Annotated in this window: 388 protein-coding genes, 4 tRNA genes, 6 pseudogenes and 2 riboswitches (2 of these 400 only partly in view); of the genes and pseudogenes, 227 read left to right on the top strand and 171 right to left on the bottom strand. The window is 66.2% G+C overall.

What is annotated here, in order from left to right; all coding sequences use genetic code 11:
* The 4 genes from thiL to ribBA form a co-directional block, all read right to left on the bottom strand.
* Positions 1-324, bottom strand: the 5' end (the start) of a protein-coding gene (gene thiL / locus CAL26_RS02280; protein WP_094845301.1) for a thiamine-phosphate kinase. The gene continues 642 nt to the left of window position 1, outside the view; only the first 324 of its 966 coding nucleotides appear in the window; it begins with the start codon at positions 322-324; its stop codon lies off the left edge, out of view.
* Between the two features lie 49 nt (positions 325-373).
* Positions 374-862 carry a transcription antitermination factor NusB gene (nusB, locus tag CAL26_RS02275; protein WP_086063118.1) on the bottom strand — a complete coding sequence of 163 codons (489 nt, stop codon included), beginning with the start codon at positions 860-862 and terminating at the stop codon, positions 374-376.
* A complete protein-coding gene (ribH, locus tag CAL26_RS02270) occupies positions 846-1,382 on the bottom strand; it encodes a 6,7-dimethyl-8-ribityllumazine synthase (RefSeq protein ID WP_094845300.1) in 537 nt (178 codons plus the stop codon). The genes nusB and ribH overlap by 17 nt, the downstream gene beginning before the upstream one ends.
* Positions 1,383-1,472: 90 nt before the next feature.
* Positions 1,473-2,651, bottom strand: a complete 1,179-nt coding sequence (ribBA, locus tag CAL26_RS02265) for a bifunctional 3,4-dihydroxy-2-butanone-4-phosphate synthase/GTP cyclohydrolase II (protein WP_094845299.1) — start codon at positions 2,649-2,651, stop codon at positions 1,473-1,475.
* 174 nt (positions 2,652-2,825) lie between these two features.
* Between ribBA and CAL26_RS02260 the strand changes: the two genes are divergently transcribed.
* The gene (locus CAL26_RS02260) at positions 2,826-4,613 is read left to right on the top strand and encodes a CYTH and CHAD domain-containing protein (protein ID WP_094845298.1); all 1,788 of its coding nucleotides are present in this window, start codon (positions 2,826-2,828) and stop codon (positions 4,611-4,613) included.
* A 43-nt stretch (positions 4,614-4,656) separates the two neighbouring features.
* Here the strand turns inward: CAL26_RS02260 and ftsY are convergent, their stop codons facing one another.
* A complete protein-coding gene (gene ftsY, locus CAL26_RS02255) occupies positions 4,657-6,036 on the bottom strand; it encodes a signal recognition particle-docking protein FtsY (RefSeq protein WP_373454445.1) in 1,380 nt (459 codons plus the stop codon).
* On the opposite strand from ftsY, the gene rsmD reads away from it, so the two are divergent.
* From rsmD to CAL26_RS02235, 4 genes are all read left to right on the top strand, one after another.
* The gene (gene rsmD / locus CAL26_RS02250) at positions 6,035-6,613 is read left to right on the top strand and encodes a 16S rRNA (guanine(966)-N(2))-methyltransferase RsmD (RefSeq protein WP_094845297.1); all 579 of its coding nucleotides are present in this window, start codon (positions 6,035-6,037) and stop codon (positions 6,611-6,613) included. The genes ftsY and rsmD overlap by 2 nt on opposite strands.
* A 54-nt stretch (positions 6,614-6,667) precedes the next feature.
* Positions 6,668-7,171, top strand: coding sequence for a pantetheine-phosphate adenylyltransferase (gene coaD, locus CAL26_RS02245; protein ID WP_086063112.1), 504 nt, complete (start codon positions 6,668-6,670; stop codon positions 7,169-7,171).
* Positions 7,172-7,274: 103 nt separating this feature from the next.
* The gene (locus CAL26_RS02240) at positions 7,275-7,526 is read left to right on the top strand and encodes a YfhL family 4Fe-4S dicluster ferredoxin (protein WP_094845296.1); all 252 of its coding nucleotides are present in this window, start codon (positions 7,275-7,277) and stop codon (positions 7,524-7,526) included.
* 6 nt (positions 7,527-7,532) lie between these two features.
* Positions 7,533-8,738, top strand: coding sequence for a benzoate/H(+) symporter BenE family transporter (locus tag CAL26_RS02235; RefSeq protein ID WP_094845295.1), 1,206 nt, complete (start codon positions 7,533-7,535; stop codon positions 8,736-8,738).
* Between the two features lie 19 nt (positions 8,739-8,757).
* Here CAL26_RS02235 and CAL26_RS02230 read toward each other — a convergent pair whose 3' ends face one another.
* The 3 genes from CAL26_RS02230 to CAL26_RS02220 form a co-directional block, all read right to left on the bottom strand.
* A complete protein-coding gene (locus CAL26_RS02230) occupies positions 8,758-9,141 on the bottom strand; it encodes an MOSC N-terminal beta barrel domain-containing protein (RefSeq protein WP_094845294.1) in 384 nt (127 codons plus the stop codon).
* Positions 9,138-11,747, bottom strand: coding sequence for an AsmA family protein (locus CAL26_RS02225; RefSeq protein ID WP_094845293.1), 2,610 nt, complete (start codon positions 11,745-11,747; stop codon positions 9,138-9,140). Before CAL26_RS02225 ends, CAL26_RS02230 begins: the two co-directional genes overlap by 4 nt.
* Positions 11,748-11,858: 111 nt before the next feature.
* The gene (locus CAL26_RS02220; protein WP_179283215.1) at positions 11,859-12,524 is read right to left on the bottom strand and encodes a TetR/AcrR family transcriptional regulator; all 666 of its coding nucleotides are present in this window, start codon (positions 12,522-12,524) and stop codon (positions 11,859-11,861) included.
* A 125-nt stretch (positions 12,525-12,649) separates the two neighbouring features.
* On the opposite strand from CAL26_RS02220, the gene CAL26_RS02215 reads away from it, so the two are divergent.
* Genes CAL26_RS02215 through CAL26_RS02190 form a run of 6 tightly spaced genes read left to right on the top strand, consistent with a single transcriptional unit; the run spans position 12,650 to position 20,759 of the window.
* Positions 12,650-13,669 (top strand): HlyD family efflux transporter periplasmic adaptor subunit, encoded by a 1,020-nt coding sequence (locus CAL26_RS02215; RefSeq protein ID WP_094845291.1) that lies wholly within the window; start codon positions 12,650-12,652, stop codon positions 13,667-13,669.
* Positions 13,669-15,546 (top strand): ATP-binding cassette domain-containing protein, encoded by a 1,878-nt coding sequence (locus tag CAL26_RS02210; protein ID WP_094845290.1) that lies wholly within the window; start codon positions 13,669-13,671, stop codon positions 15,544-15,546. Before CAL26_RS02215 ends, CAL26_RS02210 begins: the two co-directional genes overlap by 1 nt.
* On the top strand, positions 15,543-16,700 hold the full coding sequence (locus CAL26_RS02205) for an ABC transporter permease (RefSeq protein WP_094845289.1): 1,158 nt from the start codon (positions 15,543-15,545) through the stop codon (positions 16,698-16,700). The genes CAL26_RS02210 and CAL26_RS02205 overlap by 4 nt, the downstream gene beginning before the upstream one ends.
* A 28-nt stretch (positions 16,701-16,728) precedes the next feature.
* Entirely contained in the window at positions 16,729-17,850 is a 1,122-nt protein-coding gene (locus CAL26_RS02200) for an ABC transporter permease (RefSeq protein ID WP_373454444.1), read from the top strand.
* A gap of 53 nt (positions 17,851-17,903) precedes the next feature.
* Positions 17,904-19,517: an efflux transporter outer membrane subunit gene (locus CAL26_RS02195; protein ID WP_094845287.1), complete on the top strand. Its 1,614-nt coding sequence runs from the start codon at positions 17,904-17,906 to the stop codon at positions 19,515-19,517.
* 45 nt (positions 19,518-19,562) lie between these two features.
* Entirely contained in the window at positions 19,563-20,759 is a 1,197-nt protein-coding gene (locus CAL26_RS02190) for an MFS transporter (RefSeq protein WP_256987885.1), read from the top strand.
* A 63-nt stretch (positions 20,760-20,822) separates the two neighbouring features.
* On the opposite strand, the gene CAL26_RS02185 is transcribed toward CAL26_RS02190, so the two are convergent.
* On the bottom strand, positions 20,823-22,202 hold the full coding sequence (locus CAL26_RS02185) for an arylsulfatase (protein ID WP_256987884.1): 1,380 nt from the start codon (positions 22,200-22,202) through the stop codon (positions 20,823-20,825).
* Positions 22,203-22,302: 100 nt separating this feature from the next.
* On the bottom strand, positions 22,303-23,289 hold the full coding sequence (locus tag CAL26_RS02180) for a tripartite tricarboxylate transporter substrate binding protein (protein WP_256987883.1): 987 nt from the start codon (positions 23,287-23,289) through the stop codon (positions 22,303-22,305).
* 137 nt (positions 23,290-23,426) lie between these two features.
* On the opposite strand from CAL26_RS02180, the gene CAL26_RS02175 reads away from it, so the two are divergent.
* Positions 23,427-24,413: a LysR family transcriptional regulator gene (locus CAL26_RS02175; RefSeq protein ID WP_094845284.1), complete on the top strand. Its 987-nt coding sequence runs from the start codon at positions 23,427-23,429 to the stop codon at positions 24,411-24,413.
* Here CAL26_RS02175 and CAL26_RS02170 read toward each other — a convergent pair.
* On the bottom strand, positions 24,404-25,345 hold the full coding sequence (locus CAL26_RS02170; RefSeq protein ID WP_256987882.1) for a LysR family transcriptional regulator: 942 nt from the start codon (positions 25,343-25,345) through the stop codon (positions 24,404-24,406). The two genes, CAL26_RS02175 and CAL26_RS02170, sit on opposite strands and share 10 nt — an antisense overlap.
* Before the next feature lie 92 nt (positions 25,346-25,437).
* Here CAL26_RS02170 and CAL26_RS02165 point away from each other — a divergent pair, with 92 nt between their 5' ends.
* Positions 25,438-26,448 carry a Bug family tripartite tricarboxylate transporter substrate binding protein gene (locus CAL26_RS02165; protein ID WP_094845282.1) on the top strand — a complete coding sequence of 337 codons (1,011 nt, stop codon included), beginning with the start codon at positions 25,438-25,440 and terminating at the stop codon, positions 26,446-26,448.
* A 160-nt stretch (positions 26,449-26,608) separates the two neighbouring features.
* Entirely contained in the window at positions 26,609-27,493 is an 885-nt protein-coding gene (locus tag CAL26_RS02160) for an MBL fold metallo-hydrolase (protein ID WP_094845281.1), read from the top strand.
* On the opposite strand, the gene CAL26_RS02155 is transcribed toward CAL26_RS02160, so the two are convergent.
* The 4 genes from CAL26_RS02155 to ychF all read right to left on the bottom strand — a co-directional run bounded on the left by CAL26_RS02155 (position 27,480) and on the right by ychF (position 32,842).
* A complete protein-coding gene (locus tag CAL26_RS02155; RefSeq protein WP_094845280.1) occupies positions 27,480-28,622 on the bottom strand; it encodes a Fic family protein in 1,143 nt (380 codons plus the stop codon). The two genes, CAL26_RS02160 and CAL26_RS02155, sit on opposite strands and share 14 nt — an antisense overlap.
* Before the next feature lie 100 nt (positions 28,623-28,722).
* Positions 28,723-30,384, bottom strand: coding sequence for a carboxylesterase/lipase family protein (locus tag CAL26_RS02150; protein ID WP_094845279.1), 1,662 nt, complete (start codon positions 30,382-30,384; stop codon positions 28,723-28,725).
* 191 nt (positions 30,385-30,575) lie between these two features.
* The gene (locus tag CAL26_RS02145) at positions 30,576-31,421 is read right to left on the bottom strand and encodes an Abi family protein (protein ID WP_218831495.1); all 846 of its coding nucleotides are present in this window, start codon (positions 31,419-31,421) and stop codon (positions 30,576-30,578) included.
* Positions 31,422-31,750: 329 nt separating this feature from the next.
* A complete protein-coding gene (ychF, locus tag CAL26_RS02140; RefSeq protein WP_086063093.1) occupies positions 31,751-32,842 on the bottom strand; it encodes a redox-regulated ATPase YchF in 1,092 nt (363 codons plus the stop codon).
* Between the two features lie 223 nt (positions 32,843-33,065).
* On the opposite strand from ychF, the gene CAL26_RS02135 reads away from it, so the two are divergent.
* The gene (locus CAL26_RS02135; RefSeq protein WP_094845278.1) at positions 33,066-34,316 is read left to right on the top strand and encodes a TIGR03862 family flavoprotein; all 1,251 of its coding nucleotides are present in this window, start codon (positions 33,066-33,068) and stop codon (positions 34,314-34,316) included.
* Positions 34,317-34,393: 77 nt separating this feature from the next.
* Here CAL26_RS02135 and CAL26_RS02130 read toward each other — a convergent pair whose 3' ends face one another.
* The 9 genes and pseudogenes from CAL26_RS02130 to CAL26_RS02090 all read right to left on the bottom strand — a co-directional run bounded on the left by CAL26_RS02130 (position 34,394) and on the right by CAL26_RS02090 (position 41,644).
* Positions 34,394-34,723, bottom strand: a complete 330-nt coding sequence (locus CAL26_RS02130) for a hypothetical protein (RefSeq protein ID WP_256987879.1) — start codon at positions 34,721-34,723, stop codon at positions 34,394-34,396.
* 154 nt (positions 34,724-34,877) lie between these two features.
* The gene (locus tag CAL26_RS02125) at positions 34,878-35,645 is read right to left on the bottom strand and encodes a CPBP family glutamic-type intramembrane protease (protein ID WP_094845277.1); all 768 of its coding nucleotides are present in this window, start codon (positions 35,643-35,645) and stop codon (positions 34,878-34,880) included.
* Between the two features lie 2 nt (positions 35,646-35,647).
* A complete protein-coding gene (gene pth / locus CAL26_RS02120; RefSeq protein WP_094845276.1) occupies positions 35,648-36,244 on the bottom strand; it encodes an aminoacyl-tRNA hydrolase in 597 nt (198 codons plus the stop codon).
* Positions 36,245-36,361: 117 nt separating this feature from the next.
* Positions 36,362-36,985, bottom strand: a complete 624-nt coding sequence (locus CAL26_RS02115) for a 50S ribosomal protein L25/general stress protein Ctc (RefSeq protein WP_094845275.1) — start codon at positions 36,983-36,985, stop codon at positions 36,362-36,364.
* Positions 36,986-37,103: 118 nt separating this feature from the next.
* A complete protein-coding gene (locus CAL26_RS02110; protein ID WP_179283214.1) occupies positions 37,104-38,054 on the bottom strand; it encodes a ribose-phosphate pyrophosphokinase in 951 nt (316 codons plus the stop codon).
* Positions 38,055-38,168: 114 nt separating this feature from the next.
* A tRNA-Gln gene (locus CAL26_RS02105) sits at positions 38,169-38,242 on the bottom strand.
* Entirely contained in the window at positions 38,243-39,187 is a 945-nt protein-coding gene (ispE, locus tag CAL26_RS02100; RefSeq protein WP_094845274.1) for a 4-(cytidine 5'-diphospho)-2-C-methyl-D-erythritol kinase, read from the bottom strand. It abuts the tRNA gene before it with no gap.
* A gap of 3 nt (positions 39,188-39,190) precedes the next feature.
* Positions 39,191-39,760: a lipoprotein insertase outer membrane protein LolB gene (lolB, locus tag CAL26_RS02095; RefSeq protein ID WP_094845977.1), complete on the bottom strand. Its 570-nt coding sequence runs from the start codon at positions 39,758-39,760 to the stop codon at positions 39,191-39,193.
* Positions 39,761-39,762: 2 nt separating this feature from the next.
* Positions 39,763-41,644: pseudogene (locus CAL26_RS02090) on the bottom strand (tetratricopeptide repeat protein).
* On the opposite strand from CAL26_RS02090, the gene mutM reads away from it, so the two are divergent.
* Positions 41,643-42,470, top strand: a complete 828-nt coding sequence (mutM, locus tag CAL26_RS02085; RefSeq protein WP_094845272.1) for a bifunctional DNA-formamidopyrimidine glycosylase/DNA-(apurinic or apyrimidinic site) lyase — start codon at positions 41,643-41,645, stop codon at positions 42,468-42,470. The pseudogene CAL26_RS02090 and the gene mutM overlap by 2 nt on opposite strands.
* A gap of 72 nt (positions 42,471-42,542) precedes the next feature.
* Here the strand turns inward: mutM and CAL26_RS02080 are convergent, their stop codons facing one another.
* The gene (locus tag CAL26_RS02080; protein WP_094845271.1) at positions 42,543-43,448 is read right to left on the bottom strand and encodes a LysR family transcriptional regulator; all 906 of its coding nucleotides are present in this window, start codon (positions 43,446-43,448) and stop codon (positions 42,543-42,545) included.
* Between the two features lie 165 nt (positions 43,449-43,613).
* Between CAL26_RS02080 and hmgA the strand changes: the two genes are divergently transcribed.
* Both hmgA and fahA read left to right on the top strand, forming a co-directional pair.
* Positions 43,614-44,942, top strand: coding sequence for a homogentisate 1,2-dioxygenase (gene hmgA / locus CAL26_RS02075; RefSeq protein ID WP_094845270.1), 1,329 nt, complete (start codon positions 43,614-43,616; stop codon positions 44,940-44,942).
* Between the two features lie 54 nt (positions 44,943-44,996).
* Positions 44,997-46,313: a fumarylacetoacetase gene (gene fahA, locus CAL26_RS02070; RefSeq protein WP_094845269.1), complete on the top strand. Its 1,317-nt coding sequence runs from the start codon at positions 44,997-44,999 to the stop codon at positions 46,311-46,313.
* A gap of 117 nt (positions 46,314-46,430) precedes the next feature.
* Here fahA and CAL26_RS02065 read toward each other — a convergent pair whose 3' ends face one another.
* Positions 46,431-47,168, bottom strand: a complete 738-nt coding sequence (locus CAL26_RS02065) for a FadR/GntR family transcriptional regulator (RefSeq protein ID WP_256987878.1) — start codon at positions 47,166-47,168, stop codon at positions 46,431-46,433.
* A 162-nt stretch (positions 47,169-47,330) separates the two neighbouring features.
* On the opposite strand from CAL26_RS02065, the gene CAL26_RS02060 reads away from it, so the two are divergent.
* Positions 47,331-48,158, top strand: coding sequence for an NAD-dependent epimerase/dehydratase family protein (locus CAL26_RS02060; protein ID WP_256987876.1), 828 nt, complete (start codon positions 47,331-47,333; stop codon positions 48,156-48,158).
* A gap of 51 nt (positions 48,159-48,209) precedes the next feature.
* Here the strand turns inward: CAL26_RS02060 and CAL26_RS02055 are convergent, their stop codons facing one another.
* From CAL26_RS02055 to CAL26_RS02040, 4 genes are read right to left on the bottom strand one after another with little or no spacing between them, the layout of a single operon-like run.
* Positions 48,210-48,959 carry a phosphatase PAP2 family protein gene (locus CAL26_RS02055; protein WP_094845268.1) on the bottom strand — a complete coding sequence of 250 codons (750 nt, stop codon included), beginning with the start codon at positions 48,957-48,959 and terminating at the stop codon, positions 48,210-48,212.
* A gap of 56 nt (positions 48,960-49,015) precedes the next feature.
* On the bottom strand, positions 49,016-50,365 hold the full coding sequence (locus tag CAL26_RS02050) for a sensor histidine kinase (protein WP_094845267.1): 1,350 nt from the start codon (positions 50,363-50,365) through the stop codon (positions 49,016-49,018).
* Positions 50,362-51,072: a response regulator transcription factor gene (locus CAL26_RS02045; RefSeq protein ID WP_094845266.1), complete on the bottom strand. Its 711-nt coding sequence runs from the start codon at positions 51,070-51,072 to the stop codon at positions 50,362-50,364. The genes CAL26_RS02050 and CAL26_RS02045 overlap by 4 nt, the downstream gene beginning before the upstream one ends.
* A 17-nt stretch (positions 51,073-51,089) precedes the next feature.
* Complete coding sequence (locus tag CAL26_RS02040; protein WP_094845265.1) at positions 51,090-52,505, bottom strand: FAD-binding oxidoreductase; 1,416 nt, start codon at positions 52,503-52,505, stop codon at positions 51,090-51,092.
* Positions 52,506-52,799: 294 nt separating this feature from the next.
* Between CAL26_RS02040 and CAL26_RS02035 the strand changes: the two genes are divergently transcribed.
* Positions 52,800-54,197 (top strand): phosphomannomutase/phosphoglucomutase, encoded by a 1,398-nt coding sequence (locus CAL26_RS02035; RefSeq protein ID WP_094845264.1) that lies wholly within the window; start codon positions 52,800-52,802, stop codon positions 54,195-54,197.
* A 92-nt stretch (positions 54,198-54,289) separates the two neighbouring features.
* Here the strand turns inward: CAL26_RS02035 and CAL26_RS02030 are convergent, their stop codons facing one another.
* From CAL26_RS02030 to coq7, 3 genes are all read right to left on the bottom strand, one after another.
* Complete coding sequence (locus tag CAL26_RS02030; protein ID WP_094845263.1) at positions 54,290-55,315, bottom strand: SDR family oxidoreductase; 1,026 nt, start codon at positions 55,313-55,315, stop codon at positions 54,290-54,292.
* Between the two features lie 24 nt (positions 55,316-55,339).
* Positions 55,340-56,617: a Vi polysaccharide biosynthesis UDP-N-acetylglucosamine C-6 dehydrogenase TviB gene (tviB, locus tag CAL26_RS02025; protein WP_094845262.1), complete on the bottom strand. Its 1,278-nt coding sequence runs from the start codon at positions 56,615-56,617 to the stop codon at positions 55,340-55,342.
* Positions 56,618-57,151: 534 nt separating this feature from the next.
* Positions 57,152-57,829 carry a 2-polyprenyl-3-methyl-6-methoxy-1,4-benzoquinone monooxygenase gene (gene coq7, locus CAL26_RS02020; RefSeq protein ID WP_094845261.1) on the bottom strand — a complete coding sequence of 226 codons (678 nt, stop codon included), beginning with the start codon at positions 57,827-57,829 and terminating at the stop codon, positions 57,152-57,154.
* 104 nt (positions 57,830-57,933) lie between these two features.
* On the opposite strand from coq7, the gene CAL26_RS02015 reads away from it, so the two are divergent.
* Genes CAL26_RS02015 through CAL26_RS02005 form a run of 3 tightly spaced genes read left to right on the top strand, consistent with a single transcriptional unit; the run spans position 57,934 to position 59,718 of the window.
* Positions 57,934-58,395: an OsmC family protein gene (locus CAL26_RS02015; RefSeq protein ID WP_094845974.1), complete on the top strand. Its 462-nt coding sequence runs from the start codon at positions 57,934-57,936 to the stop codon at positions 58,393-58,395.
* Between the two features lie 16 nt (positions 58,396-58,411).
* Positions 58,412-59,206 carry a thymidylate synthase gene (locus tag CAL26_RS02010; protein ID WP_094845260.1) on the top strand — a complete coding sequence of 265 codons (795 nt, stop codon included), beginning with the start codon at positions 58,412-58,414 and terminating at the stop codon, positions 59,204-59,206.
* Positions 59,203-59,718: a dihydrofolate reductase gene (locus tag CAL26_RS02005; protein ID WP_094845259.1), complete on the top strand. Its 516-nt coding sequence runs from the start codon at positions 59,203-59,205 to the stop codon at positions 59,716-59,718. The genes CAL26_RS02010 and CAL26_RS02005 overlap by 4 nt, the downstream gene beginning before the upstream one ends.
* A 23-nt stretch (positions 59,719-59,741) precedes the next feature.
* On the opposite strand, the gene CAL26_RS02000 is transcribed toward CAL26_RS02005, so the two are convergent.
* Positions 59,742-61,190, bottom strand: a complete 1,449-nt coding sequence (locus tag CAL26_RS02000; RefSeq protein ID WP_094845258.1) for an aminotransferase-like domain-containing protein — start codon at positions 61,188-61,190, stop codon at positions 59,742-59,744.
* Between the two features lie 191 nt (positions 61,191-61,381).
* On the opposite strand from CAL26_RS02000, the gene CAL26_RS01995 reads away from it, so the two are divergent.
* On the top strand, positions 61,382-62,707 hold the full coding sequence (locus CAL26_RS01995) for an aspartate aminotransferase family protein (RefSeq protein WP_179283212.1): 1,326 nt from the start codon (positions 61,382-61,384) through the stop codon (positions 62,705-62,707).
* Positions 62,708-62,709: 2 nt separating this feature from the next.
* A complete protein-coding gene (locus CAL26_RS01990) occupies positions 62,710-64,203 on the top strand; it encodes a CoA-acylating methylmalonate-semialdehyde dehydrogenase (protein WP_094845257.1) in 1,494 nt (497 codons plus the stop codon).
* 73 nt (positions 64,204-64,276) lie between these two features.
* Here the strand turns inward: CAL26_RS01990 and gcvP are convergent, their stop codons facing one another.
* The 6 genes from gcvP to CAL26_RS01960 all read right to left on the bottom strand — a co-directional run bounded on the left by gcvP (position 64,277) and on the right by CAL26_RS01960 (position 73,532).
* Positions 64,277-67,150, bottom strand: a complete 2,874-nt coding sequence (gene gcvP / locus CAL26_RS01985; RefSeq protein ID WP_094845256.1) for an aminomethyl-transferring glycine dehydrogenase — start codon at positions 67,148-67,150, stop codon at positions 64,277-64,279.
* A 21-nt stretch (positions 67,151-67,171) separates the two neighbouring features.
* A complete protein-coding gene (gene gcvH / locus CAL26_RS01980) occupies positions 67,172-67,540 on the bottom strand; it encodes a glycine cleavage system protein GcvH (protein ID WP_086063068.1) in 369 nt (122 codons plus the stop codon).
* Between the two features lie 99 nt (positions 67,541-67,639).
* The gene (gene gcvT, locus CAL26_RS01975) at positions 67,640-68,743 is read right to left on the bottom strand and encodes a glycine cleavage system aminomethyltransferase GcvT (RefSeq protein ID WP_094845255.1); all 1,104 of its coding nucleotides are present in this window, start codon (positions 68,741-68,743) and stop codon (positions 67,640-67,642) included.
* Positions 68,744-68,784: 41 nt separating this feature from the next.
* Positions 68,785-68,920, bottom strand: a riboswitch (glycine riboswitch).
* Between the two features lie 34 nt (positions 68,921-68,954).
* Positions 68,955-69,051: riboswitch (glycine riboswitch) on the bottom strand.
* A 23-nt stretch (positions 69,052-69,074) separates the two neighbouring features.
* Positions 69,075-69,965: a ZIP family metal transporter gene (locus tag CAL26_RS01970; RefSeq protein WP_094845254.1), complete on the bottom strand. Its 891-nt coding sequence runs from the start codon at positions 69,963-69,965 to the stop codon at positions 69,075-69,077.
* A gap of 94 nt (positions 69,966-70,059) precedes the next feature.
* Entirely contained in the window at positions 70,060-71,256 is a 1,197-nt protein-coding gene (locus CAL26_RS01965; protein ID WP_094845253.1) for an NAD(P)/FAD-dependent oxidoreductase, read from the bottom strand.
* 5 nt (positions 71,257-71,261) lie between these two features.
* Positions 71,262-73,532 (bottom strand): arginine/lysine/ornithine decarboxylase, encoded by a 2,271-nt coding sequence (locus CAL26_RS01960; RefSeq protein ID WP_094845252.1) that lies wholly within the window; start codon positions 73,530-73,532, stop codon positions 71,262-71,264.
* Positions 73,533-73,755: 223 nt separating this feature from the next.
* Here CAL26_RS01960 and CAL26_RS01955 point away from each other — a divergent pair, with 223 nt between their 5' ends.
* Together CAL26_RS01955 and CAL26_RS01950 are read left to right on the top strand one after the other, a co-directional pair.
* On the top strand, positions 73,756-74,304 hold the full coding sequence (locus CAL26_RS01955; RefSeq protein WP_256987872.1) for a GNAT family N-acetyltransferase: 549 nt from the start codon (positions 73,756-73,758) through the stop codon (positions 74,302-74,304).
* A 121-nt stretch (positions 74,305-74,425) separates the two neighbouring features.
* Positions 74,426-75,433: a TRAP transporter substrate-binding protein gene (locus tag CAL26_RS01950; protein WP_094845251.1), complete on the top strand. Its 1,008-nt coding sequence runs from the start codon at positions 74,426-74,428 to the stop codon at positions 75,431-75,433.
* A 12-nt stretch (positions 75,434-75,445) separates the two neighbouring features.
* On the opposite strand, the gene dcd is transcribed toward CAL26_RS01950, so the two are convergent.
* The 4 genes from dcd to apbC all read right to left on the bottom strand — a co-directional run bounded on the left by dcd (position 75,446) and on the right by apbC (position 82,583).
* The gene (gene dcd / locus CAL26_RS01945; protein WP_094845250.1) at positions 75,446-76,009 is read right to left on the bottom strand and encodes a dCTP deaminase; all 564 of its coding nucleotides are present in this window, start codon (positions 76,007-76,009) and stop codon (positions 75,446-75,448) included.
* 65 nt (positions 76,010-76,074) lie between these two features.
* The gene (locus CAL26_RS01940; protein WP_373454433.1) at positions 76,075-79,650 is read right to left on the bottom strand and encodes a translocation/assembly module TamB domain-containing protein; all 3,576 of its coding nucleotides are present in this window, start codon (positions 79,648-79,650) and stop codon (positions 76,075-76,077) included.
* Positions 79,647-81,494 carry an autotransporter assembly complex protein TamA gene (locus CAL26_RS01935; RefSeq protein WP_094845248.1) on the bottom strand — a complete coding sequence of 616 codons (1,848 nt, stop codon included), beginning with the start codon at positions 81,492-81,494 and terminating at the stop codon, positions 79,647-79,649. Before CAL26_RS01935 ends, CAL26_RS01940 begins: the two co-directional genes overlap by 4 nt.
* 3 nt (positions 81,495-81,497) lie before the next feature.
* On the bottom strand, positions 81,498-82,583 hold the full coding sequence (gene apbC / locus CAL26_RS01930; protein WP_094845247.1) for an iron-sulfur cluster carrier protein ApbC: 1,086 nt from the start codon (positions 82,581-82,583) through the stop codon (positions 81,498-81,500).
* A gap of 155 nt (positions 82,584-82,738) precedes the next feature.
* On the opposite strand from apbC, the gene CAL26_RS01925 reads away from it, so the two are divergent.
* Complete coding sequence (locus tag CAL26_RS01925; protein WP_094845246.1) at positions 82,739-82,999, top strand: hypothetical protein; 261 nt, start codon at positions 82,739-82,741, stop codon at positions 82,997-82,999.
* A gap of 100 nt (positions 83,000-83,099) precedes the next feature.
* Positions 83,100-85,265: a methionine--tRNA ligase gene (gene metG, locus CAL26_RS01920; RefSeq protein WP_094845245.1), complete on the top strand. Its 2,166-nt coding sequence runs from the start codon at positions 83,100-83,102 to the stop codon at positions 85,263-85,265.
* Between the two features lie 15 nt (positions 85,266-85,280).
* On the opposite strand, the gene CAL26_RS01915 is transcribed toward metG, so the two are convergent.
* From CAL26_RS01915 to cynR, 5 genes are all read right to left on the bottom strand, one after another.
* The gene (locus CAL26_RS01915; protein ID WP_094845244.1) at positions 85,281-86,051 is read right to left on the bottom strand and encodes a 5'-methylthioadenosine/adenosylhomocysteine nucleosidase; all 771 of its coding nucleotides are present in this window, start codon (positions 86,049-86,051) and stop codon (positions 85,281-85,283) included.
* Positions 86,052-86,059: 8 nt separating this feature from the next.
* Positions 86,060-86,881 carry a sulfurtransferase gene (locus CAL26_RS01910; protein WP_094845243.1) on the bottom strand — a complete coding sequence of 274 codons (822 nt, stop codon included), beginning with the start codon at positions 86,879-86,881 and terminating at the stop codon, positions 86,060-86,062.
* A gap of 8 nt (positions 86,882-86,889) precedes the next feature.
* A complete protein-coding gene (locus CAL26_RS01905; protein ID WP_094845242.1) occupies positions 86,890-87,417 on the bottom strand; it encodes an META domain-containing protein in 528 nt (175 codons plus the stop codon).
* Between the two features lie 15 nt (positions 87,418-87,432).
* Positions 87,433-87,957: an META domain-containing protein gene (locus CAL26_RS01900; RefSeq protein ID WP_094845241.1), complete on the bottom strand. Its 525-nt coding sequence runs from the start codon at positions 87,955-87,957 to the stop codon at positions 87,433-87,435.
* Positions 87,958-88,049: 92 nt separating this feature from the next.
* On the bottom strand, positions 88,050-88,988 hold the full coding sequence (gene cynR / locus CAL26_RS01895; RefSeq protein ID WP_094845240.1) for a transcriptional regulator CynR: 939 nt from the start codon (positions 88,986-88,988) through the stop codon (positions 88,050-88,052).
* 198 nt (positions 88,989-89,186) lie between these two features.
* On the opposite strand from cynR, the gene CAL26_RS01890 reads away from it, so the two are divergent.
* The 6 genes from CAL26_RS01890 to CAL26_RS01865 all read left to right on the top strand — a co-directional run bounded on the left by CAL26_RS01890 (position 89,187) and on the right by CAL26_RS01865 (position 94,701).
* Positions 89,187-90,143 (top strand): Bug family tripartite tricarboxylate transporter substrate binding protein, encoded by a 957-nt coding sequence (locus CAL26_RS01890; protein ID WP_179283211.1) that lies wholly within the window; start codon positions 89,187-89,189, stop codon positions 90,141-90,143.
* Between the two features lie 27 nt (positions 90,144-90,170).
* Positions 90,171-91,541 carry an NAD-dependent succinate-semialdehyde dehydrogenase gene (locus CAL26_RS01885; RefSeq protein WP_094845239.1) on the top strand — a complete coding sequence of 457 codons (1,371 nt, stop codon included), beginning with the start codon at positions 90,171-90,173 and terminating at the stop codon, positions 91,539-91,541.
* Positions 91,542-91,578: 37 nt separating this feature from the next.
* Positions 91,579-92,010 carry a cupin domain-containing protein gene (locus CAL26_RS01880; RefSeq protein ID WP_094845238.1) on the top strand — a complete coding sequence of 144 codons (432 nt, stop codon included), beginning with the start codon at positions 91,579-91,581 and terminating at the stop codon, positions 92,008-92,010.
* A 29-nt stretch (positions 92,011-92,039) separates the two neighbouring features.
* Entirely contained in the window at positions 92,040-92,336 is a 297-nt protein-coding gene (locus tag CAL26_RS01875) for an antibiotic biosynthesis monooxygenase family protein (protein WP_086063048.1), read from the top strand.
* Positions 92,337-92,646: 310 nt separating this feature from the next.
* Positions 92,647-94,035 (top strand): APC family permease, encoded by a 1,389-nt coding sequence (locus CAL26_RS01870; RefSeq protein ID WP_094845237.1) that lies wholly within the window; start codon positions 92,647-92,649, stop codon positions 94,033-94,035.
* A gap of 123 nt (positions 94,036-94,158) precedes the next feature.
* Positions 94,159-94,701 carry an SAM-dependent methyltransferase gene (locus CAL26_RS01865; protein ID WP_256987868.1) on the top strand — a complete coding sequence of 181 codons (543 nt, stop codon included), beginning with the start codon at positions 94,159-94,161 and terminating at the stop codon, positions 94,699-94,701.
* Between the two features lie 28 nt (positions 94,702-94,729).
* Here CAL26_RS01865 and CAL26_RS01860 read toward each other — a convergent pair whose 3' ends face one another.
* Positions 94,730-95,173: a GNAT family N-acetyltransferase gene (locus tag CAL26_RS01860; protein ID WP_094845235.1), complete on the bottom strand. Its 444-nt coding sequence runs from the start codon at positions 95,171-95,173 to the stop codon at positions 94,730-94,732.
* A gap of 191 nt (positions 95,174-95,364) precedes the next feature.
* Between CAL26_RS01860 and CAL26_RS01855 the strand changes: the two genes are divergently transcribed.
* Positions 95,365-96,159, top strand: a complete 795-nt coding sequence (locus CAL26_RS01855; RefSeq protein ID WP_094845234.1) for a phage antirepressor N-terminal domain-containing protein — start codon at positions 95,365-95,367, stop codon at positions 96,157-96,159.
* A gap of 8 nt (positions 96,160-96,167) precedes the next feature.
* Here the strand turns inward: CAL26_RS01855 and CAL26_RS01850 are convergent, their stop codons facing one another.
* Positions 96,168-97,106: a hydroxymethylglutaryl-CoA lyase gene (locus CAL26_RS01850; protein ID WP_094845233.1), complete on the bottom strand. Its 939-nt coding sequence runs from the start codon at positions 97,104-97,106 to the stop codon at positions 96,168-96,170.
* Positions 97,107-97,256: 150 nt separating this feature from the next.
* On the opposite strand from CAL26_RS01850, the gene CAL26_RS01845 reads away from it, so the two are divergent.
* Complete coding sequence (locus CAL26_RS01845) at positions 97,257-98,195, top strand: LysR family transcriptional regulator (RefSeq protein ID WP_094845970.1); 939 nt, start codon at positions 97,257-97,259, stop codon at positions 98,193-98,195.
* Position 98,196: 1 nt separating this feature from the next.
* Here CAL26_RS01845 and CAL26_RS01840 read toward each other — a convergent pair whose 3' ends face one another.
* Together CAL26_RS01840 and CAL26_RS01835 are read right to left on the bottom strand one after the other, a co-directional pair.
* On the bottom strand, positions 98,197-99,087 hold the full coding sequence (locus CAL26_RS01840) for an SAM-dependent methyltransferase (RefSeq protein ID WP_306437084.1): 891 nt from the start codon (positions 99,085-99,087) through the stop codon (positions 98,197-98,199).
* 141 nt (positions 99,088-99,228) lie between these two features.
* Positions 99,229-99,714, bottom strand: a pseudogene (locus CAL26_RS01835) (methylated-DNA--[protein]-cysteine S-methyltransferase); the annotation flags it as partial.
* A gap of 258 nt (positions 99,715-99,972) precedes the next feature.
* On the opposite strand from CAL26_RS01835, the gene CAL26_RS01830 reads away from it, so the two are divergent.
* Positions 99,973-100,725, top strand: a complete 753-nt coding sequence (locus tag CAL26_RS01830) for a M48 family metalloprotease (protein ID WP_094845968.1) — start codon at positions 99,973-99,975, stop codon at positions 100,723-100,725.
* Between the two features lie 96 nt (positions 100,726-100,821).
* A complete protein-coding gene (locus CAL26_RS01825) occupies positions 100,822-101,595 on the top strand; it encodes an IclR family transcriptional regulator (protein ID WP_094845231.1) in 774 nt (257 codons plus the stop codon).
* A 3-nt stretch (positions 101,596-101,598) separates the two neighbouring features.
* On the opposite strand, the gene CAL26_RS01820 is transcribed toward CAL26_RS01825, so the two are convergent.
* From CAL26_RS01820 to CAL26_RS01795, 6 genes are all read right to left on the bottom strand, one after another.
* The gene (locus CAL26_RS01820; RefSeq protein ID WP_094845230.1) at positions 101,599-102,498 is read right to left on the bottom strand and encodes a GGDEF domain-containing protein; all 900 of its coding nucleotides are present in this window, start codon (positions 102,496-102,498) and stop codon (positions 101,599-101,601) included.
* A gap of 170 nt (positions 102,499-102,668) precedes the next feature.
* Positions 102,669-103,571 carry an ABC transporter permease gene (locus tag CAL26_RS01815; RefSeq protein WP_256987867.1) on the bottom strand — a complete coding sequence of 301 codons (903 nt, stop codon included), beginning with the start codon at positions 103,569-103,571 and terminating at the stop codon, positions 102,669-102,671.
* A complete protein-coding gene (locus CAL26_RS01810; RefSeq protein ID WP_094845229.1) occupies positions 103,568-104,521 on the bottom strand; it encodes an ABC transporter permease in 954 nt (317 codons plus the stop codon). Before CAL26_RS01810 ends, CAL26_RS01815 begins: the two co-directional genes overlap by 4 nt.
* Before the next feature lie 46 nt (positions 104,522-104,567).
* The gene (locus tag CAL26_RS01805) at positions 104,568-105,545 is read right to left on the bottom strand and encodes an ABC transporter ATP-binding protein (RefSeq protein ID WP_094845228.1); all 978 of its coding nucleotides are present in this window, start codon (positions 105,543-105,545) and stop codon (positions 104,568-104,570) included.
* Complete coding sequence (locus CAL26_RS01800) at positions 105,542-106,582, bottom strand: ABC transporter ATP-binding protein (RefSeq protein ID WP_094845227.1); 1,041 nt, start codon at positions 106,580-106,582, stop codon at positions 105,542-105,544. The genes CAL26_RS01805 and CAL26_RS01800 overlap by 4 nt, the downstream gene beginning before the upstream one ends.
* 39 nt (positions 106,583-106,621) lie before the next feature.
* Entirely contained in the window at positions 106,622-108,973 is a 2,352-nt protein-coding gene (locus CAL26_RS01795; RefSeq protein WP_179283209.1) for an amidase family protein, read from the bottom strand.
* 443 nt (positions 108,974-109,416) lie between these two features.
* Here CAL26_RS01795 and CAL26_RS01790 point away from each other — a divergent pair, with 443 nt between their 5' ends.
* The gene (locus CAL26_RS01790) at positions 109,417-111,045 is read left to right on the top strand and encodes an ABC transporter substrate-binding protein (protein ID WP_094845225.1); all 1,629 of its coding nucleotides are present in this window, start codon (positions 109,417-109,419) and stop codon (positions 111,043-111,045) included.
* Between the two features lie 66 nt (positions 111,046-111,111).
* On the opposite strand, the gene CAL26_RS01785 is transcribed toward CAL26_RS01790, so the two are convergent.
* From CAL26_RS01785 to CAL26_RS01775, 3 genes are all read right to left on the bottom strand, one after another.
* Positions 111,112-112,365, bottom strand: a complete 1,254-nt coding sequence (locus tag CAL26_RS01785) for an MFS transporter (protein ID WP_256987864.1) — start codon at positions 112,363-112,365, stop codon at positions 111,112-111,114.
* A 146-nt stretch (positions 112,366-112,511) separates the two neighbouring features.
* Positions 112,512-113,213, bottom strand: a complete 702-nt coding sequence (locus CAL26_RS01780; protein WP_143277337.1) for a cupin domain-containing protein — start codon at positions 113,211-113,213, stop codon at positions 112,512-112,514.
* A gap of 101 nt (positions 113,214-113,314) precedes the next feature.
* A complete protein-coding gene (locus CAL26_RS01775) occupies positions 113,315-114,235 on the bottom strand; it encodes a LysR substrate-binding domain-containing protein (RefSeq protein ID WP_094845223.1) in 921 nt (306 codons plus the stop codon).
* Positions 114,236-114,361: 126 nt separating this feature from the next.
* Between CAL26_RS01775 and CAL26_RS01770 the strand changes: the two genes are divergently transcribed.
* The 8 genes from CAL26_RS01770 (at position 114,362) to CAL26_RS01735 (ending at position 124,039) form a co-directional block, all read left to right on the top strand.
* Positions 114,362-115,855 carry an aldehyde dehydrogenase gene (locus tag CAL26_RS01770; protein WP_373454432.1) on the top strand — a complete coding sequence of 498 codons (1,494 nt, stop codon included), beginning with the start codon at positions 114,362-114,364 and terminating at the stop codon, positions 115,853-115,855.
* Between the two features lie 67 nt (positions 115,856-115,922).
* The gene (locus CAL26_RS01765; protein WP_094845221.1) at positions 115,923-116,993 is read left to right on the top strand and encodes an ABC transporter substrate-binding protein; all 1,071 of its coding nucleotides are present in this window, start codon (positions 115,923-115,925) and stop codon (positions 116,991-116,993) included.
* 4 nt (positions 116,994-116,997) lie between these two features.
* Complete coding sequence (locus tag CAL26_RS01760) at positions 116,998-117,834, top strand: ABC transporter permease (protein ID WP_094845220.1); 837 nt, start codon at positions 116,998-117,000, stop codon at positions 117,832-117,834.
* Positions 117,831-118,658 (top strand): ABC transporter permease, encoded by an 828-nt coding sequence (locus CAL26_RS01755; RefSeq protein ID WP_094845219.1) that lies wholly within the window; start codon positions 117,831-117,833, stop codon positions 118,656-118,658. The genes CAL26_RS01760 and CAL26_RS01755 overlap by 4 nt, the downstream gene beginning before the upstream one ends.
* Positions 118,659-118,672: 14 nt before the next feature.
* Positions 118,673-120,256, top strand: coding sequence for a phytoene desaturase family protein (locus CAL26_RS01750; protein WP_094845218.1), 1,584 nt, complete (start codon positions 118,673-118,675; stop codon positions 120,254-120,256).
* Between the two features lie 43 nt (positions 120,257-120,299).
* Positions 120,300-121,400, top strand: coding sequence for an ABC transporter ATP-binding protein (locus tag CAL26_RS01745; RefSeq protein WP_094845217.1), 1,101 nt, complete (start codon positions 120,300-120,302; stop codon positions 121,398-121,400).
* A 55-nt stretch (positions 121,401-121,455) separates the two neighbouring features.
* Positions 121,456-123,156: a class I adenylate-forming enzyme family protein gene (locus tag CAL26_RS01740; RefSeq protein WP_094845216.1), complete on the top strand. Its 1,701-nt coding sequence runs from the start codon at positions 121,456-121,458 to the stop codon at positions 123,154-123,156.
* Between the two features lie 19 nt (positions 123,157-123,175).
* Positions 123,176-124,039: an amidohydrolase family protein gene (locus CAL26_RS01735; RefSeq protein ID WP_094845215.1), complete on the top strand. Its 864-nt coding sequence runs from the start codon at positions 123,176-123,178 to the stop codon at positions 124,037-124,039.
* Between the two features lie 54 nt (positions 124,040-124,093).
* On the opposite strand, the gene CAL26_RS01730 is transcribed toward CAL26_RS01735, so the two are convergent.
* Positions 124,094-124,369, bottom strand: a complete 276-nt coding sequence (locus CAL26_RS01730; protein WP_094845214.1) for a hypothetical protein — start codon at positions 124,367-124,369, stop codon at positions 124,094-124,096.
* Positions 124,370-124,751: 382 nt separating this feature from the next.
* On the opposite strand from CAL26_RS01730, the gene CAL26_RS01725 reads away from it, so the two are divergent.
* A complete protein-coding gene (locus CAL26_RS01725; protein ID WP_179283207.1) occupies positions 124,752-125,072 on the top strand; it encodes a DUF4148 domain-containing protein in 321 nt (106 codons plus the stop codon).
* A gap of 228 nt (positions 125,073-125,300) precedes the next feature.
* Here CAL26_RS01725 and CAL26_RS01720 read toward each other — a convergent pair whose 3' ends face one another.
* Positions 125,301-126,365 (bottom strand): MerR family transcriptional regulator, encoded by a 1,065-nt coding sequence (locus CAL26_RS01720; protein ID WP_373454431.1) that lies wholly within the window; start codon positions 126,363-126,365, stop codon positions 125,301-125,303.
* 204 nt (positions 126,366-126,569) lie between these two features.
* On the opposite strand from CAL26_RS01720, the gene CAL26_RS28225 reads away from it, so the two are divergent.
* From CAL26_RS28225 to CAL26_RS01685, 7 genes are all read left to right on the top strand, one after another.
* Positions 126,570-126,890, top strand: coding sequence for a DUF4148 domain-containing protein (locus CAL26_RS28225; protein ID WP_179283208.1), 321 nt, complete (start codon positions 126,570-126,572; stop codon positions 126,888-126,890).
* Positions 126,891-127,248: 358 nt separating this feature from the next.
* Positions 127,249-128,136, top strand: coding sequence for a TauD/TfdA dioxygenase family protein (locus tag CAL26_RS01710; RefSeq protein ID WP_094845210.1), 888 nt, complete (start codon positions 127,249-127,251; stop codon positions 128,134-128,136).
* 2 nt (positions 128,137-128,138) lie between these two features.
* A complete protein-coding gene (locus CAL26_RS01705; protein ID WP_094845209.1) occupies positions 128,139-129,149 on the top strand; it encodes an ABC transporter substrate-binding protein in 1,011 nt (336 codons plus the stop codon).
* A 25-nt stretch (positions 129,150-129,174) separates the two neighbouring features.
* The gene (locus tag CAL26_RS01700) at positions 129,175-129,996 is read left to right on the top strand and encodes an ABC transporter ATP-binding protein (protein WP_094845965.1); all 822 of its coding nucleotides are present in this window, start codon (positions 129,175-129,177) and stop codon (positions 129,994-129,996) included.
* Between the two features lie 12 nt (positions 129,997-130,008).
* Positions 130,009-130,878: an ABC transporter permease gene (locus tag CAL26_RS01695; RefSeq protein WP_094845208.1), complete on the top strand. Its 870-nt coding sequence runs from the start codon at positions 130,009-130,011 to the stop codon at positions 130,876-130,878.
* Between the two features lie 450 nt (positions 130,879-131,328).
* Positions 131,329-133,185, top strand: a complete 1,857-nt coding sequence (locus CAL26_RS01690; protein ID WP_094845964.1) for a S9 family peptidase — start codon at positions 131,329-131,331, stop codon at positions 133,183-133,185.
* Between the two features lie 142 nt (positions 133,186-133,327).
* Positions 133,328-133,648, top strand: a complete 321-nt coding sequence (locus CAL26_RS01685) for a DUF4148 domain-containing protein (protein ID WP_179283207.1) — start codon at positions 133,328-133,330, stop codon at positions 133,646-133,648.
* Between the two features lie 84 nt (positions 133,649-133,732).
* Here the strand turns inward: CAL26_RS01685 and CAL26_RS01680 are convergent, their stop codons facing one another.
* Both CAL26_RS01680 and CAL26_RS01675 read right to left on the bottom strand, forming a co-directional pair.
* Positions 133,733-134,818: a tartrate dehydrogenase gene (locus CAL26_RS01680; protein WP_094845206.1), complete on the bottom strand. Its 1,086-nt coding sequence runs from the start codon at positions 134,816-134,818 to the stop codon at positions 133,733-133,735.
* A gap of 427 nt (positions 134,819-135,245) precedes the next feature.
* Entirely contained in the window at positions 135,246-135,899 is a 654-nt protein-coding gene (locus CAL26_RS01675) for a GntR family transcriptional regulator (protein ID WP_094845205.1), read from the bottom strand.
* A gap of 180 nt (positions 135,900-136,079) precedes the next feature.
* Here CAL26_RS01675 and CAL26_RS01670 point away from each other — a divergent pair, with 180 nt between their 5' ends.
* The 8 genes from CAL26_RS01670 (at position 136,080) to CAL26_RS01635 (ending at position 146,307) form a co-directional block, all read left to right on the top strand.
* Positions 136,080-137,027, top strand: a complete 948-nt coding sequence (locus CAL26_RS01670; protein ID WP_094845204.1) for a LysR substrate-binding domain-containing protein — start codon at positions 136,080-136,082, stop codon at positions 137,025-137,027.
* A 112-nt stretch (positions 137,028-137,139) separates the two neighbouring features.
* The gene (locus CAL26_RS01665) at positions 137,140-138,363 is read left to right on the top strand and encodes an aspartate racemase/maleate isomerase family protein (RefSeq protein ID WP_094845203.1); all 1,224 of its coding nucleotides are present in this window, start codon (positions 137,140-137,142) and stop codon (positions 138,361-138,363) included.
* 50 nt (positions 138,364-138,413) lie between these two features.
* Positions 138,414-139,409 (top strand): Bug family tripartite tricarboxylate transporter substrate binding protein, encoded by a 996-nt coding sequence (locus CAL26_RS01660; protein ID WP_179283206.1) that lies wholly within the window; start codon positions 138,414-138,416, stop codon positions 139,407-139,409.
* A 65-nt stretch (positions 139,410-139,474) separates the two neighbouring features.
* Positions 139,475-141,655, top strand: coding sequence for an acetate--CoA ligase family protein (locus CAL26_RS01655; protein WP_094845201.1), 2,181 nt, complete (start codon positions 139,475-139,477; stop codon positions 141,653-141,655).
* 74 nt (positions 141,656-141,729) lie between these two features.
* Positions 141,730-143,376, top strand: coding sequence for a thiamine pyrophosphate-binding protein (locus tag CAL26_RS01650; protein WP_094845200.1), 1,647 nt, complete (start codon positions 141,730-141,732; stop codon positions 143,374-143,376).
* Positions 143,377-143,409: 33 nt separating this feature from the next.
* Entirely contained in the window at positions 143,410-143,991 is a 582-nt protein-coding gene (locus tag CAL26_RS01645) for an isochorismatase family protein (protein ID WP_094845199.1), read from the top strand.
* Entirely contained in the window at positions 143,991-145,391 is a 1,401-nt protein-coding gene (locus CAL26_RS01640; protein ID WP_218831493.1) for an amidase family protein, read from the top strand. The genes CAL26_RS01645 and CAL26_RS01640 overlap by 1 nt, the downstream gene beginning before the upstream one ends.
* Before the next feature lie 34 nt (positions 145,392-145,425).
* A complete protein-coding gene (locus CAL26_RS01635; RefSeq protein ID WP_094845198.1) occupies positions 145,426-146,307 on the top strand; it encodes a polysaccharide deacetylase family protein in 882 nt (293 codons plus the stop codon).
* Here the strand turns inward: CAL26_RS01635 and CAL26_RS01630 are convergent.
* The 4 genes from CAL26_RS01630 to CAL26_RS01615 form a co-directional block, all read right to left on the bottom strand.
* Positions 146,295-147,395 (bottom strand): CobW family GTP-binding protein, encoded by a 1,101-nt coding sequence (locus tag CAL26_RS01630; RefSeq protein WP_256987862.1) that lies wholly within the window; start codon positions 147,393-147,395, stop codon positions 146,295-146,297. The genes CAL26_RS01635 and CAL26_RS01630 overlap by 13 nt on opposite strands.
* 2 nt (positions 147,396-147,397) lie before the next feature.
* Complete coding sequence (locus CAL26_RS01625; RefSeq protein ID WP_218831492.1) at positions 147,398-147,667, bottom strand: hypothetical protein; 270 nt, start codon at positions 147,665-147,667, stop codon at positions 147,398-147,400.
* Between the two features lie 278 nt (positions 147,668-147,945).
* On the bottom strand, positions 147,946-149,001 hold the full coding sequence (locus CAL26_RS01620; protein ID WP_094845196.1) for a DUF72 domain-containing protein: 1,056 nt from the start codon (positions 148,999-149,001) through the stop codon (positions 147,946-147,948).
* 68 nt (positions 149,002-149,069) lie between these two features.
* Positions 149,070-149,143, bottom strand: a tRNA-Gly gene (locus tag CAL26_RS01615).
* Positions 149,144-149,732: 589 nt separating this feature from the next.
* Between CAL26_RS01615 and trmB the strand changes: the two genes are divergently transcribed.
* From trmB to thiS, 3 genes are read left to right on the top strand one after another with little or no spacing between them, the layout of a single operon-like run.
* Entirely contained in the window at positions 149,733-150,524 is a 792-nt protein-coding gene (gene trmB / locus CAL26_RS01605; protein ID WP_094845194.1) for a tRNA (guanosine(46)-N7)-methyltransferase TrmB, read from the top strand.
* On the top strand, positions 150,525-151,475 hold the full coding sequence (pip, locus tag CAL26_RS01600; RefSeq protein WP_094845193.1) for a prolyl aminopeptidase: 951 nt from the start codon (positions 150,525-150,527) through the stop codon (positions 151,473-151,475).
* A gap of 38 nt (positions 151,476-151,513) precedes the next feature.
* The gene (gene thiS, locus CAL26_RS01595; RefSeq protein ID WP_179283271.1) at positions 151,514-151,714 is read left to right on the top strand and encodes a sulfur carrier protein ThiS; all 201 of its coding nucleotides are present in this window, start codon (positions 151,514-151,516) and stop codon (positions 151,712-151,714) included.
* Positions 151,715-151,922: 208 nt separating this feature from the next.
* Here the strand turns inward: thiS and ffh are convergent, their stop codons facing one another.
* Positions 151,923-153,332 carry a signal recognition particle protein gene (gene ffh, locus CAL26_RS01590; protein ID WP_094845192.1) on the bottom strand — a complete coding sequence of 470 codons (1,410 nt, stop codon included), beginning with the start codon at positions 153,330-153,332 and terminating at the stop codon, positions 151,923-151,925.
* A 133-nt stretch (positions 153,333-153,465) separates the two neighbouring features.
* Here ffh and CAL26_RS01585 point away from each other — a divergent pair, with 133 nt between their 5' ends.
* From CAL26_RS01585 to ampD, 3 genes are all read left to right on the top strand, one after another.
* Positions 153,466-154,308, top strand: a complete 843-nt coding sequence (locus CAL26_RS01585; RefSeq protein WP_094845191.1) for a cytochrome C assembly family protein — start codon at positions 153,466-153,468, stop codon at positions 154,306-154,308.
* A 1-nt stretch (position 154,309) separates the two neighbouring features.
* Positions 154,310-154,582, top strand: a complete 273-nt coding sequence (locus tag CAL26_RS01580; protein WP_094845190.1) for a PP0621 family protein — start codon at positions 154,310-154,312, stop codon at positions 154,580-154,582.
* A gap of 75 nt (positions 154,583-154,657) precedes the next feature.
* Entirely contained in the window at positions 154,658-155,236 is a 579-nt protein-coding gene (gene ampD, locus CAL26_RS01575) for a 1,6-anhydro-N-acetylmuramyl-L-alanine amidase AmpD (RefSeq protein WP_094845189.1), read from the top strand.
* Between the two features lie 99 nt (positions 155,237-155,335).
* Here ampD and CAL26_RS01570 read toward each other — a convergent pair whose 3' ends face one another.
* Positions 155,336-156,145 carry an IclR family transcriptional regulator gene (locus CAL26_RS01570; RefSeq protein WP_094845188.1) on the bottom strand — a complete coding sequence of 270 codons (810 nt, stop codon included), beginning with the start codon at positions 156,143-156,145 and terminating at the stop codon, positions 155,336-155,338.
* A 205-nt stretch (positions 156,146-156,350) separates the two neighbouring features.
* Here CAL26_RS01570 and CAL26_RS01565 point away from each other — a divergent pair, with 205 nt between their 5' ends.
* From CAL26_RS01565 to CAL26_RS01550, 4 genes are read left to right on the top strand one after another with little or no spacing between them, the layout of a single operon-like run.
* Entirely contained in the window at positions 156,351-157,358 is a 1,008-nt protein-coding gene (locus tag CAL26_RS01565; RefSeq protein ID WP_094845187.1) for a 2-dehydro-3-deoxygalactonokinase, read from the top strand.
* A 19-nt stretch (positions 157,359-157,377) separates the two neighbouring features.
* The gene (locus tag CAL26_RS01560) at positions 157,378-158,049 is read left to right on the top strand and encodes a 2-dehydro-3-deoxy-6-phosphogalactonate aldolase (RefSeq protein ID WP_094845186.1); all 672 of its coding nucleotides are present in this window, start codon (positions 157,378-157,380) and stop codon (positions 158,047-158,049) included.
* A complete protein-coding gene (gene dgoD / locus CAL26_RS01555; RefSeq protein WP_094845185.1) occupies positions 158,046-159,194 on the top strand; it encodes a galactonate dehydratase in 1,149 nt (382 codons plus the stop codon). The genes CAL26_RS01560 and dgoD overlap by 4 nt, the downstream gene beginning before the upstream one ends.
* Positions 159,195-159,214: 20 nt before the next feature.
* On the top strand, positions 159,215-160,522 hold the full coding sequence (locus CAL26_RS01550) for an MFS transporter (protein ID WP_094845184.1): 1,308 nt from the start codon (positions 159,215-159,217) through the stop codon (positions 160,520-160,522).
* A gap of 42 nt (positions 160,523-160,564) precedes the next feature.
* On the opposite strand, the gene CAL26_RS01545 is transcribed toward CAL26_RS01550, so the two are convergent.
* From CAL26_RS01545 to htpG, 3 genes are all read right to left on the bottom strand, one after another.
* Positions 160,565-161,851 (bottom strand): type II toxin-antitoxin system HipA family toxin, encoded by a 1,287-nt coding sequence (locus CAL26_RS01545; RefSeq protein ID WP_094845183.1) that lies wholly within the window; start codon positions 161,849-161,851, stop codon positions 160,565-160,567.
* Positions 161,851-162,093 carry a helix-turn-helix transcriptional regulator gene (locus CAL26_RS01540; protein WP_094845182.1) on the bottom strand — a complete coding sequence of 81 codons (243 nt, stop codon included), beginning with the start codon at positions 162,091-162,093 and terminating at the stop codon, positions 161,851-161,853. Before CAL26_RS01540 ends, CAL26_RS01545 begins: the two co-directional genes overlap by 1 nt.
* 210 nt (positions 162,094-162,303) lie before the next feature.
* A complete protein-coding gene (htpG, locus tag CAL26_RS01535; RefSeq protein ID WP_094845181.1) occupies positions 162,304-164,211 on the bottom strand; it encodes a molecular chaperone HtpG in 1,908 nt (635 codons plus the stop codon).
* Between the two features lie 285 nt (positions 164,212-164,496).
* On the opposite strand from htpG, the gene CAL26_RS01530 reads away from it, so the two are divergent.
* The 19 genes from CAL26_RS01530 (at position 164,497) to CAL26_RS01440 (ending at position 183,250) form a co-directional block, all read left to right on the top strand.
* Positions 164,497-164,581, top strand: a tRNA-Leu gene (locus CAL26_RS01530).
* A gap of 151 nt (positions 164,582-164,732) precedes the next feature.
* Positions 164,733-165,761 carry a tyrosine-type recombinase/integrase gene (locus CAL26_RS01525; protein ID WP_094845180.1) on the top strand — a complete coding sequence of 343 codons (1,029 nt, stop codon included), beginning with the start codon at positions 164,733-164,735 and terminating at the stop codon, positions 165,759-165,761.
* A gap of 483 nt (positions 165,762-166,244) precedes the next feature.
* The gene (locus CAL26_RS01520; protein ID WP_094845179.1) at positions 166,245-166,592 is read left to right on the top strand and encodes a hypothetical protein; all 348 of its coding nucleotides are present in this window, start codon (positions 166,245-166,247) and stop codon (positions 166,590-166,592) included.
* A 36-nt stretch (positions 166,593-166,628) separates the two neighbouring features.
* On the top strand, positions 166,629-167,573 hold the full coding sequence (locus CAL26_RS01515; RefSeq protein WP_094845178.1) for a toxin co-regulated pilus biosynthesis Q family protein: 945 nt from the start codon (positions 166,629-166,631) through the stop codon (positions 167,571-167,573).
* A 24-nt stretch (positions 167,574-167,597) separates the two neighbouring features.
* Entirely contained in the window at positions 167,598-169,310 is a 1,713-nt protein-coding gene (locus CAL26_RS01510; protein ID WP_094845177.1) for a hypothetical protein, read from the top strand.
* A 68-nt stretch (positions 169,311-169,378) separates the two neighbouring features.
* Entirely contained in the window at positions 169,379-170,662 is a 1,284-nt protein-coding gene (locus CAL26_RS01505) for a hypothetical protein (protein WP_143277336.1), read from the top strand.
* Positions 170,646-171,194 (top strand): hypothetical protein, encoded by a 549-nt coding sequence (locus CAL26_RS01500; protein ID WP_094845175.1) that lies wholly within the window; start codon positions 170,646-170,648, stop codon positions 171,192-171,194. The genes CAL26_RS01505 and CAL26_RS01500 overlap by 17 nt, the downstream gene beginning before the upstream one ends.
* Positions 171,191-172,984 (top strand): ATPase, T2SS/T4P/T4SS family, encoded by a 1,794-nt coding sequence (locus CAL26_RS01495; protein WP_094845174.1) that lies wholly within the window; start codon positions 171,191-171,193, stop codon positions 172,982-172,984. Before CAL26_RS01500 ends, CAL26_RS01495 begins: the two co-directional genes overlap by 4 nt.
* Positions 172,981-174,081, top strand: coding sequence for a general secretion pathway protein (locus tag CAL26_RS01490; RefSeq protein WP_143277335.1), 1,101 nt, complete (start codon positions 172,981-172,983; stop codon positions 174,079-174,081). The genes CAL26_RS01495 and CAL26_RS01490 overlap by 4 nt, the downstream gene beginning before the upstream one ends.
* Positions 174,082-174,179: 98 nt before the next feature.
* Positions 174,180-174,797, top strand: coding sequence for a type 4 pilus major pilin (locus CAL26_RS01485; RefSeq protein WP_094845961.1), 618 nt, complete (start codon positions 174,180-174,182; stop codon positions 174,795-174,797).
* Positions 174,798-174,920: 123 nt separating this feature from the next.
* Complete coding sequence (locus CAL26_RS01480) at positions 174,921-176,138, top strand: hypothetical protein (protein WP_094845172.1); 1,218 nt, start codon at positions 174,921-174,923, stop codon at positions 176,136-176,138.
* A 61-nt stretch (positions 176,139-176,199) separates the two neighbouring features.
* Positions 176,200-177,033, top strand: a complete 834-nt coding sequence (locus CAL26_RS01475) for a hypothetical protein (protein ID WP_094845171.1) — start codon at positions 176,200-176,202, stop codon at positions 177,031-177,033.
* Positions 177,034-177,136: 103 nt separating this feature from the next.
* The gene (locus CAL26_RS01470; RefSeq protein WP_218831491.1) at positions 177,137-177,661 is read left to right on the top strand and encodes a TrbM/KikA/MpfK family conjugal transfer protein; all 525 of its coding nucleotides are present in this window, start codon (positions 177,137-177,139) and stop codon (positions 177,659-177,661) included.
* A gap of 4 nt (positions 177,662-177,665) precedes the next feature.
* Entirely contained in the window at positions 177,666-178,349 is a 684-nt protein-coding gene (locus CAL26_RS01465) for a lytic transglycosylase domain-containing protein (protein ID WP_094845169.1), read from the top strand.
* Between the two features lie 130 nt (positions 178,350-178,479).
* Positions 178,480-178,764, top strand: a complete 285-nt coding sequence (locus CAL26_RS01460; RefSeq protein WP_143277334.1) for a hypothetical protein — start codon at positions 178,480-178,482, stop codon at positions 178,762-178,764.
* On the top strand, positions 178,761-179,153 hold the full coding sequence (locus tag CAL26_RS01455; RefSeq protein WP_094845167.1) for a type IV secretion system protein VirB3: 393 nt from the start codon (positions 178,761-178,763) through the stop codon (positions 179,151-179,153). Before CAL26_RS01460 ends, CAL26_RS01455 begins: the two co-directional genes overlap by 4 nt.
* A 41-nt stretch (positions 179,154-179,194) precedes the next feature.
* Positions 179,195-181,609, top strand: coding sequence for a VirB4 family type IV secretion/conjugal transfer ATPase (locus CAL26_RS01450; protein ID WP_094845166.1), 2,415 nt, complete (start codon positions 179,195-179,197; stop codon positions 181,607-181,609).
* Between the two features lies 1 nt (position 181,610).
* Positions 181,611-182,360 (top strand): type IV secretion system protein, encoded by a 750-nt coding sequence (locus tag CAL26_RS01445; RefSeq protein WP_094845165.1) that lies wholly within the window; start codon positions 181,611-181,613, stop codon positions 182,358-182,360.
* The gene (locus CAL26_RS01440; protein ID WP_094845164.1) at positions 182,360-183,250 is read left to right on the top strand and encodes a type IV secretion system protein; all 891 of its coding nucleotides are present in this window, start codon (positions 182,360-182,362) and stop codon (positions 183,248-183,250) included. Before CAL26_RS01445 ends, CAL26_RS01440 begins: the two co-directional genes overlap by 1 nt.
* 494 nt (positions 183,251-183,744) lie before the next feature.
* On the opposite strand, the gene CAL26_RS01435 is transcribed toward CAL26_RS01440, so the two are convergent.
* A complete protein-coding gene (locus tag CAL26_RS01435) occupies positions 183,745-184,728 on the bottom strand; it encodes a DUF3644 domain-containing protein (RefSeq protein WP_094845163.1) in 984 nt (327 codons plus the stop codon).
* Positions 184,729-184,905: 177 nt separating this feature from the next.
* A complete protein-coding gene (locus CAL26_RS01430; protein WP_094845162.1) occupies positions 184,906-185,751 on the bottom strand; it encodes a hypothetical protein in 846 nt (281 codons plus the stop codon).
* A gap of 561 nt (positions 185,752-186,312) precedes the next feature.
* On the opposite strand from CAL26_RS01430, the gene CAL26_RS01425 reads away from it, so the two are divergent.
* From CAL26_RS01425 to CAL26_RS01360, 14 genes are all read left to right on the top strand, one after another.
* Entirely contained in the window at positions 186,313-186,993 is a 681-nt protein-coding gene (locus CAL26_RS01425; RefSeq protein ID WP_094845161.1) for a virB8 family protein, read from the top strand.
* 5 nt (positions 186,994-186,998) lie between these two features.
* Positions 186,999-187,574, top strand: coding sequence for a hypothetical protein (locus CAL26_RS01420; RefSeq protein ID WP_094845160.1), 576 nt, complete (start codon positions 186,999-187,001; stop codon positions 187,572-187,574).
* Complete coding sequence (locus CAL26_RS01415; protein ID WP_094845159.1) at positions 187,571-188,458, top strand: TrbG/VirB9 family P-type conjugative transfer protein; 888 nt, start codon at positions 187,571-187,573, stop codon at positions 188,456-188,458. Before CAL26_RS01420 ends, CAL26_RS01415 begins: the two co-directional genes overlap by 4 nt.
* Positions 188,455-189,618: a type IV secretion system protein VirB10 gene (gene virB10, locus CAL26_RS01410; protein WP_094845158.1), complete on the top strand. Its 1,164-nt coding sequence runs from the start codon at positions 188,455-188,457 to the stop codon at positions 189,616-189,618. The genes CAL26_RS01415 and virB10 overlap by 4 nt, the downstream gene beginning before the upstream one ends.
* A gap of 76 nt (positions 189,619-189,694) precedes the next feature.
* Positions 189,695-190,723, top strand: a complete 1,029-nt coding sequence (gene virB11 / locus CAL26_RS01405) for a P-type DNA transfer ATPase VirB11 (protein WP_256987860.1) — start codon at positions 189,695-189,697, stop codon at positions 190,721-190,723.
* 20 nt (positions 190,724-190,743) lie between these two features.
* Entirely contained in the window at positions 190,744-191,016 is a 273-nt protein-coding gene (locus CAL26_RS01400) for a hypothetical protein (protein WP_094845157.1), read from the top strand.
* Positions 191,017-191,085: 69 nt separating this feature from the next.
* Complete coding sequence (locus CAL26_RS01395) at positions 191,086-192,132, top strand: helix-turn-helix domain-containing protein (RefSeq protein WP_094845156.1); 1,047 nt, start codon at positions 191,086-191,088, stop codon at positions 192,130-192,132.
* A 727-nt stretch (positions 192,133-192,859) separates the two neighbouring features.
* Entirely contained in the window at positions 192,860-193,300 is a 441-nt protein-coding gene (locus CAL26_RS01390; RefSeq protein ID WP_094845155.1) for a hypothetical protein, read from the top strand.
* 12 nt (positions 193,301-193,312) lie between these two features.
* Positions 193,313-194,020, top strand: a complete 708-nt coding sequence (gene stbB, locus CAL26_RS01385) for a StbB family protein (protein ID WP_094845154.1) — start codon at positions 193,313-193,315, stop codon at positions 194,018-194,020.
* A gap of 12 nt (positions 194,021-194,032) precedes the next feature.
* A complete protein-coding gene (locus tag CAL26_RS01380) occupies positions 194,033-194,431 on the top strand; it encodes a hypothetical protein (RefSeq protein ID WP_094845153.1) in 399 nt (132 codons plus the stop codon).
* A 55-nt stretch (positions 194,432-194,486) separates the two neighbouring features.
* Positions 194,487-196,187 (top strand): type IV secretion system DNA-binding domain-containing protein, encoded by a 1,701-nt coding sequence (locus CAL26_RS01375; protein WP_094845152.1) that lies wholly within the window; start codon positions 194,487-194,489, stop codon positions 196,185-196,187.
* Positions 196,188-196,208: 21 nt separating this feature from the next.
* Entirely contained in the window at positions 196,209-199,196 is a 2,988-nt protein-coding gene (mobF, locus tag CAL26_RS01370) for a MobF family relaxase (protein WP_094845151.1), read from the top strand.
* Positions 199,197-199,666: 470 nt separating this feature from the next.
* Complete coding sequence (locus tag CAL26_RS01365) at positions 199,667-201,154, top strand: SIR2 family protein (protein ID WP_094845150.1); 1,488 nt, start codon at positions 199,667-199,669, stop codon at positions 201,152-201,154.
* 7 nt (positions 201,155-201,161) lie between these two features.
* Positions 201,162-203,312 carry an ATP-binding protein gene (locus tag CAL26_RS01360; RefSeq protein ID WP_094845959.1) on the top strand — a complete coding sequence of 717 codons (2,151 nt, stop codon included), beginning with the start codon at positions 201,162-201,164 and terminating at the stop codon, positions 203,310-203,312.
* Positions 203,313-204,001: 689 nt separating this feature from the next.
* On the opposite strand, the gene nadS is transcribed toward CAL26_RS01360, so the two are convergent.
* The 16 genes and pseudogenes from nadS to CAL26_RS01270 form a co-directional block, all read right to left on the bottom strand.
* A complete protein-coding gene (gene nadS, locus CAL26_RS01355) occupies positions 204,002-204,298 on the bottom strand; it encodes a NadS family protein (RefSeq protein ID WP_066671150.1) in 297 nt (98 codons plus the stop codon).
* Positions 204,299-204,300: 2 nt separating this feature from the next.
* Positions 204,301-204,612, bottom strand: a complete 312-nt coding sequence (locus CAL26_RS01350) for a type II toxin-antitoxin system RelE/ParE family toxin (protein ID WP_066671154.1) — start codon at positions 204,610-204,612, stop codon at positions 204,301-204,303.
* Positions 204,613-204,747: 135 nt separating this feature from the next.
* Positions 204,748-206,718: a ParB/RepB/Spo0J family partition protein gene (locus CAL26_RS01345; protein ID WP_094845149.1), complete on the bottom strand. Its 1,971-nt coding sequence runs from the start codon at positions 206,716-206,718 to the stop codon at positions 204,748-204,750.
* Positions 206,719-206,747: 29 nt separating this feature from the next.
* A complete protein-coding gene (locus CAL26_RS28220; protein WP_179283205.1) occupies positions 206,748-206,897 on the bottom strand; it encodes a hypothetical protein in 150 nt (49 codons plus the stop codon).
* Positions 206,898-206,995: 98 nt separating this feature from the next.
* Positions 206,996-207,412 carry a glutaredoxin domain-containing protein gene (locus CAL26_RS01340; RefSeq protein WP_066671160.1) on the bottom strand — a complete coding sequence of 139 codons (417 nt, stop codon included), beginning with the start codon at positions 207,410-207,412 and terminating at the stop codon, positions 206,996-206,998.
* A gap of 41 nt (positions 207,413-207,453) precedes the next feature.
* A pseudogene (gene ssb, locus CAL26_RS01335) lies at positions 207,454-207,846 on the bottom strand (single-stranded DNA-binding protein); the annotation flags it as partial.
* Between the two features lie 1,004 nt (positions 207,847-208,850).
* Positions 208,851-209,105 carry a hypothetical protein gene (locus tag CAL26_RS01330; protein WP_066671166.1) on the bottom strand — a complete coding sequence of 85 codons (255 nt, stop codon included), beginning with the start codon at positions 209,103-209,105 and terminating at the stop codon, positions 208,851-208,853.
* Complete coding sequence (locus tag CAL26_RS01325; RefSeq protein WP_066671168.1) at positions 209,102-209,749, bottom strand: DNA methyltransferase; 648 nt, start codon at positions 209,747-209,749, stop codon at positions 209,102-209,104. Before CAL26_RS01325 ends, CAL26_RS01330 begins: the two co-directional genes overlap by 4 nt.
* A gap of 302 nt (positions 209,750-210,051) precedes the next feature.
* Positions 210,052-210,933 carry an N-6 DNA methylase gene (locus tag CAL26_RS01320; protein WP_086066283.1) on the bottom strand — a complete coding sequence of 294 codons (882 nt, stop codon included), beginning with the start codon at positions 210,931-210,933 and terminating at the stop codon, positions 210,052-210,054.
* 308 nt (positions 210,934-211,241) lie between these two features.
* Positions 211,242-211,565: an antirestriction protein gene (locus tag CAL26_RS01315; RefSeq protein WP_143277333.1), complete on the bottom strand. Its 324-nt coding sequence runs from the start codon at positions 211,563-211,565 to the stop codon at positions 211,242-211,244.
* A gap of 291 nt (positions 211,566-211,856) precedes the next feature.
* Positions 211,857-212,066: a JAB domain-containing protein gene (locus CAL26_RS28880; RefSeq protein WP_444876506.1), complete on the bottom strand. Its 210-nt coding sequence runs from the start codon at positions 212,064-212,066 to the stop codon at positions 211,857-211,859.
* Between the two features lie 1,297 nt (positions 212,067-213,363).
* Entirely contained in the window at positions 213,364-214,644 is a 1,281-nt protein-coding gene (locus CAL26_RS01300) for a cation:proton antiporter (protein ID WP_094845147.1), read from the bottom strand.
* A gap of 221 nt (positions 214,645-214,865) precedes the next feature.
* Positions 214,866-215,282, bottom strand: coding sequence for a PRC-barrel domain-containing protein (locus CAL26_RS01295; protein ID WP_179283204.1), 417 nt, complete (start codon positions 215,280-215,282; stop codon positions 214,866-214,868).
* 64 nt (positions 215,283-215,346) lie between these two features.
* Entirely contained in the window at positions 215,347-215,802 is a 456-nt protein-coding gene (locus CAL26_RS01290; RefSeq protein WP_082988332.1) for a DUF2934 domain-containing protein, read from the bottom strand.
* A gap of 1,048 nt (positions 215,803-216,850) precedes the next feature.
* Entirely contained in the window at positions 216,851-217,993 is a 1,143-nt protein-coding gene (locus tag CAL26_RS01280) for a sensor histidine kinase (protein ID WP_094845146.1), read from the bottom strand.
* A gap of 770 nt (positions 217,994-218,763) precedes the next feature.
* Positions 218,764-218,967: a cold-shock protein gene (locus tag CAL26_RS01270; RefSeq protein ID WP_066672932.1), complete on the bottom strand. Its 204-nt coding sequence runs from the start codon at positions 218,965-218,967 to the stop codon at positions 218,764-218,766.
* Between the two features lie 1,257 nt (positions 218,968-220,224).
* Here CAL26_RS01270 and CAL26_RS01265 point away from each other — a divergent pair.
* Positions 220,225-222,084, top strand: coding sequence for an AI-2E family transporter (locus CAL26_RS01265; protein ID WP_094845145.1), 1,860 nt, complete (start codon positions 220,225-220,227; stop codon positions 222,082-222,084).
* Here CAL26_RS01265 and CAL26_RS01260 read toward each other — a convergent pair.
* From CAL26_RS01260 to CAL26_RS01240, 4 genes and pseudogenes are all read right to left on the bottom strand, one after another.
* Positions 222,079-230,571 carry a GH36-type glycosyl hydrolase domain-containing protein gene (locus CAL26_RS01260; protein WP_094845144.1) on the bottom strand — a complete coding sequence of 2,831 codons (8,493 nt, stop codon included), beginning with the start codon at positions 230,569-230,571 and terminating at the stop codon, positions 222,079-222,081. The two genes, CAL26_RS01265 and CAL26_RS01260, sit on opposite strands and share 6 nt — an antisense overlap.
* Before the next feature lie 666 nt (positions 230,572-231,237).
* Positions 231,238-231,432: pseudogene (locus CAL26_RS01250) on the bottom strand (integrase core domain-containing protein); the annotation flags it as partial.
* A gap of 400 nt (positions 231,433-231,832) precedes the next feature.
* Positions 231,833-232,945: a DUF7673 family protein gene (locus CAL26_RS01245; protein WP_094845141.1), complete on the bottom strand. Its 1,113-nt coding sequence runs from the start codon at positions 232,943-232,945 to the stop codon at positions 231,833-231,835.
* The gene (locus tag CAL26_RS01240; RefSeq protein ID WP_094845140.1) at positions 232,942-233,691 is read right to left on the bottom strand and encodes a ParA family protein; all 750 of its coding nucleotides are present in this window, start codon (positions 233,689-233,691) and stop codon (positions 232,942-232,944) included. Before CAL26_RS01240 ends, CAL26_RS01245 begins: the two co-directional genes overlap by 4 nt.
* Before the next feature lie 1,703 nt (positions 233,692-235,394).
* Here CAL26_RS01240 and CAL26_RS01230 point away from each other — a divergent pair.
* From CAL26_RS01230 to CAL26_RS01220, 3 genes are all read left to right on the top strand, one after another.
* The gene (locus CAL26_RS01230) at positions 235,395-236,678 is read left to right on the top strand and encodes a DUF1173 family protein (RefSeq protein ID WP_094845139.1); all 1,284 of its coding nucleotides are present in this window, start codon (positions 235,395-235,397) and stop codon (positions 236,676-236,678) included.
* Positions 236,620-237,003, top strand: coding sequence for a helix-turn-helix domain-containing protein (locus CAL26_RS01225; protein WP_306437083.1), 384 nt, complete (start codon positions 236,620-236,622; stop codon positions 237,001-237,003). Before CAL26_RS01230 ends, CAL26_RS01225 begins: the two co-directional genes overlap by 59 nt.
* 204 nt (positions 237,004-237,207) lie before the next feature.
* Positions 237,208-238,296: a Fic family protein gene (locus tag CAL26_RS01220; protein WP_094845957.1), complete on the top strand. Its 1,089-nt coding sequence runs from the start codon at positions 237,208-237,210 to the stop codon at positions 238,294-238,296.
* A 99-nt stretch (positions 238,297-238,395) separates the two neighbouring features.
* On the opposite strand, the gene CAL26_RS01215 is transcribed toward CAL26_RS01220, so the two are convergent.
* The 5 genes from CAL26_RS01215 to CAL26_RS01195 form a co-directional block, all read right to left on the bottom strand.
* Positions 238,396-239,088 (bottom strand): NIPSNAP family protein, encoded by a 693-nt coding sequence (locus CAL26_RS01215; RefSeq protein WP_094845137.1) that lies wholly within the window; start codon positions 239,086-239,088, stop codon positions 238,396-238,398.
* A gap of 60 nt (positions 239,089-239,148) precedes the next feature.
* Entirely contained in the window at positions 239,149-240,204 is a 1,056-nt protein-coding gene (locus CAL26_RS01210) for a Bug family tripartite tricarboxylate transporter substrate binding protein (RefSeq protein ID WP_179283202.1), read from the bottom strand.
* Between the two features lie 61 nt (positions 240,205-240,265).
* Positions 240,266-241,240 carry a Bug family tripartite tricarboxylate transporter substrate binding protein gene (locus CAL26_RS01205; protein ID WP_143277331.1) on the bottom strand — a complete coding sequence of 325 codons (975 nt, stop codon included), beginning with the start codon at positions 241,238-241,240 and terminating at the stop codon, positions 240,266-240,268.
* Positions 241,241-241,273: 33 nt separating this feature from the next.
* Positions 241,274-242,635, bottom strand: coding sequence for an MmgE/PrpD family protein (locus CAL26_RS01200; RefSeq protein WP_179283201.1), 1,362 nt, complete (start codon positions 242,633-242,635; stop codon positions 241,274-241,276).
* A gap of 60 nt (positions 242,636-242,695) precedes the next feature.
* Positions 242,696-243,676 (bottom strand): Bug family tripartite tricarboxylate transporter substrate binding protein, encoded by a 981-nt coding sequence (locus CAL26_RS01195; RefSeq protein ID WP_179283200.1) that lies wholly within the window; start codon positions 243,674-243,676, stop codon positions 242,696-242,698.
* Between the two features lie 227 nt (positions 243,677-243,903).
* Between CAL26_RS01195 and CAL26_RS01190 the strand changes: the two genes are divergently transcribed.
* The 7 genes from CAL26_RS01190 (at position 243,904) to CAL26_RS01160 (ending at position 251,365) form a co-directional block, all read left to right on the top strand.
* Positions 243,904-244,728: an N-acyl homoserine lactonase family protein gene (locus tag CAL26_RS01190; protein WP_094845132.1), complete on the top strand. Its 825-nt coding sequence runs from the start codon at positions 243,904-243,906 to the stop codon at positions 244,726-244,728.
* On the top strand, positions 244,721-245,479 hold the full coding sequence (locus CAL26_RS01185) for an SDR family NAD(P)-dependent oxidoreductase (RefSeq protein WP_094845131.1): 759 nt from the start codon (positions 244,721-244,723) through the stop codon (positions 245,477-245,479). The genes CAL26_RS01190 and CAL26_RS01185 overlap by 8 nt, the downstream gene beginning before the upstream one ends.
* Before the next feature lie 155 nt (positions 245,480-245,634).
* Positions 245,635-247,530: a LysR family transcriptional regulator gene (locus CAL26_RS01180; RefSeq protein WP_094845130.1), complete on the top strand. Its 1,896-nt coding sequence runs from the start codon at positions 245,635-245,637 to the stop codon at positions 247,528-247,530.
* Positions 247,531-247,565: 35 nt separating this feature from the next.
* Positions 247,566-248,195, top strand: a complete 630-nt coding sequence (locus tag CAL26_RS01175; RefSeq protein WP_094845129.1) for a class I SAM-dependent methyltransferase — start codon at positions 247,566-247,568, stop codon at positions 248,193-248,195.
* 125 nt (positions 248,196-248,320) lie between these two features.
* Positions 248,321-249,109, top strand: coding sequence for an SDR family NAD(P)-dependent oxidoreductase (locus CAL26_RS01170; protein WP_094845128.1), 789 nt, complete (start codon positions 248,321-248,323; stop codon positions 249,107-249,109).
* A 25-nt stretch (positions 249,110-249,134) separates the two neighbouring features.
* Positions 249,135-250,367, top strand: coding sequence for an ABC transporter substrate-binding protein (locus tag CAL26_RS01165; protein WP_373454430.1), 1,233 nt, complete (start codon positions 249,135-249,137; stop codon positions 250,365-250,367).
* Positions 250,367-251,365, top strand: a complete 999-nt coding sequence (locus CAL26_RS01160; RefSeq protein ID WP_094845126.1) for an alpha/beta fold hydrolase — start codon at positions 250,367-250,369, stop codon at positions 251,363-251,365. Before CAL26_RS01165 ends, CAL26_RS01160 begins: the two co-directional genes overlap by 1 nt.
* A 35-nt stretch (positions 251,366-251,400) precedes the next feature.
* Here CAL26_RS01160 and CAL26_RS01155 read toward each other — a convergent pair whose 3' ends face one another.
* The 3 genes from CAL26_RS01155 to CAL26_RS01145 all read right to left on the bottom strand — a co-directional run bounded on the left by CAL26_RS01155 (position 251,401) and on the right by CAL26_RS01145 (position 253,805).
* Positions 251,401-252,258, bottom strand: a complete 858-nt coding sequence (locus CAL26_RS01155) for an alpha/beta hydrolase (RefSeq protein WP_306437082.1) — start codon at positions 252,256-252,258, stop codon at positions 251,401-251,403.
* 324 nt (positions 252,259-252,582) lie between these two features.
* Positions 252,583-253,263 carry an anti-sigma factor gene (locus CAL26_RS01150; protein ID WP_094845124.1) on the bottom strand — a complete coding sequence of 227 codons (681 nt, stop codon included), beginning with the start codon at positions 253,261-253,263 and terminating at the stop codon, positions 252,583-252,585.
* Positions 253,260-253,805 (bottom strand): RNA polymerase sigma factor, encoded by a 546-nt coding sequence (locus CAL26_RS01145; RefSeq protein WP_094845123.1) that lies wholly within the window; start codon positions 253,803-253,805, stop codon positions 253,260-253,262. Before CAL26_RS01145 ends, CAL26_RS01150 begins: the two co-directional genes overlap by 4 nt.
* Before the next feature lie 321 nt (positions 253,806-254,126).
* Here CAL26_RS01145 and CAL26_RS01140 point away from each other — a divergent pair, with 321 nt between their 5' ends.
* On the top strand, positions 254,127-254,756 hold the full coding sequence (locus CAL26_RS01140; protein ID WP_094845122.1) for a YitT family protein: 630 nt from the start codon (positions 254,127-254,129) through the stop codon (positions 254,754-254,756).
* Positions 254,757-254,871: 115 nt separating this feature from the next.
* Positions 254,872-256,365, top strand: coding sequence for a DASS family sodium-coupled anion symporter (locus tag CAL26_RS01135; RefSeq protein ID WP_094845121.1), 1,494 nt, complete (start codon positions 254,872-254,874; stop codon positions 256,363-256,365).
* A 55-nt stretch (positions 256,366-256,420) separates the two neighbouring features.
* Here CAL26_RS01135 and CAL26_RS01130 read toward each other — a convergent pair whose 3' ends face one another.
* On the bottom strand, positions 256,421-256,891 hold the full coding sequence (locus CAL26_RS01130; protein ID WP_143277330.1) for a MarR family winged helix-turn-helix transcriptional regulator: 471 nt from the start codon (positions 256,889-256,891) through the stop codon (positions 256,421-256,423).
* 36 nt (positions 256,892-256,927) lie between these two features.
* On the opposite strand from CAL26_RS01130, the gene CAL26_RS01125 reads away from it, so the two are divergent.
* A complete protein-coding gene (locus CAL26_RS01125; RefSeq protein ID WP_094845119.1) occupies positions 256,928-257,362 on the top strand; it encodes a cupin domain-containing protein in 435 nt (144 codons plus the stop codon).
* Positions 257,363-257,389: 27 nt separating this feature from the next.
* Here the strand turns inward: CAL26_RS01125 and CAL26_RS01120 are convergent, their stop codons facing one another.
* Positions 257,390-258,589: a lactonase family protein gene (locus tag CAL26_RS01120; protein ID WP_094845118.1), complete on the bottom strand. Its 1,200-nt coding sequence runs from the start codon at positions 258,587-258,589 to the stop codon at positions 257,390-257,392.
* 128 nt (positions 258,590-258,717) lie between these two features.
* Between CAL26_RS01120 and CAL26_RS01115 the strand changes: the two genes are divergently transcribed.
* The 3 genes from CAL26_RS01115 (at position 258,718) to CAL26_RS01105 (ending at position 261,874) form a co-directional block, all read left to right on the top strand.
* Positions 258,718-259,521, top strand: a complete 804-nt coding sequence (locus CAL26_RS01115) for an IclR family transcriptional regulator (protein WP_094845117.1) — start codon at positions 258,718-258,720, stop codon at positions 259,519-259,521.
* Positions 259,522-259,614: 93 nt separating this feature from the next.
* On the top strand, positions 259,615-260,829 hold the full coding sequence (locus tag CAL26_RS01110) for an alpha-hydroxy acid oxidase (RefSeq protein WP_094845116.1): 1,215 nt from the start codon (positions 259,615-259,617) through the stop codon (positions 260,827-260,829).
* Between the two features lie 52 nt (positions 260,830-260,881).
* Positions 260,882-261,874, top strand: a complete 993-nt coding sequence (locus CAL26_RS01105) for a tripartite tricarboxylate transporter substrate binding protein (RefSeq protein WP_179283199.1) — start codon at positions 260,882-260,884, stop codon at positions 261,872-261,874.
* 39 nt (positions 261,875-261,913) lie between these two features.
* Here CAL26_RS01105 and CAL26_RS01100 read toward each other — a convergent pair whose 3' ends face one another.
* Positions 261,914-262,810, bottom strand: a complete 897-nt coding sequence (locus CAL26_RS01100) for a LysR family transcriptional regulator (protein ID WP_094845114.1) — start codon at positions 262,808-262,810, stop codon at positions 261,914-261,916.
* A 104-nt stretch (positions 262,811-262,914) separates the two neighbouring features.
* Here CAL26_RS01100 and CAL26_RS01095 point away from each other — a divergent pair, with 104 nt between their 5' ends.
* From CAL26_RS01095 to CAL26_RS01080, 4 genes are all read left to right on the top strand, one after another.
* The gene (locus CAL26_RS01095; protein WP_094845113.1) at positions 262,915-263,928 is read left to right on the top strand and encodes an aldo/keto reductase; all 1,014 of its coding nucleotides are present in this window, start codon (positions 262,915-262,917) and stop codon (positions 263,926-263,928) included.
* 38 nt (positions 263,929-263,966) lie between these two features.
* Positions 263,967-265,268, top strand: coding sequence for an MFS transporter (locus CAL26_RS01090; RefSeq protein ID WP_094845112.1), 1,302 nt, complete (start codon positions 263,967-263,969; stop codon positions 265,266-265,268).
* Between the two features lie 68 nt (positions 265,269-265,336).
* Complete coding sequence (locus tag CAL26_RS01085; RefSeq protein WP_094845111.1) at positions 265,337-266,221, top strand: intradiol ring-cleavage dioxygenase; 885 nt, start codon at positions 265,337-265,339, stop codon at positions 266,219-266,221.
* A gap of 69 nt (positions 266,222-266,290) precedes the next feature.
* On the top strand, positions 266,291-267,373 hold the full coding sequence (locus tag CAL26_RS01080) for a maleylacetate reductase (RefSeq protein ID WP_094845110.1): 1,083 nt from the start codon (positions 266,291-266,293) through the stop codon (positions 267,371-267,373).
* Here the strand turns inward: CAL26_RS01080 and CAL26_RS01075 are convergent.
* Both CAL26_RS01075 and CAL26_RS01070 read right to left on the bottom strand, forming a co-directional pair.
* Positions 267,345-273,761 carry an autotransporter outer membrane beta-barrel domain-containing protein gene (locus CAL26_RS01075; RefSeq protein ID WP_143277329.1) on the bottom strand — a complete coding sequence of 2,139 codons (6,417 nt, stop codon included), beginning with the start codon at positions 273,759-273,761 and terminating at the stop codon, positions 267,345-267,347. The two genes, CAL26_RS01080 and CAL26_RS01075, sit on opposite strands and share 29 nt — an antisense overlap.
* Positions 273,762-274,113: 352 nt before the next feature.
* Entirely contained in the window at positions 274,114-274,827 is a 714-nt protein-coding gene (locus CAL26_RS01070) for a GntR family transcriptional regulator (protein WP_256987849.1), read from the bottom strand.
* A 369-nt stretch (positions 274,828-275,196) separates the two neighbouring features.
* Between CAL26_RS01070 and CAL26_RS01065 the strand changes: the two genes are divergently transcribed.
* The 10 genes from CAL26_RS01065 to CAL26_RS01020 are packed head-to-tail and all read left to right on the top strand — an operon-like array spanning position 275,197 to position 284,438.
* Complete coding sequence (locus CAL26_RS01065; protein WP_256987848.1) at positions 275,197-275,970, top strand: short-chain dehydrogenase/reductase; 774 nt, start codon at positions 275,197-275,199, stop codon at positions 275,968-275,970.
* An 11-nt stretch (positions 275,971-275,981) separates the two neighbouring features.
* On the top strand, positions 275,982-277,115 hold the full coding sequence (locus CAL26_RS01060) for a pyridoxal phosphate-dependent aminotransferase (RefSeq protein ID WP_094845106.1): 1,134 nt from the start codon (positions 275,982-275,984) through the stop codon (positions 277,113-277,115).
* 10 nt (positions 277,116-277,125) lie between these two features.
* Positions 277,126-278,007 carry an alpha/beta fold hydrolase gene (locus tag CAL26_RS01055; protein WP_094845105.1) on the top strand — a complete coding sequence of 294 codons (882 nt, stop codon included), beginning with the start codon at positions 277,126-277,128 and terminating at the stop codon, positions 278,005-278,007.
* Between the two features lie 52 nt (positions 278,008-278,059).
* Positions 278,060-279,271: a M20 family metallo-hydrolase gene (locus CAL26_RS01050; RefSeq protein WP_256987846.1), complete on the top strand. Its 1,212-nt coding sequence runs from the start codon at positions 278,060-278,062 to the stop codon at positions 279,269-279,271.
* The gene (locus CAL26_RS01045) at positions 279,268-280,170 is read left to right on the top strand and encodes an ABC transporter ATP-binding protein (RefSeq protein ID WP_094845103.1); all 903 of its coding nucleotides are present in this window, start codon (positions 279,268-279,270) and stop codon (positions 280,168-280,170) included. The genes CAL26_RS01050 and CAL26_RS01045 overlap by 4 nt, the downstream gene beginning before the upstream one ends.
* A complete protein-coding gene (locus CAL26_RS01040) occupies positions 280,167-280,973 on the top strand; it encodes a class II aldolase/adducin family protein (RefSeq protein WP_306437081.1) in 807 nt (268 codons plus the stop codon). Before CAL26_RS01045 ends, CAL26_RS01040 begins: the two co-directional genes overlap by 4 nt.
* Positions 280,974-281,026: 53 nt before the next feature.
* Entirely contained in the window at positions 281,027-281,869 is an 843-nt protein-coding gene (locus tag CAL26_RS01035) for a TauD/TfdA dioxygenase family protein (RefSeq protein ID WP_094845102.1), read from the top strand.
* 18 nt (positions 281,870-281,887) lie between these two features.
* Positions 281,888-282,904, top strand: a complete 1,017-nt coding sequence (locus CAL26_RS01030; RefSeq protein ID WP_094845101.1) for an ABC transporter substrate-binding protein — start codon at positions 281,888-281,890, stop codon at positions 282,902-282,904.
* Positions 282,901-283,677: an ABC transporter permease gene (locus CAL26_RS01025; protein ID WP_094845100.1), complete on the top strand. Its 777-nt coding sequence runs from the start codon at positions 282,901-282,903 to the stop codon at positions 283,675-283,677. The genes CAL26_RS01030 and CAL26_RS01025 overlap by 4 nt, the downstream gene beginning before the upstream one ends.
* On the top strand, positions 283,674-284,438 hold the full coding sequence (locus tag CAL26_RS01020; protein ID WP_094845099.1) for an ABC transporter permease: 765 nt from the start codon (positions 283,674-283,676) through the stop codon (positions 284,436-284,438). Before CAL26_RS01025 ends, CAL26_RS01020 begins: the two co-directional genes overlap by 4 nt.
* A gap of 56 nt (positions 284,439-284,494) precedes the next feature.
* Here CAL26_RS01020 and CAL26_RS01015 read toward each other — a convergent pair whose 3' ends face one another.
* The 5 genes from CAL26_RS01015 to CAL26_RS00995 all read right to left on the bottom strand — a co-directional run bounded on the left by CAL26_RS01015 (position 284,495) and on the right by CAL26_RS00995 (position 289,116).
* Positions 284,495-284,815: a cupin domain-containing protein gene (locus CAL26_RS01015; RefSeq protein ID WP_094845955.1), complete on the bottom strand. Its 321-nt coding sequence runs from the start codon at positions 284,813-284,815 to the stop codon at positions 284,495-284,497.
* 126 nt (positions 284,816-284,941) lie between these two features.
* Positions 284,942-285,934 carry a Bug family tripartite tricarboxylate transporter substrate binding protein gene (locus tag CAL26_RS01010; RefSeq protein WP_373454429.1) on the bottom strand — a complete coding sequence of 331 codons (993 nt, stop codon included), beginning with the start codon at positions 285,932-285,934 and terminating at the stop codon, positions 284,942-284,944.
* Positions 285,935-285,964: 30 nt separating this feature from the next.
* Positions 285,965-286,813: an enoyl-CoA hydratase-related protein gene (locus CAL26_RS01005; RefSeq protein ID WP_094845097.1), complete on the bottom strand. Its 849-nt coding sequence runs from the start codon at positions 286,811-286,813 to the stop codon at positions 285,965-285,967.
* A complete protein-coding gene (locus CAL26_RS01000; RefSeq protein WP_094845096.1) occupies positions 286,813-288,018 on the bottom strand; it encodes a CaiB/BaiF CoA transferase family protein in 1,206 nt (401 codons plus the stop codon). Before CAL26_RS01000 ends, CAL26_RS01005 begins: the two co-directional genes overlap by 1 nt.
* Before the next feature lie 159 nt (positions 288,019-288,177).
* Positions 288,178-289,116: a LysR substrate-binding domain-containing protein gene (locus CAL26_RS00995; protein WP_094845095.1), complete on the bottom strand. Its 939-nt coding sequence runs from the start codon at positions 289,114-289,116 to the stop codon at positions 288,178-288,180.
* Between the two features lie 122 nt (positions 289,117-289,238).
* Between CAL26_RS00995 and CAL26_RS00990 the strand changes: the two genes are divergently transcribed.
* The 3 genes from CAL26_RS00990 (at position 289,239) to CAL26_RS00980 (ending at position 293,428) form a co-directional block, all read left to right on the top strand.
* Positions 289,239-289,748 carry a sigma-70 family RNA polymerase sigma factor gene (locus tag CAL26_RS00990; RefSeq protein ID WP_094845094.1) on the top strand — a complete coding sequence of 170 codons (510 nt, stop codon included), beginning with the start codon at positions 289,239-289,241 and terminating at the stop codon, positions 289,746-289,748.
* A 13-nt stretch (positions 289,749-289,761) separates the two neighbouring features.
* Entirely contained in the window at positions 289,762-290,832 is a 1,071-nt protein-coding gene (locus tag CAL26_RS00985; RefSeq protein ID WP_256987843.1) for a FecR domain-containing protein, read from the top strand.
* Positions 290,833-290,929: 97 nt separating this feature from the next.
* On the top strand, positions 290,930-293,428 hold the full coding sequence (locus CAL26_RS00980; protein ID WP_094845093.1) for a TonB-dependent siderophore receptor: 2,499 nt from the start codon (positions 290,930-290,932) through the stop codon (positions 293,426-293,428).
* 95 nt (positions 293,429-293,523) lie between these two features.
* Here CAL26_RS00980 and CAL26_RS00975 read toward each other — a convergent pair whose 3' ends face one another.
* On the bottom strand, positions 293,524-294,726 hold the full coding sequence (locus CAL26_RS00975) for an alpha-hydroxy acid oxidase (protein ID WP_094845953.1): 1,203 nt from the start codon (positions 294,724-294,726) through the stop codon (positions 293,524-293,526).
* A gap of 221 nt (positions 294,727-294,947) precedes the next feature.
* On the opposite strand from CAL26_RS00975, the gene CAL26_RS00970 reads away from it, so the two are divergent.
* Positions 294,948-295,880: a LysR family transcriptional regulator gene (locus CAL26_RS00970; RefSeq protein WP_094845092.1), complete on the top strand. Its 933-nt coding sequence runs from the start codon at positions 294,948-294,950 to the stop codon at positions 295,878-295,880.
* A gap of 10 nt (positions 295,881-295,890) precedes the next feature.
* Here the strand turns inward: CAL26_RS00970 and CAL26_RS00965 are convergent, their stop codons facing one another.
* The 7 genes from CAL26_RS00965 to CAL26_RS00935 all read right to left on the bottom strand — a co-directional run bounded on the left by CAL26_RS00965 (position 295,891) and on the right by CAL26_RS00935 (position 307,907).
* Positions 295,891-296,937, bottom strand: a complete 1,047-nt coding sequence (locus CAL26_RS00965) for a hypothetical protein (RefSeq protein ID WP_094845091.1) — start codon at positions 296,935-296,937, stop codon at positions 295,891-295,893.
* Positions 296,938-297,139: 202 nt separating this feature from the next.
* Positions 297,140-298,438 carry an O-antigen ligase family protein gene (locus CAL26_RS00960; protein ID WP_094845090.1) on the bottom strand — a complete coding sequence of 433 codons (1,299 nt, stop codon included), beginning with the start codon at positions 298,436-298,438 and terminating at the stop codon, positions 297,140-297,142.
* A 124-nt stretch (positions 298,439-298,562) separates the two neighbouring features.
* Positions 298,563-299,540, bottom strand: a complete 978-nt coding sequence (locus CAL26_RS00955; RefSeq protein ID WP_094845089.1) for a glycosyltransferase family 9 protein — start codon at positions 299,538-299,540, stop codon at positions 298,563-298,565.
* Positions 299,541-299,909: 369 nt separating this feature from the next.
* Positions 299,910-302,576: an AAA family ATPase gene (locus CAL26_RS00950; RefSeq protein ID WP_094845088.1), complete on the bottom strand. Its 2,667-nt coding sequence runs from the start codon at positions 302,574-302,576 to the stop codon at positions 299,910-299,912.
* A complete protein-coding gene (locus CAL26_RS00945) occupies positions 302,573-303,715 on the bottom strand; it encodes a metallophosphoesterase family protein (RefSeq protein WP_094845087.1) in 1,143 nt (380 codons plus the stop codon). Before CAL26_RS00945 ends, CAL26_RS00950 begins: the two co-directional genes overlap by 4 nt.
* 75 nt (positions 303,716-303,790) lie before the next feature.
* Entirely contained in the window at positions 303,791-305,071 is a 1,281-nt protein-coding gene (locus CAL26_RS00940; RefSeq protein WP_094845086.1) for a hypothetical protein, read from the bottom strand.
* Positions 305,055-307,907 carry a hypothetical protein gene (locus CAL26_RS00935; RefSeq protein ID WP_143277328.1) on the bottom strand — a complete coding sequence of 951 codons (2,853 nt, stop codon included), beginning with the start codon at positions 307,905-307,907 and terminating at the stop codon, positions 305,055-305,057. The genes CAL26_RS00940 and CAL26_RS00935 overlap by 17 nt, the downstream gene beginning before the upstream one ends.
* Before the next feature lie 323 nt (positions 307,908-308,230).
* Here CAL26_RS00935 and CAL26_RS00930 point away from each other — a divergent pair, with 323 nt between their 5' ends.
* Positions 308,231-310,675 carry a glycogen/starch/alpha-glucan phosphorylase gene (locus tag CAL26_RS00930; protein ID WP_094845952.1) on the top strand — a complete coding sequence of 815 codons (2,445 nt, stop codon included), beginning with the start codon at positions 308,231-308,233 and terminating at the stop codon, positions 310,673-310,675.
* Positions 310,676-310,820: 145 nt separating this feature from the next.
* Positions 310,821-311,396 (top strand): BPSL1445 family SYLF domain-containing lipoprotein, encoded by a 576-nt coding sequence (locus CAL26_RS00925; RefSeq protein ID WP_094845084.1) that lies wholly within the window; start codon positions 310,821-310,823, stop codon positions 311,394-311,396.
* Between the two features lie 64 nt (positions 311,397-311,460).
* Here the strand turns inward: CAL26_RS00925 and CAL26_RS00920 are convergent, their stop codons facing one another.
* The 6 genes and pseudogenes from CAL26_RS00920 to CAL26_RS00895 form a co-directional block, all read right to left on the bottom strand.
* A complete protein-coding gene (locus CAL26_RS00920) occupies positions 311,461-311,751 on the bottom strand; it encodes a hypothetical protein (protein WP_094845083.1) in 291 nt (96 codons plus the stop codon).
* Between the two features lie 125 nt (positions 311,752-311,876).
* Positions 311,877-313,154, bottom strand: a complete 1,278-nt coding sequence (locus tag CAL26_RS00915) for a M28 family peptidase (RefSeq protein WP_094845082.1) — start codon at positions 313,152-313,154, stop codon at positions 311,877-311,879.
* Between the two features lie 12 nt (positions 313,155-313,166).
* On the bottom strand, positions 313,167-314,138 hold the full coding sequence (locus CAL26_RS00910; protein WP_179283197.1) for a Bug family tripartite tricarboxylate transporter substrate binding protein: 972 nt from the start codon (positions 314,136-314,138) through the stop codon (positions 313,167-313,169).
* A gap of 140 nt (positions 314,139-314,278) precedes the next feature.
* Positions 314,279-315,193, bottom strand: a complete 915-nt coding sequence (locus tag CAL26_RS00905) for a LysR family transcriptional regulator (protein ID WP_094845080.1) — start codon at positions 315,191-315,193, stop codon at positions 314,279-314,281.
* A 125-nt stretch (positions 315,194-315,318) separates the two neighbouring features.
* A pseudogene (locus CAL26_RS00900) lies at positions 315,319-316,254 on the bottom strand (LysR substrate-binding domain-containing protein); the annotation flags it as partial.
* Positions 316,255-316,341: 87 nt separating this feature from the next.
* Positions 316,342-316,659 carry a hypothetical protein gene (locus CAL26_RS00895; protein ID WP_094845078.1) on the bottom strand — a complete coding sequence of 106 codons (318 nt, stop codon included), beginning with the start codon at positions 316,657-316,659 and terminating at the stop codon, positions 316,342-316,344.
* Between CAL26_RS00895 and CAL26_RS00890 the strand changes: the two genes are divergently transcribed.
* The 7 genes from CAL26_RS00890 to CAL26_RS00860 all read left to right on the top strand — a co-directional run bounded on the left by CAL26_RS00890 (position 316,658) and on the right by CAL26_RS00860 (position 326,716).
* On the top strand, positions 316,658-317,863 hold the full coding sequence (locus CAL26_RS00890) for an efflux RND transporter periplasmic adaptor subunit (protein ID WP_086062935.1): 1,206 nt from the start codon (positions 316,658-316,660) through the stop codon (positions 317,861-317,863). The genes CAL26_RS00895 and CAL26_RS00890 overlap by 2 nt on opposite strands.
* 23 nt (positions 317,864-317,886) lie before the next feature.
* On the top strand, positions 317,887-321,108 hold the full coding sequence (locus CAL26_RS00885; RefSeq protein ID WP_094845077.1) for an efflux RND transporter permease subunit: 3,222 nt from the start codon (positions 317,887-317,889) through the stop codon (positions 321,106-321,108).
* A 10-nt stretch (positions 321,109-321,118) separates the two neighbouring features.
* On the top strand, positions 321,119-322,717 hold the full coding sequence (locus CAL26_RS00880) for an efflux transporter outer membrane subunit (RefSeq protein WP_094845951.1): 1,599 nt from the start codon (positions 321,119-321,121) through the stop codon (positions 322,715-322,717).
* Between the two features lie 42 nt (positions 322,718-322,759).
* Positions 322,760-323,317 (top strand): RNA 2',3'-cyclic phosphodiesterase, encoded by a 558-nt coding sequence (gene thpR, locus CAL26_RS00875; protein ID WP_094845076.1) that lies wholly within the window; start codon positions 322,760-322,762, stop codon positions 323,315-323,317.
* Positions 323,318-323,386: 69 nt separating this feature from the next.
* Positions 323,387-323,947 (top strand): 5'-3'-deoxyribonucleotidase, encoded by a 561-nt coding sequence (locus CAL26_RS00870; protein WP_094845075.1) that lies wholly within the window; start codon positions 323,387-323,389, stop codon positions 323,945-323,947.
* Between the two features lie 99 nt (positions 323,948-324,046).
* A complete protein-coding gene (locus tag CAL26_RS00865; protein WP_094845074.1) occupies positions 324,047-325,384 on the top strand; it encodes an NAD(P)H-dependent oxidoreductase in 1,338 nt (445 codons plus the stop codon).
* Between the two features lie 150 nt (positions 325,385-325,534).
* On the top strand, positions 325,535-326,716 hold the full coding sequence (locus CAL26_RS00860) for an MFS transporter (protein ID WP_094845073.1): 1,182 nt from the start codon (positions 325,535-325,537) through the stop codon (positions 326,714-326,716).
* A 24-nt stretch (positions 326,717-326,740) separates the two neighbouring features.
* On the opposite strand, the gene ilvD is transcribed toward CAL26_RS00860, so the two are convergent.
* On the bottom strand, positions 326,741-328,603 hold the full coding sequence (gene ilvD, locus CAL26_RS00855) for a dihydroxy-acid dehydratase (RefSeq protein WP_094845072.1): 1,863 nt from the start codon (positions 328,601-328,603) through the stop codon (positions 326,741-326,743).
* A gap of 265 nt (positions 328,604-328,868) precedes the next feature.
* Between ilvD and CAL26_RS00850 the strand changes: the two genes are divergently transcribed.
* The gene (locus tag CAL26_RS00850; RefSeq protein ID WP_094845950.1) at positions 328,869-329,417 is read left to right on the top strand and encodes a GNAT family N-acetyltransferase; all 549 of its coding nucleotides are present in this window, start codon (positions 328,869-328,871) and stop codon (positions 329,415-329,417) included.
* 46 nt (positions 329,418-329,463) lie between these two features.
* Here CAL26_RS00850 and queC read toward each other — a convergent pair whose 3' ends face one another.
* The 3 genes from queC to CAL26_RS00835 form a co-directional block, all read right to left on the bottom strand.
* A complete protein-coding gene (gene queC / locus CAL26_RS00845) occupies positions 329,464-330,192 on the bottom strand; it encodes a 7-cyano-7-deazaguanine synthase QueC (RefSeq protein ID WP_094845071.1) in 729 nt (242 codons plus the stop codon).
* 61 nt (positions 330,193-330,253) lie between these two features.
* On the bottom strand, positions 330,254-331,747 hold the full coding sequence (tcuA, locus tag CAL26_RS00840; RefSeq protein WP_218831488.1) for an FAD-dependent tricarballylate dehydrogenase TcuA: 1,494 nt from the start codon (positions 331,745-331,747) through the stop codon (positions 330,254-330,256).
* Between the two features lie 9 nt (positions 331,748-331,756).
* The gene (locus CAL26_RS00835) at positions 331,757-333,169 is read right to left on the bottom strand and encodes an MmgE/PrpD family protein (RefSeq protein WP_094845070.1); all 1,413 of its coding nucleotides are present in this window, start codon (positions 333,167-333,169) and stop codon (positions 331,757-331,759) included.
* 122 nt (positions 333,170-333,291) lie between these two features.
* Between CAL26_RS00835 and CAL26_RS00830 the strand changes: the two genes are divergently transcribed.
* Positions 333,292-334,677, top strand: coding sequence for an MmgE/PrpD family protein (locus tag CAL26_RS00830; protein WP_094845069.1), 1,386 nt, complete (start codon positions 333,292-333,294; stop codon positions 334,675-334,677).
* On the opposite strand, the gene CAL26_RS00825 is transcribed toward CAL26_RS00830, so the two are convergent.
* A complete protein-coding gene (locus tag CAL26_RS00825) occupies positions 334,674-335,387 on the bottom strand; it encodes a GntR family transcriptional regulator (protein ID WP_179283196.1) in 714 nt (237 codons plus the stop codon). The two genes, CAL26_RS00830 and CAL26_RS00825, sit on opposite strands and share 4 nt — an antisense overlap.
* Before the next feature lie 96 nt (positions 335,388-335,483).
* Here CAL26_RS00825 and CAL26_RS00820 point away from each other — a divergent pair, with 96 nt between their 5' ends.
* The 3 genes from CAL26_RS00820 to CAL26_RS00810 are packed head-to-tail and all read left to right on the top strand — an operon-like array spanning position 335,484 to position 337,185.
* On the top strand, positions 335,484-336,164 hold the full coding sequence (locus CAL26_RS00820; protein WP_094845067.1) for a 3-oxoacid CoA-transferase subunit A: 681 nt from the start codon (positions 335,484-335,486) through the stop codon (positions 336,162-336,164).
* Positions 336,161-336,817, top strand: a complete 657-nt coding sequence (locus CAL26_RS00815; protein WP_094845066.1) for a 3-oxoacid CoA-transferase subunit B — start codon at positions 336,161-336,163, stop codon at positions 336,815-336,817. The genes CAL26_RS00820 and CAL26_RS00815 overlap by 4 nt, the downstream gene beginning before the upstream one ends.
* 35 nt (positions 336,818-336,852) lie before the next feature.
* Positions 336,853-337,185: an FxLYD domain-containing protein gene (locus CAL26_RS00810; RefSeq protein WP_094845065.1), complete on the top strand. Its 333-nt coding sequence runs from the start codon at positions 336,853-336,855 to the stop codon at positions 337,183-337,185.
* A 16-nt stretch (positions 337,186-337,201) separates the two neighbouring features.
* Here CAL26_RS00810 and CAL26_RS00805 read toward each other — a convergent pair whose 3' ends face one another.
* Complete coding sequence (locus CAL26_RS00805; RefSeq protein ID WP_094845064.1) at positions 337,202-339,670, bottom strand: penicillin acylase family protein; 2,469 nt, start codon at positions 339,668-339,670, stop codon at positions 337,202-337,204.
* Positions 339,671-339,937: 267 nt separating this feature from the next.
* Between CAL26_RS00805 and CAL26_RS00800 the strand changes: the two genes are divergently transcribed.
* Positions 339,938-342,127 (top strand): NEL-type E3 ubiquitin ligase domain-containing protein, encoded by a 2,190-nt coding sequence (locus CAL26_RS00800; protein WP_179283195.1) that lies wholly within the window; start codon positions 339,938-339,940, stop codon positions 342,125-342,127.
* Positions 342,128-342,149: 22 nt separating this feature from the next.
* On the opposite strand, the gene CAL26_RS00795 is transcribed toward CAL26_RS00800, so the two are convergent.
* Positions 342,150-343,097, bottom strand: a complete 948-nt coding sequence (locus CAL26_RS00795; RefSeq protein ID WP_306437080.1) for a helix-turn-helix domain-containing protein — start codon at positions 343,095-343,097, stop codon at positions 342,150-342,152.
* Between the two features lie 222 nt (positions 343,098-343,319).
* On the opposite strand from CAL26_RS00795, the gene CAL26_RS00790 reads away from it, so the two are divergent.
* The 4 genes from CAL26_RS00790 to CAL26_RS00775 all read left to right on the top strand — a co-directional run bounded on the left by CAL26_RS00790 (position 343,320) and on the right by CAL26_RS00775 (position 346,513).
* Positions 343,320-344,039: a hypothetical protein gene (locus tag CAL26_RS00790; RefSeq protein WP_094845061.1), complete on the top strand. Its 720-nt coding sequence runs from the start codon at positions 343,320-343,322 to the stop codon at positions 344,037-344,039.
* The gene (locus CAL26_RS00785; RefSeq protein WP_094845060.1) at positions 344,036-345,328 is read left to right on the top strand and encodes an MFS transporter; all 1,293 of its coding nucleotides are present in this window, start codon (positions 344,036-344,038) and stop codon (positions 345,326-345,328) included. Before CAL26_RS00790 ends, CAL26_RS00785 begins: the two co-directional genes overlap by 4 nt.
* An 87-nt stretch (positions 345,329-345,415) precedes the next feature.
* Positions 345,416-346,156, top strand: a complete 741-nt coding sequence (locus CAL26_RS00780) for a YqcI/YcgG family protein (RefSeq protein ID WP_218831487.1) — start codon at positions 345,416-345,418, stop codon at positions 346,154-346,156.
* Between the two features lie 15 nt (positions 346,157-346,171).
* Positions 346,172-346,513 carry a cupin domain-containing protein gene (locus CAL26_RS00775; RefSeq protein ID WP_094845059.1) on the top strand — a complete coding sequence of 114 codons (342 nt, stop codon included), beginning with the start codon at positions 346,172-346,174 and terminating at the stop codon, positions 346,511-346,513.
* 21 nt (positions 346,514-346,534) lie between these two features.
* Here the strand turns inward: CAL26_RS00775 and tam are convergent, their stop codons facing one another.
* Complete coding sequence (gene tam, locus CAL26_RS00770) at positions 346,535-347,314, bottom strand: trans-aconitate 2-methyltransferase (RefSeq protein WP_094845058.1); 780 nt, start codon at positions 347,312-347,314, stop codon at positions 346,535-346,537.
* 330 nt (positions 347,315-347,644) lie between these two features.
* On the opposite strand from tam, the gene CAL26_RS00765 reads away from it, so the two are divergent.
* Positions 347,645-348,640 carry a TerC family protein gene (locus tag CAL26_RS00765; RefSeq protein ID WP_094845057.1) on the top strand — a complete coding sequence of 332 codons (996 nt, stop codon included), beginning with the start codon at positions 347,645-347,647 and terminating at the stop codon, positions 348,638-348,640.
* A gap of 116 nt (positions 348,641-348,756) precedes the next feature.
* Here the strand turns inward: CAL26_RS00765 and CAL26_RS00760 are convergent.
* Positions 348,757-348,833: transfer RNA gene (locus CAL26_RS00760), tRNA-Pro, on the bottom strand.
* 103 nt (positions 348,834-348,936) lie between these two features.
* On the bottom strand, positions 348,937-349,902 hold the full coding sequence (gene ispB / locus CAL26_RS00755; RefSeq protein WP_094845056.1) for an octaprenyl diphosphate synthase: 966 nt from the start codon (positions 349,900-349,902) through the stop codon (positions 348,937-348,939).
* A gap of 301 nt (positions 349,903-350,203) precedes the next feature.
* Between ispB and rplU the strand changes: the two genes are divergently transcribed.
* The 4 genes from rplU to proB all read left to right on the top strand — a co-directional run bounded on the left by rplU (position 350,204) and on the right by proB (position 353,286).
* The gene (gene rplU / locus CAL26_RS00750; RefSeq protein ID WP_086062911.1) at positions 350,204-350,515 is read left to right on the top strand and encodes a 50S ribosomal protein L21; all 312 of its coding nucleotides are present in this window, start codon (positions 350,204-350,206) and stop codon (positions 350,513-350,515) included.
* A 32-nt stretch (positions 350,516-350,547) separates the two neighbouring features.
* The gene (gene rpmA, locus CAL26_RS00745; protein ID WP_086062910.1) at positions 350,548-350,808 is read left to right on the top strand and encodes a 50S ribosomal protein L27; all 261 of its coding nucleotides are present in this window, start codon (positions 350,548-350,550) and stop codon (positions 350,806-350,808) included.
* A 121-nt stretch (positions 350,809-350,929) separates the two neighbouring features.
* Positions 350,930-352,060, top strand: a complete 1,131-nt coding sequence (gene obgE, locus CAL26_RS00740; RefSeq protein ID WP_094845055.1) for a GTPase ObgE — start codon at positions 350,930-350,932, stop codon at positions 352,058-352,060.
* Between the two features lie 89 nt (positions 352,061-352,149).
* Entirely contained in the window at positions 352,150-353,286 is a 1,137-nt protein-coding gene (proB, locus tag CAL26_RS00735; protein WP_094845054.1) for a glutamate 5-kinase, read from the top strand.
* An 84-nt stretch (positions 353,287-353,370) separates the two neighbouring features.
* On the opposite strand, the gene CAL26_RS00730 is transcribed toward proB, so the two are convergent.
* The gene (locus CAL26_RS00730) at positions 353,371-354,888 is read right to left on the bottom strand and encodes a 3-hydroxyacyl-CoA dehydrogenase (RefSeq protein ID WP_094845947.1); all 1,518 of its coding nucleotides are present in this window, start codon (positions 354,886-354,888) and stop codon (positions 353,371-353,373) included.
* 125 nt (positions 354,889-355,013) lie between these two features.
* Positions 355,014-356,243, bottom strand: coding sequence for a CaiB/BaiF CoA transferase family protein (locus CAL26_RS00725; RefSeq protein WP_094845053.1), 1,230 nt, complete (start codon positions 356,241-356,243; stop codon positions 355,014-355,016).
* A gap of 389 nt (positions 356,244-356,632) precedes the next feature.
* On the opposite strand from CAL26_RS00725, the gene CAL26_RS00720 reads away from it, so the two are divergent.
* Positions 356,633-356,866 (top strand): hypothetical protein, encoded by a 234-nt coding sequence (locus CAL26_RS00720; protein ID WP_086062906.1) that lies wholly within the window; start codon positions 356,633-356,635, stop codon positions 356,864-356,866.
* 583 nt (positions 356,867-357,449) lie between these two features.
* On the top strand, positions 357,450-359,090 hold the full coding sequence (locus tag CAL26_RS00715) for an ABC transporter substrate-binding protein (RefSeq protein WP_094845052.1): 1,641 nt from the start codon (positions 357,450-357,452) through the stop codon (positions 359,088-359,090).
* Positions 359,091-359,159: 69 nt separating this feature from the next.
* Here CAL26_RS00715 and purT read toward each other — a convergent pair whose 3' ends face one another.
* Positions 359,160-360,395 (bottom strand): formate-dependent phosphoribosylglycinamide formyltransferase, encoded by a 1,236-nt coding sequence (purT, locus tag CAL26_RS00710; protein WP_094845051.1) that lies wholly within the window; start codon positions 360,393-360,395, stop codon positions 359,160-359,162.
* 162 nt (positions 360,396-360,557) lie between these two features.
* Between purT and CAL26_RS00705 the strand changes: the two genes are divergently transcribed.
* The 8 genes and pseudogenes from CAL26_RS00705 to hprK all read left to right on the top strand — a co-directional run bounded on the left by CAL26_RS00705 (position 360,558) and on the right by hprK (position 366,910).
* Positions 360,558-361,547 (top strand): KpsF/GutQ family sugar-phosphate isomerase, encoded by a 990-nt coding sequence (locus tag CAL26_RS00705; protein WP_094845050.1) that lies wholly within the window; start codon positions 360,558-360,560, stop codon positions 361,545-361,547.
* Entirely contained in the window at positions 361,544-362,152 is a 609-nt protein-coding gene (locus CAL26_RS00700; RefSeq protein ID WP_094845049.1) for a KdsC family phosphatase, read from the top strand. The genes CAL26_RS00705 and CAL26_RS00700 overlap by 4 nt, the downstream gene beginning before the upstream one ends.
* 73 nt (positions 362,153-362,225) lie before the next feature.
* Positions 362,226-362,870 (top strand): annotated as a pseudogene (lptC, locus tag CAL26_RS00695) (LPS export ABC transporter periplasmic protein LptC); the annotation flags it as partial.
* A gap of 95 nt (positions 362,871-362,965) precedes the next feature.
* Complete coding sequence (gene lptA / locus CAL26_RS00690; RefSeq protein ID WP_373454428.1) at positions 362,966-363,760, top strand: lipopolysaccharide transport periplasmic protein LptA; 795 nt, start codon at positions 362,966-362,968, stop codon at positions 363,758-363,760.
* An 84-nt stretch (positions 363,761-363,844) separates the two neighbouring features.
* Positions 363,845-364,633, top strand: coding sequence for an LPS export ABC transporter ATP-binding protein (lptB, locus tag CAL26_RS00685; protein ID WP_094845047.1), 789 nt, complete (start codon positions 363,845-363,847; stop codon positions 364,631-364,633).
* Between the two features lie 249 nt (positions 364,634-364,882).
* Positions 364,883-365,209, top strand: a complete 327-nt coding sequence (gene hpf, locus CAL26_RS00680; RefSeq protein ID WP_094845046.1) for a ribosome hibernation-promoting factor, HPF/YfiA family — start codon at positions 364,883-364,885, stop codon at positions 365,207-365,209.
* Between the two features lie 305 nt (positions 365,210-365,514).
* Entirely contained in the window at positions 365,515-365,970 is a 456-nt protein-coding gene (locus tag CAL26_RS00675; RefSeq protein ID WP_094845045.1) for a PTS sugar transporter subunit IIA, read from the top strand.
* Positions 365,971-365,983: 13 nt separating this feature from the next.
* The gene (hprK, locus tag CAL26_RS00670; protein WP_094845044.1) at positions 365,984-366,910 is read left to right on the top strand and encodes an HPr(Ser) kinase/phosphatase; all 927 of its coding nucleotides are present in this window, start codon (positions 365,984-365,986) and stop codon (positions 366,908-366,910) included.
* A gap of 25 nt (positions 366,911-366,935) precedes the next feature.
* Here the strand turns inward: hprK and CAL26_RS00665 are convergent, their stop codons facing one another.
* Both CAL26_RS00665 and CAL26_RS00660 read right to left on the bottom strand, forming a co-directional pair.
* Entirely contained in the window at positions 366,936-368,390 is a 1,455-nt protein-coding gene (locus tag CAL26_RS00665; RefSeq protein WP_094845043.1) for a c-type cytochrome, read from the bottom strand.
* Between the two features lie 10 nt (positions 368,391-368,400).
* Positions 368,401-369,159, bottom strand: coding sequence for a c-type cytochrome (locus CAL26_RS00660; protein WP_094845042.1), 759 nt, complete (start codon positions 369,157-369,159; stop codon positions 368,401-368,403).
* A 243-nt stretch (positions 369,160-369,402) separates the two neighbouring features.
* On the opposite strand from CAL26_RS00660, the gene rapZ reads away from it, so the two are divergent.
* A complete protein-coding gene (gene rapZ / locus CAL26_RS00655; RefSeq protein WP_094845945.1) occupies positions 369,403-370,275 on the top strand; it encodes an RNase adapter RapZ in 873 nt (290 codons plus the stop codon).
* Positions 370,272-371,420: a septal ring lytic transglycosylase RlpA family protein gene (locus tag CAL26_RS00650; protein WP_094845041.1), complete on the top strand. Its 1,149-nt coding sequence runs from the start codon at positions 370,272-370,274 to the stop codon at positions 371,418-371,420. Before rapZ ends, CAL26_RS00650 begins: the two co-directional genes overlap by 4 nt.
* 102 nt (positions 371,421-371,522) lie before the next feature.
* Here the strand turns inward: CAL26_RS00650 and CAL26_RS00645 are convergent, their stop codons facing one another.
* Together CAL26_RS00645 and rsmI are read right to left on the bottom strand one after the other, a co-directional pair.
* Positions 371,523-372,152, bottom strand: coding sequence for a methylated-DNA--[protein]-cysteine S-methyltransferase (locus tag CAL26_RS00645; RefSeq protein ID WP_094845040.1), 630 nt, complete (start codon positions 372,150-372,152; stop codon positions 371,523-371,525).
* Positions 372,153-372,192: 40 nt separating this feature from the next.
* A complete protein-coding gene (gene rsmI / locus CAL26_RS00640; RefSeq protein WP_094845039.1) occupies positions 372,193-373,125 on the bottom strand; it encodes a 16S rRNA (cytidine(1402)-2'-O)-methyltransferase in 933 nt (310 codons plus the stop codon).
* Between the two features lie 42 nt (positions 373,126-373,167).
* Between rsmI and CAL26_RS28785 the strand changes: the two genes are divergently transcribed.
* The 8 genes from CAL26_RS28785 (at position 373,168) to cysW (ending at position 379,466) form a co-directional block, all read left to right on the top strand.
* Complete coding sequence (locus CAL26_RS28785) at positions 373,168-373,776, top strand: YraN family protein (protein WP_094845038.1); 609 nt, start codon at positions 373,168-373,170, stop codon at positions 373,774-373,776.
* Between the two features lie 11 nt (positions 373,777-373,787).
* A complete protein-coding gene (locus CAL26_RS00630; RefSeq protein ID WP_179283270.1) occupies positions 373,788-374,381 on the top strand; it encodes a phosphoheptose isomerase in 594 nt (197 codons plus the stop codon).
* The gene (locus tag CAL26_RS00625) at positions 374,378-375,121 is read left to right on the top strand and encodes a BON domain-containing protein (protein WP_094845036.1); all 744 of its coding nucleotides are present in this window, start codon (positions 374,378-374,380) and stop codon (positions 375,119-375,121) included. Before CAL26_RS00630 ends, CAL26_RS00625 begins: the two co-directional genes overlap by 4 nt.
* A gap of 38 nt (positions 375,122-375,159) precedes the next feature.
* Positions 375,160-375,654, top strand: coding sequence for a peroxiredoxin family protein (locus tag CAL26_RS00620; protein WP_094845035.1), 495 nt, complete (start codon positions 375,160-375,162; stop codon positions 375,652-375,654).
* A gap of 57 nt (positions 375,655-375,711) precedes the next feature.
* A complete protein-coding gene (nudC, locus tag CAL26_RS00615) occupies positions 375,712-376,512 on the top strand; it encodes an NAD(+) diphosphatase (RefSeq protein ID WP_094845944.1) in 801 nt (266 codons plus the stop codon).
* A 132-nt stretch (positions 376,513-376,644) separates the two neighbouring features.
* Complete coding sequence (cysP, locus tag CAL26_RS00610; protein WP_094845034.1) at positions 376,645-377,649, top strand: thiosulfate ABC transporter substrate-binding protein CysP; 1,005 nt, start codon at positions 376,645-376,647, stop codon at positions 377,647-377,649.
* A gap of 125 nt (positions 377,650-377,774) precedes the next feature.
* Positions 377,775-378,617 (top strand): sulfate ABC transporter permease subunit CysT, encoded by an 843-nt coding sequence (gene cysT, locus CAL26_RS00605; protein ID WP_094845033.1) that lies wholly within the window; start codon positions 377,775-377,777, stop codon positions 378,615-378,617.
* 18 nt (positions 378,618-378,635) lie between these two features.
* Positions 378,636-379,466, top strand: a complete 831-nt coding sequence (gene cysW / locus CAL26_RS00600) for a sulfate ABC transporter permease subunit CysW (RefSeq protein WP_094845032.1) — start codon at positions 378,636-378,638, stop codon at positions 379,464-379,466.
* A 9-nt stretch (positions 379,467-379,475) separates the two neighbouring features.
* On the opposite strand, the gene CAL26_RS00595 is transcribed toward cysW, so the two are convergent.
* Complete coding sequence (locus CAL26_RS00595) at positions 379,476-379,994, bottom strand: DUF2127 domain-containing protein (RefSeq protein ID WP_094845031.1); 519 nt, start codon at positions 379,992-379,994, stop codon at positions 379,476-379,478.
* A gap of 105 nt (positions 379,995-380,099) precedes the next feature.
* On the opposite strand from CAL26_RS00595, the gene CAL26_RS00590 reads away from it, so the two are divergent.
* From CAL26_RS00590 to CAL26_RS00565, 6 genes are all read left to right on the top strand, one after another.
* The gene (locus CAL26_RS00590) at positions 380,100-380,582 is read left to right on the top strand and encodes a YajQ family cyclic di-GMP-binding protein (protein ID WP_094845030.1); all 483 of its coding nucleotides are present in this window, start codon (positions 380,100-380,102) and stop codon (positions 380,580-380,582) included.
* Positions 380,583-380,785: 203 nt separating this feature from the next.
* Positions 380,786-381,337, top strand: a complete 552-nt coding sequence (locus CAL26_RS00585; RefSeq protein WP_094845029.1) for a winged helix-turn-helix transcriptional regulator — start codon at positions 380,786-380,788, stop codon at positions 381,335-381,337.
* A gap of 72 nt (positions 381,338-381,409) precedes the next feature.
* Positions 381,410-382,510: an HlyD family secretion protein gene (locus CAL26_RS00580; RefSeq protein ID WP_094845028.1), complete on the top strand. Its 1,101-nt coding sequence runs from the start codon at positions 381,410-381,412 to the stop codon at positions 382,508-382,510.
* A gap of 32 nt (positions 382,511-382,542) precedes the next feature.
* A complete protein-coding gene (locus CAL26_RS00575; RefSeq protein ID WP_094845943.1) occupies positions 382,543-384,078 on the top strand; it encodes a DHA2 family efflux MFS transporter permease subunit in 1,536 nt (511 codons plus the stop codon).
* Positions 384,079-384,187: 109 nt separating this feature from the next.
* Positions 384,188-387,112, top strand: a complete 2,925-nt coding sequence (locus tag CAL26_RS00570) for a hypothetical protein (RefSeq protein WP_143277327.1) — start codon at positions 384,188-384,190, stop codon at positions 387,110-387,112.
* Positions 387,113-387,186: 74 nt separating this feature from the next.
* On the top strand, positions 387,187-387,516 hold the full coding sequence (locus tag CAL26_RS00565) for a DHCW motif cupin fold protein (protein ID WP_094845026.1): 330 nt from the start codon (positions 387,187-387,189) through the stop codon (positions 387,514-387,516).
* 7 nt (positions 387,517-387,523) lie between these two features.
* On the opposite strand, the gene CAL26_RS00560 is transcribed toward CAL26_RS00565, so the two are convergent.
* The 4 genes from CAL26_RS00560 to CAL26_RS00545 form a co-directional block, all read right to left on the bottom strand.
* Positions 387,524-388,375, bottom strand: a complete 852-nt coding sequence (locus tag CAL26_RS00560; protein ID WP_094845025.1) for an oxidoreductase — start codon at positions 388,373-388,375, stop codon at positions 387,524-387,526.
* A 201-nt stretch (positions 388,376-388,576) separates the two neighbouring features.
* The gene (locus CAL26_RS00555) at positions 388,577-390,289 is read right to left on the bottom strand and encodes a hydantoinase B/oxoprolinase family protein (protein ID WP_094845024.1); all 1,713 of its coding nucleotides are present in this window, start codon (positions 390,287-390,289) and stop codon (positions 388,577-388,579) included.
* On the bottom strand, positions 390,282-392,339 hold the full coding sequence (locus CAL26_RS00550; RefSeq protein WP_094845023.1) for a hydantoinase/oxoprolinase family protein: 2,058 nt from the start codon (positions 392,337-392,339) through the stop codon (positions 390,282-390,284). The genes CAL26_RS00555 and CAL26_RS00550 overlap by 8 nt, the downstream gene beginning before the upstream one ends.
* Positions 392,340-392,415: 76 nt before the next feature.
* Positions 392,416-393,402, bottom strand: a complete 987-nt coding sequence (locus CAL26_RS00545; RefSeq protein WP_256987834.1) for a Bug family tripartite tricarboxylate transporter substrate binding protein — start codon at positions 393,400-393,402, stop codon at positions 392,416-392,418.
* 157 nt (positions 393,403-393,559) lie between these two features.
* On the opposite strand from CAL26_RS00545, the gene CAL26_RS00540 reads away from it, so the two are divergent.
* Together CAL26_RS00540 and CAL26_RS00535 are read left to right on the top strand one after the other, a co-directional pair.
* Positions 393,560-394,462 (top strand): LysR family transcriptional regulator, encoded by a 903-nt coding sequence (locus CAL26_RS00540; RefSeq protein ID WP_094845021.1) that lies wholly within the window; start codon positions 393,560-393,562, stop codon positions 394,460-394,462.
* Positions 394,463-394,696: 234 nt separating this feature from the next.
* Positions 394,697-396,736 (top strand): hybrid sensor histidine kinase/response regulator, encoded by a 2,040-nt coding sequence (locus tag CAL26_RS00535; RefSeq protein WP_094845020.1) that lies wholly within the window; start codon positions 394,697-394,699, stop codon positions 396,734-396,736.
* Between the two features lie 4 nt (positions 396,737-396,740).
* Here CAL26_RS00535 and recD read toward each other — a convergent pair whose 3' ends face one another.
* Genes recD through recC form a run of 3 tightly spaced genes read right to left on the bottom strand, consistent with a single transcriptional unit; the run spans position 396,741 to position 406,928 of the window.
* A complete protein-coding gene (recD, locus tag CAL26_RS00530) occupies positions 396,741-398,990 on the bottom strand; it encodes an exodeoxyribonuclease V subunit alpha (RefSeq protein ID WP_256987832.1) in 2,250 nt (749 codons plus the stop codon).
* The gene (gene recB / locus CAL26_RS00525; protein ID WP_179283193.1) at positions 398,990-403,096 is read right to left on the bottom strand and encodes an exodeoxyribonuclease V subunit beta; all 4,107 of its coding nucleotides are present in this window, start codon (positions 403,094-403,096) and stop codon (positions 398,990-398,992) included. The genes recD and recB overlap by 1 nt, the downstream gene beginning before the upstream one ends.
* Positions 403,089-406,928, bottom strand: a complete 3,840-nt coding sequence (gene recC / locus CAL26_RS00520; RefSeq protein WP_256987831.1) for an exodeoxyribonuclease V subunit gamma — start codon at positions 406,926-406,928, stop codon at positions 403,089-403,091. The genes recB and recC overlap by 8 nt, the downstream gene beginning before the upstream one ends.
* A 195-nt stretch (positions 406,929-407,123) precedes the next feature.
* On the opposite strand from recC, the gene CAL26_RS00515 reads away from it, so the two are divergent.
* Positions 407,124-408,926, top strand: a complete 1,803-nt coding sequence (locus CAL26_RS00515) for a copper resistance system multicopper oxidase (protein ID WP_094845940.1) — start codon at positions 407,124-407,126, stop codon at positions 408,924-408,926.
* A 38-nt stretch (positions 408,927-408,964) separates the two neighbouring features.
* Positions 408,965-409,717, top strand: coding sequence for a copper resistance protein B (locus CAL26_RS00510; protein ID WP_256988013.1), 753 nt, complete (start codon positions 408,965-408,967; stop codon positions 409,715-409,717).
* A gap of 9 nt (positions 409,718-409,726) precedes the next feature.
* Here the strand turns inward: CAL26_RS00510 and CAL26_RS00505 are convergent, their stop codons facing one another.
* Together CAL26_RS00505 and CAL26_RS00500 are read right to left on the bottom strand one after the other, a co-directional pair.
* A complete protein-coding gene (locus tag CAL26_RS00505; protein ID WP_094845017.1) occupies positions 409,727-410,506 on the bottom strand; it encodes a GntR family transcriptional regulator in 780 nt (259 codons plus the stop codon).
* A complete protein-coding gene (locus tag CAL26_RS00500; RefSeq protein ID WP_094845016.1) occupies positions 410,503-411,402 on the bottom strand; it encodes a polysaccharide deacetylase family protein in 900 nt (299 codons plus the stop codon). Before CAL26_RS00500 ends, CAL26_RS00505 begins: the two co-directional genes overlap by 4 nt.
* 357 nt (positions 411,403-411,759) lie before the next feature.
* On the opposite strand from CAL26_RS00500, the gene CAL26_RS00495 reads away from it, so the two are divergent.
* The 7 genes from CAL26_RS00495 to CAL26_RS00465 all read left to right on the top strand — a co-directional run bounded on the left by CAL26_RS00495 (position 411,760) and on the right by CAL26_RS00465 (position 421,006).
* Positions 411,760-412,947, top strand: coding sequence for an ABC transporter substrate-binding protein (locus CAL26_RS00495; RefSeq protein ID WP_094845015.1), 1,188 nt, complete (start codon positions 411,760-411,762; stop codon positions 412,945-412,947).
* Positions 412,948-412,975: 28 nt separating this feature from the next.
* The gene (locus CAL26_RS00490; RefSeq protein WP_094845014.1) at positions 412,976-413,854 is read left to right on the top strand and encodes a branched-chain amino acid ABC transporter permease; all 879 of its coding nucleotides are present in this window, start codon (positions 412,976-412,978) and stop codon (positions 413,852-413,854) included.
* Positions 413,851-416,352: a branched-chain amino acid ABC transporter ATP-binding protein/permease gene (locus CAL26_RS00485; protein WP_094845013.1), complete on the top strand. Its 2,502-nt coding sequence runs from the start codon at positions 413,851-413,853 to the stop codon at positions 416,350-416,352. Before CAL26_RS00490 ends, CAL26_RS00485 begins: the two co-directional genes overlap by 4 nt.
* 19 nt (positions 416,353-416,371) lie before the next feature.
* Positions 416,372-417,112: an SDR family oxidoreductase gene (locus tag CAL26_RS00480; RefSeq protein WP_094845012.1), complete on the top strand. Its 741-nt coding sequence runs from the start codon at positions 416,372-416,374 to the stop codon at positions 417,110-417,112.
* Between the two features lie 49 nt (positions 417,113-417,161).
* A complete protein-coding gene (locus CAL26_RS00475; protein WP_094845011.1) occupies positions 417,162-418,163 on the top strand; it encodes an isopenicillin N synthase family dioxygenase in 1,002 nt (333 codons plus the stop codon).
* A 155-nt stretch (positions 418,164-418,318) separates the two neighbouring features.
* The gene (locus CAL26_RS00470) at positions 418,319-419,329 is read left to right on the top strand and encodes a Bug family tripartite tricarboxylate transporter substrate binding protein (protein WP_256987830.1); all 1,011 of its coding nucleotides are present in this window, start codon (positions 418,319-418,321) and stop codon (positions 419,327-419,329) included.
* Between the two features lie 69 nt (positions 419,330-419,398).
* A complete protein-coding gene (locus tag CAL26_RS00465; protein ID WP_094845010.1) occupies positions 419,399-421,006 on the top strand; it encodes a gamma-glutamyltransferase family protein in 1,608 nt (535 codons plus the stop codon).
* Positions 421,007-421,021: 15 nt separating this feature from the next.
* On the opposite strand, the gene pdxR (CAL26_RS00460) is transcribed toward CAL26_RS00465, so the two are convergent.
* Positions 421,022-422,515 (bottom strand): MocR-like pyridoxine biosynthesis transcription factor PdxR, encoded by a 1,494-nt coding sequence (gene pdxR / locus CAL26_RS00460; protein ID WP_094845009.1) that lies wholly within the window; start codon positions 422,513-422,515, stop codon positions 421,022-421,024.
* Positions 422,516-422,722: 207 nt separating this feature from the next.
* Here pdxR (CAL26_RS00460) and CAL26_RS00455 point away from each other — a divergent pair, with 207 nt between their 5' ends.
* The 7 genes from CAL26_RS00455 to CAL26_RS00425 are packed head-to-tail and all read left to right on the top strand — an operon-like array spanning position 422,723 to position 428,782.
* Positions 422,723-423,631, top strand: coding sequence for a transporter substrate-binding domain-containing protein (locus CAL26_RS00455; protein WP_094845008.1), 909 nt, complete (start codon positions 422,723-422,725; stop codon positions 423,629-423,631).
* 16 nt (positions 423,632-423,647) lie between these two features.
* Positions 423,648-424,289 (top strand): amino acid ABC transporter permease, encoded by a 642-nt coding sequence (locus CAL26_RS00450; RefSeq protein WP_094845007.1) that lies wholly within the window; start codon positions 423,648-423,650, stop codon positions 424,287-424,289.
* Between the two features lie 8 nt (positions 424,290-424,297).
* Positions 424,298-424,963 (top strand): amino acid ABC transporter permease, encoded by a 666-nt coding sequence (locus tag CAL26_RS00445; RefSeq protein ID WP_094845006.1) that lies wholly within the window; start codon positions 424,298-424,300, stop codon positions 424,961-424,963.
* On the top strand, positions 424,956-425,729 hold the full coding sequence (locus tag CAL26_RS00440) for an amino acid ABC transporter ATP-binding protein (RefSeq protein WP_094845005.1): 774 nt from the start codon (positions 424,956-424,958) through the stop codon (positions 425,727-425,729). The genes CAL26_RS00445 and CAL26_RS00440 overlap by 8 nt, the downstream gene beginning before the upstream one ends.
* Positions 425,726-427,231 (top strand): MocR-like pyridoxine biosynthesis transcription factor PdxR, encoded by a 1,506-nt coding sequence (pdxR, locus tag CAL26_RS00435; protein WP_218831486.1) that lies wholly within the window; start codon positions 425,726-425,728, stop codon positions 427,229-427,231. Before CAL26_RS00440 ends, pdxR (CAL26_RS00435) begins: the two co-directional genes overlap by 4 nt.
* Positions 427,228-427,962: a sulfite exporter TauE/SafE family protein gene (locus tag CAL26_RS00430; RefSeq protein WP_094845004.1), complete on the top strand. Its 735-nt coding sequence runs from the start codon at positions 427,228-427,230 to the stop codon at positions 427,960-427,962. Before pdxR (CAL26_RS00435) ends, CAL26_RS00430 begins: the two co-directional genes overlap by 4 nt.
* 52 nt (positions 427,963-428,014) lie before the next feature.
* Positions 428,015-428,782 (top strand): SDR family oxidoreductase, encoded by a 768-nt coding sequence (locus tag CAL26_RS00425; protein ID WP_094845003.1) that lies wholly within the window; start codon positions 428,015-428,017, stop codon positions 428,780-428,782.
* A gap of 71 nt (positions 428,783-428,853) precedes the next feature.
* On the opposite strand, the gene CAL26_RS00420 is transcribed toward CAL26_RS00425, so the two are convergent.
* The 5 genes from CAL26_RS00420 to CAL26_RS00400 all read right to left on the bottom strand — a co-directional run bounded on the left by CAL26_RS00420 (position 428,854) and on the right by CAL26_RS00400 (position 435,089).
* Positions 428,854-429,819, bottom strand: coding sequence for a tripartite tricarboxylate transporter substrate binding protein (locus tag CAL26_RS00420; RefSeq protein WP_094845002.1), 966 nt, complete (start codon positions 429,817-429,819; stop codon positions 428,854-428,856).
* A 24-nt stretch (positions 429,820-429,843) separates the two neighbouring features.
* Positions 429,844-431,934, bottom strand: coding sequence for a metallophosphoesterase (locus CAL26_RS00415; RefSeq protein ID WP_179283192.1), 2,091 nt, complete (start codon positions 431,932-431,934; stop codon positions 429,844-429,846).
* Positions 431,935-431,986: 52 nt separating this feature from the next.
* Positions 431,987-433,369: an NAD(P)/FAD-dependent oxidoreductase gene (locus tag CAL26_RS00410; RefSeq protein WP_256987827.1), complete on the bottom strand. Its 1,383-nt coding sequence runs from the start codon at positions 433,367-433,369 to the stop codon at positions 431,987-431,989.
* 22 nt (positions 433,370-433,391) lie between these two features.
* Positions 433,392-433,781, bottom strand: coding sequence for a nuclear transport factor 2 family protein (locus CAL26_RS00405; RefSeq protein WP_094844999.1), 390 nt, complete (start codon positions 433,779-433,781; stop codon positions 433,392-433,394).
* A 105-nt stretch (positions 433,782-433,886) separates the two neighbouring features.
* On the bottom strand, positions 433,887-435,089 hold the full coding sequence (locus CAL26_RS00400) for a cytochrome P450 (RefSeq protein ID WP_094844998.1): 1,203 nt from the start codon (positions 435,087-435,089) through the stop codon (positions 433,887-433,889).
* 362 nt (positions 435,090-435,451) lie between these two features.
* Between CAL26_RS00400 and CAL26_RS00395 the strand changes: the two genes are divergently transcribed.
* The 3 genes from CAL26_RS00395 to CAL26_RS00385 all read left to right on the top strand — a co-directional run bounded on the left by CAL26_RS00395 (position 435,452) and on the right by CAL26_RS00385 (position 438,612).
* Positions 435,452-437,683, top strand: coding sequence for an NADP-dependent isocitrate dehydrogenase (locus tag CAL26_RS00395; protein WP_094844997.1), 2,232 nt, complete (start codon positions 435,452-435,454; stop codon positions 437,681-437,683).
* Positions 437,684-437,927: 244 nt separating this feature from the next.
* Complete coding sequence (locus CAL26_RS00390) at positions 437,928-438,293, top strand: type II toxin-antitoxin system RelE/ParE family toxin (RefSeq protein WP_094844996.1); 366 nt, start codon at positions 437,928-437,930, stop codon at positions 438,291-438,293.
* Positions 438,286-438,612: an XRE family transcriptional regulator gene (locus CAL26_RS00385; RefSeq protein WP_094844995.1), complete on the top strand. Its 327-nt coding sequence runs from the start codon at positions 438,286-438,288 to the stop codon at positions 438,610-438,612. Before CAL26_RS00390 ends, CAL26_RS00385 begins: the two co-directional genes overlap by 8 nt.
* Before the next feature lie 75 nt (positions 438,613-438,687).
* On the opposite strand, the gene CAL26_RS00380 is transcribed toward CAL26_RS00385, so the two are convergent.
* On the bottom strand, positions 438,688-439,461 hold the full coding sequence (locus CAL26_RS00380; RefSeq protein ID WP_094844994.1) for an IclR family transcriptional regulator domain-containing protein: 774 nt from the start codon (positions 439,459-439,461) through the stop codon (positions 438,688-438,690).
* A 200-nt stretch (positions 439,462-439,661) separates the two neighbouring features.
* On the opposite strand from CAL26_RS00380, the gene CAL26_RS00375 reads away from it, so the two are divergent.
* The 6 genes from CAL26_RS00375 to CAL26_RS00350 are packed head-to-tail and all read left to right on the top strand — an operon-like array spanning position 439,662 to position 444,487.
* The gene (locus tag CAL26_RS00375) at positions 439,662-440,135 is read left to right on the top strand and encodes a MaoC family dehydratase (protein WP_094844993.1); all 474 of its coding nucleotides are present in this window, start codon (positions 439,662-439,664) and stop codon (positions 440,133-440,135) included.
* A 10-nt stretch (positions 440,136-440,145) separates the two neighbouring features.
* On the top strand, positions 440,146-440,580 hold the full coding sequence (locus tag CAL26_RS00370) for a MaoC family dehydratase (protein ID WP_086062857.1): 435 nt from the start codon (positions 440,146-440,148) through the stop codon (positions 440,578-440,580).
* A gap of 50 nt (positions 440,581-440,630) precedes the next feature.
* Positions 440,631-441,620 (top strand): Bug family tripartite tricarboxylate transporter substrate binding protein, encoded by a 990-nt coding sequence (locus CAL26_RS00365; protein WP_094844992.1) that lies wholly within the window; start codon positions 440,631-440,633, stop codon positions 441,618-441,620.
* 10 nt (positions 441,621-441,630) lie between these two features.
* Entirely contained in the window at positions 441,631-442,920 is a 1,290-nt protein-coding gene (locus CAL26_RS00360; RefSeq protein ID WP_094844991.1) for a CaiB/BaiF CoA transferase family protein, read from the top strand.
* A gap of 17 nt (positions 442,921-442,937) precedes the next feature.
* Positions 442,938-443,333: a Zn-ribbon domain-containing OB-fold protein gene (locus CAL26_RS00355; protein WP_094844990.1), complete on the top strand. Its 396-nt coding sequence runs from the start codon at positions 442,938-442,940 to the stop codon at positions 443,331-443,333.
* Positions 443,330-444,487, top strand: coding sequence for a thiolase (locus CAL26_RS00350; RefSeq protein ID WP_094844989.1), 1,158 nt, complete (start codon positions 443,330-443,332; stop codon positions 444,485-444,487). The genes CAL26_RS00355 and CAL26_RS00350 overlap by 4 nt, the downstream gene beginning before the upstream one ends.
* 1 nt (position 444,488) lies before the next feature.
* On the opposite strand, the gene CAL26_RS00345 is transcribed toward CAL26_RS00350, so the two are convergent.
* The gene (locus CAL26_RS00345; RefSeq protein ID WP_256987824.1) at positions 444,489-445,181 is read right to left on the bottom strand and encodes a GntR family transcriptional regulator; all 693 of its coding nucleotides are present in this window, start codon (positions 445,179-445,181) and stop codon (positions 444,489-444,491) included.
* A gap of 254 nt (positions 445,182-445,435) precedes the next feature.
* On the opposite strand from CAL26_RS00345, the gene CAL26_RS00340 reads away from it, so the two are divergent.
* The 8 genes from CAL26_RS00340 (at position 445,436) to CAL26_RS00305 (ending at position 453,975) form a co-directional block, all read left to right on the top strand.
* Complete coding sequence (locus tag CAL26_RS00340) at positions 445,436-446,599, top strand: thiolase domain-containing protein (protein WP_094844987.1); 1,164 nt, start codon at positions 445,436-445,438, stop codon at positions 446,597-446,599.
* A gap of 4 nt (positions 446,600-446,603) precedes the next feature.
* The gene (locus tag CAL26_RS00335; RefSeq protein WP_179283191.1) at positions 446,604-447,011 is read left to right on the top strand and encodes a Zn-ribbon domain-containing OB-fold protein; all 408 of its coding nucleotides are present in this window, start codon (positions 446,604-446,606) and stop codon (positions 447,009-447,011) included.
* A complete protein-coding gene (locus CAL26_RS00330; RefSeq protein WP_094844985.1) occupies positions 447,008-447,883 on the top strand; it encodes a MaoC/PaaZ C-terminal domain-containing protein in 876 nt (291 codons plus the stop codon). Before CAL26_RS00335 ends, CAL26_RS00330 begins: the two co-directional genes overlap by 4 nt.
* A gap of 11 nt (positions 447,884-447,894) precedes the next feature.
* Positions 447,895-448,812 carry an SDR family NAD(P)-dependent oxidoreductase gene (locus CAL26_RS00325; protein WP_094844984.1) on the top strand — a complete coding sequence of 306 codons (918 nt, stop codon included), beginning with the start codon at positions 447,895-447,897 and terminating at the stop codon, positions 448,810-448,812.
* Between the two features lie 55 nt (positions 448,813-448,867).
* Positions 448,868-450,064, top strand: a complete 1,197-nt coding sequence (locus CAL26_RS00320) for an acyl-CoA dehydrogenase family protein (protein WP_094844983.1) — start codon at positions 448,868-448,870, stop codon at positions 450,062-450,064.
* Between the two features lie 11 nt (positions 450,065-450,075).
* Positions 450,076-451,227 carry an acyl-CoA dehydrogenase family protein gene (locus CAL26_RS00315; protein ID WP_094844982.1) on the top strand — a complete coding sequence of 384 codons (1,152 nt, stop codon included), beginning with the start codon at positions 450,076-450,078 and terminating at the stop codon, positions 451,225-451,227.
* Positions 451,228-451,311: 84 nt separating this feature from the next.
* Complete coding sequence (locus tag CAL26_RS00310) at positions 451,312-452,307, top strand: tripartite tricarboxylate transporter substrate binding protein (protein WP_094844981.1); 996 nt, start codon at positions 451,312-451,314, stop codon at positions 452,305-452,307.
* Between the two features lie 30 nt (positions 452,308-452,337).
* Complete coding sequence (locus CAL26_RS00305) at positions 452,338-453,975, top strand: long-chain-fatty-acid--CoA ligase (protein WP_094844980.1); 1,638 nt, start codon at positions 452,338-452,340, stop codon at positions 453,973-453,975.
* 58 nt (positions 453,976-454,033) lie between these two features.
* Here CAL26_RS00305 and CAL26_RS00300 read toward each other — a convergent pair whose 3' ends face one another.
* The 7 genes in view from CAL26_RS00300 to CAL26_RS00270 are tightly spaced (at most 60 nt apart) and all read right to left on the bottom strand, a layout consistent with a single transcriptional unit that may run on beyond the window.
* Positions 454,034-455,098: an extracellular solute-binding protein gene (locus CAL26_RS00300; protein ID WP_094844979.1), complete on the bottom strand. Its 1,065-nt coding sequence runs from the start codon at positions 455,096-455,098 to the stop codon at positions 454,034-454,036.
* Positions 455,099-455,138: 40 nt separating this feature from the next.
* Positions 455,139-456,161: a CobW family GTP-binding protein gene (locus CAL26_RS00295; protein ID WP_094844978.1), complete on the bottom strand. Its 1,023-nt coding sequence runs from the start codon at positions 456,159-456,161 to the stop codon at positions 455,139-455,141.
* Entirely contained in the window at positions 456,139-457,752 is a 1,614-nt protein-coding gene (locus CAL26_RS00290) for an amidohydrolase family protein (protein WP_094844977.1), read from the bottom strand. Before CAL26_RS00290 ends, CAL26_RS00295 begins: the two co-directional genes overlap by 23 nt.
* Positions 457,753-457,755: 3 nt before the next feature.
* A complete protein-coding gene (locus tag CAL26_RS00285) occupies positions 457,756-459,003 on the bottom strand; it encodes a metal-dependent hydrolase family protein (RefSeq protein WP_094844976.1) in 1,248 nt (415 codons plus the stop codon).
* Positions 459,004-459,063: 60 nt separating this feature from the next.
* Positions 459,064-459,966, bottom strand: coding sequence for an ABC transporter permease (locus CAL26_RS00280; RefSeq protein WP_094844975.1), 903 nt, complete (start codon positions 459,964-459,966; stop codon positions 459,064-459,066).
* Between the two features lie 7 nt (positions 459,967-459,973).
* On the bottom strand, positions 459,974-461,050 hold the full coding sequence (locus tag CAL26_RS00275; protein WP_094844974.1) for an ABC transporter ATP-binding protein: 1,077 nt from the start codon (positions 461,048-461,050) through the stop codon (positions 459,974-459,976).
* 3 nt (positions 461,051-461,053) lie between these two features.
* Positions 461,054-461,373, bottom strand: the final stretch of a protein-coding gene (locus tag CAL26_RS00270; protein ID WP_179283268.1) for an ABC transporter permease. The gene runs 439 nt beyond the window's last position; the window shows 320 of its 759 coding nt (coding positions 440-759); the start codon falls outside the window, past its right edge; its stop codon occupies positions 461,054-461,056.

The following is a 461,373-nucleotide window of genomic DNA, read 5'->3' as shown; positions in this document are numbered from 1 at the left end:
GTCGGCCATGGCATGGAAGCCCTGGGCGAAGGCCGCCAGCCAAAATTCCCTGGCCTCCGGCAGCGCGAGGCCCAGCAGGCAGCCGATGGGCCGTGCACCCATCGCGGCCAGGTCCGATACGTTCACCGCCAATGCCTTGTGCCCGAGCGCGCGTGGATCGACGTCCGGAAAGAAATGCCGGCCTTCGATCAACAGGTCCGTGCTGGTCGCCACCTGCATGCCGGCCGGCACGCCGAACAGGGCGCAATCGTCGCCGACGCCCACCATGCCGGCGGGGGCGACGCGCTTGAAGTACCGGTCTATCAGGTCGAATTCGGAAGCCACGCGGATTCCTTGCAGTGGATCGGCGCCGCGCGAGCAGGTTCCGTCGGGATCAGCGCCGCGCCGCCGCGGCGACTTCCTTGGCCCGTACGTCCGCCGCCAACTTGTCCAGCACGCCGTTCACAAACTTGAAGCCGTCTGTGCCGCCGAAGGACTTGGCCAGTTCGACGGCTTCGTTGATGGCGACCTTGTAGGGGACTTCGACGTGGTGCACCAGCTCGTAGCTGCCGATCAGCAGTATGCCGTGTTCGACCGGCGACAGCTCGTTCAACGGCCTGTCGATGAAGGGCGTGAAGCGCTCGCGCAGGTCGGGGGCTTCACGCAGCACGCCGTGCAGCAAGGTCTTGAACCACTGCGCGTCGGCTTCGGAAAAATCCTCGGCATCGCGCAGATGGGCGTCGATTTCGCCGGCGTCCTGGGTGCCTTCGCCGCCGCGCAGCAGCCAGGCGTAGACGCCCTGCAGGGCGAATTCACGGGCGCGGCGACGCGCGCTGCGCGCGTTGGCGCGTACCTGGGCGGCCTGATCAGCGGCGGTTGTCATCGTCTTCTTCTTCGTCGAAATCTTCGTCGTCTTCCTCTTCCCCGTCTTCGTCGTCTTCTTCGGGTTCGAGGGCGGCGATCAGGTTGGCCATCTCGACGGCGACCTGGGCGCAGTCGCGGCCCTTGCCGGGCGCGCGGGCTTCGGCCTGTTCGTCGGTATCGACCGTCAAAACGCCGTTGGCGATGGGGATGCCGGTTTCCACGGAGATACGGGTGATCGCCGCGGCCATTTCGTTGCTGACGACCTCGAAATGGTAGGTTTCGCCGCGGATCACGGCGCCCAGTGCGATCAGGGCGTCGAATTCATAGGTTTCGGCCATGCGCGCCAGCGTGACGCCCAGCTCCAGCGCACCCGGCACGGAAACCAGCATGACGTCGCGTTCGTCGACGCCCAGCTTGGCCAGTTCTTCCAGGCAAGCTTCCTGTTCGGTCTGGCCGATCTCCTCGTTGAACCGGGCGCGGACGATGCCGATGTGCAGCCCCTCGCCGTTCATGTCGGGGGATAAGGTGTAGGGATTCATCGATGACTGCCTTATAGGGTTGCGGCGGTGGTCGCAAAATTGGAAGCGGCGGGTGTCGGGTGGCGGCACCCGCGAGTGAAGCCTGTGCGCCTAGCGTACCGGGGACGCGGGAGGGTCGCAATCGTAACCTGTAATCGACAGGGCGAAGCCCGCCATGCTGGGCATCCGGCGCGGCCGCGCCAGCAATTTCATCTGGCCGACGTTCAGGTCGCGCAGGATCTGGGCGCCGATGCCGTAGGTGCGCAGCCCGACGCGGTCGGCGCGGGATTCGTCCCTGGCGCCGCTGGCGGGCTCGCCCCAGGCGGCGATCTGTTCGGACAGGTGTTCGCCGCCCGCCTGGCAATTCATCAACACCACCACGCCGGCCGGCGCGGTGGCGATGGTCTGCAGGGCTTGCGCCACGCCCCAGCTGTGCTGGCTGGCGCCCATGTCCAGGACGTCCAGCAGCGACGCCGGTTCGTGCACCCGCACCAGGGTCTCGCGCTGCGGATCGATGTCGCCGTGCACCAGCGCCAGGTGGATGGATTGCGTGGCGGTGTCGCGATACGCCACCGAGCGGAATGCGCCCCACGGCGTGCGCATCGGGCGCTCGCCCAGCCGCTGGATGATGGATTCGTGCTCGCTGCGGTACTGGATCAGGTCGGCGATGGTGCCTATTTTCAGGTCGTGCGCCTTGGCGAACGCCACCAGGTCCGGCAGGCGCGCCATCGTGCCGTCCGGCTTGAGGATTTCGCAGATGACGGCGGCCGGGGTCAGGCCCGCCATGGCGGTCAGGTCGCAGCCGGCTTCGGTATGGCCGGCCCTGACCAGGACGCCGCCGGGGACGGCGCGCACGGGGAAGATATGGCCAGGCTGCACCAGATCGGCCGGCTTGGCGTCGCGCGCCACGGCCACGCGGATGGTGCGCGCGCGGTCGGCGGCCGAGATGCCGGTTTCCACGCCTTCCGCGGCCTCGATCGACACGGTGAAATTGGTGCCAAAGCGGGTGCCGTTGCGGGTGGCCATCAGCGGCAGGTCCAGCTGGCGGCAGCGTTCCTCGGTCAGCGTCAGGCAGACCAGGCCGCGGCCGTGGGTGACCATGAAGTTGATGGCCTCCGGCGTGACGAATTCCGCGGCCATGACCAGGTCGCCTTCGTTTTCCCGGTCTTCTTCGTCGACCAGGATGACGATGCGCCCGGCGCGCAGCTCGGCGATGATTTCGGCGACCGAGGCGATGCCGAAGGATTCGGCTTCGACGGCGGACGCGGCGGGAGTAAGCTGGGCGGACATGACAGGGACAGGCGGCGGAAAAAACCAATTTTACCGCCCCGCGACGGACCACAGGGCGTCGCGCGCGCCTCGGACTCCCCGTCGCCCGCGCGCGAATGACCAATTTATGACAAGTCATCACCCTCTAATCAACGGATGGGTACTATCGCGGGTCCATTTGTTTTGCGGAACGTCATGTCGGAACAGGAACTGAAGCTGCACGTGCCTGCGGCGGCCCGGGCTAACGTCGAACGAGAACTCAAGCAGGCGGGCGCGGAACGCGTCCCCCTGCACGCGATGTATTTCGATACCCCGGACCGCGAGCTCGCGCGGGCCCGGATCGCCATCCGCCTGCGGCGCGAAGGGCGCAACTGGGTGCAGACCTTGAAAACCCCCGGGGCCAACGCGATCACGCGCGTGGAAATGAATCATCCCCGCCCCGGGCCGATCCTGGACCTGTCCGTCTACGCCGGCACCGAAGTCCATGGCGCACTGGCCGCGCTGAAGGGCGAACTGGAACTCCGCTACGAGACGGACGTCATCCGCCTGGTCCGCAAGACGCGCACGCGCCTGGGCACGGTGGAAATCGCCTACGACCAAGGCGTGCTGCGCGCGGGTGAGCTCGAGCTGCCCATTTCCGAAGTCGAGTTCGAACTGATGTCGGGCCGTCCTGCCGCCATCTTCGCCACGGCGCGCACCTGGCTGCCCCGCCATGGCCTGGTACTGGATCCCCGCAGCAAGTCGGAACGCGGCGACGGCCTGGCGCAGCTGGCGCACGCGCTGGCGCGGCCGGACCTGACGGAAGACGCCCGCAAGGCGGCGATCGCGGAATTCTGGGGCCCCCGCCCCGCCAAGCCCATCCACCTGTCGCCGGGCATGACGCCCCCGCAGGGCCTGGCGGCGGTCGCGAGCGAATGTCTGAACCAGATCATGCGCAACGCCGCGATGCTGGCCGAAGTCGATACGCTGGACGTCTATGGCGCCGGCCAGCCGGAACACGTGCATCAGCTGCGGGTGGGCATACGCCGCCTGCGGTCGGCCTGGCGCCTGTTCCGCGGCTGGGCCGAATTGCCGCCGGACGACGCGCAAAACGCCCTGCGGGCGTACTTCGCGGCCTTCGGCGCCAACCGCGATCAGGACGTGCTGCAGGAGTCCATCATCCCGGCGCTGGTGAAAGCCGGCATGCCCACCTTCCCGATACCGGAGGCCGAGACGGCCCCGGTGGCCGCGCGCGAAACCGCCGCCGGCAAGGCCTTCCAGGGCTGGCTGCTGGACATGCTGGAGTGGACGCTGGATGTGCGCCCCGCGCCGGAAACATTGGAAACCGCCGTGGCGGGCGGAATCGCCGGCGGCCACGCCCGGACGAGCCATCCGTTGCCCGGCGGCCTGCATGCCGGCGGCGAGGACGGCGGCCATGGGTCGTCAGGCGGCGCCGGCACGGGCAGCGAGGACAGCGGGGGCGACGCCGGCGATACGGCGAGCCCCGGCACCCCGGGCGCGGATATGGCCGGCGCCAAGGGCATTTCCGCGGCGCCAAGGCACGCCCTGGAAATCATCCATCCCACCATCATTCCGCTGACCCCGCGCGAACCGCGCGACCTGCCCACGCTGCTGGGCCGCCGGCTACGCAAATGGCACAGGCAGGTGTTGGCGGAAGGCCAGCGTTTCGCCGAACTGGATATCCCGACGCGCCACGATCTGCGCAAACGCGCCAAGCGCCTGCGCTACGGCCTGAGCTTCGCGGAATCCCTGCTGCCGGCGAACAGGATGCGCGACTACCGGCGCCGCCTGGCGGCGGTGCAGGACGTGTTGGGCGAGATGAACGATCTGTCGGTCGCGCATGACCTGTATCGCCAGTGGAGCAGCCGCCATCCCCAGGCGTGGTTCGCCCTGGGCTGGATCAGCGCCAGGCAGGAAAAGCTGACCGGCGAGGCCCAGCGGGCCTTCGCCAAGCTGGGCACGGCGAAGCGGTTCTGGCGATAGGCGGGAACCGCCGCGCGGCGGCGGAGCGTCAGTTCAGATCAGTTCAGTTCGACATGCCCAGCAAGGCGGCGGCGAACTCGTCGGCGACGAAGGGCTGGAGGTCTTCCAGGCCTTCGCCCACCCCGATCCAGTAGACCGGTACCGGCCGCACCCCCTGGCTGCCGGCGGCCACCGCGGCCAGGGTGCCGCCCTTGGCCGTGCCGTCCAGCTTGGTCACCACCAGGCCGGTCAGATTGATCGCCGCATCGAAAGCCCGTATCTGCGCCAGGGCATTCTGGCCGGTGTTGCCGTCGACGACCAGCAGCACTTCATGGGGCGCCGCGGGATCGGCCTTGCCGACGACACGGCGGATCTTCTTGAGCTCTTCCATCAGGTGCAGCTGCGTCGGCAGCCGCCCGGCGGTATCGACCATGACCACACCCACGCCACGGGCGCGGCCGGCGTTGACGGCATCGAATGCCACCGCGGCGGGGTCGCCGCCTTCCTGGGCGATCACGGTGACGTTGTTGCGGGCGCCCCATTCCATCAACTGCTGGCGCGCGGCGGCGCGGAAGGTGTCTCCCGCGGCCAGCAGCACGCTGGCGCCCTGCTGCTGGAAGGTGTTGGCCAGTTTGCCGATGGACGTCGTCTTGCCGGCGCCGTTCACGCCGGCGATCATGATCACCAGCGGGGCCGCCCGGCCCAGCTCGAAGCGGCGTTCCAGCGGCCGCAGATGGTCGGCCAGGATCTGCCGCAGTACTTCGCGCACCCGGGCGGCGTCTTCGATGCGTTCTTTCTTGACACGGGCGCGCAGCGCGTTCAACAGCGTCTCGGTGGCTTCAACGCCGGCATCGGCCATAATGAGCGCCGTTTCCAGTTCCTCGAACAGGTTTTCGTCGACCTTGACGCCGACGAACAGGCCGCCGATGCTCTGGCCGGTGCGCGACAGGCCCTGCTTGAGGCGCTGCAGCCAGGATTTTTTCCCGGGCTGCTCGACCGGCGCGGCGGCGGACGTGGTCTGCGCCGGCGTCGCGGCGGATGGCGGGACCGGGGGCGTCGCGGGTACCGCCAGCGGCGCCGGTGCGGGCGTCGACTGGCTGGACGGGGCCAGGCCGGACGTCGGCACGCCGGGCGTCGGCACGCCGGGCGCCGGCACGCCAGGTGCCGGCACGGAGGGCGCGGGCAGGTCTGGCGCCGGCGCGGCGGATACGCCCGCGCCGCCGGCACCCGGAACGCGCGCGGACGTGCCGCCCAGGTCGATGGTGGGTTCCACCCTGGCCGCCGGCCACGGGGCGTGCTCATCCGGACGCCGCGGCGGGGCGTCGGGCGCCGTGGCGGGCGGAACCGGAATCTGCGCGTCGCGGCCGGCCGGCTCGGCAGGCTTGGGAGCCTGCGCGGGCTCAGGGGCGGGCGCGGGGGATTTTTTCTTGAAGAAATTCAGCATGACGAACAAGTATATTCGCATCGTCGGCGGCCAATACCGGCGCACGCCGATTGCAGTGATCGACGCGGCCGGACTGCGGCCGACACCGGACCGGGTCCGCGAAACCCTGTTCAACTGGCTGCACTATTTCTGGGATGGCGACTTCGCCGGCAAAAGCGCGCTGGACCTGTTCGCCGGCAGCGGCGCGCTGGGCTTCGAGGCCGCCTCGCGCGGCGTCGCGCACGTGCAGATGGTGGAACGCGACAAGGCCGCCCTCGCCGCCCTGCGCGCCGTCCGCGACAAGCTGGGCGCCAGCCAGATACGCATCCATGCCGGCGACGCCATGGAAGTCCTGCGCCGCATGGACGCCTCGCGCTACGACCTGGTGCTGCTGGATCCGCCCTTCAACCAGGGCTGGCTGGAACGAGTCGCCCCCCTGCTGCCGGGTGTCCTGGCCGAGGACGCGCTGGTGTACGTCGAGAGCGAAGCCGAGCTGTCGCAGGACGTGCTGCCAGCCCCACAATTCGAAATGTTGCGTAATGACCGTGCCGGCGCTGTCCACTATGCGCTACTTCGGTTTGCTGCAATGCGGAAATAGATCAATAATCGTCGGCTCGGAGAGGCGACATACCCATAAATCAAGGGAGGACGCATGATCATCGCTGTTTACCCCGGCACATTCGACCCGCTCACCCGCGGTCACGAGGACCTCGTACGGCGCGCCGCCGCGCTGTTCGACGAGGTCGTGGTCGGCGTTGCCCATAGCCGCAACAAGAAGCCCTTTTTCAATATCGAAGAACGGGTCGCGATCGCGCGCGAAGTCCTGGGGCATTACCCCAACGTGCGCGTCGAAAGCTTCGGCGGCCTGCTGAAGGATTTCGTGCGCGAACAGAATGGCCGCGTGATCGTGCGCGGCCTGCGCGCGGTGTCCGACTTCGAATATGAATTCCAGATGGCGGGCATGAATCGCCACCTGCTGCCGGACGTCGAAACGCTGTTCATGACGCCGTCCGATCAGTACCAGTTCATTTCGGGCACCATCGTGCGCGAGATCGCTCAACTGGGCGGGGACGTCAGCAAATTCGTCTTCCCGTCGGTCGAGCGTTGGCTGCAGGAAAAAGCCAAGGTGCACCGCGAGCAGAGCTGGCCGCGATGACGCGCGCGCCGGCTGGCGCGGGCAGGGTGGCGGGCGGCACTACAATGGGCGTATTCGCGCGCGCTGCGCGCAGCCCGAGCGGCTTTCGACGCCGCTGTCCGCCATGGCTCTGAAGATCACCGAAGAATGCATCAACTGCGACGTATGCGAGCCGCAGTGTCCCAACGAAGCCATTTCGATGGGCGATGAGTATTACGTCATCGATCCCGACAAGTGCACGGAATGCGTGGGGCATCATGACGAGCCGCAGTGCAAGGTGGTCTGTCCGGTGGAATGCATAGAGATCCATCCGCAGTGGCAGGAAGGCCAGGACGCGCTGATGGCGAAATACCGCCGCCTGACCGGACATGCCTGACCGGCCATGCCTGAACACGTGAGCCTGGGCGGCCGCGCCGGCGCGCTGCGCGGCGATCTTTCCCTTTCCGCCATCGTCGCCGGTTTGGTGGCGGTCGTCGTCAGTTTCGGCGGCACCGCCGTGCTGATGGTGCAGGCTGGCCACACCGTCGGCCTGGACGCCGCGCGCATCGGATCCTGGCTGGGATCGATCTGCCTGGCCCTGGGCCTGGGCGGCGTGTGGCTAAGCATGCGCACCCGCCTGCCCATCGTGCTGGCATGGTCCACGCCTGGGGCGGCGCTGCTGATCACCGCACTGGCCGGCGTGCCCTTCGCCGAAGCCGTCGGCGCCTTCGTCGTCGCGGCCGCGTTGGCGCTGGTGTGCGGCCTGCTCGGCTGGGTCGACCCGATCGCGCGCCGCATTCCGCCGCAGATCGCTTCCGCCATGCTGGCCGGCGTGCTGCTGAACTTCGGCATCGGCGTCTTCGGCGCGATGGGGCGGCAGGCCGCGCTGGTGCTGCCGATGGCGCTGGTTTACCTGATCTTCAAACGCTACGCGCCCCGCTACGCCATCCTGGCCGTGCTGGCCACGGGACTCGCGGCCGCCGCCGCGCAAGGGCTGTTGAGTTTCGGCGGCGCGGAATGGCACATGACCGAGTTCGTCTGGACCACGCCCGTCTTCACGTGGCGCGCGGTCATCAGCCTGGCCGTGCCCTTGTTCGTGGTCGGCATGGCGTCGCAGAACCTGCCCGGGCTGGCGGTGCTGCAGGCCGCCGGCTACCGCGACGTGCCGGCTTCACGCGTGATTGCCGTGAGCGGTGGCGTGGGACTGGTCGCGGCGCCTTTCGGCGCGCACAGCGTGACGCTGGCGGCCATCATCGCGGCCATCTGCGCCGGGCGCGAGGCGCACCCCGATCCGGCGCGGCGTTATGTCGCCGCCGTCGCCTACGGGGCGGCCTATGTCGTATTGAGCGTCGCCGCCGGCGCGGTGGCGGTGTTTTTCCAGGCATTGCCGCCGCCCCTGATCGCCGCCCTGGCGGGGCTGGCCCTGCTGGCGCCCATCATGGGCGGCATGGCGGCCGCCATGCGCGACGAACCCGGCCGCGAAGCCGCGCTGATCACGCTGCTGGCGACCGCCTCCGGCATGACGTTCTGGGGCGTCGGGTCGGCATTCTGGGGACTGGCGGCCGGACTGGTCGCGCATGCCTTCATGAGCGGCCTGCGCAAAGGCTGAAAGGGCAAGGCCGAAGCGCTTACTCCGGCCAGCGGACCGGCCCCATGTCCGGATGCACCTTCATCAAGCGGCATGGAATCCCCGTGAAATTGGATATCCACGCCGCCGCGAGCTCGCCTTCGTCGACGACGTCGACGGCCTGCTGGCCGACCAGCACGGCGGTGCGCACGCTGTCGTCGTCTTCGATGACATCCAGCGGGATATCGATGCGCAACATGCCGGGCGCGCGCAGCACCAGATAGCCGAAACGCAATTCGACCGTGATGTCCGCCAGCCTGGGGCAGGCGTCGCGCGTGATCCATTGTCCGCCGGAGTTCACCGCCAGCCAGCGGCGGTCGTAGTCGGCGGCGCGTGGATCGTCCAGGCCGCCGCACTGCGCGACGGGGTGGTATCGAGTGCTCATTTCCCGGTTATCCCCTTAAGCATCTTGCCCAGGTCGCGCAAGCGATCCCGGCGCGATTCGTTGTCCTGCTGATCGGCGCCCTCGCCGCCCAGCGCGCGTTCCAGCGTCCGCGTGACGGCGTCACCGGCCACGGATCGCCAATCCACCCGATAGCGCAAGTGGTCGTACGGGCCGGCCACGTGCACGGGCACCGCCACGCCGCGCAGCTCGCGCAGATCCACCGGCGGCGGGTCGGCCAGCCGCACGTTCGCGACGACATCCAGTGTGCCCTTGGGCAGGTCGATGATGGCCGGCGAGCCTTCGCTCAGGCGTATCACCGGCGACGCGACGTCCAGCTTCTTGATGGTGGCCACGCCCGCGGCAATGGCCAGGTCGGCATCCATGCGGGTAAAGGTGGTTTCGCGCGACGTATCGGCCGCCACGTCGTCGGATGCGCCGCCCTTGCCGCCGAGTATCAGCTGCTTCAGTTCGCGCAGGGAGCGGGCGACGTCGAAGCCCTTGATGGCGCCGTCGCGCAGCCGCAGCTGAAGGGTGCCCGCCAGGTTGTCCCGCATGGCCGTGGACCGGGCGCCGTGGGTGCTGAGGTTCGCCGACACGCTGCCCACGCCGGTCAGCGAGGATCGTTGGGTCAGATCGGTCAGCAACGGACCTATCGCCACGCCATCCAGCGTGAAGCGGGTGGTGAGCGCGTTGTCGCGGGTCGCATCCAGGGCCACGCTTCCGGCCAGCTTGCCGTTGTAGAGGTTGGCCGTGAGCGGCGCGACGTCCAGCTTGCCTTGCGCCAGTTTGACGCTGGCGGCCAGGTTCTGCATGGTGACGCCCTGCACGACGAGGCGGCCCGCCTTGACGGTGCCCTGCGCGGTCGGCCCGACCAGGGCGGACAGGTCGATGGCGCCCGGCTGGGCCGCTGCCTGCGCGGGTACGGCCGCGGGCGCGGACGCCCCGGTGGCCACACCCGCCGGCGCCGCGGCGCCGGCTGGAGCACCGGCCGTCGCGGGCGTCGGGCTTGCCGCACCGCTGCCCGGCTTGGCGGCGGGCGCGGGCGCGGCGTTGGTGGCCGCGGGCCCGCCGGGCGCGGTCCCCGGCTGCGGCACGGATGGCGCCGTCGATGGCCGGGCCGCCGCGTCCGGCAGCAGCTTGTCCAGGTCCAACGCATCCGCATTCAAGGCGAAACGGACCGCCGGCTTGGCGCCCAGTTGCGTGGCATCCGCCGTCAAGGTCAGCTTGCCGCCCTCTATCTGGGCATCCAGCGCGACATCGGCCGACTTCTTCGCCAGGTCCGCACGCAGCGCGCCCGTGTACGGGACGCGCATGGCGCCGCCCGGCAGGCCCGGCGCGGTGACGACCAATTCGCCCGCCATGGTCGGCATGGCGCCGGCGCGCTGGCGCAGGTCCAGCGACATGGGCGACGCGGCGCTGACGTTCCAACCCCGGTCCCCCTGCCTGATATCGGCGGCGAGCTTCGCCTGCGCGACGGCAAGATGGCTGCTGTTGCCGCTGATCCCGTCGATGGCGAGCCGCGCATCCACGCTATCGGGGCCCGCGATCCGCACCCGCGCGCTGACGGCATCGCCGGAAGCCGCCGTGGACGAGACGTCCAGGGCCGGCGCGTCGGCGGCAAATTCGAAGGGGCCCCGCGGCAGCGTGCCCTTGGCGCGGATCGTCAGCTTGGATGCCAGGATGGCGCCGCTGGCCGGATCGGCGCGCAGGCGTTCCGCCGCCAGGCTGGCGTCGGCGCTGGCCGTCCCGCCTTCCACGTTGGCGATATCGCCCTGGAACACCAGCTCGATGGCGTTGGCGTCCAGGGCCCCCGTCTTGCCGTCATAGCCCAGGTTGCCGCGCGCGGTCAGGTTGCGGGCGTTGGCGTCAGGCAATTGGCCGGACACCTTCAGGTCCAGCGCGCGCACTTCGTAGCGCTGGGCCTCCGGATCCAGGCGCACGACGGCCTTGCCCGCGATGTCCGTGTCGAATCTCGGATTGGCGCCCTGGACGTGCGCCGACACACTGGCGTCGAAGGGCTCGTCGATGCGCATGCGGCCCGTGCGCGCATTCAACTGCGAAATGACCAGCGCGCGTCCGTTGGCGTCGTCCTGCAACTGGATCTCGCCATCCTTGATATCCAGCCCGGCGATGTCGATGGTCGGCGCGGGACCGGACGAACGGTCCTGGTCCGCCGGCTCGGGCGTCGCCGGCCGTGGCTGCCTGGGTTCGCCCAGCAGATCCTGGAAATTCAGCCGGCCCTGCTTGTCGCGCACCACGCGCGCCTTCACGCCGCTGAAGCTGGCGTGGTCCAGGATGATGTGGCGCGACAGCAGCGGCCATATCGCCACGGACATGCGCGCCGTCTCCATCGACGCGAACGTATCGCTGCTATTGGGCTCCGACAGCGTGACGCCCTGCAGCGTCAGTCCCAGGCGCGGGAACAGCGTGGCATCGATGTCCCCCTCGATGGTCAGCGTGCGGTGATAACGCTCCTGCACCCAGGCCTGCAAGCGGTCCTTGTAGGCGTTGGGATCGAAGGTCAACAGAAAGACCGCGGCCGCCGCAACGGCGAGGGCGAGCACGGCCGCCACGCCTATCGATATGCGTTTGGTCCACTTCTTCATGGGTATTCAGCGGCCGGGAAATCTTCGTTCCCCGAACGTCCTGTGTTGGCGGGTTCTACAAACGGCAATGGTAACAAAGCGACCTTGGCAACAAGGCGGCCCCAGGCGATCTCAGGCGATCTTGAGTGGCCCGCGCAGCCCCTGCAATGCCAGCGCCTTCATCCGCGCGGCCAGTTCCGCCGCCGGACAGTCGAACAGCACCTGCAGCGGCGATTCCACGCCCGGGGCCAGGACCAGCAGCACCAGGCAAGGCGCCAGCACGCTCAGCACGCAACAGGTCAGCTCGGGCGTGTCGAGCGGCAAGCCGGTTATCTCGGCAACGATGCCGCTCAGCACCTGGAACTTGGGCAGGGCTTCTTCGCGGATGACCTGCGACAGCAGGGGCGAAGGCGACAGGATCTCGCGCGCCCACAGCCGGGTATGCCAACTGCTTGCGTCGACGATGGCGCTGACCAGGCCTTCCAGGAATACGCCCAGTTTGTCTTCGACGGGAAGTCCGCTGTCGGCCACGCCGCGCAGGAAATCCATGCTCATCACGCGCTTGTGCACTTCGCGCAGCAACGCGAGATAGAGCCCGTCGCGGCTGCCGAAGTAGTAGTTCACCGCGGCGATGTTGGTTTTCGCGCGGGCGCAGATGGCCTTGCTGGTGGTGTCGGCGTAGCCGCGTTCGGCGAACAGCTGGCCGGCCGCTTCGAGGATATTCGCGCGAGTGACCTCGCCGTCGGCGCGTGGACGCGCGGGCGACGGCGTCGCGGCTGGCGGGCTTCTGGGCGGCATGGGGAGGCTCGAAAGCATGACCCAGCGCAATACGCGCGCTGTGCAATGCGGCAAAAATGTAGGTATAGTTTATCTCAAATCCAAATTTGACTTAGACATCCAGCCGGGGATACGACCGACCGATCATGAAGAAAAAAACAGCCATCCTAGTCGTCGTTGTGCTGCTGGCGGCGGCCGCCGCCGTCTTCTGGACGTTGAATCGCAACCACTCCGATCCGAATCGCCTGACGCTCTACGGCAACGTCGATATCCGCCAGATCGCCCTGGCATTCGATGGCAGCGACCGCATCGCGGAGATGAAGGTGGACGAAGGCGACCGCGTCCGCGCGGGCCAGGTGCTGGCGCGGCTGGATACCCGCACGCTGGCCCTGGAATTGGCGCAGGCGCGCGCCGACGTGGCGATGCGCGAGCAATCGCTGCTGCGCCTGCGCAACGGGTCGAGGCCGGAAGAAGTCCAGCAGGCCCAGGCGCAGGTGATCGCCGCCCAGGCCGATGCCGACCTCGCCGCCCGGCAGTTGAAGCGCCTGCAGGGCGTGGCCGGCGACACCGCGGGCCGCGGCGTCAGCCGGGACGACCTGGACAATGCCGCCTCGCGCCTGCGGGTGGCGCAGGCACAGCTGGACAACCGCCAGCAGAGTCTGCGCCTGGCCAAGGTCGGCCCGCGCAAGGAAGATATCGCCGAGGCCGAAGCCGCCCTGCAAGCCGCTCGCGCCCAGGCGGATCTGCTGCAACACCGCCTGGACCTGGCCGAACTGAAAGCGCCGCGCGACGCGGTGGTCCGCGCCCGGCTGCTGGAACCCGGCGATATGGCCTCCCCCCAACGGCCGGTCTACACGCTGGCCATCTACGATCCCAAATGGATACGCGCCTACGTCAATGAAACCGACCTCGGCCGCGTGAAGATGGGCATGGCGGCGCAGGTCTATACCGACAGCTATCCCGGCCAGGCCGTGAACGGCAAGGTCGGCTATATCTCATCGGTGGCGGAGTTCACGCCGAAGAACGTGCAGACCGAAACCCTGCGCACCAGCCTGGTGTACGAAATCCGCGTGCTGGTCGAAGACCCCGAGGATCGCCTGCGCCTGGGCATGCCGGCCACCGTGGCCATCGCCCTGGACCCCGTCACGGCGGGAGCTGCGCGCTGATGGACGGCGACGGCCTGGCCATCGACGCGCGGGACATCGGCAAACGCTTCGCCGTGAAAACGGCGCGCCGCCACGTGCAGGCGCTGGACGGCGTCACGCTGCACGTCGCGCGCGGCACCGTCACGGCCCTGGTCGGCCCGGACGGGGCGGGCAAGACCACTTTCCTGCGACTGGTCGCCGGCCTCATGCGTCCGGACGCCGGGCAACTGCGGGTGCTGGGCTATGACGTCGTCCGCGATCCGCAGGCCGTGCAGGAACGCATCAGCTATATGCCGCAGCGTTTCGGGCTGTACACGGATCTCAGCGTGCAGGAAAACCTGGACCTGTATGCCGACCTGCATGGCGTGCCGGCCGACGCGCGGCGCGAACGCTACGCCCGCCTGCTCGAGATGACGGACCTGGCGCGCTTCACGGAGCGCCTGGCCGGCAAGCTGTCGGGCGGCATGAAGCAGAAGCTGGGATTGGCCTGCACGCTGGTGCGTTCGCCCGACCTGCTGCTGCTGGACGAGCCCACGGTGGGCGTCGACCCGCTGTCCCGGCGCGAACTGTGGGAGATCATCGACCGGATGGTGCGCGACGAATCCCTGACCGTGCTGGTCGCCACGGCGTACATGGACGAAGCGGAGCGCTGCGCCTGCGTGCATGTGCTGCACGAGGGCGGCCTGCTCGCGGGCGGCGCGCCCGCCGCCATCGCCGCGCGCGCGGAAGGCTTGTGCTACGTCGTGCCGGCGCCGCCGGGCGAGGCGCCGCGCGCGCGCCAGGCACGGCTGCTGGACCGTCATGACCAGGTGGTCGACGCCGTGCCGCGCGGTGGAGAGGTGCGATTCATCCTGCGCCCCGGCGGCGATATCGATGCGCTGGGCGGCGAGGCCGCGGATGCGCGGGCCGTGCCAGCCCGGTTGGAAGATGGCTTCATGGTGCTGCTGCGCGCGCGCGTCGACGAGGCGGGCGACGCCGACGACATGGCCAGCGCGGCCGCCTCGGCCGACGGCCCGGCGGGAGCCCGGGAAACCCCGGCGCGGGGCGGCGAGCCCGCGATCGAAGTCCGTGACCTGATCCGCAAATTCGGCGATTTCACCGCGGTGGACCGCACCACGTTCAACGTCGCGCGCGGCGAGATCTTCGGCCTGCTCGGCCCGAACGGCGCGGGCAAGACCACGACCTTCCGCATGCTGTGCGGCCTGTTGCCGGCCAGCGGCGGCACGGCGCGCGTGGCCGGCATGGACCTGCGCACGGCGCGTGCGCAGGCGCGATCGCGCATCGGCTACGTATCGCAGGCCTTCGCGCTGTACGGCGACCTGTCCGCCGCCGAAAACCTGCGTTTTTTCGGCGGCGCCTATGGCCTGCATGGCGCGCATCTGCGCGAACGCATCGCCGCGGTCACGGAACAGTTCGCCTTGCGCCAACATCTGGACCAACCCGCCGGACAACTGCCCGGCGGCATCAAGCAGCGGCTCGCCATGGCGGTCGGCCTGCTGCATGAGCCCGACATCCTGTTCCTGGACGAACCGACCAGCGGCGCCGATCCGCTGGCGCGCCGCGCGTTCTGGCGCCGCATCACCGCGCTGGCGCAGACGGGCACGACGATCGTCATCACCACGCACTTCATGGAAGAAGCCGAATACTGCGACCGTATCGTGATCCAGGATGCCGGCAAGCTGCTGGCGCTGGGCACGCCCGACGAGGTCCGCGCCCAGGCGGGCGCGACGGCGGAACACACGATGACCATGGAAGACGCCTTCATCGGCATCGTCGAACGTGGGCGCAATGGCGCGTCGACGGCAAGGCCTGGCAGCGCCGCGATGCATGCGGAAGGTGCCGGCCATACCGGCCCGGGCGGGACGCCGGGCGATCGACCGGCGGAGGCACGCCCATGAACGGCGCCCCAGCCACGCGCGCGGGCAGCGGATTCTGGCGCCGCCTGGTGTCGCTGACGCGTAAGGAGGTGCGCCAGCTGTTCCGCGACCGCGCCAATATGCTGATCGGCCTGGTGCTGCCCATCATCCTGATCCTGATCTTCGGCTATGGCCTGTCGCTGGACGTGAAGCACGCCCGCGTCATGATCGTGATGGAAGACGCGTCGCCGCAGGCGCACGACCTGGCTGCCAGCATCGCGCTGTCGCCTTACCTGTCCCGCCTGCCCGCAGGTTCATGGCATGACGCCGAACGCGCCCTGGCCGCCGACGAAACCGATGCCATCCTGCGCATCCCCAGCGATTTCGCGCGCCGCTACGCCGCCGGCAACGCCACCGTGCAGACGCTGGTATCGGGCAGCGATCCCACGCGCGCGCTGGTGGTGGGCGGCTACCTGCAGGGCGCCGTCGCCATCTGGCTGCAGAAGCAGGCGGACCGCGGCGCAAGCCTGTCCATGTCGGGCAACGGCAGCGTCACGGTGGTGGATCGCATGTGGTTCAACGCCGCCAACGACAGCACGTGGTATCTGGTCCCGGGCCTGGTCGTGCTGATCATGACGCTGATCGGCACCTTCCTGACCGCGCTGGTCATGGCGCGCGAGTGGGAGCGCGGCACGCTGGAAGCGCTGTTCGTCACGCCGGTGCGTCCGGTGGAAGTGCTGCTTGCCAAGATCATTCCCTATTTCTGCGTCGGCATGGCCGGGCTGGCCCTGTGCCTGGTGGCGGCGCTGTTCCTGTTCCAGGTGCCGCTGCAAGGCTCCATGGGCGCGCTGCTGGCGGGATCGACGCTCTACATGCTGGTGTCGCTGGGCATCGGGCTGCTGATCTCGGCCGTCACCCGCAACCAGTTCCTGGCCAGCCAGATCGCCATCCTGGCCAGCTTCATGCCGGCAACGATGCTGTCGGGCTTCGTCTTCGACCTGCGCAACGTGCCCGCCATCGTGAACATCGTCGGCCATGCGCTGCCGGCCACGTATTTCATGGAGCTGGTCAAGACGGTGTTCCTGGCGGGCGATTACTGGCCGCTGATCCTGAAGGACTGCGCCATCCTGGCCGCCTATGCGGCGGCGCTGCTGATATGGGTGGGCCACCTGACGCGCAAGACGCTGGACCGATGAAACAGACACGCGAAACAAACAGGCCGACATCATGAATGCCTTGATCGCTTATCTTCGTCCGCTGGGCAATCTGTGCCTGAAGGAATTCCTGGCGATCCTCAAGGACCCCGCCAGCCGGGTGGTCCTGATCGTGCCGGTGATCCTGCAAAGCCTGCTGTTCGGCTACGCCGCCACCTTCGACCTGACCCACGTTCCCTATGCCGTGCTGGACCAGTCGCGCGGGCAGGCCTCGACGGAACTGCTGGCGCGGCTGGACGGCACGGGCGTCTTCGAGCGCGTCGCGACCTTGCGTTCGGCGGAAGAGATCGCGCCAGTGATCGACGCCGGCAAGGCATTGCTGGTGCTGCATTTCGGCGACGACTTCGAACGCACGCTGGCCGCCGGCGGCCAGGCGCCCCTGCAGGTCATCCTGGATGGCCGCAACTCGACCACGGCGGGCACGGCGGCCGGCCAGATCCGCGATATCGTCACCGCCTACAACGCCAGCCGGCCGGGTGCCGCGCCCCCGCCGGTCGATGTGGACATGCGGGCCTGGTACAACCCCAACCTGGAAACCCGCTGGAGCATCATGCCGGGGCTGATCGCCTCGCTGAGCATGCTGCAGACGATGACCCTGGCCGCGCTGTCGGTGGCCCGCGAGCGGGAACAGGGCACGTTCGACCAGTTGCTGGTCACGCCCTACCGCCCCATCACCATCATGTTCGGCAAGGCGCTGCCGTCCATCGCCATCGGCGTGCTGCAGTCGTCCATCGTGCTGGCGATCGCGCTGTTCTGGTTCCACATTCCGATGGCGGGCAGCCTGGCCGTGCTGCTCGGCGGCACCTTGATGTTCACGATCGCCATCGTCGGCGTCGGCCTGTCGATCTCGGCGGTGTCCACGACGATGCAGCAGGCCATGCTCTACAACTTCGTCCTGTTGATGCCGCTGGTGTTGTTGTCCGGGCTGACCACGCCGGTGCGCAACATGCCGGAAGCGCTCCAGATCGCCACGTACGCCAACCCCCTGCGCTTCGCGGTGGATCTGGTGCGCAGCGTGTACCTGGAGGGCGCCGGCCTGGCCGACGTCTGGCACGATCTGGTGCCTTTCGTCGGCATCTCCGCCGTTACCTTGCCGCTGGCGGCCTGGCTGTTCCGCCACCGCCTTGCATGAAGAGCCGCGCCATGCCCGCCTATTCCACCTTATCTCCAATGCCCTCGTCTCCGATGCGTCTGCTGCTTGCATCCGCCTGCACCGCCGCCCTGCTGGCGGGCTGCGCGGTCGGGCCCGATTACTCGCCGCCGACCGCCGCGGCGCCCGCGTCCTGGCAGGACTGGCGCAGCGGACAGCGCTCCGCCGACATGGGCACCGCGCCATCGACCGCCGCCGTGCCGGGTTCAACGCCGGCTGCAACGCCGGGTGCAACGCCGGGCGCCTCACCGGCTGCAACGCCCAGTACCGCGCCCGTGCCCGCGCAGTGGTGGACGCTTTTCGACGACGCGACGCTGGACGCGCTCCAAGCCCGTGCCGCGCAAGCCAGCCCCGACCTGCGCACCGCCGCCCTGCGCTTCGCGCAGAGCCGCATGCGGCGGGTGACCGTCGCCGCGCAGCGCGGGCCCACCCTGGACGCCACCGGCGCCGTCACGCGCCAGCGCCAGAGCGAGTATTCCGCCGGCACGCGGCTGGCCAACGCCGTCGCGCCCGCCAACCGCGAAGAGCTGGTATCCATGCTGAGTTCGCCCTTCACCCTTTACCAGGGTGGCTTCGACGCATCCTGGGAACTGGATCTGTGGGGCCGCGTGGGACGCTCCATCGAGTCGGCCGATGCCGACGTGAACAACGCGGCCGCGCTGCTGGATGACGTGCGCCTGGCCGTGGCCAGCGAACTGGCGCGCGACTACTTCGAACTGCGGCTGACGCAGCAGCAGCTCGATCTGTTGAACCAGGACGTGGCGGCCGCCCGCGACAGCCTGTCGCTGCTGCAGGCGCGCGCACGCGGCGGCCTGATCGACGAACTGGACGTCAGCCGCCAGCGCGGCCTGCTGGCCGACCTGGAGGCGCGCATGCCGCCGTTGAACGCGCAGGCAGCCTCCTTGATGAACCAGATCGGCCTGCTGGTGGACGCGCGCCCCGGCGAACTGACCCAGACCCTGGCTGCCCGGCCCGCCACGCCGCTGGCGGCCCTGCCCGCGCGCCTGCCCGACCTGTCGCTGGGCCTGCCCTCCCAGGTCGCCCTGCGACGCCCCGACATACGCGCCGCCGAAGCCCGGCTGCATGGCGCTACCGCGGACATCGGCGTCGCCGTGGCCGATCTCTATCCGCGCATCACCCTGGGCGCGAGCTTTGGCTATGAGTCCTATGAAGGCAGCCGCTTCGGCGAATGGGGCACGCGGGCCTGGAGCATCGGCCCGTCGCTGTCGCTGCCGATCTTCGACCAGGGACGCCGCCGCGCCACCGTGGTGCTGCGCCAGCTGGCCCAGCAGGAAGCCGCCGTCGACTACCAGCAGACCGTCCTGAAGGCATGGCGCGAGATCGACGACGCCTTGACGGGCTACGACGCTGAACGCGGCCGCAACGCCAGCCTGCGCGCCAAGGAAGCCGCCAGCCGCGAAGCCTATGACCTGGCGCGTGCGCGCTACGCCCGCGGCCTGACCGACTTCCTGGTCGAACTGGATGCCGAACGCACGTGGATACAGTCGCGGCGCGACCTGTCCGATAGCAATCACCAGCTCTTCATGCGCCTGATCGCGGTGTACAAGTCCGTCGGCGGCGGCGATGTGGACACGGCCGGGACCACCGCCAGCGACGCGGCAGCGGCCCCAAATCGATCAGGGTCATAACCATATAAGAAACAGAAATAAGGTATCGTCCCGCCTGAAGCCAAGGTGGGGACTATCGCTGTGGGCAGCACATTATTCCAAGGCAATCTGGCGCGGCTCGCCGTCGCGCAGGCGCTGGCCGGCGCCAATACCACCGTCGTCTATGCGACGGCCGCGATCATCGGCAACACGCTCGCGCCAGAGAAATCGCTGGCCACCATGCCGATTTCCATCTTCGTCGTCGGCATGGCGCTGTCCACGCTGCCGGCGGGCGCGATCGCCCAGCGCTACGGGCGGCGCGCGGCATTCCAGGCCGGCACGGGATGCGGCGTGCTGGTCGGCTTGCTCAGCGCCCTGGCCATCATGCTCGGCAGTTTCTGGCTCTTCTGCTTCGCCATGCTGTTCGGCGGCGCGTACGCGGCGGTGGTGCTGACCTTCCGCTTCGCCGCCGCCGAATGCGTGCCGGCGCCGCAGCGCGCGCGAGCGCTGTCCACCGTCATGGCCGCCGGGGTCGTGGCCGGCGTGCTGGGACCGCAGCTGGTGACCTACACCATGTACGTCTGGCCGCCCCACATGTTCGCGGCGACCTATCTTGCCCAGGCCGCCGTGGCGCTGCTCAGCGCGGCCATCCTGATGGGCGTCAAGCTGCCGATTCCCAGCGCCGCGGAAAACGCCGCCGGCCGGCCCCTGGGGCAGATCGTCCGCCAGCCTGCCTTCATCGTCGCGGTCGTCTGCGGCGTCATCAGCTATACCCTGATGAATTTCCTGATGACCTCCGCGCCGCTGGCCATGCGGCTATGCGGCCTGCCGCAGGAGGCCTCCAACCTGGGCTTGCAGTGGCACGTGATCGCCATGTACGGCCCCAGCTTTTTCACGGGCCGGCTGATCGGTCGCTTCGGCGCCGGCCGCGTGGTCATGGCCGGATTGATCCTGACGGGCGCGGCCGCCGTGGCCGGGCTGGCGGGGCTGACGGTGGGCCATTTCTGGACCTCGCTGATCCTGCTCGGGCTGGGCTGGAACTTCGGCTTCGTGGGCGCTTCCGCGCTGGTGCTGGAATGCCATCGTCCGGAAGAGCGCAACAAGGTCCAGGCCTTCAATGACTTCCTGGTGTTCGGCACCATGGTCCTGGGCTCGTTCTCGTCGGGTGGCGTGCTGGCGAACTACGGCTGGGACATGGTGTGCTGGATCGCCTTCCCGCCGCTGGTCATCGCCATGATGGCCCTGGCGACGCGGCGCCGGCTGGCGATGCGGCAGGTCGCGTAGGCATAGCGCGTGGGGGCCGGCGTCGCGGCGACGTCGACACGCGTCCGGGCGCCGGCGGCATGGTCAGCCGCGGCCCTTGCCACGCAAGGGTGGCGGCACGAAATCGTCGGGTGCGCCCGGCGGAATCGGCGGATTGGCGGACAGCGACTGCTGGAACGCCAGGATCATCCGGCGTATGGGCCCGCGCACCCAGCCCTGCGTCGTGTTGACGTCGCTCTCTTCCTTGGGATCCTGCACGATGTTGAAGACATAGGGCGTCTCCAGATGGTTGGGCCCGGCGTTGGGCTCGACTTCCCACACGAAGTGCATTTTCCAATCGCGCCACTTGGCGGCGCGCATTTCGCTCTTGATGTAGTAGACGAAACCCTCGCGGTTGGATTGCTCCTTTTCGCCCAACAGGAAATCCAGTTGATCCACGCCGTCCACCACCCGATCCGTCGGCACGTCCGCGCCGGCGATACGCGCCAGCGTCGGGAACAGGTCGACCACATGGACCATTTCATTGGTCACGCGGCCCGCCGGCACCCGGCCGGGCCAGCGCACGATCAGCGGCACGCGCAGCGCGCCTTCCATCGCCGTGTGATAGGTGCCGGTCCACATACCGGCGCTGCCGCGCCAGGGCCGCCGGTACTCCGGACCGTTGTCGCTGGCGAAGATGAAGACCGTATCGTCCTCCGTCCCGGTCGCCTTCACCTGGTCCAGGATCTGCCCCACGCGGGCGTCCATTTCGACCAGCGAGTCGGCGAACTCGCCCTTCTTCGTGCGCCCTTCGAAATCGCGATGCGGGATGGTGGGGAAATGCAGCTGCGTCAGCGGGACGTACAGGAAATACGGCTGCTTGCCTGCGTTGCGGGTAATGAATTCGCAACTGCGGCGTGTCAGTTCTTCATCGATGCGCCGGCGCATCTCCAGGTCGTAGACCTCACGCTTTTCGGCGGGCTGTCCTCTGCGGCCTTCCATGACGCAGGGTAGCTCGACCACGGCGGGATCGAAGCCGACGGCCTCCATGAACATGCTTTCGTTCGTGGTGCGCGGAATGCCGTACCACTCGTCGAAGCCCTTGTCCTTGGGATAGCGGCCCTCTTTGTCCCCCAGATGCCATTTGCCGTACATCGCGGTCGCATAGCCGGCGTCGGACATGATTTCGGCCATGGTGCGTTCCCAGGGGATGAGTCCCTGCGGCAGGCCGGCCGGCACCGACTGCAGCGCGCCCGTGCGGATGGGATGGCGCCCCGTCATCAGCGCGGATCGCGTCGGCACGCAGTCGCTTTCGACGTTGAAGTTCAGGAAGCGGGTGCCTTGCGCCGCCAGTTCATCGATACGCGGCGTGGGCGCGCCGCGCAACGCCCCGCCGCCGTAGCAGCCCAGCTCGCCCCAGCCCAGGTTGTCGGCCAGGATCAGGATGATGTTGGGTCGTTGCGTGCCCTGCTGTGTCTGCTTCACGTGTGTGCTGCCTCGATGATGTGCCGGCATTCCGCGTCTGCTTCGCCGGTGTTTTCCGCGTCGTTTTTCGCGTCGTCGGTGTTTGCTTCGTCGCTTACCGCTATTCCAGCCGCAGCGACAGCGTCGATATCAGGTGCTGCCATTGATCCACGGTGCGCGCCAGGAAAACGTCGAACTGCGCCGCCGGCATGGGCCGCACGTCCAGGCCGCTTTCCTTCAGCTTGTGGACGATCTCCGGCTTGGCCAGGATCCGGGTCACTTCGTCGGAAAGGCGTTGCACGACCTCGGGCGGCGTGCGCTTGGGCGCGACCAGGCCCACCCATTGCGTCAGCACGATGTCCTTGTAGCCGAGCTCGCGCAGCGTCGGCACGTCCGGCAGTTCGGCACTCCGGTTCTCCGAAGTCAGCGCCAGGATGCGCACATTGCCCGACCGGTATTGCCCGATGACCGGCGCCAGGCCGAGCACCGCGGCGGGCACTTGATTGCCCACCAGGTCGGTGATCGCCTGGCCGCCGCCCTTGTAGGGTACGTGCGTCATCTGCACCCCGGCCTCGCGTGCCAGCCACTCGCCGGCAACCTGTTGCGATGTGCCCAGGCCGGACGTGCCGAAGGCGATGGCGCCAGGTTTGGCCTTGGCGGCTTCCAGCAGGTCGGCCAGCGATCTGTACGGGCTGCGCGCGGATGCCGCGACGACGATGGGCTGGTCGGCGATCATCGAAACGCCCGTCAGGTCACGCTTGAACTGCCAGGGCATATCGCGGCGCACGGCGTTCAGGATGGTCGCGGTGTCGGACGCGATGGCCAGCGTATAGCCATCGGGCTTGGACTGCACGGCCGCCTGCATGCCGATCGCACCCGATGCGCCGGGACGGTTTTCCACCACGACGCTTTGATTCAGCGCCTTGCCCAGCTCGACGGCCACCAGCCGCGCGGCGGTATCGTTGGTGCCGCCCGCCGCCTGCGGCACGATGATGCGGATAGGTTGATCCGCCGGCCACGCGGCCTGGGCAGCCCCGGGGGCCGCGATCCAGGTGGCCGCAATAGCCGCGACCGCTGCGGCTCGACGTTTCCAGCGCTGTGCTTTCAAGATTATTCCCCTTGCATGAGTGGGCCTGACCGGGCCTCTGATGTCTGAAAAGCAGTCTAGCCAGCCATCGGTGAAAGGACATAATCGAAATATCCGATTTCGTGATACGGTTTGCCTATCACGGAGGGGGGCCGCTCATGCCGCATTCGCCCATGGCGCTGTCGCATCTGAAATTCCGCCATCTGCTGTTGATCGAGTCGCTGATCGAGCAAGGCACTATCCACAAGGCGGCCCGGCAGCTGAACATCAGCCAGCCCGCCGCGACGGCCATGCTCAACGACCTCGAGGCCCTGGTCGGATTTCCGCTCTTCGTGCGCAGCCGCCAGGGCGTCACGCCGACCGCGCAGACGCAGGCCTTGCTGGGCCGGGTGCGCACCATCCTGAACGAATTCGACGAACTTTCCGCCGTCATCGGCCGCGTGGCGGCGGGCCGGTCCGCCCTGCTGCGCGTGGGCGTCGTCCCGCAGGCCTTCATCGCCTACCTGCCCAGGGCGATAGATCTTTTCCGCCAAGCGGGCGGCTGCGCCATCCGCACACATGAAAGCACCGCGCGCCAGTTGCTGGACATGCTGATCGCCGGCGAACTGGACTGCGTGATCGGCCGCCTGCCCAACGCCAGCAGCGCGCTGGCGCAGGCTTCCAGCCAGTTGTCCTTCGTCAACCTTTACCGCGAGGAAATCTGCATCGTGGTCGGGCCGCATAACGCCGCTGCCAGCCGGCGCGACATCAGCTACGAGGACCTGGCGCGATGCGAATGGGTCATGCAGCGGCCGGATTCCGCCGTGCGCGGCGCCCTGGCCGAAGCCTTTCTGCGGCATGGCGTGCAACCGCCCGAACCGGTCGTCGAAACATCGACCTACATCCAGAACCTGGCCATCGTCGCGCAATCGAACCTGTTCACCGTGGCGCCGCGCCGCGCGGCCGCCATGCACCAGGAGCTGGGGCTGGTACGCATACTGGACGTGCCGCTGGACGTCGTCCCCATGCAGGTGTGCCTGATCCGGCGCAAGGCATCCAGCCGGGATCCGACGCTCGCGCTGTTCGAAGAGGCTTTCCTGGAAAGCGTCAGGATCGGCGACGAGTCAGCGCACCACGCCACGATGCTCCGCAAGCCTCACCGATAGGCGACCGATCGCGCCAGCACCCCGCGCACCACGTCGCGCAGGATGCGGCCGGCGGGCAGGCGCTGCCGCTTCGCCAGCGTGATCAATCCGACCGGCGGCATTTTGAACGGCGCCGGCAGGTCCACGGCCTTGACCCCACCCCAGGTTTCGAGTTCCATCGCGATATCCAGGGGCAGCAGCCCCAGGACCGCGATATCGCCGCTGATCGCCGTATGGATCAAGCGGGCCGAGGTGGTCTCGATGCGCGCGGAAGGCGGCGTCGCGCCCCGTGCCACGAAGAGCTGCGCGAACGCGAGCCGCGTCGGACTGGCCTGCGGCGGCAGCACCCATTCATGCCGGTGCAGGTCCTCCAGCTTCAATGCCTTGCGCCCGGCGAGGTCGCTCCTGGCGTTGACGAGCACGGACGCGCTCTGCGTGAACAGCTTTTCCTGATGCAGCTCGCTCGTCGCGCCGTCGACCGTGATGCGGCCAAGAACGGCGTCCAGCTCCTGGCGGCGCAGCGCGGACACCAGTTGATCCGTGGATGCTTCATACGTGCTGATGGACATCGCGTAGGGACCCGTCGTCAATTCCTTGAGGATCTCGCGCATCAACTGGTTGGATACGAAGGGGATGACACCCAGGCGCAGATGGGTGCCCCTGCCTTCCTCGAAAGCCAGCAGTTCGCCGCGCAGGCCGTCGGCTTCGGCAAGCATTAATTCCACGCGGGACAGGATCAGGCTGCCCAAGGGCGTGGGTTCGAGGCGCGCGGCCCGATCGCGGGAAAATACCTGCGTGCCCAATGCGGCTTCGATATCGTGCAGGGCGCGGCTCAACGCCGGCTGCGTCAGTCCGCGCGATTCCGCGATAGCCGTCAGGGAGCGTACCGTGGCAATTTCCCGCAGCAATTCGAGGTCGCGCACGCGCAGCTTGGCGAAGTCGGGGCTTTTCATAAGACAGGTCATAACAAAACAGTTATGACAATAACGATTCAGATAAAAGGAAAATCATCATCTCATAACTAGCACAACCCAGGGGAATTCTCATGCAGCTGTCTTCCAGACCAGAACGCCGCCGCGCCCTGCTCGCGGCCATTTCCGTGCTTGCCCTCGCCGCCGGTGCCGGCGCCGCCCTGCCCGCGCACGCCGGCACCGGCGCTTATCCGGACCAGCCCCTGCGCATCATCGTCCCCTACGGCCCGGGCGGCACAGGCGACGTCATCGCGCGTTTCGTCGCCAAGCAGCTGTCGCAGGATCTCAAGCAAGCCGTCATCGTCGAAAACAAGGCCGGCGCGGCGGGATCGATCGGCGCCAACTACGTCGCGAACGCCGCGGCCGACGGCTATACGTTGCTCCTGGCCTATACGTCCGAAATGGTGATCAACCCGGTGATCCAAAAGGGCGTCAGCTACAACGTCACGCGCGATTTCTCGCCCATCGCGCTCGCCGGGTCCACACCCCTGTTGCTGGTATCCAACCCATCCGTCCCGGTGGAGAATATCGAAGGCCTGGTGAAGCTCGCCAAGGACAAGCCCGGCACCGTCACCTACGCGACGGCCGGCACCGGCAGCCCGGCCGACATCGCGGGCGCCCTGCTGGCCAAGGACGCCGGCATCAAGATCATGGCCGTCCCGTACAAGGGCGGCAGCCAGGCCGTCACCGACACGGTCAGCGGCGTGGTGAATATCTACTTTTCCGGCATGCCTCCGGCCGTGCCCTTCGTCAAAAGCGGCAAGCTGAACGCGCTGGGCGTCACGTCCACCACGCCCAGCCCGGCGCTGCCCGACGTGCCCGCGCTGGCGTCGCAAGGGTATCCGCGCCTGGACCTGGCCGGATGGTTCGGCTTCTTCGTGCCCAAGGGCGTCGCCAGCGACCGCCAGGAACTCCTGCACGACAAGATCCTCGCGGCCCTGCGCGCCCCGGAAGTGCAGCAAGGCCTGGCCATGCAGGGCGTCCAGACCAGCGACATGTCCGCCGCCGCCTTCGGCGAGTTCGTGCAAGGCGAACAGGCCAAGTACAACGCGCTGATCAAGGAATTGAATATATCGGCGGAATAACGCGGCCGGCCGTCTGGCCGGCCCGCCTGGCTGGGCTGCTTGGCTGCCTCCGTATGGCTGGCCCATATGGCTGTCCAGTTCGCGGGCCAGGCATACGCGGCCGTCTCAATGAACCACGCGTCAACCAATCACGCATCAACGAACCACATCAGGAACCACCATGGAACTCTGGCTGCTGGGCACCGGCACCCCCACCCCTTCCCTGCGCCGCATGTGCTCGGGCTATGTCGTCAAGGTACGCGACGATTACCTGGTCTTCGATCACGGCTTCGGCGCGCACCATCGCCTGCTCGAGCTCGGCATACGCGCGACGGCGGTATCGCACGCCTTCTTCAGCCACCACCATTACGACCACATGGGCGACTATCCGCGCCTGCTGCTGACCCGCTGGGACCAGGGCGCCGGAAAGATCCCGGACATGCACGTCTACGGCCCGCCGCCGCTGAAACGCATCACCGAACGTCTCATCGGCGACGACGGCGCGTTCGGCCCCGACCTGATCTCACGCACCGAGAATCAGTGCAGCATCGACGTGTACCGCGCGCGTGGCGGCGAAGGCCAGCGGCTTCGTCCCGCCCCCGTGCTGCACGAGTTGGGCGACAGCGACACCGTACAAGGCGATGGCTGGACGGTGCGCGTCGCGCCGGTGAATCACTTCGCGCCGCATCTGGTGTCGTACGGCTATCGCCTGGACGCCGACGGCCAATCCTTCGTCTATTCCGGCGACACCGGCCCCAGCCGGGCCTTGTCGGCGCTGGCGCAGGATTGCGACGTACTCGTCCACATGTGCCATTACATGTCCGGCACGGCCCCCAGCAAGACCTTCGAGGCGTTCACCATGGGCCACATGGAGCTCGCCGAAATGGCCGCCGGCGCCAACGTCCGCAATCTGGTGATCTCCCACGTCACCGAGCAATTCGACCGCCCAGGACTGCGCGAACGCATCGTCTGCGAGATCGGGCAGGTCTACAAGGGCAATATCTTCTTTGGCGAAGACGGCATGCGGATCCCGTTCGAAGGCCCGGCCGCGGTCAAGCTGGATTAGGTCCCGCGGGCGCGTCGGCCAGTTCATAACTGGTGCTGCGTCCGCCAGCCTGCGAGCGGCGCAGTACCCCAAGCTGCACCAGTTCGCTGATGTCCCGCAATGCGGTGTCCGGCGAGCATTTCGCCAACTTCGCCCATTTGCCGCTGGTCAGCCTGCCTTCGAAGCCGTCGAGAAGGCGATTGAGCACCTTTACCTGGCGCTCGTTCAGCCTGGCGCCCGGCAGGCGCTGCCAGAAGCGGGCCTTGCGCAACACCGCATCCACGGTGCCATGCGCGGATGCCACCGCCGCGTACAGCGTCTCCAGAAACCACGACAGCCAAGCCGTCACATCCATGGAGCCCTTCTGCGTGGCCTCCAGGATGTCGTAGTACGCCTTGCGTTCACGTTGTATCTGCGCCGACACGCTGTAGAAGCGTTGCGGACTGCCGTCGGCGCGCGCCAGCAATAGATCGCCGACCGCGCGCGCGATACGGCCGTTGCCGTCATCGAAGGGGTGTAGCGTCACGAACCATAGATGCCCCAGTCCCGCGCGGATCAGCGGCGGCTCCGCCGTGGCGGCGCTGTTCACCCAGGCGAGGAAGGCGGCCATTTCTTCCGGCAGGCGGGCCGCGGGCGGCGCCTCGTAATGCACACGCTGCCTGTCCAAGCGACCCGACACCACCTGCATCGGCCCATGCGCATCGTCTCGCCAAGCGCCCGTAGTGATCTTGCTCAGCCCCGAGTACCCGGTGGGAAACAACGCCGCATGCCACGCGAACAAGCGCTCGGCCGTCAGGGGCGCATCATGGGCGCCGGTGGCATCGAGCACCATCTCCACGATGCCTTCCACATGGCGATCCACGGGCGCCAGCGCGCCGATATCCACCCCTAGCCGGCGAGCGATGGATGAGCGTACCGAGGCGACGTTCAGATGTTCGCCTTCGATTTCGCTGGTGTTGATGACTTCGTCCGCGAACGCCGCCAGCCTGACCGCATTGCGTGTTGCCGAATCGAGGTCGACCATCTTTGACCGCAACAGGCCCAATGTACGGTTTGCCTGGGCCACGGCCCCCGCCAGCACACCAAGGTTGTAGCACCAGGTCGGCCAGCCGGAGGCCGTCCAGATATAGAGAGAGGCGCCGCTATTCATGCGGCGATTATGAAAGACGTGGAAGAATCAGCGGTATGCGCCGCATGTTATGCGGCGAACAGAAGGCCTATGCCACGCAAACGTGCGTACCGCGCACAAGTCACCCCTTCACAAAGGCGGATCGCGAAACGCTGTACTCGTAGTACGGCAGCCCCTCCAGCGCGCCTCGCGACCCGCCGCCGGGATCCTTCAGGAGCTGGCTGTCCATGCTCAACGCCATCGTCTGGCGATCGCCATCTCGGTATGGCGCCCAATGCGGCAGCGTCGAATTGCCGGGATTGCCCGTGCGGGCGAATGTTGCCCAGGTGGCCATTATGCGTCGGGTCATGGGTTCGATGTCCGCGCCGGTACCGACCTGCGCCTCGGCCGCCTTGGCCGTGCCGAAGATGAACGGCACCTCGCCGGTATGCGGCGTATGGATGCGCCCGCCCTGTATCGGCGTCTGCCGCGCGAAGACATAGGCATAGACCGGCGCCTGGCCCGCCGCGGCCTGCAGCGACGCCACCTTGAGCGTGTTGCGCTTGAACAGGTAGTCCGTCGTGATCGTCATCAGGATTTCGCTGGGATCGTAGGCCGGGTATTCCGATCGATAGGCTTCGACCAGCGCGTCGACCCGAGCTGCATCCGTCTTCAGGAAATGCTGCAGCCTGCGCTGTACGTCCGCCATGCCCAGCGAAAAATTGTTGGGATCGACCTGCAGGTAGTAAGTGCTTTCCGTATTGGCATTGCCGATCAGCAGCGGAATGTGTGCCGACATGGCCGGCGCGTCCGGATAGTAGGGATCGCGCAGGAAGTTGCGCCCGTCGACCACCGGCCGGAAGGGATCGGCGACGCGCTTGAGCGCGGCGACCAGCTTGTCCATCGGCACCTGCTGCAATGCCGCGCCGTCCACCGATTGCATGTCCAGCGCCGATGCCAGCGCATGCGCCTGCCGCGCGGCCTCATCCGGGCTGTCGATGCGCATGCCGCCGGAGCAGCTCTGCACGATGGCCTTGTGGAACAGGCCCTGGGCCGCCGGCATTCCCATCAGGGCAATGACCTTCGCGGCGCCGCCCGACTGGCCGAACACCGTGACGTTGCCCGCATCGCCGCCGAAGGCCGCGGCGTTGTCGCGCACCCAGCGCAAGGCCTGCAGAATATCCAGCACGCCGGCGCTGCCCGCATCGGCGAAACGTTCGTCCTTGTCCTCCAGCCACAGATAGCCGAAGGCGTTCAGGCGGTGGTTCACGGTCACGACGACGACATCCTGCGCGGCCGCCAGGTTGGTCCCGTCGAAGCCCGGCGCGGTCCCCGCGCAGCTCGACCACGAACCGCCGTGCAGCCACACCATGATGGGCCTGCGCTTATTGTCGTTCACGCCGGGCGTGAAGACGTTCAGGAACAGGCAGTCTTCGTTCGTGGGCTGTATGGCCGTGTACCAGGCGTAGAACGGGTCTTGCGTTTCCGCCACTTGGGGGCAGGAAGCGCCCCATTGCGTGGCGTCCTGGATGCCGCTCCACTTACGCGGCGGCCGTGGCGGCAGGAAGCGATACTCGCCGCCCGTGGTGTCGCCGTAACGCATGCCCTTGAAGACATGCACGCTGCTGCCCGAGGCGCTTGCATAGACGCTTCCACGGACCTTGCCGTTGGACGTCTCGACCACCGACGCCGCTGCCCACGCCATGCGCGGCACCAGCGACACCATCACCGCGGCACTCGTCGCCGCCGATGCATGCTTAAGAAAGGCGCGCCTGTCCAGCGCACCGCGTGTTGCAGTCTCCATCGTCCAGCTCCTTTGCTCCGCTTGTCCCAACGGTCGCCGGTGCGACCGGCGGAGTGATGGTATTGCGAAGCAGGGGAGCTGTGCTTTCGGCAGACTGAATAATGGGAATCTGGCGAGCCAAGTAGTTCGACATACTCTCACTATTCAACGTATTGCCTGACCCATTGGGCGGGTAGCGGTAGACCGTTGATCTATGTCGCCTGCATCGGGTCTCGGTCGTGCCAGATTGGCAGATCGTCCCAATTGTCCGGGAAGCCCATGCCGGCGACAGGAATGTCATGTCTCGCAATCAGCTCCCTCAGACGGAGTCGCCAGTGATGTGCGGGCGCGATCACGTCCATGCAGTGGAGAAGTATGACCAGCGCGTTGTAGACCTTCCGTGAACCCGTCTGAAATTGAGCCGGCAATCCCGCCGGCTTACTCCGCGGCAGCAGCGGCGTGATGGTGAACTCGCGGTTCCACAACCGGCCATGATGAGCGCAAGTATTACGCACCAAGGAAAGATGCCGCAACCAAGATTCAAGCACGCGTTCGTCCAACCCGTATACCGCAGCCACGGCGCGGCGCGTGGCCATGGGTTTCAGATTGTCGTACCACCGGGATAGCAACCCAAGCGACATCACTTCGCACACCGCCCACACCGGTGGCATCGCTTCAACATAAGTGTTGCGAAGATGTTTGATAAAAGCTTCGTCAGAACGTGAAACTTCCAACCCTAGCTTATCGAGATTCGCCTGCCAACGATGGGGCTTGAATGCTAAAGCCACGTCCAGGTGCGCATGCGGACCGTGGTGATGAGCCAACTGGTAAGCCCACTGGCTACGCACCGAGACTTCGACGCGTTCGATGGCATCCAGCACCAACAGGCGCAATTCACGATCGAATACATAGAGATTCAGCACCTGTGAAAACCTAGTGCCCGGCCGAAAGATGTGGGTGGCGTGATCTGCCTCAAACGGCAGCCAGTACGCGCCCAAGCGGTAATAATTGATGTGTTGCAGATAAAACTCGGCGGCTGCCGGGTCATCGATGACCATGCCGCGCTCTCGCAGCTAGGCAACCTGCTGGGCGTACGTAGTGGCTGGTTTACTAAACGGACGCTTCATCACACAACCGGTGTCCACTCGGCCCACGGCTATGGACGCACCAAAAAGTAACCCGCCGGTTTGAGGATACGCTCGCGCGCATAGCCTTGGCGGGTTTTGTTGTTTAAGAGTATATGTCGTACAGAGGCTTCGGGCAAGTAACCATGCGGACTCGAGGCACTCGCTAGCACAGCGTGGGTCGCTCACTACACGGTGCTTGACGAAACCTCACCCTTCCCCGGACGGCCCACTCCAGGCCCCTCGTCGAACTCTGGACAAAATCAGACGTTGAACAAGAAGTTCATCACGTCCCCATCCTGCACCACATACTCCTTGCCTTCCGCGCGCATCTTCCCCGCTTCCTTCGCGCCCTGCTCGCCCTTGCACGCGATGTAGTCGTCATAGGAAATCGTCTGCGCGCGGATGAACCCACGTTCGAAGTCGGTATGGATCACGCCAGCAGCCTGCGGCGCCGTCGCGCCTATCGGGATCGTCCACGCGCGCACTTCCTTCACGCCGGCGGTGAAGTAAGTCTGCAGGCCCAGCAGCTTGAACGCCGCCCGGATCAGCCGGTTCAAGCCCGGCTCTTCCATGCCCATATCGGCCAGGAAAGCCGCGCGGTCTTCTTCGGGCAGGTCGACGATTTCCGATTCGATGGCCGCGCAGATCGCCACCACCGGTGCGTTGCGCGACTTGGCGAATTCGGTCAGGCGGTCCAGCAGGGGGTTGTTGGTGAAACCGTCATCGCTGACGTTGCCCACATACATCGCCGGCTTGGACGTGATGAAGCACAGCGGCGCGATCAGGGCGCGCTCTTCCTGCGTCAGGTCCACCGAGCGCACCGGCTTGGCCTGGTTCAATTGGGCGATGCATTTTTCCAGCGCCGCCACCAGCCGCTGCGCTTCCTTGTCGCCGGAGCGCGCGGTCTTGTTGTAGCGATGCAGCGCTTTTTCGGCGGTCTGCAGGTCCGCCAGGGCCAGTTCGGTCTCGATGACCTCGATGTCGGCGATGGGATCGACCTTGCCGGCGACGTGGATCACGTTGGGATCCTCGAAGCAGCGCACCACGTTGACGATGGCGTCCGTCTCGCGGATGTGCGACAGGAACTGGTTGCCCAGGCCTTCACCCTGGCTGGCGCCGGCAACCAGGCCGGCGATGTCGACGAATTCCACCGTGGCCGGCAGGATGCGCTCGGGCGACACGATCTCCGCCAGCTTCTGCAGGCGCGGATCGGGCACTTCCACCACGCCCACGTTCGGCTCGATGGTGCAGAACGGATAATTTTCCGCCGGGATGCCCGCCTTGGTCAGGGCGTTGAAAAGGGTCGATTTACCGACATTCGGCAGGCCGACGATGCCGCATTGCAGAGCCATGGAGAACCTATAAAAGTATCGAGGCGCCGCATGCCCAGGCGGGCGGGCGGTCTGCCCGATTCGCCCCGGAAATCCGGCAGCGTTCATGTGGGATGGCGCACAGGCACGAAACGCGGATTGCCATGTTTCGTCCGCCAGGAAACCAGTGATTTTAACCGGTCGGCGCGATGGCAGTGACGACCTCGAAATCACGGCTCCGCGGCCAAGCGTCTAAACTCCCCGCATGTCTCATCCCCCCACCCGCGTCGCCATTGTCGGCGGCGGTCCTGCTGGCCTGGCGGCCGCCGAAGTCCTTGCCGAAGCCGGCATGGGCGTCGACCTGTTCGACGCCATGCCGTCGCTGGGCCGCAAGTTCCTGATGGCCGGCCGGGGCGGGCTTAACCTGACGCATAGCGAACCGCTGGACGCATTCCTGGCGCGCTACGGCGCCCGGCAGGGCGAGCTGGCGCCGCTGGTGCGCGCCTTCGATCCGCGGGCGCTGTGCGATTGGGCCCGGGGCCTGGGCGTTGAAACCTTCGTCGGTACGTCCGGCCGCGTTTTCCCGCGCGAGATGAAAGCGGCGCCGCTGCTGCGCGCCTGGGTGCATCGGCTGCGCGAGCACGGCGTAGTGACGCACGCGCGGCATCGCTGGGTCGGCTGGGAGGGCAGTGGCCGGCTGCGCTTCGCCACGCCCGACGGTGAGACGACGCACGAGGCCGCCGCGGTCGTCCTGGCGCTGGGCGGCGGGAGCTGGGCCAGGCTGGGCTCGGACGGCGCCTGGATCTCGCTGCTGGCTGAACATGGCGTCGCCATCGAAGCGCTGAAGCCGTCGAACTGCGGTTTCGACGTGGCATGGTCGCAATTCTTCCGCGACAAGTTCGCGGGCGAACCGGTCAAGAATGTCGTCGCCAGTTGCATGGCCGACGATCCGATCAAAGGCAAGGCTGGCGCGACCCTGCGCCGCCGGGGCGAATTCGTGGTCAGCGAGCACGGCGTTCAGGGCAGCCTGATCTATGCCTTGTCCGCATCGCTGCGGGACCAGCTCGAACGCGATGGCCGTGCCACGCTGACGCTGGACCTGCTCCCCGACCGCGGCGCGGAACGGGTGCTGGAGGATGTCTCGCACCCGCGCGGCGCACGTTCGTTGTCATCGCATCTGCAAAGCCGCGTCGGCATCGCCGGCGTAAAGGCCGCGCTGCTGCGGGAAGTGCTCGACAAGGAAGCGATGCTGGACACCCGCCGGCTGGCCCAGGCCATCAAGGCCTTGCCGCTGGTCCTGACCGCGACCCGCCCCATCGATGAGGCGATCAGCACGGCCGGCGGCGTGCGCTTCGATGCGATGGACGCGAACTTCATGCTGAAGCGCCTGCCTGGCGTGTTCTGCGCCGGAGAGATGCTGGACTGGGAGGCGCCCACCGGGGGCTATCTGCTGACCGCCTGCATCGCCAGCGGCCGCGCCACGGCGAGGGGTGTCCTGGGTTGGTTAAGACACTGACCAGGCGCGCGTCAAGACCTGATCAAGACCTGATCGAGACCTGATCAGACCCGGATCAAGCCCAGACCAAGACCCGATCAAGGCCGGATCACCGCCGTCCCGTTGATCGTAATCCCGGGCCCGGCCGGCGCGACCGGATACACGGGCACCACCACCGGCTCGACGTACTTCTGCGGCTTGCATTTGCGTTGTTCCTGGTACTCGCCGTTTTTCTTCCACTTGCGCTTGACCTCGCAATCGCCATCGCGATACTGATCCTTGTGCTTGCCCTTGTAGTTGTCCGTGTACTCGCGGCCGTCGGCGATGACGTAGCCCTCGTCCGGTTCGCGTTTATCCCGGTCCGCTTGAGCCGAGCCCAGCGGCAGCAAGGCGCATGCGAACAGGCTGGCGGCGACTAGTTTTTTCATGGCATACCCATCCCGGTTGCAGAGCACCGAATGGTACGTGCCCATCCGCGCGCGGCCATGTCGCGTAGTTACAGACCCCGACCGCCCATTGCGACGCCCCACAAGAACGCGGCTCGCGTGACAAAACGTCGCAACCACAGGACCCTCAGTCGGTCTACGACACGATCTCCGGCGCCCACTTCATCAGCGCCAGCACCAGCAGCACCGGTCCCGCATTGAACATGGCGTGCATCATGATCGACGCGCCGATGCCGCGACGCGTGCGCATCCAGCTCAACACCAGCCCGGTCAGCCATTGCGGCAGCACCAGCAGCGGCATCAGCCACAACGGCGTGTGGTTCAGATAGAAATTGCCCAGATGCATGCCAGCGAACACCAGCGTCGCCGAATGCAGTATCCACGGGAAGTAGCGCACGTAGCGCCGCCGCCAGTCCCAGCTCCATTCCCGGCGCGCCGCGCCGCCGTCCCGCTGGGTCCACGCGATGGCCGCCAGTACCAGCACCACCAGCGCCGCGGTCCAGGGGTTCGGCCCCTTCAGCAGGGGCCAGATCATCAAGGGCACCACCCACAAGGCCTGCACCGGTCGGCGCAGGCCATAGCGGAACAGCATTTCCTCGACGATGGGCGCCCATACGATCGCGGTGAACCACGGTATCGCGCCCATCTCCAGCTTGTGATGGGCGCCGCCCAGGGTCGCCACCGCGACGGCCAACGGCCCCAGCGCGAAGAGGTTGATCACCCAGAGCATGGCCACCCAGGCCAGCAGCCGGCGCGCCCGCACGGGCGGCAGCCAGTCGGCGCGCTGCCCGCGCCCCAGGCGGTGGGGCGGCAGGTGGCGCAGCGTGGGCCGCCGCAGGAAGCGCCAGAAATCCGCGATGTCGGCGCGCAGGCGCGGCAGGGTGCCGCCGATGTGCCGGCCCATGGTCAGGCCTCGTTCGCGCGATGCAGCTGCTGCGTGGCGCGCGTGAAGTCGCCGTCCAGCAGCATGGGGATAACGGCTCGGCAACGATCGATGACGGCCTCGATGGCGGTCATTTCCTCGCGGCGCGGCTGGTGCAGCACGAAATCGGCCACCTGCTGGGCCAGCCCCAGCGTGCGCGGATGGCCGATGCCGATGCGCAGCCGCCAGAACGCCGGGCTGCCCAGCGCGGCCTGGATATCGCGCAGGCCGTTATGGCCCGCATGGCCGCCGCCCTGCTTCAGCTTGACCTGTCCCGGCAGCAGGTCCAGCTCATCATGCAGCACCAGTATCTGCTCGGGCGCCGTTTTGTAGAAGCGCGCGAGCGCGCCGACCGACTGTCCGGAACGGTTCATGTACGTCATCGGCTTGAGCAGCACAACGTTCTCGCCGCCATGGCGGGCCTTGGCGACGAAGCCGTTGAACCCCTTCTCCATCGCGAAGCTGGCGCGCAGATCGTCGGCGATATGGTCGGCCAGCCAGAAGCCCGCGTTGTGGCGGGTGGTTTCATATTCGGGCCCGGGATTGCCCAGGCCGACGATCAAGCGGATGGGTGTGGACATGACTGATGGATGGCGGTGCGGAAAAGAAAAACCCCGCGTATGGTAGACCACACGCGGGGTTCGTAGTGCGCAGCCAGGCCGATGGCCCGGCTGGCGCGACGTGCACGACTAGGGCGATCAGGCAGCCGGGGTGGCGTCGCCGCCTTCGGCTTCTTCGTCACCAGCGTCGGCCGCGCCACCCTTGACCAGCGCGGACGCCAGCACCGGGTTGGTGTCGCCGCCGTGCGACATATAGGTGACGCCCTTGGGCAGCTGCACATCCGACAGGTGCAGCGAAGCACCGCCGATCAGCTTGGACAGGTCGACTTCGATGTACTGCGGCAGGTCGCCCGGCAGGCAGGCGACTTCGATTTCGTTCAGCACGTGGGTGATGATCGCGCTGCTCAGCTTCACGGCCGGCGAAACTTCGGCGTTCATGAAGTGCAGCGGCACCTTGGTATGCAGGACCTTCGAAGAATCCACACGCTGGAAATCGACGTGCAGCACTTGCTGTTTGTAGGCGTGCCATTGAACGGCGCGCAGCAGCACCTGCTCGCCCTTGCCGCCTTCGACTTGCATGTCGAGGATGGAGGAGTGGAACTCTTCCTTGCGCAGGGCGTGGTAGATCTCGTTGTGATCGAGTTCGATGTTCAGGGGCTGGCTGCCCGCACCGTAAACGATGGCGGGAACCCGGCCCGCGCGGCGCAGGCGGCGGCTCGCACTCGAACCCTGGACGCTACGCGCAGTGGCGTTGAATTTCATGGAGGACTCCAAACATGGAACACCTGGGTGTTCCTGAAAAAAACACGGCCGCACCATGCGGACCGTGGCTTTGCTTACCCGCCGCGACCAGCGGGCAAGCAGAAGACGGGAAGCGGACTCAGTCGGCGAACAGCGAGCTGACCGATTCCGCGTTCGAAATACGCAATATCGTTTCGCCCAGCAGGCCGGCGCACGACAGCTGGCGGATCTTGCCGACGGAGCGGGCATGCTCGGACAAGGGAATGGTGTCCGTGACGACCAGCTCGTCCAGGTCGGACGCCTGGATGCGGTCGACGGCGCCGCCCGACAGCACGGGATGGGTGCAATAGGCATACACCGCGCCGGCGCCGCGCTCCTTGAGCGCCTGGGCCGCCTTGCACAGCGTGCCGGCGGTATCCACCATGTCATCCATGATGATGCAGGTGCGGCCGTCGACTTCGCCGATGATGTTCATGACTTCCGACACATTGGCGCGCGGGCGCCGCTTGTCGATGATGGCCAGGTCGGCTTCCAGCTGCTTGGCCAGCGCGCGGGCCCGCACCACGCCGCCGATGTCGGGCGACACGACGACCAGGTTGGCGAAATTGCGGCGCCAGATATCGCCCAGCAGGATCGGGCCGGCGTAGATGTTGTCCACCGGGATATCGAAGAAACCCTGGATCTGGTCGGCATGCAGGTCCATGGTCAGCACGCGGTCGACACCGGCGACCTGCAGCATATTCGCCACGACCTTGGCCGAAATGGCCACGCGGGCGGATCGCGGACGGCGATCCTGGCGCGCATAGCCGAAATACGGAATGGCGGCGGTGATGCGGCCGGCGGACGCGCGGCGCAGCGCATCCACCATGACCATGATTTCCATCAGGTTGTCATTCGTCGGCGCACAGGTGGGCTGCAGAACGAAGACATCCTTGCCGCGGACGTTCTCGTTGATTTCCACCATGACTTCGCCGTCGGAAAAGCGACCGACGGACATCTTGCCCAGCGACATGTCCAGATGATTGGCCACATCGACGGCCAGCCGCGTGTTCGCGGTGCCGGTGAAAATCATGAAACTTTCTTTTGTCATGATGCAGACGCTTAGTTCGTTTCGAACAGTCGTTTCGAAGACAAACAAAAAAGCTGCTGAACCTGGGCCGGCGAGGCGGGCGTGTTCAACAGCTTTTTCTATAGATATGTTGGGCTGGGGAGGAAGGATTCGAACCTTCGCATGCCGGAATCAAAATCCGGTGCCTTAACCAACTTGGCGACTCCCCACTAGCTTGCAATCCAGTGCCGCAACGGATGCTCGATCAACCCAGGACTCGCCTGCACCAACCGGAACCGCACAGGCGATTCACGCACTGCCTGCGACTTATCCGCCATTTTACCGGCGTCGCGCATTGTAGCGGCTATTTTTCGCTCCGCCAAAATCGCCGCCGGCATATCGGGAAATTCGGCGAACAGACACGCACCGGAACCCGACATCCGCGCAACGATTCCAACATCCGAGCTTGCCAGCCATTCAGCGGCCCGGGAAACTTCCGGAAAACGCTTGTAGACCACAGGCTCCATGTCGTTCCGGCCAAACATTGCGTTTGAAGGCAATTCGCCGAAAACTGTCGAAGCGAGAAAGTCCGCTATTGTGATACATGCCGTATCCCTTGTCAAATCCGGATCACCGAATACGACGGGCGTCGGCACGCTGGCGTCGGGCTGGGCCACCACATAGGCGCGCTCGGGCAGCGGCACGGCGGCCAGGGCGTCGCCTATGCCTTCGGCGAAGGCCGACTGGCCGAATATGAAGACGGGCACGTCGGCCCCCAGGGGCAGCGCCAGGCGCATCAGTTCGGCGCGCGACAGCCCCGTATTCCACAAGCGGTTCAAGGCGATCAGCGTGCTGGCGGCGTCGCTCGATCCGCCGCCCAGGCCGCCTCCCATGGGTATGCGCTTTTCCAGCCCGATGGACACGCCCTGGCGCGTACCCGTGGCGGCCTGCAGCGCGCGCGCGGCGCGCACGGTCAGGTCGCTGTCCTCCGGGACGTCCGGCAGGGGATCCACGCGCGCCACCTTGCCGTCGGCGCGCGCTTCGAAATTCAGCGTGTCCGCCAGGCCGATGAAGCGGAATACCGTCTGCAGCAGGTGATAGCCGTCGGCGCGGCGGCCGACGATGTGCAGGAACAGGTTGAGCTTGGCGGGCGCCGGGACATCGTAGAGATTCATGGCTCAGGAAGGATCGACGACCAGTCGCAGCAAAATGCGGCGATCCGGTTCGCGTCGTTCCAGCACCAGGACCTGCGGCCCCATGTCGTCATAGCGCGACAGCCTGGCCTGCCAGCCGCCTTGCTCGAAAGACGCCGGGCGCTGCGACGCATCGCGCTGCACCTGGGCCGCGGGCGGCTGGTCCGGCAACCGTCCGCGCAGCCAGTCGCGCAAGCCCGAGACGGGAATGCTGCTGCCCAGCGCATCGGCGACCAGGGCATCCGGGTCGGCGGCCTGCAAACGGGTGCCGTCGGATTTGGTCAGCACCGCCATGCCGGGCTGGCCTTCCACGCGCGCCTGCGTCGAGCCCAGCGGGTTGGTCAGGTCCAGGACGTAGCGGCGGCCGTCGTCCAGCCAGGAAAAACCACCCTGCAGCGCGTCCTGCTTGCCATCGTCGTAAGTGACGGTCAGCGCGAAGCGACCGACCCGGGAGAATTCCGCGGCGCCGCCCTTGCCGGCGATGCGGCCGGGCGTCACGCAGGCCGCCAATAGCAGGCAGAGCGCCGCCGCGAGGACGGCGCGCCAACGTGCCAGGATCACAACGAGACTCCCAGGCGCTTGAGGGTGTCGCGCAGCGTCTTGTTGTTCGGATCCTTGCGGGCGGCGGCGGCGAAGATCGCGCGCGCCTCGTCCTTGCGTCCCTGCGCCCACAGGACTTCGCCCAGGTGGGTGCCGATTTCCGGTTCCGGACGGCGCGAATAGGCCCGCTGCAGATAGGTCAGCGCCGACGCGTTATCGCCCAGGCGGTACTTCACCCAGCCCATGCTGTCCATGATGTAGGGATCGTCGGGCGACAGGTCCAGTGCCTGGGTGATCAGCTCCTGCGCCTCCGGCAGGCGCATATTGTGGTCGGCCAGCGTATAGCCCAGCGCGTTGTAGGCGTGGGCGTGATCCGGATCCAGCGCGATCACCTGCCGCAGCAGGCGCTCCAGGTCGGCGATCTTATCCTGGCGCTCGTACAGCATCGCCAGTTCGTATTTGATTTCCACCGTATCGGGAATGGCCCGGTCGGCGCCCGACAGCAAGGCCACCGCCTGATCGGTCCGGTCGGCGTCGCGCAGGATCTGGGCCTTGGTCAGCACGCCGAGCACGCGCTCTTCCTCATCCTGCGGGTTGGCCTGGTCCACCATCTTCAGGGCGGCGTCGATATTGCCCTGCTTGGCGCGCAGGGTCGCCTGGCGCATGCGGGCCTGGTAGCGCATGGCCGGATCGTCGATCCTGCCCAGTTCGGCGATGGCGTCGTTGTAGCGGCCCTGGTCTTCGGCGATCCGGGCCAGCAGGATGCGCGCATCGGCGGCCGCGCCGGGCGCGTCCGACGAGCCGGGAATCAGCGCGTGCTGGCGCTGGTTCTGCACATCCAGATACTGTTCCAGGAAACCGCGGGCGTCATCCAGCCGACCGGCCTTGTAGGCCAGTTGCGCCTGCATGAACATCAGGTCGAAGTCTTCGGGCGACCGGCGCGACATCGCGCGCAATTCCGCCAGGGCGCCGTCGTAATCGCCCATATCGGACAACTGGCTGGCCAGCATCAGCCGCAGGCGCCGGGCGTCGGGGTGCCTGGCGATGAAGGCGCGCGCGTCGGCGGTGGCCTGGCGCGGGTCGACTTTCATGCCGTATTCCAGGACGCGCTGCGCGGCGGCTTCCGACTTGGGATCGGCCTGCTGCGCCGCCTGCGCTTCCTGCAGGGCGCGGGCGTTGTCGCCAGCGGCCTGCGCCACGTCGGCCAAGGCCAGATGCGCCGCGGGCAGCTTGCGCGTGGCCGGGCTCAGAGCCTGGTCGAGGATGGCCAGCGCGGTCTTGCGGTCGTTGATGCGGCCCAGTACCGCCAGGGCCTGGGCGATCGCGGCGGTCTTGTCCGGCGCGGCGTCGATGCGCTTGCGCAGCGCTTCGCCCAGGCCGGCGGTCTGGCCGTTGGCGGCGGCCAGGGCCAGTTCGGTGGTGCCGGCTTCGGGATCGTTGGGCGCCAGGCGCGACCAGACGCGGGCGGCTTCCAGCGCGCCCTTCAGGTTGCCGCCCGCCAGATAGAACTCCAGCGCGCGGCGCGCCACGCGCGGATCGGCGACGTCATTGGCCAGGCCGAGCATGGTCGAGGCGGCCGTGCCGTACATGCCACGCTGCGCGGCGATTTCCGACGCGAGGATCCGATAGAGGATGCCGGAAGTCAGACGCACGTAAGGCAGCTGGCCTTCACGCAGGCGGATGACATCGGGTTCCTGACGAGGCGCCCGCTGCACGCGGGGCGCGATGGTGTCGGCGGTATGCCTTTCCGCGGCCTGGGCCGGCAAGGAATACGCGCCGGCCAGCGCCAGCATCAGCGCGGCGAACCCATATTTGATATGCATATGCGACGACTTCACGCGTCCCGTCCGATAAATGGCACAATCTGTACACGCAACTGATCATCTTACACTGGCTGATGCCTGAACTGCCCGAAGTCGAGACCACTCGGCGGGGAATCGCGACTGTCATGACGGGCCGGCCGCTTGTCCAGCTGGTCGTAAGAGAACCCCGCCTGCGCTGGCCTGTCCCGGCCGACCTTCCCGATACATTGTCCGGCCGCACCGTCCTGGAATGCGGCCGCCGCGGCAAGTACCTGTTGCTGCGTTTCGAGCACGGTACGCAAATCGTGCACCTGGGCATGTCGGGATCGCTGCGCCGGGTGGTGGAAGGCGAAGCGCCGCGCCGCCACGACCACGTGGAATGGATCTTCGAACACGCGACCCTGCGCCTGCACGATCCGCGCCGTTTTGGTGCAGTGCTGTGGCATCCCGCGGACGCCGGACCGGTCGAGTTCCATCCGCTGCTCGCGCGGCTAGGCATAGAACCTTTCGACCCGCGTTTCGGCGGGCAATGGCTGCACGACCAGTTCCGCGGCCGGGCGGCGCCGGTCAAGCAACTGCTGCTGGCTGGGGAAGCGGTGGTCGGCGTAGGCAATATCTACGCATCCGAAAGCCTGCACCGCGCGGGCATACACCCGGCCGCGCCGGGGCGGCGGCTGTCGCTGGCGCGTTGCGAGCGCCTTGCGCAGGCCATCCGCCAGACGCTGACCGATGCCCTGAATTCCGGCGGCAGCACGCTGCGCGATTATGTCGGCGCGGGCGGGGAGCCCGGCAGCTATTTCGACATCCACGCCGCCGTCTACGAACGCGCGGGGCAGCCGTGCCGTGTATGCGGGACGGCGATCCGCCGCATCGTGCAGGGCCAGCGCGCCACTTACTATTGCGTCAAATGCCAGCGCGCCTGAAGCGCCGCCCGCCCCCAGGTCGGCACGGCGGGCAAGCTCGCGACGCCTGACTGGCAAGCGCGCGAGCGGGCTCTACCGTTGCGCGAAGCTGTCCACGATCAAGGCGCGCAGCCATTGGTTGCCGCCATCGCGTTGAAAGCGCGCGTGCCAATATAGATTGCTTTGCAGCGCGGCCACACGGATGGGCGGCGTCAGGATGCCCAGGCCGAAGCGCGACGCCGCGCTGTCAGCCAGCTTGCGCGGCACCGTCGCCAGCAGATCGGTGGCGCTGACGATGTAGGGCACGGCGGTGAAATGCGGCACGCTGAAGTGGGACGCCAGCATCAGGCCGGCTTTTTCCAGGGCCTGGTTGACCTGGCCATAAGGCGCGGCATGCGACACCAGCAGATGCCGTTCGGCGCGAAAGGCCTTCAGGCCCATGCCTTCATGGGCAGTGGGATGGCCCTGGCGGAACAGCGTCGCATAGCCCTGGCGAAACAGCATCCGCTGCAACAGGCCGCCCGCCAGGCCATGGAAGGCGCCCAGCGCCATGTCGACCCGGCCCGCGTCCATTTCGCGCTGCAGCTCCGGCCCTTGCAGCCGCACCGACTCCACCCGCACGCCCGGCGCCTGACGCGCGCAATGCTCCATCAGGGCGGGCATGAAGTGGATTTCGCCGACATCCGTCATCGCCACGCGGAAGCGCCGGCTGCTGCTGGACGGATCGAAACGCGGCGGGGCTTCCAGCGCGTGGGCCAGCGTGCCGAGCGCGTCCGCCACCGCGCCGCCCAGGTGCTGGGCATAGGGCGTCGGCAGCATGCCCTGGGCGGTGCGTACGAACAACGCGTCGTCGAAGGTCGCGCGCAGCCGGCGCAAGGCATTGCTGGCCGCCGGTTGCGTGATGCCCAGGCGCCGCGCGACGGCCGAAAGATTGCGGTCTTCCATCAGGTACTGGAAGACGACGAGCAGGTTCAGGTCCAGGGCGCGCAGGTCGGGCATGACGCCGATTATCCCGCATTATTCATGAAACTTATGGCCTATATTTTTCCATTCACCTAGCGGCAAAGCCCCGGGTCGGGGGAAAATCGCCTTGCGGCCCCTGCGGACGCCCTGCCGGCGCGCCATGCCCTCGAACGGGCCGCTTACAACGAACGGAGACACTCCATGAGCTCGCAGCCCGCTGCCGCCGCTGACGCGGCCCTGCGCTACATGACCGGCTTTGGCAATACCTTCGCCACGGAAGCGCTGCCCGGCGCATTGCCGGTGGGAAGGAATTCGCCGACCCGCTGTCCCTACGGCCTGTACGCCGAGCACGTTTCCGGCATGGCGTTCACGGCGCCGCGCGCGGAAAACCGCCATGGCTGGCTGTATCGCATCCGGCCGTCCGCGCGCCAGGGCGCGTTCGTTGCGTGCACCCAGGCGGGCGGCTGGGTCAGCCGCTTCGGCGCCCAGCCGGTTTCGCCCAACCGCCTGCGATGGGGCGCGCGGCCGATTCCCCAAACGCCCACGGACTTCATTGACGGCATCGCGACGATAGGCGGCAACGGCGGCCCCGACGAGGACAACGGCGTGGGCATCCACGTGTACACGGCGAATGCGCCGATGCGCGGGCGATATTTCTACGATGCCGACGGTGAACTGTTGATCGTGCCGCAGGCCGGCCGCCTGCTGGTGGATACCGAACTGGGCCGCATGGAAATCGCGCCGCTGGAAATCGCCGTCATACCGCGCGGCACGCGTTTCCGCGTCACGCTGCCGGACGGCACGGCGCGCGGCTATCTGCTGGAAAATTTCGGCGCGCCGCTGCGGCCGCCGGAGAAAGGCCCGATCGGTTCCAACGGCCTGGCCAACGTACGCGACTTCGAAACCCCGGTCGCCTGGTACGAGGACCTGGAAGGCGACTTCGAACTGGTCGCCAAGTTCGAAGGCGGTTTCTGGCGGGCGCCGCTGGACCATTCCCCCTTGGACGTGGTGGCCTGGCACGGCAATCACGCGCCGTACAAATACGACCTGCGGCGTTTCAACACCATCGGTTCGATCAGCTTCGATCATCCGGACCCGTCCATTTTCACGGTGCTGACGTCGCCTACCGATACCGTGGGCACGGCCAATATGGACTTCGCGATTTTCCCGCCGCGCATCCTGGTCATGGAGGATACCTTCCGGCCGCCCTGGTTCCACCGCAACGTGGCCAGTGAATTCATGGGCCTGATACAGGGCGTCTACGATGCCAAGGCGGAAGGCTTCGTGCCTGGCGGCGCCAGCCTGCACAACCGCATGAGCGGGCATGGACCCGACGCGGAAACCTTTGAAAAGGCGTCCAACGCGGACACGTCCAAGCCGCACTATATCCGCGACACGATGGCCTTCATGTTCGAAACGCGCCGCGTGATACGGCCGACGGAAGCGGCGCTGGCGTGGCCGGAACTGCAGTCCGGCTACGATGACTGCTGGCAGGGACTGCGCAAGCATTTCGACCCGACGCGGCCCTAGCGGCCGCGGCTTTCGAATCAACGGGCTTAGCCCTTACACCCGGATAACACCCTCATGACCGAGCTGAACGAAACCCACGACCCCGCGCTGCGCAGCTGGCTGCAAAGCGCCAACGACGACGCGCTGGGTTTCCCCGTACAGAACCTGCCCTTTTGCGTATTCCGGCGCGCCGGCTCGACGGAAAGCTGGCGGCCGGGCACGGGCATCGGCGACCGTATCCTGGACCTGGCCGCGCTGGCGCAGGCAGGCCCCTTCGACGGCGACGCCGCCCGCGCGCTCGCGGCGTGCCAGGGCCCGGACCTGAACGCCCTGATGGCGCTCGATGCCACCTGCTGGTCGGCCTTGCGCCTGGCCCTGTCCCGCGCGCTGCGCGCGGGCTCGCCGCTACAGGCGCGCATCGAGCCGCTGCTGGTCGCGCAGGCCGATGCGGAATTCTCCGTGCCGGCGCGCATCGGCGACTACACCGACTTCTATATCTCGGTGCACCACGCCACCGCGATCGGACGCCAGTTCCGCCCGGACAATCCCCTGCTGCCGAATTACAAATGGGTGCCCATCGGCTATCACGGCCGCGCGTCCAGCATCGGCGTGGGGCAGCACTTCCATCGTCCGGTCGGCCAGACCCGGCCGACGCAGGAAGGCGGCACGCCCGTCTTCGGGCCGTGCGCGCGGCTGGACTACGAAGTCGAACTGGGCGTGTTCATCGGCACCGGCAACGCGCTGGGCCGGCGCATCACGCTGGAACATGCCGAAGACTACATTTTCGGGATGACCATCCTGAACGACTGGTCGGCCCGCGATCTGCAGGCATGGGAATACCAGCCGCTGGGCCCCTTCCTGTCGAAGAATTTCGCCAGCACGATTTCGCCCTGGATCGTCACGCTGGAAGCGCTGGCGCCGTTTCGCGTGCCCTTCCAGCGCGGCGCTGGCGAACCGCAACCGCTGCCCTATCTTTCGTCCGCGCACAACAGCGCCAGCGGCGCTTTCGACGTGCGCCTGCGTACCGAGCTGGGTACGGAGCAGTCGCGCGAACACGGCGCGCCGCGCGCCACGCTGGCGCGGAGCAATTTCCGCGATGCCTATTGGAGCATCGGGCAACTGGTGGCGCATCACACGGTGAATGGCTGCAACCTGCAGCCGGGCGACATGCTGGGCACCGGCACGATGTCCGGCCCGGAGCCGGACCAGGCGGGCTCGCTGCTGGAATTGAGCCAGGGCGGCAAGACGGCCATCTCCCTGCCCTGGGGCGAGACGCGCACCTTCCTGCAGGATGGGGACGAAGTCGCGATCAGCGCTGAATGCGTCAAGCCGGGCTATCCGCGCCTGTCATGGGGCGCCGCTGTTGGACGGGTGCTACCGGCGCTGGACTGACCGCCAGGGGCGCCCGGCTGCTCGTATGGAGAAACCGGACAGGGTTGTCATACATCCTATGACGCGAGCACGTCATAGCGCGTGTGGTTGGCACACGTAACACCGAGCCAGCGCGTGTCAGCGGTCCTGCGCGCGGCGCAGCCTTTCGCGGCTGTTGCTCAGGTGCGTGCGCATCGCGGCGCGCGCCGAGTCGGGATCCTGGCGCCGGATGGCCTCGTAGATATCCTCGTGCTCCCGATTCACCCGCGCCAGATAAGGCTCGCGCTCCTCATCGCCCAGCTTGGCGGAATTGATTCGCGTGCGCGGAATGATCGCCGCCCCGAGGTGCGAAAGCAGGTCGGCGAAATACTTGTTTCCCGTGGCCTGCGATATCAACAGATGGAAGCGGAAATCCGGCGTGACCGTGTCGCCGCCGGGGTCCAGCGCGGCGCGGAACTGATTCAGGGCTTCCCGCATCTGCGCCAGCTGCTCTTCCGTGCGCCGCAGGGCCGCCAGCCCCGCCGCTTCCGTCTCCAGGCAGATGCGCAGCTCCAGGATGACCAGGATGTCCCGCACCGTCGCGATATCCGCCGGATCGACGCGGAAATCGCCGCCGGTATTCGGTTTCAGCGCATACGTGCCCACGCCATGATGGGTTTCCACCAGCCCCGAGGCCTGCAGCCGGGACAGCGCCTCTCGCACGACCGTACGGCTGACACCGAAGGTGCGCATGATTTCCGATTCGGTGGGCAGCTTATCGCCCGGGCGGATTTCACCGTCGCGTATGCGCTTGGACAGGCTGTCGACCAATTCCTGCGCCAGGCTGCGAGGCCGGCGGCGCATGGGAAGTTCGGCGGACATGGACGTGGTCGTCATATATTTTTCCCTGGTCGCCGGCTCCGCTTGACGGGCGCTTGACGGGTATTTGGGGGCGTCATTATACTGCCCACGCGTTGTACGATGACTTATAAGCTACCCGATTGAACACCCAAACCGACGCGGTGTAAACACCGGCGTCGCCAGTACGGAGACAACGTCGTGACCCTGCCGGGCCCCCCCGCCTCTTCTTCCCCGCAACGCGTTCCCACCCTGTTGCTGACCGGCGCGGCCGGCGGCCTGGGCAAAGTCCTGCGTGGACGCCTCAAATCCTACACCGACGTTTTGCGGCTTTCCGACATCGCCGACCTGGGCGGCGCCCAGCCGGGCGAGGAAATCGTCATCGGCAACCTGGCCGACGCCGGCTTCGTCGACGGCATGGTGGCCGGCGTGGACGCCATCGTGCACATGGGCGGCGTGTCGGTCGAACGTCCCTTCGACGAGATCCTGCCCGCCAACATCCAGGGCGTTTACAACCTGTACGAAGCGGCGCGCAAGCACGGCGTGAAGCGTGTCGTCTTCGCCAGCTCCAACCACGTCATCGGCTTCTACCGGCAAGGCCAGGTCATCGATGCCGACGTGCCGGTGCGGCCCGACGGCTACTACGGCATCAGCAAGGCGTTCGGCGAAAACCTTTCGCGCTTCTACTTCGACCGCTACGGCATCGAAACGGTGTGCCTGCGCATCGGCTCGTCGTTTCCGGAGGCCAAGGACAGGCGCATGCTGGTCACCTGGCTCAGCTACGACGATCTGACCCACCTGATCGCGCAGTCGCTGTTCACGCCGCATGTCGGCCACACCATCGTGTACGGGGCATCGGCCAATCGCGACAGTTGGTGGGACAACTCGCGCGCCGCGCACCTGGGCTTCCAGCCCAAGGATACGTCGGAGCCATTCCGTGCCAAGGCCGAAGCGCAGCCCGCCCTGGCGCCCGACGATCCCGCCGCCCGCTACCAGGGCGGCGCCTTCGTCAAGGCCGGTCCGTTCTGACGCGCGGCCACGCTGGCCCTGGTCACCTACGTGCCGGCGTTTTCGCTCTGGCTACCTGGCGTGCTGCTTGGCAACGGTTAGCGGCGGCGGCGACCGCACGAGCAGCGGGGCGAATACGATGCTCGCGATGCCCCACATGACGCAGGCCGACCAGATGGTCTGGCTGAGAAAATGGGCGCCCTGCATGATGCGCACCAGCGCGAACATCAGCCCGGCGGCGATGCCGACGGCCAGGCCGACCCAGCGCCATTCGGGACGGCGCAAGGCCCAGCCGGCGAAGTACAGCGACAACATCGCATAGCCCGCTCCGGCATGGTTGCTGGGGAGCGCGCCGCCGCCTTCCCGGCGATTGGCCGCCCAGAAGTGCGTGGGGTAGTTGGCATAGCCGCCGAACATCTCCAGTGCGTACGGACGCGGCAGCGCGGTGTAGTGCTTCAACTGCGAGATGAGGACCTGCCCCAGGACGCAGGTCGCGGCGATGCCCCACAAGGCCCCCCGCCACGGCCGCAGCACCGTGAACCAGTGGCTGGCGATGGCGGCCGCGATCGCGGCGACGGCAACCCCGATAGGCAGCACCAGCACGACGCGGTGCCCGAGAATCTCCAGCGCGCGCGAAGCGCGCCAGGGGAAGGTATTGGCCGCCGCGTCGAAGAAATATCGGGACACGGCCAGGTCCAATCCCGAGCGATTGACCGCTTCGGCCAACAGGGCCAGGAGCAGCGTGACGCCCAGGACATGGGTCAACAGATAGGTATCGAAGCGAATGGCGGCCTTCGCGGGCGCGACAACATAAGAACGCATGGGCTGGCCAGGGAAAAATATCCCGGCACACTACCCAGGGACACATCGAATATTTGTCAAATCGCGTTGTTGCCGTCGAAACGCAGGGTGAAGCACGTGCCGTGCGTGGGCACACCCACCCAGGATTCCACGCTCAGGCTCCATCCCTGCATGTCGCAGACCCGCTTGGCGATGGCCAGTCCCAAGCCGCGCTCCAGGGCCGCCGCGGCTTCGGCTTCGGCCTCGTCCATTTCGCCCTGGGTATCTCGGCGGCGCACGCTGTAGTAGCGATCGAACAGGAAAGGCAGGTCCTCGGGCTTGATACCCTTGCCGTTATCGCGGATTTCCAGGCCGGCGCTGGATGGGGAACCGATCGTCCGCACGGTCAACTCGGCCGGAGCGGCGTGTTCGATGGCGTTGCGGATCAGGTTGCGCAACACGGTCAACAGGGCGTAGCGATCCAGTTCGCGCACCGTCCCCGCCGGCACCTGGTGGTCCAGGCGCAGGCCGGCCTGCTCGGCGTTGGCTTCCAGGCCCTGCCAGGCCGCATTCAGGCATTCCGCCAGATCCACGGGTTCGGGCTTGCGGCGTTCGTCGCGCGCCATGGCACGCGCGCTTTCCAGCGCGGCGGCGACGCTATCCACATTCTTCACGATGCGCGTCAGGCGGGTCTGCTGGTCGGGTGTGACGGCGGGCGCCAGCAGCATCAGCTCGCCATCGCTGCGGATGGCGGCCAGCGGCGTGCGCACTTCGTGGCTCAGGTTGGCGGCGAACTCGCGTTCGCGCGCCAGCGACCGGTCCACCTGGTTCTGCACACGATTGAAGGCTTCCACCAGGCGTCCGGCTTCGTCATTGCGCTCCACGGCCAGGTCGGGCGATCCCGGCGCCCAGGTGGACAGGCGATCGGCCAAGGTCAGCATGGGCCCGACGGCCAGGTAGGCGATCTTGCGCGCGACGCCATAGGCCGCGACGATACAGATCACGCCCAGGCCCAGCACGATCAGGCCGAAATCGAATACCCGATCCTCGTTGTCCGTGGCGTCGTACAGCACGATCAGGCGCCGGCCCTCGTCGATCTTCGCGACCACCACATGCCAGGTTTCCGTGCCTGGCTCCAGCAGATGCAGGCCATCCTCGAGATTGCTGACTTCCTTCGGTATCGCGGGATTGGCGACGCCGGCCTGCTGCACCCAGGCGCGCATCGCGCCGCCCACGTCGTGCGAACTCAGTCTGGTCAGCGTTTCCTCGCCGCTCGTGATGCGCTCGATCAGGCGCTGCGTCTCGGTGGTCAGGATGTCGTTGACCAGATCGTCTTCCATTTGGTCGAAGGTCAGGTAGGCCAGCACCACCAGCACGGACACGAAAATCGCCACCGTGCCGGTCAAGGCCCACACTACCCGCTGGGTCAGCGTACTGCCACTTTTCATGCCGGGCCGTCCGCGACGCCGATCAGCCGCCACCCCGTGCCGTGCACGGTCTCGATGCCATCGAAGCCGGCATCGGCCAGGGCCTTGCGCAACAGGTGCACCTGGCTGCGCAAGGCGTCCGATGACGGCGGCTCGCTGCCCCACAACAGGGTTTCCAGCTCGGGGCGCGGCACCACGCGGCCGGGATCGCGCAGCAAGGCGTCCAGGATCATGCAGGACTTGCGCGTCAGGTGCACGGCCTGGCCGTTCACCGATACGGCGCGCGTGCGGCTGTCATAGCTCAACGGCCCCCAGCGCCGCACCGGCGTTCCGACCGCGCCGCTGGCGCGCTGGATCAGCGCATGCAGCCGCGCCTCGACTTCCGCCAACGCGAATGGCTTGGTCAGGTAATCGTCCGCGCCGTGCGAAAAGCCGGCCAGCTTGTCGGCCAGTTCGTCACGCGCCGTCAGCATCAGCACGGGCACGGACAGCATGTGCTCCGTCCGCATCGCGCGCAACACGCCATACCCGTCCATGCCGGGCAGGCCCACGTCCAGGACGACCACGTCGAAATGCTGCGACGTCAACATGGCGAGCGCCGCGCGGCCGTCGTAGGCCGCGTCGGGCACGAAACCGCGCGCCTCCAGGAAGCTGTACAGGTTGCCGGCGATCGTCGTGTCGTCTTCGACGATCAGTACGCGATGATGCGCGGGTGAGAGCGCGGCCATGGGCGGGTCCCGGTCCGTCAGGCGCGCACGACCTTGCCGGGATTCATGATGCCGGCAGGGTCCAGCGCCTTCTTGATACGGCGCATCAGCGCCAGTTCGATGGAATCCTTGTAGCGCGGCAGCTCGTCTATCTTCAGCTGGCCCACGCCGTGCTCGGCGCTGATGGAGCCGCCGTGCGCGTGCACGCTGTCATGGACGATGCCGTAGACCTGCGGCTGCTGCGCCAGCAGGGCGGCTTCCTCCTGGCCGGGGGCGCGCGTGCAGTTGTAATGCAGGTTGCCGTCACCCAGGTGGCCGAAGATGACGTGGCCGATGCCGGGGAAACGCGCCTGCAGCAGCGCGTTGGTGGTCCGCACGAAATCGGCGATACGCGAGATCGGCAGCGACACATCGTGCTTGATCGATTTACCCAGTTCGGCTTCGGCAAGCGGGATGCTTTCGCGCAGGTGCCACAGCGCCTTGCTCTGCGTGATGTTTTCCGCGATCGCGGCGTCGGTGGCCAGGCCCGCTTCGATGGCTTCGCCCAGCACGGTTTCGAAACGCTCGCGGGCGTGCGCCTCGCTTTCGCTGTCCGACAATTCCAGCAGGGCGTACCACGGCGATTGCGCCGATTCGCCGCTGAAGGGCAGGCGCTGTTGCGGGAACAACCGCACCACGGCTTCCAGGCAGTTGCCCGCCATCAATTCGAAGCCCGTCAAGGCCGCGCCGAAACCCCGCCGCGCGCGGCCCAGCAGCTGCACGCCCGATTCCACGTCGGGCACCGCCAGCAAGGCGGTGCAGCGCGCCACCGGCAGCGGGAACAGCTTGAGTGTGGCGGCGGTGATGATGCCCAGCGTCCCTTCGCTGCCGATGTACAGGTCGCGCAGGTCGTAGCCGGTGTTGTCCTTGCGCAGGCCGCGCAGGCCATGCCAGATTTCGCCGTCCGGCGTCACGACTTCCAGGCCCAGGGTCAGGTCGCGCGTGTTGCCGTAGCGCAGCACCTGCGTGCCGCCGGCATTGGTCGCCAGGTTGCCGCCTATGGTGCAGCTGCCTTCCGCCGCCAGGCTCAGGGGGAAGAGGCGTCCGGCCTGCTCGGCGGCCTGTTGCACGGCCTGCAGGATGCAGCCGGCTTCCACGGTGATCGTGTCGTTATCGGTGTCGATGCCACGGACGCGGTTCAGGCGCGCCAGCGACAACAGCACGGCCTTGCCGTCATCCGCGGGCGTGGCGCCGCCGCACAGCCCGGTATTGCCGCCCTGCGGCACCAGCGGCACCCCATGCCGGCCGCACAGTTGCACCACCGACGCCACCGCCTCCGTGGAACCGGGCCGCACCACCGCCAGCGCCCGGCCACGGTAGCGGCCGCGCCAGTCCAGCGTGTAGGAATCGGTATCCGCGCCGGTCAGTACGTGATCGGCGCCCAGCAGGGCTTGTAGTTCGGCAAGGATAGTCATCGTCCACCGTTTGCTATGAGGCGCCCGATGCGCAGCCGGGCGGAGAGCGCTATTGTAGGACTGATAGCGGGCCGGCAACACCCGGTCAGGATTGTCGGGTTCGGACACATTCGACCTTCCGCACGCCGTGCCACAATTCCAGGATCCATACCCCGGTCCCCGCCCGGGCTCGCGCATTAGGGCATAGCATTAGGGCATAGTCATTAGGCCATGCGCCCTGCGCGGTCCGGCCCCGCTTATCGGGGATAATCGCCATCCGTGTCTATCGAATCACCTGACCACAAAGGAACTACCGTGGGTAATGCGTCGTCTTTCCCGGCCTCTATCTTCAAGGCGTACGACATACGCGGCACCGTGCCCGACCTGCTGAATGCGCGCTTCGCGCGCGAACTGGGCCTGGCCCTGGCGGCGCTGGCGCGCGAGAAGAACATTCCGGAACTCGTGATCGGCCGCGACGGCCGTCTCAGCAGCGAAGAACTGGCTCTGGCCCTGCAGGAAGGCCTGAACGCCGGCGGCATCAGCACCCTGGATATCGGCGAAGTGCCGACCCCCCTGGTGTATTTCGGCGCCTATACGGAAAAGACCGGTTCGGGCGTCGCCGTCACCGGCAGCCATAACCCGCCCAAGTACAACGGCTTCAAGATGATGATGGGCGGCGCCGCGCTGTACGGTCCGGACATCCAGAACCTGCGCGTGGCCATGGACGCCGCCGGCGGCCAGGCCCCGGCCGGCGTCACCCCCGGCCGCCGCCGCACCATGGATATCGTCGGCCGCTATATCGAGCGCATCGTCGGCGACGTCAAGCTGGCCCGCCCGATGAAGATCGCCATCGACTGCGGCAACGGCGTGGCCGGCGCCATCGCCCCGCGGCTGTTCCGTGAAATGGGCTGCGATGTGACCGAGTTGTTCTGCGACGTCGACGGCAACTTCCCCAACCACCATCCCGACCCGGCCGACCCGCACAACCTGGAAGACCTGATCCATTGCCTGAAGACCACCGATTGCGAGATCGGCCTGGCCTTCGATGGCGACGGCGACCGCCTGGGCGTGGTGACCAAATCCGGCGAAATCATCTGGCCCGACCGCCAGCTGATCCTGTACGCGCGCGACGTGCTGTCCCGCAATCCGGGCGGCATGATCATCTATGACGTCAAGTGCAGCCGCCACGTCGGCCTGGCCGTCAAGGAAGCCGGCGGGCAGCCGCTGATGTGGCAGACCGGCCACTCGCTGGTCAAGGCCAAGCTGGCCGAAACCGGGGCGCCGCTGGCCGGCGAAATGAGCGGCCACACCTTCTTCAAGGAACGCTGGTATGGCTTCGACGACGGCCTGTACACCGGCGCGCGCCTGCTGGAAATCGTGTCCCGCGACGCCAACCCGTCGGCCATGCTGGAAGCCCTGCCCAAGGCCATCTCCACGCCCGAACTGAAGCTGGAAATGCAGGAAGGCGAACCCTTCGAACTGGTCAGGAACCTGCAGGAAAAAGGCAAGTTCGACGGCGCGATCGACGTGGTCACCATCGACGGCGTGCGCGCCGAATACCCGGACGGCTTCGGCCTGGCCCGGCCGTCGAACACGACGCCGGTCGTAGTGCTGCGCTTTGAAGCGGATAACGACGCCGCGCTGGCGCGCATCCAGGACGACTTCCGCAAGCAGTTGCTGGCGCTGAAGCCGGACGCCAAGCTGCCTTTCTAGTCAAAAGCAAAGGCCTGGCACTGCCGATCGGCATTACCAGGCCCGGGATTGCCCGAAGCCGCCGGTCCTGGCGGCTTTTTGCCGGGCGCGGACTACCGCAGGAACTGCGTGTACCAGGGCATGGCGACTTCCAGGCCCTCGATGATGTCGTGCATGGGCGTATAGCCCAGCTGATCGTTGGCCTTGGCGATGTCGGCCTGCGAGTGCCGCACGTCGCCCGGGCGGAAGTTGCCGTAGACCGGCGCCTTGTCGTACTGCACGCCGTGCTTGGCCAGCAGCCGCTTCAGGTGCTCGAACAACTGGTTCAGGCTGGTGCGCGCATTGCATGCGACGTTGTAGACCTGGTGCTTGCCCTGGGGCTGCGCCAGCGCCGCCAGCAGATTGGCCTGCACGGCGTTTTCCACGAAGCAGAAATCGCGGCTGGTCTCGCCGTCGCCGTTGATCACCACGTCTTCGCCGCGGATCATCGCGCCTATCCACTTCGGGATGACGGCGGCATACGCGCCGTTGGGATCCTGCCGCTTGCCGAATACGTTGAAATAGCGCAGCCCCACCGCGCCGAAGCCATAGGCCCGGGCGAACACGTCGGCGTACAGCTCGTTCACATACTTGGTCACCGCGTAGGGCGACAGGGGATTGCCGATGGCGGACTCGACCTTCGGCAGCGCCGGATGGTCGCCGTAGGTGGAGCTGGACGCCGCGTAGACGAAGCCCTGCACGCCCGCGTCGCGCGCCGCGACCAGGATGTTCAGGAAGCCGTCGATGTTCACCGAATTGGTGGCGATGGGATCCTGCAGGGAGCGCGGCACCGAGCCCAGCGCCGCCTGATGCAGCACGTAGTCCACGTCCGTGACGGCCTTGCGGCAGGTGTCCAGGTCGCGGATATCGCCTTCGATGAAGGTGAAGCGGCCCCACTGCTCGGCCGAGACCAGCTCCATGACTTCGTCCAGATTGTGCTGATGCCCGGTGGCGAAGTTATCCAGGCCGACCACCGTCTGGTCCAGTTTCAGCAGCGTTTCCACGAGGTTCGAGCCGATGAACCCGGCGCAGCCGGTCACCAGCCAGGCGCGGGGCGACTGGCGCAGATCTTCAGTGATTTGTTGGTAGCGTTGCGACATGCTTTGCCCTTTTTCAAACGTGGATTACAAACGCAGGTCCGATTCATCGGGCTGCAGCACGTACTTCAGGTCATACAGCACGTGCTGGGGCTTGCCATAGGCGCGGATGCGCCCGGCGCCCAGTTCGGCGAACTGCCGATGAGCTACCGCAAGAACGATGCCGTCATAGCGCCCGTCCTGCGGCGCGGCCACCGGCTCGATATCGTATTCGGCGCGCGCCTCGGCCGGATCCACCCAGGGATCGTAGACGTCGACTTCGACGCCGTATTCGCGCAGTTCGGCCACGATATCGACGATCCGCGTATTGCGCAGGTCGGGACAATTTTCCTTGAAGGTCAGGCCCATGACCAGGACCCGGGCGCCCTGCACGTGGATGCGCCGCTTGGTCATGGCCTTGACCAGCTGCGATACGACGTAGCCGCCCATGGCGTCGTTCAAGCGCCGGCCCGCCAGGATGATTTCGGGGTGGTAGCCCAGGCTCTGCGCCTTGTGCGTGAGGTAATAGGGATCGACGCCGATGCAATGCCCGCCCACCAGGCCCGGGCGGAACGGCAGGAAATTCCACTTGGTGCCGGCCGCCTGCAGCACCGCCTCGGTATCGATGCCCATTTTGTTGAAGATCAGCGCCAGCTCGTTGATCAAGGCGATATTGACGTCGCGCTGGGTGTTTTCGATGACCTTGGCCGCTTCGGCGACGCGGATCGACGCGGCCTTGTGCGTGCCCGCGGTGACGATTTCACCGTACAAGGCATCGACCAGATCCGCGACTTCCGGCGTCGAACCGGAGGTCACCTTCTTGATGGTATTGACGCGGTGCGTCTTGTCGCCCGGATTGATCCGCTCCGGGCTGTAGCCGGCGTAGAAATCTCGGTTGTAGACCAGCCCGGATACGCGCTCCAGCACCGGCACGCATTCTTCTTCAGTGGCGCCGGGATAGACCGTGGATTCGTAGATGACGATATCCCCGCGCTTGAGCACGCGGCCTATGGTTTCGCTGGCCTTGCGCAGCGGCGTCAGGTCGGGCTGCTTGTAGGCGTCGATCGGCGTGGGCACCGTGACGATGTAGACATTGGCCTGCGCCAACTCCGCGGCGTCGGCGGTGAACGACAGCTGCGCGGCGGCCGCGAGTTCGTCGGGCTCGACTTCCAGCGTGTGGTCGCGTCCCTGCCGCAGTTCGGCGATGCGGTCCGTGTTGATATCGAAGCCCAGGACGGGACGCTTCTTGCCGAACTCCACGGCCAGGGGCAAGCCGACGTAGCCCAGGCCGACGATGGCCAACTTCACATCCCGTATACCCAACATGACGGATTTCCTGCCGCTATAGATTCGGCGATTTTAGTGGACGCGGGAGCGGGACGCGGGGCCGGAACGGCTGTGGACAGGGCAAGGCAGAAAAAAGATAAAAAAAAGCCCGAGATCTGACGATCTCGGGCTAAATCCACCAAAGGAGGAGGGTGGAGGAGACAACCGTGGCATGTCGCAGAGGGTTAACCCTGGAGTACCCTCCCAGGTACTCTGTCTGCTGTCGGGGTTTTGCACCGCGCCGACTGCGTTTCGACATCCGATGTACGAATCTTAGCCAAACTTTTTGTGCGATGCAAGAAGAATTTTTGGGGCAATTCAACGGGCCACAAACTGTTGTTTTTGTGCATCGCATTAAATTTCCGACCGATTTCCGGCATCGACAACCAATGCCCAGCCTTGCCCGGCTTGGCCGGCACACACCGCGAATATCGTCGATTTCGACGCAGCAACGCCTGTGCCGATCCGGCCGCGCCAAGGCCGGGCCAGAGGGGGTTAACCCTGTAACAGTGTGAAGCCGGGCGTAGACCGGCTTCAGATCCAGTATGCGGTGCCCGTCATCACTCGCGAAAGCGCCCGCATCGCGCCGCGTACCGGCCACGACAACGCGGCCGCCCCGGCACGCTCGGCGCTGACCCGGTGGTTGATTTCGTCCTGCTTCATCTGCTCCACCACCTGCCGGGAACGGTGGTCCGGCGCGGGGAGCCGCTTGAGGTGGCTTTCCAGGTGCGCTTCCACCTGCCGCTCGGTTTCCGCCATGAAGCCCAGATTGCGCCGCACCCCGGTGCGGCTGGCCAGCAGGCCCATGCCGAACGACCCGGCGTACCACAGCGGATTCAGGAAGCTGGGCCGGCTGCGCAGCTCTCCCAGGCGCCGCTCGCACCAGGCCAGATGGTCCACCTCTTCCGAGGCGGCCTGGTGGAACATCTGGCGGGTGGCGGCATCCGCGCAGCCCATCGCCTGGCCCCGGTAGAGGGCCTGGGCGCAGATTTCCCCGACGTGATTCACCCGCATCAACCCGGCCGCATGGCGGCGCTCGGCGGGGGTGAGCGTCTCCGGGGTTTCGCGTCCCGGGGGATAGGGCCGTCCTGCGCTGGAGGCGCCGGCCAGCACCCGCAGGGCGCGGTCCGCCTCGCCCAGCAGGGCGTCCAGCGGACTCTTGCGGCGGACCAGGGGCGGAAACGCGGGGGATGGCTGCTGCGGGTACGGCATGAAAGACTCCTTGGACTCGGACATTCCCATTGTAAGGAGACTGCAAAGACCGGGCCTGGAACGGGCTATGATCCTTGTTTGCGATGACGAATCAGGATTTCGACATGGAATGCACGATCGATTGGGGCGGCCCGTCGGGCATGTTGTTCGTGGCCAAATCGGGTAGCGGCCATGTCGCCGTGATGGACGGCGCGGTGGATGGCGGCGGGCACGATCTGGCCCTGCGCCCCATGGAAATGGTGCTGGCCGGCACCGGCGGCTGTACGGCGTACGACGTGGTGCTCATCCTCAAGCGCGGCCGCCACGCGGTCACGGGATGCAGCGTCAAGCTGGAAGCCGATCGCGCCGAGACCGATCCCAAGGTTTTCACGCGCATCAACTTCGCGTTCACCGTCACGGGCCACAAGCTGCCGCGCGCCGCGGTCGAGCGCGCCGTGCAGCTGTCGCACGAAAAATACTGCTCGGCGTCGGCGATGCTGGCGAAGACCGCCGAACTGACGTTTTCCGTCGACGTGGTCGAGGCCGGCGCGGCCGACGCCACGAACCCGAATGCCGACGCGAACTGAGCCGCAGCGGGACGCCATGGGCCAATACGAAGACTTCATGCGCCATGTCTATGAGCATGGCGTCACCAAGACCGACCGCACCGGAACGGGGACGCGCTCGGTGTTCGGATACCAGATGCGGTTCGACCTGTCGCAGGGTTTTCCGCTGATCACCACCAAGAAGCTGCATACCAAGAGCATCTTCATCGAGCTGCTGTGGTTCCTGCGCGGCGACAGCAACGTCCGCTGGCTGCAGGAGCGCGGCGTCACGATCTGGGACGAGTGGGCGGACGCGGACGGCAACCTGGGGCCGGTCTACGGCGTGCAATGGCGATCCTGGCCGACCCCGGACGGCAAGCACATCGACCAGATTTCGCAATTGCTGGATCAGATCCGCCGCAATCCGGACTCGCGCCGGCTGATCGTATCGGCCTGGAACGTCGCCGACATTCCACGCATGGCCCTGCCGCCGTGCCACGCGCTGATCCAGTTCTACGTGGCGGACGGCAAGCTGTCCTGCCAGCTCTACCAACGCAGCGCCGACATTTTCCTGGGCGTGCCGTTCAATATCGCCAGCTATGCCTTGCTGACCCACCTGGTGGCCCAGCAATGCGACCTGGAGGTGGGCGATTTCATCTGGACGGGCGGCGATTGCCATATCTATAGCAATCATTTCGAGCAGGTCGAGCTGCAGCTGTCGCGCCAGCCGTATCCGTATCCCAAACTGAACATCAAGCGCAAGCCCGCGTCCCTCTTCGAGTACGAATACGAAGACCTGGAAGTGGTCGACTACCAGAGCCATCCGCATATCAAGGGGGCGGTGGCGGTATGAGCGTGGCAAATGCGGGTTCCGCGGGCGGCCGGCCCCGGCTGACCCTGGTGGTGGCGTATGCGCGCAACCGGGTGATCGGCCGCGACAACGGCCTGCCATGGAAACTGCCGGGCGACCTGGCGCATTTCAAGCGGACGACGCTGGGCCATCCCATCGTGATGGGCCGCAAGACCTGGGAATCCCTGGGACGGCCCCTGCCGGGCCGCAGCAATATCGTCATCAGCCGGACGCCCGGCTATGCCGCCGACGGCGCCATCGTGGTGCCCGATATCGACGCCGCCCTGCGTGCGGCCGGCGACACGGATGAAGTCTTCATCATCGGCGGGGCGCAGATCTTCGGCGCGGTGCTGGACCATGCGGAACGCATCGTCGCCACCGAGATCGATGCCGACATCGACGGCGACGCCTGGTTTCCGCACCTGCCCACGTTCCGCTGGCGCGAGGTTTCACGCCGGCCCCAGCCGGCCGAAAACGGCTACGCCTACGATTTCGTGGTGTATGAACGGGGCTGAACGGGGGCCTGAATGGCCGTGCATCACCCCGAACGGCCGGGCACCTGCACGGCCAGGAAACGCCAAAGCCTTTCGTCATCGGAATAGGCGACGTTCAGCCTGATCCAGGGCACGTCGCGCTGCTCGGCGTCGAAATAGGAACCGGGCGCCAGCCAGATGCCGTCGCGCAAGGCCCGCTGGGCCAGGGCGTTGGCGCCCGGCTCGCCGCCGTCGGGCAGGCGGGCCCACAGGAACAGCCCGGCGCGCGGCTCCGCGCGCACGGTCATGCCGAGCTCCGCCAGGCGGCGCGCCACGGTTTCATGCGCCAGGGCCAGCCGCTCGCGCAGCCCCGCCACATGCGCGCGATAACGGCTGTCGCGCAGAGCCTCGTGCACCACCCGCTCCATGATTTCCGGCGACGTCAGTCCCACCGCCATCTTGGTGCGCGCCATGTCGCGCACGATGTCCGGATGGGCGACCGCATAACCCACCCGCACGGACGGGCTGATGACCTTGGAATAGCCGCTCAGGTAGATGACCCTGCGCAGGCCGTCCAGGGCGGCCAGCACCGGCGCGACGCCCGGCGCCAGCTCGCGCGAGATGTCGTCTTCGATGACCCAGCAGTCGTGCTGCTCGGCGATGCGCAGCACCTGGTAGGCATTGGCCATGGTCAGGCTGGTGCCGGTGGGATTCTGCAGTACGGTATTGATGATCATGGCGCGCGGGCGATGCGCCTGGGCCGCGTGCTCGAGCTCGCCGATGTCCAGGCCGTCCACCGTGCGCGGCACCGCCACGGCGCGCAGGCCGGCCAGCCTGAGCAGCGCCAGCAGGTTGGCATAACAGGGCTGTTCGACGATCACCGCGTCGCCCGGGCGCAGCAGCGTGCGGATGGCGAGATCCAGGCCGTGCGTCACGCCCTGGGTCAACAGCACCTGCCCGGTATCGACAGGCATGCCCAGCGACGCGGCATGCGTGGCGATGGCCTCGCGCAGCGGCACGTAACCGTAGGGATGCCCATAGCCCGCGATGCGGCCGCCCGGGACGCGCGCGACGTGGCGCAGCCCCAGATGCAGGCCGGCTTCGTTCAGCCATTCGCCCGGCAGCCAGCCGCAGCCGGACTTGACCGGAATGGAATGGTCGGCGAACACATCGGACAGGAGCCATTCGGCGCCGGGCGTGGGCGGCTGCCAGGGTTGCGGCGCCGGCGCCGCCGCCCGCGCCACCGCGGGCGCGCGCGCGGCCACCCGGTAGCCCGAGCCCGGGCGCGCCTGCAGCCAACCCTGCGCGACCAGGCGGGCGTAGGCGCTGGCCACCGTAAAGGTGCTGACGTCGTAGGCCCGCGCGAATTCGCGCACCGATGGCAGCGACATGCCGGGCGCCAGGGCGCGCGCTTCGATGGCGCGCACGACGGCGTCGATCAGTTGCTGCACCAGCGTAGGTGCCTGTGCGCGGTCGCGCAGAGGTCGGAAGTCCAGGAAGGGAAGATCAGCCATGAATGAACCTGTACAGTTGTCCAGAATTCACCTGTACGGCTGGTCATTTTTACATGGATTGTGTATTTGCAGGGCGGATCGGCAGGCCGAGAATGCCTGCTGATTCCCACGATGCCGGATCGCCCGGCCGTGCGCCCTAACAGGACCCGCGCCTTCCACCCGGCGTCGGCCTGTCCCAATCCGGAGCCCACATGAACGCGCCGCATACGCCCACCGATATGTCCCATCTTTGGATGCCCTTCACTGCCAACCGGCAGTTCAAGGCCCATCCGCGCATGCTGGCATCGGCCAAGGGCATGTACTACACGTCGCTGGACGGCCGCCAGATCCTGGACGGCACGTCCGGACTGTGGTGCGTGAACGCCGGCCACTGCCGCGAAGAGATCACCGCGGCCGTCTCGCACCAGGCGGGCGTCATGGACTACGCGCCCGGCTTCCAGCTGGGCCATCCGCTGGCCTTCCAGGCCGCCAGCGCCGTGGCGGAGCTGATGCCGCAGGGCCTGGACCGCATCTTCTTCACCAATTCCGGCTCGGAATCGGTCGACACCGCGCTGAAGATCGCCCTGGCCTATCACCGCGCCCGTGGCGAAGGCCAGCGCACGCGCCTGATCGGCCGCGAGCGCGGCTATCACGGCGTGGGTTTCGGCGGGATTTCCGTGGGCGGCATTTCCCCCAATCGCAAGATCTTCTCGGGCGCCCTCCTCCCGGCGATCGACCATCTGCCCCATACGCACAACCTGGAGCAGAACGCGTTCTCCAAGGGCCAGCCCAACTGGGGCGCGCACCTGGCCGACGAGCTGGAACGCATCCTGGCGCTGCATGACCCGTCGACCGTCGCCGCCGTCATCGTCGAACCGATGGCCGGATCCACCGGCGTGCTGGTGCCGCCCAAGGGCTATCTGGAAAGGCTGCGCGAGATCACCAGCAAACACGGCATCCTGCTGATTTTCGACGAGGTCATCACCGGCTACGGCCGCGTGGGCGCCGCCACCGCCAGCGAATTCTTCGGCGTCACGCCGGACCTGATCACCATGGCGAAGGGCATCAGCAACGCCGTGGTGCCCTGCGGCGCGGTGGCGGTCCGGCGCGAGGTGCACGACGCCATCGTCGAAAGCGGACCCGCCGGCATCGAGTTCTTCCACGGCTATACCTATTCGGCGCATCCCATGGCCTGCGCCGCCGTGCTGGCGACCCTGGACATCTACCGCCGCGACAACCTGTTCGCCCGCGCCCGCGAACTGGCGCCCGCCTTCGAAAAGGCCGCGCACGGATTGAAGGGCACGCAGCACGTCATCGACGTGCGCAACATCGGCCTGGTGGCGGGCGTCGAACTTTCGCCGCGCGCCGGCGCGCCGGGCGCCCGCGCGGCCGAGGCCTTCCAGCGCTGCTTCGACACCGGCCTGATGGTGCGCTATACGGGCGACACCCTGGCGGTCTCGCCGCCGCTGATCATCGAAGAAAAACAGATCGAGCAAATCTTCCAGACCATAGGCTCGGTGTTGAAGGAAATCGCCTGACCATGACCACCATTCCCCATTACATCAACGGCCAGCACTACGACGGCCGCAGCGGCCGCAACGGCGACGTCTTCAATCCTGCCCGTGGTGAGATCGCCGCCCGCGTCCCGCTGGCCGGCGTGGAAGACGTGGACCTGGCGGTGGCGGCGGCGCGCGTAGCCTTTCCCGCCTGGTCGGAAACCGCGCCGCTGAAGCGCGCGCGCATCCTGTTCAATTTCAAGGCCCTGCTGGACCAGCATCAGGACGAACTCGCCGAACTCATCACCCGCGAACACGGCAAGGTGTTCTCGGACGCCAAGGGCGAAGTGATGCGCGGCATCGAAGTCGTCGAATTCGCCTGCGGCATTCCTCACCTGCTGAAAGGCCAGTACACCGAGCAGATCGGCGGCGGCATCGACAACTGGAGCATGCGCCAATCCCTGGGCGTGGTGGCCGGCATTACGCCGTTCAACTTCCCGATGATGGTGCCGGCCTGGATGTTCCCGGTGGCGATCGCCTGCGGCAACACCTTCGTGCTCAAGCCGTCGGAACGCGACCCGTCGGCAGCGGTGCGCCTGGCCGAGCTGCTGACGGAAGCAGGCCTGCCGCCCGGCGTGTTCAACGTCCTGCACGGTGACAAGCAGGCCGTCGACGCGCTCATCGCCCATCCGGACGTGCAGGCCCTGTCCTTCGTCGGCTCGACGCCGATCGCGCAGTACATCTACGCCCAGGGCACGGCGCGCGGCAAGCGCGTGCAGGCGCTGGGCGGCGCCAAGAACCACCTGGTGGTCATGCCGGACGCCGACATGGAACAGGTCACGGACGCGCTGATGGGCGCGGCCTACGGCTCGGCCGGCGAGCGCTGCATGGCCATTTCCGTGGCCGTGGCGGTCGGCGATATCGCCGACACGCTGGTGGAACGGCTGGCGCCGCGCGTGCGCGCGCTGAAAGTGCTGGACGGGATGGATCCGCAGGCCGAAATGGGCCCGCTGGTCACCGCGCAGCATCGCAACAAGGTGCGCGGCTATATCGAAGACGGCATCGCCGCCGGCGCGAAGATGGTGGTGGACGGACGCGACCTGACCGTGCCGGGCAGCGAGAAAGGCTTCTTCCTGGGCGGCACGCTGTTCGATCACGTCAAGCCCACGATGAACATCTACCGCGAAGAGATCTTCGGCCCGGTGCTGTGCGTGGTGCGCGTGCCCGACCTGGCCGCGGCCGTGAAGCTGATCAACGAACACGAGTTCGGCAACGGCGTGTCCTGCTTCACGTCCGATGGCGGCGTGGCGCGGGCCTTCGCGCGGCAGATCCAGGTGGGGATGGTGGGCATCAACGTGCCGATTCCGGTGCCGATGGCCTGGCATTCGTTCGGCGGCTGGAAGCGGTCGCTGTTCGGCGACCACCATGCCTACGGCGAGGAAGGCGTGCGTTTCTATACGCGCTACAAGAGCGTGATGCAGCGCTGGCCGGACAGCATCGCCAAGGGCGCGGAATTCACGATGCCGGTGGCGAAGTAAAAAAAGGCCCGGCGCGCGAGCGCCGGGCCTTTTCACATCAGGCGCGCCAAGTGAACACGGCGCGTCAGGTGCCTCAGGCGTAGGCCTCGATGGGCAGGCAGGAACACACCAGGTTGCGATCCCCATAGGCGTTGTCCACGCGCGCCACCGGCGGCCAGTACTTGCCGTCCTTCAGCGACTCCAGCGGATAGGCCGCCTCGCGCCGCGTGTAGTCGTGATGCCATTCGTCGGCCATCAGGGTGGCCGCCGTATGGGGGGCGTTCTTCAGCACGTTGTCGTCCCGGTCACGCTCGCCACGTTCGATCAGCGCGATCTCCTGGCGGATGGCGATCATGGCGTCCACGAAGCGATCCAGTTCGGCCAGGCCTTCGGATTCCGTGGGCTCCACCATCAGCGTGCCCGCCACCGGGAAGCTCATGGTGGGCGCATGGAAACCGTAGTCGATCAGGCGCTTGGCGATGTCTTCCGCCGACACGCCGCTGCTGTCCTTCAGCGGCCGCACATCGAGGATGCATTCGTGCGCGACGCGGCCATTGCGGCCGCAGTACAGCACCGGATAGTGCTCGCGCAGGCGATGGGCGATGTAGTTGGCGTTCAGGATGGCCACTTCAGTGGCCCGCAGCAGGCCTTCGGCGCCCATCAACGCAATGTAGATGTACGGGATCGGCAGGATACCGGCCGACCCGAAGGGCGCGGCCGACACCGGACCGACCTTGGCGCCTTCCGGCAGCTTGCCGGCGGCATCGACCACGCCGGGCAGGTAGGGCGCCAGATGCCCGCGCACCGCCACCGGGCCGACGCCCGGACCGCCGCCGCCGTGCGGAATGCAGAAGGTCTTGTGCAGGTTCAGGTGCGACACGTCGGAGCCGAACTTGCCCGGCTTGGCCAGCCCCACCATGGCGTTCATGTTGGCGCCGTCCATGTACACCTGGCCGCCGGCCTGGTGCACGATGTCGCAGATCTCCGTCACGGCTTCCTCGAAGACGCCGTGGGTCGAGGGATAGGTGATCATCAGCGCCGACAGGCGATCGCCGACCTGCGCCACCTTGGCGCGCAGGTCCGCGACGTCGACGTTGCCGTTCGAATCGGAAGCCACGACCACCACCTGCATGCCGGCCAGCTGGGCCGACGCGGGATTGGTGCCGTGCGCCGACGACGGAATCAGGCAGACGTTGCGCTGGTGCTGGCCGTTCGCCTCGTGGTACGCGCGGATCGCCAGCAGGCCGGCATACTCGCCCTGGGCGCCCGAGTTCGGCTGCAGGCTGATGGCGTCATAGCCGGTGATCTCGCACAGCGCGGCCGACAGCTTGTCGATCAGCTGGCGATAGCCGGCGGTCTGCGCGGCGGGCGCGAAGGGATGCATGTTCGCGAATTCCGGCCAGGTGATGGGAATCATCTCGGCCGTCGCGTTCAGTTTCATGGTGCACGAACCCAGCGGGATCATGCTGCGGTCCAGCGCCAAGTCCTTGTCCGCCAGCTTGCGCAGGTAGCGCAGCATGTCGGTTTCCGATTGCACACTGGAGAAAACCGGATGCGCCAGGATATCGCCCTGGCGCGCCACGGCGGCCGGGATGCCGGCGGCGGCGCGCTGGTCCAGCGCATCGATATCGATGGCGGCGGCGGGCTTGCCCAATCCGCTGGCGAACACGCCGGCCAGTTGCGCCAGGTCGGCGTCGGTGACGGTCTCGTCCAGCGACACGGCCACGTGCTCGCCGTCCACCGCGCGCAGGTTGATGCTCACCGCGTCGGCGGCCGCCAGGACCGCCGCGGTGGCGGAACCCGTGCGCACCTGCAGCGTATCGAAGAACGTGTCGTTGACGACCTTGACGCCAAACTGGTCCAGGGCCGCGCGCAGGATGGCGGTGGCGCGCTGTACGCGTTCGGCGATGCGGCGGATGCCGGCCGGGCCGTGCCAGACGGCGTACATGCCGGCCATCACCGCCAGCAGCACCTGCGCCGTGCAAATGTTGGACGTGGCCTTCTCGCGGCGGATATGTTGTTCGCGCGTCTGCAGCGCCAGCCGCAACGCGTGGTTGCCCTGCGCGTCCTTGGACACGCCGACCAGGCGGCCCGGCATGTTGCGCTTGTAGGCGTCCTTGCAGGCCATGAAGCCGGCGTGCGGGCCGCCGAAACCGAAGGGCACGCCGAAACGCTGCGCCGATCCCACGGCGATGTCGGCGCCCCAGGCGCCCGGCGGCGCCAGCAGGGCCAGCGCCAGCAGGTCGGTGGCGCACGCCACCACGGCACCTTGCGCGTGCGCGGTTTCGGCCAGGGCGCGGTAGTCGTCCACGCCGCCCAGGCTGCGCGGGTATTGAAGCAGCACGCCGAAGCAATCCGGCAGGCCGGCGGTTTCATCGCCGACGACGATCTCGATATCCAGGCCTTCGGCGCGCGTGCGCACGACCTCGATGGTCTGCGGATGGCAGTGGCGCGAAACGAAGAACACATTGCTGGAGGACTTCGCGCCCCGGCGCGCCAGCGTCATGGCCTCGGCCGCGGCCGTGCCTTCGTCCAGCAGCGACGCGTTGGCGATGTCCAGGCCGGTGAGGTCCGCCACCATGGTCTGGTAGTTCAGCAGGGCTTCCAGGCGGCCTTGCGAGATTTCCGGCTGGTAAGGCGTATAAGCCGTGTACCAGGCGGGATTCTCCAGGATGTTGCGCAGGATGACGTTGGGCGTGTGCGTGCCGTAATAGCCCTGGCCGATATAACTGCGATAGACCTGGTTGCCGCGCGCGATGTCGCGCAGCTCGGCCAGCACGTCCGGCTCGCTGCGCGCCGGCGGCAGCGCCAGCGGCGCCTTGGTGCGGATGGCGGGCGGCACCACCTGGCCGATCAGGTCTTCCAGGCTGTCCGCGCCCAGCACGCGCAGCATGGCGGCCTGGGCGGTGTCGGAAGGCCCGATGTGGCGGGGGATGAAATCGGTATGCGTGTCGAGGGGGCGCGACATGGTTTCTCTTGAAAAGTGGCCTTACAGGGCTTCGTAGCCGGAAGCGTCCAGCAGCTTGTCCAGATCGGCGGGATTGTCCGGCTTGATCTTGAAAATCCAGGCGGTATAGGCGCCGCCGTTGATCTGCGCGGGGTCGGCTTCCAGCGCGTCGTTGAAGGCGACGATTTCGCCCGCGACCGGCGCATAGATGTCCGATGCGGCCTTGACCGACTCCACCACGCCGGCCGTATCGCCGGCGGCCAGCTTGGCGCCGACCTTGACGTCGCCGACGAAAACGAGATCACCCAGTTGTTCCTGGGCCTGGTCGGTGATGCCGACGACGAACACGTCGCCTTCGGCTTTCACCCATTCATGCGATTCGGTGTACTTGCGATCGGTGGGCAGGCTCATGGAAGCAGCTCCTAAGAATTCAAAAACCGTAGGGAGGATGGATGGAGAAGTAATGCGCGCCCCGCCCATGCGGCACGCGCCGGCATGGGCATCGCCAGTTTACGGTTGTTCGACGGCTTTGCCGTTGCGGACGAATGGCAATTTGCACACGGTCGCCGGCACCCATTTGCCCCGGATGTCCACTGCGACGGCATCGCCCGGCTTGACGTCCAGCGGCATGCGCGCGAAAGCGATCGACACGCCCAGCGTGGGCGACATCGTGCCGCTGGTGATTTCGCCGGCGCCATGGGCCGTGCGCACCGCCATATGGGCGCGCATGACGCCGCGCTCGTTCAGCTTCAGGCCCAGGAAGGCCGCGGGCGTGCCGAACTGCTCGATGGCCGCGCGGCCGATGAAGGCGCGGGCGGGATCCTTCAAGGACACGGTCCAGGTCAGCCCGGCTTGCGCGGGCTGGATCATTTCGTCCATGTCCTGGCCGTACAGGTTCATGCCGGCCTCCAGGCGCAGCGTGTCGCGCGCGCCCAGGCCGCAGGGACGCACGCCCTGCGCCGCGAGGTCCTGCCACAACGCGCCGACTTCCGTGGCGGGCAGCACGATTTCGAAGCCGTCCTCGCCGGTATAGCCGGTGCGCGCCACCAGGGTATCCGCGCCGAATTGCGCCGCCGTGAACGGCGTCAACCCCTCCGTATCGGTCTTCCAGGCCGGGCGCGCGGCCCAGACCTTGGCGCGCGCGTTCGGCCCCTGTACGGCGATCATGGACAGATCCCGGCGCGGCGCGATCGAGACGGCAAGGCGGGAGGCGATCGCGATGCGCTGCATCCAGGCGACGTCCTTGTCGGCGGTGCCGGCATTGACCACGACGCGCCAACGATCGGCGGCGAAGAAATAGACGATCAGGTCGTCGATGACGCCGCCTTCCGGATTCAGCATGCAGCTGTACAGCGCCTTGCCGGGCGTGGCCGTCAGCTTGGCGACGTCGTTGGCGATCAGGCGGCGCAGGAAGGCCATGGCGTCGGCGCCCGTGACGTCGACGTTGAGCATGTGCGAAACGTCGAACATGCCGGCATCCTGGCGGACCGCGTGGTGCTCTTCCAGCTGCGAGCCGTAGGCCAGCGGCATATTCCACCCGCCGAAGTCGACCATGCGCGCGCCGGCATCGATATGGGCTTGCGCCAAGGGGGTGTTCTTCAGGGAATGCGACATGGAAAAAGCTCCGGACAGCAGCGGTGGGCGGGTTGAAACGCTTCCGCCCCTCTGTCCTTTTGCCTGAGAGTTGCCCCGCGCACGGCACGACACGGCGTGTCCTGCATGGCGGGTTTGCACCTTCGGCGTCCGGGCGCACCGCTGGATGGGTGGCCGGCTCTCTCCAGAGCGCTGTGTTCACCCGGGGCGCCGATGCGGCGCGTCCTGGGCAAGGCATGCTGCGGTATGGGTTGCCTGAGCGATTCCGGGCGAATTGCGCCTTCGGCGGCGGCGCGCCGGGGCGTGCCGCTCTCTCCCGCATGATGCGTGACAGCGTGGCGAAGGATACAACTCAGGCCAGGGCGGTGTCCAGCAGCATCATCAGCACGAAGCCCAGCATCAGCCCGCCGGTGGCGAAGACCTCGTGCCCCTTGCGATGGGATTCGGGGATGATCTCGTGGCTGATGACGAAAAGCATGGCGCCGGCGGCGAAGCCCAGGCCCCAGGGCAGCAGCACGGTCGACCACGCCATGACGGCGGCGCCGGCCAGCGCGCCGATCGGCTCGATCAGGCCCGACACCATGCCCAGGACCACGGCGAACGTGCGGCCGTAGCCCGCCGCCAGCAGGGCGACCGCCACGACCAGCCCTTCCGGCACGTCCTGGATGGCGATGCCCGTAGCCAGGGCGCCGGCGCGCATGGGATCGGTCCCGCCGAAACCCACGCCGATGGCCAGGCCTTCCGGCAGGTTGTGCAGCATGACGGCGAAGATGAACAGCCAGGTCCGCTTGAGCATGCGTGCGTCGTGCCCTTCCTTGCCCTTGATGAAATGCTCATGCGGTACGCAGCGCTCCAGCCACAGCAAGGCGGCCGCGCCCAGCAGGATGGCCGCGCCCACGGTCATGCCGGCGCCCCATGGGCCGGCGCCGAGTTCGCGCGCGGCCTCGATGCCCGGGGCCACCAGGGAAAACGCGCATGCCGCCAGCATGACGCCCGCGCCGAAGCCGAACATCGTGTCCTGCACCCGTTCGGACAGCCGCTGGGAGAACATCACCGGCAGCGTGCCGGCGGCCGTGGCGCCGGCGGCGATCAGGCCGCCGAGCCAGGCGTCGGCGATCTGCGGATGGCTGTCTTCCAGCGCCAGCCATATCCCCCAGGCGCCCAGCCCGGCCAGCAAGGGGACGACGACCAGCAAGGCCTTGCCGGCGCCGGCATCGGCCAGCGAACGTATGTGCGTGTTCATGTTGCGTCCCTTTTCGATCGGTGCGCGTTTTCATCACCCGCGACGGCGCACGCGTGATGCGCAAGAGAGCAAAAAGCGCGCCGCTGCCGGCGCGTCAGAGCGCCTTGCCACAGGCGACGCCCGAGGCCCAGGCCCACTGGAAGTTATAGCCGCCCAGCCAGCCGGTGACATCCACCGCTTCACCGATGAAATAAAGGCCGGGAACGCCGCGCGCCTGCATGCTCTTCTGGTCCAGCCCGCGCGTATCCACGCCCCCGCGCATGACTTCCGCCTTCTTGTAGCCGGCGGTGCCGGTGGGGACCAGGGTCCAGGCGTGGATGTTCCGTGCCAGCTCGCGTAGCGCCTTGTCCGGAATATCCGCCAGCCGCGCGCCGGCCAGCGGCTGGCCGCGCGCGTCGACGACGCCATGCAGCCACTGCTCGGCCAGCCTGCGCGGCCACAACGCCGACAGCGCCGTGCCGAGCTGCTGGCGGCCGCCGGACTTGGCTTCGATGAGCTCGCGCGCCAGGTCGCGGCCGCTGGCCAGATCCAGGGTGATGGGTTCTCCGGGGTTCCAGTAGCTGGAGATCTGCAGGATGCCGGGGCCCGACAGGCCGCGGTGGGTGAACAGGATGTCTTCCAGGAAGTCGCCCTGCCCGCTGCGGACGTCGGCCTCCAGGGCCACGCCGGACAAGGCCGCGAAAGGCGCCCAGAGCGCGGCGTCGAAAGTCAGCGGCACCAGCGCGGGGCGCGGTTCGACGACCTTCAGGCCGAACTGCCGCGCCACCTTCAAGGCATAGTCGGTGGCGCCCAGCTGCGGAATCGCCATGCCGCCGGTGGCCAGGACCACCTTGGCGGCGCGCAGCACGCCATCGCCGACGGTGCGCAGCTCGAAGGCGGCGTCCGCCGCGCGGACGATCTCCGCCACCGTGCAGGGCATGCGCCACTGCACCTGGCCGGCGTCGCATTCGGCGCGCAGCACGTCGATGATGGATTCGCTGGAATCGTCGCAGAACAGCTGGCCGCGGTGCTTCTCGTGCCAGGACACCCGGTGGCGGCGCAGCAGGTCCAGGAAATCCCGCGGTCCGTAGCCGGCCAGCGCCGAGCGGCAGAAATGCGGGTTTTCCGACAGGAAGTTCGCCGGCCCGGTGCCGGTGTTGGTGAAATTGCAGCGGCCGCCGCCGGAAATGCGGATTTTCTCCGCCAACCGGTCGGCGTGATCGATCAGCACGACCCGCAGGCCGCGCTGGCCGGCCACGGCGGCGCACATCATGCCCGCCGCGCCGGCGCCGATGATGGCGACGTCGAACATCTGCCTTACTGGTCCTGCTCTTCCTTCAGGCAGTCGACGTAGTAGCGCACCTGCCCGTTGTCGTCGACGTCCTCGGCCAGGCCGTGGATGTCGGTCTCGAAGCCCGGGAAGCGCTCGTTGAACGCCCGTGCGAACTGCAGGTACTGCACGATGGTGCGGTTGAAGCGTTCGCCGGGAATCAGCAGCGGGATGCCGGGCGGGTAAGGCGTCAACAGCACGCCGGTGACGCGGCCTTCCAGATCCTCGATGGCGACCCGCTCGACCTGGCGATGCGCCATGCGGGCGAAGGCGTCGGAAGGCTTGAGGGCCGGGACCATGTCGCTCAGATACATCTCGGTGGTCAGGCGCGCGACGTCGCTTTCGCGATAGGCGTGGTGGATCTGCTGGCAGAGGTCGCGCAGGCCGATGCGTTCGTACTGGCGATGTTCGCGGCAGAACTCCGGCAGGATGCGCCACATCGGCTGGTTGCGGTCGTAGTCGTCCTTGAACTGCTGCAGCGCCGTCAGGAGCGTGTTCCAGCGGCCCTTGGTGATGCCGATGGTGAACAGGATGAAGAAGGAATACAGGCCGGTCTTTTCCACCACCACGCCGTGCTCGGTCAGGTACTTGGAGACCAGCGCCGCCGGGATGCCGGTTTCGCCGAAGCTGCCCGAAATATCCAGGCCCGGGGTGATGATGGTGGCCTTGATGGGATCCAGCATGTTGAAGCCGTCGGCGATCGCGCCGAAGCCATGCCAGTGGTCGCCGGATTCCAGCAGCCACTCATCGCGGTTGCCGATGCCGTCGGCCACCAGGCGGTTGGGGCCCCATACCTTGAACCACCAGTCGTTGCGGCCGAACTCGGATTCCACCTTGCGCATGGCGCGGCGGAAATCCATGGCTTCGCGGATGCTTTCCTCGACCAGCGCGGTGCCGCCGGGCGGCTCCATCATCGCCGCCGCCACATCGCAGGACGCGATGATCGCGTACTGCGGCGAGGTGGACGTGTGCATCAGGTAGGCTTCGTTGAAGATGTTGCGGTCCAGCTTGCGGGTCTTCGATTCCTGCACGATGATCTGCGACGCCTGCGAGATGCCGGCCAGCAGCTTGTGCGTGGAGTGGGTGGCGAACACCATCGCCGAGTCGCTGCGAGGCCGGCCCTGGCCGATGGCGTGCATGTCCTGGTAGAACTCGTGGAACGCCGCGTGCGGCAGCCAGGCTTCGTCGAAGTGCAGGGTGTCGACGTAGTCGCCCAGCTTTTCCTTGATCATTTCGACGTTGTAGATGACGCCGTCGTAGGTGCTTTGGGTCAGCGTCAGGATGCGGGGCTTCTTGTCCTTCGCTTCGCGGGCGAAGGGATTGGCCTCGATCTTCTTCATGATGTTCTCGGGTTCGAATTCCTCGATGGGAATCGGCCCGATGATGCCCAGGTGGTTGCGCGTCGGCCGCAGGAATACGGGGATCGCGCCGGTCATCGTGATGGCGTGCAGGATGGACTTGTGGCAGTTGCGGTCGACCACCACCACGTCGCCGGCGGCGACGTTGGCGTGCCACACGACCTTGTTGGACGTCGATGTGCCGTTGGTGACGAAGTAGCAGTGGTCGGCGTGGAAGATGCGGGCCGCATTCAGTTCCGATTCGGCGACGGGGCCGGTGTGGTCCAGCAGCTGGCCCAGTTCGTCGACGGCGTTGCAGACGTCGGCGCGCAGCATGTTTTCGCCGAAGAACTGGTGGAACATCTGGCCGACCGGGCTCTTCAGGAACGCCACGCCGCCGGAGTGTCCGGGGCAGTGCCACGAATACGAACCGTCCTGGGCGTACTTGACCAGTTCGCGGAAGAACGGCGGCGGCAGGCTGTCCACGTAGGCGCGGGCTTCGCGGATGATGTGGCGGGCCACGAATTCCGGCGTGTCCTCGAACATGTGGATGAAGCCGTGCAGCTCGCGCAGGATGTCGTTGGGGATGTGCTGCGACGTGCGGGTTTCGCCGTAGAGATAGATCGGGATGTCCGCATTGCGAAAACGCAGTTCGCCGATGAACGTCCGCAGGTTCTTGATGGCGCTGGCCACGTCTTCCGGCGAATCGACGTCGAATTCCTCGTCGTCGATCGACAGGATGAAGGCGCTGGCCCGGCTTTGCTGCTGCGCAAACGAACTCAGGTCGCCATAGCTGGTGACGCCGAGCACCTCGACGCCTTCAGCTTCGATCGCCGCCGCGAGCGCGCGTATGCCCAGCCCCGAGGCGTTCTCGGAACGGTAGTCTTCGTCGATGATGACAATGGGAAAGCGGAATTTCATGCGGGGGGACTCCTGCGGGGTAGGGCCAAAAGCCGACGCGAGTGTACTGCGGACAGGCGACAGGGGCGTTGCGCCGCCGCATGGGCGGCACATGGGCGGCACGTGGGCAGCGAATGGGGGCCTGAGCCGCCGCGCCTGGCCGGCCGCCCCCTCGCATCTGGCGTACCTGTATGCGCTACAGTTCGCGCATCATGCCGATGACATCCATTATGACGAGAACATCATGACGCTGCCGCTCGGGCCGGACGGACTGGCTTACGCCACCGTCGGCGAAGCCGATTTCGACGCCCTCGCGGACCTGCGGATTGCCGCCATGCGCGCCAGCCTGGAGCAGGTGGGACGCTTCGACCCGGAACGTGCGCGGCAGCGCCTGCGGGCGACCTACGCGCCCCAAGACACGCTGGCAATCCTGCGCGACGGCCAGCGAATAGGCTTCTACACACTCCGGCGGGAAGACGGGGCGCTCAAGCTGGATCACCTGTACATCCTGCCGGGCCACCAGGGCAGGGGCGTGGGCGCCGCGGTCCTGCGGCGCGTGTTCGAGCGGGCCGACGCGCTGGGACTGACCGTGCGGGTCGGCGCGTTGCGCGAGAGCGCATCGAACCGCTTCTACCAGCGGCATGGGTTCGTGGAAACGGCCCAGGACGCCTGGGACATCTATTACGAGCGCGCGCCGCACGCGGGCGGAGGCGGGACGGAGACGGGGACCGGCATAGACACAGGCACATGCACCGGGACCGGGACCGGGACCGGGACCGGGACCGGGGCCTAGGGTAAGGCCGAGGTCCGTTCAGCGCGCAGGCATGGCAGGCTACGCCTGCGCCGCGGCGCGTGGGTCGGTATAAGACGATCCGCGGGTCAGCGGCCTCCATTGCAACTTCCAGGGAATCCACATGCCCGCACTATCCCGGCCTTCCGCCGCCCGTCCTGCCCGTCTTGCCGGCCTGCTCGCGGCGGCCTTGCTGACCACGGCGGCGGCTCAAGCCGCCACGACGCTGCAAATGACCACGGAGTATCCGGCCACTTCCATGCCAGGACTGGGTGTGTCGACCTTCGCCGCCCAGGTCAAGGAAAAATCCCACGGCGATGTCGTTATCGACACCAGTTTCGATGCGTCCAAGGGCCTGAAATCCGCCGACATGGTGGACGCGGTCCAGGCCCGCAAGGTCGACGCGGCGGACGCCTTCGCCGGTGGAATGGCCAACAAGTATCCGATCTTCGGCGTTTCGTCGCTGCCCTTCCTGGCGGACTCCCTGGACAAGGCCCGCGCCCTGCGGGACGCGGCGCGGCCCGTCTACGAGCAATTCCTGGCCGCCCACGGCCAGAAGCTGCTTTACACCACGCCATGGCCGCCGTCCGGCATCTGGTCCAAGACGCCCATCAAGACCGTGGCGGACCTGCAGGCCCTCTCGATCCGCACCTACGACGACGTTTCGCAGGCCACGATGACGCGGGCGGGCGCCAAGGCGTCCAACATATCGTTCGCCGACGCCATGCCACGCCTGGCGTCCGGCGACGTGAACGCCGTGCTGTCCTCCGGCGACGGCGGCGCCGGCCGTAAGCTGTGGCAGTACCTGACCTATTTCACGGAAGTGAACTACGCCATGCCGCTGTCGATCGCGACCATGAACCTGGATGCGTACCGGGCGCTGGACGCCAAGGACCGCAAGGCGGTGGACGAGGCCGCGGCCGCGACCGAAGCCGAGCAATGGAAGCGCATGGAAGGCCGCCTGGAGGAAAACCGCGCCAACATGCGCAAGAACGGCGTGACCATCGAATCCGGCGTTCCGGCGCCGGTGCAAGCGGCCCTGCGAAGCGCCGCATCCGGCGCGCTGGCCGACTGGCAGGCCAAAACCGGCGCGGACGGCAAGGCTATCCTGGACCGCTACCAGGCGAAGTAAGGCCCCTGCCCGTCAGGTCTTCGGCAGCGTGACGCCCAGCTGGCCCTGGTACTTGCCGCCCCGGTCGCGGTAGGAGGTTTCGCAGACCTCGTCGCTTTCCAGGAACAGCATCTGGGCGCAGCCTTCGCCGGCGTAGATCTTGGCGGGCAGCGGCGTGGTGTTGGAGAACTCCAGCGTGACGTGGCCTTCCCATTCGGGTTCGAGCGGCGTCACGTTGACGATGATGCCGCAACGCGCGTAGGTGCTCTTGCCCAGGCAGATCGTCAACACACTGCGCGGAATGCGGAAGTATTCGACGGTACGCGCCAGGGCGAAGGAATTCGGCGGGATGATGCAGACATCGCCGGTGAAATCGACAAAGGACTTTTCGTCGAAGTTCTTGGGATCGACGATGGTGGAATTGATATTCGTGAATATCTTGAATTCGCTGGCGCAGCGCACGTCGTAGCCGTAGCTGCTGGTGCCGTAGCTGACGATGCGGCCGCCATTCGACTCGCGCACCTGGCCGGGCTCGAAGGGTTCGATCATGCCGTTGGCCGCGGCGCGCCGGATCCACAGGTCGCTCTTGATGCTCATGGAAAGAAAGCCTCGCATTTGAAGTGGGGCGTATTTTAGCCCCCGCCGCCCTGCCCGCCGGCCGCTCAATCACCCAGAAAAGTCCGATACACCAGCTCCAGGCCGTTGACCGACCCGCCTTTCAGGTCCAGGGACCAGCGCCGCGACAGCCGGTAGCTCAAGCGGCCGACCGTCTCCGAACCTGCCAGCGCCTGCTCCACGCTCAGGGTGACGCCGTCCGCGAAATTCTTGCTGGCCACGACGAACTGCGTCGCCAGGCTCTGGCTGGCATCCTGGTTCACGTTGCCCGCCACGGTCTGGTCCGGCAGCAGGCTGTTGGATCCGCCCAGGTTCCCGTTGCGCACCGTCACGTCGTCCAGGCCGAACTTCTTGTAGAAGGGTTCCCCATTGCCCAGCAGCGACGTGCCGAGCGACACCAGCAGCGCCGTGTCGTTGCCGCTGGCGTCCGGCGCGCGGCCCAGCACCAGCCAGGAGAGTTTTTCCTCGTCGCTGACGTCCGGGTAGGAGATCAGGTCGATCCGCGGCCGCTGCGCGGTGCCGCTGACGCGCACACCCGCCTCGACCTGTTCGCCGGTGCGCAGCGCCTCGATGTCCAGCAGCGGATTGTCCAGCGCGCCCTGGAAGGTCACGGTGCCGCGCCGCAACTGCAAGCGCTGGCCGTAGGCGTCGATGCGGCCCGCGCGGGTCCGCAGCGCGCCCGTGCCCGACAGCCGGTTGTCGATGTAGCGAATGCGGATGGAGCCGCCCAGCGCGGCGTCCAGGCCCATGCCGGTCAGGTAGAAGCGCGAGCCCAGGTCCACGTTCAGATCCATATCGGTCTGCAACGGCGTCGAAGGCGCGGGTTCGTCGGCGCCCGGCCGGTGGACCACGACGTCGCCATCCAGCGAGGGCACTTCGCTCAGGACTTCGATGCTGGCCCAGCCGGCGTCCGTCTTCACGTCGCCACGGATCGACAGGCGCGGAAGCGTCGCGTCGATATCGATGGTGCCGGACATCATGGCGAACCGGTCCGCGCGCTGGATGACGGGGAACCTGCGCAGGACCACGTGCACCTTGCCGCCGTTATCGGCCAGCCGCCAGCTGCCGCTGGCATCGACGTAGCCGTTCTTCGCGTCCGGATCGCGGGTCACCCAGGCACGCGTGCGCGCCTCGGTGGGCAGCACGCGCAGCACGGCCGGAAAGCGCAGCGAATCGACGATCAGCCGGTCCTCCTGCAAGCGCGCCGATAGCGTGCCATCGACGAACCGCACCCCATCGTCGATGCGTACATAGCGCAGTCCCTGGCCTCGCACCGTGCCGTTGGCCGTCCAGGCGCCGCCCGGCATGCCCTGGACCTGTACGTCGGCCTTCAGCGCACCGCCGATCTCGGTGCTGTCGCCGGTGAACAGCTCCACCCATTTCAGGTCCGAGATGTCGGCGTCCAGCGAAGCGCGCAGCGGCTGGCGGGGCGCCAGGCCGATGCCGCCGTCGGGCGTCGCCGCCAGCATGGCGGTGCCGCTGCCACGCAGCGTGCCCATGGTCGCGGTATCCACCCGCAAGCTGGCGTCGACGCGGCTGTTGCGTCCGCCCGCGGACGTGGCGTTCAAGTCCAGCACCAGATTCCGCAGCCCCAGCGGCATGGGCGGATCGCCCGGTATCAGCAGGTCGCCGGACCGGCGCGCCACCCGGGCCTTGCCGGTCAGCGCGCCCGCATAACGCAGGTCCCAGGACACGTCCAGGGCGATGCGCCGCTGGCCGGCGGGCACGCGGGCATTGACCCGCTGCGGCCGGCCCTGCGCGTCGCGTTCGGGCTCGTCCTGTCCCAGCGCGCGCTGGATACGCCGTACCATGGCGGGCGTCAGCACGAGATCGTCCACGCGGCCGGCGGTTTCCCAGCGGCCGGGACCGCCGCGCGAACCGGCGTGATCCAGCACGAAACGGTCGCCGCCCGGCACCTGCAGATCGATGCGCGCCGGTCCCGCCTGCCATTGCCACAAGGGGGCGCTCGCATGCGGCAGGAAGGCCACGGTCACCGGCCTGGGCGAAGCCACTTCGAAGCCGGCGTGGGTGAAGGTCAGGCGGGAAACCGTGCCGCGCCAGCCCACTTCGCGCGCGGCCGCGTCGGTGCCGGGGCCGGCGCCGTAGCCGCCGCTGACGTCCAGGCTCGCCTGCATGGGGGCGCTGCCGAGTATGCCGGGCCGCGAACGCGCGGGCGTGTAGCCGCCGCGCAATTCCAGCCGGTGACGGGCCGGCGTGCCGGTCAGCTTGGCCTGCAGGCTGGCAGCGCCTTCCAGGCCGGGCCAGAACGCCGCCAGCGCGGGGGCGGCCGCATCGATCGTGATGGCGCCGGCGCCCGGGTTGATGTCGCCGCGTGCCTGCACCCGATTGGGACCCAGGCGCAGGTCCACGGCCAGGCCTTGCACGCGCACGTCCGCCAGGGCCTTGGTCCAGTCGGCCGTCGCTTGCTCATTGGCCGCCGTCGTCACCCGGCCGCGCGCGGTGCCCTGCAGCGGCTGCCTGTTCCAGCGGCTGCCCTGGGCGATGGACAGATCCAGTTGTCCATCCCGCAACACGTAGCCGTCCGTCAACAGGGCGTCGAAGCGGCCCTGGGTGGTCAGCACGCCGGGCGGCACGGCATTGCCGGACAGGCGTGCCAGGTCCAGCCGGTCGGCGGCGATGGTGCCCTGCAGGCGCAGCCCCTGTGCGGTGGCGTCACCCGGCGCGCCCGCGGGCGCCGCCGTCAGGGTGATCGCGGCCGAGGTACCGTCCGGCAGCCGCAGCGACGCGTCGGCGGTGCGCACGGGCAGCGCGTCGTTGGGGGCCAGTTGCGCCTTGGCGGACAACACCGCGCCAGCGCCTTCTGCCGCGATGGTGGCGGACATGTTGTCCAGCGAGCCATCGACGCCGATGTCCGCCTGGACCAGGCAGGGGTCCGGCGCGGGCGGCTTCGACGCGGCCGGCGCGATGTCCTCCACGTACCGGCCCACGCACACGGGCGAATCCGGCGTGCGGCCCCGGGCGGCCACGTGCAGTTGCGCGGTCAGGGGCCAGGGCGCGGCCAACTGGCGCAGATCCGCCTGCCCCTGGATATCCGCGTCCGCCAGCGCATGCCCGACATGCAGGCTATCGACCTGCAGATGCGCGCCGCCGGCATTGGCGCTCAGCGCCGCCTGCAAGCCGCCCAGGGCGACCGGCAAGGGCGCGCCATCCTGCCGCAGCGTGAACTCACCCACGGACAGGTGCTCCACCACCACGTCCAGCGGTAGCGAAACCGGCTGGTCGGCCTGGCCGGCCGGCGCGGACGCATCGGGCGCCGATGGCCCCAGGTCCACCGCCAGGCTGGCCGCCGACAATTCGTGGACATGCAGCCGCCGCCGCAACAGCTCCGGCCATGCCACCTGCAACGACAGGTCGCGCGCCTCTACGGACACGCCCCCCGTCGAGATGGCCAGATGGCCGATACGCAGACCGCGCCACACGGAACCGCCGACGTCTTCCGCCTGCCCGCCCGCGTAGGGCAAGGCGGTACGCAGCAGCCACTGCGCGCCCGCCTGGCTGCCCACCACCCACACGCCCGCCGCGACGGCGGCGCACAGGAACAGCAGCAGCGTGGGCACCCACCACACCAGCACATTGCGCAGCAGCCGGCCCAGGATCTTCAAAATGCGATCCCCAGCGAAAAGGCCAGTCGCAGGGAATGGTCGCGCTGGCCGTAGGCGACGTCCAGGAACAGCGGCCCGGCGGGCGTGCGCACCCGCGCGCCGACACCATAGCCGACCGCCATGCGCATATCGCCGAACGACTGCGCGGCGTCCCCCGCATCGACGAAAAAGCCGACGCCCCAGCGTTCATCGAAGTAATGGTCGTATTCGATGCTGCCGACCAGCAAGGTCGGCGCATCTACCACCGCATCGCCGCGATCGGCGCCGATGCTCAGATAGGGATAGCCCCGGATGCTGCGCGCGCCGCCCGTACGGAATCCGAAGTCCGGCGGCACGCGCGTGCTGTCGGACCACACCTTGCCGATTTCGCCGCGCACCGTGAACACATCACGCTCGCCCACCGGCCACCAGGTCTGCGCGCGCGCCCTGGCGCGGCTGTAGGGCCGGCCGGTGTCCAGCGTGACGCCCAGGCCGCCGCCCAGCGCGACCAGGTTGCCGTCACGCGGATCGTATTTGTTGTCGACGTCGCGCCGCAGCCATTCCACGGTGCCGGTCAGGCTGGGCAGGTCGTAATCGCTGGCGCCTTCGATCCGGACGCTGTCGTGCGCCGCCAGCAGGCCCCAGCGGGTTTCATAGTCCACGTTGCCGGAACCGTGGCGCTCCTGCAGCCGCGTCGCGCCCAGGGCGAAGCGTGTCACTTCCTGTCCCTGGATGTCGGAATGCTCGGCCAGCACGCCTATGCTGTCCTTGTTGCCGCTGCCATCCGGCGGCAGATAGAAGTCGGTGTAGACGCGCTGGCGCAGGCGGTTCACGCCAAAGCCGGATTCCATGGTCAGCGGCTGGCCGAACACCACCTGCTGGCGATACAGGGCCTCCACGCCCACGCCGACGTCGCTGTCCACGCCCAGCGACGCGGAAAAGCGCTTGGGCGGGGCCTCGACCACGCGCACCTGCACCGGCAGCGTGATCTCGCTATCGCTGTCCATGGCCTTGGCGGGCTGGCCGCCCGCGGCGACGCTGGGGTCGCCCTGCGGCGTGGACCGCGCGGGCGTCTGCTCCGCCGGCGTCTCGCGCGTGCCGTCGGGCCGCACCATCGACACGAAGGCGCCGCGAAAAAAAGACGTGCCCTGCAACGCCTGCTGCCAGTTGTTCAGCTTGTCCTGGTCGTAGGCTTCGCCCTGCGTGTAGCGCACGTAGCGGCGCACCAGCGACGCCGGCACGCGCTCCAGGCCCTGGATTTCCAGCATGCCCATGCGCACCGCCGGGCCGCTGTCAATGACGACCTTCAGCCGAACTTCGCCCTGTTCCGCTTGCACGTCCGCCGACGACGCGGCGATGCGCGCCAGCAGGAAATCGTGGTCGCTGACGTCATTCAGCAGGCCGGACTTGGCCTTGTTCCAGTCTTCATTGACGAAGGGGCGTCCCACCGGCAACGACCAGTTCTTGCGCAGCACCGCGAGACGGCCGGCATAGCGCGGCTGGGTGATGCGGCCGGTAAAGGAAAGCTCGACGGCGACGACCTTGGCCCGCACGCCGGCGTCGATGGCGATGTTCCAGCTACCGCCATTGACCTCGCTGCCGGTCTTCAGCGTGACCTGGGCCTGGAAATAGCCCTGGGTCGCCAGGGCCGCCAGGGCCGCGTCGCGCGCGCGGCGGCGCAGGCGGTCTGCTTCGCCGCCGTCCTGGTCCGACGCCAGCCTGGCGATGACCTCGACCGCGTCGCGGACCGCCTTGATGGACGCCGGGTCGACGGTGCCAGGCTCGATGATGACTTCAGGCTTGGCGTAGGCGGTTCCGGACAACGCCAGCAGGGCGCAAAGCAGTATGCCCGCAAGCCATCGCATGCGTCAGGGTTGCTGGACGACGACATTCGGGAACTTGCCCGCCATGTCGCGCGGCAGCTCCGCCACCGCAACGGCCACGCGGCGGGCGATGTCCCGATACAGGCCGGCGGCCTCGCTGGCGGGATCGGCCACCACCGTGGGATTGCCCGCGTCCGTCTGCTCGCGAATGTTCATGGTCAGCGGCAGGCCGCCCAGCCACCGGGCGTTGTACTGCTCCGCCATGCGCTTGCCGCCGCCCGCGCCGAAAATGGCCTCGGCATGGCCGCAATTGCTGCAGATGTGCATGGACATGTTCTCGACCACGCCCAGGATGGGCACGTCGACCTTCTCGAACATGCGCAGGCCCTTGCGAGCGTCCAGCAATGCGATGTCCTGCGGCGTGGTGACGATCACGGCGCCCACCACCGGCACCTTCTGCGCCAGGGTCAGGGCGATGTCGCCGGTGCCCGGGGGCATGTCGACGATCAGGTAATCGAGCGCGCGCCAGTTGGTCTGGCGCAGCAGCTGTTCCAGCGCCTGCGTGACCATGGGGCCGCGCCAGATGGCGGGCGAATCGGCGTCGATCAGGAAACCGATGGAGTTCGCCTGCAGCCCATGGCCCTGCAGGGGCTCCATGGACTTGTTGTCATGGCTGACCGGCCGGCCGGAGATGCCCAGCATGGTGGGCACGCTGGGACCGTAGATGTCGGCGTCCAGCACGCCCACCTGCGCGCCTTCGGCCGCCAGGGCCAGCGCCAGGTTGACGGCGGTGGTGCTCTTGCCGACGCCGCCCTTGCCGGATGCCACGGCGATGATGTTGGCGACGTTGGGCAGGGGCTTGAGGCTTCGTTGCACGGCATGCGCGGCGATTTTCCACGTGACCGACACCTGCGCCCCGGGCGCGCCGGCGGCGGCCAGCGCATCGATCGCCGCCTGCCGCAAGGCCTGCTGCTGGGTACGCGCCGGGTAGCCCAGCTCGATGGCCACGGTCAAAGGATGGGCATCCAAATGGATGTCGCGGTCTTTTACATATTTACCGATACTGGCGCCGGTCAGCGGGTCCGTTACACCTTCCAGGACCGCCTTTATTTGTTGGATCGTCAAACTCATGTCACTATATTCCCACAGGCATGGCCGGGTTTTGGCGAGCCTGCTCCGGTTGCAGCCTGTTTTCTCAGCACCGTGCGGCTTTCATCGCTCCTGCATTGTTGCAAGGATAGCGGAATCCGCAGGAACTTTTCGGCGCCGCAAGCGTCTTTTCTAGCATGGACAACGCTCTTACACGCTTCGTGCGCGCCCTCGCCTTCACGGTGCTTGCCCTTATCGGCGGCGTCATGGCCCTGGTATTCATGGTGTCGACCGCCATCGCGGTCGGCATCCTGTATGTAATCGCCAAGGTCCGTGGCCGTCCGTTCGGCGTCAAGGCCTACTGGCATCAGCGCAATGCATCCCGCGGCCCGGCCGCCGGCCCTTTCCAGGGCGTACGCCCCGACGTCATCGACGTCGAAGTGCGCGAAGTCCGCTAGGCGCCGCGCGGCGCACTACCCGGGTAAACGCATCCCGCGGGGCGACCGCCGGAACTGGCTCTAAAATGCCGGGTCCGGTTTCCTAATTCGCCCCTCGGTTATGCCACGCACCCTGTTCGTCACCACCGCCCTGCCCTACGCCAATGGCTCTTTCCACATTGGCCACATCATGGAGTACATCCAGGCCGATATCTGGGTGAGAGCCATGCGCATGGCCGGGCATACGGTGCACTTCGTCGGGGCCGACGACGCCCACGGCGCGCCCATCATGCTGAAGGCCGAGAGCGAAGGCATTACGCCACGCGACCTGGTCGCCCGCTACGCCGCCGAACGGCCGCGCTACCTGAACGGTTTCCACATCCGCTTCGATCACTGGCATTCCACGGATTCGCCGGAAAACGTCGCGCTGTCGCAGGAAATCTACCGCGCGCTCAAGGCCCAGGGCCTGATCGAGACCCGCACCATCGAGCAGTTCTACGATCCGGTCAAGGGCATGTTCCTGGCGGACCGATACATCAAGGGCGAATGCCCGGTCTGCCATTCCAAGGACCAGTACGGCGATTCCTGCGAGGTATGCGGCGCGGTCTACGCCCCGACCGAGCTGATCAATCCCTATTCGACGCTGACCAAGGCCACCCCGGTCCTGAAGAGCTCGGAGCATTTCTTCTTCAAGCTGTCGGACCCGCGCTGCGTCGCCTTCCTGCGCGACTGGACGGCCAGCGCCAACGCCGCCGGCACGCGCCACCTGCAGCCCGAAGTGCTGGCCAAGACGCGCGAATGGCTGGGCGCGGATGACGCCGAAGCCAAGCTGGGCGACTGGGACATTTCGCGCGAAGCTCCCTATTTCGGTATCGAAATCCCGGACGCGCCGGGCAAGTACTTCTACGTCTGGCTGGACGCGCCCGTCGGCTACCTGGCTTCGCTCAAGGCCTATTGCGACAAGCAGGGCCTGGATTTCGACGCGCTGCTGGACCCCACCGGGGCGACCGAGCAGGTGCACTTCATCGGCAAGGACATCATTTACTTCCACGCCCTGTTCTGGCCGGCGATGCTGAAGTTCGCCGGCCGCAAGACGCCCGACGCGTTGAACGTGCACGGTTTCATCACCGTCAGCGGCGAGAAGATGTCCAAGAGCCGCGGCACCGGCATTTCGCCGCTGCGTTACCTGGACGTGGGCATGGATCCGGAATGGCTGCGCTACTACATCGCCGCCAAGCTGAACGCCAAGGTGGAAGACGTCGACTTCACCGCGGAAGACTTCATCGCCCGGGTCAACAGCGACCTGATCGGCAAATACGTGAACATCGCCAGCCGCGCGGCCAACTTCATTACGCGGCACTTCAACGGCGCGCTGGCCTACCAGGGCGACACCCAGGCGCTGTCCGCCGAACTCGCGGAGCAGGCGGCCGCCGTGCAGGCCGCGCTGGAAGCCCGCGAATACGGACGCGCCATCCGCGACATCATGGCGTACGCGGATCGCATCAACCAGGCCTTCGACGCCGCCCAGCCCTGGGTCATGGCCAAGGGCATCGCCACCGCCAGCGACGAGCAGAAGGCCACGCTGCAGGACATCTGCTCGCGCGCGCTGGCCGGCTTCAAGGCGCTGTCGGTGATGCTCGCGCCGGTGCTGCCGGCGCTGGCCGACCGCGTCGCGCGCGAACTGTTCGGCCAACCCGCCGGTTTCGTCTGGCAGGATGCGGCCATGCTGCCGCTGGGCATCGCGCCGTTCAAGCATCTGATGCAGCGCGTGGATCCGGACATGCTGGACCGCCTGGTGGACGCGCCGTCGGAACCTGCCGCGAAAGCGGCGCCTCAGGGCGGCGCCAAGCAGGCGGCGAAGGCCGCGGCGGCGGGTGGCGGCGCGAGCCAGGCCAGCGGCCAGGCAGCGAGCGATGCGCCCGCGCCCGGCGGCGAGGCCATCGCCGATACGATCACCATCGATGACTTCGCCAAGATCGACCTGCGCGTCGCGCGTATCGTGAACTGCGAAGAAGTCGAAGGCTCCAGCAAGCTGCTGCGCCTGACGCTGGACGTCGGCGAAGGCCGCCATCGCAATGTGTTTTCCGGCATCAAGTCGGCCTACCAGCCGCAGGATCTGATCGGCAAGCTGACCGTGATGGTCGCCAACCTGGCGCCGCGCAAGATGAAGTTCGGCATTTCCGAAGGCATGGTGCTGGCCGCCAGCCACGCCGACGAATCGGCCCATCCGGGGATCTACGTGCTGGAGCCGGGCTCGGGCGCACAGCCCGGCATGCGCGTCAGCTGACGCGCCGCGCGCGGGTCATTCGGTATAAGCCTCGATGAAACGGCTGACGATGCCGTTGGAATAATGGCTGGCGATATGCGTCAGGAAGCCGGCGAAATCCACCGGCGCGGCGATGTCCGCGCGATCCGAGATCGTGCGCAGCACCGCGCAGGGGATCTCGTATTCGTGGCACACCTGGGCCACCGCCGCGCCTTCCATTTCCACGCATAGCGCGTCCGGCAGCGCGCTCGACACGCCCCCGGCGGTGTCGGCGTCGCTGATGAAGCGGTCGCCGCTGGCGATCAGGCCGCGATGCAGCATGGGCGAGCCTATGGCGAACAGATCGCGCGTGGCGGCATCCACGTCGCGCCCCAGCACCAGGGCCAGGTAGTCGGCGGCGCACTGCGCCAGCACGCCGTTCATCCGCGCGTCGGTGGGCAGGCGGCTGACGCCCAGCAGGGGCACCTCATACTGCGGGAACAAGGGACGCGCGTCCAGGTCGTGATGCAGCAAGGCATCCGCGATCACCACATCGCCGACGTTCACACCTGGCGCGACGCCGCCGGCCAGGCCGGTGAACAGCACCGCGCGCACGTCGAACTCGCGGATCAGCGTGACGGCCGTCGCCGCGGCCGCGACCTTGCCGATGCGCGCGAGCACCACCACGCAAGGCTGGCCGTACAGATCGCCGACGTAATAATCGCGCATGCCGATGCGCCGGCAGGCCGCGCCCGGCCCCATGTGCGCGAGCAGGCCGGCGATCTCGTCATGCAGGGCGGCCATGATGCCCAAGGGCGCTTGCGACATGCGGGTCCTCAGCAGGAAGCAGTGGCGGGCGCCGCCCCGGCGGCGGCGGTGGGAGTCGTCGCGGTCGTCGGGGTCGTCGGGGTCGGTGCCGAACCCGCCGCCGCCGGCGACAGGTCCGGCCCCAGCAGCTCGCGTTCATCGAAGACGAAGCAACTGCCCTTGAAACCCGGTCCGCCGGTTTCCTCGAAATACTTCAGGATGCCGCCCTCCAACTGGTAGACGTCGCGCACGCCTTCCTCGGCCATGAACAGCGCGGCTTTCTCGCAGCGTATCCCGCCCGTGCAGAAGCTGACCACCGTCTTGCCTTCCAGCTCGGCGCGATGCTCGCGCATGGCGGCCGGGAACTGCGTGAAGCGCTCGATGCGCCAATCGAGCGCGCCTTCGAAGGTGCCCGCGTCGACCTCGAAAGCATTGCGGGTATCCAGCATGACGATGGGGCGGCCGGCGTCGTCCGTGCCGCGCGCCAGCCAGCGCGCCAGGGTCCGGGCGTCCACGCCGGGCGCGCGGCCGGCTTCGGGACGTATGGCCGGATGATCCATGCGGATGATTTCCCGCTTGGCCTTGACCAGCAGCTTGCGGAACGGCACCTCGTCGGAGTAGCTGTACTTGGCTTCCAGGTCCGCGAAGCGCACGTCCGCCCGCAGCCATTCGAGGAAAGCCGCGATCGCCTGCTCGTCGCCGGACAGGAACAGGTTGATGCCTTCCGGCGCCAGCAGCACCGTGCCCTTCAGCGCGCGCGCCGAGGCGCATTCCTTTACCCGTTCGCGCAGCGCCGCGGCGTCACCCAGGGTGACGAACTTGTACGCCGCGATATTGACGATCTTGCCCATGCGCCTGCTCAACGCCCCATATCGGCACGCGCGAAGTCGAGGACCTCGCCGTTATCCAGCGTCAGCGACAGCCGATGGGGGTTGCCCATGTCGTCCACCGACGTAGCCCGGACGCGTGTGAGCGACGCCAGGAAATCCTGTTCCACCTGGTTCAGTTCCGGGCGCGCGCAGGCCATGCGCGTCGCCACCGGGGCCGAACGGATGATCAGGTTGCCATTGGCGACCGTGTAGTCGCTGCTGTAGTTGTTGCAGCCCGCGTAGCCCGCCACGCGCAGCTGCGCGCCTTCATGGATGAAGCCCATGGTGATAGGCCGCTCACGCCCGTCGTTGTGGGGGATGGTCCGCAGCGTGCCGCCGGCGCGCGTCCAGCGCGCCAGCACCCAGTTGGTCTGGGCCAGGAAGTCGGACGCATAGGCGGGCTGGTAGCGCGCCTGCGCCAGGTCCGGCTGCACGCGATGGGCGCAGGCCGCCAGCGCGGCCAGCGCGGCCGCCGACGAAAGAATGCAGGCGATGCGGCGCGTGCGGGAGAAAAGCATGGAAAGACTCCTGGATCAACGCGCCGGGATATCCTGGCCGCGCAGGAACGTCAGGACATCGCCGTTGCGTACGGTAAAAATCATCTGGTGCGGCGCCCCGCCGCTATCCAGGCTGAACGAACCGATGTGCGCCAGCGCTGACAGATAGGCACGCTCGGCCTCGCCGAGTTCCGGGGTGCCGCACTTCAATGTGCGGCTGGACGGCAGCGTAATCGTCAGCTTGCCGCCCTGCAACTGATAGGTGCCGGCGAATTCATTGCAACCGGAATAGCCGGACACCCGGTAATCCCGATTCCGCGCCGTGAAACCGATGCTCAGGGGCGGGTAGATCTGCCCCAGCTGCAGCGGGTAATCCGAGCCGTCCGGCGACTGCCAGCGGACCAGCCGCCAGTTGGTCTGCGCCAGGGAATCGGACGTCGTGGCGGCCTGCGCCGCGCCAGGCCCCTGCGCTTGCGCATGTCCCGTCGTCGTCGAGCATCCCGCCAGGCTGACGGCGGCGATCGCCAATACGGTGCAACGGGTCAAGGTAAGAAGCGGCATCGGGGAATCTCCTGGGACGGGCCGAGGCTGCGCCTCCATGGCCGAAGCCTGTATTGTAGGCAGGCCGCCCGCATGATCCGTCCAAGGGTGCTTCATTGCGTAACGGACGCCACGGCGCGGCGCAGGGCCGGGTCCGCCGCCTGCAGCCGGTCGCGCAGCAGGCGCGCGAAGGTCGTGGCCGCCGTCGTCCGGTGATGGCGCTTGGACCACAGCAACGCGGTCACGCGTATGGGCACCGGCTCATAGACGGGGATCACCGCGACTGTCTCGGACGGGTCGATGGTGCTTTCCGGCAGCAGCGTGGCGGCCTGGGAGTCCGCCGCCAGGTCCATCATCAGGCTCAGCGCATTGGTTTCGCAGACGATGTTCGGCACCAGGCCGCGCTGGTCGAAATACTGGTCGACCAGCGAGCGGGTGTAGTAGTCGCGGGTCATCAACACCAGCGGCTCCCGCGCCAGATCGGACAGGCGCACCCGTTTGCGCGCCGCCAGGCGATGCTCCCTGCCCACCATCAGCATCAGGCGCTCGGTGAAGAGGGACTCCACTTCGGTGTCTTCCAGCCGCGCCGGAATGAAGGCGATGCCCAGGTGCAGGTCGCCGGCGGCCAGTTGCGCCTCGATCATCGGCGCCATCATCTCGGTGACGGTCAGCCGGACGTCCGGGTAGCTGCGCATGAATTCCGCCACCACCGGCGGCAGCAGCTTGCGCATGAAGGACTGGCTGGCGCCTATTCTCAGATGGCCGCGCCGCAGGGCGTCCAGCTCCTCGACGGCCGCGCAGCCCGCCGCCAGTTCGTCCAGGGTGCGCCTGGCGTAGGCGTGGAAAACCTGGCCTTCCTGGGTCAGCCGGATGTGCTTGCCGGAGCGGTCGAACAGCGCCTTGCCCAGGTGCGCCTCCAGCTCGGCCAGCTGGTGGGACAGGGTCGGCTGGGTCACGAACAGCTTTTCCGCCGCCTTGGAAAAATGCAGCGTGTCGGCGATAGCCAGGAAATACTCCAACTGGCGCAGCTTGATTCCGGATTTATTGGTCATATCGGCAACGGCCCCCCTGGGCGGCCGTCGGTTACGGCGGCCAGGCGTAAGCGTAACGAATTATGGCGGCTTTCGATGCAAGAAATAGAAAATCGCCATTGGACAGCCTGCGGGGGCCTGCCTAGAGTGTCGCGGGCAAGGCTGCAAGGCATAACCAATAATGAGGAGAACGCTGTGAAGGCATGGAATAAATGTCGCTTGGCCGCCAAAGTGGCCGCCGCGCTCTGTCTGGCGGGCGGCATCGCCCAACAGGCCCGGGCGGAGTATCCGGAACGCCCCATCACCATGATCATCCCGCTGGCCACCGCCAGCGCCGTCGATAATGTGGCGCGCCTGGTGGCCCAGGAAATGGGCAAGATCCTGAACCAATCGATCGTCGTGGAAAACCTGCCGGGCGCCGCGGGCGCCATCGGCGCCAACCGGGTGGCCACCGCCAATCCGGACGGCTACACCATCGGCGCCTTCAACGACAGCATCCTGACCATGGTGCCCAACCTGTCGAAAACGCCGTGGAATCCGCTGAAGGACTTCGCGCCGGTGTCGCTGGTGACGACCTTCGAATGGAGCCTGATCGCCACGCCGGGCCTGTACAAGAACGCCGGCGACCTGATCGCGGCGGCGAAGGCGGCGCCCGGACGCATCGAATACGCGTCGGGCGGTATCGGCAGCCCCCAGCACATCGCCATGGCGCTGTTCGCCTCCGAGAACAAGCTGAACATGGTGCACGTCCCCTACCGCGGCGCGACGCCGGCGGCGCTGGGCGTGGCGGGCGGCGAAGCGAAGGTCGCCTTCCAGGCGCTGGCGACGTCCAAGAGCCTGATCGACAGCAAGCGCGTGGACCTGCTGGGCATTTCCTCCGAGAAGCGGCTGGCTGAATATCCCAACGCGCCGACGATCTCCGAATCGGGCTCGCCCGGCTTCCTTTTCTCGTCGTGGTTCGTCATCGTCGCGCCGGCCAAGACGCCGCCCGCGGTGGTGGACAAGCTGAACGCCACCATCAAGCAGGTGCTGGCCAAGCCCGAGGTGCAGGCCAAGCTGGCCGCGCAGGGCGCCAACCCGGTGGGCTCGTCGCCGGCGGAACTGGGCAAGCGCACCGCGGAAGGCTATGCCACCTACGGCAAACTGATCCGGGACAACAACATTCAAGCGGAGTAACGGCGCCCCCGCGCCAAAAAGGTATACATGATTCACTCGATCAATCCCTACGACGAAGCCACGCTGGCCACGTTCGACGAGCATGACGCGGCCGCCATCGAAGCCACGCTGGCGCGCGCGCAGTCGGCGCAGCGCGACTGGCGCCGCACCACCCTGGCCCAGCGCCAGGACCTGCTGCGCCGGCTGGCCGCCACCCTGCGCGCCGGCAAGGCCGAATACGCGGCGCTGATCACCGCGGAAATGGGCAAGCCCATCACCGAAGCCATCGCCGAAGTCGAAAAGTGCGCGATCAACTGCGATTACTACGCCAACGAAGCCGAACGCCTGCTGGCGCCGGAAATCGTGGCGAGCAACGCCACCCACAGCAAGGTCGTGTTCGACCCGCTGGGCACCGTGCTGGCCGTCATGCCGTGGAACTACCCGTTCTGGCAGGTCATGCGCTTCGCCGCGCCGGCGCTGCTGGCGGGCAACACGGCGGTGCTCAAGCACGCCAACAACGTGCCGCAGTGCGCCCTGGCGCTGGCCAAGGTGTTCGAGCGCGCCGATGCCCCCAAGGGACTGTTCTCCACCCTGCTGGTGAATTCCTCGCGGGTCCAGGACCTGATCGCCGACGACCGCATCGCCGCGGTCACCTTCACCGGCTCGACGCCCGTGGGCCGCACCATCGCTTCCCAGGCCGGCGCGGCGCTGAAGAAACAGGTGCTGGAACTGGGCGGATCGGATCCCTTCATCGTCCTGGCCGACGCCGACATCGACCTGGCCGCCCGCACGGCCGTCAAGGCGCGTTTCCACAACACCGGCCAGAGCTGCATTTCGGCCAAGCGCTTCATCGTCGAAAGCCAGGTGGCGGACGCCTTCGTCGAGGCCTTCATCACCCATACCCGCGCGCTCAAGGTGGGCGACCCGCGCGATACCGGCGTGGATGTCGGGCCGATGGCGCGCGACAACCTGCGCGACGACCTGCACCAGCAGGTGCGCGCGTCGGTGGACGCGGGCGCGCGCCTGCTGGCCGGCGGTGCGCCGCGCGAAGGCAAGGGCTATTTCTTCGAGCCTACGGTGCTGGACCGCGTCACCCCCGACATGGCCGCCGGCCGCGATGAGACCTTCGGCCCGGCCGCGGCCATCATCCGCTGCAAGGATGCCGACGACGCCATCCGCATCGCCAACGACACGGTCTTCGGCCTGGGCGCCGCGCTGTGGACCGGCGACCTGGAGCGGGCCGATGTCCTGGCGCGCGAGATCGAGGCCGGCGCCGTGTTCATCAACGGCACCGTCGCGTCGGATCCGCGCCTGCCCTTCGGCGGCATCAAGCAATCCGGCTATGGCCGCGAGCTGAGCAGCTATGGCTTGAAGGAATTCACCAACATCAAATCGGTCTGGACCGGTCCCGCGCGCTGACCGCCGCGCGGACCAGGTTGTTTATGGGAGTCCAATCATGACCACATCCACCAAGACGAAAAGCGCGGCGAAACCCGCCATTTATCGCCCTTCCGACCTCACCGCCTACGAGCGCGGCGGCGGCGCGCGCACGATTCCGCTGGTGACGGCGGGCGACGGCGCCACGGCCTTCATCAATGGCATCACGGAATTCGCGCCCGGCACCAAGATCCCTTTCCACAGCCACAATTGCGAGGAAAGCGTGATGCTGCTGGAAGGCGATGCCATCCTCGACATCAATGGCGAAGAGCACCGGCTGCAGCCCATGGACACGACATGGATACCGCCCAATGTGTCGCACCGCTTCCGTAATATGTCGGACACGCAGCCCATGAAGATCCTGTGGATCTACGCGTCGGTCCACGCCACGCGCACGCTGACGGAGACCGGCGCGACCAATCCGGTGGCGCTGGAACATATCAAACGCTGATACGCCGGGCGTATCGGCAAGGAGCCATGATGTTTCTTGAAATAGCGCAGATCGACATCAAGGACGGCACGAATGCCGACTTCGAAGCCGGCGTGTCCAAGGCCAAGCCCTTATTCCTGCGCGCCAAGGGCTGCAGCGGCGTGTCGCTGCAGCGCTCGGTCGAACATCCGAACCGCTATCGCCTGTTCGTCGAGTGGGCCACGCTGGAAAACCACACGGTGGATTTCCGCGGTTCCGAGGACTTCGCCAAGTGGCGCGAATTGGTCAGTCCTTATTTCGCCGTGCCGCCGGTGGTGGAACACACCCAGTTGATCGACCTGGGTTGACCGGGTTGGGTTGATCGAGCTGGGTTGTTCGATCCAGGTGGTCGATCTTCCTGGCCGGCCCTGGCCGGGCGCTGCCACAAGCTCGCATCCTCCGTACGCCGCCATTCTCCGGAATCGCGGCGTTTTTTATAGCCGGCGCCGCCGTCACGTTCGGCGACGAGTCGGCTAACGTTTTGTTTCTGACAGGAAGCTTAAACATCAGGGTCGCGGTGATACCATCCTTGCCGAAGTGCCAAGGTTCAGACGGCCTTGGCGACGCCGCCGCGGGTCGCGCAGTCCGGCTTCTGCCCGCTCCCTCCACGGTCATGGAATGCCCCCTGTGCGCGACGCCTCCACGCAGTCCTCCGCCACACCGAACGCGTCCCGTGCCGTGGGCGCCCGTCCTTCCCCCCTGCTGTCGACGCTGGATGTCATGGCCCTGGTGGTCGGCATCGTCATCGGCGCGGGCATCTTCAGCGCGCCGGCGCTCATCGCCGCCAACGCCGCCAGCCTGGACCACATCCTGATCGCCTGGGTGGTGGGCGGGGCGATCTCGCTGGCGGGCGCCATGTGCTACGCCGAACTCGCGACGACTTATCCGGACGCGGGCGGCGACTACCATTACCTGCGCCGCGCGTTCGGCGAACGCACCGCCTTCCTGTTCGCCTGGGCGCGGCTGACCATCATTCCCACCGGGTCGATCGCGCTGCTGGGATATGTATTCGGCGACTACGCCAGCCAGATTTACAGCCTGGGCCCGCACTCCGCGGCGATCTATGCCGCCATCACCGTCGTGGCGCTGACCATCCTGAACATCGTCGGCCTGAATGCCGGCAAATGGACGCAGAACTTCCTCACGGTGCTGGAAGTGGGCGGCGTGCTGTTCATCATCGGCGCCGGCCTGCTGCTGGACAGCGCGGGGGGCGCAGGCACGGTCGCGCCCGCCGGCCTGCCGACCGCCACCAACTGGGGGCTGGTGCTGATCTTCGTCATGCTGACCTACGGCGGCTGGAACGAGGCCGCCTATGTTTCCGCCGAAGTCGTCGGCCCCGGCCGCAACCTGCCGCGCGCCCTGTTCTGGAGCCTGGCGCTGGTGACGGTGGTCTACCTGCTGGTCAACCTGGCCTATGCCAAGGTGCTGGGCCTGGCCGGCGTGGCCGCCTCGAACGCCGTCGCGGCCGATGCGCTGCGCGCCGTCATGGGCGAAAACGGCGCCCGCGTCATCAGCGCGCTGATCGCCATTTCGGCCCTGACGTCGGCCAATGCCACGGTGCTGACCGGCGCGCGCACCACCTACGCCTTCGGCCGCGACGAACCGATGTTCCGTTTGCTGGGCCGTTGGGATACGCGCCACCACACGCCCACCAACGCGCTGCTCGTGCAGGGCCTGATCGCGCTGGCCCTGGCCGCGCTGGGCGCGGCCACGCGCAGCGGCTTCGCCACCATGGTCGAATACACCGCGCCGGTCTTCTGGCTGTTCTTCGTCCTGACCGGCATGTCGCTGTTCATCCTGCGCCGCCGGGAACCCACGCGGCCACGGCCCTTCAGCGTTCCTTTCTATCCGTTCACGCCGCTGCTGTTCTGCGGCACCAGCGCCTATCTGCTGTACGCCAGCATCATGCATACGGGCGTGGGCGCGTTCACCGGGCTGGCCGTGCTGGCGCTGGGCGCCCTGGTCTTGCTGTTCCGGCGACGCCCGACGACGGTACCGGCCGAATAGCCTGCCGTACGCGGCGCGGCAAGCCCGGGGGCAGCGCGCACGCCGCGGATCGACATCGACGTTTCGACAACCCTTCCAGGAGCTTGCACCATGCGCATACTTCGGCATTCATGGAACTTGGCCTTGACCGGCGTCCTGCTGGTAACCGCGACCGCGACCGCGGCCGCGGCGCAGGCGCAACCGGCGGCGGATACCACCGCCAAGTCGCGCGCGCCTGACGTCATCTTCGTTCCCACGCCCCCGGCGGTGGTCGATGCCATGCTGCAAGTGGCCAAGGTGGGGCCCAACGACGTCCTGTATGACCTGGGCTCGGGCGACGGGCGCATCCCCGTGACCGCCGCGAAACGCTTCGGCACGCGCGGCGTCGGCGTCGACATCGATCCCGTCCGCATCCAGGAAGCGCGGGAAAACGCCAAAAAGGAAGGCGTGACGGACAAGGTCCAGTTCATCCAGGGCGATCTGTTCGAACAGGACCTGTCGAAAGCGACCGTCATCAGCCTGTACCTGCTGCCGTCGCTGAATCTCAAGCTGCGGCCCATGCTGCTCAAGCTGAAACCCGGTACGCGCATCGTGTCGCACGCCTTCGACATGGGCGATTGGACGCCTGAGCAAACGCTGACCGTGGACGGCCGCATGGTCTACTTCTGGACCGTGCCGGCGCGTTGACGCCGCCGGGCCATGGCGGCTGCCGCCGCTATGGCTGCCAGCGCATCTGGTGTTCCAGCGCGTTTTCGCCGACAACGGCAAAACCGCAGCGCTCGTAAAGCCGTCGGGCCGGATTGCCTTTCAATACCTCCAGCGTAATGGCGCAACCGGCGCGCGCGGCTTCCTGCTGCAGGCCGCGCACCAGCCGGCCGCCCAATCCCTGCCCCTGCCGGGCCGGCGCGATCTGCACCTGCACGAGCTTCCATTCGGTCGCGCCGCGCGCGACCTTGAACAGGCCCACCAGTTCCGCGCCGTCATAGACCAGTAATGCGTCTTCGAACTTGTAATTGACACGCGCCAGGTTGGCTTCGTCGTCGCTGGGCGCGCCGGCCCGTTGCAGATGCGGCGTCATCGTCTGCTGGCGCAAGGCCATCAGGCTGGGGATATCCGCCTCGGTGGCGGGACGGAAGGTCAGTTCGGGCGTTGCTTGCATTCCACGATTCCAGTAAATATCAGGCCGATAATCAAAACGCTTCAACCGAAACCTAAAGCACGGGGCGATCCGGGATCCCTAGGATAAGCGCATGCCTGATCGCGAATTATCGCCAAGGCAAAAGGCGAAACGCGACTCGCGGGTCCAATCCGCCGCATCAGAGGCATGCGGCGCAGAACAAGGAGCGCTTCATGTCCGAATTCGTCGATACACCCTTTGCTGACCTGCGCATCCCGTGCTCGCACGATGGCAGGACAGTCCTGGCGGCCATCGCGCCACTGTGCGAATCCATGAAGCTTGATTCCTGGGCGGAATTGCGCCGTATCGACAGCGACCCCGACCTGCGGGAGATGGTCCAGACCGTGCAGGATCCCAGGCGGGCGACCGAAACCGCCACGATGCCGATCGGCGCGCTGACGCTATGGCTGGACCGGCTGGCGGATACGCACGCCGACACCAATCTCCGCCATCGCCTGGCCATCCTGCAGTTCGAGGGCTTCCAGACGCTGCTGGATCATTGGACGATGCGCGCGGAAAGCACGGCCCAGGCCAGCGACGCGGCGGCGGCCAAGCGGCAGTTCCGCCGCCTGCAGGCGCAGATCGCGTCGTTAGCCGACGCGCTGAAGAACAGCGGCACGCCGATCGAGCAGGAAATCCTGCGCGCGCAGCTGAGCCAGCTGTGCCACTTCCCCGTCCTGCCGCGCGCCAGCGCATCGCCGGTACTCGAACGCTTCTGGGACACCGTGTTCGGCCGCATGATGAACGGCGCCGAACTGAATCACGCACGCCGCTCCGATCGCTTCCTGGCGCTGAATTTCCGGCATCTGGCACGCGAACTGGCGAGCGCGCCGGATCCCATCGAACTGACGCCGGAGCTGCGCAACGAGCTCAAAAAAAGCCGGCATCCGTACTTCCTGGGCGTGCGGGTGGTGAACAGCCGCATCGCCCGCAAGAGCCTGCGGTGCTGGGTGTTCAACCTGCACTAGACTGACCCCTACTGGCAGGGCGCGGGATGCCGCCGCGCCCGCGTCCCGGCCTTGAGTATCTGGCTGGGTACGTCATGCCCGATCAAGCCCGGCAGCGTTTCCGCCGCCGCCAGGATGCCGTCGAGGTCGACGCCGGTGTCATAGCCATCCAGGGCCAGCATGTGCACGAGTTCTTCCGTGCAGGCGTTGCCGCTGGCGCCGGGCGCGTACGGACAACCGCCGATGCCGCCCAGCGAAGCGTCGAAGCGATCCACGCCCGCGTTCAAGGCCGCCATGGTGTTGGCCAGCGCCATCCCGCGGGTATTGTGGAAATGCAGCGTCAGCTCGATCGCCGGAAACAGCGACCTGGCCTTGCGCGAGATCGCTTCGACCTGGCTGGGATAGGCCATCCCGGTCGTATCGCACAAGGTGATGCCGTTGACGCCGCGCTGGGCGAAGCGGTTCATCAGCTCGAAGACCTCGTAGGGATCGATGTCGCCTTCCATCGGGCAACCGAATACCGTGGACAGCGACACGTTGACGGCCACACGGCTGCCGCGCACGGCGTCGATCACGTCGGAAAGCTGGGCGAACGACTCGTCGCGCGACATCCGCAGGTTGGACCGGTTGTGGGTCTCGCTGACGGACATCACCAGATTGACCTCGTCCACCCGGCACGACAGCGCGCGTTCGGCGCCCCGCACGTTCGGCACCAGCGCCGTGTAGACCACGCCGGGTTGCCGCTTGATTTCGTGCATCACGATTTCGGCGTCGCGCAGTGCCGGGATGGCCTTCGGCGACGTGAAGGACGTCGCCTCGATCTTGGCGTAGCCGCAGGCGGACAAGGCATCGATGAAACGTATCTTGTCCTGGGTTTCGACGAACCGGCCTTCGTTCTGGAAGCCGTCGCGCGGCGCGACTTCCTGGATATACAGCCTTTTGCCGGCCTTCGCCGTACTGGTATTCATGCGTGCCTCCTTCGAAGCGCCAGTCTAGCAATGGGACGCACGCGCATGGAATCGACGGTTCATGATGCCGCCATCGCGCGCCGCGATGGCCAGCCGGGGGACGCCTTCGCCCCTGGCGATGGCAGGACACGCCGCCGTATACTGCGGCGCATGCACCTGGACCCGACCTCCCTGCGGCTGTTCATCAGCGTGATCGAAGAGAAAACGATCGCCGCCGCCGCCGAGCGCGAGCACATCGCCGCCGCGGCGGTCAGCAAGCGCATGAGCGAGCTGGAAGAGCAGCTCAAGACCCAGCTGCTGGTGCGCACCAACAAGGGAATCCAGCCGACCAACGCCGGCATGGCGCTGGCGTCCATGGCGCGGCGGGCCTTGCGCGAGCTGGACGATATCGCGGTTTCCATGCGGGAATACGCCAGCGGCGCCCGCGGCTTCATCCGCGTCTTCGCCAACATTTCCGCGCTGACACAGTTCCTGCCCGGCGACCTGCAATCCTTCTCGGCGGCATACCCCAATATCCAGCTGCAGCTGGAAGAGAAAATCTCGCCCGCGATCCTGAAGGCGGTGCATGAGAATGCGGCCGACGTCGGGATATTCTCCGGCATGCCACCGGGGCGCGACGTCGAGATCCTGCCCTACCGGCGCGATACGCTGGCCGTGATCGCGCCCGCCGGCCACCCCCTGCTGGCGCGGCCCGATTTCCGGTTCGCCGATACGCTGGCCTACGATTTCGTCGGCCTGCACACCGGCAGCGCCATCAACCAGATCGTCGCCAATGCGGCGGACCGGCTGGAACTGCCCTTGCGCGTCAAGGTCCAGGTCACGGGCTTCGATACGCTGTGCTTCATGGTGAACGCCGGACTGGGCCTGGGGGTGCTGCCCCTGGGTATCGCCACGCTATATGCGCGCATCTTCGATATCGGCATCCTGCGCATCCAGGAGCCGTGGGCGCGGCGCGAGCTGCAGATCTGCGTACGTTCGTTCGACGCCCTGCCCACCGCCGCCAAGCTGTTCGTGGAGCACCTGACCGGCAAGGCCAGGCCCGTCGCGGACGAGGCGGACGGCACGGACGACGCAGACCCGCGCGCGTGATTCAGAGCCGGCTGGCGGACCAGTTGCCGCCGGGCCCGCCGCCGACCGTACCCTGCATGGCCTTGCCTGTGATCGTACCGGTGTAGGCGGCGCCGTTGGCCTTGAAGGAAATGCGGTCGCCATCGAGGCGTGCCTCGGTGATGGGGGCCGAACCGAGCGTGCCGCTCAGCATCTGGTATTTCTGCCGTAGCTGCAGATCCTGCTTGCCCAGGCGCCACGTGCCGTCCACCTTGACCGGCACGATCCACAACAGCGCCGTGCAATAGTGGTCGCAGCCGTCCCGCACCGACTCGGAACGGTCAGGCTGCCAGTCGCCCATGCGGAAGCTGTTCGAGACCACCCGCGTACCGGGCTTCAAGGCCAGCAGCCTGGGCCGCAGCTGCTCGTTGATGGACGGCAGCAGGAACATGGTGATGACGTCCGCCCCGCCCAGGTCCGTCTTGAAAAGATCCGCTGTCACGAAGCTGGCGCGGTCCGCGACGCCGGCCTCCTTGGCATTGCGCCGTGCCAGCTCGACCATCTGCGGGTTGTATTCGATGCCGCGGGCCTGCAGGCCGCGCTTGGCGGCGGTGATGACCGTGCGGCCGTCGCCGGAGCCCAGGTCCAGCAACCTGTCGCGCGGCGTCACCTGCGCCATGTCCAGCATCTTTTCCACCAGGACCTGCGGCGTCGGCACCCACACGACGTCCTTGCCTTCCTGGCCGACGGTGGGCTTGTAGGTATTCTCGCCGCTGGCCGCCGGCGTGGCGGCGCGCTCCTGCGCCATCGCGGGCGCCGCCATCAGTGGCAGGGCCAGCGCCACCATCGTGGCGGCACGAAAAACGCCGGTGAACGAACGAGCCGCCTTGCGGCTTGCTTCGCTGCTTGCCTTGCTGCTTGTGTGGAACGTCATGATGCCTGGTCTCCAGGTTCGCGACGTGCGTCCAGCCCCGGCCGGAAACGCACGACAGAGATTGGGCATGCGATCCCCCGCTGCCCCCGCGGCTCCATCTTGCGTGACCTGGCCCAGGCTGTACAGCGTGAAGATGTGCTAATTCGCCTGCGCGCGCTCCAACTCCAACAACCGCGCCTTGACTTCCAGGCCGCCGGCGAACCCGGTCAGGCTGCCCGAACTGCCGATCACCCGGTGGCACGGCGCGATGATGGAGATGGGATTGCGGCCGTTGGCGGCGCCGACGGCCCTGACCGCGTTCACATGGCCGATGCGCTCGGCGATGCTGCGATAGCTGCGCGTCTCCCCATAGGGGATTTCCAGCAGCGCCTGCCAGACCTTCTTCTGGAAACCGGTGCCCGCGAATTCCATCGGGATATCGAAGCGGCGGCGACTGCCGTCGAAATACTCACGGAGCTGCCGTTCGACCTCGTTCAAGGTCGGATCGGCGTCGTCCTCTCGCAGGTCGCCCAGTTTGACGCGGCCAGGCCTGTCGTTTTCCCACAGGATGGCGGCCAGGCAAGGGCCCCTGGCGACGAGTTTCAAGGCGCCTACCGGCGTCCGCACGGTTTTGAATACAGGGGTCATCGTGGCCTCCCATGGCGCTGGACTGTAGTTCACGATGGCACTCTATTCCGAGGCAAGGCCGCGCGAACTCCGCTTATTGCTCGCGGACGGCCGAGCCGCGGCGCCCGCGATTCGCAGCCACAATTCCCAACCTATCCACATGTAAATATATATATTATTTGAGAATATTGTGTAGATTCCTGCATTGCGCCGTCAACCGCGCTCCTTAGAATCGGCGCTCCGCCCCAGTGGGCTCAGACCAGAGGAGCAGCAATGCGCATGTATTTGAACCGGGTAGCCGTCGCCGCGGCAATACTGGCCTGCGGGGGCACCGCCCACGCTTTCGATATCGGCGGCGCCCTCGGCGCGGGCAACAAGATGCTGCAGGCGGCTACGCTCAGCGACGCCGACATCAAGACCCTTTCCGACAAGGCCTGCAAGGAAAGCGACCAGCAATCCAAGATCGCCGCGCCTGGAAGCAAATACGACGCACGGCTGCAGAAGCTCGGCAAGCAACTGGGCAACACGATCAACGGCCAGCCGGCCAACTACAAGGTCTACCTGACCAATGACGTGAATGCATGGGCCATGGCGAACGGCTGCATACGCGTCTACAGCGGCCTGATGGACATGATGACCGACGACGAGCTCCTTGGCGTCATCGGCCACGAGATGGGCCACGTCGCGCTGGGCCACAGCAAGAAAGCCATGCAGACGGCCTATACCGTATCCGCCGCGCGCGACGCCGCGGGCGCGGCCAGCGGTTCCGCCGTCGCGGCCCTGAGCGCGTCGCAGCTGGGCGACCTGACCGAGAAGTTCATCAACGCCCAGTTCTCCCAGTCGCAGGAAAGCGCCGCGGACGATTATTCGTACGACCAGCTCAAGGCGCGCAAGCTGAACGTGCAGGGCCTGGTCACCGCTTTCCAGAAACTGGCCAAGCTGGACGGCGGAAAGAGCGACATGATGAGCTCGCATCCCGCCTCCACCAAGCGCGCGCAGCACATCGAAGAGCGCATCGCGTCCAACAAGTAGCGGCGTGGGGACGATGTTGCGCCAGGTCGGAGCCGCGTCGCCGGATACCGGGCACGGTGTTATCCTTCCACGCGCCATTACAGCGACAACCACAACATGGTCTCCAAGCTAGCCTCTCCGGCCGACACGGGAACGGTCAATCGCGTGCTGCGTATCCTGGTCGCGTTCGCGGCCAGGGACAGGTGGCCGCTGAACGAGCTGGCGCGCGAACTCGATCTGCCGCGCGCCAGCGTCCACCGGCTGCTGAAGCTGTGCCGGCCGCTGGGCTTCGTCGACCAGGATGCGGAAGGCCTGTACACGCCGGGCATCGAGCTTTATCGCGTCGCCGGCAAACTCAGCGCCGAAATGCCGATCAACCGCCTGGCGGCGCCCCTTTTGCAGGGGCTGCGCGACGCGACCGACGAAACGGCGATGCTGGTGCTGCTGTCGCGCCAAGAGCTGGGGATCTTCATGTCGGATATCGCGTGGCCGTCGCACCCGCTACGCTACACCGTCCCGCTCAACCAGTTGCAGCCGCTGACCTGGGGCGCGGCGGGACGCTCCGTCCTGGCCTTCATGGAACCGCAGGAAATCGAGCAGGCGATCGCGCAGGCCGCGACGTCGCCGCTGAACGGGCGGCCGCTGGACGTGCCCGAGCTGCGCCAGACCCTGCAACGCATACGCGAACAGGGCTACGCGACCAGCTACGCCGAACGCGCGCCCGACATGCATGGCATCGCCGTGCCCCTGTTCGACCAGGGCGGACAGGTGCGGGGCAACCTGATGGTGACCGTGCCGCACTTCCGCTACGACGAGAAAAAGCAGCAGGAGCATCTTGCCCTGCTGCGGACCGCCAGCCGGGAGCTGGCGCGCCGGCTGGGCTGGTCGTAGCGCCTAGGCGGCTTCCAGGTGGATGCGGTTGCGCCCCGCCATTTTGGCCGCGTACAGCGCCTTGTCCGCACGCCCGATGACCGCCCCGGTCTCGTCGCCGGGCCGCAGCTCCGCGATGCCCGCCGAAAAGCTGTAGCTGAATTCCGGGCGCTCGGCCAACGGCCGCGCCCGTCGCACGATCGCCAGCATGCGCTCCACGATCAGCATGGCCTCATGGGGTTGCGTCGCGGGAAGCAGCAGCGCGAACTCTTCGCCGCCGATCCGGCTGAAGCAGTCGGCGCGACGCAGGTGCGCCTGTATGCAGGATGAAAAGTCCCGCAGGACCCGGTCACCGATGGCGTGGCCGTAGGCGTCGTTGACATACTTGAAGTTGTCCAGGTCCAGCAGGCACAGGGTGCCCAGGATCCCGCCGCCGGCCGCCAGCACCTCGCGCAGCCGCATCATCAGGAATCGCCGGTTGGACACGCCCGTCAGTTCGTCGGTCAACGATGCCTTGATGGCCACGTCGCGGTCCTGCCGCACCGCGCGGTCGCCGGCGCGCAGCGTGGTGATGTCGGTGGCGATGCACAGCATCCACCCATCGTGCTGCACGGCTTCCGTCATCCACAGCCAACGGCCGTCGACGACGTCGGTCTCGAATGCGCGGAATCCCGCCTTGCCGCGGCGTCCCTGCGTAGAAACCAGCCAGCTTTCGAAGTCGGGATTGCGAATGACGGTGCCCCGTCCCGCCGCGTGATTGCGCCGCATCAACTCCGCCCAGGTCGGGCATTCGCCTTCCGTAATGAAGAACGTGGCGCGAAAGGCGGCATTCGCGTAGCGCAGGCGATCCTGCGCGTCGTAGGCGGCCACCAGCACCGGCGTGGCGTCATACATCCGGGCCAGCGTGTCAGAAATCAGGTCCATGGATCGTCGATTGCTCGGAAGTCCCCAGGCGTGCCTTCCTTCCTGCTGCTCTGTCGGCCCCAGGCTGCGCCTCCCCAATCATAGACCCGCTTGGCGGCATTCCGGCCACCACAACGTGTAACGCCGCCCCGCCCCGCGACGAAGGCCGCGTGCCACGAGACGCGACGAACTCAGGCGCGCACGTCCATGGCGGTGCGCAGGCCGTCGCTGACGAAGTTGAAACACATACTGGTAATAAAGATGCAGGCGCCGGGAAGCGTGGCGATCAAGGGCTGGTTGTAGATGGCGGTGCGCAGGCTGCTCAACATCAGCCCCCATTCCGGATCGGGGGGCTTCACGCCCAGCCCCAGGAAGGACAAGCCCGAGGCCACGATCATCGACAAGCCCACCAGGCCGGTGGCGTAGACGAACACCGGTCCCAGCACGTTGGGCATGACGTGGGTGAACACGATGGACCACGGCCCGGCTCCCGTGCTGCGCGCCGCCTGCACGTACTCCAGGTTGCGCACGCCGGTGGTGACGCTTTCCGCCACGCGGATGATGGGCGGAATGAAAACGAAGGTCAGCGACAGGATCACGTTCAGCACGCCGGCGCCTATCATCCCGCTGACCGACACCGCCAGCAGCACCGACGGAAAGGCATAGAACACGTCGGTGATGCGCATGATGGTCATATTGATCCTGCCCCCCGCATAGCCGGCCGCCACGCCGATGGTGCCGCCGATCGCGAAGGCCATCAGGACGGGAGAAATGCCGATCAGCCACGAATAGCGGCCGCCGTACATGAGCCGGGTCAGCATGTCGCGGCCCAGTTCGTCGGTGCCCAGCAGATGCCCGGCATAGCCTATCGGCCTCAGGCGCAGCAGCGCACGGCCCGCATTGGGTTCGTAAGGCGCGATCCAGGGCGCCAGCACGAGCACCAGGAAAATCACGAACAGGATGGCGCCGCAGACCAGCGTCGTCCTGTCCCGCAGCAGGCGCCGGCCGACGCCACGCCAGTAGCTGTCGGGCGCCTGCCACGCCTGCGCCTGTTCCGACGCGGGCAGCTCCGCGTCTTTCGGAATCACCATCATGTGCGGCTGATCCTCGGGTCGATGACAGTCTGGACAAGGTCGACTGCAAGATTGAGCACGACGAAGAACAGCGCCAATACCAGCGTGGCCGCCTGCAGCGTCGGGAAATCCCGTTGGAATATGGCGTCGTTCAGCATGGAACCGGTACCCGGCCAGGCGAAGACGGTCTCCACCAGGATGGACCCGCCCATCAGGTTGGCCAGCTGCAGTCCCATGACGGCGATCACCGTGGGGGCGGCGTTCAGCAGCACATGCCGGGCGATGCCGGTCCAGCGCAGCCCCTTGCCGCGCAGTGTCGTGATGTAGTCCTGGCTCATGATGTCGCTGACCAGGCCGCGCACGGTGCGCGTGACCAGGCCGGCCGGGATGACGCACAGCGTCAGCGCCGGCAGGATCAGGAACTGGATGTGCGCCCAATCCCATGCCCAGACGGTCGACGTCCCCGGACCCGCGCCCATCGCCGGCAGAAGATGCAGGGTCACCGAAAAGATGATCACCAGCACCATCCCCAGCCAGTAATGCGGGACCGACACGCCGGCCACCGCCGTGCCCAGCAGCATGCGATCCAGCCAGGTGCCGCGATAGATCCCCGCGATCCCGCCCAGCACGCAGCCCAGCAGGAAACCCAGGACGCCGGCCGTCACCGCCAGGATCAAGGTATTGCCGCTGGCCACGATCAGGTCCGGCAGGATGGGCCTGCCCCGCGTGATCGACATGCCCAGGTCCCCATGCGCCACATGTCCCAGCCATAACCCGAACTGCACGGGCAGCGAGCGATCCAGCCCGTAGTCGCTGCGCACCTGGGCGACGACGTCCGGCGGGGTGTCCGGCGGCACCATGGCCGCGATGGGGTCGCCCGGCGCCAGGTGGATGAGCAGGAAGCAGACCAGGCTCACCGCCAGCGCGATCGGAATCATGTAGAGAATGCGGCGTGCGATATAGAAAACCATCGGTCGACTTCCTCTGGCGATAGACGGGGCGTGATGCGCGGCGGCGCTACACCGTCTCCATGGCCTTGATGCACCGCACCGCGCGGCCGGGCGATGGGTAGTGGAACACGGGAACGTCCACGCGGCACGCCTCCTCGGCGCGCGGGCAGCGCGGTGCGAAGGCGCAGCCGGACAGGGGCATGCGCAGGTCGGGCGGCGCGCCGGGGATGGTGGTCAGGCGCGCCCCCCGATTGCCCGGCTGCACGGTGGCCCCCAGCAAGCCCTGGGTGTAGGGATGCAGGGGGTCGGTCAACAGCGACGAAACACTGCCCTGCTCGACGATGCGCCCCGCGTACATGACCGCGACACGATCGGCGATTTCTCCGGCCACGCCCAGGTCGTGCGTCACGAACACCACGCCCATGCCCAGTTCCTCCTGCAGGCGGCGCAGGAGCAGCAGCACCTGGATCTGCACGGTGGCATCCAGCGCGGTGGTGGGCTCGTCGGCCAGCAGCAGCCTGGGACGGCAGGAGATCGCCATGGCGATCATGGCGCGCTGCCGCAGGCCGCCGGAAAGCTCGTGCGGATAGGCGTTCAGGCGCATCCTGGCCGACGGGATCTGCACCAGGTCCAGCAGGTCCAGCGCGCGCTGGCGCGCCGCCACCCTGGATACGCCATCATGGCGGACGATGGTTTCGACGATCTGGTGGCCGATCGTGAATACCGGATCCAGCGCCGTCATGGGCTCCTGGAAGATCATCGACACGACCTTGCCGCGCAGGTCGGGCAAGCTGGCGTCGGGCAATGCCATCATGTCATGCCCCGCCACGGTCAATTCGCCGCGCATGATGGTCTTCGCCGGCGGATTCAGGCGCATCAGCGCCCGCAAGGTCACGGACTTGCCCGATCCGCTCTCGCCGAGCACGCACAGCACCTGGCCTTCGTTCAGGTCCAGGTCGATGCCGTTGACGGCCGCCACCGTCCCGTCGCGCGAGACGAAGGCCACGTGCAGGCCGCGGGCGCGTATCAGGGCCTGGCGCGTCATGGGATGGCCTCGGGGCTTTGCAGGAAGCCGCTATCGGGCATCACGGCGTGGCAGGCTGCCTCGCGCGTATCGCCGATATCCCGCAGCGCGGGCGCCGTCGACGCGCACATCGCGCGCGCGATCGCGCAGCGCGTATGGAAGCGGCAGCCGGATGGCGGATCGATGGGATTGGGCGGATCGCCCTTGAGCGGCGGTTCCGTGCGGCGGCGCGCCGGGTCCATGGAAGGCCGGCTGTCCATCAGCGCCTGGGTATAAGGATGCGCCGGCGCCGCGAAAATCGGCTCGGACGGGCCGATCTCCACCACCTTGCCGAGATACATCACCAGCACGCGATCGGCCACGTGCTGCACGACGTTCAAGTCATGGCTGATGAACACGTAGGTCAGGCTGAACTGCTCCTTCAGGTCCATCAGCAGGTTCAGCACCTGGGCCTCGACCGACTTGTCCAGCGCCGACACCGGTTCGTCCAGGATGATCAGGCGCGGCCGCAGCGCCAGGGCGCGCGCGATGTTCACGCGCTGCCGCTGGCCGCCCGACAATTCGTGCGGAAACCGCCGCGCATACTGGCGCGGCGCCAGTCCGACGGCGGCCAGCAGGTCGCGCGCGCGCTCCCGCGCCTCGCGGCGCGCCAGTCCGTGCACCACCGGGCCATAGACGATGGATTCCTCGATGGTCAGCCTGGGATTCAGCGACGAATAGCTGTCCTGGAACACCATCTGCACCTGCCGCCGATAGTCCTTCAGGCTGATGCCGCGGTACCCACCCACCGGATCGCCGTCGAAGATGATTTCGCCGGCGGTCGGTGCCATCAACGACATGATCAGGCGCGAGAACGTCGATTTACGGCAGCCGGACTCGCCCACGATGCCCAGGGTTTCCTGCTTGCGCACGCTGAGATCCATGCCGTCGACGGCGCGCACCAGCTTGCGGCCGCCGGCGACGACCGAGCCGACCGGAAAGTGCTTCATCAGCCCCTTGACGATCAGCAGCGGTTGCGCCGGCCCGCCGCGTTCCGGTTCCCGATCCAGCCTGGCCATGCCATGCCTCCGTGTGGGATAAGGCTATCGTGCGCGCCGCTAGGGCAGCGGACCAAAGGACGGCGGCATGACGCGCCGCGCGGACGCGGCCTCATACGCCGATGCGATGTCGAGGATGACGTCCTCCTTGCCCGGTTCGGCGCGAAAGACCAGCGAAAAAGGCATGCCGGGCGGCGGTACGGGCGTCGGCGTCGCCGCCGGCTGCGGCACGTAGCGCTTGCCGTCATCGCTCAGCTTGAAGGTGTAGTCGTAGACCTCGTCGACATAGCCGGCCGGGATCAGGATCTCGCTCAGTCCCGCGTTCGGGCCATAGGCCGATTCGTTGCGCGGCGTACCCGACACGCCGGGGTAAGGCGCCCCGCCTATCTTGCCGGGCGGATACGGCGTATGCAGCCGCACCAGGCCATCCAGGTGGTTTTCCAGGATGACCATCATGTCCACGCGCCGCAGCAGTTCGCGCAGCATCAGCCGCTCGTTCACGCCCTGCCGCTCGTCCAGCGGGTTGCGCATGTCCACGACCTCTTCCCAGTTCTTGAAGGCGGCGCGCTGGTCGTCGCCCCAGAACTTGGACCGCGCGTTCAGGGTGGCGAAATCGACGACGGTTTCCGTATAGCCCAGCTTTTTCCAGTCCTCCGCGCGGCGCGTCAGGTACTGCGGTATGTGATAGCGGAAAGCCATGCTGTCGGCCTGGTGCTGCACCGTGATGATGTCCAGGTTGGCCGGCGGCGCGATGCGGCCCTCCGCCATTTCCACCATGTAGTCGATGGGATTCATGGTCCCGGTGCCGAAGAACTTGCCGGGCTGGAACTCGGTGCGCTTGATGGCCGCGGCGAAGTCGGGAAATACCGGTTCGCCAGCGGGAGTCAGGCGATACAGGATGTCGGGCATGAAGACCGGAACCAGGCGCGCCAGCGCCTTGGTGAAATCCACCGTCATCAGTTCGACTTCCGGATCCCGTGTCCAATTGGGATGCGACGACTCCACCAGCGTCGCCCCCAGCTGTCTGCCCAGGACTTCCTTGATTTCACGCGCGACGGCGGTCGTGATGGGCCGGGCGGCCACGTCGCCGGGAGGACAGAACATGGATTCGCGGATGATGCCGATGCGCTTTCCCTTCAGCGACCGGGACTTGTAGACATGGCTGGCGTAGGGCGTGCTCAGGGCCGACGAGCGCGGCACGGTGGTGAAGGGATCGCGCGGGTCGTAATAGCCTTCCACCGGGTCCTTCAGGGCGTCCAGCACCTTGGCGGCATCGCCGATCTTCCGCGCGTGGATGCCGGTACGGTCGTTATGGATGTCCGCGCCTATCGCGCCGCCATCGAAACCGATCAGCGCCTTGTGCGGCAGGATCAAGGCCACTGAGTTGTGATTGGCGGGTCCACGCGTGGACGCGCGCGTTTCCTCGCCCAGGCCGATCATGCACAGGTTGGCGCTCACCGACAGGGCCGATCCGGAACTGGAACCCAGCGACGCCGAGCGCGTCGTGTCGTAGGGGTTGGACGGATTGCCGCCCCAGGTGGTGCGCTGGTAACCCAAGGTCGAGACCAGCACCTTGTCCGGCGTATGGCGGCCGCCCGGATCGCCGGCACGGCCGTTGTATTCCGTGCTGACCGACTTGGCGAAGATGATCGCGCCCTTCTTGCGCAGCTGGTCCACCAGGATGTGGTCGCGCGCCGGCACGTCGATGTCGTAGGCCGCGTCGGCGCCGCCCATGGAGTGCATATCCTTGGTGTCGAAGGGGTCCTTGAACGAGAAGACCACGCCGTACATGGGCATCTGCTCCAGGTCCGGATCGGATCCGTACTCCGCGTCCAGCTCGGCGGCGCGTTCCAGCGCGTCGGGCAGATGGCGGAAGAATTCGCACATCGGCGGGGCGTCGGGCGGCAGCGGCCCCAGCGAGGGATGCTTGTCGAACTCCCCCTTGCACACCGTCGAACGCTCGCCGCGAATGTTCAGGGTCGACAGCGCATTGACCTGTCCCGCGTTCGGGACGCCGACGATCATGCCGTACTGCTGCATGACCGCGGGATCCGAGGCGGTCGGCTCCATGCGGCCGAACTCCAGCGGGACGCCCTTGTACTTGTCGTAGTCGGGCACATAGTCGCCGACCGCGACGGTCTGCGTCGGAAACTTCAGCGGCGCGCCGGCGCGGACCGTGCCGGGCGCTTCGGGCACCGGCTTGCCGTCCCTGGTCACCAGCATGCTCGACACGCCGTTGAAGGCCCGGCAACGGTCGATGTAGCGCTGCACGATCTGCACCACCGTGATCTCGCCATGCTTGATCGCCGCATGCAGTTGATCGATCGTTGCCTCTTCCAGCCGGAAGGCCTGCTGCCCTTCCTCTTGCACGCCGCCCGCGGCGGGGCTTGCGTTGACATGCATATCGTTCATCGTCTCTATCCTCGCCGCGGCGCTCGGGGCCGCTGAACAGACCATCAACATCCCATCCTGCGCGGATCGGGATCGCCCGGCGTTGCGCGATGACCGACGGGTGCACCTATGCTGTCGCATGACTTGATGGTCTGTCAAGTCACTTTCCGGGGTGTTTTCCCGGGTGCCGATGGACGCGCACAGGCCTGGATTTTCAGGGGTTTTTCAAGGGATACACACGATGGTGCGCGCCGTGCACCATGCACGACTGCGTGCGCACCGGCCTTGTGCGTGCGCCCCATGCATGCAGCCCTAGGGCGAATACCCCTTGCGCTGCTGACGTTCCTTAATTATTAATCAAGTACCTTGACGAAGCGCCAGTACGCCTGGATCGCCGGCCTGCAAGGGAGCCTTCACAAAAGCATCACTCCAGGCAGCCCAGGTCCTGGTCAAGGGAGAAATACATGGCAACGATTACACGGCGCAATGCGCTCAAGCTCGCCGGCGCCGGCACCGCGCTGCTCGCCGCGGGCAGGCAGCGCGACCTGTACGCGCAGAGCGCGGGCGGCGGCGCCCTGCGCATCGCGATGACCACCACTGACGTACCGCTGACCAACGGCATGCCCGACAATGGCAGCGAAGGCGGCCGCTTCGCCGGTTATCCGATCTTCGACGCGCTGGTCCTGTGGGATTTCGCGAACACCAAGACGCCGCCCGACCTGATCCCCGGGCTGGCCACCGAATGGCATATCGACCCCGGCGACAGCAAGCGCTGGATCTTCACCATCCGCCAGGGGGTCACGTTCCACGACGGCTCGCCGCTGAGCGTGGACGACGTGGTGTGGAACTTCGACCGGCAGCTGAAGCGCGACGCACCGCATTACGACAAGCTGGCGCCGACCTATGCGGGCGCCTATGCCGCCATCATCGCGGGCTATGAAAAGGTCTCGGATACCCAGTTCGCGATCCGTACCAAGACGGTTTTCAGCCTGCTGCCCTATCACCTGTCGCGCCTGTTCATCGTCAGCCCGCGGCAGTACGAAAAGCTGGGCAAGGATTGGCTGGCATTCCGCTCGAATCCCTCCGGCACGGGGCCGTTCAAGGTGGTGAAGGTGACGCCGCACGTCGCCATCGAGCTGGTGCCCAACCGCGCCTATTGGGATCCGAAGCACGTTTCCCGGCTTGACCGCCTGGTGCTGATGCCGATCGCGGATTCGAACACCCGCGTCGCCGCGCTGCGCTCGGGCCAGGTGGACTGGATCGAATTCCCCGACCCCGATTCGATCCCGGCGCTGAAGAGCGCGGGATTCAACGTGATCACCAAGCCCTACCTGCACCTGTGGTCCTTCGTGCTCAACTGCGCCGATGCCGGCCCCCTGACGGACGTCCGCGTGCGACGGGCGCTGAACTACGGACTGGACCGCGAAAGCATGGTGGGCCTGCTCAACGGCACCGCGACGCCGGCCATCGGGCTGTACGACCAGGACTACAAGCTGTTCGGCAAGCCGACGCAGATTTATGGCTACGATCCCGACAAGGCCAAGGCCCTGCTGGCGGAGGCCGGCTACGGCCCCGGCAAAAAGCCGATCACCCTGAAGACGCTGATCCCGACGGCCGGATCCGGCAACATGGTGCCGCTGCCCATGGGGCAGTTCATGCAGCAGAGCCTGGCGGAACTCAACGTCAAGGTCGACCTGGTGGTGGCGGACTGGGGCTCGGTGCTGACCGCGATGCGCCAGGTGCCGGGCGTGAACGGCGCCGCGCATTACGACGTCATCTGCCATGGCCAGCCTTTCGGGGACCCAACCCAGTTCTACACCAACTGCTTCAGCCGCGACGGCGGCGGCACCGGCAATTGGGGGCGCTACAGCAGCGCCAAGGTCGACCAGTTGCTGACGGAGGCGCTGTCCGCCTTCAACCAGGCGGACCAGGACGCCAAGCTCGCCGCCGCGCATGCGCAGGTGGTCGACGATGCGCCCAATATTTTCGCGGTGCACGATCTGAACCCGCGCGCCTTGAGCCCCAAGGTGAAAGGCTTCGTGCAGGCCGAGAGCTGGTACCAGGATTTCACGCAGATCACGGTCGCCTCGTAGCCCGCGTCCGGCATGTCCCGTCCGGCATCAGGACGGCCATACCGGCCGCACCTGGCCGGCCGCGCTTTACCCCGCCAGCGTCTTGACCTTGCGAAGATCGGGGAAAAGCCGCATCCAGAGCAATACCACCACGATGGTGCTGACGCCGCCGATCACGCCGGCCGAAACAGGGCCGACGAAGCCCGCCAGCGTGCCCGAATAGAACTCGCCCAATTGGTTCGAGGTGCCCACGAACAGCGAGTTGACGGCATTGACCCGTCCACGCATTTCGTCTGGCGTCAGCAGTTGCACCAGGGTGATGCGCACCACCATGCTGATCGTGTCCGCCGCGCCGAGCACCGCCAGCGCCAGGATGGAAACCGTGATGTTGGTCGACAGGGCGAACACGATGGTCGCCAGTCCGAACACCCCCACGGCCAGCAGCATCTTCATGCCTATCCCCGTCTTCAGCGGCACGCGGGCGACGTACAGGGACATCAGCACCGCCCCGATGGCGGACGACGAACGCAGCAATCCCAGGGCCCACGGCCCCGCGTTCAGGATGTCGCGCGCGAAGATCGGCAGCAGCGCGGTCGTGCCGCCCAGCAGCACCGCGAAGAGGTCCAGCGAGATCACGCCCAGCATGACGGGACGGGCGAAGATGAAGGACACGCCGGCGAACGCGGTCTGCAACGTGACCGGCCCACGGTTGTAGCCGCCGCGCACCGTCTTGATCGACATCACGCAAACGCCGGCCACCACGAACATCACCGACGACAGCAGGAAGGGCGCGAGCGGATTGAACCCGTAGGCGACGCCGCCCAATGCAGGCCCGATGATGGTCGCGGTCTGGAACAGCGCCGTGGTCACCGACAGCGCCTGCTGCAGCGCGGAAGGCGGCACGATGCTGGGCACCAGCGATTGCATGGTGGGCTGTTCGAAGGACTGCGCCGCGCCCAGCACCACCACGGACACGAAGATCATGGGCACGGTCAGCGCGCCGGACCAGATGGCCCAGGTCAGGACGATCGCCACGACCGCCTTCACCGACTGCGCGATCAGGGCGATGCGCCGGCGATCGTAGCGGTCCGCCACCTGGCCCACCACCAGGGTCAGCACGACCATGGGCAGGAACTGGCACAGCCCGATCAGGCCCAGGTAGAAGGCGCTGTGCGTCTGGTCGTACACCAGCCAGCCGAGCGCGATGCCGATGCCCTGGAACGCCATCGCGGACAGCACGCGCGAGATGGCGTAGGGCACATAGTTTTCCCGCCAGGGTACCGTCCCCGCGGGCGCTTCATCCGCATTGCCCGCGGCTGCGGCATCAGGCTTGGTCGACAATCAAGGCTCCTGTCAGGTATCGGGACCCTGATGCTCGGCACGAACAATAGGGTTCGCATCCCTGCCGGCGCCCGCTCGCGCGGCGCAATCAGTCAAGGGACTTTATAGAGCGTCAAGTTTATACCGAGACCGGGCGCAGCGGCGCGTCACAGCGACGGCGGCGTGTTCACCTTGAGCATGCGGGCGACCTTGTCGCCCTTGTTGTGGTAGCCGTGCGGCAGCGACGACGGAAAGAAAATCAGGTCGCCCTGCCGGACCACATAGCTCTTGCCGTCGACGGTGACCTCGACTTCGCCTTCGATGATGTAGCCGAGTTCCTCGCCGGCATGGCTGACCGCGCCGCCGCTGCGCGCGCCGGGCGGAATGCTGTGCACCAGCGCCTGCAGCAGGCCGTTGCGGTCGATGGGGACGATGCGTTCGAAACGCACGCCCTGGTCCAGCGAATCCGGATCGGCGACGCTGCGCGCCTTGCGGTTGGCATGGAAGACATGCACCGGACCGGAGAAACCGTCCTCTTCCGAATACAGGGCCGCGATACTCGTGCCGAGCGCGCTGGCCAGGCGATGCAGGAAGCCGATGGAAGACGCCAGCTTGTCGTTCTCGAGCTTGGACAACATGCTTTCGGAGCACTCGACGATATCGGCAAGCTCCTTCAGGGTATAGCCCTGCAGCAACCGGGCGTGCTTCAGCTTGGACCCGATCCGCATCGGTTCCTGCGCCGCGTCGGCCGCCTCCGCGCGCGCGCGGGCCTTGGCGGAAGGCTTGGCGACGGCGGGCCGCCGGACCCTTCCCGCCGGCTGCCGGGTCCCGGCAGGCAGCTTGCTGGCGCCGCCGCGCAGTTTCGCCATGGTCTTTTTGTTTTCCAATTAGATTCCCCCACTGCGCCTCGGGCGCATGCAAGGACGCAGCCGTAAAGCGACTTGATAGACAGTCAATAGTGTAAGCCAGGTCAGCCTTGTTTTGCCGGGCGCGACAGGCGCCGCACCGCCGTTCGTGCCGCCGTGCGTATGGCGTCGGCGAACTGGGCCACGATCGCCGAGCGCGGCCGCATCGGCGAAAACAGGAACCGGGGCTGCATATCGATGCGCGGTGAAAAGCGGCGCATCACCAGCTGCGGGAACGCGGACGTCATCAGGATGAAGTGATCCACCAGCGCCACCGCGTTCAAGGCCTGGACCATCGCGCACAGCGTCCCCGTGCTATTGGACACCAGGGCCGTGTCGTAGGGGACGCCGCGCTCGCGGAAGGCTTCGCGCAGGCGGAACCCGGTGAACGTATCGTCCGCGAAGGTGATGATGGGCCAATCAGCCAGGAGTTCCGGTGTCAGCCGGGCGTACCGCGCCAAGGGATGGTCCCGATGCAGCACGCACACCACCTCGCTCTTGCAGATTTCCTCCACTTCCAGCGTGGCGACCGGCGTGGGCACGTCGACGATGCCCATGTCGACCTGGCTGGTGCCCACGTATTCCACCACGTGCCGGGTGGGCAGGGCGCGGACGTCGAACTGCACCTGCGGGTGCAACTGGTGGAATGCATTGACCGCCTGCGCCACGACCGACATCGACAGCGCCGACACGGACGCCACGGTGATGCGCCCGCGCACCCCCTGCCGGATCTCCAGCGCCGCCTGGCTCACCGATTCGACACTGCCGAACAGGCGTTCGACTTCCGGCATCAGGGCATCGGCCTCCGGCGTACACACCAGCCTGCCCTTCACCCGCTGGAACAGCGTGAGCCCCAGCTCGCCTTCCAGCAGGCGCAGGGTCTTCGTGACGGCCGGCTGCGAGATGTACAGCATGCGGCCCGCGGCGGAGACGGAGCCCGTCTGCACCACGGCGCGGAAAATCTCCAGGTGACGCACGTTCAACATGATGGGTAACCCATAACTATTTGGAAGGAAGAAGCTGCCAAACCTGTATTGGATATTATGAGTTTCGGTCCCTAAACTGCAATGCATACCTGTCGCCCGCCGCGCGACGCTCACGGAGGAACCGACTTGAACATCCCCGGCAAAGCAGAATGGACGGCCCGCGCGGCCAGGTGCGAGCCCGAATGGCGTGCATTCATCGACGGTGAATACCGTCCCGCCCTGTCAGGCAAGACCTTCCCGACGTTCAACCCGGCAACGGGACGGGTCATCGCGCAGATCGCCGCCTGCGATACCGAGGATGTCGACGCCGCGGTGGCCAGCGGCCGCCGCGCCTTCGAGTCGGGCGTGTGGTCCCGCCGCGCGCCCGCCGAGCGCAAGCAGGTCCTGCTGAAGCTGGCCGAATTGATGATGTCGCACCGCGAAGAACTCGCGCTGTTGGAATCCATGGACGTCGGCAAGCCCATCGCCAATGCCTATAACGGCGACATCGTCAGCTCCGCCACCTGCATCCAGTGGTATGCCGAGGCCATCGACAAGCTGTACGGCGAGATGGCGCCCGCCATGCCGAACATGACCACCATGATCGTGCGCGAACCGCTGGGCGTCGTCGCCGCGGTGGTGCCCTGGAACTATCCCCTGTCCATGGCGTCGTGGAAGTTGGGGCCGGCCCTGGCGGCCGGCAATTCGGTCATCCTGAAACCCGCCGAGCAATCCCCGCTGACGGCCATCCGCATCGCCAGCCTGGCGATGGAGGCCGGCCTGCCGGCCGGCGTGCTCAACGTGCTGCCCGGCCTGGGCGAGACGGCCGGACGCGCGCTGGGCCTGCACATGGACGTCGATGCCGTCGGCTTCACCGGCTCCACGGAAGTCGGCAAATTGTTCATGCAGTATTCCGGCCAGTCCAATATCAAGCGGATCGGCCTGGAATGCGGCGGCAAGAGCCCGCACATCGTGCTGGCGGATTGCCCCGACCTGGACGCCGCCGCGCGCGCCGTGGCGCTGGGCATCTTCAACAACAGCGGGCAGGTCTGCAACGCGGGCTCACGCCTGATCGTCGAGGCGCCCATCCGCGACGCCCTGCTGGAGAAAATCGCCGCGGTCGGACGCGAGCTCGTCCCGGGCGACCCGCTCGACCCGGCGACCCGCATGGGCGCCATCGTCAGCCAGGCGCAGCACGAACGGGTGATGTCCTACATCGACGCCGGACGCGCGGACGGCGCCAGCGTGGTGCTGGGCGGCAAGCCGGCGCGCACGGACAGCGGCGGATGGTTCATCGAACCGACCGTATTCGGCGACGTGCGCAACGACATGCGCATCGCGCGGGAAGAAATCTTCGGCCCGGTGCTGGCCGCCATTACCGTCGACGGATTCGATGAAGCCATGCGCGTCGCCAACGACACCATCTACGGCCTCGCGGCCGCGGTGTGGACCGGCGACGTGGGACGCGCGCATCGCGCGGCGCAGACCTTGCGCGCCGGCGTCGTCTGGGTCAACTGCTTTGACCGTGGCAATATGTCGGCACCGTTCGGCGGCTTCAAGCAATCCGGCTTCGGGCGCGACAAGTCGCTGCATGCCTTCGATAAATACATGGATTGGAAGTCGGTCTGGATCGCATCCTGATCCTCGCATTGCCGTCATCCGCAACAGGCCTCGCCGGCCGCCAGTGAACGGAACCAAGGGGGTAGCAATGAACAAGCATGACAAGCAAGGCCAGGCTCGCGGCCTGTCGCGCCGATCCGTATTGAAGGCCGGGGCGGCGATGGCCGGCATGGCCGCGCTGGGCACGGCGCCGCCCTTGCGCGCCCAGGCGCGCGGGATCAGCGTGACCTGCTGGGGCGGGGCATACGAAACCGCGGTGCGGCAGGCGTTCGCCGAACCGTTCGCCAAGGAAAGCGGTATTCCGGTCACGCTGGTCAACAGCGCGGACCTGACGCGGATGAAAGTGCAGGTCGACAGCGGCAATGTGTCCTGGGACGTGTTCGACAGCATCGGCCCGCAGATCATGGCGGGCGCGCGCCAGGGGCTCTGGGCCCCCATCGACACCGGCATCGTCGATACCAGCAAGCTGCTTCAGCCGGCCGGCAAGGATTACGTCGGCTCCTACTCCTACGCTGGCGGCATCGCGTACGACCCCAAGAAGTTTCCCGATGGCAAGCATCCGGAGACCTTCGCCGAGTTCTGGGACCTGAAACGCTTCCCCGGCCGGCGCGGCCTGCGTTCGCGCGTCAGCGAGAACCTGGAAATGGCGCTGCTGGCCGATGGCGTGCCGCCGGCCCAGCTCTATCCGCTGGACGTGGAACGCGCCTTCAAGGCGATGGACCGCATCAAGCCCGCCGTGCGCAAGTGGATCGAGACCACGCCGGAGACGGTCACCCTGCTGACCAGCAACGAGATCGATTTCTCCTATTCGTACCTGAGCCGCGTGCTGCCGGCGCAGCGCGCCGGATCGTCGGTGGCCATGTCCATGCGGCAGACGCTCAACAGCCTGGAATACCTTGCCGTGCCCAAGGGAGGCAAGAACATCCAGAATGCCATGCGCTATGTGGCGTTCTGCCTGCGGCCGGACCGCCAGGCGGCCTTCTGCGAACTGGTGGAGTTCGCGCCCAACGTCGCGGGTGCGACGGACATGGTCGGCGCACAGGCGCGCGCCCGCATGCCCGACATGAAATCGCCGGACGCCATCATCATCAACGATGCGTGGTGGGGCGAGAACTACGACAAGCTCCAACGCCGCTTTACCGAGTGGCTGCTGGTCTAGATCCATGGCGCACACCCTAAGCACCAGGGCGATCGTCGTCCTGCTGGTTCCGCTTTGCGCACTGCTGCTGCTGTTCTTCCTGTGGCCGCTGGGACTGGTAGGCTGGTCCAGCATCTACGACCACGGCTACACGCTGCGCGGCTACGCGGACGTCCTCAACGGCACGCTGATCCATCGCGTGCTGGGGACCACGCTGAACATCAGCGTGCTGGCCACGCTGACCAGCCTGGTGCTGGGCTACCTGATCGCGCTGCATCTGGCCGCCATGCCGGCGCGGCGGCGCGCGCCCTACCTGATCATGGTGATGCTGCCGTTCTGGACCAGCATCCTGGTCAAGAGCTACGCCTTCACGATCGTCCTGGGCAACAGCGGCGTGCTGAACCAGCTGCTGGGATGGATGTCCGGCGGCGCCTGGCACGTCGAGCTGCTGTTCAATCGCGTGGGCGTGGTGCTGGGCATGACGAACTACCTGCTGCCGTTCATGGTGCTGCCGGTCATGGCCAGCCTGATCAACCAGAACCGCAGCCTGCACATGGCGGCGGAGATCATGGGGGCGAGCCAATGGCGCATCTTCAGCCGCATCACGCTGCCGCTCAGCCTGCCCGGCGTATGCGCCGGCGTGCTGATGTGCCTGACGCTGTCCATGGGGATGTACATCACGCCGGCGCTGCTCGGCGGACGGCAGGACATGATGCTGGCGAACCTGATCGACTTCTACACGCGGCAGACGCTGGACTGGACGCTGGCGTCGTCGATCGCCTTCGTGCTGCTGGCCATATCGGCCCTGCTGATCGCCATGTTGATAAGGGTCCAGCGCGACCGGGAGACGACCTTCGCATGAACGGATCGCGCACCGTGCCTCAACCCATTTTCACCGCCCGCCATGCCTGGCGGCTGGCCGGCGCGGCGGCCGCATGGGTGGGCTATGTCTTCCTGCTGATGCCCAGCCTGGTCGTCATCCCGATCTCGTTCGGCGGCGGCCAGGAGCTCAGCTTTCCGCCCAGGCAGCTGTCGCTGGCGCTGTTCCGCCAGTTCCTGAGCGATCCCGCCTGGTGGGGTTCGGCCTTGCAGAGCCTGCTGGTGGCCGCCTGCGTGACGGTACTGTCGCTGCTGATCGCACTGCCGGCTTCCTACGCGCTGGCGCGCGGACGCTTCCGCGGCCGCCGTGTGCTGGAACTGGTTTCGCTGGCCCCCATGCTGGTGCCGGTGGTGGTGCTGGGACTGGGCATGTACATGCACCTGGCCGCGCTGCACATGGTGAACACGACCACAGGCGTGGTGCTGGCGCATACGGTGGCCACCATCCCCTTCATGCTGGTCGCGCTGGGCGCCGGCCTGCGCCACGCGGATCCGGCCCTGGAAACCGCCGCCATGATCATGGGCGCCAGCCGCCTGCGCATCTTCATGGAAGTCGTGCTGCCGCAGATCCGCCCTTCCGTGCTGGTCGGCGCGCTCTTTGCGTTCCTGATTTCCTTCGACGAGGTCATCATCGCCTACTTCATCACCGGGCCGGAAACGCTGACCCTGCCGGTCAAGATGTACAGCGCGATCCGCTGGGAAGTCTCCCCGGTGCTGGCCGCCGTGTCGACCCTGCTCACCCTGCTGTCGCTGGTCGTCTGCCTGGCCATCATGGCCTTGCAGCCCAGTCCCCACAAACCCGATTGACGGAAAAGACTCTCATGGCGGCAAGCTACGACGCGATCATCATCGGCGGCGGACACAATGGGCTGGTGTGCGGCGCCTACCTGGCTCGCGCGGGCCGCAAGGTCTGCGTGCTGGAGCGGCGCGACGTGATCGGCGGCGCGGCGGTCAGCGAGGCTGTCTGGCCGGGCTACCGGGTGTCGGTCGCGTCCTACACGATGGCGTTGCTGCAGCCGCGCATCATCCAGGAACTGGAGCTGGCCCGGCATGGCTACGCCGTCATCCGACCGACGCCCATGGTGCACCTGTACGGTGAAGGCCGCAGCCTGGTCTTCGGCGACGACAAGCAGCTGCACGCCGGCATGAGCCGTTTCAGCGCGGCGGATGCCGCCGCCTATCCCCGCTACCGCGACCACATGGCGCGGTTGGGCGCCACGGTGTCCCGCATGCTCTGGGAGATTCCGCCGGACCCGGCCGCCAGCGACCTGTCGTCGCGGCTGCGCCTGCTGCGCTTCGCCTGGCGCTATCGCAATATCGGCGAGCAGTTCTACGACCTCTACGACGTGCTGACGCTCAGCGCACGGGATTTTCTCGGGCGCTGGTTCCAGGCCGACGAAACCATCGCGGCCCTGGGCTTCTACGTCGCCTGCGGCGGCGCGACCACCACCCTGTCGGCGCCGGGTTCGGCCTATGTGCTGCTGCGCGGCTATGTCCGCGATCACACCACGCCCGCCGGGCCGGCCGGCTTCGTGCGCGGCGGCATGGGCTCGATCTCGGAAGCCATCGCCGCGTCCGGCCAGGCGCACGGGATGGAAGTCCGCCTGGGCGCGCCTGTGGCGCGCGTCGACGTGGAGGCCGGCCGCGCCACCGGGGTCACCCTGGAAAGCGGCGAAACGCTGCAGGCGAAGTGCGTGATATCGAATGCCGCGACCAAGGTGCTGTTCCGCCGGCTGGTGGATCCCGCCCACGTACCGGCGGAATTCCTGGCGCGCGTCGACCGCATCCGCGACGTGTCCCACGCCTTCAAGGTCAACCTGGCGATGAACCGGCTGCCGGTCTTCAAGGATTTCGACGCGGCGGGAGCGGGCTTCGACTATCCCACGCAGATACGCATCGGGCCGTCCGTGGACTATCTCGAACAGGCCTACGATGCCGCGCGCCAGGGCGGTTTCGCGGCGCGCCTGCCGCTGGTCATTCTGACGCCCAGCAAGCTGGATGCGACGGTCGCGCCCCCGGGCAAGCATCTGATCAGCATTTTCGGACAGCATGCGCCCTACCGCCTGCGGGACTCGGACTGGAGCACGGGACGCGACCGCCTGCGCGACGCCGTGTTCGATACGCTGGAAGCCCATGCGCCGGGGTTTCGCGACTGCGTGGACGATGCCCAGGTGCTGGCGCCGCCGGACCTGGAAGAACGCTTCGCGCTGCCCGGCGGCCACGTGCACCACGGCGAACTGAGCGCGGACCAGATCTTCTTTCGCCGGCCCGTGCGCGGCGCGGCGGACTACCGCACGCCTATCGCCGGCCTGTACCAGTGCGGGGCCTCCGTCCACCCGGGCGGCGGCGTGACAGGCGTGCCCGGCCACAATGCCGCGCGCGTCATCCTGGCCTCACGGCTTTGAAACCGCGCGCCCGCGCCCCTGAACCCACACGGACTGCATCGCCATGAACATGATAGAACTGCGACAGGTCTCCAAGCGCTACGGCGGTGTGCAGGCCCTGCATCCCGTGGACCTGTCGGTGCGCAAGGGCGAGTTCGTCACGCTGCTCGGCCCCAGCGGATCCGGCAAGACGACGCTGCTCAACCTGATCGCCGGCATGGTGCCGCCGTCGACGGGCCGCATCGTCATCGACGGCCGCGACGTCACCACCAGCCCGCCCAGCAAGCGGCAACTGGGCATGGTGTTCCAGAACTACGCGCTGATGCCGCACATGACGGTGTTCGAGAACATCGCCTTTCCGCTGCGCGTGCGCAGGCTCGCGCGCGCCGAGATCGAACGCAAGGTTCGCGAGGTGCTGGAACTGGTGCGCCTGCCCGACCTGGCGGCACGCAAGCCGCGCGAGCTGTCCGGCGGCCAGCAGCAACGGGTCTCCCTGGCGCGCTGCATCGTCTACAACCCGGCGCTGATATTGCTGGATGAGCCGCTGGGCGCGCTGGACAAGAAGCTGCGGGAACAGATGCAGCTGGAGCTGCGCCGCATCCATGCCGAGCTCGGCATCACCATGGTGAACGTCACGCACGACCAGGACGAAGCGCTGACCATGTCCGATCGCATCGTCCTGATGAACGGCGGCCGCATCGAACAGGAGGACAAGCCGGAGGCGCTCTACTTCCGCCCGGCGACGCGCTTCGCCGCCGACTTCATCGGCACCGCGAACCTGCTTCCCTGCGACGTGCGCGCGGCGACGCCCGACGGCGTGGCGGTATCGACGGCGCTGGGTGACATGCGCGCCACGCGCTGCGCGGGGTCCCAGGGCATTGCCCCGGCCAACGCGACGCCCGGCGCCAGCGCAGCCAGCCTGCTGATACGACCCGAGAGCATCGTCATGCACGCCGCCGGCGCGCCGCCCGGCGAGGAACAAGGGGTGGATGGCGTTCTGGAAGACACCATCATCCTGGGCGGCATCGTGCGGCATCACGTCCGCGTAGGGGCGTCCGTCCGCATGGTGGTGCAGGAACAGAACCGTCGCGACCGGGTGCCGCTGCCACGCGACGCGCCCGTGCGGCTGACGTGGTCGCACCGGGATTGCCTGGTGCTGGACTAGCCCGATTCATGAGGCGGCCAGGATGTCGGCCGCCGGACTTCCGAGGAAAATGCCAATGCAGACACAGTCTTCGACCGTGCAGGCCGAACTCGTCCGTCGCCAGCGCGAAGAGTCGCTGGCCCTGCCCGAATCGCTGGGTGAATTCGTGCGGCAGCGCGCCGCGCTGATGGGCGACGCCGTCGCGGCGGTGTGGTTCGAACAGCAGCAGTCCATGAGCTATGGCCAGCTCGATGAGCAGGCGGACCGCCTGGCGTCCAGCCTGCTGGCGCGCGGCGTGCGCAAAGGCTGCCACGTCGCGGTCATGCTGGGCAACACGCCGGCCTTTCCGGTGACCTGGATCGCCCTGGGACGCATTGGCGCGGTGATGGTGCCGGTCAATACGTCGTACACGACCGACGAACTGGACTTCGTGCTGCGGGATTCGGACGCGCAGTACGTGGTGGTGGAATCGGGTTTGCTGGCCAAGCTGCAGGCGCTGCAGGCCCTGCCGCCGCTGCTGGCGCCCGAGCGCATCGTCGTGTATGCGCAGGGCGGCGCAGGGGATGGCAGGGCTGACACCAGGGGCGACGACAGCGGTGCCGACCGCGATCGCGCGGCGCAGCTCGACTGGCACGCGCTGGTGCGCGACGGCCAACCCGGTTTCACGCCACCGGCGCCGGTGGCGCGCACGGACATACTGAACCTTCAGTACACCTCGGGCACGACGGGCTTCCCCAAGGGCTGCCTGCTGACGCACGACTACTGGATGATCCACGCGCACAACTCGGCCCGGCACCGCCGCACCGGCGAGGGCGGCATCCACAACGTGCTGGTGTGGGCGCCGTTCTTCTACATGGATCCCATGTGGCAGTTCCTGATGACGCTGGCACTGGGCGGCACCGCCTACATCGCCGACCGCATGAGCCTGAGCCGCTTCATGTCGTGGCTGAAGGATTACCGCATCCACTATTGCATCTTCCCGGAACCCGTGCTGTCGCATTATCCGGAGTCCCCCGCCGATGGCGAGATCGACCTGAAGTACATCAGCATCTACGGCTGGACCGAGACCGCTCGCCGCGATGTGCAACGCCGTTTCAACCTGACGGCGCGCGAAGGTTACGGCATGACGGAGATCGGCACCGGCGCCCTCATGCCGGAATGGGCGTACGAGATGTCGCTGGTACGCAGCTGTGGGCTGCCGGCGGCTTTCCGGCGCTTCGAGATCCGCGACGAGATCGGCGCGCCCACGCCCGATGGCGAGATCGGCGAATTGTGGGTGCGCGGCAGGGGCATTTTCCTGGGCTACTACAAGCGGCCGCAAGCCAACGCCGAGAGTTTCGACGGAGAATGGTTCCGCACGGGCGATCTTTTCCGCCGTGACGAGGCCGGCTATTACTACCTGGTCGGACGCATCAAGGAAATGATCAAGCGCGCGGGCGAGAACATCGCCGCGAACGAGGTCGAAGCCGTGCTGCGCGGCATGGACGATATCGAGGAAGCCGCGGTGGTGCCCGTTCCCGATCCGCTGCGCCGCGAGGAGGTCAAGGCCTACATCAAGCTGCGCGCCGGCCTGACATCCAGCGAGGTCCCGCCGGAAGCCATATTCGAACACTGCGCCAGGCACCTGGCGCCGTTCAAGGTGCCCCGCTACCTGCATTACATGGAAGAGGATTTTCCCCGCACGCCGTCGCGCAAGATCGCCAAGAAGCGGCTGATCGCCGAGATGACCGATCCTTTCGCGGGCAGCTACGACCGCCAACAATCTGTCTGGCGCTGACGCGCTTGAGGAGGCCGCCATGTTCATCGATTTTTCCAGCCGCCCGCCCGCCCCAGGTTTCGAAGGCCGGGCGCCCCACCTGGCGAACTATCGCCGCGTCTACGGCAACAGCGAGGCGCAGGTCGATCGCGAGACCGGACCCGATGCGTTGCGGGAGTACCTGGACACCTACGAACGCCTCGACGCCCGGGCCGTGGTGCTGAAGGCCCGCGACCTGAGCTCCACCTTCGGCTTCAAGATCGCCAACGAGACGGTGGCCGATTTCTGCCGCGAGCATGGGCCGCGGTATATCGGCTTCGCCGGTGTGGATCCGCATCGCGGCATGGCCGCCGTCCGGGAACTGGAACAGGCGGTCAAGGAGCTGGGGCTGCGCGGCCTGAATATACAGGGCTTCGAGCTGGGGCTCGATATCGACGACCGCCTGCTGTATCCGCTGTACGCGAAATGCTCCGAGCTCGATGTGCCGGTCAACGTGCACTGCGGCACGAATTTTTCGACCCGCACGTCCATGCATCATGGCCATCCGCAGGCGCTGGACCGGGTGCTGCGCGACTTCCCCGACCTGCGCGTCTGCGCGTCGCCCCCGGGTTGGCCCTGGGTCAATGAATTGATCGCCGTGGCATGGCGGCATCCCAATCTCTGGATAGGAACCCTGGCGATCCGTCCACGCCTGATGACGACGCCGCACTCCGGCTATGAAGCGCTGCTGCAGTACGGCAAGACGGTCCTGAAGCACCGTATGATCTTCGGCACCGCCTTCCCCATGATGCCTGTGCCCCGCACGCTGGACGAGTTCTCGGCCTTGCCGTTGCCGGACGACGTGCGGCAGCGGTGGCTATGCGATAACGCCGCGGAGTTCCTGCGGCTGGACGCAACGGCCTGACGGCTCTTTCGCATCTACATACCGCCCGGCAATCGCCCAAAGCCGGCGCCAGCGTCAATTGCCGAAGGCGCGCTTCAGCCTTTCGAGTTCGGCCAGGTTCAGGCGCTTGGCTTCCTGCTCGGCATAGTCCCTTTCGCCGGGCTCATACGAGCCCTTGTACAAGCACTTGCTGCGCGACGACGAACAGGAATCCACCACCCGACCGGATGCCTTGGCGGTGCTGGTCGAAGTCGGACGCACCGTCGACTCCACGGAGTCCGTTTTTTTCGTGGTTGAGCAGGCCGACAACAGGCCGATCAAGGACACCACCGCGACGCGACGAATAAACATGTGAATAAGGGTCTCCCGGCCACACAGATAACGCGCCGACCATTCTATCGGCGGCGCGTACTCCCGAATGCCCGTCAAGGCATTAAACAGCAACGATTTGAGACAAAACGTCCTCGTTCGAACGCAAAGTCGTCGGATGCCGCTCCCCCGCGGAGACGACGGACCGATGCGGCACTCTGTTTCGCACTTCGCAGCAGGGAACACTATCCGGAGGCATTTCTCGTGAAAATGGAAAGATGATTTCCGGGGATCAGGGTTTATCCCTAGGTCCTGGCGGCGCAGAATGCAGTCATCGGGAACAGCAACGGACATCGCGAAGTTCTCTACACAGCAGATCGCGATGCACGGCCCGGATCACTTAACCAGGACTAGGAGTACTGCCATGAAGACCAAGACCATCGTTTCCGCTTTGATTCTTTCCTTTGCCGCCATCGGCGCTGCCCAAGCGACGCCCCGTGGCGATTCGGACAACACGCCCTTCCAAGGCGTCTATGGCCAACAAGCCAGCAGCACGAGCCGCGACCAGGTCGTCGCGCAACTCGAACAAGCCCGCGCCGCTGGCCTGACCGCCAACGCCGACAGCGACAACGCGCCCTTCACCGCGCAAGCCGACGTGGCTTCGGTGCCCGCGGTTGCCCAAGGCGGCGGCGCGCCCAATGACATCGCCTTCGGCGACATCGACAACCAGCCCTTCCAAGGCTGATCGAGACTGGCAGTGACACGGCTGAACGCAGTCGGGTCACCAGGAAGTCCGGCCGTTCATGCCAGCACGGGTGAACGGTTCCCCCGGCGAGAGGCGGGGGTGCTGTAGTGGCAGTCCTCTCGGTGTGGTGCGTAGTACGGTCGGCCCCCTGCAGTTGAGGGGGCCGATTGCTTTTGTGCCAGCATTTATTGCGGTCGCTGCTGGTGGCTGCCGTGGTGCTGATTTCGTTCAGCCGCCGGGGCGTCTTGCTATCCGCTCTCGTACCTCGGGCGGTGCCAGGCATGTCGCGACCGCCTCGTAACCCGGCGCGCCGGGGTAAGGCGCCACGCGACTCGGGGGGCTGTGATTCGCGGGGCAAAGCAGGATGGCCTCTTCCGGTCCAACCGCCGCGAGATCCAGGATGGCCGCGGAGCGCGTCATCAGGAACAGCGGCCGCGTGCCCGCGACCCTCGCACGCTGACGCAGATGAGCCATCAAGGCCTGCTGTGATGACCGGTCGAGATCCTGTTCGATCATATCCACCACCAGGACCGCGGGGCCTTCCGCTTCCAGCGCGACGAGCAACGCGATCAGGGCGTCGGATCTTGTCGCCCCCTCTTCAATGAGCCAGGCCAGCACCTGCGTGACGCGTGAATCGAGCGCGGCGTCGTTCTCCAGCAGGGTCTTCGCCGCGGCGCATTGCTTATCGAGCCGATCCAGGCCAACGAAACCCGCGTCCGGCAGCGTTTCGGCGAGACGCCGGGCCAGTATGGTCTTGCCGCTGCCCAGCGAGCCGATGATGTAGTTCAAAGGCCGAACATCGCGAACTTCGAACCACTCGCCACCCCAGGGCCAAGGGAGTTCGAACGCTGTGCTGCTTGTCGTCGATCGATCGAGCAGTCCGGTCAACTCGCCATCGGAGGGCATCTGGCCACCGGCAAGATCGGCCTGGATATTTCGAAGCTTGTCCAATTTATGAACGAGCGCACGGATGTCGTTATCGAGTGCCGTTTCGTGGGCCGTTAGCGCGACCTTCAGGCTTGCCGGGTCTCCATCCAGCACACGCGCAACCTGGGCCAGGCTGAGTCCGAGCGTGCGAAGGGCGACGACTTCTGCCGCTCGAGCCATATCGTCAGGCCGGTACGCGCGATATCCCGGCGGTGTGCGGCCAGGACTGATCAGGCCCTGTCGCTCGTATAGCCGCAGGGCCTTGATCGATACGCCCAGCCGTCTGGCCGCTTCCGAAGCGCTGAGCGACAAGTCCGCAGAACTCATATGTTCACCATCCTTGGGTTGATCGGGTTCAGGCAGCATGAGGGCGGCCCCAGGGGCCGAGTCAATATAGGCCGGAATTGCTCGGATAAATGGAAAGGTGATTCTCTTGGATCCGGGTTTATCCCTAGGTCCTGGCGGCGCAGAATGCAGTCATCGGGAACAGCAACGGACATCGCGAAGTTCTCTTACCAACAAATCGCGATGCACGGCCCGGATCACTTAACCAGGACTAGGAGTACTGCCATGAAGACCAAGACCATCGTTTCCGCTTTGATTCTTTCCTTTGCCGCCATCGGCGCTGCCCAAGCGACGCCCCGTGGCGATTCGGACAACACGCCCTTCCAAGGCGTCTACGGCCAACAAGCCAGCAGCACGAGCCGCGACCAGGTCGTCGCGCAACTCGAACAAGCCCGCGCCGCCGGCCTGACCGCCAACGCCGACAGCGACAACGCCCCCTTCACCGCGCAAGCCGACGTGGCTTCGGTGCCCGCGGTTGCCCAAGGCGGCGGCGTGCATGGCGACATCGCCTTCGGCGACATCGACAACCAGCCTTTCCAAGGCTGATCGTTGAGGTTGACCCGAGGTTGATCTCAACCAAGCGGTGATACGACTGAATGCAGTCGGGTCACCAGGAAGTCCGGCCGTTCATGCCAGCACGGATGAACGGTTCCCCCGGCGAGAGGCGGGGGTGCTGTAGTGGCAGTCCTCTCGGTGTGGTGCGTAGCAAGTTCGGCCCCCTGCACTCCAGGGGGCCGATTTTTTATCGGTGCGCCAGACAATCATTCCGCACATGATCGTCGGTGATGAATTAATAACGGTCGGCCTTTAGGACCAGAAGCCACGTACTTCCAAGCAATTAATCGTTCCCGGTTGAATGCCCAAGGGCTAAGGTGCATGCGTTGCCCACGCATCCACGCCGTCCATGAGCGCCAATCCGATTCCAGCCGATTTCCCCCCGCAATCAATCGACATCCGCCCGCTGTCCGGCCCCTTGGGCGCCGAGGTGCTGGGGCTGGATTTGTCCCGGCCGCTGAACGACGAGGACTTTCGGCGGATACATCGCGCACACCTGGATCATCACGTGCTGGTGTTCCGCGACCAGCGCATCACCCCGCGGCAACAGATCGACTTCAGCCGGCGCTTCGGACCTTTGCAGATCCACGTCTTGCGCAACTTCCAGCTGGCCGGGCATCCGGAGGTGCTGGTGGTATCGAACATCAAGGAGAACGGCCAGCCGATCGGACTCGGCGATGCCGGGGCGTTCTGGCATTCGGACCTGTCGTACAAGGACAAGCCCAGTCTGGGCTCGCTGTTGCATGCGCAGGAATTGCCGCCGCAGGGCGGCGATACGCTGTTCTCGAACCAGCATGCGGCATACGAAGACCTGCCCGCGGCGCTCAAGCGCACCCTGGACGGCAAGCGCGCGGAGCACAATTACCTGGCCAAATACGAGGACCTGCGCGCCCGCAGTCCATGGCGCCCGCCATTGACGGCCAAGCAGATCGAGGAAGTGAAGCCGGCGGTGCATCCGGTGGTGCGCATGCACCCGGAGACGGGCCGCAAGGCCCTGTTCGTCAACGAGCACTTCACGACCCGTATCCTCGGCCTGCCCGAAGACGAGAGCCGTGCTTTGCTCGACGAGCTGTTCGCCTTCAGCGTGCGACCCGAATATCTATACACGCACTACTGGCAACCCGGCGACATGGTGTTCTGGGACAACCGCTCGGTCATGCACCTGGCCGCGGGCACGCCGGACTTCCTGCGCCGCAAGCTCTATCGCACCACCATCGAAGGCGACATCCCCTCCTGACCATGCAATCACTCCATAAGAAAGTCCTTGGCGCCCTCGCCGGCGTCGCCTTGTTGTCGTCCGCCGGCGTCGCTCACGCCGAAGGGCAGATCCGGATCGCCCAGCAATTCGGCATCGTCTACCTGTTGCTGGACGTGGTCCAGGACCAGAAGCTGATCGAGAAGCGCGGCAAGGAAGCGGGCGTCGACATCAAGGTCGACTTCGTGCAACTGTCCGGCGGCTCGGCGGTCAACGATGCGCTGCTGTCCAACAGCATCGATATCGCGGGCGCCGGTGTCGGCCCGCTGTTCACCATCTGGGACCGCACCCGCGGCCGCCAGAACGTGAAGGGTGTCGCCTCGCTGGGCAGCTTCCCCTACTACCTGGTTTCCAACAATCCCGCGGTGAAGACGATCGCGGATTTCACGGACAAGGACCGGATCGCGGTACCGGCGACGACGGTGTCGGTGCAGTCGCGCATCCTGCAGATGGCGGCGGCGAAGCAGTGGGGCGACAAGTCGTTCGACAAGCTGGAGCCGCTGACGGTGGCGGTGCCGCATCCGGACGCGACGGCGGCCATTATCAAGGGCCAGAACCAAATCAACGCCCACTTCGGCAATCCGCCGTTTCAGCAGCAGGAGCTGGCTGGCAATCCGGCAGCACACATCGTGTTGAACTCCTACGACGTGCAGGGTGGACCGGCGTCATCGACGGTGTTGTACGCGACGGAGAAGTTTCGCAACGACAACCCGAAGACGTACAAGGCCTTCATCGATGCCCTGGACGATGCCGCGAAGTTCATCAAGGCGCATCCCGAAGAAGCGGTGGACACCTACATCCGGGTGGAGAAGTCGAAAACCGATCGCGATCTGCTGATCAAGATCGTCACGGACCCCGAGGTGTCGATCCAGGTCGAGCCGCGCAACACGCTGGGGCTGGGCCAGTTCATGCATCGGATCGGCGCCATCAGGAATCAGCCGGCTTCGCTCAAGGAGTATTTCTTCGATGACCCACGAGTTTCCAGCGGCAGTTGAACTGCGCGGCAAGCGCGTCGGGCCCATGGCAACGCCGGTCGCGACGGCGCCGCTGCTGCAGTTCGATCGCGTCAGTCTCGAATATCGGACGCCCGCGCGGATCGTGCGCGCCACGCACGAAATCAGCCTGGACATCCACGAAGGCGACAGCTTCGTCTTGTTGGGGCCTTCGGGCTGTGGCAAGTCGACGCTGCTCAAGGCGGCGGCAGGATTCATCGAGCCGGCAGCCGGCGAAATCCGGCTGCGTGAACAGGTCGTGCATGGCCCCTCCCCGGACCGGGTGGTCGTGTTCCAGGAGTTCGATCAGCTGCCGCCGTGGAAGACGGTAGAGCAGAACGTGATGTTCCCGCTGTTGGCGTCGCGCACGGCGGATCGAAAAACGGCGCGCGAGCGGGCACGCCATTGCCTGGAGCAGGTCGGGCTGGCGCGGTTCGCCGCTTCGTATCCGCACGAGTTGTCGGGCGGCATGAAGCAGCGCGTGGCGATCGCCCGCGCGCTGGCGATGCAGCCGAGCGTACTGTTGATGGACGAGCCGTTCGCCGCGTTGGATGCGTTGACGCGCCGCAAGATGCAGGAAGAACTGCTGGCGCTGTGGAACGAGCTTCGAATGACGGTGCTGTTCGTCACGCATTCGATCGAGGAGGCCTTGGTCGTGGGCAGCCGAATTGCCCTGTTGTCGCCGCATCCTGGCCGGGTGCGTGCCGAATTGAACAGTCATGAATGGGGACTGCACAGCATGGGCAGCGCAGCCTTCCAGGCGGCCGCCCGACGTATCCACGGCATGCTGTTCGACGAGCCCGTCGGCCGCGCCGACGCCCGTATCCGCCCGACGCATCGCGTCGCTTGAGCCTTTATCCCCATGAGCAGTCTTGCGCCATCCGTCCGACCTGAATACGAAGTCGATCTGCCAGAGCTGCCGTCCGCGCGGCTGACACAGGCCGTACCCCTGACCGTACGTGTCTGGGACCGCCCCTGGGTGCGCAAGACGTGCATCCTGATGGTGCTGGCGATACTGTGGGAAGCTGTCGCGCGCTGGCAAGACAACGACCTGTTGCTACCGACATTCAGTGCAACCATGCGGGCATTGGCCGAAGGCCTGCTGAACGGACAGCTGGTGCAGAAGACCTGGTTGTCGCTGCAGGTGCTGCTGCAAGGCTATGTATTGGGTATCGTGCTGTCGTTCCTCTTGACGACGGTCGCGGTGTCGAGCCGATTGGGCCGGGACATCCTGACCACGTTGACGTCGATGTTCAATCCGCTGCCGGCGATTGCCTTGCTGCCTCTGGCGTTGCTGTGGTTCGGCCTGGGCGCGGGCAGCTTGATCTTCGTCCTCGTCCATTCAGTGTTGTGGCCGATGGCATTGAATACGTATGCCGGCTTCCAGGCCGTCCCCGACACACTGCGCATGGCAGGCCGTAACTACGGCCTGCGCGGCCTGCGCTACGTGATCCAGATCCTGGTCCCGGCCGCATTGCCGTCCATCCTGTCCGGGCTGAAAATCGGCTGGGCCTTTGCCTGGCGGACGCTCATCGCCGCCGAACTGGTCTTTGGCGCATCGTCGGGCAAGGGCGGCCTCGGGTGGTACATCTTCCAGAACCGCAACGAGCTGTATACGGACCGCGTATTCGCGGGACTGATCCTGGTCGTGATCATCGGCCTGCTGGTCGAAAACGGCCTGTTCTATGCTTTGGAGCGGGTCACGGTACAGCGATGGGGGCTACAGCGCTGAGGCGCATCGATACGTCGTGATCCAGGCGTGAGTGAACTGGTCGGCCCGGTTCAGATACTACAACGTTCGCCTCGCGCCTCCCCTTCTCAGGATGCTGGTATCCGAAGGAGGCGGAGTTCATTGGAGACACGACTCATGCCGGCCATCGATCCTTCATCCTCCTCCCTTCCGAATCTCGCAGCCGCGCTCTCGGCGCCAGGCCAGTCCGCGTTCGCCGACGGCCTGCCATTCCGGAGCGCGACGAACGAAGCGAACCGTGCGCAAGGCCATCCCGGCCATACCGTCTACCTGCGGCGGACGTTATCCGATGGCGCGCTGTCGCTGCTTGCCCATGTCCGCCACGACCGAAAACGGGTGTCGCCAGACGCCGTCAGCACGCACACAGCGCCGCTTGCGGCACCGCGATGCCCCGTTCTCGCGGCGCCGGCGGCGGTCCCGCCCGTATATCCCATGAAGGATTTTTTCCGTCATCCCGACCAGACGCGTTTCAGCCTGTCCGAAGACGGGCGCTGGCTCGCGTTCATGCGTCCGCTCAGCGTGGACGGACAGCCGCCGCGCATGAACATCTTCGTCCAGCGCCTGGAAGGCGTTGCACCGACCGGCGAGGCGCGCAGCATCAGCCGCGAAACCGCGCGCGACGTCAGCGGCTACGTCTGGAAGGGCTCGAGCACCATCCTGTACGCGAAGGATTGCGGCGGCGATGAGAATTTCCACATCCTGGCGATGAACATGCATACCGGCAGCGCGGTGGACCTGACCCCTTACGAAAACTGCCGCGCATACATCAGCGACCCATTGGAGGATATTCCTGACCACATCCTGCTTGCGCACAACAACCTCGACGCGAAGATCTTCGACATTTACCGGGTCAATCTGCAGATCGGCGCATCCCATCTGGTAGCGCTGAACCCTGGCAATGTCATCAGCTGGCAGACCGATCATGCCGGCAAGCTGCGCGCAGCGATCACGCTCGATGGATTGAACTGTGGCGTGTTGTATCGCGATGAGGAAGGGCAGCCCTTCCGCACGATCATCGCCACTGATTACCGCACCAGCGTCAAGCCCGTGCTGTTCACTTTCGACAACCAGCAGCTTTACGCCATCAGCAATCGGGGCCGCGACACCAAGGCGCTGGTACGTATCGACCCGGCCCATCCTGACACGGAAGAAATCCTGTTCGATCCGCAGGAAGTGGATGTGTCCGGCGTCGACTATTCACGCCTTCGCCAGGTCCTCACGTCAGTGACCTACGAAACGGACAAACGGCAGCGCAGCTTCCTGGATACACAGACGGCAGACCTCTACGGCAGGCTGACTGACCGCCTGCCAGGCTATCAACTCGCGCTGCACAGCGACACCCGCGACGAAACCAAGTTCATCGTCAGCACATACAGCGACCGCACGCCCGGCACGCGCTATCTGTATGACGTCACGACCGACGAACTACGCAAGCTCGCGGACATCAAGCCCGGTTTGCCCGAGTCGGATATGGCGCCCATGCGGCCGATCCGCTTTCAAAGTCGGGACGGCCTGGCGTTGCACGGCTACCTGACGCTGCCGCTCGGACGACCGGAGCAGGACCTGCCCGTTATCGTCCATCCGCATGGCGGTCCATGGTCACGCGATAGCTGGGGTTATGACTCGCAAGTACAGTTTCTGGCCAACCGGGGCTTTGCCGTACTGCAGATCAATTTCCGCGGTTCGACGGGCTACGGCCGGCGCTTCTGGGAGGCGGGCTTCGGGCAGTGGGGGCTGTCCATGCAGGACGACATCACCGACGGGGTGCGGTGGCTGATCGCGCAAGGCATCGCGGATCCTCGACGCATCGGCATCTACGGCGCCAGCTACGGCGGATATGCCACATTGGCGGGCGTCACCTTCACGCCCGACCTGTATGCGGCGGCGGTCGACTATGTCGGCGTATCGAATATGTTCACGTTCATGGCGACCACGCCGCCCTATTGGAAGCCCATGCTCGAACGGCTGTACGACATGGTGGGCCACCCCGAAAAGGATAAGGACCGCTTGGTCCGGACATCGCCCGCGCTGCACGTCGACCGCATCAAGACGCCATTGTTCATCGCCCAGGGCGCCAAGGACCCACGCGTGAACAAGGCGGAAAGCGACCAGATTGTCGAGGCGTTGCGTCAACGCGGCGTCGAAGTCGACTACATGGTGAAAGACAACGAGGGACATGGCTTTCGCAACGAAGAAAACACCTTCGAGTTCTACGAAACCATGGAGAAATTCTTTATACGCCACCTGATGGCCGAACAGGGAGGATTCCTTCGCCAAATGGAAAGGTGATTCTCTTGGATCCGGGTTTATCCCTAGGTCTTGGCGGCGCAGAATGCAGTCATCGGGAACAGCAACGGACATCGCGAAGTTCTCTACACAGCAAGTCGCGATGCACGGCCCGGATCACTTAACCAGGACTAGGAGTACTGCCATGAAGACCAAGACCATCGTTTCCGCTTTGATTCTTTCCTTTGCCGCCATCGGCGCTGCCCAAGCGACGCCCCGTGGCGATTCGGACAACACGCCCTTCCAAGGCGTCTATGGCCAACAAGCCAGCAGCACGAGCCGCGACCAGGTCGTCGCGCAACTCGAACAAGCCCGCGCCGCCGGCCTGACCGCCAACGCCGACAGCGACAACGCGCCCTTCACCGCGCAAGCCGACGTGGCTTCGGTGCCCGCGGTTGCCCAAGGCGGCGGCGCGCCCAATGACATCGCCTTCGGCGACATCGACAACCAGCCCTTCCAAGGCTGATCAGTGTGGTGCGTCGTACGGTCGGCCCCCTGGTCCCCAGGGGGCCGATTGCTTTGAATCCTCCAGCTCGACGTCGAAGCGCGCTCAGCCCTGTTCCAGCGCCTTGGCGATCGCCATGCCCGCTTCGGTGGTGGATGCCTTGCCGCCCAGATCCGGCGTGACGGCGCCGTCCAGCAGGCTCTTTTCGATGGCCCGGACAATGGCGTCGTGCGCCTCGCGGTACTGACCCTGGCCGTCGCCCAGGAAATCGAGCATCATCGCGCCCGACCAGATCATGCCGATCGGATTGGCGATATTCTTGCCGTAGATATCGGGCGCGGAGCCATGTACCGGCTCGAACAGCGAAGGAAACTTCCGCTCGGGGTTCAGATTGGCGGACGGGGCGATGCCGATGGTGCCGGTGCAGGCCGGTCCCAGGTCCGACAGGATGTCGCCGAACAGGTTGGAAGCCACCACCACGTCGAAACGCTCCGGGCTGAGCACGAAACGCGCCGTCAGGATGTCGATGTGATATTTGTCGTGGCGCACCCCCGGATAGTGCTTGGCCATCGCTTCCACACGCTCGTCCCAGAACGGCATGCTGATGGAGATGCCGTTGGACTTCGTGGCCGACGTCAGGTGCTTTTTCGGCCGGCTGTTCGCCAGCTCGAATGCGTACCTCAGGATGCGGTCCGTGCCGCGGCGGGTGAAGATGGATTCCTGGACGACGAATTCGTCGTCGGTGCCCTCGAACATGCGGCCGCCCACCGAGGAATACTCACCCTCGGTGTTCTCCCGCACGACGTAGAAATCGATATCACCAGGCTTGCGGCCCACCAGCGGCGCGGGAACGCCGGGCATCAGGCGAACCGGCCGCAGGTTGACGTACTCGTCGAAATGGCGACGGAATTTCAGCAGCGAGCCCCACAGCGAAATGTGGTCCGGCACCGTCTCGGGCCAGCCCGCCGCGCCGAAATAGATGGCGTCGCAACCCTTCAACTGATCGAACCAGTCCTCCGGCATCATCGCGCCGTGCTTCGCGTAGTAGTCGCAGCTGGCCCAGTCGATATCCACCCATTCGATGCCGATACCCATGCGGCGCGCCGCGGCGTCCACCACGCGCTTGCCCTCGGGCATCACTTCCTTGCCTATCCCGTCACCCGGTATGGCGGCGATTCTGTGCGTGTTCATTCACCCTCTCGTTGATCGCGCGCGCGGCGCTTCGGAAGTGGCACCGGACCAAAGATGCGCTCGTGGGGCGAAAGCATAAGTCCGGCGGCGCGAAACATCACCCGTCGCGGCGTGAACGGACAAAACACCATTCGTGAACATCGGGGCGCGGCAAACCGCCCATAAGGGATAACCCCCTCCTTGTGTTTTATTTTTTTAAATACTATAAAAATAATTATGACCAATAAAAATATACATAAGAGCATGGGGTGATTGCAGGCGAGCCGGCGCACCGGCGATAGCGGCGACGCGCGTACAGGCGGCGGACTCGGGTCGGCTGCCGATCAGGGGGTAATGATGAACTGCGGGAGCGATCCGCTCGACCGCCGCGAAACGGGACGGTGCAGCATGGCAGCGGCGGACTGGCCGCGCACGGCAGGCTAGCGTGTCAGCGCAGCAAGGCCTTCGGAAGGTTGACGATAAGCGTCGTCACTTCACGGCTGTCGAGCCCCGGGCTCATATGCTCGACCATCGCGCGCGCGGCGGCCGGGCCATCGCCCGCGAGTATGGCGTTCACCACCATTGCGTGCTGCGAATACGAGGCCTGGAGCCGGCCCGTCGCGCCAGCCGCATGCATGCGGTACGCCGCGGTGCGGGCGCGTATGCGCATGATGGCTTCCCGCAGGTAGGGATTGCGCGCGCCGTGGTACAGCATCTCGTGAAATTCGAGATCCGTTTCCCGCCACTTCCGCACATTGTCGCGTTCGCCAGCCGAGCGCTCGTGCAACGCCGCCAGCGCTTGCCGTTCCGACGTCGTCATGCGGTCACAGGCGTAGCGCGCGCACAGGCCTTCCATGTCCGCCATCAGTTCCCACATATGCAGCAATTCCTGGACATCGAGCTTGGCGACGACCATGCCTCCGCGTGGCAGGCTGTCGAGCAGGCCCTGCGCCTGAAGCTGCAGCAGCGCCTCGCGGACCGGGGTCTTGGAAACACCATACTCGGCGATCAGTCCGAGCTCATCGACGGGCGTGCCAGGCAACAACGTGCCTTCGAGTATGCGTTGCTCAATGTCGGATCGGATCCGTTCGCTTGCTTTCATGGTTTTGACGGCACACGGAAAGACACTCACCCTTGCCACCGTCCCGATTCCGCCTGTCTCGCGCAGGCAAGCCAGGCAGCGGGGGCGGCGGGGACCAATTATGCGCTGATGAGAGGCCCGCCATCATATCGGCTTACGGTTTTTTTTGCGCAGCGCGCTCCCTTCCCGCGATAGCCCGCCATGCACAAATTCCCCTCCAATGCCGACCTGTACGTATTCGTCACCGCCGTACGCAAGCAAAGCTTCGCGGCCGCGGCCGACGCGATCGGCGCCTCGCCCGCCTATGTCAGCAAACGCATACACGTGCTGGAAGAAAGCCTGGGCACGCAGCTGTTCCACCGCACCACCCGCCGGGTGGCGCTGACCGAACACGGCGAGCGCGTCTATCACCAGGCGCAACAGGTGCTGGACAACGTCGATCACCTGATGCAGGAGGTCGGCGCGACCCGACGGGTGCCCAGTGGCCCGCTGCGGGTGAGCAGCAGTTTCGGGTTCGGCCGGCAAGTGGTGGCGCCCGCCCTGGCCCTGCTGTCCGAGCAGTATCCCAGCCTGCAGATCCGCCTGGAGGTATTCGATCGGCTGGTGGACGTGGCCACCGAGGAGTTCGACCTGGACGTGCGCGTGGGCGACGAAATCGCGCCGCACCTGATCGCCCGCCGGCTCGGCGACAACCACCGGGTGCTGTGCGCCGCGCCTGGCTACCTGGCACGGCGCGGCACGCCGCGTACGCTGGAGGACCTGGCCGACCATTGCTGCCTGGTCATCAAGGAACGCGACCATCCGTTCGGCGTGTGGAGGCTGCGACAAGGCAATGCCGAGCACACGGTGAAGGTTTCCAGCACCACGCTGTCGACCAACAACGGGGAGATCGCGCTTAGCTGGGCGATGGAAGGCCGCGGCATCATGCTGCGCTCGCTCTGGAATGTCAGGCCCCTTCTGCAGCGGGGCCTGCTGGTGCAGGTGCTTCCGGACTGCACTCAGGAAGCCAACTTCTGGGCAGTCTATCCGTCGCGCCTCGATACGTCGGCCAAGGTGCGGACCACCGTGGAATTCCTGGTCGCGCACTTCCGAGGCTTGCAGGTCGACGCACCCGCGCAGCGCCATGGTCCGCTGATGGATTATCCATGATGTGTGTTCCCGCACATCACGGTGCGGCCGCACGCAAGGCCGCGAAGCGCTGCCACAATGCAAGGCAGGGTGCATCGCCAGGCCCACGCCCATCGCCCATCAAGGGAAGCGAATGAAACAACGATTGATTGCCCGCGAAAGCATGAAGCCGCTGAAGAAGATCGGCTTCATCACGCCGTCCTCGAACACCGCGCTGGAGCCGCTGACCTACATGATGCTGGCGCCCTTGTCCGATGTGGTATCGGTCCATTTCAGCAGGCTGCCTGTGCAGATGCTGACGTTGGACGAAAAGGATGTGGGACAGTTCGACACGGGCAAGGTCGTCCAGGCCGCGGTGCAACTGCGGGATGCCAAGGTGGACGCGATCCTGTGGAACGGTACGTCGGGCGGGTGGACCGGCAAAGGCATGGATGCGGATCGCGCGCTGTGCGACGCCATCACGGCGGAGACGGGCATCGCGGCGTCGACGTCGTCGCTCGCGCAGGCCGAGGCCTTCTCGCAATATGGCGTATCGCGCTTCGGCTTGGCCGTTCCCTACATCGAAGGGCCGACGCGCAAGATGCGGGATACGTATGCGGACGAGGGCTTCGAAGCCGTCAGCCACGCCGCGCTGGGACTGAGCGTGAATACCGAGATCGGCGCCACGCCGTTCGAGCGGATCAAGCAGATCCTGCGCCAGGCCGATTCGCCGGAAGCACAGTGCCTGATGGTCGGCTGCACCAACTGGCCCGCCACGCCGCTGGTCGACGAGCTGGAATACGAACTGGACAAGATGGTCTTCGACAGCATCGCGGTGACGCTGTGGAAGGCCCTGCGCATGGTCGACGTGCAACGGCCCATCCACGGCTGGGGGAAACTGCTGCGCAGCCATCCTGTCATCGACAGGCTGGAAGCGCTGACGACACGCCTGCTGCGGCAAACCGAGGCGGCGCGCATCACCTTGCGCATGGATATCCCCACGATGAATATCGACGCCGACGACGTGTACGTCGAATCCATGGCGCCCGGAATTCCTCCGCTGAAGCTGAACTCCAGCCTGAACCAGCGCAGCCTGGGCACGGTGCAATGGCTGGAAAAGCACCGTGTGCCCCTGGTGCAGGAGGACTGCGCCCAGGCCGAGGTGCCGCCCCCGGCCGCGCTGATGGACGTCTATGGCGTCAAGGCCCAGATGCTGGGCCCGCTGCTGCGGAACGACCAGGTCGTGGGCTGGATCTCGGTCCACCACGTGGCGGGCACGCGCACATGGACGCCCGCCGATATCGCCGCGCTGGATGCCGCCGTGAAGGACGCCATGCGCGAACTGGAAGCGGCAGGTTGGCTGTCCGCCGTGCCCTGACACGACACTGCGGGAAATACTTTATCAAAAAAAACGCAAGGGGAATTCTCGTGACCATTCGACTCAAAGCAGTATTGCATTGCGCCCTGCTCTGCGCGGCGCTGGCCTTCCACGGCAGCGCGCAAGCGCAGAACTATCCCGACCATTCGGTGACCATCGTGGTCGGCTATTCGCCCGGCGGCAGCGGCGACCAGATCGCCCGCCTGGTGGCGCAGGAACTGACTGCCGCGCTGGGCCAGAGCTTCATCGTCCAGAACCGCCCTGGCGCCGCGGGCATCATCGGCAGCGAATACGTCTCCAAGGCGGCGCACGACGGCTATACCCTGATGTCCGGCAGCTCGACCGAACTGGCGGCCAACGTCAGCGTGTATCCCAAGCTGCCCTATGACCCGGTCAAGAGTTTCGTGCCCATCATCCAGTACAGCCTGCAGCCCAATGTGCTGCTGGTGCGTCCGGACTCAGCCTCGGTGCCGGTCAAGTCGGTACAGGAACTGATCGCGTACGCCAAGGCGCATCCGGACCGCCTGTCGTTCGGCTCTGCGGGCACCGGCTCGTCCCAGGACATGGCCGCTCAACTGTTCATGATGCTGACCGGCACCAGGCTGCTGCATGTGCCCTACAAGGGCGGCGCGAACGCGATCACCGATCTCATGGGCGGCCAGATCGACATGACCTTCCAGCCATTGCCGGAAGCACTGGCGTACATCCAGAGCGGTCGGCTGCTGGCCCTGGCGGTGTCCGGCTCGAAGCGCTCCCCGCTGGTGCCCAACGTGCCGACCATGCAGGAAGCCGGCGTCAAGGGGTACGAGTTTGGCGGCTGGCATGCGCTGGTCGCACCGGCCGGAACGCCGCAGCCCATCATCGAGAAACTCAACGGCGTGTTGCAGAAGGCCTTGCAAGGCGACCTGGGCACGAAACTGCAGCAGATCGGCTTGACCGTGAGCGGCGGCACGCCGGCGCAAGCCGCAGAGCGCCAGCAGGCCAGCGTGTTGAAGTTCAAGCAGTTGATCGAGGCGTCGGGCGCGACAGCCACCCCGACGCGCTGACGCAAGGCGCGACCCCAGGCCGGTGTCGTCCATGCACACCGTGGACAGCCGGCACATGAAAACGAATGGAAAAGACGGTATCGACGATGTCCCATTATCTGGAAAGAGTGATTCATCCGCGCGCGGTCGCGGTTATCGGCGCCTCCAACAATCCCTTGAAGCGAGGCAACCGCGCGATACGGACGATGGCCTCGGCCAACTATCAGGGGAAGATCGCGCCGATCAATCCATCCAGCAGCGAGATATTGGGATATCCCAGCTATCCGAGCCTCGCCGACGTACCGTACGAGATCGACCTGGTCCTGGTCTGCACCGCGGCGGCCACGGTGCCCGGCATCCTGGAGCAGTGCAGCGCCAAGGGCGTGAAGGGCGCCATCATCCTGGCTGGCGGTTTCAGCGAAGCCAGTGAAGCCGGCGCCGTCCTGGAAAGGGAAGTCGTCGACGTGGCGCGGCGGCACGGCATTCGCCTGATCGGACCGAATACCAGCGGCATGTTCAGCGCGCGCACGGGCTGCAATGCGTCGGGCTGGTTCGACGTGCCGACCGGCCCCATCGCGATGCTGTCCAATTCGGCCAACGTCCTGTTGTCGCTGGTGACCGAATTCCAATTCCAGGAGCACTCCGGCATCAGCGTGATGCTCAGCGTGGGCAACCAGTCGGACATCCAGTTCCATGAATACCTGGAATGCGTCGGTGACGATCCCGGCACGCGGGCGGTGCTGATGTATGTGGAAGGCTTCAAGGATGGCCCCGCGTTCATGGCGTCGGCGCGCCGCGTGACGCCGTCCAAGCCCATCGTAATGTACGCGGCCGGGCGGACCGAGGCCGGCAAGGGCGCGGCGAAGTCCCATAGCGGCTCGCTGGCCGGCGACTACGCGGTCACCCAGGGCGTGCTGCGCCAATCCGGCGTGGTGCTGGTCGAGCAGGCGGACCACCTGCATTCCGTGGCCAGCGCGCTGGCCGCCTTTCCGCCGATGCGAGGGCGCCGCGTCGCCGTCGTATCCGAGGGCGGCGGGCCCATCACCATGGCCGCGGAAGCCATCGCGGCGCAGGGCTTGGTCCTGGCCCCGCTGTCGGCCGAGACCCAGGCCCGCATCCATGCCATCGTACCCGCCGCCACGGCGATATCGAATCCGGTGGATGCCGGCGGAGGCACGGACCCCAGGGTCGAGTATTACGGGTCGATCTCGCAGGCCATCCTGGAGGATCCCGGGATCGACGCCCTGTTGTTCGTCGGCTACTTCGGCGGCTACACCACCCGCTACGACGAGTCCGTGGGAAGGACGGAGCGCGAGATTTGCCTGCAGCTCGGCGAATTGATGCGGGTGACGGGCAAGCCCATCATGGTCCAGACCCATTACGCCCACTTCAAGACCGAGTCGCTCAAGGTGCTGAGCCAGGCCGGCGTGCCCTACCAGAGGCATATCGAGGTCGCCGTACGTTGCCTGTCCGCCGCCGCGGAATACGGCGAATCGCGGCGGCGGCTGGCGGCGCCCGGCGCATCGAGCCAGGGCGGCCCGGAAGCCGCGGCGCTGGCGGCCATCGCCACCGCCAGGGCACATTCGCGCGATCTGCTGGAAACGGAATCGCGCGCCATCCTGGCGGCCTACGGCGTGGCGATGCCGCCCAGCATGTTGCTGCGCGACGCTGGCGCGGCCGACGACGCAGATGTGGCGGCGCGTGCATTCGGCGACGCGCGGCTGGCCCTGAAAATCGTTTCGAAGGACATCCTGCACAAGTCGGACGCGGGCGGCGTGAAGCTCAATGTGGTCGGCGCGGAAGGCTTGCGCGAAGCACGCGCGGAAATCATGAGCAACGTCCTCGCCTTCGATGCCCAGGCGGCCATCGAGGGCGTACTGGCCACGCCGATGGCGCCGCGCGGGACCGAGATCATCATCGGCGTCGTTCGCGATCCGCAATATGGCCCGGTCATCATGTTCGGCCTGGGCGGGATATTCGTCGAGGTGCTGCGCGACGTCACGTTCAGGGCGCTCCCGCTGGCCGAATGCGACGCGCGCGCCATGGTCGACGACCTGCGCCATCGCGCGGTGCTGGCCGGCGCGCGCGGCGCCGCCGCGGTCGACCGGGAACGCTTGACCGATCTCCTGATGCGGGTGGCCCACATCGCCACGCTGCACCCGGACATCGTGGAAATCGATCTCAACCCGGTGATCTTCCATGAAGGCGGCTATTCGGTGGTCGACGCCCGCATGATCCTGGCGCCTGCCGTCGCGCCTCACGACTGAGCGCCGCCCGCGCGGACGAGTGGCGAAATTCCCCGGGCCCGGTGCGTCCGGGCTTCAATGAGGAGAGACAAGACATGAGCAACATCAGCGGCGCGCAGATACTGGCGCGCACCTTGAAAGTACTGGGTATCGACACGATGTTCTACATCATGGGCGGCCCCATGCTGGAGGTGGAGTCGAACTGCATCAAGGAGGGCATACGGGCGATCGATGTCCGCCATGAGCAGGCCGGCGCCATGATGGCGCATGGATGGGGCCGCGTCACCGGGCGCGTGGCGGTATGCATGGGGTGCTCCGGCCCGGGATCCACCAATATGACTACCGGCGTCGCCACGGCCTGGGCCGACGCCGTGCCTGTATTCGCCATCGGCGGCTCGGCGCCGCTGGATTCGCTGGGCGGCGGACGCGGCATATTCCAGGAAATCGACCAGGTGGCACTGTTCCGCCCCATCACCAAGATGTCGGAACGGGTCACCGATATCCGTCGCATCCCCGATATGGTGACCACCGCCTTGCGGGTGGCGACCAGCGGCCGGCCCGGCCCGGTCTATCTGGACATGCCGGGCGATGTGCTCTACCGCAAGATCGACGAGAGCGAGATTGTCTACCCCGATCCCGAGCGCGCCTTCGCCAGGCATCGCCCGCACGGTGCGCCGCAGGCCATACTCGAGGCGGTGGAATTGCTGGCGCAGGCGCAACGGCCCATCATCATGAGCGGCAGCGGCATCATCTGGGCGCAGGCTTCGGATGCCTTGCGCGACCTGGTCGAATACGCCGGCATTCCTTTCTACACCACGCCGCAAGGCCGTGGCGTGCTGCCCGACGATCACGAACTGGCCATGCTCTATGCCCGTTCCACGGCCTTCCGGGAAGCCGACCTGCTGCTGGTCGTCGGCACCCGCTCCAACTATGTGAATGGGCACCTCAGCGCGCCGCGCTTCAGCGCCGATGCGCGCGTCATCCAGATCAATATCGATCCGCAGGAGATCGGCCTGACCCGCCCCTGCGACGTGGGCATCGTCGGCGACGCCAAGGCCGTCCTGGAGCAGTTGCTGGCGGCCTCGCGCGGGCGGCTGGACCGCGCCCGCTACGCGCCGTGGGTCAGCCGGCTGGCCGGGATCAACGAGGAAAAGGCCAAGGCCGCGGAGCAGACGCTGGGCTCCGACAAACTGCCCATGCATCCGCTCAGGCTGTGCAAGGAGGTGCGCGACTTCCTGGACCGCGACGCCATCCTGGTCGTGGACGGCCAGGAAATCCTGAACTATGCGCGGCAGTCCATCCCCACCTATCATCCCGGACACCGGCTGAACTCGGGCACCTTCGGCACCATGGGCGTCGGCCTGCCCTTCGGCATCGGCGCCAAGCTGGCGCATCCGGACAAGCAGGTACTGGTGTTGCATGGCGACGGTTCCTTCGGGATGAGCGCCATGGAGCTGGATACCGCCGTGCGTTTCGGCATTCCGGTGGTGGTGGTGATCAGCCTGAATGGCGGCTGGACGGCGGACCCGGATGGCGTGAAACCCGGCCGCAACCTGGGCTATACGCGTTATGACAAAATGGCCGAAGCCCTGGGGTGCCACGCCGAATACGTGGAGGATCCGGCCCAGGTCCGCCCCGCGCTGGAGCGCGCATTCCAGTCCGGCCGGCCCGCGGTGATCAACGTCAGGACCGATCACATGGCGCGCGCCGTCACCGCCAAGTTCTCCAGCTACAGCACCTGATGCGGCGCTTGCCCGCCGCCAAGGAACACATGCATGGCTTCCTATCCCTCTCCATTGCTTGATGCAGGGCATGCGCAGCTGCTGGTCGTCGACATGCAGGAACGCCTGCTGCCCGCGATGGCTCGCCCGGAACGGCTCGCCGCCCGCGCGGCCGCGCTGCTGGAAGGCGCGCGCGACGTGGATGTCCCGGTGATCGTATCGGAGCAACACCCCAAGGGCCTGGGGCCGACCACCGCGTCGTTGCGCGAGGTGCTGCCGGCACAGGCGGCCTTGCATGCGAAGCGGGTGTTCTCGTGCATGCGCGAGCCGGCGCTGGCGCAGGCGATACGCGCCCAGGGCGCGGCCGGACGCCGGCAGGTCGTGGTCGCGGGCGTGGAGACGCACGTCTGCGTGCTGCAGACCGCGCTGGAGCTGCGCCAGGAAGGCTACGAGGTTTACGTGGCGGCCGACGCCGCCGGCTCGCGCCGGGACGAGGATAGGGACTTTGCGCTGGAACGGCTGCGCGTCGAAGGCGTGCGCATCGTGACCACGGAAATGGTGTTGTTCGAGTGGCTGGGCAGCGCGGATGCGCCCGCTTTCAAGTCCGTGTCGGCCCGCATCAAGGCCTTCTCCTGATGCCGGCGCGCGACGAAATGTCCATCGACAGCACGCAGCCGCTGCATGACCTGCCGCTGACCGAACTCGCCCGTCGGTTGCGCGTGCGCGAGCTGGATGCGCGCGACCTGGCGGACCACTTCATCGATCGTATCCGTGCCCACCCGGACCCGGCGGTGTTCATCGCCGTCACCGCCGATCTCGCGCGCGAGCAGGCCGAACGCAGCGCGGCGCGCTGGCGCGCCGGCAAGCCCGCCGGCGCATGGGATGGCGTGCCGCTCGCATGGAAGGACAATATCGACGTGGCCGGCACCGCCACGACGGCGGGATCCGCCTTGCGCCGCGACGAGCCGCCCGCGCAGCGTGACGCCATCGTGGCTGCGCACGCGCACGCGGCGGGCATGGTGACCCTGGGCAAGACCAACCTGTCGGAGTTCGCGTATACGGCGCTGGGGTTGAATCCCCACTACGGCACGCCGCGCAATCCGCGCGCGATGGACCAGCCGCGCGCGCCGGGGGGATCATCATCGGGATCGGCCGTGGCGGTCGCGGCCGGGCTCGCGCCAGCGGCCATCGGGACGGACACCGGCGGATCGGTGCGCACGCCGGCCGCTTTCAATGGCCTTGTCGGCTTCAAGCCGGCGCCGGGCCGCTACGACATGGGCGGCGTTTTCCCGTTGTCGGCCAGCCTCGATACCGTGGGCTTTTTCGTGCGGCATGCGGTGGACTGCCAGGGCATGGACGCGATGCTGCGCGGCGCCGCCATCGAAGCGACGCCCGTGGCCGCAGATGATGCGCTGTCGGGCCTGACGATGCTGGTGCCCGACGATGCCGCGCTCGGCGAACTGGAACCCGCTGTCGCCGCCAGCTTCGAACACGCCATCGAACGCCTGCGCGATGCCGGCGCGCGGATAAGCCGGCGTCAGATACCGGAACTCGATGCCGCCCGCGCGCTCGTGGAGAGGCATGGCGCGCTCGCGTCCGCCGAAGCCTACGCGGCGCATCGCGCCGTGCTCGACTCCCCCCGCCACACGGCCATGGACCCCTTCGTGGCCCGCCGCATCCTGGCCGGCAAGTCGATGAGCGAGGCCGATGTGGACGCGCTGCAGCGGGGACGCGCCGCGCTGGCGCGAACGCTCGCGGCCAGCCTGGGGGAAGATACTTTGCTGGTCATGCCGACGGTGCCGCATGTGGCGCCGCCATTGAAAGACCTGCAAGCCGACCTCGCGTCGTTCACGGCAATCAACCTGCGCACCATACGCAACACCAGCGTCGGGAATCTGCTGGACCTGTGCGGACTGACGCTGCCGGGCGAGCCCGGCGCGGCGGGCATGCCCACCGGCATCATGTTCCACGCCGCCGCCGGCGGCGAGTCCGCCCTGCTGGCGCGCGCCCGCGCGCTGGAAGCGGCATTGAAGTAGCCGGCCCCCTCGTCTCGAAAAGGAGTTGACCAGCATGGCAAAAGAAATACTGTGTGGATTCGGCATCGACGTGGACGCCGTCGCGGGATGGCTGGGCTCCTACGGGGGCGAGGATTCGCCCGACGATATCTCGCGCGGCATGTTCGCCGGCGAAGTCGGCGTCCCGCGGCTCTTGCAGCTCTTCGAACGCTTCGGCATCAAGACGACGTGGTTCGTGCCCGGCCATTCCATCGAGAGCTTTCCGGACCAGATCCGGGCGGTGGCGCAGGCCGGACACGAGATCGGCATACACGGCTATTCGCACGAGAACCCGATCGCGATGACGCCGCGCCAGGAGGAAGACGTACTCGACAAATGTATCGCGCTGGTATCGGAGTTCACGGGCCGCGCACCGGTGGGCTACGTGGCGCCCTGGTGGGAGTTCAGCAGCGTCACCAACGAATTGCTGCTGAAGAAAGGCATCAAGTACGACCATAGCCTCATGCATCACGACTTCCAGCCGTACCGCGTGCGCGTGGGCGACAGCTGGACCAAGATCGATTACACGCGCGACGCGGCGTCCTGGATGAAGCCGCTGGTGCGTGGCCGCGCGAGTCCGCTCATCGAGATTCCAGCGAACTGGTATCTGGACGACCTGCCCCCCATGATGTTCATCAAGAAATCGCCCAACAGCCATGGCTTCGTCAATCCGCGCGACATCGAGCAGATGTGGCGCGATCAATTCGACTGGGTGTACCGCGAGTACGACTACGCCGTGTTTCCCATCACCATCCATCCGGACGTCTCCGGCCGGCCGCAAGTCCTGTTGATGCTGGAGCGGCTATATGCCTATATGCGTTCGCATCCAGGCGTGCGCTTCGTCACCATGTCCGACATGGCCGACGACTACGACCGGCGTTTCCCCTATACGGGTTGATGTCCGGGCCCGGCATCCGCCGCCCGGCCCTGGCGCGCGAACCGCTCCAGGGATGCCTGCAGCGCGGCCTGTGACGGCAGGGTACCGATCAATACCAGCCTGGAACGCCGATCGTCGTCGGGCCAAGCGTCCAGGTGCATCGGGGCGTGGATCAGGTGGCGCACGCCGTGCACCACCGTGGGACGATCCGAACCCGCGATATTCAGGATGCCCTTCAAGCGCAACAAGGTGTCGCCATAGCGATGCACCAGCATGCTGAGCCAGGCGCCCGCGACGACCCAGTCCAGCGCAGGTGCGTACACCAGCGAAGCCGTACTCACCGCCGAATGAAAGGGCCCGAGCGCCGGCGACGTGCGCGCCATGCCGTGATATTGGCCGACCCCGGGGCCTTCCCGCGGCGGAGCAAACCACGCGCGAACCTCGTTCAGGCGATCCACCGAAAACACATCCCGATCCAACAACAATCGCGCCGGATCCAGATCGCCGTTGGACATCAACAGCGGGGCCGCCGAATTCAGGCCTCGCAGTTCATGCGCGAGCGCCTCGACGGCGGCGGCGCTGGCCAGATCGGTCTTGGTCATGACGATGCGGTCCGCCACCGCTGCCTGACGCACCGATTCGGGATGTTCCCGCAGCTGGAGCATGCCGTGCACGGCATCGACCGTCGTCACGACCGCGCCGGGACGGAACTGGTGGCGCAGCATGGGGTCCAGCGCCAGGGTATTGAGCACCGGCACGGGGTCGGCCAGGCCCGTGGTTTCGATCACGACACGCCGTATGCCCGGCGCCGTGCCCGACGCGCCGGCGCGGCGATCGCGCTCCATCAGGCCCGTCAGCGCCGTAGACAGGTCGCCCCGCACGCCGCAGCACAGGCAGCCATTGCGCAACAGCACCACCTCTTCATCGACCTGGTCGATCAGATGATGGTCGATACCGATCTCGCCCAGTTCGTTGACGACGACCGCGGTGTGCGCCAGGTCCGCGGACGCCAGCAGCCGACGCAACAGCGTGGTCTTGCCGCTGCCCAGGAAGCCGGTGAGCACGTTGACCGGAATGCGCGGATCGGCGGGGACATCGATGTCAGCCATGGTCAGCCGTGGTCAGCCGAGGCATAGGCGACGCCGGCGTCCGTGAAGCGCAGCGTGAGTGGATCCGGCCGCACGCCGGTCATGGCTTCGACCTTCTGCCAGATCTCACCAAGGTCGTTGACGATCTCGGTCTTGCCCGTGCGGCTGGACAACACATAAGCCGAGCCCTGCCAGTCGGACACGGAACAGGCATAGGCCGCCAACAGCCGGTTCAGGAAGGCCGCACGGGCCAGGCGCTCCCGACGGGCCGCGCCAGCGGGGGCCTCTGCCATGGACCGGCCTTCGGTCCAGTGCATTTGTCCAGCCAAAACACCGCACAGCCCACACATGAAAGCCTCCGGGTCAGGATATGCGCGGCGGGCGTCCGATTGCTTGCTCCAGCCTCAGGGGTGCCGCATCGGCCCATCATATCCCGGTGCCGCTTGGCGTCCCGGCGAGTGAAGCGGCGGTTCACGAATCGTACGCATTCCGTCGGGGCTGCGGGAACCGATAGCCTGAAAAACGACAGTCTGAAAAACGACAGTCTGAATCAAGCCGCGGCGGATAAGCCCTACCCCGCAACGGCCTGGGCCAGCCTCTGGATGGACAACGGCGCGCAGCCCTCGGCATCGTTGCTGACCGTCACGTAGGCCGGTTGGCCCGCACCCGTGATCCCGCGTATCGTGCGCGCGAGCACCGTGCGCGTCGAGAGATCCTCGCTGAGTATGGCATTGAACGGATCGTGCTTTTTCTGCGCGTCGGCATAACCATATGCGCCGAAGATGCGGTTCAGATTCCACCGGCAGACCAGCGGTCCCGGCCATAACGCGCGCAGCAGCGGCAGCTGCTCTTCGATCGGCGGCATCTTGCCGTGCAAGCCCAGGCAGAACGTTGCGCCATGCGCCTTGAGCGTATCCACCAGCGCCTGGCCCAGCAGTTCGGGATCCCGCACTTCCACCGCGACGATCACGGCGCCATGCGCGGACAAGGCCTCCCGGACAGCCGCCAGCATGCGGCCCAGCTTCTCGAACAGCGCCGCGGGACGACTCAGCCACCCCCACGGCAGGGGGCTCAGCTGGAACACCAGGACGCCAAGCTTGGCGCCCAGGCCTTCCAGCGCCGGCCGCACGAATTCGTGGATGGCCAGCGACGGATCGAGAAAAACCGGATTGGCCTGACGCGTCCTGCCTTCTTCGCCACGCACCTGCGCATCGGTAATGCTGGCGGGACATTTGACGACGAAACGGAAGTCGTCATGGACCTGCCCCGCATAAGCGCCATACTGGTTTGCCGTCAACGGCCGCCAGAACGTGCGATCCACGCAAACCGTGCGCAAAAGCGGATGCTGATGGTAGGCGCCAAGCCCATGCTTCGACAGCGTGCTCGAATCGTATTCGCCATCCCAGACCAGCCCTTCCCAGCCCGGATACGACCAAGTGGATACGCCAAAACGCAACTGCGCCGGAAGCTGGCTCGCGAGCGCGCTCCACGCTTGGCCCGCGGGAGCCGGAAGCACCATGGCCATGCCGCGGAGGGCGGAAACCTCCGGAATTTCACGAGAGGCCGTACGGTTCGAGGAATCGGCCGGCGGCTGGAGAGGCGCATCTCTGAAAAGATCGTCTTGCATGCAGGGGGCGCTGCCGTGATGCCGGGATGGACTTGATTTGCACTTACCAAGCCGAAAGAGGATCTACTTGGAGCGGGTGATGGGAATCGAACCCACGCTTGAGGCTTGGGAAGCCGCCGTTCTACCATTGAACTACACCCGCCCGGGTGCCGTGCCGGCATAGCTTGCCGCCAGCAGGAAGCGCGATTATACATTGGCCGATGTACTCGGATCAGAACGCTTCCTGGCCCACGGAATCGGTAGCGTGCGTGCGTATCGTGGCTCGGCGCCGGCCAGGATCCGGTTACGCAGCACGCGTTGACCCTGGGGGCGATAGCTGACAATCTTTGCGGTTCGACTCAAAGCAAACCGATAATTCCGCAATATGCTCACACGCTTCGTACTGGCTTCCTCCCTCTTGATATTGCTGTCCGCCTGCGGCCCGGCCGCGCCCAAACGCGCCAGTTCCTGCCACTGGTGGAACAGCTGCTCGTACGAAGGCCCCTACGAGGCCGGGGAGGCCGATTACGCCAGGGATGAGGCGGCCCGCCTGAATCAAGAGCAGGCCGCCAAGCTCAAGCGACAGCCCTAGCCTTCTCCAGGAGCCTCGCCGCACTTGAATGGCGCTATGAATACCGCTCCCGCCAGCGCGAAGCCCTGGAACGCCCGCTGGCCCAATGGTCCATTCCGTACGCCCCCGTACCCTGGACCCCGCCGCGGTTCGGTTCCCGGCCCTACTACAATGGCGCGCTATGAATACCGATACGATCCCCGAAGACGGCGAGCCTCCCGCTCCGTCTCCTGTTTCACCGTCCGCCCGGTCGCCGGCGACCGAGGCTGCGCCGGCGTCCGGCCAGCATGCGCCGGATGGTCCCGGCGCCACCCATATCCGCAGTTTCGTCCATCGCCGCGGCCACATCACGCAAGGCCAGCGCGACGCCCTGGAGCGCCTGCTGGCGCAGTGGTCCATCCCCTACGCCGCACGCATCCTGGATCCCGCCAGCGTTTTCGGCCGGACCGCGCCCACCATCCTGGAAATCGGCTTCGGCATGGGTGAGACCACCGAACGCATCGCCCTGGATCGGCCGGGTGACAACTTCCTGGGCGTGGAGGTCTTCAACGCCGGTGTCGGCTCCATGCTAAAGCGCATCGAGGCCTCCGGCCTGCGTAACGTGCGCATCATCCAGCACGACGCGGTGGAAGTGCTGCGCGACATGATCGCGCCCAACTCGCTGGACGGCGTGCACATCTATTTTCCCGACCCATGGCCCAAGAAGCGCCACCACAAACGGCGCCTGATCCAGCCGCCCTTCGTCGCCTTGCTGGCCAGCCGGGTCAAGCCGGGCGGCTACGTGCATTGCGCCACGGACTGGGAACACTACGCGCAGCAGATGCTCGAAGTGTTGAGCGCCGAGCCGCAGTTGCGCAATACCGCGGACTGCTACGCGCCCCGTCCTGAATTCCGTCCGCAGACCAAGTTCGAAACCCGCGGCCTGCGCCTGGGCCACGGGGTATGGGACCTCATGTTCAAGCGAGCCGCCTGAATGCTATTTCGCGCCATCGAACCCTATCGTCACGGCATGCTGGATACCGGCGACGGCCACCAGGTGTACTGGGAGCTGTGCGGGAATCCGGACGGCAAGCCGGCTGTCTTCCTGCACGGCGGCCCCGGCAGCGGTTGTTCGCCCGTGCATCGGCAATTGTTCGATCCAGCCCGGTACAACGTGCTGTTGTTCGACCAGCGCGGCTGCGGGCGGTCGCGTCCGCATGCGAGCCTGGAGAACAATACCACCTGGCACCTGGTCGCCGACATGGAGCGCCTGCGCACCGAGATCATGGGCGCGGACCGCTGGCTGGTATTCGGCGGGTCGTGGGGATCGACACTGGCGCTGGCCTATGCCCAGACCCATACCGAGCGTACGGCCGCGCTGATCCTCCGCGGGATTTTCACGGTGCGGCGGTCGGAGGTGCAGTGGTATTACCAGCACGGCGCGTCCGAACTGTTCCCCGATCTGTGGGAAGAGTACCTGGCGCCCATCCCGCCGGAAGAGCGGCACGACATGGTGCAGGCCTACCGCCGCCGCCTGACCGGCAACGACCCGGAAGCGCAACTGGCCGCCGCCAAGGCCTGGAGCCGCTGGGAAGACAGCACCATCACCATGCTGCCCAGCGCGCGCCATCAGCAAAGCCACGCCGGCGACCAGGCGGCGCTGGCCTTCGCCCGCATCGAAAACCATTACTTCGTCAACGACGGCTTCATGGCCGAAGGCCAATTGATCCGTGACGCGCACAAGCTGCGCGACGTCCCCGGCGTGATCGTCCAGGGGCGTTACGATGCCTGCACGCCCGTGCGCACCGCCTGGGACCTGCACCGCGCCTGGCCGCAAGCCCGGCTGCACATTGTTCCGGATGCCGGCCACGCGTTCGACGAGCCAGGCATTCTTGCCCATCTTATCGACGCCACGAACCGCTACGCGGCGACGGGCCGTCCCTGAACAGGCGGCCCTCCCGCGACACGCGACAGACCACCATGATGAATATCCAACTGAATGGCGAGCCCCGGCAGGTCGCCCCCGATACGACGGTGCTGGGCCTCCTGGAACTGCTGGGCTACGTGGGCAAACGCGTGGCCGTCGAAAAAAATGGCGAAATTGTTCCTAAAAGTCAGCACGCTGAGACACGTCTGCAACAAAACGACAAGCTGGAGATCGTTGTCGCAGTGGGCGGCGGCTGACGCGGACCACTGTTACGGCACCGCGCAATCGCGCACATCGGATACGCAACCAGTTACAACTGATTGACGGCGCAAGGCCTAAGCCGTACGCATAATGGACTCGCCATTGAACTTCCGCAGCGGGTTCGATGGGAATCACCGGCGCGGACTTTTCCCCTCCCGCTCCGGCACATCGGCCAGTCAAGACTGGCCGTTTTTTTTTGGTCGATCAGCGCATGCCGCCGAAACGGCCCAGGCCCTTGATCCCGCCCATGGCGCGCATCATCTTGGCCATGCCGCCCTTCTTCATCTGCTTCATCATGCCCTGCATCTGCTCGAACTGGGCCAGCAGGCGGTTGACCTCCTGCACGGGCACACCGGCGCCCGCGGCGATACGCCGCTTGCGCGCGGCCTTGATGAGTTCAGGCTTGGCGCGTTCGGCCGGCGTCATGGAATTCAGGATGCCTTCCGTGCGGCGCAGCTGCTTGTCGGCCTGGCCGCTCTGCAGCTGGCCGGCGGCCTGCTGGAACTGGGCGGGCAGCTTTTCCAGCAGCGAGCCCATGTCGCCCATTTTCTTGACCTGGCCTAGTTGCTCGCGGAAATCGTTCAAGTCGAAGCGATTGCCGGACTTGAGCTTGGTCGCCAGCTTCTGCGCTTCCGCGATGTCGATATTGCGCTGCGCCTGCTCCACCAGCGACACGATGTCGCCCATGCCCAGTACGCGCTGGGCCATGCGGTCAGGATAGAAGGCTTCCAGGCCATCCAGCTTTTCCGATACGCCGACGAACTTCAGCGGCTTGCCGGTGACATGCCGCACCGACAAGGCCGCGCCGCCGCGTGCGTCGCCGTCCAGCTTGGTCAGGACCACGCCCGTCAGCGGCAGCGCGTCGGCAAAGGCGCGCGCGGTATTGACCGCGTCCTGGCCCTGCATGGCGTCGACCACGAACAGGGTTTCGACGGGATTGACCAGGTCATACAAGGCGCGGATCTCGCGCATCATGGCCTCGTCGATGCCCAGGCGGCCGGCGGTGTCGACGATCAGCACATCGTAGTGATAGCGGCGCGCGTGATCGACGGCGTTGCGGGCAATGTCTTCCGGCTTCTGGCTGGGGTCGGAGGGCAGGAAATCGACGCCCACCTGGCCGGCCACGGTTTTCAGCTGCTCGATGGCGGCGGGACGGTAGACGTCGGCGCTGACCACCAGCACTTTCTTCTTGCCCGTCTTGCGGCCGTTCTGGACGTGGTTGCCTTCGGACAGCCAGCGCGCCAGCTTGCCGGTGGTCGTGGTTTTACCCGCGCCCTGCAGGCCGGCCATCAGGATGACCGCGGGCGGCTGCACCGCCAGCGAGAGTTCGCCGGCTTCCGCGCCCAGGTCGCCCCCCATCAGGGCGGTCAGTTCCTTGTGGACGATGCCGACCAGCGCCTGCCCGGGGCTGAGGCTGGAAGCGACTTCTTCGCCGAGGGCCTTTTCCTTGACGCGGGCGACGAATTCGCGCACCACGGGCAAGGCGACGTCGGCTTCCAGCAGGGCCATGCGCACTTCGCGCAGCATCTCCTGGGTATTGGCTTCGGTCAGGCGAGCTTCGCCGCGCAGCGTCTTGACGACGCGCGACAGGCGTTGAGTAAGGTTGTCGAGCATGAGATGCGTTTCCGCTTAAACTATTCGGCTGGCAGGGGCCCGGCACGGCGCGTATCGCGCCGACGCACGTGGTACCGGCAAAACCCGCCGGATTACCCGCGCGCGGGCCCCATCGAGAACAACAACGGTTCCTATGTCATTTGGCATTGTATTTCACGCGGTCGCCGCGCTGGCGTACGCGGTGCTCGGCGCGTCACTTTGGCGCCGCCTGGGCGGGGCGGATGGCATCCAGCACGCGGGTCGCGTCGCCAGGACCTGCCTGGTGGGCGCCCTCGTCCTGCAGGGCGTGGCGCTCTACCAATCCCTGTTGGGCGGCCCCTATCTGTTCATCGGCTGGGCCCTGGCCCTGTCCGCGGCCATCTGGCTGGGCATGTTGATTTTCTGGCTGGAAAGCCTGGTCATCCGCATCGACGGCCTGCTGCTGCTGCTGTTGCCGGCGGCGGCCTTCGTCTGCGCCCTGGCGGCCGCTTTCCCGCAAGGGCAGGTGGTGCCCCACGCCAACAATTCCTGGCTGCGCGTGCATCTGGTGATCGCCCTGATGGCCTATGGCCTGATGACGGTGGCCGCCGTGCAAGCCATGTTGATGGCCCTGCTGGACCGCCACCTGCATCGCCCGCTGGAACAGGCCGAAGGCGCCAGCCTGATGGGCAAGGTGCTGGACGTGCAACCCCCGCTGCTGATGCAGGAGCGGCTGCTGTTCCGCATTATCTCCATCGGCTTCGCCGTGCTGACGCTGACCGTCATCACGGGATCGGTGGCCTCGTATATGCTGACGCAGCGCCTGCTTCCGTTCGACCACAAGACGGTCTTTACGCTGCTGTCGTGGTTGACCTTCGGCGTGCTGCTGCTGGGGCGTTACCGCAAGGGCTGGCGCGGCCGCGTGGCATTGCGCTGGACGTTGTCGGGTTTTGCCTTGCTGCTGCTGGCGTACACCGGCAGCCGGTTCGTGCTGGAAGTTCTATTGCATCGGGGTTGAAGTGGGCAAGGTACTTTTCTGGATCATCGTCGTGCTGGTGGCACTGACCATCGCGCGCATCGCCGCCCGCGCCAACGCCCGCAACGCGGCGCGCGATGCCGCCGGCGGGGCTCAGCGCACAAAGGGCCGGTCGGGCGCCACGCGGCGGGCCGTGCCGGCCGAACAGATGGTGCGCTGCGCGCACTGCGGCATCCACCTGCCCCGGTCGGACGCCGCCCTGGTCAATGGACGTACGTGGTGCCAGGAGCACGCCAGGCTGGAGGCGAAATACTAAGGCAGCCGGGGCCACGGCGAGCCGGACCACGGCACGCCGAACCAGGGCAACGCGGGCAAAGGATAACGGTACGGCATGGCGCTGCAACTCGATCGGCATGGATGGCTGAAACCCGCGCGCGGCGTGACGCATGCGCCTTCGCCCAATCACGACGCGCGGCCGGCCGGGACGGCGGTATCGCTGCTGGTGATCCACAACATCAGCCTGCCGCCGGGCGAATTCGGCGGGCCGCACGTACACGGGCTGTTCCTGAACACGCTGGACTACGGCGCCCATCCCTGGCTGGAGCGGCTGCGCGGCCTGCGGGTGTCGGCGCATTTCTTCGTCAGGCGCGACGGTGACGTCGTGCAGTTCGTCAGCACGGACGCGCGCGCGTGGCATGCCGGCGTGTCGCGGTTCGATGGCCGCGAGCGCTGCAATGATTTTTCCATCGGCATCGAACTGGAAGGCACGGACGTACTGCCTTATACCGATGCGCAGTACGCGGCCCTGGCGCGCCTGGCGCCCGCGCTCGAGGTACGGCATCCGCTGCGGGCGGTGCGCGGCCATTCGGATATCGCGCCCGTGCGCAAGACGGATCCGGGTCCGGCTTTCGACTGGACGCGCTTCGGGCACCTGTGCGGCTTTCCCAGGCGGGTGCTGCCCCAGCGTTGAACCTTGATCGCCTGGCTGTAAGTCTTGAGCTTTGGGCCTTGGCCTTGGGCCGTCATAGCCGCCAGCAGCGCGCGGCCCACGGCGCAGGGCCCGCGTCCGTCAGGCGGCCTGCGCCGTCTCCGGCGGCCGCCATCCCAATTCACCGGAGATACCCCGCGCCGCCGATTGCACGGCCGGCACCATCTCGCGCATGCGCTCCATCGGCATGTAGGGAATGGTGCTGGACACGCTGATGGCCGCGACGATCTTGCGGGCCGCATCGCGCACCGGCGCGGCCACGCAGCGGATCGAAGGCTCGTTGTCCTCCAGATCGAAGGCATAGCCGGACAAGGCGTATTCGCGCATGCGCGACAGGAAACGGTCTTCCGGCTGCACGTTGCCCGCCGCCTGGGGCGACACCGGCGCACCGGCGCGCAGCATGGCCACCCACTCCGTTTCATCGCTGTCCAGCAGCAAGGCCTTGCCGACGCCCGTCACGGCCAGCGGCATGCGGTGGCCGACCCGCGATCGCATCTCCAGCCCTTTCTTGCCCGGGATCTTGTCCAGGTAGAGCGCGTCGGCGCCTTCGCGCACGGCCAGATGGATGGTGTCGCCGCTGAGACGCGCCAGCTCGTCCAGATAGGGCCGGGCCAGCGTGGCCAATGGAATTTCCTCGCGCGCCTGGAAGCCGAGTTCGATCAGCCGCGGCCCCAACATATAACCGTAGCCGGGCAGCACGCGTAGATAGCGCTCCTGCACCAGGCAGCTCGCGAGCCTGTGGGTGGTGCTGCGCGCGACGCCGATACGGGCGCAGATGTCGCGCAGCTCGCGCGCGCCCGCGGCGACCGCCTGGACCACGGCAAGCCCGCGCATCAAGGTCTGCGTTCCCAGCGTCTGCGACGCCGGATCCGCCCGTTTCGTTGAATCCATCCCTGCTGTTTCCGATTTGCCTCGCTCGCGGCGGGGCCGGGGTCTCGATTGCGGGGATCAGATCCGTCCTACCCCGTTACGACGTTGAATTCGCATTGTATCCCTATATATGGGACGAAATTCTATATTTTGAGCAAATCGGCGGCGAGTACTAGAATCCGGCCAGGAGGCAAGTAAGGACCAACACACAAAAAAGGAAGAATTCATGAATCCGGACGCGACATACTCCGCGGTGCTCATCGCACTGGACTGGGGCACCTCTTCGTTGCGGGCCTACCGCATGGGCGCCGAAGGCCGGGTGCTGGACACGCGGCATCTGCCCTGGGGAATCATGCGGCTGCCGGCGCCTCGGACGGACGGCCCGATGCCGGCACCGGCCGCGGCGGGTTTCGAGCTGGCGTTCGAGCAGGCCTGCGGCGACTGGCTGCGTGCGCAGCCGGGCCTGCCGGTGATCGCCTGCGGGATGGTGGGCAGCGCCCAAGGCTGGGCGCAGGCGCCTTACCTGGACATCCCCGCCGACCCGCGCGACATCGGCGCGCGGCTGGCGAAGGTCGACACGCATCGCGGCGCCACGCTGCACATCATTCCCGGCCTGCTCCAAAGGCAGGGCCTGGCCAACGTAATACGCGGCGAGGAAACGCAGGTCGTCGGCCTCATCGACAGCGAGGCCGGCGCCGGTGGCGCCGCCCTGGACGACGATCTACTGGTCGGCCTGCCCGGCACCCATTGCAAATGGGTGCGGGTGCGCGGCGGGCGCATCGTCGAGTTCGACACCTTCATGACCGGCGAGGTCTACGCCGCGCTGCGCGGCCACACGATCCTGGGCCGGACGATGGAAGATCCCGCCGCGCCGGACGATGCCGCCTTCCAGCGCGGCCTGGACGTCGCGGGTTCGGCGCTGGGCCAGGGCGGCGTGCTGTCGACGATTTTCAGCACCCGCGCACTGGGCCTGACGGGACAGTTGTCTCCCCAGGCCCAGCCGGATTACCTGTCCGGCCTGCTGATCGGACACGAAGCCGCCGCGCTGCGCACCTTATTGGATGCCCGCGGCATGCCGTCGCGCATCGTCCTGTGCGGCGACGAGGACCTGTGTCGCCGCTACGCGAGCGCCTTGCCGCATTTCGGCCTGGCCGCCCCCACCCTGGCCGGACTAGCCGCTGAACGCGGATTGTGGCGGCTTGCCGTATCGGCCGGCCTGATCCGCCAGAACTGAACCGCAACGAGGAATCGCCATGCCTCCCGTCCTGAACACCACGCAATCGCCCTTGCAGACTGCCATGACGCAGTGCGGCCTGATCGCCATCCTGCGCGGGATCAAGCCCACCGAAGCCGAATCCGTCGGCACCGTCCTTTACGAAGCGGGCTTTCGCATCATCGAGGTGCCGCTCAATTCGCCCGAGCCGCTGGAAAGCATCCGTCAGTTACGCCAGGCGCTGCCGCTGGATTGCATGATCGGCGCGGGCACGGTGCTGGATCCCGCCATCTGCCCGGAAATCGTTCGCGCCGGCGGCGAAATCGTCGTCATGCCGCACAGTGACGCGCAGGTCATCCGCGCGGCCAAGTCGGCCCTGATGGCCTGCTGCCCCGGCGTCGCCACGCCCACCGAGGCCTTCGCCGCGCTGGCGGCCGGCGCCGACCTGCTGAAGATGTTCCCAGCCGAGCAACTGGGCCCGGCCGTCGTCAAGGCCTGGCGCGCGGTGATCCCGGCCACGGTGCCGCTGGTGCCCGTGGGCGGCATCACGCCCGCCAGCATCGCCGAGTTCGCCCGCGCCGGCGCCTCCGGCTTCGGCCTGGGTTCCGCCTTGTACAAGCCCGGCATGTCCGCCGGCCAGGTCGCCGGTAATGCGCGCGACTTCATCGCAGCCTGGCGCCAGGCCTATCCCTCCAACGGACAGCAAGCATGAAAATCACCAAGCTCACCACCTACATCGTTCCGCCGCGCTGGTGCTTCCTGAAGATCGAGACCGACGAGGGCGTCGTCGGCTGGGGCGAGCCGGTCGTGGAAGGCCGCGCCCACAGCGTCGCCGCCGCCGTCGAGGAATTGTCGGACTATCTGGTCGGCAAGGACCCGCGCAACATCGAGGACCACTGGACGGTGCTGTACCGCGGCGGCTTCTATCGCGGCGGCGCCATCCACATGAGCGCGCTGGCCGGCATCGACCAGGCGTTGTGGGACATCAAGGGCCGCGCGCTGGGCGTGCCCATCTCCCAACTGCTGGGCGGCAACGTGCGCGATCGCATCCGCGTGTATTCGTGGATAGGCGGCGACCGGCCCGCGGATACCGCGGCCGCCGCCAAGGCCGCGGTGGAGCGCGGCTTCACCGCGGTCAAGATGAACGGCACGGAAGAACTGCAGTACATCGATACGCACGACAAGGTGCGCAAGTGCCTGGAGAACGTCGCCGCCGTGCGCGATGCCGTCGGGCCGGACGTCGGCATCGGCGTGGACTTCCACGGGCGGGTCCACAAGCCGATGGCCAAGGTCCTGATCAAGGAGCTGGAGCCCTACAAGCTGATGTTCATCGAAGAGCCCGTGCTCAGCGAGCACTACGAGGCCTTGAAGGAACTGGCGCCGCTGTCGTCCACGCCGATCGCCCTGGGCGAGCGGCTGTTCTCCCGCTGGGACTTCAAGCGCATCCTGTCGGAAGGCTACGTGGACATCATCCAGCCCGATCCGTCGCATGCCGGCGGCATCACCGAAACGCGCAAGATCGCGGCGATGGCCGAGGCCTATGACGTCGCCCTCGCCCTGCACTGCCCGCTGGGGCCGATCGCGCTGGCCACCTGCCTGCAGATCGATGCCGGCTGCTACAACGCCTTCATCCAGGAACAGAGCCTGGGCATCCACTACAACGCCGCCAACGACCTGCTGGACTACGTCAGCAATCGCGAAGTCTTCGACTATCGCGACGGCATGGTGGCGATTCCCCAGGGCCCGGGGCTGGGCATCGAAGTCAATGAGGAATACGTCAAGGAACGCGCCGCGGTGGGACACCGCTGGCGCAACCCGGTGTGGCGCCACAAGGATGGCAGCTTCGCCGAATGGTAAATAGATAAAAGGAGACAACCGTGCCCACCGCACACACCGGCGCCCTGCCGGCGGCGCAGCCTACCCGCTCGCGCTACCTGATCATGGTCATGCTGTTCATCACCGTGGTCATCAACTACCTGGATCGCAGCAATCTTTCCATCGCGGCGCCGGCGCTGCGCGACGAATTCGGCCTGGACACCGTACGCGAAGGCCTGATCCTGTCGGCCTTCGGCTGGACTTACGCGGCCATGCAGATTCCCGGCGGCTGGCTGGTGGATCGCGTCGCGCCCCGAGTGCTGTACGCCGTCGCCTTGATCCTGTGGTCGGCGGCGACTTTCTTCATGGGCTTCGCGGGCAGCTTCGTCGCGCTGTTCGTGCTGCGGCTGGCCGTCGGCGCGCTGGAAGCGCCGGCCTATCCGATCAACAACCGCGTCGTCACGACCTGGTTCCCCGAACGCGAACGCGCCACGGCCATCGGTTTCTATACGTCCGGCCAATTCGTCGGCCTGGCGTTCCTGACGCCGGTGCTGGCGTGGCTGCAGCATCACTACGGCTGGCATATGGTGTTCGTCAGCACCGGCCTGATCGGCATCGTGTGGGGCGTGCTGTGGTTCCTGGTCTACCGCGAACCGCGCCAGTTTCGCGGCGCCAACGAAGCGGAGATCGAGCTGATCCGCCAGGGCGGCGGCGTGGTGGACCTGGAACGCCGCGTCAGCGAAAAGAAGGCGCCCTTCGCCTGGGCCGACCTGGGGCTGGTCATGTCGCGCCGCAAGCTGTGGGGCGTCTACCTGGGGCAGTTCTGCCTGACCTCGACGCTGTGGTTCTTCCTGACGTGGTTTCCCACCTACCTGGTGAAGTACCGCGGCATGGATTTCATCAAGTCGGGCTTCCTGGCCTCGGTGCCCTTCCTGGCGGCGTTCATCGGCGTGCTGTGTTCCGGCGTGCTGTCCGATTGGCTGATCCGGCGCGGCGCCACGGTCGGCATGGCGCGCAAGCTACCCATCATTTTGGGGCTGCTGATCTCCACGTCGATGATAGGCGCGAACTACACCGACTCCACGTCCTGGGTGATTTTCTTCCTGGCGCTGGCGTTCTTCGGCAACGGCCTGGCGTCGATCACCTGGTCGCTGGTCTCCGCGCTGGCGCCTGTACGGCTGCTGGGCCTGACCGGCGGCGTGTTCAACTTCGTCGGCAACCTGTCGTCGATCTGCACGCCCATCGTGATCGGGTATCTGGTCACGCAGGACAACTTCGCGCCGGCCATCGTCTACGTGGCTACGCTGGCGCTGCTGGGGGCGCTGTCGTACATCCTGTTGGTGGGGAAGGTGGAGCGGATAGAGATGTAGGTCGCGTTCGGCAGGGGCGACGCCCGGCGCCGTCGGGCGTCGCTAAGCATGCGCTGTTAACGCAGGTTCGGCTCTGCCCAGCCAGCGCTGGGACAGCTTGCGTGTATTTCGGGATATCCAGCGGGCGAGGCGCTCGAGCAACGTAGTTTCCGTCCCCGCCAGCGCCTGGCCTCCCAATTCTGTGGAAACTTGCTCCAGCGCCACCAGCAAGCGCGCGGCCACGTCAGCCGCCGTGTTCATCAAATAGCGCTCCGCAACGCTCAGCTCCTTTGCCATGACCACGAGGTGTTGTGCCTCTATACGGCCGGGCGTCATCTCCCCGCCTATGGAAAACGCAAATTTCCGGGACAGCCCCGGGTACATCGCGGTGCACATCAAATCGTAAAACGGTGCGAGTCTCGTCGCGCCACTGCCATCGACGAGAATGGACAGATTCTTCGCATGGCTATCGTTGTTGCCGACATACAGGTTGAAGAAGATCCACTGCAGGAAGCGGCGCAGGTCCGCTGCCTGGCTGACGGAATACCGGAGAAACTGCCGACACGCGGCCAGCGACGGCCCACCGTCGCTCTCATACTTGATCGTTGAAGGCTTTCCGGCAAGTTGGCAGAAATCCAGTTGATGCAGCCGCATCAACGCACCATGCCCGTCATCAATCCGGTCATACCGCCTGATCAGACAGGCGCGGGTGTCAGGCTGGAATGCAACATCCGCCGCGCCCAGGCCTGCTACCGCAGCCAGCCGCATGACAAAGGTCTCGTTCAAGGCCGAAGCCCACACTCCGTCCAACCCTCCGATGTCAGGCTTCAAAATATGGCTGGATGGTGCAGTACCCCGAGGGATGGCGGGCGTGCCATCTTCGCGCAACATGAGCAACAGCTTGTCCTGCGCCCCGGCCAGGGAAATACGCGCGCCTTCGGTTTCGCCGACGAAGGCGGGCACGGGCCTGCTCCGCAATTGATCTTTCAGGCGCGCCCATGAAGTGGCAGCGTAACTCGGCGGCAGCGGCTTTTCGCCTTCGGGCATCAACGTCAGCCCACCCGCGGTATCTCCCCCAATGCTGCGCAAAAGACCAAACACCGTGGTCGCGTGACGGCTCATGCTGATGAACCGCCTGATATTGCCCTCCGGGAGCAGGTTCTCGAAATAAGCGTGGACGTGCTCCCCTTGATGATCTTTCACGCCAAGAGGCAGCTGTGCACTCAAAGGCTTGGCGGACGGTGTCGATATCCAGGAATCGTCATAACGAAATCGCAGAGGCTGCTGATCGAACAGCTTGCCGATCAAAAAGTCGTTCTGATAGACGTCCAGCGTATCGCTCGCTCCCACTAGAATCCCCCTCGTTTGGGCCGCACCACGATCTCCAGGCCGATGAGGTCGAGTAAATCGAGCACTTTCTGCAACTGAAGCGTCGGCTTACCGCGCTCCACATCGACAATGAAACGGTTTCCTGTATTGCCCAAACCCGCCAAGTCTATTTGCATCAGCTGCTGCGCTTTTCTCGCGCGCCGCACGACCTCCCCCAGCTCCTCAGAGGTTCGAACGATCGTTTCGTCAGGAATGGCTGCCATGGCTCGCTCGCCAAAATTACCGATCGGTAATTTTAATAGTCAATTCGGCGATTGTCCATCTGAAAATTACCGATCGGTAACTTTCCGCCGGTCAGACGTCGATTTGTGCGTCACAATTACCGCTCGGTAATTATTTGCCAGTTATCGCACAAACCAAAGCGCCGAATTACCGTACGGTAATTCGGCGCTGAGTCAGGAAAGCGGCACGTTTTACTGCTTCAGCAACAACGCGTTCATCCGCCTCACAAAAGCCGCCGGGTCGGCAAGCTGCGCACCTTCGGCCAGCATGGCCTGGTCGAGCAGCAGGTTCGCCCAATCGTCGAAATCGGCGTCCGCGGCGTCGCGCAGGCGTGCCACCAAGCCGTGCTCCGGATTGATTTCCAGTGCAGGCTTGACGGTGGGCGCTTCCTGGCCGGCTGCCTTCAACATGCGCAGCAGGTTCGGACTGAGGTCGTTCTGGCCCACCACGATGCACGCCGGCGAATCGACCAGGCGCAGCGTGACACGCACGTCGGCGACCTTGTCGCCCAAGGCGGTCTTCAGGCGTTCGACCAGCGGCTTCAGCGATTCCTGCACTTCCGCCTGCTTCTTCTTTTCCTCTTCGTCCGCCAGCGCGTCCAGGTCCAGGCCGCCCTTGGCCACCGACACCAGCGATTTGCCGTCGAACTCGCGCAGGTACGACAGCATCCATTCGTCGACGCGGTCGGACAACAGCAGGACTTCGATGCCCTTCTTGCGGAAGATTTCCAGGTGCGGGCTGTTCTTGGCCGCCGCGTAACTGTCCGCCGTGACGTAATAGATCTTGTCCTGGCCTTCCTTCATGCGCGACACGTAGTCGGCAAAGGACACGTTCTGCGCGGCGTCTTCGTTATGCGTGGAGGCGAAGCGCAGCAGCTTGGCGATGCGTTCCTGGTTGGAGATATCCTCCCCGGTGCCTTCCTTCAGCACGGTGCCGAACTCGGTCCAGAACAGGGCGTAGTCTTCCTTGCGGTTCTCGGCCAGGTCTTCCAGCAGCGACAGCACGCGCTTGGCGGAGCCTTCGCGGATGGCGCGCACGTCGCGGCTTTCCTGCAGGATTTCGCGCGACACGTTCAGCGGCAGGTCCGCCGAGTCGATCACGCCGCGCACGAAGCGCAGGTACATCGGCAGCAGTTGCTCCGCGTCGTCCATGATGAAGACGCGCTTGACGTATAGCTTGACGCCGCGGCGGGCATCGCGATCCCACATATCCATGGGCGCGTGCTTGGGGACGTACAGCAGCTGCGTATATTCGCTGCGGCCTTCCACGCGGTTGTGGGTCCAGGCCAGCGGGTCGTCGTAGTCGTGTGCGACGTGCTTGTAGAACTCCCGGTACTGCTCTTCCGTGATGTCGTTCTTGGATCGGGTCCACAGGGCGTTGGCCTGGTTGACCGTCTCCCATTCGTCCTTGCGGACCTGCTCGCCCTTGTCCGCGTCCCATTCTTCCTTGGCCATGCTGATGGGCAGGGAGATATGGTCGGAATACCGGCGCAGGATCTCGCGCAGCTTCCAGCTGCTCAGCAGTTCGTCTTCGTCGGCGCGCAGGTGCAGCGTCACGTCGGTGCCGCGGCCGGGCTTTTCGGCCTGGGCGATGGTGAACTCACCCTGGCCGTCCGATTCCCAGCGGATGGCCTGGTCGGCCGGCACGCCGGCGCGGCGGCTCACTACGGTGACCTTGTCGGCCACGATGAAGGAAGAATAGAAGCCGACGCCGAACTGGCCGATCAGCTGGGCGTCCTTCTGCTTGTCGCCGGTCAGTTTTGCGAAAAACTCACGCGTGCCGGACCGGGCGATGGTGCCCAGGTTGGCCACCGCTTCATCACGCGACAGGCCGATGCCGTTGTCGGAAATCGTAATGGTGCGGGCGGCCTTGTCGTAGTCCACCCGGATGCCCAGCTCCGGGTCGCCTTCCATCAGCGCGGGGTTGTCGATCGCCTCGAAGCGCAGCTTGTCGCAGGCATCGGACGCGTTCGAAACCAGCTCGCGCAGGAAAATTTCCTTGTTGCTGTACAGGGAGTGGATCATGAGGTGCAGCAGCTGCTTGACCTCAGCCTGGAAGCCCAGGGTTTCCGATGCGGAATGGGATGCGGTTTCGCTCATGTCGAAATCTTCGTGTCTGCGTTGGTGGGATGGCGGCCGTCCTGGACGCCGCCGGGATAGGTCGGCTCAGCGCCAGGCGGCCGACCGGCTGGAGTATGGGGCCGCGGCGGTTTTTTTCAAGTCGGGGGTGTGGAATCGCCACCGGCGGTGCCGCCGCCAAGGGAACCGCGCATCGGCTATAATGCCGTCCTTTCCGCCACGCGGCGTCTGTTTGCACAGCCGTGGCAGGTCCCTCCGCTGGATCTGCCCAGTCCGTCGAACGTCAAGGACGCCCGCGCACGACCTGCCCGGGTGGTGAAATTGGTAGACGCAGGGGACTCAAAATCCCCCGCCGCAAGGCGTGCCGGTTCGATTCCGGCCCCGGGCACCATCGACAATTTCCGGAATTTTCCGCTCTTCAGAAAATAACGGAAAATCAAGAGATTAGGTGGAAACCACTGGGTCCGCATACAGCCAAAATTTGTCGCCGGACGCCATGATTTGTACACTGTGCTCCCCATTTTCTACGCACAGCACTCCCCATGGCATCGATCACCCCGCACAAGAACGGTTGGCGCGCACAGGTCTATGTTGCTGGGGAACGGGACTCCAAAATCCTTCGTACGCAACGCGAAGCGAAGGCGTGGGCAACGGCCAGGGAAGTGGAACTCCGGCAGCTCAAGGGCGCGCCGCCAGGCGACCGATACACGGTCCAGCAAATGCTCGAACGCTACGCGAAAGAAGTCAGCGTTCAGAAACAGGGGGCTCGCGCAGAACAGCTTCGGGTCCAGGCTTTCCTCCGCGACTTTCCTTCACTGGCGAGCAAGACTTTGGGAGCGGTGAAGACGCCGGATCTCGCTGCCTGGCGAGATACCCGTCTTCGTGGCTTCACCGCGCCGGATGGGCGGTCGGTCAGGCCGGTGTCCCCTGCTTCGGTACAGCGCGACATCAATTGGCTGCGCAACGCCTTTTCCATCGCCCGGAAAGAATGGCAATGGATGGACCACTATCCTTTCGAGGGGATGCGCGTCGGCGCCGATGCGCCGCCTCGAACGCGCCGCGTGCATGCCCATGAGGTCAGACGGCTCTGCCGGGATCTCGGTTACCGAACTGGGCGGGTCCCGCAAACCAAAAGCCAGGAAGTGGCGTTGGCGTTCCTCGTCGGCTTACGAACGGCAATGCGTGCGGGAGAAATACTGGATCTCGGTCAAGCGACGCTCGACCTCGGCCGGCGAATCGCAAAAGTGAAGCATAAGATGCAGTATCTGACCGGTCGCGCACGAGAGATTCCGTTGTCCCGCCACGCGGTTCGTCTGCTGAAGCCTGTTGCGAACCGAGATAAATGCTTCACCATCTCGTCAGCATCGCTGGATGCGCTGTTTCGCAAGTCACGCGATAGATTGCTGATAGAAGACCTGCATTTTCACGATTCGCGTGCGGAAGCGCTGACGCGGCTTTCTCGCAAAGTCGACGTCATGACCCTGGCCAAGATAAGCGGCCACAAGGACGTCCGCATACTTCAAGAGGTCTACTACAGGGAGACCTCGGAGCAGATCGCCGCACGGCTCTGAGCCCGCGTCCCCACATCTAAGCATTCGCGCGATGACCTTTCGTCGCAGCCTTGCAGCGTCGATGTGCCGCCTGCGGTTCTCACAAGGCCGCGCGCGCTGCCGATATCTGAACCCCTGACGTAGCCCCCCGCCATTTGCAGCGCCTGTCTGGCTCGCCATGCGGGCTAGGCGCTGTGGATCTCGGAAGGCTTACCTCTCCCCTGGAATAGCGCATGGATCCTCGACACGTAGACGGTCCCGCAGGATGCTGCGCGGACGCTCCCTTCGACTTTCCTTCTGCCGCGCGGGCGGCGCGACACGCCGCGCGGCTTTGGGCACAGACCACCACCGGGATTACAGCAGCACAGTTTCGCGATCAGCGGTTTGACGAACACTGCCGCGGCAGGATGGATTCGGATAAGGAGCGCCTCATCCGTCGTGCGGTCTTCTGCCAAACGTTTGCGGAAGCGGTGGGTCGCATCGTCGTGGATCGGAGCTGACTACATGCGCCCCTTGCTCGAACGCGCCATCAGCTTTCGTCTTTCGGACGACAAGTATCGGCAATACACCGCTGCCGCTGCGGATATCGGCCTGCGACTTTCCGAGTACCTGCGCTTTCGGCTGGACACCGAAGATCATATAGGCGAGCAAATATCCCAGCTTCGTTTGACGCTGCTGGACAAAGACGAAAGCGAAATGGATGGCGCCGCATTGACGCCGCTGCTGCTGGAGCTCCTACTGCTCGCCCGCAAGCAAGCCTCTCCCGCCGAACTGCGCGCCGTCCATCAGGAGCTTGATCGCCTCGGCCATGCGCCCTGGACGCCTGAACAGCGCCCTCTCGCCACGGATTGACCGGCCGCAGGCCGTCCGCACTTACCCGGAGATTTCATGAAAGTCTTTTTCCCGGCTGCCGGCCTGTCGGCGGCCTGCCTGCTCTCGGCTTGCGGTTTCGCACCGCCCAAGCCGCCGATGCCCGCCGATTCCCCGCGCGTGCCGATCAATCGGGCGGATCCGCGTCTGTACGACGGTGCCCCGCTCGTCGCGCAGTCGCCTCAGTCGGCGCCACCTGTTGCGGTGTCGGACAAGGCGACGCCACCTGCATCGAAAACCCCGACGCCAACGCCAACGCCAGTGGCTCCGGCCGCTGCCTCGGCAAGCCCGTCTAACATGGCACAGCCTGAAGTCCAGGCACCCAAATCGACGGCCTCGCTTGCGATCCCAGTCCCGGTTGCACCGGCGAAAGCCGAACCCGTGCCACCCGCGAAGAAGCCCGACTTGCCGCACACGCCCGGTAGCCCGAAGACGCCCTCGCCGCACGAGACTGCCCCACCGCCGCCCGTTGCCGGCAAGGCAGCGTCCGCCGCAGAGCCTGCAACTGCGACCCCAGTAGAAAAACCCGCCAACGCGGCGGCCAAGGCCGATACCGGACAAAGAACCACCGCGCCCGCGTCGCCAGTGGCAGCGGCGCCTATTCAGACAGTGGACACCACCAGCGCCGACGCGCTGAAGACCCCGCCCACGCCGATCGTCGTGAAGCGGATCTGGCACCTCGGCCCGCAGGACAAGACGGTCCGACAGGCCCTGGCTCGATGGGCGAAAGACGCCAACTGGACTTTCGGCCCCGACCAGTGGGAAGTCTCCTTCGACCTGCCGATCGAGGCGTCGGCCGATTTCCCTGCCGCCTCCTTCGAGGAAGCCACGCAAGCCCTGACGAATTCGATCGCCCTGACCGATTCGCCGGTGCGCCCGTGCTTCTACGCGAACAAGGTGCTTCGGATCATTCCGTTCAACCAAAGCTGCGACCGGAGCGGGTCGCCCACGGCCCGCCCTTAGCGCGCGGCCCGGACAGGACACTTCATGACAGCACTACGTAATGCCGCCGGCATCCTCGCGCTCTCCGCGCTGGCAGGCTGCTCGGCGCTTCAATCCACGCAGCACATCGCCGACTTCGCCGACGCGCAGGGCGGATCCGGACGCGACTCCGTCAAGCAATTCAAGGATCTCGCCCAAGACACCGACCGCGCCAAAGGTCAGGTCGTCGGCCTGCCGTGGATCGCCGGTCGGGCACAGCCGCTTGCCCGTGACGTGTCGCTTCCCCCGGCGCTACGCGCCAATGTGAACACCACGCTGCTCTTCTCCGGGGGTGCGGTCGACCTCACCACGCTGGCTGACCGGATCCAGGCCGCCACGGGAATCCTGACCCAGGTCGCGCCCGATGCCCTGTTGCCCCGCGATTATTTCTTGCCCCGCCTGGGTAGCGAGCCCCCCATCAATGCGTCGGTCGCGGCGCCGGCGACGACGGACGTCCTGGTACCGGCACTCGTGGCAATCCCCGAAAGCGATCGCGTCTCGGGACCCGCTCTGCCCGCCGGCGCTGCGCGGGTCAAGATGGATCCGTTGCCGCCCGGCCAGGCGCCGCTTGCCTCGATACTGGATTCCATCGCCTTGCGATTGGGGGTCTACTGGCGGTACGACGACAAGGTCGGCGCGATCCGCTTCTACCGGACGCAGACGCGCACGTTCTACGTCCGTGCGCTGGGCCTGACCTCGGAATCCAGCCTGGAACTCGGTCTCACGGGGTCCGGCTCGTCGAACAGCTCCAGTGGCCAATTCGCCACCCAAAGCCGTTCCAAGTTCTCCGCGACCGGTCAGGCCAAGCCTGTCGACGCCATCCTGACCAAAGTCAGCCAGTTCCTGACCCGGGCCGGTGTCGTCAAGGCGGGCGACGGCGCCGCCAATAGCATCGTCGTCACCGATACCAAGGATGCGCTCGACCATATGACCACGTTCCTAGACCAGGAGAACCGCATCATGTCGCGACGCGTCCGGCTGGTCTTCGAAGAAATCACCGTCCAGCGCGATCACACCTCGCAGGCAGGCATCGACTGGCATCTGATCTACAACAGTCTGGGCCGCGCGAACGCGGCAACGGCCACCGGCGTCACCACCCAGCTGGACAGCGCCCAAGCGCCAGGCAGCGTCGGGGCCACCGTCGGAAGCGGACCTTTCGCGGGGACGGGCGTACTGATGAGCGCCCTCTCCCAAATCGGGACCGTCGTGCGTCATACGACTATCCCGATCCTCGCCCGCAACCGCCGTCCCGCCACCTATGCCACCAGCGAGACGTTCAGCTACGTCAAAGACCTGCAGCAGACGCAAAGCACGTCCGACACGTCGGCGCCGACCGTCACCGTGACGCAGGACGAGAAGACTGTCGGAACCTTCCTCACGGTCGTCCCCGACGCGCAGGACGATGGCCGCGTTCTGCTGACCATCTCGTACAACGACACTCGACTGATCGGCGGACTGCAGAAACAGGAGTTCGGCTCGCCGGAGAATCCGTCCTTTATCCAGCAGACGGATATCGGCGGACAGGGCGTGGTCCAGGAAGTCGAACTGCAACCCGGCCTGCCGGCGGTCATCGGCGGCTACGAGCAGTCGGCCGGCAATTCGACCCGGCGCCGCCTGGACGACCGGACGCCCATCGCCCTGGGCGGATCGGACTCGGCCGAGAAGAAGGATCTGCTCACGGTGCTGGCCGTGAGCGCTATTCCCGAAGAAGGATTCTGACCGTGGCGCGGCGACAGAACTACCGAATCGTCCCCATACCCGGAACGCCGAACTCCCTGGTGCTGGGCATGACCTGGCAGACTGTCCTCGGCCAGGATCTGACGGTCGCTGCGATGCGTGCGGCCCGGCAAGCGACCGCCACGCACTTTACGCAGAGCGGGCCGCGCAGCCCCGCGGTGGGCTTGCTCGTGGCCAGCGGCCGGGAGCGCCGCGCCAAGGCACGTTCCCGCCTGTACTCCGCCGCCGCGGCGTTCGCCCAACTCCAGCGGCACGGGACGCAGATTGCGTACTCCCCGCTGCCCTCCGGAGAGGTCTGGATCGCGGTGGTAGTCGATGGCGTGGTCCAGGCCGGCGGCGACATGGTGCTTGCCGATGTGCCGTCCGCCCAGGAGAAGCTTGAGAGCCTGATCCAGCGTTACGGCGAAGTGGTCGTGCATGGCGCCGAGGCCGACGGCGCGCAGCCCTTTGCGCTGAATCAACTGGCAACCCAGACCAATCAGCAGTCGTCGCTGCGCCGCGCCGCCTTCCGTCTCTCGATGGTGCCACCGGTCTGGTGGATGGCACTGGCCCTGCTTCTGGCGTATCTGGCCTGGGATGCGGCATCGTCCTGGTGGCAGTCGCGCGCAGCCCGCGAGCAGGCACGGCTACATGCCATGCAGGACGCGGTCGACGCGAAGGCGGTGTGGCAGCAGGCGCTCGCCAATTGGTCGCGCAGCGTGCGGGTCGATGGCGAATCAGGGCTGGCCCAGGTCCTGGACAGCATCGCAATGGTCCCCGTCGATCCTGGTCGTTGGCTCCTGATCGAAGTCGACTGCCGGCCCGACGCCGGCACCTGCTCGGCCGTCTACCGGCGCACCCGGCTGGCCGACAGCCATACGCTGAAGGCCGCGCTGCCCACCGGATGGAAGTTCGCCCTGCATGACATCGATACGGCAGTCGTCCAATGGACGCTTCCGGTCGGTGCGGCAAAACGTCCGGCGACGCTGGACCTGAACGCGATACCCAGCGAACAGGAACTGGAAGACAGCTGGGTGCCCAGTTGGCAGGCCCTGCGTCCGGCCCTGCAGGACTTCTCGCTATCGGCGCCGACCGCCGTGGGCGTGCGTCCGCCGAACATCAAGCTGCCCAACGGCCTGGAGCAACCCATCGACCGGCCGGCATCGATCGCGCTACCGGCGATGCGCAGCCTCGTTATCAACGCGCCGCTGCGGTCCTTGTACGCCCTGGGCCTGCCACCGGCCACGGCCCTGGTCCAGCTGCAGATCCGGCACCAACCCGACGCGCAGCCGCGGCTCACCACGAGTGAGTTCGCGGTCACCTTGAAAGGAACCCTCTATGTCCAAGCCCGATGAACACCCGTGCCTCGGCCATCGACAACGCAAGGGGTTTCCCCTGCTCGCCCTGGCTCTTCTGTACGCCGGGTACGCGCACGCTTCGAACCTGGATGTCCCGCCCGCGCCACCGGCCGCGCCCGAAAGCCGGCTCGTCCGCGAACTGCTCGAAGTGGATGCGCAGCGCGCGCTCGACGCCGAAAAACGCATCCGGCAGGACGCTCGCCAGGTCGCCAACGTCCCGGCACACTCGCCGTTTCCATCCGCCGCGTCCGCGCCAACCGCGTCCGCCTCGCCCACACCCAATGCGCCGCCATCCAGCCCCAAGGAAGCGCCCATCCCCCGCTTGAAAGGCATCGTCGGCGTGGGCGGGCGCCTCTCGGCCATCGTGACCGCCGATGGCCAGGACACGATCTATCGCGCCGGTCGGGCCGCTCCCTTCGCCGGTCGAGATCCCGGCCTTCGGCTGATGCGTATCGCCTCGCCCTGCGCCGATTTTCTCGACACGCGGAACCGGGCGGTGGCGATCTGCGTGAATGGAGTCCACGAATGAAATCGCTGCTACGGAAGTACTTCCCGCTCTTCTTCGATCAGGGCGGCACCGAACACGTCAGCACGTTCCTGGCGGAGAGTCCGGCCCGCGTCGTCGGCCAGGACGAAGAAAAGCCCGCGGACGAACCGGCCGGCGACCTCGGCTCCATGGCGGACATCGCCAGCATCGACCCTCCCTTTCGGACGCTGAAAGTCGACTGGTCCGGACCGGATGCGGCGGTGACCGCCTGCGTCGCCGAACTCGAAGGCCAGCAATATGCCGTACTTGCCAAGCGCGGCCATCTGGACACGGACATCTTTCGCGCCGTGCTCGCGCGCGCCAGACAGGCCAGCAAGGCGGGCCACCCGATCTGCGTGTACACGGTGGATCCCGTCGTACTCCTCACCCTCGTGCGCGAGCGCGTGGACGGCAAGGACCTCGTCGCCTACCACAACGGCTCGGGCGGCCGCTCGGCGGTACGCACCGGCTTTCACGACTTGGTCGCCTGGGCGGTGCGCCATCAGGCGGGCGATCTGCATCTGCATATCGACAGCAATAGCGCCATTTCCAAGGTCAGCGCAACGATCGACGGCCAGTATGTGACCCCGCCGAACCTGTCCATGCCGACCAAGCGGATGATCGAGATGGCAAGCGTCGCTTGGCAGGATGTGCATGGCGGCAATGGCGTCGTCTTCGACGTCGCTCAGGAGCAGCAAGGCAGGCTGTATGAAGTGGTGGACGATCACAGCTACATGCTGCGCTGGGGCTCGTTTGTCGCCGACACTGGTCCCTCGATCACGCTGCGTATCCTGGACCTCTCGGCGAAGGTGGAGTCCGTCGACCTGAAGAAGCTGGGCTATCTGCCCAGCCAGATCGAGCAGCTCGAGCGCGCCATGCAGAGCAAGGGTGGCGGCGTCGTCATGGGAGGCGTGCCAGGCTCCGGCAAAACCACCACGCTTGGCCAACTGATCTGCGGCCTGCCGGATACGCGCAAGATCATGTCCATCGAGGATCCCGTGGAACTTCGGATTCCCAATGCCCTGCAGGCCAGTATCTCGCGCAGCCTGGACGGGTCGGACAACGCGGCGTACCAGGCCAAGCTGATGGCCCTAAAGCGATCCTCGGCCAGCGACGTGCTGCTGGGCGAGATCCGCGACAAGCTGAGCGGCCTGGCGTTCCAGGACATCATCCAGTCCGGCAGCAACGGCTATACCACGGTCCACGTCGGCAGCGTTATGTCGATTCCGCACCGCCTGGCATCCGTCCAGATCGGCATACCCTGGGATGTACTGGGCTCGCCGGGGATGCTGAAGCTCCTGTGCTACCAGACACTGCTTCCCGTCCTGTGCAAATGCGCGCTGCCGTCCGCGGCGCTGCTGGAAGGCGCACCGGACAGCATCGGCATCCCTCGCAGCGGGTCCTGGTGGAAGGTCTACCTGGACCGCATCGAGCGCCTGTACGGGATCGGCGAGGACCGGATCCACATCCGCAACCCGCAGGGCTGCGAACACTGCCGGCGCAAGGGATTGCCGGAACTTTTCGGGTACGCCGGCCGGACCGTGGCGGCCGAGATCTTCGAGCCAGGCATGGATATGGAAGCACTCCTGGCCATCAAGGCAGGCAATGAGCTGAGACTGCACCAGATCTACCGTGCGGCCCGCACCGCACCCTTCGACGATCCCGACATGACGGGCAAGAACGCCATGGAATGCGCGGTCTACAAGATGAGCCTAGGCATGATCGATCCGCGGGACATCGAGCCGCATTTCGTCACGTTCTCGTCCCTAGACGGCAAGGATCGCACCGAATGAGGATCCCTTTTGCGCTCACGAGGGTGGGCTTTGCCGCCCGACGCTTCGCGCGGCGCCGCGCCGACTGGTACGAGTACCTGGCCGACATGATCGAGGACAGCGAAGGCAAGCGCACGGTCAAAGATATCTTCGCCTCCGATGCCGCGCGCTACGGCGCCCGTACCTCCCGGGGAATTGTCTCCGCGTACTGGGCGCATCGGATCGACGACAGCGGCAACCTGGGCCTGACGTTCGCGGGCACGCTGCCACGCCGGGAAGTCAGCGAGATCGCCGCGATGCAGGAAAAGGGCCATGCGATCTTCGCCGATGGCCTGCGCGACCTGGCAAAGCTGGTGCTGCTCACCGAAAAGCTGCGCTCGATACTCAAGTCGACGCTGCTCGTCGCTTTGCTGGCCACAATGCTGCTTTGGCTCGTCATCATGGTGGTGGTGCCCTACTACACCGGCCCGGAATTGCTCGCCGCCTTTCCGGCGATTCCGACCGACCTGTACGGCCCCTTCAGCCGGCTCTTCTTCGGATCGGCGACCTGGATCGCCGCGAATGCGCCGGCCATCTGGCTCACGACGATAGGGAGTTCGATCCTGTTCGCCCTATCATTCCCGCACTTCGACGGCAGGGTGCGCCGCTGGCTGGATCGTTGGGGGCCGTATCGCCTGTACCGGGATATCCAGGCGATCGCCGTGGTCAGCACCGCGGCCAATGCCGTCAAGCGGCGTTCCGGCGTGGCCGTGCCGCTGCGCGATGCGCTGCAATCGCAGCGTGCAGGAGCGCCCCGATGGCTTGGGCAGCGTTTGCAAGCCATGCTCCTGCGGCTGGAGGATTCCAGGGCGGGCGCCACGGTGTTCGATGTGGGCCTCATGGACCAGGAGCTCTATTGGTACCTGGAGGACCTCACGCGCGCAATCGGCCTGGACGCGGCGCTGCAGAAGACCCGCGCCCGGCTGGAAACGACCATGCTGAAACGGGTCGAATCGCGCGCCGTCGCGCTGCGCTGGGTGCTGCTGCTGGGTTCCGTCTTCGCCCTTTTCGCCATCATGGCGCTGCATTACGCCGTCATATTCGACCTGCGCAACGCCACGATGCTCACCGCCTTCTAGGCGTAGGACCCAGTTGTCACTTCCATCAAGACCCCGCTTCGGCAGGGTCTTTTCATAGATATGTACTCACAGAATTGGAGTCCTGACCAATGAGGCCCATGCAGTTCAACAATCAGTACGGGCGACCGCTCGCCCGGCACTCGCTACACCGTCAACGCGGTTTCATGTCCCTAGGCGAGGTGGCTCTCGTCCTGGTCATAATCATCATCGCCGCGGTGATCGGGTTGCCAGCTATCAAAGGCATGTTGATCGAAATGCGCGTGCCCGCCGTCGCGGACGAGCTACAGCGTTTTATGTCCCGCACCCGCGTGCTGGGCGAAGGCGATTCGGTCACGCCATACGCTGCCGTCAGCAACGAGCAGAACCTCGTTCCCGCACTTCGGGACTCCTCGGTCTTCAAGGTCTCCGACACAACGGTGTCGCACCGCCTGGGCGGCAGCGGCGTGGGAACCGATGGCACGATCTCCCTGGCGCCGGCCGCTCTGGGTGGCGGCGCGATGGGCAGCGCGTTCTCCCTGACGCTCACCAACGTCAACATCAAGGCCTGCCCCGTCCTGGCGTCCACGCTGAACGCGGTATCGGAAACGATGAGTGTGAATGGCACTACCGTAAAAGCCCTGGGCGACAACAACGACACCGGCAGCTACAACCCAGTCACGGCGCAGAATCTCTGCACGAAGGGAGACTCCAACACCTTCGTGTTCGCCACGAGGTAATCCCCGGTGTTCGCCAACCAAGGTTCCGTTTGCGGGCAACGCTCAGAAGAGCCAGGACGCATGCCACCCCTACCGCTATTCCGGCACGCGCGCCCGGCCTCGCGTCAACGCGGCTTCGCGCTCATGACGGTCGTAATCGCGATCCTGCTGACCACGCTGGCCTCCATCATCGCGGCGGGCCAGATCAAGCGTCGGCTGGATGATGCGGCCGCCGACAATACCGGCCGCTACCTCATGCAAGTCCGCGGCGCGGTCGTCGACCTGCAGGTCAAGTACGAAGCCTGGTTGAACAACGTCGACACCAGCGGCGCCCCTGCGGGGATCTATCCCACCCCGCCCGACATCGGCTGGGTCGGTGTAGCCGATGCACAGGTTGCGCGAGGCGGCGTGGCCGATCTCGTGAAGCTGAATCTGCTGCCGGCCAGCACGCAGCGCTATCCGGTGCTGGGCGACGTCGTCCGCTTTGCCCTGGTGCGCCAGGGAACGTGCCCAGGCGACACCTGCGAGACCAGCGCATACGTGTACACATGCCACCCCATCAGCGACGAGCGCAGCTTGCGCCAGAACGACACCTGCGCCCCCCCGGCCGGCCGGCGCAGCAAGTTCTCCCCCAGCCTGCTGGGCCAGGTGCTGCTCGCCTCGGCCGGATATGGCGGCCACGATGCACTGGGCGGCGCCACTGTGCAGGGACCGCTTCTGAACGTGCCGCGAACCTGGTTCGACTTCGGCACGCAACCGGGCCATGCGGTGCTCGCGGCCGGCCTGAACGCGACGCCCTTCAATCAATTCGTACGCCATGGCGAAACACGACCGGTCACGCTGCACAACACGCTGACCGTAGATCAGACCATCCAGAGCAACAAGGGTTTGCTGCTCAATACCGCCGTCGTCCCGGGCGCGGCGTGCGAGCCGGAGGGGCTGTATGCCTCGACGGCCGACAAGCTGCTCGCAGTCTGCGTGAACAAGACCTGGTTCTCCGCGACCGACCACACGGTCACCGGCGTACTCGGCAACCTGCCCAACAATGCAGCCGTCACGCCGCTGGTCTGCCCGCCCGGGCTGACCGCCTGGCGCTACGTCTCGCTGCAGGCCGCGGACGTGAAGGTTACGGGCGCCGACGTCAATGTCGCCGGCACCGTGGGCGGCACCATCCAGGGCTCAGGCTCGGTCAATGCGGCGGGTTCGGTCTCGGTGAACGGCTCCTTCGCGGGCAACTTTCAGAACGCGGGGTCCAGCTTCGTGCACGTGGCCCAGAGCGTGGCCGTCACTGCCGACCGCGTTGTCATTACCCCAGGCGACCTGAACGCTCGCGCGGCCGTCATTCAAGGCTGCAAGCGCTAGGGTTCCGCCCAGCAACAGGCCACCGCGCGCCGCCGCGGCGACTTTCCCTCCGGAGAAATCAATGAAGCTCGACGCCTTCAGGCGCTGGGGCGCGCTCTTGCTCGCCCTCGCCATGCTGTTCACCTCGATCCACACCGATGCCGCCAATGCGCCTACCGGCAATCAGGCGGACGTGCAGCTCAAGACCGACCTGACACACATGGTGATCCAGATCAACCAGGGAGCGCCGCTGCCGCCGGGCGGTTGCAATGCGGAATACGCCTGGCACACCGTCTTCGGCGGCTGCCGGCGCGCCGTTGTGCAGTCGGAGGCAGGGCCCTGCCCCGCGGGCTACATCGGCAGCAGCACCCGATACCGCACTGCCTACATCTTGCAGGCCAACGCCAATGACGTAGCGTACGACCCTTGGGGTGCATGGCAAAACACTTGCGCTCGCGCGCGGGCCTCAGGTGTCATTGGCACAGTGCTCGCCCAGGTGCGTGGTACGGAGAATGGTGAGACCTTCGGCAGCAATCTGCCCGACAGCATCGAAAAACAAATGCAAGTCGGCCAAGGCACGCTCTTCGGCGTAACGATCGATCGCTCGACTGCAACGCTCGTTTGCGCCTATGCCTCCGGGACCACTCCAGGAGGCGGTGAAAGCTCCAATGGCTTTATTTGGTCAGGGCAGTTGCTTTCGCCAGGCGAATCTCTCGATAAGAACCCTAACGGCGCTTGCCTCCTGTCGGACGGTGGGCGCACAGCCAACCTTACCGGGAACTGCGATAGCACTAGCGGCGGCGATAACGACTTTTGCGTGCCAGGTACACATGTCGTTCGCCTCACCTCTGTTACGGACTGCACGGTCGTCGCGGAGACAGATGGTCGTGCCAACAGCTACGACATCTGCCAGTAACTCAGGAGCGCCATCCATGCGATCCCTACTGCAACGCCTCACGACATTCTTCATTCTTACCGTCGTACCGGGCCTATATCCCGCTCTAGCGCAGACACCCAACATGGACGCCGATCTGCTTACCGGCGATACCCGCCTGGCTTGCGAGGCGCTGCTCTGCCTATCCAGCGGCAAACGGCCCGACGAGTGTGATCCAGCGCTGTCCCGATACTTCGGAATCAACAAGAAGAAGCTCTCCGACACTTTGGACGCTCGCCGGGATTTTCTGAAGCAATGTCCCGCATCCAACGACTCGAAGGAAATGAGCGATCTGGTCCAGGCCATCTCGAACGGAGCGGGCCGTTGTGATGCCAAGTACCTGAACTCCGCTCTGGCCGTCAATACTGGACACGGCGGCGACTATGGCTCCGGGCCAACGTACATTTCCGATCGAATGCCGAGCTACTGCAGGCTATATGTCGGCAACGCTTACACAGACCTCGGCGACACGCTCCCACGGTATGTAGGCAAGCCCGAAGACGGCGGGTATTGGGTGCAAGCACAAGACTACGACAGCGAGCTTGCCAAGTACGAACAGGCGCTGGCCGACCGGAAAGCGCAGCAAGAAAGCTCGTCCGGCGGGAACTGATGCGATGGACTTCCCCACCCTCGCCCGCGCCTGTGCGCCGGCGGTCCACATCTCGACGTTGAGCGCCGTTGTCCGTCACGAATCCGGGTTCGATCCGCTGGCGATCGGTGTCAACGCCTCGCCACATCGGAGCATTCGTCCGAAATCCCGCCAGGAAGCGGTCAATGTGGTCCGGGACCTGATCCGCCAAGGCGTCAACTTCGACGTCGGCTACGGACAGATCAATGTGCGCAACTGGAAATGGCTGGGTGTCACACCCGAGTCCATCTTCGACCCATGCACGAATCTGGCCGCCGCTCAGCGAGTTCTCGTGGATTGCTATCAACGTGCGGCGAAGCAGTATGGACCCGGTCAGCGGGCGCTGTATGCAGCCTTCAGCTGCTACAACACGGGCAACCTGACCGACGGATTCTCCAACGGCTATGTCAGCCAGGTCATTGCCGGCGCGGGACTACCCGTTCCGCCCATCGCCAGGGTACCGGGCCCTAAGCCCGGCCCTGGCGCCGCCGCCGATGCCGACGTCGAAGACAGCGGGGCCATGACATCCGCGCAGCCCGGGGCGTTCGCCGCGCCACGCGCCGATGCCTTCGAGGCGCCTAGGCGGGATGCTTTCGGCAAACCGGCGCCACGCGTCTTTGGCAACCCTGTCCCCGCGCGTCGGTCACCGCCCCCGAGTCCTGCCCCGTAGACGGTTAGCCGCTAAAAACGCACCACGCGGATCCTCTTCGGCACGCCTGCCGGCGAGAGCCGTCATCAAATCCGTTCTTCCAATCCAGCGCCAATTAACCGTTCGGCAGCTTCTTCATGGAGTCTCTCTTATGCCTTTCTCGCCACTCCCCTTCTTTATGATCATCTCAACATTCCTTGTCGGCGTGCCTATTCAGGCGATAGCCCAGGGCCTGGAGAAAGCGACCAGCGATGCACAGAACATCAACGACTGGCTCTGGATCATCATCCCCGTCATCTGCCTGTCCGCCGGCGGTATCGTCGGCCTGCTCTACTCGATGGACATCATCCGCAAAGACACCATGTACCAGTGGGTTGGCGGCGTGATCTTCGCGGGCGCCGTCGCCGGCGGCATCATCAAGGTGGTGTTCGGATGAAGAGCCCGACAAGCCAGGACCGTCGGGAGTCGCAACCCCTTGTCGCGGCGTCTTCCGTCCCGCCCAACCACTACCCTCTCTTCAAGGGAGCGACGCGGGTCGCGACCATCAAAGGCGGCGTACCGACACGCGCCTTTGTCGGCCTGGTCATGCTGGTCGTCGTCGTAGCGATGTTCACCGTCTACGGCTGGCTGCTATTCCCCATCCTCTACCCCATTATGGCCGTCATCAGCCGGCAGGACGATCGCGCCTTCTGGACGTGGGAACTGTGGCTCAAAACCAAGTTCCTCGCACGGAACAAGCGGTATTGGGGCGCGGTTTCCTACTCTCCTCTTGCCTATAGCCCTCGACGCCCTTGGGCGCGGTGGGCGTCCAAAAGATACCGATGAAGGCTCCTACCTCCCCTCAGGCACCCGCGCACGAGCGCGACATGGGCGATCTCGTACCGTATTCGCGCCATGTCACGCCAACGATCATCGTTACCCGCAATTGGGAGTACCTTTCCGTATGGCGAATTGGCGGACGAACCTTCGAAGGCTACGCCGATCACGAACTGTGCACCTGGCTCGATGAACTGAACAACATCATCAAAGGCTTTCCGGCCGGGTTCGGCATGTGGACGCATCTCGTGCGTCGACGCGTACAGGAATACCCAGAAAGCGCCTATCCCGACTCGTTCTCCGAATCGCACGATGCCGCATACCGGCGCACCTTCGTCGGCAAACCACCCATGGTCAACGATCTGTACCTGACGGTGATCGTTCGCGCGAACGTCGACCCTGCGCTGCGTATGCTGTCGCGCTTTGAGAAACGCACGGCCAGGGATGTGCATGCCTGGCAGGCGCAGGCCATCGAGCAGCTGGACGACATCAATCGGAAACTCGGGAGCGCCCTGCGTCGCTACAGCCCGGATTTGCTTTCCATCGTCGAGCGTGACACGACGGACCCGGAGCGCCCGATCGACGCCACCCGCTACACGGGCCGCTTTTCCGAGCCAGCCGAATTCTTTGGCTTCCTCCTCAACGGAAAGACCGAACCGGTCCCGGCACTCGAAGCTAAGCTGTCCAGCTACCTGCCTGCCGCGCGTCCGTTCTTCGCTTCCCCTGGAGACCAGGCGGAAGTACGGGGCACGAATTGGTCGCGGCGCTTCTGCATGGTCGAGATCCGCGAGTACTGCAATGCCACGAAGCCGGGGCATCTGAACCGGCTGATGAAACTGCCCTTCGAGTTCGTGCTCACCCAGTCCTTCGGATCGTTGTCACTGTCCGACGGCTTGGCCGCCTTGACCCGGCAGATCAAATGGCTGGAGGATTCCAAGGACTATTCTGAATCCCAAATCGCGGATCTGAAGAAGGCACGCGACCAACTGCGCGCAGGCGCCTTCGTGATGGGAGATCATCACGCCACTGTGGCCGTATACGGAGAGGACAGCGAAGAGACACTGCGCAACGCTGCCGACGTGATCCACACGCTCGCCGACCGCGAAATCATCGGGCGGCTGGTGGATCGGGCGCTCATCGCGGCCTTCTATGCGCAGTTGCCGGCGAATTGGCGTTGGCGCCCCAGGCCTGCCACCATCACCTCGCAGAACTTCCTGTCGTTCTCATCGCTGCACAATTACCTGTTCGGCAAGCCGAGCGGCAACCCCTGGGGGCCTGCGGTCACGATGCTCAAGACTGCCGGCGGCACACCCTACTACCTGAACTTCCACGCGTCGCTCGTCGACGCGGATGAAACGGGAAAGCGGCGCCTAGGCAACACGTCCATCATCGGACAGTCCGGCACGGGCAAGACGGTCCTCCTGGGTCATCTGCTCACCCAGGCCCGCAAGTTCGGCTATACGGGCGCTGTGTTCGACAAGGACCGGGGGCTGCAGGTCGCCATCATGGCGATGGGCGGCAAGTACTTTCCGCTGCAACTGGGACAGCCGACCGGCTGGAACTACCTGCAGCTGTCCCCCACGGCGAGGAACGTCGCCTTCATGCGCAAGCTCACCGTGCAGCTCGCAGCCGAGGGTGAACAGGCCGCGAATCTCACCGAGCAACGGGAAATCGCCGGCGCCGTGCAAAAGCTCGTGGACTTCATTGATATGAAAGACCGACGCCTGACCACGCTACTGCAGTTCCTGCCTGCCGCGCCCAGCCGGGACGGCAGGCTCAGCCTGCGGGACAAACTGGAACGCTGGTGCCAAGGGCATGAGAACGGCTGGGTCTTCGATAACGCGCGAGACGAGCTGGACCTGTCCGACACCGACCTGTTCGGCTTTGATCTGACAGAGTTCCTGGAGCAAGGCGCGATCCGGGATGCCGCGCTTACGTACCTGCTGTACCGCACGCGGCAAATGATCGACGGCCGGCGCTTCGTCTACTGCTTCGACGAAGTCCAGCATCCGCTGAAAGTGCCGTTCTTCCAGGAAATGATGCAGAACGAGAGCCGCACCATCCGGAAAGACAATGGCGTATTCATCTTCGCCACCCAGGAACCCGATGCGATTCTCGCCAATCCGGTGGGACGGTCGCTCATCCAGCAATCGGCGACCGCGTTGTACCTGGCCAATCCCAAAGGTACGGCCGACGAATACATCGACGGTTTCAAGCTCACCACGGCCGAATTCAACATGGTGGGCGAACTGGGTGAGTTCTCGCGGCAATTCATCGTCAAACAAGGCGAATCGACTGTCACCGCGGAACTTGATCTGAGCCTTTGCCCGGAAGCCTTATTGGTCTTCTCCGGGTCGACCGACATGGCGGCCCTGGCCGAAGCCGCTATGGCCGAACGTGGTCCAGCGCCGGACCAATGGCTACCTCTATATCTTCAACGCGCCCGAGAGGCGGGGAGAACGTGAAATGCAAGCCACCCTGAACTACCGACCCAAACGCCTCTCTGCCTGGCGCGCGCGCTGCGCCCAAGCCATGATGCTGATTCTCCTGGCCAATGCAGCATTGCGCGCTCAGGCTACCGGGATTCCCACTGTGGACGCGGCGAATCTCGCGCAAAACGCCCTCAATCACATCGAGGACATCGCGAAGTACACCGAACAAATTGCGGTCCTCAAGGACCAGCTCGAAAATGCCCAGCGGCGTTATGCGGCAATCACTGGCACGCGTAATCTCGGGGAGATTCTGAACGATCCCTCCATCCGCAGCACGCTGCCAAGCGATGTGCAGTCGATCTTGAGGCGGGGAAGCAACAGTCTCGGCTCCCTCGAAAGCTCCACCCAGCGCATCATGAACGAGGAGAGGCTGTCCGGGAACTACATGGTTGACCGGCGGGCGCTGGATCAGCGCGCCGAGGATCTTGCCGTGCGTACCAAGGCGCTGCTTGAATCGGCTCAGTCGGGCACGACGGCGCGCCTGCAGCAGCTGGACAACCTTCAGTCCCAGATCAACCTGACCACCGATCCGAAAGCCATCTCGGACCTACAGGCTAGGCTCCTGGTCGAACAGGCCAACATCCAGGCCGACCAGATGCGGGCGGATGCCCTGAGCCGCCAACTGCAGGCTGAAAAAGCGCTCATGGAACAACAAGCACAGAAGCTCGCCGCGCAGTCCTTCAGCATCGACGCGATCCGCGCGCCGCTGCCCGGAGCGCAGTAATGGCAATCGGCGCGGTTCAACTCACAAGCCTGGGCAGTATCGCGCGCTGGATGGATGCTTCGGTGACTTCCATGCTCGAACAGGTGGTCACTCCCATGGTCAGCTCGGTGACGGCCGCCATACTACCTTTCGTAACCGTGTGCCTGTCGATCAGCCTCGTGTGGTTTGGATGGTTGATTGCCACCGGAGCCATTCCCATCCCTGCGATGACTGCGCTGCGGAAAGTCGTTGAGATTGCGGTCATCGTGTCGATTGCTGGAGCGGGTGGTCTGTATCAGACGCGGATCGTCAGCACCATGCTGGACCTGCCTTCCGCGATGACCAGTGTTTTCACAAGCGAGCCGTCTACCCCATCGCAACTGTTGGACGATGCAGCGAACAACGGTGCTGAGATAAGCACGAAGATAAACGATAGAGCACCCTCATTTGTCAGTGACGCAGCACGCGCCTTCGCGTTCGTACTAGTATCAGTTATCGTCACTGTTATCTCCGCGCTGTTAAGCGCGGTGGGCATTATCGTCCTGGTCATGGTCAAAGCCGGTATGGGGCTGCTTGTGGTGATAGGCCCAGCGTGCATTCTGGCGCTGCTGTTCGAGAAGACCCAAATTTTCTTCTGGAACTGGGTGCGCCAAGGGCTGTACTACGCTCTCTATGCCGCCCTTTTTATGGTCCTATTCAGCATCATTATGGGAATGTTCGGCATGTTGCAGCAGGGCCTTCTTGCCACCGCCGACGCGGGAGAGATAAACATTTTCTCGATGCTGACCGCCATAACCATATTCATAGCTGGAGCGACCTTCATGTTGTCGCAAGTTTCCTCGCTTGTAGGCACGATCACCGGCGGGCGCGGAAGCGGAGTTCCTGTTCCGTTTGTAGGCCGCATCGGTTAAGATCTTCCACATCAAGAATGATGTCGCTTTATCAGTTATGCGCTTACTCCAAGTAAATGCCCCTCGGCGCGAATAGCAAGGACGGTTATGGACCGGATCAAATCACTCGGCAGTTCTCTACCATCAAGCGACGCTGTGTCTTCAGTAGCCAGTACAACAGCATCCGCTAAGGTATCAGCGCTCCAGTGGGTTAGCCTCGCGCGCGCAACATGGATGTGGATAATTCGTCCGCTGTGGTACTTGATCGTAGTTTTTCCGTGCAGGTTGATGGGTTACATGCTGGGGAGCCACCCTATGGGTGCTATCTCTGATCGGCAATATCAAGACTACGACTCCCGGAAAAGGAACCTGGCCAACCTTCTCGGTAAGAGAAGGTGATTCTGCGCAAGTTACCCGCTCCCATCTAGATCAACGCTCGCAGAAACACTCGCTCTCGTACCGTTCCTTCGATCAGAAGCCAGCAGACCGGCCAACAGCCATCACGGGTCGGTCGTCTACTTCTTCCTATAGTGCTCATCGAAGATCTGCAGCACGTTGGCGTTATAGAAGTCCTTCTTCGAGCTCCTCGGATTGCCCGGGTCCAAATACCGTGCCTTGGTGTACTTCTCGTCTTTCATCAGGAGGAGTCGGATGTCGTGGAATTCCTGGTTCTGCTTGAAATCCGTATAACGGGTTCCGAGCCGCTTGCACAGCTCGCCGTAGTCCCACGGGTACCGCTCGCGGATGTCCTGCTCCGAAAGCGTGACCTTCACCGCGTCGTCGTCCTTGGTCAGCATCACCTTGGACGCATTAGCAAGAACACTCTTCTCTAGCTTGATCTGCATTCGGATGGCAACAGAGTAATCGCCGTCGCTATCTGCAGCCTCCTGTGCCAAATCCTTCAGATGTTCTATGAGCCGCGTCTCGTCAGCTGACACTACGACCGCCTTTACCTCTTGGGCGGGTGCCACAAAGGACAGTGGCAGCACCAGGTTCAGCATCCGCGAGAAGTCTCTGGCGAACCATGCCTTGGACAGCAGCACGAAGTTGCTCACGCTCGCCGCGGCTAACTCCTGCGTCTGCCGCGCTAGCGTGGTATTTGCCATCACGAAATGCACGCTGTTGTCGCGGATGCTTTGTAGGGCATCCAAATTAGCCCGTACGGGCGCGGGAAGCTTTGCGGCTGTACCCTCGAGCTTGGTAATGCACGCACCCAACGATATAGACATGGGCAACCCGGCCCGGTTCGTCTTCAGATATACCTTCTTCGACAGTGCCCCGCTCTTGGTCGGCCGCGACTCGTAGACCCGGAGCGCTTTGACGGCATTGCCGGCGTCTTTGAGTACCTTGGCCTTCAGGAGCAACTCCCACGCGTTGAGCGCAAGGATTGCGAACGTCTCTTCCCGGTAAGCGAAGGCCGGCTTGTTGTACACCTCAACTGCAGCGGTGACGGCCGCCTGAGCTTTGTCAACGAACCGCTGGTGAAGCGGTGGGCGCATGGTTTCCTCCTCATACTTCTGTTAGCTCGATTATCCGCGTCGCACCCGCGGCGTCCGGCAGCGTGATGTTGCCCATATCGAGACACCTCCACTGCCTCCAGTAACCTTGATGAACCGGTAACGCGCTTCGGCGCGCAGCCTGGCGAACGCCGAGGAGTCTGAGCCGGCGCAGCCCGCTTATAATTGCGCCGGACTCAAAGGCAGCACCTTGAAGTACGAGCTCAGGTCAGGAAGCCTCGCCACGCCGGACGAAACAAGAAGAGCGTGTGCGTTTACCGAACCCGGCGGAGCAGTCCTGAGATACTGCTCGACCGCAGCGCGGTATCGCGGGTCGCCATTCGCCGTATTGTCCAAGTAGAACGCTAGCTCGGCGTGGTCCCCTTTGCGTGTGAGCCAAGAGGAAATGTGCCCGAGCGAAAAGCCCAGGAGCGCAGCTATTCGGCTTTCTTCGAGAAGGCCGAGAGCCTGTGGATATCGCGACTGGATAACCTCATACGCCTGATTGCGAATATGAGTTCCCCACACAGTCGCACTTCCGTCCACCAAGAACTCCCAGATTGGGGTCGCGCCACAGGCCTCTCCGTCCCAGTACTTCGCGGCAAGCTGCTCCCAGCCAGGAACAAGGTTCGCGTCGGCATCGAGCATCTGTGTAATCCAATTCGCATCGACTCGAGTCGCAGTGCCATATGTGAGCCCTACGTCCGTCAAGTACTCCGAGTTGATGTGCCCGCCCCAAGCAGCTTGCTCGGCAGCAAGGGCACTCTCGACCTCGTCAAAGACGAACATGCCGGAAAGCCGGGAGACGGCGCTAGGGAAATCACGCACACGGATTGCGTCGATGGCAAGCTCCGACTGCAGCCGCTGAAAATCGCCGGAGTCAAAAATTCCCGCAAGGCGCAGCGATACAACGCCGGCCCCATGCCGCGCTCCTATCTGTTCCCGCGACATGAGGACACCCCGATAGGTGTTCCAGGCAACCACCGGGTGCTCGATGTCAAGGTAGATGAATCCTTGTCGGTCCATTATGTTCTGTAGCCAATGTGCGTTGGACTGAAGCGGTCAACGGAACCGGTTCTGAAATGCCCAAAATCAAAACGTTGTGCGCGCGTAGCGATCGTCGCCTATCTCGCGGATTTACTGTGCGATCGAACGGTCGGTTGTGGCCACAATTGCACTTTGGCGTGCACGCTCCCGAAATATAGGAAGTCAAATGCGGTTTATACCGCCAAATCCCCAGTTACAGGACATGCCAATTCCAAATGAGCGTACTCCTTCTATGCCAACGATTTATAGAAAGTCGTCGTTTTAGCCTGGTGATCGTCGATGGATGATCTCACCCATGGATCGCTCACCACAACACTAAAATGACCCGCCGCCCTAGCGCGGCGAGTTTCGTTCCCCCTACCTCCGAGCGCGGCACCCGCCGCGTTTCCCCTCTTTCTTCCATAGCGCCCCTTCTGCCGGCGCTTTCTGTCTTTCCCGGAGAACTCATGCAGGCCGCCATCTTGGCTGCGCTCGTCGCGGCTCGCCTTTTGTCGTCCATACGTTTCGGCATTTCGCCCTTCGCGACTGATGGAGAAGTGAATGTCTGAAGCCGATCCCGATCTGTCTCTCGACGCTGAACTAGAACGATCCCGAGGTGCGGAGAGAGACCTGCTCACCGAGCTGCTTTCTTCCCGGCGTACTGCCTGGCGCGTCGCCACGGCGAGCCTCGTCATTGCGGCACTTTCCGCCGGCGCGGTTCTTACCCTCTTCCCCCTTAAAACGCCCCCGATCCTGTACGCGGTGCGTGTCGACAACGCCAAAGGTGAAATCGACCATATCACCCGCCTGGGAGACGCCAAGGAGAGCTACGGCGATCGCATGGATCGTTATTTTCTCCACCAGTACGTGCTCGCCTGCGAAAGCTACGACTGGTACACGATCCAAAACACCTATGACCGTTGTGGGCTCTTCAGCGCGCCGAGCGTACAGAAGGCCTACTACAAAAAATTCCAAGGCGACGACAGCCTGGACAAGGTCTATGGCAATCACACCCGCGTCGTCATCCACGTCCGCTCGATCACCCTCGGGCCGAAGCAGAGCGCCACGGTGCGCTTCACGCAGACGATCGAGGGTGACAACGCACCGTCCAAATCGAAGCAGTTCATCGCGACTCTTGCGTATCACTACGTCAATACGCCGATCTCCGAAAGCGTCGGACGCGACAACCCCCTTGGCTTTCAAGTCGTGAGCTACACGACCGACATCGAAACCGTGAGGTAACCACCATGGATAAAAACCAAGTCAATGCCCTCGCCCGTCGCCTGGAAACCGCCGATCGCCTGACCAATGCGGAGCGCGTGGAAATTCTTCGCGACATCGAACGGTATGCCAGGCACGACCTCTACGGCGCGGCCAAGCTTTGCAAAGACCATCTTCATGAGCGCGCCGATCTGCGGCTGCCCACGGTCGTCCTGGCAGCGGAGCGGATCGGGCGTCACTTCGAGATGCGGACGAACCAGACTCGCCGTCCTGTAGAACTCTATGCCGAGCAGGATAGACAGATTCGGCAACCGGAAGATGGCTACCAGTACGACGGCCAGGTGGTCGGCACCACGCCCAACTGCGTTATTCAGCTTGACCGCGAGACCGGCGACCTAATCGTGCATAGCCGTGCATCGCTGGTATGCGCGTTCGAGTCGACTGAGAACGATAAGCAGCTGTCGATCAACTACCCCTTCAAGGCCGTGGGCGGCGTAGGCCTGGTCACAGAAGTCGTCCGCGGCCATGAAAAGGCACACGAACACCAACTAGCGCGCGGGCACCACCACGCTGCCGAACACGCCATGGAACACAACCGATGAATCGCACCGTCAAGCTTATCGTTGGGGCGATACTCGCCGCAACGCTGGGTGCGGCGTGGAAACCTGCCCTGGCGCTCGATCACCCCCACGCCTCGCCCAAGGACTCGCGCATCCGGTGGGCGAACTATGACCCCGACAACGTCATCGAAGTAGACACGGCGCTGGGCGTGGCGACGCAGATCGAACTGTCCAAGGACGAACACTACGTCACCCATGCCTTCGGCGACGGGGCCGCCTACGCATTCCAGCAGATCGGGAACCACCTGCTGCTCAAACCGATCGTGGAGCAGGCGGACACGAACCTGCTCTATATCACCGACCAGCGCAGTTATTCATTCTCCTTGCGGTATGTGACGCCGCAGGGCGACGCTGATAAGTCCAGCGACAACAAGGCCGAAAGCAGGTCCGGCAAGAAATTCGAGAAGAGGCCAAGTCCGCAGGGCGTTTTCCGCCTGGTGCTGCGCTATCCGGACGACGAGCAGGCCAAGGACAAGAGACGCGAGGACAAGGCACTCGTCGAGCATGCGCTGGCCAGGACTGATGGGGCGATCAATTGGCAGAGCTACACAATGAACGGCGATACGTCGATCGCGCCGGTCAATGCCTGGGACGATGGCGCGCAGACGTGGTTGCGCTTCGCACCGGGCCAAGATCTACCGGTGGTGTATTTCGTCGACGCCGATGGTCAGGAAGTCATCCCGAACCGGCACATGGCCGATGAACATACCATCGTCGTGCACCGAACCGCGGCGCTATGGCATCTGCGCCTGGGCAACCAGGTCCTCGCAATCCACAACGATTCGCCCATACCGGCCCGCAGCCTGCCCACCCGCACGATCTCTCCCGCGGTGGAGCGGATTATCCGTGAGGAGCCTGGCCAATGAAATGGTTGAAGCGAAGCAAATCCAAGGGCGCGCCCATTGATGCGGTCGCCGCCATCGAGGCCGAACAGGTCGAGGGTCGTGGTCGTCCAGACTTGGAGGGGTCGGCGCGCCCCATCGCGCCGGGTGCTAAGGCATTCATGCTGCTTCTTTTCGTCGCAGCGACCATGTTGCTGGGCGTCGTGACCTGGCGGGCCATGGCCACGCGCGGCGGCGAGGGTGCCTCCGCACCTGATATCGCCCCAAAAGGAAGAATCGAGAACTTGCTGCCGGGCCTGAAACTGTCGTTGCCCAAGCCGCAAGCGCCACCGCCACCGGAAGACAAGCCCCCAGAGACGGTGCCGGCGCCGGCTGCAGCCACGTCGAATCCTAAAGGTGGCGCGTCACTCGCGGTAGTCAGCATGCCGCAGATCGACGATGTCACGAAACGGCGCCTTACAAGTGGCCTGCAGGGCCCGAAGGTGGAAAAGAGCGACGCTGCCGGCCCCCCTTCTGCCGCGCGTGCGCAACAGAGCGATAGCGGTCCGATGGTCGACAAACTCCAACCACTAAAGCTCGCCGGCGTCCGAGCGTCCCGTCTCGGTAATCGCGATTTCCTACTCACGCAGGGCACCATGATCGACTGCGCCATGCAAACTAGACTGGTCAGTGCTCAGGCCGGCATGATCAGTTGCTACGCGACACATGAGGTTCGTTCTACCAATGGCCGTGTCGCCTTGATTGACCCCGGCACGTTCTTCGTCGGCTACCAACAGAGCGTGCTCGCGCACGGGCAGCCCCGTATTGGCGTCGTCTGGTCTCGACTGGAAACCCCCGACGGCGCCATCATCAACCTGGCGTCGCCAGGTACCGGCCCGCTTGGCGAGGCCGGCCTGGATGGGTACATCGACACCCATTTCGCCGAGCGCTTCGGCGGAGCGATCATGGTCAGCCTCATCAGCGACTTCGGCACCTGGGCCAGTTCGCGCGGCAACAGCGACAGCGGATCGATTCGCTTCGACAGCACGGACGATGCCGCCAAGAACGCCGTGACGACCGTGCTGGACAACTCGATCAACATCCCGCCGACCCTGTACCGAAACCAGGCGGGTCGCGTCGGCATCTTCGTCGCGCGCGATCTGGATTTCAGCTCGGTGTATCAGCTGCGCGCGGTCCAGCCGTAGGCGCCCAATCGGCCATTGCGACATGCAGACCATACGGTCCGTGGCCATTCAGTTCCTTTTTCTGCACATTCAAACCATGAACGATATCCCCATGACGCCAGAGGAGGCGCGAGAATCCGGTCGCGCCCTGGTGGTACGCCAGATGATGCGGCCAATCGCCGCCTACATGGAAGATGACGAGGTCCGCGAGATCTCGGTGCCACGCCCGGGTGTGCTCTTCGCCAGGCGCAGAGGAGCCTGGTATCAGCACGACGCGCCTGAACTGACCCTCGACTACCTGAAGGCGCTCACCGATGCGATGGCGAGCTTCAACCAGAAGAACTTCACACCCATCATGTCGCTGAAGCTTCCGGACGGCGAGCGCGCCCAGGTGGCGAAGCGACCCGCCGTTCTCGACGGCAGCTTGTCGCTGAACATCCGCAAGCACAGTTCACTAGTGAAGACGCTGGACGAGCTCGATGCCGAGGGCGCGTTCCAGGACTGGAAGGACGTGAGCGGCCCGTTTGAGAACGCCACGGCGTTGAGCGACCAGGACCGAGAACTGCTGGAACTGAAAAATAGCCGCAACGCTCGCGCCTTCCTGGAAAAGGCGGTTCTTTATTGCCGCAACGTGATCATCGGCGGCAAGACCGGATCGGGCAAGACGACGTTCGCCCGCAGCCTGATCGAATGCGTGCCTACGCACGAACGCATCATCACCATCGAGGATGTGCACGAGCTCTTCCTGCCGCGCCATCCGAACCGCGTGCACATGATTTACGGGGCCGACGAAGGCCAGATCTCGCCGACCGATTGCATCGCGGCCTGCATGCGTAGCTCGCCCGATCGCATCTTCCTTTCCGAACTGCGAGGTTCGGAAGCCTGGGAATACCTCACGGCGCTCAATACCGGCCACCCGGGCTCAGTGACCACCACGCATGCCAACAGCGCACGCGACACCTTCGATCGGGTCGCGTTGCTGGTCAAGCAGTCCACCGCGGGCAACCAGATCGACATCGATACGATCCGTCGATTCCTGTACAGCACGCTGGACATCTCGCTCTACTTCGCCCACTACAAGCTGGTCGAAGTCTATTTCAACCCGGGGCGCGCATTGCTCGCCTGACACCGATGTGGAGCCCACCCATGAGCTCTAGCGCCCAACGCTACCGGACGCGCAATACGCGCGTGAGCGACGCTTACAAGATCATGCAGCAGGTCTACGAACGCTGCCAAGCCGCCGGCGAGTCGCCGCAGACGACGCACCTAGCCATCCAGGCGGCATATCCCTGGGGCGAGCGGCGCCGCTGGCCCTACAAGGCGTGGCTCATCGCGCGCCGCGAGTTCTACGAGGCACACGGCCTGCCGCTGCGGGAACGTCGCTCCATCGCCGAAGTCATCGAGGAGATTGCTTCGTGACCGGCCGGCCCTGCCGGGCCGTTCGGCAACGCCGTTTACCCGGTAAAAGAATTCCATACGAGGGACGCTATGAGCGTTGACGCATCCAAGTGGGCCACACGGGCAGATGTCCAGAAATCCTCGTCCAAGACCGTCCTGATGAGCCTGGCGCACCTGGTGCGCTATGACGCCTCCGACTGGACAGCCTTCGCGTCGATCGAGTACCTGGCCAAGGTCACCCACCTGAACCGCAAAACGGTCATTGACGCGCTCGGCCGGCTGCGCGAGTTGGGCGCAATTGTGGACACAGGCATGCGTGCCGGCGGCAACCGAAGCTGCGTCGTCTACCGACTATGCCCGAATGCTGTGCCCACTATCGATTTCGGGACGGCGCCCAGCTATGCCGGCAGCCACCTGCAGAGCCACGCGAACGAGAGTGGCCTCGACCTGGCCGAGGACGACGAACACGACGACGCCGATACCGGTGGCCGGCCCGCCGGCGCGACGGAAAGCTCGCCGGCGTCTCGGCCTACGCCCCCGGCCAGCCCCGTGGCGAGCGGCGAAGAATCCGCCGAAACCTCCGATACGCCAGAGTATTCGACCGTGGGGCATACGCCCGTCGCGGTAGTCGCCGGACCAGCCGGCGCCAATCAGGTCACATCGTCCAGCATATCCGCAGTCAGGACGAACGAGACCGGCACTTCCCGGGCGGCAGGACTGGCACACCCCCGGCATCCGCCCCGACACCCGCCGCGAGCGTCGCCGAGCGTGGCCGCCGGCGCGGGCGGCACGCGACTGCCGAAGGGTTGGACGCTTCCCGACCACTGGCGCGCCTGGACGCAGCGCGAGCGGCCGCATTGGAGCGACGAGAAGATCGACGCCATTGCCGCGACGTTCAGCGCCTATTGGCGCACCAAGTCCGGCCAGGACGGTTTCTCGGCTGACTGGTTCGAGTCCTGGCGATTATGGGTATTCCGGGAACGCGGCGAGGCCAGGCAGGGCTGCACTCCCTGGCACGGCAGTTGGAGAGGGATCGTGGCCAAGGGACGTTCGCTGGGACTGCACCAGAAGCCCGATGAACCCGCCCCGAATTTCCGGGCGCGCGTGCTGCGCGCGGCCGATTTGCCACCGGACTGACGGTTATCCACACCCTGGTTCGACGCCCGGCCCAATTCTGGGCCTGTCCCGAAATCGGGCCTAGCCCGGTTTTCTTCTGAGCCCAGCCCGTTTTTTCCAATCGCCTGGCCCGAAAACGGCTTGCCACTTGGCCCGAAAACGGGACCCTATAGGTTTTTATAGGGTTAAAGGGCTTGAGAGAGGGTCGCGCGCGAGACATCCGCCGAAAATCGACGACCGATCCGCCTACCCTCCGGTCGCTGCGCTCCCTGCGCCCCGCCGCCTGCGGCGTCGGCCTGGAACCCATAGCTAAAGTCCCCCTTCCCTCCGGCGCGGTGCGCCGTCGGGCGGGGGAAACGCAGCCCCCGGCACGATCGGGGCTTGCGCCCCGCCGTGCCCCTCAAGCCGCGGCGTCCTCGCCGTGGATCGGCCATCAGCCGCCGCAGACCGGTCTGGATTGCTGGCGCATACCCGCGTCGTTCCCCCGAACGCGGGCGCCCTCACCCTGTCCCGCCGGGATAGCAACGGTCCCCCTTCCCGCCGGCGTCGAACGCCGTCGGGCGGTGGAGAGGTAGCCCCCCAAGCGCGGGGGCATGCTGCCCCCCTGGCCGGCCGCCCTGGGGCGGCCGCGCTTCCGACCCCCTGGGGAACCGCAAGGGTTCCCCCACGCCCGCAAGCGGGCGCGGCTCCCCCTCCATCAACCCCGTCAGCAGCCCGGCAAGACCGGGCATTTCGTCATGCGGAAACCATGAACACGACGCCTGATCCCCCACTCCCTACGCTCGGCGACATCGAGAAGCGCCTCCGCGATCTCGGCAAGACGCAGCGGCGCGCCCAGCTGCGCGCCCTGATGCCTGCCATCGACACCTTGTCCGCCCAAGGCGTCTCCTACGCCGCCATGGCACACCAGTTGACTGACGCTGGTCTTCCCCTGGCACCTGAATCGCTTCGTAAAGCGCTTTACCGTTGGCGTCGCCGCAATGCCGGCGCGGCGTCCATGCCTGGACCGGTTGCCTTGGCCCGCGCCGCCGCGGCTGCGCCGTCCGTCCCGCCGTATAGCCCGGCACCGCCTCGGTCGCATTCGCATCCCATGCCCCACGTCTCCAGCAAAGCCGATCTGGCCAGGCTGCGCGATGCCGACACCATCCCTGATCTAAACGCGCTGGCCGAACTCGGCCGGCGGAAATAGGAGCAATCCGTCATGAAAGTCGCAGTCCTGAACTACTCCGGCTCGGTCGGAAAGACCGTCATCGCCAGCCACCTGCTCGCACCCAGGATCCCCGACGCGCAAATCATCGCGGTCGAATCGACCAACGAAAGCGCGGCCGACCTGGGCCTGACCGTGGAGCAGCTGCGCGGCGAGCAATTCGGCCGCCTGTTCCGCAAGCTCCTCATGGCCAGCGCCGCCATCGTCGACGTGGGTGCCTCCAACATTGAGGACTTCCTGGCCGAGCTGGTGAAGTATGACCAGGCGCACCACGAAATTGATTTCTACGTCCTGCCTGTAGTGTCCACCGGCAAGGCGCAACGGGAAACGATCAAGACCGTCCAGGCGCTGACCGCCATCGGCGTGGCGCCGGAGCGGGTCCGGCTGGTCTTCAACCGGGTCGACAGCGACGTGTTCGACGAATTCGCAGCGATGTTCGGCTACGCCAGACAGGCCGGCGGCTTCATGGCCAATCCCGAGGCCGTCGTCTTCGAGAACGAGGTTTTCGACCTGCTGGCCAACAGGCGCACGACCATCAAGGACGTGCTGGCCGACGGTAACGACTACCGACAGCAGTTGCGCGAGGCGGACCGAAGTGACACCGCACTCATCTCCCGGCTCAGTGACCTGCACGCGCTCCAGTCGCTGGCAAGGCCCGTGGACCGGCAGCTGGACCGCGCCTTCGACGCCCTCTTCGTGTAGAGGCCGCCGTCCATGCCGCCCGAGTTGAAGGCCGAACTTCCCCCGCCCCGCAGCAAGCTGGAGTTGCTGTACCGCGAAATGCTGGAAAGCTGCGCGCAGGCCACTGAACGTGGCGAAGCGGTCACGGCGCGCCTGGAACTGGTCGCGCAAACATGCCAGAGCCTGCCCAGCGCGCTTCGCCAGGCCGCTTCAGCAGCCAGCCTGCAGGTCTCTGAGCAGGCGAGCCGTGCTTTGCTGGACTCCGCCCGCACCATCGCCGCCGCCGACCGCGATCTGCGCAAGACCGCCCACGCGATATCGAGCGGATTCCTGCGCAATGCGTGGCTCACGGCCAGCCTGTGCGCCGGCAGCGCCTTCCTCGGCGCCCTGCTGGGCGCCCTCCTGGCCATCCTGGCGCTCTTACCCCACTGACTTCCGACGTCGGCCCCCCTTCCCCTTCGCCCTCCCGTCCGCACACAGGATCTCCATGGCACCAGACATACGCCGGCGAATCATCAAGTTCGCCCTGATCTTTTTCCCTCTCGTGGCTTGGTTCGGTACCGCGCGCTTTCTCTCTGGACTGACCTTCAATCAGATCGACTGGCGTGTCGTATCCGCCTGGCTCCTTGCCACGCCCCACCACTCCGGCCTCATCGCCGCGCCGATCATCGGCCTGCTCCTGGCCATCGCCCTGGCTTTCTCGCTGCGCCGATACGCCAAAAGCGACGGCTACGACGGCGCGGGCTACAAAAAGCACATTCGCGGCACCGAGGTTGTGCCGCTTAAGAAGCTGCGCAGGCTCTGCACCGAAGCCCGCAAGCAGCAGGTCGATATCGCAGGCGTTCCGATGCCCACAAGCGTCGAAAACCTGCACCTTCTGCTGAACGGCGCGACGGGCAGCGGCAAGTCCGTCCTGCTGCGCGCCCTCGTCTTCTCGGCGCTCAAGCGCGGCGACAGGATGATCATCGTCGACCCCAATGGCGACCTCTACAGCAAGTTCGGCCGCCCCGACGACGTGATCCTGAACCCCTACGATGCGCGCTCCGAGGGATGGTCATTCTTCAACGAGGTCCGAGCCGACTACGACTGGAAGCGCCTGGCGCTCTCCGTCGTGCCCTTGGGCGGAGACGCCAACGCCGAAGAATGGAACAGCTTCGGACGCCTGCTCCTGAGAGAGGCGGCACGCAAACTGTACGAGCTGGGAACGCCCGATATACAGGAGCTCTTTCGGTGGTGCACCATCGCCTCCGACAAGGACCTGCGCGCCTTTCTGAGCGGCACGCTGGCCGAATCGCTCTTCGCCGGGTCCTCCGAGGCCAGCAAGGCTCTCACCAGCGCACGATTCGTCCTCTCCAACAAGCTTTCCGAACACATGAGCATGCCGCCCGGCAAGTTCAGCGTGCGCGACTGGATGGACTCGGGCACGGGCAGCCTCTTCATCACCTGGCGCGAGGACATGAAACACGCCATGAAACCCCTGCTCTCCGCCTGGGTCGATGTGTTCTGCTCTCATCTGCTGTCGATGACTGAAGACCAGACCCGGCGTTGGTGGCTGACCATCGACGAACTTGCATCGCTGGAAAAGCTCGCGTCCCTGGAAGACTTCCTGACCAAAGGGCGAAAGAACGGCGGGCGCGCGCTGGCCGGCTTGCAGTCGGTCTCTCAGCTCGACGACATCTACGGCAAGCAGATGTCGCAGACGCTGCGCGCAAGTTTCCGGTCCCTGGTCGTCCTGGGCGGATCCAAGACCGACCCCGAAACCGCGGAAGAAATGTCCAAGGCACTTGGCGAGCATGAAGTCGCACGCCCCGAATACACCGATAGCCGGAATCCCGGAAGCTCGCGCAGCACGTCTGAACGCCTCGTGCGCTCCACCGAGCGGGTCGTCACTGCGGCCCAGATCCAAGCCCTGCCCGACCTGACGGGCTATGTCGCCTTCGCCGGCGATCGGCCGATTTCGAAATTCCTGCTCACCCCGCAGAACTTCGTCAACCGCCTCCCGGCCTTTGTCGAAGCGAGGCGCGCCGGCGCCCATGGCGCGGCGAATACGCCGGGCGACGGTCCTCGCCCCTGGAGTATCGACGACTTCCCCGAGGACCCGACCCAGGGCGCGTCCGAGGGGCACCGGCCTGCTACTTCACACAGCGGTGGATTGGTCTCCGCCCTCAAGCAAGCAGGCTACCGGTAACGCTGACCATCTGAGGCACGCATGATTTCCCGAAAGATCCTACACAGACACAGTGCCGGCAAGGCCATGCACTATTACTCCGAGCAGAAGGACGACTATTTCAGCCGAGAAGGCGGCGCGGCGCAATGGCAAGGCAAGGCTGCCGCCGCGCTGGGCCTCACGGGCGAGATCGACCCGGCGCAGTTCGCTGACGCCATGCGCGGTGATTTCGGGCCCGGCATCCAGCTTCCCTATTCGGTGCGCCTGGACTCAAATGCCCGCGCAGCCCTCGATCTGACGTTCTCCACACCGAAGAGTGTCAGCATCCAGGCGCTCGTCGGCAGGGACCCGTCAGTCCTGGCTGCACATGATCAGGCGGTGACGCGAGCGCTAGAGTTTCTGGAAGCCGAAATGGTGCTTGCTCGGCGCAAGGGGAACGGCAGCACGTCGGTCGAACGCACGGGCAATGCCGCGATCGCCAAATGGCGGCATGAGACCTCGCGGCCGTCCCGCGACGCGCTGGCCGACCCGCAGTTGCATACCCACGCCTTGGTAATGAACATTACCCAACGCGCCGACGGAAGCTGGACGGCCATGGGTAACGAGGAGATCTTCCGGTCGCTGAAACTTCTCGACGCCGTGTATCAAGCCGAGCTCGCCACGCAGCTCGAGAAGGCCGGGTACGCCTTGCGTCACGAGGGAGGGCATTTCGAACTGGCGCACATCTCTCGCTCGGAGATCGAGGCGTTCTCCAAACGGTCGATGACGATAGAAGCCGAGCTGGCCCAAATTGGTGAAACGCGGCGTACTGCCAGCCATGGCGTAAAGCAGACAGTGACGCTGCGCACCCGCCAAGCCAAGACGCCAGAAGTGTCGCGCGAATCGCTCCAGGCGGATTGGGAACGGCAGGCCAGGGACATGGGTCTGGACCTGGCTCCCCGCAAGAAAGAACACGAGCATCTTTCGGGTCAGGAATTCGGTAGCGAACATGGCCGCGACGGCCCGTCGACTCATGAGAGCGCACATGCTACTGCGGAGGGCCAAACCAGCATTCCGGGTCGTGGCCCGAAGCAACGCCGCGCCGGCACGGCGTCCAGGCACGGATCGCCCCCCGACCGGGCCCGAGAGCGCGTCGCTTCCGAAGCGCTGCGCTGGGCGATCAAGCACCTGACAGAGCGGGAATCTGTCATGCGGGAGAAGAATCTTCTGGAGACCGCCCTGAACCATTCCCGTGGTACCGGCGTAACCCTCGGCGATGTCCGGCAAGCGATCCATGCCTTCGTAAAGCAAGGCCAGATTATTCTTGGTACCCAACTCTATCGACCGTCGACGCAGCAGGATGGCCAGGCCCTGAGCCGAAATGACTGGATCCGCTCGTTGATGGTCTCAGGGAAAACCCACAAGGAAGCGGTCAGCGCGATACGGCGCGCAATCGCACACCGGGAGTTGATGCCAGCGGACCCGCACTACACCACCCAGGCCGCGCGCGAGCGCGAAAAGCGCATTCTGCAGATCGAACGCGAGGGACGGGGCAAGGCCATGCCCATACTTTCCGCGGAAGCCGCGCAGGCATCGCTTGCCGGGCGCTCTCTGAAGCCAGGTCAAGTTGCGGCCGGCGAGCTGATCCTCAGCACATCCAATCGTGTTGTCGGCGTCCAGGGCCTGGCCGGCACGGGCAAATCGCACATGCTCGACCAGGTGAAGAAAATCGCCGAGGAATCGGGTTACACGGTCCGGGCGGTGGCCTCGTACGGGATGCAGATCCGCGCCCTACGCGAGCTGGGCGTGGAAGCGAACACGATTGCATCGGTACTGGAGGCTCGAAACCAGGATCGCTTCAAGATCGATGACAAAACGGTGCTGGTAGTGGACGAAGCCGGCGTCGTCCCGACCCGCCTCATGGAACGGCTGCTGCAGCGGGCCGAAGGGGCAGGCGCACGGGTCGTGCTGCTGGGCGACACCGGGCAGACGAAAGCGATCGAGGCTGGCAGGCCTTTTCATCAACTGCAGGCCGCAGGAATGCCCACCGCCCTAATGGGCGACATCATCCGGCAAAAGAATCCTCACCTGAAAAAAGCCGTCGAACTGGCGGCCGTCGGCAAGGCATCTGCATCGCTCGGGCTCCTCGACGCAAAACTCCAGTCCGTGCACCAGGTCTCGGACAACGCCGAGCGCTATCACAAGATCGCGCAGCGGTACGCGACATTGTCACCGGATGATCGTCGGGAAACTCTTATCGTCACCGGCACGAATGACTCGCGAAATGCCTTGAACGACGCTGCACACGAAGCGCTTGGCCTCGCCGGCAGTGGCTTCGACTTCGAGATGCTCACGCGCCGCGACACCACCCAGGCCGAGCGACGGCAGGCCAAGTATTACCAGATTGGCGACATCCTCCAACCCGAGCGGAACTACGTGAATGGGGTTTTGATGCAGGGCCAGATGTACCGCATCGTCGACCAGGACGTGAGGCGGAACCGCCTGACAGTGGAACATGTCGAGACGCGTGTGCGGACAACCTTCAATCCCTCGCGCGCGGCCAAGCTATCTGTATATCAGCCGGTCCAGGCCGAGCTATCAGCCGGCGACTGGGTGCGCGTGACTCGCAACGACGCGGCGAGAGACCTAGTCAACGGTGCGCGATTCGAGGTCCTGGCGGTCACGCCGACTTCGGTGACCATAGGGAGCGGAAAGCGGACAGTGCTGCTGGATGCCCGTACCCTCCTGCACCTCGATCGAGCGTACGCCACGACCAGCCACAGCGCCCAGGGCTTGACCGCGGACCGCGTTCTGATCAATGCGGAAAGTTTCAGTAGGACTACCAAACAGGACGTGTATTACGTCGCCGTGTCGCGCGCTCGTTATCAAACCGAAGTGTATACAGACAATCGCACGAAACTACCTGCGGCAGTCGCGCGAAGCGAGGACAAAACCGCTGCACTCGATATCGGTTTGGCATACATGGGCGCGCCTCGTCGTGCCGATGGTCACGCTAACGAACGACCCACGACTTCTGAAAGGCAGTTGTAGGAGGCGCAGGCGAATCTCGAAATCGCATAGTACGCGCTCTCAGCCGAGTTCGCCGTTGGCTTCCGACCGCTATCGGACCCAAAGCTGCTATGGCCGGGAGACCGCGGCCGCCTTGCGCGCCAGCTGACTGCAGTGCCGCCCAACTTGAGCCCACCGTAATCCGGCCTCCTAGACACAGCTGTCCGCATCTCCGCGATCGTCAGACCCATCGCGCGGCGCAAGTTTCTGAGTTGTCGACAATCCGCATCTTCCGCCGGCAGTCCCGAAACCCTTCCGGTTCAGGGACTTCTCGATCTGAGGGCACTTTTGTAAGCCGTTGCTACAATCCGCAGTCGGTGCATCCCGTGCATGGATGGCGAGGTGACGCGGCGGACTTGATGCGTTGAGCCTTCGACGGCGAACGCAGCAGCGTCGTCCAGTCGTGAACCACGCAGCCGGTAAGCACGCTAAAAAGAACCTAGGAGAACGGTATGCCGTGGAGCTTGCATGGATATAAAGTGGGGGCTAGCGAGCAGTGGTTCGAGGAAATACCGCGCGACGAAGACGCCTTGGATGGATTCATCACCGCGGCTCGAAGAGCCATTGAGCCTTGGCTCTCTGCTGTGTTCCAGTCGGAACATTTAAACCTTCTACTAGGCAGCGGATTTACAGCCGCAGTTGGCCACCAAACAAAGGCCGCAGCAACAGGCATGGGCCCCGTTGCGTTTGGCTCAAAGTACGACGACAAGATCGATGCGTACGCTAAGAAGTCTGCCACGGCAATGGGACGGGGCAGCGCGAATATCGAAGATCAACTCCGCGGCGCTCTGATGGTATTGGAAGGTCTGAAGGTGATTGGTGATGACGCCGATCGGCGGGCTCTTCAAGACCAGATGGATGCCGTATTGCTCAATTTTCTGGGTTCTTTACTTAGTACCGAGCGGGCTATCGCAGAAGCGCGCGACGAGGACTGGAAGTCAGGCGTTTCTGCATTGCAGTCATTTTTATTGAGTTTCGCAAGTCGGGCTGCCTCGAGAGAGCGCCTACATGTCTTCACGACGAATTACGAGCGACTGATCGAATATGGTTGCGATCTTGCAGGGCTTCGCATAATCGACAGATTTGTAGGCGCGCTGAATCCCGTTTTCCGGTCGACACGTGTTGACGTCGATATGCACTACAACCCTCCCGGAATTCGAGGCGAGCCGCGCTTCATGGAAGGCGTGATACGACTCACGAAGCTGCACGGATCCTTAGACTGGCATATTAACGCGCGGACGAAGCAAATGCACCGCGTCGGCATCCCTTTTGGGGCTGGGATTAGCCATTCTGATGTGCCAAAGAAGCCAATCGAAACGGTGATGATCTACCCGAATCCGGCGAAGGACGTTGAGACGACTGCCTATCCGTACGCGGAGCTATTCCGTGATTTCGCCGCCGCTCTTTGTCGACCAAACTCAGTACTCGTCATCTATGGCTACGGCTTCGGCGACGACCATGTGAATCGCGTTTTGCTTGACATGTTGAGTATACCGTCTACTCACATCGTGATCATCGCCTTTGGCACCAAAGCCGAATCCTCTGCGCGCGCACGGTCTTTCTACAACAACGCAGCCCGACCCGCGCAAATTTCTCTCCTGGTGGGGGAACACTTTGCGCACCTAGAGAATCTCGTCACTCATTACTTACCGAAGCCGGCGATCGACTTCATCACGAGCCGTATGGCGGAGTTACTAAAGCACCGCCCGTCTGGCACAGCGAGTGGAGAGGACATCGGACAAGCTGCATCGATCGGTGCAGAACCCGTAGCGCAGCCGGCGCCAACCATGCTCCCCTCCACAAGCTCGCCGCCACGCGGTCCAAGCGCGTCACCATTCGCAGCGACAGCACAGGGCGCACCATCATCTCCTGCGCCAAGTGCGTCCGCCACGATACCCAGTCCGTGCCCAGCTCAAATGTCGGATGACGAACCATTCTGAGGTTGTGATGACAAGTCCTATCGAACAACTTGCAGAGTTGGTAGTCGGCACGGTTGAGTCTGTCTCACCGAACGATATTCGTGTGATGCTCGAAATGAACGCGCCACAGGCCACCGCTTTGAATTCCGGCGCGCCCGCATCCTTCCCACGTATCAACGGATACGTGCTCGTACCTAACGAGGCTGGCGCTACGGTTTGCTATATAAGCTGGGTTGGAATTGAACAGGCGAACTATCCGAAGGGTATTGGAAGCAAGGAAGTCGGCCTGATCGATCTCCCGTTTCCTACACGGAAGATGGCCGTGGCGCCTGTAGGAACATTGACGACATTCCGCGATAGACGCGCAGGTACGGTGCGGTTCGAGCTGTCCCGGGGGGTAATCGCGTTTCCCTCGGTGGGGGATCAGGTCCTGATCCCAACGTCGGATCAGGTGGCGGCCATTGTAGGGTCGAAGGACACTAACAAGCGCGTCAGAATCGGCAGTTCACCCATGGCAGCAAACGCTGCGATCATGGTGAATCCAGACAAAATATTCGGCCGGCACCTTGCAGTACTCGGGAACACCGGAAGCGGCAAGTCATGTTCAGTTGCAGGACTGATTCGATGGTCTCTGGACGCTGCCCGTAGGGAGCGCGCAAGTCGCGGATTGCAAACCGATGGGCCGAACAGTCGTTTCATAGTCCTAGATCCGAACGGAGAGTACGCGAGGGCCTTCCGAGACTATGGCGATGAGTTGCGGCTCTTTCGCGTCCCGCCGGTTGAAGGCAGTGCCCGCCCGCTCGATGTACCTGCATGGACTTGGAATGGTCATGAATGGGCCGCCGTAGCACATGCACAACCCGGCGTCCAGCGCCCCATGCTCTTTCAAGGGATTCGAGAGCTTAAAAGTGGTCAGACCGAGGGAGTTCCGCGCGAAGCAATCATTCGTCGCTACTTGGTCTCGTACGCCGTTCGTGTTGGCTCGTTACTGAACCAGGGCACCCAGGCGTTCGCTGGTTCAGCAGGTATGAGGTTCCAGTGCGCGAGAATGCTCGAAACGATTACAAATGACGTTGCAGCATTCGCGACGTCAGTGAGCGATCCAGCAGTCAGCGCGTCTCTGACCGGCATTACTACGGTGACTAGTCGTGTCGTGAACAGTCGTAGATCAGGACAATACTTCAACGATTTCTCCGTAACCGATCTCGAAACGGTTCGCGATGCCCTAATTCAAGCGGCCGATCCACTTCCCGACCTTGCCAGCGTCGCCCCGGTGAGTGAGGATGCCCCACGTCCTTTTGATGTGACGCTTTTAGCCGATCATCTGGAGCGCATAGCGATCGAACAAGGTGGTAACGTCGCGGCGTTTGTTTCAACGCTCGGGCTTCGCATCAAGGCGATGTTAGCGGATCAACGGTTAGGGTCTGTCATTGCGAGAGACCCCCCAACGACGTTCTCAGCGTGGCTCGAAAACTACATCGGGAGCGACGGTGCCGCAAACGGTCCACTCGCTGTAGTCGACCTGTCTTTGGTCCCTTCAGACGTCGTCCACGTCGTTGTTGCCGTCCTATCGCGACTTGTTTTTGAATCTCTGCAGCGGTATCGCCGACAGCAGACGGAAGGTAGGGCGCTCCCCACTGTGCTTGTCTTGGAAGAAGCACACACCTTTGTGCGGCGGGGCAGAGACGACGACGCGTCCATTACTTCGCCCGCCCAACTCTGCCGCGAAGTCTTCGAGCGCATCGCGCGCGAAGGGCGCAAATTTGGACTTGGCTTAGTACTGTCGTCACAACGACCATCAGAATTATCTCCAACCGTCCTTGCCCAATGTAATACCTTTCTCCTCCATCGCATCGTCAACGATAGCGACCAAGACCTCGTGGGACGCTTGGTACCAGACAATCTCGGCGGTCTGCTTCGCGAATTGCCAAGCTTACCTTCCCGTCAGGCAATTCTTCTAGGCTGGGCGACGCCCATCCCGGTGCTGGTGGAAATGGATGAGCTGTCAGATGACCAGCGCCCTCAATCTGACGATCCAGATTACTGGGATGTATGGACTGGAGCCTCGGAGCGGACAGTGGACTGGGCGGCTATCTCGCGGGACTGGGCGGGAGAGGCGCAAGTGAACTTACGAAGCGGCGATACGGTCGGTCTTGACGACGGGAATGACCTGGCGTGAACGAGGGTAGCAATGTGCCCGCCGCAAAAAAGTCCCCACATTGCGGAAAATTCACCTGCACCGGTGGCCTCGGTCATGCTCCTGGTAGCCACCGCCTTTCTTCCTCCTTGTCTTGCGAAAAGTCCCTGACGCCGCCATGTCCCCGTCCCCGGAGCGTCCTGATTTGGCGTTACCCGGACCCATATATGTCTCAGGATTGTCCCAATCTGAACCCACACATGCTCCGCTCTTGACCCAATTGTAGGAGCGGCAGAAGGGACATACATCAATAGACCTGGATGTTTACACACCGTCTCTCCGGCCCGCCAAGGTATGAGCGGATCTCGACATGGTGCGCCGACACTATGTCATACAAAAGAGAAGACCGATTAGGATAGAAAATCAAATAAAATCAATAAGTTAGCGGCACCCAAGGGGTGCGTCATGTGTGAGGCCCTTAAGGGGGACGACGGCGGCCACGGCGGCGGCGGCCTTAAGGGCCTGGTGAACGTCCGGGGGACGTTCACAGCGTCATCAGGACGGCCCCGCCGGCGCAGCCGGTGGGGTTGGACGCCACACCCCACACCACCGCCTGCCAAAAGCATAGGGCCGCCCGAAAGGCGGCCCTATGCTTTTGAGACTCCCGTCGCGGGAAGCAGCGCTTCAATCAGCCCGGTGGGCGAGCTTGAGCCAGCCCACGCGTGCAGGGTTCACGCCCGCAACGCACGCACGGCGACATCCGGAGCGCTCGCCACGATTTTCAGCAAAGCAACCGCCGGCCCCGTCGGATTGCGATGACCCTGCTCCCAGTTTTGCAGCGTGCGGACGCTGACTTGAATCGCCTCTGCGAATTCCGTTTGAGACAGGTGCGTCTTCTCGCGCGTCGCCTTGACGTCCACCGTCTCGACCTTGAACACACGCGAGGGCTGCATCTTCCCTTTGCGAATAGCCGCCGCTTGCTTCAGGCTGGTCTGCAGTTCGTTAAACAGAGTGTCGTCCTTCTTCATAGTCACAGCTCCTTGACCAGTTCGCACAGCACGGCTATCTCGTCAGGTGTCAGGTTGTCCTTCTTGGATTTCGGGTACGCCACCAGCATGTAAATTTGGTGGTCTTCGCTGAGCCAGTAATAGATGACCCGAATTCCGCCGCTCTTGCCAGTACCTTGCCGACCGTAGCGCACCTTCCGTATGCCGCCGCCGCCTCGGATGAGATCGCCTCGCTCGGGGTTCTCAATCAGCAGCTTTTGCAGCCCGGTATATTCCTCATCCGACAACAACGCGGTAATCAGCTTCGTGAAAACCGGGGTCTCGATAAATTCCATAGGTCAATTATATACGTCATTGACGTAGGTCTCAAGCAATTGAGCCCTACCGATCAGTCCCGCATGAGCAGCCAGGGACCGCGCTCACCGCTGCCGCCCCTCCTGATCACCACGCGGATCTGTTCCCGGCCTAGGCTACTCGTCCTCCTTGGCGTTTTGGTCGGCTGCCGGGGCTTGCAGCGCCTTGGGCAACCAGCCCTTGCCCGCCAGCAGCTGTTCGGCGGCGGCAGCGGCTTCCCCCTTCTTCATCGCCAACAACGGCTTGGCCTCACCCTCGCCCACCGCCTCGGCCACTACGGCGGCGATGCGGTCCTTGGATACATGGCTCAGATACGTCTGTGCCGTGGGCGACCACCACTTGGCCATGTCCAGGCCGACCACGCCGGCAAGGCGATCCAAGTGGCGGGTGTCGGACGAGTGGCTGTAGTCCCGGACGCGGTAGATCGTCGCAGCCAGTAAAGCGCCCAACAAGCCGAGGTTGTCCGCCTGAGCGCGCTCCAACAGCCAGGGCAACACCGCCTGCCGGTCCCCTGGCACATCCCGCGTATGCAGCTCCATTTCCTTCTGGACCGCTTCCCAGGCTGGTGCGCTTTCCATGCTGGCATCGACGCGTTCCAAGTCTCCGTGGGCACTGCTGGCAGAGAGGGAAAAACTGAGCGTCTGGTAGGCACGACCCATGGGATCGTTGACCTCGGCCAGCAACTGCTCGATGAGTAGGCACAAGGCGAGATTCGGCCGCTGGATGATTTCCGCTTGCAAGGCAATGACGCGTTGGGCGTGCAGCCTGTTCGTCAGCGCCTCGGAATGCACCGGCCGCGTCTTGACGGGCGGCAGGTCCACGGTTGCGGCGTCGCGGCCTGCATCCTGGGCAGCACTACGGACCTGGGCGGCGACCGCCTCCCGGTCCTCCTGGCGGATCAAGCCCCGGGTGGCCGTCAGATCGCCGTGGTAATCCAGGTGCAGCATGACGCCAGCCAGCGGCTTCAGGTCGGCCGGATAGTCGTACAGCTTGGTGCGAATCCCCTCGATCTGACCTTCCCAGCTTTCAAGATTGACGCGCAGCTTTGCCAGTTGGGCCTCGTCCTGGTCGTCCGCTTGCAGAAACTCTCGCATCTTGGCCTGGGTGTCGTCGCGCTTTTTCATGAGCGCGGCCAGCTGTTTGGCCTGGGCCTTGTCCGGTTCCTGGTGGACGCGTTGGATTTCACCGAAGTGCTTACGCTCGCTGTGCTCGAACGAAATCTCGTAGTCGATCCAACCCCATCCCTCACCGGCCACGGCCTTGGCAAGCTTGGAGCGCTGCATCTTCGCCAATGCCATCTCACGCACCTTTTCCGGGTCGTCCAGGTACGCATCGTCCCAGAACAGGTCGCGGCGCACCACGCCGCCCGCCTTTTCGTAAGCGGCGACGGTCACGTAGCGGGCGACCGCGCTGTCGCCCCGGATTTCCGTCTCCGCCAACAATTCTCGGATGCGGCTCGGGCGATGGCAGTAGCCTTGCTTGGCCGCTTTCCAGGCGGCTTCCTGGCGGGCGTGATCGGACACCGATGCCAGCGCCTGCATTTCGTCCAGGTCGATCTTGCCCTGGCGGAAGAGGTTCATGAGCGCGGGCGACACGCCGCCCAAGGCGAGCAGCTTCTTGACGGCCTTCTCGCTCGCGCCATGCGCGGCGGCAATCGCGTCCACCGTCCAGCCCTCGGCGCGCAGCCGGGCATAGGACTCGTACACGTCGGCCGGGTGCATGGCCTTGCGGGCAACGTTCTCGATGAGGCTGGCATGGTGGGCGTGTTCGGCGGGTATGACGAGGCAGGGCACCCCGTAGCCATCCGGGAAAGCGCTTTCTTCGATCAGCAGGCCGATGGCGGCAAAGCGGCGACCGCCCGCGCACACTTCGTAGTAGCCGTCCGCCGTAGCGACGACGACCAGGTTGTGCAGCAACCCGCCGATGGCGGCGATCTGCGCCTTCAATTCCAGAAGCTCGGGGTCGTACGCCCCTTCGACAGATCGCCGGGCCTGGTACTGCGCGCTCAGCCGGAGTTGCGAATACGCAATGTCGGCGCGGACGCCAGCGGCGTGTACGGCGGCAAGTTCCTTGGAATCGAGTTTCATGGCGTGTTCTCCTGGATTGGGTTGTCGGGTCAGTGCAACAGGGTGGAAGCGGGGCCCTCGGCGAGCAGCGCGATCAGCGTCGAGAGCTCGCGCATCGTCATGGCGGGAAGCCGGATGGCAATGCCAAGCGCGTGTGCGCGGCGCACGTCGTTGGCCAATCTGATAAAGTCGTGGTGCATCGCAGTTCTCCTTGCAACAGGGTGGGTTGGGATGTGCGCCCCTGTCGGTTGCCGCCGATCAGGGGCGATTTCTTTGGTGGCCAGCGTTGATGGCCGGATTAGTAGCCGAGCCAGTCCAGCAGGACCGCGCCGCGATACAACGGATGCTTGCCATGGTCGGCAAAGAATTCGTCCGCATCGAGTTGATGGCCGCGAATGTGCTGCATGGCCTGAAAGCGGGTCAGCACGGCGTCGCGGGCGTCACAAAGGTCCCGAAACCCGTGTCGCGGAAGCAGGCCGTACTCGATGAGGTCGGCCAGCAGGTCGATCAAGTCCTGGCGGTATCCCTGCCACGTGACCAGTTCTGACTCCACAGAGAAAGCGATGACGGGAGGACCGTCAAAACCCTTGGCGACAAGTGCACGCTGGTGTTCGGCGACGCTGCGCTCCGTGAAGCGGATGCCTCGGGCTACAAGCGCAGCCTTGGTCTTGGCACATTCGTCGCAGGCGGCGGTGGTGTAGAGAGCGATATGCATGGTTCTGGCTCCAGGTCAGGTCAGAAGGGCAGGTCGTCGTCCTGGGCGGGCGGAGTGTCGTTGTGCGAATCGGTGCCCGCCCCTGCACTGCTCTGGCGAGCGCCGCCGAGCATTTGCATCTGGTCAGCTACTACATCGGTGGCGTAGCGGTCCTGGCCGGTCGCCTTGTCCTGCCACTTACTCGTTTTCAGATGGCCCTCGATGTACACGGAGAGACCCTTTTTCAGGTACTGCCCGGCGATTTCGGCCAGCCGGTTGAACAGGACGACGCGATGCCATTCGGTTTCTTCGCGGACCTCGCCGGTGCCCTTGTCCGTCCATTGGCTGGTAGTAGCGAGCGAAATCCTGCAGATCGCGCCTCCGTCATCGCCGTAGCGGACCTTCGGATCGCGGCCCAGGTTGCCGACGAGAGTGACCTTGTTGACCGATGCCATGACCCTGCTCCTTGCAGAAGTTGAGATAGACCCAGGTTTGGTGTTGGCCCGCTCGCCCGGGGAAAGCGTGTGAGGCGGCACCCACAGAAAAGAACGAATCCGTTCGCAACGCACGCTTTCAGCGACTTCGATCTGCACGCGCGCATCGCCAAGCTTGCGTACGACCGCGCTCACGGGCGCAGTGGGTGTGTCGCCACGCGTTTGCATGCGCCAGGTCACCCGCTGACCTTCCTGGAAGTCCGTCACGAGAGCCGGCTGCTTGGCTTTATCTGCGGCATTCACGTCGAAATCTCCCGAAAGGTGGTTTGTTGTGCTGACCGGGCCTGAAGATCGTTAGCCCGATCGTGAACGGCTGGAATCGCTGGACTTTGTCTTCGCGGTAGTTGCCGCCAGTCCTGTGAGTCGCCGAGCCCGTGCCGGTCTGGATCACGACGAGAGGACCGGAAAGGGGCAGGAGCGGAGGCCGCATGCGGCGCGCAGGCCGAAGGCCGAGCACCGAACGGGTGAGCACCTGGCGCAGCGAACCCCTTGCAGGGAGGAACGCAGTGATACAGTCGGCGGTTTCAGGGCTCTGCGGCTTACAGGCCAGGCATGCGAGAACAGGGTCAGAGAGACGCAGTCGTGCCGCGCGGCGAGCGCCCCCACCCGCGCCCCGGCGCGGGTCAATCTCGGCCAAAGGCCGACGGCAAGCGCCAGCGCGCAGCGCCGTCAGGCGCGAAGGCGTGATGGGATGGAAGCCCGCAGGGGCGAGACTGGCGCAGCCAGGCTGGACGCGCAGCGCGACAGCCCGACCCGCCGGCGTTGTCGGCGGGGCACGCCCAGGCTTTTCCCCGGCCAATGCCGCCCTGCCCCACACGGGACCTTCGGCACAAGCACCAGTGCGACAGGCCGGCCACGCGGCGACGGCATCAAGCCCGCAGACGCCGATCGCCAGCGGCCTCGGCCGCTGACACGCGACGCGAAGCGGCATGCGCAGCGCTGTCAGGTGCAAAGGCCACTTGAGGTCATTTCCCGTCTAGCTCGTCCAGGACCTGGCCAGCCAGTGCGTTAAGGTCGATTTCCAATCCAGCAATGGCTTGCACTTCCTCCAGCGGCAACGATTCGAGGACTCGCACCAGGCGGCGCTCGCTCTCACGTGCCGCCAGAAGCGTCCAGGCGCCATAGTTGGCGATGGCAGCCAGGCCGTCGCGATTTTGGCGACCGTAGCCCGTAAGAAAGGCCCGCAAACCGGCCTCCTTTACGATCTTGTCCCGGCTCATGCTGCGATCCTCTCCACGTTGGCGAGCTGAAGCCGCTGCACCGCGGCCTGGTGGTACTTCGGATCCATCTCGATGCCGTAGAACCGGCGCCCCGCCTGGCGGGCCGCTACGCACGTCGACCCGGAGCCAGCGAACGGATCCAGCACAATATCCCTCGGCCGGCTGAAAGCCTCGATCAGCGGCGCTAGGCATTCCACGGGCTTTTGCGTCGGATGGTGCCGGTTGCCGGTGTATTTCCACGGCATCACGTCCGGCAACGGCACTGCCGGTACAGCCGGCTGACCCTTGGCCAGCAAGTAGGCCGATTCGTGCCGATAAGCCAGGAACCGCGCTTTGGACTGGTACTGCTTGGCAAAGACCATATGGCCGACCACGCGAAAGCCCGCGGCGCGCCAAGCGGCAAAGAATCGATCCACGCGATTCCAGCCATAGAACGAAATGCAGAAGGCATCATCGCGCAGGACGCGGAACATCTGCGCGAAGGCCGGCATCAGCCATTCGTCATGCTTGTCATTGGCAATGCTGCGGCCGCTGCGGTCGCGGTAGTTCACCAGGTACGGCGGGTCGGTCAACACGAGATCGACGCAGCGATCAGGCAGGGTGGGAAGAACGGACAGGCAATCGCCCAGGACGACACGGCTCATAGAAGGCCCCTTTGCGTGCAGCAATGGCAGCCGATCTGCATTGCACTGCACGGGGCATGCGGGCGCAGGCCGGGAGGTGCCGGTCAAGGGACGTGGAATACCGCAGTGCGCGCAGCGGACAAGGATATGCCGCGAAAGCCCTTGAAACGCCCGACGCGGCTACAAGGCCGCGCGCCGCGACGGGCGTGTCCGGGGCCGCAAGGCCTGCGACAGTGTGCGCCGTGCAGTGCTTGACGGCCCGCACTGCAGGAAGATCCTGCGCGGCTTGGCCGCGCTCGATCCCAGTCGGGACCGAAGGAGCGCTAGAAAAGCGTCATCTGGCCGGCCGCCGCCGCCCGTCCGGCCGCCCGCGACATCGCGGGCGATGCGGCCACCTCGCCAGGGCTGGCCGGCAGCACCGCGGCCTCCCCGGCTGGGGTGACAAGCAACGCAAGCGCCGCATCCTCGGTCTCCCGCCGGCGCAAGCGCCCAGTCCACCCGCCCAGGATGTGCGCCGGCGTGTACCACTGCTCCCATTCCTCGACGCCGAGAGCGTTGCCATGGACGACGATCGCCGGAATGTGCAGCAGGGCGAGCTGCAGATACGCCATGTGCACGCAGCGGAGATCGATGTCGATCGCGATCACGTGCATGGCTCGCTGGTAGTTGATCCTGGCGTCGTGAAGCGCGTGGGCGGCGGAGATAATCATGCCGCCGGCGCCGCAAGCCGGCTCCATAAGTCGCAGGAATCCGCGCCGGCCGACTTCACTGGCCAGGTCGTGTTCGTCACCCATGATGATTGCGCCCATGAGGCGCGACACCTCGTAGGGCGTGAAAAACTGACCGGTACCGCTGTTACCCATGTCGAGCATCATGAACGTGCTTCCCAGCACATCGCCAAACTCGCCTGCGGCGACCCGTTGCTCCCAGCACTGCACCAGGTGCGCGAAGGCCTTGGCCAGTTGCTGCAGGTCTTCCTTGTGGTAATGACCTACGATTTCCAGGTAACGCTTTTCGCGCCTTTCGAACTGCGCACGATCGACCGCATTGGCCAGCGCCAAGGCACTCATCTCGGTCCAGTCGGACCAGGTCCGGTCCAGCCCATGGGTTCGGGACAGCTCCCGCAGAATCTCGACGATCGCTTTCTGATGTTCATCGGCGGAGTTGAAGAATCTGCGCTGTTGTGCCTTGCTAGTCTTGGCCATGTATGTTCTCCGGTTGCCAGGGCGGGAATGCCCGGAACTGGAGGACACGGCGCAGCGCAGTGCTCAAGTGTCGAAGACGGCCCCAGGGCCGCAAGCCGCGCGGGCGGAGCCTGCGCGGCGCCGCACTTGAACGCGAGAACGACGTGGCAAACTGACCGGGAATGCAGACCGCCCAAAACGTGTGGCTTGGCAAGGTGGTGTTCGCATGCAGGCCCTGGCCCTGCGGCGCCACTTAGCAGGAGCATCGCAGCAAAGGTCGCCAGCGCCGCCACGAAGAACAATGGCCCGCCGAAGCAGGCCCGCCGCCGTCAGTCGATGGCAGCCAAGATCGCCGAGGCCTCGGCGTGAACGCTGGCGAATTCGCGCAAGGCGCAGTATTTGTCGACCAGGTCGGCGCCTTGCGGACGCTGGCAAAGCTCGCTCAGGGCGAAGAGGGTGGCCACGATACCCGCCGCGTCGGCCGACATCGTGCGATTGCACCAATTCAGCGGCCACACAATGCGCAGCGTGTCATGGCCGGTCGGCGCCATATAGAAACTGCCGGGGATCTCGTAGTAGTGCCAATAGCCGCCGTGGTAGTCCTCGGACAGACGATCGAGCCATCCGTAGACGGCGAGCTCGCCGGTCAGCATCAGACGCTGCCCGAAGTGCTTGGGCAGGAAGTCAGGCGTTCGCTGTCCAGAACGAGGCGAACAGTGGTGGAGATAGCTTGAGCTTGCATCATGTCGTGCTCCTTGATAGTCATCCTGGCCGGTTGGCAGGACGGGAGCGCTGGCGCCCTGCGGAACAAGCGCTGGGCGCAAGGGGACGTGGAATAAAAAGCGAGCGACGCGAGCGATTTATGCCGCGAAAGCCCCTTGCGCCTGGCGCGCGCAGGGCAAGGATGCACCCGACCTGTCGCCAGGCCGGGGGCATCGAGTCAATCAGGGCATGAGATGCCGCTCAGCCAGCGACGTGATTGCGTTGCCTGCGACAATGAGGTGATCCAGGAGCGTCACGCCCACCAGCTGCAGCGCAGTCTTCACCTCGCCGGTCGCCGTGACATCAGCGCCGCTGGGCTCCGGGTTTCCGCTCGGATGATTGTGCGCCATGATGATTGCCGCAGCGTTGTGCGCCAGTGCCGCTTTAACAATTTCGCGTGGATGGAGCGGCGCCTGGGCAAGCGTGACGCGAAGAGCTCGTCGTACGCGATGAGTTCGTTCTCGGAAGTGATGTACAGGACGCCAACGACTTCGTGCTACGGCCGGGATGAAGCCAAAACGCAGGAAATCGCACAGAATGGCGTGGAAGGCGGTCCGGGAGCTCTGCGTCGTCGAACCTGGCGCAACACCGGCTTCGCGGCATCTCGATTGCCAGCAGAAGCGCTTCGCTGGCTACGTCCTCTGCGCTATGCTTCGCGTCGATGGCGCGGGCGACCTCGACGAAACTAGCCTGATGTCGAGCGTTGGATCGCCCGTATGCTGTTAAGTCAATTGAAGACTTTTCCGTAATCCGTTCAATTAAATGGGATTGGAGGCTGAAGATGAGAGGCAGAGATGGCAAGGGATTCAATAATCACACTAGATCCGCCCATATCGAGGATACCCGATGGAGGCGCAGCAAGGTGCAACACGCCGACCACTCGCAATGATCCTGCGGCCCATTTGAGTGCCAGTCCGCCGACGGATCCATCTGGTTTTCCGCCGTCGTTGTCGACTGCCACAGCGCTATCAGCCAGAGAACGCCTAAATGTCACTCAGCGCACGGCGCTGTTCCGATACGTTGACGTAAGCTGACTGACGGCGGCGCCGAGCAACTGCTATACGACTTTGCCCGACATCGTTAGCGTAGGAAAGGCCCACGGGACAAGCCCGGCGAGGCGTGTGGCCTCCGATTGTCAGGACTGGGCGGCTGGGGCTCTTCCCCGGGCACCGGATCACGATGCACATCCAAACCGAGAGAGGAGCCAGATCGGGCTATTTCTTCCTCGATATCAGCCCTAACTCGTACGCGACGGAAAGTGGACAGACCAGCCCTCTTCCCGCGCATTTTCGAAAATTGCTCCTCTAGTCGCTCGAGGGCATCGGTTTCATCTTCTTCCGGCCCCTTGATGTTCCGCGGCCCTTTCGGCGTGGCAGGAGGTTGCTGGCCCGGGGGGCCTCGGGGAGTTGATGGTGGCGGGAAGCGTGTGGGGAAGACCATAATACGCACCTCTTGGATCAGTTCGGCAGGACGCCACTATCCACACTACGCCCGCTTTCGTTGAATACCTAAGGATCAACTGAAACAGATACTCTTCGCCGTCGCATACACACTGCACTTGAGTGACGTGGCGGCTCTCCCTCATCCTGTGCACGACCGCAGAAGTCGCGGCGGATCATTAAAGAGACACCGTGCTTGGCGAAGTAGTCGATGCGCCGCCTGCCAGCAGACTGACTAAACGCGGGCAAATTACCGCCTCATCAGCGGCCTCACTGACGCCCCATGCAGCATGATGGACGCGGCGACCGTGACAAGCGTGATGGTGGCTAACTGCTGTGCCAACGCAGTACTGATGCCATGGCGAATCGCAAAAAGCAGGTAGAAGACTGAGCCGATGCCCCGTATGCCAAACCAAGACATCATTGCAAGTTGATAGCCATCGTGAGAGCTGCCTGCGGTGCCGGCAATGACAGCGACCGGCCTTAGGAGTACAAAGAAGAGCGGGGTGAACCACCATGGCATGGCCTCTGGACTTACATAGGCCAGCATGGCACCAACGAGAAGCACGAGGGTGAGTTCGGCAAGTCTTTCCAATTGCGCGTTGAAGGCATGTACCGCGCGCGTCATGGCGGCACTGGCGTAGTGTGAATGGGCCGCCAATACCTTATCGGCGTGTTCGCCCGTACTCCTCGATATCCCGAGCGGAACGCTTCCGGCGCTAGGCCGCTCCTCCACACGCTGCAGAGCCAGTCCTGCGGCGAACACAGCCAAAAACCCCGATGCAACGCAGATTTGCGCGGCGCCATAGGCCAGGGCCACCAGACCAAGTGAGAGGAATTCATCCAGCCCGACGGCTTGGCGGTGCCGCGTACGCAGGTAGACGACCAGGCGGCCTATCATGGCCCCCAAAATAGCTCCTATGGCCAAGCCTCCTACAGTACCCCAGAGCAGGTCTATCAATGCCCAGCGCCACGCGCCGCCACCCAGTTCGTGCTGCCCCAATAAGCCTAACCCAAGCATAACGAATGGGAATGCCGTGCCATCGTTCAAACCGCCTTCGCCGGCAAGGCTAAAGCGCAGGTGATCCGGCTCCGGGCCTCGATCCGTCTTCACACCAGAGGCCAATACTGGATCGGTGGGTGCCAAGATGCCGCCAAGAAGTACGGCTTCCCCTAGCGACATTCCGAGGCCCCATACCCCGACCAGGGCAATCAGCCCTACCGTGAACGCCATGGAGACAAATGCCAAGCGAAGCGGGAGTACCCATCGCCTATCAAAGATCGGGACCCCCATCCGCAAGCCGACGGTGAATAGCGAGATGAGAAGGGCTGCTTCGGCCACCCGCTCCAGAACATCGGCATGCCGAAACAGGTCCGGCGCGATTAATCCGAACCAGCCCGGGCCGAGCGCATAACCCAGGCAGAGGTAGACCATCGCGCTGCTCAGCAAAAACCGGGCGAGTATCGTGCCCACCAAAACCATGGTGATAAGCAACGCGCCCAGCAAAACGAACCAATAGGGGTCTGCCATGGAATAGAACTAGCGGGGCGTTGGTGGGGGTCCTGCGCACCCGCGTCGCGCTCTCGTGCGGCGCCAAAGGTGGCTCAAATGCGTGATCTGGTTCACGCTCATCCACGCAAAAACGCTTGGCGCCCCGCACACTAAAACGGTTTTGCCGAGCCAGCCCATATTAGGGCCGCTGGGAAGTCACCCTCGTTTTTGTTCTCTTCGTGCAGCGCCCACGCCGGTCGTCAGTCCTTGACGTAGCGGAACTCGGGGAGCGCGCGCAGAGTATCCTTGCTCGCTCCGTCCATGCGCAGCCGTTTGTCGTCCACATGAAGCTCTTTAAACGGTACGGCGACCAGTCGATTGCCCACGCCCAAAAAGCCGCCGACCGACAGTATGGCATATGGTTCCTGATTGGCGGGACTGACGATGATGTCGTCCACGGTTCCGATCTTGTCCTTTTCACCGCTCAGAACATCGGACCCTATGAGCTTGGACGCGCGATAGCCCGTCGCCAACTGCACTACGTCAACGCGCTTCTCCGTAATAGATTGCGGTGCACCTTGCGCCAAAATGGTGCCGGAAGGCACCACGGCAACCAAGACGATTGCGAGGGTATACCGCGACGCGGCGAAGATCGAAGAGATGGCGGTCCGCTGCATGATGACTTTCTCCTGGAATGGCAACGCCGCTCGGCAACCGGCATGGAACTTGGCGCCCCACAGTTCATTGTGATTGGAAGTTGGTGATCTGATGCCAATACTGGTCGGCCCCACCTTCGGGACGTCCCGCTTGAACCCACAGCGTATACGCCCGCTCCCGTAAGTGTTCATCAAGAGCTCGGTACCAGAATTCGTCTGCACGACCTTCGGGCCGTTCCGCCTGTTCCCAGAGAAGATACGCTCTTTCTCGAACAGACTGCTCCAACCGTTGCTTCGTTTCCGAATCGGGCGCGATCTCGTCGCCCTCGGGTGCCAATTGACCGCCGCGGCTGATATGTATACGGGCGCTCAGGCTTTCCAATTCAGCGTCTGGAACCAAATGACCGCTTGCAGCGGCCTCTAGCGCTTTCGTCACGTAAGCCGCGTCGTCGGCAGTCTCCCCATGCGTCGCGAGGGTGATGCGATAGGTGTGTAACACCCTACCTGCGTCGTTTAGTACGTCCACAAGCTGTTCTGGCATGATCGGTGTACCTCCGGTTCGCACCCCTCCGCGCCGGCGGGGTGATGACGCACCCACTAACTGCCAAGCGATTTATATTTTGACAACTCGCTTGTAGAATGTTGCGCACCTAGAGAGTGACAAGCAATCCGTATGCCCGCTTCGTTCAGCGAGCGACTTGCCAGCGGCTCGCTGCCGGAACACCTCGGGCCATCGAGGCGTTCGACAGCGACAGTCAAACTGACCGGGCGTCGTACTCCGCAACCGCTCGTCTGAATGCCTCTAAGCCGTCCAAAGAGCAGCTCGCCGGTGATGCGTAGGCCCGATTAGCTGATGCAATGGTCAAGTCAAGCCTACCAGCATGTGCGCTAGTGACCTCCCACAAAAATCCTTCGCTGAACGGGGAAAAGTCCATTGTCAGTTTGAATGTCGTCCCCTGTCGCCCTTCCTCGACCAGAATCACGGCTCCTCCGTGCCCGACCAGAACACGGGCAAACCCTTCGCAGCAAGAAGGGCTCCCAGAGTCTTATGATTACATTTAGTACTCAGCGAGACCAAGCGGGAGCGGCGCCAGCAAGCAGGCGAATGGATCGAGGCTATACGATGCTGACCATCAACGTCGACCAGCACCCGCTCTTCAAGGATCACCGGCCGAACGTGGACGAGCGCATGGTCGTGATCCTGCCAGAAGGCCCGTCCGGGAATTGGCAAATTGCGGGCGTAGCAGTAATGTGGGATTTTGGATCATTGCTCCGCCGACCAGTCGGTTGCTGCGCTGGTCGTCAAGACCGCCGGCGCCAATCCTAAGGAATAGGTATGCAGCACCACGATGAGCTCCGTACGATGTGCGCAGACGACCTCGAGGTCATTGCCCAAGCCACGGCCGTACTGCCCCCGGGAGGCAAAATCACATCCGAACTGCTGGAGTATACGAAAACCATCGTCGGCCATTGCGCGAGCATCGGAGATCGCTATCCACATGGGGGGCGGTCAGCCGGCGATGAGATAAGGTCTCGATTCGCGAGACTATAGGTAGCCCTACGCGCGTTCCCTAAACCTCAGCCGACGCCTACGTCGACGAGCGATCCGAAAGCGCTTTGGTCTTGGGAAGCCAGATGCCAAAGCTAACGAGCCCATCGCGACAAACCGCTCGAACATCGCCACCATGCGCTCGAGCGATCTCTCTGGTGATAAACAGCCCGAGTCCTAAACTCGCCCTTTCTTCGGCACGACTGCTATTTGTCGCCCCACGGCGCATCGGCTCAAAAAGCAGCGCCAGTTCCGTATCGGGAATCGCGCTTTCAACAGCGTTTGTCACAGCCAGCTCAACGGTATTGTCCGTCCCCGTGACTTTCACTTGTATGAGACGGGAGGACACACCATACCTAACGGCGTTGGAGACCAGATTACCTAGGGCCTCACGGACGCGCGATTCATCAAACACCCCGCGACAATCTCCGGCAACCTCGAACTCAATGCGTGCGCCTGGATTCGCCGCGCGCAGCATCTCCAGCTCCTCTTCGCATTCTCGGTCCAAGTTCACGATTGACGTCGCCAAGACCATATGGCCATCCAACTTCGCCAGGTTGTAATCAAGCAACGAGCCAAGCAGGCGGCTCATCCTAGCCACGCTCCGCGATATAACGTCCACGAAACGATGCGTTTCGGGTGGTCCTGTGTGTCGGATAGCCCCGGCGGTCAGCGACACTGCATTCAGTGGACCACGCAGATCGTGCCCAAGCGCTGCCAGGAACAACTCGCGCCGCTTCTCGGTTTCGGCGACGAACGCCCGGACAGACTCCGCAATCGCTTGGTCTATTGCCTCATTGAAGCGCTGAATTTCAGATATGTCGTGCTCGGCAAATGAATGATGTGTGGCCCAGAGCCGTAGTACGCTAGACCGCAGGGCGCGATATTCCGCCAGGACCTGCTCTAGCGACAAGCCAACCTGCGCGCGCTGCAAGCCGTGCTCATCGGCGCCGCTATTTAAGGTAAGGTATCCTGCAGCCGATTCCCCGCGGCTTTTCGCGATACTAGCGCTCTCGGATTGATCCGTCCTGATGTCAACCGCGATGCTCTGCAAGATCGCTGGAATGTGGTTCCGGAGCAGCGCTTCCTTGGCCGAGGTCAGCGCCGTAAGCGTGCGCGCGAACTCTACAGCCTGCTCCACAATCGCTTCTTTCTCTTCCTCGATGAACTTGGCGAGGTGCATATTCGGTCTCGGGCGCCAGTCGCGGTTTCGTTCCCATCACGCCAAAAGTTTAAAGTAAAAGCGTGTGATTCTCTATGGGAACGCTTCCGCTATGCTCATCCGCCTTTGCGCAAAGCACCACCCCGATAATTACATATCTGGGACGGACCAAGGCGGACGTCGGCTGCTACAGTCGTTGAACCAACACGATGGTGGTACGGTGCATACCTTCACGCGTCCTAGTCGTAGACAATGACTGCCTCGTATTGTTCATGATGGTCGAACTGCTTACGGAACTAGGCTTCGAGCCTTGTGGCGTTGACCGTGGCGTTGCGGCGATTGCAGCGCCCGAGTCTAGCGACGCTTTCGACCCCGTGGTGGCTGACGTCGATATGCCGTGCGTCGCTCGTCTAGCTGTGTTCGAGGCGGCCTGGAAACGGGATGCGAACATGCCCGTTATGTACGTCAGCCGGTATGTATCAAGAAGGTGTCTGCACTGGTGTCCTAAGCCCACCCGCGGGCATCAGAGGGCCGGAATGGCAGAGCTCATATGCGCCAAAGGCCAGCATTGGCACTCTTTTCGACTTAGACCCTATCCACGAGGAGGGCTACGGTCCGAGACCGCTAAGAGAACCTAGACGCGAAGCGGTTGGCCAAACACGCCTCTACGGAGCGTACGGAGAAGCTCCCAGCGCACAGCGGCGAACCCCAGCAGTAAGCAAAAAAGCAAAAAAGCCCTCCAAGGAGGGCCTTTTCCGCACCTTATACCCGAACTAGTCGGTCATCGGCACTTACAGGGGCGTAATCTTCGTGGCTTGCGGGCCTTTGGCGCCCTGCCCAGCGATGAAGCTTACACGCTGATTTTCTTCGAGCGATTTGTATCCGCCGCCCTGAATCTCGGAGAAGTGAGCGAACAGATCCTTGCCGCCGCTCTCAGGCATGATGAAGCCAAAACCCTTCTCAGCGTTGAACCACTTAACGATACCGGTTTCCATATAGAAATCCTTGATGAGATACGGACGCACGTCCGAAATAGAGACGATCAAGGAGTAAATGGACAATGATGGCGAACTACTTACTCGACACAACCGAACGATCACAACGCTTGAAAATCTATCATCACTATGGGGCCACCACAGCCTTGCGTCAAGCGTTATCTCGATGGGTCGATGAGATCTTATCGAGGAAAGGCTTAAGCACTGCGGCGATCTCCATTGAGCGATAAGGCTTGCGGAGCGTGCCACCAGGCGGCGCACCAGGAGGCGTATCTTGCCTTGAGGCGTAGACGATGCCGATCTCGAGCCTGTTACGCCGAACGGCTCGGGCTAGTTCGACACCTGACTTCCCGTCAAGGCCAATCTCACCAGCATCACATCAGTCCATCGCCGTCCAGCAATGCCAGCGCCTCATCCGCGGAGGCAGCGGTAGGAACGGAATGACCCAGCATCCCGACCATCTCAGCTGTAATGCTTCGCACAGGTCGTCATCGTCGACCAGGAGCACCTCAGAGGTCGTACCGTGCCAGGCTTAGCCATAGAATCCAAAACCTTTCAAGCTGCGCATGCACCTTCGAGCCACGTTGCCGATGATTCGCCAACTCAAGCGACGGAGCGCCAAACTGCCAGGCAACCTAAATTCAGCAAGGACATGCCCTCATGCAAGCGCTTACGCTCTTCGGGCGTGCGTCCAAAGCGCCACTCCTTGTTCGGCGTCGATAGCACACAACCCATACCAACATACGTACGTTATGGCATGGTAGACAGGTCCCCATCCGCTCAGCGGGCAAGGAAGTGCCGTTCACGGCGATGATCTCCAATCCGGCGGACAAACGCCATTGGGGCCCCCCTTCCTTCGCTACCAGCCAGCGGCACTTCTTCTTGACGCACACTGCCAGTTCCTGAATGCTTCTAGCATTAAATCCGGGATTGCCGGCGTACGGGAGCTCCCATCATCTTCGTGAATCATTGCTGGCCGATGCAGGTACGTTCGCCGACGGCATGCATCGGGGCATCCGACATAGACGCAAGATAACAAAGGCCGGCTAGGTCAATGCCGGGAGCGCCCTCGGTTTAGCGGCTGAATTCATTTCAACGCACCCGTCTTCACCTGCAGCGGATACAGACGAGCCACACGATATCTCCACCTTAGGCTTCGGCGTCCAAGATCTGGAACAGACGTCGATTTACCAACCGTGAACCGTCCGCTCGTGGCGCGCTCAACCATTGGCAATACCACACAGGAATGCGAAATTGATGCCATCCGACTCGCCGCCCCCGGTTGCAAGACTCGGTGCCACAGAAGCCTCTCTTTTAAGAACGTTGACCGGCTTGGTCACAGCCGTCATCGTGATCGCCGGATTGCGTTTCGGAAGGGCACTTTTGATTCCTGTGACGCTCGCGATCTTACTGAGTTTCCTAATAGCGCCATTAGTCGGCCTGCTCAGCCGCGCCAGGTTGGGACGGCATGCGTCCGTACTTCTGTCGGCGCTGATTGGGCTGGGGCTTAGCGTCACTGTTGCCGGAATCATAGGCGCGCAGGTCGGCTCCCTAGCCTCGGAGCTACCGAAATACCAGGCAGCCTTGGAATCAAAGGTCGATCGGTTCCAGGCGGTTGTTATCGGCGGCGCCGACCGACTGATCTCCGGCGCGACCTCCGCGATAAAACGGATAGGAGGCGGCCACGGCTCGGCCGATGTTTCATCCAGCCATGCTCGTCCGGCCGCGAACGCGGCTCCGAAAGCGACGCAGGCGGACCCTGCCGAGCTCTCGACACTCAGCTTCGCCCAGCGCCTGGTCGCGCCGATCCTGGGTCCCTTAGAGACACTCGGCATTGCGCTGGTCGTGACTGTATTTATCCTGTTGCAGCGCGAGGACCTGCGAGATCGGCTCATACGGCTGTGCGGCACACGAGACCTGCATCGGACGACCACGGCGCTCGATGAAGCCGCACATCGCCTGAGCCGGTATTTCGTCGCACAGTTCGGGATCAACCTGGGGGCTGGCCTTGTCGTGGCCATCGGCTTATCGATCATCGGTGTTCCTGGCGCAATCCTCCTGGGCGTAATCACTAGCTGCCTCAGATTCGTACCGTATATCGGCGTCTGGATGGCGGCGATACTGGCGCTCGCGCTAGCCGCGACTGGTCCCGACTGGTCCATGCTGTTCTGGACGCTCGGCCTGTTTCTCGCGGTGGATCTGTTGGCGGGACAGGTCATGGAGCCCTGGCTGTATGGCCGCAGCACCGGACTGTCGCCCGTGGCGGTCATCATCGCCGCGATATTTTGGAGTGGGATGTGGGGCCCTGTGGGCCTAATACTGTCGACGCCGCTGACGCTATGCCTGGTCATCCTAGGTAGGCACGTCGAACAATTGCAGTTCTTGGATATCCTGTTCGGCGACAAGCCTCCACTCACCCCGGCGACCACTTTCTACCAACGGTTACTGGCCGACGACCCGGACAGTGCGATAGAACAGGCGGAAGAGCTGTTGAAATCTATGAGCTTGGCGCAGTATTACGATGGCGTCCTGGTGGAGGGACTGCGTCTCGCACGCAACGACGCGCTGCGCGGCGTTATACCACCGGAGCGCCTGACGCGTATGAAGGAAACCCTTGACGATATCCTAGACGGCTGCGTCGAACTCGCACAACCCATACCACCGGCCGCCGCCATCGCTGCACATGCGCGGCCAGATACCGGCGCTCAAGTACTGTGCATCGCGGGACGGGGGATTTTCGACGAGGCATTATCGACCGTGCTGGTGCAGCTGCTGCACAGGGAAGGCATTGCGGCCGGCACGGCGACCTATGCGCGGCACCCGGATACGCTGGCGGGAAATATTGAGATCGGTGCCACCAGCGAGATTTGCATCATCTCGATGGACGCCGAATCGCCACGAGCCTACTTGCGCGTGCTCGTTCATCGCCTGCATGAACGCGCCCCCCTCGCGACCTTGTCCATCGGTTTGGGGGCGACGGAAGCTGGAGACGAAAGAGGCCATTTTCCGCCGGCGATTGGTATCGCAACGCTCGGCGAGTATCTCCGACGTCTCGCGCGGGTTGAGGAGGGGTTGGAACCTAACGCTGCATCGCCAGCCCTTCTTCAACAGTCATAGGGTGACGACAACGCGATGCCGGCCGCCGTCCAGGCGGACCGTTGCAGGTCCCAGTTTCAGAGGTCGGACCTCGCCGTCCACGAGCATGGATGTAACGCCGTGCCCGAGTCCGGTCGAATTCTCCACTCGCAACTCAATCACCGTTCCGGCCACCTGCACGACCGCTTCGAAGCCCTCCCACGCCGCAGGAAAGCACGGCTCGATCTGCAAGGCCATCCCCCTCCGCGTCAGCCCCAGAATGCCCTCGACAGCTGCCCGATACATCCAGCCCGCCGACCCTGTGTACCATGTCCAGCCACCTCGTCCAGTATGGGGCGCCACCGAATACACGTCCGCTGCGACGACGTAAGGCTCCACTCTGTAGCGCCTCATGTCTGCCGGAGCTCGCGTGTGATTGATGGGGTTGAGCATCGAGAACAGCCCGGCGGCCTTGTCGCCTTCTCCTAGCTTTGCATAGGCGAGGACCGCCCACAGCGCTGCGTGCGTATACTGGCCACCATTCTCGCGCAAACCTGGCGGATAGCCCTTGATATATCCCGGGTCGTGGGAAGTTCGGTCGAATGGCGGGGAGAACAGCAGTGCGAGCCCATCGTCGTGGCGCACCAGATGCTGTTCCAGGCTGGCCATGGCGGTCCGAGCACGTTGCGGATCCGCGGCACCCGACAGAACCGACCAAGACTGGGCGATGGAATCAATGCGGCATTCATCACCCGCGGCAGAGCCCAGCCAAATCCCGTCGTCAAACGTCGCGCGCCGGTACCACTCGCCGTCCCATGCGTGAGCTTCGATGGACTGCACCACCCGATCGGCATGTTTGCGCCATCGCTGGGCACGCACGGGATCGCGCGCCCGAGCTATCGGTTCGAATAAATCCACCGTACGGCGAAATAGCCAACCAAGCCACACGCTTTCACCACGGCCGGCTTGCCCAACCCTGCTCATGCCGTCGTTCCAGTCGCCCGTGCCCATCAAAGGCAATCCCCGCACGCCGGTAAGCGCCATGCATTGGTCGAGGCCGCGCGCGCAGTGCTCGAATAAATCGGCGCTTTCGTCCGATTGCGTCGGTTGGAAGAACGCGTCGTGGTCGCTCGGATCGAGCGCCGGTCCGCGAATGAAGCCGACAAGCTCATCCATGACGGCTTCGTCACCACTGTGCCTGACATAGTGCGCCGCCGCGTATGCCAGCCATACCCGGTCATCCGAGATGCGCGTGCGCACGCCCTTGCCGGATTCCGGCAGCCACCAATGCTGCACATCGCCTTCGACGAATTGTCGGGAAGCTGCTCGCAACAGTTGGAGCCGCCCCAACTCCGGCATCGCAAAAGCCAGTGCCATGCTGTCCTGCAACTGGTCGCGGAAGCCGAATGCCCCACTGGACTGGTAGAACGCCGAACGTGCCCACAGCCGGCAGGAAATAGTCTGGTAGAGCAGCCATCCATTGAGCAGGACATCCATGGCGCGATCAGGCGTCTTCACCTTGATTGCGCCTAGGCGATCGGCCCAACCCGACTTAACCTCGTCCAGTACGGCCTCGAGCTTTCGTCGGCGATAACGCAACACAAGCTCGCGTGCGTTCTCGGGTGAGTCGCATTGACCGAGAAAGAACGCGACCTCCACGGACGCGCCCGGCTCGATCACCAGGGTGCGCTGTAGGGCGGCACAAGGGTCCAACGCCGCACCGCAGCGTCCGGACAACGTTTCCCCATCCTGCAAGGCCCGCGGCGCGGCAAGGTCGCCATTGTCCCCCAGGAACTCGCGTCGGTCCGCGGTCAGCGCCTCCTGAGTCCCTGCCATGTCCGCGAAAGCGGTTCGTCCCCCGAAGTCCAGGCTCCATGGGTTGGACGCGAACACCGCCCCCGTGGCTTCGTCCCGTGTTGTGACCAGGAACGGAGCCGATGCGCTGCGCGCAGACCCCAACACCCATTCCACATAAGCTGTGACCGACAGACGGCGCATGCGGGTGGAATGATTGACGAGCGTGAGGCGCGAAATCTTGATAGGATCCTGGGGTGCGACGAATTGAACCAGCGTGCTGGCGATTTCCGCATGCCGATATTCGAAGGCGCTATAGCCGAAGCCGTGGCGGGCCACATACGCTTCCTGTCCGCGCACAGGTAGCGCGGTAGGCGTCCACAACTCGCCGCTCATTTCGTCGCGCAGGTATAGCGCCTCGCCGCACGGATCCAGGACCGGATCGTTCGACCACGGCGTCAGCTGGTTTTCCTTGCTGTTCTCCGCCCAGGTATAGCCGCTGCCCTCCGCGGAAACCTGGAATCCGAATCGGGGATTCGCTATGACGTTGATCCACGGCGCGGGCGTGACGGCACAGCCTTGCAGCTCAACGACGTACTCGCGGCCATCCTGCTCGAAGCCTCCAGTCCCGTTGAAAAACTCGCGCTCTGAGTCCGTTGCGACGGGAGGCGACACTTCGGTGAACTGTTGGGCGGGAAGAGCCGCCGACGCGCGGGGCGACGATTCCACGATGCGTGCAAGCTGATCCGCAACGACCCCATGAGCCGCCCAAAGGACGATGTGGGCGACTGACTGGAAGAGTTCCCGGCCGGCCGGCGTCATGAGATCGGATCGCATCGTGAAGACCGCGCCTTTCGCGAGCTCCGCACCGAATCGCGGTCGCGCCTGGCTGCTGCGGACCGCCGTATCGATGGCATTCTGCAGGTCTTGCACATACGACGAAGCGCGCTCGTTCAAGATCACCAGGTCGACCGCGAGTCGCTTCATGCGCCAATACTCATGCGCCCGCAGCAACTGCCGGACGACCGCCATATCCTCTACGTCGTCGATACACAGAAGCACCATGGGCAAATCACCTGATATGCCATGAGCCCATAGTCCTGACTGGCTCCCTGCCCCACGCATGATCGAAGCGGAGGGCGGCCTGAAGCGTGAATCCGGAAAGATCAGCGCAGCAGCCAGCCGCTGGAAAAGCGCCGCCTCGTCCGAATGCATCTCCAGATGCCGCAATTGCACCTGGGCTTGGGTCCAGGCGAGGGTTTCGGCGCGTTCGAAGCCGCTTCGGTCATGGTGGGTGTCCACGAGGTCGAGGAGTGCAGTACGGCTATCCGCTGCAAGGGTCCAGAACGAGATGCGGGCAGACTGGCCCGGAGGCACCCGCACGCTATGCCTGATGGAAAAGACGGGATCCAGTACGGTTCCGACAGTATTGGAAAGAGACTCGACGCTGGTATGAGGGGCAGGCCGCCAGTCGTGCGCGCCGCGGTCCAGGAAGCGGGCGCGGTCGGTTTCGTACTGAACCGGCGCCAGGGACTCGCCTTCGATCACGGCGAAATGGGCCGCCCAGATTTCGGGCTCCTCGGGAGAGCGTCGCCTGCGCGTAGCGAGCAAAGCGCCATATTCAGGCAGAAACTCGGTTACCACGAACATCTTGGAGAATGCGGGATGGGCGCGATCAGCCACGGGTGCCGCGAGGACCAGCTCCGCGAAGGATGTCAGCTCGATACTGCGTGCGCGGCGGCCGCTGTTGACCAGCGAAACGCGGCGGACTTCGCCGTCGGTTTCACCCGATACCAGTATCTGCATCGTCGTCGTCAGCGACCCATCGCGCCGCGTGAAATCCGCTCGATCCTCGGAGAACTCGATGCGCCACTGCGTGCTCTTGTTGTCCTCGTGGTGCGGGACGGTCGACCACGTCGTTCCGAGCCGCAAATCACGCAAGAATATCCGTGACCCCATTGCGTCGCGCGTCGGATCGGCGTGCCAGCGGGTTATGGCATTATCGCGCCAACGGCTATATCCGCCCCCAGCAGTGGTGAGCATTACCGTGTAACGCCCATTGGACAGCAGGTGCGTATGTGGCGGTCCGGGAGGAAGCTGAAAGTATCGCCGGACATTGTTGCCCGAACGCTCGGCGCGCATTGCAGAGGTTCTCACTTCTTCTGCGCGAGGGTGCGACACCGTCAAATCGCGTGGCACACGTTCCTGCAGTAGCGAATCACAGGCCTGAATCATCGGTTCCTGGTGAAATCGGTCGCGCATGCGGCCATTGTGCACCGCGTTGGCAATGGCGACGATCGTCATGCCCTGGTGGTGGGCCATGAAGCTGCGCACAATGGCGACCTCCTCGTCCTCGCGCAAGCGCGTAGGGGTGAAGTCCAAGGCCTCGTGGAAGCCGAATCGACCCGAGGCGCCTAGTTGCGCAAGGCGTGCAAAATTGACACGCGCGCCTTCCGGATCGATCATTGTCGCCAGGCCCGTGGCGTAGGGTGCTATCACCACATTCTCTGAAAGCCCGCGCTTCAGGCCAAGCCCAGGCACGCCGAAATTGAAATACTGATAGGTGAATTCGATGTCGCGGGCGTTATAGGCGGATTCGGACACGCCCCACGGGATACCCAACTCTGCCGCGTATTGCTGCTGGCGTTTCACGATCAAGCGATTGGTCTGCTCCAGCACGCTTCCCACGGGCGCTCGCAAGACGAGCGAAGGCATGAGGTACTCGAACATGGAGCCGGACCAGGAAATAAGCGCAGAGCCATGGCCAACCGGCGTAAAAGTCCGCCCCAGCCGCAACCAGTGCTTGGAGGGCACATCTCCTTTCGCAATCGCGAAAAGGCTCGCCAACCGAGCTTCCGAGGCGAGCAAGTCATAACAACTCGCGTCCAGCCTGTTTTCCGCCACCGAATACCCGATCGAAAGCAGCTTGCGTTCCGGGTCAAGCAGGAAACCGAACTCCATGGCCACAGCCATCTCCCGCGCTTCCCTCGCGATCGCCAGCAACAGGGCGTCGGTTTCACCTCGATGACGCGATGCATCGACGTCCGAGCGATGCTCCTGAATTGCCGCGGCAAGCGCATCGGTCCAGAACGTCAGGTCGGCTGGCGAGCCGTCGGCTCCCCCCAGCTCCAGCGTGCGCGCGTAGCGACCAGCCTTGGTCGCAAGACGCAACAGCGCGGGCAGCAACGATCGGGTGTCCTGCCGGTCGGACAGCATCACATCCATTTCGTCTAGCGCTTGCGTCAATTGACGCAGCGGATCGTTACCGGCCATGGCCATTTCGGCAATGGTCTCCCGCGCCAAAGCGATCGTATCCTGCAAACCTTGGCGCATGGTTTGCCCGAACGGGCTTTCCCTCCACTCACGGCAGGCATTGCCCAGCGCGATGAGGTGTCCCGCCAGATTGCCACTGTCGACCGAAGAGACGTAGGCCGGCGCAAGAACATGCAGGTCATCCGTGGCATACCAGTTCAGGAAGTGTCCCCGGTGGCGTTCAAGCTTGCGCATCGTGGCCAGGGTGCCCTGCAGCCGATCGATTGCCTTTTGCGTCCCGATCCAACCGAAATCGCGTGCCGCCACGATGGACAGCAGGTAGAGCCCCATGTTCGTTGGCGAAGTGCGTCGAGCCAGCACAGGTGTGGGCGTCTCCTGAAAGTTATCGCACGGCAACAGATGATCGTTGCGTGTGACGAAGGTTTCGAAAAATCGCCAGGTGCGCCGCGCCGTCCTTCGCAGCGACAATTCGGTCGACTCGGTGATACGCAGCTGGGACGGGAGCGCGCTCGCACAGCTGATCCACCAAGCGTAAAGAGGTGCGAAGGCCCACAGCAAGAGAAAGGGTGTGACCAGCGGCCATGCAAGCGGATGGATCCAGAGCACCGCGACGCAAGCGAAGATGCCCAGCAACACGCCGGGCCACATCATGCGATACATTCCGGCGACGCCGGATCGGGCGACGCTTGCCGATTGCGCCGCGGTGGTCCATTCGAGCAAATGCCGCCGGCTGACCGCCAGGCGCCAAAGCGTGCGGATAATGGCATCCGCCATTCGCCACGAAGTATCGGGCAGTAGCGTGAACGTCGCGAAGACCTGCTGGCCAGCCTGGGACAGGTCCTTAGCAAATATCGCGGTGCGGTGGCTGAACGCGACTCCCCTGCGACGCGCCGTGGCGAAGCTGAATGGGGATAACAATGCCGGGATTGCCTGGCAAAGCAAGACGAAAAGAGTACCAGTCCATGCCGCATGCAATGGCAAGAGCCACGTCGCCGGCAGCGCCAGGAAACCTGCAGGCGCCAGCAGGGACCGTCGCAGATTGTCCGCCATCTTTCCCCGACCTGCGCTGGGCAAGGCACCACTGCGTTTGCGGCGGCCGAATATCCATGGCAACAATTGCCAATCGCCGCGTGTCCATCGATGCGTGCGGCGGACGGCTACGTCGTAACGCGCCGGAAACTCCTCGATCACTTCCACATCGGATGCCAGTGCCGCCCGCGCGAATATGCCTTCGAAAAGATCGTGGCTCAGCATCGTGTTGTCAGGGACGCGGCCGGCGAGCACTTCTTCGAATGCATCGACGTCATAGATACCCTTGCCGGCGTACGAACCTTCCCCGAATAGATCCTGGTAGACGTCGGACACCGCCGCCGCGTATGGGTCCATGCCCGCAGGACTGGAAAACAGGCGTTGGTAAATGGAACCTTCCCGATGGCGCGGCAGCGATGGCGTCACCCTGGGTTGCAAAATGGCGTGCCCTTCGATGATTCGTCGGCGCTCGGCGTCGAAGCGTGGCCGATTCAACGGATGTGCCATCTTGCCTATCAGCATTTCCGCGACATCACGAGGCAGACGTGTGTCGGCATCGAGCGTAATGACGTAGCGTACGCCGGGCGATAAACGCTGCGACAACCCTTCGATCGGCGTATAGCTCGTGTCCGTGGCGCCGCGCAGCAGTCTGTTCAGCTCGTGCAATTTTCCTCGCTTGCGCTCCCATCCCATCCATACGCCTTCGGGCGGGTTATAGAGCCGGCGGCGATTCAGGAGCAGGAATCTGCTGCCGGCGGGCGCCGCGCCATGCTTCGAATTCAGATGCGCAATGGCCGAAGCGCCGGCCTGCAGCATCGCCTCGTCGCCCGCCATGATCTCGGATTCCGCATCCAGGCCATCTGTGAGCAACGCATACACTAGGTCGCCGCCGGCCCCGGACAGGAACAGGACTTCCAGCTGTTCCACCTGCTCAAGCAACGCGGCTTGGGTGGTGAGAAGTATGGGCACAGCCACCAAAGTTCGGCACTCACCGGGTACGTTGCGAGTCATATCGACCCCTGGCAGTACGGCGGCGCCCAGTTTCCAGGTGACTAAGCGATTCACCAGGGCAGTCGCGAGCTCGGTGGCGGGCAGGAACGCGAGCAGCAGGAACGGCATCGCGCCCATCGTTGTGATTCCCATAACCCAGGCCACCAATCCGGCAAGGGCGAATGAAAGGACAACGATCAGGCCCATGTACCCCAGCATTCCCGACCGCGTCGCCCAACGGTCCAGGCGAAGGCGCAGTGGCGGCCGATATGCGATGCGGACTTCCAAGGCCGTCCTACCCCTGCCGACCAAATAGAAGCCCGGATCGCCACGACGTTCGCGGTCGGAATCACAAGGCTCCGCAAGGGCCGCTGCTGCCATTGCCGAAGCGTTCCGAGCCACTTCGAGCTCACTCATGGACGAGCCACGAGCTAGCTGCTCGATTCCCTTGCGATACAGATCCCGCGTCGCGAAATCCATTTCCGCAAAAGGGCAAGCTTCCCGAAGGCATCTGTCTGTCAGGCTGACACTTTCAAACCATTCCGCCCAGTCGATGTCGGAGATGAGGCGCATACTCGAAATCACGTTGCGCACGCTGACGTTGGCTGCACCCTGCCATTGCTGCGCCTGCCGCACCACATCTTCAACAGTGGAGCCTTGCGCGTCGAGATGTCCTTGCAGCCAGCTCAAGACTGGCGTTTCCTGCGGATCTAGGTCACGCAAGCGTTTGCTCAGTTGCGCAGCGAATATCTCGGGCAGAGCCGCCGGCATGTGCTTCAAGGTATCGATAGTTGGAGCCGCGCTCGAGTCGCCGGCATCCCCCGGATGCAACATGGCATCGGCGATTTTGTCCGCCTCCTGCCGGGCCGCGCGGCCGGCACCAAATTCCTCCGCGAGGCGGCGCAGATTTTCGACCAACACGATACGCAGAGTGATGGCAATCGCCCACAGCTCGCCGATGGTCAGCGCCTGGACTTCCTGGTATGCGGAAACGAAGCGCCGCAATATTTCCGGGTCGAAGTTGCTGTCCGTATGGGCCACGAACGCCCAGGCGACACCCAGCACTCGTGGATAGCCTTCAAAAGGACCGTTGGCAAGCTGAGGAAGCTGCCGGTAATACCCTGGAGGCAAATCCTCGCGAATCTGCCGGATCTGCTCTTCCACTACGTGATAGTTATCAAGTAGCCAATCTGCCGCAGGTTCCACGCTGCGACCCTTCTCGAGTTCCTGTGCGCTCTCACGATAGGCTGACAGAAGAGCGGCGGCGTTGCTGTCCAGGCGTTTGCGCAGCGCCAATACCCGAGGCGGCCGACTACTGACCTTCTGGGCTTCTGCCAAGCTGCGCCCATGTTGAGCAAGCCGTTCGGCGCCGAATAGCTCGCTTCTGACCGGCGCTCGGTCATCCCAGCGCGCCGAGTTCTTTATTTTTGCTTTGGTTTTGATTGCTCGCCCCCGGTAGAAGGGCGCGGGCCCGTTGCCGGAACAGGCGCCGGCTTGGGGGGTTGCTTCGGCTTTTTCGCTTCTCGATTGCCGCGGATCTGGCCTTTCGCCATGGTTGTCGCTCCTAATGTTGTCGATCGCAATTAAAAAGCCCTCGATCGAGGGCTTAGTTTTACAGATCGCGAATTCTGATCGGCTCGGAGGCTTTAGCGCCTCCGTCGATAATGAAATTCATGCACCGGTTCCTCGAGGATGTCGAAACGCCACGACTCCCTATTACCCCCCAGCCGTCAAACAGACCGTGGCAGCAGGACCTCAGCATTCCGCAACCGAAGCGCCGAGCGGAGTAGAACCACTTGAAGATGTACGCCTGCATGGTCATTCCTTGGGGTGGAGGGATGCTCCTTCGAGCGGGATTCCAAGGAAAGGACTATGAACGGTAGAGCGCTTGGGCGCAGGACGGAACAGAATCGCGGTACTTGAGTCTTGAAACCAATGTGACCGACATTGGCTAGCCTGTCAAGAACTGGGTTGATAGCCGGAGTTTTTCTGGTTACCAAACAGCACAGCACACCGCGCGGGACGTCGAAGCTTATGCATACCCACCCCGATCTAAATTCGAGAAATTCGGCGTATGACCCCAACCCCGAATTAGTCCGGATCAGAAGCCTAAATTTCCGACTCATTGGAGACAGCGTTTTGGCCTTCGGCCAAGCGCCAACGCGCGTATTCGGCAGGTGCCTGCCACTTCAGCGCGGAGTGTGGACGAACCTCGTTATAGTACGTCCGCCAGCCATCGATTTTCTCCTTAGCGTCGGCAAATGACAGGGACCTATGGTTGTTCAGGCACTCCTGCTCCCAACGGATGTCCACAGGTCGACCGCCGTGAGCCAAGTGGTCGCCGAAGCCGGTCATGCACAAAGCCATAGGCTCTTAGGCTGCTCCACCTTCATCCATCTAGGCGATCTAGACGACGCGGTTCTGCGCAGGGACGCGCTCAGACGCATACACGTAGTGCACTGGCGTCGAAGCAGGACCGGCATTCGGTGCTGTTCTACCGCTGTGGCCCCGGGGAACACCAACGCTGCCTAATTGAGCGCGACACCAATGCCGAGCAGGTACGACATGGCCCTCACGAACGTTGCCGGCGAACCGATTGCAATTGCGAGAGGAATAGGATGCGAAAGAGGAAGTCTACGAACATGGGATCGCCTCCGATGAGCATCGAGCCAGTGTTTAGCCGCTAAATTCCCATCGACCGGAACTATTCATCGACCAGGTGCGGCCGCCTGCTGGTCACGAGCGACTTGAATGCCGCATGGATCGTGGGGGATAGCGTGCCTGGATACGCTTTCGTCTGGCGAATGAGAGAGAGCACGCGCATCATGTCGTCCGCGATTTCGCGATCCACGCTCCACAGGTCCGTGAGATCGAAGCCACCGCAACTGGTCGCGTTCCACCAAGCGAGAAGAAAATCCGCGACGCGTTTGCTTTGCCCCGTGTACTGGTTCGCAATCTTGATTAGCCGCCAGAGTGCGTCGACGCCTTCCCGGTGCAACGAGAGATCCGCTGGCTCGCTGTGGGTCAGTGCGTCCCTGTTGCGCCTGCGTTGCAGCTCCGCTTTCGCGGAAGCCATCGCCTCGCGATTCGGTTTACGCATAGGCGACGGCTTTGCCACTTTGGCATCCCTGCGGATCTCCTTAACCGTGCTGCGCGTGGGCTTCGTATCCGTCTTGGTCAACAACGCTTCCACCGCTGCCGGCGCCTCACGGTGGGCGCTCGCCAACTCATTGGCTAATGTGACATCCTGGACCTTACCAGTCACCACAGCGTGGGCGACAGGGTCGGGCAGTGAGAGCATGCGAACGTGTTGACTCACCCAGGCCCTGGATTTACCCAGCATTCCGGCGACATCCGCCTGTGCCATGCCTTCGGAGAGCTTGCGCCCGATGAAGTCTGCGATCTCGCGCGCAGTTAGATTCTCGCGCTGCACGTTTTCGATGACCTGGTCGATATCGTCAAAGTCCGCGTCTACGAATGCCGGGACCTGCGTCAGTCCCGCGACCCCGGCGGCGCGGAAACGGCGATGCCCATGGTTGATAACAAAACGACCCGGCATGGTGGGATGCGGACGCAGCGAAATCGGCGACTTGATGCCCTTCTTCGCGATCGACGTGGCCAGTTCGTTGATGCTCTCGGCGCTGAATCCGGGATTGTCGGCCGTACGGGAGTTCCCTTCATCTTCGTGGATCACAGCCAGATCGAAGTAGGTCGCTTCGCCGGCGGTGTGCATCGGAGCGTCCAACATGGATGCCAGATCGCCAAGTCCTGCCAAATCAATGCCGGCGGCACCTTCAGGTTTAGCGTCTAAACTCATTTCGCGACCCCCATCTTGTCGAGGACATGCACCCCTAGCGCACGCATTTCGGCACCGGCCGCGCGGGCTGAGGTTTTGCGGCTTTTCCAGACGGCCTCGCCGCTAGCAAGTGCCTCTGCCACGCTTGTGCGCAGGCCGATGACTACCGGAGCGAGGAGCTTTTCGTTGGCACTTCGGACCGCAGCAAGATGGCGCACCTGCCTCGGATTGCGGCTATCTACCCGGCTCGGCACGATCCCTAGGAAGGAAAGCCTCGGGTTGTGCTGCCGCGCATTGAGAATGACGCGCATCATCCCCTTGATGCCTTCGATGCTGTAGTCCTCCATCTCGACCGGGCTGATAACCGCATCGGCGTTGCGAAGAGCCGTGATCGTCGCGATCCCGATGCTCGCAGGGGTGTCGATCACGCAGAGGTCATAGCCCTGCGTTTCGAAGGCCCGCAGATTTACCGGGTAATTCATGAGCGCCTGGTCCAGCGGCAGATAGATGACGTTGGCAAGCAAAAGGTCAGCCGCGATCAATCCGATTGGACTATCAGACGCTGCTGCTGGCGGCAGCGTATCGAGGAACAGTGAACTCGCAGGAATGGTCAGCTGGTACCTAGCGAGCGTCTTCGACAAGTTGCCGGTATCGAGATCTACGGCCAGGACACGCAGGCCTGCCTCTGCGGCGTGAAAGGCGATATGCGCAGCGGTAGCGGTTTTTCCCACTCCACCTTTGTTCTGTGCGACAACAACAGTTTTCATTGGATGATCCTCTGGATTTGGAACTTCCTCGCCGCCTGGCCCCGGCTATCCCGGTTTAGCGGCTAAACACACTATGGGTGGGTTGATGGGCAGTCACTCCCGACAGATTTGGCCGTGCGGCGGGTCCGTGACGGCAGGGGGCGAAAGATCTGGCCAAGTAAGCCAAAAATCGCGGGGGCGCAAGACACTTCGCGGCACTCCAGTGGCACGCTCGATCGCAAGGCCTTTGCGGGGCCCGACCAATTTGTACCCATAGGCGATTTGTCGGACGTAGTCCCATGTGGTGCGTTGCGCGAGGCATCGCGCGCGCGCCTCGGTGATGGGCGTTGTTTTGAGCCAATGAATAAGCGGCTCAATACGGGCGAATCGTTTGATGGCATCCATATGTACTAAAGAGTACATATTTTTGGCATAAATGTCTTGTACTTTTTGGTAAAGCACCGGTGGGTCATGCAGAATCCGCTGCATGGACGCCGCCGCGCACGAAATGCAGGTCCGTCGGGACCAACTTAGGGCGTGGATACAAGCGCACTACCCGAACACGCGCGCGTTTTGTAAGGCGCATAGCCTTAATGAAAGCGAGATCTCTCAGCTGCTCCGGACCAAGAGCTTCGGCTCAAGGCGAGCTAGAAACCTCGAGGCAAAAGTCGGCATGCCTCTGCGATATTTGGAAGGCTTGCACGCTGCGGCTTCCGATTTGCCCTCGCCAGCACGCGAGAGACACCATCCACCTCTCCCCTCCCCGACTTGGCCCTTTCGGGTCGCCTCCTATGATGACTTCGTGACGCTTAGCGCGGAGAAGAAGCATGAACTCGATATACGTGTTTCCGAGTTCATCGCGGGGGCAATGCAGAAAAAAAGATCGGCTTAATCTGCACTCACCGGTGTATGGCTCATGCGGCACGCGCACAGCCGCGCCCTCCAATCGTCTGCGCTTGCGATTGGTCTGGAGCCGCGACAAATCGAGCGGCTAACGGGGCAGCGCTGACAGCAGCTAACCGGAACTTGGAACTGGGGCGTTGCGATACATATGTATCTTATTGTAGCTGCCCTCGCTTAATTCGCGATAAAACGCGGAGATCTGAAATATGTACCAAAAGGTATTGACGGAACATGTACTAAAAAGTACATTTGCTTGCCAATGCTCTTTAACACAACGAAACACCACATGTCCCGCGTTCGCTGAGAAGCGCCGCGATCGGGAGATAGCCGCATGCCCTGGACGAAAAAGAAGCGGCAAGAATCAGTGTGCCAAGTGGTGGCCCGTGAAGCCCGTCGATCGAAATAGGTCGGCGTAGTGAATCCGGACAGGTGCAGAGCCTGACAGGCACATTGATCTCGCGAGAGCGACGACTCACCGTGGCAACGCCGCTAAGACGGCCAGCAATCAGGTCGCTCGAATGAAAGCCGAGCAGATACAGACGGGAATCCGACTGCAATGCCTTCACGCGAGCGCCCCAGCAACAGCTTCATGCCTCACGTGGCGAGTAACGTGTCTGGCGAAGACCAGGTTCGGAGAACAACGCACCTGTGCCGTGCAAGTCGGCAAGACGCCGCCCGCGTCGTGGTATCTCGCAGGCGGCATCCGAATCGGCGTTCACATCAAAGGCCCGTGTTTAGCTGCTAAACACGCCCCGCGGAGCGCACCGATTCGGATGGGCTGTTTAGCAGCTAAACACATGCTTTGCCATCGGGACCTTTCCATGGATCGCAAACTTTACCCAGCGGAGATCTCCGTGGGCGGCGCGAGCCGCGCCTACTCCCCCGAATTCCAGACCGAAGAACAATATGCCGCTTCGTGGAAGCGCGTGCTTGTGCTTTCCCACGGGAAGGCCGAGGTGCGTTGCCTGTGTCCTGGCCCGGGTGAAAAGCGCCTTTCGATTCATAGCCGTTCCAATTCGGATCGCTTCCATCTGGCGCGATTCCCCGATACCGGCCCGGAACATAGCGAAGACTGCGTCTATTCCGGCGTGGATCCCGAAATGTCCGAGCTCGGCGCCTATCGCCGCAGCGTCGTCCAGGAACTGGATGACGGCAACACGAAAATCAAGCTCAAGCTCGGCCTGCAGCAACGCCCAACATCTGCACCGGAAGAAGGTCCGGGGGATTCGCCGACAGAACAAAAAGCGTCAGCCGTGCGCCGAGGTTCCAGCCAGGCGAGCATGACCTTGCTTGGCCTGTTGCACTATTTGTGGACCCAGGCAGGCTTCAACGTGTGGTCGCCCGCGACGCAGGGCAAGCGGACGCTCGGCGTGCTGCATCACCACCTGCCTCGAGTAGCCGCCGCGACGTATGTTGGCCGCGTGCGCCTATCCGGCAACCTGCTGATCTCCACGCCGACGGCAACGGGGCGGCAGGCCGACCTGAACAAGGCCAAGGCAACGGAAGCCATGAATCGGCGTCGACGCCTCGTTGTGGTCGCGCCCTTGGCCCAATATCAAGCCGGGATGGAAGAGGCGCAGCGCCTGCCGATTGCGGGGTTTCATGGGATCCCCCACCTTGCGCTTACGCCCGAGGCCTGGGACGTTCTGCAGCGCAAGTTCCGTATCGAGGTCAACGGTTGGATGTCCGGCGAACAGGTCGTGGCGATCGTACAGACCGATGTACCCGCTCCCATGGGCGGATCGGTACGCGCACAAGTCAGCGACATCGCGCTGATGCTGACGACGCCGCAATGGATCCCGGTCGACTCCGGCTACGAAGCCGCCGCCGCGGCCAGCCTGGTCGCCGAAGGACGTCGCTTTGATAAACCACTGCGCTTCGATTCAGGCCCGGATCAGGTCTTTCCAGACTTCTGGCTACTGGACGCCGGCGATCCCCTGCCGATGGAGGTGTGGGGCATGTCCGACACCGACTATATCGAGCGCAAGAACGAGAAAACCGCGCACTACGACGAAAAGTACGGCGCGGGCAATTGGTGGCAATGGGATGCCGCATCCGGCGTCCCACTGCCATCTTTCCCGAGCGCGAGATCGCGGACTGTGTGATGTGCCTCGCACAACGCGACCAAAACTGCCGCGCGGCATTCTAGGATTTGCAATGACACTTGATCACAGTGACTCCCTGGCGAGCCTCGACGTTGCTTTGCGCGCGGTGGAAATCTACGCGCAGCGTCATCCCCGACCCAGCCAAGTTACTATCACCCAGGCAGCCGAGATGTTGGGACTGAGTCGTCCGACAGTTCGCTCCTTGATGAAGGACGGGAAACTCTCCCTGAATGGGTGCGGTCGCATCCCCATCGAGCAAGTCGATCGGCTCCTGGCGCCTCACGGCTCCCCAAAAATTCCCCATATTGCCCGGAAAGCCGCATAAACATTAGGCATACGATTCCGGCCCCGGGCACCACGAGATTCCGCGGACCGGCTTGGCCTACGAGGCGGTCGAATGCAGGTCTGCTTCCCTGCCTGAAAGCCGTCGACACCTCTCGGACGCCGCTGACATGTATAGAAAAGCCGGATTTTTATACACGTCGCCGGTAACATGTATAAAAAATCGCGTTTTCTATACATGTCCGCCATGCCCGACCTCTACACCATCCCTCCGCTCAGCCAGCTAGATGCAAGTCGGTTCGACAGCCCGCCCATCCTCAAAAAGCTGGCGAGTAGCAGCCGCGCCCTGGCCGAACTCAAAGGGGTAGCCGCCTCCATCCCAAACCAAGGGATCTTGATCAACACCCTTGGGCTACAGGAAGCGAAGGACAGCTCCGAGATCGAAAACATCGTCACTACGCACGATGAGCTGTTCAAAGACGACGTCGTGCCTGAAGCATTCGCGAGCCATGCAGCGAAAGAAGTACTTCGCTACCGTCAGGCACTGCGGCTGGGCTATGAACAGGTCCGGAAGACGGGCTTGATCACCGTCAACCACATTGTTCAGATCCAGACCGAGCTGGAACGCAATCGCGCGGGCTTTCGCAAACTGCCTGGGACGGCGCTGAGGGATGGCGATGGCATTACCGTTTATACACCCCCACAAGATCCAGCGGAGATCGAAAGATTGATGACCGAGCTAGAACGCTTCATCAACGACTCCGACCAATTCGAGGCCGATCCGCTAATCAAAATGGCCTTGATTCATCATCAATTCGAAAGCATTCATCCCTTCTATGATGGCAATGGTCGAACGGGACGCATATTGAACGTTCTGTATCTGGTGAAGGAGTCCCTGCTCGATGTGCCCGTCCTCTACCTAAGCAGCTACATCGTTCATACCAAATCAGAGTACTACCGCCACCTTCAGCAAGTCCGCGACGAGGATGGCTGGGAAGATTGGATTCTCTATATGCTGGAGGCGGTGGAGCAAACGGCACGACGTACGGTTACGACTATTACCGCCATTAAAACTACGCTCTTCGACTACAAGCACCGCATTCGGGCCGGTTATAAGTTTTATAGTCAGGACCTTATCAACAATCTATTCACCCACCCGTACACCAAGATAGAGTTTCTGCAAGATGATCTGAAAATATCCAGGCTTACGGCGGCCAGATATCTAGACGCCCTCGCCGAAGGCGGCTTTTTGCTAAAGCAAAGAATAGGGCGTGGGAATTACTATGTGAACGTGGCACTCACTGAAATCCTGCGCGGCCTGCAAGCGCAACAATGACAATTCGCTTGTCCCACCCATCCTTTCGGCAATCATTCCGCAGGCTTCGCCACTTCGCGGGCCACAGCACGATCATACCTCTGTGTGCAGTAACGCCGCCTAGCGTATCCGGCTGTAGTCAAGCGGCCGCATCAGCGCGCTGTCCACTTGCACGATCTTCTGCATATATTTCGAGCGCATGAGCTCCCGAAGCGCCGGGTCGCTGTCTTGCCCTTCCTTCCACTGCTGCCAGCAATCCAGTGAGTCGAAGCGCCGCAGTTCGATGCTTCGGGCAGACGCGCCGTTGCTCGTCCCAGGGCCGATGTAGGTGTCGAAAAGCCCGATCAACCTGACGCCGTCCCGTTCAAGCGCCGGCGCAACCTCTTCCTGGTAGATCTTGTGGTGCTCTCGCGTCGTGCCGGGCTGGAACCACATCGTGCGTTGCTCAACATAGCCGCGCGGTGCGCTGATGACGCTTTCAACCGCGGGCCATTCCTCCGGCAAGGCGGGCGAGACCGGAACCTGTCGAAGAATCGCCGTCTCGGTCATGTCCACCGTGCGATTCTGGTTGTGGTGCTCCCTCAGGTTCTCGTCCGCCCTGACTCGATTCTGGTGGGCATCCCAGGCCGTCAAGTCCGCGAACTGGCGCAGTTGCCAGATGGCGCACCCCGCATCAGGACCCACCAGCACTTCCCACGCGCCTATAAGCCGTGATCCGTGGCCATCCAGGCTGGCGATGATTTTTCGGAAAACGGTGTTCCTCGACTCAAGCTTTCCCTGTCGAGACACGATACGTCGATGCTGGAAAATCATTTTTGATCAAACCTCCAATTTATGTGGCCTGGCGCCACGATTCAACCCACGAAATTCGGTTCAACGGGCTGCTTTTTCACCTGTCGCGGCAGGCCCTGACGCCGCGGCCTTGAATTGCTGGATCTGGTTGACCAGGAACGCCCGGAATTGCTCCGGGGTGGACGTGACCACCTGTTGGCCCTCGTCGGCCAGGCGCTGCTTCACCTCGGGCGATTCGACTGTCGCGGTGAAGTCCCTGTTCAGGGTGGCCACGGCCTGGGCAGGGGTGCCGGCCGGCGCGAGCACGCCGTAGAACTGCGTAACCTCATAGCCCTTCAAGCCGCTTTCGGCCACGGTGGGAATGCCGGGGAACAGATTCGAACGTTGAGCGCCGGTGACGGCGATTGCCCGCAAGCGCCCCGATCTGACCAAAGGCACCGCCTCTTGCGGCGTCGCGAAAATCATGTCGAGCTGTCCGCCCAGCACTGCCGCCATGGCAGGGCCGCCGCCCGTGTACGGCACATGCAGCAGGCGCGCATGGCCCTGGCTGACCAGCAATTGGCCCGCCAGCTCCTGCATGCTGCCTATGCCTGCCGAACCATAGGTAAGACCGTTGGGACGCTGGTGCGACAACTTGATGACCTCGTCGACCGTCTTTGCCGGCACTGCGGGATTCACGACCAGCACATAGGGCGTCAACGTCAACTGCCCCACCGGCACGAAGTCTTTCAACAGATCGTAGGGCAGGTCCGTTCGGGTAGCCTGAAGCGCGGCGTGGCTGGCGGTGCATAGCACGATGGTGTAGCCGTCGGGGCGCGCGGACTTCACCAGGGTCAGGCCCACCGCTCCCGTGCCGCCCCCACGGTTTTCGACGAACACGCCCGGTTTCCACAGAGCCTGCATTTTCTGCGCGATCAGGCGCATGGAAATATCGGCCCCGCCGCCGGGCGCCATCGGCACGATCAGTCGTAGAGGGTGTTCCGGATACCCATCCGCCAGCGCAGACAACGGCATCGTGCCCATGCCCAGCGCGGCCAAGGCGGATAGCGGGCCAAACGCGCGAAGAACGCGACGCCGCCCCTGCAGCGGATGATCCCGGGAAGTTCCGGCGATCATGTTCGTGTTGGTCGTTTTCACGGTGCTTCCTTGCATAACGGTCCGATGCCTGGATGTGGCTGTTCGGCGATCCGGGCCAGAATCAATCGATGGTCAATGCCCTTTCCTGCACGAGCTTCGACATGACCTTGGTGCGGTCCTGCAGGCGCTTCAACGCTTGTGCGGGCGTATCGACTACGGGCTGGAAGTCCACCTTGCGCATGAACTCCACCACTTGCGGCGTCTTCAGGGCTTCCTGCACCTTGGCCGCCAGGAGGTTCACGATCGCGTCCGGCGTCGCGCGCGGCGCCAGCAAGGAGTAGAAATAGTCGATGGTGGCGGCCGGAAATCCCGACTCGGCGATCGTGGGAATATCGGGCGTCAGGGGCGAGCGCGCCGAACCGGATACCGCAAGCGGAATCAACTGGCCGGACTTCACGAATTGAATGGCACCAGGCAGCGCCAGGTAGCCGCAGTCCACCTGCCCCGAGACAATGTCGGTCAGCGCTTGCGACATGCCCTTGTAGGGAATATGCCGCGCCTTGATTCCCGTCGCCTCCACCAGCAGCTCCATCGCCAGGTGGCCGGGCTGCCCGACACCGGCGCTGCCGTAGGTGACGCCGTGCTCCTTGGCGTATTTGATGAACCCCTCCAGGGAGTCGATATCCAGCTTGGGGTTGACGACCAGGATCTGGCCGAAGCTCATCACGGACGTGACGGGTTTCAGATCGCGCAGCGGGTCGAAGTCCATGCGCTTGCCATAGAGGCTGGGGTTCGCCGCAATCGAACTGTCGGGCGTCATGAGTAGCGTGTAGCCGTCCGGCGCGGCGCGCACCACTTCACTGGCGCCGATATTTCCCGATGCGCCGGTCTTGTTCACCACAACGAACGTTTGCTTCAGTTCCTGCCCAAGCGCTTGCGTCAGCGCACGCGCGGCGATATCCAGCGCGCCCCCCGCAGTGAAGGGCGCAATGATCTGCACCGTACGTGTTGGATAGTCGACGGCGTGGGCCGTGCCTGCTGTCGCCGCCAGCATCAGCGTCGCAGCGATCCTTTGTAAGGGGCGGATGAGTTTCACGTTGTCTCCTCTTGTTATCGCACATGCGCTATGTCAGGTATCCAACAACCGCGTCGCCCGCATCACGGCATCGACGGCATCGACGCAATCGGCATCGCGGTATCGAATCAACGCCCGCACTGCGTGGTGCAGCCCCGCAAACGCCGTTGCCGGCGAATGGCATGGCCATTCGCCAGAAAGCGCCTCGCACAGCTGGATGATCTCGGCATGGTCCAGGTTCATGCCGGACGCATCCAGCGCCTCGGCCTGGACCTTTCGTCCGTCGCGCAGCTGCATTTCCACCCGGCATGCGAAGTGCTCGGTAATGCCTGGGTCGGCAACTGCCTGCACGCGCCTGCTTTGTTCATGGATGGGCCCTGGTCCATGCAGGGTGAAAAAATCGCTGAACGTCAGGCGGCCGCGCTGCACCACGGCTTCGATCATGAACGCCGTGCTCATGCAGGCGCCTTGCCGCGTGGGAAACGGGCCATACCGATCGATACCGGGGTAGGCGGCATCGCCAGGATGCAGCGCCACAGTCACACCTATTACGTCCTCGGAACTCAGGCCTTCCCGCGCCATCAGCTTCGTGGCGACCCGCACGGGCTGCTGGTTGATCACGCAGCCCGGCACCGGCTTCACCGTGACCTGCCGGATGCTCCATCCGCTGAAGTCCAGTTCGGGCACCGTGTCGCTTACCGCCCGAAAAAAACCTGCCCGGCCTTCGATCGAATTCGGCGCGGCCTGCACCCCTTGCTCCGCCAGAAGCGCGGCGACGACGCCGGCGCGGCTTGCATGGGCGTTATGCAGGGGCGCCTCCGGCGTGCCGTCGATGAAGCATTGCGTGACGCCCGACGCGTAGTTCGCTGCCAGCGCCAAGGCGATTGCCGTCTTGCGTTCATCCAGGCCGATGACCCGCGCGGCGCTGGCCGCCGCGCCGAATACGCCGAACACCGATGTGCCGCGAAGGCCGCGCTTGATGGCCGAAGCGATGGCGCCGTGCCCGAGTCGCGGTGGCACCTCGTAAGCGGCAGCCAATGCCGCCACCACCGTGTCCGCACTGGCCGCGCGGGCCTGCGCCAGGGCGAGCACGGCGGGGATGACCACGCAGCCGATATGGCCGCAGATGTCTTCATGCGTGTCCACCTGGTTGCGAGCAAACATCAAGGCGGCATTGATGGCCGCCGCGTCCGCCGCGGATCGGGTCTGCGAAGAATTCACCAGCCCCGCGGGGCCCGGTGCGTTGTGCACCACCGGCATTGCCGCCTGCAGGACATCGCCTTCGCCGTGATCCGCCATCGCAACGGATAGGGCATACAACAGCAAGGCTTCCAGCTTGTCGACGACGTCGTCCGGCAAGCTGGAAGCGTCCATGTGCAGGACGAAGCGGGCCAGCCGGCGCGCGTAGGGGTCCATCGCTTCACTGCTTACGTTCGACATTGAACACTCACCGGGACGCGCGGAAGAATCCGCGGGCTATTGGGGGCTCAGGTTGGCGGTCTTCGCGATTTCGCGCAGTCGTTCCGTTTCGGCCAGCTGGAATTTGCGCATGGCTTCCGGTCCCAGGGGCATCATTTCTATACCGGGACTCTGGGCCATCAACGTCTGGATGCTCTTGTCCTGGTAAAGCTCTCCCATCGCCTTCGCCAATCTGTTCACGACGGCGTCCGGGGTTTGCGTGCGCACATATAGCGATGCCCAGGCATAACTGACGAAGCCGGGAAAGCCGCTTTCCTGCACGGTTGGCAGGTCTGGAAAATCGGGCAGCCTTCTCTCGCTTGTCACGGCCAGCATCCGCACGCGCCCCCCTTTCACCAAAGGCAATATGCCCACCAGGTCCACCACGGCCAGGTCGAGTTGGCCCCCGGCAAGGTCGGCGGCCGTGCCGGTCGCGCCCTTGTAGTAGATGGAGTTGAATTTGATGTCGGCCTTGCTGCTGAACCATTGCTGCGCTGCCAGATACAGGGGGCCGTACGTGCCGGAACTCAGTGGCGCCTTCGCCGACCGCGCCACCTCCACCAGGTCTTTCATCGACTTGATCGGCGACGATGCCGGAACGGCGAAGATTTGCGCGGTGCGCAAAATGCCACCCACCGGCCTGAAGTCCTTCACCGGGTCGTAGCCTGGGTCCTTCACCGTAATGGGGTTCAGCGAAATGATCGCGGACGTCCCTTCAAGAATCGTGTAGCCGTCCGCCGGCGCTCTCAGTTGCGCCTGCGCAGCCAGCAGCCCGTTGGCGCTGGGCATGTTCTCAACGTAGAACTGCTGCCCCAGCTTGTCGGTCAGGCCCTTTGCGAACAAACGGGTGAATACGTCTCCGCTGCTGCCGACGGCGAGCGGCAAGATGATCCTGACGGCCTTGTTCGGATAACTGGCGTCGTCCGCATGTGAAGGCACGGCCAGGGCCGCCATCGTTCCGGCGAGCGCGCCATGAGCGATAAGTCGTTGCCAGTTCATGTCTCCTCCTCGATTTTTTTTCATGGCGATCGTTGTCGCCGCGTCTGGATTCTGACACTGCAACGGCAAGCGAGCGTTCGTCATTTCGCATGGCTCGAATTGCAAAATTTGAATGCTCGCGCATGTTCGTCAGCGGCTAACGTTCCCTTCGAAAACGCAAACTTGTTCGGCCGAAGCGGTGGTTTGATACTCGGCAGTGTCTGGAGACGAGGAGCGGATCGAAAGCCATGGGAAACGAAGCGACGAACTATGAATTGCTGGCCTTGAAGTACGCGACGCGCATGGGCAGCCGCGGGCACATGTTCCTGGGCGGCGATGCGCACGACGGGCCATTGCGCATGGATTACTTCATCTGGAGCATTCGTGGCGGCGGCCGCATCATCCTCGTGGACACCGGGTTTACGCGCGAGGTTGCCGAAAAGCGCGGCAGGGATTACCTGATGACGCCGGAAGACTGCCTGCGCAAGGTCGGCATTGCGCCTGAGTCGGTCAGCGATGTGGTGATCACTCATCTGCATTACGACCACGCGGGCAACCTGGACAAGTTTCCCAACGCGACCTTCCACGTGCAGGACACCGAAGTCGCGTTCGCCACCGGCAAGTACATGTGCTTCGCATGCCAACGCAAGGCCTTCGAAGTGGATGACGTAACGGAGATGGTGCGGCTGGTCTACAAGGACCGGGTCCGCTTCCACGACGACGCCGGCGAAATCGCGCCTGGGGTCGAAGTGTTCCGCGTCGGCGGACATACGGACGGACTGCAAAGCGTGCGCGTTCGCACCGAACGAGGCTGGGTGGTCGTTGCTTCCGACGCGGCCCACTATTACGAAAATTTTGAACGCCAGCGACCGTTCGCGGGTGTGTTCAACGTGGGCGACATGTTGGCGGGCTACGCGAAGCTGTCGGAGCATGCCGACACGGTCGACCATATCGTTGCCGGCCACGACCCCAGGGTCATGGAAATCTATCCGCCGCTCAGCCAGGAGCTGGACGGTTGGGTAGTGCGCCTGGATCGGGAACCGAGAAAAACCAAGGGGCATTCGAATGGCTAGCGAACCAAGTCCGCAGCGCCGGGCGGTCGTGACAGGCGCCTCTTCAGGAATCGGCCTGGCATGCTGCAAGGAGCTGCTGCAGCAAGGCTGGAGCGTGGTCGGGCTCGACGTCGCGGAATCGCCCTTATTGGATGAAAAGTTCGAGGGCGCCGACCGCTACACGGCGATTGCGTGCGATGTGTCGTCCTCGGCGGAAATCGACAGCGCCTTCCGGACGATAGGCGAGAGAGGCGGGCTCGACGCATTGGTCTGCTGCGCGGGCATCCTGCGGGGCGGACCGCTGCTAGGGATGAGCGAGAAAGACTACGACGCCGTGTTCGACATCAACACGAAAGGGTCCTGGCTGGCCACGCGCGCGGCGCAGCCATTGCTCGCCCAGGCCCGCCAGGGCGCCGCCAGGATCGTTTTCGTTTCGTCGGGCGCTGCGTTGCGGCCGAAAATCGGGGCCGGAGCCTACGGCGCGTCGAAGTCGGCCTTGATCCATCTGGCCCGCGTGCTGGCGGTGGAGTTGGCGGCGGAAAACATCCTGGTCAATGTCGTTGCGCCCGCCACGGTCAATACGCCCCTGGTGCGCCGCCTGATGGAAAACACCGAAAACTACAAGGTGACCGGCTTGTCGCCATTGGGGCGTATCGCCGAACCTTCGGACGTTACCGCGGTAATCCGCTTCCTGCTGGGCCCGGATTCCGCGTACATGACCGGTTCGGTACTGTCGGTGGATGGTGGAACGACCGCCGCGTTCGTACCGTAAACAGGTATCAGGCGGACATCGCCATGCCGATCGCGTAGGCTGGAAAGAGGATTCGCCCAGGGAAAACACTGAGTTCAGCGTGCCGCTTCGCCCCTGTAACGAGTAGCGCCGGTGCTACCATCGATCGTTAAAGGAGACAGCGAAGGCACAAAAAAATGAACAGATACTACGATCTGGTGGACTTGCAGGTCTTGCTGGCAGTAGCCGAAGAAAACAATCTGTCGCGTGGTGCCATGCGCTGCAATCTGGCGCCCTCGTCCGTCAGCGTAAGGCTGAAGGGCCTGGAAGAAGCCATCGGCGCGCGCCTGCTGGTGCGCGAAGCGCGCGGCGTTGCATTGACACCCGCCGGACGGATCCTGGTCGAGCATGCGAAGAAATGCTTCGCGCAGTTGGACCAGATGCACGTCGACCTGCTGCCCTACGCGCGCGGCATCACAGGCAACGTTACGCTGTTCGCCAGCGACAACGCGATGAGCTTCCTGCCGGACGACCTGGCCGTGTTCTTCAAGCGCAATCCGAGCACGCGCGTCACATTGGAAGAACGGCCAAGCGCGGACATCGTGGCGGCTGTCGCCGCCGGTAGAGCGCCGCTGGGCATCGTGGCGTTCGAGACCGAGCATCCCGACCTGGAGTACCTGCCCTATCGCCAGGACGAGCTCGTCCTGCTGGTGCCGCGCGACCATGACCTGGGACAGCGCAAAGAGGTTCCCTTCGTCAGCTGCCTGTCGGAGCCGTTCATCTGCCTGGCGCACGGTAATGCGCTTCATACCTACCTGATCAGCCATGCGGCCAAGCTGGGCGCCGTGCTCGACGTGCGGGTGCAGGTATCGGGCTACCGCGCGATCGCCCAACTGGTGGCCGCGGGAGCCGGTGTCGGCGTGATTCCCCGCTCGACCGTGGTGTCCAGCGATCTGCAGACGCTTGCGGTGGTGAAGTTGTCCGATCCTTGGGCCATCAGGGATTTGCGCATATGCAGGAACCCGCGCATCCTGGGCAACAGCTTCAGCGACGACCTGGTAGAGGTGCTCTGTACCTCAGCCGCGCGCGACCTGCAGAATGACGCAGACGCGGCGACACCGATCACCGTCGCAGCAGTCGACACCGCCGTGACGGAAAGTTCAAACCGCTCGACGTCCGCGACCCGGTTCCCGGACAGGGAATTACGCCTGATCGTACCCATGGCTTCCGGTGGCGGCGCCGATATCTGCATGCGCATGATGCTGCCCACGTTGCAGGCCCTGTGGGGGCATGATGTATTCGTCGACAATCGAGCCGGCGGAACGGGCGCCGTCGGCCTGGCGGCGGCGAAAACATCTCGTCCCGATGGATACACAGTCGTGCTGTGCACGGCCAGCCACGCCGCCTTGCAGGCCACGCGCACAGTCCAGCCGTACGACCTGCTGAAGGATTTCGAGCCGGTCGGGCAGATGACTTCTACGCCATACGTATTGGTCGTGAACCCAAACGTGCCGGTTCGCACCATCGCGGACGTCATCAAGCTCTCGAACCAGAACAAGGACGGGCTGGTGTTCAGTTCTGCCGGCGTGGGCAGCATGCAGGCGCTGGCGGGCCTGTTGCTGGCCTCACGGGGCCACGCGCGCCTTCTGCATGTTCCTTATACGGGCGGAGGCCCCGCGGTGGCCGCCGTCCTGTCGGGGCAAGTCGACATGGTGTTTGCGACGCGGTTCGAGGCCCAGCCATACATCAAGTCCGGGAAACTGCGCGCCATAGCAGTCACCAGTTTGCAGCGCATGGACAACTCCCCCGATTTGCCGACGGTGGCGGAAAGCGGGCTGCCGGGATTCGAAGTCTCGCAGTTCTACGGCCTGCTCGCGCCGGCGGGCACCCCCCGTGTAGCCATCGAGACCATCAATAAGAAAGTCAGCGCCGCGCTTCAGTCTCCCGACCTCGTGAAACGCTATGGTAAAGAGGGCGTCCAGGTTGTGACGTCCAATCCGCAGGAATTCCGCGCGTTCCTGGCCAGTCACATAACCCGATTCAAGCCTTTGGCGTCAGAGGATACAGATGCCTTGGGCGCAACCGCCACATAGACGACCACCAGAGCCCGCAAAAGACCAAGGACGACATGCTCCTGAACCCCGAAGACCTGAACCAGATCTCACAGCGGACGCTGCGCCACTACGAAGACCGCGCCGAGGAGTTCCGCATCGGTACGCTCGATCACGACGTCAGCCAGAACATCGCTGCGCTGCTGGACAATATCCAGGGCCCGCCCCCCTACCGCATCCTGGATTTCGGCTGCGGCCCGGGACGGGATCTGCGGGTCTTCGCCGCGCGCGGACATCAGGCCATCGGGCTGGATGGCACAAGCCGTTTCGTGGAGATGGCGCGTGAGGATTCAGGCTGCGAAGTATGGCACCAGGACTTCCTGGCGCTCGATCTGCCCGCCGCGTCCTTCGACGGCATCTACGCCAACGCGTCGTTGTTCCATGTGCCAAGCCAGGAGCTGCCGCGCGTACTGGCCGATCTGCGTGCCGCCTTGAAAGCGGGTGGAGTGCTGTTTACATCCAACCCCCGCGGTTCCAACGAGGAGGGCTGGAATCGCGGCCGCTACGGGGCGTATCACGACATCGATACGTGGCGCGGCTATGTAGAACGGGCCGGCTTCACCGAAATCACGCACTATTACCGCCCTGCCGGCCTGCCCAGGGACCAACAGCCTTGGCTGGCAAGCGTGTGGCGCGCGGCGAAGTGATCGATCGGTATCGCCCCGAAAAGCCCATTGGTGGATGAGGGTTATCGCCGGGCTAGCTGGCCGAGGCGATCCGGGACTACGATGGATCCCGGCCCCTTCAGGCCGACACTCTTCCGAGGTCAGACATGGACTATCAACTCAAAGACAAACGCGCCCTGGTCAGCGGGTCGACCAAGGGTATTGGTTTTGCGATCGCGACGGCCCTGGCGCGCGAAGGCGCGCATGTCATCGTCAATGGCCGCACCGAGGCTTCGGTGGCCGACGCCATCGGCCGGCTGAAAGCGGATGTGCCCTCGGCCCAGCTCACCGGCTTCGCCGGCGACCTTTCCAAGCCCGATGACATCGCGCGACTGGTCAGCAACCATCCCGACGTCGATATCCTGGTGAATAACCTCGGCATCTTCGACCCCAAGCCGTTCGAAGAGATCCCCGACGCCGACTGGCAACGCTTCTACGACGTGAACGTCATGTCCGGCGTTCGTCTGTGTCGCGCTTACCTGCCGGGCATGAAGCAGCGCGATTGGGGGCGTATCGTCTTTATCAGCAGCGAGAGCGGCATCCAGATCCCGGTCGAGATGATCCACTACGGCATGACCAAGACGGCGCAGCTCGCGATCTCGCGCGGGTTGGCGGAGTCTTGCGCCGGAACCGGGGTCACCGTCAATTCCGTGCTGCCGGGTCCCACGAAATCGGAGGGCGTCAGCGAGTTCGTCGAGAAGCTGTCCGGCGGGGCATCGTTCGAATCCTTCCAGAAGACATTCTTCGAACAGGCGCGCCCCAGCTCCCTGTTGAAGCGCTTCATCACTCCGGAGGAAGTCGCGAACATGGTGGCCTACGTCTGCTCGCCTGCCGCATCGGCAACGACAGGCGCGGCGCTTCGTGTCGATGGTGGCGTCGTCAGGAGCGCGTTCTAGAAAACAACCAGGAGGAGATTCGAACGTGAAGATCGGGAAAAAACAAGGACAACCCGGCAAACTTTGGCACGCGCTCGCGCTGGCCGCCGCGACGCTATGCGTCGGCACCGCCAGCGCGGATGACAGCCAGGGCATCAAGATCGGCGTGCTCACGGATATGGCTGGCGTCACGGCCGACGCCACCGGCAAGGGCTCGGTCGAAGCCGCGCGCATGGCCATCGAGGAAACCGGCGGCACGCTGCTCGGCAAACCCGTCACCCTGGTCTACGCCGACCATCAGCACAAGCCGGACGTGGGCAGCAGCATTGCCCGCACCTGGTACGACACGCAGGGTGTGGACGTAATCGTGGACGTGCCCAATTCCGCCGTGGCGCTGGCCGTCCAGGCGCTGGCGGCCCAGAAGAAAAAGCTCTTGCTGATTTCCAGCGCCGGCACGACAGCCGTCACCCAGGCCCAATGTTCTCCCTACACGGTGCAGTGGACTTATACGACGTATGCGCTGGCGCGCGGCACGGCCAGCGCGGTGGTGCAGGAAGGACTCAAGAGCTGGTTCATCCTGGCCTCCGACTACGCCTTCGGGAAGCAGCTGGCGGCCGATACATCCAGCGTGGTGAACGCCAATGGCGGCAAGGTGGTCGGTACGGTCTACCATCCGCTGAACGCTTCGGATTTCGCTTCGTTCCTGTTGCAGGCGCAATCATCGCGGGCGCAGGTCGTTGCATTGGCCAATGCCGGTGGAGACACCATCAGCGCGATCAAGCAGGCAGCGGAGTTCGGCATCGTGCAAGGCGGCCAGAAGCTGGCGGCCATGCTGCTGCTCGATACGGACGTCAACAGCCTGGGCCTGCCAGCCGCGCAGGGAACGTACCTGACCATGCCGTTCTACTGGAACCAGAACGACGGTACGCGCGCCTTCAGCACCAAGTTCCAGGCGCGGGTGGGACATCCTCCAACCTTCCTGCAGGCGGGCGTCTATGGCTCGGTCCGGCACTACCTGCAAGCCGTCAAGGCTGCCGGCACGACCGATTCGGACGCCGTGATGCGCAAGATGAAGCAAATGCCCATCGATGACGCTTTCAGCATGAACGCGCGTATCCGGGACGACGGCCTGGTCGTGCGCGACATGCTGCTGGCCCAGGTCAAGCCCCCCGCGCAGTCCACGCAGCCCTGGGACTTCTACAACATCGTGCGGCGGATTCCCGGCGACTCGCTGGCATGGCCGCTTGCCGACAGCCAGTGTCCGGTGGTCCGCAAGTGATGCCGGCGACTGGCAAGCCGGCGATCCCGCTGCGCGACTTCGGCAGCTTTTATGCCGGGGGCCGGCCTCTGAGCGTCACGGGCGAGCCTGTGCGGACCATCGCCTTCACTCGCACCGCGTCGCTGACCTACGACCCCAATGGCCGCTATCACATCGAACATGCGTACGTGCAGTACTTCATTCCCGCGCAATTGAGCCAGCCCTTGCCGTTGGTGCTGCTGCATGGCGGCGGCATGACCGGTGCGATGTGGGAGCAGACGCCGGACGGGCGCACAGGCTGGCTGCAGGCCTTGCTGCGGCTGGGCCATGCGGTCTACGTGGTCGACAACGTCGAGCGCGGACGCGCCGGCTGGGTGCCGTTCGCCAGCGTATGGCCGGAGCCGCCGATCATCCGCAATGCGGAGGAATCCTGGTCCCTGTTCCGCTTCGGCGCCGCGGCCGACTATGCGCAGCGCAAGCCTTTCCCGGGGCAACGCTTCCCGACGCAGGCCATGGAAACGTTGATCCAGCATGCCGTGCCGCGCTGGCTGGGCAACAACGACATCGCGCTGGATGCCTTCTGCGCGGTGCTGGAGCGGGTGGGTCCGTGCATCGTGATGGCGCACAGCCACGGCGGCGAGGTCGCGTGGCGCGCCCTGCAGCGTTGTCCTGAAGATGTACGCGCGGTGATCGGCATCGAGCCGTCCGGCTTCTCGGAGCACGTCGACGCGGCTGCCGTGGACGGCAAGCCTTTCCTGTTCGTCTACGGGGACTTCCTGGATGCCACCCCACTGTGGCGCGACCTGGTGGCCGCGGGTAATGCCTATGGCGATCGGCTCGCCGGCCACGGCGGGAAGGTCAGCCGCTGGCTGCTGGCGCAAAGGGGCGTGCGCGGGAATTCCCACATGATGATGATGGACGACAACAGCGACGAGATCGCCGCCGAGGTGTCCGGCTGGATTCTCGATCACTGCGCGTCTGGCGGCGCGGCCGGCGGGCCTTCGAATGCCGCCGTTTGAATCGTGGTTTGAAGTACGGCTTGAAGCAAGAGGCGTCAGGAACCGGCCCCGTGCCCGGCCGGCGTGGTCTTCACGAAATCCGTGACGTCCTCCAGCACGGGGGCTGTCCAGCGCAGCGGCCACGCGAAGGCGCCGACCGCCAATCCGTGTCCCACCCGCGTGTAGCGTTTCAGCAGCACAGGCACGTGGGCCGCCCGCAGGGCGTCCGCCAGCCGATCGGTGTTGCGGACCGGGTCCACCACACGATCCGACGTCCCCGCGATCAATAGCGTCGGCGGCGCCGACGGCGATACGTACGCCAGCGGCTGCGAATCCGGGGGCGTGTTCGGAAAAGCGAAAATCGGCTTGATGTCCTCGTCGACGATAGGCAGGAAGTCGTATGGGCCCGCGATGCCTATCCAGCCGGCCAGCATGGCGGGCGTCGCCCCTGCCTTGCCCAGCCAGCGCGGGTCCAGCGCCACCATGGCGGCGTTGTAGGCGCCCGCGCTGTGTCCCGCCACGAACACACGGCGCGGGTCGCCGCCGTAGGTGGAGATATTGCGCAGGGTCCATGCGACGACGGCAGCCGCGTCTTCGACAAAGGCGGGATAGGTCACCAGGGGATAGACACGGTAGTCGGCCACCACCGCCAGTATGCCGCGCGTGGCCAGGGCATCGCCGACGAATCGATACTGGGCGCGCGACCCGCCGGACCAGCTCCCGCCGTAGAAGAAAACCACCACGGGCGGCGCCGCGACGTCCCGCGGCACATACACGTCCATGGACTGGCGCGGGTCGGTTCCGTAGTGCATATTGGCGATCACGCGAACGCCGTCGTTGTCCGGCACGAAAGCATTCAATACCTTCAAGGGCGAACACGCCACCAGCGCGATAAGCGCGGGCGACGCCAGCACGGCCCTCAATCTTCTGACATGACTACGCCAATACCGGCCGCAGCGCGACATCCAAGCCCTCCATGCGGCGATTCGAAGACGAGCAGGCCCGGCCGCGGTTCAGCTGCCCGTAAAGCGTTCCACGCGGCGTCCATCGTGCTTGCGATGCAGAAGAACGGAACCGGTGGATTGCGGGCGGCAGCACGCTCCCGCGGCAAGCCATGCATAAGGAGATACGGACGCGGGGCCGTCCTGGATGCACCGACCGCAAAAAAATAATGGATGAGCACGAGGCCGTTCACGGGCGGCGGGCCGGGCGTTCCCCCGGTATGGCCGATGGCGGCATCAAATGGGCAGCACCTCGCCCGTCATGATGATGGGGCCGGTGGGTTGGCCGTTGGGTGCGCCGCCAGGCGGCTCCAGCGACACGGCCAGGTTGGGTACATTCCGCAAGCCCTCTGGCGCTGGCAGCGAAGTCAGGCCGCCGGGGGCCACCAGGCCGAGCGATTGCGGCTGGCCGCCGGGCGGCAACGCCCACAGCTCCAGCACCCTGTCGCCCGCGAGCGCCCGCAGATCGCCCAAGGTCCGCACGTGCAGCACCCCGGAGGGATCCGCACGCACCACGAGCAGGGCCTGCGTCTGCGGCGACTGCAGCACCGCGAGCAGCTGCGCGCGCGCCGACCGGTTCACCTGCAGCGGATACAGGGCGACACCCGCCACCAGGACAAGCGCCAGCGCGGCGCTCAACAGGCGCCACGAATACAAGCCGCTCCAACCCCATGAAGTCGCCGGCTGGCGGCCCCGGATCCGAGTCCGGATGGCGCGCCATACCCGCGCCGGGGGCGCCACCGGCTTGAGCGACCATGCCAGGGGATAGATCTCGTTCTCCCAGTCGCGCAGGATCCGGCGCCAGTTGGCGTCGGCGGCGACCAGCGCCTCGAAGCGGCGGCGCGCGCCGCCGCGCATGCCGCCTGACACGTAGTCCGCAGCCAGCCGATGGCGTATTTCCTCACCGCGATAATTCATGACAGGCACCTCTTCAGGCGCTCCATGCCGCGGCGCACCCAGCTCTTGATGGTTCCCAGCGGCGACTCCAGGCGCTTCGCGATCTCGCCGTGGCTGAGGTCATCGAAGAACGACATCGCGATGGCCATGCGCTGCTTTCCATCAAGTTGCTTCATGCACTCGGCAAGGCGCTGGCTGTCCTGCGCGCTCTGCAGTCGGCCCAGCGGCCCCGCGGCATCGTCGGCCCAGGCATCGGCAAGCTCGCCGTCCGGATCGGGCCGCTCCAGTCCAGGCCGGCGCAGCTGGTCGATGCAGCGGTTGCGCACGATGCGCGTCATCCACGTCATCGCGTGGCTATGTTCGGTCGAAAACCGGGCCGCGTTCTGCCAGATGGCCAGGTAGCACTCCTGCAGCACCTCCTCGGCCCAATCCTTCCTGCGCAATATACGAGAGGCGAATGCGAACAGATGCGGAGAGGTCAGTCGATACAGTTCGGCCAGTGCGGCTTCGCTGCCGCGCGCGCACTCCGCGAGCAGATCGTCGAGACGTCGGGAATCGGACATATCGCTCCGGCGGGGCGGGCTGCAAGGACGAGCGCCGGCCATGGCAATCCGGCGATGGGCTCAATGGGGAAGCGCTCCTGGCGATGATATACCAGCCGGACGCACGGCCCGCTCACTGGCCTATCGCGCGTTTGGATGACAGCACGGCTTTTGCGCAGCCGTCTCCAAGGCAGCCGTTCCGGGTCGCGATGGCTGCACAAGTAATCGCTTGCGCCATTGCTGCGGAGCAATATATAAGACTGATTCCGGCGGTGCGCCCCAGGTCACAAGCCCATGGTGCGCCGCCGGGAACTCTTTCCCCTTACCCTCCGGGAATCTTCCATGCCTTACCCCGACCAGCACCCATTGCAGGCGCAGGCAGCGCCGTCGCATAACGCCTTCGACGATGCGTATGGGCTTTTCATCGGCATCCTGTTTGCCGCCATGGGCGTTTCGCTGCTCGCCCGAGGCGGCCTGATCACGGGCGGCATCGCGGGCATGGCCCTCCTGGGCTCCTTCGTGACGGGCTACGCGCCCGCGCCTCTCGTTCCCCTGATCAACATCCCTTTCATCCTGTTCTCATTCCATGCCATGGGCAGGACGTTCGGACTCAAGAGCGCCCTGGTCAGCCTGGCGATAGGGGTGGGCGTGAGCGCCATCAGCCGCTCCCTGGACGTTTCCGGCATCAGCAACGCCTTCGCGGCCATCGCCGGCGGGACTTTCCTGGGCATGGGCATCCTTTGCCTGGCGCGGCACAATGCGTCCATGGGCGGCACCAGCGCGTTGACCCTGTGGGTGCAGCGGCGCTCCGGTATCAACGCCGGCAAGGTACAACTGGCCTTCGACCTGGCCCTGTTCTGCGTGGCGGCGGCCTATCTTCCCCTGGCCAAGATACTCTGGTCCGCCCTCGGCACGTTCGCGATGAACGCGATGCTGATCGCCTGGCACAAGCCGGGACGCTACAAGGGCTAGCGCAGGGGTCTGGACACCAATTTTCTTGACCGATATCACGGAAGTCCGCGGTTCCAATTGAAATGTCATCCGCACCCGATTAAAACCGAGGCAGTCCAGCCCACCGGAGTACGAGATGACCTCTACAGGCGCCACGGAGCCAGCCGCGCCTGCGCGAAACAACAAACTACCCATGGGCCTGGTCGCGGGATTCGCGGCGCTGGTGGTCGTGCTGCTGCTGCCCTTGCCGGCTGAATTGCCAGCGGCGGGCCATCGCATGCTGGCCATTCTGGTATTCGCGGTGGTGGTCTGGGTGACGGAAGCCGTTTCCTACGAAGCCAGCGCCATCATGATCACCACCCTGATGGCGTTCCTCCTGGGTACGGCGCCTGTCGTCGGCAATCCCGCTGCGCATTACGGCACGTCGGCCGCAATCAGCATGGCGTTGACCGGCTTCGCCAATTCGGCGCTGGCCCTGGTGGCCGGCGCGCTCTTCATCGCCGCCGCCATGACCTACACCGGCCTCGACCGGCGGATCGCGCTGGTGACGCTGTCGAAGGTCGGCACCAGCACGCGGCGCATCCTGGTCGGCAGCATCGCGGTCACCATCGTCCTCAGCCTCGTCGTCCCGAGCGCCACGGCCCGCAGCGCGGCGGTCGTGCCGATCATGATGGGCGTGATCACGGCATTCGGCGTCGACAAGCGCTCCAATATCGCCGCCGGCATCATGATCATCGTGGCACAGGCGACCAGCATCTGGAACGTCGGTATCCAGACCGCGGCGGCCCAGAACCTGTTGACGATAGGCTTTATGGAGAAGATGCTGCATGCGCGGGTGGCCTGGTCCGACTGGCTGATTGCCGGCGCGCCGTGGGCCATCATCATGTCCGCGATATTGATCTTCCTGGTCCTGAAGATGCTGCCCCCGGAACGCGACGATATTGCCGGCGGCAAGGAAGCCGTCGATAAATCGCTGCGCGAGCTGGGCCCCATGACCGGGCCCCAGAAGCGCCTGCTGGCCGTCTCCGTCCTGCTGCTGCTGTCCTGGGCCACGGAAGGCAAGCTTCACAGCTTCGACACCACCTCCACCACCTATTTCGGCCTGGTGCTGCTGCTGTTGCCCCGCGTCGGGGTGATGACATGGAAAGACGTCCAGTCACGCATCCCATGGGGCACGGTCATCGTGTTCGGCGTCGGCATCAGCCTGGGGACCGCGTTGCTGACGACCCGTGCCGGCCAATGGCTGGGAACACTGGTGGTGGCGCATACAGGCCTTGCGGACGTCGGTCCGCTGGGGATTTTCGCGATCCTGGCCGCTTTCCTTATCGTCATCCACCTGGGCTTCGCCAGCGCCACCGCGCTGACTTCGGCCATGCTGCCTATCCTGATTTCCGTCCTGGCGACCTTGCCGGGCGAATTCAACCGGCTGGGAATGACGATGCTGCTCGGCTTCGTCGTCAGCTACGGCTTCATCCTGCCGATCAACGCGCCGCAGAATATGGTGTGCCTGGGGACGGAGACATTCACCGCCAGGCAATTCGCCAAGGTGGGCATTGCCATCACCGTCATCGGATACGTGCTGATGCTTGGGTTCGGGATGACGTACTGGCGCTGGCTGGGATGGATGTAGGGTTCCTCCAGGTAAAGGAACGCGTGAAACAGATCAGCCTGTGCCGCCGACGCCCTTACAAGGCGCCGCTCAGCTCCGTCAGCACGTCATAAAACACCTGGAAGCGCTGCTTGCCGATGCGTCGCGCCCATTCGTCTTCGATCGCGTGCACAGTTGCGCGCTGGATTTCCGCGACCTTCCAGCCCTTCTCGGTCAGGGAAACGACGCGCGATGCCGCGCCCTCCACATTGATCCGACGGACGTAGCCCATTTCTTCCAACTGCTGCAAGAGGTAGTTCATTGCCTGCTTGGACATGCCCGCGCGTTGCGCCAGGTCTATCGGACGGGCGTTCTCGGGCGGCGGAAAACGGAACACTTTGAAGTGCGCGATCTGGATATCCGCGTAGCCCGCTTCGGCCAACGCGCTGCTCAGCCGCTGCTCCACCAGGGTCAGGCAATGGCGCAACCGCGCGCCGATGAGCGGGTCATCGGGATCAGGATCGCCGGCGAAGCGTCGGACAGCGGGGGATTGACGGTTGGCAGCCATATTAGTAAAGTGACTTTACCACATAGGACGACCGACATGGATACCGCGCAAGGCAAACTGATCACCATAGGCTCTTTATCGATGCGGTTCCTGGTCGATGGTCGAGACACCACGGGCCATATGGCGATGGCGGAAATGATCGTGCAGCCTCAGGCCAAAGTGCCGCCGCCGCATCGACATGTCGATGTCGACGAGACCATCCACATCCTGGAAGGATCATTGACCTACCGCGTCGATGACCGCGTCCAGGTCTTGAACGTGGGGGACCACTGTTTCTCGCCGCGCGGCAGCGTCCATCATTTCTCCAACCCCGGCGATGTTCCAGCCCGCGCGCTGGTGGTGTTCTCGCCCGCCAACATCGGTCCCGATTACTTCCGTGAAGTGGCCGGGGTACTGGGCGCCGGCGGTCCGCCGGATATCGCCATGCTGAAGTCAGTCATGAAACGTCATGGGCTGGAGTTGAGTGCCTGAAGGCGACGCGGACGCGCGGGCCAGCGCTCAGACCGGTGCGAAATCGGCCCAGAACAGCTGATCGTTGCCTACGTCGACGACGTCCTGACGGATGAATGTCAGCCGACCGGTATCGGCGACGTGAAAAGTGGCGAAACCCGCCGTGCAGTCGACGATGCGGCCGTCGTCGTGCATGAAGCGGCCAGCCTGGCGCGGGGCGGCGACGAGCAGCTTGCCGTCGGCGGTCAGCGCAAGACAGCGTGCGTGCAGGCCTTTCAGCGCCAGGCGCTGCATCTCCCGCGGCTCGCCGGTCTGGGCATCGAGGTGGAAGACCACGACGCTGTTCTCTCCGCAGGCCATCGCGTCGGCCGGCAGCCGACCCGAGCCGTCCGCGACCGGATGCGCGCGGTTGACGACGTAGACGTATCGGCCGGTGGGGTGGATCGCGATGGCGCCGCCCAGTTGCGGCCGCCTTACGTTGCCGGAGTCCTCCAGCAGCCCCACGTCCCAGCTCGGTTGGGGCGCGATGACGCCTTCCCGATAAGGGAATGCCGCCAGGCGGTTCTGGCGTTCCAGCACCGCATACAACAGATGCCCCCGCGGGTGGAAAGCGCAGTTGCGCGGGCCGAAACCGAAGCCGCCATTCGGCGCGACCGTCTGTGCGCATGCAAGCGTCTGGCCTTCGTCTCGCAGTACTCGCAAGGATCCCGGGTTCTCCGCGCTGGCCTTGCCTGCGTCATCGCCACGGCATGTCAGAAGCAGGTTCCGGCTGCCGGGCATCGGTATCACCTGATGCGGGAAGTACCCGACCAGTGCGGTACCTTCCGCCAGCAGCCGACGCCGCGGCGCCACGCGGCCATCGTCGTCGAGATCATGCAGGGTCACCGCGGCCGGACGGTTGTAGGCAAGCACGAGGCGCTTGCTTTCGTGGTCCACCGACGCATGCAGCGGGCGGTATGGCAGCGCGACCGGTTCAGCCACCATGCGCATACCGGTGCCGTCCAAGGACACCTGGACCAGGCAGTGACGGTCCCCCGGACTGGCGACGCCGCCATTGCTGCAGGCGACGTAGGCGATCGGCCCGGCCGGATGGAAGCAGGCGTATTGAACGGTGAGCGGCAGCGCCAGGCGGTCCCGCTCGACGAACCCATCGTCACTCAAGCGATAGCGGACAAGGCGGCGGCCTATGGATGCCAACAGGACCGCGCCTGGCAGGCGACGCCGGCCATGGTTCACCCGGGTGCTCATCGCATCGTCTCCGGTCTGTTGTTATCGATCAGGAATCGAATGATGATCAGCCGCACGCGCCCGCGCAACGCGTTACGGCTGGCGTAACATCGCGCCTGGAGACAACCGATACGCGGATGGAAAACCGTATGGCGAAATCGCACGCACCCACGGCGCCGGCGCGGTCGCCCGGGCCCGGGATCCTCAAGGGGCCCGCCGACATCCCGCCCGTCGCCGGCCAGGAGCATGTGCACGCCGTCGTCCGCGCCATGTCGCTGCTCAAGGCCTTCGACGGCGGCGACGAGGTGTTCCTTTCCCTGACCGAACTCGCCCGCCGCACGGGCATGCACAAGCCCACCGCGCTGCGGCTGGCCCGCACCCTGGCGCTGTCCCGATTCATGGTGCAGCGCGAAGACGGTGCGTGGCGGCTCGGCCCGGCCGCCGGCTGGATAGGCTCCCGCTACCAGGCGCAGTTCGACGTGGGCTCGGTCATCGAACCCATCCTGCGCAAGCTCTCCATGGAGACGGGCGAGAGCGCCTCGTTCTACGTGCATGAAGGCAATCTGCGCAGTTGCCTGATGCGCTGCGACGGCCCGAATGCGCGCCCCGACCATCCCCGGTCGGGCGAGCTCCTGCCGCTGGATCTCGGAGCGCCCGGGCGGACCATCCTCGCCGCGCTGGGCGAGCCGGGCGACCTCTACGAGCGCATCCGCCGCCAGGGCTATCACTGGGCGCGCGCCGAGCGCTCCACCGGCGCGGCCGCGGTGGCGGCGGCGGTGCGGGGCGCGCACGGAACGGTGCTCGGCGCCATCAGCACTTCCGGTCCGGTGGAGCGGTTGACGCCCGCCGTCCTGCGCAGGCTGGCGCCCGCCACAGTGGACGCCGCCAAGCGGCTGGGCGTGGCCCTGGGCGCCGTTCCCGCCACCGCCCTGCGGGCGACCTGGCACCCATGATGTTACGCAGGGCGTAACGAATTGCCGGCATGGGCCGGCGTGATTTCCAATGCGGCCTTTCTGCAGGCTATGCAGAGGTCACACGGAACGCCCATGACGACGACCCTACCGCGCCAACAGCTCGGGCCCGCGCCCAACGCCCGGCGCCATATTCCTCCCCGGCTGCGCGGCATTCTTTCACTGGGCGACCTGGAAGAGGCGGCGAAGCGGGTGCTGCCGCGGCCGATCTTCGGCTATCTGCAGGGCGGGGTCGAGGACAACGTCACCTTGCAGGCCAACGTCGCAGCCTTCCGGAAGTGGATGTTCCGCACCAATGTGCTGGTCGACGTGTCCGCCCGGGACCAGGAGCGGACGCTGATGGGGCAGGCATACCGGGCGCCGTTCGGGATCGCGCCCATGGGGCTATGCGCGATGTTCGCCTTCGACGGCGACGTCATCATGGCACGCGCGGCCGAAGCCGCGGGGATTCCTTATGTGCTGAGCGGCGCGTCGCTGACCCGCATGGAAAGGGTCGCCCAGGCGGCGCCGACCTGCGGCTGGTTCCAGGCTTATATCCCGGGCGAGCAGGCGCATATCGAAGGCTTGCTCCAGCGTGTGGAAAAGGCTGGGTTCAAGACCCTGGTCATCACCGTGGATACGGCCACGCTGGCGAATCGCGAGAACAACGTCCGGGTGGGCTTCACCACGCCTCTGCGGCCCGGGCTGCGGCTGGCCTGGGACGGCCTGCTTCGTCCGCGTTGGCTGCTGGGCACGCTGGGACGCACGCTGGTCAGGCACGGCATGCCGCATTTCGAGAATGCCGGCGCGGGAAGAGGCGTGCCCATCATCTCGCGCAGCGTGGTGCGCCAATTCGGCCTGCGCGACCACTTGAACTGGGAACACCTGGCGCTGGTGCGCCGGCAATGGCGCGGCAAGCTGGTGGTGAAGGGGTTGATCTCCGCCGCCGACGTCATGCGCGCGGAGCAGGCGGGCGCGGATGGGGTGATCCTGTCCAACCACGGCGGCCGCCAGCTCGACGGCACCGCGCCGCCGATGCTGGTGCTGCCCGAAGCGGTCAAGGCCAAGGGCCGCATGGCCCTGATGCTGGATAGCGGCATCCGGCGCGGCACGGATGTCCTGAAGGCGTTGGCGCAGGGGGCGGACCACGTCTTCGTGGGACGGCCGATGGCCTATGCCGCCGCGGTCGGCGGCCAGGCAGGCGTGGCCCATGCCATCACCCTTCTGCGCGACGAGATCCATCGCGACATGGCTTTACTGGGGGTCGGCGATCTCGACCAACTCAGTACGGATCACCTCGTCGCAACCTAGCGCGAGGCATGCAGGCAAACACTTTCAAAACTCATCAAACGGGAGACTCGCCATGAACCTTCAAACTCACCGCCGCGGCTTTGTCGCCGCGGCCCTCGCCGCCGGCCTGCTCGCGCATCCGCTGGCCGGCTGGGCGCAGAAGTCCAACTATCCCGATCGCGCCGTAAGGGTGATCGTGCCCTTCGTGCCGGGCGGCAATGCCGACAGCAGCGCGCGCATTTTCGCCGAGGCGTATGGCAAGCAGCTGGGCCAGACCTTCATTGTCGAAAACAAGGGGGGCGCGGGCGGCATGATAGGCGCGACCCAGATGGTCCGAGCCGCGCCAGACGGCTATACGATCATGATCGGCACCACCGGCCCCATCGTGTCGAGCTGGCAGCTGGCCGGCAAGACCGCCAGCTACAGCCTGAAGGACATGAAGCCGGTGGCCCTGCTGACGCAAGTGCCTGGCGTCATCGTGACCAAGGCGGACTCGCCGCTGAAATCCTATGCGGACCTGGTGGCCTATGCGAAGGCCCACCCCGGCACATTGAAGTTCGGCCATCCTGGCAATGGCACGGCGGGCCACGTCAACATCCTGCAGATGCAGAAGGCGCTGTCCCAGCAGTTCGTCATTGCGGCCTACCGGGGCGCGGGACCGGCGGTGCAGGATCTGTTGGGCGGCCAGCTGGACGCCGTCGCGACCGACCTGCCGTCGGCGCTGCAGTTGATCAAGGCTGGCCAATTGCGCGCCCTGTCCGTGGTCTTCCCCCAGCGCGTGGCGTCCTTGCCTGACGTCGCCACCATGGCGGAACTGAAGCAGCCGGAGGTGGATATCGCACCGTTCACGGCGACCATGGCCCCCAAGGACACACCGCCCGAGGCAATTGCGCGCCTGGTCGACGCCAGCAATGCCGCGCTGGACGATCCCGCGGTCCGCGGGCGCATCGAGGACATCGGCGGCGTGCCGGTCAAGATGAGCGGCGTGCAATTCGACCAGTTCCTGGATCGCCAGGCCGAGACGTATCGCGCGCTTATCGCGTCGGGGCTGTTGAAGGTGGAATGACGCGGGCCGGCCTGGCAAGCGCCCATTGCGGATCAGAGGTCAAAGCGAACGGGCCACCTCGGCGACCAGGGTGCGCAACCAGGTGTGGGCCGGGTCCTGCCGATAGCGCACATGCCAGGCGATGTGGAGTGGGAAGGTTCCCAGATCGACAGGCGTGGGCAGTACCTTCAGGCGCGCATCCTGTGACAGCCGCCGGCAGATCAATTGCGGCAGCGTCGCGCAATAATCGGTGGCGGCGACGATCTCCGGAATCGAGGCGAAGTGCGTGACTGAAGCCACTACGTCCCGCTTGAGCCCTTGCCGCTCCAAGGCCTGGAACAGGCCCGCGCGCAGCCGCCCCGGCGGCATCACGTTGACGTGCCTGAGTCCTTCGTATTGGGCCCGGGTGATGCGCGAACCGACGACAGGATGGTCCGCGCGCACCACGCAGGCCAGGCCGTCGTCGGCCACGTGCTGTACGACAAGATTGTCCGGCGCATCATTGATACGGCCCAGCGCCATCGCGGTGTTGCCTGAAATCACACCCGTTTCGGTCAGGTCGGTGCCATAGGGCAACGTACGCAGGCGGATGCCCGGCGCCAGTGCGCTCAGGCGGGCGACCAGGGCGGGCACCAGAACGAATTCGACGTAGCTGTTGGGCGCGATCGTGACGATGTGGTCGGCGCGCGACGGATCGAAGGCCTGCTGGCCCAGCACGACGGTATCCATCGCGGCAAGCGCCTGCGCCAGCGTCGGCGCCAGCGCTTCGGCCTTTGCCGTGGGGCGCATGCCGTAGCGCTCGCGGATGAACAAGGGATCCTGCAGCATGGTGCGCAGCCGTGCCAGCGCATTGGACAGCGCGGCCTGGGTCATGCCCAGCCGGTCGGCGGCGCGGGTCACGCTGCGCTCCTCCATCAAGGCGACGAAGATCGGCAGCAGGTTCAGGTCGTATCTCATCCAGCTATATTCTCACAGATAATTCTTAAATCCATTAAATAAATTGGATGAATTACTAGCCGACGCCCATCATTCGTTCATTCCATCCACGAACGGAGAGCGTCATGACCTTGAAGAACCTCATCACCGGCCACCTGGGCTTCGGCACCGCGCCACTCGGCAACATGTTCCGCGCCATCCCCGAGCCCGAGGCCCGGGCCACCGTCGACGCCGCCTGGCAGGATGGCATCCGCTTTTTCGATACGGCGCCTTTCTACGGCGCCGGCCTGGCGGAAGCGCGCCTGGGCAATGCGTTGGCCGGCCGCGACCGCGATAGCTACGTGCTGGCCACCAAGGTCGGCCGGCTGATCCTCGACGAGGTCGAAGACGTCTCGGCGCGTGACCTGGGCGAGAAGGGCGATGTGTTTCGCCACGGACGTCCCAACCGCATCGTCAACGACTACTCGGAAGCCGCGACGCTGCGTTCGATCGAGGACAGCCTGCAACGCCTGAAGACGGACCGGCTCGACATCGTATGGGTGCATGACGTGGCCCAGGACTTCTACGGCGACGAGTGGCTCGGGGTCTTCGAGACCGCGCGCAAAGGCGCGTTCAAGGCACTCGATCGCCTGCGCGACGAAGGCGTGATCGGCGCCTGGGGCCTGGGGGTGAATCGGGTGGAGCCGATCGAACTGCTGCTCGACCTGCAGGGCCCGCGGCCCGACGGCTTCCTGCTGGCCGGCCGCTACACGCTGCTCGATCATGCCCGCGCCCTGCAGCGGGTGATGCCGAAGGTGGCCGAGCGCGGCCTGGGCATCGTGGTCGGTGGCCCCTATAGCTCAGGCGCGCTGGTCGGCGGCCCGAACTTCGAATACGCCCCGGCGACGCCGGAGATCCTGGAACGTGTGCGGGCGATCAAGGCGATCGCCCACAGCCATGGCGTGAGCATGAAGGCGGCGGGACTGCAATTCTCGCTGGCGCATCCGGCGGTGGCTGCCGTCATCCCCGGCGCCAGCCGCCCCGAGCGTATCGCCGAGGATCGCGCCGGCCTGCAGGCGAACGTGCCGGCCGACTTCTGGCGCGAGCTGCGCCAGGCGCGGCTGGTGCACCCGGAAGCGCCGCTGCCGCAGGGCGTTTGAACACGCTCGAGCCAACCCAGGCATCAGGAGAGACCATCATGTTCAACGAAGCCTACGAACCCCAGTGCGCATCGGCCAAGGTGCATTGCACCGATGCGCGCCAGATCAGCCGCAGGACCCTGACACTGCTGGCGCTGGCCCTGGGGACCTTTTCGATCGGGACGTCCGAATTCGCCAGCATGGGACTGCTGCAGTTGTTCTCCGCGGGACTGGACCTGGACCTGACTGGCGCCACGCACGCCATTGAAGCGTATGCCTTGGGCGTGGTGCTCGGCGGGCCGGCGGTCACCATCCTGGCCGCCAAGCTCAACCGCAAGAATCTGCTGTTGATCCTGATGGCGGTCTTCGTACTGGGCAACGTGCTGTCGGCGTTCGCGGCTGGACTGGGCAGCTTCACTTTGGCGCGCTTCGTGAGCGGTATTCCGCAAGGCGCTTACTTCGGCGCCGGCGCCGTGGTGGCCTCCTACATCGTCGGACCGGGACAAGGGGGACGCGCCTTCGCACTGGTGATGACCGGACTGACCATCGCCACGATCGTCGGCTCGCCGCTGGCTACCCTGATGGGCCAGACCCTGGGTTGGCGCAACGCCTATCTGGCCGTGGCTGCGCTGGGCGTGCTGTCATTGCTGGCGCTATGGGCCTGGGTACCGCGTTCCGCCGCGCTGGACGGTGGACCGGTGCTGCAGGAACTGCGAGCGCTGAACCGGCCGGCCGTCTGGGCAATGGTGCTGGTCGCCGCCCTGGGCGTGGCGAGCATCTTCGCGGTCTACACCTTCATCGGTCCGCTTGTCACCCAAGGCTCCGGGCTCGGCGAGCGCTGGATCCCGATCGCGCTGGGCCTGTTCGGCGTGGGCATGACCGTGGGCAACATCTACGGCGGCCGATTGGCCGACCGCCATCCGTCGCGGGGCCTGCTGATCGGCTTCGGCAGCGCGCTGCTTGCCCTGGCGCTGTTGGCGCTGGGCGGCGGGAATGCCTGGGTATTGATGGCGGGCCTGTTCGCGGTCGGCGCGACGATGATGGTGGCGATCCCGACCATCCAGGTCCGGCTGACGCAGGCCGCGCCAGACGCCCCGACGTTGATGGGCGCGATGAATCTCGCCGCCCTGAACGTGGCCAACGCCGTTGGCGCCTGGGCGGGTGGGCAGGCCATCGCGCAGGGCAGCAGCCTGCTGTCGGCCGTATGGGCAGGCTTCGCGCTGACGGCGGCAGGCTTGGCGCTGTACGCATGGACTGAACGGCATCGCGTCGATTTGGCGCGGGCCCAGGAAACACTCCGACGCAAAGATGGCCGAAAATTGGCAGATGATGAAGGATGTGGAGTTCAGGGCCAGGACTGATCTGGCAAAGTCTCCGGCTTACCGCGCGGCACGCGTTTATAGTGCCGGGATACTTGCGGAGCAGACCGATGCGCAATATCAACGAAGACACGATTACACAGGCGGTGATCGCGTCCATGTCGCAGTGTGAAAACGACCGCCTGCGCGCCGTCATGACCAGCCTCGTGCAGCATCTGCACGCATTCGCCCGTGAGGTGAAACTCACGGAACAGGAGTGGTTCCACGCGATCCGCTTTCTGACCGAGGTCGGCCATATCACCGACGAGCACCGGCAGGAGTTCGTGTTGCTGTCCGACACGCTCGGGCTGTCCATGCTGGTGACCTCGCAGAACAATCGCAAGCCGCCCGCATGCACCGAAGCGACCGTGCTCGGGCCCTTCTTCGTGCCGGACGCCCCGGAATACGCGTTGGGCGACGACATCGCGAACGGCGCCGCCGGCATGCCATGCTTCGTCAGCGGCAGCGTGGCCGGCATCGATGGCGAGCCGGTCGGCGGGGCGCAACTCGATGTATGGCAATCCGACGAGGACGGCTTCTACGACGTCCAGCACGAAACGGACGCCGACGGCCGCATCGTGCCGCAAGCACGCGGCCGCCTGCGCACTGCCGCGGACGGCACGTTCCATTTCCGCTCCATCCTGGCGGAGGCCTATCCGATTCCTCACGATGGCCCCGTCGGCAAAATGCTGGAAGCGCTGGGCAGGCATCCGTGGCGGCCCGCGCATCTGCACTTCTGGATACAGGCGGCAGGCTACGAACCGCTCATCACGCATGTGTTTCGCGACGGCGACCGCTACCTGGATTCCGACGCGGTGTTCGGCGTTCGTTCCTCGCTGGTCGTCGACTGGGAACGCCACGAGGCGGGCATCGCTCCCGACGGCACGACGTCGGACACACCTTTCTACACGCTCGACTACCGCTTCGTATTGAACCCGCTCGAGGAAACCGCATGAAGGCGGCGCGCGGCGGCGACATTCGCGTCGCACGGAAACAGGTCGACTACCCCATCGAGGACGCCAACCATGCATGCCAGTGAGTTTGTCTACGGCGGCCGCGCCGTACGCGTCGTGTTCGGCGCGGGAAAACGCGCGACCATCGCCGACGAGGCACGATTGCTGGGCGCCGGACGCGCACTCGTCATAAGCGGCGCGGAGCAGCGCGCGTTGGGCAAATCACTGTGCGACACGCTCGGTGACGCCTGCGCGGGCCTGTTCGATCGCGCGGCGATGCATGTGCCTGCCGAGCTGGCGCGCGAGGCGCGCGAACTGGCCACGCAAGTCCGCGCCGACTGCATCGTTGCGGCCGGAGGAGGCTCCGCGATCGGCCTGGCGAAAGCCATTGCGTTGACCAGCGGATTGCCGATCATCGCAGTACCCACGACATACGCCGGTAGCGAAATGACGCCCATCTACGGCCTCACCGAAGATGGCCTGAAGCGCACCGGCAATGACTTGCGTGTGCTTCCCAAGACCGTTATCTATGATCCCGAGCTGACGCTGAGCCTGCCGACCGCGCTGTCGGTGACGAGCGGCATCAATGCGATCGCGCATGCCGCCGAAGGCCTCTATTCGCGTGACGCCAACCCGGTGACGGACCTTTTCGCGCACGAGGGCATCGCCGCACTGGCCGGCAGTCTGCCGATCATCGTGCGCGAACCGTCGAACATCGAAGCACGCGCCAGGGCGCTGTACGGCGCCTGGCTGTGCGGAACGGTGCTGGGCGCGGTCGGAATGGCGCTGCATCACAAGCTGTGCCATACCCTGGGCGGAACGTTCGATCTGCCGCACGCGCCCACGCACACCGTCGTGCTGGCGCACGCGCTGGCGTACAACGCCAGCGCCGCCCCGCATGCGATGGCGCGTATCGCGGACGCGCTCGGTTGTGACGACGCGCCCACGGGCATCCATCTATTGGCGCGCGAACTTGGCGCGCCTGTGTCGCTTGCCGCGCTCGGCATGCGCGAAGCCGATCTCGACCGCGCCGCCGATCTGGCCTGCCAGAATGCCTATTGGAATCCCCGCCCGATCGAACGGGCACCGATACGCGCGCTGCTGCAGCGCGCGTTCGATGGCAGCCTCAGAACCGATACGCCCCGCGCAGGCTGAGCTCCTGGTTGGTGAAATGCGATGCCAGCTGCGCCTGGTACTCCATGCGCAGCTCATACTTGTCCTTGGCGTAGAGCTGGACACCCGCACCCAGGTTCAGCATGCGATTCGGCAGGGAAGACTTCGACGTGAACGTGATCCCGTCGCCTTCGCCTTCCGAGAACGACACCTTGCTGCGCGAGCCGCTGTTGTCCAGGAACGTGCCGCCGACGGACACGAACGGACGCAGCCAGCCGAAGCGGCCGGCGTCGACGCGGGTGCCGACTTCGATCATCGGCGAAATCGCGAAGGTCCATTGCTTCAGCGAGCTGGTCTTCAGCGTCGCGCCGTCGCCGCTCAGCGTATAGCCGGGCATGTAGCTGTGTAGCACATCCAGGTCCGCATAGGGCCGCACATACCAGTTGTCGGCCACGACCTCGTAGGCCGCGCGCAACCTCATGCCGGCGGTCCAGACGTCATTGCGGGCTTCCGCTTTCCACATATCGTCGCCGATGACGAACAGGGAATCGGAGTCATAGCTGCCGTATCCGGCGTGCAATGCGCCCGCCAGCAGCCACGGGCCGCTCTGGTGCTTCAGCGACACGGAGACGTCGCCACCTTGTCCCCGCACCGACGTCATACGGTCGTTGGTGTGCATGGAATTGGTGTTGTAGGCGCCCGTGACCCCGAAGAACCAGTCCGGGCGGATCTCCCACTGCCCGCCCAGGCGATAGCTGATGCCGTTCTGCCAGAAGCCGTCACCCGCCGAACTGCTGCTCTGGGTCGTGCGCGAGCCGGTGATGCGTGACCACACGCATTGCGTTTCGCGCAGGGTGACGCCGTCGCCGTCGAAGACCGGGCAGCTCAGGGCGGCGTTCAGGGACTTGCGGCCGGCCAGCGTCTGGCGGGTGGCCACCTGGGCCAGGTCTTCGGTGGCGGTCAGGCTGTTGAGCGCGCTGGCGTATTTATCAGGCGAGTCGATATTCGCCATGGCCGCGAAGAAACCGGCCACCCCTGGGTTGCTGGCGTCCCAGGCGCTTTGCAGGCTGCTGACCAGCGAGCGTTCGGTGTTGGTGAGATCGCTGGGCGCCTTGCCCGCGAAATCCGCCGACGGCGAAATCGAGACGGTGTTGCCGGTCTGCGTCGCCGACCAGGAAATCGGGCTGGCGGGGTTGGCCCCGGCGGTGGCCGGCTGCCTCACCACCAGGGAATCCGCAGACAACACCTGGAAGGTGCCGGGCAGCAGGCCATCCACGGCGTGGGGCTGGATCGCCACGCCGTCCACGAATATCCTGGCGCCCTTCAACACGTCGGCGTTGGGCGTACCCGGCGCCGCCAGGCTGTTGACGTCCACCAGCAGGGCGCCGCCCAGGAGCACGTCGACCTTGTTGACCGTCGCGGTGGAAATCGTGTCCACGCCGCCCACGTCGAAGCTGCCGGCGTTGTAGAACCAGCCCGCGCCATTGCTGACGTTGACCATGCCGCTGCCGCCGGACACATAGGTGCCCCCGGCCTCGTTGCGGAACTCGTTCCACTCCGTGGTGTTGTTGCGGGCCAGGTTGATGTCGCCCACCACGGTGCCGTAGTTGCGCACCGATTCCTGGCCGAAGGTCGATACGATGGCGTGGCCCGAAAGCGCGCTGACGTACGACCCGGCTCCGATGGTGATGACGTTGGACTTGCCGCCGTCGATGGCAATGGCCGCGCCGTCGCCGGAACCGCCTTGCAGGACGCCCGTGTAGTCGACGCTGATCTTGCCACCGGCACGGGTGGGATCGAGCGCGCCGGTGCTTTGCTGGAAGCCGCTCTGGGCGAAGATGCCATACGAATCGGCGCCGTTGGTCTTGATGTCGCCATTCAGCTTCACCCAGATCTCGCCGCCGGTGCCCTGGGAAGCGCTGCGCTGGTTCAGGCTGGTCGTCAGGGCGTTCAGGACGTTGTTGACCGTGTCCTTGTCATTGCCGAACAAGCGCGCCACGCCTTGCAGGTCTTCCGGCACCTTGTCGATGTTGTCCAGCAGCGTGCCGGTGCCGCCCGTCGCCTTGACGACGGCAGTCAGCGCCGTGGCGGTTTTTTCCAGCGCGGCGCGCGCGGTGGTGTCGGTCTTGAGCAGCTCGCTGACCGTGCCGCCACCGCCGCCCAGCGATTGCGCGACCACGCCATGCGCCTTGGCGCCTTGCGTCTGAATGGTGGTGGCGCCTTCGATCGTGCGGACTTCGATATAGCCGCCGTCGCCGCTGGTGCCGCCGCTGTTGCCGAACACCGGCAGCGTATAGCCCTGCAGCACCGACGCGCCGCCGTAGCCGCCGCCGCCGCCGATGGACTGCGCATACACGGCCGTGGAGTAGTCACCGGCGGTGCGGATCGAGGCATTGTTGCCCAGCTCCACCTTGACGACGCCGCCGTTGCCGGAAGAGCCGCCCTTGCCGCCATAGGACGCCGCATACTTGACGCCGCCGGGGCTGCCCGCGGCGTTGGAGATGCCGCCGCCGCCACCGACGGACTGCGCGAAGATGCCGAATGCGGCCAGGCCTGATGTCGTGACGGTGCCGCTATGGGTGACCGTCACCGCACCGCCGCCGCCGGACATGCCGCCGGAACCGCCGAGCGTGAAGCTGCCGGATTTGGACGAAGGCTTCTTGCCGGCATCCGTCGACGCCGCGGGGATTTTTTCGATCCCGACGGCCTTCAGCAGTTCCTTCAGCGAGCCCGCGGAAGCAGCCTTTTCATCCGTGGCCGCGGGGGCGTCGGCGTCGCTGGGCGGCGGGGCCATCATGAAGGCGCCACCGCCGCCGCCCACGCTTTGCGCGACGATCGCGTGCGCCTCGTCGCCCCGGGTCTGGATGGTGCCGCTGTTCTGCACCGTTACCGCGCCGCCGTTGGCGCCGCTGCCGCCGCTGCCGCCGGCGGTGAAGTTGATCACCAGGTTCTTGTTGTCGCTGCTGAGGGCGCCGACGCCGATGCCGCCGCCGCCGCCCACCGACTCGGCGAAGACACCGTAGGATGCGCCGCCGTAGGTCTGGATGGTGCCCTGGTTCTTGACGATGACTTCGCCGCCGACGTTGCCGGAACCGCCCTTGCCGCCGAGCGTACCGCCCAGGTTCGTTTTGTTGGTGCCGGACGAGTACGCGACGCCGCCCTGCCCGCCGCCGCCGCCGATGGACTGCCCGAGCACGCCGTACGAGATGTCGCCGGTGGTCAGGATCCTGCCCCCGTTGGTCAGGTTGACCTGGCCGCCGCGATTGCCGCTGCCGCCGTCGCCGCCCATGGACAGCGTCAGGGAGACATTCGGCCGTTTCACCGAACCCTTGGACTGCTGGTCCAGGTATTCGTTGATCTTCTTGCCGGACGCCTGCATCTCCTTGTAGAACTCGGAGTTCTTGAAGGCATCGTTGAGCGACTTGTAGGTGTCGGTGTTCTGGATGTCCTTGATGAGGGCATCCAGGTTTTCCTTGGTCTCGGCGTTCTTCTTGTCGCCCGCCCATTTCTGGTAGGCCTCCACGCCGATCGCTTTCTTCAGCGTGGCGTAGATTTCGCCGACCGTGTCCGGCGCGTCGTCGGGCGCGGCGAGATTGCCGCCGTTGCCGCCGCCACCGCCGATGGACTGCGCGAAGAGGCCATGGGATGCATTGCCGTAGGTTTCGATCGCGCCGGCGTTGGTGACGTCGACCTTGCCGCCCGAACCGCCCGCGCCGCCCTTGCCGCCGAACGACAGGTTGACCGAGAACGTGCCGCTGGCCGCGGCCGAACCGCCGCCGCCCGTGCCGCCGCCGCCGCCTATGCTTTGAGCCAGCACGCCATCGGCCTGCGCGCCACGGGTGCGCAACAGGCTCGTGGACGCCAGGTCGGCCTTGACCAGGCCGCCGTCGCCGCCGTTTCCGCCATTGCCGCCGATGGCATCGACGATAGCCACCGAATCGGCCAGCGGCAGCTTCTGCACCAGGCTGTCGAGCGTCTTGTCGAACGACAGGCCGGACGATGCCGAGGCATTGACCGCGCCGCCGTTACCGCCGCCGCCGCCCACGCTTTGCAGCAGGATGCCGGTGGCGCTCGTGCCGCGCGTCTCGATCGTGCCGCGGTTCTCGGCCGTCACCGTGCCGCCCTTGCCACCGCCCTTGCTGTTGGTGCCGCCTATGGTTTGGCCGAAGGTGATGGTCCGGTAGAGGCTGAGGGCGTCGGCCGCCGCGGACGCCGCGCCCGCGTTGCCGCCACCGCCGCCGATGCTCTGGACGTGCATGCCGATGGCGCTCTCGCCATGCGTGGAGACAGTGCCGTCGTTGTAGCCGCGCGCTTCCCCGCCCGAGCCGCCGCCGCCACCGCTGCCGCCTATGGTGTTCGTCACGTTGAACGCCGTGGCGCCCGGCGCGGCGATCGCCAGCCCGTAGGCGTATGCGTTGCCCGCGTTGCCGCCGCCGCCGCCTATGCTTTGCGCGAGGATGCCCGTGGCGCCGACGCCCAGGGTTTCGATGCCCGCGTTGATGTTTTCCGCGCGGGCGTACGCGCCCTGCCCACCGTCGCCGCCCGAACCGCCGATGGCGTTGGTCAGCGTGATCGAAGGCAAGGGCTCGCCCGACGGCGTGACCGCGGGCAAGGCGACCGCGAACGCGCTGGCGCCGCCGCCCGTGCCGCCGCCCCCGCCTATGCTGGATGCCTGCAGCGCGAACGCCGCTTCGCCGCCAGTGCGGATCGCGGAGTTGTTGCGGATGCTGGCCTGCCCGCCCGAGCCGCCCTTGCCGCCGGAGCCGCCGGTGGCGGACGACGCCGACAAGCCGGGACTGACCGAGCGCGACGTCGCATAGCCGCCGGCGCCGCCGCCGCCGCCGATGGACTGCGCCAGCACCGCCGTGGCATGGTCGCCCGAGGTTTCGATGCTGCCCATGAAGCTTTCGAAAGAGACGTTCCCGCCGTTGCCGCCGCCACCGCCCGCGCCGCCCAGCGCCACCGCCAGGAAAGCCGTGGAGCTGGAAGCCGCGCCGCCCGTCCCGCCGCCGCCGCCGACGCTTTGCAGCAGCGCGCCGTAGGCGTAGTCGCCGGCCGTCACGAGGACGCCGCGATGCTCGACCTTCACATCGCCGCCGACGCCGCCCTGGCCGCCCGTGCCGCCGCTGGTGAACGGCAGGATGCCGCTGTTGCCGCCCGAGCCGCCGCCTTTGCTGATGGCGGGCTGCGTCGCGTAGAAGGCGTCCAGCGCGCTGCCGCCGCCTATGCTTTGCGCCATGATGCCGGTCGCGCCGGTGCCCGAGGTCCTGATGGTTCCGTAGTTGGTGATGGAAACCAGGCGTCCGAGGCCCGCGCCGCCGCCATCGCCGCCGGAGACGAAAGCCGCACCGCCGCCGCTGCCGCCCACGCCGCCGACGGACTGCGCCATGATGCCGAAGCCGTAATCGCCGCGCGCGTTGATGGACCCATAATTGACGGCGGTGACCACGCCGCCGGCGCCGCCCTTGCTGCCGGGGGTGCCCGACGTGAAGGCGCCGTTGGCGCCATTGCCGCCCGCGCCGCCCACGCTTTGCAGGATGACCGCGGCGGAGTTGCTGCCGTTGGCGGAGATGGAACCCCAGTTGGTGAAGCCCACACTGCCGCCGGTCCCGGCGTTGGACGGGTAGCCGCCGCTGTTGGTCGCCCGGCCGCCGTTTCCGCCCAGCGAACTGGCGGATACCGCGGGCGCCAGCGAGCCGCTCACCCGAACATCCGCGCTGCCGTCGAAGACAACCGACACCGCGCCGCCCGAACCGCCGCGGTCCGTGTCGACACGATAGTCGTACGTGCCGTCGGAAGAAGGCGTTCCGTTCTTGCTGACGCCGGCCGCGCCGCCCTGCGACAGCACCCGGATGGCCGGCAGCGCGCTCGTGCGCGGCGTGGCGTCGCTGTTAGCGGTGATACGCGAACCGATCTGCACCGTCACGGGCCCGCCATCGCCGCCGCGCGCGATGCCGCCTTCGGTTTCCGTCCATGACGTGTAGCCGATGCCGCCCGTCCCGCCGATCGAATAGGCGTTGATCAGCGGTTTGGCTTGGGCGGAGGCGCCGAGCGTGCCCGCGATATCGGATCCCTGCGGCACGGTCAGCCAGACGGAGCCGCCAGAGCCGCCGACCTTGCCGGGCAGGTTGTGGAAGACGCCCTTGCTGTACACCGACCCGCCGGCGCCGCCGACGGAGCCGATCTCCAACGCCGGCGCGCCCACGCCCTGGATAGGTCCGGGCTGGGTCCAGGAGACGGGATCGGCATTCTTTCCTGGCGTGGCGTCGGTCCAGCCGAAGGCCGTTTCGCCATCACGGCCGTCGTCGCCATGGCGAACGATGTTGACCGCCGGGTCCGCGCCGGCGGGCGCGCCCGCGAGCATTCCCAGCGATGCCAGTAGCGCCGCGGCACCACGCTGGCGCGGCGCGCGACGGCCCTTGTTGGCCACCGGCTGACTGTCTGCTCCCCGCCGTCCTGCCCGACCCGATTTAGCCTGTCCCATGCTCTTCCGTTTAATCTGGTAACAACTAAGGTAAGTTAATCTTAATTCTTAAACAGACCTTAATGTTTTAGAGCAGACGGAAATTTCCTGCCTAAATAGCCGGTTTGGCGGCGAAATTCCTCTTGCAAAGGGATAAAGCGCCTATCTTCCGGGAAACCGTCGCGAAAGTATCCCAACGTGCACGCCACCCCTGCGCCGGCCACCCGTAACGGACGTGGTAGCTAAACGACAGCTTTGTGGAGAAAAAGGAACAGGTGCGCGACCCGTGCGGCCGCGCAAAGGCGTCGACGCGCCCGGCCTATCGCCCGCTCTTGGGGAAGAGCGCGATGAAATCCAGCAGCTTTTCGCCCAGCAGGTTCACGTGGCCGCGCATGGCATCCGCCGCGGCTTCTTCATTGCCGGTGGCGATGGCGCGCAGCACGTCATCGTGTTCGGTCAGGGTGGCCGCGCGGCGGCTGGGCTTCTGGGTGACGAGACGGCGGTAGGCGCCGATGCGATTGCGCAGCGCCCGCGTCTGTTCGGCGAGAAATTCGTTCTGCGAGGCCTCGTAGATGGTCTCGTGGAAACGGCGATTCACTTCGTAGAAATCCGCGACGCGGTCGGTCTTGGACAACTCGATCAATTCATCATGCAGCGCGCTCAGCGTTGCCAGCTGCGACGCTGAGATACGGCGCGCCGCCATGCGCGCGCAGAGGGACTCCAGTTCGGCCATGACCTGGAACATCTCGATCAGGCGCGAGGCGGGCAATTCCACGACGACGGCGGGCTGGCGCGGCCGTATCCGGATCAACCCGGCCGATGCCAGATGCCGCAGGGCCTCGCGCACCGGCGTGCGCGACACGCGGAAGCGGGCCGCGAGCTCGACCTCGTCCAGCCTGGCCCCAGGGGCCAGGTGGCCGGAGAAGATCTCGCTTTCCAATACCTGCTGGATGCGCACCGACCGGCTGGCCGGCGCCGGCGCGCCGTCGTCGGCGGCCTGGGCTGCTTCCTGATCCGGGACTGCTGCGTTCACGGGACTCCTTCGCTGTGTGGGCCGGGGGCGGCGAATCCGCGGGCGACCGACCCGTGACCAGCCCGCGGCCGGCCGAACCCGACGAGCCTCATTATAGCTTCTCTTGCATACAACAAACACAACTTTGTATGCACGGTTTCGTGGCGTCCATGAGCCATGTTGTGCACTGGTTTGAAGCATGGCGGCCGTGCAATTCCCCTATGAGCGCGAGAAAAATTGGCATGGATGTTGCATTGCCTAGGCATGTGGCGGACGGACGCAAGTTGGACCGCCAGGACTGCATCGGCATAGCTGGCCCCATCAATGTATGCAAGCCAGCGCCACCAACACTCCACGTGTACAGGAAGGGAAGGACAGATGGAATTGGGCTTGAAAGGCAAATCGGCGCTGGTGACCGGCGGCTCCAAGGGCATCGGCCTGGCGACGGCGCACAGCTTCGCCCGCGAGGGCGTCGCGACCCTGCATCTGGCCGCCCGGTCCGAGGAAGGGCTGGCCGCCGCGCGCGCCGCGCTGACGGCCGCCTATGGCGTGACCGTGCACATCCACCCCATGGACCTGGCGTCGAACGAGAACGCGCTGGAACTGGCGCGGCGCTGCGCCGAGGTCGACATCCTGGTGAACAATGCCGCCGATTCCGCGGCCGGCCCCTTGCACAAGCTGTCGGACCAGATCTGGCGGGACAGCCTGGACATGAAGATCTTTTCCTACGTCACCCTGTCGCGCGAACTCTATGCGCACATGAAGCGTCGCGGCGGCGGCGTGATCGTCAACGATATCGGCAATTCCGGCGAAAACCCCGATGCAGACTACATCGTCGGCACCACGGGCAATGCCGCGATGATGGCCTTCACCCGCGCGCTGGGCGGCCGCAGCCTGGATGACGGCATACGGGTCGTGGGGGTCAACCCCGGCCCGGTCGCGACGGACCGCATGGTCAAGCTGATGAAGCGGCGCGCCCTGGACTGGTACGACGACGAAAGCCGTTGGGAAGAACTCTTCGACAAGTATCCGGGCAAGCGGCCGGCGTCGGCCGAAGAGGTCGGCGACCTGATCGTCTGGCTCTCGTCGGAACGCGCCGGCTACATCACCGGCACCATCGTGACCATAGACGGTGGCATCGCGTCGCGCCGCTCCATCATCTGAGGAAGACAGGCATGCGCGGTTTCGAACAGAGAAACGCCTATTTCGATCGGCTGTGCAATACGCCGGGCCTGATGTGGCTGGGGCAGAACACCAATCACTTCGAGCCTCATCCCGCCGTGCTGCAGGCGGTCACGGACGCCCTGACGCGCGGCGATTACCACGCGTACGCGCCGCCGGCCGGGTTTGAAACGCTGCGCAAGCTGATCGTCCAGGACGCGGGCGTGCCGGATGCCTGCGCCTTCGTCACCGATGGCGCCGTGCAGGCCCTGTACAGCGTGTGCCGCCACGTGTGCCGGCCGGGCAAGGACTTCGTCACCACGGATCCCAGCTGGGCCTGGCCGATGCACTTCGCCCGGCAGGCCGGCTCGCGCGTCGTCGAACTGCCTATCTACGATGCCAGCCAGCAGTACAAGCTGACGCCGGCCCAGTTGCGCGCGGCGGTCGGCCCGGACACCGCCGTCATCTACCTGGTCGATCCCAACAACCCGCTGGGCACCTGCCACACCGAGGACGAGATCCGCGAGATCGCCGAGATCGCACGCTCGGTCGACGCCTACCTGATCCACGACGCGACGTACTTCCACTTCGCCGACGCGCATACGCCGGCGTACCGCTTCTATCCCGAGAAGACCATCATGACCTACAGCTTCTCGAAGTGGCTGGGGCTGGCGGGCATGCGGCTGGGCGCGGTGATTTCCAATCCCGACATCATCGAGGAACTGGCGAATGCGCCGCCCAACAACCTGGGCAGCAACGTGCTATCGCAGCGTGCGGCGATCGCGGGCCTCGAAACCAAGGCCGAATGGTTCCCGGACGTGCAGCGCCGGCAGCGCCGAAACCAGGCGGCCGTCGCCCGGGCCGCGGCCGCGGTTCCCGGCCTGCATCTGCCCGTCTATCCGTCACAGGCCAATCTGGTGGTGATGGAGACGGTGGACGCCGGCATCCGTCCCGAAGCGCTGGTGGCCGCCTACCAGACGCAGGGCGTCATGATCCGCCAGGGCACCTACCACACCAAGCGCTTCGGCGACCGCTTCGTCAAGATCAGCCTGACCGTGCCGGAAGCCTGGGCCGACCGCTTCTGCGAGCTCCTGCCCGAGATGGTCGAACAGGCCCGCCGCCTGCCCGCCGCCACCGATCTTTTCTAGGAATCCAGGCATGCCCACCATCACCACGCGCGACGGCCATACGCTGCACTACGAAGAAGCGGGCAGCGGCACGCCCATCCTGTTCGTCCATGAGTTCGGCGGCGACTGGCGCAGCTGGGAGCCGCAGATGCGCTATTTCGCGCGCCGCTATCGCTGCATCACCTACAGCGCCCGCGGCTACGCGCCTTCGGACGTCCCGGCGTCGGTGGACAGCTACTCCCAGGAAATCGCCGTCAACGATATGGTGGACGTCATGGATGGACTGGGCCTGGGCAAGGTGCACGCCGTCGGACTGTCCATGGGCGGCTTCGCGGTCCTGCACTTCGGCCTGCGCCATCCCGAGCGCGCCCTGTCGCTGGTGGTGGCCGGCGCCGGCTATGGCGCGGAAAAACAGTACGAAGACTATTTCCGCCAGGTCTCCTGCGACGTCGCCGACAAGTTCGAGCAGCTGGGATCGGCCGTGTTCGCCGGGACCTATGCCGAAGCCGCGTCGCGCATCATCTTCCAGCTCAAGGATCCGCGCGGGTGGCAGGAATTCGCGCGACAGCTGGCCGAACACGACGCCACCGGCTCGGCCAACACCATGCGCGGCGTGCAGGCGCGGCGTCCGTCGATCTACGACCTGGAAGCCGAGCTCAAGGCGATGACGCTGCCCACCCTGGTGGTCGTGGGCGACGAAGACGACCATTGCCTGCAACCGGGCATCTTCATGAAGAAGACGATACCGGCCAGCGGGCTGCTGGTGCTGCCCAAGACCGGCCATACGCTGAACCTGGAAGAGCCGGCGATGTTCAACCAGTTCGTCGCGGAATTCCTCGCCACGGCGGAGCAGGGCCGCTGGATGCCGCGCGATCCGCGTTCCGCGCCGTCGCAGATCATGAAGACCTCCTGACATGACGGTCGGCACGCAAGCACCGTCCGCCTGGGTCGATCGAGGGCGGCTGATGAAGCGCCTGGATGCGCTGGCGCGCATCGGCGCGACCGCCGCGGGCGGCGTCGACCGGCAGGCGCTGTCGGCCGAAGACGCGCAGGCCCAATCGCTGATGGCCGAATGGGGCACGGCGCTGGGCTTGCAGGCCAGCCGCGATGCGGTGGGCAACTTCTTCCTGCGTTGGCCGGGCAGCGTGGCGGGCTTGCCCCCGCTGCTTGCCGGGTCCCACCTGGACAGCCAACCCACCGGCGGCCGCTACGACGGCGTCTATGGCGTCGTGGCCGCGCTGGAAGCGGTGCAGGCGCTGCAAGCGGCGGGCGTGCGGCCGCGTCGCGCCATCGACGTCGTGGCCTGGATGAACGAAGAAGGCTCGCGCTTCGCGCCCGGCATGATGGGCTCGGCCGTCTTCGCGGGCGAGCGTGAACTGGAAGACACCCGCGCGGTGCGCGACGCCGGCGGGATCTCGGTCGGCGACGCCCTGGACGCCACGTCCGAAACGCTGCGCCACCTGCCGCAACGCCCCTTGGGCGGCGCGGTGCACGCCTACATCGAAGCGCATATCGAACAGGGCCCCGTCCTGGAACGCGAAGGCCTGCCCATCGGCGTGGTCAGCGGCATCCAGGGCAAGCATACGTTCCGCGTCCAGGTGCGGGGCGAGGCCGCGCACGCCGGCACATCGACCCGCGCGGAACGCAGGGACGCCCTGCTGGCGGCCACCGCCATGGTGCAGGCGCTGGCGGCGGCATTGCACGATGAAGACGACGTCGTGAAGTTCACGGTGGGCCGCTTCGACGTGCGGCCCAGCGCCCCGTCGGTAGTGGCCAGCGACGTCGTGTTCTCCATCGACCTGCGCCATCCCGACAGCGACGAACTCATGCGCCTGTCGGCCCTGGTCGCGCCGGCCTGCGAGGCGCACGCCGGTCCCTGCGACGTTCGGGTGCAGCGGCTGTCGGCCGCGGATTCGCTGGTCTTTCCGGAAAGCATGCGCGCGCGGATACGCGCGGCGGCGGACGCGCTGGCGCTGCCGCACCGGGACCTGATTTCGGCCGCCGGCCACGATGCGCGCTACCTGCACGCCATCTGCCCGTCGGCCATGATTTTCGTGCCGTGCCGCGACGGCATCACCCATAACGAGGCCGAGTACGCCGAACCCGAGCACCTGCATGCCGGCGCCCGGGTGCTGGCCGACGTACTCGCGGACCTTGCGACAGAGGAAGCGCCATGAACATCGCCATCCGATCCGCCCTGCCGGCGTCTCATCCTACGCCCCATGCGCAGACCGATGCGACGCAGCGGGCCGCGGCCCCCACGCGCGCGACCGCGGCGCAGCCCCTGCTGGCCCTGTCGGGAATTTCCAAGACCTTCGGCACGGTACAGGCCCTGCGCGAGCTGGAAGTGGATATCGCCCCAGGCGAGTTCGTGACCGTCGTGGGTCCCAGCGGATGCGGCAAGAGCACCCTGTTCAACATCGTCGCCGGGCTGGAAGAGCCGGATGCCGGCGGCCGCATCGACTTTCTGGGCAAGCCCTGCCGCGCGCGCGACCTGCTGGGCAAGGTGTCCTTCATGCCGCAGCGCGACCTGCTGCTGCCCTGGCGCAGCGTCATCGACAACGCCATCCTGGCCGTGGAGATGGAAGGCGCACGGCGCAGCGATGCCCGCCGCGCCGCGCTGGACATGCTGCCGGAATTCGGCCTGGCCGGTTTCGAAAAGCAGTATCCGCACGAACTGTCCGGCGGCATGCGCCAACGTGTCGCGCTGATGCGCACCTTCATGTTCAACCGCGACCTGATGCTGCTGGACGAACCCTTCGGCGCGCTGGACGCGCTGACCCGCAGCATGATGCAGCGCTGGCTGCTGGACGTGTGGCAGAAGCATCGGCGCACCATCCTGTTCATCACGCATGACGTGGACGAAGCGCTGTTCCTGGGCGATCGCGTGCTGGTCATGACGGCGCGGCCCGGCCGCGTCAAGCTGGAGCAGAAGGTTTCCCTGCCGCGCCCGCGCCTGCCCGATATCGTCACGTCGCCCGAGTTCATCGAACTCAAGCGCACCCTGCTCGGCGCCATCGAGGAAGAAAGCCTGAAGTCATTCACCGCGGCCGGCGCGGCCCAGGGGCAATCATGAGCGGCGGCCACGCAACCCGCACCGGCGCCTCGCTGCCGCCCTGCCCCGCCGGCATGCCCGCCGCGGAATGGGAAGCCCGCGTGGCGCTGGCCGCGTGCTACCGGCTGGTCGCGGCATTGAAGATCGACGACCTGATTTACAACCACATCAGCCTGCGGCTGCCGGGCGCGGACGACCGCTTCCTGATCAACCCCTACGGCATGCTGTTCGAGGAAATCACCGCGTCCAGCCTGGTGCTGATCGACACGCATGGCCGCAAGCTGCGCGACACGCCGTACGACGTCAACGTGGCAGCGTTCGTGATCCACGGCGCGATCCACCAGGCCCGCCACGATGCGATGTGCGTGCTGCACACGCATTCCGACGCCAGCGTGGCGGTATCGGCCCAGCGCGACGGCCTGCTGCCGCTATCGCAGTTCGCCATGCGCTTCCACGGGCACCAGGCCTTCCACGATTACGAAGGCGTGGCCATCGACCTGGACGAACAGCAGCGATTGGTGGCCGACCTCGGCGCGCATCCCGTCATGCTGATGCGCAACCATGGCCTGCTGACGCTGGGACGCACGCCAGGCGAAGCCTTCATGCTGCTGTACTACTTCGAACGCGCCGCGCGTATCCAGCTCGCCATGCAGGCCGCCGTGGCGGGGGGCGCCGGGCCCATCGTCGTGCCGGACGCAGACGTATGCGAGAAGGCCGCGCGCCAGTTCTGGCACAACGAAGGCGACATCCTGGTGGCCGGCGAGCGCGAATGGCCGGCGCTGGTGCGGCAGCTGGATCGCACCGATCCCTCATACAAGCAATAGCAATTCTTTTCTGATCCGGCCAGGACGCCCCGGCCGCTACTGGAGGACCACCAATGCTACAGACGCGCCCACTGCATGCGGGATTCGGCATCGAAGTGCTCGGCCTGGACCTGTCCAAGCCGGACAGCGACGCCGCCGTGGACGAACTGGTGCGGCAGGTCGACCGCCACTCCCTGATCCTGGTGCGCGGGCAGGCGTTGAGCAACCAGCGCCATGTCGACGTCAGCCGCCGCTTCGGCGACCTGATGACCCACGTCCTGAAGCAGTTCCTGACCACGGGACTGCCCGAAATCTATGTGCTGTCCAACGTGACCGAGGACGGCAAGCCCATCGGCAATCACAAGGAAGGCTGGAACTGGCACTCCGATCTCTCGTATGTGGCCGAACCCAGCATGGGCTCGCTGCTCTACGCGGTGGAAGTGCCGCCGGAAGGCGCGGACACGCTGTTCGCCAGCATGCACCTTGCCTACGAGGCGCTGCCCGCCAGGACCCAGGCGCGCATCCGCAACCTGACCGCCACGCACTCCTACGCCGGCTACTACGGCAAGGCCTTCGCCGACCGCGCGCCCTTGACCGAGGAACAGAAGGCGCGGACGCCCGACGTCGTCCATCCGGTGGTGCGCACGCATCCCGTGACGGGCCGCCTGTCGCTGTACGTCGGCCAGGACATCGTCAAGCAGATCAATGACCTGCCGCCCGACGAAGCCGAGACCCTCCTCGCGGAACTCAACCGGCACGCCATTTCCGATGAATTCGTCTATCGCCACACGTGGCAGCAAGGCGACCTGATCATCTGGGACAACCGCTGCACCATGCATTGCGCCACGCCTTACGAAGACACCCGGTACCGACGCATCATGCACCGGACAACGGTCGCGGGCACGCGGCCTTTTTGAACACTAGGGGATAGAACGATGAAGACCAAGCGCTTGTTTACCCTGCTGGCGTGGGCAGCCACGTTCGGACTCGCTGCGCCCGCCCTGGCCGCGCCCGCCGCCAAGGAACCGGTCAAGGCCTCGCTGCGGCTGAAGTGGCTGCCGCAGACGCAGTTCGCCGGCTTCTACTACGCGCTCGCCAAGGGCTACTACAAGGAAGAAGGCATCGACCTGACCATCAATCCCGGCGGCCCCAACCTGCTGACGGAGAACCTGGTGGCCACCGGCGCCGACACCTTCGGCCTGTCCGGCGGCACCGACAGCGTCATGGCCGCGATCGACAAGGGCATGCCCATCGTTTCGGTGGGCGTCGCGCACCAGATCACGCCGTTCGTGTTCGTCACCAAGAAAGACGGACCGAAGACATTGAAAGAATTCGAGGGCAAGAAGGTCACCGCCTGGTTCACCGGCGCCCAGTACGTACTGTTCGGGATGCTGGCCAACCAGGGTGTCGATCGCGCCAAGGTCGATGTCCAGCCGCAGCAGGTCAGCGTCACGCCCTTCGTCAACGGCGAGGTCGATGTGGTGACCGCCACCTGGTACAACGAGCTCTATACCATCCGCCAGCGCGTGGGCGAGCAGAACCTGCGCCTGTTCAAGGCGGAGGACTACGGCATCACCTTCCCGCGCGACACGCTGATCGTGTCCACCAAGACGGCGCAGGAAAAACCCGAGCTTGTCACGGCCTTCCTGCGCGCGTCGATCCGCGGCTGGCGCGAGGCCATGGCCCACCCGAAGGAAGCGGTTGACGTCGTGATGAAGGTGGCGCCCACGCTGGACCGCGCGCACCAGGAATTCATGCTGACCGAGGCCTATCGCCTGATGACGGCGGGCAAGGCCGGCACCGAAGGCCTGTTCTGGATCGATCCGGCGGCGATGCAGAAGGCGGAGGAATTTCTGCGCACCAATAAGGTGATCAGCAAGCCGGTGGACGTCTCCAAGGCCTTCGACAGCCGCTTCCTGCAGGCCATCCCGGTGGCGGAGCGGCGGCCATGACGGCGGGCCGGCCGCGTGCCGGCTCGGCGGCTGCCGTGCTGCTGCGCGGCGCGGCCGCCGTGGTCGCCGTGGGCGTGCTGTGGGAGGCCGCCGTGCGCGCGGGCGGCATCAAGCCCTACTACCTGCCCAGCCTGTCATCCATCCTGCAGGCCATCGCCGCCCTGCCCGAGACCTATGCGGCGAGCTTCCTGCGCACCTTGTCCGAGACCGTGCTGGGCTACGCCGCGGGCGCCGTCGTCGGCGTGGTCAACGGCGTGCTGTTCCATCGCATGCGGCTGCTGCGCGAGCTGGTGTTCCCGCTTTTCGTCATCTCGCAGACCATACCGGTGATCGCCTTCGGCGCGGTGGTCGTGCTGTGGTTCGGCAACACCATCCTGGCCAAGGCCCTGATCGCCTTCTACCTGACGTTCTTTCCCGTCACGGTGAACACGCTGCAGGGGCTCGAGGCCGTCGACCGGCGCCAGGTGGACCTGCTGCGCAGCTTTGGCGCGACACCGCTCCAGTTGCTGCTGCGCCTGCAACTGCCCGCCGCGCTGCCGCAGATTTTCGTGGCGCTGCGGCTGGCCTGCACGCTCAGCCTGCTGGGCGCCATTGCGGGCGAATGGTTCGGCGACACCATCGGCCTGGGCGTGCTGCTGCTGCAGGCCATGTACAACGAGCAGTTCGTCTCCTTGTGGGCGGCCATCCTGATGGCCGGCCTGCTGGGCACGTCCTTCTACGGGCTGGTCGCCTGGGCGGAGCGCAAGGTCGTTTTCTGGAGGGCCGAACTATGAAGATCACGCTGCCCAGGCCCGGCAACCCCCGGGCAGCCCGGCGCGCCGCGCTCGGGCTGCTGGGCCTGGCCGTACTCTGGGAGCTGTGCGCGCGCGCGTTCGCGCTGCCCGACTACGTGCTGCCGCGCTTCACCCGCATACTGGCCGCCATCGTGGACCAGCACGCGCTATTGCTGGCCGCGGCGCGCATGACGGTGATGGAAGCGGTGTGCGGCTTCCTGCTCGGCGCCGCCGCGGGCATCCTGTTGGCCATCATCCTGACCATGCTGCCACGGGCGCGCGGCGTCGTGCTGCCGCTGGCCACCGCGCTCAACTCGGTACCGGTCGTGGCCTATGCCCCGCTCATCCTGCTCTGGTTCGGCATGGGCCCGGAATCCAAGATCGTCATGGTGGCCCTGGCGGTGGGATTCACGGTGTTCCTGCATGCCCTGGCGGGGCTGGACCGCGTGGACCAGCGCGCGGTCGACCTGATGCGCAGCTTCGGCGCGGATCGTGCCGCGATCCTCTGGCGGCTGCGGCTGCCCGCGGCCATTCCGCTGACCGCGGCCGGCATGCGGGTGTCCACCGTACGCGCCATGATCGTGGCCATCGTGACGGAAATGCTGGGCGCGACCGGCGGGCTGGGATGGACCATCTTCCAGGCCGTACTGCAGATCGACTTCGTCCAGGTCTGGTCGGCGATCTTCGTCGCTTCCGCGGCGAGCCTGTTGTTCTTCGGCTTGGTCAATCTGCTGGAAAAGCGCTACATCTTCTGGAAGTAGACCGTGGCCATGGACCATGGGCTGGCGCCCAGGCGAAGGGCGCCAGCGCCGGCGGGTCAGCTCGTCAGGGTGACGAACCAGACCTTCTTCACGAAATCGTCCACTTCCCAGTGCCCTTTGTAGCCTTCCGGCATCACGAAGGGATCGCCCACCTTCAGGTGATGCACCGTACCGTCGGGATCGACGACACGGCACTCGCCTTCCAGGATATAGCCGAACTCGATATAGCCCGTGGTGTCGGAGCGGAACTTGCCGGCCGTGCTTTCCCAGATGCCGGACGACGCCCGGCCGTTGTTGCCCTCGAAGCCGGTGATGGTGCGGAAGACCGTGTCGCCTTCCATCGGACGGCGCGGCTTGCCGATGTCGGGGTTGGCCATGGGGCCGGCGCTGAAGCGCACCAGCTTGGGGTCGATTTGCGTCACGTCGTGGTCCAGGGGGCGAGCGTTCGGGGGTGCCACTGTATCGCCTGGCGCCGCGAAGATCAACGGAAACGCCGCCGCGCCTTACTCCGGCTGTATCCCGGCCGCTTTGACCACCTTGCCCCACTTCTCAAGTTCGCTGGCCTGGAACCTGACCAGTTCCTCGGGGGTGGACGTCCAGGGTTCGGTGGCGGAGTTGGCGAAGAAGCTCCGGGCATGCTCGCTCCGGGTGGCATTGATCAACAACGCGCGCAGGCGCTCCACGATCGCGGCCGGCGTGCCGGCGGGTAGATAGGCGGCGAACCAATAGCCCATGTCGTAGCCCTTGATGCCCGCCTCGTCCAGCGTAGGCAGATCCGGAAGCTGCGGCAGGCGCCGGGCCGTGGAAGCGCCCAGCGCACGCAGCCTGCCGGATTGGATGTGCGCCATGCCGGTCACCGTGTCGATCACCATCATGTCGATATGGCCGCCCAGCAGATCGTTCAGCGCAGCCGGATTGCTGTTGTAGCCCACCCATACGATGTCGGTATGGCTCAACTGCTTGAGCATCTCTCCCGCCATCCGGCTGGATGAATTGCCGCTGCCGAAGCTGAGCTTGCCAGGCGCTTTCCTGGCCTGTTCGAGCAGGTCGTTCACGGTGCGATAGGACGTATCCGCGCGCACGACCAACACCTGCCCGCCCCGCCCCAACAATGTCACCGGGGCGTAGTCCTTGGCAGGATCATAGGGCAGCCGCTTGAACAGGAAGGGATTCGCCGCCTGCGTCGTATTGGTGGTGATCAATACCGAGTAGCCGTCCGGCGCGGCGCGGGCCACGTGCTGGGCCGCGATCATGCCGCTGGCGCCGGCCCGGTTTTCCACGATCACCGGCTGGCCGGTCTGCTCCGTGATCGACGCCGACAGCGCCCGCGCCAATTGGTCGGTGGCGCTGCCCGCGCCGAAGGGCACCACGAAGGTGACGGGCTTGGCGGGATACTCCGCGGCGCGCGATGGCGCGCCCGCAAGCGCGGCGGCTAACACGATGCAGGCCAGCAGTACGCGCGACAGGCCTTTCTCGCAAGGCGATCTCATAGTCATTGTCTCCAGATCATTGTTATTCATGCGTCTTCAGTCCGATGCGCAGTTCGCCTCCCGCTTGCGCGCCGCCCTGGTCTCCAGGAAGCGCGCCACCACGCCTTTGTGTTCTTCGCCGCACAGCAGGATGGCCTGCAACGCGGCGGCTTGCTCCAGCGCGATGGGCAACGGATGGTCCGCGGCGTCCAGCACCAGGCGCTTGGCCATGCGCAGCGCCTGCGGCGGATTGGCCGCGATCCGGCTCGCCATCTCCAGGACCGCCATGTCCAGACGGTCGGGCTCGACGACGCGCGTCACCAGTCCCAGGGCCAATGCCGCCGCCGCGTCGATGAATTCGCTGGTCAGCGTCAGCTCCAGAGCCTTGCTCCGGCCGACCAGGCGGGTCAGGAACCAGGCGCCGCCGATGCCGGACACCAGTCCCAGGCGCAGAAAACTCTCGGCAAGGGTCGCATTCGTGCTGGCGATGCGCAGATCGCACATCAACGCGAGGTCGCACCCGGCGCCGACCGCCGCCCCGTTGATGGCGGCGATGGAGGGAATCCGCAGCGCCTGAAAGGCGTGCGTGACACGATGCAGGCTGGTTCTCAGGCGCGCCTGCACGTCCGCGACGGAGCCCTGCATCAAGTCCGCGCCGTCACGCATGTCCTTGATGTTGCCGCCTGTGCAGAAATGCGTCCCTGATGAGCGGATCACCAGGCAGTGGACGTCCTCCAACCGGTCAGCCTCTTCCACCGCCTGCGCAAGCGCTTCGGCCATGGCCACCGACACCGCGTTGCCAGTGGCGGGATCATTCATGGTCAGGACCAGTACCCGGTCGATGACCTGTCGCTGGACCAGGCCCTCGCCAGCGCGCGGCGTCTTGGAAAAGTCGGGCGTATGCATCACGGTGCCTCCGCGGTTCTGAAAGCGGTGTCGAAAGCTGCGATATCGGCCTCGTCATAGCCGATCTCACGCAGGATCTCCGCAGCGTGTTCTCCGATCAACGGAGCGGCTCTGTCGCGTGCTGTTCCCAGGTTGGCGTGCGCGGGCCCCGGCACGAAACCGGGCAGGCGCACCACGCCGGCCACCGGATGCGTCACCATCGAGTCGATGCCACTGGCCGCGTATTCGTCGGAGGCAACGACTTCGCCATAGCGCGCGATGGGGGCGCACAGAATGTCGGCTTCAAGCAGCAGGCGCTGCCACTGCGCGGTATCGCGGGTCAGGAAACGCGCGGCCAGCGCCTGCCGCAGGTCGCTCCGGTGCGCCACCCGGCTTTCGTTGGTGGCGAAGCGCGGGTCCTGCTCCAGGCCCGGCGCATCCAGCAGTGCGCACAGCGCGCGCCAGCGGTCGGGTTGGTACGCGGCGACCATGATCCAGCCGTCACGGGTGGGATACGCCTCGTTCGGCGCGGCATATGGCGCCGCGCTACCCATCTTGCGCGGATCCATGCCCGCCGCGAAATACGAGGCATAGTTCGTCTGCTGCAACATGATGGCCGCGTTGTACAGGCTGATGTCCAGCCGCTCGCCCTGTCCGCTCTGCCGGGCGGCGATATAGGCGGCCAGGATGGAAATGGCGGCGAAATATCCGCCCGCCATGTCCGCGACAGGCGCGGCGACCTTCACCGGATCACCGCCGTCCGTCCCCATGGTGCTCATCAGGCCGCTGGCGGCCTGCATGATGCCGTCCACGCCAGGCCGGGTTCGGAAAGGGCTGGTCTGCCCATAGGCCGAGATGGAGCAATACACCAATCCCGGGTTCGCCGCCGACACGGTTTCATAATCCAGGCCCAGCTGGCGCATGACGCCGGGGCGGAAATTCTCCACCACCACGTGCGCGCCCCGTATCAAGCGCAACGCGGCCTCGCGGCCACTCGGCGATTTCAAGTCCATGGCGATGCCACGCTTGTTGCGGTTCACGCTCAGATGAATGGCGCTTACGCCATTGATCCAGGGCGGCCCCAGCCGCCGGCCCATCTCCCCCTGCGGCGCCTCCACCTTGATGACGTCGGCCCCCAGGTCCGCCAGCATCATGGTCGCGACCGGACCGGCCAGGACGTGCGAGAAATCGATGACCCGCACGCCCCTCAAGCTACTCCTGAACATCTCCTGCCTCCCGCCTCTCCCGGCCTCAAGGGCACCCGGGGCTTGCTTCGATGAAGGCAGGATAGTGACGCGGTGGGGACGCGGCAAACGACTTTAACGCCCGCAGGCTTTGACTTTTGGTAAAGGGCACGCCCCCGACGACGCCAGCGGCCGTGCGGGTCAACCGGCCTTTCTGCTGTCAGCGGCAGGCGCTTGGGCGGCGCCGGGCAGCTCTTCCCGCCGCACCGTCGCGGCGAGCCAGTCGCGAAAGGCACGCAAGGCGGCCGGCTGCGCCCTGCCCGCCGGCCAGGCAAGGTAATAGGTGTAGTGGCCTCGGTCCAGCACAAACGCGAACGGCGCGACCAGCGAACCTTCCGCCAGCTCCTTATCGACCAGGGCTTTCTGGGCAATGGCGATGCCATGGCCTTCAAGGGCGGCCTGATACGCCAGCAGCGACGTTTCGTACTTCATCCCGCGCGAGGAATCGACCAGCGTCCGCCCCGCGGCCCGCAGCCACAGGGACCAGTCGTCCGGCCGCGCCAGCGAGTGCAGAAGCGTCTGCCTGTCCAGGCGCGTCTTTTCGTTCAGCCGCAGCGCGGGCGCGGCGACAGGCACCAGCACATTGGGCATCAGCCGCAAGGTGTGGACGCCAGGCCACACGCCGTCGCCCAGCTCGATCCCGGCGTCGATCTCCTCCCGCTGGAAATCCAGTGGCCGCGACGAAGTCGTCACCTGCACGTCGACCTGGGGATTCGACCGATGGAAGCCAGCCAGGCGAGGGATAAGCCAGCGCACCGCGAAGGTGGCGGGGGAACGTATGCGCAAGGTGCCCCCGCTGTCGCGCTTGCGGGTGACCGCGGCGGTCGCGCTGCGCAAGTTCGCGAACAGGGGCATCAATTCGGACAGGTAGCGCGCGCCCGCGGGGGTCAGCTCCAGCGCGCCCCGCACGCGGTTGAACAGCGGCGTCCCCAGGTACGCCTCCAGCAGGCGCACCTGCCGGCTCACCGCGGCGGGCGTGACGCTGAGCTCGTCGGCGGCGCGCGAAATACTGAGAAGCCGGCCGGCCGCCTCGAACGCACGGGCGGGATTCAGCGGAGGTAGCAGGTCGCGGCGGGACATGGTGAGTTCGAATGAGCAGAGGAACGATTTTCCCGCATTGCCTGAACTCTACAACATGGGTTATAAATGATAACAATTACTATTCGCACATACCCCGCCCGGGCCGCCAGCCCGCTCGCCCCATGTCGACCGCCGAAGCCTCCACCCGTGACGACCTGCACACGCTGTACAGCGACCACCATGGTTGGCTGTTCGGATGGCTGCGCAAAAAGGTGGGCAACAGCTTCGACGCGGCCGACCTGGCGCAGGACACCTTCGTCAGCGTCATGGCCGCGGGCGCGGCGCGGACGATACGCGAGCCCCGCCCTTTCCTGGTGACGGTCGCGCGCCGGCTCGTGGCGCATCGCCACCGCCGCCAGTTGCTGGAAACCAGCTATCTGCAAATGCTGGCCGCCATGCCGGAGGAACTTGCGCCCTCGCCTGAAGCCAGGCTGCTGGCGCTGGAGGCCCTGCAGCAGATGGACGCCGTGCTCGACGGCCTCCCGCCCAAGGTGCGGGAGGCTTTCCTGCTGGCCCACTTCGAGGAATTGAGCTATGCCGACATCGCGCGGCGCCTGGGCGTATCGGCCAGCTCGATCAAGCAGTACCTGACGCGCGCGAACCGGCAATGCCTGTTCGCCCTGGCGTTCTGACGTTCTTCGCGCCATGCCTTTTTCCTGTACGCCCGCCGAATCCGCGCTACCGGACGACAGGCGCGTCCTGCCGGGCCGGGCCGCCGTCCGCGCGGCGCCCATGGCCTGCGGCCAGGCGATCAGCGAGGCCACCGCCGACGCCGCGGCCGAGTGGCTGACGGTGATGATGTCGGGCGAAGCGACGGAAAGCGAACGCCAGCGCTGGCAGCAATGGCGCCAGGCCGATCCCGAACACGAACTGGCCTGGCAGCACATCGAGACCGTCACCCGCCGGCTGGGGCTCATGCAACCGGGCGCGGCCTATCGGGCACTGTCGCCCTACGCGGGGCCGGCGGCGCCCCGGCGCCGCAAGGCCATGCGCATGCTGCTGTGGGGCGGCGCGCTGGGAACGGGCACCCTGCTCGCTTCGCGCACACAGGCATGGCGGCAGGCAACCGCCGACTATCGCAGCGGCGTCGGCGAACAGCGCGAGGTCGTGCTGAGCGACGACACGCGCATCCTGCTCGATACCGACAGCGCCATCGACGTGCGCTTCGATGCGCGGCGCCGTCTGGTGCGCCTGGTCGCCGGCGAGGCCATGATCGTCACCGGCCATGCGCCGGTGGACGGCGCCCCGGACGGCCGGCCTTTCATCGTGCAGACCGAGGAAGGCCGCATCCGCGCGCTCGGCACGCGCTTCCTGGCGCGGCAGGATGAAGGGATCACCCTGGTCGCCGTGATCGAAAGCGCGGTCGAAGTCAGCCCGGACGCAGCGGCCGCCGCGCCACGCATCGTGCGCGCGGGCGAGCGCGCCATCTTCAGCCGGAACGCCATCGACGGCGTATCGGCGCTGCGCGATGCCGACGTCGCCTGGACGCGTGGCCAGATCGTCGCGGAAGACATGCGGCTCGACGATTTCCTGGCGAAGCTGGGCCGCTACCGTCCCGGCTTCCTGCGCTGCGACGCACGCGCGGCCGATCTGCGGGTATCGGGCGTGTTCCCGCTGGCGGACACGGACCGCATCCTGGACATGCTGGCGAAGGTGCTGCCCGTCCAGGTGCACCGGCGCACCCGCTATTGGGTGACCATCGAAGCACTCGCCTGACGTCGAAAGAATTTTCGCACGACGCCTGCCCGATCGGCCTGCTCGCGGCACATATCCCCTGAGGACTTATCGCACACCTATAAGCTTAGGGGAACCCATGCTGATTGCCCGTCGTCGTCGCGCGCATCCCGATACGCCACATCGATCAACCAAGACCGGTTCGCGGCAGGCATTCCCGCCGCGCGCCATCATCCGGCTGCTGGCCGCCGTCGGCTGCGGCGCGGCGCTGTATGGGGCGGTGCCGGGTCACGCATGGGCGCAATCCGCTGCGCAATCCGCTGCGCAATCCGCGGCGCCAGCCACGGCGCCAGCCACGGCGCGGCGGTTCGACATTCCCGCCGGCGCGCTGGCGCCGGCGCTGCGCAGCCTGGCCAGCTCGGCCAACGTCCTGCTGACCTTCACGGAAGACCAGGCCGCGGGCAAGCGTACCGCCGGCATCAGCGGCCGCTATACGCCGCGCGCGGCGCTCGCGTCGCTGCTCGCCGGCACCGGCCTGGAAGCCGTGCAGCAGGACAACGGCGGCTATCTGCTGCGCCCCGCGCCGGACACCAGCACGACGCTGCCCGAGGTCAAGGTCACGGGCAGCGCGGTCTCCGACGCCAATAAGGAAGGCAGCGGGTCCTATGCGGCGACCACCGCCACCATCGGCAAGATCCCCGTGCCGATCAAGGAGATCCCCGCCTCGGTTTCCGTCCTGACACGCGAACGCATGGACGACCAGAACGTCGCCACCATCCAGCAGGGCCTGCGCTACGTCACGGGCGTGGGCTCGGTGGACTACGGCGACGGCACCGGCTACTACCGCGCGCGCGGCAACCAGATGGGCATCGAATTCGATGGCGTGTCCATCATGAACGGCCTGCAATACCAGCAGCAGTTCGACATGGCCATGTACGACCGCGTGGAAGTCCTGCGCGGCCCGGCGGGCGTGACCGATGACTCGCTCGGCCAGCCGGGCGGCACCGTCAACCTGGTGCGCAAGCGCCCGCAGGACGAGTTCCATCTGTCCAGCGAAACGCAGATCAGCACCTTCGGCGGCGCGCGCCAGGTCTTCGACGTCGGCGGCCCGCTGAACGAAGCGGGCACCCTGCGCGGCCGGGCGGTGATCGCGGGCAACAACTGGCAGCAGTCCGTGGACGTCACGCGCAACCGCAACGCGATGGGCTACGTCGCCCTGGACTACGACTTTTCCCCACGCACCACCTTGTCCTTCTCGGGAGGCTACCAGGTCACCAAGATCACCGGCCTGGACTACGGCGCGGGCGGCGTCATCAACGACACGCGGACGGCGCTGGTCGGTCGCGTGCCCGGGTCTTACCACGACAACTACAGCCCCGACTGGAACCGCTCCTATGTGGCGCTGAAGGAAGCCAACGCCAACCTGACGCATCGATTCGACAACGGCTGGACCTGGGACTCGACGGCCTTCTACCGCGAGGCCAGGCTCAGCGCCAAGTACGCCTATTCCGGCCCCGCCGCCACCGCGGACGGCCAGGCGCGCTTCGGCGACCAGCGGCAGCTGACGGACGTGGACTGGGCGGGCTTCGACACCCACGCATCCGGCCCCGTGCAGGCCTTCGGCCTGACGCACACGCTGACGGCCGGCTTCAATTACGCGCAGATGAACCAGCGCGCCAAGTCCGGCTTCGTGCCCCTGACCGGGCCCAATCCGGGCGGCCTGTTCAGCCTCTACGATGCCGACGACGTGCCCGAAGTGAGCGTGCCTTTCACCTATGACGCGAAAAGCCGCCTGGAGCAGTACAGCTTCTATACCCAGGGACGCGTGAAGCTGGCGGATCCCGTCACCCTGGTGCTGGGCGCGCGCGAGGCCTATCTGCAGGAACGCAGCAAAAGCGTCCTGTCCGCCGATCCCAGCTGGGGCACGATCGCCGACGTCAAGCACCGTTTCCTGCCGTCGGCCGGCCTGGTGTGGGACATCACGCCGTCGACCACCGCCTATGCCAATTTCTCGCGCTTCATGACGGCGCAGACGGCCACGAGCTTTACCGGCGCGCTGCTGCCGCCGCGCACGGGCGAACAATACGAGATCGGCCTGAAGAACAGCTTCCTGGACAATCGCCTGAACACGACGGTGGCGCTGTTCCGCATCAACGACAAGGATCGCGCGGTCACCGATCCCGACCATCCCACCGGCAGCATCCCGGGCGGCAAGGCGCGCGACCAGGGCGTGGAGTTCGAAGTCAACGGCCAGACCACGCCGAACTGGAACGTCTATGCGGGCTACACCTATCTGAACGTCAAGTTCGCCAACGACGACGCCGACCTGACCGACGGCACCGATCCCAAGCACCTGTTCAAGCTGTGGACCAAGTACAAGTTCACCGACGGCCCGCTGCAGAAGGTGAGCGTGGGTGGCGGCATGCTCGCGCAGACCGCCACCACCCGCGGGGTGACCCAGGGCGGATACGCCATCTTCAACGCGACGGTGGGATACCAGGTGAACCAGAACGTCGACGTGTCGATCGCCCTGAACAACATCTTCGACCGCGATTACTACATCCGTCCGCCGGGCTACTTCTACAGCGTGTTCGGCGACCGCCGCAACGCGATGCTGACGGTCCGGTATCACCTCTAGGCGCACGGCCGCCGATCGGGAAGGCGGTCGTCCTGCCCGGTCACGGCGGCGCCATGCCTTGCCTGCGTCAGGGCTTGCGCGTCAGGGGGCGTGCGTCAGGTCTTGCGTATCAGCGCGTCGGCGCCCAGCGCTTCGCAACGATCCACGCCGAGCATCGCCATGTTGCGATCGATCTCGGCGTGCAGCAGCCCGATGGCGTGCCGCACGCCGGCTTCCCCGGCCACCGCCGCGGCGTAGTTGAACGGCCTGCCGACGAAGGCCATCCGCGCGCCCAGCGCCAGCGCCTTCAGCACGTCCGAGCCCCTGCGAAACCCGCCATCGATCATGACGGGATAGCCAGGGCCCAGCGCCTGCACGACTCGCTCCAGCGTGCGCATCGGCGACGCCGCGCCGTCCAGCTGGCGGCCGCCGTGATTGGACAGGATCACGCCGTCCGCGCCGATCCGTTGGGCCATGCGCGCATCGTCGACGCCGATCACGCCCTTGATGACCAATGGACCCGGCCAGCGCCGGCGGATGGCCGACATATGTTCCCAACTGAGATTGTCGCGCGCCGAGAAATCGCGCATGACGGTCGACGACACGATCGGCGCGCCCCGCGTCGCGAAGGAATTCTCGAAGTGGGGCATGCCATGCCGCGCCCACGTCCGCAGCAAGGTGTTCACCACCCAGCGCGGCCGCAGCAGGCCGTCCCAGGCCAGGCGCGGGCTGGGGCGCAGGGGCGTGGAGAATCCGCTGCGCACATTGTTCTCACGGTTGGCGGAGACGGGAATGTCCACGGTGACCACCAGGACCTGGAAGCCGGCGCGCCGTACGCGATCGACCAGGGCATCGATGCGCGCCTGGTCCCCCGGCAGGTAGGCCTGGAACCAGGTGCCGGGACACTCTCGAGCCACATCTTCCATGGGGATCAGGGACGTCGCGCTCATGATCGCCGGCACGCCGGCGTCGCGCGCCGCCCGCGCCAGCACGAGATCGCCCCGGTAGGCGGATAGCGCCGCGATGCCCATGGGCGCGATGCCGAACGGCGACGCATAGCGATTGCCGAACAGCTCCACCGCCTGGGTGCGCCGCGATACGTCGCGCAGCACACGCGTCACGAACGCAAATTCGTCGAAGACCGCCCGGTTGTCGTCGCGCGAGGTGTTGTCTTCCGCGGCGCCCGCGATGTACCCGAAGATCGGCCGCGGCAGCCGGGCCCGCGCGGCTGCCTCGAAATCATGCAGGGAGAGCATCCGGGAAAGGACAGACGGCGGCTTGCGATTCCGACGCGGAATGGCCGCGGCGGATGGCGGCATGACGGATTCGTTGGTGCGGTGCGCGTACATGGGTTGCGTGACGGCTATTGAAGGGGCCGCCGTTCCAGGAAAGGGAGCGCCCACTTTAGGCGCCTGGCCGCGCGCGGAAAAGCGATATATAGTTGACGAATTGATTCGCTTTTTTCGAACATATCTTTCGAACATCTCTGTCGAACATCTCTGTCGAACATCTCTGTCGAACATATTTTTCGAACACATTAATGGCCCTGCCCTCCGTCAAGCAATTGGAAGCCTTCTGGTGGGCGGCGCAATGCGCCAACTTCGCCACCGCGGCAGAACGCATCCACCTGTCGATTTCCGCACTGTCCAAGCGATTGGCGGAACTGGAATCGGCCATCGGCCAACCCCTGTTCGATCGCAGCGGCCAGAAGGCGGTGCTGACCGACACGGGGCGCCGGCTGCTTCCCGTGGCGCTGCAGGTGCTGGACGCCGCCGCGGCATTCGAACGCCAGACCGCCGACGCCACCGCGTTGCGAGGCCATTGCCGGTTCGGCGTCGGCGATCTATCGGCCCTGACGTGGCTGCCGGCCCTGGTCGCCCTCGCGCATGGCACGCATCCAGGCCTCGTCCTGGAGCCTTACGTGAACGTCGGCGGGGTGCTGGAACGGCGCCTGGCCGACGGCGAACTCGATTTCGCTGTCATCGCCGGCCTGTCGCCGCGCAGCGAACTGGTATCGCAGGCCATGGGCCAGGCGCGTTTCGAATGGGTCGCCGCGCCGGCATTGACGGCCGCGCCCCGCAAGCGTGCGGCGCCCGGCGGTGCAGCCAAGCCCGGCGTGCAGGAACTGCTGCGCCGCCATCCGCTGGTGACGCTGCCGGCGGACGCCGGCACCACGCGACTGCTGGACGAGTGGCTGCTGGCGCACAAGGCCGGCGTGGAACAGCGCATCGTCTGCAACAGTTGGGCGGCAGTGGCGGGGATGATAGGCGCCGGCGTGGGCGTGGGCTTTCTGCCGGCTGGCTGGGCGGAACGGCTCAAGCTGCATTGCATCGGCGCGAGGTCGCCGTTGCGGCCGCTGCAGTACGCGTTCCAGTGGCGCCGCGGCGATAGCCGCGGCCTGTTGGCCAGCATGCGTGCGATGGTGGCCACGACCATCGATTTCACGCATGCCCCCTGCATAGGCAGGGCTTGAGACCTGATTGCTACTGCACGCGAACGGCATCTCCGTACCGTTCCAGCCACTCCCGCATCATGATGTCGTTCATGCCGTAGGTCTTGCGGTGGTACACGGCTTCCCATTCCGGGCAAGCGTGCGGCTGGCGCGCCAGCTGGATTTCCAGTGCCGCGCAGGCGGCTTCGCGGCAGGCATGCCCGCCGACGCGGCTCAGCAGATTGACGGCGGCTGTCATGACGTCGTCGATGAAGTCCAGGCAGCCGTTCACGAATCGCCGGCTTTCCTCATCGCTGGACGGGTCCTTGTCGACCATGATGCGCACCAGCCTGGCCACCAGGGATTCCGGCACACCGCGGTACCGCGCGTACGGCAGTATCCAGACGGGGTGATAGTGCGTGTTGCCCAATAGGTGCGTGTAGGCCTGGAAGTGCGCCACCGCCATCTCATGCGCCAGGGTGGCGGATTGGCGCCAGTCCCCCAGCCCCCATGCGTGCAGCAGATTCCCGAGCAGGGATGGGCTGCACGCCTTGCGGCGATAAAGCAGGTACAGGAAGCGATGCCGCCCGATTTCCTGCCGCACCCGGGTCAGCCGGTCCGCGCCCTGGATATCGTGCGATGTGTACAGGCGGTGCAGGAATACCAGGTCGCGCAAGGGGAGCGGCTCGGCCGGCGCCAGCGGGTTGCGATGGCCCGCCTCGTGCAGAAGATGAACCGCGATGGTCAGGCCATTCAGTTCGTCCCAGGTCCGGTAATGCACGCCGACCTTGATCGAGGTGCCGGGAACCAGTGTATGGATGCGGCAAATTTCCGCTTGCCGGTCGCGCGCGGTCAGGCGGATGCCGCCACGGCCCACAATGCGCTCGTAGCGCGTGGCATCGACCTGCGTCATGGTCAGGTGCGATTCGCGGATGGCATAGATATCCACATCGGCGCCGTCGCTGCCCAATCCTTCGACGAAACCACCGCCGGCGAAGGCGGCGTCCCTATCCGTAAGGTACGTATTTCCAAGCACGAAACTGCGTTCGAGCGCGAGCGAACCCGCGAGCTGCAGCTGTTGTTCAGTGAACTTGCCCATAGCGTCTCCGACAGGTTAGGCACGCGGAACGCGCGCCCATCGGTACCGAGGGCAAGCATGGAAGGGACGTGCGTCGTTCGGCACGTTGCAGCTTGCCTGCGGAAAACCTGCGGCAAGTTTGCAGAAACGTTACGGTATTGTTCCCGTTGCCTGGCAGAATCAGACCAAACTGGACGTCGGGTCGGACGATGCCTGGGTCTGTCTAACGCATCCCGGCGGCTAGGCCGTGATCGTGCGCGACAGCGACCGGCCGCCGCGGCGCCGTCAGTGCGTACAGCACCACCATCGTGACCGCATAGATCGGCACGCTGCGCATGTTGCGGAACATCATTTCGGTCAGGCTGAAGGCCGTATAGCCCAGGCAGAACAACAGGCCGACCTGCGCGCCGATATGCACCCGCGGATCGGGATGGAACATCCGCCGGTAGAAAATCACGGCCGGCAACAGGTACAGGGTGAGCATGGCCAGGAGGCCGATCGCGCCGTAGCCGGCCATGGCCGCGATCAGGTCGTTATGGGGTTCGCCGTAATCGCTGGCGACCAGGGGCGTCACGATGCCACGGTCGCGCAGCTCGGCAAGATTCGACCGGAAGTTGCGTGCGCCAGTGCCGATCACGGGATGATCCAGGAACATCAGCCACGACGCATGCCAAAGCTGCATGCGTATGCCGACCGAGGTGTCGCGGTCGGCGTTGTCCACATAGTTCTCGACGTCCGATGCGACTTCCCGCATGCGGCTGTCCTGCATGTGCCACAGCAGTGACGTGGCGCCCGCCAGCACGACGAGCAGGCCGGCCACGAACACGGCCTTGGCCCTGCGCGACCAATGCGCGCGCGACAACAGGACGACCAGGCCGAAGATGGGCAGCAGCATCCAGCTGCTGCGCGTCTGCGACAGCCAGGTCCCGTACAGGCTCAGGACCGCGGCCAGGATCTTCAGGCCTTTTTCGACGCGCGGCCAGCGGCTCAATGTCCATGGCAGCATCAACAGGCAGGCAAAGCCGAAGAACAGCGTCAGGTCCGCGAAGGCCACGGCGTTGTATCGCCCGCCGAAATCACTGACCGTACCCCGGCCCAGATCGGCGGTGTGCATGATGACGATCAGCATGATCGAGCCGGCGTAGGCGCTGAACAACAGGCTCCACTGCACCTGCTGCAGCCAGCGCACCGGCGCTCGCAGCAGCAGCCAACCGATCGGACAGGCCAGCGCGAAGCGGAAGAACTTCTCGAATTCCGACGAACTCCATGCGCCGTTCACCAACGCGAAGGTCAACAGCACCGACGCCAAGGGCGCGCATAACGCGATGGCCGCCGGCCATATGGGGGCCATGGCGGCCGTGTCCGTGGCGCCACCGCCGCGCAGCCGGTCGTGGACGATGGCGATGATGGCCAGCAGCCCAGCCACGTAAAGCAGGGTCGGGCCGGCCGAAGCGCTGGTCAGCGCGCACGCGGGCACGAGTAGGGCGAGTATTGCCGCCAGGCGGGGATATAGCGATGGCATGAACTCAAATCACTGTATGGGGCAATACCGATCCATCACCCCATGCATGGTTTGGGCTGCTTCGGTCGTGCGGGGCAAGCTTGCCGCTTGCGGGAAAGTCGGGAAAACGGAAGGGGGCGAACCATCACGCCGCATTCCAGGGCGGCGCGACGGGATTGCGCCGGTCGTCCTGCTGCAGGCGGCGGAACGCCCACATGACGCTGCGGGGCGACAGCCAGTCGCGCCACAGGCGGTCACGCCAGCGCCCGCCCGGAATGTAGGCGGGGTAGACGATGCGCGACGTGGCCCAGGCGGGACGCCATGCCTTGGTGCGGGTAGGACGGCCGGTGACCGACAAGGTGGGAACGCCCAGATTGGACGCCAGATGCCCCAGCCCGGATTCGTTGCCGATGAACCAGCCCGAGGCGTGTATCAGCGAAGCCACTTCCGACAGCGAGGGCAGTTCGGGAACCTTCAGGCCGGCGTCTCTCAGGAAGATCCAGTCCTTGCGCTCATGGGGCGCGACCAGGAAATTGGGTTCGTATCCGTCCTTGAGCAGGCGCACGCCCAAGGCTTCGAAATGATGGGGAGCCCAGCAGCGCAATGCTTCCGTCGAGGTGGGATGCAGCACGATACGGCCAGGACAGGATCGGTGGTCCAGCCGGTTCAGCGGCTGCAGGGCATTGTGCGTCGTGGCGCCCGGCATGGCGAGTTCGTCACGGCAGAAGTCGCGGATCTGGAAAAGCTTGACGAAGCCCCGGCCGGTCACGACCACGTGGGCGTCATAGTAGAAATATTTTTCATGGCAGTCGTGCAGCGTATAGGGCCAGCCTATGTGCATCTGGCCCACGCAGTCGAATTGCGCCAGCGTTTCCCGCGCCCGGGCCTGCGGCAGCGACGGCCGGACGTCCATGGTGGGAAACCAGTCCTTGAGCGCATGGACGTAATCGCCGAACACGGTCACCTGACGGCCATGGAGCGCCAGGTTCTGCGCCAGGGTCATCATCAGCAGGGTGTCGCCAAGCCGTGGCGCCATCAGCAGCGCGACGCGACCGGCACCGCGCAAGCCGCTCAGCGCTCGGGGCTTGTCGTACGGGGGCATGACGCCGGAAGGTGTGGGCATAGTCCTACAATTCCAAAAGGAGCCGCGGTTCCATCATGAACAATTTAGGAGTTTGCCTGGAAGACTGTAACTATCTGCGACAAATTAAAACGAATTTAGCTGCCACACTTTGACATAGAGAACATTACACGAGGCAGACGGATAATCCGCCCGTAAAAGCCCTAGTGATAACCCGAAGGTCGACAGGATGCGCCGGTTCGACCCCAATATATCTGCTTGCCAACCAGTGTACCGCGAACGTACCGGGCTTCCGGTAACGCCGGTCCCCACATACGTAACTTCCTACAAACAAGGGACATTTGTCGGGTGGCGTCCGGCGCGGCCCGGTTGACGACCGGAATCGCCGCCGCGGACACGGACGCTGCGCTGTCAGGCGCCGCGTGCCTCACCCAGTGGACGCGGGACCACGCCGATATCGCGCCAATTGGACGGATGGCACGTAAAAAGCAACATCTGGTGGCGCGTGCCGGCGTCGAACAAGGCGCGTTTCATCTGGCTCAGGCGGGCATCGTCGCTATGGACCAGGGCGTCGTCCAGGATGATCAGGGTGGGCCGCCCCGCCGCACGCAGCAGATCCGCGTAGGCCAGCCGGGCTATCACGCCCAGCTGTTCGCGCGCGCCGAAACTCAGCGCCTCGAAAAGACTGCTTTCCGGGCCCCGGTGCCCGGCGCGGGTCAGCGGTCCCAGCATCAGGTCTTCATTGATCTCGATATGGGCCTGCGGATAGAGCAGGTCGACATAGTGCTGCAGCCCCCGGCGCAGCGGCGCCTGCAACTGGCGGGTCAGGATGTCGCGCTTGCCGCGAAGCAGCCCCAGAAGATGGTCCAGGGCGCGCGCCTGCTGTCCGAGCTCCGCGGCCTGCCGCCGCGCCTGCGCCAGGTCGCGGGCGGTTTCGGCCATGCGTTCGTCCAGGCCCTGCGCGCCGGCGACCTGCAGCTCGGCTTCCAGGCGGAACAACATGTCGCGCCGCTCGGCGTGGCGCCTTTCGTGTTGTTCGGCGCTGCGGCGGAAGCGCTCGATGTCCTGCCTCAGGATGTCGGGCCGCGATTGGGCGATCTGGCGTTCGAGGACCTGGGCCCGCGCCAGGGCGGCCTGCGCCTCGGCGCCGGCCAGGGCGAGTTCGCGCTCCGCCTCGGCCAGCCTGCCGTCGCGGGCCTGTGATTCCAGTTCGGCCTGGGCGGCGTCGCACTCGCGTTGCGCGGCTTCGACGCGCGCGCGAGCGTTGCTTTCGGCCAGCCGCGCCGCATGCCAGGCTTCCGTTGCCTGGCGGACGGCGGCTTCCGCGGCGGCGGCGGCCGCATCGGCATCGGCGACCGGAATGCCTTCGGCGGAGGCTACGGTGGACGTGGACGTGGACGTGGACGGGGCCTGGGCCTGCGCCGCATCGAGCTCGGCGATACGCGCCCGGGCATCCGCCAGTTCGGCGCGCAGCGCTTCGATGCCGCGCGGCGCCAGCCCCTTCAAGGTGGCTTCCGCATTGCGCGTCTCGGACAGGTGCGCCGCGTGCGCGCGCAGACGCGACTCGGCATCTTCCAGGCTGGCCACCCCGGCGCTTTCCAGCAGATCCTGCCGCCGCGCGAGCCATTCCGCCTGCTCGCGCCGGAGTACGGCCAGGTCCGCGCCGCCGGGGATGATTTCCAGCTCGCCGACGCCGGCCACGCGCAGCACGGTCGGCGCGACCAATTGCCGTTCGCCGTCGCCGCGCAGCACTTCGTCGCCGGCGTCGATACCGGCGGACGTTTCGAGCCGATAACGCAGCCTGGTCGCCACGCCGGCGCGGCGCAGTTCCAGTTCGCGCAGGGCCAATTGGGCCTCGCGCAGGCGCTGGACGACGGCGTCGTCGATGCGCAACGCGGCCGCCTCGCGGCGGTGTTCGATCAAACGGGCCTGCTCCGCTTCGGCCTGCGTCACGGCACCGGTTGCCGCATCGCATCGGGCCTGCAAGGCGGCGCGTTCGCGGTCGCCCTGGCGCCGGGCGTCGTGCTGGCGGGCGCGCTGTTGCTGCTGGCGCGCCTCGGCCAGGGCGGCTTCCGCTTTTTCCAGTTTGCCGCGCCATGGATCCACCGACGCCGCGGCCTGCGCATGGACGTCGGCGGCCCGGGCCAGCGTTTCCCGCCGGGCGGCCACCGCTCGCTCCTGCGCGGCATGGGTGTCCAGGCGATTGCGCGCCAGTTCCGCCCGGCTTTCCCACCGCCCGGCCTGCGTTCTTTCCAGCGCGAGCGCGTCCTGCAGGCTCTGGATCCGGGCCAGCGCTTCGGCGGCGGCCTTTTCCTGTTGCCGGAACGCCGCCCAGGGCTGGCTCGCCGCGTCATCCTGGTGTTCGCGGCGCAAACTCGCCAGTTGGTCGACCTTGTGGCGATACTCCAGGGCTTCGCGCTGCAGTTCCGCCAGCAATGATTCGAGTTCGACCGATTTTTCCAGCGCCGCGGCATAGGCGCCCCTGGGCTTGCCCGTGGCGGACGTCAGCAAGGCGTCGCGCAGGCCCTGGACTTCGGCGATGACTTCATCGCCCTGGGTGCTGGCGACTTCGCCCACGGACGCATCGAGCGCCGTGCGCAGATGGCCTGTCGCATGCGCCACCGGCTCGCGTATGTCCTGGCCGCTTCCCTGCTGTATCCACAGCAGGCCGGGGATGCCCCAGTGTTCCGCCTTGCTGGCACCCTTGCTGGCGTGCTGGAATCCCATCAGCACCGCCAGCGCTTCTTCCGCCTCCGCGCCGTCCAGTACGCGCGCGCCGATACGCAGCTCGCAGCGCTTGCGTCCCAGGAAGCGCTTCATCAGCTGGTATTCCTGGCCGTCGTGTTCGAAAACCACCGTGACGGCCGGCGACGCCGACGGGTCGTCCCAGGGACGGAAATCTTCCGCCGCGCTGGAGCGGAAGCGTTCGAAGAAAGCGGCCCGGATCGCGGCGACGACCGTGCTTTTGCCGGCTTCGTTCGGCCCGGAGAACAGATTGATGCCGTCCTGCAGGCCATCGATCTCGATCGGCTCGCGGAACTGCCTGAACTGTTCGATACGTATGCGGGTGAGCTTCACGACGCGTCCTTGGCCGGCGCCACGTCGGCATGGCCCGCGCGGCGGTCCAGGATCCCCGCCAGCAGCGCCAGGGCATCGCGGGCGACCTGGCTGTCCGGGCCGTCCTGCTGGGCGCGCAGGTCGGCGATGACCTCGCCCAGGTAGCCGTCGGCCCGCAGGCCTTCCATGTCCTGCTCGGTGGGCAGCAGGGTAAGCGCGGACAGATCGGCCAGCAGCGCGCGCGTCACGCCGCGCGCCTGGGCGATGCTCCGCTGCAGGCGGCGGTAGCCATCGAGATCGACCTGGCCCGCGCAGGCCAGCTGCAATACGTCCCGCGGCCCCAGGGACTCCAGCTGCAGGATGGCGGCGTCCACATCGCTGGGCACCCGCAGCTGCAAAGTTTCCATCCGCCAGCGAAACGTCCCGGTGGGCAGCATCGTCACCGTGGGGACGGCGCCCGGGCCGTCCAGCTCGACCACCAGGGCCTGGCCCGAATCATTGGCCCGGAACCGGTCCGTCTCGGGCGTGCCGCTGTACCAGGTTCTATCGTCGATCTGGCGGCAGCCATGCCAGTCGCCCAGCGCCAGATAGTCCAGGCGCGCGCGCGCGGCCCGGCCGGCGCCGATGGGATTGGGCGAATCGATGTCGTCGGCCAGGATGCCCTGCACGCTGCCGTGCGCCATGCCGATGCGCACCAGGCCGGGCGCGGTATCGGCGCCGTCGAACCATTCAGTCAGGTCGTTATAGGTGTTGCGCTGGGTCAGCGGCGCGGGCAGGATCGCCACGCCCTGATCCTTGAGTACCAGCGGCTGCGGCGCCAGGCACAGGTGCACGTGCGGCGGGACGGCGTTCAGCCGGGCGGCGCGCGTCCAGACCGATTCGCTGAGCGCGGCATCGTGGTTGCCGGGGATGAATACCCACGGACCGGCGTAGCCGTTCAAGGCGTTGAACAGCCGATGCAGGGTGCGATCGGTGACCGTCTGGGCATCGAACACGTCGCCGGCCACCAGCACCAGGTCTACACCACGCGTGGTGGCCGCCTCGGCGAGGCGTTCAACGACCTGGAAGCGCGCATCCGCGAGTATGGCGGCGTCATCCGCATCGAACTGGCCGAACAGCTTGCCGATCTGCCAATCTGAGGTGTGTAGTAGTCGAACCAAGGCGCACTCATGGGGAAACTGCAGCGAGTGTAGCAGCCGCCCCACGGCCGACATGCCCGGCCGGCGCCCGGCAACCTAGGCCTGGAAAGAAGTGCGCTGCGCCAGCGTCGCCGCCAGTTCGGCCGCGCATGCGCGCATGCGCCGCAGATCGTCGCTGAACTGCCTGGCCGTCACGGGATGGCGGTCGCCCGGGTTGAGGACCATGGCGTCGTCGATCAGCGCGTCCTCGTCGAACGGGATGCCCTGGGCCTGGCAGGCCGCCCGCCGCGCCTCGATGGTTTGCTCGACGATGCGGTTGGTCAATCCGTCGCCAAACTGGACCAGCCGCTGATATGTCGGCGCGAAGTCCGGATAGTGCGCATCGCGGTAGGCCAGGTACTGCGCGCGCGCCGCGGCGAATCTCGATACGCCGGCGCCGTCGAGCGGCTTGAAGATGCGCGGATCCGCGGCGCCTTCGATGCCGTTGGAAAGCATGCCGAAGGGATCGCGGGCATTGTTGATCGCGGTCGCCACGCGGCGCATCAGGCAATCGCCGTCATCCGCCGCCTGCGCGCGCAGGCCGCGCCCGGCTTCGTCCTGCTGCAGGCGATACGTCTTGCCCCGGATCAGGTAGAACAGGTTGCGATACGTGAGGTTCTCGCCTGAGAACTCCAGCGCCGTCGCGGAGCGCCGCAGCGCTTTTTCGATGAGGTCCGCTTCCACACCCGCCATCATCGCGACGTTCGACCGGTCGATCGGGGGCGGCGGCACGTAGGCCTTCCTGCCCGTCGCGGATGGCGCGCCACCGTGGGCGGCCGCGCCATGGCGTCCCAGCGCGGCCCATGCGCCGTGGACCGCGCGATAACCCCGCTGCAGTTCGCGTCCCGTTTGATTCACGCCCGCGTAGACCTTGTCGCAGGCGCTGCCGAGCGCGTCCAGCACGCACGCCAGCGCCCGTCGCAAGGGCGTCGCGGCGGCGGTGGCGGGCGCGGCCGATATCTTTCGCACCACCGCACGTTCCAGCCGCGCGGCGCCTGACTGGCCGTCGTCGCCCATGGAAAACAAACCGGCCGGCGCGGATTGCGTGCGGCGCGTCGCGCCCGGCGTCTCGTTCGATGTAGGCACCGGCGCCTGGTCTGGATCCGACGCCACCACGGCCGCCGCCAGGTGACGCGAGTCGACGCGACTGCCTTGGTGCTTGCCGTCCACCAGCTTGCGGGCCTCGCCGCCGCGCAGGGCGGGCACGAAGCGCCGCTGCGACGCCTTGCGCCGTCCCGGTTGTGCCGAATAAGGCGCGTTGTCCTGGGCGTGAGCGGAAAAATCGGCCAGCAGGCCGGAATGGGCGCCGCCGCTGCTTATGTTATTTACCTGCGTCATGAATGGGCCTCGCGGTGTCAATGTGGTAAAGGGAGTTCATCAGGCGCGCCGTGGGGGGCACGATCAGGCTGGTAACCCGGCCGCCGGTTTCGTTGGCGCGTACGGTGAAAGTCAGATGGATTTCCCTATCGGGGCGGGGGGTCTCCAGGCAGGCCACGATGTCCAGCCGGTAACCGCCTTGCGCCATTTCGCTGACGTCGAAATGGATGTGGCGCACCGACGCCGGTTCCGGGATGCGCGACCAGCGCCAGGCTTCCGGCATATCGCGCGCGCTTTGCACGAAATCCACCACGCCCTGGGACAGCGCGGACATCAAACGCGTCAGGGCGATGTCCGCCCCGCTGCCCAGGCCAGCCAGTTTCGCCAATGCGCGGTCCAGGGATGGCGCGGACTGCCGCCGCACGTCGTCGCCCAGCGCGGCGATGCGGGGATCGGCGGACGGATCCGGCGCATGACCGTTCACCCTCAGGGAAAGCTCGCCGCGCCGATACGCCGCGTCATGGAAGTGCTTGTCCACCGCGACGTCATGAAACGCCCCCTGGACTGGCGCCTGCAGGGTGTGCAATTTTGCCGGTGGCGGCAGCGCCATCCGCATCCCCAGCGCCGCCAGCAGGCGTGCGCGGTGCATCGATCCGAACAAGGGCAAGGCCAAGCCGAACGCCGGCTCATACCTGAAGCCGAAGAACGGCGCGATGTCGGCCAGGCACCGCGGGTTCCAGTAAGGGTCGCCCGCAGCCGCGAAACCCGACGCGGAATCTTCGGCACGTATTCCTGAATGTCCTCCCAGGCGCTGCAGGACCGATATTGCCGTGTCGACGGTTGCCAGCGCACCCGAATCCGCGCCGGCCCGCCCCCCTTCCCCGTGCATCGCGGCCCGGCGCACCTGCCGCAGGGCGCCGAGCAGTCCGCTGGCGTGGCGCCGGGTTTCGGCCCATGGCAGCGGCGCGGCGTCATCGTCGCGGACCCGCATCAAGCCGAGCATCAACCCGATTTCGCGATCCATCGGGGATGCCGCGAGCGCGGCGTCGTGCGCACGGCCGTCACCGAATGCCGACTTGATGTCGCGCCGCGCCATATCGGCGAGCGCGATCCCCACGATAGCGCTGGTGAAGGAATGGGGCGCGAGCAGAGGGTCGAGCAGCAAATCGGACAGCCGCGCCAGGCGGGCGGCGACGGCGGCATCAGCCAGCGCCAGCCGCCGCCGCGCTTCATACAGCCGCGCGGCAGGGTCCAGCGACAGGGCCGCCGCGACCCGGGGATGGTCGCTGCGCAGCAGATCGGCGAAAGCCGCGTCGTCCAGCATGCCCAGCGTAGCCTGGCCCATCCCGATGCCGGGCTCGCCCGGCATGCGCAGGCTGCCCGCGGCCCGCAGGATGGCCGCATCGACGCCGGGGTCCTGTCGCCAATCCGGCGCCATCGACGCGCGCAGCGCGAATCTTTCGCACTGCGCCAAGGCATCGCTGAGCGTCAGCAGCGCGTGGGCGGTGCCGATGCGCCTGTCCTGGTGCACGGCCGCATCCAGGGTGGACCGGGCCGCCAGGACGGCATCGCGCAATTCGTGCAGCCTGGCCCCGCAGGCACGTTGCAGCAGCGAGGACAGATGCGCGTGCTCGTCGCCGGACCAGAGGTCCAGATGCCCGTACATGGCGAGCAGGCGATCCGTGTCCAGGCGTTCCAGCAAGGCCCCCGCAGTGCGCGGCGGCATCATCATGACCGCGCGGGCATAGTGCCTTTCCGTTGCGCGCTCCGCCTGGACCTGTTCATCCAGGCCGTCCTGGTAGTCGGGAGCCAGGTATACCCAGCCCAGCGACAGCAGCAGGCCACGGATGTCATGCCATTCGCGATTCGCGACTTCGGCCGTGCGAACGCCGGGACGCGTGGCGTTTTCCAGCTTGTGGATGGTGTGCGCGATCCTGCGCTCGATGGTCGCGACGACGTGCGTGCGGACGGCTTCCTGCACCAGGCCGGTGTCCAGGTGATCCGGATAATCCTCGGCGGGCACGTCGCGCAGCGTGTCATGGATCGCCGTTTCCAGCAGGTAGCGCGCCATGCGCGCATGCGGCGGCACTTGGGGCGCCAACACGGTGCAAAACACGCGGGTGGAGGCATGGGACAAGGACTCCAGTCCCGCCTGCATGTGCTCGACGGGCGGCAGACGTTCCTTGCATGCCGCTTCCCGCACGCCGTGGTCCAGCGAAGACCAGGCCTTGGCGATGACGCGCGGGTCCGGTTGCGGCTGGTCCAGGGAACCGGCCAGCATCCCCAGCGACGCGCCGACGCTGTCGCGCGCAAGCGCCGTCAGGCAGGCGCGCTTGAGGACCTCGATGATGCCCTGGCCGTCCTGGCGATTGGTTTCGTTCATGGCGGCGAACAGCGACACGGCGCCCGCCAGCTCGTTCAAGCGGTTGAAGATCACCAGCACGTCCTCGCGCGGCGCCCGGTTGACGTACGCGTCGACGAAAGGCTGTGCGATGCGTTCCAGCGAAGCGCCCAGCTTCTGCGTCACGACGATGCCCATGAGCTGGTGCAGCGCGTCCTTGGGCAGGGGCAGGTTCTTGTCCCGCCCCGCCGCCAGCGTATCCAGCAGGGTATAGATCACCCTGCTGATCTTCCGCGCCTTGCGGTTCATGTCCGCCTTGCGCGCCCCCTGGTCGGGGATGCCGTGGAAGGACAGCATCATGCTGTCGCGCGCGGCCTGAAGGACGGCGCCCAGGCGTTTACGGGTCCCCGCCCGCTTCAGATTGGGGCGCGCGGTGAAATCCGAGCCGCGCGGACTGTCCTGCGCGATCTGGCTAGGGAGTGTTACTGGAACGGAAGTCCCGTGGATGGCGGCCATCGCTAGTCTGCCTGTATGTGGTGGGTGCCGCGTCGGGCGAAGGAAAACTCACTGGGAAGGGCGCGAGCGCCACGGCGGCATGGCTGCCGATGGCGGCGGCGCGGGCCGTGGCGCCGGACTTTGGGGGAGAATCGATGCTTGAAACTTGTTGCCGATTGTTCAGGCCATAACCTTCAAAAGGCAAATCTTTTGGATTAGGATTTTTGTTGATCCAGATCGACCCCAAGGAAGCCATCTTGAACGATCACGCAAACGCCACCATCGCCGCCCGGGAAAACGCAGCCGGTTCCGCCTACCCGAACCCGGAACAGGACCGTTCGTCGCTGACCCGGGAGGCCCTGAAACGGGCCTTCCTGGATCACCTGCTGTATACCCAGGGCAAATCGCTGGATATCGCGTCAAAAAACGACCTGTATCAGTCGCTTGCCCACACCGTGCGCGATCGCCTGGTTCCGTCATGGTTCGATACTGCCGCTACTTATCAGAAACGCAACGCCCGTACAGTGGCGTATCTGTCGGCTGAGTTCCTCATGGGTCCCTATTTAGGGAACAATCTGCTCAGTCTGGGCATTTCGCATGAAATCCGCCTGGCCATGAGCGAGCTCGGGCTCGATCTGGACGAATTGCTGCGGCAGGAAGAAGAACCCGGCCTGGGCAACGGCGGCCTGGGGCGCCTGGCCGCCTGTTTCATCGAGTCGCTGGCCACGCTGGAAGTGCCGGCCATCGGCTACGGCATCCGCTACGAGTACGGGATCTTCTACCAGACCATCATGGACGGCTGGCAGGTGGAGAACACCGATGCCTGGCTGCGCTACGGCAATCCCTGGGAAATCCAGCACGCCGAATGGGCGGTGCAGGTCAAGCTGGGCGGACATACCGAGCAGTACACCGACGACAGCGGCCGTTTCCGCGTGCGCTGGGTGCCCGAAAAGACCGTGGCCGGCGTGCCCTTCGACACCCCTATCCCGGGCTATCGGGTCGGTACGACCAACACGCTGCGGCTATGGCGCGCGGAAGCCACGGAATCCTTCGATTTCCACGTGTTCAACCGCGGCGACTACCTGGGGGCGGTCAGCAAGAAGGTCACGTCGGAAAACCTGAGCAAGGTGCTGTATCCGAATGACGAGAGCCTGCAGGGCAAGGAATTGCGGCTGGAGCAGCAGTATTTCTTCGTTTCATGCTCGCTGCAGGACATGTTGCGCCTGCAGCAGCACCGCGGGCAATCCGTCACGTCCTTCCACAAGTCGTTCGCCGTCCAGTTGAACGATACCCACCCCGCCATCGGCGTGGCCGAGCTGATGCGCCTGCTGGTGGATGAACATCTGGTGCCCTGGGAGCGCGCCTGGGACATCACCCGCCAGACCTTCTCCTATACCAACCACACCCTGCTGCCCGAGGCCCTGGAGCGGTGGCCGCTGGACCTGTTCCGCCGCGTGCTGCCCCGCCACCTGGAAATCATCTATGAAATCAATGCGCGGTTCCTGAACGAAGCGCGCATTCACTTCTTCGGCGACGAAACCCGTATCGCGCGCCTGTCGCTGATCGACGAATCGGGCGAGCGCTACGTGCGCATGGCGCATCTGGCCTGCGTGGGCAGCCACGCGATCAATGGCGTGGCCAACCTGCATTCGGAGCTGCTGAAGCGGGATCTGCTCAAGGACTTCTACGCCATGTGGCCGGAGAAATTCCAGAGCATGACCAATGGCGTCACGCCGCGGCGCTGGGTGGCATTGAGCAATCCGCGCCTGACCAAGCTGATCACGCGCTGCATCGGCGACGAATGGGTCAAGGACTGGTCGCTGATTTCCAATATCGAACCTTACGCGGACGACCCGGCCTTCGGCAGCGAGTGGCGCGCCATCAAGCGCGCCAACAAGGTCGACCTGGCCGCCGTGATCCTGCGCAAGACGGGCATACGCGTCGACCCGGACTCGATGTTCGACGTGCAGGTCAAGCGGATCCACGAATACAAAAGGCAGCACCTGTCGGCGCTCCATATCGCGGCGCTCTACCACCGGCTGAAATCGCAACGCAACCTGGATATCGTGCCACGCACCTTCATCTTCGGCGGCAAGGCGGCGCCCGGTTACGCGCGCGCCAAGTTGATGATCAAGCTGATCACGGCGATCGGCGACGTCGTCAACAACGACCCCGACGTGCGTGACCGCCTGAAGGTGGTCTTCCTGCCGAACTACAGCGTGACGCTGGGGCAGAAGGTGTATCCGGCCGCGGAGCTGTCGGAGCAGATTTCCCTGGCCGGCAAGGAGGCCTCCGGCACCGGCAATATGAAATTCGCGATGAACGGCGCGCTGACCATAGGCACCATGGACGGCGCCAATATCGAAATCCGCGAAGAAGTCGGCGAAGACGAGTTCTTCCTGTTCGGCCTGACGGCCGAAGAGGTCTACACCCTGCGACGCGAGGGCTATTACCCGCAGGACTACCTGGCGCGCGATCCCGAGCTGGGCTCGGTCCTGGAGCTTATCGGTTCGGGCTTCTTCTCGCGCGGCGACAGCGAGCTGTTCGCCCCCTTGGTGGACGACCTGCTGAACCACGATCCTTACATGCTGCTGGCGGACTACAGCTCCTATGCCGCCTGCCAGGCCCGCGTGGACGACGCCTACCGGGATACCCAGGGCTGGACCCGCATGTCGGTGCTGAATACGTCCCGGACCGGCAAGTTCTCGTCGGACCGCGCCATCCGCGAGTATTGCGAGCGCATCTGGAAGGCGCACGCGGTGCCGGTGGAAAGGATGTACGCGCGGTGAGTTGCAATCGGTAGGGGAATGTCGCCGTTGTTTGAATTGTTGTGGCGAATAATGGGTCCGTTGTGGTCGGCAGAGCAGCCGCGCCGCTTCCCTAACCACGGCGGGCCGGGCCCGCGCTCTTCATACCACGCTGGGAGATAAAGCAATGAACCGTAGAAAATTCGTCACTCTGCCGGCCGCACTGATGCTGGCTTCGGCGCTGGCGGCATGCAGCACGACCGGTCCCAACTCCTCGGCCACGCCGAGCGCCAAACGGCAGGAAATCAATAGCGGCGTGGACGCCACGCTGAGCCGCCTTTACAGCACGGTGAAGGGCTCCCGTGAAATGGCCAACAATGCCAAGGGCATCCTGGTCTTCCCCAACGTCCTGCAAGCCGGCTTCGTCGTCGGCGGCCAGTATGGCGAAGGCGCGCTGCGTGTGGGCAATGCGACCAGCGGCTACTACAGCATGGCATCCGGTTCGATCGGCTGGCAAGCCGGCGCCCAGTCGCGCGCCGTCGTCATCATGTTCATGACGCAGGAAGAACTGAACAAGTTCCGCGACAGCAAGGGCTGGAGCGCGGGCGCGGATGCGTCCGTGGCGGTGGCCAAGATCGGCGCGAATGGCGCGGTGGACACCAATACCGCGAAGCAGTCCGTGGTGGCTTTCTTCCTGACGAACGCCGGCCTGATGGCTGACCTGTCGATCCAGGGCACGAAGGTGACGAAGCTGGACCTGTAAGGCACACGCCTGGCAGCAAGGCTACGCAGGAAAACGGCGGCCGTAGGGGCCAGCGCGGCCGGGTTCAAACCGGGATGCGCTGCACCACGGTCGCCGGTTCATTTTCGGTGTTGGTGGCGTCCACGCAATCGAACTGGATGTCGCTGTCGTCCGCGGCGCCGCGCTTGCGGCGCGGACCGGGAACGTCGGCGAAGGCCGTGGCCATATCGACATGGGCGACATGGCCGACATGGCCGACCTGGGCGACATCGGCGGTGCCACGGTCGCAGCGTGGACCCTGGGCGTTCGTGGCATGATCCGCGAACGTGTGGCTGGCGCAAGCCCCCGCGAACCGGGCAGGCGTGATAACCGTCATCCGACCTTCTCCTCATGCCACCGGAATGGCGAAAGGGCGAAAGTCTAGGCAGGCGTTCCCCGCGCGCCGGGCAGGCGCGCGGATTATCGGACGGATTAACCGTGGCAGGTCGGCTGCGGAGCGGCTTACCGGCGCGCCAGGGCGTCCAGCGCGTCGTGCGTCAGCGTCAGGCCGCGGCTGGCCATCGCGCAGGTGACGCGCAGCGCCGCGCGCAGCTCGCTTTCCTGGACCACCGCCTGCGTATCCCCCGGGGACAGGATATTGTTGACCGCCGAATCGGGACGGTCGAAACCGGCCACCAGCCGCATGGCGGGAATGCCGTGCGCCGCGAAGTTGGCGTGATCCGAGTTCGACATGAACGGCAGATAGGTCGCCACGGGCACGCCGGCATCGGCGCCCGCGTCGGCGACGAACCCCGCCAGCGCGGGGAATTCGCTGATCAGGGCCGTCAGCGTGCTATCCCCGCCCACGGTATCCAGATTGATGTTGAGCTTCAGCGATCGGCGCTCGGCGGGGTCCATGTCGTCCAGATACCGCTTGGAACCCGCCAGGGCCCATTCCTCGGCGGTGAACAGGCAGACGCGCAGGCCGTGGGTGTGCGCCGACACGCAGGGCGCCAGCGCGCGGGCCGCGGCCAGCGCCACCGCGACGCCGGAGGCGTTGTCCAGGGCGCTGGTGCCCAGGTCATGGCCGTCCATGTGCGCGCTGATGACGATATAGCTGCCCGTGCCGCCGGGAATGTCCAGGATGGCGAGGTCCGCCATCGAGGTTTCGTCTTCCTGGCCTTCGACGTGCAGGCGCACTCGCGCGGGCTGGGCGCCCGCCGCCGCGCGGGCAAGCACCAGGCAGGTGGCGTTGTCCAGGTAGGCGGCGGGTATCCCCGGGGCGTTGCGAGGCCGCCCGGAAGAGCCCGACAGCACGCCGCCGCCGGGCAAGGGGTTGGCGATCAGGAAGGCCAGCGCGCCCCGCTCCACCGCCAGGTCATACTTGCGCCGGCGATGCATGTGGTCGGTGGTGAAGGGATACTCATGGCGCACCAGCACGACCTTGCCGCGCACCGCGTCACCGGCGCGGTCGAAATCTTCCCGGCGGCCCTGGCCGAGATCGATCAGTTCGCCTTCCACGCCGTCCGGCGGCGTGGAGACGGACCGCAGCAGCGCGCGGCAGGTGAGCGGCCCGTCATGGCCGGCCAGCGCGAGGCTGACGCCGCCGGCGCGCCAGCCGTCATACGGCACTTGCACGCGCTGCGCGCTGCCGCCGGTCTGCCGCATGCGGCTCAGCGCCCAGCCGATCGCGGCCGTGTCCTCTCCGCTGCCGGACAACCGGCCGCCGAAGGCGCAGATCGCGTGGAAATCTTCCATCAACGCGGCATCGGCCGCGGCATCGTCCAACCAGGAATTCATGCTGGCGATTCCTTATTCGAACGTGATGTTGGCGCGCTTGACGACGTCCTGCCAGCGCGCGAAATCGGCGGTGAGCAGGCTCTTCAGGGCTGCGGCGCTGGTGTCCGGCGGCAGGTTGACGCCCACGCTGTTCAGGCGCGATTGCACCTTGGCGGACTGCATGACCTTGGTCATGGCGGCGCTCAGCTTTTCCAGGACCGGCGCCGGCGTGCGCGACGGCGCGACCAGGCCCCACCAGCTCTGCACGGTCATGTTGGGGACACCCGCCTCGTCAAAGGTGGGTACGTCAGGCGTTTCCTTTTGCCGCTGCGGCGCCGACACGGCGATGGGGCGGATCTTGCCGCCCTGGTACAGCGCGGTGGCGGTGGGCATCGTGGTAAAGCTGGTTTCGATCTGGCCGCCGGCCAGGTCGTTGACCGACGCCGACGCGCCCTTGTAGGGAATGTGGACCAGCTTGGTGTCGGTGTTCAGCATGAACAGCGCGGCCATCAGGTGGGTCAGCGAACCGTTGCCGCCGGAGCCGATGGAGATGGTGCCCGGCTTGGCGCGCGCGGCGTCGACCAGGTCCTTCACCGTCTTGACGGGGAAGGACGGGTTGACGAACAGGTACATGGGCGAAAGACCCAGCAGGGACACCGGCACGAAATCGGTCTGGGCGTTGTACTTGATGCGGTCGCCATAGAGGGCGGGCACGATGGTGAAGGGCACGTCGGCCAGCAGCAGCGTATAGCCGTCCGGCTTTTCGTTGGCCACGTAGGCGGTGCCTATCATCGAACCGGCGCCGGCGCGGTTCTCGACGATGACGGACTGGCCGAGTTCGGCGCTGAGTTCATCGCTGATGGCGCGGGCGATGACGTCGGAGCTGCCGCCCGCCGTGTAGGGCACGATGACCTTGATGGGCTGTTCGGGATAGGCGGCGCCGGCCGGCGCGACGGACGCCGCGGCCAGGACGGCGGCGACGCAGGTGGATTTCAAGAATTTCATATTGATGCCCCGCGGCAAAGAAACGTTACTTTTGGGGGATTCTGAAAGACGGGCGGCGATCCGGCAAGGGAAGTATGAGCATGAGGTATTCCAAAGTGGAATGGCCTCGCTGTGGCGCCCGGCTTCGCGGCGCCCGCCGTTCAGCGCAGGCCCGCCAGGCTGTCGTTCAAGGAGGCCGTGCGAGCGACTATCCATTCGCACCAGGCGTCCAGGTAGGGACCGCCCACATCGGGCCGTGGCCGCATCAGGTAGTACGCGTAGCGGCCTTCGACCGACTCGCCGAAGGGCCGCTGCAACTCGCCGGCGCGCAGGGCCCCGGCCACCATGCAAAGCGGAGCGATCGCCACGCCCAGGCCGTTGAGCACCGCGGGCATCAGGATGGAAAAACCTTCGTACTCGGGCGCGCTGGCGGCGGGGCCCGGCCACCCCGGCGCCATATCGGCCTTCCATTCGTCCCAGCCGTAGCCGCGCTGGGCCCGCTTCAGCAGGGGCACGGCGGCCAGGTCCTCCACGCCGCGCACGGGGTGGCGCGCGAACAGCGAGGGTGCGCCGACCAGGGCCATTTCGCGCCCGCACAGGTATTCCGTGGTCATGCCGGCCATGTGGCCGGTATGCAGCTGGATCTCGGCGTCGAAGCGTTCCGCCTTGTCGCGCCCGTAGAGCAGGCGCGGGCGCAGATTGATGCGGACTTCAGGATGGGCGTCGAAGAACTCGCGCAGTCCCGGAATCAGGCAGAACTGGGCGAAGGACGGGGATACGGCGATGTTCAGGGCGACCCGGGCGTCGGGACGGGCCACCACGGCGTCGGCCTCGTCCAGCAAACGCACGGCGGCGCTGACGCGCTCCAGGTATAGCGCGCCCGCATGGGTCAGCCGCAAGCCCGTGGCGGTGCGCTTGAACAGGCTGGTCCCCAGGCGTGTTTCCAGCGCCTGGATGTGCTTGCTGACCGCGCTTTGCGTGAGGTGCAGCTGTTCCGCGGCCCGGCTGAAGTTCAGATGGCGCGCCGCGGCCAGGAAGATCCGCAGCGACGCCAGCGACAGGCGCGACCCTTTCACCCGCTACCCGCCGGCTACGCCGCCGAGACGGACGCCGACGGCCGGGCCGCGGCACGCGGCGCGTGCGAAGCGCGCTCGGCCGCCATGGCGGCCGCATCCGCGAGCGCGGGCTTCTGGCCGGCCCAGGTGCATTCGCTGTCGACGGCGTCGCCACGGCCGCTGAGCAGCGGGCAGCGGCCGAAGATCTCGGCCGCCCAGTCCGTGAACGCGCGCACCTTGGGCGACAGGTGGCGGTTGTGCGGATAGACCACGGAAATCGGCATGGGCTTGGGTTTCCAGGCCGGCAGGACTTCCTTCAGGGCGCCGCTCTGCAGATGGGGCAAGGCCATGTAGCGCGGCGGCTGGATCAGGCCGAAGCCCTGCAGCCCGCAGGCCATATAGGCATCGGCGTCGTTCACCGACACGACGCCGCGCATTTTGACTTCCACGGCTTCGTTGTCAACCATGAAATCCCAGTCGATGACGCGGCCGGTGCGGCTTGAGAAATAATGCACGGCGACGTGGTCCGCCAGGTCTTCCAGCGTCTGCGGTTCGCCGTGCGACGCAATGTAGTCCGGCGCGCCGCAGGTGATGCCTTCGAACATGCCGATGCGGCGCGCGACCATGCTGGAATCCTTGAGTTCGCCGACGCGGATCACGCAGTCGACGGCTTCCTGCACCAGGTCCACCGGGCGGTCGCCCATGCCGATCACCAGCTCGATGTCGGGGTATCGCTCGTGGAATTCGCACAGCGACGGGATCAGGATCAGCCGGCCGATGGCGGCGGGCGTATCGATGCGCAGCTTGCCGCGCGGACGCCTGGATGCGTCCATGAACGCCGCTTCGGCTTCCTCGACGTCGGCCAGGATGCGGACGCAGCGTTCATAATAGGCCGCGCCGTCGGGCGTCAGGCTGAGCCGCCGCGTGGTGCGGTTCAACAACCGCACGTTCAGCAGTTTTTCAAGATTCTGGATAATCGTGGTGACGGTGGTGCGCGGCAGTGCCAAGTGATCCGCGGCGCGGGTGAAGCTGTTCGCGTCGACGACCCTGACGAATACCTGCATGGCCTGAAAACGATCCATGGATGGCCTCGAGGGAATCTGGTGTGACGGCATTATGAACAAATAATTGTTCGAACTCGCCGAATAGAGTTGTTCGAGTATAGATATTTATTCGGCCAGACAAAACAGCCAGAATGCCGTCATTCCGATTAATTCGGTGGAATTGGCCAGACCGGCCGCCGGCTCCCCGGCGGCCCGCTTCCCCAGCCCTCCGTCACGGACGCGCGCCGCGCCAGACCGGTTTTCGCCAAGGACCGGCCGGCCGGCAAGCCACGCCCAGGCGTGGACAACGATAAAAACCAGCGTCAGGGCGGCACCAGCCGCCAACCGGGCATCGCCAGCCCGGTTTCCGTGATCCGCGCCGCCGTCGCGCACCGGGGATTCGTTCGCCACGTCCGCCGTATCCCTAAGAAAGAGGATCCACATGTCTGTGTTGCGCAGTCGCTACGCATTGGCGGCCACCTTCGCCGTTGTCATCGCCATCGCCGGCGGTATCGTCCTGGTCCGGGGCCATGGGACCAACACCGCCACGGCGGCCGGCGCCCCGCCCGCGGCGCCCGTGGACGTCGCCGAGGTCGTGGAACGCTCCATCACGGACTGGCAGAGCTATTCCGGACGCCTGGAAGCCGTCGACCGCGTGGAAATCCGCCCGCGCGTGTCCGGCACCCTGGTGGCCGTGCACTTCAAGGACGGCAGCCTGGTGCGCAAGGGCGACGAGCTCTTCACCATCGACCCCCTGCCCTACCAGGCCGAGGTCGACCGCGCGGAAGCCAACCTGGCCGGCGCCAAGGCCCGCGTGGCCTATACGTCGTCCGAGCAGGCCCGGGCGCAGAGGCTGATCGCCGACAACGCCATCGCCCGCCGCGACTTCGAACAGAAGCAGAACGATGCGCGCGAAGCCGCCGCCAACCTGAAGGCGGCCCAGGCGGCGCTGGAAATCGCCCGCCTGAACCTGGGCTACACGCACATCGTGGCGCCCGTGTCGGGCCGCGTCTCGCGCGCCGAAGTGACGGTGGGCAACCTGGTCGCCGCCGGCGCGGCGTCCACGCCGCTGACGACGCTGGTGTCCGTGGATCCCATGTACGCGTCCTTCGACGTCGACGAACAGAGCTTCCTGAAGTACGTCAACCCGGCGCGCACGGGCAAGGGCGCGCCGGTGCCGGTGTTCATGGGCCTGGCCAATGAAGACGGCTATTCGCGCCGCGGCAACGTCCAGTACGTCGACAACCGGCTGGACACCGGCTCCGGCACGATCCGCGTGCGCGCCACCTTCGAAAACGGCGACGGCACCCTGGTGCCCGGGCTGTATGCCCGCATCCGCCTGGGCGGCGGCAACCCGCACAACGCCATCCTGATCGACGAACGCGCGCTGGGCACCGACCAGAGCAAGCGCTTCGTCATGGTGGTGGACGGCCAGAACCACGTGCAGTACCGCGAGGTGCAGCTGGGCGCGTCGCAGGACGGCCTGCGCGTCATCACCGCCGGCCTGAAGCCGGGCGAACACATCGTCGTCAACGGCCTGCAGCGCGTGCGTCCCGGCGATGCCGTCGCGCCCACCGTCGTGCCGATGGCGGGACTGGAGTCCGCGATGCGTACCAGCCAGACCAAGACGCCCGCCGACCCCGCCTGACCTGATTCGCTTTCGAGAGCGTCATGAACATATCCAAATTCTTCATCGACCGCCCGATCTTCGCGGGCGTGCTGTCGGTGCTGGTACTGCTGGCCGGGATACTGGCCATGTTCCAGCTGCCGATATCCGAGTATCCGGAAGTCGTGCCGCCATCCGTGGTGGTGCACGCGCAATATCCCGGCGCGAACCCGAAGGTGATCGCCGAAACCGTGGCCGCGCCGCTGGAAGAGCAGATCAACGGCGTCGAGAACATGCTGTACATGCAGGCGCAGGCCAACAGCGACGGCAACATGACGCTGACGGTCTACTTCAAGCTGGGCGTGGACCCGGACAAGGCGCAGCAGCTGGTGCAGAACCGCGTGTCGCAGGCGCTCCCGCGCCTGCCCGACGACGTGCAGCGCCTGGGCGTGACCACCGCCAAGAGCTCGCCCACGCTGACGCTGGTCGTGCACCTGATCTCGCCGGACAACCGCTATGACATGACGTACCTGCGCAACTACGCGGTGCTGAACGTCAAGGACCGGCTGTCGCGCATCACCGGCGTGGGCGACGTGCAGCTGTGGGGCTCGGGCGACTATTCCATGCGCATCTGGCTGGATCCGCAGAAGGTGGCGCAACTGGGCATGACGGCCACCGACGTGGTCAACGCGATCCGCGAGCAGAACGTGCAGGTGGCGGCCGGCGTGATCGGCCAGTCGCCCACGATGTCCAACGTGCCCCTGCAGTTGAACGTCAACACGCAGGGCCGGCTGGCCAGCGAAGAGGAGTTCAAGAACATCATCCTGAAGACCTCGCCGGATGGCGGCGTGGTGCGCCTGTCGGACGTGGCGCGCGTCGAGCTGGATGCCGCCGAATACGGCTTGCGTTCCCTGCTGGACAACAAGCCCGCCGTCGCGCTGGGCATCATGCAGGCGCCGGGCGCCAACGCGCTGGACGTGTCCGCGCAGGTGCGCGCCGCCATGAAGGAACTGTCGGCCGACTTCCCGCCGTCGGTGAAGTACGACGTGGTGTACGACCCCACGCAGTTCGTGCGGGCCAGTATCGAAGCGGTGGTGCATACCCTGCTCGAAGCCATCGCCCTGGTCGTGATCGTGGTGATCGTGTTCCTGCAGACCTGGCGCGCGTCGCTGATCCCGCTGCTGGCCGTGCCGGTTTCCATCATCGGGACATTCTCGCTGCTGCTGGCCTTCGGCTATTCGATCAACGCCCTGTCGCTGTTCGGCATGGTGCTGGCCATCGGTATCGTGGTGGACGACGCCATCGTGGTGGTGGAAAACGTCGAGCGGAACATCGCCGCCGGCTTATCGCCGCGCGAGGCCACCTATCGGGCCATGCGCGAGGTCAGCGGGCCCATCATCGCCATCGCCGCGACGCTGGCCGCGGTGTTCGTTCCGCTGGCCTTCATGACCGGCCTGACGGGGCAGTTCTACAAGCAGTTCGCCATGACGATCACGATCTCGACCGTGATCTCGGCCTTCAACTCGCTGACGCTGTCGCCGGCCCTGGCCGCCCTGCTGCTGAAAGGCCATGACGCCAAGCCCGACTGGCTGACGCGGGCGATGAACAAGGTGCTGGGCCGTTTCTTCGCCTGGTTCAACCGTGCGTTCAATCGCGCGTCGGAAGGCTATTCCAGCAATGTCGGCGGCGTCATGAAGCGCAAGTCCGTCAGCCTGGTGGTGTACGCCATCCTGCTGGCCGGCACCGTGGGCATCTCGTACATCGTGCCCGGCGGTTTCGTGCCCGCGCAGGACAAGCAATACCTGGTGGGCTTCGCCCAGTTGCCGACCGGCGCGTCGCTGGACCGCACGGAAGACGTGATCCGCCGCATGGGCGACATCGCCATGAAGGAACCGGGCGTCGACCATGCCGTGTCCTTCCCCGGCCTTTCGATCAACGGCTTCACCAACAGTTCCAGCGCCGGCATCGTGTTCGTGACGCTCAAGCCGTTCGAGGAGCGCGTTGCCGCCGGCCTGCCCGCCGACAAGATCGCCGCGTCCCTGAACCAGAAGTTCGGCGGAGTGAAGGACGCCTTCATCGCCGTATTCCCGCCCCCGCCCGTGATGGGCCTGGGCACGCTGGGTGGCTTCAAGCTGCAGATCGAGGACCGCGGCGCGCTGGGCTATGAAGCCCTGGATCGCGCCACGCAGGCCTTCGTCGCGGCCGCCGCCAAGGCGCCCGAGCTGGGACCGTCGTTCTCGAACTACCAGATCAACGTGCCGCAGCTGGACGTCGACCTGGACCGCGTCAAGGCCAAGCAATTGGGCGTGCGGGTGACCGACGTGTTCGACACCATGCAGATCTACCTGGGCTCGCTGTACGTGAACGACTTCAACCGGTTCGGCCGCGTATTCCAGGTGCGTGCCCAGGCGGATGCGCCGTTCCGCGCCCGCGCCGAGGACATCGGCCTGCTGAAGACCCGCAACGCCGCCGGGGACATGGTGCCGCTGTCGTCGCTGGTGCGCGTGACGCAGACCTACGGGCCCGAAATGGTGGTCCGCTACAACGGCTACACGGCCGCCGACATCAACGGCGGTCCGGCGCCGGGCTATTCGTCCGACCAGGCCAAGGAAGCGGCGGAACGCATCGCGGCGGAAACCCTGCCGCGCGGCATCAAGTTCGAATGGACCGACCTGACCTACCAGCAGATCCTGGCCGGCAATGCGGGCATCTGGGTGTTCCCCATCAGCGTGCTGCTGGTGTTCCTGGTGCTGGCCGCCATGTACGAAAGCCTGACCTTGCCGCTGGCGGTGATCCTGATCGTGCCCATGAGCATCCTGGCGGCGCTGGCGGGCGTGTGGCTGACACGCGGCGACAACAACATCTTCACGCAGATCGGCCTGATGGTGCTGGTGGGGCTGGCATGCAAGAACGCCATCCTTATCGTGGAATTCGCCCGTGAACTGGAAATGCAGGGCCGCAGCGCCTTCGATGCCGCGGTGGAAGCCTGCCGCCTGCGTCTGCGCCCCATCCTGATGACGTCGATCGCCTTCATCATGGGTGTGGTGCCGCTGGTGTTCTCGTCCGGCGCGGGTTCCGAAATGCGCCATGCCATGGGTATCGCGGTGTTCTTCGGCATGCTGGGGGTGACGCTGTTCGGCCTGTTCCTGACGCCGGTCTTCTACGTGACGCTGCGCAAGCTGTTCCCGGCGCCGCTGCACTCTGCCGGCAAGCATGAAGCGCCGGCGACCGCACCGCATGCATCCGCCCCGGCCCACGGCCATCAACCGGTGCCGGGCGCCGAATAAATCGAACTGGATGACAGACATGAAGTCCCGCACAAAAACCCTGAACCGCTTCGCCCTGTCGATACTGACGGCGACGATACTGGCGGGCTGCTCGCTGACGCCGGATTACCAGCGTCCCGCGGCGCCCGTGACGGCGGCCTTCAAGGAAGCACTGCCGGCCGACCAGGCCGGGCAATGGAAAGCCGCGCAGCCGTCCGAGGCCGTGCTGCGCGGCGAATGGTGGAAAGTGTTCAACGATGAGACGCTGAACGCCCTGGAAAGCCAGGCCGCCGACGCCAACCAGAACCTGAAGGCCGCCGCCGCGCGGCTGACGCAGGCGCGCGCGCTGCAACGGCAGACGCGTTCCGGCCTGTTCCCGGAAGTCACTGCCAACTTCGGCCCGACGCGCCAGCGCGCATCGCCGGCCTCGCAAGGCTTCCCGGATGACGGCCCCGCGACCAGCGCCACGCTGTGGCGCGGCCAGTTGGGCGTGTCGTACGAGGCGGACCTGTTCGGCCGCGTCTCGTCCACCGTCGATGCGGCCACGGCCGACGCGCAGCAAAGCGAGGCCTTGCTGCGCTCCGTGCACCTGGCCCTGCAGGCCGACGTCGCGGAAAACTATTTCATCGTCCGCGAGCTGGATGCGGAGCGGAAGATCTACGACCGCACGCTGGAACTGCGCCAGCAGACGCTGGACCTGGTGGAACGCCGCTACAACGCGGGCGACATCAGCGAACTGGACGTGGCGCGCGCCCGTTCGGAACTGGCATCCGCCCAATCCGAAGCGCTGGGCATCGATCGCCGCCGCGCGCAGTCCGAACATGCGCTCGCCGTGCTGCTGGGCAAGGCGCCGGCGGAATTCGCGCTGCCGGCCAACCCGCTGACGCGCATCGCCATCGACGTGCCGCCGGGCCTGCCGTCGTCGCTGCTGGAGCGCCGCCCCGACATCACCGCCGCAGAACGCGCCATGGCCGCGGCCAACGACCGCATCGGTGCGGCCCGCGCGGCGTTCTTCCCGCAGTTGAACATCACCGGCTACGCGGGCTACGAGTCGTCGGAACTGGGCAACCTGTTCGAATGGTCGAGCCGCACATTCCTGCTGGGGCCGCTGACGGGCGCGATGCTGAGCCTGCCCATCTTCGACGCCGGGCGCCGGCAGGCCGGCCTGGACCGCGCCCGCGCGGTCTACGAGGAAGACGTCGCCAACTACCGGCAGACGGTGCTGGGCGCCTTCCGCGAAGTCGAGGACAACCTGGCGAACCTGCGCATCCTGGGCGAGCAGACCCAGGCGCAGGATCGCGCGGTGCAGTCGTCGGCACGTGCCGCGCAGCTGTCGCACACGCAATACAAGGAAGGGTCGATCAGCTATCTGGACGTGATCGATTCCGACCGTACGGTGCTGACGCAGCAGCGCGTGTCGGTGCAGCTGGACGGCGAACGCGCGCGCTCCACGGTCAACCTGATCCGCGCGCTGGGCGGCGGCTGGGGATCGGATAGCGTGCAGGCGCAACAGGCGGCCGCATCACCGGCGAATTCGCCTACCAAGGCGCCTACCAATGCGCCGGCCAACGCGGCGGCGGATGCGGCGCCTTCCGGCACGCCGGCGGGCCAGCCCGTGGCGCAGCGTTGAGGCGAATGGCAAACTGGGGCATTCCCATGCTCCCGGTTTGCCATGACGCTTCCTTCATCTTCAGTCCGGCTTTTCTTCGCGCTGTGGCCCGACCCGGCGACGGTGCGCGCGCTGAACGACTGGGCGGCGCGTGCCCACGCACGCTGCGGCGGGCGCATCATGCGGCCGGATACCCTCCATCTGACGCTCGGCTTCCTGGGTGAAACCGCCCCGGAACTGCTGCAGCGGCTGGCCCGTGAAACCGAGACGCGCCGCATCGAGCCGGGCGCGGTCGTGCTGGACCGCTTCGGGGCGTTTCAGCGGCCCCGCATCGTCTGGGCCGGCCCGGGCAACGGCGAGGACGCCGCCGCCGCCGACGACGGCGCGGCGCGGCTCGCGCTGGAACACGGGCGCTTGTGGGAGTGGGTCGCGCCCTTGCATCCGGCACGCCCCGAGACGCGTTTTCGTCCGCATGTCACGCTGCTGCGCAACGCCGACACGAGCGTATTGCCGGACGCGACGCCGCCGCCCATCGAATGGCGCTACGACCGCTACGTCCTGGTGGCGTCCGTGCAGGACGGCGCCGCCAGGTACCGTGTTGTCGCGTCGACGCGGATCTAGCGCGCCCGTGGGGCACAATATCCGACTTCCGTCCACCCTGCGGCGCCCGCCGCCGCACCGGCCCCACCCATGCTCATCCTGATCGATCAAGACGGCGTGCTCGCCGATTTCGAGAACGCCTTTCTGGAGGCCTGGCGCCAGGCCCATCCCGACATCCCCCCGGTGGCATTCCAGGATCGCCGGTCCTTCCACATCCTGGAGGACTACCCGCCCGAACTACGGCCCCTGGCCGAGGCCCTCTACACCGCGCCCGGCTTCATCCGCGGCCTGCCGCCCGTCCCGGGCGCGCTGGAAGCGGTCCGCGAGCTGAGCGAGCTGGGCATGGACGTGCGCATCTGCAGCTCGCCCCTGCGGCAGTACGAAAACTGCGTCGCCGAAAAGTACCAGTGGATCGAACGCCATCTGGGCCGGTCCTGGACCGAAAGGCTGATCCTGACCCGCGACAAGACCCTGGTGCAGGGCGACATCCTGATCGATGATCGCCCGGCCATCGAGGGCGCCGTACGTCCGCGCTGGCGCCATATCGTCTATGACGCCCCCTACAACCGCCACGTCACCGACAAGCCCCGGTTGACCTGGGCCGACTGGCGCAATGTGCTGGGCGGCGAACTGTATCGGGCGGACGGCTAGCCTCATGCTTGCGTCCTGCATCGGCGGCGACGACCGCAACGAAGCAGGCCGGCTGGGGTAAGCTGAGTGGATCGCCAACGGGAGCGACAGGAGACCAGGATGAACCTGTACCGCATGCTCAAGCAACGGGAAGCCGACGGCAAGCCCATACGCATCGCCTTGATCGGCGCGGGCAAGTTCGGCTCCATGTTCCTGAGCCAGGCGCATCGCACTCCGGGCATGCGCCTGGTCGCCGTCGCCGACCTGAAGCCGGCGTCCGCCCGGGCCGCGCTGACCAAGGTGGGCTGGCCCGCCGCCGCCCTGCAGGCCGCGTCCATCGGCGAAGCGTGCCGCAGCGGCAGCGTGTATTGCGCCGAAGACGCGCTGGCCATCATCGCGCATCCCGAGATCGACGTCGTCATCGACGCCTGCGGCAGCGCGGCGGCCGGCATCCGCCATGGACTGGCCTGCTGCGAACACGGCAAGCACATCATCATGGTCAATGTGGAAGCCGACGCCCTGGCCGGCCCGCTGCTGGCGCGCCGCGCGCGCGAGGCGGGCATCGTGTATTCGCTGGCCTATGGCGACCAGCCGGCGCTGATCTGCGAAATGGTCGACTGGGCGCGCGCCAGCGGCTTCGAAGTGATCGCCGCCGGCAAAGGCACCAAGTATCTGCCGGCCTTCCACACCTCCACGCCGGACACGGTGTGGCCGTATTACGGCTTCACGCCGGAAATGGTGGCCGCCGGCGACTTCAACGCGCAGATGTTCAACAGCTTCCTGGACGGCACCAAGAGCGCCATCGAAATGGCCGCGGTATCGAATTCCACCGGACTGCTGCCGGCGCCGTCCGGCCTGCATTTCCCGCCTTGCGGCGTCGACGACCTGGCCCGCGTGCTGCGGCCGCGCGACGACGGCGGCACCCTGCATCACCGTGGCCAGGTGGAAGTCGTTTCTTCCCTTGAACGCGATGGCCGTCCGGTCTACCGCGACCTGCGCTGGGGCGTCTACGTGGTGATCGCCGCCGACAGCGATTACGTGCGCCGGTGCTTCAAGGAATATGGCGTGGTGACCGATCCCACGGGCAACTATTCGGCGATGTACAAGCCCTATCACCTGATGGGCATGGAACTGGGCATCAGCGTGGCCAACGTCGCGCTGCGGCGCGAACCCACGGGCGCGCCCACCGGCTGGCACGGCGATGTCGTGGCCACGGCCAAGCGCGAGATGAAGCCCGGCCAGGTGCTGGACGGCGAAGGCGGCTATACGGTCTACGGCCGGCTGATGCCGGCGCGCGACTCCGTGGAGGGCGGCTACCTGCCCCTGGGGCTGGCGCACAACGTCAAGCTGAAGAACCCCGTGCGGGCCACGCAGGCGCTGAAATGGTCGGACGTCGAATACGGAGACGGCTACGACGCCCTGCAGTTCCGGCGCGAAATGGAGCAGGGTTATCTCTGAATCCCAGGGGATTCCTTAGGGGGATTCCTTAGGGGATTTCCTCAGGGGATTTTTGCCTTGCGCGTATAAGTCCTTTGTCGCGCGCGGGGTGTTTCCGCGGATGGCGAACGCGCACAATACGCGCTTTCCATCCAACCGCGGAACGCTGCCATGCCTATCGCCTTGTGGGCGCTTGCCGCCGGTGCCTTCGGCATCGGGACCACCGAATTCGTCATCATGGGGCTGTTGCCCGAACTCTCGGCCGACCTGCACGTCGGCCTGTCGACGGCCGGGCTGCTGGTGACCGGCTACGCGCTGGGCGTGTTCGTCGGCGCGCCCATCGTGACGCCGCTGATGTCCAGGCTGCAGCGCAAGACCGTGCTGCTGGGCCTGATGCTGCTGTTCACCGTGGGCAACCTGGCCTGTGCGCTGGCGCCGAACTACGGCATGCTGATGGCGGCGCGCGTGTTGACGTCGTTCGCGCACGGCGCTTTCTTCGGCATCGGATCGGTGGTGGCCACCGGGCTGGTGTCGGCGGACAAGAAGGCATCGGCGATCGCCTTGATGTTCACCGGCCTGACGCTGGCCAACGTCATGGGCGTGCCCCTGGGCACCTGGCTGGGACAGCATTTCGGCTGGCGCAGCACCTTCTGGGCGGTGACCGCCGTGGGCATCGTCGCCATGGCCGCCATCGCGCTGCTGGTGCCGCGCAGCCGCGACGACCAGCAGGCCCATTTCGGGCAGGAGCTGCGCACGCTGGTGCAGCCCCAGGTGCTGCTGGGATTCCTGATGACGGTGCTGGGTTTCGGCGGCGTGTTCGCGGCCTTCACCTACATCGCTCCCATCCTGACGCAGCTGGCGGGCTTTTCCGACAAGGCCGTGTCGCCCATCCTGCTGCTGTTCGGCGTCGGGCTGGTCATCGGCAACACGCTGGGCGGAAAGTTCGCCGATCGGCGGCTGATGCCCACGCTGGTCGGCACGCTGCTGATCCTGGCGGTGCTGCAAGCGGTCTTCACCTTCACCGCCCACGCCCAGGTGGCGGCGGCGATCACGGTGGGATTGCTGGGCGCCGCGGGCTTCGCGACCGTGCCGCCCCTGCAGATGCGGGTGTTGGAAAAAGCCGCGGCCGCGCCGAACCTGGCGTCGGCCTTCAACATCGCGGCATTCAACCTGGGCAATGCCGCCGGTGCCTGGGTCGGCGGCCTGACGATAGACCACGGGCCGGGCCTGGCGGCCCTGCCCTGGGTCGCCAGCCTGATGACGGCGGCCGGCTTGCTGGTGGCATTGTTCAGTTGGCGGCTGGATCGCCGCGAAGCGCGGCCCGCCGCCGGGCCGGCCTCGGAATGCGCGTGATGGCGGCGGGCTGACGCCCCGCCATCAACGCCGTTTCAGCTGGCTCAGGTCACGCACCGCGCCGCGATCGGCGGAAGTGGCCAGCGCGGCATAGGCCTGCAGCGCAGTCGAAACCACGCGCTGGCGTTCGCCCGGCTGCCATGCCTTGTCGCCGCGGGCCTCCATTTCCTGGCGGCGCGCGGCCAGCTCGGCGGCGCCGACTTCCAGGTGGATGCGGCGGTTGGGGATGTCGATCTGGATCGCATCGCCATCGCGCACCAGGCCGATCGTGCCGCCTTCGGCGGCTTCCGGCGATGCATGGCCGATCACCAGCCCCGACGATCCGCCGGAGAACCGGCCATCGGTGAACAGCGCGCAGGTCTTGCCCAGGCCCTTGGACTTCAGGTAGGACGTGGGATACAGCATTTCCTGCATGCCCGGACCGCCCTTGGGGCCTTCGTAGCGGATCACCACGACGTCGCCGGCCACGACCTGGTCGCCCAGGATGGCGTCGACCGCCGCGTCCTGGCTTTCGAACACGCGCGCGCGGCCCTGGAACATCAGCTGGCTTTCATCGACGCCGGCCGTTTTCACGATGCATCCCTTTTCCGCCAGGTTGCCGTACAGCACCGCCAGCCCGCCGTCCTTGGAGTAGGCGTGGGCCAGGTCGCGGATGCCGCCGCTGCTGCGATCCAGGTCCAGCGTCAGATAGGTGGCTTCCTGGCTGAAGGCGACCTGGGTGGGCACGCCGCCGGGGGCGGCACGGTAGAACTTGCGGGCCTCTTCGCCGGCGCCGCCCGCGACGTCCCATTTTTCCAGCGCCTTGCCCAGCGTGCCGCTGTGGACGTTGCCCACCGACAGGTCCAGCAGGTTGGCGCGCGCGAGCTCGCCCAGGATGCCGATCACGCCGCCGGCGCGATGGATGTCTTCGATGTGGTATTTGTCGGTCGCGGGCGCGGCCTTGCACAGGCAGGGCGTGCGGCGGGAAATGCGGTCGATGTCTTCCATCGTGAAATCCACGCCGGCTTCCTGCACCGCCGCCAGCAGGTGCAGCACGGTGTTGGTCGATCCGCCCATGGCGACGTCCAGCGTCATGGCGTTTTCAAAGGCGGCGCGGGTGGCGATGTTGCGCGGCAGGACGGATGCGTCGTCCTGCTCGTAGTAGCGGCGGCACAGATCGACGACCAGGCGGCCGGCTTCCTCGAACAGCCCCTTGCGCCAGGCGTGCGTGGCGACGATGGTGCCGTTGCCCGGCAGGGACAGGCCCAGCGCCTCGGTCAGGCAGTTCATCGAATTGGCGGTGAACATGCCGGAACAGGAGCCGCAGGTCGGGCAGGCGCTGCGTTCGTATTCGGCCACGTCGGCGTCGGACATCTTGGGATCGGCCGCCTTGACCATGGCGTCGATCAGGTCGATCTTGGCGATGACCTTGCCGTCGGTGGGCGACGTGATCTTGCCCGCTTCCATCGGGCCGCCCGACACGAACACGACCGGGATGTTCAGGCGCATGGCGGCCATCAGCATTCCCGGGGTGATCTTGTCGCAGTTCGAGATGCACACCATGGCGTCCGCGCAATGGGCGTTGACCATGTATTCCACGGAGTCGGCGATCAATTCGCGCGAAGGCAGCGAATACAGCATGCCGTCGTGCCCCATCGCGATACCGTCGTCCACCGCGATGGTGTTGAATTCCTTGGCGATCGCGCCGGCGGCCTCGATCTGGCTGGCGACCAGCGCGCCCAGGTCGCGCAGATGCACGTGGCCGGGCACGAACTGCGTGAAGGAATTCACCACCGCGACGATGGGTTTGCCGAAATCGCCGTCCTTCATGCCGGTGGCGCGCCACAGGGCGCGGGCGCCGGCCATGTTGCGGCCGTGGGTGGATGTGCGGGAACGGTATTGCGGCATGGCGTTGTCTCGGAAAGCGCGGGGTTTTATCGGGACGGCCCGCGCCGCGTCCATGGCGCGGCTTGCCGGGGCGGACCGGGGCAAAAAGGTCCCCATCATAACGCCTGGCAGGGTACAGCCACCTGAGCAGGGATAGTCCCGATACCGCGCCATCGGCGAAAATCCGCCCGCGCGCCGCATAATGCCGAACGGCGTCGGCGGATCCCGGCCGATCGCCGGCCCGCGCCGCGGCCGCCGCGCGACCTTCCACCCACACGTACGCACCATGTCCGTTTTGCCCGACTCCAAGCTGCTCATACGCGACGCCACCGCCGACGATATGGCGGCCATCCAGGCGATCTACAGCCACCACGTGCTGCACGGCACGGCATCCTTCGAACTATCGCCCCCGGACCTGGAGGAAATGCGCCAGCGGCGCGCCGCCGTGCTGGCCCACAAGCTGCCCTACCTGGTCGCCGAGCTCGACGGCGAGGTGGCCGGCTATGCGTATGCCACGCTGTATCGGCCCCGCCCCGCCTATCGGTACACCTGCGAGGACTCCGTGTACGTCAAGCCCGGCGCGGCGGGCCACGGTATCGGCGGGCGCCTGCTGCGGGAACTGATCAAGCGCTGCGCCGCGACCGGCTGGCGCCAGATGCTGGCCATCGTGGGCGACAGCGGCAATGCCGCGTCGCTGGCGCTGCACGCTCGCTGCGGCTTCCATCCGGTCGGCACGCTGCGGTCGGTGGGCCACAAGTTCGGCGAATGGCGCGATACGGTGCTGATGCAGCGCACGCTGGGCGAAGGCGATACGACGGCGCCGGAATCGCGCTAGCGCGCCGGCGGGGGCCTCGGGCCGCAGGCGGCGGGCGGCGGGTGCCTCAGGCCGCGGGCAGCGGCGCCGCCTGGCCGCTGGTCCAGCGTTCCCAGCCGGTCTTGCGCAGCGCGCAGGCCGGGCAGGTGCCGCAGCCATAGCCCCAGGCATGGCGCGCGCCGCGCTCGCCCAGATAGCAGGTGTGGCTGTCTTCCAGGATGATGTCCACCAGTTCCTGTCCGCCCAACCGCTCGGCCAGCGCCCAGGTCTGGGCCTTGTCCAGCCACATCAGCGGCGTTTCGATGGTGACGCGCGTGCCCAGGCCCAGGGCCAGGGCCACCTGCTGCGCCTTCATCGTGTCGTCGCGGCAGTCGGGATAGCCGGAGAAATCCGTTTCGCACATGCCGCCGACCAGCACGTCCAGCTGGCGGCGATAACCCAGGGCGGCGGCGAGCGTCAGGAATAGCAGGTTGCGGCCGGGAACGAAGGTGTTGGGCAGGCCGTTGGCCTGCATTTCGATCCGCCGGTCGCTGGTCAGGGCGGTATCGCCCACCTGCCCCAGGACGGACAGGTCGAGCATGTGATCGTCGCCCAGGCGGGGCGCCCATTCGGGCCGGCGGGCGCGCAGTTCGCGCAGCACGTTCTGCCGTGCGTCCAGTTCGATCCGGTGGCGCTGGCCGTAGTCGAAGCCCACCGTTTCGACGTGGGCATAGCGTTCCAGCGCCCAGGCCAGGCAGGTGGTCGAATCCTGCCCGCCGGAAAACAGCACCAGGGCGCGGCGGTCGTGGTTTTGCATGGGGACTCCAGGTCAAGACCGCTAGGATAACCGCGGCCTCCCGGTGTCCGCCACGCGCGGTTCAGCCCGCGGCCGCCTGAGCGGCCCCGCGTCCCGCGATGCGGCCGAAGATGGCCCCCGACACCAGGCCGGTGCCGCTGGGATAGTTGAAGTAGAACAGCCCGCCCACCATTTCTCCGGCGCAATACAGGCCCGGCATGGGCTGCAGATGCACGTTCAGCACCTGGCCGCTTTCCGGATCCACGCGCAGGCCGCCGAAGGTGAAGGTGATGCCGCAGGTGGTCGCATAGGCATGGTAGGGCGGCGTGTCCAGCGCCTGCGCCCAGTTCGACTTGGGCGGTTCGATGCCCTGCGTGCACAGGCCGTCCTTGACGGTGGGATCGAAGGCCACGTCCCTGCGGATGGACGCGTTGTACGCGCGCACCGTCTCCAGGAAAGCGGCGGGGTCCACGCCGTCCAGCTTCGGCGCCAGTTCTTCCAGCGTATCGGCGGTGGCCTTGGTCATCATCTTGATCCGGTATTCCGAGCGCAGCAGTTGCGTGACCTTGGAATCGAAGACCTGCCAGGCGAACTGGCCGGGCTGCTTCAGCACCTCGCCGCCGTACTTCGCGTAGGTGAAGGAGTGGAAATCCAGCCCCTCGTCGACGAAGCGCTTGCCGTTGGCGTTGACCAGCAGGCCGAAGATATAGCTGTGCTTCTGGAATTGATCGCCGACGTTGACGTCACCGAACTCCGGCGCGTTCAGGTCCCATCCGGTGGCATGGCAGCCCGACCAGTTGCCGTAGGGCGCGGCGCCGGCATCGAGCGCCATGCGCAGGCCATCGCCCTGGTTGAAGCGCGATCCCCGCACCTTGGCAAGTTCCCAGCCGGGCCCCAGATAGCGGGCCCGCATTTCCGGATTGCCCTCGAAGCCGCCGCAGGCCAGGACCACGGCGCCGGCCTCGAATACCACGGCACGGCCTTTCCGTACCGCGTGGATGCCGCTGATACGGTCGCCGTCGGTGACCAGGGACTTGGCGCGCGTGTCGTAGTGCACGTCGATCCCGGCATTCCGGGCGGCCTTGTCCAGGAACTGCACCAGGCCCGCGCCGCCGCCGGCAACTTCGATCGGCAGGCGGCCGAAGAACTTGCGGCGGCCGTTCACCAGCGACGATTGCCTGCCGTAGTTGGGCACGAACCTGGCGCCCTTGGCGCGCAGCCACACCATGACATCCAGGCTTTGCGTGACCAGGATCTCCGACAGCGCGGGGTCGGTGCGATAGTTGGTCAGGCGGAACAGATCGTCGAAGTATTCGTCGGTGGTATTGGTGAAGAAATCGCTGGCGGCGATTTCTTCTTCCGTCAGGTCGGTGACTTTTTTCAGGTCTTCCACCGAATCGTAGGCAAAGCGCATCACGCCGCCGGCGAAGCGGCTGTTGCCGCCCGACTCGTCTTCCGACGCCGCCTCCAGCAGGGCCACGCTCACGCCCTGTTCGCGCGCGGACAGCGCCGCGCACAGCGCCGCGTTGCCCTTGCCCACCACCACCACGTCATAACGATGAATTTGCGCTTCCACTTCTCGTCCTCAGTCTAGTGCGGCGCCAGCGAGCAGCGCCATCAGCGCCTCCATGCGAGGCAGGGTTTCGATGCGTCCGATGATGTCGGCGATGGCGTCCACCGCGTCCTTGCGCAGCGCGCGTTCGGCGCAGAGCACGAACTTGGCGCGCAGCAGTTCGTCCGGCAACGGATGGGCGGAGGTACGGCCCAGGGGCTGGTCGACGCGCGATTCCAGCACCGTGCCATCGTGCAGCGTGATGCGCACCTGCCCACCGAAGTGGTTGGCGGCGGGAAAGACCGCCGGCTCGAGCGTGTCGTAGGCGGCCACGTGTATGCGGTCCAGCAAGGCGCGCACGGCCGGCTGTGTGTAGGAATCCGGCTCGAAGTCCGCGACGCCGATCCGGCCGTCCAGCAGCGCGCGGGCCAGCACGTATTGCAGGCTGAACTTGGCGTCCAGCGGACTGTCTGGCCGGGGCCGATCGGTATGCGCGAGCCGACGGCTGTGGATCCAGGCGTCGATGCGCGCCACGTTCTCCGGCCGCGGACGATGGCGGCGCGCCAGCGCCAGCATGGCGTCCAGGGCTGGGTGGGTGCTGCCGCAGCAGGGATACTGCTTGATGGCGATGCCGGGCTCGACGATGTCCAGGGGCCGCGCCCAGGCGTCCAGCGCGCGCTGCGTGTCGTAGGTGCCGGGACCGTTGAACACGTCCAGGAAGCCCTGTTTGTGCTCGAACACGCCGGCGGCGTTGGCGGTGTAGCCCAGATGGGCCAGCCGCGCCGCGTACAGGCCATTGCGCGCGCAATGGCCGACGTGCAGCGGCTTGGCCATGGTGCCGAAGTTGGCCTTGAGGCCGGACGCGAAGGAAGCCGCCAGCGCCAGCGCGGTCGCCGTGGCTTCGCCGTCCAGCCCCAGCAGCCGGGCGCATGCCGCGGCGGCGCCGAAGGTGCCCAGCGTGGCGGTGGGATGCCAACCCTTGGTGTAGTGATGGAAGTTGACCGCCAGCCCCAGCTTGCATTCGGCCTCGAAGCCCGCCACGTAGGCCAGCACGACGTCGCGTCCGCTGCGGTTCAACTGCTGGGCCAGGGGCAGCAGCGCCGACAGCACCGGCGCGGAAGGATGGCCGCCCAGGGTGTTGTTGCAGTCGTCGAAGTCCAGCGCATGCGACGCGGTGCCGTTGATCAGGGCGGCATCCAGCACGCCGGCCTGGCGGCGCGTGCCGAGCACCAGGGCGGGCCCCTGCTGCCCGTCCAGGGCCCGCGCGGCCAGGCGCGGCGCGTCCTCGTGCGCGCCCGCCAGGGTGACGCCCACGGTGTCCAGCAGGCCGACGCGGGCCCAGCGGATGGCCTCGGCGGGCAGGTCGTCGTAGTCCAGCGCCGCCACGCGCCGTCCGAGTTCGCGGGCCAGCCCGAGTGTGTCGAGCCCGCGTTCGCGCCTATCCATCGCCCGGTCCTCCTCGATCGCAGCGGGGCGGCGTGTGTTTCCGCGCCTGCCTTTGCGCCGTTCGGAGTTTAGAATACCACGGTATACTATTTTTTGAACGCGGGTCTTTGGATGGATGGGACATGGCTGAAACGGCGTTTTCCACCGCGACGGCGGCCCAGGCGCTGGCCCGGTTCGCCGCCGGAATGCGGTTCGAGGACATTCCCGAGGCGGTGCGGGAACGGGCCATGGCCTGCATCGCCGACACGCTGGGGTGCATCGTCCATGGCAGCCGCTTCCCGTGGAGCGCGGCCACGGCCGCCTACGCGCGCCGCTACGGCGGCCAAGGCCCCTGCACGGTGTTTGGGGCGCCCGGCTCAGGGGCGCCCGCCGACGGCGGCATTGCCGCCCCGTTCGCCGCCCTGGCCAACGGGGCGGCGGCGCATGCCTTCGAACAGGACAGCCTGCGCTACCCCGGCGCCGGCGTGCATCCGGGCGCCACGCTGGTCCCCGTGCTGGTCGCCATGGCCCAGGAAACCGGCGCCGGCGGCCGGCAGGCCCTGACCGCGTTCGTGGCCGGCTGCGAAGTGCTCTTCCGCATCGGCGCCGCATCGCGCCACAGCAGCGAAAAACTGGGCTTCCACGCCCCAGGCCTGACCGGCCCCTACGGCGCGGCCGTGGTCGCCGGTGTCCTGCTGGGACTGGACGGCGCCGGCCTCGCGCGGGCACTGGGCATCGCCGGCTCCCTGTCCGGCGGGCTGCTGGCCTTCACCAAATCGCGCGAAGGCGCGATGGTCAAGCGCCTGCACATGGGCCGCGCCTGCGAAGCCGGCATCCTGGCCGCGCGCCTGGCCGCCGATGGCTACAGCGGGCCGGAAACCATCCTGGAAGGCCGCTTCGGCTTCCTCGACACGTATTGCCGCGACGCCGACGCCACCCGTCTCACCGCGGACCTGGGCCGCGACTGGGAAACCCTGCGCATCTGCCTGAAGCGCTATGCCTGCCACGTCACCCCGCAAGCCGCCATGCAGACGCTGCGCGGCCTGATGGCCACGCACGGCTTCGACGGCGGCGACGTCGCCGAACTGGCGTTGGGCATGTCGGAAAAGGTCGCCAGCCATCACGATATCCGCGCCCCCGGCGACATCATGACGGCGCAGTACAGCGTGCCCTTCTGCGTCGCCCTGTCCTTGCACCGGGACCCCGAGGATCCGCGCGCCTTCGATGGAACCGCCCTGGAAGACGAGGCGATCGCGGGCCTGTGCCGCCGGATCGCGCTGGGCGCGGATCCGGATCTGCCATCCGCCTGGAGCGCCCGCATCGCGCTGACCTTGCACGACGGCCGGCGCTTCGACGCGCTGGCGAGCGACTACCTGGGAATGCCGCGGACGCCGATGCCGGCGGCGGACATACGGCGCCGCTTCCTGTTGCTGACGACGGAAACCCTGGGCGAGCGCGCCGCCGCCGATTGGTACGACGGCCTGATGCGGTTGCCGGCACTGCCGGCCTTTCCCATGCCGCGGCCCTAGCCGCGCTTCTTCATGCCGTCGGGCCATTCCGGCCGGCGTGCCTCGCCCACCAGCTTGCTGTGGCGCACGCGGGTGCGGGCATGCAGCGCGTTCTGCACATGCCGCGCCGCAACAGCGCGCGCGCCGGCTTCGTCGCGCGCCGCGATGGCTTCGTACAGCTCGCGGTGTTCCGCGACGACCTGAGCGCGCCGCTCCTCGATCACCAGCGTGGACACGTTCCGGTAGGCCGACAGCGTATCGGCGGTGATCAGCAGGAACTTCAGCAGGAACTGGTTGTGCGCGGCCCGATAGACGACGTCATGGAACGTCCGGTTGTGCTCGTACATCTGCTCGGGTTCGTCGCGTATCCCGGCCTCGTGATCGACCAGGTGCTTGAGCGTGGCGATTTCCGCCTCCGTGGCCCGCTTGGCGGCCGACGCGGCGGCCGCGCCTTCCAGCAGCTCGCGCACCGCATAGAGTTCTTGCACTGCATCATCGTCGATGGATGCGACCACCAGGCCGCGGCGCGGATGCTGCGTGAGCAGGCCTTCGTTTTCCAGGCGCCGCAGGCCTTCGCGCGCCGGCGTGCGGCTGATGCCCAGCCATTCCGCCACCTTGTACTCGGATACGCGGTCGCCGGGCTTGAGATCATTGGCCAGGATGGCTTCGCGCACCGACTCGTACGCGACGTCGCCCAGCAGCAGATTGGAGTCGTAGGGTTTTCTTGTCATGGAAGTGTTCACGCTGAGGACAGCTTGCCTTGACGGTGGCCGGCGCGCCGTGAAAGCATCGAGGATTGTAGAACCTCCCATGCTTCCGGACCGCCGATGATCTCAAAACTCGTAGAAAGCACCGCGCAGGCGCTCGCCGACATACCCGATGGCGCAACCATCCTGATCGGCGGCTTCGGGCCAGCCGGCCAGCCGGTGGAACTGATCGATGGCCTGCTGGCCCAAGGCGCCAAGGACCTGGTGATCGTCAACAACAACGCCGGCAACGGCACCACCGGGCTCGCGGCCTTGCTGGGCGCGGGACGCGTGCGCAAGATCATCTGCTCTTTTCCGCGCCAGGCCGATTCGCAGATCTTCGATGGCCTGTACCGTTCCGGCAAGATCGAACTGGAACTCGTGCCGCAGGGCACGCTGGCCGAGCGCATCCGCGCCGCCGGCGCGGGCATCGGCGGCTTCTACACGCCCACGGCCTACGGCACGCCGCTGGCCGACGGCAAGGAAACCCGCGAGCTGAACGGCAAGCACTATGTGTTCGAATTGCCGCTGCATGCCGACTACGCGCTGATCAAGGCCGAGCGCGCCGACCGCTGGGGCAACCTGACCTACCGCAAGACCGCGCGCAATTTCGGCCCCATCATGGCCAGCGCCGCCAAGGTCGCCGTGGCCCAGGTGCGTGAAATCGTCGAACTGGGCGAACTGGACCCCGAAGCCATCGTCACCCCCGGCATCTACATCAAGCGCGTCGTGTGTGTCGGCGCCGCCAAGGAGCAAGCATGACGTCGAAATTGAGCCGAGACCAGATGGCCGCCCGCGTGGCCCGCGACATTCCGGAAGGCGCCTATGTGAACCTGGGCATCGGCCTGCCGACCCTGGTGGCCAACCACCTGCCGGCCGATCGCGAAATCGTCCTGCACACCGAAAACGGCATGCTGGGCATGGGCCCGGCGCCCGCCAAGGGCCAGGAAGACTACGACCTGATCAACGCCGGCAAGCAGCCCGTCACGCAGGTGCCCGGCACATCGTTCTTCCATCATGCCGATTCCTTCGCCATGATGCGCGGCGGCCATCTCGACATCTGCGTGCTGGGCGCCTTCCAGGTCTCCGTGGACGGCGACCTGGCGAACTGGCACACCGGGGGCGCCGACGCGATCCCGGCGGTCGGCGGCGCCATGGACCTCGCCAGCGGCGCCAAGCAGGTATTCGTCATGATGGAATTGACCACGCGCGAAGGCCTCAGCAAGCTGGTGCCGCGGTGCACCTATCCCCTGACGGGCGTGCGCTGCGTGTCACGGGTCTATACCGACGTGGCGGTGTTCGAGATCCGCGCGGACGGCGTCTACGTCATCGACACCTTCGGCGACGGCGACCCGGCCACGCTCGAACGTGTCACCGGACTTCCGCTACGATTCGAGATACCGGTCGCCCGCTGATTCCCGGCGGGGACCGCCATCGCGGGAGAACAACCATGAAACGCCTGCTTGCCGCCGCCATCCTGGCCGCCTCCGCCCTGAACGCGGGGGCGCAATCGATGACGCAAGGCGTCACGATCGATAGCCTGCAAGCCGTCAAGGACACCGCCTCGGGATCCACCGTGATCCGCGGCACGGTGCATAACGACACGGGCAAGGAACTGAACCGGGTCTCGGTGACGTTCCAGCTGCAGGATTCCCAGGGCAACGTGATCGGCACGACCTCCGCGCAGACCTTCAATCTGCCGGACAAGCAAACCTGGAACCTGACGGCGACGACGCCGCTGCCGTTCTCGCGGTTCACGGCCTACGAGATCAAGGCGGAATAGCGGCCCGCCCCGGGGCTCAGGGCCGCAGCACCAGCGTGTGCGCGGCCGTCCCGGGCATGAAGGGCGATGGCGCGCCATCCACCCAGTCCTGGTGCCCGGCCAGGAAGAACGGCGACATGGGGTGCCCCGACGCGCCGCCCGGCATTTCCAGTATGCCGCGCGCCTCCTTGCCGGGCGCGACCACGAAGCGCTCGGACGCGCCGAAAGCCGGACGCTGCACGCGCGGCATATTGGTATCGCCGGGCACCGGCTGCGCCGGCGCGGCGAACCATCCGCGCAGCGCTTCCGGCAGCAGGCCCGCGAACGGATGGCCGATCGCCAGGATATTGCGCTCGCCCCACTGGGCCTGATCCAGCGATGCCCCGCGCGGCCGATTGCGCACGATGGTTTCGTCGATGGCGCCCAGCATGAACGCGCGCCAGTTGGCGTAGCGCGCCGGGACCCAGGCCTGCTCGCGCACCAGGGCGCGCATGACCGGCTCCAGGCGGGAGGATGCCCGGCCCACCGATAGCGCCGGCGCCAATTCCGGTGCGCGGGCGGACAGCCGCTCGTCCAGCCCCGCGAACCAGGCGCCATACAGGGTTTCGCGGAAATCGCGGATCAGGGTGTAGCCGGCCTGGTCGACGTCCGCGCGTCCATTCCATTGCAGCAGGATGCGCCGGAACGCGGCGCGATCCGGGTGCCGCGCCAATGCCGGCGCGTCCAGCATATCGAGCGCCAGCTGGCGCCAGAACTCCAGCCACAATCCGCGGTCGTCCAGCTGGATGGCCAGCAGCGCCTGCTCATCGTATTGGTCGCGCGCGAACAGGCCGTCGCGGATCTGGGTGGCGCGCAGGCCCACGTCGGCGCCGCCGTCGCCGATCGCGCGCTGGCGGCTGGCGTCTCCCAGCTGGGTGCTGTTGCCGGTCCATAGACGCCCGGAAAGCGGGTCCACCACGCGCGGATACTGCGACGGCGGCAGCCGGCCGGCCGGCGCCGCGGCCTTCGCCGCCTCGACCGGATAGCCGCCGGGATCGCGCGTGGCCCTGGGCAGGGGGCCAGCCAGCGTCCAGCCGATATGGCCGCCGCTATCGGCCACCAGGATGTTCTGGGTAGGCACACCGGCGGCCTGCGCCACGGCCAGGGCCTGCTCCACGTTGCGCGCGTTCTCCATGCCCATCAGGCCCAGGTCGGCGGCGTAAGGCTGGTGGGCCACCCATTCCAGGGCATAGGCCTGGTCGCCCACGGTCATTTCCGGGCCCCAGCGCGTCTCCAGCACGGGCTGGCTGACCGGCGCGCCGCCTTTGACCTGTATCGATTCGTCGTGCTCCGCGGCGGTCTCCCATTCTCCCGCGGGCCCCCGGTAGCGCCTGGCGTCCTTGGGATCGCGTTCGAGCCGTATCAGATCGATGTAATGGCCATAGCTGTTGGTGAAGCCCCAGGCGACGTCGCCATTGCTGCCGGCCACCACCACCGGCGCGCCAGGCAGGCTGACGCCGCTGATGCGGCGCGGCTCCGGCCCCTGCAGCACCAGCGTCAGCCGATACCAGATATTGGGCAGCCGCAGCCCCAGGTGCATGTCGTTGGCCACGCGCGCCACGCCATCGACGGTATGCCCGCCGGCCACGGCGAAGGCGTTGCTGCCGATCCCGGCGACGGCCGCGTCGGATTCCGATCGCCGGTCAGGGCTGGCCTGCCCGGGGCTACCCTGCCCGGGGCGGTCCTGTCCGGAACCCTCCCGGCCGCCGCCATCGCGCCCGGCGCCGTCCAGCCAATCGGGGCGCGCCCGCGGCACGCGCAAGGGCGGCGCGGCGACGTCGACGCCGTCCAGCGGCGCGTCCATGGCGCTGCCGCGCGGCGTCAGAAAGGCCAGCATATCGGCCGGCACCGCATCGCGCAGGAACCCGCGCGACAGCACGCGGTTCAACTCGCCCGACTGCAGGTCCAGGTACATGGCGTCGACCGCCAGCAGCGTGTCTTCCGGACGCCAGGGCTGCGGACGGACGCCCAGCACGCCGTATTCGAATGGCCACACCAGCAGCGCGGCCTGCGCGGCGTTGACCCCGGCCGCATAACGCTGCAGCAATTCGCGCTGGTCGGGCGGCAGCGCGGCATACGCGGCCTGGGCGCGGGCGCGGAAGCGGTGCATGCGATTGCGCTGGTCCAGCGGGATGGCATCGGCGCCCACCAGGGCGGCGACTTCGCCGGCGGCGACGCGGCGCAGCAGGTCCATCTGGAAGAAACGGTCCTGTCCATGGGCATAGCCCGTGGCGTAGGCCAGGTCCAGGCGATTGGCGGCGGTCACGGTGACGTTGCCCTGCGCGTCGCGTTCGATGGTGGCTTCGGCCGACAAGCCATCGGCGCGCAGTTTGCCGTCCAGCCGCGGCAGGCTGGCGCGCATAGCCAACCAGGCCGCCGTGCCGCCCAGGGCGGCAAGCGCCAGCACGCCCGTGCAGAGCAGCGCCAGCACGCGCCCCCAACGGCGCTTCCTGTTGTTCGATTGCATGTGCTGTTTTAACAGCCGGCCCATGACGCGTCCACCACGTCCCAGGGAAGAACCGCATCCGCGCCGGCGCATGTTCCGACAGCAGGTTTCAGGCTGTCCCATGTCGCGCCCTGCTCCCGTGCCACACGGATGGGAACAGGCTCGTGGGCGACCGGCACTCAACGCGCCTCGAAGGGAGAACACCACCATGACGCAAGCTCTACGCCGCTACCTGGCCCACCCGCGCGCCGGCCGCAGCGCCACGCGCAGACCGGAGGCTGGCCGCGCATGACCAGCACCGGCCCCTGCGGCAGCCCCAGCACCGTTCCGCCGGTGGACACGTATTCCATCGCGGAGCCGCCCGCCCTGCGCGATCTTTCCGGCCTGCTCACCGTACAGGAACCCGATGATTGCGACGAGTGGGAAATGGCGCAGGTGGAGACCGCCCTGCGCATCATCGCCGACACGGATATCGGCGCCGCCCTGTTGCGCGCCGTCCGTGCCTGCGACGTGCCCGCCAACGACACGCCCGCCTTCGTCTTCGAAATTCCGGAAGACGTCCGGTCCGGCGTTTCCGACCGCGATGAAACCACGGACGCGGACGGCAACCACATCATCCGTTTCGAACCGCAGCCGTTCATCCACGCCGCGACGGATCCCGCGGACGGCGCGCGGCCTGAGCAACAGGACGCCGAATGGCAACGGCAGCAGGCCATCGACCTGTTCGACGACCTGGCCGCGTACTACGCCACCCGCATCGGGCAGCGCCGCACGGCGCCCGAGCTCGGCTATGGCGAGTATTCGACCTTGACCTTCCGCGACCAATTGGGCGACCCGGTGCCGCAATGGCAACGCGACATGGCAGCCTACGTCAGCGCGGCCGCCGGCCCCGACGAACGGCGTGACCTCGCCTGGGCACTGGTCAACATGTGGAGCTACGCCGGCGACCCCACCCAACCCCTGCGCCTGATTTCACTGGGTTTGCGGGAGATGCCACCGCTGCACAACCTGGCGTCCCTGCAATGGCTGATCCTGGCCGGCAACCGGCTGGGCGAGTTCCCCGCGCCCGACATGCTGCCGGCGACGCTGACGATGCTCGACGTGGCCGGCAACCCCATCGAAACGCCCGTCCGCGGCTACGGCCCGCACTTGCGGCAAGTCACCGCGGACGCCGCCATGTGCGCCCGGCTGGGCCTGCGCGCCAGATTGCCGGCGGAAATCGAGCTCGTCGAAACCAGCGCGGAATACGCGAACAACCTGCATGTCGCGACGCGCGTCCTGTTGGAATTCCCCGAGATGATGGCCAACGTCATCCCGGTGGAAGAAATGGAGCTCCAGGGCTATACCAGCGAGATCATGGCGCCGGTCTACCCGCCAGGCTTGCTCGACAGCGCCGCGCGCAAATGGCTGGCAGCGGCGCCCGCCACGGACTCGGCGTCCGAACTGCCACCCGCCAGCGAAGCCTGGCGGAAGGCGCAGGACGTCGACGCCAATGCCGTCGCCGCCTTGAGCGCGCTGCTGAACCGCCTGCACGACGTCTGGCTCAAGCAGCCCGATCGCGCCTTCCGCAATCGCATCGTCGCCCTGCTGACGAAGATGCGGCAACCCGGCAAGGAAAAATTCCTGGACGAATGCCTGTCCATCGCGCGCTACGGCTCGGGTTCCTGCCAGGACCAGATCCTGCATACGATGAACAGCCTGCACATCGCGTCCCTGAACTGCGACATCGAGGAAGGCGTGTACGACGACAAGCCGTTCGCGCTGCTGGACCAGGGCGAAGACATGCTGAACATGGATACGCTGATCCAGCATTTCGCGGAGCTGCGGCCCGAACTGCAGGCGCGCGCCGCCCTCCGGAACATCGAGTTCGACGAAGTGGAGCAATGGCTGGACCTGCTGACCCGGCTGCGGGGCAGGACCTATCTGCCCGCCATGCAGTTCAAGATGCACTTCGAGCACATGTCGGTGGTGGAGCCGTCGGATGCCGAGCGGGCCAGCGAAAAAATCGCCGCCGGCAGGAATGCCCGCTTCTTCGATTTCCTGGCGACGTGGACGCCTCTGCAGACCGTCATCCGCCGCGTCTCGCCGGAACTGATCCAGCGCGCCGAAAAATGGCGCGATTTCATCTACAACGACCGTGGCCGCGTCTTTGCCCTGCTGAATCGCATGATGAACGCCGAGCGCGTGTTCGCCGCGCGGCGCGAATCGGGCATGGCGGTATTCCCCGTCCGGCCGCGCATGTTCTGGACGCCCTATGAAAAGCAAGTCCAGGAGTACCTGGCGCAGCGCGGGCTGCGCCGCGACATGCCCGATGTGCTGACGCCCGCCTGCAGCGCGGTCAGCAAGGACATCGAAGTCATCATAGGCAAGGCTGTGGTGCGGGAATTCATCGGCCTGCACCGCCTGCGGCTGCACCGCGACATCGAGTGGGAGGGCACGCCCTTCTGGTTCAACAGGATCCGCTACAAGTTGGAGTAAGCGCGTCCCGCCGGGCCCCCGGTCAGGCCCGGCGCTTGAACTGCTTGCGGTAGGCGGAAGGAGACGTCTGCAACATGCGGGAAAAATGCTGCCGCAGCGACGATGCGCTGCCCAGCCCGGCGCGCGCGGCGATGATTTCCAGCGGCAGCTCGGTGGTTTCGAGCATTTTCTGGGCGAGCCGCAGCCGTTCGGCCAGCAGCCATTCGCTCAGGCTGCACCCGGTCAGGGACAGGAACCGCCGATTGAAGGTGCGGCGGCTCATGGCCAGGCGATCGGCCAGGCTGTCGGCCGTATGCTTTTCGACGATGGTGCCGCGCAGCCAGTCCAGCAGCTCGGCCAGGCGGAAACCCGCGCCTTCCGAGGACGCCGCCTGCGGCGGCAGCTGCGCCTGCGCGCCATGGCGATGCGGCGGCACCACCAGCCGGCGGGCGGCGAAGTCCGCCACTTTGGCCCCATATAAGGCCCGGACGATATGCAGGCAGCAGTCTATGCCGGAGGCCGTGCCGGCGGACGTCGTGATATTGCCATCGTCGACGTAGAGCACCGAGGGCTCCACCTTGACGCGGGGAAACCGGGTGGCAAAGTGATCGACCCAGGCGAAATGCGTGGTGGCGCGGCGCCCATCCAGGATGCCGGCGGCCGCCAGCACGTAGGCGCCCAGGCAGAGCCCGACGATGCGGGCGCCCCGGGCGTGGGCGGCTGCCACTGCCTCTAGCATGGCGGCGGGCGGCGTTTCCTTGACGTCGCGCCAGCTGGGAATAACGATCACGTCGGCCGTCTTGGTGATTTCCAGGGACGGAGTCGCCACGACCGAGAAACCGGCGGTCGTGGTCGCCAGCGTGCCGCCTTCCGCTGAGCACACCTTGAGCGAAAATCTGGGCGCGCCGGCCACCCCCCCATAGCCGCCGAACACGGCGCAGGGCACCGACAGGTGGAAGGCGCTGATCCTGTCGAAAGCGATTACGGCCACTACTGGCACTGGGATAGACACGGCGAGGATGCCCGGGATGCTGCGTATTGGCCCAATTCTAGCGAAATTTGACCGAAAACCGGCGAACCGTTTGATGCGCCTGCCGGAGAATTCCCTTGCCATGGGGAATTAGCCGCCCGTGACCCATATGCGGATCGCGTCAGGAGAACGGAACGGTTATTAGAGTACTTATAAAAGATATATAGAAGGCAGGGCTGCGCGATGCCGATCAAGCTTCTCTCGAACGGAAAGACCATCTCCCTCAGGTCGTTTCCTCGGGCCGAAGATTTCCCGGTCGACGAGCGCGCCTCCACCATGGATGCCTTCAATCGCCTTATCGGCATGAATTGGGATGTCGCCGAACCGCATTGGACCCCGACCCATAGTCCATTCCGAAGCGGTTACGGGCTGGTTCTGATTTATGCCGACAAGGAGCTCGTCGGGTTTTCGATCTACCAGTATTTTGATATGAACGGCGATCTTTGCCTGTACCGATCCGGTACGGAACTGGCGCCCCCCTATCAGGGCCTAGGGGTATACAGCGATGTCACCGACCTGATATTCGCTGAGGCCTTCCGCCAGCGGCCGCATCAAGCGCGCCTGCTGTATTGCTGGCGGACACGTAATGCCATCGTGGCATTGGCCAACGCGCGTCGCTGCGCCGAGGTCGTGCCCGACCTGCAAGCCGACCCGCCCAAGGAAAATGGCGGGCGGGCCGGCTTGCTGGCGCTGGCCGTGCTCGCGGCCAAGCGGATCTACCCCGATCGCGCGCTGGAACTGCCGGCGCTGGTCATGCGCGACGCCTACGGCCACATCAAGCACCGCAAGCCTTCCTATCGCGGCGCCGCGGTACACGTGGGCAAGCGTATCTCTTCACTGGCGCCCAGCTCCACGGACGCGTTGTTTTCGCTGGGCATCGTCCGCCGACCCAACGCGTCATGAGCAAGGCCGCCTCGCTGCCGCCGCCTATCGCGCTCGAAGCCGACCGGCCGGGCGCGCGGGCATACGCATCCTGGATCCTGATCGCGCTGGCCTATGCCGTGGCCTTCATGCAGCGCCTGGCGCCGCAGTCGATGCTCAACGAGCTGTCCGCGTCGTTCTCCATCGAGGCCGCGGGCCTGGGCGTGCTGGCATCGGGCTATTTCTACGGCTACCTGGCCATGCAGATCCCCGCCGGCATCCTGGTCGACACGCTGGGCGTGCGGCGGGTCCTGATCGGCAGCCTGCTGGTATCGCTGACCGGCACCGCGTGCTTCGCCATGGCGCATACCGTGCCGGCGGCGTTCGCCGCGCGCCTGGTGATCGCCTGCGGCGATGCGCTGGTCTTCACGTCGATGCTGAAACTGGTCGCGCTGAAATTCAGGCAGAGCCGCTTCGGCCTGATGTCCGGCCTGTCGCAGGTGTCGGGCTACATCGGAGGGGTGATGGCCACCACTCCTTTGGCCTACGCAGTATCTGAACTCGGCTGGCGCGAATGCTTTGCCTTGGTAGCCGGCCTGATCGGCCTCAACCTGGTGGGCGCCATACTGATCTTCGGCCGTACGGACCAATCTCCGATGGCCCTGAAAGAACTAATGCCGAAGTTGGGCAACACCCTGCGCATGTTCCGCGGCAGGCTGCGCAACGCCGGCAGCTGGGGCTGCGCCATCGTCTTCGCGTCGCACTTCGCCTCAGTCACTACACTATCTGGCGTATGGGGCTTGCCCATGGTCCGGGATACGCTGTCGATCAGCAAGGACCAGGCGAGCACCTGCATCCTGGCATTCCTGGTAAGCAATGTGGCCGGCTCCATCCTGCTGGGCCATTTGTCGGATCGCGTAATGAACGTGAGACGCGCATTGCTATGGAATTGCCTGCTGCGCGCGGCTATCCTGCTCACCTTGCTTCCGGCATTGCTGGCATCGATGGGGTATGCATACGCCATCGCTTGCTTTTGCGTTCTGGGCTTCGTGGCCGGCGGCACCGTACCGCTGGTATTGAAAGCGGTACGAAAGTTGTACTCCACCGAGATGATCGGCATCGGAGCCTCGTTCAACACCACGCTGGCCGGCATTACGGCCGCCGTGGTGCAGCCGCTTATCGGATCCCTGCTGGCCGCCTCGGCCACGGGCAGCCCCGGCCACTTGTCGTACACCGCCCAGGGCTATACCGGATTCATTCTCCTCATGGCGGCCGTCTCGGCCCTGGGCTGTATCGGCGCGGCGGCGATGCGCTTCGCACATCAAGCTTAGCTATCTTCATCGTGCCGATGCGGCCTCAAGCCGCGCGCACGTCATGGCAAGTCGTTTTTTCCCTCCACCTGATGGGTAGACAAAGCCGTGAAAGACTATCTGAGCCGTACTCAAGTCGAGCAACGCCATGCACCTGGCACATGGCAGGCGATCCTGTTCCAGGAGCTCGCCAGCACGCTCAACAGCGACACCCGCGCATTCCCGTGCATCTTCGGCGTCGCGGGATACCGCGCCGACCAGCTGCGCTATCTTTTCCTGGAAGACGACGATGTGGAAGGACTGGCGCGCAACCTGCGCGCGTATGTCGCCGAGTCGCGATCCTGCGGGCCGAACACGTCGCTGCTGGTGTTCTTCCGTCCGCGTCCGCTGCTGCCGCTGGAAGCCTACCGCGCCAAGTTCTGGGCCACGCTGGGCCGCCTGGCCTCGCTCGACGACAGCGAATGGCCGGCCGAGGTGCCCGCCGAACTGGACACGCCGCATTGGGAATTCTGCTTCGCGGGCGAGCCGATTTTCGTCGTCTGCAATACGCCGGCCCATGTGCAGCGGCAAAGCCGCCGTTCCAGCTCGTTCATGATCACGTTCCAGCCCCGCTGGGTGTTCGACAACATCCTGGGCAGCCCGCGCGCGCGCGAAGCCAGCGTGTCGAAGGTACGCAAGCGGCTGGCGACCTATGACATGATCCCGCCGTCCGAAGAGCTCGGCTCATACGGCGACTCGTCGAACCGCGAATTCAAGCAGTACTTCCTGGGCGACGATAATCGCCCCACCACCGGGTGCCCCTTCCACGCCATGCGCGCGGCGGACCTGGCTTCCGAAGCCGAAATCTGAGACCAAGGAAACATCATGGAAATCATCAAGGGTCTGCTCGGCGGCATCGAGCTGGCGGATAGCCTCCGCGTCCTGCTGCCCATGCAGGGATGCATCGAAGTGCAGCGCGACGCGCCCGGCAAGGAGCATCGCACGCACAGCCATCCCACCGATGAAACCTTGATCATCGTCGACGGCGCCTTGACGGTGTACGCCGACGGCGTCGACTACGTGTGCAGGAAGGGGGATGTCATCGACCTGCCCGCCGGCACGGTGCACGGATCCACGGCGTCGGCGGAAGGGGCGATCTACCTGATCGCCTTCGAACGGCTCGCGCCCGCGATCAAGGAGCGCGCCATGCAGGCATGCACGGCGTAGCAAGATGGCGACGCGCCGGTTTCAGCGCGTCGCCACCATGAACAGGCGTGGGAAAGGCAGCAGCACCGAGCCGTCCGCCAGCGGCGGATGCGTCTGCCTGACCAGATCGGTGTAGCGCGCCAGGTAGGCGCGCCGGCCTTCTTCGTCCAGCGGGTCCAGGAAGGGCCGCAGGGCGCTGCCCTTGAACCATTCGACGATGGCGTCCGGGCCGTCCTTCAACACGTGGTAGTAGGTGGTGCGCCAGATGTTCACGGCGCCGCAGTGCTTCTGCAGCAGCTCGTAGTACCACTCCGCCGAGCGCAGCGTGGTGCGCGCCTGGCTGACGTCCTTCAGCTTGTCCGCCCAGGGACCGTCCGCGGCCAGTTCGCGCATCATCCGATGAGGACGCTCTTCCATCGTATCCGGCATCTGGATGGCCAGGCTGCCGCCTTCCGCCAGCCTGGAAACCAGCGCGGGAAAAATGGTTTCATGGCCCGGCACCCATTGGAACACCGCGTTCGCGAGGATGACGTCATAGGCGGTACCAGGCTGCCAGGTCAGGATGTCGGCCACCTCGAACCGCACGTCCGGCATGCGCTTGCGCGCGGCGGCGATCATGTCCGCCGAACTGTCCAGGCCGGAAACCCGGGCCGACGGGAAACGCCGCGCCAGGACTTCGGTGGAATTGCCGGGCCCGCAACCCAGGTCGATGACTTCACGCGCATCGTCGGACGGCACCGCGGACAACAGATCGCGTACCGGGCGGGTTCGTTCGTTCTCGAACATCAGGTACTGCCGGGAAGACCATTTATCCTGTGCCATCGCGCCTGCTCCACGGGTTGCCGGAAGGATTTCGATGATACCGCTGCCTTGCTTGCAGGCGCTTGACTCGGCCCCGATCCCCTCCACCACCGCACGCGTTGACGACGTCGTCGATGTTTGATTAAATGCAATCGCCTCTCAAAGGGAGTAGCTGACACGACGCCCATGTGCGTTGTGACACGGTGCCGTCATTACGGCACTGGTGGGCTGGCAGCCACCAGTGTTCGGTGCCGTGACTCGGAATCCATGTGTTCCGGGCGGCAAGACTGGCGAGGATCCCAGACAATTTGTCGCCCATACGTTGCCGGTTGGGCTGAGAGGCACGTGACGATGATCTCCATCGGAACCCCTTTGCTGTGGACGCTGTTCACGGTTTTCGTACTCGTCGCGCTCGCGATCGATTTCTTCGCACTCAACCGTCAGGGCTCGCATGCCGTCAGCATGCGCGAAGCCACCATCTGGTCGCTGATATGGGTGGCCGTTTCCTTTCTGTTCGTCGGCTGGCTGTGGTGGTATCTCGGCGGCACCGGCGCCGACCCCGCCGCGCGGGAGCTGGCCAACGCCAAGACACTGGAGTTCGTCACGGGCTACCTGGTCGAGAAGGCGCTTGCGGTGGACAATATTTTTGTCTTCCTCATGATCTTCAGCTACTTCGCGGTGCCAGCGACGTTTCAGAAGCGGGCATTGATGATCGGCATTCTTGCCGCCTTGGTCCTGCGCGCCATCATGATCCTGATTGGCGCATGGCTCATCGTTCGATTCCACTGGCTGATGTACGTGTTCGGCGCCTTCCTGCTGTTCACCGGGATCAAGATGTGGCGCGCCGCGGGCGAGGAGTCCGACCTTTCGGATAATCCGGCGCTGCGCTGGATCAAGAAGCACATGAAGATCGCGCCCGATTACGACGGCGAAAAGTTTTTCACGATGGTCAATGGCGTCAAGGCCGCGACGCCGCTGCTCGTGGTGATCCTCATCATCGGCGTGGTCGACGTTGTGTTTGCCGTGGACTCGATTCCGGCGATCTTCGCCATCACGACCGATCCGTTCATCGTGCTCACGTCCAACGTATTCGCGATCCTGGGCCTGCGGGCGATGTACTTCCTGTTGGCGGGCATGCACGAGCGCTTCCATCTGCTCTCTTATGGGCTGGCCGTCATCCTCGTGTTCATCGGCACGAAGATGCTGCTCATCGACCTCTACAAGATACCGATTTCCTGGTCGCTGGGATTCACGGTGCTCACCCTGGCCGCCGCCATGATCCTGTCGGTGCGCATACCGCCGAAGGCGGAGGGCACGCAGCGTATCGCCAAGGAACCTGGCGGCTGAGGAATCGCTCGCACGATAGGCCCGCACGATAGGCCCGGCCCGCACGATGGGCCCGCACGAAAGAAAAGAGCCCGGTCAGCAATTGCTGACCGGGCTCCGGAATGTGACCACATGAGTGGTCGGGGCGAGAGGATTCGAACCTCCGACTCCTGCGTCCCGAACGCAGTACTCTACCAGGCTGAGCTACGCCCCGTTCTTAACGCTATCGATCCGTTGACCGTTAGCTTCGACCCTTCAACGGCAAAACCGTCATCGGTATTACGTTCAAGGCCCTGATCCAAGGTCCTGACAACACACTAACGATCACGGTTAACCGCGAAAGCGCAAAATTCTAACAGGGTTTGCTGATAAACGGAAATCGGGAAGCCGGCCAGTGCCTGGCGGGCCAGGTCCGCTTCGGCGTTCGCGGCTTCCATGGCGTGCTGCAAGGCGTCGGTGGCATGGATGGCGGCGGCGACGGCTTCGAAATCGGCATGGCCGGTTTCGATGGCGGTGCGCACCAGCGCCTGCTGCGCGGGCGTGCCGACTTCCATGACGCGGATCAGGGGCAAGGTGGGCTTGCCTTCGCGCAGGTCGTCGCCGACGTTCTTGCCCAGTGCCGCGGCATCGCCGCCGTAGTCCAGCACGTCGTCCACCAGTTGGAAGGCGGTGCCGATGTGGCGGCCGTACGCCGCCGCGGCCTGTTCCTGTTCCGGTGACGCGCCCGCCAGCACGGCGCCCACCTGCGCGGCGGCCTCGAACAGCTTGGCGGTCTTGTAGCGCACCACCTGCAGATAGCGCTCCTGCGACACGTCGGGATCGTGCACGTTCAGCAGCTGCAGGACTTCGCCCTCCGCAATGACGGTGGTGGCCTGCGACAGGATGGCCATCACGCGCATCGAGTCGACGTCGACCATCATCTCGAAGGAACGCGAATACAGGTAGTCGCCGACCAGCACGCTGGCCGCATTGCCGAACACCGCATTGGCTGTCTGCCGGCCGCGGCGCAGGTCGGATTCGTCGACCACGTCGTCGTGCAGCAGCGTGGCGGTATGGATGAATTCGACCACCGCGGCCAGGGTGTGATGGGACGTGCCGGCATACCCCAGGGCGCGCGCCATCATCAGCAGCAGCGCCGGACGCATGCGTTTGCCGCCGGCGCCGACGATGTAATCGCCGATGGTACGGATGAGCACAACGTCGGAATTCAGCCGGTCGCGGATGACGGCATCCACCGCCTTCATGTCGTCGGCAACGGGGGCGATAAGCTCGGGGAGATTCAAGACGTGTCCGGATGGAAAAAAGACGAGCGCCAACGCTCATGTCGCGGGCCCGCGCCCGCCATGCAAGCCGGCCGGGGTCGTGCGAATTATACGGTGTCGGTCGGATGCCGCCGCGCCGCCCGGGACGGCGTCATCCCGGAAGATGGCACCCGGCGCGCCGGCCCCGCCCCGCACAGGTGACGGGGCCGTCCGCAACACCTAACTCATTGCCCCGGCGAGACTTTTTGACAATCCGAACCCGCCGGGCTAGAATCCTGAGTTCGGCGTTTTGCGCTGAAATTACCCCTATAGGAATTTACCCATGTACGCGGTCATAAAAACCGGCGGCAAGCAGTATCGTGTCGCAGCCGGCGAAAAACTCAAGGTAGAACAGATACCTGCTGACATTGGGCAAGAAATCACCCTGGACCAGGTTCTGTCCGTGGGCGAAGGCGACCAGCTGAAGGTAGGTACGCCCATCGTCTCCGGCGCCGTGGTCAAGGCGACCGTTCTTGCGCATGGCAGGCACGACAAGGTCACGATCTTCAAGATGCGCCGTCGCAAGCACTATCAGAAGCATCAGGGCCACCGTCAGAACTACACCGAAATCCGCATCGAGGCCATTACGGCCTGACGCGCGTCGGTATCCATAGCAGGAGCTAAAAAATGGCACAGAAAAAGGGCGGCGGCTCTACGCGGAACGGTCGCGACTCGGAATCGAAGCGACTGGGCGTCAAGGCCTACGGCGGTCAACAGATCCCGGCCGGCTCGATCATCGTGCGCCAGCGCGGTACCCGTGTCCACGCCGGCGTGAACGTCGGCATGGGCAAGGACCACACGCTGTATGCGCTGGTCGACGGCAAGGTTCAGTTCGGCACCAAAGGCTCGCTGAACAAGAAGACGGTATCGATCGTCGCCGCCGAATAAGCGCGCGCATTCCGATCCGCACCACGAGAAAGCCCTGTCGCGTGCGGCAGGGCTTTTTTGTTAGCAGTCCAACCCAGCAATCAGAAAACAGAAAACGCGCGACATCGCGCGCAACACCACCATGAAATTCGTCGACGAAGCCACCATTGAAGTCATTGCCGGCAAAGGCGGCAACGGCGTGGCGAGCTTTCGCCGCGAAAAATTCATCCCCAAGGGCGGTCCCGATGGCGGTGACGGCGGCCGCGGCGGCAGCATCCTGGCCGTCGCCGACCGCAACATCAACACGCTGATCGACTTCCGCTACGCGCGCCTGCATCGCGCCCGCAATGGCGAAAACGGCCGCGGCTCGGACCAGTACGGCGCCGCGGCGGCCGACATCGTCCTGCGCGTCCCCGTGGGCACCATCGTGCACGACGCCGATACCGGCGAACAGCTGTTCGACCTGAGCCACCACGGCCAGGAAGTCGTGCTGGCCGCCGGCGGCCAGGGCGGCATGGGCAATCTGCATTTCAAATCCAGCACCAACCGCGCGCCGCGCCAGTGGACGCCGGGCAAGGAAGGCGAACAACGCCGCCTGCGGCTGGAACTGAAGGTGCTGGCCGACGTCGGCCTGCTGGGCATGCCCAACGCCGGCAAGTCGACGCTGATCAGCAAGATTTCGAACGCCCGCCCGAAGATCGCCGATTACCCGTTCACCACGCTGCATCCCAATCTGGGCGTGGTGCGCACGTCGGCGGCGCGCAGCTTTGTCGTGGCGGACATTCCCGGCCTGATCGAAGGCGCCTCGGAAGGCGCCGGGCTGGGCCACCTGTTCCTGCGCCACCTGGCGCGCACGCGCGTGCTGCTGCACCTGGTGGACGTGTCGTCGCCGGACCCGGACGTCGATCCGGTTCCGCAGGCGGTGGCCAACGCCCGCGCCATCGTCGAAGAACTGCGCCGCTATGACGCCGACCTGGCGGCCAAGCCGCGCTGGCTGGTGCTGAACAAACTGGACATGGTCGCGACGGAAGATGCCGACGCGCTCAAGGCCCGCTTCTGCCAGGAATTCGACTGGACCGGGCCGGTGTACACCGTGTCCGCGCTGACGGGCGAAGGCACCCAGGACCTGATCTGGGCGCTGCAGGATTATCTGGACGCGGAAAACCGCAAGGACCAGATCGCGCAGGACCAGGCGGCAGGCACCTACGTGGCCGAGGATCCGCGCTTCGACGATACGCGCACGGACGCCGATCCGCGCGGCGGTAACGAATAAGCCATAATCGCACTCCTCCGCCGCGCCGCCCGGCGCGGACGGGCAACCGAACGGGCCACCGCCCACCCGCTTACGTTCCGGCTTTCGTCATGTCCGCCGATACCAACGCCGTATCCGTCATCGCCGCCGCCAACCGGCTGGTCGCCAAAGTAGGATCCACCCTGGTCACCAACGAGGGCCGCGGCCTGGACCGCGCCGCCGTCGCCCACTGGGCCCAGCAGATCGCGGCGCTGCGCAAGCAGGGCCGGCAGCTGGTGCTGGTATCCAGCGGCGCCATCGCGGAAGGCATGGCGCGGCTGGGCTGGCGCAAGCGACCGTCGGTGATGCACGAACTGCAAGCCGCCGCCGCGGTCGGCCAGATGGGATTGGCGCAAGCCTACGAAGCGGCCTTCGCCGAACATGGCCTGCGCACGGCGCAGATCCTGCTCACGCACGAAGACCTGGCCGATCGCCGCCGTTACCTGAACGCACGCTCCACCCTGTTCGCCCTGTTGCGCCTGGGGGTGGTGCCCATCGTCAACGAGAACGACACCGTGGTCACCGATGAAATCCGTTTCGGCGACAACGATACGCTGGGCGCGCTGGTGACCAACCTGATCGAGGCCGATGCGCTGGTCATCCTGACCGACCAGCGCGGCCTGTACGAAGCGGACCCGCGCAAGCATCCCGACGCCCGCTTCGTGTCGCATGCGCAGGCTGGCGATCTGGCGTTGGAAGCCATGGCCGGCGGCGCCGGCAGCGGCATCGGCACCGGGGGCATGCTGACCAAGGTCCTGGCGGCCAAGCGCGCCGCGCACAGCGGCGCGCATACCGTCATCGCGTCGGGCCGCGAACGCGACGTGCTGGTGCGCCTGTCGCAAGGCGAATGCATAGGCAGCGAGCTGCGCGCCGTGCTGCCGGTGTGGTCGGCCCGCAAGCAATGGCTGGCGGACCATCTGCGCCTGCGTGGCCGCGTCGTCCTGGACGAAGGCGCGGTGCGCGCGCTGCGGCAGGAAGGCAAGAGCCTGCTGCCGATCGGCGTGGTCGACGTGCAAGGCGATTTCGAACGCGGCGACGTCGTGGCCTGCGTGGATGCGGACGGCCGCGAATGCGCGCGCGGCCTGGTGAACTATTCGTCGGCCGACGCCCGGCGCATCATGCGCCAGCCGTCGTCGCGCATCGAAGCGCTGCTGGGCAGCATGACCGAGCCGGAACTGGTGCACCGGGACAATCTGGTCGTGCTGTAGCGTTGGCGGCCGGGCGGCCGCGCGCCGCACCGACGCATAAGCGCACCGCCGCAGAAGCGCCCCGGCGCGCCACGCGGCATGCCATCAGCCTTCCAGCAAGGACATCTTCAGCTGCACGCGCCGCTGCAGCCACAGGCTGGGACGATAGCGCGGGTCGCCCGTCACGCGCTGCATATTGCGCAGGATTTCCAGAATGCGCCCCGCGCCCAGCATATCGCCCATGGCCAGCGGTCCCGCCGGATAACCCAGTCCCAGGGTCACCGCCTTGTCGATATCCTGCGCCGTGGCGATGCGCTGTTGCGCGATCTCGCAGGCGGTGTTGACGATGGTGGCGACGATGCGTTGCGCGACGAAGCCCGGCGAATCCTCGACCACGCTGACCGGCGCGCCATCCGATGCGAACAGCGCATGCGCCGCCTCGCGCCAGCTTGGCTGCGTGGCCGGCGAAGCCATCACCGTGCGGCGGCGCTTGGGGTCGAAGCCATGCAGGGCGTCCACGCCCACCGTGCGGGCGGGATCGAGATCCTGCGTGAACACCGCGGTCGAGATGTCCTCGCCGTAAGGCGTCACGACGATCAGCGCATCATCCGGGGCGCGGCTGTCCGACGCGCGCGGCACGCTCATCCGGTCCAGCAGGCCCGCCACGGCGTCATGCCCCTGCGGGTGCACCCCGCTCACCCACACTTTCAAACCGGCGGGCAGCGCCGGCACGGCCGCTTCGGCCGGCACCTGCTTCTGCCCGTCCGGGTAGCGGTAGAAGCCTTCGCCCACCTTGCGTCCAAGCAGGCCGCCGGCCAGCCGCACCGACGTGATGGGCGACGGCCGGAAGCGCGGCTCGTCGAAAAACTGGCGATAGATGGACTCCATCGCCGGATGCGAGACGTCCAGCGCCGTCAGGTCCAGCAACTCGAAAGGTCCCATGCGGAAGCCGGCCTGCTCGCGCATGACGGCGTCCACCTGCGCGAAGCTGGCGACCGACTCCTGGGCCACCCGCAAGCCTTCGGTGCTCATGGCGCGGCCCGCGTTGTTGACGATGAAACCGGGCATATCGCGCGCGCGCACCGGCGTGTGGCCCATGCGGCGGGACAGCTCCATCAAGGCATCCCCGGCCGCGGGATCGCTGCGCAGGCCGTCGATGACTTCGACCACCTTCATCAAGGGCACGGGATTGAAGAAGTGATAGCCGACCACGCGCGCCGGCACGCGGCAGGCCGCCGCGATCGCCGTGATCAGCAGCGATGACGTATTGGACGCCAGGATGCAGTCGTCCGCCACGATCTCTTCCAACTGCTTGAAGACGTCGCGCTTGATGTCCAGCCGTTCGATGATGGCCTCGACGATCAGCTGGCAGTCCTTCAGGTCCGCCAGCGCCGCGCAGGGCACGATGCGGTCCAGGGCCTGTTGCGCGGCCTCTGGCGTCAGCTTGCCTTTTTCGGCCAGCTTGGCCCAGGTCTGCTGCAGGCTGGTCCGCGCCGCCGCCACCGCGTCCGCGCTGGTGTCGTACAGGCGCACGGTCAGGCCCGCCTGGGCCGCGATCTGTGCGATGCCGCGCCCCATGGCGCCGGCGCCCACGATGCCGATGATATTGATCGTCCCTGCCATGATGTTGGTCTCCTGCATGTGATTCCGCGTGTGGTTCCGCATGTGACTCATGAGCCGTCCGGCGTGCCGGCGGAGCGGCCGCGCGGCGACCGCGGGTTTCGTCGTATTTCGGGGCCGGGCGCGGCCTACCGGCCGCCGCCCGCCAGCGCCTGGATGTCGCTGTCCGACAGGCCCAGCCGGTCGCGCAGCACCTGCTCGGTATGCTCGCCCAGCATGGGCGGCGGCCGGCGGTATTCCACCGGGCTGCCGGAAAAGCGCAGGGGACTCGCGCCTATCGGTACGGTCCCGGCCACCGGATGCGGCAGCTCACGGCGCATCTGCCGGAACCGGACCTGGGGATCTTCATAGACCTGGTCCAGCGTATTGATCGGCCCCGCCGGGACGCCCACGGACTCCAGTTCCGCCAGCCAGCGGTCGCGCTCGCCCAGGGCCATGCGCTCGACCAGGATGGGAACCAGCACGTCCCGGTTCACGACCCGCTTGGGATTGGTGGCGAAGCGCGGGTCGTCGGCCAGCTCGGGCAGGCCGATGACGCCGCAATAGGCGCGGAACTGGCTATCGTTGCCCACCGCCACGATCATGTGGCCGTCGCTGACGGCGAACACCTGGTAGGGCACCAGATTCTGGTGCGCATTGCCCGCGCGCCGCGGCGCCGTGCCGGACGTCATGTAGTTCAGATTCTGGTTGGCCAGCATGGCGACCTGGCAGTCCAGCAGGGCCATGTCCAGATGCTGGCCCAGGCCGCTGCGCTCGCGCTCGAACAGCGCCGCCAGGATGCCCGTGGCGGAATACATCCCGGTCATCAGGTCGGCCACCGCCACGCCGGCTTTCTGCGGTCCGCCGCCGGGCAGGTCGTCGCGTTCGCCGGTAATGCTCATCAGTCCGCCCATGCCCTGGATCATGAAGTCGTAGCCGGGGCGGCTGGCGTAGGGCCCGGTCTGGCCGAAGCCGGTGATCGAGCAATAGATCAGGCGCGGATTGGCCTGGCTCAGGCTTTCGTAGTCCAGGCCGTACTTGCGCAGGCCGCCCACCTTGAAGTTCTCGACCAGGATGTCGCTCTGCAACGCCAGCTGGCGCACCAGCTCCGCGCCGCGCGCGGACGCGATGTCCAGCGCCACCGACAGCTTGTTGCGGTTGGCCGACAGGTAATAAGCCGCCTCCGTCGTGTCGTTGCCGTCCGCGTCGCGCAGGTACGGAGGCCCCCAGCCGCGCGTGTCGTCGCCGCTGCCCGGCCGTTCGATCTTGATGACTTCGGCGCCCAGGTCGGCGAGGTTCTGGGTACACCAGGGTCCGGCAAGGACGCGCGTCAGGTCTAGGACACGGATGCCGGTGAGCGGAGCGGGACGAGTGGACATGGACGCCGGGTCTTGTGCGAGGGCCAGGCTGAGCGTGGCGGAAGGGTTGGAGGAATTGGCTATTGTGCCCTACATACCGCCGGGAACCCCCGGCCCGCGCCGGGCGTATTCCATCAGGTGGACGTCAGGCGGCGGCGGACTGGCCGGGTTACGTATCCGGGGTCGCGGGGCCGCCCGGCGGCCCCGATGCAACATCAACCCACCCTCGGGCCCGGAAACCAAGTCGTTGATAGATAACGGAATTCTCCGGAACAGCAGGACCATGTCGTGTCTTATTACAACGTCACTAGGGTAAACCCTAGATTTTTGTTGCGTCGCACTAGGGGTTTTCCCTATAATGGTTTTCACCAAGCAGGCAAACAGCAGTAGACAGCAGTCCGGAGAACGCCATGACCAACATCGCCCTGAACCAGAATCTTCGTCTTACCGACGCCCTCGAACGCGACATCCTGGAGAACACCTTGAACACGCAACCCGCCGCCCATCCCGTCAACGCCGTCAAGCGCGCCGCCCGCGCCGTGGCCCATGGTGTTGGCGCCTTCTTCAACTTCATCGAAGAAGTGCAAGACACGATGAGCCGTGCGCAACAGCAAACCGGCCGCTACACCGGCATGCAGTGGTAATCGGCCCCGGCCGGTGAAGATTCCAGACATCGGCTGAGCAGCCGCACCGCTCGCCCCCTGTCCGGAAGGCACCCCGCAGGAAGCGCCTGCATCCGCGATAAGCATCAGCCGTTGAGCAATCCGGTCGATGAACCGCGGGATGCGGAAGCCGCCCCGGTCGCGCCGCTTCACCCGGCCACGCAGTGCAGCAGTGAGAGTAGTACAGCAGTGAGCAGTACGCAGTGATGTAGGAAGCAGTGAGCAGTACGCAGTGCAGCAGAGCAATCCTCGGTAAGCATTGCAAGCAGTATCGCCGCGCCGCAATGGCCGGCATCGCGCAACAGGCTTCGTTGCATGCGCGATGCCGGCCATTTGCCTTATGTGGCCCAGCCAAAGCGCCGGCCGTCCGCATCTTCTGGCTAACGCGCATTGACAGCGTTTCCACGCGGTCACGATAATCGCCCGCTTCGGCGATAGTCTGATAATGAGCTGGTTGCTGTTGCATCTTTGGGCCGCCCCGTCGCGGGGCCAGCGGCCGGAGACCCGCTAGGCTGCCTTACCGGCGAGCCCGCCGTTATCGCTCGCCTCTTCGCGGAGTACATCCATGCTGTCCACCCGTCACGCCCTGGCGCTGCTTTGCGCCAGCGTCGGTATCGCCGCCGCCATCCCGGCCCAGGCGCAAACCCTGAAAATCGCCCTGTCGGCCGAGCCGACGTCCGCCGATCCTCACTATCACAAGATGACGGCGAACGATGCTTTCTCCGCCCACGTCTACAGTTCATTGATCTCGCGCGACGCCGACATGAACCTGGTGCCGTCGCTGGCGACATCCTGGAAGAACCTGGACGACCTGACCTGGGAATTCAAGCTGCGCCATGACGTCACGTTCTCCAACGGCAAGCCCTTCACGTCGCAGGACGTGCTGTTCACGATCTGCCGCACGCTGAACAACGAGACCAACATCTCCAGCTCGTACGCCACGCTGACGCAGATGTTCACCGACGTGCAGACGCCGGACGACTACACCGTCATCATCAAGACGCGCCAGCCCCTGCCGGTCATGCCCGCCGAAGTCGCGCGCTCGCTGCCCATCATCTGGAACGGCATCGTGCCGCACGGCAAGCTGACCTTCGCGCCCAAGGAAGGCTGCGGCGTGACGGGTCCCTGGCCTACCGTGGTGGACTTCAATAACGGCAAGGACGCCATCGGCACCGGCCCGTATGTGTTGAAGTCCTATGTGAAGGGCACGGGCATCGAGCTCGTGCGCAACGAACACTACTGGGGCCCGAAGCCGTACTGGAAGGAAGTGAAGATGGTGCCGGTGCCGAACGCCGGCCCGCGCATGACGGGCCTGCTGTCCGGCGATTTCGACCTGATCGAAAACCCGGCCGCCCGCGACCTCCAGCGCCTGAAGGAAAATCCCAAATTCGCTTTCGTGGCCACGCCTTCCACCCGGCTGGTGTTCTTCCAGCCCGACGTGGGCCGCAATCCCAGTCCGTTCGTCAAGGCCGCCAACGGCAAGAACCCGCTGCAGGACCTGCGCGTGCGCCAGGCCATCAATATGGCGATCGACCGCAAGGCGATCACGCAACGCATCATGGACGGCATGGCGACGCCCGCCTACCAGTACATGCCGGACGGCATGTTCGGCGGCCTGGCCCACGCGCCCGAAATCAAGTACGACCCCGTGGCGGCCAAGAAACTGCTCGCGGACGCCGGCTATCCGGATGGGTTCGAGCTGACCATTTCGTCGACCAACGACCGCTATATCAATGACGGCCAGGTCGCCCAGGCGGTCGCGCAATATCTGTCGCGCATCGGGATCAAGACGAATGTGGATGCCATGACGGCATCCATCTATTTCCCCAAGCGCGCCAAGAAGGAGTTCAGTTTCTCGATGGGCGGCTGGCCTTCGGAAGTGGGCGAGGCGTCGGCGCTGTTCCAGCTGTGGGTCGCGTCGCTGGACGCCGCCAACTCGCTGGGCACCAGCAACTACGGCGGCTATTCCAATCCGGCCTTCGACAAGGTGTATCGCCAGGCGGCGGTCACGGTGGACGCCGACCAGCGGCGCAAGCTGCTGGAGGAATCGACCAGGATCGCCCTGGCCGACGTGCCGCTGATCCCCCTGCACTTCGAGAGCACCCTGTGGGCCTACCGGAAGGGCATCAGCTACGAAGGGCGGCGTGACCAGTACACGCTGGCGATGTCGACCAAGCCGGACAACGGCAACGGCAAGGCCAAGTAGCACGCGGGACGCCGCCTCGCGGCGGCCGGGCGCCCCCGGGCGGCAATGCCGTCCGGGGGCGTTTTCGCGTCAGGCGCCCGCCGCGGCCTTCACCGAGACGGCGCCGGCGACGCGCAGCGCCTTTTCACGGGCGGCTTCCACGGTGTCCGCGGTGGCCAGCCCCACGCCCATCCGCCGCTTGACGAAGGATTCCGGCTTGCCGAACAGGCGGATATCGGTGCCGGGCTCGGCCAGCGCCCGCGCGACGCCGTCGAAGGTGACGGCGCCGGCGTCCACGCCGCCGTAGATCACCGCGCTGGCCCCGGGCTGGCGCAGGGTGACGTCCACCGGCAGGCCCAGCAGGGCGCGGGCGTGCAGTTCGAACTCGTTCTGCACCTGGGTGATCATGGTCACCATGCCCGTGTCATGGGGCCGCGGGCTGACTTCCGAAAACCAGACCTGGTCGCCGGCCACGAACAATTCCACGCCGAACAGGCCCAGGCCGCCCAGGTTGCCGGTGACGGCCAGGGCGATATCGCGGGCGCGCTGCAAGGCCGTGGCGGACATGGGATGGGGCTGCCAGCTTTCGACATAATCGCCGTCCACCTGCTTGTGCCCGATGGGGTCGCAAAAACGGGTTTCGACCTCGCCGGAGGCGGCGCGGGCGCGCACGGTCAGCAGCGTGATCTCGTAATCGAAACGGATGAAGCCTTCCACGATGGCGCGGCCGGCGCCCGTGCGGCCGCCTTCCTGGGCGTAGCGCCAGGCGGCGGCCACGTCATCCGGCCCCTTGATGACGGACTGGCCCTTGCCGGACGAGGACATCACCGGCTTGATGACGCAGGGATAGCCGATGCCGCCGTCGATGGCCTCGCGCAGCTGGGCTTCGGTATCGACGAAGCGGTACGGCGACGTCGGCAGGCCCAGGGTTTCGGCCGCCAGGCGGCGGATGCCTTCCCGGTTCATGGTCAGGCGCGCGGCCCGCGCCGTCGGCGTGACGCGCACGGTGCCGGCCGCTTCCAGGTCCACCAGCAGATCCGTGGCGATGGCCTCGATTTCGGGGACGACCACGTGGGGACGCTCCTGCTCGATGACGGCGCGCAGCGCGTCGGCATCCGTCATGGACACGACGTGGGCGCGATGGGCGACCTGCTGCCCGGGCGCATCGGCGTAACGGTCCACGGCGATCACTTCCACGCCCAGCCGCTGCAGCGCGATGACGACTTCCTTGCCCAGTTCGCCGGCGCCCAGCAGCATGACGCGGGTGGCGGCGGGGGTAAGCGGCGTGCCGAAGCGGGGAGCGGCAATCGTGGACGTGGTGGACATGGGTAAGCCTGTTCGAAAATCCGGGCCGCGGCCCGTGCGGGGAGGGCCTGCCAGCATGCCATAGGCCCCGGGGGCGGGCAACCGGCCGCCCCGTGACGGAAAGATCGCGACGGGATCACCGGCGGACGGCGGTAATTCCCGCGCTGCGATTAAAATCGTCCCATGAATGCCCTTCCCGCCATTTCCCCGGACGCGGCGCTGGCCTCGGCCCGGCGCACGCTGCGCATCGAATCGCAAGCCCTGCTTGAATTGGAAGCCCGCCTGGACGATACCTTCGCCCGCGTGGTCGACATGCTGCTGAACTGCCGCGGCCGCGTGGTGGTCAGCGGCATCGGCAAGACGGGGCACATCGCCCGCAAGGTGGCCGCGACCCTCGCGTCCACCGGCACGCCCTCGTTTTTTCTGCATGCGGCGGAAGCCGTGCACGGCGATCTCGGCATGATCACGCCGGACGACGTGCTGATCGCCATTTCCTATTCCGGATCGGGCGGCGAACTGCTCACCATCCTGCCGGCGGTGCGCCGGCTGGGCACCGGCGTGGTGGCGATGACGGGCAATCCATCGTCGGAACTCGCGCGGCAGGCGGATATCCACCTGGACGTCAGCGTGGCCCAGGAAGCCTGCCCCATGAACCTGGCGCCGACCGCCAGCACCACCGCGGCGCTGGCGCTGGGCGACGCGCTGGCGGTGGCCTGTCTGGAAGCCCGCGGCTTCGGTCCGGAGGATTTCGCCCGCTCGCATCCCGGCGGGACGCTGGGGCGCCGCCTGCTGACCCACGTGCGCGACGTCATGCGCCAGGGCGACGAGCTGCCCATGGTGCCCGCCGACGCGCCGCTGTCGCGCGCCCTGGAAGAAATGTCCGCCAAGCGCATGGGCATGACCGTGGTCGTGGATGCCCGGCGGCACCCGCTGGGCATCTTCACCGACGGCGACCTGCGCCGGCTGATTGAACGCCACGGGGATATCCGCGGTCTGAAGATCATCGACGGCATGACGCGTTCCCCGCATACCGTCCCGGCCGATGCGCTGGCCGTGGTCGCCGCGCAGCAGATGGACGAACTGCGCGTCAGCCAGATGCTCGTCCTGGATCAACAGGGCGCGCTGATCGGCGCCCTGCATATGCACGACCTGATGGCCGCCAAGGTAGTATGAACATGATCGCACCCGCCCTTTCCGCTCACCCGGCAGAAGCCCTGATCCTGGCGCGCCTGCAGCCCATCGTCAAGGAACGGGCGGCCGCCGTGCGCTTGATGGTTTTCGACGTCGATGGGGTGCTGACCGACGGCAGCCTGTACTACGGCGAGCACGGGGAACTGTTCAAACGATTCAACGCACTGGATGGCCACGGTCTGCGCCTGCTGGCCGAAGGCGGCGTGAACGTCGCGCTGATTACCGGTCGATCCGGCCCCATCGTGGACCGGCGCGCGGCCGAGCTGGGCATCGCGGAAGTCATGCAGGGCGTGCGCGACAAAGGCGCCGCGCTGGCGGCGCTGGCGCAGCGCGTCGGCGTCTCCCTGGACCAGACCGGCTACATGGGCGATGACATCATCGACCTGCCGGCCATGCAGCGCGCCGGCTTCGCGGCGTCCGTGCCCAACGCGCCGGCCTATGTCGCGCAGGGCGCGCACTGGGTGGCCAGCCATCCTGGCGGCGGCGGCGCGGTACGTGAATGCTGCGACATACTGCTGGCCTGCCAGGGTCGCCTGGGCGCGCTGCTGGCGTCGCCCGGCCTGCTGGGCCCGGGGGCCATCCAGTGAAGCGCGCCGCCATGCAGCCACCCCCGTCCATCACCGGCCACGACCTCGCGGGGCACCGAACCTTCCGTATCGAATGAAAGAACGCTTCCCGTCGCTCATCGCCCTGTTCCTGCTGCTCGTCCTGGTCGTCGGGACCTGGTGGGCCGCCGACTATACGCAACGCGCCGTGCCCATCGATCCGCCGCGCCGCCTGACCCATGAAATGGACGCCTGGTCGCGCAATTTCGTCATGGTGCGCACCGGCGAAGACGGCAAGCCCATCAACCGCATGGAAGGCGATTACGGCGAACACTATCCGGACGACGACTCCTACGTCGTGACGAATCCGCGCGCGGTCGGCCTGCGGCCCAACACGCCCATTACCGTCGCCACGTCGCAGACCGCCACCATGTACCAGGGCGGCAAGCGCATCGTCATGGACAAGGACGCGCACATGCACCGGCAGCCGGACGCGGACACCCCGCCGCTGGACGTCCGCAGCGAACAGCTGGTCATCCTGCCCGACGAAGACACCATCAGCACCACGCTGCCGGCCCTGGTCACGCGCGGCCAATCGCGCATGAACGGCACGGGGATGAAGTACAACAACAAGACCCGCCAGTTGGAAGTATTCTCGTCCACCAACGTGGAAATCGCGCCCGCGGACACCCAGCGCTCCGGCGGCAAGGATGACGCCAAGAGCCGGCCCAAGGGACAGAACGGCAATCAATCCCCACCCGCGGATGGCTCGCCCGCGCCGCGCTCCGATTCACAACCGCCTGCCGGCGCCGCCGCGCGCGCGCAGGCCCCCGCTCACGCCTCCGTAAAAAAACAATGATGATCGAACTTCGCAAATGCCTGCCGTCCGCCTGGCTGACGGGTGCCATGCTGGCCGTGGCCGGCGCCGTCGCCAGCGCGGGTGCCCATGCGCAGGCCGCCCCCGCCGCGCCCGCCGCATCGGCGCCGGCCGGCAAGACCGCCGGCGCGTCCGGCAAGGGCAACGCCCAGACACCGGCGGAAGAGCCAAACACGGTCATCCTGTCGGAACAGCTGCATTACGACGACGTCAAGAAGACCAGCGTATTCACGGGCAACGTGATCATGACGCGCGGCCTGATGACCCTGCATTCCGACGAATTGCAGATGCGCGAAGACGCCCAGGGCAACCAGTACGGCACCGCCCTGGCCAATCCGGGCAAGATGGTCACGGTGCGGCAGGAACGGCCGGAAAACTTCGAAGTCATCGAAGGGGTGGGCCGCCGCGCGGAATACGACGGCACCAAGAGCATCTTCGACCTGATCGGTCAGGCGGTGGTCACGCGTTACATCTGCGGCAAGCCCTTCGATACCATACGCGGCCAGAAAGTCCGATACAACGACAAGGCCGGCACCTATGAAGCCATAGGCGGCCCCGAATCGGCGGCGCCGGCCGGCCGTGTCCGCTCCGTGATAGAGCCGCGCGCGCGCACCGACGCCGCCATCGCGGAATGCCGGGCGCAGCAGGGCGGCAAGCCGGCCGCCGGCAAGGGCGCCACGCCGTCCACGTCGGGCGCCGGACGCAACGGCGCAGCCGGCGGCAACACGTCCTCCGGCAACGCGTCCTCCGGCAAGTCCGCCGTCAAGCCCTGATCCTCACGGCCGCCAGCGGTCCCCCAGGGGCCACTGGCGCGGTCGGCGCGCGCCGCCGTCATCCAGTTATCCGAATCGACCCCAATGATCACGCAAGCCACACCCCAAGCCCAGACCCCGTCCACCGCGCGCACCAGCAGCCTGCGGGCGATCGGCCTGCGCAAGACATACCACGGCCGCACCGTCGTGCAGGACGTGTCGCTCTCGGTCGACAGCGGAGAGGTCGTGGGCCTGCTGGGGCCGAACGGCGCGGGCAAGACCACCAGCTTCTACATGATCGTGGGCCTGGTGCCGGCGGAAGCCGGCCGTATCGAAATCGACGATCAGAACATCACCGGCCTGCCCATCCACAAGCGGGCGCGCCTGGGGGTTTCCTACCTGCCGCAGGACGCCTCGGTCTTCCGCCGCCTGACGGTGGAGCAGAACATCCGCGCCGTGCTGGAACTGCAGGTGGATGAACGCGGCCGGCAGATCTCGGCGGCGGCGATCGGCGAAAACCTGGAACTGCTGCTCGAAGAGCTGCAGATCGGCCATATCCGCGGCAATACCGCCATCTCGCTGTCCGGCGGCGAGCGGCGCCGCGTGGAAATCGCCCGTGCGCTGGCCACCAGCCCGCGCTTCATCCTGCTGGATGAACCCTTCGCCGGCGTGGACCCCATCGCGGTGATCGAAATCCAGCGCATCGTGCGCTTCCTGAAAAGCCGCGGCATCGGGGTATTGATCACCGACCACAACGTGCGGGAAACGCTGGGCATCTGCGACCGCGCCTACATCATCAGCGAAGGCAAGGTGCTGACCGACGGGCACCCCGAGGACATCGTCGGCAACCCCGCCGTGCGCCGCGTCTACCTGGGCGAGCACTTCCGTATGTAACCGTGCCCCTCGGCGTTTGATCCACATCCGAAGTTCTTTCGGGGACGGATTGAAAAGCCCGTTGGAGTCTTTACACTAGGATTACAGGCTGCGGTTTCGACCTGATCCGCCACGGCGCGGATGGGAACGCAAGCAGTCCCTGCCCCCGGGTGGGCCCACGGCCCGCCTGCAACGCAACAAGGAGATCGATCACGTAAATTCCCGCGCGTTGTGCGCACCAACCTTTTCTTGGCAGAAGGAGATTGCACTATGAATCTAAGCATCTGCGGTCGTCATCTCGACGTCACCCCGGCCATCCGGGAGTACGTAGTGAACAAATTGGCCCGAGCTCTACGGCATTTTGATCACATCATCGATGTGCAAGTCATGCTCTCCGTGGAACCGCTGCGACATGCGGCCGAAGTCACCATGAGGCTACGAGGCAAGGACATCCATTGCGAAGCGCAGGATGAAAACCTATACGCCGCCATCGACTTGCTTGCCGACAAGATCGACCGTCAGGTCATCAAGCACAAGGATAAGGTCCAGAGCCACGCCACCGAGTCCGTGAAGCGACTACCCGTAGCGGCCGCCTGACGCCGCACCCGCGCTCACGAACGCTCGTTGACGAGCGATAAGTTCGCGCCACACGCGCAACGTACCTCCAAAGCACCGATGTCCCGCGGAGCGCAAATGTTCCGGGGCATCGGCCTTGCCGAATACCGCAGCAGCTGAATCCATTGGCTTTCGCTCCTGCCGCCACACGCCTCCTCCGCATCAAATCCCCCCGACCGCCCCATCCGCCCTGGTACAGGTACGCACCCGACTGTCCCGGCATGAAGCGTCACCTTGCCGCCACAGCTGTTTTTTTGCGTTGCGGCGTATGAACATATAATCGAATCATGAATCATCTGCCCCGCATCCTGCCCGCAGGGAATGTCGTGCTTGACCTGCTGGCCACCAGTAAGAAGCGGGCATTCGAACAGGCTGGTCTGCTTTTCGAAAACCATCACGGCCTGGCGCGTTCCACCGTGTTCGACAGTCTCTTCGCCCGGGAGCGCCTGGGTTCCACAGGATTGGGCCAGGGCGTGGCGGTGCCCCATGGCCGCGTCAAGAGCCTGAACGAGGCCGTCGCGGCTTTTTTCCGCCTGTCTCGCCCCGTACCTTTCGACGCGCCGGACAACCAGCCGGTCAGCATGCTGCTGTTCCTGCTGGTCCCGGAAAACGCCACGCAGCAGCACCTGGATATACTCGCGGAGCTCGCGCAATTGATGTCCAACAAGCCCCTGCGCGAAGCCCTGACCACGGAAACCGATCCCGTGGCCGTCCATCGCATGCTGACGACCGGCACTCTTTGATCTCTCCATCGCCATGCTTACCGTCCAGGAACTGGTCGACGACAACGCCGACAATATCCCCTTCAACTGGATCGCGGGACAAGGCGCGGCGGACCGGGTCGTTCCGGACGACGGCATGGCCGCCGCCGATCTGGTCGGCCACCTCAACCTGATCCACCCGTCGCGCATCCAGGTGTTCGGGCAGGAAGAGCTGGCGTATTACACGCGCTTCGACCTGCGCCGCCGCATGCATCACATGGATGAGTTGCTGATCGGCGGCGTGCCGGCGATCCTGCTGGCCGATGGCCTGACCGCGCCGCAGGACCTCATCGATCAATGCGAACAACACCAGGTGCCGCTATTGAGCACGCCGGTGGCCGCGGCGCAGCTGATCGATCTGTTGCGCATCTACCTGGGCAAGAAACTGGCGCCCACCACCACGGTACACGGCGTGTTCCTGGACGTGCTGGGGCTCGGCGTGCTGATCACCGGCGAATCGGGCCTGGGCAAGAGCGAGCTGGCGCTGGAGCTGATTTCACGCGGCCACGGCCTGGTGGCCGACGACGCGGTGGAATTGTCCCGCACCGCGCCGAACATGATCGAAGGGCATTGCCCGTCCCTGCTGCAGAATCTGCTGGAAGTCCGCGGACTGGGCCTGCTGGATATCCGCACGATCTTCGGTGAGACGTCGGTGCGCCGCAAGATGCGGCTGAAGCTGATCGTGCATCTGGTCCGCGCAACGGCGCAGGACAAGTTCGAACGGCTGCCCTTGCAGGACATCACGCAGGACATGCTGGGCCTGCCGATCCGCAAAGTGATGCTGCAGGTGGCCGCGGGTCGCAACCTGGCCGTGCTGGTCGAAGCCGCCGTGCGCAATACCATCCTGAAACTGCGCGGCATCGATACGCTGGGCGAGTTCATGGAACGCCAGGCGATGGCGATCCTGCAGAACAGCAAATAAGCCGGGCGTAACGCCCGCGGGCACGTCAGCCGCCCGCGGCGCGTGCCTGCTTGACCTGCAGCGACGTGACGCCGCCCGCCGCATTCCCCCAACTGTTGCGCACATAGGTCACCACGGCGGCGACGTCGTCGTCGCTGAGCGTCTGGCCGAAGGGCGGCATGCCGTGCGGCTGCGGATTGCCGCGGGTCGCGGGCGCGAAGCCGCCATCCAGCACCATGTGGATGACGTTGCCGGGATACGGCGCGGTGACGCTGATGTTGCCGGCCAGCGCCGGCCACGCGCTCCCCTTGCCGCGGCCATCGGCGGCATGGCATTGGGTGCAATGCTGTTCGTAGAGCGCGCCGCCGCGCCGCAGGCTCGTGGCTTCGCGCGCGCTGGCCTGCATGGCGGCAGGCGCGGCCGGCAAGGATTTCAGGTATGCCGCGATCGCGCGGGCATCGGGGTCGGTCAGGAATTGCGTGCTGCCGCTGACGACTTCGGCCATCGGGCCCGACGCGGTGCCGTGGGGGCTGACCCCGGCCTGCAGCAAGGCCGCGATATCGGTTTCAGACCAGCGGCCCAGGCCATGGTCGGGATCGCCGTCCAGCGGCGGGGCATACCAGCCCAGGCCGTCGATGACGCCGCCCGAGAGTCCGGCCTTGCCGGGCGTGGCGCCCAGGGCGTTGCGCGGCGCATGGCAGGCGATGCAATGCCCCAGCCCGTCCACCAGGTAACGGCCGCGCGCCAGCGTGGCGCCGGGCGCGCCGGTGCCGGTGCCGGTGATGGTGATGGTGCCGGCGGCGGCAGTGGCGGGGGCGCTGCTGACGGTGGTGCTGACGGTGGTGCTCAAGGCCGCGCCGGCATCGGCGTCCGCATGCACGCCCGGCCGGAAGTACAGGCCTCGCCACAGCGCCAGCAAGGGCCGCCAGCCATAGGGAAAATCCAGCTCATGCGGCCGGCTGGGCCGCGCCGCCGGCGGGACCGTACGCAGGTAGGCGAAGATCGCATCGGCATCCGCGCGGCTGACACGCGTGTACTCGGTATAGGGAAACGCCGGGTACAGCAGGCTGCCCGATGGCGACTTGCCCTGATGCAAGGCGCGCCAGAAATCGTCCGCCGTCCAGCCGCCGATGCCATGCGTGGCGTCCGGCGTGATGTTGGGCCCGTAGAAGGTCCCGAAGGCCGTCGGGATCGCGGCGCCGCCCGCATACGGCTGGCCGCCCGGCACGGTATGGCAGGCCATGCAGTCGCCCACCCTGGCCAGGTAGGCGCCATAGGCGACGCGCTGCGCGGGATCCGCGATGGCGTGCGAGGGACCGGTGGACGCATCCTCGCGATAACCGCGCCACGCGAGCGCGGCCACGCCAACCGCCGCGATCAGCAGCAGCGCGACGGCGATGCGGGCGCCGGCACGGGCGACGGCGCGGCCGACGCGGTGACGGGAAATGCGGTTCGCGTGGCCGGCGCCGGCGCGCGCGGGATCGGGCTGAGATGTAGTCATGAAGTAAACGCTATTCCTGACTGCCGCACGACACCGGCAGGGCGATGGAGCCAGGCGGCTCGGGCTGGTACGCGGCGGGCACGGGCTGCGACGACAGCCAGGCCGCGACGGCCGCGATGTCTTCGGGGTTCATCTGGCGGGCCACATGCGCCATGCAATCCGGCTCGGCGGCGCGGCGGGTGCCGCTGCGCCAGCTGCCGATCTGCGCCAGCAGGTAATCGCGCGGCAGGCCGAGCAGGCCGGGAATGGCCGGCGCCGCGCCGCCCAGGCTGGCGCCATGGCAGGCCGCGCAAGCCGGCACGCCGCGGCCCTTGTCGCCGGCCGTGGTCAGCAGGCGGCCGCGCTCCAGCATGGCGGCGCCGACGTCCGCCGGGACCGGGGCGGCATAGGCCACGTGCTGGTCGGCGAAATAGGCGGCGATATCGCGCAGGTAGTCGTCGGGCAGATTGCGCAGCAGATGCGTCATCGGGGCGTACTGGCGACGGCCATCGCGGAAATTCTGCAGCTGGTGAAAGAGGTAATCGCGCGGCTTGCCGGCCAGGCGCGGGTAATAGCCATCGGGGCCGGCGCGGCCCTGTTCGCCATGGCAGGCGGTACAGGCCGCCACGCGGGCGCGCATGCTGCCGGGTTCCAGGGGCGCCTGATCCGATGCGGAGCCTGATGCCGGGTGGGTTGCCGGGTTTGAAGCCTGCGCGTGGACCGAGGATCCCGCCGCGACGGCAAGCGCGCCCAGCACGGCGGCGACGACGCGCGCGAGCGCGGCTTTCATCACGGACCGGGTGGTGGGCCGGACCACGCTCCGGACCCCGGGCACGGGCACGGATAAGGCCGCCGGGGCGGCAGGGCAAATCCTGGAGACTCCCATCGATCGCGCCTTTTTGTATGGATATGGAATTAGGCCGGGATGCGGAAAAACGGAACAGGGGCAAGTCGGGCAGTTTACGGGCATATCAGTTACAGATGCGCCCCATGACGCGAATTTCGCCACACAAATCGTGCCACAATCATGCCCATGTTCAGCGTCGTCCTCATCACCGGCATATCCGGCTCCGGCAAATCGGTCGCCCTGCGGCTGCTGGAGGACTCTGGGTATACCTGCGTCGATAACCTGCCCGTACGGTTTCTGTCCGACTTCATCGCCAGCGCGCGCGATGACGATATGGCGCGCGTCGCCGTCGCGATCGACGTGCGCTCGCCCGGCGAACTGGCGGAACTGCCCACCACCATCGCCGCGCTGCGCGCCGTGGGCACGCGCATACGCGTCGTGTTCCTGGATGCCGACACCAGCACGCTGGTGCAGCGCTATTCGGAATCGCGCCGCCGCCACCCCTTGACGGACCGGCTGCAGCGCAGCGGCAAGGCGGCTTCGCTGCTCGACTGCATCCGCGTCGAACGCGAAATGCTGGCCCCGTTGCGCGACCAGGAACACGTCATCGACACCTCGGAGCTGACGCCGGGGCAGTTGCGCGCCTGGATCCGCGACCTGGTCCAGGCCGACCGCCAGGCGGTGGTGCTGACCTTCGAATCCTTCGCGTTCAAGCGCGGCGTGCCGCGCGACGCCGACCTGGTGTTCGACGTGCGCTGCCTGCCCAACCCCTATTACGATCCCGCGCTGCGTCCGCTGACGGGGCGCGATGCGCCGGTGGCCGCCTACCTGGCCAGCTTCGATACCGTGCGGCAGATGACGGACGACATCACGAATTTCATCCGCAAATGGCTGCCGCGCTATATGGAAGACACGCGCAGCTATTTGACCGTCGCGATCGGCTGCACCGGCGGGCAGCACCGCTCCGTCTATGTCGTCGAGCAGCTGGCGCAGCGCTTCGCCGATCACCGCCCCTTGCTGGTCCGACACCGCACCCAACTCCCCGAAGAACACGCATGACGTTCCGGCACCTGCGCAATCTACTTGTCATCGCGTTGCTGGCCGCGGTGGTGGCGGGTTGTTCCAGTACCGGAGGCCGCAAGCGCGGCGGCTACTACCAGGACGACGGTCCCGACGCCAATCCGCCCGGCAATCTGGCCGCGGTCCCGGACGCCGAGCCGCGCATCGAACCGCTGGCGAGCGGCGCCAACAAGCCTTACGTGGTGTTCGGCAAGCGGTATGTGCCCATGACGGGCGATCAGCCGTACACGCAGCGCGGCATCGCATCCTGGTATGGCAAGAAGTTCCACGGCAATTCGACGTCGATAGGCGAGCCCTACGATATGTACGCCATGACGGCGGCCCACCCCACGCTGCCGATTCCCAGCTATGCGCGCGTGACGAGCGCGATCAATGGGAAGACCATCATCGTGCGCGTCAACGACCGGGGGCCGTTCCATGACAACCGCATCATGGATCTTTCCTATGTCGCGGCCTACAAGCTGGGGATCATCGGACCGGGCAGCGGCGAGGTCACGGTGCAACGGATACTGCCGGACGAAGTGCGGCGCATGGTGGCGGAGCGTGAAAGCGGCCGGCGCGCGGGCGCGGCGGCCGCCGTGGCGGTGGGTGGCGCGGGCGCGGGCGTGGCCGGTGGCGCTGGCTCGACGGCGGGAGGTGGCGCGGAGCCGGGCGCCCTGACGGGCTCCGACGTCTCCGTGCCGGTCCCGGTCGTGCTGTCGGCTGGCGAAACGCCCACGGCGATGCCCTTGCCGTCGGCGCCCTCGGCGCCGGTGGGCGGGACCGCGATGAACGGCCTGCCGCCGGGTCGTGGCGGCGTGGCCAGCGGCCCCACGCCCTTGCCGCCCGCGGCCACGGCGGCGGCGCCGGTGATCGCCTCGCCTGCCGCCGCGCAGGGGCCGGCGGGCTCGGGTTCGGTTTATCTGCAGCTGGGGGCGTTCAGCCAGCCGGCGAACGCGCAGTCGCTGGCGGCGCGCGTGAACGGACCGCTCACGGCCGCGGGCCTGCCGCCGGCGACGGTGGAACAGGCCGGGCAGCTGTACCGCGTGCGGGTCGGGCCTTACGCCGACCGCAATGCGGCGATGTCGGCGGTGCCGACGGTATCCAGCAGCACGGGGATTTCGCCGACGATCGCCACGCGATAGCCGGCCGGCCAGGTGCGGTCGGCCAGGTGCGGCCGGCCAGGCGCGGCCGGCTAGGTGCGGCCGGCGCTCATCAGCCGCCGGGTCGTGGCTCAGCCGGCTCGGCTACCAGAGCAAGCCCTGGCGCGGATCCGCGGTGATGCGCTTCGCATCCGGCGTGGCGCTGGCGTAGAGATGCCCTTCCAGCTTCAGCAAGGCCTGCTTCCGGGGCAACCCGCCACCGAAGCCGGTCAACGCGCCTTTGCCGCCGATGACCCGATGGCAGGGAATGAAGATGGAGATGGGATTGCGGCCGACGGCTTGCGCGACGGCGCGCACGGCGGCGGACTGCGCGCAGCGCATCGACAGGTCGCCATAGCTTTCCAATTCACCGAAACCGATATCCCGCAGGGCATCCCAGACGCGGCGCTGGAAGGGCGTGCCGCGCGGCGCCAGCGGCAGCGAAAACTCGCGCCGGCGGCCGGCGAAATAGTCGGCGAGCTCGCGCGCTGCGTGATCCAGGACGGAAGACGCGCCGCTTGCGCGGCCGGATTCGGAGCGCGCAAGCGCGGCCGCCACGCCACGGCCATCACCCGCCGCCAGGGCATTGGCCGGTGGTTCGGCGAGGCCAGCGGGGACGGCGGGACAGTCGCGCTGGCCGACGAACCATGCGCCGGTCAGGGCGCTGCCTTCCGCCTGCAGCAGCATCGGGCCAAGGGGGGTGTCGACGATACGGGTGACGGCCGCCGGGGTCATGCCGTTCTCATGACGTTCTCACGCCGTTCTCATGCCGCCTTTACGCCGGCTTGCGCGCCAGCGCCCGGGCGTAGAGGACATCGCGCGGCAAACCGCTGACGCGCGCGGCGATGCGGGCGGCGTCGCGCACCGAGACGGACTCCAGCAGCGCGTCCAGCAGCGTGTCGGTGGCGGGATCGACCAGGGCCGCGTCGGCATCCGGCGCCGGCGCGGCGTGCGCGATCAGCACGAATTCGCCCTGGCCCCGGTGCGGCTGCGCCCGCAGCCAGTCGCCGGCCTGGTCCAGCGCCATGGTGGCGATTTCCTCGAAGCGCTTGGTCAGTTCGCGGGCCACCGTGACTTCCCGCTCCGGGCCCAGGGTGGCGAGCATATCGGCCAGCGTGGCGGCCACGCGGTGCGGCGATTCGAACATCACCACCGGCGCGGGCACGCCGCCCCATTGCGCGAGCCAGCGCTGGCGCGCGGCCGATTTGGCCGGCGGAAAACCGGCGAACACGAAAGCGGGATTTTCATCGGAGGTCACGCCGCTGGCCATCAGGGCCGCGATGACGGCGCTGGGGCCGGGGATGGGCACGACGGCATGGCCGGCCTGCCGGACGGCGCGCACGATGCGCGCGCCCGGATCGCTGACGGCGGGCGCGCCGGCATCCGACACCAGGGCGACGCGCTGGCCCTGCGCCAGCCGCTCGCAGATGGCCTGCGCGGCCGCCGCCTCGTTGTGGCGATGGGCGGCCATCAGCGGGGTGCCGATCCCCCAGGCGTCCATCAAAGTGCGGCTTTCGCGGGTGTCCTCGGCCGCGATGACGTCGGCGCGGACCAGCGCTTCCCAGGCGCGCAGGCCGAGATCGCCGAGATTGCCGATGGGCGTGGCCACGACGTACAGGGTGGCGGCCGGCCATTGCTGGCCGGCGACGCGTTCGGCGACGCGGCGCCAGGCATCGGCGCCTGCCGGCTGGGTGACAGTTTCGTTCATTACGGGAGAAATACCTGGCTGACGCTGCCAGTGTAGTGGCTTATGGCCCAGGACATCCCCGACCCGCTGTTCGAATCGGCCCGCCGCGCCCAGGCGCTGCGGCTGCGCCGGCGCCGCCGGGCGCGGGCGCAACGCCCCGCGAACAAGGGCGCCGCCATCGAGGTGACGTGGCTCGACGGACATGGGTCGGCGGAATCGGCCGGACCGGGCGATCCGGATAGGCCGGGTGGATCGGGTGGGCCGGGCGGATCGGACCCGCCCGGCGGCGTGCCGGGCCGGCTGTCGCCCACGCAGCGGATCGGCAGCCGTTACGAAGACCAGGCGCTGGCATTGCTCAGGCAGGCCGGCCTGCGCCCGCTGGCGCGCAATCTGCGCTGCCGCGCCGGCGAAATCGACCTGGCGCTGCGCGACGTCGACACCCTGGTGCTGGTGGAAGTGCGGGCGCGCGGCGACCCCAACTACGGCGGCGCGGCCGCCAGCGTGGGACCGGACAAGCAGGCGCGGCTGATCCGCGCGGCCTGCTGCCTGCTGCCGGCCCTGGCGGCGCGCCACTGGGGCGGCCGCCCGCCGGCGGTGCGTTTCGACGTGGTCGCCTTCGATGGCGAAACGCCCTGCTGGCTGCGGCACGCCTTCGATGTCGCCATGAGATAATCCGCGCCATGATCGATATGACGACTCGCATGGTGTCGCACTTCAATAATGCGATCGCCACACTCCAGGCCAGCCGCGACGTGCTGGCCGATACGCTGGGCGTGGCCGTGGACGTGCTGTTCCACGCCCTGACGAACAACGGCAAGGTGCTGGCCTGCGGCAATGGCGGCTCGGCCGCCGACGCGCAGCACTTCGTCGCCGAGCTGGTCGGCCGCTTCGAACGCGAGCGGCTGCCGCTGGCGGCCCTGGCGTTGAATACCGACACATCCATCCTGACCGCCGTGGGCAACGACTACGGCTTCGACGACGTTTTCGAACGCCAGGTCAATGCGCTGGGCCAGCCGGGCGACGTCCTGCTGGCGATCACCACGAGCGGCAATTCGCCCAATGTGGTGCGGGCCGTCCAGGCCGCGCAGCAACGCGACATGCACGTGATCGCGCTGACCGGCAAGGAAGGCGGCGTCACCGGGGAACTCATGACGGCGCACGACGTCCATCTGTGCGTGCCGAACGATCGCACCATGCGTATCCAGGAAGCGCACATCGTGCTGCTGCATGCCCTGTGCGACGGTATCGATGCCTTACTGCTGGGAGACACCGAATGACACTCAAGCCCCGATTCCCCGCCATCGCCCTGGCCGCCGCGCTGACCGCGTCCGTCCTCACTCTGACGGCCTGCGCGCCGGTGGTGGTGGGCGCGGCCGCCGCCGGCGGCGCCGTGGTGGCGACGGACCGCCGCACCTCGGGTACGCAGCTGGACGACCAGAGCATCAGCCTCAAGGCCGAACACAATATTTCCGAGAAAGCCGGCGATGCCGCGCGCGTGAACGCCAGTACCTACGAAGGCGTCGTGCTGCTGACGGGCGAAGTGCCCAACGACGCGATCAAGGCCGAGGCCACCCAGTTGGCCCGGGTGGAAAAGGTCAGGAAAGTGGTGAACCAGCTGACCGTCGGTCCGGCCGCCAGCTTCAGCGTCCGGTCCAACGACACCTGGCTGGCGTCCAAGGTCCGCACCGAGTTGATCAATACCAGGTACGTGCCTTCCGGGTCGATTTCGATCACCGTCGACAAGAGCGTGGTCTATCTTCAGGGGAAAGTAACCCAGGCCGAAGGAGAATATGCGGCCAACGCCGCGGCCGGCGTCAGCGGGGTGGCCAAGGTGGTTAAACTGTTCGACATCATCAGCCGCGAGGACGCGGTGCGCTTGTCGGGCGGTTCCAGCGGAAACGCGCCGGCGCCCGCGGATACCGGAGCGCAGCGCGCGCCGATCGAGACCGGCAATGGCGCGGCGGAGACGTCGTCCGCCCCGGCCGGCGGCGGCGCCCAGGCGATGCCGATCCGGTAGATCCGGTGCAGGTGGGCCTTAGCTCTAGGGAAATTCGGATGAAAAAGCTCGTTGTCGCGGTCATGGTGGTGGTGCTTGCGGGCATCGCGGGCTGGTTCGTGCTGCGCCCGGCGCAGGCCGCGCCGGACGTCACCTTCGCGTCCATCGACGGCGGCAAGGTGTCGATGCAGGATCTGCGCGGCAAGGTCGTGCTGGTCAAGTTCTGGGCGACCGACTGCGTCACCTGTATCAAGCAGATGCCCGACACGATCGCCGACTACAACCGCTATTCGCCCAAGGGCTTCCAGACGGTGGCGGTCGCCATGCAATACGACCCGCCCAACTACGTGCTGAACTACACCCAGACCCGCAAGCTGCCCTTCACGGTGGCGCTGGACACGCAGGGCAAGGCGGCGCAGGCCTTCGGCGACGTGCGGCTGACCCCGACCGCTTTCCTGATCGACAAGCAGGGCAGGATCATCAAGCGCTATCTGGGCGAGTACGATCCCAAGGAATTCCACGCCGAGATCGAAAAGGCCCTGGCCGCGGGCTGAACCCGGGCAACCGCCATGGCCGATCACTCCGCAATCTCCTCTTCCGACAACGCCGCGATGGTCGTCACGCCCGCCGGACGGGTGTTCGTCTTCCGCGGCAGCGAGCTCCTGGTGCGCGCCGACGACCTGGCGCTGCCAGGGGACGATCTGCACGGTCACGACTGGGCGGCGGACATCCAGTGGCAGGCCATGGGCGAGCACCTGGGCCAGGCCTGTGTCAGCGCGGCCCTGGCGCGCGACGCGGCGGCGCCGGCCGGCTATGTCTTCAAGCGGCTGCGCGAAATGTTCCCGGTATTGGGCGAGGACGTCGCGGCGGTGGCCGGACGGGCGTTCCAGATCGCCGAATGGGCGCGGACCCACCGGTTTTGCGGCCACTGCGGCACGCCGACGGTGCGCGTGGCCCATGAGTTCTGCATGCGCTGCCCGAACTGCGGCCTGTCGGCCTACCCGCGCATTTCGCCCGCCATGATGGTGCTGATCCGCAAGGGCGACAGCATCCTGCTGGCGCGCAATGCCAATTTCGTGGCCGGCCGCTACAGCGCGCTGGCGGGCTTCGTCGAAGCCGGCGAATCGCTGGAAGCCACCGTGCACCGGGAAGTCGAGGAAGAAGTCGGCCTGCGCGTACGGGACCTGAAGTACTTCAAGAGCCAGTCCTGGCCCTTCCCGCATTCGCTGATGCTGGCGTTCACGGCCGAGTACGACGGGGGTGACATACGCGTGGACGGCCAGGAAATCGTCGACGCCCAATGGTATGGGCCGGGTGAACGGCTGCCCGATATTCCGCCGACCGACTCGGTGGCGGGTTCGCTGATCCGCGCGCACCTGCCGCCCGGCGCGATCCCTCACGATGCGCCCTGAGGGCGCAGACGGCTTCTTTATAACCAATAAGAATATATAAAACAGAATTAAGTCGTTTGAGCAAATAAGCCCCCTTGGCATGATGCGTCGGCCGTTCATCTCGAACGCCACCGTTTTCCCGTGGAGCCTTACTTGATCAAGCGCCTAATCGCCACGTCGATCGCCGCCGCCCTGCTGCTGGGTGCGAGCGCCGCTTCGGCCCAGACCCTGCTGAATTCCTCGTACGACGTCGCGCGGGAACTCTTCACCGCGATCAATCCCAAGTTCATCGCGTACTGGAAAGAGAAAACCGGCGAAACGATCACGGTGGAGCAATCCTTCGGCGGCACGTCGCGCCAGGCGCAGGCCATCCTGCAGGGCCTGAAGGCCGACACGGTGACCTTCAACCAGGTGCCGGACGTGGACATCCTGGCCAAGCGCGGCCTGGTCGCCAAGGACTGGCAGAAGAAATACCCGGGCAACAGCTCGCCTTACTACAGCACCATCGCCTTCCTGGTCCGCAAGGGCAATCCCAAGCACATCCAGAGCTGGGACGACCTGGTGCGCGACGACGTCAAGGTGGTGTTCCCCAATCCCAAGACCTCGGGCAACGCCCGCTACACCTATCTGGCGGCGTGGCTGTACGCGCAGCAGAAGTTCAACGGCGACGAGGCCAAGACGCGCGCCTTCGTCGGCAAGCTGCTGCACAACGTGGAAAGCTTCCCCACCGGCGGGCGCGGCGCCACGGTGGCCTTCGCCCAGAACAACCAGGGCGACGCGGTGCTGACCTTCGAATCCGAGGTGCGGAATATCGCCGCCAGCGACGAGTTCAAGCCGCTGGGCCTGGAAGTCGTGGTGCCGCCGGTCAGCGTGCTGGCCGAGTTCCCGGTGGCGGTGGTGGACAAGGTGGTCGATGCCAAGGGCACGCGCAAGCTGGCCGAAGCCTACCTGCAGTACCAGTATTCGCCGGAAATCCAGAGCCTGCTGGCCAGCTTCAACTATCGCGTCCGCGATCCCGAAGTGATCAAGGCCAACGCCAGCCGCTATCCCAAGGTCGAGCTGCTGGATCCGCAGAAGCTGGGCAGCTGGGACGACATCCAGGACAAGCATTTCAAGAACGGCGGCGTGCTGGACCAGCTGCTGGCCGGCAAATCCTGATCGCGCCCCGCGGCCGGCCGCCATCCCGGCGGCCGCGGAACATGGTGTAGACTGGCCCGCCGCCGCGCGGGCCTTTGCGTTGGCGGGCCCGGCCGGCGCGACCGTTCGGCTTTCCCCAGACAGGTATGGCGAGCTTCTTCAAACAACAACCCACGCTGCCAGGCTTCGGACTGAGCTTCGGCGTCAGCAGCCTGTTCATCTCGCTGGTGATCCTGTTTCCCATCGCCGCGCTGCTGGCCTATACCAGCGATATGACGGCGTCCCAGTACTGGCAGGCTATCACCGACCCGCGCGTGCTGGCCAGTTACCGCGTCACGTTGCTGGGCGCGCTGCTGTCGACGGTCATCGTGGTGGTGTTCGGCCTGCTGCTGGCCTGGATCCTGGTGCGCTACCGGTTTCCGGGCCGGCTGTTCCTGGATTCCCTGGTGGACCTGCCTTTCGCGCTGCCGACCGCCGTGGCGGGGCTGACGCTATCGGTGCTGCTGGGGCCGAACGGCTGGATAGGCAGCGGCTTCGCCCAGGCGGGGATCAAGATTTCGTATGCCTTTCCGGGCCTGGTGTCGGCGATGATCTTCACCAGCCTGCCTTTCGTGGTGCGCTCGGTGCAGCCGGTGCTGGAAGAGATCGGCCCGGAATACGAAGAGGCCGCGCACACCCTGGGCGCCAACGACCGGCAGACGCTGTGGCGCGTGTTGCTGCCCGCCCTGACCCCGGCGCTGTTCACCGGCGCGTCGCAGGCGTTCATCCGCAGCCTGGGCGAGTTCGGGGCGGTGGTGATGATCGCGGGCAACATTCCCTTCAAGACCGAAATCACCTCGCTGATGATCTTCGTACGGGTATCGGAATTCGACTATCCGTCGGCGTCGGCGATCGCCACCGTGGTGCTGGCCGCGTCGCTGCTGATGCTGTTCGGCCTGCACGTGCTGCAGGGCCGTCTGCTGCCCTGGCAGCGGCCAGGCAGAGGATAAGGAGGCGCACGGCATCCCATGCGTAAAACCCCAAGCAACTGGCGCCAGTGGGCGCTGATCGCCATCGGCGTCGCCGGCGCCACCATGCTGCTGGTGCTGCCGCTCGCGCTGATTTTCCAGCAGGCGCTGTCGGCCGGCTGGCACGCGCTGTTCGACAACCTGCGCGACGAGGAAATGCGCCACGCGATCGGGCTGACACTGCTGGCGGCTGTGCTGACCGTGCCGATCAATGTGGTCTTCGGCATCCTGCTGGCCTGGTGCGTGACCCGCTACGATTTCCGCGGCAAGCAGATACTGACCACCCTGGTGGACATCCCGTACGCGACGTCGCCGGTGGTGGCGGGCCTGTGCTATCTGGTCGTCTACGGTATGGAAAGCGCGGTGGGGGGATGGCTGGGCCGGCACGATATCCAGCTGATGTTCGCCTGGCCCGGCATCGTGATGGTCACGATTTTCGTTACGTCGCCTTTCGTGGCGCGCATCCTGATCCCGCTGATGCAGGCGCAGGGTTCGGACGAGGAATACGCCGCCCTGACGCTGGGCGCCAGCGGATGGCAGATATTCCGCCGCATCACGTTGCCGAACATCAAATGGGCATTGCTCTACGGCACCATCATCACCAACGCGCGCGCGGTGGGCGAGTTCGGCGCGGTTTCGGTGGTGTCGGGCGCGATCCGCGGCAAGACGGTGACGCTACCCCTGCTGATCGAGCAGTTGAACGACGATTACAAGACGGTGGGGGCGTTCACGGCGGCGGCACTGCTGGCCTGCATGGCGCTGCTGACCATGGTGGTGAAGACGGCGATGGAATGGGGCCAGCGCGTGACGGTGCGCGGACCGGCGCACTGATCCGCCGCGTCAGGCGTGCGCGGCGCGCTGCGACTGACGCCGGTGCCACAGCTGCCACGCCAGGAAAGCGACGATGGCGATGTTGAACAGCAGCACGCCGGCCGCCAGCACGCTGGGCCGGTGCAGCAGGTGGCGGACTTCCAGGGGAATGTAGATGGCGCCGGACAGCGCGCCCAGCCACTCGCCCCAGGCGCGATCGCGCCACAATCCATAGGCTTCTATCAGGCGCAGGGTGACGTAGCCGCCGGCCAGCCCCACCAGCGTGCGCAGGCTGGTGTCCTGCAGGATCGAGGCGTAGTGCAGCAGCTCGCTGGGATAGCGCGCGTCGGGATTCAGGTTGAAATGCCCGATCAGTACGATGACGATATGGCGCAGGTCGTGGTGCAGCAGGCTCAGCAGGCCGATGCTGGCGGCCAGCGCGCCCACGCCCTTGGCGGCCTCCACCATGGCGATCGCGCGCTGCGCGCGCTGGCGCGCCGTGACATGGCTGGCGGGACTGGCGGTTGCGGCGTGCTCGCGGGCGCTCATGGGCGGTTTCGGTGGAGGCGTCGTGGTGGCTCCATAGCATAGCGGCTTTCCGCAGCCCCGTCGGCCGTGGGAAAATCGCCCCGATTATCTACAGAGGATCCCATCATGCCTTCTTTCGACGTCGTTTCCGAAGTGGACAAGCACGAGTTGAGCAATGCCGTCGACCAGGCCAACCGGGAGCTGGCCACGCGCTTCGACTTCAAGGGCACGGACGCCAAGTTCGAGCTCGAAGAGTACGTCGTCACCCAGACGGCGCCGTCGGCCTTCCAGCTCAAGCAGATGCTGGACATCCTGCGCGGCCGCCTGACCTCGCGCGGCATCGATCCGCGCAGCATGGACGCCGCCGATCCGTTGGTGAACCTGGGCGGGGCGCGCCAGAAAGTCACCATCAAGCAGGGCATAGAACAGCCCATCGCCAAGAAGCTGATCGCCGCCATCAAGGACGCCAAGCTGAAGGTGGAAACCCAGATCAACGGCGACAAGCTGCGGGTCACGGGCAAGAAGCGCGATGACCTGCAGACGGCGATCGCGCTGCTGCGCAAGACGGACGTCGACCTGCCCCTGCAGTTCCAGAACTTCCGCGACTAGCGCCGCGCGCGGCTGCCCGCGGTGGCGTGAGGGTCACGACTTGGGCCTGGGCCGCCGCCATGGCCCGGGCCGCGCCAGGGCCTGGATCGTGCAGGGCCTGGATCGTGCAGGGCCCGAATCGAATAGGGCCCGGACCCTCGAAGTAACTTGCAAACTGCAAGTTACTAGCCTATTATCACTTTCACTTTGAAAGTGAGGCCCCCATGCAGCCGACCGATTTCGCTTCCGTTCCCTGCCCCATCGCCCGCAGCCTGGCCCGGGTCGGCGAGCGGTGGACCATGCTGATCCTGCGCGACGCCTTCCAGGGCATGACGCGCTTCGACGAATTCCGCAAGAGCCTGGATATCGCGCCGAACATCCTGACGCGGCGCCTGGAAGAGCTGGTCGGCGCCGGGCTCCTGGAAAAACGGCCGTATAGCCAGCACCCGACCCGCTACGAATACGTGCCGACCGCAATCGCCTACGACTTCCGGCCGGTGATGGTGGCCATGATGGCCTGGGGCACACGGCACTTTTCGCCGGAGGGGCCGGCAATGATGCTGGTCGCGCGGGACACCGGCGCGCCGGTGGAACAGCGGCTGGTCGATAGCTCGAATGGCCGCGTCCTGGGTCCTGACGACTACGTCGTGGTGCCTGGACCGGCCGCCACGCCGCGCGCGCGCTACCGGATGGAGTTCGCGGCGCGCAAGCGCCAGGGCCTGACGCCGGACGAACGTTTCGATCCGGACGGCTTCGTCGACCGGATCGCCACCTGAGAAGACCCGCCGGAATCCATCGCACCCCATCGCACCACGTCCCGACACGCCGCAAGTTACCCAGAGATCGTCATGTCCTCCACCGCCAGCGCGGCCGCGCCTCCTGTTGCCCCCGTTTCCGCCCCGTCCGCTGCCCGCAAGGGCGGCCGCCGGGGTCTCTATCTGGCCGTGGGCCTGCTGGCGGTGGTGGTCGCCGCCTGGTACGGCTACCACTGGTGGACCGAAGGCCGCTATATCCAGGAAACCGACGACGCCTACGTGGGCGGCGACATCACCGTGATGGGCACCAAGGTGCCGGGGTATATCGCCCAGGTGGCGGCGGGCGACAACCAGTCCGTGCACGCCGGCGACCTGCTGGTCAGGCTGGACGATCGGGACTATCGGGCGGCCCTGGAAAAAGCCGAGGGCAACGTGGCGGCCGAACAGGCGCTGCTGGCCAACCTGGACGCCAATCGCCACCTGCAGGAAGCCATGATCCTGCAGGCGCGCGCCGGCGTCGCCGCCGCCGCGGCCGAAACGGTGCGCACGCGCCAGGACCAGGCCCGCTACAAGACCCTGTCGAACAGCGCGGCGGCGTCGGTGCAGAGCTGGCAGAAGGCGGACGCCGACTACAAGCAGGCGGCGGCCAACCAGCAGAAGGCCGAGGCCGCGCTGGTCGCCGCGCAGCGCGAACTGGACGTCATCGACACGCGCAAGGGCCAGGCGCGCGCCGCATTGGCGCAGGCCATGGCGGACCGCGAGCAAGCCCGCCTGAACCTGGGCTATACCGAGGTGCGCGCGCCCGTGGACGGCACCGTGGGAAATCGCCGCGCCCGCCAGGGCGCCTATGCGCCGGCCGGTACGCAGCTGCTGTCGCTGGTGCCGGCCAACGGGCTTTGGGTGGATGCGAACTTCAAGGAGAGCCAGCTGGCGCGCATGGCGCCGGGGCAGCGCGTCAGCATCGTGGCCGACGTCGTGCCTGACCGCGTCTTCCATGGCAAGGTCGCCAGCCTGGCGCCGGCCACGGGCGCCCAGTTCAGCGTCCTGCCGCCAGAGAACGCCACGGGCAACTTCACCAAGATCGTGCAGCGCGTGCCCGTGCGCATCGTGCTGGATGACGCGGACGCGCGACTCGGCCTGCTGCGGCCGGGATTGTCGGTGCGGGCGGAAGTCGACGAACGGACGCAGCCGTGAACGCCGCCGGGGCGCTGCGCTCGCCCGCCGACATGTCCGTCGCCGAGAAGGTCTTCGCCTTTTCGACCATGTGCGCGGGCATGTTCATCGCGCTGCTGGACATCCAGATCGTATCGGCATCGTTGAAGGACATCGGCGGCGGCCTGTCGGCGGGCGTCGACGAAACGGTGTGGGTCCAGACCGCCTACCTGATCGCCGAGATCATCGTCATCCCGCTGTCCGGCTGGCTGGCGCGCGTCATGTCGACGCGCTGGCTGTTCGCGGCGTCGGCCGCGGGCTTCACGGTGGCCAGCCTGCTGTGCGGCTGGGCCTGGAACATCCAGAGCATGATCGCGTTCCGGGCCCTGCAGGGCTTCCTGGGCGGATCAATGATCCCGCTGGTGTTCACCACCGCGTTCGCGTTCTTCGCCGGGCCGCAGCGCGTGCTGGCGGCCGCCACGGTCGGCGCGCTGGCCTCGCTGGCGCCGACGCTGGGACCGACCGTGGGCGGCTGGATCACGGACAACTATTCGTGGCACTGGCTGTTCTTCGTGAACCTGGTGCCGGGCATCTTCGTGACCGTCATGGTGCCGCTGTTCGTGCGCATCGACCGGCCGGAGCCGTCGCTGCTGCGCGGCGCCGACTATATCGGCATGGTGCTGCTGGCGCTGTCCCTGGGCTGCCTGGAATACACGCTGGAAGAAGGCCCGCGCTGGGACTGGCTGGACGACCCGACCATCCTGACCACGGCCTGGATCTCCGGGGTGGCCGGCATCGCGTTCATTTGGCGCACGCTGACCTATGCGCAGCCCATCGTCGACCTGCGGGCGCTCAAGGACCGCAATTTCGCCCTGGGGTGCGTGTTCTCATTCACCACCGGCGTGGGCATCTTCGCCACCATCTACCTGACGCCGCTGTTCCTGGGCCACGTGCGCGGCTACAGCGCGCTGCAGATCGGCACGGCCATCTTCTCGACCGGCGCGTTCCAGATCATGTCCATCCCGCTGTACACGATGCTGGCCAACCGCGTCGACCTGCGTTGGCTGCTGATGGCGGGATTGGCCTGCTTCGCGTTTTCGATGTGGAATTTCGTGCCCATCACCCATGACTGGGGCTCCGCCGAACTGCTGCTGCCGCAGGCGTTTCGCGGCATGGCGCAGCAGTTCGCGGTCGCGCCGACGGTCACGCTGACGCTGGGCAGCCTGCCGCCCGCGCGGTTGAAGCTGGCCTCGGGATTGTTCAACCTGATGCGCAACCTGGGCGGCGCGATCGGCATCGCCGTGTGCGCGACGATATTGAACGACCGCACCAACCTGCACTTCTATCGCATGGCCGAGCATCTGAACACGACCAATGAAGCCATGAACGAGGCCCTGGCGCGCATGACGGCGCAGGCGGCGGACTGGGCGGTCGACCCGGTGACGGCGGGGCTGAGCCGCCTGTGGTCGCTGGCGTACCGGGAGGCGCAGACGCTGGCCTATTCCGATGCCTTCCTGGTCATCATGGCCTGCTTCGTCTTCGCCACCGCCCTGGTGCCATTGATGCGCAAGGTGCAGCCGCCCAAGGCGCCGTCGGCCGACGCGCATTAATCAGGCGCCACGCCGCCTGCGGGGAACCTGGTGCATGTTCCGGAACATGCACCGGAACACGCGCCAGCCCGGCGACACCCACCCACGTCGCCCAAGCGGAGCAGCATCCATGTCCTTGCCAGGCTGCAGCCGCACGCTGCCCGACCGCCCCTCGCAATTCACGCCACCCGACACCGCCCGCCATGCCGCAACCCTGCCGGCAAGCGTCCGTGCGAACGGACGGCGGCGCGCATCGCAGGCATGCCGCCCCGGCCCGACACGCCCCGCCGACGGCGTGCTGAGCTACACCATCCGGTACTTCCTGGCCAGCAAGACGCATCGCGCCGCCATGCGGACGGAGCGCGCGGAAGCGCGGCTCGCCGTGTCCATGCACCGCTTCATCGACCAATGGAAGCGGCGCGAGATCGACGACCTGCGGCCCGGGCACGGCGCCCGGCTGCTGGGCGCGGCCTGCGTGGCCGCCCTGCCGCAAGGACACGAGCTCGCGCAGACCGTGGTGATGGCGATACTGCGTCGCTGCCTTTCCACAATCGAGCAGCCCGAAGAACTCTCCCAGCTGTACAACGATCTGAACGCGCCACGGCCGGTGACGCGCGCGCTGGCCGAACGCCAGAACGGCAGGCTGCGCGGCATCGCCAACCACCTGCTGGATGCGCTGGAGCAGGCGGTGGCCGACACGCTGGCCGAGCGCATGGCCACGCCCCTGCTCGGACGACTGCTGGTCATACAGGAACAAACCGAGGACGCCGCCGACAAGGTGCGGGCCACGCTGGAACAGCTGCACGGGATAGGGCTCTGGCTGTCGTCGGCCTCGCGGTCGCCCGCGCGCATCCTGTCGTACACGCTGGACCTGCTGTCGGACGATGAACTGGGGCAGCTCGCCGCGCAGGCCTGGCCCGACCTGTCGGCGCGGGACGAGCGCCACGGCGCCGACGCGCCGCGGATGCGAGCGGCGCTCGCCTTCATCCAGGCATGCGAAGGCAGTGCGCTCGCGAGCTGGCGCGACGCCCTGCAATTGCAACTCGACGGCCGCAAGCGCGTGGTGGCCGCGCGCACCGCGCGCATGGTCGAACGCGTCGTCGATCCCGGCCGCCTGGGCGACGCCATGCGGTCCGTGTACACGCAACTGGACAATGCCGCCATCGTGCTGACCGGCAAGCTGCACAACGCCAACCTGCTGCGCGCCAACGTACGCACGGACGTATTGCTGCAGGTACTGCGCCACTTGCCCGAAACCTGGCGCGGCCAGGGCCTGCGGGCATTGCCGGCGCGCGAACTGTCGTCCATCAAGTCGTCACTGGCCGTCGCCAGCGGCGCGAGGGCCTCGGATGCGTCGGTCACCGCGCTGATCGATTCCGTGCAAGCGGACATGCTCGCGGCCGACATGCGATCCGCGCATGCCGCGCTGGCCGCGCTGCACGATGCCGTCGCGTTGAGCGACCGGACCGTGGCAATCCACCGGCTGGGCGCGCTGGCGGGCGCACTGCGTGAACTCGACGCGACCCTGGAGGCCTTCAACCTCGCGATACCGCCGGCGCTGGAAGACTCGCTGCGCCACGTGCTGGCGCGCGTGCGCGCCATGCTGCCGGATGGATCCCGCGACGACGGCGTCAGCGCGCTGCGCGGGCTCTCGGACGCGGAACTGGGCCAGCTGCGGCAGGCGGTGCCCATCCTGTCGGGCTACGGCACGCTGCCGGGCAAGGATGCATTGAAGGCGGCCATCGCGCTGCGGTCGGGGATACCCGCGCGCGCGGATCAGGCGATGGATGCGTTGCTGGCGACGCTGGCGCTTCAGGATCCGGCGGACCTGGCCGACGCCGCGGAACCGCGGGCGGGCAGCAGCATCGTCGATACCCATGCGCGACTGCGCGACCTGGCCGACATCCTGGTGCGGTTGAACGAGCGCCGGCTGGCGATGGGGGCGGAGTCTTCCGCGGACGCGAACGATGCGCTGACCGCCGGCATCGTGAGACAGGCGGTGGCGCGCATCGCACGCACGCATCCCGCCTGGCCCGACGCGGCCGCGCGCCAGGCGGTGGCGCGATCCGGGATCGAGGGCGAGACCTTGCTCGAACCCCTGTTCGCGCTGGCGGACTGGATCTCCCGCCAGCCGCGCGACGAGGCGGTACGGCTGGATCGCTGCGCCGCGCGGCTGACCATCGCGGGCAGGCTTTGCAACCATCTGCATGACGCCGTCCAGGGCAAGGACGAGTCGGGCGGTGGCGGGCCGGGCGATGTCGGGCCGACCGCGGACGCCGGCATCGACGCACCTGCCCTGCGCGCGGTGCTGGCAGGCGAATATGGCGTGGAGTGGGACGCGCAGGACCGCATCGCACGACCCTGTGTCAGCCGCGCGATGCATGCGGCGCTGGAAGCGCGATTGCATGCGGCGTTCGGGCACGACGGCGGTGGCGGTGACCACGGGCAGGACGCCCGCTCGATCCAGTTATATGCCGGCGATGGCACGCCCACCTGGTTCCTGGTGGACGAACGTTTCGCACGCGACATGATCGACGGTCCCGGCATGGCCCTGGCGGTGGAAGGCGTGAATGCGCGAGGCGAAACAATATGCAGCCCGGGCTTTGCCGTACGCCTGGAGAAGGACGCCAGGCTGGCCACCATGGGCGCGGCCATGCATGCCTTGCGGGAGCTGGCCGGCAGCGCCATGGGGGCGCTGCTGAATTGCCTGCATGGTGGCGTCGCGGACGCTTATATGGCCGCGATGGCGGCGGCGCCGGAACCCCTGCCCTTGCACTTGCCGGACGGTGCGCGCGCCCGATTTCCCTCGTCTCCACCCGCCGCCACGGAATATCGTGTGCGGCGCGAGGCGAACGGCGAGTACAGCGTGGACGTATTCCTGACCTGGCGCGGAAGCGCGAGCCTGCCGCGAATGGATGGACGCGCCCTGGATCCGTCGTGCAGTTTCGTCGCCGCGTGTTTCGTGCTGGCCATGGACGCGCAAGGCCGCATGCATGGCCTGCGGGAAACGGTGGACCTGCGCTACAGGTTGGTCGAACGCCAGCGGCCGCGATGAGGCCCGCGCGGCTGCCAGCTCTACAATGGCACGCAGACACGCGCGCCGTGCGCGGACCTGGGCCACATTCCACCATGAAGCTTTCCGACATCCCCTTTGGCACGACCGATTGGTCGACCGTTGAAACGACCGAGCATGCCGGCGTGACCGGCAAGGCGCTGTGGCGCACGCGCCAGTTCGGCGATATCCGGGTCAGGATGGTCGAATATACGGCGGGATACCTGGCCGATCACTGGTGCAGCAAGGGGCATATCCTGCTGTGCCTGTCCGGGGAATTGCATACCGAACTCGAAGATGGGCGGACCTTCACCTTGCGGCCGGGCATGAGCTATCAGGTGGCGGACAACGCCGAAGCGCACCGGTCGTCCACCGAAACCGGCGCCACCTTGTTCATCGTCGACTGACCTCCGCCTACGCGGGGAAATCCGCGGCCAGCCCGGCGTCCCGCCACTGCTCGATCTGCGCCAGCCGTTCCTTGAGCTTGTCCGTCACGGCCTTCACCCCGAACGCGCCCAGGACCAGATGGCGCGGCGCGGTGTCGATTTCGGTGATATGGATCATCGCCTGCGCCGCCCGGTCGGGATCGCCGATCTGCTTGCCGCTGTTCTGCCGCGTGGCCTCCATCCGCCTGGCCGCGCTGTCGGCATAGTCGGCGATCCGCGTCGGCGTCTGCCGCAGCGAACGTCCGGCCCAGTCGGTACGGAAAGGCCCCGGCTCCACGCAGGTGACCTGTATTCCCAGCGGGCCGACCTCGGCCGCCAGCGCATCGGAAAAGCCTTCCACCGCGTGCTTGGATGCGGCGTAGTAGCCCGAGCTGGGGAAGCCCACGAGACCCGCGACGGAGGTGATATTGATCACGTGGCCGCGCCGCCGCTCGCGCATGCCGGGAAGCACCGCGCGGGTCATGGCGAACAGGCCGAAGACATTGGCGTCGAACTGCTCGCGGATTTCCGCCTCGGCGCCTTCCTCGACCGTGGATTGATAGCCGTAGCCCGCATTGTTGACCAGCACGTCGATGCGGCCGAAACGTTCGCGCGCCGCGCGCACGGCCGCGTCGATGGCGGCGCCGTCGGTCACGTCCAGCGCCACGGCCAGGACGCGGTCGGGCGCCTGCCGCACCAGATCGTCGAGCCGGGCCGCGTTGCGCGCGGTCGCCACCACCGGCCAGCCGCGCGCGATGAGGGCCTGCGCCAGGGCTCGGCCGAAGCCGGTCGAGCAGCCGGTGATGAACCAGACGGGGGAATCCTGCGTAGCGGTCGACATGGGGCGATCTCCAGAGGGGGGCCGCGCTGGCCGCGGCCGATCGGCCCAGGCTAGCGCACGCGCCGCGCCCGTCGCAACCGCTGGGGCATCAGGCCGTCGCCTTGCCGCCGGCCACGGTGGGGCACGATGGCAAGGCAGGCCGCAAGGTGCAGGAGGGACGCGCCGGCTCTCCCATGACCAGGCAGCCGGCCCTCCCATGGCTCAGGCGGACTTGGCGGACGCCCCATAGACGTCGTGCGCCGTGGACTCGCTGATCTTGCCATCCAGCAGATCCCGCCGCACGCGCTCGGGCGTGCGCAGCGCGGGCGCGCCGTAGCCGCCGCCCCCGGGCGTTTCGATGCGCACGCTTTCACCGGCGTCCAGCACGATATTCGCCGTCTTGGAGAACAGCTCTTCCTGCCGGTCGGTGCCGTGATTGCGGACCAGCCGCGCGCGACGGCCTTCCAGGCCGCCATCGACCCCGGTCGCCACGCCGACGGTATGGCTGTCCGAACGCGCGGAAAACACGATGCCCGGCACCAGCGCGCTGATCTGCTTGGCGATGGCCAGGCCTCCCCGCGTACGGCCCGCGCCGCCCGAATCGGGAATCATCGCGTACTCGTCCATCAGCAGCGGATACTCGTTTTCCAGGGCTTCCACCGGCAGGTTGGACGTGTTGGTCATGTGCACGTGCACGGCATCCATGCCGTCGCTATCGTGGCGCGCGCCCGCGCCGCCGCCCAGCGTTTCCAGGTAGACGAACTGGCCCGGCCGCGTCGACCATTTGCCGGAGAACACGATGGCCGGGCAGCAATCGTTGCCCGACGCCATGATTTTTTCCGGCGGCAGCAGGCCGCGGAAGGCGCCGAATATCGCCCCGGCGACCTTCTGCGCGGTGATCGAACGCGCGCCCACGGCCGCGGGATGCTCCGGATTGGTGATGGTGCCCAGCGGCGCATGGATGTCGATCGGTTCGAACAGCCCCGCGTTGGGCGCGATCTCCGGATCCAGCAGCGCCTTGACCGCGTAGTACACCGATGCGCGCAGCGCGTTCACGGGCAGGTTCATGGCGCCGCGCGCCTGCCGCCCCGAGCCGGTGAAATCGAAATGCAGGCGGTCCGGGTGCACCGTCAACGTCACCTGGATGCGCACCGGATCGCCGCCCAGGCCGTCGTCGTCCAGGTCGGACTGGAAGGTATAGCTGCCCTGTTTGAGCTCGGCGATGCGGTTCAGCAGGCGGCGGCGGGTGTAGCGGATCACGTCGTCCACGGAATCCAGCACGGCCTGCAGGCCCATCTGCCGGATCAGGCCCTGCATGGCCGCGGTGCCGCGCCGGTTGGTGGCCATCTGCACGCGCAGGTCCAGCAGCCGCTCTTCCGGGTCGCGTGTATTGGCGCAGATCAGGTTGAGCAGGTCCTCGTCCATCTGGCCGGCGCGCGCGATGCGGGTGACCGGGATGCGGATGCCTTCGGCGAAGATGGAATTCAAGCCGCCGGCGATGGAACCAGGCACGGGGCCGCCAACGTCGGAATGGTGGGCGATGTTGGCCGCGAAGAAGCGCAAGGTCCCTTCCCAGAACACCGGCGTGACGATGTTGATGTCCGGCAGGTGGCTGCCGTTGGCCAGGTAGGGATCGTTGCAGATGAAGATGTCGCCTTCCTGGATGGTGTCGACGGGATGGCGTTCCAGGATGGCCTGCATGGCGCCGTTCAGCGACCCCAGGTGCAGGGGGATCTGCGTGCCCTGGGCCACCAGCCGGCCCAGGGCGTCGAACAGCGCCACCGAGCAGTCCTTGCGCTCTTTGATGTTGGTGGAGAACGACGCGCGCACCAGCGTGTTGTTCATGTCTTCCGTGATCGACAGCAGCCGGTTGCAGAAGACTTCCATGCCGATGGGATCGGCCAGCACATCGTCCGTGCGGGTAGGTTCAGCCATTTGCGTTGCCTTGCAGGGTAATGATGAGGTTGCCGTAATCGTCCACCACCGCATGGTGGTCGACGCCGATCACGGTGGTGGAGCTCATTTCCTCGACCAGGGCGGGGCCCTGGAAGGACACGCCGGTGGGCAGGCGGCCGCGGTCGTAGACGGGCGCCTCCAGCCAGCCATGGGCGGCGCCGAACCAGGTGTCGCGCGCGCCGATGCGCGCTTCGGCCACCGTGCCGCGCACGGTGCGCGGCGACAGCGGGGCCTTGATGACCTGCCCGGTGGCCTGCACGCGGCAGTTGATGATCTGGATGGCGCGGTCGTCCACGTCGTAACCGTATTCGCGCATATGCGCCTGGGCGAAGCGCGACAGGAATTCCTGGAAGCCGCTTTCCGCGATGTCGTCCAGCGGCACCTGCACTTCGAAGTTTTGCCCTTCGTAGCGTGCGTCGATGGCGCAATGCGCGGCGCGCAGGTCCGGCGCCACGCCTTCCGCCGCCAGCCATTCGTCGGCCTGCTGGCGCAGCGACTCGAAGATGGCCGCCACGCGAACCCAGTTCTGGGGATTCGCCAGCGCGATCTCGCTGCGCACGAAGTCGAAGGAAATGTCGCTGAGCAGGATGCCGCGCGCGCACATGGTGCCCGGTTCCTGCGGCACGATCACGCGCGGGATGCCGCATTCTTCCGCGACTTCCACGGCGTGCAACGGTCCCGCGCCGCCGAAGGCGAACAGGGCGAAGCGCGACAGGTCGTAGCCGCGCTCGGTGGAGACGGCGCGGATGGCACGGCTCATGTTGGCCGTGGCGATGCGCAGGATGCCTTCGGCGGCGTCCTCGATGCCCAGTCCCAGCGGCAGCGCCACCTTTTCCTGGATGACCTGGCGCGCGGCCTCCGCATGGACCGGCATGCGGCCGTTCAGCAGCGACACCGGGTTCAGGCGCTGCAGCACGATCTCGGCGTCGGTGATGGTGGGTTCGACGCCGCCCCGGCCGTAGCCCACGGGGCCGGGCACCGCGCCGGCGCTGTGCGGGCCGACCTTGAGCGCGCCCGCATCGTCCATCCAGGCGATGCTGCCGCCGCCCGCGCCGATGACGTGGATATCGACCATGGGCGTCTTGACGGGATAGCCCGCGACGTGGCGATGCGACGTGAACAGCGGCTTGCCGTCGACGATCAGCGATACGTCGGTGCTGGTGCCGCCGACGTCGAACGTGACCAGGTTGGGACTGCCGATCACCCGGCCCACCGCGGCGGCGCCCACCACGCCGGCCGCCGGGCCGGACAGGCAGGTGCGCACCGGGAACTGGCGCACGCTGGCGATGGACATCAGCCCGCCATTGGAATGCACCGTATGCGGCTCGTGCGGGATGCCCAGCTCGCGAACGCGCTGCAGGAAGCGCTCCAGATAGCCCGCCATGCGCGGGCCGACGGCGGCGTTCAGCACCGTGGTCGACAGGCGTTCGTACTCGCGGAATTCGGGCAGCACTTCGCTGGACAGGCTGATATAGGCGTCCGGCATTTCCTGCGCGACGATTTCGCGGGCGCGCTGTTCGTGCACCGGATTGCGATAGGCATGCAGGAAGCAGATGGTGACGGCGCCGATGCCCTGTTCCTTGAAATAGCGCGCCGCGTCGCGCACCGCCGCTTCGTCCAGCGGCTCGCGTACCTCGCCGGTGGCCTGCACGCGCTCGCCGACTTCGATACGGAACTGGCGCGGCACGGCCACGGGCGGCTTGCCCACGCCGTAGTCGTACAGGTGCGGGCGGGTCTGGCGACCGATTTCCAGCACGTCGCGAAAGCCGCGCGTCGTGATCAGGCCGACCCGCGCGCCCTTGCGCTCGATGATCAGGTTGGTCGCGACCGTCGTGCCGTGGCCCACGTGCGAGACCTGCGCGGGCTCGACGCCGTGCATCTCCAGCAGGCCGGCGATACCGGTGGCGATGGCGCGCGACGGATCGTCGGGGGTGGACGGCACCTTGTGGAAATGCACCACCCCGGCGGTTTCGTCGATCATGGTGAAGTCGGTAAACGTCCCGCCGACGTCTATGCCGATACGGTACATATCGTTGTCTTCCTGAAATGAGTCTGTCTGGCGCGGCGCGGCCACCAGTGGGTGCCCGCGCCGCGCATGGCTGGAACTAGTCGAGCTTGATCTTGGCCTGCTGCACGACCTTGCACCACTTGGCGTTGTCGTCCTTGATCATGGCGGCGAAGGCATCGCCGGTGATGGAAGACACCTGCGAGCCGGTGCTTTCCAGGTAGGGCTTCATCTCCGGGCCGTTCTGCACCTTGACGATGGCCTGGCTCAGGCGCGTGGCGATGTCGGCGGGCAGGTGGGCCGGCGCGAACATGCCGAACCACACGATGGCCTCGAAGCCGGGGTAGCCGGACTCGGCGACGGTGGGCACGTCGGGCAGCATGGGACTGCGCTGCGCCGACGTCACCGCCAGCGGCCGCAGCTTGCCTTCCTTGATGTACGGGTAGGACGTCATGATGACGTCCATCATCATGTCCACCTGGCCGCCCAGCAGGTCGATCAGCGCGGGACCCGACCCCCGATACGGCACGTGGGTCATGGAAATGCCGGCCGCGCTGGTGAAGAAGGCCGAGGCCAGGTGGTTCGACGTGCCCGGGCCGTTGGACGCATAGGTGTAGCGGCCGGGGTCCTTCTTGGCAAGGGCCACGAAGGATTGCAGGTCCTGCGCCGGCACCTTGCTGTTGTTGACCACGATCACGTTGGGGATGGTCGCCACCACCGCCAGCGGCGTGAAGTCCTTGGCCGCGTTGTAGGGCAGGCTGGGATAGATGCAGGGCGCGCTGCCGTGGGTGCTGACCGACCCCATCAGGATGGTGTAGCCGTCGGCGGGCTGGCGGGCGACGTAGTCCGTGCCGACCGTGCCGCCCGCGCCCGGACGGTTTTCGACGATCACGTTGGCGCCGAGGTTCTTGCTCAGGCCCTCCGCCAGCTTGCGGGCGATCAGGTCGGTGGAGCCGCCGGCCGCGAAGGGCACCACCATGCGGACCACCTTGTCGGTGGGCCAGGCGGCCAGGGCGGCGGCGCTGGACAGCGCCATGGCCATGCCGGCCAGCATGCCGCGGCAGCGGCGTAGCGTGCGTGCTTTCATATGCAATTCCCCTTGATCCATGGATGCCCGGGCGCGGCTCGCTGTCCGCTGGAGTCCGGGTCGTATGTGATGCAAGGGAAATCCTAGGCCTGCCGGCGCGCGGGCGGCAGTCATTTCCATTTATAGTGGCATCAATGCCGTTGATGATGCCGCCCCGATGAAATACCCGGACCTCAACCTGCTCATCCATTTCGACGCGCTGATGGCCTGCCGCTCGATTTCCCGCGCGGCCGAGCAGGTCGGCGTCACCCAGCCGGCCATGAGCGCGGCGCTGAGCCGCTTGCGCAAGCTGTTCAACGACCCCCTGCTGGTGCGGGAAGCCGGCCATTGGCAGGCCACGCCGCACGCGCTGGCCCTGCATCTGGAATTCCAGCCGCTGCTGGCCCGCTGGCAGCGCGCCACCGGGCCGCGCGAAGCCTTCGACCCGCGGCTCACGGCCCGCACGTTTTCGCTGTACGCGACCGATTACATGCAGTTCACGCTGATGCCGCGCGTGCTGCCCGACCTGGCGCGCGACGCGCCCCACCTGCAGCTGCGGGTTATCCCGGCCCGCCTGCAGCATGGCCTGAGCATGCTCGATACCAACCATGTCGAACTGCTGGCCGGCTATTTTCCCGAACCGGCGCAGGACCTGCGCGCGCGCTTCCTGTACGACGAACCCGCCGTGTGCATCGTGCGCGAAGATCACCCCTGCCTGCGGCGGCGCTGGAACCTGGATGCCTATCTGCGTTATCCGCACATCGACCTGTCCGCGCACACGGGCTTTTTCAGCAGCACCATCGACCGCATGCTGCGGGCCATGGGGCGCCAGCGTACCGTCGCCGCGACGTTGTCCAGCTATCTGGTCGGCCCCTATGTGGTGGCCGGATCGGACCTGATCTGTACGGTGCCGCGCAGCGTCGCCAAGGCCGTGGAGCGTTCGGCGCGCCTGGTGCTGCTGGACGTTCCCTTGAAGCTGCCCACCCTGTCCGTGTCGCTGTACTGGCACGAGCGGCACCAGGAAGACCCGGGCCATGGCTGGCTGCGGCAGTACATCGCCGAGCGGGCGACGCAGCCGTGAAACGCCACCGGGCATGGGGTTGGTTGGGGGGCTGGGTGGGGTTGTATCGGTCCCGGGATCGGGCGTGACAATTGCTGCTCTACCTGGTCGCTGATTTTTACGTGCTTTGAGGCTAGACTCCATAACCCTGTTTTGTTTCCGTGCCGCCATGCCGACCTGCCCAGCCGGCGCGGCCCACGGGCCCAGGCCACGGCCTGCACGGGACGCCGTGCGGCCCAGGCCCACGAGAGCGCCATGAATCACCCGAGCACCCCGAATCCGTCCAGTTCGCCCCTGCAGTCCCTGTCCGTCGAACGCCGTATCGAGCTGATGCTCCGCGCCATCCGCGACTACGCCATCTATCTGCTCGACAAGGACGGCTACATCGTCAACTGGAACACCGGCGCCGAACGCTTCAAGGGCTATACCGCCGACGAGATCATCGGCCAGCATTTTTCCCGCTTCTACACCGAAGAAGACCGCCGCGACGGCCTGCCGCAGCGGGCGCTGCGCATCGCCGCCGAATCCGGCGTCTACGAATCCGAAGGCTGGCGCGTGCGCAAGGACGGCACGCGCTTCTGGACCAGCATCGTGATCGACCCGGTGTACGACGACAACGGCGAACTGGTCGGCTATGCCAAGGTCACGCGGGACATCAGCGACAAGAAGCGGGCGCAGGAAGCGCTGTTCGCCGCCGAACAACGCTTCCGCCTGCTGGTGCAAGGGGTGCGCGACTACGCCATCTTCATGCTCGACGAAGAAGGCCGGGTCACCAACTGGAACACGGGCGCGCAAGCCATCAAGGGCTACACGGCGCACGAAATCATCGGCCAGCATTTCTCGCGCTTCTACACGCCGGAAGACCGCGAACGCGGCGAACCGCAGCGCGCCATCGCCACGGCCTTGCGCGACGGCCGCTTCCTGGGCGAAGGCTGGCGCATGCGCAAGGACGGTACGCGTTTCTGGGCCAGCGTGGTGCTGGACCCGATACGCGACGAAAACGGCACCTTTATCGGCTTCGCCAAGATCACCCGTGACGTGACCGAACGGCGCGAGGCCCAACTGGCGCTGGACCGCAGCCGCGACGCCCTGAACCAGGCACAGAAGATGGAAGCCATCGGCCGCATCACCGGCGGCGTGGCGCACGACTTCAACAACCTGCTGACCATCATCCGGTCGTCGGCCGAACTGCTGCGCCGGCCGTCCCTGCCGGAAGAAAGGCGCCTGCGCTATATCAATGCGATCGCTGACACGGCCAACAAGGCCGCCCAGCTGACGCGGCAGCTGCTGGCCTTCGCCCGCAAGCAGCCGCTGATGCCGGAAGTCTTCCAGGTGCCGGACCGGCTGCGCGGCATGGAGCACATGATCCACACCTCCATCGGGGCGCCGGTCAAGCTGCAGATGGACCTGCCGGCGGATATACGACCCATCGAGGCGGACCCCAACCAGTTCGAGACCGCCATCCTGAACATGGTGATCAATGCCCGCGACGCCATGCCGCGCGGCGGCAGGCTGACCATCACGGCGCGCCAGGTCGATCACATACCGCCCGTCCGCAGCCATGCCGGCGCCAGCGGCGATTTCGTCGCCGTGTCGGTGGCCGACAGCGGCACCGGTATCGAACCCGCCACGCTGCAACGGATCTTCGAGCCCTTCTTCACCACCAAGGCCGTCAACAAGGGCACCGGCCTGGGCTTGAGCCAGGCCTATGGGTTCGCCAAGCAATCGGGCGGTGAAATCGCCGTGGAAACCAGGATGGGCGTGGGCACGACCTTCACCCTGTACCTGCCCTGCGCGAAAGCGGGCGCGGCGCCGGAAGAGAACGTCGATAAGCCCGTCGCCCTCGAAGCCGACGAAACGCCGATGTCCGTGCTGCTGGTCGAAGACAACGAAACCGTGGGGCGCTTCGCGCTGGGCCTGCTGCACGAACTGGGATTGAAGGCGCACTGGGCCACCGATGCGCAATCGGCGCTGACCTTGCTCAGTGCGCGCAACGGCCGGTTCGACCTGCTGTTCTCGGACGTCGTCATGCCCGGCATGAGCGGCATCGAGCTTGCCGCCGCGGTACGCCGCCGCTGGCCCGAACTGCGCGTCGTGCTGACCAGCGGCTACAGCCATGTCCTGGCGGAGCAAGGCAGCCACGACTTCGAGTTCCTGGCCAAGCCGTATTCGGCGGAATCGCTGGTCAAGGTGCTGGGACTGGACGTGCAGTCCAGGCCGGAGCCATCCAGCCCGGAGCAGTCCGGTGCGGGCCCCTCCGGTACGGGCCCGGACGGCTCGCCGCCTCAGGCATAGCCCCTTACGCCAGCAGGCCGCTGGCGCGCCGTACCTGCCGGGCGATGCCCTGTTCCAGCACGTGGTCGCCGCCAGGACTGAGCAGGGTCAGGAAGGCCCGCGCCCGGGTGATGCCGGTGTAGAGCAATTCGCGGGTCAGGATGGGACTGAGCCGCTCCGGCAGCACCACGGCCGCGTGGTCGAACTCCGAGCCCTGGGACTTGTGCACCGTCAACGCGTACACGGTCTCCACCGCTTGCAGTCGGCTGGGCAACACCCACTTGATCCGGCCGCTGCCGTCGGTCATGGGAAAGGCCACGCGCAGCACGGGCGCGCTGTCGGGCGCCGCCGGCAGCGCCAGCGTGATGCCGATGTCGCCATTCATCAGGCCCAGGGCGTAATCGTTGCGCGTGACCAGCACGGGACGGCCAGCGTACCAGCCTTCCATCGCGTCGATCAATCCGTGATCTCGCAGCAGCCGCGCCACGCGGCGGTTCAAGCCTTCCACACCCCAATTGCCATGGCGCAGCGTCGTCAGCAGCTGGAAGGCCCCGTGGGCTTGCAGGACCTGCCGCGCCCATTGGTCCAGGGCTTCCTGCCCGGCGCCCGCGGCCGGACGCCGCGCGCGCATCAGGCGCAGGTAGCGGGCATAACCGTGCGGGCCATGCTGATCCAACACGTGATCCAGCGCGTCGGCACCGGCATCGGGCGGCGGGTCGCGAAGCGGGTCGCGCGGTCCATCGCGAGTTGCATCGCCCGGCGAGTCGCGCGCATCGTCCGGGGCGCTGCCGGAGTCCAGCGCCAGCTCCAGTTCGGTCTGCGCCTGGCCATCCAGGACCAGGGCCGCGAAGTCCCGATCGCACTCGCTCGCCGCCAGCCGCGTCACGCCGGCATGCGGCTGGCGCCAGAAACGGGCCACCTGCTGGCGATTGCCGGCATTGATGGCGGCGGCCAGGCGGCCGATGCCGCTGTCCGAGGCGAAGCGATGGCTGTGCCGCAGCATGACGATGGCCTGGTCCAGGGCGGTCCCCTGGGCATCGATCAGGTCGTCGGCGATGCGCTGGCCGCTGACCTGCTCCAGCCAATCGCGCGTGGCGGGCGTGTAGCGTCCGCCTTGGGCGTCGCGGCACAGGTCGGCCAGCACCGCGCCGGCCTCGACCGACGCCAGCTGGTCCTTGTCGCCCAGCAGCACCAGCCGCCCGCGCGGCGGCAGCGCCTGCAGTAGCGCCGCCATGGTCTCGAGGTCGATCATCGACGCTTCGTCGACCACCAGCACGTCCAGCGCCAGCGGATGGTCGGCATCATGGCGGAATTTGCGCGAGCCGGGGCGGCTGCCCAGCAGGCGATGCAGCGTCGATACCCCGGTCGGAATGGCCTGGCGCAAGGCGGCGCCGCCCGGCAGGCCCGCCAGGGGCAGCCGCGACACCGCGCCGGCGATGGATTCGCTCAGCCGCGCCGCCGCCTTGCCGGTCGGCGCCGCCAGCCGGATACGCAATGGCCTCGCCGCGGCTGCGGCCGCGGTGGCGGCGCCGGTTTCCACCCCCTGCAAGGCCAGCGCCTGCAGGACGGCCAGCAGCTTGACGACGGTGGTGGTCTTGCCGGTGCCCGGACCGCCCGTGATGATGGTGAAGGCGCTGCGCGCGGCCGCCGCGCAGGCGATCTTCTGCCAGTCCGCGCCGGCGACGGCTCCATCGGCGGGGAACAGGGCATCCAGCATGGCGCGCAGGCCGCCGGGCGGCAGGGCCGCCTGCAGTTCCGGATTGCGTGCCAGCCGCGCGGCGATGCCGGCATTGATGTCCTGCTCGTACTGCCAGCAGCGGCGCAGGTACAGGCGCTGGTCGATCAGCACCAGCGGCGTGCCGCCCGGCCCGTCGCCCACCAATCCCGGGACGTCCAGCGCCGCCTGCCAGCGCGGCAGGGAGACGTGGGCCAGCAGCGCGGCGGGCGAGCGCAAGGGCTCGCCGGAGGCCGGCTGCCCGGCGCCCTCGGGCGGCAGCGCCAGCGTCATTTCAGGGTCTTCCAGCGCGGCGCCCAGGTCCAGGCAGGCATGGCCGTGCGCCAGTTGGTGGCTGGCCAGCAGCGCGCCCAGTATCGCCAGAGCAGGCGCGTCGGGCACTTCGTCCCACAGGAAACGCGCGAACACGGCGTCCAGGGGGCGTATCCAGCGATGGGCGACCCATTCGTCCATCGATGCCAACAGCTCGCGGCGGCCGGCCGCCGCGTCGCCGTCGGAAAACGCGGGCGTGGCGGAGGCGTGGGTGTCGGACAGGAACATCAGGCAGCCTCCTCGCGCGCATGCGGCGCGAACAGCCGGTCCAGCGCATCCATCAGCGCGGCGGGCGGACGCTCCACGAAGACACCGCCCTGCGCCGCGTGCGTGCCGCGCAGGAAGACATAGGCGGCGCCGCCGATGTGCCGGTCATAGTCGTAGTCGGGAAGCCGCGCCCGCAGCAGGCGATGCAGGGCGAACAGGTACAGGGCGTACTGCAGTTCGTAGCGGTGATCCAGGATGGCGTCGCGCATGGCGGCCTGCGTGTACGCCGCGTCGTCATCGCCGAGGCGGTTGGATTTGTAGTCCAGCACGTAATAGCGGCCCTGGTGCTCGAACACCAGGTCGATGAAACCCTTCAGCATGCCGTTCATGCGCGCCGGTTCGAGCGCCTGGCGCGGCGCCTGCCGCAGCGTGTGCGCGCGCACGACGCGGTCCAGGCGCGTGACGTCGACGTCGTCGGCGCCCAGCCAGAATTCCATTTCGGAAAGGTAGTCGCCGATGCCCGCGAGCGCCACCGGGGCGACCGGGCCGCTCGGCATGTCGGGCAGCGCCATGGGCCTGGCCACCGTGTCCAGCAGCCAGGCGGTCAACGGCTCGGTCCAGACGGACCAGTTGCGCTCTTCGCAGCGGCGCGCCACCGCCTGGCGCACCGCTTCCGGCTGGTCGGCGATGGCGGCGAAGCCCTGGGCGGCGGCCCATTCGAGCAGCTCGTGGAAGAAGGTACCGGCCTGCGCGCCGGCGGGGAAGGCGTGCAGGGCGCCGCCGGCCTCGCGCGGCAACGGGATCACCGGCGGCAGGCGATCGGCGGGCCAGGCCGGCATCGTGTCGGCATCGCCCGCGCCATCCGCATCGGTGTCCGTGCCGGTGACCTCCAGGAAGACGTCTTCGCGCGCGGTTTCCGGCTCGGCTTCCTTGATCCGGTCGCCGGTGGCGGTACGCAGCGAGGAATAGCTGGCGATCCACCACGGATCGCGCACGCCGCGGCGCATGATGCGCGCGCCGCCTGGCGAGACCGCGACATGGCGCGCGGCGGGCTCCGCGGCCGCGCCAGGCGCCTGCGCCGCGGTCCGCGCCGGGTCCGTGGTCCGTTCGCTTTCCGGGCGGTAGCGGATGTCCGGCGGCGGCGCTTCGCGTACCGCGATATCGGCGTGGCCGGCGCGCCAGGTGTCCAGCACCGCCGGCAGGGACTGGTCGGCGGGCGCCAGACCGCGCCCCACCAGATAACCGATGGCGCTGGATTCCAGGTTGGCGATGGGCGCGAGGCCGACCCAGGTGGCATAGCGGGCGCGGGTCAGGGCGACATACAGCTTGCGCAGGTCCTCGCCCAGGCGTTCGCGGTCCGCGCGGGCGTGGCCGTGCGCGTCGGGCACCAGCGACACCTGCAGGCGCCCGTGGTCGTCGTGCCACGACAAGGGAACGGCGTCCGGCCTGACCGCACGGAACGCGGCCGCATAAGGCAGGAAGACCAGGGGATATTCCAGGCCCTTGGATTTGTGGACGGTGATCACGCGTACCAGGTCGGCGTCGCTTTCCAGGCGGATGGTCAGGGCGTCGTTTTCTTCGCCCACGCTGGCCGCATGGCGCATTTCCGCAAGATGGCGCAGCAGCGCGTGTTCGCCGTCCAGCCCCACGCTGGCCTGCTGCAACAGTTCGGCGATGTGCAGGATATCGGTCATCGCGCGCTCGCCGTCGCCGGTGGCGGCGGCCGGCGCCAGCAGCCGCGCGGGCACGCCGAAATCGTCCAGCAGGCGCCGCAGCATCGGCAGCACGCCCTTGTCGCGCCAGCAGCGCGCGTAGGCGCGGAACTGCTGCACGCGCGACTCCCATTCGAGTTCGTCCTGGCCGATGCGGTCCAGGTCCTGCCATGCCACGCCCAGGGTGGGCGTGGCCAGCGCCGCGCGCAGCGCGCGCGCGTCGTCGGGCTCGGCGCAGGCGCGCAGCCAGAATTCGATTTCGCCGGCCTGCGCGCCGGCATACACGGATTGCCGCTCGGACAGGTACACGCTGCGCACCCCGCGGCGCGACAGGGCGCGGCGCACGGCGCGCGCCTGCCGCCCGGTATCGACCAGCACGGCGATGTCGGCGGGACGCAGCGGCCGCACGCCATGTGCGTCATCGTCCGGACGCGGCACGGCCTGCTCGCGCGGCACGAAGCCCGCGACGCCCGCCTGGCTCAAGGCCAGAAGCCGCGCGACCTCGCCGGCGCAGGCGTCGGCCATGGTGTCCAGGTAGACGCCGGCGCCCATGGCCTTGCCATCGTCGGATGCCGGCAGCCACCACATCGTCAAGGCCGGCGTGGCCGCGCCGTCCAGCACCAGGCGGTCGGGGCGGTCGTTCGCGCGCACGGGGATGAAAGGCACAGGGTTGCCGTCGTCGCGGCGGAACAGGAATGCCCCATCGCCCGCTTCCCGTTGTTCGGCGGCCATGAAGCAATGATTCACCGCGTCCACCATGGGCTGCGTGGACCGGAAGTTCGTGCCGAGCACGTACAGGCGGCCATCCACCGCGGCGCGCGCGCGCAGATAGGTGTGGATGTCGGCGCCGCGAAACCCGTAGATGGCCTGCTTGGGATCGCCGATCAGGATCAGCGCGCTGCCCCTGTCGTTGGCGGCCACGCGGTAGACGGCGTCGAAAATGCGGTACTGGACTGGATCGGTATCCTGGAATTCGTCGATCAGCGCGACGGGAAACTGTTTGCGCAGCGTTTCGGCCAGGGTCGCGCCGGATGGCCCCGCCAGGGCGGCGTCGAGCTGGTCCAGCAGGGCGTCGAAGCTCATCTGCGCGCGCTGCGCCTGCTCGGACGCGAAGCGCCGGCTCACCCACTCGGCGGCATGGCGCAGCACGTCATGGCGCGCTTCGGGCAGCGCCTGGGTTTTGTCGCGCAGTTCGGCCAGGGCGACGAAGGCAGGGTGATCCGGAGGATCGCCCTTCCACGCTTCGCTCAGGCCCGGGCCCAGGCGCAGCCAGGCGGTGTCGGTCAGTTGCGGCACGCGGGCGTCGGCGTCCTCGCACCATGCCCGCAGATTCTCCAGCCAGGCCTGGTAGTAGCGTGCCTGGACCTGGCGTCCGTTCACGCGCTTGGCCGCCACGCCTTCGTCGAACAGCTGGCGCAGTTCGGGCAGCCATGCCTGCCAAGGCTGCTTCAGTTCGCGCAATACGCCCTGGCGACGCTCGCGCACGGTACGCAGCAGGTCGCAGGGTGTGCCGGCATCGGCATCGACGCCGCTGGCATGCCGCCGGGCGGCGGTACTGCCGCCGCCGCTGCGGTCTTGGTTGGCGTGCCGTGGGGCCGCGATATCCGCGGCATCGAGGCCGTCCGCCATGGCGGCCTTGCCGGGCGCCTTCAATTCCGGCGCGAAGCGCAGCACGGGCAGCAACTGCGCCTGGAGCGCGTCGGGTCCCGGCCACCAGGCCCGCACTTCCGCCGCCGACACCGCGTCCAGCGGCGCGATGTGCGCGCGCCAGTAGTCGCGCACGACTTCCGCCATCAGCGGGGCGGTGTTCTGTTCCAGCGTCTGCTGGAACAGGCTGTTGCTGTCGAAGGCATGCTCGCGCAGCATGCGGTTGCACCAGCCGTGTATGGTCGACACGGCGGCTTCGTCCATCCACTCGACGGCCAGCTGCAGCTTGCGCGCGCAGGCCGCCCAGGTTTCCGGCGGATATTCGGCGCGCAGGGCGTGCAGGGGGTCGCCGCCGCCTGACGCGGCGCTGGCGGCAGCGGCGCCGGCAGCAGACTCGCCGTCGGCGTCGTCGCCGGACGCGGCCGGGACCTCGGCCGGATCGGCCAGGAAATACGCGGCAGCCTGCGCCAGCCGCGCGCGGATGCGGTCACGCAGTTCCTGCGTGGCGGCCTCGGTGAACGTCACCACCAGGATCTGCGGCGGCATCAGCGGCCGGTCGAAGCCGTCGTCGCCGCCATGCCCCAGCACCAGGCGTACATACAAAGTGGCGATGGTGTAGGTCTTGCCGGTGCCGGCGCTGGCCTCGATCAGGCGGCTGCCGTGCAGCGGAAAGCGCAGGACATCCAGGGGCGTGGGCGCCGCATCGCGCGGCGCGGCCGCCCTGGCCTCGGATCGGGGCTTGCCGTGGATGCGGCCGGACTCAGCCATGCGCGGCCTCCTGTCCGTCCGCCGCCTTGGCGCGGTTGCGGTCCGCATACAGCGACGCCCGCATGGCGCGCAGCCAGGATTGCGCCAGCGCGAAGAATTCCCCGCCGTGCGTCAGCGCGGTGAAGTCGGGATAGACGGCCTGAAGATAGGCACTGTCGTCGACTTCGCCGCGCTGCTCGCCGACGCCTTCGTAGATTTTGCGGGCGGCCTGCCCGGCGGGCGCGGCCAGCAGCACCGGGATGCCGCCTTCGCGATCGGCGTCCCAATCGTCCGCCGCGTCGCTCCCGTCCGGGTCGTCCGGGTTGTCGCGCTCCCCCGCCATGGCGGCCCAGCCGTCGCCATGCTGGCCACGGTCCGCGGCGGTCACGGCGACGCCGGCGCCGGCGTTCGATGCGGGCAGTTCCGGCGCCGTCGGGTGCCGCGTCAGCCATTCGAAGGCCGCGGCCGGCGCCAGCGGCAAGGGCCGCGACATCCCGGTCTGCCAGCCGCGCAGCCAGACCCGCAGCAAGCGCATCGCCGCGCGCCGCGGCATGGGCGGGAAGACCACGTCGCCGGCCTTGCTGACCACCACGGTGGTCACCGCCGCGCCGGTCAGCTGCGCCGCGACGTGCGCGACCCAGTGCGGCACCACCCGCGCCGCCCGGTACCTGCCCTTGGGAATCAGGCTGCTGCTATCCACCCGCAGACGGCAGCGCTGGCCGTCGTCGTCCTGGCGGAAGCCGGACAGGCTGTCTTCCAGCGCGGGCGCGCCATCGACGGCGCCCAGCAGGATGGGAAATTCCTCGCGCAGGCCATGAGGCCAGCGCGCCAGGGCCTTGGCGTAACGCTCCGCCATATCGTCCAAGGGCGCCAGCAGGTCTTCCGCGGTCAGGGCGCCGAACGCGCCGTCCGGCAGCATCCCCGCGCGGCCGATGCGAGCCACTTCGGCTTCGCGGCTGGCCACGTAGTCCTCTCCGGCTTCCAGCGCGCGGCATTGCGCGCGTATCAGGGCGTCCTGGAGCTGCCATTGCTCCAGCGCATCGGGAACGAAGGGTTCGACGTCTTCGGTCGCCGCGTCCTGCAGCGCGAAGCTGACCTGCAGGCGCTGCTTGAAGAACGCGTCCACCGGCGCGCGCACGAAATCCGCCAGCTCGCGCAGCGTCAGCGGTTCTTCGCGCGACAGGGGAGGCAGGGGCTGCCGCGTGTCCACGCGATTGCCGGCGGGGTCGCGCCACTCGCGGGCGTACGTGAACAGATCGCCGGCCGCCGGCGCGGCGAAATAAGCAGGGCTGAAGGGCTGCAGGCGATGTTCCGTGGTCAGGGCGGCCAGCAGCGCTTCATCAGGCTCGGCGGGCGCGGCGCTCGCAAGGGACGCGACAGTCGCAGCGTGCTCGGCTGCTGCGGCGCGCGACGTCGCATCGGCGCCGCCCGCCGAGTCGTCCGCCAGCCGCCAGCCTGTCGCCAGATGATCGCGCAGCTGCCCCACCAATACCGAAGGCGGCCGCGGCGTGTTGTCACGCACGCTGCGGCCCACCCAGGACACCAGCAGCCGATCGCGCGCCGACAGCAGCGCTTCCAGGAACAGGTAGCGGTCGTCCTCGCGCCGCGAACGGTCGCCGGGACGATAGTCGTAGGCCATCAGGTCGAAATCCATGGGCATGCGGATGCGCGGATACTCGCCATCGTTCATGCCAAGCAGACAGACGATGCGAAAGGGAATCGCCCGCATCGGCATCAGCGTCGCGAACGTCACCGCGCCGCCGAAGAAGCGCTGCGACAAGCCGCCTTCGTCCAGCCGCGACAGCCAATGCTCCGCGACCACCGACAACGGCAGGGTCTCGGTGACGCGGCCTTCCGCGCAGATGTCCAGCCACCCGCGCAGGGCCGCGTTCAGCTGCTGCAGCGTGTAGGCGTCCATGCCTTCGTCCGGATGGAAGAAGCGTTCGAGCAGCGCGGCCAGCCGCTCGCCCCACACTTGCGGCGGCGCCGGTTCCGCCAGTTGCAGCCAGGTCTGCTCCAGGCTGTCCACCAGGGCGGTCAAGGGCCCGAGCAGCGCCGCGTCCAGGCCGCCGATGTCGTCGTAGGGTTCGATGCCGCGCCACTCGTCGGCGCGCGCGCCGACCGCATAGCCCAGCAGCATGCGGCGCAGTCCGAACAGCCAGCTGTTCTGCGCCGCCGCCGTGCCGCTGGAAGGCAGCCCGAGCGCCTGGCGCTGCGCATCGTGCAGGCCCCAGCGGATATTGGCGCCGCGTATCCACGCATGCAGCAGCGGCAGCTGGTCCTCGGCGATCTGGAAGCGGTCGCGCACGGCGGGCACTTCCAGCAGGTCCATGAAGTCGCTGACCGAGAACCGCGCATGCGGCAATTGCAGCAGCTGCTCCAACGCGTGCAGCAAGGGATCGGCGTGCCGTTTCACGCGATCGGCGATGGTATAGGGAATGGCGCGCGGGTCGTCGCGGTCGTGCAGGCCGAACACCGCCTGGATATGCGGCGCGTAGGCCTCGATATCCGGCACCATGACGATGACGTCGCGCGGCCGCAGGGTCGTGTCCTGGTCGAACGCCGCCAGCAGCTGGTCATGCAGGATCTCGACTTCGCGCTGGCGGCTGTGGGCGACATGGAAACGGATCGATGCATCGCGCCGCGGATCCACCGCCGGCCAGCGCTCGCGCGTTTCGCGCAGGGGCCGCAGGTCGCGGATGTCGTCCTGCAGCTGCCGCAACAGCGTGTCGTCGCCGGCGGACTCGAACAGGTCCAGGCGCTGCGCCGACCCGCCCAGCGCCGCGCTGATGCGGGCGCGCGCGTCGGCGCTGTCGTGCTCGTCCAGCAAGCCGATGAAGTCGCGCCCCTGCTTGCCCCAGGCCGCCAGCAGCGGATGCGCGTGCAGATGCAGTTCGTCTTCGCCCATGCGCGCGGGCAGGCCGGGACGGCGCTGCTGGCGCGCCTGGGCCGCGCGCAGCAGATCCTTGCCTTCGATGATGTCGGCCCAGTAGTGCTCGCAGGGGTTGTTCACGCACATCAGCACCTGCGTCCAGCGCGACAGCACGGCCAGCACTTCCAGCGACTGGCGCGGCAGGGTCGAAATACCGAACACGATCAGGCGCCGGGGCAGGCCCGGCAGGGCCGCGTCGTCGGGCAGGGCGGCGGCGCGGCGCAGGAAAGCGCCATGCACGGCGGCGCGGCCATCCGAGGAAGGCGCTACGCCGATGGGCGCGTCCATGGCCTTGACGTCGTCCAGCACCGCGCGCCACAGCGCCGCCTGCCAGCGCTGCGACGGCGGCAACGCTGCGCCGGCCAGCGCCGGATCCGCCACGCCGTCGCGCGGCAGGGTGTCGTGGCCCGCCGCCCATGCCGCCAGCCAGTCGGCCCGGTAGACCTGGTACTGGTCGAATACGTCCGCCAGGCGTTCGGCCAGCTGATAGCGCTTGCGGCAATCCGCGTCGTCGCGCAGGAAACGGCGCAGCGGCGCGTACACCGGCTGGTCCATCACTTCCGGCAGCAGGCGCAGCAGGCGCCACATCAGGCGCGGCTTGTCGAACGGCGATTCCTCGGGCACCGCCGCCGCGCCCAGCACGGCGCGATAAGCGCGCCACAGGAAGCGCGACGGCAGCAGGAATTCGAACGCCGCGGCGATGCCGGCGCCGCCCCCCGCGCCATCGCGCGGGTCGGCGGCCAGCGCCAGTTTCAGCCATTGCGCGATGCCGCTGCTTTGCACCAGCACCACCTCGCGTTCCAGCGGGCCCAGCGGGTGGGTGCGCATCCATCCGACCAGCACGTCGCGCAGCGATTCGGACAAATTGCTGTGGATGACGATCAGGCCGGGCGGCAGGGGTGGGAAAGACGCTGAAGGCACCGGAAGCTTCGCTATATCGATCAACCCGGAACGATAACTCGGAACGGCCCGGGACGGAGCCGTCCCGGGCGCGGCGCGCCGGCCGGGTATCGAGGCCGGGTATCGAGGCCGGGTATCGAGGCAAGGTATTGACCTTCCAACGTGGGAATGTTCTATGGTGACGCGGTTTCGCCATCGACGGGCGAGAGGATGAACATGACCGAGGCTGTATCCCGCGGCCGGCGACGCTTCGTCACCGGCCTGGCGGCAGGGGGAATCGTCGCGTCGGCCGCCGGCTGGCAGCCGGCGCGCGCCGCGACGGGCAGCGCCCAGGCAGACGGCGCGACCGTGCTGGCCGGCACGGAGTTCGCACTGGACATCGCCGAAACGGCGGTGAACTACACGGGCGCGGCACGCCTGGCCACCACGGTCAACGGCCTGCTGCCCGGCCCCGTCCTGCGCTGGCGCGAAGGCGACACCGTCACCCTGCACGTACGCAACCGCCTGCGCGTGGCCACCTCCATCCACTGGCATGGCATCCTGCTGCCGTCCGCCATGGACGGGGTGCCCGGACTCAGCTTCGCCGGCATCGCACCGGGCGCGACGTTCACCTACCGGTTTCCGGTGCGGCAGAGCGGCACCTACTGGTATCACAGCCATTCCGGCTTCCAGGAGCAGACCGGCCTGTACGGCGCGCTGGTCATCGACCCGGCCGAGCCGGACCCCGTCCATGCCGATCGCGACTACACGGTGCTGCTGTCCGACTGGACGGACGAGGATCCGATGCGGATCTTCCACAAGCTGAAGTCCATGCCGGATTACTACAACGGCAACCAGCCGACGCTGCAGTCGCTGGCGCGGCAGGCGCAAGACCAGGGTTGGGGGCCCGCGCTGGCGGACCAGTTGATGTGGCAGCGCATGCGCATGCGTTCGACCGACCTGGCGGACGTGTCCGGGGCGACCTACACCTACCTGGTGAACGGCACGACGCCGTCGGGCAACTGGACCGCGCTGTTCCAGCCCGGCGAACGCGTGCGGCTGCGCATCATCAACGGGTCGGCGATGACCTATTTCGACGTGCGCATTCCGGGGCTGAAGCTGACGGTGGTCGGCGCCGACGGCCAGCCGGTCCAGCCGGTGACGGTGGACGAATTCCGCATCGGCGTGGCGGAGACCTACGACGTCATCGTCGAACCGCGCGAGGATCGCGCCTACACGGTGTTCGCGCAGTCCATGGATCGCTCCGGCTATGCGCGCGCCACGCTCGCGCCCCGCGCCGGCATGCAGGCCGACGTCCCCCCGGTCGATCCGGTGCAGCCCCTGACCATGATGGACATGGGGATGCGGCATGACATGGCGGGCATGCAGCCGGCCGCCGGTGGCGGCGATATGGCGGGGATGGACATGTCCGAAGGCGGGATGGATATGTCCGAAGGCGAGATGGACATGTCGGACGACGAGCATGCGGGACACGGCGCCGCGATGGGAGGCATGGTCGAGGCGCATCACCCCTACCCGACCGAGCAAGGCGTGTCCAACAGCATGCTGCCGGACATGGTCTCCACGCGGCTCGACGACCCCGGACCGGGCCTGCGCGACAACGGCCGCGTGGTGCTGACCTACGCGAACCTGCGGTCGATCGCCGCCCAGGGCGGCGACGTCCCGCCGACACGCGAAATCGAACTGCATCTGACCGGCAATATGGACCGCTACATGTGGTCCTTCAACGGTGTCGCATTCACCAATGCCCGTCCCATCGTGCTGCAACACGGCGAGCGGGTGCGCTTCGTCCTCGTCAACGACACCATGATGACGCATCCCATCCACCTGCACGGACTGTGGAGCGACCTGGAATCCCCGGACGGCGCGTTCCAGGTGCGCAAGCACACGATCAGCCTGAATCCGGCCCAGCGGATTACCTACCGCGTCAGCGCGGATGCGCGCGGCAACTGGGCCTATCACTGCCATCTGCTTTACCACATGGAAGCCGGGATGTTCCGCGCGGTGGTGGTCGCATGAGCGCGCGCATCGCTACCCTCGCGCTGGCGCTGGCCTGCATGGCCGCCGCGCATTCCGCGTATTCCGCGCCGGCCGCGCCGCCGGTCGGCTCGCTGCCGTCCGGCGACGGCGCGACGGACGCGACGTACACGTCCTACGGCATCGGCCCGCACATGATGGACGACGCGATCACCACGCATCTCGACCTGGAAAAGCTGGAGTTCGCGCACGACCGCGACGCCCGCAACGGCCTGCGCTGGGACGGCGAATTCTGGGCCGGCACCGACCGGGACAAACTCTGGCTGAAAAGCGAAGGCGAACACGAAGGCGGCGACACCGCGGGCCGGGCCGAAGCCTACTGGAGCCACGCCGTATCGCCCTTCTGGGACCTGCAGCTGGGCGCGCGGCGCGATTTCGGCGGCGGCCCGGCGCGCACCTGGATGGGTGTCGGCGTGGAAGGCACCGCCCCCTATGGCATCGAAACGGAATTGACCGCCTACGTCGGCGCCAGCGGGCGGACCGCCTTGGCGCTGAAGGCGCAGTACGACCTGCTGCTGACCCAGCGCCTGATCCTGACGCCGGAACTGGAAGCCAACGCCTACGGCAGGAACGACGCCCGCCGCGATATCGGCAGCGGCCTGTCGGACGCCACGCTATCGCTGCGCCTGCGCTACGAGATCACCCGCGAGGTCGCGCCCTACATCGGCGTATCGTTCGGCCGCAAGTTCGGCGACACGGCACGCTACGCGCAGGCGGACGGCGACAGCCGTTCGGACCGCGCCCTGCTCGCGGGCGTGCGCATCCGCTTCTAGCGCGCCGCGTCAGCCCAGCCCGAGCATGTCGGCCAGGCTGCTGGACCCGGTTTCCTGCACGATGTTGATGTGCGCTTCCAGGTCGCGTAGATGCTGGTCCATCGCGCGCACCGCCGCGGCGACTTCGCCGGCTTCGATCAGGTTCACCACGTGCTCGTGCTCGTCGTGCTCGCAGGTGGCGTTGCCGGGCGGCTGGTACACGGCCACCACCAGCGCGCAGCGCGATACCGTTTCCAGCAGATAGCGTTGCAGCAAGGGGTTGCGCGACAGCTCGGCCAGCTTGGTATGGAAGGCGCTGGCCAGCAGCGCCCACTGCGCCTGGCCGCTGCGGTGCAGGGCCTGGTGTTCCTGCCGCAGATGGCGCCGCAGCATCGCGTAGTCGGCGCGCGTGGCATGGCGGGCGACCAGCGGGACGATGGCCGCCTCCAGGGCGCGCCGGGCTTCGAACAGCTTGCCCACTTCTTCCGGCGTGGGCAGGGCCACCACCGCGCCGCGGTTGGGCCGCAGTTCGACGACGTGATCCCGCGCCAGCCGCTGCAGCACCCGCTGCACCAGCGAACGTCCCACGCCGAACAGCTCGCACAACGCGGCTTCCGGCAGCTTGGTGCCGGGTTTCAGTCGCTGCCCCAGCACGCTTTGCAGCACGGCCTGGTAGATGCGTTCTTCGCCATCGCCGCCAGCGGCCGCCCGCCTGGCGGCGGATTTCGCGGCGACCAGGCGTTCGGGCCGGACTTTCGGCCGGCCCCTGGGGCGGGTAGTCGCGGAGGATTTCTTGGTCGCGGTGGTCATGGGAGCGCATCGACGTGGCGGCAGATAGCGCCCGGCGTCGTGATCCAGATATCGCCATCGTCGCGCGCGCGGGCGATGTGCGCCAGCGCCCTGCGCAGATGCAGCAGCCGATAGGGCTGGCCCACCAGATAGGGATGCAGCGCGATGCCCATGACCAGCGGCTGCCGGCGCGACTGTCGCCGCATCTCGTCGAAATTGTCGATGATGATCTGGGCGAAGTCCTTGGCATCCATCTGCCGCGCGATGATCATCGGGATGTCGTTCAATTCCTGCGGATACGGGATGGACCAGAACGGTTGGCCGCCGCGCGTGCGCATGCGCACGGGCTGGTCGTCGTGCGCCCAGTTCAGGGTATAGCGGTAGCCCGTTTCCGCCAGCAGATCGGTGGTGACGCGCGATTCCGCGATCCATGGCGACAGCCAGCCGTCCGCGCGGCCGCCCAGCGCGGCGATGCGATCGCGGCAATGCGCCAGCAACGCGCGTTCTTCGTCCTCCGGCAGCTTGCCCTGGTGGTCCGAGTTGGTATGGCCGTGGCCGATCAGCTCGTCGCCGCGGCGCACGCAGGCGTCTATCAGTCCCGCGCAATGATCGAACACGGACGTGTTGGCGATGATGCCGGCGGGAAAGCCGAGTTCCTCGAACAGCTCCAGGCAGCGCCAGGCGCCCACGCGGTTGCCGTACTCGCGCCACGAGTAATTCAGGACATCCGGCTCGGCCAGCGCGGCGCCCAGCCGGGCGCCCAGGCCTTCGCCGAAGGCGAAGTGTTCGATATTGAAACCCAGGTACACCGCCAGGCGCGCGCCGTCCGGCCAGGCGTAGTCCGCCCGCTGGTGGATGGGCGAATAATCGAAGCGGTCATGCGTGGCCAGTTTTTCGAAGCGGGAAGCCGTCGTCATCGTAGGAACCTTTAACTTGCGGGCGATGCGGGTACGGGTGCGCGTACGCCTGAGGGTGCGCCATACCCCGGACAATGCGACACGTCGGTGCGCCATGCACGAAACGCGCCATTTTTCGCACCGGATTGACGCACCGCGCTGGTCCGAACCCGGTAAAAAACCGGCGGCGCTGGCCGTCGCGGCACGCTGCGACATTATCTCCAATCGCTGATTTTTTGCCGACAAAAATTAATAGCGATCGCCAACAAAAATTAGAACGTGTCGCCGGGACGACAGCGCGGCAATGTTGGCATGGATGTTGCATTGATCCTGCACACGCCAGCCACGCCACGTGCCAACGCAGCCCCAGGGGAAACCATGATCCGCTCATCCCGCCGTACGTTCACCACCGCCACCGCCGCCCTCATGCTGGGCCTGGGATGGCTGCCCGCCACCCGCGCCGCCGAACCCATCAAGATCGGCCTGGTGGCCGCGCTGTCGGGCCAGTCCGCGTTGTCGGGCGAAGCCATCACCCGCGGCCTGCAGACCGCCATCGACGAAATCAATGCGCAGGGCGGCCTGCTGGGCGGCCGCCAGCTGGTGCTGGTGCGGCGCGACGACGAATCCAATCCCGCCAAGGGCGTCACCGCGGCGCGTGAATTGATCTATCGCGAGAAAGTCGCCGTGTTCTTCGGCGGTATCGATACGCCCGTGGCCCTGGCCATCGCCCCGCTGGCCAACCAGGCCAAGGTGCCCTTCATGAACCCGTGGGCGGCGGGCACCGCCATCACCCGCAACGGCGCCGATCCCAACTACGTGTTCCGCGTGTCCGCGGTCGACGAACTGGTCGACAAGGGCATGGTGGCCTACGCGCAGAAGACCTTCAAGACCACGAAGTTCGGCCTGCTCATGATCAACAACCCCTGGGGCGAATCGAACCAGAAAGGCCTGGTCGCGGCGCTCAAGGAAAAAGGCATGGAGCCGGCCAGCAGCGAGAAATTCGAGGCCACCGACGTCGACATCGTGCCCCAGCTCACGCGCCTGAAGGCCGCCGGCGCCGACACCATCGTGCTGGTCGCCAACGTCGGCCCAGCCGCGCAGGTGGTCAAGTCCATGGACCGCATGGGCTGGAAAGTGCCGGTGGTCTCGCACTGGGGGGTGGCGGGCGGCCGCTTCACCGAACTGGGCGGCCCCAATGCCAGCAACGTCCATTTCGTGCAGACCTACAGCTTCTACGGCAAGCTGTCGCCGGTCGGCGACCAGGTCGTCAAGGAACTGAAGGCCAAGTATCCCGACATCAAGCAGCCCGGCGACATCACGCCGGCGGTGGGCGTGGCCAATGCCTACGACGGCATGCGCCTGACCGCGCTGGCGATCGCCAAGGCCGGCTCCACCGACGGCGACGCCATCCGCAAGGGTTATTACGCCATCGATACCTATCAAGGCCTGATCAAGACCTACTCCCATCCCTTCAGCCCCACGCAGCACGACGCCCTGTCGGAAAACGACTACGTCTGGGCGCAGTTCATCGACAACCGCATCGTGCCGGTCGGCATGAAGCCCTGATCGATACGACGCCGAGACGGAACCCGCGATGCAGCTGATATCGGCGCTCATCACCGGCCTGAGCCTGGGCAGCATGTACGGCGTGGTGGCGCTGGGCTTCACCATGACCTACGCGGTATCGGGCACGGTGAATTTCGCGCAGGGCAGCTCGGTGATGCTGGGGGCGGTGCTGTGCTTCGCCTTCTCGCAATCCGCCGGCCTGCCGATGTGGCTGGCCGTGCTGCTGGCGCTGGCGATCTGCGCCGCGTACGGCATGGCGGTGGAAGCGCTGGCCGTGCGGCCGTTCGCCAGCAGGGGCTCCAACGCCTGGCTGATGTCCACGGTGGCGCTGGGCATCGTGCTCGACAACCTGGTCATGCATACCTTCGGCAAGGAACCGCGCAGCCTGCCTTCGCCCCTGGTGGGCCGGCAGATCGAGCTGGGCGGCATCGGGCTGGGGGTCTATGCGCTGCACCTCGTCATTCCGGCCATCGGCCTGGCCATGGCGGCCGCGCTGCACCTGGTGTCTCGCCGCACACGCTGGGGCAAGGCGGTACTCGCGGTGGCGCAGAACCGCGATGCCGCGCGCCTGATGGGCATTCCCATCCGCCGCACGATCACCGCGTCCTTCGCGCTCTCGACCTGCTTCGCCGGCATCGCCGGCATCCTGATCGCGCCGCTGTTCAACGTCAGCGCGGAAATGGGCACGCTGTTCGGCATCAAGGCATTCGCCGTCGCCATACTGGGCGGCATCGGCAGCGCCTGGGGCGTCATGGTGGCGGGCCTGCTGTTCGGCGTGGCCGAAGCGCTGATCGTCACCTACATCGGGTCCGGCTACACCCAGATCATTACCTTCGGCCTGGTCATCATCCTGCTGGCGATGCGGCCCGACGGCCTGCTCGGGCAGGCGGGAGTGCGCAAGGTATGAAGCGCGCCGCCATTCCCGGCGCCGTGCTGCTCACGGTGCTCTGCCTGGTGCTTGCCGCCACGCTGAACAGCTACTACGTGTTCGTCCTGGCCAACGTCGCGCTGATCGCCATCGTCGGCATCGGCCTGAACGTGCTGCTGGGCCTGACCGGCCAGGTGTCCTTCGGCCACGTCGGTTTCTATGCGCTGGGCGCGTACACCGTCGCGGTACTGACCACGCAGGCCGGCTGGAGCTTCTGGCCCGCGTGGATCGCCGGCGCGCTGCTGTCCGCCGCCGCGGGCGCGCTGCTGGCGCTGCCGGCGCTGCGCGTGAAAGGCCCTTACCTGGCGATGATCACCATCGCCTTCAGCTTCATCGTGCAGCACGCGATTGTCGAAATGCCGGCAATCACGGGCGGCCAGAACGGCATCATGGGCATACCGCCGCTGGTGCTGGGCGGCTTCGCGCCGGAGCAGTCGGTGGCGATGGTGGCCATCGTCGCGGTGCTGCTGCTGCTGGGCGCCTACGCGACCCTGGCGGGCGGCAGCTGGGGCGCCGCCATGCGGGCCATCATGGACAGCGAGACCGCCGCCGAATCGATCGGGCTGAACCCGCTGGTCATCAAGACCGTGGCCTTCGCGGTGTCCGCCGCGCTGGCCGGCCTGGCGGGCGGCCTGTTCGCGCCGTTGTCGGGCTTCGTCACGCCGGACACCTTCAGCTTCATGCAATCCATCCTGTTCGTGCTGGTGGTCGTCATCGGCGGCGCCGGCACGGTGGCCGGCCCCATCGCCGGGGCCATCATCGTCGGCATCCTGCCGGAACTGCTGGCGTCGCTGGAGTCGTATCGCCTGCTGTTCTTCGGCGCCCTGCTGCTGGTCGTCCTGTGGCTGGCGCCGGAAGGCATCGCCGGCCTGGCGGGCCGCTGGCTGCGCCCGCGCCGTCACGCGCATGCCGACGACGGCGACACCGCGGACGACGCCGGCGGCGCGCCGCTCCTGCGGGCACGTCCGCGCCGCGTCCTGCGCGCGCAAGCCCTGGGTATGACCTTCGGCGGCGTGCGGGCGGTCAGCGGGCTGGACGTGGACGTGGCGCCCGCCCAGGTGACGTCGCTGATCGGTCCCAACGGCGCCGGCAAGACCACCGCGCTGAACATGCTGAGCGGCTTCTATGTGCCCAGCACCGGCCGCATCACGCTGGACGGCAGCGAACTCCAGGGCCTGCCCGCGTTCCGCATCGCCCGCCGCGGCGTGTCCCGCACCTACCAGACATCGCAGCTGTTCGGCAGCCTGAGCGTGCTGCGCAACGTGACGCTGGCGATGGCGCGCGGCCGGCTCGGCGGCCTGCTGTCCGGCGGCGCGCATGCCGACGCCGCGCGGCGCCGCCAGGCCCGCGCGCTGCTGGCGTTCTGCGGTTATCGCGGCGATCCGGACGCGCCCGCCGCCGGCCTGGCCCACGTGGATCGGCGCCTGGTGGAAATCGCCCGCGCCCTGGCGATGGATCCCGACGTGCTGCTGCTGGACGAACCGGCCGCCGGCCTCAGCCGCGAAGACAAGGAAGACCTGGCCGCGCTGCTGCGGCGCATCGCGGATGCGGGTCCCAGCGTCGTGGTGGTCGAGCACGACATGGCGCTGGTGATGGGCATTTCCGATCGCATCGTGGTGCTGGATGCCGGCCGCCGCCTGGCGCTGGGCACGCCCGCGCAGATCCAGGCCGACCCGGCGGTGCGCCAGGCCTATCTGGGCGAGCAGGCGCAGCAGGCCGGCGCCGCCTCGTCGACGGCCGACACGTCGCCGCGCATCGGCGGCCATGAGGTATTGGGCATCGGCGAACTGGTCGCGGGCTACGGCGCGGATCCCGTGCTGCACGGCATCGACCTGCAGGTCCGCGAAGGCGAGATGGTGGCGCTGCTGGGCGCCAACGGCGCCGGCAAATCCACCTTGATGCGCACGCTGGCCGGCCTGCATCGCGCCAGCGCGGGCGGCCTGCATTTCGAGGGGCGGCCGCTGAACACGCTGGACGCCGAAGCGATCGTCAAGCTGGGCGTCGTGCTGGTGCCGGAGGGCCGGCAGGTCTTTCCGGACCTGTCCGTGCTGGACAACATACGGCTGGGCGCCTTCCTGCATCCGCGCGACAGCGAAGCGCGCGTGCAGGAAATGCTGGACCGCTTCCCGCGCCTGCGCGAACGGCTGGGGCAACGCGCCGGCCTGCTGTCCGGCGGCGAACAGCAGATGCTGGCGCTGGCGCGCGGCCTGATGGCGCGGCCGCGCCTGCTGCTGCTGGACGAGCCGTCGCTGGGCCTGGCGCCCAAGATCATCGCCGAACTGTTCGACTCCCTGGACGCGCTGCGACGCGAACGCATGACGCTGCTGCTGGTGGACCAGATGGCCGGCCTGGCCCTGTCGCTGGCCGACCGCGCCTATGTCATGGAAGGCGGTCGCATCGTGGCTCAGGGCAGCGCCGCGGACATCGCGGCCAACGAGATGCTCGCGCGCGCCTACCTGGGCGCCGCCGCCAACTGAACCACGAGGACCACGCCACATGAACGACCTGCGAGGCAAGCGTATCGCCGTACTCGGCGGCAGCACCGGCATCGGCCTGGCCACCGCCATGCTGGCGGCGGCCGCGGATGCCCACGTCCTGATCGCCGGCCGCTCGGCCGACAAATTGGCGGACGCGCGGACCCAGCATCCGGCCATCGCGGAAAGCGCCGCGCTGGACCTGACCGATGCGGCGGCGGTGGCGCGGTTCTTTGCCAGCCACGACGACTGGGACCACGTGGTGGTCTGCGGATCGCAGACGCGCACCGGGCCTGTCCGCGATACCGGCGATACGGGTGGCGCGGCCGGCCTGCCGCTGGACGACGCCTACGAGGCGATGCGCAGCAAATTCTGGAGCGCCTACCACGCCGCGCGCGCCTGCCGCATCCGCCGCGGCGGTTCGCTGACCCTGGTATCGGGCGTCTTCAGCGTGCGCCCCGATCGCAATGCCGTGCTGCAGGGCGCCATCAACGCCGCGCTGGAAGGCCTGATGCGTGGCCTGGCGCTGGAAATGGCGCCGATACGCGTCAACGCGATCTCGCCCAGCGTCACCGACACGCCCCTGTGGAACAAGCTCGACGAGGCGCAACGCCGGCGCAAGTTCGAATCCTATGCCGCCCACGTCCCGCTCGGACACGTGGCCCAGCCCGACGCGGTGGCGCGCGCCATCCTGGCCGTGGCGGGCAATCCCGCCATCACGGGCTCGACGCTGCTGGTGGACTGCGGCGATGCCATCGCTTGAAACCGTCGCCCTCCCTGCCCGGACCCTACATCCCCTGGAGCCGTCTCCCATGAAGAAGCTTCTGCACGTCCCCGTCATCGACATTTCCCGTTTCGCGTCCGGCAGCGACGCCGACAAGCAGGCCATCGCCCGGTCCGTCGACCAGGCCTGCCGCGACATCGGTTTCCTGATCATCTCCGGCCACGGCATCGATGCCGGATTGATGGACCGCATGCGCGACGTGTCGCGGCGCTTCTTCGACCTGCCGCTGGCCCGCAAGATGGAGGTCGTGCGTCCCGGCATGGACGTCGCGCGCGGCTACATCGGCATGGAAGACGAATCGGTGGGCCGTTCGCGCGACGCCAGCGCCAAGGCCGGCGATCTCAACGAAAGCCTGATGATCGGCCCGGTCGACATGCCCGACGCCGGCTACGCGCACGCGCCCGCCGCCGGCAAGCATTTCGCGCCCAACATCTGGCCCGACGAACCCGCCGACTTGCGCGCGACCTGGACCGAGTACTACCGCGCCATGGGCGACCTGGCGCGCACGCTCATGCGGATCTTCGCGATGGCGCTGGAGCTGGACGAGCATTACTTCGACGACAAGGTCGACCGCCACATCAGCCGCCTGCGGCTGCGCAACTATCCCGCGCAGGACACGCCGCCGCAGCCCGGCCAGATCCGCGCCGGCGCGCACTCCGACTACGGCAGCCTGACCATCCTGGCCACCGAAGACCGTCCCGGCGGCCTGCAGGTGTTCAATGCGGAAGGCCAGTGGGTGGACGTGCCCATCGTGCCGGACTGCTTCATCATCAATATCGGCGACCTGATGGCGCGCTGGACCAACGACCGCTGGGTGTCGACCCTGCACCGCGTGGTCAATCCGCCGCTCGACGCCAAGGCGGAAAGCCGCCGCCAGTCGATCGTGTTCTTCCACAATCCCAATTACGACGCGCGCATCGAATGCCTGCCGACCTGCGCGCGGCCCGACGTGCCGGCCAAGTATCCGCCCACGACGTCCGGCGAACATCTGCGCGCCATGTTCGTGGCGACGCAGAACGCCACGATGTAAGCGGGCGCCGACGCGCGGCACGCCCGGGCGCCGCCACGCGCCCGAGAAAAATGGCATGGGTATTGCTTATGCCTGGATGCCGTTTTTTCGCACGTCGCCGTGCCCCCCATTGCGTCCGCCGGCGGCGGACGCGCCCTATCTGGAAAGACCCACGCATGCATAAATCGACATCCGCACCCTCGCCCCGGCAGCTGGCCTACCGCCTGCTGGGCATGCTGGCCCTGACGCTGGGCCTGCTCGCCGCGCACATCGGCGCCGCGCGCGCCGCCTACCCCGACCACGCCATCCAGGTCATCATCTCCTTCCCGCCGGCCGGGGCCACGGATGTGCTGGCGCGGGCCATCGGCCAGAAGCTGTCCGCCGAGCTCAAGCAATCGGTCATCGTCGAAAACCGGCCCGGCGCCGGCGGCGCCATCGGTATCCAGGCCGCCGCCAAGGCGCCCGCCGACGGCTATACGCTGTACTTCGCCGCCGTGACCAACGTGGCGGTCGCCGCCGCGCTATACCCGAACTGGCCGGCCGACCTGAACAAGGACTTCAAGCCCATCGCCGGCGTCGGCATCGTGCCGCACATCCTGGTCGTGCCCGAAACCTTGCCCGTGAACAATGTGGGCGAACTGGTGTCCTACCTGAAGGCCAAGCCCGGTCAATACAACTTCGCCTCCCAGGGCACCGGCACGCTGTCGCACCTGGAAGCCGAATTGTTCGCACTGAAGACCGGCGTCAAGGTCACGCACATCCCCTACAAGGGCAGCGGCCAGGCCCTGCCGGAGCTGGCCTCCGGTTCGTCCAGCTTCATGTTCGACAGCATCCCCGGGTCCATGCCGCTGATCCAGGCCAAGAAGCTGAAGGTCCTGGCGGTCGCCTCCGGCTCGCGCGTGGGCCTGCTGCCCGACGTACCCACCATGAAGGAAGCCGGCATCGCCGGCGTGCAGGCCGACAACTTCTTCGGCTTCGTCGCGCCCAAGGGCACCCCCCAGGCGGCCATCGACACCTTCGGGCAGGCGCTGCAGAAAGTGCTGGCCATGCCGGAACTGAAGGCCGCCATGGTGGCGCAGGGCGCCGAACTGGTCTACACGCCCGCCGCGCCGTTCGCCGACGCGGTCGCCAAGGAGCACAAGACCTGGGCGGACGTGGTCAAGGAAGCGAACATCTCCATCCAGTGACGCGGCTATGCGCGCGGGCGGATCGGCGCTATAAGCATGGCTTCCTTCCCAAACAGCAGGCGCTTCCCGATGACGACGTTCGGCCCCGAGTTCTGGTCCTTTCCCTACACCTCGCAGCGCATGCCGGTCCTGGCGGAAAACGTCGTCAGCACCTCGCAGCCCCTGGCGGCCAGCGCCGGCCTGAGCATGCTGATGCGTGGCGGCAATGCCATGGACGCCGCGCTGGCGACGGCGATCGCCCTGACCGTCGTCGAACCCTGCATGAACGGCATCGGCGGCGACGCCTTCGCCATCATCTGGGACGGCAAGGCACTGCACGGCCTGAACGCCAGCGGCCGCGCGCCGGCCGCGTGGACGCCGGACCGGTTCGCGCATCTGGACAGCATGCCTTTCCGCGGCTGGGACGCGGTCACCGTGCCGGGCACGGTATCGGCCTGGCGCGCCGCCAGCGAGCGCTTCGGTGCGCTGCCCTTCGAAGACCTGTTCGAGCCGGCCATCCGCCTGGCGCGCGACGGCTACCTGGTCTCGCCCACCGTGCAGCGGCAATGGCAGGCGCAGGTGCCGGGGCTGATCTCCCAGCCCGGCTATGCCGAATCCTTCGCGCCGCATGGCCGCGCGCCGTTGCCGGGCGAACGCTTCTCCTGCCCCGGACAGGCGGAAACGCTGGAGAAAATCGCCCGTACCAAGGGTGAAGCCTTCTATCGCGGCGAACTGGCGGCGGCGATCGCCGCGCACGCCCGCAACACCGGCGGCAGCATCACCGAAGCCGATCTCGCGGCCCATCGCGCCGATTGGGTCGAACCCATTCGCATGAAGTACCGCGACGTCGAGCTCGTGGAAATCGGCCCCAACGGCCAGGGCATAGGCGCGCTGATGGCGCTCGGCATGCTCGACACCCTGGACCTGGGTTCGCTGCCGGTGGATTCCGCCGCCAGCGTGCACCTGCAGCTGGAAGCCATCAAGCTGGCATTCGCGGATATGTACGCCCACGTGGGCGACCCCGCGTCCATGACGGAGGTCACCGCCGCGCACCTGCTCGATCGCGATTACCTGGCGCAGCGCGCCCGCGCCATCGACCCGCGCCGTGCCTCCTATCCCGGCCACGGCAACCCGCATGGCGGCGGCACCGTCTACCTGACCGCCGCCGACCGCAACGGCATGATGGTGTCGTTCATCCAATCGAATTTCAAGGGCTTCGGCTCCGGCGTCGTGGTGCCCGGCACGGGCATCGCCCTGCACAACCGCGGCTGGGGCTTCAGCACGCGCGCCGGCCATCCCAACCAGGTCGGGCCCGGCAAGCGTCCCTTCCACACCATCATTCCCGGCTTCGTCATGCGCGGCGACCAACCGCTGATGACCCTGGGCCTGATGGGCGGCTCCATGCAGGCGCAGGGACACGCCCAGGTGCTCTGCCGCCTGGCCGACTACGGCCAGAACCCGCAGGCCGCCAGCGACGCGCCGCGCTTCCGCGTCAAGGACGACAACCGCGGCGTGGCGATGGAATGGAACACGCCCGCCGAGACCCTGCAGGGGCTGAAGGACCTGGGCCACGACATCACCCAATCGCCGCGCTTCGACACGGAATTCGGCTGCGCGCAGATGGCGCTGCGGCTGGAGAGCGGCGGCTACCTCGCGGCGTCGGACCATCGCAAGGACGGGTACGCGGTGGGGTGGTAATACCCCGCGCGCCGCTCATATCCGCGCCAGGGTCTCCGCCAGCAAGGCGATCCCCGGCTCGATACGCTCCGCGCCGATGGCGGTAAAGCCCAGGCGAAAGTGACGATCGGGCGGCTCGGCGTCGAAAAAATTCGGGAAGCCCGGTTCGATCAGCACGCTGCGCCGCGCCGCCGCCCATGCCAGCTTCTGCGTGCTGGTGGCAGCGGGGGCGTCCAGCCATAGCGCCCCGGCGCCGTTCGCCTCGTTATAGCGGCAATCCGGCAGATGGCGATCGATGGCCGCGCACAGGCGCTCGTGCTTGCGGGCATGTTCGCCACGGTAGCGCCGCAGGTGCGCGTCGTAGTCGCCATGCGCCAGGAACCGCGCCAGCAGGCGCTGGTTGTTCAGCGGCACATGCCGGCAGATCAGCCGCCGCAGCGCGCGCAGCTCGCCGATCAGCTCCTCGTCGGCCACCATATAGCCCAGCCGCAATCCGGGCGCCAGGCTCTTGGAAAAGCTGCTCAGGTAGATCACGCGCCCGTGGCGGTCGCTGGCCTTCAGGGCGGGCGGCGGATGTCTCGTCAGGTCCAGGTCCGCTTCGTAGTCGTCCTCGATCAGCACCTGGTCGTGGCGCATCGCCTGGCGCCACAACGCATCGCGCCGCGCGGCGCTCATGGTGACGCCGGTCGGCACCTGGTGGCTGGGCGTGACGTAGATGTAGTCGCAGCGCGCCAGATCGTCGTCGAGCACGATACCCTGGTCGTCCACCGCATGCAGGGAGACCTCAGCGTCCTGGATCTCGAACACATTCCATGCGTCGCGGAACCCCGGGTTCTCGATACCGACGCGCACATCCGGCCCCAGCAGCAGCGTGGCCAGCAGGTACAGCGCGTTCTGCGATCCCAGCGTCACCAGGATTTCCCCGGGCGCGGCGTGGATGCCGCGTCTCGGCAGCACGCGCGTGCGCAGTTGCGCGATCAGCTCCGGATCGTCCTGGTCGACGGCGTCGTTGAGCCAGGCGGAACGATGCGCGGCGCCCAGGATATCGCGGCTGGCGCGCCGCCACGCGGCGATCGGGAACCGCTGGGTATCGGCTTGCCCGTAGGCGAAGGGATAAACATAGTCGCGCCAGTTGCTGGGCCGCAGAACGCCCTGGCGCACCTGCGAAGCGAGCCGCAGCCGCCGGCCCCACGACGGTGCATGATCGCCGGTATCGCCGCAATCTGGTGCGGCGGGCGCCTGCGCCGGACGCGTTTCGCACGCCAAGGCGCCTTCCGCCCGATAGTCAGGGTGCAGGTAGTAGCCGCTACGGGGCCGGCTTTGCAGGAAGCCCTTTTCCACCAGGCTGTCGTACACCAGCGCCACCGTATTGCGAGACATGCCTATCTGGCGGCCCAGGTCACGGCAGGAGGGCAAGGGCGCGTCGCTCGGGAAGACGCCGTCCAGGATGGCGGCGACCAGCGCCTCGCGCAGTTGGTCCTGCAAGCCGCGCGCGTGCTGAAGCTCCAGATGAAAGTAACGGGCGCCCATGGGCACCTCCGCGGGTGCGTGACACACGGTGCATCAAGCAATATCCGCGCCAATTCTGGCCGCCGGGGCAACTGGCCAGCCGATTGTGCCGATCTGTCCTATGGACCGGCCCATCCCTGCCCCTAAGATGGTCCTGCCGGCGGCGCGTCCACACCACGCCGCGAACTCGCCAGGCACGGACGATCCAACGACGACAAGGGGAGTTTCATGCGTATCAAGACAGACGCGGCGGCTACGGCCGCCACCGTGAGCGGCACGGGCCGCCGCTCGACGGGCAGGACATTCTTCGCGGTCGCGGCCTGCCTGCTGGCCGCGTCGCTGACGGTGCAGGCCGCCGACCTGGCGGAAATCGAAAAGCGCGGCACGATGAAAGTCGCCACCGAGGACGACTACGCGCCCTTCAACTACATCGTCGACGGCAAGCCCACCGGCTTCCACGCCGATATGCTCGAGGACCTGCGCAAGTACGCGAAATTCAAGGTGCAGCAGGACATCCTGCCGTGGACCGGCCTGCTGGCCGCGGTCTCGGCGGGCCAGTACGACGTCGCGTTCACCGGCGCCCTGGTCACGGACGATCGCCTGAAGACCTTCGACTTCACGCCGCCGTTCGCCTCCGCGCAGCACTACTACGTCAAGCGGGCCGGCGACGGCCGCCTGGGTGACATCCCCACGCTGAGCGGCAAGACCGTGGGCGTGCAGGCAGGCAGCGCGTTGCTGGCGCGACTGCCCGAGCTGGAGAAGATGCTGGCCAAGTCGGGCGGCAAGCTGGGTGAAGTCGTCCAGTACCAGTCGTATCCGGAGGCCTATGCCGATCTGGCGAACGGCAGGCTGGACTACGTCGTCAACGCGGTCATATCGGTCAACGACCTCGTCAAGGCGCGTCCGAAGGTCTTCGCCAAGGGCGTCGCGGTCTCCGGCAACGGCTTCGCCGCCTGGCCCATTCCCAAGGGCAACCCGGCACTGCTCAAGTTCATGACCGGTTTCATGGACCACGAACGCCAGAGCGGCCGCCTGGCCGAGTTGCAGAAGAAATGGTTCGGCGAGTCTTTCCCCGATCTGCCGACCGTGCCCATCACCAGCGTCGACCAGTTCCACAAGCTGGCGGGCATGGAATAAGCGGGCGGGACGCGACATGGACGCGCAAGCTTGGCGCATGCTGCTGGAGGGTGCCTGGGTCACCGCCTGGGTCTCCTCCGTATCCATCGCGATAGGCGTGGTGCTCGGACTCGGGCTGGCGCTGCTGCGCATGGCCCGCATCCCCATCCTGGACCAGGTGCTGGCGATCTGGATCAGCCTGGCGCGCGCCACGCCGCTCGTGACGCTGGCCCTCTTCATCTTCCTGGGCGTGCCGTCGCTGGGTATCGGCATGAATCGCGAAACGGCGGCCATCGTCGCGCTGACCATCAACACATCGGCGTTCAACGCGGAAATCTGGCGCTCCGCTTTCGCCAGCTTTTCGCGCGAGCAGCGCGAAGCCGCGCTGGCCTGCGGCATGACGCCGGCCAGGATGTTCCGCCGCATCATGCTCCCGCAGATGGTGGTGGGCAGCATGCCGGGACTGGTGAACGAGATGTCCTCACTGGTGAAGAGCAGCCCGGCCGTCGCCATCATCGGACTCGTCGACTTGAGCCGCGTCACCAACCGCATCGCGGCGGTCACCTATGAACCGCTGCCGCCCATCCTTGCCGCGGGCGTGCTGTACATGCTGCTGATCGCCTTGCTCGTGAGGCTGCAGGCGGTGGCCGAGCGCCGCGCGGCGCGGCTGGCGATGTAGGAGGCCGCATGCATCCATGGCAAACGATATGGGACGCGCGCGACGTCTTCCTGGCCGGCTTCGGCAACACCTTGCTGCTGGCCGCGGTAGCAGCGGCCATCGCCTTCGTGATCGGCTGCGCGCTGGTATTCCTGCTGGACGGGCCTGACCGGGCCTGGCGCCGCGTGCTGCGCGCGCTGATCAACGGGCTGCGCATGCTGCCCTTCCTGATCTTCGTCTATCTGCTTTACTACGGGCTGCCGACGCTGGGGCCGCGCCTGCGCGCCTGGGATGCCGGCCTGATCGCGCTGGCGCTTTATCACGGCGCCTACATCGCCGAAATCCTGCGCGGGTCGCGGATCATCATGCCGCCGGGCTCGCTGGAGGCCGCGTATGCGCACGGCTACCGGCGCGGCAAGGCCTTCCTGCGCATCGTCCTGCCGCAACTGGTGATGCGCACGCGCGGCGTGCTGGGCAACCAGCTCATCCTGTGCCTGAAGGACACCTCGTTCCTCAGCATCATCACCGTGCCGGAACTGACCGCCGCCGCCAACTCCGTGCAGGCGCGCTACTTCATCCCGGTAGAATCGTTCATCGTGGCCGTCGGCCTGTATTGGCTGCTCGCCATCGCGATCGAGACACTGGTCCGCGCCATGCGCCGCCACGGTTTGCGCCGAGGATTCGAACATGAGTGAAATCCCCGCGGTATCCATACGCAATCTGTCCAAGAGCTTCGACGGCTACGAAGTCCTGCGCGACATCGAGCTGACGGTGCGCAAAGGCGAAGTCGTCAGCATCCTGGGCTCGTCCGGTTCCGGCAAGTCCACCCTGCTGCGTTGCGTGAACTGGCTGGAGCAGCCCGATCGCGGCGAAATACGCATCGCCGGCGCCCGCATGGGCGTCGACGACGCCACCGGGCGGCCGCTGCGCGCGCGCGAACTCGCCGCCATGCGCGCCCGCACCGGCATGGTGTTCCAGAGCTTCAACCTGTGGCCGCATCTGACGGTGCTGCACAACGTGATGGAAGTGCCGGTGCACGTCCAGGGCGTCCCCAAAACGATCGCGCGCGAACGCGCGCTGGCCTTGCTGGCGAAGGTCGGCATGGCGGAAAAGGCCGGCCAGTATCCGCACACCCTGTCCGGCGGACAGAAGCAGCGCGTGGCGATCGCGCGCGTGCTGGCCATCGAGCCGGAGGTCCTGCTGTTCGACGAACCGACGTCGGCGCTGGATCCCGAGCGTGTCGGCGAAGTGCTCAACGTCATGCGGGAACTGTCGACGGAGGGATACACGATGATGGTGGTCACGCACGAGATGGATTTCGCCCGCGCGGTATCGGATCAGGTGGTATTCCTGGAGCAAGGCAAGATCATCGAAAAAGGCGATCCCGAAAGCTTCTTCACCCGGCCGGCGAGCGAACGCGTGCGCCGCTTCCTCGAGCTGGACAAGGCGGGCGCGCCATGATGGCTGAACTGGCGATCGACGGGGGCTTGCGCTGCCCGTTCGACGCGGCGCGCGGCCTGCAGGAACAGCTGCGCGAAAGACTGCTGGACGCGATTTTCGATGGCTGCTTTCCCGCGCATGAGCCCATGCCGTCCAGCCGCCGGCTCAGCCAGGAGCTGGGCGTCTCGCGCAACACCGTCGTGCTGGTCTACGAGAAACTCGCGCAGGAAGGCTACCTGGCGGCGTCCAGCCGGCGCGGCTTCTACATCGATCCGGGCCGCCTGGGCGAAAGGCCGCATGCCGGCCTCGAACCCGATCCGCGACGCCTGTTCGGTTCCGGCGGCGAGCCGCCGGACTGGGAGGCCCGCCTGGCCCAGCATCCCTCGCGCCTGCACGCGATCGTCAAGCCCCGCAACTGGCGTGATTACCGTTATCCCTTCGTCTACGGTCAGGTGGAGTACGACGAAGTGACCGCGGCACGCTGGCGCGAGTGCGCCCGGCTGGCGGCCACGGGGCCGCACGCCCGCGTGTGGCTCGACGACCAGGTGGCGCAGGACGATCCCCTGTTGGTCGAACAGATCACGCAGCGCATCCTGCCGCGGCGCGGCATCAAGGCCGGCCCCGATCAATTGCTGGTGACCATCGGCACGCAGAACTCGCTATCCATGCTGGCGCAGTTGCTGGCCCGCAAGGGAATGCCGGTCGGCATGGAAGAACCGGGCTACGTGGACGCCCGCAATATCTTCACCCTGGCCGGATGCGCGCCGCGCCCGCTGGACGTCGACGCGCAGGGGCTGGTGGTGGACGATCGCCTGAAGGGCTGCGAGATCGTGTTCTGCACCCCGAGCCATCAGTCTCCCACGGGCGTGACCATGCCGCTGTACCGGCGCATCGACCTGCTGCAACGCGCGTCGCGCGACGATTTCCTGGTCATCGAGGACGACTACGAAAGCGAACAGAACATCCTGGGGCGCAACCATCCCGCGCTCAAGAGCCTGGACCATTCCGGCCGGGTCATCTACCTGGGCAGCCTGACCAAGAGCCTGCTGCCCGGCGTGCGGCTGGGTTTCGTCGTCGCCGATGCCGAGCTGATACGCGAACTGCGCGCACTGCGCCGCTACCAGTACCGGCATCCGCCGTCGAACAACCAACGCACGCTGGCCTTGTTCCTGAGCCTGGGTTATTTCGATGCCCACGCCCGGCGCCTGAGCGCGTCGCTGGCGCGCAAGTGGCGAACCATCAGCCAGGCGGTCACCACGCTCCTGCCGGCCGCGACCGCCAGCGGAACGTCGGGCGGCTCCGCGCTGTGGCTGCGCGGCCCGCAGGGCTTCGACGCATGGGCGCTGCAGCGGCTGGCCGCGCGGCGCGGCGTATTGATCGAGCCTGGGCATATCCATTTCCTGCGCGACCCGCGGCCGAGCGAATTCTTCCGCCTGGGCTATGCCGCGATGCCTCATGACGACATCGTCGGCGGCATCCATGCCCTGGCCCAGGCCTGGAACGAGATGGAACAGGCCGGATGACCGCTTCCCTGCTGGGCGCGGCCAGCGTCATCGTGCTGGTCGCCGGCATCGTGCGCGGCCTGACCGGGTTCGGCTTCGCGGCATTGGCCGTCGTTGCGCTGGCCTTCCTGCTGCCGGTGCGCGAAGCCGTGCCCGTGGTGCTATGCCTGGACATCTGCGCCAGCGCGGCGCTGCTGCCTGGCTGCTGGCGCCACGTCGATTGGGGCGTGACGCGGCCCCTGCTGCTGGCCGCGCTGTGCGGCGTGCCCATCGGGCTGCTGGGCCTGACGCGCATCGACGGCCAGGCGATGGCGCTCGGCGTCTATCTGCTGATCGGCGCGCTGGCCCTGATCGGCCTGGCCCGGTGGCGCCTGCCCGTCGGCGACGGCCCGTTGTCGGCCTGGCTCGTCGGCGGGGCCACGGGCGCGCTGCTGGCGGCATTCTCGGTGGGCGGTCCGTTGGTCGGCGCCTGGCTGACCCACGCCGGCACGCGCCCCGATCGCATGCGGGCGACGCTGGTGCTGTTCTTCGGGGCCGTCGATCTGGTCAGCGTGGCCGCCCTGGCGGCCACGGGCCACCTGGGCCCTGAAACCCCGTTGCGCGTCGCAGCCCTGCTGCCGTGCGCGTTCATAGGCTTGTGGATAGGCGAAAAGCTGTTCACCCGCGTCCCCGCGTCACGCGCCGTCACGCTCGCGCAGTGGCTGCTGCTGGTGCTGGCGCTGCTGGGACTCTATGGCACGCTGGCCGCGTAGGCGGTAGCCGCCTATCCTTGAAATAATCATCGTCGACGAAAAGGAAACCTGCATGGAACACGACAACCCGGCGGATACCGTATTCATCACGGGCGCCACGTCAGGCTTCGGCGCCGCGACCGCGCGGTGCTTCGCCGGCCGCGGCTGGAATGTGATCGCCGCCGGCCGCCGCGCCGACCGGCTCGACGCGCTGGCGGACGAGGTGGGACCACGGCTGCATCCGCTCGTCCTGGACATACGAGACCGACCCGGCATGGAGGCCGCGGTGGCCGCCTTGCCGGCCACGTTCGGACGCGTGCGCGCGCTGGTGAACAACGCGGGGCTGGCGCTGGGCACCACGCCGGCGCAGGCGTGCTCGCTGGACGACTGGGAAACGATGGTCGACACGAACATCAAGGGCCTGCTGTATGCCACGCGCCTGCTGTTGCCGCGCCTGATTGAATACGGCGCCGGCGCGGGCATCGTCAACCTGGGTTCCGTCGCGGGCAACTGGCCCTATCCGGGCAGTCATGTATACGGCGCCAGCAAGGCCTTCGTGCGGCAGTTCTCGCTCAACCTGCGCTGCGACCTGCTCGGCACCGGCGTGCGGGTGACGAATATCGAACCCGGCATGAGCGAAAGCGAATTCTCGCTGGTGCGCTTCGCGGGCGACCGCGACAAGTACGACGCCGTCTACCGAGGCGCGCAGCCGCTGCAGCCCGAGGATATCGCCGATACGGTGTACTGGGTGCTGAACCAGCCGGCACATATCAACATCAATAGCCTGGAAATCATGCCGGTGACCCAGGCCTGGAGCAACTTCGCGATACGCCGCGAGTGACGGCACTCCAGCAACGGTGATCGGGCGGCCAGGCCGCTCCGGTCACCGTCGCGGCGCGAGCCGTGCGTCGCTCAATCGGCGCGGATGCCTGCGACCTTGATGACCTTGGCGTAGGCCGCGGTATCCTGCGCGATGGTCTGCGCGAAGTGCGCCGACGTATCGCCCACCGGTATCGTTCCGGATTGCTGCAGCTTGTCGGCGACCTCCGGCTCGGCCAAGATGGCCGCGACATTCTGCTGCAGCTTCGCCACGATAGCGTCGGGCGTGCTGGCCGGCGCGACCAGCCCGTACCAGATGCTCGCTTCGAATCCCGGCAATCCGCTCTCCGACACGGTGGGAACGTCGGGAAACAACGGCAAGCGCTTCTCGGACGCGACCGCCAGCAGCTTCAGCTTGCCGCCGCGTATCGGACCCAGCGTGGGCGGAATGACCGTGAACATCATCTGCACCTGCCCGCCCATGAGGTCGGCCACGGCCGGCGCCGCGCCCTTGTAGGGTATCCCGAGAATATCCAGCTTCGCCTGCTGCTTGAACATCTCCGCCGCCAGATGCGACGCGCTGCCGTTGCCCGACGATCCGTACGTCAGCCTGCCGGGCTCGTGTCTGGCCAGGTCGATCAGCCCCGTCACGTCGCTGGCCGGCACCGAAGGATGGACCACCAGCACGTTGGGTGCCAGCCCCACGTTGGTGATCGGCTTGAAATCCTTGGCGAAGTCGAAGGGAAGATTGTCGTACAGCGACACATTGACGCAGTTATTGCTGCTGGCCATCAGCAGCGTATAGCCGTCGCCCGGCGCCGTGGCCACGGCCTGGGTGCCGATATTGGTGGCCGCGCCCGCACGGTTTTCCACGAGCACCGGAACGGACAGCCGCGTGGTCAGCCGGCTGGCCACCGTACGCGCCAGGAAGTCCGCGGCGCCGCCCGGCGCCCATGGGACCACGATCTTGATCGGCTTGTCCGGATAGTTGTCCGCGTAGGCATTGTCGAAGGCGCACAGCAGCATCGGCAACGTGCAAAGAAGGGTACGGAGTTTCATGAGTATCGATCCCGACTTGAATTTTCATGCGCTGTCCGCCACGGCGACGTTGTCGGGTGTGGCGAACAGCAATGCCATCGCTTCCTGTGGAAAGCGATCACACGCCTCCGGATCCCGCACCGGTTCCCCGTCTGGCAACGACCAGCAGTGACTGCCTCCCGACCATGTTGTTGTGGCGGCCTGCCGCCAGGCGGCGCAGCCGGGACGTCCGATCAATATGGTCCAGCGGACATCCTTGGTATGAAACTCGATATGGCTTACGCCATCGCCGGCGGACGCGGCGCGCGCCGCGTCTATCCCGCCGTCCAAACTTTCCAGCAGCGCGCACAGGTGCTTGAGCGCGGCCCCCGCGAGCCGCGGGTTGAAGGAACGGTCGATCAACCCCCGGCGCAGGAAGTAACCGCGATCGAAATCCACCAGGCCTTCGATGGCGACCTGCAGTTCGGGATGGCGCCGCTTCGCGACGGCGGCTTCCAGCGCCTGGCGGCAGGCCGCGGCGTCGTCCTCCTGCGCCAGCGCGGGATTGTCCGTACTCAGGCGCGCCAGCATGCCGCAGGCGATGCCGGTGCGCGCGGTAAAGCCGTCCAGCGTCTCTGCCAGCTGCAGCGGCGATTCGCTCATCCGCGCCCTGAACATGAGGCCGGCCTGCGTATCCGTCGGCAGGCATTCCCGCAGCAGGACGGCGGCTTCCTCGCATTCGGCGGCGATCCATCCGTGGAAGATCAGGTGACCGTACTGCAGTCCGTCGACCGCGGCATCGGCGGGACTGCGCAGCTTGCTGATCAGCAAGCGCGCGTGCGGCAGCGCCGCCGCCAGGCCGGCCAGGTCTGGCGCCAGGTCGCGCAAGCGCGCGGGCGCCACGACAAACTCCAGTACGGTGACCGCCTCGCCCAGCGTACGCAACAGCTCGTGCTGCGCGCTGCTCGGAATCGCGGTCAGCACCAGGTGCGCGCGCAGGCCGATACGGGCAAGTTCGAGAAAGCGGGCGCGCACCGTGTCGCGCATCAGGTCCGACAGCGGGATCCGCAAGGTGCCGATGCCCATATCGCACAGCGCGAACAGCGGATAGTCGTTACGCACGATCTTGTGGTCGAAGGCATCGAGCGCGCCGCTGGCCGGCACGGCGACATCTTCCGCCCAGGGATAGCCCGGATCCACCGCCAGTCCCCGCGCCGGCGCGGTCTTGATGTGCAGCGGCGTCCGGTCCGACAAGGTATCCGCCAGCGACACGCCCTCGTCCGGCGCCTGCGCGGGCAGGCGCACGAAGCGCGCGACGTGGCCCCGCTCGAAAACGTCGACGACGAAATAGCCCAGCTTGTCCACGTCCTGGCGGCCGCCTTCCGCGCCCGGCGGGGTGACGCGTTGCAGCTCCGAGTAGTCCTGCCGAACGAAGGCGGTGGACGGCAGCAGATAGAACTCGGTGTCGCCGTGCTGGTTGTACCAGAGGTTGTGCACGTGGCCGCAGAAAACCGCCTCGATGCCGTGGCGCTCGATCAGGGACAGCAACCAGGAGCGGGCCGGCTCGTCGAGATTGTCGTAGTGGCTGGGCTCGTGCGCGTCCCGCACGTGCGGCGGATAGTGCAGGGAAAGAAACTTGCGGTCGGGCGCGGCCGCCAGGGCCTGCTCGAACCAGGCGGCCTGCTCCTGCTCCTGCGGCAGCCCGGCGTTCAGCAGCGAGGTGTTCAGGACGAAGAAGTCGCAGTCCCCGTGCTGCCACGTGTACCACTGCCGTCCGAACTGCGCCTCGTACTTCGCCATGTACTTCGGGTTGATCTGCGCCACCGGCGCCATCGGCCAGGGCTTGTCGCCGATGTCGTGATTGCCTGGCGTCAGGTAGACGGGACAGTCGAACGCGCTTTCCAGTTCGCGGTAGTTGGCGCAGGCCTGATCGAAGCCCGGGTGCGACGGCATCGGATGCACGATGTCGCCGACGTGCAGGACGAATTCGGGCCGATAGCGCCGCGCCGCGGCGAATGCGATGCGCGCCCGGCCGTTCGCCAACCGGTTCAAGGGAAAGAAGGCTGCCGCCTTGTCCTCGGCCTGGTTGATATGCGTATCGGAGATAACGATGAATCGGAACAGCCGGTCGCCGGCGTGTGCGAGTGTGGTCTTCATGGATTCCATCGCGCCGGGCAGGCGCGTCGCGAAAAACAGGCCGCCGCGCGGTTCAGAGCACTTCGTCCTTCAGGTAATACCATCGATAGAGCAGCGCCTGGCCCAGGCGCCTGAAGGGCGCCAGCGGATGCGTGGGCAGCGCGCTGTCGTAGATGGGCAGCGAAAACGCGGGGTCCGCGCGGCCGGCGATGCGTTCCGCCATGCGCCGGCCGGCGTGGGCGGAGAAGCTCACTCCGTTGCCGCCGTAGCCCAGGGCATAGAACACGTTCTGGCCCGGATCGGGTTGGGCGATGCGGGGCATCATGTCATGGCTGACGTCCACCCATCCCCACCAGGAATAGTCGATATCGATGCCGCGCAAGGCCGGGAACTTGCGGTGCAGGCCGTCTATCAGCAGGCGCTCATGGCGCGGATGCCGCGCGTCCGCGCCGGTGATGGCGCTGCGGCTGCCGATCTGCACGCGGCGGTCGGGCAACAGGCGATAGTAGAAGCGCAGCGTGCGCGTGTCGGTGATGGCCTCATGCGTCAGGAAGTTGGTGCGCGCCAGCTCGTCGTCCGTCAGCGGACGCGTGACGATGCTGTTGGAAAGGATGGGATAGCAGCGGCCGCGCAGGCTGGGATGCAGGCTGCCGGCGGTGTACGCGCCGGTGGCGATCGCGACGGCGCGCGCGCGCACGACGCCGCCCGGCGTGCGCAACAGGTGCCGCTCGCCTTCGGTGCGCCAGCCGGTGACCGGGCTGGACGGATGCAGGGTCGCGCCATGCGCGCGCGCCATGCGTATGTAGCCGTAGGCAAGCTTCAGCGGATGCACGCTGATGCCGTCGGGCTCGTGCAGGGCGCCATGCGCGTCTTCGTCGCGCACGTAGTCGCGGTGCACTTCCTCCCGGGTGAGCATCCGCGTGTCGTAGCCGAAGCGGTCGCGCATGAGCGCGCCTTCGCTGCGCAGGAACGCCATTTTCTTGTCGCGGTGGGCGATGTAAAGATGCCCGCCGGGCTGGGCATCGCAATCGATCTGCGCCACCAGGCCGCGGAATGTGCCGAAGCCCTCGCGGATTTCCGCGTCGAGCCGGCGCGCGACATCCACGCCCCATCGTTCTATCCACTGCGACCGGTACAGCCGCCCGCTGGCATTCTGGCCCTGGCCGCCGTTGCGGCTGGTACATCCCCAGGCGACGCGATTGGCCTCCAGGACGGTGGCCTTGATGCCATGCTCCCTGGCCAGGAACAACGCCGTCGCCAGGCCGGTGAAGCCCGAACCGATGACGGCCACGTCGACGTCCCGATCGCCGTGGATGGGGCCATCGTCACCCGGCGGCTCGCCCGCGGATGCCACCCAGTAGGTCGGCGCGTAGTCCTGCCCCCGGCCCGGCCCCGTGGAAACGAGCGGGTCGTAGGTGGGGTCGTAGGCCTGGCGGCTCGTCGTATCCACAGACATATCCATCGCGGCCAAGCCCGTGTCAGGCGGCGGCGGGCGCCGTGCGGTTCTTGCGGAACACGTGCTTGACCAGGATCTTGCCGTCGCGGAACGTGAAGACGTCGACGCCGTCGACCTCGATGCGCGAGCCATCGGCCGCCGTGCCGGTGAACGTCCACTCGGACACGCCGCGATCGCCGCTCACCCAGTGACGGCCGTTCTCCCACTGGGCGTCGGGGACGGTTTCCCATGCCGAGGCGAAGGCCCTGGCCACCGCGTCCAGGCCAGCGTGCCGGGCGCCGCACGCCAGCGGGCCCGCGGCGGTCTCGAATACGCACGCTTCATGCATGAAAGACATCAATGCAGGCAGGTCGTGCCGATTCCAGGCCGCGCTGAAGGCCTCAAGCAGGGTGGTGTCGACGACGGATGCCATGGTGCGTGTCCTCTGATACGGGGTTTGAGGACACCTTACACGGCGCATCGCGCCGCCCATAGAGCCAGCGGTCCACGGCGATGGAGCCAGTGGGCCCGCGCGCCCTTAATGCGCCACGACCAGCGCCTCCACCCCCCGCACCGTATTGCGCTTGCGCCACCGCAGATCATCCAGGTCGACGATGCGCATGACCGGCAAGCGGTCCAGCAGGCTGCCCAGGCCGATCTGCAGCTCCATGGCCGCCAGCCGGGCGCCCAGGCAGTAGTGGATGCCGCCGCCGAACGACAGCAGCCGGTTGCCGGTCTCCTCGCGTTCGAGCAACAGGCGGTCGGGTTCGGCGAAGCGGGCGGGATCGCGGTTGGCGGCGCCCAGGCTCATGAACACGATGGATCCCTTGGGCAGCGCGATGCCGCCGGCTTCGGTGTCTTCCAGCGCGACGCGGGTCAGGAACTGCACCGAGCTGTCGTAGCGCATGCATTCGTTGATCGCCTTGGGCAGCAGCTCGGGCCGCTGGCCCAGCAGGCGCAGCTGGTCCGGATGCTGGTGCAGCGCGATCAGGGCGTTGCCTATCATGTTGGCCGTCGTCTCGTGGCCCGCCACGAACAGCAGGATCACGTTCGACACGACTTCCTCTTCGGTCAGGCCCTGGCCGTCCTCGCGCACCGACAGCAGCACGGAAACCAGGTCGTCGCCCGGCTGGCGGCGCCGCGCTTCCACGACGCCGCGGAAATACGCCTCCACATTCAGCATCGCGGCATTGACCTGCTCCAGCGCCGGGGCGCCCAGCGGCGCGGCCTCCAGGGCCTGCACCAGCTGGCCGACGTCGCGTTCCAGCATATCGGCGTCCTCGACCGGGATATCCAGCAGCCGGCAGATGATGCGCACGGGCAGGGGCTGGCTGTAGGCCGGCACCAGGTCGAACGCCTGGCCGCGCGGGAACGCGGCGATCAGTTCGTCCGCGACTTCCTGGCAGGCCTGGCGCAGGGCGTCCACCCGCCGGGCGTCGAAGGCCTTCATCAGCAGCGCGCGCAGGCGGGTGTGCGCCGGCGGGTTCATCATCAGGAACATGCGCGCCAGGCCCTGGAAGATCGGCTGCGACGGCCCGTCTTCGCCGTAACGGGCGCGGATGCTTTCCATATAGCCCTTGCCCATGCGCCGATCCACCAGCATGGCGTCGATCATGTCGTAATGGCCCGTCATCAGGATATGCGGCGCGAGCTTGAACAGCTTGCCGCGCGCGCGGATCTTTTCGTACAAGGGGTAAGGGTCCCGGTAGAACTCGGGGGTAGAGAGGTCCTGCAGATTCATGGCGGCTCCAACAACGCACGGCGATCACGGGGCGGCGGCCGGTCCCGGCCGCGCGTCCACGCGCTAGTTAACACGGACTTCATGCCGTTTATTCCATCGCCGGACCCCACACTTTCCTGAAAGAGGGACAAGCCGTAACCGCCGCGGCGGCGCCCCAGGCGGCGCGCGGGATGCCGGTGCTAGAATCTGTAACGACCCCCGCCCTGTATATGGACGCGGCGCGCGACCCGGCACGCGGCCACGCTGCCCCGCCGCGCCCACGGCGCGCCGCCAGCATGCCCGCGCGCGCCGCCCGCCGGACACGCCGCAGGGACCGGACAACATTTCCGCCATTCCACCGTTTGAGTGAGGTTCACGAGCAAATGTCTACCACGTCGAAGATCATCTACACGCTGACCGACGAAGCCCCGGCCCTGGCCACCTATTCGCTGCTGCCCATCGTCCAGGCTTACACCCGCTCGTCGGGCGTCGCCGTCGAAACCCGCGACATTTCCCTGTCCGGCCGCATCATCGCCGCCTTCCCTGAGCTGCTCACCGACGCCCAGAAGATCTCCGACGACCTGGCGGAACTCGGCCGCCTGGCGACCACGCCGGAAGCCAACATCATCAAGCTGCCCAACATCAGCGCCTCGATCCCGCAATTGAAGGCCGCGATCAAGGAACTGCAGCAGCAGGGCTACAAGCTGCCGGATTATCCGGACGAGCCCGCCAACGACAAGGACAAGGACGCCAAGGCGCGCTATGACAAGATCAAGGGCAGCGCCGTGAACCCCGTGCTGCGCGAAGGCAACTCCGATCGCCGCGCGCCGCTGTCCGTCAAGAACTACGCCCGCAAGCACCCGCACAAGATGGGCGCGTGGTCGGCCGACTCGAAGACCCACGTGTCCCACATGGACAGCGGCGACTTCTACGGCAGCGAAAAATCCGCGCTGATCGCCAATGCCGGCTCCGTGCGCATCGAACTGGCCACCGCCGACGGCGCCACCAAGGTGCTGAAGGAAAAGACCCCCGTCAAGGCCGGTGAAATCATCGACGCCGCGGTCCTCAGCAAGAACAAGCTGCGCGCCTTCCTGGAAGTCCAGGTCGAAGACGCCAAGAAGAAGGACGTGCTGTTCTCCGTTCACGTCAAGGCGACGATGATGAAGGTCTCCGACCCGATCATCTTCGGCCACGTGGTCTCGGTGTTCTACAAGGACGTGCTGACCAAGCACGCCGATACCCTCAAGCAGGTCGGCTTCGACCCCAACAACGGCATCGGCGACCTGTACGCCAAGATCGCCGGGCTGCCCGCCGACAAGCGCGCCGAAATCGAAGCCGACATGCAGGCCGAATACGCCAAGCGCCCGCGCCTGGCCATGGTGAACTCCGACAAGGGCATCACCAACCTGCACGTGCCCAGCGACGTCATCGTCGACGCCTCCATGCCCGCCATGATCCGCGAAGGCGGCAAGATGTGGGGTCCGGACGGCAAGGCCTACGACGCCAAGGCGGTGATTCCCGACCGCAGCTACGCCGACATCTACCAGGTGGTGATCGACGACTGCAAGAAGAACGGTCCCTTCGATCCGGTCACCATGGGCACCGTGCCCAATGTCGGCCTGATGGCGCAGGCGGCCGAGGAATACGGTTCGCACGACAAGACCTTCCAGATCCCGGCCAACGGCACCGTGCGCGTGGTCGACGAGTCGGGCAAGGTGCTGCTGGAGCAGCCGGTGGAAGCCGGCGACATCTGGCGCATGTGCCAGACCAAGGACGCGCCGGTGCAGGACTGGGTGAAGCTGGCCGTGAACCGCGCCCGCGCCACCGGCACGCCCGCGATCTTCTGGCTGGACAAGAACCGCGCCCACGACGCGCAGATCATCGCCAAGGTCGAGCGCTACCTGAAGGACCACGACACCTCGGGCCTGGACCTGCGCATCATGACGCCTTCCGAGGCGTGCAAGTTCTCCGTCGAGCGCATCCGCCAGGGCAAGGACACCATCTCCGTCACCGGCAACGTGCTGCGCGACTACCTGACCGACCTGTTCCCCATCATGGAACTGGGCACCAGCGCCAAGATGCTTTCCATCGTGCCGCTGATGGCCGGCGGCGGCCTGTTCGAAACCGGCGCGGGCGGTTCGGCGCCCAAGCACGTGCAGCAGTTCGTGGAAGAAGGCTTCCTGCGCTGGGACTCGCTGGGTGAATTCCTGGCCCTGGCCGCGTCGCTGGAACATCTGGCCGACGTCCACGGCAACACCGCCGCGCGCGTGCTGGCCAAGACGCTGGACGAAGCCACCGGCAAGTTCCTGGACAACGACAAGTCGCCCTCCCGCAAGGTAGGCGGCCTGGACAACCGCGGCAGCCACTTCTACCTGGCCTTGTACTGGGCCCAGGCCCTGGCCGCGCAGACGGAAGACAAGGCCCTGCAATCCAGGTTTGCCGGCATCGCCAAGACGCTGACGGACAACGAAGCCAAGATCGTGCAGGAACTGGCCGCGGCGCAAGGCAAGCCGCAGGATATCGGCGGCTACTACCGTCCGAATGCGGAAAAGACCAGCCAGGCCATGCGACCCAGCGCCACGCTGAACCGCGCGTTGAAGCAGCTGGAAGCGTAACGCCGGAAGCACAAGGTTCTTGCGCTTCCTCGGCAAAAAGCCGGCCCTTGGGGCCGGCTTTTTTTATCTCGGAAGCGGGGACGTCGGAGCTGGAACACGTCGCATCCAGGCGTTCGATCCGCCGCCGCGAACGATACCTAGGCACCTCTCCGCAAGCCAGCTGATAACTCAGGCTGGGAACCTGACGCCGATTATCGGCACCCATATTCCCTTGACAGAATATTCCATCAAGGGAATAATTTCAATGCGCTGGGAAGTCGAATACACGGACGAGTTCGAGGAATGGTGGTGCTCCTTGAAAGAGGGCGAACAGGATTCGTTGATCGCGAGCGTACGCTTACTGGAAACGTGCGGCCCCTCTCTGGGCTTCCCGCACAGTACGGCGATCAAGGGATCTAGACACGGCCGAATGCGTGAGCTCAGGACACAGCATTGCGGCCGGCCGTTACGGACGTTGTATGCCTTCGACACGCGGCGCTGCGCGATCTTGCTGATCGGCGGCGATAAAACAGGGGATGATCGGTGGTACGCCGAGCATATACCAATCGCGGATAGTCTCTACGACGATCACCTCCAGCAGCTTGTTAAAGAGGGGCTTATCGATGGCTAAGAAATTTTCTGAGCTGTACGCGAAGGTGCCGGCAGCGCGCCGCGCGCGCATAGAAGCAAAGACCCGGGCGATGCTAGCTGAGATGCCGCTCCAAGAGCTTCGCCAAGCCCGCGGTCTATCGCAGAAGATGCTCGCCGAGCTGCTGCACGTGCAGCAGCCCTCCATCGCCAAGTTGGAGAAGCGCACCGACATGTACATCTCCACGCTGCGGAGCCATATCGAGGCCATGGGAGGCGAGCTCGATGTGATCGCGCGTTTTCCCGATGGCTCGGTGAAGATAAGCAATTTCTCGGAGATCGACGAGAACGCCGCGGCCTGAGCCGTCGGCCGGCAACCGACAGCCTGCATCGGGCAGCCGGGATGAACCGGCACGCCGCCGCGCCCTGCGTGACGGCTACCGCAGCCCCACCATCGTCGACCGCAGCTGCGACGCGGTCTGGCGCAGGGGTTGCAGGAATTCGGCCACCGCGGCGTCTTCCTGATAGGCGCCGGCCGGCAGGCTGACGTTGATGGCGGCGACGATGGTGCCGTCCTGGTCGCGCACCGGCACGGCCAGGCCGGCGATGGAGTCGTCCAGTTCGCCATCCACCCAGGCATAGCCGCGCTCGCGCGCCAGCATGACCGTCTCGCGCAGGCGGTCGCGGTCCACCACGGTGATGGTGGTCAGCTTCTTCAGCTTCGCACTTTGCAGATACGCGTCCAGGGCGTCGTCTTCCAACCCGGACAGCAGCACCCGTCCCATCGACACGGCATGCGCCGGCAGCCGGCTGCCCAGCGACGGGCTCATGGACAGGATGCGCTTGGTGTGCAGGCGTTGGACGTAGACGATGTCTTCCTCGTCCAGCACCGACACGGCGCAGGACTGGCCGATCCGCGCGCCCAGTTCTTCCAGCGCCAGCTGCGATTGCCGCCAGAACGGCAGCGTGTACAGGTACGACAGCCCCAGGCGCAGCACCTTGGGCGTCAGCCAATAGTGCTTGCCGTCCGTCTTGACGAAGGACAGCTCGATCAGCGTCAACAGGAAACGCCGCACCGCCGTGCGCGGCAGGTCGACGGCCGCCGCGACGTCGGCGAGCGTCTGCCGCGCCTCGCCTTGGCCCATCGTCTCGATGATCTTGAGCCCGCGCGCGAAGGTGCGGACGAAGGACTCGCTTTCCGGCGTTGCCATGCTTGCTCCCACATCGTGGCGCGGCGAACGGCCACGCGTGTGCTTGACACCCGTGCCTCGACTCCCCACAATGACCGTATAGCGGATGAATATATCCGCTTAGCGGTCATTATAAGCAACGCGACCGCAATCGCGCAAGTCCGTGCGGCGGCCGACGCCCGGGCGTTGCGGCTCCCTCCCAACACCGCCCTGGAAAGGCCATGACACAAACCACATTCGAGACAGATTTCTGGAAAGACGCCGCGGCGCGAAAGATCTGGGACGACATCGTTCCCGGCGAACCCCGCAAGACCATCCCCTACACGCTCACGCTGGAAGCCATCCAGAAGTACTGCAAGGTCGTCGGCGACATGCACCCCCTGTACTTTGACGAGGACTACGCGAAAAAGTCGCCCTACAAGGGCCTGATCGCGCCGCCCGCCATCCACATCCTGCTGATGTTCGCCTGCACGCCCACCGACGACTGGATGCGCAGCCCGGGGACCGTCAACGCCGGCCAGTCCTGGAGCTACAACACGCCCGCGCGACCGGGCGACGTCATCCGGCTGGAGGCCCGCGCGCTGGACAAGTTCATCCGCAAGGATCGCCTGTTCGTCGTGCATGACAACGTCTTCTTCAACCAGAACGACGAAGTGATCTGCTCCGGCCGCGGCTGGACCATCCGCCCCATGTAAGGAGACAACGATGACCCACGCATTCGACACGCTCGCGGCCGGCCACAAGATCGAGGGCCAGCCCTTCACGCCTACACGCGAATCCATCCGCGCATTCTGCGAAGCTTCGCTGGACTACAACCCCCTGCATTGGGACGACAACTACATGCAGGGCAATTTCGGCAAGACCAATTTCGGCGGCATCATCATGCACGGCATGAACAACTTCGGCGTGATCACGCGCATGCTGACCGACTGGCTGTACGAACACGGCGGCATGCAGCGTCGGCTCGAAACGCGCTGGAAGTCGCCCGTGAAGCCGGGCGACACCATCACGCCGCACGCCGTCGTCACCGCCACCCGCAAGACCGACAAAAGCCGCTGGGCCACCCTGGACGTACAGGTGCTGAACCAGCGCGGCGAAACCGTTGCGGTGGGTGAAGCCATGGTGGAATTCCCGCACTGAATGCAGCAGGCGCGGCAACGCGCCGGCGAAGACCAACGAGGAGACAACAAATGAAGAAATCATGGCTGCGCAATGTGGCCGCCCTGGCGCTGGGCGCGTTGTGCGTGGGGCCGCTGGCGGCCGCCGCGCAAACCTTCCCCGATCATGCGGTACGCATCGTCGTGCCGTTCCCGCCGGGCGGCACGACCGATATACTGGCGCGCATGCTGGGCAACGCGCTGGGCACCGAATGGAAACAGCCGGTGGTGATCGAGAACAAGCCTGGCGCCAGCGGCACCATCTTCTCGGAACAACTGGCCCGCACGCCAGCCGACGGCTACACGCTGATGGTCACGGCCACGCATCACGTCATCAACCCCGCGCTGTACAAGAACCTGCGTTACGACACCACGGCCGACTTCACGCCGATCGCACAGGTGGCCGCCGTACCCAACGTGCTGGTCGTGAACACGGATTTCGCCGAACGCAACCGCATCGACACCGCCGCCGATCTGGTGGCCTACGCCAAGGCCAATCCGGGCAAGGTGAATTTCGGCTCGGCCGGCACGGGCGGCGCCAACCACCTGTCGGGCGAACTGTTCAAGTCCATGACCGGCGTCAGCATGGTCCACATCCCCTACAAGGGCGCGGCGCCGGCGCTGAACGACCTGCTGGGCGGGCAGATCCCCGTCATGTTCGACTCGGTTCCCGGCGTGCTCCAGCACATCAGGGCAGGCAAGCTGCGCGCGCTCGGCGTCACATCGCTGACGCGCTCCGCCGCGCTGCCGGACGTCCCGACGCTGGACGAGGCCGGCATCAAGGGCTTCGAAGCCACCGCCTGGTTCGGCCTGTACGCGCCTGGCAACATGGACCCGAAGCTCACCGCGAAGCTGTCGCATGATGTCCTGGCAGCCTTGAACACGCCGGCCATCAAGGAACAGTTCGCGCAGCAGGGCGCGGTCCCCGGCATGATGAAACAGCCGGAATTCGCCCGCTTCGTCGCCGCCGAAATGGACAAGTGGGCCAAGGTCATCGACGACGCCCACATCACCATCCAATGAGGGCAGTGCAATGACGGCAACGAGCAACACCCCGGCGCGCGACCAGGATACGGCGGACCAGGCCGCCAGGAAGGCGCTTTCGCACATCCGGGTACTGGACCTGTCGCGCATCCTGGCCGGCCCCTGGTGCACGCAGAACCTGGCCGACCTGGGCGCGGACGTCATCAAGGTCGAACGCCCCGGCAGCGGCGACGACACGCGCGGCTGGGGTCCGCCCTGGATCCGCGACGGCGCAGGCCAGGACACACGCGACTCCACCTATTACGCGGCCGCCAACCGTGGCAAGAAATCGCTGACCCTGGATATCTCCACACCTGAAGGCCAGCGCATCGCGCGCGACCTGGCGGCGCAAAGCGACGTAGTCATCGAGAACTACAAGATCGGCGACCTGAAGCGCTACGGCCTGGACTACGAAAGCCTGCGCGCCATCAATCCCCGTCTGGTGTATTGCTCCATCACCGGCTACGGGCAGGATGGGCCGAGCGCCAGCAAGCCGGGCTACGATTTCGTCTTCCAGGCCATCGGCGGCTTGATGAGCATTACCGGCGAACGCGACGACCTGCCCGGCGGCGGCCCCCAGAAAGCCGGCATTGCCATTGCCGACGTCATCACCGGCATGTACGCCACCATCGCCATCCTGGCCGCGCTCAATCATCGCGACGTCTCGGGCCTGGGCCAGTACATCGACATGGCCTTGCTGGATTGCATCGTCGCACTCGGCGGCAACCAGGTCACGGGCTACTTCGCCACCGGCAAGGCGCCGCGCCGCTACGGCAATGCGCACGCCAGCCTGGTGCCCTATCAGGTCTTCACCGTCGCCGATGGCGAGATCGTGGTGGCGGTCGGCAACGACGACCAGTGGCAGCGCTATTGCGCCGCCATCGAACGCCCCGACCTGGCCGCCGACCCACGCTGGCACAAGGTCACCGGCCGCATCCAGGGCCGCGATACGCTCGTGCCCGCCCTGGCGCGCACCATGCTGGACCGGAGCGCGAGCGATTGGCTGCAACGCCTGGAATCGCACGGCGTGCCCTGCGGCCGCATCAACGACTACGAACAGGTGTTCCAGGATCCGCAGGTCGTACATCGCGGGTTGCGCGTCGACATCCCGAGGCCGGCGAACGCCGACATCGATGGCGTGGTGTCCACCATCGCCAGCCCGCTGCGGCTGCGCGACACGCCGCCACGCTACGACCTGCCGCCACCACGCCTGGGCGACAACACGGAAGCCGTGCTCGGCACCTTGCTCGGCTATACCGCGCGGCAGATCGCCGAACTGCGCGAGCGCCGCATCGTTTGAACGGAGTACTCCGCACCATGCAGGAATCCCCACTGGCGACCTACCGCCGCCATCTGTCGGCGGGACGTCTCGCCTATCAGTACGACCCGGCCACCGCCCGCGCGGTGTTCCCGCCACGCGTGCTGGGCCCCGGTTCGGGCTCGGGCATGCGGGATCTGGAGTGGCGCATCAGCGCCGGCCTGGGCACCATCCACGCCATCACCATCGTACATCCACGCGACCAGGACGCCTACAACGTGGTGCTGGTGGACATGGACGAAGGCTTCCGCCTCATGAGCCGGGTGGAAGGCGCCGACACGCGGCCCGCCATCGGTACGAGGGTGCGGATGCGCGCCTGCATGCCCGCCGACGGCGGCGAACCCTATCCGGTGTTCGACATCCTGGACGCGGCCGGAACGCGGGAGGCCGCATGAACACGCCATTGCGTCGCGGCGCCACCGCCATCGTCGGCGCCGCCGAATCCGACCTGGGCAAAGTCGCGCCGGGCCTGGGTCCGATCGATCTCATGGCGCAAGCCGCGGGACGCGCCCTGGACGACTGCGGCCTGTCGCTGCGCGACGTGGACGGCGTATTCGCCACCACGTCGCAAAGCCGGATGCCCACCCTGGCGCTCTGCGAATACCTGGGCCTGCAGCCGCGCCATCACGACGCCACCAACATGGGCGGCGCATCCTTCATGACGATGATCGGCCACGCCCAGGCCGCCATCGAAGCCGGGCTGTGCGAGGTCGCGCTGATTGCCTACGGCAGCACCCAACGCAGCCTGGGCCGCGCCAACGTCGCGGCGCCGGATCCCAATCCGCACGAAGCGCCCTACCGGCCGCTCTACACGGCCAGCTCCTATGCGCTGGCGGCGTCGCGCCATATGCACGAATACGGCACCACGCGGCGCCAATTGGCGGAAATCGCGGTGGCGGCGCGGCAGTGGGCCTTGCGCAATCCGGCGGCCTGGGAAAAGAAGCCGTTGACCGTTGACGACGTGCTGGCGTCGCCCATGATCAGCGAGCCCTTGACGCTACGCGACTGCTGCCTGGTCACCGACGGCGGCGGGGCGCTGATCGTGACCAGCACCGAACGCGCTCGCGACCTGCGCCGCGCGCCGGCGTACGTGCTGGGCGTGGGCGAGGCCATCAGCCATTACTCGATCTCCGCCATGCCCGACCTGACCACTACGGCGGCCGTGCAATCCGGCGCCCAGGCCTATCGCATGGCTGGCCTGAGACCCGCGGACGTGGACGCGGCGCAGCTGTACGACGCCTTCACCATCACCACGCTGCTGTTCCTGGAAGACCTGGGCTTCTGCCCCAAGGGCGAAGGCGGACGCTACGTCGAGGACGGCCGCATCGCGCCGGGCGGCGAACTGCCGGTGAACACCAGCGGCGGTGGCCTGTCCTATTGCCATCCCGGCATGTACGGCATCTTCGCCTTGATCGAAGCCGTACGGCAGTTGCGCGGCGATGGCGGCGAACGTCAGGTCGCCGGCTGCGAGACGGCACTGGCGCACGGCAACGGCGGGACGCTGTCCAGCCAGAGCACGGTGATCCTGGGCAGCGCGGCCACGCTCTGATTCATGCTCGCCCGCGGGTCGCCCTTTGCGTAAAGAGCTGGGCGATCCGGGCATGCGCGGCTTCCACGATTTCGTCCTGGCGCCGACCGATATGCTTTTTAAGCAATGCCGTACAGGCGTCGAGATCGCGACGCGCCAGCGCGTCGATGATCGCATTGTGATCGTGATGCGTGGCCCGTCGCGTGGGCGCGCCCAGGTCGATCCACCGCACGAACTGTATGCGCGCATTGATGTTGTCCAGGACGCGCGACATCTCGAGATTGCCGGCAAGCGCGACGAAGCGCTGATGGAATGCCTCGTCCTGCGCGATCAGCTCCAGCTGCGAGCAGCCGCTCTCCGCGACGTCCTCCCTGACCATGCTCGCGACCGCCGCGATGTCTTCATCGCTGGCGCGCTCCACGGCCAACTGCGCCGCGGCCACTTCCAGCGAGGCCCGCAGTTCATACAGGTCGAACAGCTCTTTGGGATCCAGATTCCTGAAGAAGAACCCCTTCCCCGGCACTGAACGCAGGAAGCCTTCGGTCGCGAGCCGGTGCAACGCTTCGCGCAACGGCGTGCGGGACACATTCAACTCCCGCGCCAGTTCTCCCTCATTCAGCCTCTCCCCCGGCAGGAAGGCATGGGACACCGCCTTCGCCCGCACGGCGGTATAGACCGTCGCGGCGATGTTCTCGGCCAGTGCCGACGGGTCCATTTGATCAGCAGTAGACATGTGGTTCGAACGGTGTGCGAGCCGTGCCTGCCAGGCAAGCCAGGACGCGGTCGCCGGCGGCCGGCGAGGCTGTTGGGGATCTGCGCCTACATGTTAACCCTATTGCCAAGCTTCTGAACTTGGCCCAGAATTCAGACCTGTATTCAGAACGGTATTCTCCTGAACAGAACGGCGCAAGCGGTTGCCAGGCAACGCCAGCCCGCGGATCAGGGCGAACCATCAGCAGGGACGGATTCATGACCATCAAGGGACGAGCCTGTATCGCGGGCGTCTTCGAACACCCGTTGCGCAAGGCAGAACAGCATTCGGTCGCCCAGCTGCACGCGGAATGCGCGCGGGGCGCCCTGGCGGACGCCGGGCTCACCGCCCGCGACGTGGACGCATACTTCTGCGCCGGCGACGCGCCCGGGCTGGGTCCCCTTTCCATGCTCGACTACCTGGGACTCCGGGTCAGGCACCTGGACACCACCGAGACCGGCGGATCGTCGTACCTCATTCACGTCGCGCATGCGGCCCAGGCCATCGCGGCGGGCAAATGCAACGTCGCCCTGATCACATTGGCAGGCAAGCCGCGCACCGACCCCTCGACGGCCAAGCCGCGCGAGTATGGGGCGACGTCGCCCGATTCCGCCTTCGAGCTGCCCTTCGGCATGAATACGCTGGCCGGATACGCCATGGTCGCGCGACGCCACATGCACGAACACGGCACCACGGCCGAGCAGCTGGCGTGGATCAAGGTCGCGGCCGCCACCCACGCGCAGCACAACCCCCACGCGATGCTCCGCAAGCCCGTGACGGTGGAAGAGGTCGTCAATTCACCGCTGGTGGCGGATCCGCTGCACCGCCTGGATTGCTGCGTGGTGAGCGACGGCGGCGGCGCCTTGATCGTCACGCGTCCCGAGATCGCCCGCGAGCTGGCGCGCCCGGTCGTCACCGTCCTGGGGGCTGGAGAAGCCGCACGTGGGGTCTACGGCGGGGACGGCGACCTGCTGGTGACCGGCGCCGCCCAGTCAGGCGCGCAGGCATACGCGGAAGCCGGCGTCACGCCGGCCGACATCCAGTACGCGTCGATTTACGACAGCTTCACCATCACCGTTCTATTGCAGCTGGAGGACCTGGGCTTCTGCCGCAAAGGCGAAGGCGGCCGCTTCGTGCAGGACGGCAACCTTATTTCCGGCGTCGGCCGCCTGCCCTTCAACACCGATGGCGGCGGCCTGTGCAACAACCACCCGGCCAATCGCGGCGGCATCACCAAGGTGATCGAGGCAGTACGCCAGCTGCGCGGCGAAGCCCACCCCGCCGTCCAGGTGCCGAACTGCGAAATCGCCCTGGCCCAGGGAACGGGCGGCAATCTGGGCGCCCGCCATGGGAGCGCCACCCTCATCCTGGGAAGGAGTTGACCGAATGTTCCTGGACAACCGGGAGTGGCCCGCGCCTGCCACCAACCCTGAAAACGAAGCCTTCTTCACCGCCGCCGCGCAAGGCAAGCTGCTTTACGGCCACTGCGTCTCATGCGGGCGGGCCCATTACTACCCCCGTCGAAGCTGCCCGCACTGCTTCTCGGCCTCGGTCGATTGGGTGGAGGCAAGCGGGCGCGGCCAGATCTATACGTACACAGTCACCGGCAATGAAACGGACCGGCAGGTCCTCGCCTTCATCGAACTGGACGAAGGCGTCCGGATGCTCAGCAACATCGTCGGCGCGCCGCCCACGATGCTGGCCGTGGGGGCCAGGGTGCGCGTCGCATTCGGCCGCGCGGGGACCGTCCGGGTGCCCGTCTTTGTCATGGACGAAGCGGGGCCCGGCGCATGAATCTCGATGCCGTCAAAACATGGAGCCGAACCGTCGTTCACGAATACACCGAACGCGATTGCGCGCTGTATGCGCTGGCGATCGGCGCCGTATCCGATCCGCTGGACCCTTGCCAGCTGCGCCTGGTGGATGAAACCGATCAAGTCGTGGTGCCCACCATGGCGGCCGTGCTTGCGTCGCCAGGGTTCTGGGCACGCGACGACAAGTCCATGGGGATAGACGCGACGCGCCTGATCCAGGGGGACCAGCGCATCGCATTGGAACGGCCCCTGCCGCCACAGGGCCGCATCGTCGGCATCTCGCGGGTGTGCCGCGTGACGGACAAAGGAAAAGACAAGGGCGCGCTGATCACCGTATGCAAGACCTTGCAGTCTGAAGACGGCGAGATCTACGGACGCGCGTGGCAGCTGTTCTATTGCCGTGGCGACGGTGGCTTCTCGGCAAGCGGCGCGGACGACATCCTCCTGACGCAGGCAGTCCCCGCGGCGCTGGCCCCCGCGCCGGCGCGCCCGCCGGACAAGCGCACCACTTATCACGTCCGCGACGACGCCGCGCTGCTCTACCGCCTGTGCGGGGACGGCAACCGATTGCATATCGATCCCGCGATAGCCCGGCAAGCGGGTTTTCCGCGCCCCATCCTGCATGGCCTGGCGACGTATGGCTTTGCCGCCGTGGCGGCGATCCGGGCCTGCGCGCAAGGCGACGTGACGCGGCTGACGCGTTTCGACGCGCGATTTTCCGCCCCCGTCTATCCGTCCGACGACATCGAGTTCCGGATGTGGGACGAGGGCGGCCATGTGGCGCTCGAAGGATATGTCGCCTCCCGCGACGCCGTGGTCATCAGCCACGTTCAAGCCGCATTCAAACCATAGCGAGACAGATCATGACGCAGTCCATGTCAGGCAAGGTAGCCATCGTCACAGGCGCGGGGGGCGGAATCGGCCGCGACATCGCATTGCAGTTCGCCCAGGCAGGCGCCCGCGTGGTGGTCAACGACATCGGGGCGTCGTTGAGCGGCGAAGGAAGCGACGACGGCCCGGCAGCCGCTGTGGTCCGCGAAATCCGCATGGCCGGCGGCGAGGCCGCGGCCAACACCGACTCCATCGCGACGCGCACCGGCGCACAACGCCTCGTGCAGCAGGCGGTGGACACCTATGGACGCATCGATTGCGTCGTCAACAACGCCGGCATCCTGCGCGACCGGTTCTTCCACAAGATGAGCGACGAAGAGTGGGACGCGGTGCTCAAGGTGCATTTGTACGGCTCCTTCTATACCAGCAGCGCCGCCGCGCCCTACTTCAAGGAACAGGGCAGCGGCGCCTATGTGCACATGACCTCGACGTCGGGACTGGTCGGCAACCGGGCGCAGGCCAACTACGCCGCCGCCAAGATGGGCATCGTCGGCCTGTCCCGCACCATCGCCATAGACATGCAGCGCGCCGGCGTGCGTTCCAACTGCATCGCGCCTTTCGCCTGGGGCCGCATGGTGGCATCGGTGCCGGTCACCACGGAAGCCCAGGCGCTGGCTGCCGAGCGCAAGCAGCTGCTGATGACGCCCGCCAAGGTCGCGCCGCTGGCGGTCTATCTCGCCAGCGAGCTGGCGCGCGATGTGAACGGACAGGTGTTTGCCGTGCGTGGCAATGAAATCATGCTCATGAGCCAGCCGCGGCCGGTGAAGTCCGTGCACATGTCCGATGGCTGGACACCGGAAAGCATCGCGGACTACGCCTTGCCGGCGATGCGTGGCGCGCTGACGCCGCTGGAAGAAACCGCGGACGTATTCAACTGGCAACCCATCTGAACGCCGCCCAACGCCGTCCGCCGTCACGCCCGTCATCGGCCACACTGGAGATATCGTGGATCTGAATTACAGTCCGCAGGACCTGGAGTTTCGCAATACCGTGGCCGCCTGGCTGCGCCAGAACCTGCCAGAGGACCTGCGAGCGAAAGTGCTCAATCACAAGCGCCTGGCCAAGGAAGACTTCGTTCGCTGGCACAAGATCGTCGCCGCCCAGGGATGGGTCGGCGCGAGCTGGCCGGTGGAGCACGGCGGGACCGGCTGGACCACCGTGCAGCGGCATATCTGGGACGAGGCATGCGCCGCCGCCGGTGCGCCCATCATCATGCCGTTCGGCGTCAACATGGTGGCGCCCGTCATCATGGCTTTCGGCAGCGAAGCGCAGAAGCAGCACTACCTGCCGCGCATCCTGAACTGCGACGACTGGTGGTGCCAGGGCTATTCGGAGCCAGGCGCCGGTTCCGACCTTGCCGCCGTCAAGACGCGCGCCGAACGCGTCGGCGACCACTACGTCGTGAACGGCCAGAAAACATGGACCACCTGGGCGCAATACGCCAACAAGATCTTCTGCCTGGTGCGCACCGATCCCGGGGCACGCAAACAAGCGGGCATTTCCTTCCTGCTGATGGACATGGACTCGCCCGGCATCACCGTGCGGCCGATCATCATGCTGGACGAGGAGCACGAGGTCAACGAAGTGTTCTTCGATAACGTCAAGGTTCCCGTGGAGAACCTGATCGGCGAAGAGAACAAGGGCTGGACCTATGCCAAGTATCTGCTGGGTCACGAGCGCACCAACATCGCCGCCGTCGGACGTTCGAAAAGAGAACTGCGGTCGCTCAAGCGCCTGGCCCTGCGGCAAAGCAGGAAGGGCCGGCCGCTGCTGCACGATCCGGTATTCGCCGCGAAGGTCGCCTCGTTGGAAATCGATCTGATCGGCCTGGAAATGCTGGTACAGAAGACGATCTCCCAGGAAGACCACCAGAAGTCTCCGGCGCCCGAAGCATCCATGCTCAAGGTAAAGGGCAGCGAAATCCAGCTGGCCATCGCCGAACTGATGCTCGAAGCCGTCGGCCCCTATGGCGCGCCTTTCGACCCGGCCTTCATCGCCGGGGAACGGGAGCATGCGATTACCGGCAACGACGACGCCGCCCCGCTCGCCTCGCTGTACCTCAATTCAAGAAAGATCGCGATCTATGGCGGATCCAACGAAATACAGAAGAACGTCATCGCCAAACTCGTGCTGGGCCTGTAAGGAGCCGGATCATGGATTTCAACATCACGCAGGACCAGCGGCAGTTCGCCGACGCGCTGCGTCGCTGGATCGAAAAGGACTACGGCATGGAGACGCGCCGGGCCATCATCCGCACGGAGACGGGCGTGTCGGAGCAGGCATGGGCGGCGCTGGCCGAGCTCGGGATTCCCGCGCTGCCGCTGCCCGAGTCGGCGGGCGGACTCGGCGGCTCCTTGATGGACATGTTCATCGTGATGGAGGAGCTGGGCCGTGGGTTGATCGTGGAACCCGTCCTCGCCACGGCGATGGGCGCGCAGTTTCTACACCTGTCCGGCCATCATGCCGAACGGCTTGAAGGAATCGCGGCAGGACAATCGACCATGGCTTGCGCGCTGGGCGAGCGGGAGTCCGGCTACGATCTCTTCGACGTCGCCGCCTCGGCCAGGCCGGATGGCGATGGCTACGTCCTGGACGGCGTCAAGACGGTCGTGCCGCATGGCGCGCAGGCGGACCATCTCATCGTGTCCGCGCGCACGTCAGGCGCGCGCCGGGACGGCGCGGGCATCTCGGTTTTCCTCGTCCCCGCCGATGCGGCGGGCCTGACCGCGCGTGACTACAGGACCATCGATGGCCTGCGCGCGGCGGATGTCCGGCTTTCGAACGTCCGCGTGCGCCGCGACGCGCTGCTTTGCCCCGAAGGCCAGGGCCTGCCGCTGCTGGAAGCCGTGGCTGACCACGGCATCGTGCTGCTGTGCGGCGAGGCTATCGGCGCCATGGGCGCGCTGAACGAGGCGACGCTGGAATACCTGAAGACACGCGAGCAGTTCGGCGTACCGATAGGCAGCTTCCAGGTCCTGCAGCATCGCATGGTCGACATGGCCATCCATCTTGCGCAGGCGCGCGCCGTGGCCACGCTGGCGGCGGCACGGCTTTCCGGCGCGACGGATCCGGCAGAGCGAAGCCGGCTGTCGTCGGCGGCCAAGGCGCGGGTCGGCCAGGCCATGAAGTTCATCGCCCAGCAGGCCGTGCAGCTGCACGGCGGCATGGGCCTGTCGGATGAACTGCCCGTATCCCATCACGTGAAGCGGCTGACGATCATCGAGTCCACGCTGGGCGACACCGACCACCACCTGGCGCGCTACGCGGCGCTGTCCCATGTGCTGGAAGAGGAAACAGCAAGCTGAACCGGCGCGCGGGGCGCCCGCCGGTCACATCCGATCCACGCAGTTCCCTATCCATGCCGTTCCTTGTCCGATGCAGGAGTCATCATGAATCGTCGTGTTTTCTTCTCGGTGTGCGGGAACGCATGCATCGCCGCCGGCATCGCCGCCGGCATCGCCGCGCAGGCCGTGGCCGCGCCGCCGGCGTCCGGGTTCCCCGAAAAGCCCATCAGGCTGATCGTGCCCACCAATCCCGGCGGCAGTATCGACACGATCGCGCGCATCCTGAGCGTTGAGCTGTCAAATCAGTTCAAGCAAGCGGTCATCGTGGAGAACAGGACCGGCGCCAGCGGCATGATCGCCGCCAGCGCCGTCGCGCAGTCCGCGCCCGACGGCTACACGCTGCTGATCACCCACACCGGCGTGCTGCAGGCCGACCTGCTCCACAAGAATTCGTCCTATCGGCTGAGCGACCTCGCGCCGGTGGCGGAGATCGCCAACACCCCGGTCGTGTTCGGCGTCGGCATGCAGGTTCCGGTCACGGACCTGCAGTCCTTCGTCGCGCTGGCCAAGAAGCAACCCGGCCAATTGAGCTACGGCTCCTATGGCAAGGGAACGTCCGCGCATATCTGGGCCGAACAATTTTCCAAGCGCGCCGGGATCGAGCTGATCCACGTGCCCTACGGCGGCGAAATTCCCGCGCTTCAGGACCTGCTCGCCGGCCGCATCACCAGCGCCTGGGGCGCGGTGGGGACCTACAAGCAATACGCCGACGCCCATAAGGTGCGCATACTCGCGGTGGCCAACCCCGTCCGGTCCAAGGTGCTGCCGGACATTCCCACCTTCATAGAGGCCGGCTATCCCGAAATGAATGCGAGCGGCTGGTGTGGCGTGTTCGCGCCCGCCGGGACGCCCAAGGCCGTCATCGCGACGTTATCGCAAGCGATCCTGAAGATCGTCCACCGGGAAGATGTCGGCCAGCGCATACTGGTCACCGGGCAGGAACCGACCGGTACCGACGAAGAGACCTTCGGCCAGCGCGTCGCGCGCGACAGGCAGACATGGGCCAAGGCGATATCCGACCTCCATATCACCCTGGACTAACCGTTCCCGCCCAGTCAAGCAGGCCCGCCCATGACACCGCAAGACATCGCTCGTTGGCCGACGCATCTTCCCCATCGGCTGCCGACGCCGGCAACGAATCTCCATTTCAACCTGCTTGTTTCAGCGACCCGGTTTCCGGACAAGGCCGCGCTGATCGACGGGCGCGGCACGCTGACCTACCGCGACCTGCTGACGGCCGTCGAGCACATGGCCGGCTTCCTGGAACGGGAACTGGGGATACGCAGCTCGGATCCTGTCATGATCTACATGCAGAACTCGCGCGAATTCGTCGTGGCCTACTATGCCATCCTGCGGCTCAATGCCGTGGTGGTCCCGGTGAATCCGATGAACAAGCGGGCCGAACTCGACCATTATCGAACGGACACGCAGGCGCGCGTCGTCTTTTGCGACAGCGCCATGTCGGATGAATTGATGGCGATGGAAAGCGCCTCCGCACTCGCTGGCATCATCATCACCGGCGCGGATGCCATGGACGCGGACGGGCCGGGCGTGGCGGACGGTATCGGGATTTCAGTACACGGGTTCCACGCCGCCCTCGCGGCCGGGCTTGCGCCGGCCGCGCCTTGTGACCACGATCCCGACCGGCTCGCGGTCATTCTGTATAGCTCCGGCACGACGGGCAAGCCCAAGGGCTGCATGCATACGAACCGATCGATGATGGCCAGCGTCAACTCGGTCGCCCACTGGATGGCCATGCGCGTCGACACGGTGGTCCTGGCGGCGCTGCCGTTCTTCCACATCACCGGCATGCAGAACATGATGAATACGCCGATCTATGTTGGGGGCACGCTCGTCTTGCTGCCACGGTGGAATCGGGACAAGGCGGCCGAGCTCATCGCCCGGCACAAGATCACCCACTGGAATACGATGCCGACCGTGATGATCGACTTCCTGGCGAGCGAGCAGCTTGCCAGCTACGATCTGCGCTCGCTCAAACGCGTGGGCGGCGGCGGCGCGGGCATGCCGCAGGCCGTGGGCGAACGTATCAAGGCCCTGCTCGGCGTCGATTTCCTGGAAGGCTATGGCCTGTCCGAGGGCATGCCTTTCACGGGAAACCCCGCCGTCCATTTCAAGCGCCAATGCCTGGGCATTCCTCTGTTCGACACCGATGCGCGCATCATCGACCCGGAGACCTTGCGCGAGCTTTCGACGAGCGAAGTGGGCGAAATCGTCATATGCAGCGACAAGCTGTTTGCCGGCTACTGGAAGAACGAACAGGCGACGAACGATGCGTTCGTCACGCTCGACGGCCGACGCTTTTTCCGCACCGGCGACCTGGGATACGCGGATCATGAAGGCTATTTCTTCATCGTCGACCGCCTGAAGCGCATGGTCAATGCGTCGGGCTACAAAGTATGGCCCACGGAAATCGAGGCGCTGCTGCACGAGCATCCGGACGTGCGGGAAGCCTGCGTGATCGCCGCGCGGGACCCTTATCGGGGCGAAACCGTGAAAGCCGTCATCGTCTTGAAAGAAGGCGCCGCGGATCGGACGTCGGAGACCGCCATCATCGATTGGTGCAAGGCCAGGATGGCGGCCTACAAGTATCCGAGACTGGTCGAATTCGTCGACGATCTTCCCAGGCTGGCGACCGGAAAGATCGCATGGCGCCAATTGCAGGAAGCGGAAAGGGCGAAGCCGCGCTAGCGGCTCGCCATGTGCATCCCGCGCCTGCCCCCGCGGCGCGGCGCGCGAGGCGCCTGCCCTACAGCGCGCCCTTGAATGACTTGGTCCAGTAGTCCAGGAACTCGGCCTTGGTCGTCACCAGCTTTTCCAGATCGTAGGGATAGATGCGCTTGAGCTCTTCGTCGGTGAAGCCGACGCGTTGCTGCAGGTCCGGCGGCAGCGGCGCGTTGCGCACGGTGGGCGCGTAGCCCATGGCGCGCGCGAAATGCACCTGGCCTTCCGGCTCGAGCAGGGCATTCAGGTAGACCCAGGCCGCGTCCGGATTGCGCGCATTCTTCGGCACGGCGCCCTCGAAAGTCACCGGTATGGTGCCTTCCTTCGGGATGGCGAAGCCCAACGGCAGGCCCGCGTCGCGCCATTGCAGCGCGCGCGCCTTCCACATGCACGCCATCCAGATCTCGCCGGACTTGAACGCGGTGGCCACCGCTTCGTTGGAGGGATAGACGCGCGGCTTGTTCTTGGCCAGCTGCTCCAGGAATTTCTTGCCGGGCTCGAAGCTTTCGAAGCGGCCGCCGCTCTGGCCGGCGCCCAGGAACAAGCCGTTGTACAGGTACAGGATGTCGGAAAACCCGACGCGGCCCTTGTACTTCGGGTCCAGCATCAGCTGCACCGAATCCGGCGGCGACGAGAACTGCTGCGTGTTGTAGACCAGCGTCATGGCGCTGAAGATATGCGGTATGGAGTACGGCGTCTTGAACTGGTCGTGCACATTTGCCAGGTTGGGCAGCGCGGACTGATGCTCCTGGATGGGGGACAAGCCCCCCGTTCGCGACCCGTCGTACATGTCCACTTCACCCAGCAGCGCGACGTCCATGCTGCCGCGGCGCGAATTGCGTTCGGAGCGCAGCTTGGTCAGGCGCGGCACCGCATTGGCGGTGTCGAATATCACGCCGATGTCCTGCTTGGCCACCAGCGGCGAAATGTATTGCTGCAGCAGGTTCTGGTAATCGCCGCCCCAGGTGCCGACGATGACTTCCTTGCCGGCCGCCCGGGCCTGTCCGGACAGCAGCGGCAGGGCCGGCGCCAGGGCCAGGCCGCCAGCGGTCTTGAGGAAACGGCGGCGCCGCGAGCTTTCTTGGTTCATGAACGACTCCCATCCAGGATTGAATTGAAGAGCGCGGCGGTCATGCGACCGCCCGCAGGGAAACGGGGGCATCGGAAGGCAGGTCGCGCAGCGCCTCGCCATCCAGGTCCCGGGTAATGACGATCAACACATCCTGATCGGGCGACAAGGTCGCCATGCGGCGCGGCATGCCGAAGGTCGTGCCCACGCTCTGTATCAGTACCGGCTCGGCGCAATCGCTGACGCGCAGCAGGGCCTTCAGGCGCAACAGTCGGTCGCCGCACAGTCCCGCCAGGTCGTCGAGCCAGGTGGAAAAGGACGACCACGCCACCGGCTGGCGCACGGTGCCGCGCCACACCCGTATGCGCGGATGATCGATCGCGGCGTCCCGTCCCGCCCTGGTGGCCGCGCCGACCGCGTTCAACGCGGCCAGCGCCAGATCCGCGCCCGGCGCGGCCGCCAGGGGGGCGAAGGCCTCCCGCACGGCGACGTCGCGATCCGCTTCCGCCACGATCCGGGCCAGGGGATTCATGGCCCGGGCGCGCGCCGCGTGCAGGTCCAGCCCGCCATCGGCGCCGGCCAAGGCCAGGTCGGTCTTGGTCAGCACGATGCGCTGCGCGGCGGCGAACTGCGCGGCGGCTTCCTCGAACTGCTCGTCGCCCAGCGGACCGCGCGCGCAGTCGTAGGTCGTCACCACGCTGAGCCGCAGCCCATGTCTCGCGAGTTCGGGATCGGCCAGCGACGCGATGATGGGCCCGGGCCGCGACAGTCCGCTGGTTTCCAGGATGATGCGGGCGAGCGGCCGGCCATCGGGGCGCGGCGCGTTCAGCAGCGCGTTCACGGTGTCCACCAGCCCGCTGCGCAGCGAGCAGCATACGCAGCCGTTGGCCAGCAGCGTCATCGGCACGCCACCGCCGCCGTCGGCCACGATGGCGCCGTCCACGCCGATCTCGCCGACCTCGTTGACGATCACGCCGGTATCGCCGGCGTCGTCCCCGCGCAGGAAGTCGACCAGCAGGCTGGTCTTGCCGCTGCCCAGGAAGCCCGACAGGACGATCAGCTCAACGGGCGTGGGGCGGTCCATCCGGATCTCCTTCCCAGCTGTCCTTGACCAGGGCCCGCACGTCGGCCAGCAACTGCTCGGTGTCGTACACCACGCCGCCCTTCACCGTATGCCGCAACGACCGCTTCCATTCCACTTTGCCGGTTTCGTCGTTCAGGCGCATGGCGCCGGTGCCGTACAGCAGCTTGAAATCCTCCAGCGGGTTCTGGTCATGCACCAGCAGATCCGCGCGCTTGCCCACGTCCACCGACCCGGTGTCGTCGCCCACGCCGAGCAGGTCGGCGCCCAGCGACGTGGCCGCGCGCAGCACCTCCAGCGGATGAAAGCCCGCTTCCTGCAGCAGCTCCAGCTCGCGCACGAAACCGAACCCGTAGATCTGGAAAATGAAACCGGAATCGCTGCCCGCGCAGACGCGTCCGCCCAGGTTCTTGTATTCGTTGATGAACTGCATCCACAGGCGGTAGTTCTGCTTCCACTCGATCTCGTTGGTCGTGCTCCAGCGGTACCAGTAGGCGCCATGGCCGCCGCGCTGCGGCTGGAAGTATTTCCAGATGGCGTTCCAGGTGTAGTCGTCGTGCCAGTCGGCGCGCCGTGCCCGCATCAGGTCGCGGTTGGCGTCGTAGATGTTGAACGTCGGCACGAAGGTATGGTCCAGCTCCAGGAAGCGGTCCATGACCTCGCGCCATTTGGCGCTGCCGGGCTGGGCCGCCTGCATGAAGGTCTGGCCGGCCAGGGCGAAGCGGAAGTACTCGTCGCCGTAGTTGTAGTCGGTGGGGAAGTCCTGCACCACGCGATTCTCGAACAAGGCCTCGGGCAAGCCGTAGTAGTGCTCGGAGCTGGTCAGCCCCCATTGCGCGGACTTCAGCGCGTTGACGCGCGTGACCGCCATCTGCGCATGGTGGCAGCCGGATCGCAGGCCGACCTTGCGGGCCTCGTCCAGCGCGGCCTGCATGATGGCGGGCGGCGCGCCGAAGAACTTGATGCCGTCCGCGCCGCGCGCCTTGATCCTGCGCACCCATTCACGGCCCTGCTCCGGGGTGTGGATGGTCTTGACGCGATCGTTGACCGCGGGGAACACCACGTGCGCCAGGATGCGCGGCGCGGCGATCTCGTTGCGCTCGGATTTTTCCTTCTGGTCCAGGTTCCAGCCCAGTCCGTTCATGGAGCCCATTTCGCGCACGGTGGTCACGCCATGCGCCAGCCACAGCTTGTAGATGTAGTCGGCCGGCGGCGCGACGCCGCTCATCGTGTGGTACGGCGTGCCGATATGGGCGTGCGAATCGACGAAGCCCGGCGTCACGAACTTGCCGTGGCAATCGACTTCATGGTCGCCGGCGGACGGGCGGCGGTCGGGATTGATGGGCTTGTGCGGCGTGCCGACCAGCACCAGCGCGGCGATGCGGTCGTTTTCCACCACGATGTCCACCGGTCCCCAGGGCGGCGCGCCGGTACCGTCGATGACGGTCGCGCCGCGCAGCACCAGCCGCTTGAACGGACCGTCGCCGCGATCGCGCGCGCCGGCGGCCGTCGGCGGATGCCAGCCCTTGGCCGCGTTCAGCGCGCGGGATTCCTCGCCGACATCGACATTGGCATACGGATTATCGATCGCCATGGTTCAGGCCTCCGCCGCGTCGTGGTAGATCTTGCCGTCCTTCATGACCAGATCAATATGGTCGCCCTGGCCCAGCAGGCAGGACACGTCCTTGTAGGGGTTGCCGTCCACCACCAGCATGTCGGCGATGGCGCCCGGGACGATACGGCCCAGGCGGTCTTCCATGCGCAGGACTTCGGCGGCCACGCTGGTGGCGCTCTGTATGACCTCATGCGGCGTCAGCACCTGCGTCCGCAGCCGGAATTCGTCGCTCTGCAGCCGCTGCGACGGCCCCAGCAGGTCCGAACCGTAGCCCATCTTGACGCCCGCCCGCTTGTAGATCTCCAGCGACTTCAAGCCGGCGGTGCGCACCGTGGCGATCTTGGCGACGCTGTCGGGCGGCAGGCCGTAGTCGGCGCCTTCGTTGGCCAGCGCCTCGTAGGTGACCAGCGTCGGCACCACATAGGCGCCATGCGTGGCCATGAGGGCGGCGGCGTCATCGTCGATCAGGTTGCCATGCTCGATGGTGCGCACGCCGCATTTGACGGCGCGGCTGATGGCTTCCGCGGTATAGGCGTGGGCCAGCACATAGGTCTGGCGGCCGCGCGCCTCGGCCACGATGGCGCGGATCTCGTCTTCGGAATAGCCGAAGGACGCGATCGGATCGGTGGGCGACGCCACGCCGCCGGACGCCATGATCTTGATCTGGTCCGCGCCCATCTGCAGTTCCTGCCGCACGGCCTTGCGCACGTCGTCGACGCCGTCGGCCACGCGGCCGATGTCGCCCGCGCGAAAGCAGCAGCCGCAGAAGCTCATGGGCCGCAGATGATCGGAGCGCGGGCGCGGATCGCCATGCCCGCCGGTCTGGCTGATGGCGCGGCCGGAGATGAACAGGCGCGGCCCCACCAGCGTGCCTTCTTCCACGGCGCACTTCAGGCCCCAGCCGGCGCCGCCGGCGTCACGCACGGTGGTGAATCCGCGGCGCAGCATGGCCGCCATGATGGGGACCGCGCGCATCATGACCAGCGCGTCGGGCAGCATGCCTTGCGTGCTCAGGTTCAACTGGGTCGCCATGACGTGCGCATGCAGGTCGATCAGCCCCGGCATCAGCGTGCGCCCGCGCACGTCGATCGCGCGCGCGGACCGCGCGCCGATCGGCCGGTCGGAGACTTCCTTGATCGCGCCGTCCTCCACCAGCACGTGCATGCCTTCGCGCAGCTCCGGCGAGTCAGGGTCAAGCAGATTGGCGTTCTCGAACAGGACTGCGGTCATACTCGGCCTCCCGGCGCGTGTCTTGGTGGGTGGATCTTGGTGGGGGGATGGCGATCGCGATCAGGACGCCATGGTTTTCACATAGCGGCGATGGATCAGCCAGTTGGACAACAATGCCATCAACAGCGTCGCGCAGACCAGTATCAGCGCCATGGCCGCTCCGAACGGCCAGTTGGACGCGCGCGTGATCTGGTCGTACAGCGCGGGGGCCATCATCGTCAGGCCGGTGCCGCCCAGCAGCACCGGCGTGGCATAGGCATTCATGCAAAGGATGAAAACCAGCATGGTGCCCGCCGCGACACCGGGCGCGGCGATCGGCAGCACGACGCGGCGAAAGGTCGTGAAGAAGTTCGCGCCCAGGTTGCGGGCGGCTTCCTCCACCGAAAAATCCATGCCTTCCAGCACGCTTTGCAGCGTCAGGATCAAATAGGGCATGACGACGGCGGTGGTGCCTATCACCACCGCCGTGGGTGTGTACATCAGCTGCAGGGAATGCTCGATCAGCCCCAGGCGCTTGAGCACCGCGTTGACGATGCCGGCATTGCCCAGGATCACCATCCACCCGGCCGCGCGCACCACGCTGCCCACCATCAATGGGAACACCAGCAGGATGACGAACAGGCTTTTGTGGCGACTTTCCGTCCTGGCCAGGAAGTAGGCCACCGGGAATCCCAGCACCAGGGCCAGCACCGTGCAAAGCGCGGCCACGCCTATCGTGGTCAGGAACACATTGCGATAGTAGGGATCGGCGAAGAACCGGGTGTAGTTCTCCAGCGTGTACGCCTGCTGCATCATCTCGCTCGGATCGAAATGATTGAAGCTGTACCGAACCAGCTGCAGCAGGGGCACCATGATGATCAGGAGCACCACCAGCGACGCCGGGAAGGCCAGGCTGGCGCCCAGCGGCACGCGCCGGGCGGTGGAAGCCGCCGTGGATGCGGGAACGGATGCCGATGCAGTCATGGGCGCCTCAGTCCGCGAACGTGACGCAGTCAGCCGCGTCGAAGCAGGCGTACACGCGGGTGCCCGGACCGGGCGCCGCGCCCGTCCCGGCGGCGGGCAGGGCCGACTTCCAGCCGGCGTCGTTGGGCAGCTGGCTGACGATGGCCTCGCCGCTTTCCAGCTTGACCCGCACTTCCAGCTGCGCCCCCAGGTACACCGTCGATTCCACCACGCCAGGCATCGCATTGCCGCCGCCAGGCTGCGCCGACAGGCGTACGCGTTCCGGCCGCACGCCCACATGCCGGGCGCCGGACAGCGCGCCGGCGACATGGATGCGCGCGCCTTGCTCGGTACCGAACACGCCGCCGTCGGACAGCCCGCCACGGAAGAAATTCATCTTGCCCAGGAAGTCGGCCACGAACAGATTGGCGGGCCGCTCGTACAAGGCGTCCGGCGTGCCCACCTGCTGCACCTTGCCGTCATGCATGATCGCCATGCGGTCGGCGATAGCCAGGGCTTCTTCCTGGTCGTGCGTCACGAAAACCGTGGTGAGCCCCAGGCGCTGCTGCAGGGCGCGGATTTCCTCGCGCACCTCCAGCCGCAGCTTGGCGTCCAGGTTGGACAGCGGTTCGTCCAGCAGGAACACCTTGGGCTGGATGGCCAGCGCGCGGGCGATGGCCACGCGCTGCTGCTGGCCGCCCGACAACTGGCGCGGATAGCGGTCGCGCAGCGCGGTCATGCGCACCATGTCCAGCACGTCGCGGATGCGGCCGTCGCGCTCGGCGGCGGGCACCTTGTGCATCTCCAGCCCGAAGGCGACGTTCTGCGCCACCGTCATGTGCGGGAACAGGGCGTAGCGCTGGAATACCATGCCGGTGTCGCGCTTGTGCACGGGCAGGTCCGTGATGTCCTTGCCGCCGATACGGATGGTGCCGGCCGACGGCGCCAGGAATCCGGCGATCATGCGCAGGGTGGTGGTCTTGCCGCAGCCGCTGGGGCCCAGGAAGGCGACCAGCTCGCCGTCGGCGATCTCCAGCGAAAAGTCGGCCACCGCCACCGACGCGCCGAACTGCTTGTGCAGATGTTCCAATGAAACCTTGGCCATCGCCTATACCACCTGACTGAGTTTGACGAAGCGATCCGTCACCAGCATGATCAGTCCCAGCAGCAGTATCTGCACGGACGAAACGGCGGCGATGGTCGGATCCAGATTGAATTCCAGGTACTGCATGATGGCGATGGGCAGGGTGGTGCGCCCCGGTCCGACCAGGGACAGCGACAATTCCAGGTTCTCGAACGACACGATGAAGCTGAACAGGCCCGCCGCGACGATGGCGGGGCGCAGCATGGGCAGCGTGATGCGCATGAAGGCCACGCGTCCGCTCGCGCCCAGGTTGCGCGCCGCTTCCTCGATGGAAGGATCCAGGC

Source organism: Bordetella genomosp. 9, from assembly GCF_002261425.1.
GTDB lineage: Bacteria > Pseudomonadota > Gammaproteobacteria > Burkholderiales > Burkholderiaceae_B > Bordetella_C.
This window is presented reverse-complemented; position numbering and strand designations above follow the sequence as displayed.

Bases quoted from the DNA above. Each gene is read 5' to 3' on its own strand.
- CAL26_RS01510 (WP_094845177.1), top strand. From the start codon at position 167,598: ATGACAGCACTACGTAATGCCGCCGGCATCCTCGCGCTCTCCGCGCTG.
- CAL26_RS01720 (WP_373454431.1), bottom strand. From the start codon at position 126,365: ATGCTGCCTGAACCCGATCAACCCAAGGATGGTGAACATATGAGTTCT.
- CAL26_RS01125 (WP_094845119.1), top strand. From the start codon at position 256,928: ATGGATACCGCGCAAGGCAAACTGATCACCATAGGCTCTTTATCGATG.
- apbC (WP_094845247.1), bottom strand. From the start codon at position 82,583: ATGAGTTTGACGATCCAACAAATAAAGGCGGTCCTGGAAGGTGTAACG.
- CAL26_RS00675 (WP_094845045.1), top strand. From the start codon at position 365,515: ATGAATCATCTGCCCCGCATCCTGCCCGCAGGGAATGTCGTGCTTGAC.
- CAL26_RS00835 (WP_094845070.1), bottom strand. From the start codon at position 333,169: ATGGATAGGCGCGAACGCGGGCTCGACACACTCGGGCTGGCCCGCGAA.
- CAL26_RS02115 (WP_094845275.1), bottom strand. From the start codon at position 36,985: ATGAAATTCAACGCCACTGCGCGTAGCGTCCAGGGTTCGAGTGCGAGC.
- CAL26_RS02150 (WP_094845279.1), bottom strand. From the start codon at position 30,384: ATGGAGACTGCAACACGCGGTGCGCTGGACAGGCGCGCCTTTCTTAAG.
- CAL26_RS01400 (WP_094845157.1), top strand. From the start codon at position 190,744: ATGAGCTCTAGCGCCCAACGCTACCGGACGCGCAATACGCGCGTGAGC.
- CAL26_RS00340 (WP_094844987.1), top strand. From the start codon at position 445,436: ATGACCATCAAGGGACGAGCCTGTATCGCGGGCGTCTTCGAACACCCG.
- CAL26_RS01080 (WP_094845110.1), top strand. From the start codon at position 266,291: ATGCATGCCAGTGAGTTTGTCTACGGCGGCCGCGCCGTACGCGTCGTG.
- recB (WP_179283193.1), bottom strand. From the start codon at position 403,096: ATGGCTGAGTCCGGCCGCATCCACGGCAAGCCCCGATCCGAGGCCAGG.
- CAL26_RS02260 (WP_094845298.1), top strand. From the start codon at position 2,826: ATGTCGGAACAGGAACTGAAGCTGCACGTGCCTGCGGCGGCCCGGGCT.
- CAL26_RS00810 (WP_094845065.1), top strand. From the start codon at position 336,853: ATGAAACGCCTGCTTGCCGCCGCCATCCTGGCCGCCTCCGCCCTGAAC.
- CAL26_RS02045 (WP_094845266.1), bottom strand. From the start codon at position 51,072: ATGGCCGCGCTCTCACCCGCGCATCATCGCGTACTGATCGTCGAAGAC.
- CAL26_RS01360 (WP_094845959.1), top strand. From the start codon at position 201,162: ATGACAAGTCCTATCGAACAACTTGCAGAGTTGGTAGTCGGCACGGTT.
- CAL26_RS01740 (WP_094845216.1), top strand. From the start codon at position 121,456: ATGCAGACACAGTCTTCGACCGTGCAGGCCGAACTCGTCCGTCGCCAG.
- CAL26_RS00290 (WP_094844977.1), bottom strand. From the start codon at position 457,752: ATGGCGATCGATAATCCGTATGCCAATGTCGATGTCGGCGAGGAATCC.
- CAL26_RS00280 (WP_094844975.1), bottom strand. From the start codon at position 459,966: ATGACTGCATCGGCATCCGTTCCCGCATCCACGGCGGCTTCCACCGCC.
- CAL26_RS00895 (WP_094845078.1), bottom strand. From the start codon at position 316,659: ATGTGGATCCTCTTTCTTAGGGATACGGCGGACGTGGCGAACGAATCC.
- CAL26_RS01010 (WP_373454429.1), bottom strand. From the start codon at position 285,934: ATGACTATGAGATCGCCTTGCGAGAAAGGCCTGTCGCGCGTACTGCTG.
- CAL26_RS01055 (WP_094845105.1), top strand. From the start codon at position 277,126: ATGCCCACCATCACCACGCGCGACGGCCATACGCTGCACTACGAAGAA.
- CAL26_RS00570 (WP_143277327.1), top strand. From the start codon at position 384,188: ATGTCCTTGCCAGGCTGCAGCCGCACGCTGCCCGACCGCCCCTCGCAA.
- CAL26_RS00300 (WP_094844979.1), bottom strand. From the start codon at position 455,098: ATGAACCAAGAAAGCTCGCGGCGCCGCCGTTTCCTCAAGACCGCTGGC.
- CAL26_RS01570 (WP_094845188.1), bottom strand. From the start codon at position 156,145: ATGGATTCAACGAAACGGGCGGATCCGGCGTCGCAGACGCTGGGAACG.
- CAL26_RS01800 (WP_094845227.1), bottom strand. From the start codon at position 106,582: ATGGCCAGGCTGGATCGGGAACCGGAACGCGGCGGGCCGGCGCAACCG.
- CAL26_RS01200 (WP_179283201.1), bottom strand. From the start codon at position 242,635: ATGGACCCCTACGCGCGCCGGCTGGCCCGCTTCGTCCTGCACATGGAC.
- CAL26_RS00620 (WP_094845035.1), top strand. From the start codon at position 375,160: ATGAAAAAGCTCGTTGTCGCGGTCATGGTGGTGGTGCTTGCGGGCATC.
- gcvP (WP_094845256.1), bottom strand. From the start codon at position 67,150: ATGTCGCGCCCCCTCGACACGCATACCGATTTCATCCCCCGCCACATC.
- ychF (WP_086063093.1), bottom strand. From the start codon at position 32,842: ATGGCTCTGCAATGCGGCATCGTCGGCCTGCCGAATGTCGGTAAATCG.
- CAL26_RS01475 (WP_094845171.1), top strand. From the start codon at position 176,200: ATGAAGCTCGACGCCTTCAGGCGCTGGGGCGCGCTCTTGCTCGCCCTC.
- CAL26_RS01815 (WP_256987867.1), bottom strand. From the start codon at position 103,571: ATGATGGTGATTCCGAAAGACGCGGAGCTGCCCGCGTCGGAACAGGCG.
- CAL26_RS00510 (WP_256988013.1), top strand. From the start codon at position 408,965: ATGGCCGCCGCGCATTCCGCGTATTCCGCGCCGGCCGCGCCGCCGGTC.
- CAL26_RS01690 (WP_094845964.1), top strand. From the start codon at position 131,329: ATGAAGGATTTTTTCCGTCATCCCGACCAGACGCGTTTCAGCCTGTCC.
- fahA (WP_094845269.1), top strand. From the start codon at position 44,997: ATGACCGAGCTGAACGAAACCCACGACCCCGCGCTGCGCAGCTGGCTG.
- CAL26_RS00625 (WP_094845036.1), top strand. From the start codon at position 374,378: ATGACACTCAAGCCCCGATTCCCCGCCATCGCCCTGGCCGCCGCGCTG.
- CAL26_RS01465 (WP_094845169.1), top strand. From the start codon at position 177,666: ATGGACTTCCCCACCCTCGCCCGCGCCTGTGCGCCGGCGGTCCACATC.
- CAL26_RS01790 (WP_094845225.1), top strand. From the start codon at position 109,417: ATGGCAACGATTACACGGCGCAATGCGCTCAAGCTCGCCGGCGCCGGC.
- CAL26_RS00925 (WP_094845084.1), top strand. From the start codon at position 310,821: ATGAACCGTAGAAAATTCGTCACTCTGCCGGCCGCACTGATGCTGGCT.
- CAL26_RS01905 (WP_094845242.1), bottom strand. From the start codon at position 87,417: ATGCTTTTCTCCCGCACGCGCCGCATCGCCTGCATTCTTTCGTCGGCG.
- dcd (WP_094845250.1), bottom strand. From the start codon at position 76,009: ATGAGCATCAAGAGCGACCTGTGGATCCGGCGCGCCGCGGCCAACGGC.
- CAL26_RS00860 (WP_094845073.1), top strand. From the start codon at position 325,535: ATGCCTATCGCCTTGTGGGCGCTTGCCGCCGGTGCCTTCGGCATCGGG.
- rapZ (WP_094845945.1), top strand. From the start codon at position 369,403: ATGTTCAGCGTCGTCCTCATCACCGGCATATCCGGCTCCGGCAAATCG.
- tam (WP_094845058.1), bottom strand. From the start codon at position 347,314: ATGGCACAGGATAAATGGTCTTCCCGGCAGTACCTGATGTTCGAGAAC.
- rsmI (WP_094845039.1), bottom strand. From the start codon at position 373,125: ATGAACGAAACTGTCACCCAGCCGGCAGGCGCCGATGCCTGGCGCCGC.
- CAL26_RS01390 (WP_094845155.1), top strand. From the start codon at position 192,860: ATGAACACGACGCCTGATCCCCCACTCCCTACGCTCGGCGACATCGAG.
- CAL26_RS02125 (WP_094845277.1), bottom strand. From the start codon at position 35,645: ATGGGCCGGCACATCGGCGGCACCCTGCCGCGCCTGCGCGCCGACATC.
- CAL26_RS00450 (WP_094845007.1), top strand. From the start codon at position 423,648: ATGGACGCGCAAGCTTGGCGCATGCTGCTGGAGGGTGCCTGGGTCACC.
- CAL26_RS01190 (WP_094845132.1), top strand. From the start codon at position 243,904: ATGGGAAACGAAGCGACGAACTATGAATTGCTGGCCTTGAAGTACGCG.
- CAL26_RS01290 (WP_082988332.1), bottom strand. From the start codon at position 215,802: ATGCCAGAACAGCTTGTGGACGTACTAAACGACGCAGGTAGGGTGTTA.
- CAL26_RS01765 (WP_094845221.1), top strand. From the start codon at position 115,923: ATGAACAAGCATGACAAGCAAGGCCAGGCTCGCGGCCTGTCGCGCCGA.
- CAL26_RS01795 (WP_179283209.1), bottom strand. From the start codon at position 108,973: ATGAACGATATGCATGTCAACGCAAGCCCCGCCGCGGGCGGCGTGCAA.
- CAL26_RS01050 (WP_256987846.1), top strand. From the start codon at position 278,060: ATGAAGCGCCTGGATGCGCTGGCGCGCATCGGCGCGACCGCCGCGGGC.
- CAL26_RS00295 (WP_094844978.1), bottom strand. From the start codon at position 456,161: ATGGACCGCCCCACGCCCGTTGAGCTGATCGTCCTGTCGGGCTTCCTG.
- CAL26_RS00990 (WP_094845094.1), top strand. From the start codon at position 289,239: ATGTCGACCGCCGAAGCCTCCACCCGTGACGACCTGCACACGCTGTAC.
- CAL26_RS00405 (WP_094844999.1), bottom strand. From the start codon at position 433,781: ATGGCATCCGTCGTCGACACCACCCTGCTTGAGGCCTTCAGCGCGGCC.
- CAL26_RS00800 (WP_179283195.1), top strand. From the start codon at position 339,938: ATGACCAGCACCGGCCCCTGCGGCAGCCCCAGCACCGTTCCGCCGGTG.
- CAL26_RS02205 (WP_094845289.1), top strand. From the start codon at position 15,543: ATGAACGGCGCCCCAGCCACGCGCGCGGGCAGCGGATTCTGGCGCCGC.
- CAL26_RS01040 (WP_306437081.1), top strand. From the start codon at position 280,167: ATGAGCGGCGGCCACGCAACCCGCACCGGCGCCTCGCTGCCGCCCTGC.
- CAL26_RS01560 (WP_094845186.1), top strand. From the start codon at position 157,378: ATGCCTCCCGTCCTGAACACCACGCAATCGCCCTTGCAGACTGCCATG.
- CAL26_RS01990 (WP_094845257.1), top strand. From the start codon at position 62,710: ATGACCACCATTCCCCATTACATCAACGGCCAGCACTACGACGGCCGC.
- CAL26_RS00470 (WP_256987830.1), top strand. From the start codon at position 418,319: ATGCATAAATCGACATCCGCACCCTCGCCCCGGCAGCTGGCCTACCGC.
- CAL26_RS01215 (WP_094845137.1), bottom strand. From the start codon at position 239,088: ATGATTTTCCAGCATCGACGTATCGTGTCTCGACAGGGAAAGCTTGAG.
- CAL26_RS01140 (WP_094845122.1), top strand. From the start codon at position 254,127: ATGCCTTACCCCGACCAGCACCCATTGCAGGCGCAGGCAGCGCCGTCG.
- CAL26_RS01885 (WP_094845239.1), top strand. From the start codon at position 90,171: ATGATTCACTCGATCAATCCCTACGACGAAGCCACGCTGGCCACGTTC.
- CAL26_RS02160 (WP_094845281.1), top strand. From the start codon at position 26,609: ATGGAACTCTGGCTGCTGGGCACCGGCACCCCCACCCCTTCCCTGCGC.
- CAL26_RS00805 (WP_094845064.1), bottom strand. From the start codon at position 339,670: ATGCAATCGAACAACAGGAAGCGCCGTTGGGGGCGCGTGCTGGCGCTG.
- CAL26_RS01495 (WP_094845174.1), top strand. From the start codon at position 171,191: ATGAAATCGCTGCTACGGAAGTACTTCCCGCTCTTCTTCGATCAGGGC.
- CAL26_RS01240 (WP_094845140.1), bottom strand. From the start codon at position 233,691: ATGAAAACTGTTGTTGTCGCACAGAACAAAGGTGGAGTGGGAAAAACC.
- CAL26_RS01005 (WP_094845097.1), bottom strand. From the start codon at position 286,813: ATGCATACGCCCGACTTTTCCAAGACGCCGCGCGCTGGCGAGGGCCTG.
- CAL26_RS01430 (WP_094845162.1), bottom strand. From the start codon at position 185,751: ATGGACCGACAAGGATTCATCTACCTTGACATCGAGCACCCGGTGGTT.
- rplU (WP_086062911.1), top strand. From the start codon at position 350,204: ATGTACGCGGTCATAAAAACCGGCGGCAAGCAGTATCGTGTCGCAGCC.
- CAL26_RS01455 (WP_094845167.1), top strand. From the start codon at position 178,761: ATGAAGAGCCCGACAAGCCAGGACCGTCGGGAGTCGCAACCCCTTGTC.
- CAL26_RS00365 (WP_094844992.1), top strand. From the start codon at position 440,631: ATGAAGAAATCATGGCTGCGCAATGTGGCCGCCCTGGCGCTGGGCGCG.
- CAL26_RS00515 (WP_094845940.1), top strand. From the start codon at position 407,124: ATGACCGAGGCTGTATCCCGCGGCCGGCGACGCTTCGTCACCGGCCTG.
- CAL26_RS00345 (WP_256987824.1), bottom strand. From the start codon at position 445,181: ATGGACCCGTCGGCACTGGCCGAGAACATCGCCGCGACGGTCTATACC.
- CAL26_RS00870 (WP_094845075.1), top strand. From the start codon at position 323,387: ATGCTCATCCTGATCGATCAAGACGGCGTGCTCGCCGATTTCGAGAAC.
- CAL26_RS01145 (WP_094845123.1), bottom strand. From the start codon at position 253,805: ATGTCCGATTCCCGACGTCTCGACGATCTGCTCGCGGAGTGCGCGCGC.
- CAL26_RS01705 (WP_094845209.1), top strand. From the start codon at position 128,139: ATGCAATCACTCCATAAGAAAGTCCTTGGCGCCCTCGCCGGCGTCGCC.
- CAL26_RS02015 (WP_094845974.1), top strand. From the start codon at position 57,934: ATGGAATGCACGATCGATTGGGGCGGCCCGTCGGGCATGTTGTTCGTG.
- CAL26_RS00890 (WP_086062935.1), top strand. From the start codon at position 316,658: ATGTCTGTGTTGCGCAGTCGCTACGCATTGGCGGCCACCTTCGCCGTT.
- hpf (WP_094845046.1), top strand. From the start codon at position 364,883: ATGAATCTAAGCATCTGCGGTCGTCATCTCGACGTCACCCCGGCCATC.
- tviB (WP_094845262.1), bottom strand. From the start codon at position 56,617: ATGTTGGGTATACGGGATGTGAAGTTGGCCATCGTCGGCCTGGGCTAC.
- CAL26_RS01120 (WP_094845118.1), bottom strand. From the start codon at position 258,589: ATGAGCACCCGGGTGAACCATGGCCGGCGTCGCCTGCCAGGCGCGGTC.
- CAL26_RS02135 (WP_094845278.1), top strand. From the start codon at position 33,066: ATGTCTCATCCCCCCACCCGCGTCGCCATTGTCGGCGGCGGTCCTGCT.
- CAL26_RS01700 (WP_094845965.1), top strand. From the start codon at position 129,175: ATGGCAACGCCGGTCGCGACGGCGCCGCTGCTGCAGTTCGATCGCGTC.
- CAL26_RS02195 (WP_094845287.1), top strand. From the start codon at position 17,904: ATGCGTCTGCTGCTTGCATCCGCCTGCACCGCCGCCCTGCTGGCGGGC.
- CAL26_RS00785 (WP_094845060.1), top strand. From the start codon at position 344,036: ATGAGCAAGGCCGCCTCGCTGCCGCCGCCTATCGCGCTCGAAGCCGAC.
- CAL26_RS01505 (WP_143277336.1), top strand. From the start codon at position 169,379: ATGACCTGGCAGACTGTCCTCGGCCAGGATCTGACGGTCGCTGCGATG.
- CAL26_RS02145 (WP_218831495.1), bottom strand. From the start codon at position 31,421: ATGGTCATCGATGACCCGGCAGCCGCCGAGTTTTATCTGCAACACATC.
- CAL26_RS02110 (WP_179283214.1), bottom strand. From the start codon at position 38,054: ATGACAAAAGAAAGTTTCATGATTTTCACCGGCACCGCGAACACGCGG.
- CAL26_RS00555 (WP_094845024.1), bottom strand. From the start codon at position 390,289: ATGGCTGAACCTACCCGCACGGACGATGTGCTGGCCGATCCCATCGGC.
- CAL26_RS02050 (WP_094845267.1), bottom strand. From the start codon at position 50,365: ATGAAAAGTGGCAGTACGCTGACCCAGCGGGTAGTGTGGGCCTTGACC.
- CAL26_RS02005 (WP_094845259.1), top strand. From the start codon at position 59,203: ATGAGCGTGGCAAATGCGGGTTCCGCGGGCGGCCGGCCCCGGCTGACC.
- CAL26_RS01965 (WP_094845253.1), bottom strand. From the start codon at position 71,256: ATGTTCGACGTCGCCATCATCGGCGCCGGCGCGGCGGGCATGATGTGC.
- CAL26_RS00920 (WP_094845083.1), bottom strand. From the start codon at position 311,751: ATGACGGTTATCACGCCTGCCCGGTTCGCGGGGGCTTGCGCCAGCCAC.
- CAL26_RS02010 (WP_094845260.1), top strand. From the start codon at position 58,412: ATGGGCCAATACGAAGACTTCATGCGCCATGTCTATGAGCATGGCGTC.
- CAL26_RS01820 (WP_094845230.1), bottom strand. From the start codon at position 102,498: ATGGACCTGATTTCTGACACGCTGGCCCGGATGTATGACGCCACGCCG.
- CAL26_RS01045 (WP_094845103.1), top strand. From the start codon at position 279,268: ATGAACATCGCCATCCGATCCGCCCTGCCGGCGTCTCATCCTACGCCC.
- ispE (WP_094845274.1), bottom strand. From the start codon at position 39,187: ATGAATCTCTACGATGTCCCGGCGCCCGCCAAGCTCAACCTGTTCCTG.
- CAL26_RS00960 (WP_094845090.1), bottom strand. From the start codon at position 298,438: ATGCCATCGCTATATCCCCGCCTGGCGGCAATACTCGCCCTACTCGTG.
- CAL26_RS02230 (WP_094845294.1), bottom strand. From the start codon at position 9,141: ATGAGCACTCGATACCACCCCGTCGCGCAGTGCGGCGGCCTGGACGAT.
- CAL26_RS02030 (WP_094845263.1), bottom strand. From the start codon at position 55,315: ATGTCGCAACGCTACCAACAAATCACTGAAGATCTGCGCCAGTCGCCC.
- CAL26_RS01490 (WP_143277335.1), top strand. From the start codon at position 172,981: ATGAGGATCCCTTTTGCGCTCACGAGGGTGGGCTTTGCCGCCCGACGC.
- CAL26_RS01805 (WP_094845228.1), bottom strand. From the start codon at position 105,545: ATGACGCGCCAGGCCCTGATACGCGCCCGCGGCCTGCACGTGGCCTTC.
- CAL26_RS00970 (WP_094845092.1), top strand. From the start codon at position 294,948: ATGGCCCTGCCCTCCGTCAAGCAATTGGAAGCCTTCTGGTGGGCGGCG.
- CAL26_RS01345 (WP_094845149.1), bottom strand. From the start codon at position 206,718: ATGAAACTCGATTCCAAGGAACTTGCCGCCGTACACGCCGCTGGCGTC.
- CAL26_RS00440 (WP_094845005.1), top strand. From the start codon at position 424,956: ATGAGTGAAATCCCCGCGGTATCCATACGCAATCTGTCCAAGAGCTTC.
- CAL26_RS00720 (WP_086062906.1), top strand. From the start codon at position 356,633: ATGACCAACATCGCCCTGAACCAGAATCTTCGTCTTACCGACGCCCTC.
- CAL26_RS00965 (WP_094845091.1), bottom strand. From the start codon at position 296,937: ATGGGCAAGTTCACTGAACAACAGCTGCAGCTCGCGGGTTCGCTCGCG.
- CAL26_RS02065 (WP_256987878.1), bottom strand. From the start codon at position 47,168: ATGACGACCACGTCCATGTCCGCCGAACTTCCCATGCGCCGCCGGCCT.
- CAL26_RS01485 (WP_094845961.1), top strand. From the start codon at position 174,180: ATGCAGTTCAACAATCAGTACGGGCGACCGCTCGCCCGGCACTCGCTA.
- trmB (WP_094845194.1), top strand. From the start codon at position 149,733: ATGAATACCGATACGATCCCCGAAGACGGCGAGCCTCCCGCTCCGTCT.
- CAL26_RS01880 (WP_094845238.1), top strand. From the start codon at position 91,579: ATGACCACATCCACCAAGACGAAAAGCGCGGCGAAACCCGCCATTTAT.
- CAL26_RS01090 (WP_094845112.1), top strand. From the start codon at position 263,967: ATGTTCAACGAAGCCTACGAACCCCAGTGCGCATCGGCCAAGGTGCAT.
- CAL26_RS01295 (WP_179283204.1), bottom strand. From the start codon at position 215,282: ATGCAGCGGACCGCCATCTCTTCGATCTTCGCCGCGTCGCGGTATACC.
- CAL26_RS01900 (WP_094845241.1), bottom strand. From the start codon at position 87,957: ATGCCGCTTCTTACCTTGACCCGTTGCACCGTATTGGCGATCGCCGCC.
- CAL26_RS01300 (WP_094845147.1), bottom strand. From the start codon at position 214,644: ATGGCAGACCCCTATTGGTTCGTTTTGCTGGGCGCGTTGCTTATCACC.
- CAL26_RS01850 (WP_094845233.1), bottom strand. From the start codon at position 97,106: ATGAATACCAGTACGGCGAAGGCCGGCAAAAGGCTGTATATCCAGGAA.
- CAL26_RS01675 (WP_094845205.1), bottom strand. From the start codon at position 135,899: ATGAAAGCAAGCGAACGGATCCGATCCGACATTGAGCAACGCATACTC.
- dgoD (WP_094845185.1), top strand. From the start codon at position 158,046: ATGAAAATCACCAAGCTCACCACCTACATCGTTCCGCCGCGCTGGTGC.
- CAL26_RS01325 (WP_066671168.1), bottom strand. From the start codon at position 209,749: ATGAGCCGTGTCGTCCTGGGCGATTGCCTGTCCGTTCTTCCCACCCTG.
- CAL26_RS28225 (WP_179283208.1), top strand. From the start codon at position 126,570: ATGAAGACCAAGACCATCGTTTCCGCTTTGATTCTTTCCTTTGCCGCC.
- CAL26_RS28785 (WP_094845038.1), top strand. From the start codon at position 373,168: ATGGCCCAGGACATCCCCGACCCGCTGTTCGAATCGGCCCGCCGCGCC.
- CAL26_RS00505 (WP_094845017.1), bottom strand. From the start codon at position 410,506: ATGACCACCGCGACCAAGAAATCCTCCGCGACTACCCGCCCCAGGGGC.
- CAL26_RS00715 (WP_094845052.1), top strand. From the start codon at position 357,450: ATGCTGTCCACCCGTCACGCCCTGGCGCTGCTTTGCGCCAGCGTCGGT.
- CAL26_RS01960 (WP_094845252.1), bottom strand. From the start codon at position 73,532: ATGAAATTCCGCTTTCCCATTGTCATCATCGACGAAGACTACCGTTCC.
- CAL26_RS28220 (WP_179283205.1), bottom strand. From the start codon at position 206,897: ATGCACCACGACTTTATCAGATTGGCCAACGACGTGCGCCGCGCACAC.
- CAL26_RS00985 (WP_256987843.1), top strand. From the start codon at position 289,762: ATGCCTTTTTCCTGTACGCCCGCCGAATCCGCGCTACCGGACGACAGG.
- CAL26_RS01030 (WP_094845101.1), top strand. From the start codon at position 281,888: ATGAAGACCAAGCGCTTGTTTACCCTGCTGGCGTGGGCAGCCACGTTC.
- CAL26_RS01855 (WP_094845234.1), top strand. From the start codon at position 95,365: ATGTCCGAATTCGTCGATACACCCTTTGCTGACCTGCGCATCCCGTGC.
- CAL26_RS01730 (WP_094845214.1), bottom strand. From the start codon at position 124,369: ATGTTTATTCGTCGCGTCGCGGTGGTGTCCTTGATCGGCCTGTTGTCG.
- CAL26_RS00700 (WP_094845049.1), top strand. From the start codon at position 361,544: ATGAACATGATCGCACCCGCCCTTTCCGCTCACCCGGCAGAAGCCCTG.
- gcvH (WP_086063068.1), bottom strand. From the start codon at position 67,540: ATGAGCCTGCCCACCGATCGCAAGTACACCGAATCGCATGAATGGGTG.
- CAL26_RS01350 (WP_066671154.1), bottom strand. From the start codon at position 204,612: ATGGAATTTATCGAGACCCCGGTTTTCACGAAGCTGATTACCGCGTTG.
- CAL26_RS00490 (WP_094845014.1), top strand. From the start codon at position 412,976: ATGCAGCTGATATCGGCGCTCATCACCGGCCTGAGCCTGGGCAGCATG.
- CAL26_RS00540 (WP_094845021.1), top strand. From the start codon at position 393,560: ATGAAATACCCGGACCTCAACCTGCTCATCCATTTCGACGCGCTGATG.
- CAL26_RS01735 (WP_094845215.1), top strand. From the start codon at position 123,176: ATGTTCATCGATTTTTCCAGCCGCCCGCCCGCCCCAGGTTTCGAAGGC.
- CAL26_RS01810 (WP_094845229.1), bottom strand. From the start codon at position 104,521: ATGGTTTTCTATATCGCACGCCGCATTCTCTACATGATTCCGATCGCG.
- CAL26_RS00885 (WP_094845077.1), top strand. From the start codon at position 317,887: ATGAACATATCCAAATTCTTCATCGACCGCCCGATCTTCGCGGGCGTG.
- pip (WP_094845193.1), top strand. From the start codon at position 150,525: ATGCTATTTCGCGCCATCGAACCCTATCGTCACGGCATGCTGGATACC.
- CAL26_RS01100 (WP_094845114.1), bottom strand. From the start codon at position 262,810: ATGAGATACGACCTGAACCTGCTGCCGATCTTCGTCGCCTTGATGGAG.
- CAL26_RS01340 (WP_066671160.1), bottom strand. From the start codon at position 207,412: ATGCATATCGCTCTCTACACCACCGCCGCCTGCGACGAATGTGCCAAG.
- CAL26_RS02130 (WP_256987879.1), bottom strand. From the start codon at position 34,723: ATGAAAAAACTAGTCGCCGCCAGCCTGTTCGCATGCGCCTTGCTGCCG.
- CAL26_RS01185 (WP_094845131.1), top strand. From the start codon at position 244,721: ATGGCTAGCGAACCAAGTCCGCAGCGCCGGGCGGTCGTGACAGGCGCC.
- CAL26_RS00380 (WP_094844994.1), bottom strand. From the start codon at position 439,461: ATGGCAACGCCGGAAAGCGAGTCCTTCGTCCGCACCTTCGCGCGCGGG.
- rsmD (WP_094845297.1), top strand. From the start codon at position 6,035: ATGACGAACAAGTATATTCGCATCGTCGGCGGCCAATACCGGCGCACG.
- CAL26_RS01460 (WP_143277334.1), top strand. From the start codon at position 178,480: ATGCCTTTCTCGCCACTCCCCTTCTTTATGATCATCTCAACATTCCTT.
- gcvT (WP_094845255.1), bottom strand. From the start codon at position 68,743: ATGTCGCATTCCCTGAAGAACACCCCCTTGGCGCAAGCCCATATCGAT.
- CAL26_RS01970 (WP_094845254.1), bottom strand. From the start codon at position 69,965: ATGAACACGCACATACGTTCGCTGGCCGATGCCGGCGCCGGCAAGGCC.
- CAL26_RS00495 (WP_094845015.1), top strand. From the start codon at position 411,760: ATGATCCGCTCATCCCGCCGTACGTTCACCACCGCCACCGCCGCCCTC.
- queC (WP_094845071.1), bottom strand. From the start codon at position 330,192: ATGCAAAACCACGACCGCCGCGCCCTGGTGCTGTTTTCCGGCGGGCAG.
- CAL26_RS00400 (WP_094844998.1), bottom strand. From the start codon at position 435,089: ATGAATCTGCAGGACCTCTCTACCCCCGAGTTCTACCGGGACCCTTAC.
- CAL26_RS01775 (WP_094845223.1), bottom strand. From the start codon at position 114,235: ATGTTGAACGTGCGTCACCTGGAGATTTTCCGCGCCGTGGTGCAGACG.
- proB (WP_094845054.1), top strand. From the start codon at position 352,150: ATGTCCGCCGATACCAACGCCGTATCCGTCATCGCCGCCGCCAACCGG.
- CAL26_RS00465 (WP_094845010.1), top strand. From the start codon at position 419,399: ATGACGACGTTCGGCCCCGAGTTCTGGTCCTTTCCCTACACCTCGCAG.
- CAL26_RS00820 (WP_094845067.1), top strand. From the start codon at position 335,484: ATGATCTCAAAACTCGTAGAAAGCACCGCGCAGGCGCTCGCCGACATA.
- rpmA (WP_086062910.1), top strand. From the start codon at position 350,548: ATGGCACAGAAAAAGGGCGGCGGCTCTACGCGGAACGGTCGCGACTCG.
- CAL26_RS01525 (WP_094845180.1), top strand. From the start codon at position 164,733: ATGGCATCGATCACCCCGCACAAGAACGGTTGGCGCGCACAGGTCTAT.
- CAL26_RS00375 (WP_094844993.1), top strand. From the start codon at position 439,662: ATGACACAAACCACATTCGAGACAGATTTCTGGAAAGACGCCGCGGCG.
- metG (WP_094845245.1), top strand. From the start codon at position 83,100: ATGCCACGCACCCTGTTCGTCACCACCGCCCTGCCCTACGCCAATGGC.
- CAL26_RS01995 (WP_179283212.1), top strand. From the start codon at position 61,382: ATGAACGCGCCGCATACGCCCACCGATATGTCCCATCTTTGGATGCCC.
- CAL26_RS00325 (WP_094844984.1), top strand. From the start codon at position 447,895: ATGACGCAGTCCATGTCAGGCAAGGTAGCCATCGTCACAGGCGCGGGG.
- CAL26_RS00665 (WP_094845043.1), bottom strand. From the start codon at position 368,390: ATGACTACATCTCAGCCCGATCCCGCGCGCGCCGGCGCCGGCCACGCG.
- CAL26_RS01130 (WP_143277330.1), bottom strand. From the start codon at position 256,891: ATGGCTGCCAACCGTCAATCCCCCGCTGTCCGACGCTTCGCCGGCGAT.
- CAL26_RS00915 (WP_094845082.1), bottom strand. From the start codon at position 313,154: ATGAATTCCTGGTTGGACGATGCCGCGGCCGATGCCGCGTTGATGGAA.
- CAL26_RS00565 (WP_094845026.1), top strand. From the start codon at position 387,187: ATGAAGCTTTCCGACATCCCCTTTGGCACGACCGATTGGTCGACCGTT.
- CAL26_RS01565 (WP_094845187.1), top strand. From the start codon at position 156,351: ATGAATCCGGACGCGACATACTCCGCGGTGCTCATCGCACTGGACTGG.
- CAL26_RS02240 (WP_094845296.1), top strand. From the start codon at position 7,275: ATGGCTCTGAAGATCACCGAAGAATGCATCAACTGCGACGTATGCGAG.
- CAL26_RS00730 (WP_094845947.1), bottom strand. From the start codon at position 354,888: ATGGCAGGGACGATCAATATCATCGGCATCGTGGGCGCCGGCGCCATG.
- CAL26_RS01180 (WP_094845130.1), top strand. From the start codon at position 245,635: ATGAACAGATACTACGATCTGGTGGACTTGCAGGTCTTGCTGGCAGTA.
- CAL26_RS01745 (WP_094845217.1), top strand. From the start codon at position 120,300: ATGAACATGATAGAACTGCGACAGGTCTCCAAGCGCTACGGCGGTGTG.
- CAL26_RS02235 (WP_094845295.1), top strand. From the start codon at position 7,533: ATGCCTGAACACGTGAGCCTGGGCGGCCGCGCCGGCGCGCTGCGCGGC.
- CAL26_RS00420 (WP_094845002.1), bottom strand. From the start codon at position 429,819: ATGAAACTCCGTACCCTTCTTTGCACGTTGCCGATGCTGCTGTGCGCC.
- CAL26_RS01450 (WP_094845166.1), top strand. From the start codon at position 179,195: ATGGGCGATCTCGTACCGTATTCGCGCCATGTCACGCCAACGATCATC.
- CAL26_RS02225 (WP_094845293.1), bottom strand. From the start codon at position 11,747: ATGAAGAAGTGGACCAAACGCATATCGATAGGCGTGGCGGCCGTGCTC.
- CAL26_RS01265 (WP_094845145.1), top strand. From the start codon at position 220,225: ATGCCATCCGACTCGCCGCCCCCGGTTGCAAGACTCGGTGCCACAGAA.
- CAL26_RS01375 (WP_094845152.1), top strand. From the start codon at position 194,487: ATGGCACCAGACATACGCCGGCGAATCATCAAGTTCGCCCTGATCTTT.
- CAL26_RS01620 (WP_094845196.1), bottom strand. From the start codon at position 149,001: ATGCAAGACGATCTTTTCAGAGATGCGCCTCTCCAGCCGCCGGCCGAT.
- CAL26_RS00360 (WP_094844991.1), top strand. From the start codon at position 441,631: ATGACGGCAACGAGCAACACCCCGGCGCGCGACCAGGATACGGCGGAC.
- mobF (WP_094845151.1), top strand. From the start codon at position 196,209: ATGATTTCCCGAAAGATCCTACACAGACACAGTGCCGGCAAGGCCATG.
- CAL26_RS01925 (WP_094845246.1), top strand. From the start codon at position 82,739: ATGGACAACGCTCTTACACGCTTCGTGCGCGCCCTCGCCTTCACGGTG.
- coq7 (WP_094845261.1), bottom strand. From the start codon at position 57,829: ATGCCGTACCCGCAGCAGCCATCCCCCGCGTTTCCGCCCCTGGTCCGC.
- CAL26_RS01950 (WP_094845251.1), top strand. From the start codon at position 74,426: ATGCCCGCACTATCCCGGCCTTCCGCCGCCCGTCCTGCCCGTCTTGCC.
- CAL26_RS01110 (WP_094845116.1), top strand. From the start codon at position 259,615: ATGACGACGACCCTACCGCGCCAACAGCTCGGGCCCGCGCCCAACGCC.
- CAL26_RS02155 (WP_094845280.1), bottom strand. From the start codon at position 28,622: ATGAATAGCGGCGCCTCTCTCTATATCTGGACGGCCTCCGGCTGGCCG.
- ftsY (WP_373454445.1), bottom strand. From the start codon at position 6,036: ATGCTGAATTTCTTCAAGAAAAAATCCCCCGCGCCCGCCCCTGAGCCC.
- CAL26_RS01020 (WP_094845099.1), top strand. From the start codon at position 283,674: ATGAAGATCACGCTGCCCAGGCCCGGCAACCCCCGGGCAGCCCGGCGC.
- virB10 (WP_094845158.1), top strand. From the start codon at position 188,455: ATGAAATGGTTGAAGCGAAGCAAATCCAAGGGCGCGCCCATTGATGCG.
- CAL26_RS00545 (WP_256987834.1), bottom strand. From the start codon at position 393,402: ATGAAAGCACGCACGCTACGCCGCTGCCGCGGCATGCTGGCCGGCATG.
- CAL26_RS00370 (WP_086062857.1), top strand. From the start codon at position 440,146: ATGACCCACGCATTCGACACGCTCGCGGCCGGCCACAAGATCGAGGGC.
- CAL26_RS01830 (WP_094845968.1), top strand. From the start codon at position 99,973: ATGTATTTGAACCGGGTAGCCGTCGCCGCGGCAATACTGGCCTGCGGG.
- CAL26_RS02175 (WP_094845284.1), top strand. From the start codon at position 23,427: ATGCCGCATTCGCCCATGGCGCTGTCGCATCTGAAATTCCGCCATCTG.
- CAL26_RS00705 (WP_094845050.1), top strand. From the start codon at position 360,558: ATGAATGCCCTTCCCGCCATTTCCCCGGACGCGGCGCTGGCCTCGGCC.
- cynR (WP_094845240.1), bottom strand. From the start codon at position 88,988: ATGACCAATAAATCCGGAATCAAGCTGCGCCAGTTGGAGTATTTCCTG.
- coaD (WP_086063112.1), top strand. From the start codon at position 6,668: ATGATCATCGCTGTTTACCCCGGCACATTCGACCCGCTCACCCGCGGT.
- CAL26_RS01425 (WP_094845161.1), top strand. From the start codon at position 186,313: ATGTCTGAAGCCGATCCCGATCTGTCTCTCGACGCTGAACTAGAACGA.
- CAL26_RS00580 (WP_094845028.1), top strand. From the start codon at position 381,410: ATGTCCTCCACCGCCAGCGCGGCCGCGCCTCCTGTTGCCCCCGTTTCC.
- CAL26_RS02165 (WP_094845282.1), top strand. From the start codon at position 25,438: ATGCAGCTGTCTTCCAGACCAGAACGCCGCCGCGCCCTGCTCGCGGCC.
- CAL26_RS00865 (WP_094845074.1), top strand. From the start codon at position 324,047: ATGAACCTGTACCGCATGCTCAAGCAACGGGAAGCCGACGGCAAGCCC.
- CAL26_RS01440 (WP_094845164.1), top strand. From the start codon at position 182,360: ATGGCAATCGGCGCGGTTCAACTCACAAGCCTGGGCAGTATCGCGCGC.
- cysW (WP_094845032.1), top strand. From the start codon at position 378,636: ATGCGTAAAACCCCAAGCAACTGGCGCCAGTGGGCGCTGATCGCCATC.
- CAL26_RS00455 (WP_094845008.1), top strand. From the start codon at position 422,723: ATGCGTATCAAGACAGACGCGGCGGCTACGGCCGCCACCGTGAGCGGC.
- CAL26_RS01955 (WP_256987872.1), top strand. From the start codon at position 73,756: ATGACGCTGCCGCTCGGGCCGGACGGACTGGCTTACGCCACCGTCGGC.
- CAL26_RS01135 (WP_094845121.1), top strand. From the start codon at position 254,872: ATGACCTCTACAGGCGCCACGGAGCCAGCCGCGCCTGCGCGAAACAAC.
- CAL26_RS01150 (WP_094845124.1), bottom strand. From the start codon at position 253,263: ATGAATTATCGCGGTGAGGAAATACGCCATCGGCTGGCTGCGGACTAC.
- CAL26_RS00955 (WP_094845089.1), bottom strand. From the start codon at position 299,540: ATGCCCACACCTTCCGGCGTCATGCCCCCGTACGACAAGCCCCGAGCG.
- CAL26_RS01685 (WP_179283207.1), top strand. From the start codon at position 133,328: ATGAAGACCAAGACCATCGTTTCCGCTTTGATTCTTTCCTTTGCCGCC.
- CAL26_RS01840 (WP_306437084.1), bottom strand. From the start codon at position 99,087: ATGACGTTCCACACAAGCAGCAAGGCAAGCAGCGAAGCAAGCCGCAAG.
- CAL26_RS01725 (WP_179283207.1), top strand. From the start codon at position 124,752: ATGAAGACCAAGACCATCGTTTCCGCTTTGATTCTTTCCTTTGCCGCC.
- CAL26_RS00725 (WP_094845053.1), bottom strand. From the start codon at position 356,243: ATGTCCACTCGTCCCGCTCCGCTCACCGGCATCCGTGTCCTAGACCTG.
- CAL26_RS00410 (WP_256987827.1), bottom strand. From the start codon at position 433,369: ATGTCTGTGGATACGACGAGCCGCCAGGCCTACGACCCCACCTACGAC.
- CAL26_RS00940 (WP_094845086.1), bottom strand. From the start codon at position 305,071: ATGACGCAGGTAAATAACATAAGCAGCGGCGGCGCCCATTCCGGCCTG.
- purT (WP_094845051.1), bottom strand. From the start codon at position 360,395: ATGTCCACCACGTCCACGATTGCCGCTCCCCGCTTCGGCACGCCGCTT.
- CAL26_RS01755 (WP_094845219.1), top strand. From the start codon at position 117,831: ATGAACGGATCGCGCACCGTGCCTCAACCCATTTTCACCGCCCGCCAT.
- CAL26_RS00650 (WP_094845041.1), top strand. From the start codon at position 370,272: ATGACGTTCCGGCACCTGCGCAATCTACTTGTCATCGCGTTGCTGGCC.
- CAL26_RS01935 (WP_094845248.1), bottom strand. From the start codon at position 81,494: ATGCGATGGCTTGCGGGCATACTGCTTTGCGCCCTGCTGGCGTTGTCC.
- CAL26_RS01915 (WP_094845244.1), bottom strand. From the start codon at position 86,051: ATGTCGCAAGCGCCCTTGGGCATCATGGCCGCCCTGCATGACGAGATC.
- ffh (WP_094845192.1), bottom strand. From the start codon at position 153,332: ATGCTCGACAACCTTACTCAACGCCTGTCGCGCGTCGTCAAGACGCTG.
- thpR (WP_094845076.1), top strand. From the start codon at position 322,760: ATGACGCTTCCTTCATCTTCAGTCCGGCTTTTCTTCGCGCTGTGGCCC.
- CAL26_RS01845 (WP_094845970.1), top strand. From the start codon at position 97,257: ATGCACCTGGACCCGACCTCCCTGCGGCTGTTCATCAGCGTGATCGAA.
- CAL26_RS00775 (WP_094845059.1), top strand. From the start codon at position 346,172: ATGGAAATCATCAAGGGTCTGCTCGGCGGCATCGAGCTGGCGGATAGC.
- CAL26_RS00330 (WP_094844985.1), top strand. From the start codon at position 447,008: ATGAATCTCGATGCCGTCAAAACATGGAGCCGAACCGTCGTTCACGAA.
- CAL26_RS01380 (WP_094845153.1), top strand. From the start codon at position 194,033: ATGCCGCCCGAGTTGAAGGCCGAACTTCCCCCGCCCCGCAGCAAGCTG.
- CAL26_RS01170 (WP_094845128.1), top strand. From the start codon at position 248,321: ATGGACTATCAACTCAAAGACAAACGCGCCCTGGTCAGCGGGTCGACC.
- CAL26_RS00315 (WP_094844982.1), top strand. From the start codon at position 450,076: ATGGATTTCAACATCACGCAGGACCAGCGGCAGTTCGCCGACGCGCTG.
- CAL26_RS00395 (WP_094844997.1), top strand. From the start codon at position 435,452: ATGTCTACCACGTCGAAGATCATCTACACGCTGACCGACGAAGCCCCG.
- CAL26_RS01035 (WP_094845102.1), top strand. From the start codon at position 281,027: ATGCTACAGACGCGCCCACTGCATGCGGGATTCGGCATCGAAGTGCTC.
- CAL26_RS00500 (WP_094845016.1), bottom strand. From the start codon at position 411,402: ATGACGACGGCTTCCCGCTTCGAAAAACTGGCCACGCATGACCGCTTC.
- CAL26_RS01645 (WP_094845199.1), top strand. From the start codon at position 143,410: ATGGCTTCCTATCCCTCTCCATTGCTTGATGCAGGGCATGCGCAGCTG.
- CAL26_RS01000 (WP_094845096.1), bottom strand. From the start codon at position 288,018: ATGTTCAGGAGTAGCTTGAGGGGCGTGCGGGTCATCGATTTCTCGCAC.
- CAL26_RS00335 (WP_179283191.1), top strand. From the start codon at position 446,604: ATGTTCCTGGACAACCGGGAGTGGCCCGCGCCTGCCACCAACCCTGAA.
- mutM (WP_094845272.1), top strand. From the start codon at position 41,643: ATGCCTGAACTGCCCGAAGTCGAGACCACTCGGCGGGGAATCGCGACT.
- CAL26_RS00430 (WP_094845004.1), top strand. From the start codon at position 427,228: ATGACCGCTTCCCTGCTGGGCGCGGCCAGCGTCATCGTGCTGGTCGCC.
- nudC (WP_094845944.1), top strand. From the start codon at position 375,712: ATGGTCGTCACGCCCGCCGGACGGGTGTTCGTCTTCCGCGGCAGCGAG.
- CAL26_RS00310 (WP_094844981.1), top strand. From the start codon at position 451,312: ATGAATCGTCGTGTTTTCTTCTCGGTGTGCGGGAACGCATGCATCGCC.
- lptA (WP_373454428.1), top strand. From the start codon at position 362,966: ATGATGATCGAACTTCGCAAATGCCTGCCGTCCGCCTGGCTGACGGGT.
- obgE (WP_094845055.1), top strand. From the start codon at position 350,930: ATGAAATTCGTCGACGAAGCCACCATTGAAGTCATTGCCGGCAAAGGC.
- CAL26_RS01760 (WP_094845220.1), top strand. From the start codon at position 116,998: ATGGCGCACACCCTAAGCACCAGGGCGATCGTCGTCCTGCTGGTTCCG.
- CAL26_RS02040 (WP_094845265.1), bottom strand. From the start codon at position 52,505: ATGACTATCCTTGCCGAACTACAAGCCCTGCTGGGCGCCGATCACGTA.
- CAL26_RS00850 (WP_094845950.1), top strand. From the start codon at position 328,869: ATGTCCGTTTTGCCCGACTCCAAGCTGCTCATACGCGACGCCACCGCC.
- CAL26_RS00385 (WP_094844995.1), top strand. From the start codon at position 438,286: ATGGCTAAGAAATTTTCTGAGCTGTACGCGAAGGTGCCGGCAGCGCGC.
- CAL26_RS01630 (WP_256987862.1), bottom strand. From the start codon at position 147,395: ATGGCTGACATCGATGTCCCCGCCGATCCGCGCATTCCGGTCAACGTG.
- CAL26_RS01280 (WP_094845146.1), bottom strand. From the start codon at position 217,993: ATGCACCTCGCCAAGTTCATCGAGGAAGAGAAAGAAGCGATTGTGGAG.
- CAL26_RS01470 (WP_218831491.1), top strand. From the start codon at position 177,137: ATGGACGCCGATCTGCTTACCGGCGATACCCGCCTGGCTTGCGAGGCG.
- hprK (WP_094845044.1), top strand. From the start codon at position 365,984: ATGCTTACCGTCCAGGAACTGGTCGACGACAACGCCGACAATATCCCC.
- CAL26_RS01195 (WP_179283200.1), bottom strand. From the start codon at position 243,676: ATGAACTGGCAACGACTTATCGCTCATGGCGCGCTCGCCGGAACGATG.
- CAL26_RS00575 (WP_094845943.1), top strand. From the start codon at position 382,543: ATGTCCGTCGCCGAGAAGGTCTTCGCCTTTTCGACCATGTGCGCGGGC.
- CAL26_RS02080 (WP_094845271.1), bottom strand. From the start codon at position 43,448: ATGCCCGACCTGCGCGCCCTGGACCTGAACCTGCTCGTCGTCTTCCAG.
- ribBA (WP_094845299.1), bottom strand. From the start codon at position 2,651: ATGTCCGCCCAGCTTACTCCCGCCGCGTCCGCCGTCGAAGCCGAATCC.
- nadS (WP_066671150.1), bottom strand. From the start codon at position 204,298: ATGAAGAAGGACGACACTCTGTTTAACGAACTGCAGACCAGCCTGAAG.
- CAL26_RS00305 (WP_094844980.1), top strand. From the start codon at position 452,338: ATGACACCGCAAGACATCGCTCGTTGGCCGACGCATCTTCCCCATCGG.
- CAL26_RS01520 (WP_094845179.1), top strand. From the start codon at position 166,245: ATGCGCCCCTTGCTCGAACGCGCCATCAGCTTTCGTCTTTCGGACGAC.
- recD (WP_256987832.1), bottom strand. From the start codon at position 398,990: ATGTTCCTGTCCGACACCCACGCCTCCGCCACGCCCGCGTTTTCCGAC.
- CAL26_RS01330 (WP_066671166.1), bottom strand. From the start codon at position 209,105: ATGAGCCGGGACAAGATCGTAAAGGAGGCCGGTTTGCGGGCCTTTCTT.
- CAL26_RS01625 (WP_218831492.1), bottom strand. From the start codon at position 147,667: ATGGCAGAGGCCCCCGCTGGCGCGGCCCGTCGGGAGCGCCTGGCCCGT.
- CAL26_RS02055 (WP_094845268.1), bottom strand. From the start codon at position 48,959: ATGCGTTCTTATGTTGTCGCGCCCGCGAAGGCCGCCATTCGCTTCGAT.
- CAL26_RS00645 (WP_094845040.1), bottom strand. From the start codon at position 372,152: ATGACCCCGGCGGCCGTCACCCGTATCGTCGACACCCCCCTTGGCCCG.
- CAL26_RS01585 (WP_094845191.1), top strand. From the start codon at position 153,466: ATGTCATTTGGCATTGTATTTCACGCGGTCGCCGCGCTGGCGTACGCG.
- CAL26_RS00585 (WP_094845029.1), top strand. From the start codon at position 380,786: ATGCAGCCGACCGATTTCGCTTCCGTTCCCTGCCCCATCGCCCGCAGC.
- CAL26_RS00830 (WP_094845069.1), top strand. From the start codon at position 333,292: ATGGCTGAAACGGCGTTTTCCACCGCGACGGCGGCCCAGGCGCTGGCC.
- CAL26_RS00275 (WP_094844974.1), bottom strand. From the start codon at position 461,050: ATGGCCAAGGTTTCATTGGAACATCTGCACAAGCAGTTCGGCGCGTCG.
- CAL26_RS01695 (WP_094845208.1), top strand. From the start codon at position 130,009: ATGAGCAGTCTTGCGCCATCCGTCCGACCTGAATACGAAGTCGATCTG.
- CAL26_RS01515 (WP_094845178.1), top strand. From the start codon at position 166,629: ATGAAAGTCTTTTTCCCGGCTGCCGGCCTGTCGGCGGCCTGCCTGCTC.
- CAL26_RS01105 (WP_179283199.1), top strand. From the start codon at position 260,882: ATGAACCTTCAAACTCACCGCCGCGGCTTTGTCGCCGCGGCCCTCGCC.
- hmgA (WP_094845270.1), top strand. From the start codon at position 43,614: ATGAGCTCGCAGCCCGCTGCCGCCGCTGACGCGGCCCTGCGCTACATG.
- CAL26_RS01860 (WP_094845235.1), bottom strand. From the start codon at position 95,173: ATGCAAGCAACGCCCGAACTGACCTTCCGTCCCGCCACCGAGGCGGAT.
- CAL26_RS00765 (WP_094845057.1), top strand. From the start codon at position 347,645: ATGATCTCCATCGGAACCCCTTTGCTGTGGACGCTGTTCACGGTTTTC.
- CAL26_RS00910 (WP_179283197.1), bottom strand. From the start codon at position 314,138: ATGAAATTCTTGAAATCCACCTGCGTCGCCGCCGTCCTGGCCGCGGCG.
- CAL26_RS00550 (WP_094845023.1), bottom strand. From the start codon at position 392,339: ATGTACCGTATCGGCATAGACGTCGGCGGGACGTTTACCGACTTCACC.
- CAL26_RS01245 (WP_094845141.1), bottom strand. From the start codon at position 232,945: ATGAGTTTAGACGCTAAACCTGAAGGTGCCGCCGGCATTGATTTGGCA.
- lptB (WP_094845047.1), top strand. From the start codon at position 363,845: ATGATCACGCAAGCCACACCCCAAGCCCAGACCCCGTCCACCGCGCGC.
- CAL26_RS01670 (WP_094845204.1), top strand. From the start codon at position 136,080: ATGCACAAATTCCCCTCCAATGCCGACCTGTACGTATTCGTCACCGCC.
- CAL26_RS01650 (WP_094845200.1), top strand. From the start codon at position 141,730: ATGAGCAACATCAGCGGCGCGCAGATACTGGCGCGCACCTTGAAAGTA.
- pth (WP_094845276.1), bottom strand. From the start codon at position 36,244: ATGTCCACACCCATCCGCTTGATCGTCGGCCTGGGCAATCCCGGGCCC.
- CAL26_RS01480 (WP_094845172.1), top strand. From the start codon at position 174,921: ATGACGGTCGTAATCGCGATCCTGCTGACCACGCTGGCCTCCATCATC.
- CAL26_RS00350 (WP_094844989.1), top strand. From the start codon at position 443,330: ATGAACACGCCATTGCGTCGCGGCGCCACCGCCATCGTCGGCGCCGCC.
- CAL26_RS01095 (WP_094845113.1), top strand. From the start codon at position 262,915: ATGACCTTGAAGAACCTCATCACCGGCCACCTGGGCTTCGGCACCGCG.
- CAL26_RS01085 (WP_094845111.1), top strand. From the start codon at position 265,337: ATGCGCAATATCAACGAAGACACGATTACACAGGCGGTGATCGCGTCC.
- CAL26_RS00975 (WP_094845953.1), bottom strand. From the start codon at position 294,726: ATGCCGCCATCCGCCGCGGCCATTCCGCGTCGGAATCGCAAGCCGCCG.
- CAL26_RS00445 (WP_094845006.1), top strand. From the start codon at position 424,298: ATGCATCCATGGCAAACGATATGGGACGCGCGCGACGTCTTCCTGGCC.
- CAL26_RS00475 (WP_094845011.1), top strand. From the start codon at position 417,162: ATGAAGAAGCTTCTGCACGTCCCCGTCATCGACATTTCCCGTTTCGCG.
- pdxR (WP_094845009.1), bottom strand. From the start codon at position 422,515: ATGGGCGCCCGTTACTTTCATCTGGAGCTTCAGCACGCGCGCGGCTTG.
- CAL26_RS02000 (WP_094845258.1), bottom strand. From the start codon at position 61,190: ATGGCTGATCTTCCCTTCCTGGACTTCCGACCTCTGCGCGACCGCGCA.
- CAL26_RS01225 (WP_306437083.1), top strand. From the start codon at position 236,620: ATGCCGCATCCGGCGTCCCACTGCCATCTTTCCCGAGCGCGAGATCGC.
- CAL26_RS00825 (WP_179283196.1), bottom strand. From the start codon at position 335,387: ATGACAAGAAAACCCTACGACTCCAATCTGCTGCTGGGCGACGTCGCG.
- CAL26_RS01115 (WP_094845117.1), top strand. From the start codon at position 258,718: ATGGCGAAATCGCACGCACCCACGGCGCCGGCGCGGTCGCCCGGGCCC.
- pdxR (WP_218831486.1), top strand. From the start codon at position 425,726: ATGATGGCTGAACTGGCGATCGACGGGGGCTTGCGCTGCCCGTTCGAC.
- CAL26_RS00660 (WP_094845042.1), bottom strand. From the start codon at position 369,159: ATGAAAGCCGCGCTCGCGCGCGTCGTCGCCGCCGTGCTGGGCGCGCTT.
- CAL26_RS02210 (WP_094845290.1), top strand. From the start codon at position 13,669: ATGGACGGCGACGGCCTGGCCATCGACGCGCGGGACATCGGCAAACGC.
- CAL26_RS00595 (WP_094845031.1), bottom strand. From the start codon at position 379,994: ATGAGCGCCCGCGAGCACGCCGCAACCGCCAGTCCCGCCAGCCATGTC.
- CAL26_RS00935 (WP_143277328.1), bottom strand. From the start codon at position 307,907: ATGGCCGCCATCCACGGGACTTCCGTTCCAGTAACACTCCCTAGCCAG.
- stbB (WP_094845154.1), top strand. From the start codon at position 193,313: ATGAAAGTCGCAGTCCTGAACTACTCCGGCTCGGTCGGAAAGACCGTC.
- CAL26_RS00980 (WP_094845093.1), top strand. From the start codon at position 290,930: ATGCTGATTGCCCGTCGTCGTCGCGCGCATCCCGATACGCCACATCGA.
- CAL26_RS01025 (WP_094845100.1), top strand. From the start codon at position 282,901: ATGACGGCGGGCCGGCCGCGTGCCGGCTCGGCGGCTGCCGTGCTGCTG.
- CAL26_RS01710 (WP_094845210.1), top strand. From the start codon at position 127,249: ATGAGCGCCAATCCGATTCCAGCCGATTTCCCCCCGCAATCAATCGAC.
- CAL26_RS01315 (WP_143277333.1), bottom strand. From the start codon at position 211,565: ATGCTGACCGGCGAGCTCGCCGTCTACGGATGGCTCGATCGTCTGTCC.
- CAL26_RS01175 (WP_094845129.1), top strand. From the start codon at position 247,566: ATGCTCCTGAACCCCGAAGACCTGAACCAGATCTCACAGCGGACGCTG.
- CAL26_RS01750 (WP_094845218.1), top strand. From the start codon at position 118,673: ATGGCGGCAAGCTACGACGCGATCATCATCGGCGGCGGACACAATGGG.
- CAL26_RS01635 (WP_094845198.1), top strand. From the start codon at position 145,426: ATGGCAAAAGAAATACTGTGTGGATTCGGCATCGACGTGGACGCCGTC.
- CAL26_RS02215 (WP_094845291.1), top strand. From the start codon at position 12,650: ATGAAGAAAAAAACAGCCATCCTAGTCGTCGTTGTGCTGCTGGCGGCG.
- CAL26_RS00535 (WP_094845020.1), top strand. From the start codon at position 394,697: ATGAATCACCCGAGCACCCCGAATCCGTCCAGTTCGCCCCTGCAGTCC.
- CAL26_RS00815 (WP_094845066.1), top strand. From the start codon at position 336,161: ATGACGTCGAAATTGAGCCGAGACCAGATGGCCGCCCGCGTGGCCCGC.
- CAL26_RS01435 (WP_094845163.1), bottom strand. From the start codon at position 184,728: ATGCGCCCACCGCTTCACCAGCGGTTCGTTGACAAAGCTCAGGCGGCC.
- ilvD (WP_094845072.1), bottom strand. From the start codon at position 328,603: ATGCCGCAATACCGTTCCCGCACATCCACCCACGGCCGCAACATGGCC.
- CAL26_RS00790 (WP_094845061.1), top strand. From the start codon at position 343,320: ATGCCGATCAAGCTTCTCTCGAACGGAAAGACCATCTCCCTCAGGTCG.
- CAL26_RS00560 (WP_094845025.1), bottom strand. From the start codon at position 388,375: ATGTCGACCGCTACGCAGGATTCCCCCGTCTGGTTCATCACCGGCTGC.
- CAL26_RS01220 (WP_094845957.1), top strand. From the start codon at position 237,208: ATGCCCGACCTCTACACCATCCCTCCGCTCAGCCAGCTAGATGCAAGT.
- CAL26_RS00480 (WP_094845012.1), top strand. From the start codon at position 416,372: ATGAACGACCTGCGAGGCAAGCGTATCGCCGTACTCGGCGGCAGCACC.
- CAL26_RS01415 (WP_094845159.1), top strand. From the start codon at position 187,571: ATGAATCGCACCGTCAAGCTTATCGTTGGGGCGATACTCGCCGCAACG.
- CAL26_RS00390 (WP_094844996.1), top strand. From the start codon at position 437,928: ATGCGCTGGGAAGTCGAATACACGGACGAGTTCGAGGAATGGTGGTGC.
- CAL26_RS01320 (WP_086066283.1), bottom strand. From the start codon at position 210,933: ATGGCCAAGACTAGCAAGGCACAACAGCGCAGATTCTTCAACTCCGCC.
- ribH (WP_094845300.1), bottom strand. From the start codon at position 1,382: ATGAATCCCTACACCTTATCCCCCGACATGAACGGCGAGGGGCTGCAC.
- thiS (WP_179283271.1), top strand. From the start codon at position 151,514: ATGAATATCCAACTGAATGGCGAGCCCCGGCAGGTCGCCCCCGATACG.
- CAL26_RS00995 (WP_094845095.1), bottom strand. From the start codon at position 289,116: ATGTCCCGCCGCGACCTGCTACCTCCGCTGAATCCCGCCCGTGCGTTC.
- CAL26_RS02170 (WP_256987882.1), bottom strand. From the start codon at position 25,345: ATGAAAAGCCCCGACTTCGCCAAGCTGCGCGTGCGCGACCTCGAATTG.
- CAL26_RS00880 (WP_094845951.1), top strand. From the start codon at position 321,119: ATGACAGACATGAAGTCCCGCACAAAAACCCTGAACCGCTTCGCCCTG.
- CAL26_RS01640 (WP_218831493.1), top strand. From the start codon at position 143,991: ATGCCGGCGCGCGACGAAATGTCCATCGACAGCACGCAGCCGCTGCAT.
- CAL26_RS01875 (WP_086063048.1), top strand. From the start codon at position 92,040: ATGTTTCTTGAAATAGCGCAGATCGACATCAAGGACGGCACGAATGCC.
- CAL26_RS01780 (WP_143277337.1), bottom strand. From the start codon at position 113,213: ATGGCGAAACTGCGCGGCGGCGCCAGCAAGCTGCCTGCCGGGACCCGG.
- CAL26_RS01540 (WP_094845182.1), bottom strand. From the start codon at position 162,093: ATGGCAGCCATTCCTGACGAAACGATCGTTCGAACCTCTGAGGAGCTG.
- ampD (WP_094845189.1), top strand. From the start codon at position 154,658: ATGGCGCTGCAACTCGATCGGCATGGATGGCTGAAACCCGCGCGCGGC.
- CAL26_RS01365 (WP_094845150.1), top strand. From the start codon at position 199,667: ATGCCGTGGAGCTTGCATGGATATAAAGTGGGGGCTAGCGAGCAGTGG.
- CAL26_RS00415 (WP_179283192.1), bottom strand. From the start codon at position 431,934: ATGAAGACCACACTCGCACACGCCGGCGACCGGCTGTTCCGATTCATC.
- CAL26_RS01680 (WP_094845206.1), bottom strand. From the start codon at position 134,818: ATGAACACGCACAGAATCGCCGCCATACCGGGTGACGGGATAGGCAAG.
- htpG (WP_094845181.1), bottom strand. From the start codon at position 164,211: ATGAGCGAAACCGCATCCCATTCCGCATCGGAAACCCTGGGCTTCCAG.
- nusB (WP_086063118.1), bottom strand. From the start codon at position 862: ATGACAACCGCCGCTGATCAGGCCGCCCAGGTACGCGCCAACGCGCGC.
- CAL26_RS01015 (WP_094845955.1), bottom strand. From the start codon at position 284,815: ATGGCCAACCCCGACATCGGCAAGCCGCGCCGTCCGATGGAAGGCGAC.
- CAL26_RS00485 (WP_094845013.1), top strand. From the start codon at position 413,851: ATGAAGCGCGCCGCCATTCCCGGCGCCGTGCTGCTCACGGTGCTCTGC.
- CAL26_RS01825 (WP_094845231.1), top strand. From the start codon at position 100,822: ATGGTCTCCAAGCTAGCCTCTCCGGCCGACACGGGAACGGTCAATCGC.
- CAL26_RS01870 (WP_094845237.1), top strand. From the start codon at position 92,647: ATGCCCCCTGTGCGCGACGCCTCCACGCAGTCCTCCGCCACACCGAAC.
- CAL26_RS02220 (WP_179283215.1), bottom strand. From the start codon at position 12,524: ATGCCGCCCAGAAGCCCGCCAGCCGCGACGCCGTCGCCCGCGCGTCCA.
- CAL26_RS01270 (WP_066672932.1), bottom strand. From the start codon at position 218,967: ATGGAAACCGGTATCGTTAAGTGGTTCAACGCTGAGAAGGGTTTTGGC.
- CAL26_RS00590 (WP_094845030.1), top strand. From the start codon at position 380,100: ATGCCTTCTTTCGACGTCGTTTCCGAAGTGGACAAGCACGAGTTGAGC.
- CAL26_RS00425 (WP_094845003.1), top strand. From the start codon at position 428,015: ATGGAACACGACAACCCGGCGGATACCGTATTCATCACGGGCGCCACG.
- CAL26_RS01500 (WP_094845175.1), top strand. From the start codon at position 170,646: ATGTCCAAGCCCGATGAACACCCGTGCCTCGGCCATCGACAACGCAAG.
- CAL26_RS01160 (WP_094845126.1), top strand. From the start codon at position 250,367: ATGCCGGCGACTGGCAAGCCGGCGATCCCGCTGCGCGACTTCGGCAGC.
- CAL26_RS01395 (WP_094845156.1), top strand. From the start codon at position 191,086: ATGAGCGTTGACGCATCCAAGTGGGCCACACGGGCAGATGTCCAGAAA.
- CAL26_RS01655 (WP_094845201.1), top strand. From the start codon at position 139,475: ATGGAAAAGACGGTATCGACGATGTCCCATTATCTGGAAAGAGTGATT.
- CAL26_RS01060 (WP_094845106.1), top strand. From the start codon at position 275,982: ATGCGCGGTTTCGAACAGAGAAACGCCTATTTCGATCGGCTGTGCAAT.
- CAL26_RS00285 (WP_094844976.1), bottom strand. From the start codon at position 459,003: ATGACCGCAGTCCTGTTCGAGAACGCCAATCTGCTTGACCCTGACTCG.
- virB11 (WP_256987860.1), top strand. From the start codon at position 189,695: ATGAACGATATCCCCATGACGCCAGAGGAGGCGCGAGAATCCGGTCGC.
- CAL26_RS01665 (WP_094845203.1), top strand. From the start codon at position 137,140: ATGAAACAACGATTGATTGCCCGCGAAAGCATGAAGCCGCTGAAGAAG.
- CAL26_RS00355 (WP_094844990.1), top strand. From the start codon at position 442,938: ATGCAGGAATCCCCACTGGCGACCTACCGCCGCCATCTGTCGGCGGGA.
- CAL26_RS01420 (WP_094845160.1), top strand. From the start codon at position 186,999: ATGGATAAAAACCAAGTCAATGCCCTCGCCCGTCGCCTGGAAACCGCC.
- CAL26_RS01445 (WP_094845165.1), top strand. From the start codon at position 181,611: ATGCAAGCCACCCTGAACTACCGACCCAAACGCCTCTCTGCCTGGCGC.
- CAL26_RS01910 (WP_094845243.1), bottom strand. From the start codon at position 86,881: ATGGGCAAGATCGTCAATATCGCGGCGTACAAGTTCGTCACCCTGGGT.
- CAL26_RS01230 (WP_094845139.1), top strand. From the start codon at position 235,395: ATGGATCGCAAACTTTACCCAGCGGAGATCTCCGTGGGCGGCGCGAGC.
- cysT (WP_094845033.1), top strand. From the start codon at position 377,775: ATGGCGAGCTTCTTCAAACAACAACCCACGCTGCCAGGCTTCGGACTG.